This window comes from Bradyrhizobium sp. USDA 4510 (assembly GCF_054059095.1).
In genome coordinates, this window is record NZ_JBSSBT010000001.1 from 2750157 (window position 1) to 3202608 (window position 452452).

At 63.3% G+C, this 452452-nt stretch carries 433 protein-coding genes, 1 tRNA gene and 12 pseudogenes (2 of these 446 only partly in view); 286 read left to right on the plus strand and 160 right to left on the minus strand.

Annotated elements, in window-relative coordinates:
• On the plus strand, positions 1-132 hold the 3' end of the coding sequence (locus ACVMDN_RS12125) for an AI-2E family transporter (protein ID WP_076826310.1). It extends 948 nt beyond the left edge of the window; only the last 132 of its 1080 coding nucleotides appear in the window; the start codon falls outside the window, past its left edge; it ends in the stop codon at positions 130-132.
• Positions 132-569 carry a potassium channel family protein gene (locus ACVMDN_RS12130; protein ID WP_038374727.1) on the plus strand — a complete coding sequence of 146 codons (438 nt, stop codon included), beginning with the start codon at positions 132-134 and terminating at the stop codon, positions 567-569. The genes ACVMDN_RS12125 and ACVMDN_RS12130 overlap by 1 nt, the downstream gene beginning before the upstream one ends.
• A 6-nt stretch (positions 570-575) precedes the next feature.
• On the opposite strand, the gene ACVMDN_RS12135 is transcribed toward ACVMDN_RS12130, so the two are convergent.
• The gene (locus ACVMDN_RS12135) at positions 576-1244 is read right to left on the minus strand and encodes a helix-turn-helix domain-containing protein (protein WP_057017143.1); all 669 of its coding nucleotides are present in this window, start codon (positions 1242-1244) and stop codon (positions 576-578) included.
• Positions 1245-1651: 407 nt separating this feature from the next.
• Positions 1652-1927: a hypothetical protein gene (locus ACVMDN_RS12140; protein WP_456814299.1), complete on the minus strand. Its 276-nt coding sequence runs from the start codon at positions 1925-1927 to the stop codon at positions 1652-1654.
• On the opposite strand from ACVMDN_RS12140, the gene ACVMDN_RS12145 reads away from it, so the two are divergent.
• From ACVMDN_RS12145 to ACVMDN_RS12155, 3 genes are all read left to right on the plus strand, one after another.
• Complete coding sequence (locus ACVMDN_RS12145; RefSeq protein ID WP_456814300.1) at positions 1910-3340, plus strand: sensor histidine kinase; 1431 nt, start codon at positions 1910-1912, stop codon at positions 3338-3340. The genes ACVMDN_RS12140 and ACVMDN_RS12145 overlap by 18 nt on opposite strands.
• A 118-nt stretch (positions 3341-3458) precedes the next feature.
• Positions 3459-4091, plus strand: a complete 633-nt coding sequence (locus tag ACVMDN_RS12150; protein ID WP_253640141.1) for a response regulator transcription factor — start codon at positions 3459-3461, stop codon at positions 4089-4091.
• 124 nt (positions 4092-4215) lie between these two features.
• On the plus strand, positions 4216-4635 hold the full coding sequence (locus tag ACVMDN_RS12155) for a response regulator transcription factor (RefSeq protein ID WP_307720383.1): 420 nt from the start codon (positions 4216-4218) through the stop codon (positions 4633-4635).
• 16 nt (positions 4636-4651) lie between these two features.
• On the opposite strand, the gene ACVMDN_RS12160 is transcribed toward ACVMDN_RS12155, so the two are convergent.
• Entirely contained in the window at positions 4652-5233 is a 582-nt protein-coding gene (locus ACVMDN_RS12160; RefSeq protein ID WP_310884898.1) for an invasion associated locus B family protein, read from the minus strand.
• 27 nt (positions 5234-5260) lie between these two features.
• Positions 5261-6148, minus strand: coding sequence for an alpha/beta hydrolase family protein (locus ACVMDN_RS12165; protein ID WP_076826319.1), 888 nt, complete (start codon positions 6146-6148; stop codon positions 5261-5263).
• Between the two features lie 179 nt (positions 6149-6327).
• On the opposite strand from ACVMDN_RS12165, the gene ACVMDN_RS12170 reads away from it, so the two are divergent.
• The 3 genes from ACVMDN_RS12170 to ACVMDN_RS12180 all read left to right on the plus strand — a co-directional run bounded on the left by ACVMDN_RS12170 (position 6328) and on the right by ACVMDN_RS12180 (position 11481).
• On the plus strand, positions 6328-8022 hold the full coding sequence (locus tag ACVMDN_RS12170; protein ID WP_310884897.1) for a SulP family inorganic anion transporter: 1695 nt from the start codon (positions 6328-6330) through the stop codon (positions 8020-8022).
• Positions 8023-8204: 182 nt separating this feature from the next.
• Positions 8205-10955 (plus strand): decarboxylase, encoded by a 2751-nt coding sequence (locus ACVMDN_RS12175; RefSeq protein ID WP_456835191.1) that lies wholly within the window; start codon positions 8205-8207, stop codon positions 10953-10955.
• 91 nt (positions 10956-11046) lie between these two features.
• Complete coding sequence (locus ACVMDN_RS12180) at positions 11047-11481, plus strand: hypothetical protein (RefSeq protein WP_057017289.1); 435 nt, start codon at positions 11047-11049, stop codon at positions 11479-11481.
• 42 nt (positions 11482-11523) lie between these two features.
• Here ACVMDN_RS12180 and ppk2 read toward each other — a convergent pair whose 3' ends face one another.
• Complete coding sequence (ppk2, locus tag ACVMDN_RS12185) at positions 11524-12324, minus strand: polyphosphate kinase 2 (RefSeq protein WP_057017150.1); 801 nt, start codon at positions 12322-12324, stop codon at positions 11524-11526.
• Between the two features lie 22 nt (positions 12325-12346).
• The gene (locus ACVMDN_RS12190; protein ID WP_057017151.1) at positions 12347-12802 is read right to left on the minus strand and encodes a hypothetical protein; all 456 of its coding nucleotides are present in this window, start codon (positions 12800-12802) and stop codon (positions 12347-12349) included.
• 155 nt (positions 12803-12957) lie between these two features.
• On the opposite strand from ACVMDN_RS12190, the gene ACVMDN_RS12195 reads away from it, so the two are divergent.
• The 12 genes from ACVMDN_RS12195 (at position 12958) to ACVMDN_RS12250 (ending at position 22407) form a co-directional block, all read left to right on the plus strand.
• Positions 12958-13395, plus strand: a complete 438-nt coding sequence (locus ACVMDN_RS12195) for a hypothetical protein (RefSeq protein WP_194295332.1) — start codon at positions 12958-12960, stop codon at positions 13393-13395.
• Complete coding sequence (locus tag ACVMDN_RS12200; RefSeq protein WP_456835190.1) at positions 13388-14620, plus strand: HlyD family secretion protein; 1233 nt, start codon at positions 13388-13390, stop codon at positions 14618-14620. The genes ACVMDN_RS12195 and ACVMDN_RS12200 overlap by 8 nt, the downstream gene beginning before the upstream one ends.
• Before the next feature lie 24 nt (positions 14621-14644).
• Complete coding sequence (locus tag ACVMDN_RS12205) at positions 14645-15058, plus strand: hypothetical protein (RefSeq protein WP_244558740.1); 414 nt, start codon at positions 14645-14647, stop codon at positions 15056-15058.
• Between the two features lie 103 nt (positions 15059-15161).
• Entirely contained in the window at positions 15162-16472 is a 1311-nt protein-coding gene (locus tag ACVMDN_RS12210) for a TAXI family TRAP transporter solute-binding subunit (RefSeq protein WP_210262741.1), read from the plus strand.
• Positions 16473-16571: 99 nt separating this feature from the next.
• Complete coding sequence (locus tag ACVMDN_RS12215; protein WP_076826706.1) at positions 16572-18311, plus strand: DUF3300 domain-containing protein; 1740 nt, start codon at positions 16572-16574, stop codon at positions 18309-18311.
• Entirely contained in the window at positions 18308-19240 is a 933-nt protein-coding gene (locus ACVMDN_RS12220) for a DUF2950 domain-containing protein (protein WP_076826331.1), read from the plus strand. The genes ACVMDN_RS12215 and ACVMDN_RS12220 overlap by 4 nt, the downstream gene beginning before the upstream one ends.
• A gap of 29 nt (positions 19241-19269) precedes the next feature.
• The gene (locus ACVMDN_RS12225) at positions 19270-19692 is read left to right on the plus strand and encodes a hypothetical protein (RefSeq protein WP_076826333.1); all 423 of its coding nucleotides are present in this window, start codon (positions 19270-19272) and stop codon (positions 19690-19692) included.
• Between the two features lie 188 nt (positions 19693-19880).
• Positions 19881-20309, plus strand: coding sequence for a universal stress protein (locus ACVMDN_RS12230; RefSeq protein WP_076826335.1), 429 nt, complete (start codon positions 19881-19883; stop codon positions 20307-20309).
• Positions 20310-20362: 53 nt separating this feature from the next.
• On the plus strand, positions 20363-20659 hold the full coding sequence (locus tag ACVMDN_RS12235; RefSeq protein ID WP_016842236.1) for an HdeA/HdeB family chaperone: 297 nt from the start codon (positions 20363-20365) through the stop codon (positions 20657-20659).
• 23 nt (positions 20660-20682) lie between these two features.
• Positions 20683-20976 carry an HdeA/HdeB family chaperone gene (locus ACVMDN_RS12240; RefSeq protein ID WP_310884892.1) on the plus strand — a complete coding sequence of 98 codons (294 nt, stop codon included), beginning with the start codon at positions 20683-20685 and terminating at the stop codon, positions 20974-20976.
• Positions 20977-21209: 233 nt separating this feature from the next.
• On the plus strand, positions 21210-21455 hold the full coding sequence (locus ACVMDN_RS12245) for a hypothetical protein (RefSeq protein ID WP_157343962.1): 246 nt from the start codon (positions 21210-21212) through the stop codon (positions 21453-21455).
• Between the two features lie 214 nt (positions 21456-21669).
• Positions 21670-22407, plus strand: a complete 738-nt coding sequence (locus tag ACVMDN_RS12250) for an outer membrane protein (RefSeq protein ID WP_057017159.1) — start codon at positions 21670-21672, stop codon at positions 22405-22407.
• A gap of 105 nt (positions 22408-22512) precedes the next feature.
• On the opposite strand, the gene aspD is transcribed toward ACVMDN_RS12250, so the two are convergent.
• Positions 22513-24138, minus strand: coding sequence for an aspartate 4-decarboxylase (gene aspD / locus ACVMDN_RS12255; RefSeq protein ID WP_310884891.1), 1626 nt, complete (start codon positions 24136-24138; stop codon positions 22513-22515).
• Between the two features lie 366 nt (positions 24139-24504).
• Here aspD and aspT (ACVMDN_RS12260) point away from each other — a divergent pair, with 366 nt between their 5' ends.
• Together aspT (ACVMDN_RS12260) and aspT (ACVMDN_RS12265) are read left to right on the plus strand one after the other, a co-directional pair.
• On the plus strand, positions 24505-26196 hold the full coding sequence (gene aspT / locus ACVMDN_RS12260; RefSeq protein ID WP_076826340.1) for an aspartate-alanine antiporter: 1692 nt from the start codon (positions 24505-24507) through the stop codon (positions 26194-26196).
• Positions 26197-26222: 26 nt separating this feature from the next.
• A complete protein-coding gene (gene aspT / locus ACVMDN_RS12265) occupies positions 26223-27917 on the plus strand; it encodes an aspartate-alanine antiporter (RefSeq protein WP_076826342.1) in 1695 nt (564 codons plus the stop codon).
• Here aspT (ACVMDN_RS12265) and ACVMDN_RS12270 read toward each other — a convergent pair.
• A complete protein-coding gene (locus ACVMDN_RS12270) occupies positions 27851-28498 on the minus strand; it encodes an AraC family ligand binding domain-containing protein (protein ID WP_246786804.1) in 648 nt (215 codons plus the stop codon). The two genes, aspT (ACVMDN_RS12265) and ACVMDN_RS12270, sit on opposite strands and share 67 nt — an antisense overlap.
• Before the next feature lie 265 nt (positions 28499-28763).
• Here ACVMDN_RS12270 and ACVMDN_RS12275 point away from each other — a divergent pair, with 265 nt between their 5' ends.
• The 6 genes and pseudogenes from ACVMDN_RS12275 (at position 28764) to ACVMDN_RS12300 (ending at position 35145) form a co-directional block, all read left to right on the plus strand.
• Positions 28764-29939, plus strand: a complete 1176-nt coding sequence (locus ACVMDN_RS12275) for an MFS transporter (RefSeq protein WP_456835876.1) — start codon at positions 28764-28766, stop codon at positions 29937-29939.
• 19 nt (positions 29940-29958) lie between these two features.
• Positions 29959-30834, plus strand: coding sequence for a hypothetical protein (locus ACVMDN_RS12280; RefSeq protein WP_076826348.1), 876 nt, complete (start codon positions 29959-29961; stop codon positions 30832-30834).
• Entirely contained in the window at positions 30831-32141 is a 1311-nt protein-coding gene (locus tag ACVMDN_RS12285; RefSeq protein WP_057017167.1) for a tetratricopeptide repeat protein, read from the plus strand. Before ACVMDN_RS12280 ends, ACVMDN_RS12285 begins: the two co-directional genes overlap by 4 nt.
• A gap of 90 nt (positions 32142-32231) precedes the next feature.
• Positions 32232-32912, plus strand: coding sequence for a cupin domain-containing protein (locus ACVMDN_RS12290; RefSeq protein ID WP_076826350.1), 681 nt, complete (start codon positions 32232-32234; stop codon positions 32910-32912).
• 677 nt (positions 32913-33589) lie between these two features.
• Positions 33590-33783, plus strand: a pseudogene (locus ACVMDN_RS12295) (integrase); the annotation flags it as partial.
• Positions 33784-34005: 222 nt separating this feature from the next.
• Positions 34006-35145, plus strand: a complete 1140-nt coding sequence (locus ACVMDN_RS12300; protein ID WP_141342443.1) for an acyl-CoA dehydrogenase family protein — start codon at positions 34006-34008, stop codon at positions 35143-35145.
• A 26-nt stretch (positions 35146-35171) separates the two neighbouring features.
• On the opposite strand, the gene ACVMDN_RS12305 is transcribed toward ACVMDN_RS12300, so the two are convergent.
• Complete coding sequence (locus tag ACVMDN_RS12305; RefSeq protein ID WP_310885961.1) at positions 35172-37979, minus strand: LuxR C-terminal-related transcriptional regulator; 2808 nt, start codon at positions 37977-37979, stop codon at positions 35172-35174.
• Between the two features lie 182 nt (positions 37980-38161).
• Here ACVMDN_RS12305 and ACVMDN_RS12310 point away from each other — a divergent pair, with 182 nt between their 5' ends.
• From ACVMDN_RS12310 to ACVMDN_RS12335, 6 genes are all read left to right on the plus strand, one after another.
• A complete protein-coding gene (locus ACVMDN_RS12310; protein WP_283812384.1) occupies positions 38162-39328 on the plus strand; it encodes a CaiB/BaiF CoA transferase family protein in 1167 nt (388 codons plus the stop codon).
• A 26-nt stretch (positions 39329-39354) separates the two neighbouring features.
• Complete coding sequence (locus ACVMDN_RS12315; protein WP_310884889.1) at positions 39355-40146, plus strand: SDR family NAD(P)-dependent oxidoreductase; 792 nt, start codon at positions 39355-39357, stop codon at positions 40144-40146.
• Between the two features lie 17 nt (positions 40147-40163).
• Positions 40164-40925, plus strand: a complete 762-nt coding sequence (locus ACVMDN_RS12320; protein WP_141342447.1) for a crotonase/enoyl-CoA hydratase family protein — start codon at positions 40164-40166, stop codon at positions 40923-40925.
• Positions 40926-40982: 57 nt separating this feature from the next.
• Positions 40983-42215, plus strand: a complete 1233-nt coding sequence (locus ACVMDN_RS12325) for an ABC transporter substrate-binding protein (RefSeq protein WP_141342448.1) — start codon at positions 40983-40985, stop codon at positions 42213-42215.
• A gap of 43 nt (positions 42216-42258) precedes the next feature.
• Positions 42259-43824 (plus strand): AMP-binding protein, encoded by a 1566-nt coding sequence (locus ACVMDN_RS12330; RefSeq protein ID WP_375166982.1) that lies wholly within the window; start codon positions 42259-42261, stop codon positions 43822-43824.
• Between the two features lie 61 nt (positions 43825-43885).
• Complete coding sequence (locus tag ACVMDN_RS12335) at positions 43886-45118, plus strand: acetyl-CoA C-acetyltransferase (protein ID WP_310884888.1); 1233 nt, start codon at positions 43886-43888, stop codon at positions 45116-45118.
• On the opposite strand, the gene ACVMDN_RS12340 is transcribed toward ACVMDN_RS12335, so the two are convergent.
• On the minus strand, positions 45102-46142 hold the full coding sequence (locus ACVMDN_RS12340; protein WP_310884887.1) for a helix-turn-helix domain-containing protein: 1041 nt from the start codon (positions 46140-46142) through the stop codon (positions 45102-45104). The two genes, ACVMDN_RS12335 and ACVMDN_RS12340, sit on opposite strands and share 17 nt — an antisense overlap.
• Positions 46143-47040: 898 nt before the next feature.
• On the opposite strand from ACVMDN_RS12340, the gene ACVMDN_RS12345 reads away from it, so the two are divergent.
• The 6 genes from ACVMDN_RS12345 to ACVMDN_RS12370 all read left to right on the plus strand — a co-directional run bounded on the left by ACVMDN_RS12345 (position 47041) and on the right by ACVMDN_RS12370 (position 52318).
• Complete coding sequence (locus ACVMDN_RS12345) at positions 47041-48066, plus strand: formylglycine-generating enzyme family protein (RefSeq protein WP_310884886.1); 1026 nt, start codon at positions 47041-47043, stop codon at positions 48064-48066.
• A complete protein-coding gene (locus ACVMDN_RS12350) occupies positions 48059-49714 on the plus strand; it encodes an arylsulfatase (protein WP_246786806.1) in 1656 nt (551 codons plus the stop codon). Before ACVMDN_RS12345 ends, ACVMDN_RS12350 begins: the two co-directional genes overlap by 8 nt.
• 215 nt (positions 49715-49929) lie before the next feature.
• Positions 49930-50268 (plus strand): HdeA/HdeB family chaperone, encoded by a 339-nt coding sequence (locus ACVMDN_RS12355; protein ID WP_141342453.1) that lies wholly within the window; start codon positions 49930-49932, stop codon positions 50266-50268.
• Between the two features lie 52 nt (positions 50269-50320).
• Positions 50321-50563, plus strand: coding sequence for a DUF3302 domain-containing protein (locus ACVMDN_RS12360; protein ID WP_141342454.1), 243 nt, complete (start codon positions 50321-50323; stop codon positions 50561-50563).
• Positions 50563-51504 carry an HlyD family secretion protein gene (locus ACVMDN_RS12365; protein WP_141342455.1) on the plus strand — a complete coding sequence of 314 codons (942 nt, stop codon included), beginning with the start codon at positions 50563-50565 and terminating at the stop codon, positions 51502-51504. Before ACVMDN_RS12360 ends, ACVMDN_RS12365 begins: the two co-directional genes overlap by 1 nt.
• A 34-nt stretch (positions 51505-51538) precedes the next feature.
• Complete coding sequence (locus ACVMDN_RS12370) at positions 51539-52318, plus strand: SphA family protein (protein WP_456835188.1); 780 nt, start codon at positions 51539-51541, stop codon at positions 52316-52318.
• On the opposite strand, the gene ACVMDN_RS12375 is transcribed toward ACVMDN_RS12370, so the two are convergent.
• On the minus strand, positions 52282-53412 hold the full coding sequence (locus ACVMDN_RS12375) for an IS630 family transposase (protein WP_076829362.1): 1131 nt from the start codon (positions 53410-53412) through the stop codon (positions 52282-52284). The genes ACVMDN_RS12370 and ACVMDN_RS12375 overlap by 37 nt on opposite strands.
• 39 nt (positions 53413-53451) lie before the next feature.
• Between ACVMDN_RS12375 and ACVMDN_RS12380 the strand changes: the two genes are divergently transcribed.
• The 5 genes and pseudogenes from ACVMDN_RS12380 (at position 53452) to ACVMDN_RS12400 (ending at position 57171) form a co-directional block, all read left to right on the plus strand.
• On the plus strand, positions 53452-53733 hold the full coding sequence (locus ACVMDN_RS12380) for a LexA family protein (protein WP_076829365.1): 282 nt from the start codon (positions 53452-53454) through the stop codon (positions 53731-53733).
• A gap of 7 nt (positions 53734-53740) precedes the next feature.
• Positions 53741-54013: pseudogene (locus ACVMDN_RS12385) on the plus strand (transporter); the annotation flags it as partial.
• A 19-nt stretch (positions 54014-54032) separates the two neighbouring features.
• On the plus strand, positions 54033-54416 hold the full coding sequence (locus ACVMDN_RS12390; RefSeq protein WP_310884883.1) for a hypothetical protein: 384 nt from the start codon (positions 54033-54035) through the stop codon (positions 54414-54416).
• A complete protein-coding gene (locus tag ACVMDN_RS12395) occupies positions 54413-55834 on the plus strand; it encodes an adenylate/guanylate cyclase domain-containing protein (RefSeq protein ID WP_310884882.1) in 1422 nt (473 codons plus the stop codon). Before ACVMDN_RS12390 ends, ACVMDN_RS12395 begins: the two co-directional genes overlap by 4 nt.
• 8 nt (positions 55835-55842) lie before the next feature.
• Positions 55843-57171 (plus strand): ABC transporter substrate-binding protein, encoded by a 1329-nt coding sequence (locus tag ACVMDN_RS12400; RefSeq protein ID WP_310884881.1) that lies wholly within the window; start codon positions 55843-55845, stop codon positions 57169-57171.
• Between the two features lie 900 nt (positions 57172-58071).
• Here ACVMDN_RS12400 and ACVMDN_RS12405 read toward each other — a convergent pair.
• Positions 58072-58455, minus strand: a complete 384-nt coding sequence (locus ACVMDN_RS12405; RefSeq protein ID WP_310884831.1) for a hypothetical protein — start codon at positions 58453-58455, stop codon at positions 58072-58074.
• A gap of 426 nt (positions 58456-58881) precedes the next feature.
• Here ACVMDN_RS12405 and ACVMDN_RS12410 point away from each other — a divergent pair, with 426 nt between their 5' ends.
• The gene (locus tag ACVMDN_RS12410) at positions 58882-59367 is read left to right on the plus strand and encodes a DUF992 domain-containing protein (RefSeq protein ID WP_256527889.1); all 486 of its coding nucleotides are present in this window, start codon (positions 58882-58884) and stop codon (positions 59365-59367) included.
• 107 nt (positions 59368-59474) lie between these two features.
• On the opposite strand, the gene ACVMDN_RS12415 is transcribed toward ACVMDN_RS12410, so the two are convergent.
• From ACVMDN_RS12415 to ACVMDN_RS12425, 3 genes are read right to left on the minus strand one after another with little or no spacing between them, the layout of a single operon-like run.
• Positions 59475-59639 carry a helix-turn-helix domain-containing protein gene (locus tag ACVMDN_RS12415; RefSeq protein ID WP_310884830.1) on the minus strand — a complete coding sequence of 55 codons (165 nt, stop codon included), beginning with the start codon at positions 59637-59639 and terminating at the stop codon, positions 59475-59477.
• A gap of 2 nt (positions 59640-59641) precedes the next feature.
• On the minus strand, positions 59642-59959 hold the full coding sequence (locus ACVMDN_RS12420; RefSeq protein ID WP_310884829.1) for a hypothetical protein: 318 nt from the start codon (positions 59957-59959) through the stop codon (positions 59642-59644).
• Positions 59960-59961: 2 nt separating this feature from the next.
• On the minus strand, positions 59962-60456 hold the full coding sequence (locus ACVMDN_RS12425; protein ID WP_310884828.1) for a hypothetical protein: 495 nt from the start codon (positions 60454-60456) through the stop codon (positions 59962-59964).
• A 235-nt stretch (positions 60457-60691) separates the two neighbouring features.
• On the opposite strand from ACVMDN_RS12425, the gene ACVMDN_RS12430 reads away from it, so the two are divergent.
• The 4 genes from ACVMDN_RS12430 to ACVMDN_RS12445 all read left to right on the plus strand — a co-directional run bounded on the left by ACVMDN_RS12430 (position 60692) and on the right by ACVMDN_RS12445 (position 63522).
• On the plus strand, positions 60692-61102 hold the full coding sequence (locus ACVMDN_RS12430) for a helix-turn-helix domain-containing protein (RefSeq protein WP_233475606.1): 411 nt from the start codon (positions 60692-60694) through the stop codon (positions 61100-61102).
• A gap of 402 nt (positions 61103-61504) precedes the next feature.
• Positions 61505-61990, plus strand: coding sequence for a helix-turn-helix domain-containing protein (locus tag ACVMDN_RS12435; protein WP_057017169.1), 486 nt, complete (start codon positions 61505-61507; stop codon positions 61988-61990).
• A 65-nt stretch (positions 61991-62055) separates the two neighbouring features.
• Entirely contained in the window at positions 62056-62352 is a 297-nt protein-coding gene (locus ACVMDN_RS12440; protein ID WP_210254771.1) for a hypothetical protein, read from the plus strand.
• Between the two features lie 228 nt (positions 62353-62580).
• Positions 62581-63522, plus strand: a complete 942-nt coding sequence (locus tag ACVMDN_RS12445) for a hypothetical protein (RefSeq protein WP_456835187.1) — start codon at positions 62581-62583, stop codon at positions 63520-63522.
• A gap of 10 nt (positions 63523-63532) precedes the next feature.
• Here the strand turns inward: ACVMDN_RS12445 and ACVMDN_RS12450 are convergent, their stop codons facing one another.
• Positions 63533-63760, minus strand: a complete 228-nt coding sequence (locus ACVMDN_RS12450; protein ID WP_141340145.1) for a hypothetical protein — start codon at positions 63758-63760, stop codon at positions 63533-63535.
• Positions 63761-63808: 48 nt separating this feature from the next.
• On the opposite strand from ACVMDN_RS12450, the gene ACVMDN_RS12455 reads away from it, so the two are divergent.
• The 5 genes from ACVMDN_RS12455 (at position 63809) to ACVMDN_RS12475 (ending at position 67777) form a co-directional block, all read left to right on the plus strand.
• Positions 63809-64528, plus strand: coding sequence for an outer membrane protein (locus ACVMDN_RS12455; protein WP_057017172.1), 720 nt, complete (start codon positions 63809-63811; stop codon positions 64526-64528).
• Positions 64529-64727: 199 nt separating this feature from the next.
• Positions 64728-65081: an HdeA/HdeB family chaperone gene (locus ACVMDN_RS12460; protein ID WP_076826357.1), complete on the plus strand. Its 354-nt coding sequence runs from the start codon at positions 64728-64730 to the stop codon at positions 65079-65081.
• Positions 65082-65292: 211 nt separating this feature from the next.
• A complete protein-coding gene (locus ACVMDN_RS12465; protein ID WP_456835186.1) occupies positions 65293-66159 on the plus strand; it encodes a helix-turn-helix domain-containing protein in 867 nt (288 codons plus the stop codon).
• Between the two features lie 129 nt (positions 66160-66288).
• Entirely contained in the window at positions 66289-67035 is a 747-nt protein-coding gene (locus ACVMDN_RS12470; protein WP_076826360.1) for an outer membrane protein, read from the plus strand.
• An 88-nt stretch (positions 67036-67123) separates the two neighbouring features.
• Positions 67124-67777, plus strand: a complete 654-nt coding sequence (locus ACVMDN_RS12475) for a hypothetical protein (RefSeq protein WP_375162619.1) — start codon at positions 67124-67126, stop codon at positions 67775-67777.
• A 196-nt stretch (positions 67778-67973) separates the two neighbouring features.
• Here the strand turns inward: ACVMDN_RS12475 and ACVMDN_RS12480 are convergent, their stop codons facing one another.
• Both ACVMDN_RS12480 and ACVMDN_RS12485 read right to left on the minus strand, forming a co-directional pair.
• Positions 67974-68411, minus strand: coding sequence for a DUF2721 domain-containing protein (locus ACVMDN_RS12480; protein WP_076826362.1), 438 nt, complete (start codon positions 68409-68411; stop codon positions 67974-67976).
• 198 nt (positions 68412-68609) lie between these two features.
• Positions 68610-70040 carry a DUF1254 domain-containing protein gene (locus ACVMDN_RS12485; RefSeq protein ID WP_141340142.1) on the minus strand — a complete coding sequence of 477 codons (1431 nt, stop codon included), beginning with the start codon at positions 70038-70040 and terminating at the stop codon, positions 68610-68612.
• A gap of 382 nt (positions 70041-70422) precedes the next feature.
• Between ACVMDN_RS12485 and ACVMDN_RS12490 the strand changes: the two genes are divergently transcribed.
• From ACVMDN_RS12490 to ACVMDN_RS12500, 3 genes are all read left to right on the plus strand, one after another.
• The gene (locus ACVMDN_RS12490) at positions 70423-71844 is read left to right on the plus strand and encodes a DUF1254 domain-containing protein (RefSeq protein WP_310885958.1); all 1422 of its coding nucleotides are present in this window, start codon (positions 70423-70425) and stop codon (positions 71842-71844) included.
• A 111-nt stretch (positions 71845-71955) separates the two neighbouring features.
• The gene (locus ACVMDN_RS12495; protein WP_229189067.1) at positions 71956-73080 is read left to right on the plus strand and encodes an HlyD family secretion protein; all 1125 of its coding nucleotides are present in this window, start codon (positions 71956-71958) and stop codon (positions 73078-73080) included.
• Between the two features lie 61 nt (positions 73081-73141).
• The gene (locus ACVMDN_RS12500) at positions 73142-73573 is read left to right on the plus strand and encodes a hypothetical protein (RefSeq protein ID WP_141340141.1); all 432 of its coding nucleotides are present in this window, start codon (positions 73142-73144) and stop codon (positions 73571-73573) included.
• 224 nt (positions 73574-73797) lie between these two features.
• On the opposite strand, the gene ACVMDN_RS12505 is transcribed toward ACVMDN_RS12500, so the two are convergent.
• A complete protein-coding gene (locus ACVMDN_RS12505; RefSeq protein WP_246786823.1) occupies positions 73798-74832 on the minus strand; it encodes a helix-turn-helix transcriptional regulator in 1035 nt (344 codons plus the stop codon).
• 473 nt (positions 74833-75305) lie between these two features.
• Here ACVMDN_RS12505 and ACVMDN_RS12510 point away from each other — a divergent pair, with 473 nt between their 5' ends.
• Positions 75306-75671, plus strand: coding sequence for a helix-turn-helix transcriptional regulator (locus ACVMDN_RS12510; protein ID WP_141340140.1), 366 nt, complete (start codon positions 75306-75308; stop codon positions 75669-75671).
• A gap of 637 nt (positions 75672-76308) precedes the next feature.
• Here ACVMDN_RS12510 and ACVMDN_RS12515 read toward each other — a convergent pair.
• A complete protein-coding gene (locus ACVMDN_RS12515) occupies positions 76309-76914 on the minus strand; it encodes a MarR family winged helix-turn-helix transcriptional regulator (RefSeq protein WP_141340139.1) in 606 nt (201 codons plus the stop codon).
• A gap of 40 nt (positions 76915-76954) precedes the next feature.
• On the opposite strand from ACVMDN_RS12515, the gene ACVMDN_RS12520 reads away from it, so the two are divergent.
• The 4 genes from ACVMDN_RS12520 to ACVMDN_RS12535 all read left to right on the plus strand — a co-directional run bounded on the left by ACVMDN_RS12520 (position 76955) and on the right by ACVMDN_RS12535 (position 80169).
• Positions 76955-77713, plus strand: a complete 759-nt coding sequence (locus ACVMDN_RS12520) for a 4-hydroxyphenylacetate 3-hydroxylase family protein (RefSeq protein ID WP_246786822.1) — start codon at positions 76955-76957, stop codon at positions 77711-77713.
• Positions 77714-77729: 16 nt separating this feature from the next.
• Entirely contained in the window at positions 77730-78110 is a 381-nt protein-coding gene (locus ACVMDN_RS12525) for a hypothetical protein (RefSeq protein ID WP_057017180.1), read from the plus strand.
• 21 nt (positions 78111-78131) lie between these two features.
• The gene (locus ACVMDN_RS12530; protein ID WP_246786837.1) at positions 78132-78821 is read left to right on the plus strand and encodes a DUF3363 domain-containing protein; all 690 of its coding nucleotides are present in this window, start codon (positions 78132-78134) and stop codon (positions 78819-78821) included.
• A gap of 205 nt (positions 78822-79026) precedes the next feature.
• The gene (locus ACVMDN_RS12535) at positions 79027-80169 is read left to right on the plus strand and encodes a nucleotidyltransferase family protein (protein WP_456835185.1); all 1143 of its coding nucleotides are present in this window, start codon (positions 79027-79029) and stop codon (positions 80167-80169) included.
• 409 nt (positions 80170-80578) lie between these two features.
• On the opposite strand, the gene ACVMDN_RS12540 is transcribed toward ACVMDN_RS12535, so the two are convergent.
• Complete coding sequence (locus tag ACVMDN_RS12540; protein ID WP_253641119.1) at positions 80579-80722, minus strand: hypothetical protein; 144 nt, start codon at positions 80720-80722, stop codon at positions 80579-80581.
• 466 nt (positions 80723-81188) lie between these two features.
• Here ACVMDN_RS12540 and ACVMDN_RS12545 point away from each other — a divergent pair, with 466 nt between their 5' ends.
• Positions 81189-81353: a hypothetical protein gene (locus tag ACVMDN_RS12545; protein WP_246786821.1), complete on the plus strand. Its 165-nt coding sequence runs from the start codon at positions 81189-81191 to the stop codon at positions 81351-81353.
• Positions 81354-81356: 3 nt separating this feature from the next.
• Here the strand turns inward: ACVMDN_RS12545 and ACVMDN_RS12550 are convergent, their stop codons facing one another.
• Positions 81357-81611 carry a hypothetical protein gene (locus ACVMDN_RS12550; protein ID WP_246786820.1) on the minus strand — a complete coding sequence of 85 codons (255 nt, stop codon included), beginning with the start codon at positions 81609-81611 and terminating at the stop codon, positions 81357-81359.
• 201 nt (positions 81612-81812) lie between these two features.
• Between ACVMDN_RS12550 and ACVMDN_RS12555 the strand changes: the two genes are divergently transcribed.
• Entirely contained in the window at positions 81813-82541 is a 729-nt protein-coding gene (locus tag ACVMDN_RS12555; RefSeq protein WP_141340137.1) for a Crp/Fnr family transcriptional regulator, read from the plus strand.
• A gap of 1271 nt (positions 82542-83812) precedes the next feature.
• Entirely contained in the window at positions 83813-84091 is a 279-nt protein-coding gene (locus ACVMDN_RS12560) for a PRC-barrel domain containing protein (protein ID WP_141340136.1), read from the plus strand.
• A gap of 900 nt (positions 84092-84991) precedes the next feature.
• On the opposite strand, the gene ACVMDN_RS12565 is transcribed toward ACVMDN_RS12560, so the two are convergent.
• Together ACVMDN_RS12565 and ACVMDN_RS12570 are read right to left on the minus strand one after the other, a co-directional pair.
• Positions 84992-85207 carry a hypothetical protein gene (locus tag ACVMDN_RS12565; RefSeq protein ID WP_057017188.1) on the minus strand — a complete coding sequence of 72 codons (216 nt, stop codon included), beginning with the start codon at positions 85205-85207 and terminating at the stop codon, positions 84992-84994.
• Positions 85208-85649: 442 nt separating this feature from the next.
• Complete coding sequence (locus ACVMDN_RS12570; RefSeq protein ID WP_375162618.1) at positions 85650-85811, minus strand: ATP dependent DNA ligase; 162 nt, start codon at positions 85809-85811, stop codon at positions 85650-85652.
• Positions 85812-85839: 28 nt separating this feature from the next.
• On the opposite strand from ACVMDN_RS12570, the gene ACVMDN_RS12575 reads away from it, so the two are divergent.
• Entirely contained in the window at positions 85840-86313 is a 474-nt protein-coding gene (locus ACVMDN_RS12575; RefSeq protein ID WP_375162617.1) for a hypothetical protein, read from the plus strand.
• Here the strand turns inward: ACVMDN_RS12575 and ACVMDN_RS12580 are convergent.
• Positions 86233-86577 carry an ATP-dependent DNA ligase gene (locus ACVMDN_RS12580; RefSeq protein ID WP_375162616.1) on the minus strand — a complete coding sequence of 115 codons (345 nt, stop codon included), beginning with the start codon at positions 86575-86577 and terminating at the stop codon, positions 86233-86235. The two genes, ACVMDN_RS12575 and ACVMDN_RS12580, sit on opposite strands and share 81 nt — an antisense overlap.
• 116 nt (positions 86578-86693) lie before the next feature.
• On the opposite strand from ACVMDN_RS12580, the pseudogene ACVMDN_RS12585 reads away from it, so the two are divergent.
• A pseudogene (locus tag ACVMDN_RS12585) lies at positions 86694-86884 on the plus strand (DUF3606 domain-containing protein).
• Positions 86885-88017: 1133 nt separating this feature from the next.
• Here the strand turns inward: ACVMDN_RS12585 and ACVMDN_RS12590 are convergent.
• On the minus strand, positions 88018-88353 hold the full coding sequence (locus ACVMDN_RS12590) for a nuclear transport factor 2 family protein (protein ID WP_057017189.1): 336 nt from the start codon (positions 88351-88353) through the stop codon (positions 88018-88020).
• 152 nt (positions 88354-88505) lie between these two features.
• Between ACVMDN_RS12590 and ACVMDN_RS12595 the strand changes: the two genes are divergently transcribed.
• Positions 88506-88754: a hypothetical protein gene (locus ACVMDN_RS12595; RefSeq protein ID WP_057017190.1), complete on the plus strand. Its 249-nt coding sequence runs from the start codon at positions 88506-88508 to the stop codon at positions 88752-88754.
• Between the two features lie 733 nt (positions 88755-89487).
• On the opposite strand, the gene ACVMDN_RS12600 is transcribed toward ACVMDN_RS12595, so the two are convergent.
• Together ACVMDN_RS12600 and ACVMDN_RS12605 are read right to left on the minus strand one after the other, a co-directional pair.
• Positions 89488-89772 carry a hypothetical protein gene (locus tag ACVMDN_RS12600; protein WP_141340134.1) on the minus strand — a complete coding sequence of 95 codons (285 nt, stop codon included), beginning with the start codon at positions 89770-89772 and terminating at the stop codon, positions 89488-89490.
• Between the two features lie 462 nt (positions 89773-90234).
• Positions 90235-91581, minus strand: coding sequence for an ATP-binding protein (locus ACVMDN_RS12605; RefSeq protein WP_309143531.1), 1347 nt, complete (start codon positions 91579-91581; stop codon positions 90235-90237).
• Between the two features lie 72 nt (positions 91582-91653).
• Here ACVMDN_RS12605 and ACVMDN_RS12610 point away from each other — a divergent pair, with 72 nt between their 5' ends.
• The gene (locus ACVMDN_RS12610; RefSeq protein WP_253587185.1) at positions 91654-92298 is read left to right on the plus strand and encodes a response regulator transcription factor; all 645 of its coding nucleotides are present in this window, start codon (positions 91654-91656) and stop codon (positions 92296-92298) included.
• A 137-nt stretch (positions 92299-92435) separates the two neighbouring features.
• Here the strand turns inward: ACVMDN_RS12610 and ACVMDN_RS12615 are convergent, their stop codons facing one another.
• Positions 92436-92876: a hypothetical protein gene (locus ACVMDN_RS12615; protein ID WP_253587184.1), complete on the minus strand. Its 441-nt coding sequence runs from the start codon at positions 92874-92876 to the stop codon at positions 92436-92438.
• A 658-nt stretch (positions 92877-93534) separates the two neighbouring features.
• Positions 93535-93942 carry a hypothetical protein gene (locus tag ACVMDN_RS12620; RefSeq protein WP_159109474.1) on the minus strand — a complete coding sequence of 136 codons (408 nt, stop codon included), beginning with the start codon at positions 93940-93942 and terminating at the stop codon, positions 93535-93537.
• An 860-nt stretch (positions 93943-94802) separates the two neighbouring features.
• On the opposite strand from ACVMDN_RS12620, the gene ACVMDN_RS12625 reads away from it, so the two are divergent.
• From ACVMDN_RS12625 to ACVMDN_RS12640, 4 genes are all read left to right on the plus strand, one after another.
• Entirely contained in the window at positions 94803-95012 is a 210-nt protein-coding gene (locus ACVMDN_RS12625) for a hypothetical protein (protein WP_141343182.1), read from the plus strand.
• A 129-nt stretch (positions 95013-95141) separates the two neighbouring features.
• On the plus strand, positions 95142-96242 hold the full coding sequence (locus ACVMDN_RS12630) for a glycosyltransferase family 4 protein (protein ID WP_141343183.1): 1101 nt from the start codon (positions 95142-95144) through the stop codon (positions 96240-96242).
• A gap of 21 nt (positions 96243-96263) precedes the next feature.
• A complete protein-coding gene (locus ACVMDN_RS12635) occupies positions 96264-96470 on the plus strand; it encodes a hypothetical protein (RefSeq protein ID WP_141343184.1) in 207 nt (68 codons plus the stop codon).
• Between the two features lie 147 nt (positions 96471-96617).
• Positions 96618-97130 (plus strand): PRC-barrel domain-containing protein, encoded by a 513-nt coding sequence (locus ACVMDN_RS12640; RefSeq protein ID WP_057017196.1) that lies wholly within the window; start codon positions 96618-96620, stop codon positions 97128-97130.
• Positions 97131-97384: 254 nt separating this feature from the next.
• Here ACVMDN_RS12640 and ACVMDN_RS12645 read toward each other — a convergent pair whose 3' ends face one another.
• Entirely contained in the window at positions 97385-97612 is a 228-nt protein-coding gene (locus ACVMDN_RS12645; RefSeq protein WP_057017197.1) for a hypothetical protein, read from the minus strand.
• Between the two features lie 225 nt (positions 97613-97837).
• Here ACVMDN_RS12645 and ACVMDN_RS12650 point away from each other — a divergent pair, with 225 nt between their 5' ends.
• Complete coding sequence (locus ACVMDN_RS12650) at positions 97838-98950, plus strand: DUF1236 domain-containing protein (RefSeq protein WP_141343185.1); 1113 nt, start codon at positions 97838-97840, stop codon at positions 98948-98950.
• Positions 98951-98974: 24 nt separating this feature from the next.
• Positions 98975-99292: a hypothetical protein gene (locus ACVMDN_RS12655; RefSeq protein WP_141343186.1), complete on the plus strand. Its 318-nt coding sequence runs from the start codon at positions 98975-98977 to the stop codon at positions 99290-99292.
• Between the two features lie 103 nt (positions 99293-99395).
• On the opposite strand, the gene ACVMDN_RS12660 is transcribed toward ACVMDN_RS12655, so the two are convergent.
• Entirely contained in the window at positions 99396-99554 is a 159-nt protein-coding gene (locus ACVMDN_RS12660; RefSeq protein WP_159109475.1) for a hypothetical protein, read from the minus strand.
• 79 nt (positions 99555-99633) lie between these two features.
• Between ACVMDN_RS12660 and ACVMDN_RS12665 the strand changes: the two genes are divergently transcribed.
• The 7 genes and pseudogenes from ACVMDN_RS12665 to ACVMDN_RS12695 form a co-directional block, all read left to right on the plus strand.
• Positions 99634-101061, plus strand: coding sequence for a TAXI family TRAP transporter solute-binding subunit (locus ACVMDN_RS12665; protein ID WP_141343187.1), 1428 nt, complete (start codon positions 99634-99636; stop codon positions 101059-101061).
• Between the two features lie 876 nt (positions 101062-101937).
• Positions 101938-102138: a hypothetical protein gene (locus ACVMDN_RS12670; protein WP_141343189.1), complete on the plus strand. Its 201-nt coding sequence runs from the start codon at positions 101938-101940 to the stop codon at positions 102136-102138.
• Positions 102139-102174: 36 nt separating this feature from the next.
• On the plus strand, positions 102175-102504 hold the full coding sequence (locus ACVMDN_RS12675) for a hypothetical protein (RefSeq protein ID WP_456835184.1): 330 nt from the start codon (positions 102175-102177) through the stop codon (positions 102502-102504).
• A 329-nt stretch (positions 102505-102833) separates the two neighbouring features.
• On the plus strand, positions 102834-103196 hold the full coding sequence (locus tag ACVMDN_RS12680; protein ID WP_253640101.1) for a PRC-barrel domain-containing protein: 363 nt from the start codon (positions 102834-102836) through the stop codon (positions 103194-103196).
• Positions 103197-103275: 79 nt separating this feature from the next.
• Entirely contained in the window at positions 103276-103662 is a 387-nt protein-coding gene (locus ACVMDN_RS12685; RefSeq protein ID WP_076826395.1) for a response regulator, read from the plus strand.
• 677 nt (positions 103663-104339) lie between these two features.
• Positions 104340-105290 carry a sensor histidine kinase gene (locus ACVMDN_RS12690; RefSeq protein WP_246786704.1) on the plus strand — a complete coding sequence of 317 codons (951 nt, stop codon included), beginning with the start codon at positions 104340-104342 and terminating at the stop codon, positions 105288-105290.
• Positions 105291-105534: 244 nt separating this feature from the next.
• A pseudogene (locus tag ACVMDN_RS12695) lies at positions 105535-105783 on the plus strand (HEAT repeat domain-containing protein); the annotation flags it as partial.
• 356 nt (positions 105784-106139) lie between these two features.
• Here ACVMDN_RS12695 and ACVMDN_RS12700 read toward each other — a convergent pair.
• Entirely contained in the window at positions 106140-106505 is a 366-nt protein-coding gene (locus tag ACVMDN_RS12700) for a PRC-barrel domain-containing protein (protein ID WP_076826400.1), read from the minus strand.
• A gap of 176 nt (positions 106506-106681) precedes the next feature.
• Between ACVMDN_RS12700 and ACVMDN_RS12705 the strand changes: the two genes are divergently transcribed.
• Positions 106682-106900: a DUF3606 domain-containing protein gene (locus ACVMDN_RS12705; RefSeq protein ID WP_141342315.1), complete on the plus strand. Its 219-nt coding sequence runs from the start codon at positions 106682-106684 to the stop codon at positions 106898-106900.
• A 168-nt stretch (positions 106901-107068) separates the two neighbouring features.
• On the opposite strand, the gene ACVMDN_RS12710 is transcribed toward ACVMDN_RS12705, so the two are convergent.
• The 4 genes from ACVMDN_RS12710 to ACVMDN_RS12725 form a co-directional block, all read right to left on the minus strand.
• Positions 107069-107887: an SCO family protein gene (locus ACVMDN_RS12710; protein WP_253587178.1), complete on the minus strand. Its 819-nt coding sequence runs from the start codon at positions 107885-107887 to the stop codon at positions 107069-107071.
• A 12-nt stretch (positions 107888-107899) separates the two neighbouring features.
• On the minus strand, positions 107900-109690 hold the full coding sequence (locus ACVMDN_RS12715; RefSeq protein ID WP_253640100.1) for a thiamine pyrophosphate-requiring protein: 1791 nt from the start codon (positions 109688-109690) through the stop codon (positions 107900-107902).
• A gap of 232 nt (positions 109691-109922) precedes the next feature.
• Positions 109923-111107: an ABC transporter substrate-binding protein gene (locus ACVMDN_RS12720; protein WP_244558760.1), complete on the minus strand. Its 1185-nt coding sequence runs from the start codon at positions 111105-111107 to the stop codon at positions 109923-109925.
• Between the two features lie 71 nt (positions 111108-111178).
• Positions 111179-112318 carry an acyl-CoA dehydrogenase family protein gene (locus ACVMDN_RS12725; RefSeq protein ID WP_076826407.1) on the minus strand — a complete coding sequence of 380 codons (1140 nt, stop codon included), beginning with the start codon at positions 112316-112318 and terminating at the stop codon, positions 111179-111181.
• Positions 112319-112398: 80 nt separating this feature from the next.
• On the opposite strand from ACVMDN_RS12725, the gene ACVMDN_RS12730 reads away from it, so the two are divergent.
• The 4 genes from ACVMDN_RS12730 to ACVMDN_RS12745 are packed head-to-tail and all read left to right on the plus strand — an operon-like array spanning position 112399 to position 117588.
• Positions 112399-113265: a FadR/GntR family transcriptional regulator gene (locus tag ACVMDN_RS12730; RefSeq protein WP_083714940.1), complete on the plus strand. Its 867-nt coding sequence runs from the start codon at positions 112399-112401 to the stop codon at positions 113263-113265.
• A 58-nt stretch (positions 113266-113323) separates the two neighbouring features.
• Entirely contained in the window at positions 113324-114133 is an 810-nt protein-coding gene (locus tag ACVMDN_RS12735) for an enoyl-CoA hydratase/isomerase family protein (protein WP_310884825.1), read from the plus strand.
• A gap of 13 nt (positions 114134-114146) precedes the next feature.
• Positions 114147-116384, plus strand: coding sequence for an acyl-CoA dehydrogenase (locus ACVMDN_RS12740; protein ID WP_141342318.1), 2238 nt, complete (start codon positions 114147-114149; stop codon positions 116382-116384).
• 10 nt (positions 116385-116394) lie between these two features.
• The gene (locus tag ACVMDN_RS12745) at positions 116395-117588 is read left to right on the plus strand and encodes a CaiB/BaiF CoA transferase family protein (RefSeq protein WP_141342319.1); all 1194 of its coding nucleotides are present in this window, start codon (positions 116395-116397) and stop codon (positions 117586-117588) included.
• A gap of 21 nt (positions 117589-117609) precedes the next feature.
• Here ACVMDN_RS12745 and ACVMDN_RS12750 read toward each other — a convergent pair whose 3' ends face one another.
• The gene (locus ACVMDN_RS12750; RefSeq protein ID WP_246786705.1) at positions 117610-118143 is read right to left on the minus strand and encodes a MarR family winged helix-turn-helix transcriptional regulator; all 534 of its coding nucleotides are present in this window, start codon (positions 118141-118143) and stop codon (positions 117610-117612) included.
• Between the two features lie 168 nt (positions 118144-118311).
• Here ACVMDN_RS12750 and ACVMDN_RS12755 point away from each other — a divergent pair, with 168 nt between their 5' ends.
• From ACVMDN_RS12755 to ACVMDN_RS12785, 7 genes are all read left to right on the plus strand, one after another.
• Complete coding sequence (locus ACVMDN_RS12755) at positions 118312-118638, plus strand: hypothetical protein (protein ID WP_141342320.1); 327 nt, start codon at positions 118312-118314, stop codon at positions 118636-118638.
• A gap of 13 nt (positions 118639-118651) precedes the next feature.
• Positions 118652-119971 (plus strand): Rieske 2Fe-2S domain-containing protein, encoded by a 1320-nt coding sequence (locus ACVMDN_RS12760; protein ID WP_141342321.1) that lies wholly within the window; start codon positions 118652-118654, stop codon positions 119969-119971.
• On the plus strand, positions 119968-120933 hold the full coding sequence (locus ACVMDN_RS12765; protein WP_141342322.1) for a PDR/VanB family oxidoreductase: 966 nt from the start codon (positions 119968-119970) through the stop codon (positions 120931-120933). Before ACVMDN_RS12760 ends, ACVMDN_RS12765 begins: the two co-directional genes overlap by 4 nt.
• Positions 120934-120960: 27 nt before the next feature.
• A complete protein-coding gene (locus tag ACVMDN_RS12770) occupies positions 120961-122184 on the plus strand; it encodes an ABC transporter substrate-binding protein (RefSeq protein ID WP_310884824.1) in 1224 nt (407 codons plus the stop codon).
• Between the two features lie 53 nt (positions 122185-122237).
• Positions 122238-123521, plus strand: coding sequence for a CaiB/BaiF CoA transferase family protein (locus tag ACVMDN_RS12775; protein WP_141342324.1), 1284 nt, complete (start codon positions 122238-122240; stop codon positions 123519-123521).
• Entirely contained in the window at positions 123518-124714 is a 1197-nt protein-coding gene (locus ACVMDN_RS12780; RefSeq protein WP_456835183.1) for a thiolase C-terminal domain-containing protein, read from the plus strand. Before ACVMDN_RS12775 ends, ACVMDN_RS12780 begins: the two co-directional genes overlap by 4 nt.
• 83 nt (positions 124715-124797) lie before the next feature.
• Entirely contained in the window at positions 124798-125199 is a 402-nt protein-coding gene (locus tag ACVMDN_RS12785; RefSeq protein WP_141342326.1) for a Zn-ribbon domain-containing OB-fold protein, read from the plus strand.
• 219 nt (positions 125200-125418) lie between these two features.
• On the opposite strand, the gene ACVMDN_RS12790 is transcribed toward ACVMDN_RS12785, so the two are convergent.
• Positions 125419-125928 (minus strand): ParB N-terminal domain-containing protein, encoded by a 510-nt coding sequence (locus ACVMDN_RS12790; RefSeq protein WP_141342327.1) that lies wholly within the window; start codon positions 125926-125928, stop codon positions 125419-125421.
• A 189-nt stretch (positions 125929-126117) separates the two neighbouring features.
• Between ACVMDN_RS12790 and ACVMDN_RS12795 the strand changes: the two genes are divergently transcribed.
• Positions 126118-126912 (plus strand): enoyl-CoA hydratase/isomerase family protein, encoded by a 795-nt coding sequence (locus tag ACVMDN_RS12795; RefSeq protein WP_141342328.1) that lies wholly within the window; start codon positions 126118-126120, stop codon positions 126910-126912.
• Between the two features lie 209 nt (positions 126913-127121).
• Here ACVMDN_RS12795 and ACVMDN_RS12800 read toward each other — a convergent pair.
• Positions 127122-127361: pseudogene (locus tag ACVMDN_RS12800) on the minus strand (DUF2000 family protein); the annotation flags it as partial.
• A 20-nt stretch (positions 127362-127381) separates the two neighbouring features.
• Here ACVMDN_RS12800 and ACVMDN_RS12805 point away from each other — a divergent pair.
• The gene (locus tag ACVMDN_RS12805; protein ID WP_244558751.1) at positions 127382-127624 is read left to right on the plus strand and encodes a DUF3363 domain-containing protein; all 243 of its coding nucleotides are present in this window, start codon (positions 127382-127384) and stop codon (positions 127622-127624) included.
• A gap of 27 nt (positions 127625-127651) precedes the next feature.
• Here the strand turns inward: ACVMDN_RS12805 and ACVMDN_RS12810 are convergent, their stop codons facing one another.
• From ACVMDN_RS12810 to ACVMDN_RS12820, 3 genes are all read right to left on the minus strand, one after another.
• The gene (locus tag ACVMDN_RS12810; RefSeq protein WP_076826425.1) at positions 127652-128242 is read right to left on the minus strand and encodes an RES family NAD+ phosphorylase; all 591 of its coding nucleotides are present in this window, start codon (positions 128240-128242) and stop codon (positions 127652-127654) included.
• A complete protein-coding gene (locus ACVMDN_RS12815; protein ID WP_076826722.1) occupies positions 128239-128904 on the minus strand; it encodes a hypothetical protein in 666 nt (221 codons plus the stop codon). The genes ACVMDN_RS12810 and ACVMDN_RS12815 overlap by 4 nt, the downstream gene beginning before the upstream one ends.
• 750 nt (positions 128905-129654) lie before the next feature.
• Positions 129655-129915, minus strand: a complete 261-nt coding sequence (locus ACVMDN_RS12820) for a hypothetical protein (protein WP_233475717.1) — start codon at positions 129913-129915, stop codon at positions 129655-129657.
• A gap of 134 nt (positions 129916-130049) precedes the next feature.
• Here ACVMDN_RS12820 and dusA point away from each other — a divergent pair, with 134 nt between their 5' ends.
• Positions 130050-131045 carry a tRNA dihydrouridine(20/20a) synthase DusA gene (dusA, locus tag ACVMDN_RS12825; protein WP_256520561.1) on the plus strand — a complete coding sequence of 332 codons (996 nt, stop codon included), beginning with the start codon at positions 130050-130052 and terminating at the stop codon, positions 131043-131045.
• Positions 131046-131054: 9 nt separating this feature from the next.
• Here the strand turns inward: dusA and ACVMDN_RS12830 are convergent, their stop codons facing one another.
• From ACVMDN_RS12830 to ACVMDN_RS12850, 5 genes are all read right to left on the minus strand, one after another.
• Positions 131055-131951: a LysR family transcriptional regulator gene (locus ACVMDN_RS12830; RefSeq protein WP_076826426.1), complete on the minus strand. Its 897-nt coding sequence runs from the start codon at positions 131949-131951 to the stop codon at positions 131055-131057.
• Between the two features lie 186 nt (positions 131952-132137).
• Entirely contained in the window at positions 132138-133316 is a 1179-nt protein-coding gene (locus tag ACVMDN_RS12835) for a muconate/chloromuconate family cycloisomerase (protein ID WP_141342331.1), read from the minus strand.
• Between the two features lie 67 nt (positions 133317-133383).
• The gene (locus ACVMDN_RS12840) at positions 133384-134253 is read right to left on the minus strand and encodes an intradiol ring-cleavage dioxygenase (protein ID WP_141342332.1); all 870 of its coding nucleotides are present in this window, start codon (positions 134251-134253) and stop codon (positions 133384-133386) included.
• Positions 134254-134324: 71 nt separating this feature from the next.
• Positions 134325-134849: a flavin reductase family protein gene (locus tag ACVMDN_RS12845; RefSeq protein ID WP_141342333.1), complete on the minus strand. Its 525-nt coding sequence runs from the start codon at positions 134847-134849 to the stop codon at positions 134325-134327.
• Complete coding sequence (locus ACVMDN_RS12850) at positions 134846-135463, minus strand: FAD synthetase (RefSeq protein ID WP_246786706.1); 618 nt, start codon at positions 135461-135463, stop codon at positions 134846-134848. The genes ACVMDN_RS12845 and ACVMDN_RS12850 overlap by 4 nt, the downstream gene beginning before the upstream one ends.
• A 251-nt stretch (positions 135464-135714) precedes the next feature.
• Here ACVMDN_RS12850 and ACVMDN_RS12855 point away from each other — a divergent pair, with 251 nt between their 5' ends.
• Together ACVMDN_RS12855 and catC are read left to right on the plus strand one after the other, a co-directional pair.
• On the plus strand, positions 135715-137292 hold the full coding sequence (locus ACVMDN_RS12855; protein ID WP_141342334.1) for a 4-hydroxyphenylacetate 3-hydroxylase N-terminal domain-containing protein: 1578 nt from the start codon (positions 135715-135717) through the stop codon (positions 137290-137292).
• A gap of 88 nt (positions 137293-137380) precedes the next feature.
• Positions 137381-137671: a muconolactone Delta-isomerase gene (catC, locus tag ACVMDN_RS12860; protein WP_141342335.1), complete on the plus strand. Its 291-nt coding sequence runs from the start codon at positions 137381-137383 to the stop codon at positions 137669-137671.
• A gap of 22 nt (positions 137672-137693) precedes the next feature.
• Here the strand turns inward: catC and ACVMDN_RS12865 are convergent, their stop codons facing one another.
• The 4 genes from ACVMDN_RS12865 to ACVMDN_RS12880 all read right to left on the minus strand — a co-directional run bounded on the left by ACVMDN_RS12865 (position 137694) and on the right by ACVMDN_RS12880 (position 141545).
• On the minus strand, positions 137694-138284 hold the full coding sequence (locus ACVMDN_RS12865; protein WP_076826434.1) for a TIGR02281 family clan AA aspartic protease: 591 nt from the start codon (positions 138282-138284) through the stop codon (positions 137694-137696).
• Between the two features lie 25 nt (positions 138285-138309).
• Positions 138310-138513 carry a DUF1289 domain-containing protein gene (locus ACVMDN_RS12870; protein ID WP_028334232.1) on the minus strand — a complete coding sequence of 68 codons (204 nt, stop codon included), beginning with the start codon at positions 138511-138513 and terminating at the stop codon, positions 138310-138312.
• 256 nt (positions 138514-138769) lie between these two features.
• Entirely contained in the window at positions 138770-140377 is a 1608-nt protein-coding gene (locus ACVMDN_RS12875; RefSeq protein ID WP_057017245.1) for a sensor histidine kinase, read from the minus strand.
• Positions 140378-140672: 295 nt separating this feature from the next.
• Positions 140673-141545: an NAD(P)-dependent oxidoreductase gene (locus tag ACVMDN_RS12880; RefSeq protein WP_076826435.1), complete on the minus strand. Its 873-nt coding sequence runs from the start codon at positions 141543-141545 to the stop codon at positions 140673-140675.
• 203 nt (positions 141546-141748) lie between these two features.
• On the opposite strand from ACVMDN_RS12880, the gene ACVMDN_RS12885 reads away from it, so the two are divergent.
• The 7 genes from ACVMDN_RS12885 to ACVMDN_RS12915 all read left to right on the plus strand — a co-directional run bounded on the left by ACVMDN_RS12885 (position 141749) and on the right by ACVMDN_RS12915 (position 148936).
• On the plus strand, positions 141749-142186 hold the full coding sequence (locus tag ACVMDN_RS12885; RefSeq protein ID WP_016843272.1) for a VOC family protein: 438 nt from the start codon (positions 141749-141751) through the stop codon (positions 142184-142186).
• A 57-nt stretch (positions 142187-142243) separates the two neighbouring features.
• Positions 142244-143374, plus strand: a complete 1131-nt coding sequence (locus ACVMDN_RS12890; RefSeq protein WP_057017247.1) for an Mrp/NBP35 family ATP-binding protein — start codon at positions 142244-142246, stop codon at positions 143372-143374.
• Positions 143375-143579: 205 nt separating this feature from the next.
• The gene (locus ACVMDN_RS12895; RefSeq protein WP_076826437.1) at positions 143580-143816 is read left to right on the plus strand and encodes a hypothetical protein; all 237 of its coding nucleotides are present in this window, start codon (positions 143580-143582) and stop codon (positions 143814-143816) included.
• 308 nt (positions 143817-144124) lie between these two features.
• Positions 144125-145213: a TRAP transporter substrate-binding protein gene (locus ACVMDN_RS12900; RefSeq protein ID WP_092084399.1), complete on the plus strand. Its 1089-nt coding sequence runs from the start codon at positions 144125-144127 to the stop codon at positions 145211-145213.
• A 240-nt stretch (positions 145214-145453) separates the two neighbouring features.
• Positions 145454-146542, plus strand: coding sequence for a TRAP transporter substrate-binding protein (locus tag ACVMDN_RS12905; protein ID WP_028334238.1), 1089 nt, complete (start codon positions 145454-145456; stop codon positions 146540-146542).
• Between the two features lie 388 nt (positions 146543-146930).
• Complete coding sequence (locus ACVMDN_RS12910; RefSeq protein WP_028344544.1) at positions 146931-147605, plus strand: response regulator transcription factor; 675 nt, start codon at positions 146931-146933, stop codon at positions 147603-147605.
• 2 nt (positions 147606-147607) lie between these two features.
• The gene (locus tag ACVMDN_RS12915) at positions 147608-148936 is read left to right on the plus strand and encodes a sensor histidine kinase (protein ID WP_141343149.1); all 1329 of its coding nucleotides are present in this window, start codon (positions 147608-147610) and stop codon (positions 148934-148936) included.
• Between the two features lie 33 nt (positions 148937-148969).
• Here the strand turns inward: ACVMDN_RS12915 and ACVMDN_RS12920 are convergent, their stop codons facing one another.
• The 6 genes from ACVMDN_RS12920 to ACVMDN_RS12945 all read right to left on the minus strand — a co-directional run bounded on the left by ACVMDN_RS12920 (position 148970) and on the right by ACVMDN_RS12945 (position 155564).
• Entirely contained in the window at positions 148970-150250 is a 1281-nt protein-coding gene (locus tag ACVMDN_RS12920; RefSeq protein ID WP_076826444.1) for a M20/M25/M40 family metallo-hydrolase, read from the minus strand.
• 217 nt (positions 150251-150467) lie between these two features.
• A complete protein-coding gene (locus tag ACVMDN_RS12925; RefSeq protein WP_057017254.1) occupies positions 150468-152069 on the minus strand; it encodes a TRAP transporter large permease in 1602 nt (533 codons plus the stop codon).
• Positions 152066-152605 carry a TRAP transporter small permease subunit gene (locus tag ACVMDN_RS12930; protein ID WP_028334243.1) on the minus strand — a complete coding sequence of 180 codons (540 nt, stop codon included), beginning with the start codon at positions 152603-152605 and terminating at the stop codon, positions 152066-152068. The genes ACVMDN_RS12925 and ACVMDN_RS12930 overlap by 4 nt, the downstream gene beginning before the upstream one ends.
• A gap of 342 nt (positions 152606-152947) precedes the next feature.
• Positions 152948-153982, minus strand: a complete 1035-nt coding sequence (gene moaA, locus ACVMDN_RS12935) for a GTP 3',8-cyclase MoaA (RefSeq protein WP_076826445.1) — start codon at positions 153980-153982, stop codon at positions 152948-152950.
• A 254-nt stretch (positions 153983-154236) separates the two neighbouring features.
• A complete protein-coding gene (locus ACVMDN_RS12940) occupies positions 154237-154722 on the minus strand; it encodes a PEGA domain-containing protein (RefSeq protein WP_076826447.1) in 486 nt (161 codons plus the stop codon).
• Positions 154723-154883: 161 nt separating this feature from the next.
• Positions 154884-155564, minus strand: coding sequence for an HAD hydrolase-like protein (locus ACVMDN_RS12945; protein WP_076826449.1), 681 nt, complete (start codon positions 155562-155564; stop codon positions 154884-154886).
• A 76-nt stretch (positions 155565-155640) separates the two neighbouring features.
• On the opposite strand from ACVMDN_RS12945, the gene ACVMDN_RS12950 reads away from it, so the two are divergent.
• From ACVMDN_RS12950 to ACVMDN_RS12975, 6 genes are all read left to right on the plus strand, one after another.
• Entirely contained in the window at positions 155641-156474 is an 834-nt protein-coding gene (locus ACVMDN_RS12950; RefSeq protein WP_057017258.1) for an SDR family NAD(P)-dependent oxidoreductase, read from the plus strand.
• 108 nt (positions 156475-156582) lie between these two features.
• The gene (gene rpiA / locus ACVMDN_RS12955) at positions 156583-157281 is read left to right on the plus strand and encodes a ribose-5-phosphate isomerase RpiA (RefSeq protein ID WP_141340543.1); all 699 of its coding nucleotides are present in this window, start codon (positions 156583-156585) and stop codon (positions 157279-157281) included.
• Between the two features lie 23 nt (positions 157282-157304).
• Positions 157305-157835, plus strand: coding sequence for a DUF2059 domain-containing protein (locus ACVMDN_RS12960; protein WP_057017260.1), 531 nt, complete (start codon positions 157305-157307; stop codon positions 157833-157835).
• Between the two features lie 216 nt (positions 157836-158051).
• Complete coding sequence (gene gor, locus ACVMDN_RS12965) at positions 158052-159437, plus strand: glutathione-disulfide reductase (protein ID WP_057017261.1); 1386 nt, start codon at positions 158052-158054, stop codon at positions 159435-159437.
• A 473-nt stretch (positions 159438-159910) separates the two neighbouring features.
• Positions 159911-160120: a DUF2934 domain-containing protein gene (locus tag ACVMDN_RS12970; protein ID WP_057017262.1), complete on the plus strand. Its 210-nt coding sequence runs from the start codon at positions 159911-159913 to the stop codon at positions 160118-160120.
• Between the two features lie 57 nt (positions 160121-160177).
• Positions 160178-160531 (plus strand): cupin domain-containing protein, encoded by a 354-nt coding sequence (locus tag ACVMDN_RS12975; RefSeq protein WP_076826452.1) that lies wholly within the window; start codon positions 160178-160180, stop codon positions 160529-160531.
• 186 nt (positions 160532-160717) lie between these two features.
• Here the strand turns inward: ACVMDN_RS12975 and ACVMDN_RS12980 are convergent.
• Positions 160718-161645, minus strand: a pseudogene (locus tag ACVMDN_RS12980) (alpha/beta hydrolase family protein).
• Positions 161646-161796: 151 nt separating this feature from the next.
• Here ACVMDN_RS12980 and ACVMDN_RS12985 point away from each other — a divergent pair.
• The 3 genes from ACVMDN_RS12985 to ACVMDN_RS12995 all read left to right on the plus strand — a co-directional run bounded on the left by ACVMDN_RS12985 (position 161797) and on the right by ACVMDN_RS12995 (position 165489).
• A complete protein-coding gene (locus tag ACVMDN_RS12985; protein ID WP_028334252.1) occupies positions 161797-163185 on the plus strand; it encodes a class II 3-deoxy-7-phosphoheptulonate synthase in 1389 nt (462 codons plus the stop codon).
• A gap of 49 nt (positions 163186-163234) precedes the next feature.
• The gene (locus ACVMDN_RS12990) at positions 163235-163588 is read left to right on the plus strand and encodes a diacylglycerol kinase (RefSeq protein WP_028334253.1); all 354 of its coding nucleotides are present in this window, start codon (positions 163235-163237) and stop codon (positions 163586-163588) included.
• 149 nt (positions 163589-163737) lie between these two features.
• Positions 163738-165489 (plus strand): NAD+ synthase, encoded by a 1752-nt coding sequence (locus ACVMDN_RS12995; RefSeq protein WP_057017264.1) that lies wholly within the window; start codon positions 163738-163740, stop codon positions 165487-165489.
• 7 nt (positions 165490-165496) lie between these two features.
• On the opposite strand, the gene ACVMDN_RS13000 is transcribed toward ACVMDN_RS12995, so the two are convergent.
• Complete coding sequence (locus ACVMDN_RS13000; protein ID WP_076826456.1) at positions 165497-166663, minus strand: DUF2865 domain-containing protein; 1167 nt, start codon at positions 166661-166663, stop codon at positions 165497-165499.
• Between the two features lie 143 nt (positions 166664-166806).
• The gene (locus tag ACVMDN_RS13005; RefSeq protein WP_076826458.1) at positions 166807-167130 is read right to left on the minus strand and encodes a hypothetical protein; all 324 of its coding nucleotides are present in this window, start codon (positions 167128-167130) and stop codon (positions 166807-166809) included.
• A 294-nt stretch (positions 167131-167424) separates the two neighbouring features.
• Between ACVMDN_RS13005 and cysS the strand changes: the two genes are divergently transcribed.
• The 4 genes from cysS to ACVMDN_RS13025 all read left to right on the plus strand — a co-directional run bounded on the left by cysS (position 167425) and on the right by ACVMDN_RS13025 (position 171425).
• Positions 167425-168840, plus strand: coding sequence for a cysteine--tRNA ligase (cysS, locus tag ACVMDN_RS13010; RefSeq protein ID WP_141340544.1), 1416 nt, complete (start codon positions 167425-167427; stop codon positions 168838-168840).
• Complete coding sequence (locus tag ACVMDN_RS13015) at positions 168837-169343, plus strand: GNAT family N-acetyltransferase (protein WP_141340545.1); 507 nt, start codon at positions 168837-168839, stop codon at positions 169341-169343. The genes cysS and ACVMDN_RS13015 overlap by 4 nt, the downstream gene beginning before the upstream one ends.
• Positions 169340-170938 (plus strand): citramalate synthase, encoded by a 1599-nt coding sequence (cimA, locus tag ACVMDN_RS13020; RefSeq protein ID WP_141340546.1) that lies wholly within the window; start codon positions 169340-169342, stop codon positions 170936-170938. The genes ACVMDN_RS13015 and cimA overlap by 4 nt, the downstream gene beginning before the upstream one ends.
• 109 nt (positions 170939-171047) lie before the next feature.
• Positions 171048-171425, plus strand: coding sequence for a VOC family protein (locus tag ACVMDN_RS13025; protein ID WP_057017270.1), 378 nt, complete (start codon positions 171048-171050; stop codon positions 171423-171425).
• A 160-nt stretch (positions 171426-171585) separates the two neighbouring features.
• Here ACVMDN_RS13025 and ACVMDN_RS13030 read toward each other — a convergent pair whose 3' ends face one another.
• Positions 171586-172191: an LOG family protein gene (locus tag ACVMDN_RS13030; protein WP_141340547.1), complete on the minus strand. Its 606-nt coding sequence runs from the start codon at positions 172189-172191 to the stop codon at positions 171586-171588.
• Between the two features lie 213 nt (positions 172192-172404).
• Between ACVMDN_RS13030 and ACVMDN_RS13035 the strand changes: the two genes are divergently transcribed.
• The 4 genes from ACVMDN_RS13035 to ACVMDN_RS13050 all read left to right on the plus strand — a co-directional run bounded on the left by ACVMDN_RS13035 (position 172405) and on the right by ACVMDN_RS13050 (position 177227).
• On the plus strand, positions 172405-174393 hold the full coding sequence (locus tag ACVMDN_RS13035; RefSeq protein ID WP_246786570.1) for an ABCB family ABC transporter ATP-binding protein/permease: 1989 nt from the start codon (positions 172405-172407) through the stop codon (positions 174391-174393).
• Positions 174394-174446: 53 nt separating this feature from the next.
• On the plus strand, positions 174447-175145 hold the full coding sequence (locus ACVMDN_RS13040; protein ID WP_141340548.1) for a phosphatidylserine decarboxylase: 699 nt from the start codon (positions 174447-174449) through the stop codon (positions 175143-175145).
• A gap of 77 nt (positions 175146-175222) precedes the next feature.
• Positions 175223-176104: a CDP-diacylglycerol--serine O-phosphatidyltransferase gene (gene pssA / locus ACVMDN_RS13045; RefSeq protein ID WP_057017306.1), complete on the plus strand. Its 882-nt coding sequence runs from the start codon at positions 175223-175225 to the stop codon at positions 176102-176104.
• A gap of 403 nt (positions 176105-176507) precedes the next feature.
• Complete coding sequence (locus ACVMDN_RS13050; protein WP_028344569.1) at positions 176508-177227, plus strand: RraA family protein; 720 nt, start codon at positions 176508-176510, stop codon at positions 177225-177227.
• A 63-nt stretch (positions 177228-177290) separates the two neighbouring features.
• On the opposite strand, the gene ACVMDN_RS13055 is transcribed toward ACVMDN_RS13050, so the two are convergent.
• Positions 177291-177923, minus strand: coding sequence for a TerC family protein (locus ACVMDN_RS13055; RefSeq protein WP_141340549.1), 633 nt, complete (start codon positions 177921-177923; stop codon positions 177291-177293).
• Between the two features lie 179 nt (positions 177924-178102).
• A complete protein-coding gene (locus ACVMDN_RS13060) occupies positions 178103-178456 on the minus strand; it encodes a hypothetical protein (protein ID WP_141340550.1) in 354 nt (117 codons plus the stop codon).
• Between the two features lie 264 nt (positions 178457-178720).
• On the opposite strand from ACVMDN_RS13060, the gene ACVMDN_RS13065 reads away from it, so the two are divergent.
• The gene (locus ACVMDN_RS13065; protein ID WP_057017274.1) at positions 178721-179548 is read left to right on the plus strand and encodes an SDR family NAD(P)-dependent oxidoreductase; all 828 of its coding nucleotides are present in this window, start codon (positions 178721-178723) and stop codon (positions 179546-179548) included.
• Here the strand turns inward: ACVMDN_RS13065 and pdxR are convergent.
• Positions 179526-180980: a MocR-like pyridoxine biosynthesis transcription factor PdxR gene (gene pdxR, locus ACVMDN_RS13070; protein WP_141340551.1), complete on the minus strand. Its 1455-nt coding sequence runs from the start codon at positions 180978-180980 to the stop codon at positions 179526-179528. The genes ACVMDN_RS13065 and pdxR overlap by 23 nt on opposite strands.
• An 88-nt stretch (positions 180981-181068) precedes the next feature.
• Between pdxR and ACVMDN_RS13075 the strand changes: the two genes are divergently transcribed.
• Together ACVMDN_RS13075 and ACVMDN_RS13080 are read left to right on the plus strand one after the other, a co-directional pair.
• Complete coding sequence (locus tag ACVMDN_RS13075; protein ID WP_141340552.1) at positions 181069-181476, plus strand: cupin domain-containing protein; 408 nt, start codon at positions 181069-181071, stop codon at positions 181474-181476.
• Entirely contained in the window at positions 181473-181943 is a 471-nt protein-coding gene (locus tag ACVMDN_RS13080; RefSeq protein WP_141340553.1) for a carboxymuconolactone decarboxylase family protein, read from the plus strand. Before ACVMDN_RS13075 ends, ACVMDN_RS13080 begins: the two co-directional genes overlap by 4 nt.
• A 16-nt stretch (positions 181944-181959) precedes the next feature.
• On the opposite strand, the gene ACVMDN_RS13085 is transcribed toward ACVMDN_RS13080, so the two are convergent.
• Entirely contained in the window at positions 181960-183300 is a 1341-nt protein-coding gene (locus tag ACVMDN_RS13085) for an MFS transporter (protein ID WP_141340554.1), read from the minus strand.
• Between the two features lie 92 nt (positions 183301-183392).
• The gene (locus ACVMDN_RS13090) at positions 183393-184406 is read right to left on the minus strand and encodes a methyltransferase (protein WP_141340555.1); all 1014 of its coding nucleotides are present in this window, start codon (positions 184404-184406) and stop codon (positions 183393-183395) included.
• 25 nt (positions 184407-184431) lie between these two features.
• On the opposite strand from ACVMDN_RS13090, the gene ACVMDN_RS13095 reads away from it, so the two are divergent.
• Together ACVMDN_RS13095 and ACVMDN_RS13100 are read left to right on the plus strand one after the other, a co-directional pair.
• A complete protein-coding gene (locus ACVMDN_RS13095; protein ID WP_141340556.1) occupies positions 184432-184695 on the plus strand; it encodes a hypothetical protein in 264 nt (87 codons plus the stop codon).
• 79 nt (positions 184696-184774) lie between these two features.
• On the plus strand, positions 184775-186388 hold the full coding sequence (locus ACVMDN_RS13100) for a winged helix-turn-helix domain-containing tetratricopeptide repeat protein (RefSeq protein ID WP_456835182.1): 1614 nt from the start codon (positions 184775-184777) through the stop codon (positions 186386-186388).
• Between the two features lie 110 nt (positions 186389-186498).
• On the opposite strand, the gene ACVMDN_RS13105 is transcribed toward ACVMDN_RS13100, so the two are convergent.
• From ACVMDN_RS13105 to ACVMDN_RS13115, 3 genes are all read right to left on the minus strand, one after another.
• Positions 186499-187095, minus strand: a complete 597-nt coding sequence (locus ACVMDN_RS13105; RefSeq protein ID WP_057019693.1) for a DUF2889 domain-containing protein — start codon at positions 187093-187095, stop codon at positions 186499-186501.
• A 194-nt stretch (positions 187096-187289) separates the two neighbouring features.
• Positions 187290-188846, minus strand: a complete 1557-nt coding sequence (locus ACVMDN_RS13110; protein ID WP_141340557.1) for an acyl-CoA synthetase — start codon at positions 188844-188846, stop codon at positions 187290-187292.
• A complete protein-coding gene (locus ACVMDN_RS13115) occupies positions 188776-189570 on the minus strand; it encodes a TetR/AcrR family transcriptional regulator (RefSeq protein ID WP_141340558.1) in 795 nt (264 codons plus the stop codon). Before ACVMDN_RS13115 ends, ACVMDN_RS13110 begins: the two co-directional genes overlap by 71 nt.
• Positions 189571-189665: 95 nt before the next feature.
• Between ACVMDN_RS13115 and ACVMDN_RS13120 the strand changes: the two genes are divergently transcribed.
• The 5 genes from ACVMDN_RS13120 (at position 189666) to ACVMDN_RS13140 (ending at position 193917) form a co-directional block, all read left to right on the plus strand.
• Positions 189666-190850 carry a lipid-transfer protein gene (locus ACVMDN_RS13120; RefSeq protein WP_141340559.1) on the plus strand — a complete coding sequence of 395 codons (1185 nt, stop codon included), beginning with the start codon at positions 189666-189668 and terminating at the stop codon, positions 190848-190850.
• A 7-nt stretch (positions 190851-190857) separates the two neighbouring features.
• Positions 190858-191313 (plus strand): MaoC family dehydratase N-terminal domain-containing protein, encoded by a 456-nt coding sequence (locus tag ACVMDN_RS13125; RefSeq protein ID WP_076826485.1) that lies wholly within the window; start codon positions 190858-190860, stop codon positions 191311-191313.
• On the plus strand, positions 191310-191714 hold the full coding sequence (locus ACVMDN_RS13130) for a MaoC family dehydratase (RefSeq protein ID WP_141340560.1): 405 nt from the start codon (positions 191310-191312) through the stop codon (positions 191712-191714). The genes ACVMDN_RS13125 and ACVMDN_RS13130 overlap by 4 nt, the downstream gene beginning before the upstream one ends.
• A gap of 217 nt (positions 191715-191931) precedes the next feature.
• Complete coding sequence (locus ACVMDN_RS13135) at positions 191932-192759, plus strand: SDR family NAD(P)-dependent oxidoreductase (RefSeq protein ID WP_076826488.1); 828 nt, start codon at positions 191932-191934, stop codon at positions 192757-192759.
• A gap of 12 nt (positions 192760-192771) precedes the next feature.
• Entirely contained in the window at positions 192772-193917 is a 1146-nt protein-coding gene (locus ACVMDN_RS13140) for an acyl-CoA dehydrogenase family protein (RefSeq protein ID WP_057019698.1), read from the plus strand.
• 151 nt (positions 193918-194068) lie between these two features.
• Here ACVMDN_RS13140 and ACVMDN_RS13145 read toward each other — a convergent pair whose 3' ends face one another.
• Complete coding sequence (locus ACVMDN_RS13145) at positions 194069-195559, minus strand: methyl-accepting chemotaxis protein (RefSeq protein WP_063790157.1); 1491 nt, start codon at positions 195557-195559, stop codon at positions 194069-194071.
• Between the two features lie 595 nt (positions 195560-196154).
• The gene (locus ACVMDN_RS13150) at positions 196155-196304 is read right to left on the minus strand and encodes a hypothetical protein (RefSeq protein WP_159109436.1); all 150 of its coding nucleotides are present in this window, start codon (positions 196302-196304) and stop codon (positions 196155-196157) included.
• Positions 196305-196441: 137 nt separating this feature from the next.
• Between ACVMDN_RS13150 and ACVMDN_RS13155 the strand changes: the two genes are divergently transcribed.
• Positions 196442-198103 carry a thiamine pyrophosphate-binding protein gene (locus ACVMDN_RS13155; protein WP_076826490.1) on the plus strand — a complete coding sequence of 554 codons (1662 nt, stop codon included), beginning with the start codon at positions 196442-196444 and terminating at the stop codon, positions 198101-198103.
• Positions 198104-198145: 42 nt separating this feature from the next.
• Positions 198146-199417, plus strand: coding sequence for an NAD(P)/FAD-dependent oxidoreductase (locus ACVMDN_RS13160; protein ID WP_076826735.1), 1272 nt, complete (start codon positions 198146-198148; stop codon positions 199415-199417).
• A gap of 20 nt (positions 199418-199437) precedes the next feature.
• Here the strand turns inward: ACVMDN_RS13160 and ACVMDN_RS13165 are convergent, their stop codons facing one another.
• Positions 199438-199671, minus strand: a complete 234-nt coding sequence (locus tag ACVMDN_RS13165; RefSeq protein WP_057019701.1) for a hypothetical protein — start codon at positions 199669-199671, stop codon at positions 199438-199440.
• Positions 199672-199713: 42 nt separating this feature from the next.
• Between ACVMDN_RS13165 and ACVMDN_RS13170 the strand changes: the two genes are divergently transcribed.
• A complete protein-coding gene (locus ACVMDN_RS13170) occupies positions 199714-200025 on the plus strand; it encodes a hypothetical protein (protein ID WP_246786574.1) in 312 nt (103 codons plus the stop codon).
• A gap of 6 nt (positions 200026-200031) precedes the next feature.
• Here the strand turns inward: ACVMDN_RS13170 and ACVMDN_RS13175 are convergent, their stop codons facing one another.
• A complete protein-coding gene (locus ACVMDN_RS13175) occupies positions 200032-200220 on the minus strand; it encodes a hypothetical protein (protein WP_016848414.1) in 189 nt (62 codons plus the stop codon).
• 296 nt (positions 200221-200516) lie between these two features.
• Entirely contained in the window at positions 200517-201497 is a 981-nt protein-coding gene (locus tag ACVMDN_RS13180; RefSeq protein WP_141340563.1) for an NADPH:quinone oxidoreductase family protein, read from the minus strand.
• Between the two features lie 374 nt (positions 201498-201871).
• Between ACVMDN_RS13180 and ACVMDN_RS13185 the strand changes: the two genes are divergently transcribed.
• The 7 genes from ACVMDN_RS13185 to ACVMDN_RS13215 all read left to right on the plus strand — a co-directional run bounded on the left by ACVMDN_RS13185 (position 201872) and on the right by ACVMDN_RS13215 (position 210356).
• Positions 201872-202645: a motility protein A gene (locus ACVMDN_RS13185; RefSeq protein ID WP_016848416.1), complete on the plus strand. Its 774-nt coding sequence runs from the start codon at positions 201872-201874 to the stop codon at positions 202643-202645.
• Positions 202646-202673: 28 nt separating this feature from the next.
• Entirely contained in the window at positions 202674-203504 is an 831-nt protein-coding gene (locus ACVMDN_RS13190) for an OmpA/MotB family protein (protein WP_028334286.1), read from the plus strand.
• Between the two features lie 112 nt (positions 203505-203616).
• Positions 203617-205515 carry a potassium transporter Kup gene (locus tag ACVMDN_RS13195; RefSeq protein ID WP_038376908.1) on the plus strand — a complete coding sequence of 633 codons (1899 nt, stop codon included), beginning with the start codon at positions 203617-203619 and terminating at the stop codon, positions 205513-205515.
• Positions 205516-205670: 155 nt separating this feature from the next.
• Positions 205671-207596, plus strand: a complete 1926-nt coding sequence (locus ACVMDN_RS13200; RefSeq protein ID WP_057019704.1) for a potassium transporter Kup — start codon at positions 205671-205673, stop codon at positions 207594-207596.
• A 136-nt stretch (positions 207597-207732) separates the two neighbouring features.
• A complete protein-coding gene (locus ACVMDN_RS13205) occupies positions 207733-208062 on the plus strand; it encodes a rhodanese-like domain-containing protein (RefSeq protein WP_016848419.1) in 330 nt (109 codons plus the stop codon).
• Positions 208063-208070: 8 nt separating this feature from the next.
• The gene (locus ACVMDN_RS13210) at positions 208071-209240 is read left to right on the plus strand and encodes an aminotransferase (RefSeq protein WP_200844431.1); all 1170 of its coding nucleotides are present in this window, start codon (positions 208071-208073) and stop codon (positions 209238-209240) included.
• A gap of 6 nt (positions 209241-209246) precedes the next feature.
• Positions 209247-210356 (plus strand): polyamine ABC transporter substrate-binding protein, encoded by a 1110-nt coding sequence (locus tag ACVMDN_RS13215; RefSeq protein ID WP_456835181.1) that lies wholly within the window; start codon positions 209247-209249, stop codon positions 210354-210356.
• Positions 210357-210459: 103 nt separating this feature from the next.
• On the opposite strand, the gene ACVMDN_RS13220 is transcribed toward ACVMDN_RS13215, so the two are convergent.
• From ACVMDN_RS13220 to ACVMDN_RS13245, 6 genes are all read right to left on the minus strand, one after another.
• Positions 210460-211395, minus strand: coding sequence for a lipid A biosynthesis lauroyl acyltransferase (locus tag ACVMDN_RS13220; RefSeq protein ID WP_057019707.1), 936 nt, complete (start codon positions 211393-211395; stop codon positions 210460-210462).
• A gap of 17 nt (positions 211396-211412) precedes the next feature.
• Positions 211413-212690: a beta-ketoacyl-ACP synthase gene (locus ACVMDN_RS13225; protein WP_028344597.1), complete on the minus strand. Its 1278-nt coding sequence runs from the start codon at positions 212688-212690 to the stop codon at positions 211413-211415.
• A 106-nt stretch (positions 212691-212796) separates the two neighbouring features.
• Positions 212797-213981, minus strand: coding sequence for a beta-ketoacyl-ACP synthase (locus ACVMDN_RS13230; RefSeq protein WP_141340565.1), 1185 nt, complete (start codon positions 213979-213981; stop codon positions 212797-212799).
• Complete coding sequence (locus ACVMDN_RS13235) at positions 213974-214450, minus strand: 3-hydroxyacyl-ACP dehydratase FabZ family protein (RefSeq protein ID WP_141340566.1); 477 nt, start codon at positions 214448-214450, stop codon at positions 213974-213976. Before ACVMDN_RS13235 ends, ACVMDN_RS13230 begins: the two co-directional genes overlap by 8 nt.
• A gap of 9 nt (positions 214451-214459) precedes the next feature.
• A complete protein-coding gene (locus ACVMDN_RS13240) occupies positions 214460-214759 on the minus strand; it encodes an acyl carrier protein (protein ID WP_024582229.1) in 300 nt (99 codons plus the stop codon).
• Between the two features lie 181 nt (positions 214760-214940).
• Positions 214941-215282 carry a hypothetical protein gene (locus tag ACVMDN_RS13245; RefSeq protein WP_141340567.1) on the minus strand — a complete coding sequence of 114 codons (342 nt, stop codon included), beginning with the start codon at positions 215280-215282 and terminating at the stop codon, positions 214941-214943.
• Positions 215283-215718: 436 nt separating this feature from the next.
• Here ACVMDN_RS13245 and ACVMDN_RS13250 point away from each other — a divergent pair, with 436 nt between their 5' ends.
• Positions 215719-216345, plus strand: a complete 627-nt coding sequence (locus ACVMDN_RS13250) for a ParB-like protein (RefSeq protein ID WP_057019711.1) — start codon at positions 215719-215721, stop codon at positions 216343-216345.
• On the opposite strand, the gene ACVMDN_RS13255 is transcribed toward ACVMDN_RS13250, so the two are convergent.
• The 3 genes from ACVMDN_RS13255 to ACVMDN_RS13265 all read right to left on the minus strand — a co-directional run bounded on the left by ACVMDN_RS13255 (position 216306) and on the right by ACVMDN_RS13265 (position 219252).
• A complete protein-coding gene (locus ACVMDN_RS13255; protein ID WP_141340568.1) occupies positions 216306-216818 on the minus strand; it encodes an MgtC/SapB family protein in 513 nt (170 codons plus the stop codon). The two genes, ACVMDN_RS13250 and ACVMDN_RS13255, sit on opposite strands and share 40 nt — an antisense overlap.
• A gap of 8 nt (positions 216819-216826) precedes the next feature.
• Positions 216827-217405: a peroxidase-related enzyme gene (locus ACVMDN_RS13260; protein ID WP_141340569.1), complete on the minus strand. Its 579-nt coding sequence runs from the start codon at positions 217403-217405 to the stop codon at positions 216827-216829.
• 98 nt (positions 217406-217503) lie between these two features.
• Positions 217504-219252, minus strand: coding sequence for an ATP-binding protein (locus ACVMDN_RS13265; RefSeq protein ID WP_137479616.1), 1749 nt, complete (start codon positions 219250-219252; stop codon positions 217504-217506).
• 398 nt (positions 219253-219650) lie between these two features.
• On the opposite strand from ACVMDN_RS13265, the gene ACVMDN_RS13270 reads away from it, so the two are divergent.
• From ACVMDN_RS13270 to ggt, 8 genes and pseudogenes are all read left to right on the plus strand, one after another.
• A complete protein-coding gene (locus ACVMDN_RS13270) occupies positions 219651-221543 on the plus strand; it encodes a putative bifunctional diguanylate cyclase/phosphodiesterase (RefSeq protein ID WP_076826498.1) in 1893 nt (630 codons plus the stop codon).
• A gap of 71 nt (positions 221544-221614) precedes the next feature.
• A pseudogene (locus ACVMDN_RS13275) lies at positions 221615-222274 on the plus strand (VOC family protein); the annotation flags it as partial.
• Positions 222275-222431: 157 nt separating this feature from the next.
• Positions 222432-222902 carry a DUF1801 domain-containing protein gene (locus ACVMDN_RS13280; protein ID WP_141340570.1) on the plus strand — a complete coding sequence of 157 codons (471 nt, stop codon included), beginning with the start codon at positions 222432-222434 and terminating at the stop codon, positions 222900-222902.
• Positions 222903-223123: 221 nt separating this feature from the next.
• Positions 223124-224401, plus strand: coding sequence for a sulfite dehydrogenase (gene soxC, locus ACVMDN_RS13285; RefSeq protein WP_141340571.1), 1278 nt, complete (start codon positions 223124-223126; stop codon positions 224399-224401).
• 34 nt (positions 224402-224435) lie between these two features.
• A complete protein-coding gene (locus ACVMDN_RS13290; protein WP_057020025.1) occupies positions 224436-224933 on the plus strand; it encodes a c-type cytochrome in 498 nt (165 codons plus the stop codon).
• Between the two features lie 136 nt (positions 224934-225069).
• Complete coding sequence (locus ACVMDN_RS13295) at positions 225070-225378, plus strand: BA14K family protein (RefSeq protein WP_141340573.1); 309 nt, start codon at positions 225070-225072, stop codon at positions 225376-225378.
• Between the two features lie 146 nt (positions 225379-225524).
• Complete coding sequence (locus tag ACVMDN_RS13300; RefSeq protein WP_200844434.1) at positions 225525-227024, plus strand: amino acid permease; 1500 nt, start codon at positions 225525-225527, stop codon at positions 227022-227024.
• Between the two features lie 84 nt (positions 227025-227108).
• Positions 227109-228845, plus strand: coding sequence for a gamma-glutamyltransferase (gene ggt / locus ACVMDN_RS13305; RefSeq protein WP_141340574.1), 1737 nt, complete (start codon positions 227109-227111; stop codon positions 228843-228845).
• Positions 228846-228963: 118 nt separating this feature from the next.
• Here the strand turns inward: ggt and ACVMDN_RS13310 are convergent, their stop codons facing one another.
• Positions 228964-229392, minus strand: coding sequence for a hypothetical protein (locus tag ACVMDN_RS13310; protein WP_253587137.1), 429 nt, complete (start codon positions 229390-229392; stop codon positions 228964-228966).
• A gap of 465 nt (positions 229393-229857) precedes the next feature.
• On the opposite strand from ACVMDN_RS13310, the gene ACVMDN_RS13315 reads away from it, so the two are divergent.
• The 4 genes from ACVMDN_RS13315 (at position 229858) to ACVMDN_RS13330 (ending at position 233685) form a co-directional block, all read left to right on the plus strand.
• The gene (locus tag ACVMDN_RS13315) at positions 229858-232338 is read left to right on the plus strand and encodes a penicillin-binding protein 1A (protein ID WP_456835178.1); all 2481 of its coding nucleotides are present in this window, start codon (positions 229858-229860) and stop codon (positions 232336-232338) included.
• A gap of 300 nt (positions 232339-232638) precedes the next feature.
• A complete protein-coding gene (locus ACVMDN_RS13320; RefSeq protein ID WP_158074173.1) occupies positions 232639-232800 on the plus strand; it encodes a hypothetical protein in 162 nt (53 codons plus the stop codon).
• Between the two features lie 232 nt (positions 232801-233032).
• Positions 233033-233106: transfer RNA gene (locus ACVMDN_RS13325), tRNA-Gln, on the plus strand.
• Positions 233107-233277: 171 nt separating this feature from the next.
• A complete protein-coding gene (locus ACVMDN_RS13330) occupies positions 233278-233685 on the plus strand; it encodes a GNAT family N-acetyltransferase (protein WP_018271115.1) in 408 nt (135 codons plus the stop codon).
• A 22-nt stretch (positions 233686-233707) separates the two neighbouring features.
• On the opposite strand, the gene ACVMDN_RS13335 is transcribed toward ACVMDN_RS13330, so the two are convergent.
• From ACVMDN_RS13335 to ACVMDN_RS13345, 3 genes are all read right to left on the minus strand, one after another.
• Complete coding sequence (locus ACVMDN_RS13335) at positions 233708-234214, minus strand: invasion associated locus B family protein (protein WP_225160697.1); 507 nt, start codon at positions 234212-234214, stop codon at positions 233708-233710.
• Positions 234215-234318: 104 nt separating this feature from the next.
• Entirely contained in the window at positions 234319-237471 is a 3153-nt protein-coding gene (locus ACVMDN_RS13340) for an efflux RND transporter permease subunit (protein ID WP_456835177.1), read from the minus strand.
• Entirely contained in the window at positions 237468-238637 is a 1170-nt protein-coding gene (locus ACVMDN_RS13345) for an efflux RND transporter periplasmic adaptor subunit (protein WP_076826513.1), read from the minus strand. Before ACVMDN_RS13345 ends, ACVMDN_RS13340 begins: the two co-directional genes overlap by 4 nt.
• Before the next feature lie 182 nt (positions 238638-238819).
• On the opposite strand from ACVMDN_RS13345, the gene ACVMDN_RS13350 reads away from it, so the two are divergent.
• The 7 genes from ACVMDN_RS13350 to ACVMDN_RS13380 all read left to right on the plus strand — a co-directional run bounded on the left by ACVMDN_RS13350 (position 238820) and on the right by ACVMDN_RS13380 (position 245506).
• Positions 238820-239281: a MarR family winged helix-turn-helix transcriptional regulator gene (locus ACVMDN_RS13350; protein WP_016841339.1), complete on the plus strand. Its 462-nt coding sequence runs from the start codon at positions 238820-238822 to the stop codon at positions 239279-239281.
• 127 nt (positions 239282-239408) lie between these two features.
• The gene (locus ACVMDN_RS13355; protein ID WP_028344615.1) at positions 239409-239648 is read left to right on the plus strand and encodes a hypothetical protein; all 240 of its coding nucleotides are present in this window, start codon (positions 239409-239411) and stop codon (positions 239646-239648) included.
• Positions 239649-239907: 259 nt separating this feature from the next.
• Positions 239908-242475 (plus strand): TonB-dependent receptor, encoded by a 2568-nt coding sequence (locus tag ACVMDN_RS13360; protein ID WP_076826515.1) that lies wholly within the window; start codon positions 239908-239910, stop codon positions 242473-242475.
• Positions 242476-242495: 20 nt separating this feature from the next.
• On the plus strand, positions 242496-243185 hold the full coding sequence (locus ACVMDN_RS13365; RefSeq protein WP_076826517.1) for a Fe2+-dependent dioxygenase: 690 nt from the start codon (positions 242496-242498) through the stop codon (positions 243183-243185).
• A 3-nt stretch (positions 243186-243188) separates the two neighbouring features.
• Positions 243189-244232: a tonB-system energizer ExbB gene (exbB, locus tag ACVMDN_RS13370; RefSeq protein ID WP_143270793.1), complete on the plus strand. Its 1044-nt coding sequence runs from the start codon at positions 243189-243191 to the stop codon at positions 244230-244232.
• 3 nt (positions 244233-244235) lie between these two features.
• The gene (exbD, locus tag ACVMDN_RS13375; protein ID WP_076826519.1) at positions 244236-244700 is read left to right on the plus strand and encodes a TonB system transport protein ExbD; all 465 of its coding nucleotides are present in this window, start codon (positions 244236-244238) and stop codon (positions 244698-244700) included.
• A gap of 11 nt (positions 244701-244711) precedes the next feature.
• Positions 244712-245506 (plus strand): TonB family protein, encoded by a 795-nt coding sequence (locus ACVMDN_RS13380; RefSeq protein ID WP_076826520.1) that lies wholly within the window; start codon positions 244712-244714, stop codon positions 245504-245506.
• Between the two features lie 139 nt (positions 245507-245645).
• Here the strand turns inward: ACVMDN_RS13380 and ACVMDN_RS13385 are convergent, their stop codons facing one another.
• The 4 genes from ACVMDN_RS13385 to ACVMDN_RS13400 all read right to left on the minus strand — a co-directional run bounded on the left by ACVMDN_RS13385 (position 245646) and on the right by ACVMDN_RS13400 (position 249254).
• The gene (locus ACVMDN_RS13385) at positions 245646-246839 is read right to left on the minus strand and encodes an ABC transporter substrate-binding protein (RefSeq protein ID WP_371852120.1); all 1194 of its coding nucleotides are present in this window, start codon (positions 246837-246839) and stop codon (positions 245646-245648) included.
• A gap of 236 nt (positions 246840-247075) precedes the next feature.
• Complete coding sequence (locus tag ACVMDN_RS13390; RefSeq protein WP_057020029.1) at positions 247076-247483, minus strand: hypothetical protein; 408 nt, start codon at positions 247481-247483, stop codon at positions 247076-247078.
• Positions 247484-247585: 102 nt separating this feature from the next.
• Entirely contained in the window at positions 247586-248266 is a 681-nt protein-coding gene (locus ACVMDN_RS13395; RefSeq protein WP_038384092.1) for a site-2 protease family protein, read from the minus strand.
• 85 nt (positions 248267-248351) lie between these two features.
• Positions 248352-249254, minus strand: a complete 903-nt coding sequence (locus tag ACVMDN_RS13400; RefSeq protein ID WP_076826523.1) for a DMT family transporter — start codon at positions 249252-249254, stop codon at positions 248352-248354.
• A 92-nt stretch (positions 249255-249346) separates the two neighbouring features.
• On the opposite strand from ACVMDN_RS13400, the gene ACVMDN_RS13405 reads away from it, so the two are divergent.
• On the plus strand, positions 249347-250219 hold the full coding sequence (locus ACVMDN_RS13405) for a LysR substrate-binding domain-containing protein (RefSeq protein ID WP_076826525.1): 873 nt from the start codon (positions 249347-249349) through the stop codon (positions 250217-250219).
• Here the strand turns inward: ACVMDN_RS13405 and ACVMDN_RS13410 are convergent.
• From ACVMDN_RS13410 to gntR, 4 genes are all read right to left on the minus strand, one after another.
• Positions 250216-250962, minus strand: a complete 747-nt coding sequence (locus ACVMDN_RS13410) for an SDR family NAD(P)-dependent oxidoreductase (protein WP_076826527.1) — start codon at positions 250960-250962, stop codon at positions 250216-250218. The two genes, ACVMDN_RS13405 and ACVMDN_RS13410, sit on opposite strands and share 4 nt — an antisense overlap.
• A gap of 12 nt (positions 250963-250974) precedes the next feature.
• On the minus strand, positions 250975-251709 hold the full coding sequence (locus tag ACVMDN_RS13415) for an SDR family oxidoreductase (RefSeq protein ID WP_076826529.1): 735 nt from the start codon (positions 251707-251709) through the stop codon (positions 250975-250977).
• A gap of 111 nt (positions 251710-251820) precedes the next feature.
• Positions 251821-253659, minus strand: coding sequence for an IlvD/Edd family dehydratase (locus ACVMDN_RS13420; protein WP_141339954.1), 1839 nt, complete (start codon positions 253657-253659; stop codon positions 251821-251823).
• Positions 253660-253868: 209 nt separating this feature from the next.
• The gene (gene gntR / locus ACVMDN_RS13425; RefSeq protein ID WP_076826532.1) at positions 253869-254897 is read right to left on the minus strand and encodes an HTH-type transcriptional regulator GntR; all 1029 of its coding nucleotides are present in this window, start codon (positions 254895-254897) and stop codon (positions 253869-253871) included.
• A gap of 206 nt (positions 254898-255103) precedes the next feature.
• On the opposite strand from gntR, the gene ACVMDN_RS13430 reads away from it, so the two are divergent.
• From ACVMDN_RS13430 to ACVMDN_RS13500, 15 genes and pseudogenes are all read left to right on the plus strand, one after another.
• The gene (locus tag ACVMDN_RS13430; RefSeq protein ID WP_028334988.1) at positions 255104-256171 is read left to right on the plus strand and encodes an ABC transporter ATP-binding protein; all 1068 of its coding nucleotides are present in this window, start codon (positions 255104-255106) and stop codon (positions 256169-256171) included.
• Positions 256172-256247: 76 nt separating this feature from the next.
• The gene (locus tag ACVMDN_RS13435; RefSeq protein WP_057019733.1) at positions 256248-257567 is read left to right on the plus strand and encodes an ABC transporter substrate-binding protein; all 1320 of its coding nucleotides are present in this window, start codon (positions 256248-256250) and stop codon (positions 257565-257567) included.
• A gap of 109 nt (positions 257568-257676) precedes the next feature.
• Complete coding sequence (locus ACVMDN_RS13440; protein ID WP_057019734.1) at positions 257677-258636, plus strand: carbohydrate ABC transporter permease; 960 nt, start codon at positions 257677-257679, stop codon at positions 258634-258636.
• Entirely contained in the window at positions 258629-259552 is a 924-nt protein-coding gene (locus ACVMDN_RS13445) for a carbohydrate ABC transporter permease (protein WP_076826534.1), read from the plus strand. The genes ACVMDN_RS13440 and ACVMDN_RS13445 overlap by 8 nt, the downstream gene beginning before the upstream one ends.
• Before the next feature lie 52 nt (positions 259553-259604).
• The gene (denD, locus tag ACVMDN_RS13450) at positions 259605-260591 is read left to right on the plus strand and encodes a D-erythronate dehydrogenase (RefSeq protein ID WP_028344631.1); all 987 of its coding nucleotides are present in this window, start codon (positions 259605-259607) and stop codon (positions 260589-260591) included.
• Positions 260592-260747: 156 nt separating this feature from the next.
• On the plus strand, positions 260748-261704 hold the full coding sequence (locus ACVMDN_RS13455; RefSeq protein ID WP_456835176.1) for a sugar kinase: 957 nt from the start codon (positions 260748-260750) through the stop codon (positions 261702-261704).
• A pseudogene (gene eda / locus ACVMDN_RS13460) lies at positions 261701-262352 on the plus strand (bifunctional 4-hydroxy-2-oxoglutarate aldolase/2-dehydro-3-deoxy-phosphogluconate aldolase). Before ACVMDN_RS13455 ends, eda begins: the two are co-directional and overlap by 4 nt.
• Before the next feature lie 45 nt (positions 262353-262397).
• On the plus strand, positions 262398-263567 hold the full coding sequence (locus ACVMDN_RS13465) for an acetyl-CoA acetyltransferase (protein ID WP_028344634.1): 1170 nt from the start codon (positions 262398-262400) through the stop codon (positions 263565-263567).
• A gap of 1 nt (position 263568) precedes the next feature.
• Positions 263569-265107: a class I adenylate-forming enzyme family protein gene (locus ACVMDN_RS13470; protein WP_141339952.1), complete on the plus strand. Its 1539-nt coding sequence runs from the start codon at positions 263569-263571 to the stop codon at positions 265105-265107.
• A gap of 143 nt (positions 265108-265250) precedes the next feature.
• Positions 265251-265460, plus strand: coding sequence for a hypothetical protein (locus tag ACVMDN_RS13475; protein ID WP_057019739.1), 210 nt, complete (start codon positions 265251-265253; stop codon positions 265458-265460).
• Positions 265461-265623: 163 nt separating this feature from the next.
• Positions 265624-266823 (plus strand): CaiB/BaiF CoA transferase family protein, encoded by a 1200-nt coding sequence (locus ACVMDN_RS13480; RefSeq protein ID WP_057019740.1) that lies wholly within the window; start codon positions 265624-265626, stop codon positions 266821-266823.
• An 11-nt stretch (positions 266824-266834) separates the two neighbouring features.
• On the plus strand, positions 266835-268001 hold the full coding sequence (locus tag ACVMDN_RS13485) for an acyl-CoA dehydrogenase family protein (protein WP_028344637.1): 1167 nt from the start codon (positions 266835-266837) through the stop codon (positions 267999-268001).
• A 125-nt stretch (positions 268002-268126) separates the two neighbouring features.
• Positions 268127-269263, plus strand: coding sequence for a thiolase family protein (locus tag ACVMDN_RS13490; protein ID WP_076826540.1), 1137 nt, complete (start codon positions 268127-268129; stop codon positions 269261-269263).
• Positions 269260-269619, plus strand: coding sequence for a Zn-ribbon domain-containing OB-fold protein (locus tag ACVMDN_RS13495; protein ID WP_076826541.1), 360 nt, complete (start codon positions 269260-269262; stop codon positions 269617-269619). The genes ACVMDN_RS13490 and ACVMDN_RS13495 overlap by 4 nt, the downstream gene beginning before the upstream one ends.
• Before the next feature lie 577 nt (positions 269620-270196).
• Entirely contained in the window at positions 270197-270724 is a 528-nt protein-coding gene (locus ACVMDN_RS13500; protein WP_076826544.1) for a carboxymuconolactone decarboxylase family protein, read from the plus strand.
• Between the two features lie 189 nt (positions 270725-270913).
• Here ACVMDN_RS13500 and glsA read toward each other — a convergent pair whose 3' ends face one another.
• From glsA to ACVMDN_RS13520, 4 genes are all read right to left on the minus strand, one after another.
• Positions 270914-272773 (minus strand): glutaminase A, encoded by a 1860-nt coding sequence (gene glsA / locus ACVMDN_RS13505; RefSeq protein ID WP_076826546.1) that lies wholly within the window; start codon positions 272771-272773, stop codon positions 270914-270916.
• A 22-nt stretch (positions 272774-272795) separates the two neighbouring features.
• Positions 272796-274859 (minus strand): TRAP transporter permease, encoded by a 2064-nt coding sequence (locus ACVMDN_RS13510; protein WP_076826548.1) that lies wholly within the window; start codon positions 274857-274859, stop codon positions 272796-272798.
• Positions 274860-275000: 141 nt separating this feature from the next.
• Entirely contained in the window at positions 275001-276164 is a 1164-nt protein-coding gene (locus ACVMDN_RS13515) for a TAXI family TRAP transporter solute-binding subunit (RefSeq protein ID WP_076826550.1), read from the minus strand.
• A gap of 153 nt (positions 276165-276317) precedes the next feature.
• A complete protein-coding gene (locus tag ACVMDN_RS13520; RefSeq protein WP_076826552.1) occupies positions 276318-276539 on the minus strand; it encodes an acetyl-CoA carboxylase biotin carboxyl carrier protein subunit in 222 nt (73 codons plus the stop codon).
• Between the two features lie 129 nt (positions 276540-276668).
• Here ACVMDN_RS13520 and ACVMDN_RS13525 point away from each other — a divergent pair, with 129 nt between their 5' ends.
• Together ACVMDN_RS13525 and ACVMDN_RS13530 are read left to right on the plus strand one after the other, a co-directional pair.
• Complete coding sequence (locus ACVMDN_RS13525) at positions 276669-277643, plus strand: IclR family transcriptional regulator (protein ID WP_057019748.1); 975 nt, start codon at positions 276669-276671, stop codon at positions 277641-277643.
• Positions 277573-279132, plus strand: coding sequence for an acyl-CoA carboxylase subunit beta (locus ACVMDN_RS13530; RefSeq protein WP_076826554.1), 1560 nt, complete (start codon positions 277573-277575; stop codon positions 279130-279132). Before ACVMDN_RS13525 ends, ACVMDN_RS13530 begins: the two co-directional genes overlap by 71 nt.
• A gap of 109 nt (positions 279133-279241) precedes the next feature.
• On the opposite strand, the gene ACVMDN_RS13535 is transcribed toward ACVMDN_RS13530, so the two are convergent.
• Positions 279242-280405, minus strand: a complete 1164-nt coding sequence (locus tag ACVMDN_RS13535; RefSeq protein WP_083714945.1) for a patatin-like phospholipase family protein — start codon at positions 280403-280405, stop codon at positions 279242-279244.
• Between the two features lie 240 nt (positions 280406-280645).
• Between ACVMDN_RS13535 and ACVMDN_RS13540 the strand changes: the two genes are divergently transcribed.
• The 3 genes from ACVMDN_RS13540 (at position 280646) to ACVMDN_RS13550 (ending at position 283958) form a co-directional block, all read left to right on the plus strand.
• On the plus strand, positions 280646-281431 hold the full coding sequence (locus ACVMDN_RS13540; RefSeq protein ID WP_076826556.1) for an acetoacetate decarboxylase: 786 nt from the start codon (positions 280646-280648) through the stop codon (positions 281429-281431).
• Between the two features lie 142 nt (positions 281432-281573).
• Positions 281574-282593, plus strand: coding sequence for a transporter (locus tag ACVMDN_RS13545; protein WP_092085466.1), 1020 nt, complete (start codon positions 281574-281576; stop codon positions 282591-282593).
• Positions 282594-282617: 24 nt separating this feature from the next.
• Positions 282618-283958: a carbohydrate porin gene (locus ACVMDN_RS13550; RefSeq protein WP_076826559.1), complete on the plus strand. Its 1341-nt coding sequence runs from the start codon at positions 282618-282620 to the stop codon at positions 283956-283958.
• Between the two features lie 27 nt (positions 283959-283985).
• On the opposite strand, the gene ACVMDN_RS13555 is transcribed toward ACVMDN_RS13550, so the two are convergent.
• From ACVMDN_RS13555 to ACVMDN_RS13565, 3 genes are all read right to left on the minus strand, one after another.
• Complete coding sequence (locus ACVMDN_RS13555; protein WP_076826561.1) at positions 283986-285290, minus strand: MFS transporter; 1305 nt, start codon at positions 285288-285290, stop codon at positions 283986-283988.
• Positions 285291-285531: 241 nt separating this feature from the next.
• Complete coding sequence (locus tag ACVMDN_RS13560; protein WP_076826563.1) at positions 285532-286728, minus strand: acetyl-CoA C-acyltransferase; 1197 nt, start codon at positions 286726-286728, stop codon at positions 285532-285534.
• 454 nt (positions 286729-287182) lie between these two features.
• On the minus strand, positions 287183-287350 hold the full coding sequence (locus ACVMDN_RS13565) for a hypothetical protein (RefSeq protein ID WP_456835175.1): 168 nt from the start codon (positions 287348-287350) through the stop codon (positions 287183-287185).
• A gap of 177 nt (positions 287351-287527) precedes the next feature.
• Between ACVMDN_RS13565 and ACVMDN_RS13570 the strand changes: the two genes are divergently transcribed.
• Complete coding sequence (locus ACVMDN_RS13570; RefSeq protein ID WP_233475336.1) at positions 287528-288190, plus strand: hypothetical protein; 663 nt, start codon at positions 287528-287530, stop codon at positions 288188-288190.
• Positions 288191-288477: 287 nt separating this feature from the next.
• Here ACVMDN_RS13570 and ACVMDN_RS13575 read toward each other — a convergent pair whose 3' ends face one another.
• A complete protein-coding gene (locus tag ACVMDN_RS13575) occupies positions 288478-288633 on the minus strand; it encodes a hypothetical protein (RefSeq protein ID WP_456843696.1) in 156 nt (51 codons plus the stop codon).
• Here ACVMDN_RS13575 and ACVMDN_RS13580 point away from each other — a divergent pair.
• Positions 288581-289676, plus strand: a pseudogene (locus ACVMDN_RS13580) (MFS transporter). The gene ACVMDN_RS13575 and the pseudogene ACVMDN_RS13580 overlap by 53 nt on opposite strands.
• Before the next feature lie 141 nt (positions 289677-289817).
• On the plus strand, positions 289818-291230 hold the full coding sequence (locus ACVMDN_RS13585) for a sensor histidine kinase (protein WP_076826569.1): 1413 nt from the start codon (positions 289818-289820) through the stop codon (positions 291228-291230).
• A 182-nt stretch (positions 291231-291412) separates the two neighbouring features.
• On the opposite strand, the gene ACVMDN_RS13590 is transcribed toward ACVMDN_RS13585, so the two are convergent.
• Positions 291413-292183: an enoyl-CoA hydratase gene (locus tag ACVMDN_RS13590; protein WP_076826571.1), complete on the minus strand. Its 771-nt coding sequence runs from the start codon at positions 292181-292183 to the stop codon at positions 291413-291415.
• Positions 292184-292404: 221 nt separating this feature from the next.
• On the opposite strand from ACVMDN_RS13590, the gene ACVMDN_RS13595 reads away from it, so the two are divergent.
• The gene (locus ACVMDN_RS13595; protein ID WP_076826573.1) at positions 292405-292956 is read left to right on the plus strand and encodes a PaaI family thioesterase; all 552 of its coding nucleotides are present in this window, start codon (positions 292405-292407) and stop codon (positions 292954-292956) included.
• A gap of 60 nt (positions 292957-293016) precedes the next feature.
• Positions 293017-293628: a TetR/AcrR family transcriptional regulator gene (locus ACVMDN_RS13600; protein ID WP_076826575.1), complete on the plus strand. Its 612-nt coding sequence runs from the start codon at positions 293017-293019 to the stop codon at positions 293626-293628.
• Positions 293629-293810: 182 nt separating this feature from the next.
• On the opposite strand, the gene ACVMDN_RS13605 is transcribed toward ACVMDN_RS13600, so the two are convergent.
• A complete protein-coding gene (locus ACVMDN_RS13605) occupies positions 293811-294725 on the minus strand; it encodes a LysR family transcriptional regulator (protein ID WP_076826576.1) in 915 nt (304 codons plus the stop codon).
• Between the two features lie 121 nt (positions 294726-294846).
• On the opposite strand from ACVMDN_RS13605, the gene ACVMDN_RS13610 reads away from it, so the two are divergent.
• From ACVMDN_RS13610 to ACVMDN_RS13650, 9 genes are all read left to right on the plus strand, one after another.
• Entirely contained in the window at positions 294847-296343 is a 1497-nt protein-coding gene (locus ACVMDN_RS13610) for a CoA-acylating methylmalonate-semialdehyde dehydrogenase (protein WP_057020030.1), read from the plus strand.
• Positions 296344-296468: 125 nt separating this feature from the next.
• The gene (locus ACVMDN_RS13615) at positions 296469-297614 is read left to right on the plus strand and encodes an isobutyryl-CoA dehydrogenase (RefSeq protein WP_076826578.1); all 1146 of its coding nucleotides are present in this window, start codon (positions 296469-296471) and stop codon (positions 297612-297614) included.
• Positions 297611-298693 carry an enoyl-CoA hydratase/isomerase family protein gene (locus tag ACVMDN_RS13620; RefSeq protein ID WP_057019763.1) on the plus strand — a complete coding sequence of 361 codons (1083 nt, stop codon included), beginning with the start codon at positions 297611-297613 and terminating at the stop codon, positions 298691-298693. Before ACVMDN_RS13615 ends, ACVMDN_RS13620 begins: the two co-directional genes overlap by 4 nt.
• 25 nt (positions 298694-298718) lie before the next feature.
• Positions 298719-299606, plus strand: coding sequence for a 3-hydroxyisobutyrate dehydrogenase (gene mmsB, locus ACVMDN_RS13625; protein ID WP_076826580.1), 888 nt, complete (start codon positions 298719-298721; stop codon positions 299604-299606).
• Between the two features lie 130 nt (positions 299607-299736).
• Entirely contained in the window at positions 299737-301461 is a 1725-nt protein-coding gene (locus tag ACVMDN_RS13630; protein ID WP_076826582.1) for an AMP-binding protein, read from the plus strand.
• A gap of 13 nt (positions 301462-301474) precedes the next feature.
• The gene (locus ACVMDN_RS13635; protein ID WP_016846543.1) at positions 301475-301954 is read left to right on the plus strand and encodes a MaoC family dehydratase; all 480 of its coding nucleotides are present in this window, start codon (positions 301475-301477) and stop codon (positions 301952-301954) included.
• A 192-nt stretch (positions 301955-302146) separates the two neighbouring features.
• Positions 302147-302293 (plus strand): hypothetical protein, encoded by a 147-nt coding sequence (locus ACVMDN_RS13640; RefSeq protein WP_225159189.1) that lies wholly within the window; start codon positions 302147-302149, stop codon positions 302291-302293.
• Positions 302294-302535: 242 nt separating this feature from the next.
• On the plus strand, positions 302536-303453 hold the full coding sequence (locus ACVMDN_RS13645) for an SDR family NAD(P)-dependent oxidoreductase (RefSeq protein WP_076826583.1): 918 nt from the start codon (positions 302536-302538) through the stop codon (positions 303451-303453).
• A gap of 2 nt (positions 303454-303455) precedes the next feature.
• Complete coding sequence (locus ACVMDN_RS13650) at positions 303456-304676, plus strand: TIGR03862 family flavoprotein (protein ID WP_076826585.1); 1221 nt, start codon at positions 303456-303458, stop codon at positions 304674-304676.
• 98 nt (positions 304677-304774) lie between these two features.
• Here ACVMDN_RS13650 and ACVMDN_RS13655 read toward each other — a convergent pair whose 3' ends face one another.
• On the minus strand, positions 304775-305992 hold the full coding sequence (locus ACVMDN_RS13655) for an MFS transporter (RefSeq protein WP_076826587.1): 1218 nt from the start codon (positions 305990-305992) through the stop codon (positions 304775-304777).
• A gap of 93 nt (positions 305993-306085) precedes the next feature.
• Between ACVMDN_RS13655 and ACVMDN_RS13660 the strand changes: the two genes are divergently transcribed.
• The gene (locus ACVMDN_RS13660) at positions 306086-306988 is read left to right on the plus strand and encodes a LysR family transcriptional regulator (RefSeq protein WP_076826589.1); all 903 of its coding nucleotides are present in this window, start codon (positions 306086-306088) and stop codon (positions 306986-306988) included.
• Positions 306989-307099: 111 nt separating this feature from the next.
• On the opposite strand, the gene ACVMDN_RS13665 is transcribed toward ACVMDN_RS13660, so the two are convergent.
• The 3 genes from ACVMDN_RS13665 to ACVMDN_RS13675 all read right to left on the minus strand — a co-directional run bounded on the left by ACVMDN_RS13665 (position 307100) and on the right by ACVMDN_RS13675 (position 310629).
• Positions 307100-308179, minus strand: a complete 1080-nt coding sequence (locus ACVMDN_RS13665; RefSeq protein ID WP_076826591.1) for a D-TA family PLP-dependent enzyme — start codon at positions 308177-308179, stop codon at positions 307100-307102.
• A gap of 127 nt (positions 308180-308306) precedes the next feature.
• Positions 308307-310124: an ABC-F family ATP-binding cassette domain-containing protein gene (locus ACVMDN_RS13670; protein WP_076826593.1), complete on the minus strand. Its 1818-nt coding sequence runs from the start codon at positions 310122-310124 to the stop codon at positions 308307-308309.
• Between the two features lie 4 nt (positions 310125-310128).
• Positions 310129-310629, minus strand: coding sequence for a YaiI/YqxD family protein (locus ACVMDN_RS13675; RefSeq protein ID WP_076826595.1), 501 nt, complete (start codon positions 310627-310629; stop codon positions 310129-310131).
• Between the two features lie 135 nt (positions 310630-310764).
• Here ACVMDN_RS13675 and ACVMDN_RS13680 point away from each other — a divergent pair, with 135 nt between their 5' ends.
• Positions 310765-311568 (plus strand): hotdog family protein, encoded by an 804-nt coding sequence (locus tag ACVMDN_RS13680; RefSeq protein ID WP_076826597.1) that lies wholly within the window; start codon positions 310765-310767, stop codon positions 311566-311568.
• A gap of 167 nt (positions 311569-311735) precedes the next feature.
• Here the strand turns inward: ACVMDN_RS13680 and ACVMDN_RS13685 are convergent, their stop codons facing one another.
• Entirely contained in the window at positions 311736-314108 is a 2373-nt protein-coding gene (locus tag ACVMDN_RS13685) for a xanthine dehydrogenase family protein molybdopterin-binding subunit (RefSeq protein ID WP_076826598.1), read from the minus strand.
• A gap of 217 nt (positions 314109-314325) precedes the next feature.
• Here ACVMDN_RS13685 and ACVMDN_RS13690 point away from each other — a divergent pair, with 217 nt between their 5' ends.
• The 3 genes from ACVMDN_RS13690 to ACVMDN_RS13700 all read left to right on the plus strand — a co-directional run bounded on the left by ACVMDN_RS13690 (position 314326) and on the right by ACVMDN_RS13700 (position 317307).
• Positions 314326-315369 carry a Ppx/GppA phosphatase family protein gene (locus ACVMDN_RS13690; RefSeq protein WP_083714947.1) on the plus strand — a complete coding sequence of 348 codons (1044 nt, stop codon included), beginning with the start codon at positions 314326-314328 and terminating at the stop codon, positions 315367-315369.
• 166 nt (positions 315370-315535) lie between these two features.
• Positions 315536-316237 (plus strand): RlmE family RNA methyltransferase, encoded by a 702-nt coding sequence (locus ACVMDN_RS13695; protein WP_076826602.1) that lies wholly within the window; start codon positions 315536-315538, stop codon positions 316235-316237.
• Positions 316238-316470: 233 nt separating this feature from the next.
• Positions 316471-317307: a Crp/Fnr family transcriptional regulator gene (locus tag ACVMDN_RS13700; RefSeq protein WP_083714948.1), complete on the plus strand. Its 837-nt coding sequence runs from the start codon at positions 316471-316473 to the stop codon at positions 317305-317307.
• Between the two features lie 46 nt (positions 317308-317353).
• Here the strand turns inward: ACVMDN_RS13700 and ACVMDN_RS13705 are convergent, their stop codons facing one another.
• Both ACVMDN_RS13705 and ACVMDN_RS13710 read right to left on the minus strand, forming a co-directional pair.
• Entirely contained in the window at positions 317354-317551 is a 198-nt protein-coding gene (locus tag ACVMDN_RS13705) for a hypothetical protein (protein ID WP_076826605.1), read from the minus strand.
• A 117-nt stretch (positions 317552-317668) separates the two neighbouring features.
• Entirely contained in the window at positions 317669-318160 is a 492-nt protein-coding gene (locus tag ACVMDN_RS13710; RefSeq protein WP_253623945.1) for a phasin, read from the minus strand.
• Between the two features lie 423 nt (positions 318161-318583).
• Here ACVMDN_RS13710 and ACVMDN_RS13715 point away from each other — a divergent pair, with 423 nt between their 5' ends.
• A complete protein-coding gene (locus ACVMDN_RS13715; protein ID WP_253623944.1) occupies positions 318584-318850 on the plus strand; it encodes a hypothetical protein in 267 nt (88 codons plus the stop codon).
• A gap of 93 nt (positions 318851-318943) precedes the next feature.
• Here ACVMDN_RS13715 and ACVMDN_RS13720 read toward each other — a convergent pair whose 3' ends face one another.
• Positions 318944-320431 carry a DHA2 family efflux MFS transporter permease subunit gene (locus tag ACVMDN_RS13720; protein WP_028344675.1) on the minus strand — a complete coding sequence of 496 codons (1488 nt, stop codon included), beginning with the start codon at positions 320429-320431 and terminating at the stop codon, positions 318944-318946.
• Positions 320432-320570: 139 nt separating this feature from the next.
• Between ACVMDN_RS13720 and ACVMDN_RS13725 the strand changes: the two genes are divergently transcribed.
• Together ACVMDN_RS13725 and guaB are read left to right on the plus strand one after the other, a co-directional pair.
• A complete protein-coding gene (locus ACVMDN_RS13725; RefSeq protein ID WP_076826608.1) occupies positions 320571-320822 on the plus strand; it encodes a hypothetical protein in 252 nt (83 codons plus the stop codon).
• 183 nt (positions 320823-321005) lie between these two features.
• The gene (gene guaB / locus ACVMDN_RS13730; RefSeq protein ID WP_028344677.1) at positions 321006-322496 is read left to right on the plus strand and encodes an IMP dehydrogenase; all 1491 of its coding nucleotides are present in this window, start codon (positions 321006-321008) and stop codon (positions 322494-322496) included.
• Between the two features lie 75 nt (positions 322497-322571).
• On the opposite strand, the gene ACVMDN_RS13735 is transcribed toward guaB, so the two are convergent.
• The 6 genes and pseudogenes from ACVMDN_RS13735 to ACVMDN_RS13760 form a co-directional block, all read right to left on the minus strand.
• Positions 322572-323414 (minus strand): ABC transporter ATP-binding protein, encoded by an 843-nt coding sequence (locus tag ACVMDN_RS13735; RefSeq protein ID WP_057019776.1) that lies wholly within the window; start codon positions 323412-323414, stop codon positions 322572-322574.
• A gap of 74 nt (positions 323415-323488) precedes the next feature.
• Positions 323489-324814, minus strand: a complete 1326-nt coding sequence (locus ACVMDN_RS13740) for an ABC transporter substrate-binding protein (protein ID WP_076826610.1) — start codon at positions 324812-324814, stop codon at positions 323489-323491.
• Positions 324815-324896: 82 nt separating this feature from the next.
• Positions 324897-326024, minus strand: a complete 1128-nt coding sequence (locus ACVMDN_RS13745; RefSeq protein WP_141339946.1) for a branched-chain amino acid ABC transporter permease — start codon at positions 326022-326024, stop codon at positions 324897-324899.
• Positions 326025-326039: 15 nt separating this feature from the next.
• Positions 326040-326969 (minus strand): branched-chain amino acid ABC transporter permease, encoded by a 930-nt coding sequence (locus tag ACVMDN_RS13750; RefSeq protein WP_080667122.1) that lies wholly within the window; start codon positions 326967-326969, stop codon positions 326040-326042.
• Positions 326970-326978: 9 nt separating this feature from the next.
• Positions 326979-327764, minus strand: a complete 786-nt coding sequence (locus tag ACVMDN_RS13755) for an ABC transporter ATP-binding protein (RefSeq protein WP_050386723.1) — start codon at positions 327762-327764, stop codon at positions 326979-326981.
• Positions 327761-329732 (minus strand): annotated as a pseudogene (locus tag ACVMDN_RS13760) (AMP-binding protein). The gene ACVMDN_RS13755 and the pseudogene ACVMDN_RS13760 overlap by 4 nt, the downstream one beginning before the upstream one ends.
• A 702-nt stretch (positions 329733-330434) precedes the next feature.
• On the opposite strand from ACVMDN_RS13760, the gene ACVMDN_RS13765 reads away from it, so the two are divergent.
• Together ACVMDN_RS13765 and ACVMDN_RS13770 are read left to right on the plus strand one after the other, a co-directional pair.
• Positions 330435-331457: an NADP-dependent oxidoreductase gene (locus ACVMDN_RS13765; protein ID WP_076826615.1), complete on the plus strand. Its 1023-nt coding sequence runs from the start codon at positions 330435-330437 to the stop codon at positions 331455-331457.
• A 54-nt stretch (positions 331458-331511) separates the two neighbouring features.
• The gene (locus tag ACVMDN_RS13770) at positions 331512-331859 is read left to right on the plus strand and encodes a hypothetical protein (protein ID WP_307720386.1); all 348 of its coding nucleotides are present in this window, start codon (positions 331512-331514) and stop codon (positions 331857-331859) included.
• Between the two features lie 6 nt (positions 331860-331865).
• Here the strand turns inward: ACVMDN_RS13770 and ACVMDN_RS13775 are convergent, their stop codons facing one another.
• Entirely contained in the window at positions 331866-332702 is an 837-nt protein-coding gene (locus ACVMDN_RS13775; RefSeq protein ID WP_076826616.1) for a metallophosphoesterase family protein, read from the minus strand.
• A gap of 391 nt (positions 332703-333093) precedes the next feature.
• On the opposite strand from ACVMDN_RS13775, the gene ACVMDN_RS13780 reads away from it, so the two are divergent.
• Positions 333094-333516: an MAPEG family protein gene (locus tag ACVMDN_RS13780; protein WP_076826618.1), complete on the plus strand. Its 423-nt coding sequence runs from the start codon at positions 333094-333096 to the stop codon at positions 333514-333516.
• Positions 333517-333538: 22 nt separating this feature from the next.
• Positions 333539-334837 carry an RsmB/NOP family class I SAM-dependent RNA methyltransferase gene (locus ACVMDN_RS13785; protein ID WP_076826620.1) on the plus strand — a complete coding sequence of 433 codons (1299 nt, stop codon included), beginning with the start codon at positions 333539-333541 and terminating at the stop codon, positions 334835-334837.
• Positions 334838-334969: 132 nt separating this feature from the next.
• Here the strand turns inward: ACVMDN_RS13785 and ACVMDN_RS13790 are convergent, their stop codons facing one another.
• Entirely contained in the window at positions 334970-336244 is a 1275-nt protein-coding gene (locus tag ACVMDN_RS13790) for an MFS transporter (RefSeq protein ID WP_076826621.1), read from the minus strand.
• Between the two features lie 114 nt (positions 336245-336358).
• Between ACVMDN_RS13790 and ACVMDN_RS13795 the strand changes: the two genes are divergently transcribed.
• Positions 336359-336811, plus strand: coding sequence for a winged helix-turn-helix transcriptional regulator (locus ACVMDN_RS13795; RefSeq protein ID WP_076826623.1), 453 nt, complete (start codon positions 336359-336361; stop codon positions 336809-336811).
• A 200-nt stretch (positions 336812-337011) separates the two neighbouring features.
• Here ACVMDN_RS13795 and ACVMDN_RS13800 read toward each other — a convergent pair whose 3' ends face one another.
• Both ACVMDN_RS13800 and ACVMDN_RS13805 read right to left on the minus strand, forming a co-directional pair.
• Positions 337012-337344, minus strand: a complete 333-nt coding sequence (locus ACVMDN_RS13800; RefSeq protein ID WP_076826624.1) for a DHCW motif cupin fold protein — start codon at positions 337342-337344, stop codon at positions 337012-337014.
• A gap of 144 nt (positions 337345-337488) precedes the next feature.
• On the minus strand, positions 337489-337860 hold the full coding sequence (locus tag ACVMDN_RS13805) for a nuclear transport factor 2 family protein (RefSeq protein WP_076826626.1): 372 nt from the start codon (positions 337858-337860) through the stop codon (positions 337489-337491).
• Positions 337861-337997: 137 nt separating this feature from the next.
• On the opposite strand from ACVMDN_RS13805, the gene guaA reads away from it, so the two are divergent.
• The gene (gene guaA / locus ACVMDN_RS13810; RefSeq protein ID WP_076826747.1) at positions 337998-339608 is read left to right on the plus strand and encodes a glutamine-hydrolyzing GMP synthase; all 1611 of its coding nucleotides are present in this window, start codon (positions 337998-338000) and stop codon (positions 339606-339608) included.
• A gap of 346 nt (positions 339609-339954) precedes the next feature.
• Here the strand turns inward: guaA and ACVMDN_RS13815 are convergent, their stop codons facing one another.
• A complete protein-coding gene (locus ACVMDN_RS13815; RefSeq protein ID WP_194295337.1) occupies positions 339955-340215 on the minus strand; it encodes an alpha/beta fold hydrolase in 261 nt (86 codons plus the stop codon).
• A 434-nt stretch (positions 340216-340649) separates the two neighbouring features.
• Between ACVMDN_RS13815 and ACVMDN_RS13820 the strand changes: the two genes are divergently transcribed.
• A complete protein-coding gene (locus ACVMDN_RS13820) occupies positions 340650-341402 on the plus strand; it encodes a sulfite exporter TauE/SafE family protein (protein WP_076826628.1) in 753 nt (250 codons plus the stop codon).
• Between the two features lie 93 nt (positions 341403-341495).
• Here ACVMDN_RS13820 and ACVMDN_RS13825 read toward each other — a convergent pair whose 3' ends face one another.
• Positions 341496-342389, minus strand: coding sequence for a LysR substrate-binding domain-containing protein (locus ACVMDN_RS13825; RefSeq protein ID WP_141339943.1), 894 nt, complete (start codon positions 342387-342389; stop codon positions 341496-341498).
• A 260-nt stretch (positions 342390-342649) separates the two neighbouring features.
• Here ACVMDN_RS13825 and ACVMDN_RS13830 point away from each other — a divergent pair, with 260 nt between their 5' ends.
• From ACVMDN_RS13830 to ACVMDN_RS13910, 17 genes and pseudogenes are all read left to right on the plus strand, one after another.
• On the plus strand, positions 342650-343594 hold the full coding sequence (locus tag ACVMDN_RS13830; protein WP_076826631.1) for an NADP-dependent oxidoreductase: 945 nt from the start codon (positions 342650-342652) through the stop codon (positions 343592-343594).
• 74 nt (positions 343595-343668) lie between these two features.
• Complete coding sequence (locus ACVMDN_RS13835; RefSeq protein ID WP_076826633.1) at positions 343669-344655, plus strand: AraC family transcriptional regulator; 987 nt, start codon at positions 343669-343671, stop codon at positions 344653-344655.
• A 184-nt stretch (positions 344656-344839) separates the two neighbouring features.
• Positions 344840-345379, plus strand: coding sequence for a carboxymuconolactone decarboxylase family protein (locus tag ACVMDN_RS13840; RefSeq protein WP_076826635.1), 540 nt, complete (start codon positions 344840-344842; stop codon positions 345377-345379).
• A 127-nt stretch (positions 345380-345506) separates the two neighbouring features.
• A pseudogene (locus ACVMDN_RS13845) lies at positions 345507-346155 on the plus strand (nitroreductase family protein).
• Between the two features lie 285 nt (positions 346156-346440).
• Complete coding sequence (locus ACVMDN_RS13850) at positions 346441-347115, plus strand: nitroreductase family protein (protein ID WP_076826637.1); 675 nt, start codon at positions 346441-346443, stop codon at positions 347113-347115.
• A gap of 38 nt (positions 347116-347153) precedes the next feature.
• Positions 347154-347699 (plus strand): carboxymuconolactone decarboxylase family protein, encoded by a 546-nt coding sequence (locus ACVMDN_RS13855; protein WP_076826639.1) that lies wholly within the window; start codon positions 347154-347156, stop codon positions 347697-347699.
• Positions 347700-347791: 92 nt separating this feature from the next.
• A complete protein-coding gene (locus ACVMDN_RS13860; protein WP_076826641.1) occupies positions 347792-348760 on the plus strand; it encodes an AraC family transcriptional regulator in 969 nt (322 codons plus the stop codon).
• A gap of 479 nt (positions 348761-349239) precedes the next feature.
• Positions 349240-350943 carry an amidohydrolase gene (locus ACVMDN_RS13865; RefSeq protein WP_141339942.1) on the plus strand — a complete coding sequence of 568 codons (1704 nt, stop codon included), beginning with the start codon at positions 349240-349242 and terminating at the stop codon, positions 350941-350943.
• A gap of 756 nt (positions 350944-351699) precedes the next feature.
• Positions 351700-352896 carry an urea ABC transporter substrate-binding protein gene (locus tag ACVMDN_RS13870; RefSeq protein WP_456835173.1) on the plus strand — a complete coding sequence of 399 codons (1197 nt, stop codon included), beginning with the start codon at positions 351700-351702 and terminating at the stop codon, positions 352894-352896.
• 289 nt (positions 352897-353185) lie between these two features.
• A complete protein-coding gene (locus tag ACVMDN_RS13875) occupies positions 353186-354340 on the plus strand; it encodes an urea ABC transporter substrate-binding protein (protein WP_456835172.1) in 1155 nt (384 codons plus the stop codon).
• 55 nt (positions 354341-354395) lie between these two features.
• Positions 354396-355265, plus strand: a complete 870-nt coding sequence (locus ACVMDN_RS13880) for an ABC transporter permease subunit (RefSeq protein ID WP_200844638.1) — start codon at positions 354396-354398, stop codon at positions 355263-355265.
• A 74-nt stretch (positions 355266-355339) separates the two neighbouring features.
• The gene (locus tag ACVMDN_RS13885) at positions 355340-357181 is read left to right on the plus strand and encodes an ABC transporter permease subunit (protein ID WP_200844637.1); all 1842 of its coding nucleotides are present in this window, start codon (positions 355340-355342) and stop codon (positions 357179-357181) included.
• On the plus strand, positions 357174-357872 hold the full coding sequence (locus ACVMDN_RS13890; protein ID WP_076826649.1) for an ABC transporter ATP-binding protein: 699 nt from the start codon (positions 357174-357176) through the stop codon (positions 357870-357872). Before ACVMDN_RS13885 ends, ACVMDN_RS13890 begins: the two co-directional genes overlap by 8 nt.
• Before the next feature lie 2 nt (positions 357873-357874).
• Positions 357875-358039, plus strand: a complete 165-nt coding sequence (locus tag ACVMDN_RS13895) for a hypothetical protein (RefSeq protein ID WP_158074175.1) — start codon at positions 357875-357877, stop codon at positions 358037-358039.
• Positions 358036-359385 carry an amidase gene (locus ACVMDN_RS13900; protein WP_456835170.1) on the plus strand — a complete coding sequence of 450 codons (1350 nt, stop codon included), beginning with the start codon at positions 358036-358038 and terminating at the stop codon, positions 359383-359385. Before ACVMDN_RS13895 ends, ACVMDN_RS13900 begins: the two co-directional genes overlap by 4 nt.
• Before the next feature lie 2 nt (positions 359386-359387).
• Positions 359388-360509: a transporter substrate-binding domain-containing protein gene (locus ACVMDN_RS13905; RefSeq protein ID WP_076826753.1), complete on the plus strand. Its 1122-nt coding sequence runs from the start codon at positions 359388-359390 to the stop codon at positions 360507-360509.
• Between the two features lie 9 nt (positions 360510-360518).
• On the plus strand, positions 360519-361118 hold the full coding sequence (locus ACVMDN_RS13910; protein ID WP_076826653.1) for an ANTAR domain-containing response regulator: 600 nt from the start codon (positions 360519-360521) through the stop codon (positions 361116-361118).
• Between the two features lie 45 nt (positions 361119-361163).
• Here ACVMDN_RS13910 and ACVMDN_RS13915 read toward each other — a convergent pair whose 3' ends face one another.
• Complete coding sequence (locus ACVMDN_RS13915) at positions 361164-361655, minus strand: winged helix-turn-helix transcriptional regulator (protein ID WP_083714952.1); 492 nt, start codon at positions 361653-361655, stop codon at positions 361164-361166.
• A 103-nt stretch (positions 361656-361758) separates the two neighbouring features.
• On the opposite strand from ACVMDN_RS13915, the gene ACVMDN_RS13920 reads away from it, so the two are divergent.
• From ACVMDN_RS13920 to ACVMDN_RS13940, 5 genes are all read left to right on the plus strand, one after another.
• Positions 361759-362670: a nitrilase family protein gene (locus ACVMDN_RS13920; protein WP_076826657.1), complete on the plus strand. Its 912-nt coding sequence runs from the start codon at positions 361759-361761 to the stop codon at positions 362668-362670.
• A 93-nt stretch (positions 362671-362763) separates the two neighbouring features.
• Complete coding sequence (locus tag ACVMDN_RS13925; RefSeq protein WP_076826658.1) at positions 362764-363156, plus strand: tautomerase family protein; 393 nt, start codon at positions 362764-362766, stop codon at positions 363154-363156.
• On the plus strand, positions 363143-364507 hold the full coding sequence (locus tag ACVMDN_RS13930) for an amidase (protein ID WP_456835169.1): 1365 nt from the start codon (positions 363143-363145) through the stop codon (positions 364505-364507). The genes ACVMDN_RS13925 and ACVMDN_RS13930 overlap by 14 nt, the downstream gene beginning before the upstream one ends.
• Positions 364508-364777: 270 nt before the next feature.
• The gene (locus ACVMDN_RS13935; RefSeq protein ID WP_456843640.1) at positions 364778-365356 is read left to right on the plus strand and encodes a DUF6946 family protein; all 579 of its coding nucleotides are present in this window, start codon (positions 364778-364780) and stop codon (positions 365354-365356) included.
• Positions 365357-365390: 34 nt separating this feature from the next.
• Entirely contained in the window at positions 365391-365564 is a 174-nt protein-coding gene (locus ACVMDN_RS13940) for a hypothetical protein (RefSeq protein ID WP_253641372.1), read from the plus strand.
• A gap of 140 nt (positions 365565-365704) precedes the next feature.
• Here the strand turns inward: ACVMDN_RS13940 and ACVMDN_RS13945 are convergent, their stop codons facing one another.
• Complete coding sequence (locus ACVMDN_RS13945) at positions 365705-367276, minus strand: UxaA family hydrolase (protein ID WP_083714954.1); 1572 nt, start codon at positions 367274-367276, stop codon at positions 365705-365707.
• Between the two features lie 381 nt (positions 367277-367657).
• On the opposite strand from ACVMDN_RS13945, the gene ACVMDN_RS13950 reads away from it, so the two are divergent.
• On the plus strand, positions 367658-368833 hold the full coding sequence (locus tag ACVMDN_RS13950) for an alpha/beta hydrolase (protein WP_456835167.1): 1176 nt from the start codon (positions 367658-367660) through the stop codon (positions 368831-368833).
• A gap of 63 nt (positions 368834-368896) precedes the next feature.
• Here ACVMDN_RS13950 and ACVMDN_RS13955 read toward each other — a convergent pair whose 3' ends face one another.
• The gene (locus ACVMDN_RS13955) at positions 368897-369622 is read right to left on the minus strand and encodes a helix-turn-helix transcriptional regulator (RefSeq protein WP_076826756.1); all 726 of its coding nucleotides are present in this window, start codon (positions 369620-369622) and stop codon (positions 368897-368899) included.
• Positions 369623-370036: 414 nt separating this feature from the next.
• Here ACVMDN_RS13955 and ACVMDN_RS13960 point away from each other — a divergent pair, with 414 nt between their 5' ends.
• From ACVMDN_RS13960 to ACVMDN_RS13985, 6 genes are read left to right on the plus strand one after another with little or no spacing between them, the layout of a single operon-like run.
• Positions 370037-371425: an amidase gene (locus ACVMDN_RS13960; protein WP_076826666.1), complete on the plus strand. Its 1389-nt coding sequence runs from the start codon at positions 370037-370039 to the stop codon at positions 371423-371425.
• Between the two features lie 40 nt (positions 371426-371465).
• The gene (locus tag ACVMDN_RS13965) at positions 371466-372323 is read left to right on the plus strand and encodes a branched-chain amino acid ABC transporter permease (RefSeq protein WP_076826668.1); all 858 of its coding nucleotides are present in this window, start codon (positions 371466-371468) and stop codon (positions 372321-372323) included.
• 5 nt (positions 372324-372328) lie between these two features.
• The gene (locus ACVMDN_RS13970; protein WP_076826670.1) at positions 372329-373549 is read left to right on the plus strand and encodes a substrate-binding protein; all 1221 of its coding nucleotides are present in this window, start codon (positions 372329-372331) and stop codon (positions 373547-373549) included.
• 7 nt (positions 373550-373556) lie between these two features.
• On the plus strand, positions 373557-374651 hold the full coding sequence (locus ACVMDN_RS13975) for a branched-chain amino acid ABC transporter permease (protein WP_244558755.1): 1095 nt from the start codon (positions 373557-373559) through the stop codon (positions 374649-374651).
• The gene (locus tag ACVMDN_RS13980) at positions 374638-375372 is read left to right on the plus strand and encodes an ABC transporter ATP-binding protein (RefSeq protein ID WP_253623941.1); all 735 of its coding nucleotides are present in this window, start codon (positions 374638-374640) and stop codon (positions 375370-375372) included. Before ACVMDN_RS13975 ends, ACVMDN_RS13980 begins: the two co-directional genes overlap by 14 nt.
• Entirely contained in the window at positions 375365-376066 is a 702-nt protein-coding gene (locus ACVMDN_RS13985; protein ID WP_076826673.1) for a branched-chain amino acid ABC transporter ATP-binding protein, read from the plus strand. The genes ACVMDN_RS13980 and ACVMDN_RS13985 overlap by 8 nt, the downstream gene beginning before the upstream one ends.
• Positions 376067-376118: 52 nt before the next feature.
• Here ACVMDN_RS13985 and ACVMDN_RS13990 read toward each other — a convergent pair whose 3' ends face one another.
• Positions 376119-376919 (minus strand): Crp/Fnr family transcriptional regulator, encoded by an 801-nt coding sequence (locus ACVMDN_RS13990; RefSeq protein ID WP_083714955.1) that lies wholly within the window; start codon positions 376917-376919, stop codon positions 376119-376121.
• A 589-nt stretch (positions 376920-377508) separates the two neighbouring features.
• Between ACVMDN_RS13990 and ACVMDN_RS13995 the strand changes: the two genes are divergently transcribed.
• The 9 genes from ACVMDN_RS13995 (at position 377509) to ACVMDN_RS14035 (ending at position 387051) form a co-directional block, all read left to right on the plus strand.
• The gene (locus tag ACVMDN_RS13995) at positions 377509-378084 is read left to right on the plus strand and encodes a cupin domain-containing protein (protein ID WP_143270795.1); all 576 of its coding nucleotides are present in this window, start codon (positions 377509-377511) and stop codon (positions 378082-378084) included.
• Positions 378085-378382: 298 nt separating this feature from the next.
• The gene (locus ACVMDN_RS14000) at positions 378383-379399 is read left to right on the plus strand and encodes an ABC transporter permease (protein ID WP_253625997.1); all 1017 of its coding nucleotides are present in this window, start codon (positions 378383-378385) and stop codon (positions 379397-379399) included.
• A 3-nt stretch (positions 379400-379402) separates the two neighbouring features.
• Positions 379403-380254: an ABC transporter permease gene (locus ACVMDN_RS14005; RefSeq protein ID WP_141342865.1), complete on the plus strand. Its 852-nt coding sequence runs from the start codon at positions 379403-379405 to the stop codon at positions 380252-380254.
• Positions 380254-381216: an ABC transporter ATP-binding protein gene (locus ACVMDN_RS14010; protein ID WP_141342864.1), complete on the plus strand. Its 963-nt coding sequence runs from the start codon at positions 380254-380256 to the stop codon at positions 381214-381216. The genes ACVMDN_RS14005 and ACVMDN_RS14010 overlap by 1 nt, the downstream gene beginning before the upstream one ends.
• Complete coding sequence (locus ACVMDN_RS14015; RefSeq protein WP_375166567.1) at positions 381216-382205, plus strand: ABC transporter ATP-binding protein; 990 nt, start codon at positions 381216-381218, stop codon at positions 382203-382205. The genes ACVMDN_RS14010 and ACVMDN_RS14015 overlap by 1 nt, the downstream gene beginning before the upstream one ends.
• Positions 382195-383649 carry an amidase gene (locus tag ACVMDN_RS14020; protein WP_141342862.1) on the plus strand — a complete coding sequence of 485 codons (1455 nt, stop codon included), beginning with the start codon at positions 382195-382197 and terminating at the stop codon, positions 383647-383649. Before ACVMDN_RS14015 ends, ACVMDN_RS14020 begins: the two co-directional genes overlap by 11 nt.
• A 45-nt stretch (positions 383650-383694) precedes the next feature.
• Positions 383695-385308: an ABC transporter substrate-binding protein gene (locus tag ACVMDN_RS14025; RefSeq protein ID WP_141342861.1), complete on the plus strand. Its 1614-nt coding sequence runs from the start codon at positions 383695-383697 to the stop codon at positions 385306-385308.
• A 55-nt stretch (positions 385309-385363) separates the two neighbouring features.
• Positions 385364-386563: an amidase gene (locus tag ACVMDN_RS14030; protein ID WP_456835166.1), complete on the plus strand. Its 1200-nt coding sequence runs from the start codon at positions 385364-385366 to the stop codon at positions 386561-386563.
• Entirely contained in the window at positions 386560-387051 is a 492-nt protein-coding gene (locus ACVMDN_RS14035; protein WP_141342859.1) for a GlcG/HbpS family heme-binding protein, read from the plus strand. The genes ACVMDN_RS14030 and ACVMDN_RS14035 overlap by 4 nt, the downstream gene beginning before the upstream one ends.
• Before the next feature lie 571 nt (positions 387052-387622).
• On the opposite strand, the gene ACVMDN_RS14040 is transcribed toward ACVMDN_RS14035, so the two are convergent.
• The 3 genes from ACVMDN_RS14040 to ACVMDN_RS14050 all read right to left on the minus strand — a co-directional run bounded on the left by ACVMDN_RS14040 (position 387623) and on the right by ACVMDN_RS14050 (position 390830).
• Positions 387623-388021 carry an AAA family ATPase gene (locus ACVMDN_RS14040; RefSeq protein ID WP_456835165.1) on the minus strand — a complete coding sequence of 133 codons (399 nt, stop codon included), beginning with the start codon at positions 388019-388021 and terminating at the stop codon, positions 387623-387625.
• A 492-nt stretch (positions 388022-388513) separates the two neighbouring features.
• Positions 388514-389977 (minus strand): tetratricopeptide repeat protein, encoded by a 1464-nt coding sequence (locus ACVMDN_RS14045; RefSeq protein ID WP_456835164.1) that lies wholly within the window; start codon positions 389975-389977, stop codon positions 388514-388516.
• A gap of 529 nt (positions 389978-390506) precedes the next feature.
• Complete coding sequence (locus tag ACVMDN_RS14050; RefSeq protein ID WP_456843641.1) at positions 390507-390830, minus strand: helix-turn-helix transcriptional regulator; 324 nt, start codon at positions 390828-390830, stop codon at positions 390507-390509.
• 825 nt (positions 390831-391655) lie between these two features.
• Between ACVMDN_RS14050 and ACVMDN_RS14055 the strand changes: the two genes are divergently transcribed.
• The 4 genes from ACVMDN_RS14055 (at position 391656) to ACVMDN_RS14070 (ending at position 395210) form a co-directional block, all read left to right on the plus strand.
• On the plus strand, positions 391656-392282 hold the full coding sequence (locus tag ACVMDN_RS14055) for a hypothetical protein (RefSeq protein ID WP_456835163.1): 627 nt from the start codon (positions 391656-391658) through the stop codon (positions 392280-392282).
• A gap of 109 nt (positions 392283-392391) precedes the next feature.
• A complete protein-coding gene (locus ACVMDN_RS14060; protein WP_456835162.1) occupies positions 392392-392817 on the plus strand; it encodes a hypothetical protein in 426 nt (141 codons plus the stop codon).
• A 66-nt stretch (positions 392818-392883) separates the two neighbouring features.
• Positions 392884-394002 carry an MT-A70 family methyltransferase gene (locus tag ACVMDN_RS14065; RefSeq protein ID WP_456835161.1) on the plus strand — a complete coding sequence of 373 codons (1119 nt, stop codon included), beginning with the start codon at positions 392884-392886 and terminating at the stop codon, positions 394000-394002.
• A 101-nt stretch (positions 394003-394103) separates the two neighbouring features.
• Positions 394104-395210: a hypothetical protein gene (locus ACVMDN_RS14070; protein ID WP_456835160.1), complete on the plus strand. Its 1107-nt coding sequence runs from the start codon at positions 394104-394106 to the stop codon at positions 395208-395210.
• 126 nt (positions 395211-395336) lie between these two features.
• On the opposite strand, the gene ACVMDN_RS14075 is transcribed toward ACVMDN_RS14070, so the two are convergent.
• Positions 395337-396065 (minus strand): hypothetical protein, encoded by a 729-nt coding sequence (locus ACVMDN_RS14075; RefSeq protein WP_456835159.1) that lies wholly within the window; start codon positions 396063-396065, stop codon positions 395337-395339.
• Positions 396066-396313: 248 nt separating this feature from the next.
• Between ACVMDN_RS14075 and ACVMDN_RS14080 the strand changes: the two genes are divergently transcribed.
• The 5 genes from ACVMDN_RS14080 (at position 396314) to ACVMDN_RS14100 (ending at position 401748) form a co-directional block, all read left to right on the plus strand.
• On the plus strand, positions 396314-396613 hold the full coding sequence (locus tag ACVMDN_RS14080) for a DUF1330 domain-containing protein (RefSeq protein ID WP_456835158.1): 300 nt from the start codon (positions 396314-396316) through the stop codon (positions 396611-396613).
• 243 nt (positions 396614-396856) lie between these two features.
• Positions 396857-398491 (plus strand): adenylate/guanylate cyclase domain-containing protein, encoded by a 1635-nt coding sequence (locus tag ACVMDN_RS14085; protein ID WP_456835157.1) that lies wholly within the window; start codon positions 396857-396859, stop codon positions 398489-398491.
• A 374-nt stretch (positions 398492-398865) separates the two neighbouring features.
• The gene (locus ACVMDN_RS14090) at positions 398866-399903 is read left to right on the plus strand and encodes a hypothetical protein (protein WP_456835156.1); all 1038 of its coding nucleotides are present in this window, start codon (positions 398866-398868) and stop codon (positions 399901-399903) included.
• A gap of 188 nt (positions 399904-400091) precedes the next feature.
• On the plus strand, positions 400092-400691 hold the full coding sequence (locus tag ACVMDN_RS14095) for an HNH endonuclease (RefSeq protein WP_456843642.1): 600 nt from the start codon (positions 400092-400094) through the stop codon (positions 400689-400691).
• Between the two features lie 114 nt (positions 400692-400805).
• Positions 400806-401748, plus strand: a protein-coding gene (locus ACVMDN_RS14100; protein WP_141343507.1) for an IS630 family transposase whose coding sequence is annotated in 2 segments (ribosomal slippage) — positions 400806-401144 and positions 401146-401748 — 942 coding nt in all. Because the reading frame shifts where the segments join, the coding sequence is not laid out codon by codon here.
• 173 nt (positions 401749-401921) lie between these two features.
• Here the strand turns inward: ACVMDN_RS14100 and ACVMDN_RS14105 are convergent.
• Positions 401922-403319 carry a tyrosine-type recombinase/integrase gene (locus tag ACVMDN_RS14105; protein WP_456835154.1) on the minus strand — a complete coding sequence of 466 codons (1398 nt, stop codon included), beginning with the start codon at positions 403317-403319 and terminating at the stop codon, positions 401922-401924.
• Positions 403320-404107: 788 nt separating this feature from the next.
• Here ACVMDN_RS14105 and ACVMDN_RS14110 point away from each other — a divergent pair.
• Entirely contained in the window at positions 404108-405136 is a 1029-nt protein-coding gene (locus ACVMDN_RS14110) for an IS110 family RNA-guided transposase (RefSeq protein ID WP_456835152.1), read from the plus strand.
• A gap of 448 nt (positions 405137-405584) precedes the next feature.
• Here the strand turns inward: ACVMDN_RS14110 and ACVMDN_RS14115 are convergent, their stop codons facing one another.
• Positions 405585-406148 carry a TetR/AcrR family transcriptional regulator gene (locus ACVMDN_RS14115; protein ID WP_229190657.1) on the minus strand — a complete coding sequence of 188 codons (564 nt, stop codon included), beginning with the start codon at positions 406146-406148 and terminating at the stop codon, positions 405585-405587.
• A gap of 107 nt (positions 406149-406255) precedes the next feature.
• Between ACVMDN_RS14115 and ACVMDN_RS14120 the strand changes: the two genes are divergently transcribed.
• Both ACVMDN_RS14120 and ACVMDN_RS14125 read left to right on the plus strand, forming a co-directional pair.
• Positions 406256-406909 carry a glutathione S-transferase gene (locus ACVMDN_RS14120; RefSeq protein WP_456835153.1) on the plus strand — a complete coding sequence of 218 codons (654 nt, stop codon included), beginning with the start codon at positions 406256-406258 and terminating at the stop codon, positions 406907-406909.
• A gap of 223 nt (positions 406910-407132) precedes the next feature.
• Positions 407133-408161: an IS110 family RNA-guided transposase gene (locus ACVMDN_RS14125; RefSeq protein ID WP_456835152.1), complete on the plus strand. Its 1029-nt coding sequence runs from the start codon at positions 407133-407135 to the stop codon at positions 408159-408161.
• Between the two features lie 353 nt (positions 408162-408514).
• Here ACVMDN_RS14125 and ACVMDN_RS14130 read toward each other — a convergent pair whose 3' ends face one another.
• Both ACVMDN_RS14130 and ACVMDN_RS14135 read right to left on the minus strand, forming a co-directional pair.
• Complete coding sequence (locus ACVMDN_RS14130) at positions 408515-409114, minus strand: NADPH-dependent F420 reductase (RefSeq protein WP_456835151.1); 600 nt, start codon at positions 409112-409114, stop codon at positions 408515-408517.
• 35 nt (positions 409115-409149) lie between these two features.
• Positions 409150-409884 (minus strand): SDR family NAD(P)-dependent oxidoreductase, encoded by a 735-nt coding sequence (locus ACVMDN_RS14135; protein ID WP_456835150.1) that lies wholly within the window; start codon positions 409882-409884, stop codon positions 409150-409152.
• Positions 409885-410171: 287 nt separating this feature from the next.
• Between ACVMDN_RS14135 and ACVMDN_RS14140 the strand changes: the two genes are divergently transcribed.
• On the plus strand, positions 410172-411068 hold the full coding sequence (locus ACVMDN_RS14140) for a LysR family transcriptional regulator (protein WP_057019792.1): 897 nt from the start codon (positions 410172-410174) through the stop codon (positions 411066-411068).
• Positions 411069-411275: 207 nt separating this feature from the next.
• Here ACVMDN_RS14140 and ACVMDN_RS14145 read toward each other — a convergent pair whose 3' ends face one another.
• Both ACVMDN_RS14145 and ACVMDN_RS14150 read right to left on the minus strand, forming a co-directional pair.
• Positions 411276-411551: a hypothetical protein gene (locus ACVMDN_RS14145; RefSeq protein WP_456835149.1), complete on the minus strand. Its 276-nt coding sequence runs from the start codon at positions 411549-411551 to the stop codon at positions 411276-411278.
• Positions 411552-411929: 378 nt separating this feature from the next.
• Positions 411930-413075: an NAD(P)/FAD-dependent oxidoreductase gene (locus tag ACVMDN_RS14150; RefSeq protein WP_456835148.1), complete on the minus strand. Its 1146-nt coding sequence runs from the start codon at positions 413073-413075 to the stop codon at positions 411930-411932.
• Positions 413076-413448: 373 nt separating this feature from the next.
• On the opposite strand from ACVMDN_RS14150, the gene ACVMDN_RS14155 reads away from it, so the two are divergent.
• Positions 413449-414636, plus strand: a complete 1188-nt coding sequence (locus ACVMDN_RS14155; protein ID WP_158074227.1) for a serine hydrolase domain-containing protein — start codon at positions 413449-413451, stop codon at positions 414634-414636.
• 80 nt (positions 414637-414716) lie between these two features.
• Here the strand turns inward: ACVMDN_RS14155 and ACVMDN_RS14160 are convergent, their stop codons facing one another.
• Positions 414717-415370, minus strand: coding sequence for a glutathione S-transferase family protein (locus ACVMDN_RS14160; RefSeq protein ID WP_456835147.1), 654 nt, complete (start codon positions 415368-415370; stop codon positions 414717-414719).
• Between the two features lie 424 nt (positions 415371-415794).
• Between ACVMDN_RS14160 and ACVMDN_RS14165 the strand changes: the two genes are divergently transcribed.
• The 5 genes from ACVMDN_RS14165 to ACVMDN_RS14185 all read left to right on the plus strand — a co-directional run bounded on the left by ACVMDN_RS14165 (position 415795) and on the right by ACVMDN_RS14185 (position 420746).
• Positions 415795-416331: a helix-turn-helix domain-containing protein gene (locus tag ACVMDN_RS14165; RefSeq protein WP_076831778.1), complete on the plus strand. Its 537-nt coding sequence runs from the start codon at positions 415795-415797 to the stop codon at positions 416329-416331.
• Positions 416332-416506: 175 nt separating this feature from the next.
• Positions 416507-417535, plus strand: a complete 1029-nt coding sequence (locus ACVMDN_RS14170; RefSeq protein ID WP_456835146.1) for an adenosine deaminase — start codon at positions 416507-416509, stop codon at positions 417533-417535.
• Between the two features lie 47 nt (positions 417536-417582).
• Positions 417583-418707: an MFS transporter gene (locus ACVMDN_RS14175; RefSeq protein ID WP_244558933.1), complete on the plus strand. Its 1125-nt coding sequence runs from the start codon at positions 417583-417585 to the stop codon at positions 418705-418707.
• A 114-nt stretch (positions 418708-418821) separates the two neighbouring features.
• Entirely contained in the window at positions 418822-419295 is a 474-nt protein-coding gene (locus tag ACVMDN_RS14180; RefSeq protein ID WP_057019799.1) for a VOC family protein, read from the plus strand.
• 188 nt (positions 419296-419483) lie between these two features.
• Positions 419484-420746: a serine hydrolase domain-containing protein gene (locus ACVMDN_RS14185; RefSeq protein ID WP_456835145.1), complete on the plus strand. Its 1263-nt coding sequence runs from the start codon at positions 419484-419486 to the stop codon at positions 420744-420746.
• Positions 420747-420871: 125 nt separating this feature from the next.
• Here the strand turns inward: ACVMDN_RS14185 and ACVMDN_RS14190 are convergent, their stop codons facing one another.
• The 5 genes and pseudogenes from ACVMDN_RS14190 to ACVMDN_RS14210 all read right to left on the minus strand — a co-directional run bounded on the left by ACVMDN_RS14190 (position 420872) and on the right by ACVMDN_RS14210 (position 425508).
• Positions 420872-421369, minus strand: coding sequence for a peptide deformylase (locus tag ACVMDN_RS14190; protein WP_057020041.1), 498 nt, complete (start codon positions 421367-421369; stop codon positions 420872-420874).
• 69 nt (positions 421370-421438) lie between these two features.
• On the minus strand, positions 421439-422311 hold the full coding sequence (locus ACVMDN_RS14195; protein ID WP_141342111.1) for a bifunctional helix-turn-helix transcriptional regulator/GNAT family N-acetyltransferase: 873 nt from the start codon (positions 422309-422311) through the stop codon (positions 421439-421441).
• A 72-nt stretch (positions 422312-422383) separates the two neighbouring features.
• Positions 422384-423177: pseudogene (locus tag ACVMDN_RS14200) on the minus strand (sigma-70 family RNA polymerase sigma factor).
• Between the two features lie 59 nt (positions 423178-423236).
• Positions 423237-423704 (minus strand): carboxymuconolactone decarboxylase family protein, encoded by a 468-nt coding sequence (locus ACVMDN_RS14205; RefSeq protein ID WP_057019801.1) that lies wholly within the window; start codon positions 423702-423704, stop codon positions 423237-423239.
• A gap of 91 nt (positions 423705-423795) precedes the next feature.
• The gene (locus ACVMDN_RS14210; RefSeq protein ID WP_456843643.1) at positions 423796-425508 is read right to left on the minus strand and encodes a hypothetical protein; all 1713 of its coding nucleotides are present in this window, start codon (positions 425506-425508) and stop codon (positions 423796-423798) included.
• Positions 425509-425724: 216 nt separating this feature from the next.
• Here ACVMDN_RS14210 and ACVMDN_RS14215 point away from each other — a divergent pair, with 216 nt between their 5' ends.
• A complete protein-coding gene (locus tag ACVMDN_RS14215; RefSeq protein ID WP_456843644.1) occupies positions 425725-425898 on the plus strand; it encodes a hypothetical protein in 174 nt (57 codons plus the stop codon).
• 155 nt (positions 425899-426053) lie between these two features.
• On the opposite strand, the gene ACVMDN_RS14220 is transcribed toward ACVMDN_RS14215, so the two are convergent.
• On the minus strand, positions 426054-426914 hold the full coding sequence (locus ACVMDN_RS14220) for a DMT family transporter (RefSeq protein ID WP_141342091.1): 861 nt from the start codon (positions 426912-426914) through the stop codon (positions 426054-426056).
• Positions 426911-427456, minus strand: a complete 546-nt coding sequence (locus ACVMDN_RS14225; protein WP_456835143.1) for a MarR family winged helix-turn-helix transcriptional regulator — start codon at positions 427454-427456, stop codon at positions 426911-426913. The genes ACVMDN_RS14220 and ACVMDN_RS14225 overlap by 4 nt, the downstream gene beginning before the upstream one ends.
• 181 nt (positions 427457-427637) lie before the next feature.
• Here ACVMDN_RS14225 and ACVMDN_RS14230 point away from each other — a divergent pair, with 181 nt between their 5' ends.
• Positions 427638-428435 (plus strand): DUF899 domain-containing protein, encoded by a 798-nt coding sequence (locus ACVMDN_RS14230; protein ID WP_076831799.1) that lies wholly within the window; start codon positions 427638-427640, stop codon positions 428433-428435.
• A 129-nt stretch (positions 428436-428564) separates the two neighbouring features.
• Here ACVMDN_RS14230 and ACVMDN_RS14235 read toward each other — a convergent pair whose 3' ends face one another.
• Complete coding sequence (locus ACVMDN_RS14235; RefSeq protein WP_141342088.1) at positions 428565-429464, minus strand: LysR family transcriptional regulator; 900 nt, start codon at positions 429462-429464, stop codon at positions 428565-428567.
• Between the two features lie 103 nt (positions 429465-429567).
• Here ACVMDN_RS14235 and ACVMDN_RS14240 point away from each other — a divergent pair, with 103 nt between their 5' ends.
• Together ACVMDN_RS14240 and ACVMDN_RS14245 are read left to right on the plus strand one after the other, a co-directional pair.
• Positions 429568-430350 carry a GNAT family N-acetyltransferase gene (locus ACVMDN_RS14240; RefSeq protein WP_456835142.1) on the plus strand — a complete coding sequence of 261 codons (783 nt, stop codon included), beginning with the start codon at positions 429568-429570 and terminating at the stop codon, positions 430348-430350.
• The gene (locus tag ACVMDN_RS14245) at positions 430347-431540 is read left to right on the plus strand and encodes an MFS transporter (RefSeq protein WP_456835141.1); all 1194 of its coding nucleotides are present in this window, start codon (positions 430347-430349) and stop codon (positions 431538-431540) included. The genes ACVMDN_RS14240 and ACVMDN_RS14245 overlap by 4 nt, the downstream gene beginning before the upstream one ends.
• Positions 431541-431560: 20 nt before the next feature.
• On the opposite strand, the gene ACVMDN_RS14250 is transcribed toward ACVMDN_RS14245, so the two are convergent.
• Positions 431561-433000, minus strand: coding sequence for an MFS transporter (locus ACVMDN_RS14250; protein ID WP_456835140.1), 1440 nt, complete (start codon positions 432998-433000; stop codon positions 431561-431563).
• Between the two features lie 125 nt (positions 433001-433125).
• On the opposite strand from ACVMDN_RS14250, the gene ACVMDN_RS14255 reads away from it, so the two are divergent.
• Positions 433126-434037 (plus strand): LysR family transcriptional regulator, encoded by a 912-nt coding sequence (locus tag ACVMDN_RS14255; RefSeq protein ID WP_456835139.1) that lies wholly within the window; start codon positions 433126-433128, stop codon positions 434035-434037.
• Positions 434038-434218: 181 nt separating this feature from the next.
• Here the strand turns inward: ACVMDN_RS14255 and ACVMDN_RS14260 are convergent, their stop codons facing one another.
• Positions 434219-435127: a LysR family transcriptional regulator gene (locus ACVMDN_RS14260; protein WP_253639927.1), complete on the minus strand. Its 909-nt coding sequence runs from the start codon at positions 435125-435127 to the stop codon at positions 434219-434221.
• Positions 435128-435263: 136 nt separating this feature from the next.
• Between ACVMDN_RS14260 and ACVMDN_RS14265 the strand changes: the two genes are divergently transcribed.
• Positions 435264-436206 (plus strand): IS630 family transposase gene (locus ACVMDN_RS14265; RefSeq protein ID WP_141343507.1). Its coding sequence is split into 2 segments (ribosomal slippage): positions 435264-435602 and positions 435604-436206, totalling 942 coding nucleotides; the frame shifts between segments, so codons are not numbered across the junction.
• A 203-nt stretch (positions 436207-436409) separates the two neighbouring features.
• Positions 436410-437921 carry an MFS transporter gene (locus tag ACVMDN_RS14270; RefSeq protein WP_456835138.1) on the plus strand — a complete coding sequence of 504 codons (1512 nt, stop codon included), beginning with the start codon at positions 436410-436412 and terminating at the stop codon, positions 437919-437921.
• Between the two features lie 51 nt (positions 437922-437972).
• Here ACVMDN_RS14270 and ACVMDN_RS14275 read toward each other — a convergent pair whose 3' ends face one another.
• Positions 437973-438377, minus strand: coding sequence for a cupin domain-containing protein (locus ACVMDN_RS14275; RefSeq protein ID WP_456835874.1), 405 nt, complete (start codon positions 438375-438377; stop codon positions 437973-437975).
• 96 nt (positions 438378-438473) lie between these two features.
• A complete protein-coding gene (locus tag ACVMDN_RS14280; RefSeq protein ID WP_456835137.1) occupies positions 438474-438875 on the minus strand; it encodes an Ohr family peroxiredoxin in 402 nt (133 codons plus the stop codon).
• A 148-nt stretch (positions 438876-439023) separates the two neighbouring features.
• Between ACVMDN_RS14280 and ACVMDN_RS14285 the strand changes: the two genes are divergently transcribed.
• Positions 439024-439491: a MarR family winged helix-turn-helix transcriptional regulator gene (locus tag ACVMDN_RS14285; RefSeq protein WP_057019810.1), complete on the plus strand. Its 468-nt coding sequence runs from the start codon at positions 439024-439026 to the stop codon at positions 439489-439491.
• 32 nt (positions 439492-439523) lie between these two features.
• Here ACVMDN_RS14285 and ACVMDN_RS14290 read toward each other — a convergent pair whose 3' ends face one another.
• Positions 439524-440864 (minus strand): ATP-binding protein, encoded by a 1341-nt coding sequence (locus ACVMDN_RS14290; RefSeq protein ID WP_456835136.1) that lies wholly within the window; start codon positions 440862-440864, stop codon positions 439524-439526.
• A complete protein-coding gene (locus ACVMDN_RS14295) occupies positions 440861-441583 on the minus strand; it encodes a response regulator (protein WP_141342068.1) in 723 nt (240 codons plus the stop codon). Before ACVMDN_RS14295 ends, ACVMDN_RS14290 begins: the two co-directional genes overlap by 4 nt.
• Before the next feature lie 284 nt (positions 441584-441867).
• Here ACVMDN_RS14295 and bamA point away from each other — a divergent pair, with 284 nt between their 5' ends.
• Together bamA and ACVMDN_RS14305 are read left to right on the plus strand one after the other, a co-directional pair.
• Entirely contained in the window at positions 441868-444378 is a 2511-nt protein-coding gene (bamA, locus tag ACVMDN_RS14300) for an outer membrane protein assembly factor BamA (RefSeq protein ID WP_456835135.1), read from the plus strand.
• 136 nt (positions 444379-444514) lie between these two features.
• Positions 444515-445066: a carboxymuconolactone decarboxylase family protein gene (locus ACVMDN_RS14305; protein WP_057019813.1), complete on the plus strand. Its 552-nt coding sequence runs from the start codon at positions 444515-444517 to the stop codon at positions 445064-445066.
• Between the two features lie 8 nt (positions 445067-445074).
• Here the strand turns inward: ACVMDN_RS14305 and ACVMDN_RS14310 are convergent, their stop codons facing one another.
• Positions 445075-445641, minus strand: coding sequence for an AAA family ATPase (locus tag ACVMDN_RS14310; RefSeq protein ID WP_456835134.1), 567 nt, complete (start codon positions 445639-445641; stop codon positions 445075-445077).
• Positions 445642-445854: 213 nt separating this feature from the next.
• On the opposite strand from ACVMDN_RS14310, the gene ACVMDN_RS14315 reads away from it, so the two are divergent.
• The 3 genes from ACVMDN_RS14315 (at position 445855) to ACVMDN_RS14325 (ending at position 448863) form a co-directional block, all read left to right on the plus strand.
• The gene (locus ACVMDN_RS14315; RefSeq protein WP_141342059.1) at positions 445855-447021 is read left to right on the plus strand and encodes an ABC transporter substrate-binding protein; all 1167 of its coding nucleotides are present in this window, start codon (positions 445855-445857) and stop codon (positions 447019-447021) included.
• 132 nt (positions 447022-447153) lie between these two features.
• A complete protein-coding gene (locus tag ACVMDN_RS14320; RefSeq protein WP_456835133.1) occupies positions 447154-448371 on the plus strand; it encodes an MFS transporter in 1218 nt (405 codons plus the stop codon).
• 15 nt (positions 448372-448386) lie between these two features.
• A complete protein-coding gene (locus tag ACVMDN_RS14325; RefSeq protein WP_253639926.1) occupies positions 448387-448863 on the plus strand; it encodes a hypothetical protein in 477 nt (158 codons plus the stop codon).
• 12 nt (positions 448864-448875) lie between these two features.
• On the opposite strand, the gene ACVMDN_RS14330 is transcribed toward ACVMDN_RS14325, so the two are convergent.
• Together ACVMDN_RS14330 and ACVMDN_RS14335 are read right to left on the minus strand one after the other, a co-directional pair.
• Positions 448876-449523: a Vgb family protein gene (locus ACVMDN_RS14330; RefSeq protein WP_057019817.1), complete on the minus strand. Its 648-nt coding sequence runs from the start codon at positions 449521-449523 to the stop codon at positions 448876-448878.
• Positions 449524-449656: 133 nt separating this feature from the next.
• Positions 449657-450877 (minus strand): helix-turn-helix domain-containing protein, encoded by a 1221-nt coding sequence (locus tag ACVMDN_RS14335; protein ID WP_076831834.1) that lies wholly within the window; start codon positions 450875-450877, stop codon positions 449657-449659.
• Between the two features lie 92 nt (positions 450878-450969).
• Between ACVMDN_RS14335 and ACVMDN_RS14340 the strand changes: the two genes are divergently transcribed.
• Positions 450970-451218, plus strand: a complete 249-nt coding sequence (locus ACVMDN_RS14340; RefSeq protein WP_246786707.1) for a hypothetical protein — start codon at positions 450970-450972, stop codon at positions 451216-451218.
• 5 nt (positions 451219-451223) lie between these two features.
• Here ACVMDN_RS14340 and ACVMDN_RS14345 read toward each other — a convergent pair whose 3' ends face one another.
• Positions 451224-452315, minus strand: a complete 1092-nt coding sequence (locus tag ACVMDN_RS14345) for an adenylate/guanylate cyclase domain-containing protein (protein ID WP_456835132.1) — start codon at positions 452313-452315, stop codon at positions 451224-451226.
• A gap of 77 nt (positions 452316-452392) precedes the next feature.
• Between ACVMDN_RS14345 and ACVMDN_RS14350 the strand changes: the two genes are divergently transcribed.
• A protein-coding gene (locus tag ACVMDN_RS14350) for an SRPBCC family protein (RefSeq protein ID WP_057019819.1) crosses the window boundary here: on the plus strand, positions 452393-452452 show its start. It continues 399 nt past the right edge of the window; only the first 60 of its 459 coding nucleotides appear in the window; its start codon is at positions 452393-452395; its stop codon lies off the right edge, out of view.

Below are 452452 nucleotides of genomic sequence, written 5' to 3' on the forward strand. Positions count from 1 at the left end.
GGCGTGATCGGCGGCACGCTTGCCCACGGCATCGTGGGCCTGTTCATCGGTCCAATCATTCTCGCGGTCGCCTGGGAATTGCTCACGGCATGGATCCGGGACGACCGCGCCCGGCTGGCGGGAGAGCGATAATGCTGTTTCAGCTCCTCGTGGGATCGGCGGTGAGCGCGATCAATATCGCGATCCATTCGCTGTGGACCGTCGCGGCGATCGGGTTGCTTCGCAACGTTGCCTTGAGCGCGGCCGGCCGGGCGGGGCTACAGCTCAGCGGCGTGATGGTCGCAACCGCGCTTGCGCTGATGCTGGCTCACACGCTCGAGATCGTGGTGTGGAGCCTGGCCTATTGGGTGCTCGGCGCCGCGCCCGCCGGCAGCAATCTGCTGTATTTCGCCTTTGTGAACTACACCACGCTCGGCTATGGCGACGTCATCCCGGTCAAGCAGTGGCTGTTGATCGGACCGATGGCGGCCATGAACGGCATTCTCATGTTCGGGTGGTCGACCGCGGTCTTGTTCGAGGTGTTGCAAAAGACCATCGAGCGCCAGGCGGCGCTGACGAAATCTCCCTGACGTCGGCTAGTTGTCCAGCCTGGACAGCTGGTCGCGGTCGACCAGCATGATCTCGCGCTGGTTCGAGCCAAGGAAGTTGAGCGCGCCATAGGCGTGCAGCTTGGATAGCGCACGTGACACGGTTTCGAGCGTCAGTCCGAGATAGTCGGCAATATCACGCCGGCACATCGGCAAGGCGACGACGCCGACTCCGGTCAGCCGGCGATCCATTTCGAGCAGAAAAGCCGCAACCCGCTCCAATGCGGTCTTGCGGCCGAGTAGCAGCATGTGCTCCTCGGCATGCCGCAGGTTGCTGGTCGTCATGACCAGCAGGTTGCGAGCCAGGGCGAAATCGGAGTCGGCCACGCGTTCGAGGCTGATCCGCCTGATCAGGTGCACGTTCGTGTCGACGATGGCTTCCGCGGTAAAGCGATGGGTTTCGGCATTCTCGAGGCCGAAAATATCCCCGACGAGGTGAAAGGCACCGATCTGGCGGCGTCCGTCGGAAAGCAGCTTGTAGCTGCGGACCGCCCCCGAAACGACCTGGTAGACGTACTCTGCCGGCTCCTTCTCCCCGTAGATCTCGGTGCCTTTCCTGTAGTGGAATTCGCTGGTGATGCAGTTGGCGTGCCGGACGGTCAACCCACCGAGGATGCTCGGCACATTGGCCGGTCTGACATTGACGCGAGCGAACATGGACTAACTCTCTCGGGTAACGACTGGTGCAGCGTCCGCGGCGGCTCGAAATGCTTGTCCCGCGCGCAATGACTACGACGGAGTCCGGCCGGTCTCTATTGGTCTTGAGGTCATTGTCCTAAAGGACAGGGTGCGCGAAATGCGGCAATTTGTTCGTAAATTGGTGCGCACAGTCTTAGATTACTTTTCAATTTTCTCGGCGACAACCGGGTGCTAGGTTTTGAACCCGTTGGTCTCCGGCTCCGAACGTTATGGGCAGTGCAATTCGGCTCTCTGGCCTGATCATCCTGCTGGCTGCTTTGTTGGCACCGGCTGATCTCCGGGCGCAACAAACGCGCCCGCATTCCATGCTGGTGCTGGACCAATCCGATCGACGTGGCCCCTTCTACTACCAGGTGTTCGTTGGCCTAAGGGATGCGGTGAGCGCTCACGGGCACGCGCCGACCACCGTCTACACCGAAAGCCTCGATCTCAATCGCTTCGGCGGCGAGGCCTATCAGGAGGATTTCCGGCGATTCCTCGAGGCGAAATATCGCGATCGGCCGATCGGCGTGGTGGTCACCATTGGCGCGGCTGCGCTTGAGCTTGCGCTCCGCTGGCGCCCTCAGCTCTGGCCCGACACGCCGATCGTGTTTTCGCTGGTCGAAGAGGCTGATTTCAAGCGATTGCAGCCGCCGGCCCATGTTACCGGCGGCATCGTGAACTTGAAACTCAAGGATGCCGTCACGGCTGCCCGCGCCATGATGCCAGGCCTCAAGACTGTCGTGCTGGTTGGCGCGGACTGGGACCGGCAAGTTCTGTTTCGCAATTGGAAAGACCAGGCAGCGGCCGGCATTCCGGGCCTCGACATCATCGAGATCATCGGACGTCCGATGCCCGAGATCGTTGAGCGGGTCGCGGCGCTCCCCGATCATAGCGCGATCATCTACACGGGCCTCTATAGCGACGGCAAAGGCAACTATTATCCGCCGTCGGATGCCCTCACATTTGTCGCGGCAAGAGCCAATCGTCCGATTGTCGTCGCCGCGGAGACCTTCCTCGGGGCGGGCGGCATCGGCGGATTCGTCATAGTTCCGTCGCTGATCGGTGCCGAGGCTGCGGGAAGGGCGCTGCGCATTCTGGATGGCGAGGCGCCCGAAGGCCTGCCACCGTCGGTCATCGATGCGGTGAAGCCGATCTTCAACTGGCGGCAGATGCAGCATTGGGACGTCAGCGAAGCCAGTCTGCCAAAAGGTAGCGAAATTCGCTTCCGTGAGCCATCCTTCCTGGAAAAATATCGTTGGCGGGCCGTTGCGCTGGCAGTGGCGCTGCTGGTTCAAACCGCGCTGATTGCGTTCCTGCTCCACGAGCGTCACATGCGGCGCAGTGCCGAGGTCGAAGCCCGCAGTCGCCTGTCCGAGCTCGCCCATATCAATCGGCAGGCGACTGCCGGAGAACTCTCGTCCTCGATCGCCCATGAGCTCAACCAGCCGCTGGGCTCGATCCTGACCAATGCCGAGAGCGCGGAGCTGATCCTCGCTTCGCCGACGCCCGACCTTCAGGAGGTGCGGGAAATCATTTCGGACATCAAGCGCGATGACCTGCGTGCAAGCGAGGTGATCCGCAGGATGCGCAGCCTGCTCAAGCGTGCGCCATTTGAGAAGAAGGAGATCGACCTCAACCAGACCATGCGGGAAGCATTTGATTTCCTCAAGCTGCAGGCCTCGGCGCGCAACGTCGCAATCTATCTGCAGACCTCACCGCAGACTCTGCGGGTGAAGGGCGATCCGGTGCAGTTGCAGCAGGTCATTCTCAACCTCGTGGTCAATAGCATGGACGCGATGGCCAAAATGCCCTACGGGCGCACCATCATCGGTCGTACGGAGGTCAATGGGGACGCATCGGCGGTGATTTCCATCAGCGATTCCGGGCCGGGAATTCCGCAGGACAGGCTGAACGATATCTTCGATCCGTTTTTCACCACAAAGGAGCAGGGCATGGGCATCGGCCTGTCCATCGCACGGACGATCGTTCTGGCGCATAGCGGCAAGCTCTGGGCCGAGAATCAGTCCGGAGGAGGGGCGGTATTCCACCTTTCGCTGCCGCTGGCCGCGTAGCGCGTTTGGGTCTTGTTTGCCGGAGTGCAAGGTTCGATTTACGACGAACGCAGCATTTTCAGATCGCCGCTGATGGACATTCTACAGGTAGCGGCGATCACCCGGCGATGGAGCAGCAATGCACGCTTACGTGCACATAGTCGACGACGACGCCTCGTTTCGCGCAGCGCTGGAGCGTCGGCTCAAGCTCGCAGGCTATCGCGTCGTCACCTACGCGTCGGCCCGGGAATTGCTCGACCAATTGCCTGACGACGAAGGGACCGGCTGTATTCTGCTGGACGTTCGCATTCCCGGAATGAGTGGTCCGGAGTTGCAGCGTCGTCTCAACGAGCTGGGGTCGACGCTCCCGATCGTATTCCTGACCGGACATGCCGACACGGCGACCACCGTCCAGGCGATCAAGGCAGGTGCCGAAGATTTTTTGACCAAGCCGATCGCGTCGGAGCAGCTGATCGAGGCGATCAATCGCGCCCTTGCGCGGCACGAGCTGGCCCGCGGCCGGCGAACCAGGCTCGATTCGCTGCGCGCGCTGCTGGCGAAGCTGACCCCGCGCGAGCGGCAGGTGTTCGATCTGATTGTGTGCGGCCGGATCAACAAGCAGATTGCTCACGAGCTTGGCACGACCGAACGCACGATCAAGGCGCATCGTCACCAGGTCATGGAGAAGATGCAGGTGCAGTCGCTTGCCGAGCTGGTTTCGATCGCCGAGCAGCTCGGCACGCGCGCGTCCGGTGGCGAGGTCAAGGCTTGATCGGCCGGGCAGCTCTGCCCCTCCTGTCCCATGGTACAATATGAAAGCTCTGTGACGCGGCGTATCTCCGATCTTGGCCGCGAGAATATTGCGCGCCGGTAGCCGCTTGACGTGTCCATTATCCATGCGTGGGCGAAGGTCATTCAGCGATAGGGTGAGGCTTCAGGATTTGCCGACCGCGAAACTCGTTTTCGTTGTGGATGATAATCCTTCCATGCTTCGTGGAATCGGACGTCTGCTGCGGGCGTGCGGATTTGCATCCAGGCTATTCGAGACCGGCGGTGCGTTACTGAGACATGGCAGCTTTGACAGCGCGGTCTGTCTGATATTGGACATCAATCTCAGCGATGGGTCCGGGATCGAACTGCGGCACCGCCTGGCGGATCAGGGCATCGAAATCCCCGTCATCTACATCACCGGAAATGACAATCCGGCGACGCGCATGGCGGCAACGGCATCGGGATGCGTGGCCTATCTGACCAAGCCATTCACTGCCAATTCGCTGATCCAGCCGATTGAACGGCTGTTGGCCGGCGTGGCCTAGCGGTTGCCGGTCTCGATCATTCATCGATCACTTGATCGAGCGTCAGCGCAGGCGCGCCCTTGCGCGTGCTTGCAAAGCGGTCGAGCGGCACCGATGTCGTCATCGTCAAAATGCTGGTGTCGACGACCTCGATCGAGAGCGTCTTTCCGCCATCCATGTCCTCGAGAAGCTTGGGATCGGCGACATCGGCCGCGATGCACATGTTGGTCGCGCACCAGGTGTAGGGCAGCCGATGAACCGCCTTCTGGTCGACCGATAGCTTGACGCCGGCTTGTAGATACATCCCGACCGGCAGGAATAGCTGGACGCGGCTGCTGCCGTCCTCTCGCTCGATCAGATCGAGGCGAACGGCCGTCTGCCCGGTGGGGAAGGTGCCGGTGATCGTCGTCCGGCATAGTGTCTTGGCGCCGGCGGCGTTGAAGCAGACCTTTCGCCACTCGCCATACTTGATGTCCCGCACCGGCTGACGTGCCCCCCGCGGGGCCACCTCGCCACCGTCCTTCGTTGCAGCCGGTGGTGAGGGCGTCTGTTGAGCGTGGGCAGCACTGATGCAGGCCGCAAACAGCATCAACTTGGCCAAGGCACCATATCGGACCATGGATGTTCCTCCAGCGGGAACGGCCGCCTAGCGAACCTTGTCGAGAAATCGTTCGACCAAAGGCGACCACGTGGGAATGGAATCGGGAGAGCCGATCAGGAAATGCCCTTCGTCACCGAACGGCGGCAAAAGATGGTACTCGGCACGACCGCCGGCGCGCGTGAAGGCTTCGTGCATTCGCTTCGACAGGGCCGGGCCGAAGAATGTGTCGTTCTCGATATAGAACCACAGCATCGGCACCCGCGACGTATGGCCGAACATGCCGGTGGCCTCGACCAGTCTGTCGGGGCCGCAATTGTTGTTGGGTTTGCCGTCGACACGGCCGCCGCGGCCTGCCGCGAAGGTGATGATGGCCTTGACTTGCGGCGGGTTGAGGCTCGACAGCGCGATCGCAGCCCAGCCGCCGGCCGACTGTCCGACGACGATGACGTCCTTCGGCAAGGTGCGCTTTTCGGCGGCCATGTAATCAATGATCCAGAGATCGACCTGCGCGACGGCCAGGCCCGCATCGAGGAAATTCGGATTGGTGCATTTGCCGATCTTGGAGAAGAACGGGCCATAAAGACCGCGTTCGGGAATATCGATGGCCGCCGCGCCATAGCCGGTCCCGACCGGTGCCACCACGAGATAGCCGCGCCGTGCGAACCACATTGCGGCATCGCGAAATTCGACCAGCGGGAAGAAGCTGCGATCCCTGGCATTCAGTGACACGCCGTGGTTCATGATGACCAGTGGGAAAGGGCCATCGCCGAGCGGACGGACCAGATAAGCGAACATCGGCAGCGGGGTAGGCAGCGCCCAGATCTCTTCCTGGATGCGCTGGGACGTGTCTTGGTCCTCCGCGCGCGCCGGAGCGATCAGGCCAAGCAACAGCAGCGCTGCGGTTGCGAGGGTCCGTAAGCGGTGCTGACGCATGCCATGCGCTCCGGCAGTCATCTGGCAAATCTGCAGGTCACGACGATCGAGCCGCGCGACGATCGAGCCGCGCAAGATCAGAAGCACATTTGAGCACTTCGAGGCTTGATCTGAATCAACGCGCATCGGGCCCGCCGGCGCAACCACATGCGACCATTGTTCGTCATACGGCGGGCTTGATGTCGATCCAGGCAGAGACGAGTTGGATGCGCTGGTTTCCGCCGGCGAACTGGCTCGCCGACTACCGGGCATCCGGGCTCGGGGCGGACGCAATCGCCGGGGTCACGCTGGCAGCCTACGCGATCCCGGTGTCGCTGGCCTATGCGGGGCTCGCGGGTCTGCCGCCGCAGATCGGCGTCTATGGCTATCTGCTCGGCGGCGTGGGCTACGCCCTGCTGGGCTCGTCCCGGCAGCTCGCGGTCGGACCCACGTCGGCGATCTCGCTGATGATCGCCGGCGCTGTCGGCATATTGGCCGGCGGCGACGCCACCCGTTACGGGCAGATTGCCAGCCTCGTGGCTTTCAGCGTTGCTGTGCTCTGCCTGATTGCCTGGCTGTTCAAGCTCAGCCTGCTGGTGCGGCTGATCAGCGACAGTATTCTGGTGGGCTTCAAGGCCGGAGCGGGGCTCACCATCATCATGAGCCAGCTGCCCAGCCTGTTCGGCGTCGCTGGAGGCGGCCACAACTTCTTCGACCGCGTGATCAAGCTTGCCGGCCAGCTCGGTGATACCAGGCCGCTGGTGCTCGGCGTCGGCCTGACTGCGACGGTGCTGCTCCTGCTCGGCGAGAAGAGACTGCCCGGAAAACCCATTGGGCTGGCAGTGGTCGCGCTGTCCATCCTCGCGGCCACTGCATTCGGGCTCGCAGAATTGGGACTGCCGGTGACCGGTCCGATCCCGACCGGGTTGCCGACGATGTCGTTACCGACATTTGGTCTGCTCGAATTTGACGATCTCTTTCCGATCGCTGCCGGATGCCTCGTGCTGGCCTATGTGGAAGGGGTGTCTGCCGCGCGCAGCTTTGCGGCAAAGCATGGCTACCCGCTGGATGTCAGACAGGAGTTTCTGGGACTCGGCGCGGCCAATCTCGCCGTAGCCTTCGGGCATGGCTATCCGGTTGCCGGCGGGTTGTCGCAGTCGGCCGTGAATGACGCCGCCGGCGCACGCACGCCGCTGGCGCTGGTGTTCTGTTCGGCAACCCTCGCGCTCTGCCTGCTGTTCTTCACGGGCCTCTTGACCAATCTGCCGAAGACCGTGCTCGCCGCGATCGTTTTCTCAGCCGTCTACAAATTGGTCGATATTGCGGCGCTCGCCAGAATGTGGCGGATCAGCCGAATCGATTTCTATGCCGCAATCATCGCCGTGGTGTCCGTGCTGTTCCTCGGGATATTGCAGGGCGTGCTGCTGGCGGCCGTCGCCTCGATCTTCCTGCTGCTGTTGCGGGCGTCGCAGCCCAATATCGCGTTTCTGGGCCGTCAAGCCGGCAGTGGGCGCTATTCCGACCGGGCGCGACACAATGACGTCGAGCCCTTGACCGGGATCATCGCGTTCCGCCCGGAGACCTCGCTGCTTTATGTCAATGCCGAGACGATCTTCGAAACGGTGCTGGCGGCGCTTCGGATGTCGCCCGACGTCAGGCTGGTGGCCTGTGACCTGTCGGCCTCTCCGTTCATCGACCTTGCGGGCTCGCGTATGCTGCACGACCTTCATCAGGAGCTCGCATCGCGCCAGATCACATTCTGCATTGTGGGCGCGCACGCGCAGTTGCGGGATCTGCTTCGGGCGGATGGTCTTGCGGACAAGACCGACAGCGGTGACTGGACGCGTACGCTCGACAGCGTATTGAGCAACAGGAAGCCGGAGGCAAGCATCTAGCGTGCGCGGCCGCATGGACGCCGCCGCATTCCAGCCTTGTTGCGTCGCAAGACGTCGCGATCAGGCGCGCTTGGGGGCTGTCTTAATCCAGCTTGCAGCTTGACTTGGATCAAAGGCGCAATGGGCCCGGTTTGTACGATTGGACAGAACCAGCGCTGAGATCACGAGATCGGGAGACACTCATGGCCAACGAGGCGAAGCCGGCACAGCAGCGCATCGACCAGTTCTTCTCCGGGCCCGGCGGACGTGCCGACAATTGGCGCGATCTGGTCGAGGCCGCGAAGGTGTGGAGCAGGGGCGGCGACCGTGCGGCGTATGACGCGGCGCTGACGGCGCTTGCGGTGACGGAGGAGTTTCACGGCTATCCGGGCCTTCGTTTGATGGCGGCGTTGAAGGAAGCCGCGGCGGCGGGCGACGCCGCCACCTCGCATATGCTTGCGACGCGGATCGCCCAGGCGCTTCAGACAAAATCCTTCCGCCAGCATGCAGGTGACTGGAGCACGCAGGACGAGGGCAATGGCGACGTTCCCGACCTGCTCCCGCCAACTCTCGGACAATCGGGGGCGCGCCGTCCTTACTTCGAGACCCTGATCGTGACCGGGGTGCCGGCCAGCAACTGGCCCGGGCTCCTGGCGGAATGGCGCAAGCTGCGGCGTCCGGTCGACGCCTTCATCTATGAGCCCGTGGTCGTGGGCAACCTCGAGGACGCCTTCTGTGCGGCAATGCTGAATCCCAATATTGCGGCGGCGGTGATCAATGAAGGCTTCGGGCTGCGCTCGCGCCACGATGCGCCGGTGCTTCGCGCCATGACCGGCGCCATGGGGCTGAACGACGAGTCCGATGCGTCCGCGCTACGGTTGGCCCATATCCTGAAGCGGGTCCGTCCCGAGCTTGACCTCTACCTCATGTCGAACCGCGACGTCGAGGAGTTGGCCGGCAATCCCGAAGCCGATGTGGTGCGCCGGGTGTTCTACTCCGTCGAGGATATCCTCGAACTGCACCTTTCAATTCTGGAGGGCGTGCAGGATCGCTTCGACACGCCGTTCTTCGACAATCTGAAGAAATATGCGCAGCGGCCGATCGGCACCTTCCACGCGCTGCCGATCGCGCGCGGCAAGTCCGTGTTCAAGTCGGACTGGATCCGCGACATGGGCGAATTCTACGGGCTGAACCTGTTCCTTGCCGAAAGCAGCGCGACCACCGGCGGCCTCGACAGCATGCTGGAGCCGACCGGCAACATCAAGAAGGCGCAGGAGAAGGCCGCGCGCGCGCTCGGCGCCGACCGCGTCTACTTCGTGACCAACGGCACCTCGACATCCAACAAGATGGCGGTGCAGGCGCTGCTGGGTCCCGGCGACATCGCAATCGTCGACCGCAATTGCCACAAGTCGCACCACTACGGCATGGTGCTGGCCGGCGCGCAGCCGCTCTACGTTGAGGCATTCCCGATGACGGAATACTCGATGTATGGCGCGGTGCCACTGCAGACGATCAAGCAGGCGCTTCTGAACGCGAAGGCGGATGGCCGGCTCGACCGGGTCAAGATGATCGACCTGACCAATTGCACCTTCGACGGTCACATCTACAACACGCGGCGGGTGATGGAGGAATGCCTCGCGATCAAGCCTGACCTGATCTTCCTCTGGGACGAGGCCTGGTTCGGCTTCGCGCGGTTTTCACCGTTCCTGAGGCGGCGAACCGCGATGGGCGCGGCGAACGAGATCGAAGCCTGGATGCGTGATCCCAGGTCGGTCGCCGCCTATGAGAAACAGCAGGCCGAGCTCGGCAAGAATCCGTCCGACGAGGTTCTGCTCAAGACCAGGCTGATCCCCGATCCGCGCCAGATCCGGCTGCGCGTCTACCAGACCAACTCGACGCACAAGTCGATGTCGGCGATCCGCCAGGGCTCGATGCTGGCGGTCAAGGACATCGAATTCCACACCGTCGAAGCGCAGTTCAAGGAGGCCGTATTCACGCACGCCTCGACCAGCCCGAACCAGCAGCTGATCGCCAGCCTCGACGTCTCGCGCCGGCAGATGGAGCTCGAGGGCTATGGACTGGTGGCCAATGCCATGGAGATCGCGTTCGCTATCCGCAACGCGGTCAACACCAATCCGCTGATTTCGAGATATTTCCGCGTTCTCGGCGCGGATGCCATGGTGCCGAAGCAATACCGCCAGAGCGGATTCACCGACTATCTGGCGGCCGGGACCAACTGGGCGAGCGCCCTGAAGAGCCTGAACGACGACGAGTTCTGCCTCGATCCGACCCGCATGACGCTGGTCTGCGGCACGGCCGGGTACGACGGAACGTCGTTCAAGGGGCTGCTCGCCAGCCGCTACAACATCCAGGTCAACAAGACCTCGCGCAACTCGGTCCTGATCCAGTCCAACATCAACAATACGCGGAGCGACGTCGCGCATCTCGTCCGGGTGCTGGCCGAAATCTCCGGTGAAATCGATCGCGGCCTGGCCAAGGGCGGCACGAACGCCAGGGTCGACTTTGACATGCGGGTCAACAGCCTGATGAAGGACGTCCCCGACCTGCCGAACTTCTCGCATTTCCACGACGCCTATCGCGGCGATGCCGGCACGAAGACGAATGAGGGCGACATCCGCGGCGGGTTCTATTCTGCCTATGACGCAGCAGGATGCGAATATATTCGCCTGCACGATCCCGAGATCGACAGGCGTCTGAAGAACGGGCCCGCTCTCGTCTCCGCCAACTTCGTGATTCCCTATCCGCCGGGCTTCCCGATCATGGTCCCTGGCCAGGTTATCACGCAGGAGACCATCGATTTCATGCGCAAGCTGGATGTGAAGGAGATCCATGGCTACGACGCGGCCGAGGGCTTGAAGCTGGTGACGACCGAGGCATTGGGCAGGATGGGCAAGCCGCGAGCGGCCGCGCCGAAGTTCAAGGCTGCATCATAGACGAAGGAGATTCCGCAAGGCATCTTCGCATTCTTGCGGCGATGAGTCTTGCGCAACGAGGCGTAACGCAACCGGTTCCTGGAGGGACATGATGAGGAAAGTGAGTTTGATCGGAGCTCTCGCAATGCTGGCCATTGGATTGGCCGGCTTCAGCACGCCGTCGCTGGCTGAAACCGGCTCGGTCGCCGTCATCTTCACCAAGGGTGGATTCATCGTTGGTGTCGGAGGCGGCGAGGGCGTCTTGACGCTGCGCGGCAAGCACTATCCGTTCACGGTGTCGGGCATGAGCGTCGGCTTCACGATCGGCGCCTCGACCACCAAGCTGGTCGGGCGCGCCCTCAATCTCAGAGGGCCTGCCTCGATCGAAGGCTCCTACAGCGCGGCAGGCGCCGGTGGGGCGATCGCCGCGGGCGCCGGCGGCGTGCAGCTTCAGAACGCCAATGGCGTGATCCTGCAGCTCAGCGGCCCGAAGGTCGGCGCCGAAGTCTCGGCCGCCGTGGGCGGGGTTTCCATCCGCTTGAAGTAGGTCCAAGGGAGGCCGGCCGCGCGCCCTGCGCGGCCTGTCCTCTCAGTAGCGTTCCTCGACGAACTTCATTCCGCGCAGTCCGGCCTGATCGTTGTAGCGACCCTTGTTGGAGCGCTTGGGGAGCTTGACCTTGTCGCGCTTGACCCGTCCGTGAGGAATTGTCTTCAGCAGGAACGAGATGCAATTCAGCCGCGCCCGCCGCTTGTCGTCGGAACGGATGACGTTCCAGGGCGCGTGCTTCGAGCTCGTCGCCTTGAACATCAGGTCGCGCGCGCGGGAGTAATCATACCAGCGGCGATAGGATTCCGTGTCCATCGGGCTCAGCTTCCATTGCCGCATCGGATCGTCGATCCGCGCCCTGAAGCGGCGCTCCTGCTCCTCCATCCCGACCTCGAGCCACAGCTTGATCAGGATGATGCCGCCCTCGATGATGTATTGCTCCATCTGCGGGCAGAGGGAAAGGAATCGCTTGTGCTCCGCCGGCGTGCAGAACCCCATCACATATTCGACGCCCGCGCGATTGTACCAGCTGCGATCGAAGATCACGATCTCGCCGGCCGCCGGAAACTGCTGCATGTAGCGCTGGATGAAGAGCTGGGACTTCTCACGATCCGAGGGCGCGGGCAGGGCGACCACGCGAAACACGCGCGGGCTGACCTTCTCGGTCAGGGCCTTGATCGTTCCGCCCTTGCCGGCCGCATCGCGTCCCTCGAACAGGATGATGACCCTGAGCTTGTTCGCCTGTACCCAATCCTGGAGCTGGCAGAGCTGGGCCTGCAGCTTCTGCAGCTCTTCCTCATAGTCCTTGCGCTTCATCTTCTCGGTCGGCTTGTCTTTCGCCATGGATATCCGTCCATCGTTTCAACTAATCACCCCAGGCAATGACAATGCCGATGTCGCCGGGCATGCCGCCGGGGTAATCAACGATCTGATAGCGGATGCGGTAGCCGCGCGGCTGCAAGTAGTCGGCCCAGAGCTGGTATATTTCCTTAGGGATACCCGTCAGCGTCTTCTCCCAGCCGGCCTCCATCTGATTGATCGCTCGCCCCTTGTCGGAGCACAGCGAGTTTGGGAAGCGATAGACCTGGACCTCGCTCAAGCCATTGCGCACCGCCCGCTGAATCACCGTCGACGCCAGCTTGACCTTCTCGTCCTCGGTAAGCCCCGAGGGCTTGCTCAGCCGCTCGATCAACGCGCGCTTCTCGGCTTCGATAGCAGCCGCACGCTTGGCATGCTCCTCGGCCTTCTCCGCTTCCTTGAGCGCTGCCTGCTTCTGGATCTCGTGCGCCTTCGGGATCAGGTCATCGATCTTGTTTCGCATGGCTGGGGACTCCTAACCCGATCTTCCACCTTGCCCCCGGAACGGTAGGGATGAGCCGACCGGCTTCCTTGATCCAGATCAAGCAAGCGCGATAGGATCGTCAGCAGTGTCGATCAGGATTCGCCTGCGGTGTTATTGCGACCGGGAGACTTGGCTTGAGCGAACAGATGCATCCGGCGGCCCCCCATCATCTGCCGTTTTTCATTCCCGGCGCCGACGGGTCGGACACCCTGATGGTGGTGATGGGCATTTTCCTCGTAGCCACCGTCTTGTGGGTTGGCACTCTGTACTGGAAGCTGCACAGCCTGCCGGAGCGCATGGCGCACAAGAGCCAGAAACTTCAGTTTGAGATCGTCGCCGTTCTCGGCTTGATATCGCTTTTCACCCACATGCATATCTTCTGGGTCGCCGGCCTGTTGCTGGCACTCATCGACCTGCCGGATTTCGGCACGCCGATGCGCAGCATCGCAGATTCCGTCGAGCGCATAGCCGACGCCACGCCGGGCGCTGCCGAACCGGTAGCCGAATCCGGACCTGGCGGCGGTCCCGATGTCCGGACGCCCGCGAAGCAAGAGGTGCACAACCATGCTTGAGCTGATGATCTGCTCGCTGGTGACGATCCTGCCGGATTACCTCCACCGCCGCTATCGGCAAGGCAAGCGGTTCGGCAAGGAGATCACGTTCTTCTCTGTCTGGTATGAACTGAGATGGGGGATCACCGGCTGCCTGATGCTCACGATCTCGCTGATCACGATGATCTTCTACTTTCATCCCTCGACAACCTCGGCGGCGATCTACTTCAGGACCGTGCCGATCCTGCCCGAAGGCTCCGGACGTGTCGTCGAGGTCAATGTCGGCTTCACCGCGCCGGTGAAGAAGGGGGACGTTCTGTTCCGGCTCGACAGTTCGAAGCAGGAGGCCGCGCTCGAGACCGCCAAGCGAAAGATCGCCGAGGTGGATGCGTCGTTGATCGCGGCGCAGGCCGACGTCGTAAAGGCGGACGCGCAGATCGGGGAGGCGAAGGCCTCCTTGCAGCAGGCCAAGGACGAGCTGGAGGTGAAGAGCGAGTTGCAGCGCCGCAATCCCGGCATCGTGCCGCAACGTGACATCGAGAAGCTGCAGGTGCTGGTTGATCAGCGGCAGTCCGGCGTCGATGCCGCCAGCGCCGCCAGGGAGTCGGCGACGTTGCGCGTCTCCACGCTGTTGCCGGCCGAGAAGGCGAGCGCCGAGGCTGCGCGGGCGCAGGCGCAAGTGGATCTCGACAAGACCTTCGTCCGTGCCGGCGTCGATGGCCGCGTCGAGCAATTCCTCGTTCGCCCCGGGGACCTCGTCGCCCAGATCATGCGGCCGGCCGGAATCCTGATACCGGACGAAGCGGGCCGCAACAGGTTGCAGGCGGGATTCGGGCAGATCGAGGCCCAGGTGATGAAGCCCGGCATGGTCGCGGAAGCCACCTGCATGTCGAAACCCTGGGTGATCATTCCACTGGTCGTCACCAGCGTGCAGGATTTCATCGCCGCCGGCCAGTTTCGGGCCAGCGAGCTGTTGATCGACCCGCAGAATCTGCAACAGCCTGGTTCGATCCTCGTGTTCCTCGAGCCGCTCTACAAGGGCGGCCTTGACGGCGTGACGCCGGGCAGCACTTGCATCGTCAATGCCTACACCAGCAACCATGACGAGATTTCCGATCCGAAAACCGGGGCGTTGAAAGGCTTTGCCCTGCATGCCGTCGACGCGACTGGACTCGTTCATGCATTGCTGCTTCGGATTCAAGCTCTGCTGCTGCCGATCAAGACGCTGGTGTTAAGCGGTCACTGACGGGCGCGAACGGGGAGACACCATATGAAACCGGACTCTAAGTTTCGCGCAATCGTGGCGACGGGCATGATCTTCGGATTGCCGGGTTACGCGCAGGCTTTCGATCTCACGGGTGCCTGGGCCACGAGCGCCGAGCAATGCCGAAAGGTGTTCGCCCACAAGGGCAGGGCGAACCAGCTGACCTTCACGAACTTCTCAGGCGTCTATGGCGGCGGATTCATCGCCGAGCCCGATCGCCTCCGGAGCAAGTTCGAGAACTGTAAGATCAAATCGCGCAAGGACGACGGCCAGACCATCAACATCATCGTCGGTTGTGCGTCCGGAATCATGGTATCGAATGTGCAGTTCTTCCTTAAGGCGGTCGACGACGATACCATTACGCGCCAATTCCCGGGCATCGAGGGGATGGAGGTCAACTATCATCGTTGCAAGATCTAGAGGCATCTGCTCCCCGCGCTGGCTCAGCGCCGCCGAACCGTTGTCGGCTGGCGCCGAACCGATCGAGTGATGCGCCGTGGATCCCAGCAGGTTGCCGAGGTCATTGCGCATCGCCCTGGTGGCCGGCCTTGTGCTTTTGGCGGGGGGTGCAAGCCTGTTTGCCTATCGCTGGTACGAGCGGCCGACGACCCTGACGATCGCGGTTGGGTCGCTGGACGGCGAGGCCGGGAGGCTGGTCTCGGCGATCGCAGGAAAGTTCGCCCAATCGAAAGCACCAGTCCGGCTCAGCCTGGTCCAGACGCCGGGACCGCTTGAGTCCGCCAAGGCATTCGCGTCCGGAAAGGTGGACCTCGCGGTCGTCCGTGGAGACGTCGGCGATCTATCGCAGGCCCAGGCCGTGATCGTGTTGGCCCACGCCACCGTCCTGTTGGTCGCGCCGCCCGGCGCTGCGATATCTGACGTGGCGGAGTTGAAACGCGTCGCGATCGGTGTGATCGGCGCCGAAGCCAATCAGAAGCTGATCAAGGTGCTGACCGACGAATACGATCTGACGCGCGCGGGCGTGACGTTCAAGCCGCTCGCCCCCGCGGATGCGCGCCGGGCGCTCGACACCAAGGAGGTACGGGCGATCCTGCTCGTCATGCCTTTGACTGAAAAATATCTTTCGCTGCTGCGCAATGTCTTCGCGCGCACCACGCGAGCCGGCCCGGTGATGATCGCCATCGAGTCCGCCGGAGCGATCGCCGAGAAAGAGCGCGCCTACGAAAGCTTCGACGTACCCAAGGGAACCCTGCGCGGCTCGCCGCCTGTTCCTGCTGATGACCTGACGACGCTCCAGACGTCGTTTTATTTGGTAGCACAGAAGAAGCTTGGGAATGACGTGATCAGCGACCTGACGCAGTCGATCATGAACGCGCGGCGAGAGTTGCTCGCCGAACTGCCGGCGCTCTCCCAGATCGCTACGCCTGATACCGACGCGGGCGCCTACATTCCCGTGCATCCCGGGGCGGCTGCGGTCTATGAGGGGACCAGGGAGAGCTTTCTCGATCAATGGGGCAATGCGATCTTCCTGGCGCCGATGATCGCAGGCGGGCTTGCGTCGGTGCTCGCGGCGGCGTGGAAATTTCTCCGCTCGAGCGAGGCACCGAGCCGGAAGGAGGCGCTCGACACGCTTTATGCACTGGCAGGGCGAATTCGGATGGCCAGGCGTGTGTCGGATCTCGAAGAGATCGAGCGCGAAATCGATCAGGTGCTGCGTACGCAGCGCGAGCAGCCGGTCGCGGACGACAAGGCCGAGCGCGCTGTCACGGCGGTGAACGTTGCGGCCCATCGGCTCGAGAACCTGATTCACGACCGCCGCATCCACCTTGCGTCGCGACAGCCGGGCCAGGCCGGAAGCCAGGTCGAAAGCTGAGTCGAAAGCTGAGCCGAAGGACAGTTTCCTTGATCTCGATCAAGGAGGGGAGGGGATCGTGGCCGATGCTGTCGACTGTTGGTGTCGATGGAGGTCGCGATGTTCCGTTGGGGCAAGATTCTGCTCGCGGTTGTGCTGGTGTCGGTGACGTCCGTTGCCGCATTCGCGCAAACGGCTGACAAGCCGCCCGCCCAGACCAGCCCGCCCGCCCAGGCTAGCCAGCCGGCTGCGGCAACCCAGCCGACCGATCAGCTCCTGAAGCCGGAACAGCTGGAAGCCCTGGTGGCGCCGATCGCGCTCTACCCGGACTCGCTGCTCGCCAACGTGCTGGCTGCGTCGACCTATCCGCTCGAGGTCGTGCAGGCCGATCGCTGGCTCAAGGAGCGCAAGAGCCTGAAAGGGGATGCGCTCAAGGCCGAGGTCGACAAGCAGGCCTGGGATGACAGCGTGAAGGCGCTCACCAGCACCGCCGACGTGCTCGCGATGATGAGCGACAAGATCGATTGGACGAAGAATCTGGGCGATGCCGTGCTGGCGCAGCAGCCCGACGTCATGGATGCGATCCAGCGGCTGCGCAGCAAGGCGCAGGCCAACAACAAGCTGGTGACGACCAAGCAGCAGAAGGTCAGCGTCCAGACCCAGGAGAGCAAGCAGGTCATCGTCATCGAGCAGACCGATCCGAACACCGTCTACGTTCCCTATTACGATCCCGCGACGGTCTATGGCGCGTGGCCCTATGCAGACTATCCGCCGTATTATTTCGGCTATCCGTCCTATATCGGCGCCGGGGTGATCGCGGCAGGTCTTGCCTTCGGCGCCGGCTGGGCGATCGGGCGCTGGGGCAATTATTGGGGCGGCGGCTTCAACTGGGGCAATCGCAACGTCTATGTCAATCATCGGACCACCAACATCGCAAATGGCTGGCAGCACAATCCGGCGCATCGCCAGGGCGTCCGCTACAACAACAGCAATGTCCAGCAGCGCTTCGGCGGCAACGCCAATCGGGCCGGTGCCAGCGATCGGATGAACTTTCGCGGCCGTGACGGTCAGCAGGTTCTCAATCCGGGCGATCGCCAGGGTGCAGATCGCGCAGGTGACCGGGCAGGAGACCGCGGCGGCGACCGTGCGGGTGATCGCGCCGGAGATCGTGCGGGAGATCGCGCTGGAGACCGTGGAGGCGACCGCGCCGGAGACCGTGCGGGCGATCGCGGCAAAGGCGGTGACCGTGCCGGTGCCGCCGATCGCGCCAAGGGCGGCGACCGCGCCGGTGCCGGCAACAAGGCCAAGGGCGGCGGCGATCGCGCCAAGGCCGCCAACCGCGGCAATGCCGGTAACCGCGCAGCAGCGGCGAATCGTGGCGGTGGCAGTCGCGGCGGCGCCATGAACGTATCGTCCGGACGGGCAGCTGCGGCGGCATCGGCGCGCGGGCGATCGAGCATGGCCAGCATGCCGCGCGGCGGCGGCGCAAGTTTTGCCGGCCGTGGCGGGGGTGGCTTCCAGGGCGGCGGCGGAGGCGGCTTCCGCGGTGGTGGCGGAGGTGGCGGCTTCCGCGGCGGCGGTGGACGACGCTCCGACATCGCGCTCAAGCACGATATCGAGCTGCTCGGACATCTCGCCAACGGCCTCGGCTACTATCGCTTCTCCTATCTTGGCAGCGACAAGAGCTATGTCGGCGTGATGGCGCAGGAGGTCGAGCAGGTCATGCCGGCGGCGGTGACGCGCGGCGCCGACGGCTATCTCAGGGTCTATTACGACAAGCTTGGGCTCAAGTTCCGCAGCTACAACGACTGGCTTGCCGCCGGCGCGAAGATTCCATCCCCGTCGGAGGCATCACGATGACACGCTCTTCGGACTCGCGACTGGATCGTGTTGCCTCCATCGGCGTGGCCACGGCAACTGTACTTGCTCTGCTGCTGTCTCCGGCGCGCGCCCAGCAAGGCTTCCCCAATCCGGAAGACGCGGCGTCCGCCTTGGCAACCGCCGTCAAGGCCGGCACCAGCCGGGCGATGCTGAAGGTGCTGGGCCGCGATGCCGCCGATATCATCGAGTCGGGCGACGATGTCGCCGACGCCAATGCGCGAGAGAGCTTTCTTTCTGCCTACGACGCCAAGCATTCGATCAAGGCTGACGGCAACAAGAAGGCCACCTTGATTTTGGGGAGGGACGATTTCCCGTTCCCGATCCCGCTCGTCAACAACAATGACGGCTGGAGTTTCGACGCCGCCGCGGGGCGGCGCGAAATCCTCTACCGCAGGATCGGCCGCAATGAGCTGGCCGCGATCCAGACCAGTCTTGCCTATGTCGACGCACAGAACGAATACGCAGAGAAGGATCGCGGCGAGGGTGTGGGCGCCTATGCCCAGCGCATCGTCAGCAGGCCGGGCAAGACGGACGGGTTGTTCTGGCGCGACGACAAGGATCCAAGCCCGCTCGGCGAGCTGGCCGCCCAGGCCGCCGCGGAAGGCTACAAGGTCGGCGAGCAGAGCATGCCGTACCACGGCTACTACTATCGGATCCTGAAGGCACAGGGCTCCGACGCTCCTGGCGGCGCGCTGAACTATGTCGTGAGGGGCAAGATGATCGGTGGATTCGCGCTGGTCGCCTATCCCGCCGAATACGGCAATTCCGGCGTCATGACCTTCCTCGTCAACCACGCAGGCACGGTCTATCAAAAGGATCTCGGCTCACGCACCGATTTCCTCGCCAAGCGCATGATCGCTTTCGATCCGGATCACACCTGGAAGAAAGTGGATCCGGCAAATCCCTGAGCGAGGAGGGGGCTGTGTTGACGCGATCCATGATCCGTTCCGTCGTACTGGCGCTTGTCGCGATGGACCTCTTGGTCGCGCCATGCTTCGCGCAGGCCGTCGGCCACGTCCAGGTCAAGTTCGTGAAGGCCGCGCTCGTCGTGGGCGGCGGCGGCGGCAGCGGCACGTTGACCTACCGCGGGCGGCACTATCGGTTCATCGCGTCCGGCTTCAGCCTCGGCGTGACTGCCGGCGCGTCGGTGACCTGGCTGGAAGGCACCGCTTCAGGCATCAAGGACGTCAACGATTTCGCCGGCAGCTACGCGCTGGTCGGAGCAGGTGGCGCATGGGCTGGTGGCGTAGGCGGGGTGAGCCTGCGAAATGAACACGGCGTGGTTCTGATGCTCAAGGGGCCGAAGGCAGGATTGGAATTCGCTGCCAATCTGGGCGGGCTTACGATCTCGCTGCGTTGAGCTCGGGCTCGATTCGCCCTGCCTCAGTTAGGTCGCAGGTGGAAGGTGCCTCCGCCGCGCGACGACCGGCGTCCGGGGTGCGGCGCCGAGCGATGGATTGATCTATCTCAAGGCCGGGTCCGAGGCGCAGGTGCAGCTTGCACCTGACGGAGGGCGATACGTCATCCAGATAACCGGGAGGTCTAAGCATGTACCGGCACATTCTCATTCCGACAGATGGGTCGGAACTGGCGGAGCAAGGGGTGAAGCACGGGTTGGCGCTGGCGAAATCCCTCGGAGCCAAGGTATCGGTCATCTTCGTCGTTGAGCCGCTCTCTGAAATAGGAGGGCGGTACCGTGATCTGCTCGCGAGATTTGCCGAGATACGCAAGGAAGAGGCCACGAGCGCGCTGGATCGTGCCGCACACGCGGCCAGTGAGGCCGGCGTTCCCTGCGAGACAAGCCAGGTCGAGAGCGCGCACCCCCATCAAGCCATCATCGCAGCAGCCGAGGATAAGGGCTGCGATCTCATCGTTATGTCATCGCACGGGCGCAGCGGGCTCTCCAAGCTTCTCATCGGCAGTGTGACGAACAAGGTGCTGACGCAAGCAAGGACTCCGGTCCTTGTCTGTCAGTGAGGGCGCAGATCGCCGGATAGAAATCACTGTGCACGGAGCTTGGGAGAAATCGAATGAACAAAATCACTGTGTGCCTGGCTCTTGCCGGCGCGGCGTTGTCGAGCCCGCTGCAGGCGCAGACCAGCATCGATATGGCGCGGATAACCTGCTCGCAATACCTCGCCATGTCCCCGGGCGATTCTTCCGTATTTTCTGCCTGGATGAGCGGCTGGTTCAATCAAAAGAAGGGATACGTCTTTGTCGATCTCAACGCGTATGCGCGAAATGTCGCAAGCGTGAAGGCGTGGTGCGCGATTAATCCCACTCAGACCGTGATGGCTGGCCTTGAGCGCTCTACGGCCGGCCAGTGATCAAACAGGGTTGGAAGATAACAATGAAACCATCGATCCTTGCCGTTGCGACCGTTGCACTCCTCGCCACCAGCGTCGTGGCCAAAGCGCAAGTCGTCGTCGATCTGTCCCTCATTACCTGCAAGCAATTGCTGGAGGCGGATCAGGAAAGACAAATGCTGATCAGCTCCTGGATGTCAGGCTATTTCAGCGCATCGAAGAACCTGACCGTCGTCGATTTTCGCTACGTCGAGCGAAACGGCAAGGTTATCGGCAAGTACTGCAAGTCGCACAAGGCGGACACCGTAATGAATGCGATGCAAAAGAACTGGCGCTGATCATCGTCGTTGCGAACGCGCAGGCAGCGGTCGGCATCCTTGTCCTTCTCGGGTCGGAAGTGAAGCCGGCGATGCCAACGGTCGGCAAGCTCGTCGCGGTTCACTCGCGCTTCTGATCGAACCGCTTGTCCCTCAACTCGGGCCGTGGCGCCCGTATTTGTACGGTCCGGGCCCTTGACCAAGGTCAAGGCGCGGCCACCGGCCAGATGGTGTGTCGCTAAGGCTGTTTGCTCTTGCCCGGTGTCGCGGTGTCGGCCATCTGGTATGTCACTTATGAGATTCGCCGACGTGGTCTGCTGGCTCGAAGGGCGCGCAGTCCTCGCGAGACCAGGACATTTGCCAGCGAATCGGAAGCCAAGGCGTTCGCACGGTCAAAACTGGACGAAGGGCTGGTCGTGTTTGCCGGCACCATCAATCCGCACCTCCCCAGGCAATTGATCCCCTCGCAGAACATCGCCGATTGGCTCGTCGAACAGTGAGCCGGCTCCGGCGCTTCCTCTCCGGCAGCACGGGCTTCGTGCTGCGCCGAATGTTGAAAGCACAGCCCAAGCACGGTGTTGGTTTGCCCTTGAGTGTTGCCATTTTGGCACGCGGCTTTTCGTGACTCACATCTAGGCTTCGATCACTGCCCCGATCGGGCGAGCGCAAGGACTGCTTTTCTCGATTAACGCGAAGAGACCCGGAGATCATTCCATGAAGAGATTTTTGCTTTCTGTCGCCGCGATTATCGGCATGGCCACGCCGGCGTTGTCGGCTGACATGGCCGTCAAGGCGGCGCCTGTGCCGGTCCCTCCGCCGGTCTACAACTGGACCGGCTTCTATATCGGTGCGAATGGCGGTTGGGGTGAGAGCCGCACCTGCTGGGATTTCCTCCCCGCCCTGGGAGGTGTCGTGGCCGACGGGTGCAGCTCGCGCTCCGGTGGCGTTTTCGGCGGACAACTCGGCTATCGCTGGCAGGCAGGCCAGTTCGTCTTCGGCCTGGAAGGGCAGGGTGACTGGGCGGACCTGAAGAGCTCGCGCCTCAGCCTGATCGATCCGAGGTTCTCGACGACAACGAAGACCGACGGATTGGGCCTTTTCACCGGCCAGCTCGGCTGGGCCTGGGATGCCGCGCTGTTCTACGTGAAGGGTGGTGCAGCGGTCACCAGCAATCGCTATGACATCTTTACCACGGTCGGCGGAATCGGGGTCGCGTCGGCGACATCGACCCGTTGGGGCGGTACCGTCGGCGTGGGCTTCGAGTACGGGTTCACCCCGAACTGGTCCGTCGGGCTCGAATATGACCGTCTGTTCATGGGCGATGCCAACAACACGTTCTCGGTGGTCAATCCTATCGTGGCCGGCGCCGCCAACCGGATCGGACAGGATGTGGATCTGCTGACGATCCGCCTGAACTATCGGTTCGGCGGGCCGGTCGTCGCCAGATACTGATCGTCCTGGATGGATGTAATTTAGGCCCCGGCATTCTTGCCGGGGCCTTTCTTTTAGTTTTGGCGGCTACCGGACCAAGTGCCCGATGCGCGGCAAGCGCCGCTGTCAGCGTTTTGCGGCTCCGCCCTTCGCTGCCTCGTAGGCGTCACGATAGCCTCTGGCGATGGTCCGAACGCCGCGCCCGATGTCGTCATAGACATCGTCAGGCAGGTTCGCGAGCGAGACGCGAAGCGACCATTCGGGCGCATCGAATCCGCCGCCGTTCAACAGCACGATCCCGTGGGCTTCAGCCAGCCTGAACGCCAGGTCCAGCGGGTGGACGGTCTTCTTCAGGTATTCAACCGCCTCGTCGCCGATATTCTTTCGGGCCCAGAACTCGAAATCGATCAGGGCGTAGTAGGCATCATAGTTCGGATTCGGGCTCAGCTTGTCGGCCAGCCCGAGGCCGTCGAGCATCGACCACAGGCGCTTGTTGACGATCTCCATGCAGGCGGCCTGATAGGCCTTCTTTTCGTCCATCATCTCCGCGAGCGAGAACAGGCTCATCATCACCTGCTGCGGCAACGACAATCCCGCAGTGTGATTGAGCGCCACGTCGCGGCTGTCGGCGACGATGCGGTCGATCAGTTTGAGCTTGCGCGGTTCGAGCGTAAGCGGCCCGTAGCGCTTGTCGAGCGCCTTCACGGCCTCGTCCGGAAGCTTGGCGATCATCTTGTCGAAGATGTTGTCCTCGTGGATGGCGATCGCGCCGAGCCGCCATCCCGTGCAGCCGAAATACTTCGAATAGGAGTAGACGCCGATGGTGTTGTGCGGCAGCTCGCCCAGCAGCGAACGGAAGCCGTGCACGAAGGTGCCGTAGACGTCGTCGGTGAGGATCATCAGGTCGGGGCGCTTGGTCCTGACCAGATTGGCCAGCTTGGCAACCGTCTCCTTGCTCAACGCCATCCCCGGAGGGTTGGACGGATTGACCACGAAGAAGGCCTTGATCTTCGGATCCTCCAGCTTCTTGATCTCCTCGTCGGTGAACTGGAACTTGTTCTCCTGCGGAGCCCTGATCTGAACCACCTTCAGGTCGTAGTCTTCCAGGTGCGTCATCTCGATGTAGGGCGTGAAAATCGGCGTCGCCAACGCGATCGTATCGCCGGGCACCAGCAGCCGGTTGGCCTTCAGCGACTTGAAGAGGTAGCACATCGCCGCCGTGCCGCCCTCGACCGCATAGATGTCGAATTTTCCGGCCGGCCGGGGCTCGCCGCAAACCGCCCACATCAGGTATTCGTGCACGATCTTTTCGTTGTGCACCAGCATGCGGTCCGGCACCGGGTAATTGTCGCCGATGATCGAATCGACCAGCTCGTGGACGAACGCGTCGGGGTTGAAGCCGAATTTCTTGATCGCAAAGGGCAGCATGTCGGTCAGGAAGCTCGCGCCCGGCATGTCCTTGTGCTGCTTGAGCCAGGCCTCGAACCGCCCGGCAATGCCGTTTGCCTGGGGCATGCCGCCGATGCCCGCCGGATGCTCCATCACCCGCTTGCTCTCGGTGATGGCGAATTGTCCCAGCAGGAAGAAGCCTTCGCGCGGCGTCGTGGCCACCCAATTCGGATTGCCCCGCCCGGCGTTCAGGAACGGCATCTGGCTCCGCTTCGAATTGCTCTTGGCGAGGTTGATCAGTTCGTCCTTGATTTCGAAGGGGCTCAACGCCTCGAATTTCTTCAGGGTCAGAAGATCGGCCATTTGACACTCCCGGGGGCGATGCAGGCTGTTGGAATGGTGGCGACAGGCTCTGTTGCCTGCGCAATCGCGCGCAGCATGATCGGCGACCGGTTACGAGCCTTGATCTATGTCAACGGTCACGCGCAGCGCGATGCGATCGCTGCGACGGATCGCCGCTCACGATGTAAGTGCGCGGCTCGTGCGTAGTGTCGGCAAGATCATGAAATCGCGAGGCTCTCGCAGTTGCGGTTGACATAGATCAACATTCTGCTCGCCAACCGCCGTCTGATGTCGACCGATACGGTTGCTCGCCCTTTTCGGCACCCCCCGCACGAGATCGAAGCGGGCGCACGCCGAAGCCCCGGGACAGCATGAACGGGTGACATCATGATCGATTGGCTCTTCCAGACGCTCCGCACCTATCCCGAAATTGCGATCTTCCTCTCGCTGGCCCTGGGCTACTATTTCGGTTCCTTCACCTATAAGGGGCTTGGACTGGGCGCGGTCACCGCGACACTGGTTGCCGCTGTCATCATCGGCCAGATCGGGATCACCATATCAGGGCCGCTGAAACCGTTCTTCTTTCTGATGTTCCTGTTTGCAATCGGTTACGGTGTCGGACCGCAATTCGTGCGCGGTATCGCGCAGGACGGCGTCCCGCAGGCGATTTTCGCGGCCGTGGTCTGCGTCTTCTGTCTGCTGTCCGCCTATCTCGGCGCCAAGGTCGCCGGTTACGACGTCGGATCGGCGATCGGGCTCTATGCCGGCTCGCAGACGATCTCCGCGTCGATGGGACTCGCGACCGACGCCATCAATCGCCTTGGTCTGCCCGCGGACGAAGCCAAGAAGCTGCTCGATGCCATGCCGGTCGCCTATGCCGTGACCTATATCTTCGGCACGGTTGGGTCGGCGATCGTGCTGGCGCTGCTCGGACCGGCGCTGCTCGGGATCGATCTCGAAGCCGCGTGCAAGAAATACGAGGAGGAGCATGGCGGCAAGAAGGAGCTGGGCGGCCCAGGGACGGCCTGGCACCAGTTCGATGTGCGCGCCTATCGCGTTCATGAGCGCGGACCCGTCGCCGGCAAGACCGTCGGGCAGGCCGAGGCGCTGCTTCCCGATCATCGCATCTTCGTCCTCCGGCTCCGGCAAGCCGGCAAGATCGCGGAGGCAACCTCCGACACCGTGATACATGCCGGCGATGTCGTCGCCGTCGCCGGGCGCCGCGATGTGCTGGTGCAGCTGATCGGCGAGCAGGCCGAGGAAGTTGACGATCGCGAGCTGCTGGCGGTGCCGATCGAAGGTGTCGATGTCTACGTGACCAGCAAGGACGTCGACGGCAAGACGCTGGAGCAACTGGCCAAGGAACCGGGCGCTCGCGGCGTATTCCTGCGCAAGATCGCCCGGGGGGCGATCGCGACCGAGATTCCGATCCTGCCGAACACCAAGATCAATCGGGGCGACATCCTCACCCTGGTCGGCCGCACGTCCGATGTCGCTGCCACCACAAAGATGCTGGGCCGGCCGGACCGTGCAACCGATGTTGCCGACGTCGCCTTCATCGGAGCTGCGATCGCGATCGGCGCCCTGGTCGGCGCCTTCGTCTACAAGATCGGAAGCGTGCCGCTGACGTTGTCCACCTCCGGCGGCGCATTGATCTCAGGTCTGTTCTTCGGCTGGCTCCGGTCCGTGCACCCGACCTTCGGCCGCATCCCGTCACCCACCGTGTGGTTTATGAACTCGGTCGGCCTGAACGTCTTCATTGCCGTGGTCGGAATCTCCTCGGGCCCGGGATTTGTCGCCGGCCTGCAAAAGCTCGGCTTCAGCCTGTTCCTTTGGGGCGTCGTCGTGACCACCGTGCCGCTGATCCTGGCGATGTTTGTCGGCAAATACGTGTTCCGCTTCCACGACGCGATCCTGCTCGGATGCTGCTCCGGCGCGCGCACCACGACCGCTTCGCTGGGCATGATCAACGACCGAGCGAAGAGCCAGATTCCCGGTCTTGGTTACACCGTCACCTACGCGGTCGGAAACACGCTGCTGACGATCTGGGGCATGGTGCTGGTGATGATGATGACATAGTCGCGGCCCGGGACCGTGTTGAGACGATGTTGAGCTGGCTGGCGCAATTTCTCGTTCGTTATCCGGAGCTCGCGCTGTTCCTGGTGATCGCGGCGGGCTACTGGATCGGGAGCTTCAAGATCGGCGCTTTCAGCCTTGGCCCGGTGACGGGCGCGCTGTTCGCAGGACTCGCGGTCGGCGATTTCGCGCATGTGCCCGTCTCGAGCATGACCAAATCGTTCCTGTTCCTGCTGTTCCTGTTCGGGGTCGGCTATTCGGTCGGTCCGCAATTCGTGCTGGCGATGAAGCGCGACGGGCTGAAGCCCATGCTGATGGCCGTTGTCGTGAGCCTCACCGGTCTTGTGGCGGCGATCGTCGTGGCACGCGTGCTGCGGCTCGACCCCGGCTTTGCCGCCGGGCTCCTGTCGGGCGCGCTCAGCCAGAGCGCTGCAATGGGTACGGCGACCGACGCGGTCAATTCCCTGCCTGTGTCCGAGGCACAGCGCGCGTTGTTTGTCTCGCATATCGCGGTCGCGGATGCGGTCTGCTACATCTTCGGCTATGCCGGCGTGATCACGTTTTGCACCATTGTCGTTCCGGCGCTGCTCAAAATCGATCTGAAGGCGGAGGCGCTCAAGCTAGAGCAGACCCTGGGCATCACGCGCGCCAAGCCCGGCCTCGCGTCGGCCTGGCGCAAGTTCGAACTGCGCGCCTACCGGCTGGATGCTCACGCTGCGATCGTCGGACTGACAGTTGCGGCCGCCGAAACGCGCGTGCCCGGGCAGCGTGTATTCATCCACCGCATCCGTCGCGGCGAGCGCGTCCTCGAGGCGGAGCCTGCAACGGTGCTGGCGGCAGGCGATGTCGTCGCGCTGTCGGCGCCGCGCCAGATCATCGTCGAACTGATCGGACCGCGCGGGGAGGAGGTCGAGGACCGGGAGCTCCTCGATATCCCCGTGGTCGCGGCGGACGTGTTCCTGATCAACGCGAAGCTCGCGGGCAGCAGCCTCCAGCAGGCGTCTGAACAAGACTGGACGCGCGGCCTTTATCTGCGCTCCATGAGCCGGGGCGGTGAAGCGCTTCCGATCGCTGCGGGCACGGTTCTGGAGCGCGGCGATCTGCTGAGCATCGTGGGTCCTGAAACCGTGGTGCAGAATGCGGCCAAGAGCATCGGCGTCATCGTCGCGCCCAGCACCACGATCGATTTCGTGGTGCTGGGGCTCGCGATTTTCCTCGGCGGCCTCCTTGGCGTTCTCATAAGCTTTTCGGTTGGCGGCATCACGATCTCGCTGAGCACCAGCGTCGGCACGCTGCTCGCCGGACTTCTGGTCGGCTACCTCCGTACGCGTCTGCCGTATTTCGGCCGGATCCCCGACGGCGCCATCAGCCTGATGACATCGCTCGGACTGGCTGCGTTCGTCGGCCTGACCGGGATTCATGCCGGGCCGATCTTCCTTTCCGCGATACGCGAGTCGGGCATCGGGCTGCTGCTGGGCGGCATGATCGTCACCCTGTTGCCGCAGATCGTCGGCTTCTGCTTCGGCCATTTCGTGTTGCGCATGAACCCGATCCTCCTGCTCGGTGCGCTGACTGGAGCACAGACGGTCACGGCCGCGATGGCGGCCATTCAGGAGCGCTCGGGCAGCTCCGTGGTGGTGCTTGGCTACACGCCCGCCTATCCGATCTCCAATATTCTGCTGACGACCTGGGGATCGATCATGGTCGTTGTTTTCGCTGGATGACGGGGCAGGGACGGCTCGCGCCTACCTCGCCATTGAGAGCGGCGCACAAGCGAGCGTCCCCCTGGTCCGGACGACCGTATTCCGCCTGTTCCGAACTGAACCGCGGTTTCCAACGAGTCCCTGCGGCCAGGATCGGCGTAGAGGGTTTCACAGAGGGCCAGCAAGCCCGGGTGGGTGGGCCAAGGTAACGCTGCCGAGATCGGCGTCGCCCGCCGCAACTGATCGAGGATGAGCGCGATAACGCGGTCGGCGTAGCGACGATCCTCGCTTTTCAGCGACGCGGCTTCCACGATGAGCGTCCGCAGGAGCGGGGACACATGGATGACGGTCGTGCGCGAAGTCATGCCTTGGCTGGCAGCATTGGCGACCCAGAGGCTCCGGAATTCCGCTCCCATCAGCGAGCCGACCGAATGCTTCGTACCGGCCGGCAGCCAGACGGCCTGTTCCGGAGAAATGACGACGCGCCGTCCATCCGCCTTCACGGTGAGCGCGCCTGAGATCGCGTAGACCAGCTGATTCCAGCTGTGACTGTGTTCGGCGAAGTAGCTCCTCGCGGGAAGAGACTGCACCCGAACGATCAAAGGCTTCGGTGATCCGAGGCCCTGCGGGGCATCGACCGTCTTCCAGCCGGCATTCCCTGGCGAAATGTGACGTTACATCGACATAAATTGGCAATCTGTAGAAGGAAAAGTCCAGCGATTTCTCCTTAACTCCGACGCGGTGATCCACGGCCCGGTGGATCGGCCACTGGTCTGATCGACGTCCCATCGACGGACATCTAACGGCGGAGCAAGCCGCAACGTGAACTTCAATTTTTCCGTTCCCACCCATGAGGCGCCGACCGCCATTCGCCGCGAGCGCAACAATGTCGCAAGGCTGGCTGTCGCCCAGGCTTTCGCAGGCGCCAATTCCACGGTCGTCTACGCAACCGGGGCCGTGGTCGGCGACGTGCTGGCGCCCACCAAGGCACTTGCGACGCTGCCGGTCTCGGTTTTTGTCGTCGGCATGGCTCTGTGCACGCTGCCGGCGGGCGTTGTCGCGCAGCGCTATGGCCGGCGCACGACATTCCTGCTTGGTGCAGGCAGCGGCGTCCTCGCAGGCTTGATTGCGGTCCTGGCGGTACTCAACGCGTCATTCCCGCTATTCTGCGCCGGGACCTTCTTTGGCGGCGTCTACGCGGCCGTGGTGCTCTCGTTCCGCTTTGCGGCGGTCGATTGCGCAGCACCTGAACGGCGTCCGCGCGCGCTCTCGGCCGTGATGGCTGGCGGTGTGTTCGCCGGTGTGATCGGTCCACAGCTTGTGACGCACACCATGAATCTGTGGGCGCCGTACCTCTTTGCCGCGACGTTTGTCGGCCAGGCGGTGGTTGCGGCGCTCTCCGCGGTTATTCTGGCGGGCGTTGAGCTTCCTCCGCTGACTGCAACGCATCTCAACGCCGGAAGGCCGCTCGCTGTCATTGCCCGGCAGCCGCGCTTTATCCTGGCCGTGATCTGCGGGGTCGTCTCCTACCTGCTCATGAATTTCCTCATGACCGCAGCCCCGCTGGCGATGAAGCTCTGCGGGCTGCCTCAGGAATCGGCCAATCTCGGTCTGCAGTGGCACGTCATTGCGATGTACGCCCCGAGTTTCTGGACCGGCCGCTTGATCACGCGCTTCGGCGCATCCGCGATCGTCGCGGTCGGGCTGGTATTGATTGCGGCCTCTTCGTCGGTGGGCCTGCTCGGGATCGATGTCGTGCATTTCTGGGCGACGCTGAGCCTGCTCGGGATCGGCTGGAACTTCGGCTTCATCGGCGCCTCCGCGATGGTTCTGGAGTGCCATCGTCCCGAGGAAAAGGCGCGCGTTCAGTCGCTCAATGACTTCGTGGTCTTCGGCACGATGACCGTCGGCTCCTTCCTGTCGGGCGGGCTGCTGTCGTCCTTCAGCTGGTCGACCGTCCTGATGCTGTCGTTCGCACCACTCGTCGCCGCATTGCTGGCACTCATCGGCTTTTCATACCGGCCCACCGCACGACCAAGCTAGCGTCTCGAGGAGAATCCACATGAGCGTAGCGGAAACCCCGGTTCAATATATGGAGCGAACGCGCCAATATTACCGTGCCCTTGGTTACGACAACGACTATGTCTGGGCGAGGTTTGATGATGTCCCTTTCATCAAACCTGCCAAACTGTCATCGGATCTGCGTATCGCACTGATTACCACGGCCAGTCCGCCGGATTTTGACGGCGTCAAACGGGTGTGGTCGGGTGAGGTTTCGCCGCCGCCCGGGAAGCTGTTTACCGACAACGTTGCGTGGGACAAGGAGTCGACCCACACCAATGATCCGGGCAGCTTCCTGCCGGTAGAAGCCGCTTTTGGATTGGTCGGCGAGGGCGCCCTTGTCGGACTGACCCGGCACTTTCACGGCGTGCCGGCAGAATACAGCCAACGGAAAACGAACGCGGAGGATGCACCTGAAATCCTGGCACGGGTTCGAAAAGACGGGGCTGATGCTGCGATCCTTTGCCCCCTTTGCCCCGTGTGTCATCAGACCGTAAGCTTGGTGGCCCGGCATCTGGAAGCGAACGGCATTCCGACGGTCATTGTCGGCTCGGCGCAGGATGTCGTGGAGCACTGCGGCGTGCCACGGTTCTATTTCAGGGATTTCCCGCTGGGCAATCCTTGCGGGCATCCTTGGCGACCGGACATGCAGCGCGAAATCATGCGCCAGGCGCTCGCCCTTTTTGACACGGCGACGGCGCCGCGAACGACTGTGAAAGCGCCATTTGCGTGGAAGGAGGAGGGTTCCCTTTGGCGGCCCCGGTATGGAAGAGTAAATCCAGAGGATCGCGAGCGGCTGCTCAAGCTGGGTGACGAGCGCCGCCGGCGGCAAGCCAAGGCCAAGCAGGTTTCCATGGAGGGAGTGTCATCAAAATGACCGAGAGTTCGATGGGAAATCGGGTGGGCGTTCTTGAAGACCGGTACGGCAACCCCTTGAGCACAAGCTCTGCCGCCGCCCGCGACGCATATGTCGCCGGCGTCGACAAGCTGCTCTCGGCTGGGTCGGGGATTGACCAGGCATTCCGCGACGCGATCGCCGCCGACGAAGGTTTTGCTCTGGCGCACATTGCGCTTGCGCGAACCCTGCAACTGCTCGGTCGCGGCAACGAAGTCAAAGCGCCGCTCGAACGCGCGATCGCGCTGGCGCCTGCTACGACTTCGCGCGAGCAAGGTCATATTGCGATCTTTGCCAAGATCCTGAGTGGTCAAGGCGCTGCGGCGGTTTCGGCGATCGCCGAACATATCAAGCACTGGCCGCGCGATGCCATGGTGCTGGCACCGGCCACCGGTGTCTTCGGCTTGATCGGCTTCTCGGGCAAGTCCGGCCGCGAGATTGAGCAACTGGCGATGCTGGAGCCGCTTGCAACCCATTACGGCGATGACTGGTGGTTTCGAACCGTGCTCGCGTTTGCCGAAATCGAGCTGCACAGGCTCGACAGTGGTTTCAGGAATATCGAGACCGCACTTCGTGGTTGTCCCCGCAACGCTCACGCTGCGCATATCAAGGCCCATCTGTTCTATGAGAAGGGACAGCGCGAGGAGGGGCTGGCTTATCTCGAGCAATGGAACGCCGCTTACCCACGCGAGGCGCAACTGCATTGCCATATCAGTTGGCATCTTGCCCTGTGGTCGCTGGAGACCGGCAGGCGGGATCAAGCCTGGCAGATCTATCGTGAGGCGCTGCATCCGGGCGGCTCATGGGGGCCGCAAATCAATGTCCTCACCGATTGCGCCTCGTTCCTTGCGCGCGCCGAGATGGCGGGCGAGCCGCGATATCCGGAACTGTGGAGCGAGATCAGCCAGTATGCGGCGAAGTGGTTTCCCAACTCGGGGATCATCTTTGCCGACATGCACAGCGCGCTCGCCTTTGCAATGGCCGGCGATGCGGAGGCCTTGGCCAGGATCATCGAGAACCCGAAGGGACCCGCCGCGGACATGGTGGTGCCCATCGCGCGCGGGTTCGATGGTTTGGCCAAGGGGGACTGGACACGCGTCGTCGATGAGCTAACGCCCGTCCTGGCAACCCATGAAAGGGTTGGAGGCAGCCGCGCGCAGCGCGACCTGCTGGAATATTCCGTGACTTGCGCCTTGCTGCGCAGTGGTCGCGCCGACGAGGCGCGGCGGCTGATCGCGTCACGACGACCGCAGAATGCGGCGAGCGGCGTTCCGCTCGCGGGGTTCTGAACGTGTCCTGGTTTAGGACCTGCGCTGGTCAAGAGATCCGAAATGGAGAAGCGGTGGGTTTCGGATAGCGCAGCCTGAGGGAGAGTAACGATGCGCATCAACGATGATCTGTCGAAGCCTGTTATCATTCACGCCTCGAAGCTGGACTGGGTGGCCAGTCCGTCGGCCGGCGTGGATCGGCGCATGCTGTTCCGCATTGGCGCCGAGGTCGCGCGCGCCACCTCGATCGTGCGCTATGCTCCCGGTAGCGCCTTCCCGCGTCATACGCATGGCGGTGGAGAAGAGATTGTCGTCCTTGAAGGTACCTTTCAGGATGAGCATGGCGACTATCCCGCGGGCAGCTACTTCCGCAACCCTCCGGGGACGTCACATGTTCCCGCCTCGAAGGACGGCTGCACAATCTTCGTGCGGCTCTGGCAGTTCCGGGACGAGGACCGGAACCAGGTCGTGCGTCAGCCAGGTGAGGGCCAACAGGTTGCGCCGCGCCCCGGTGCAAGCAACGTCAGCGTGCTATTTGACGACGGCCACGAAGAGGTCCGCCTTGAAGACTGGCGGCCGGGTGAAATCGTCAGCCTTGCGAACGCGCGCGGGCTCGAGTTCTTTGTTCTATCGGGGGGACTAACGATCGGGGGCGAGACGCTGCAGCCGCAGGGCTGGGGTCGGCTACCCGCCGGCGTCGACCTGAAAGCGACGGTGGGCCCGCAGGGCGCGAAAATCTGGGTCAAGGAGGCGCCGCTGCTGCATCCGGATGTCTGTCGACTTCCCGGGTAGCCGGTACAGTTCTGACCGCCTCCGTTGAGCTCCCTGCAATGGCGAAGCTGGCTTTGCATGGGGTTGTTTTCGATATTTTGGTTGGGCCGGCCTGTTTCGGCCGGGCAGCGCTCCGAAACATCGTGTTGCATTGAACCGATGTTGCGGCTAGGCAATTGAGATGACATGGAAATTTTCCGTCGCCCCGATGATGGATTGGAGCGAGAGTTTAAGCTTTTCAATCGGTTAGATGATGGCGTGTGCACGACGTGTGCACCGGGAGATCGAGAAAAATCTCAACACAGCCAACGTGCGCAGGCCTGTGGCGCATGTGCCTGGATCTGAACTTCCGAGGGCAGGGCGAGGCGAGTGCTTAAGTGCGGTCTCAGCTGTTCGACGCGGAATGGTCGAAAACCGTTGGGTTTGACTCCCACTCTCTCCGCCATTTCTACGCTACGGCTCTCCACTGTATCCAGTTGTTCGAATCCACCGCTAATCCGCCGAAGATCTACGCGATGCTGCGCGATTCATCGCTCAAGCCCGTAGTTTTTCATCGTGAGTTCGGAGGAGGGGTTTTCCGCCACTGTACTGCTCCCCTCAGCATCCCGTTGTCCGAAGCGACAGCAAAAAACAAGGCGCAGCGCGACAAGCCGTTGTGGCTAGCGGTCGCACTGCTCGGGCCGCGCGCGGCCATACGGCTCGATACGGCGCTCATCATGGCCGCGGATACGATCTCGGGCTATCCTCAGGGTCTCCTTGACAACTTTGAGTTCAAACAGATCTCCTAGGCCCCTGATCGAGATTCACGAAAAGCTGCCTTGGCGCGCTTCCGGAAAAGAGCTTTGATGGTGAGTCAGAGATGATCGAAGAGGAGCGCTGTTTGGCTGCATAGATCAAGGACATACGCGGAGCGCGCTTGGCGTCCACTATTTCCGCAGGACTCCGCAGTTCGAATGTTGTTCGCCATCAAAATGAATCCCCGCTCTGTTCAAAGAGGTTGAAAACGCCAAAAGACATGGCGCAGCCCTACCCGCCACGGGTGGTCTTCTTCGGCGGACACTGAACTATCCTCGGCCTGATACACGCCCACGTCCATTCCGAGGAGAACTGCTCCGTGCATATCGCCCGCAAAGTCTTCCGCGAAGACCATGAAATGTTCCGTGCCACCGTGCGCCGCTTCGTCGAGCGCGAGTGCGTGCCGCGACAGGACGAATGGGACGAGGCCGGCCGGGTCGATCGCGAGGTTTGGCGCAGAGCGGGCCAGGAGGGGCTGCTGGGGGTAATTCTTCCCGAAGAGTATGGCGGAGGCGGAGGGGACTTTGGACACGCTGCGGTCATGGCGGAGGAGATCGCTCGGGCCAATGTCAGCGGTCCCGGCTTTCAGGTGCACTCCGACATCATAGCGCCCTACATCGCGCGGGTCGGGAACGAGGAGCAGAAGAGGAAGTGGCTGCCTCGCGCCTGTTCGGGTGAGTTGATCCTCGCGATTGCGATGACGGAGCCGGGGACCGGTAGCGACCTCAAGTCGATCAAGACGACGGCCGTCAAGGAAGGCGATGAGTACGTCATCAATGGGAGCAAGACCTTCATCAGCAACGGGCTGAACGCCGACATTATTATCGTGGTCTGCAAGACCGATGCGACCGCGGGGGCGAGGGGCATGAGCCTCATCGTCGTCGAGGCCGATCGCGAAGGCTTCCGGCGAGGACGCAAGCTCAAGAAGGTCGGGCAGCACGCCCAGGATACGGCCGAGCTGTTCTTCGACAATGTCCGTGTTCCGTCCAGCAACCTGCTCGGTGAGGAAGGAATGGGGTTCCGATACCTGATGGGTGAGTTGCCGCAAGAGCGGTTCTCGATCGCGGTTTCGGCGGCGGCACGCCTAGAAGCAGCGCTCGATCACACACTCGCCTACGTCAAGGAGCGGAAGGCGTTTGGCCACACGGTCTGGGATTTTCAGAACACGAAGTTCAAGCTCGCCGACATCAAGGCCCAGGCCGTCGCGGTGCGCCTGATGATCGATCACTATTTGGCCGAGCACATGAAGCGCGGATTGACGCTACAGGAATCCGCGATCGCCAAGCTGTTTTCGACCGAGACCTTGGGGAAGGCGCTTGACGAAATGGTCCAGCTCCACGGCGGTTACGGTTACATGCTTGAGTATCCGATCGCTCGATCGTTCGTCGATATGCGCGTCAGCCGCATCTACGGCGGAACTAGCGAGGTCATGCGCGATCTGATCTCACGCCAGCTTTGACCCGGCCCTGCGCACCGCATAGTGCCTCAGGACGTTGACGCCGCAGCACCGTCCGCATTCCAGCCGAGATCGCGCATGCGCGCGACCGCATCGTCGCGGCCGGCAACGCCGAGCTTGCCGTAGATATTCTTGAGGTGCCATTTCACCGTGTCGGGCGACAGCCCCAGCGCCCGCGCGATCTTCTTGTTGGGAAATGCTTGCGAAAGCAGGCGGATCACATCGAGTTCGCGATCGCTCAAGCTGTCGAGAATCGCCGATCGGCTCTCGGCACCATCGCCTCGTGGCGTGGGCGCGGCTGTTTGAGCTGACACTTCCGCATCGCGCAGCCGTTCGACGTAGAACGACAGCAGGACATCGAACCCGAATTCGTCGCCGCACCAGCGGATCAAATCGAGCGCCGAGGCATCCGCATCGAGCAAGCTGCGCACGAGGCCGAGCCGATGGCCGAGTCGCAGGGCCGCCAGCGTCGCCTCGCCGGCCTGCTCACGCATGCCTCGCCTTTTGGCGGCGAGGGCGTTCTGCAGTTGCAGCATCGCCACGATCTGCTGATGACCACGTGCCTCGCAAAGTTCGATCAGCGGTCCGAGCCGTGCGGCCGCCGCCTCGTAACGACCGACCGCAACGTCGGATCGAACCTGCGCCCGCGCGACGATAATGAAGATCTCGTCGCCCAGATGGCTGCCGGATTTCGGGTGCGTCCGGCCGATATCCTCAAGTGTCGCGAGCTTGCGCTTCGCCGCCTCGAATTCACTTTGCTCCAGGTGACGTCGAACCTGTTCGCCGAGGCTGTACGCGAGCAGCCGATCCAGCTTGAGGCTGACTGCGTAGTCTTCGAGCCGATCCAAATATGAGAGCGCCTCTTGGCGCCGCCCGGCAAGCCAGTGCGACGCCGATAGCACCGACAGGACGCGCAACACCGAATCCGGAATGGAGACGCGTTCGAGCACGTCGACGCGATCCTCGAGCAGTTGCAACGCGGCCGATGGATCGTTGAGCTCGTAGAGCGCCTCTCCGAGCAGCGCCGCCGCCAGGCACGCCGGATCGATGCAGGAGGGGCCGCGCTGCTCGGATTCATAGAGCACGTCGCGATAGATCCGTTCCGCTTCGATGATCTGGCCCTCCAGCGCATAGCTGAGCCCGACCAGGCAGCGGCCCTGCAGCCGGCCGCCGGGGGAGCCGAGCAGCGGCACGCCATCGGCTCGGGTCGCAGGAGCAGTGAGCTGAATCTGTCGCGCCAGCTCATAGTCGGCGCGGTGCATGTAGAGCCAGCTCAGGATGTTGTCTCGTCCGCCGATGGCCGCAGGGTCCGCGTCCTCCGGTGGATGCAGCATTTGCGGCAGAACCCGCATGGCCGCGTCAGTATCGTCGCAAGCGACCGCCAGCGTCGCCTTCACGAGTGCAAGGGCAAACTGGGCGGAGGCGTCGTCGGCCGGCAAGTCGGCCTCGAGCCGCCGCAGGCCGTCGGCGCAAGCGTCGAGTTCCCGCGCCAGCAATTGCGATCGCGCCATCCATAGCCGCAGGTTGGCCCGCGCCTGGATTTCCTGTTCCGGCAGTTGCCGAACCAGGCTGTTCATATTGCGAAACTGGCCGCGCGCGAGCAGATCCTGACCGTACTGGTCCAGCAGTTCTGCGGCCGCTGCGGCTTCGTTGGCCGACAAGGCATGGCGAACCGCCTCATCGACATAGCCGTGATCCCGGAACCAGATCCACGCCGCTTTGTGGTACTGCAGCTGCTGCGCCTCCGGATGCTGGCGCAAGCGGGCCCGCATGGCTTCGCCCAGGAGCGGGTGAAATCGGTACCAGGTCTCGCGGTCCGACGTTTCGACCGGGATGATGAAGACATTCTGCGTGACGAGGCTGGCGAGCAGGGATCCGATCCTGTCGCTGTCTTCCTCCTTGCCGAGAAGTGCTGCGCAGAGGGATGCGCAGAAGCGGTTGCAGATCGATGCGGCCTCGAGCAGCGCGTACTCGGCCTTCGAGAGCTTCGACAGGATCTCGTGCTCGAAATAGTCCGTGAACGATTGCTCGTCCTGGATCTGGCCGCGGGACACGAATTTGGTATCCCGCAGGTCGCGCTTCCGGGACCAGCCGATCGAGAGCAGTTGCAGACCGGCGACCCAACCGTCGGTGAGTTCATAGAGGCGCTGGGCGGTGCGGCGGTCGATGGCGCCGAGCTTGCCCTTGAGGAAGGCCTCGGCCTCGCCCTGAGAGAAACGCAAGTCCCGAAATCCGAGCTCAAAGACGCTGTGTTGAGCACGTAGCCGGGAAAGTGAGACCGGTGGAGCGCCGCGGCAGACAAGGACGAAATGCAAGTTGCGCGGGCCCTGGTCGAGCAGCCATTGCAGGGCCCAGCGGCTGGCTAAGTCAGTCAATGAATGAAGGTCATCGAGAATCAACACGATCTCTCGCGGCCGCGCTGCGATGCTCCGGACCAAGGCGATAAGTGTGCGCTCGACGGCCTCACTGTCGACGCCTCGCCCCGTGAGCTGCGATGCAGTATCACTGATTGTTGGATCGACCTCGGAAAAGCTCGCCAGCAAATAGTCCAGCCAGCGGGCAACCTCGTTGTCATCGGGCGCCAGCGTGAGCCACGCCACGTCGAAGCCGAGTGCGAGCAATTCGCGCCGCCAAGCCGCCACCAATGACGTTTTGCCCGATCCCGCGGGGCCGTCGACCAGCACGCAACGATGCCGCCGCGCCTTGACCAATTGCGCGATCAGGTGATCTCGCGGCAGCAGGCGGCCGGCCTCGCGCGGCGGGAACAGCTTTGTCGTGACGATCGATTGAAGGGGCTCGGGTGATGCACCTGCATCGCTCGGCCGGCGAGACGTCATCTCAGTCAATCCTCCGTCCTCCGCCGGGATCGTCGCGGCCGGCCCGGCGGCAGCAAAACCACATTATGTCACGGCGCAACCCGAAGACCACCCGGAGCGGGTGGGGCGGTCCAGGCATTTCCGAGTGTAGTTTTCGCGCAAGCTGGCGTTCACACTAATCGATCGGATCAAAATTGAGCGTTTTGTCCGGAATTCGCGTCCTCGAATTCGAGGCAATCGGTCCGGCCCCCTTCGGGGCGATGCTGCTGGCCGACATGGGAGCCGATGTCTTGCGGATCGACCGTCCCTCGCCGCCGGAGGATCTGGGGCCGCGCCGCAGCGGAAGGCCCGACGACATCACGGGCCGAGGCCGCCGCTCGGTCACGCTGAACTTGAAATCGCCGTCGGCGGCATCCGCGGCGCTCGCCTTGATCGAAAAAGCCGATGTGCTGATCGAGGGTTTTCGCCCTGGTACGATGGAGCGGCTCGGCCTCGGGCCTGAAGCTGCGCTCGCGCGCAATCCGCGGTTGGTCTATGCGCGCATGACGGGCTGGGGGCAGACTGGTCCCCTGGCTGAGAATGCCGGCCACGATCTCAACTACATCGCGCTATCGGGTGTCCTGTCGGCGATCGGGCCGGCAGGCGGGCGGCCCCTGCCACCACTTAACCTGGTTGGTGACTACGGTGGTGGGGGCATGCTGCTCGCGCTTGGCGTTGTCGCTGCGCTGCTCAACGTGCATCGCGGAGGGACGGGGCAGGTCGTCGACGCCGCCATGACTGAGGGCGCCGCGCAGCTTGGGTCCATCATGTGGGGGCTGGTCGCCGGAGGCAGCTGGCAGGAGCAGCGCGGCAGCAACATCCTCGATGGCGGCGCACCATGGTACGACAGCTATCGGACCCTCGATGGCCAGTACATGGCCGTGGGCGCGGTCGAGCAGCGCTTCTATGCCGAACTCGTCGACAAGCTCGGCCTCGCCGACGCCGAACTCCCGGAGCAATACGACCGCGGTGGCTGGCCGGCGCTGCGCAACGCGTTCGCGCGGGCATTTCTCGGCAAGACGCGGGACGAATGGTGCGCGATATTCAACGATAGCGACGCGTGCGTAACCCCCGTCCTCGGGTTTTCGGAAGCGCCGCATCATCCGCACAACCGTGCCCGCGGCAATTTCATCGAGGTCGCGGGTATCGTTCAGCCCGCGCCCGCGCCACGCTTCCTCGGCACGCCGTCCGAACCGCCAAAACCAGCGCCGCGCCGCGGCGAGCACGGTGCGGCCGCGCTGCGCCAATGGGGCTTCGGCGCTTCGGACGTGTCGAGATTGCGTGAGCTCGGCGTCGGATTTGTCGGCCAGCCCGAACCCCAGCCGGCGTGATCAATCCATCGGAGAGGTAACGGACCGTGCGTGGAATCCTCGATTTAACCGACAATGTCGCCTTGATCACCGGCGCCGGGCAGGGCGTCGGCCGTCAGATCGCGCTGCATTACGCCGCCCATGGCGCGGACGGCGTCATCGTCAACGACTTCTTCGAGGACCGCGCAAAGGCCGTCGTCGAGGAAATCAGGGCGCTGGGCGGCAAGGCCGTTGCGGCGGCTGGCGACGTGACTGACCTCGACGCCGTGAAGGCGATGGTGCGCAAGGGCAACGAGGCGTTCGGCCGCGTCGATATTCTGGTGAACAACGCCGGCAATGCCGGGGCGACGCCCGATCCGGAAGCGCGGAAGCCGTTCTGGGAGACCGGACCTGGCGCCTGGAACAGCTTCATCGGGGTGAACTTCTACGGCGTGATCAACTGCGCGAGCAGCTGCATTCCGTCGATGATCGAGCGCCGTCGTGGACGGATCATCACCATCATATCGGACGCCGGCCGCACCGGCGAGGCGGGGCTCGAGGTCTATTCTGGTGCCAAGGCCGGTGCCGCCGGCTTCACGCGTGCGATCGCCCGGTCGCTCGGCCGCTACCAGATCACGGCGAACTGCATCGCGATCGCGGCGACGATGACGCCCCCGATCGAAGCCCGTCTCAAGGCCGATCCGGACCGACTCAAGAAGATGATGGAGAAATACGTCATACGCCGTCCCGGCCAGCCGCAGGACGTCGCGAACATGGCTCTCTATCTGGCCTCCGGCGCCAGCGACTGGATTACCGGCCAGACCTATCCGGTCAATGGCGGCTTCTCCTTCTCAATGTGATTTTGAACGGTGACAAAATGAGCGAGCGAGTCCTGACCGAGCGTCGCGGCCATATCCTGGTGATTACGATCAATCGACCGGAGGCCAAGAACGCCTTCGACCTTGCATCCGCGCAGGCGATGCACCGGGCGATGGATCTGCTCGATGCCGAGGATGACCTCTTCATCGGCGTCATCACGGGCGCCGGAGGCACGTTCTCCGCGGGCGCCGATCTGAAAGCGGTGGCCCGCAACGAGCGCGCAGTGACGGACCGCGGCGGCTTCGGCATGTTCAAGCGGCCGTCGCGCAAGCCGTTGATCGCGGCGGTGGAGGGGTTTGCGGTCGGTGGCGGGCTCGAGCTCTGCCTGTCCTGCGACCTCATCGTTGCGGCACGGGACGCGAAGATGGGGCTGCCCGAGGTCAGGCACAATGTTGCGGCCGTCGGCGGCGGATTGTTCCGGCTGCCGCGGCGCATTCCCTATCACATCGCCATGGAGCTGGCGCTGACCGGCGGCTTCCGTGGGGCCGAATTCTTCCAGCGCCATGGACTGGTGAACCGCATCAGCGCGCCCGGGCAGGCGTTCACCGACGCGATTGCCTTCGCCGAGGAACTTCTCGTCAACGGCCCCACCGCGCTCGCCGCCTCCAAGGAGATCATCTTCCAGTCGGCGAACTGGACCGACGAGGAGGCCTGGAGCCGGCAGGCGCCGATCGCGGCGATTGCCTTCGAGGCCGAGGATCGCGTCGAAGGCCTTCGCGCCTTCGCCGAAAAGCGAATGCCGGTTTGGCGCGGGCGCTGAGAAGCGACGACCGACGAAACGTCGGTGACAAAAAATGCAAGAGAATCGGAGGAAACGATGGCCCGCAAGGACCTGACAATCGAAGCCCTGACCCTCACGGCCTGTATCGTGCTCGCGAGCACCCAGGCCGATGCGCAGAAGAAGTACGATCCGGGGGTCAGCGATACCGAGATCAAGATCGGCAACATCATGCCGTACAGCGGGCCCGCGTCTGCCTACGGCGTGATCGGAAAGGCAAGCGAAGCCTATTTCCGGATGATCAATGATCAAGGCGGCATCAATGGCCGCAAGATCAAGTTCATCAGCTATGATGACGCCTACAGCCCGCCGAAGACCGTCGAGCAGGCGCGCAAGCTCGTCGAGAACGATGAGGTCCTGCTGGTGTTCCAGCCGCTGGGGACGTCGGGAAACACCGCGATCCAGAAATACCTCAACACGAAGAAGGTGCCGCAGCTCTTCGTTGCCTCCGGCGCAACCAAATGGGGCGACCCGAAGGGCTTCCCGTGGACGATGGGCTTCCAGCCGAACTATCAGAGTGAGGGCAGGATTTTCGCGAAGTTCATCCTGGAGCAGAAGCCGGACGCGCGGATCGGCGTGCTCTACCAGAACGATGACTTCGGCAAGGACGTGCTGAAAGGACTGAAGGACGGTCTCGGCGCGAAGACGTCGCTGATCGTGGCGGAGGCGAACTACGAAGTCTCCGATCCGACCGCCGACTCCCAGATCGTGAAGCTCAAGACCGCGGGCGCGGACGTCTTCGTGGATCTCACCTCGCCACGGTTTGCGGCGCTTGCGATCAGGAAGGTCGCCGAACTCGGCTGGAAACCGATGCATTTCCTGAGCAGCGTTTCGGGCTCGATCGGATCGGTGTTGCAGCCGGCCGGGCTCGAGAACGCGAAGGGCGTGCTGAGCACCGCCTATACCAAGGACCCCTCCGATCCCCTCTGGAACAACGATCCGGGGATGATCAAGTGGAATGCGTTCATGGACAAGTATATGCCCGGCGCGAACAAGGCGGACCAGGGCCACGTCTCGTCCTACATGGCGACGCAGACCCTGGTCGAGGTGTTGCGCCGATGCGGCGACGATCTGTCGCGCGAGAATATCATGCGGCAGGCGGCAAGCCTTCGTGATCTCGAGGTCGACGTGCTGTTGCCCGGCATCAAGGTCAACACCAGCCCGACTGATTTCTACCCGGTCGAACAGATGCAGATGCGGCGTTTCGACGGCCGCGTGTGGGAGCTGTTCGGGCCGGTCATCAATGGTGAGGTCGGAAGCCCGGCGGGCTGAAGGTGCGTGATAACGCCAGCAGATGCGGCAAAGGAGGCAAGACGTGAACGAGCAAATCGGGTTTGCGCCGACGACGACCACGATGATCCTGCGCGCGCTGTCGCGATATCCGGATCGGCAGGCATTCGTATGGAATGGCGGTAGCCTGACATATTCGGCGGTACGCGACCTGATCGCCGGCTTGCAATCCGGAATGGTCAGCGCCGGCCTCAAGAACGGCGATGTGGTGGCGCTGCTGAGCGCCAACAGCGCCGAGACCTGGTGCGCGGGGATCGCGGCGCAGGCCCTCGGCTTGCTGATCACGTGGCTGCACCCGCTGGGCTCGCTGGCCGATCATCTTGCCGTCGTCGAGGACATCGGGGCGACGGCCCTGATCGTCGACCCGAAGACGCACGCCCAGCGTGGGGCTGACCTTGCGGCGGCCGCCGCCCGTCAGCTCAGACTGACGTTCACGATAGGGCGCGCCGAATTTGGCCGCGACCTGCTGTCCACCGCACTTACTGCAGGGGCCATGTCACCGGTCGATCTGACCAATATCAACGCGCGCGCGATCGTGAACTACACGGGCGGCACGACTGGAAAATCGAAAGGCGCGGTCCGCACTTACCGTGCATTGGTTGCGTCGGCGCAGTCGGTTGCGGCCGAATTCGGGCTTCCCGAGACCCCTCGCTACCTCGCTGCCGCGCCGATCACGCACGTCTCCGGCAGCTTCGTCCTGCCGTCGCTATCGCGCGGCGGCACGGTGCACTTGCTCAAGGGCTTTGATCCCGACGAGTTTCTTACGACGATCGCGCGCGAGAGGATCAACGTGACCATGATGGTCCCGACCATGATCTACGTCATGCTCGACCATCCGAAGCTTGGTGCCATCGATATCTCGTCGCTCGAGTTGCTGCTCTACGGTGCGTCGCCGATGTCGCCGACACGGCTGGTCGAGGGACTTGAGCGCATCGGGCCGATCTTCGCCCAGCTCTACGGTCAGACCGAATGCTATCCCATCAGCCTGCTCGGCAGGGCGGATCACGATGCCCGTCGGCCCGAACTGTTCGCATCATGCGGATTTCCGCTGGCGTCTTGTGCAGTGTCCTTGTTCGACGAGAACAACCAGCCGGTCAAACAGGGGGAGGCGGGGGAGATCTGTGTCCGCGCCACGCAGGCGATGGAGGGGTACTGGAAGCGCCCTGAGCAGACCGCCGAAACATTCGCGGGCAGCTGGCTGCATACCGGCGACATCGCGAGGGCCGACGAGCGCGGCTACCTCTATATTGTGGACCGCAAGAAGGACATGATCGTGTCGGGCGGCTTCAACATCTTCCCCCGCGAGGTAGAAGACGTGCTGTCGTCCCATCCCGACGTGGCGATGGCCTCCGTCATCGGAATCCCCCATCCCAAATGGGGCGAGGCGGTGACCGCCCTGGTCGTTGCGAAGCCCGGCAAACAACCGGACGCCGAATCCCTGATCGACCTGGTCAAGCAGTGCAAGGGCGGTACCCATGCGCCGAAGCAGATCGAGTTCGTCGACAGCTTGCCGCTGACCGCGGTCGGCAAGGTGGACAAGAAGGTACTGCGCTCGAAGTACTGGGCCGGACAGGAGCGGCAGGTCGGGTAAGCCCGCCCTGTTGAACGCCGACCGCCGGCGCAATTCCAACGCCAACAATTGTGAGAGTGACATGGTTGACGCACTGATCATCGATGCATGCAGGACGCCACGAGGCATCGGCAAGGCCGGCAAGGGCGCGCTCGCCGGAATCCATCCGCAGCAGCTCGGCGCCACGGTGTTGCGGGCGCTCGCCGATCGCACTGGCATCGATACCGCCGATGTCGATGACATCATCTGGGGTACCAGTTCGCAGCGCGGCGAGCAGAGCGGGGATCTCGGCCGGATGTCCGCGCTCGACGCCGGCTACGACGTTCGCGCCAGCGGCGTCACGCTCGACCGGTTCTGTGGGTCCGGCATCACCAGCGTCAACATGGCCGCACATGCCATCATGTCGGGCTCGGAGGACCTGGTGATCGCCGGCGGCACCGAGATGATGTCGATGGGAGGCCGCCGCGGCGAGGGACCGATGATGATGGATTCCGGAAACCTGCGCCTGCGCGCGCGACATCCGCAATCGCATCAGGGTGTTTGCGCCGACGCGGTGGCGACCCTCGAGGGTATCACGCGGCGGGAGTTGGACGCGCTCGGGGTGGAAAGCCAGAAGCGTGCGGACGCCGCCATCAAGGCCGGCCATTTCAACAAGAGCCTGGTACCGATCTACCGCGAGGATGGCGCGCTCGCTCTCGATCACGATGAATATCCTCGGCCAGGCAGTACGCTGGAAGGTCTTGCAACGTTGAAGCCGGCGTTCGCGGCCATGGCGGACTTTCCGCTCGACGACCGGGGGACGACCTATCGACGACTGATCCTGGATCGCTATCCGGACCTCGACATCAACTTCGTGCATCACGCCGGCAATTCATCGGGCGTGGTCGATGGCTCGGCCGCCATCCTGCTGGCGTCGCCGGACTATGCAAGCAAGCACGGCCTGAAGCCGCGGGCGCGCGTGGTGGCGACCGCGAATATGGGCGACTCACCGACCCTGATGATGAATGCGCCGGTCCCCGCCACCCGCAAGGTGCTCGCCAGGGCAGGGCTGACCCTCGACGACATCGACCTGTTCGAGGTCAACGAAGCCTTCGCTGTGGTCGTGGAAAAATACATTCGCGATCTCAAGATCGACCGCGACAAGATCAACGTCAACGGAGGCTCGATCGCGCTGGGGCATCCGATCGGCGCGACGGGATCGATTTTGATTGGTACGGTTCTCGACGAATTGGAACGACGCCTACTCAGGCGCGGTCTCGTGACGATGTGCGCCGCCGGGGGGATGGCGCCCGCCATCATCATCGAACGGGTCTGATGGCTTTCGGCGATACTGAAGCCGCGTTCCGATTCCATCGCAACGGAAATAGCTCTAGGTTCCTTGAGGATGCGGTTTCGTTCGCCTGCAGTCGCGTGTCCGATGGATATTCGCCGAACAATTGATAGTAATACTGAGAGAACCGTCCGAGATTCAGGAATCCGTTCTGGAGTGCGAGGTCCGCAATCGTCGCGGTGTTTTGTGGATGCGTGCGGAGCGTAGCGTGAATAGAGCACAGCCGTCGATGTCGGAGGAATGAAATCGGGCCGAGCCCCAGAGCTTCATGCACCGCGCGATGCAGCGTTCGGCGAGAAAGGCGTAGCTCTTTGCATATCTGAGATATGTGGATTGGTCCGTCGCCCTGGGTGTCAAGATAGTTCTCGATCTCTCTGACCGTCTTCAAGGCCGAAGGCAGCGGTCCACCGCGATCTGACGGGGCACCTGCAACCGCGCTCGCCGTAACGGTCTCGATGATCGCCCGCTTCCAGAACTCGGCCGCTTGGGCCGTCAGGACCAGATTGTTCGCAAGCCGAGCAGCTAATTCCTTGAGCCGAGGGATGACCCACCGAACCGTCTCCTCGGTGCCATTAAATTGGTGTCCCCACCAGAATGCCGGATCGGCTGGCCGACCTTCGCTACCGAACATCGCTTCGATATCTGATGGGGTTAGCGAGATGATCAGGACTGAACCGCCACCATAATGTCTGTTGTCCAGCTCTTCGCCCGGCTGTCCAATTAGCAGATCGCCGGGGGACAACTCGTGTGATCCGCAGGTCACACGCTCGGTACTGCTTGTCAGTATGCCGATGGTGATCCGGTCTTTGCGGACCAACCCCCTGGATCTCAGGCCACGATTGAAAGCTGCAATGTCGATGGGAAGGCCTGCAATCGTGCCATGCGATAGCCGTCCTCGCATCTTGCCGCGCCCGAGCTGAACGATATCCCGCTGTACGCCCGTGATCGTCTTCTCAAGCTCTTCGAAGCACTCAATTCTCTGGGTGTGCAATACCGCGAAATTATTCATCTAGGCCGATCCTTCAAGACGGAAGGAATTGCGCACCCTCGCTGCTTCGAGCCAATTCTCGTCAAATGCAGCACGAAGTGCGTCGATCGGTCGCGGTACGACAAGCGTCGACACTTTAGCCCTCGATGTTGGCGTGCCGGGTCATTGCAGCTCACAGAACAACATTTGGCACAAACTGGACATCACAGTCCAGCACGACGTGTTTATCGTTCTGATTCAACGACAACGAGAAGGGCTCGATCAGGGATGACGCGGTACTTGCATGCGTCCAGCTGCGTGATCCTTGAGTGGGGTTTATGGCTTTGTCGGGCCGACGGTGCTTGTGAGTGAAAAGGGAACCGCAATGCAGAAATCTCTCGCTACTTTCCGTCCTAATCAGCGTGAGACGACAGCTGTCGGTACGATCCTCAGCGTCGCGCTTCTCGTGCTTGTCGGATCGCTCGTAGGCTCTTCGTCATCATCGGCGTCGACGCTTCGATCCGTTGGCCTGATCGGAGCGCAGGTTGATCAAGCCAGCGGCGTTACCAGAGCCGTGGTCGTCAGACGTGATCGCGTTGCAGTTGGGCCGCGTGGCGGCGTCGTCGCAGGTCGTACAACGGTGGTGCGGCCCGGCTGGAATGGCTCCGGTACACGCTGGGTCCGTCCTGTCCCTGTGCCTCGGCCAATTCCAGGTCCGCGTCCCGGAGGCTGGGTGCGGCCCGGCTGGTATGGGTGGCCCGTAGGCGGTGCGATCGCAGCCGGCGCTGCGCTTGGCTTCGTTACTGCGGCCGCCGCGGTAACCTATGCAGGGACAGCTCCGGCGCCTGGCATGTGCTGGTACTACACCGATCCGTCCAGGACCCAGGGTTTCTGGGACTATTGCCCGCGGTAATTCTGATCAGCGTTAGGAACAGGCGTCATGGTGCGGGCTGGCGCAGAGCGCAACGAAGAACCGTCGGATCGTGTCAATACTGATGACATGATCTGGATACCCGGCGGGATGTTCCGCATGGGCTCGGACCGGCATTATCCCGAGGAAGCGCCGGCGCATCAGGTCACGGTCGACGGCTTCTGGATCGAGCGAACTCCGGTGACGAACCGCCAGTTCAAGAATTTCGTGAGAGCAACCGGCTACGTCACGACGGCTGAAATGCCGCCGGACCCAAAGGATTATCCGGGGGCATTGCCGGAGATGCTCTATGCCGGTTCGCTGGCGTTTTCGCCGCTTCCGCGCGTCACGGATCTCAGCGACCTAAGCCAATGGTGGACCTTCATGAAGGGCGCCGACTGGCGGCACCCTTATGGTCCGAAGAGCAACATCAATGTGCTCGACCATCATCCGGTCGTGCATATCTCCTTCCGTGATGCGCAGGCTTATGCCCAATGGGCCGACAAGGATCTACCAACCGAAGCCGAATGGGAATTTGCCGCACGTGGCGGACTAGACGAGGCCGAGTTCGCCTGGGGTGACGCACTGACGCCCGACGGTGCCCATATGGCCAACACCTGGCAGGGTGCTTTCCCGAACCAGAATCTTTGCGAGGATGGCTACGAGCGGACGTCGCCGGTGACGGCATTTCCGGCGAACGGCTATGGCGTTCACGACATGATCGGAAATGTCTGGGAGTGGACGTCCGATTGGTGGTCGTCGAAGCACGATGCCGATCCGGCGAAGCCGTGCTGTATTCCGCAAAATCCGCGCGGTGGTCCGGAAGACGCCAGCTACGACCCACGCCAGCCCACCGTCAGGATTCCACGAAAAGTCCTGAAGGGCGGCTCGCATCTGTGCGCGCCGAACTATTGCCGCCGCTACCGCCCGACAGCGCGTCACGCCGAGCCGGTCGATACCTCGACCAGTCACGTCGGCTTCCGGTGCGTGGTGCGCCCGAACCGACCGCAGCCAATCCGAGAGCTTTCAGAAATACAGGGAGTATCGAATGATTGATGATGCCAAGAAAGACAATGTCCGGACTGGTCAAGTCCAGAAGGGCGGCCGAATGCTTCGCAAGTTGCTTGCAGCGGCGGTTGTTGCAACCAGTCTCTCGCCACTGACAGCATTTTCGGCATCAGAGCAGCAGGCCAACGCCGCGAAACCGAACATTCTCGTTATTTGGGGCGACGATATCGGCTTCTGGAATGTCAGTGCTTATAGCCACGGCGCGATGGGCTATCGCACGCCAAATATCGACCGGATCGCCAAGGAAGGCGCAATTTTCACGGACCACTACGGTCAGCCGAGTTGCACCGCGGGCCGGGCTGCATTCATCACCGGCCAGTTGCCGATCCGATCCGGGATGACAACGGTCGGTCTGCCGGGCGATCATCTGGGCCTCAAGCCGGAAACCGTGACGCTGGCCGAGGTTCTGAAAACCCGGGGATACGCCACCGGCCAGTTTGGCAAGAACCACCTCGGCGACCGGAACGAACATTTTCCGACCGTTCACGGCTTCGACGAGTTCTTCGGCAATCTCTATCACCTGAACGTGTCCGAGGAGCCGGAGATGGACGGATACCCGACCGATCCGGCATTCAAGGCGAAATACGGCCCGCGCGGCGTCATGCATTGCTACGCCACCGCGACGGATCAGCCGGGCGAAGATCCGCGCTATGGCAAATGGGGCAAGCAGAAATGTGAGGATACGGGACAATTGACGCGCAAGCGCATGGAGCACGTCGACGACGAATTCATCGATGGCGCGTTCAAGTTCATGGACAAGTCCGTCGCCGAGAAGAAGCCTTTCTTCATCTGGCTGAATACGAGCCGCATGCATGTATTCACGCATGCGCCGGCCGAGTATCACGAACGTTGCAAAGAGTTCACCGGTGGCGATGATCCGCATTGTGCCGGCATGATCCAGCATGACGACAACATCGGCTCGGTGCTCAAGAAACTTCAGGATCTCGGCATCGCCGATAATACGATCGTGGTCTATTCGTCCGACAACGGTCCAGAACATTCGACATGGCCGTTCGGCGCAACGACGCCCTATCGCAGTGAAAAGATGACGACTTGGGAGGGGGCGGTTCGGGTGCCGATGATGGTGCGTTGGCCCGGCAAGATCCCGGCGGGCAGCGAGCTCAACGGTATCCAGTCGCATGAGGACGTGTTCGTCACCCTCGCAGCCGCTGCCGGAGCGCCGGATATTAAGGAGCGCATGGCGAAGGGCGACGATCTCGGAACCGGCGTCGTCAAGAAGAACTACCTCGATGGCTTCAACAATCTCGACTACTGGGAAGGGAAGGCGAATAAATCCGCGCGCAACTTCTTCATCTATTACGCAGAAAACCACATTCAGGCCGTGCGCGTGGATCGGTGGAAGGGGCATTTCGCCATGCGCGACGGGTATTACGGCACGACCACTGCGGCTGAAATCCCGTGGATATTCAATATCAGGCAGGATCCGTTTGAGTCGTTCGATCAGGCTCCGGGCCCGCGCGCGCTCGTATCTCAAGCGCATACTTATGCAACCTACATGATCAAGGACATCGTGGAGGCGCATGTGAAGACCCTCGCCGAGTTTCCGCCTGTGCAGAAAGGCAATTCGCTCAGCATGGATCAACTGATCGAGCAGATGCAGAAGGGAGCCCAGTGACGTGCGTCTGATTCAAACTGAGTTATGCGCGCTTCGATCGGGGCGCACGTTCTGAATGATCCGTTCGAACATCGAGCGATGGAAGCCGCGTTTATACGCGGCCTCCCCAATTGGTCGCGCTGAGAGGCGGATCCTTTGATCACGATCGGATCAATCGTCCGGGCAAGCGTAATCCGTCCTATGGAACCACTAACGTCCGAATAAAGGCAAGATAAATGAGACATGGAAACCGTATCAGCTTGGCACTCGTGGCTGGCGCATTGCTGCTTTCATCTGCGAAGGCACAAACCCCACTGACGGCCTACACAGACGCGAACGGCTTTATTGACGTGCAAGCGCTAACCTGCGCGCAGCTTGCGGGCACCTACCAGGAAGACGCCGACATGTTGGCCGCCTGGTACAGCGGTTGGTACAACGGCCTCGCCAAAAAGCACTTCGCGCACATTACCCGGGCGAGGTCCGGTGAGCATCAGCTGATCGTCTATTGTAAAGCCCATCCCGGTGTGAAGATCATCGAGGCAATCGACGTCCTCATGAAAACCGAAGGCAAGTAGTTCGAAAAGCGCAGGCGCCCCTGTCGCGGCGTCTGGACGGCGAGGGATCATCGTGAGCGGATACGACATCTTCGCCTGGATCGTGCTTGTCATCCTGCTGGCGAGCGCGGTCGGCGTATTCTGCATTGCCGGCTCGCTACCGGGACATATTGCGAAGACCCGCGGTCATCCATGGGCGCAGGCCGTTATGGTGGCTGGCTGGATCACGCTGATCTGCGGATTCGCGTTGTGGCCGCTCGCGCTCATCTGGGCCTATGTCGATGTGCCGGCGCCACGCAAGACGGGGAACGCGTGATGGGCGTCGCGATCGTTAACACCTATCTCGTGCTGCTGTTCCTGCTCGTACATTTCAAGATCGTGCCGTTCAACCTGTTCTGGAAGCTGTCGCCATTCTTCGTATTTTTGCTAACAATGTTCGGGCTGCTGATCCCGATGAATTGGGGGGCACCTCAAGGTTCAGCCCTCGTGGTGCGCAACGCCGTGTCGATCGTTCCTGACGTGGCCGGCGAAGTGGTGGAGGTACCTGTCGCAGCCAATGTGCCGCTGAAAACCGGTGACGTGTTGTTCAGGATCGATCCGACCCCTTTTGACGCGCAGGTGCAGGTCATCAATGCACAATTGAAGCTGGCGTCGACGCGCCTGTCGCAGATGACGACACTATATGAGCGCGACGCTGGCCGCGGCTTCGATGTCGAGCAGCGGCAATCCGAGGTCGATCAGCTCAAGGGCCAGCTGCAGGCCGCGCAGTGGAATCTCGACAAGACGGTGGTGAAGGCGCCAGCAGATGGCTACGTCACGAACCTTGCGCTGCGCAAGGGCGCGAGGGTTGCTAACTTGCCGTTGTCACCGGTCATGGCGTTCATCGATACGTCCGACGCGATAATCGGTGTTGAGATCAACCAAATCGACGCGCGCTACATCTTGCCGGGCCAGGAGATCGAGGCGACCTTCAAGTTTGCGCCGGGGCGAATCTATTCCGGCAGAGTTGAAGGCGTGCTCGAGGCGGTCGCAACGGGCCAGGTACAGACCTCGGGTACCGCCGTCCTACCGAAGGCGATCGAGGCCGTGCCCTTCGTCGTGCGGATCAGGCTGGATGATCAAGAAGTCACGCGTCGGTTGCCCGCAGGCGCGAGTGGCACGGTCGCGATCTACACCGATCACCTGAAGCCGACTCACGTCGTGCGCCGCGTGCTTCTGCGCCAAGTCGCGATTCTCAACTACGTCAACCCGTTCTGAAGTGCATTTGAGCAGACACAAGGAAACAGCCAAGATGCTCCCTCATCTCAAGACAATTGGTGCAGGCGGGCTTTGTGCGCTCACCTTGCTTCTAGCTCCACACTCCGCGTGCGCGGATGAAGGCGGCATCAGCTTCTGGCTGCCCGGTAATTTCGGCAGCCTTGCCGCGGTGCCGGGCACGCCGGGCTGGTCCTGGGCGACGGTCTATTACCACACCGAGGTCTCTTCCGCTGCCGGAGCGCGCTTCCCGCGCGGTGGGCGGCTCGATGTTGGCGTCGGCGGGCAGGGCGATCTCGCGTTCTTCGGCCCCACCTACACATTCGCGGTGCCGGGTCTCGGTGCAGTCGGCTCAGTCAGCGTGCTCGGCATCGGCGGTCGCAACAATGCCTCCGTTGCCGCGTCGCTGACCGGGCCGCTCGGCAATACGATCAACCTGTCGCGCTCCGAGGCGCTAGCTGACATTGGCGACGTCATTCCACAGGTCACGCTGAAGTGGAACAAGGGCGTCAACAACATCATGATCTACGGTATGGGCGACATTCCGGTCGGCGCCTACGATCCGAAGCGCCTCGCCAATCTTGGCATTGGCCATGGTGCAATGGATTTCGGTGGCGGATACACTTATTTCAATCCGCAGACCGGCAACGAATTGTCCGGAGTCGTCGGTTTTACCTATAATTTCAAGAATCCCGATACGCAATATCAGAGCGGCGTCGACTTCCATTTTGACTGGGGCGCGTCGCACTTCGTCACGCCGAATGTGCAACTAGTAGCTCGTCACAGTGATTTTGACTCTTTGGGTATGCCTGGATAGGCGCGCCCCAGTTTGGTGCGAGCTTTGTCCGTTGTGAACATCCAGTTGATACGGGCGCGAGTTTTGTTTCGCTGCCGCTCCCATGCTGCGATCTCGTTTCTAAGGCGTTTTGGATCGTCGATCCGGCGGCCGAGACACTGCCCTTGGAGCACGCCGATCTCGATCTCGACCATATTGAGCCAACTGGCGTGTTTCGGGGTGTAGTGGAACTCGAGGCGGCGCAGGATGCGGCGGGCCTCGGCGGGGGCAAAGGCCTGGTAGAGGGCGCCGGGGGCATGGATCGACAGATTGTCCTGCACGACACGGATGCAGGCGGCCTTGGGGTAATGGACATCGACGAGTTCGCGCATGCAGTGAGCATAATCCACGGCGGTGCGCCGTTCGGTGACTTTGACGTTACGCCAGGCCCGATGCGGATCGAGGGCGACAAAGAGATTGACGGTGCCGTTGCGGCGGTACTCGTAATCGTAACGCTCGCGCTTTCCCGGCTCGGGTGGGATCGGCTGGCGCACTTCGCCGATGAGCTGGACGGGGGTTTCGTCGAAGCAGACCAGCGGCCGCTCGGGATCAGGCGCTTCAGCGTAGAGATCGAGCACATCTTCCATGCGGGCGACGTATTCGCCATCGACATGGGGAATGCACCACATGTCCCTGCGCCACGGCTTGAGGTCATTATCGGCCAGCCGGCGGCGCACGGTCTCGCCCGACAGGCTGTCATGATCGGTGAGCTTGACCATCACGTCGGCCAGCAGCGCCAGCGTCCAGCGCCTCCGGCCAGCGGGCGGCTTGGCGCATGCGGTCGCCACCAGCAGGGCTTCCTCCTTGCCGGTCAGCTTGCGCTCCGCACCGGGACGCGGCTCCTCACTCAAGGCCCGATCGAGATTGCCTTCCACCAAGCGGCGTTTGGTCCGATAGACGGTGGAGGCGCTTACTCTGACGGTCCGGACAATCTCCTCGTCGCGGCTGCCGATGTCGGCCGCCAGCAAAATCTGGGCCCGCTTGAGTTTGCGAGCGGCATGCTTGCCGCCGCTCAGCATCGCCGTCAGTTCCTCTCGCTCGGCTTGGCTCAATTCAACCCGGTACCGTACATTCATCGTTCGCCTCCCTGTCGGAGGCTCCGGACGAATCGATCCATGAGTCAAAAATCAGGCGCACGCTTTACCGAGAAGCAGGGCCATTATCTGGCTTTCATCTATACCTACTCGCACATGTTCGGACGGCCCCCCGCCGAAGCCGACATGCAGCGTCACTTCGGTGTTAGCCCGCCCTCAGTCCATCAGATGATCGTCACGCTCGAACGTAACGGCCTCATTCGCCGTCGAGCCGATATCCCCAGAAGCATCGAAATCCTCGTGCCGCCAGAGAACTTGCCGATCCTAAGCTGGCTCGGTATCAAACCGTCAAAATCACTGTGACGAGCCACTAGGCCTAGTCGGGTACGTGATGCAGCAGATTTCCGACGATACCGGCCCGGGCGCGACGCTGGGTGGCTTCCGCTCGCGCATCGCCGGCGTTGGGCCCCAGGTCGGGTTCATGTTCCCGGTCGGGGATATGCAGGGCTATCTCAACATAAAGGGCTATAAGGAATTTGCCGCCGAGAACCGCCCTGAAGGCTGGAACACCTGGGTCACATTTGCGATCTCTCCGGCGCCTCCAGAACCCGGAACGGCGAAACCGATCGTGCGGAAATACTAGTGAGGCTGTGAAAGCCAGGATGAGCGACGCACGCGGAACCAGCCGGGGACCGATCCGGATCGGTTTCCGCACCTCGATCGTCACGGTGTTCATCGCCGTGGTTCTGGTGATGGGACTGACGCTGGTCTATCTCAGCTTCAAGCGCGTATCGTCGATCACGGAGACTGCGGCGAGCACCTTCATCGACAAGGTGGCGCAGCTCGGCGCCGACCGTATCGACTCTCAGTTCAAGGGTGTTCGCGACTCACTCGCGATTCTCGCCGGTCTACCGCCGATCCAGGAGGCCGACATCGCTGACAATACCCGGCTGTACAGCCTGATGGCGTCTATGCTGCGCAACAATCCGCAGCTCTTTAGTCTTTATGTTGGTATGAGGACGGCTCCTTCCTGGAAATGGACGTGATCGACCGTGCCAAGCCCGGCTTTCGCAAGAGCCTGAATGTCGATGAAGACGCGGTCTACCGCGTCGTGATCATTTCCCACACCGGCTCAGCTACCGCACCGCCAGTCACGCAATTCCTTTCGGAGAATCTGATTCAGGTCGCGGAGATTGCCGGGCCGGCATCTTACGACCCGCGCCGGCGGCCTTGGTATGTGGAGGCCTTTAAAGATGACAAGACGCTGTTGACGGGACCTTACGTGTTCTACGCCACCGGCGCGCCCGGCTACACGTTCCGCACGCCGCTTAAGGAAGGCCGCCGCGGCGTCGTTGCGGCCGACCTTCTGCTCAATCGCCTGGAGGACATGCTGGATCAACAGCGGCTCGGCAAATCAGGACTGGCTTTCCTGTTCAACGATGATGACGAGATCGTCGGCCATCCCGAGATGAGCCGTCTGATGGACGAAATGCCTGAACGGGGCGAAGAGCTGCCGAAGGTCTCAACCATCAAGCTCGCCGGTCTATCGGAGGCGATCGACGCCTGGCGCACGCACGATGCTGCACAGCAATTCTTCACGGATCAGAACGGCCGGACCGTGGTCGCGGCGCTCCACCGCATTGAAACCGCCGGATCCGCCAACATACGCCTTGCGGTGATTGCTCCACTCGACGAGTTCTTCGCCAAGATCATCTCCGAGCGGCGCGCCTTGTTCGCGATCGCGCTCGGCTTCGTCCTCACGATGCTGCCCTTTGCTTTCTGGCTCGGCTCGCTGCTGGCGCGGTCACTCCGCGAGCTGGCGCAGCAGACCGACCAAATACAGCGGTTCCAGCTCGCCGACCAGCCGCAGATTCAGTCGATGATCGGCGAGATCGACGAGCTCGGTCGTTCGGTCTCCACAATGCGCTCGGTCGTGCGCAATTTCTCGAGCTTCATTCCGCGGCCCATCGTCCGGCAGCTCATCGAATCCGGCGCCTCGCTGAAGCTCGGAGGTGCAAGGCGCGAGGTCACCGTTGTGTTCACCGACGTCGCCGACTTCACGGCAAAGACGGAGAAGGCGGACCCTTCGCAGGTCATGATCTTCACCTCGCGCTACTTCGCTGCGATGTCGGAAGCGATCATGAGCCACCACGGCACTATCGACAAGTTCATCGGCGATGCGGTTATGGCATTTTGGAACGCGCCGGCCGACGATCCGGATCACGTTAGCCACGCCTGCGAGGCCGTGCTCGACTGTCTGGACCGCAATAAGGAACTGAACCTGGCGTTCCATAACGAGGGATGGCCGACTTACGCCACGCGCTTCGGCCTACATGTCGGCGACGCCGTGGTCGGCAACGTTGGCTCCGCAGACCGCATGAACTACACTGCGCTTGGCGCCACATCAATCTTGCCTCGAGGCTTGAGGGTCTCAACAAGAACTACGGCACCCAGGTTTTGGTGAGCGAAGCAGTGAAACTCCGCGCCGAGCCGCGCTTTGTGTTCCGCCGCGTCGATGAGATCAGGCCGAAGGGCTTTGCCGAGGCTGTCATCATCTTTGAGCTCCGTGGTGAGCGCGAGGCGTCGGAAGTATCATTTTGTCAGCGCTGGGACACCGTTTATGCATCGATCCGGGGTGAGCAGCCTGCTGCCGCTTTGCGCGAGATTTCCAACTTTCTGACGGAATACCCCGGCGATGAGGTTGCGCAATACCATGTCGAGTGTTGCGGGCTATCACGTAACAGCAGCGGCCGCTCGACCTGTCTGGACATTGAGATAATGGTTGGCTCACGCCCAAGGCCGCAAATGATCGATCGACGTCGACTTCTGAACCATGCTGCTGGCATTGCGCTGGGTGCCGCAGGTTTCGCAGCACCTGCGATCGCACAGAAGCGAGCAAAGCTGCGCCTCGGTTATCTCCATGTCGTGGCTGTCGACGGCCAGATCATGACCGGCATCGATCGTGGTTCATTCGACAAGCAGGGTATCGACTTTGACTTGATTGAGTTCAATACCGGTCTTGATGTCGTTCAAGCAATGGCCGCCGGCCGGCTAGACGTGCTCTCCTCGGGCGCTGTGATCTCAAGTTTGCTGCCTCTCGGCGGCTACACTGCCTTTCTGGTCAATGACGTCGAAATCGCGACCGCTCAGCTCTGGGTACGGCCGGATAAGGGCGTGAAGACATTTGATGACCTGCGGGGCAAGCGCATTGCAACCACCACTAAGACCACGGCTCACATCTTTCTCGACAGAGCATTGAGAGCCAACAGTCTCGGTTCTGCCGACGTCGAGATATTGAATAGCAGCATGTCCGCGGCGGTCGATGCGTTCATCGCGGGCGAGGTGCCGGCGGTCGCACTCTGGGTACCGTTCAACATTGCAGTGCGGGAGAAGCTGCCACAGGCGATCAAGCTGGTGGACGCGTCGGCCTTCTATCCACAGTCCGCTGTAGTCGGCGGCTGGGTCGCGCGACAGGACTATTATGATGCGAACAAGGATGTATTCGCGCGCGTCATCCGCGGTTGGGCCGATGCCAATGACTACATGGTCCGCAACGCTAAGGCAGCAGGTGAAGCGCTGCAGAAGAATCACTATCCGAATGCGACGATGGTCGACATCACCGAAGCACTGAAGGCGCAGCGGATGTTTTCCTCGCGGGAGTGGAAGCGGCTCTATGCTGACGGCACGGTCACAAAATGGCTGCAACAGGTGAGTGATTTCTTCCTTGCCGAGGCCGCGGTCGCCGGCGCAAGACCCGCGACCGAATATTTCGATCCGAGCCTTTATTTGGCCACGATCTAGACTAGGCCCAAGCTTCACGAGTAACGCTACGATTGCTTACTCCTGCAAAGCTTAGACGGCCCCACAATTTCGGTCTGGCACGCACATCGCGCTGCGAAATAAAGAGAATCTGGCACACGATTCGAACGAGTGACCTTTGCCTTCGGAGAGCAACGCTCCTTGAGCCCGTTAGGGCTCTCGCTTGACACCGCTTCGGTAGCTTCCGAAAAGAGCTATCGGACGCGATTGTTTCGGCGGTGATTGATTGAAAGCTAGAAAAGAGTGACGGGCATTTGAAAGGTAATTTGGCTTTCCTGACTGATGGGCGATCTTTCACTGATAAGCTTTCATACAAAACCCTATCAGTCGTCGGTTGTGCTGCAGGGTATTCGCGGCAACTGCTTTCACGAACTTCGCACTCATAAAGCACACTAGAATCATAGGTTTGCTAGTGTCCTTATCGAATCCGAAGTTCGCTCCGAAGGTGCGGCAAATGATGCGAACTTTGGATTCGGGACACTAGCTAAGAGGGACGCGTCAACGACGGGGTTCCGCGAACTGTGCCAATGTGAAGGCCAAAAGGGGCGGCTGCTGACACGCAGAGTGATCGCTGGTCCTTGCACGGGCGGCCGCTAGGCGCCGCCCGGCGCGAGACCTGTTCAGTAACAAGGAGGATAGGGATGATAGCCGCAATAGGGCCGGGCGTAGGCGGCTCCGACGGCGGCAGCTCCGATAGCAGCAGCACCGGCATACATTGCGCCCCGGTATGCCGTGCGCCGCGTGACGCCCGCAAAGGAAAGCGGTGTAAAGGGCGGCCGATGATATCGATGAAGATCGAGGCTGCGCCGTCCGCGCCGGTGAGATCGCGCTCGAGTGTCTGAACGGTGAAGATCAGCTTGTCCCCGTCCAGCTTCGGATTCTTCAGGACGACGACAGCGTCCTTGACGGAGCCGTCCTTGCTGTTGAAAGCGAAACGGTCGCGTGCGGAGGATCGCTGGCAAAGCTGTCCTTGCCCGCGCCCCACTCCGCAATGATATCAGCCGTGAGCTGATGGCCCGCGGCGCGCACAGGTCGGTCAGCGAATATGATCGAGTTCGGCATGATCCCTGTGAGGACAAGGCTATCGCCCTGCAACGTTGCGCCCCGCGAATTGAGAACGATGAGCGATGGCACAATTTGGGCTTGTGCAGCAGAAGGCGTGCCGATCGTCTTCAGGTCTCCGTGCGTAGCACGCGGTCCCGGTGTCGAGCACCAATGTCGCCGCCAGCAATGCCATGCAAATCTGCAGGCCTTCTTGTTACGCATCTCGTTCTCCTTACGATCGGCCGGAAGCGTCCGGCAGGTTGGTCGGTGCGGACCCTAGACAGCGCAAAACTGGCCGCCTGTGCAAAATCGGCAGAAATGGAGGGCGGTCCAGTTACGACGTTTTCAGCATGGCCCGGCGCGCATTGAGCTGACGGCCCGACATGCGTCAGGTGTTGGGATGTTCTTGCAGATAGCTTTCGCGCGGTTTCGCAAGTAACGCCGTCTTCAAAAAGTAACTGAGGTCCAAGCTTCTGATGTCGCAAACCGCGTCGGATCAACGCGACAGAAAGGCCTGACGACGGGTTCGGCTGTCCGATTTTGCATAGCCTCGTCGGCTCTCACATGCTCCTCTACGAAAACAGAACGCGGTCAGGACCAAGCGCCGGCCGGCGATTAACTAGTCTTTGCGAGATGATCGGGAAGCGAATGCGTGCACCAATTCTGGCCGTCCTCTGCGTTCTCTGCGCATGGTCCGGCTCTGTGTCCTCCGCAGGCGCCCAACAGGCATCGTGGACCCAGATCGGCATGCTGGCTTGCAAGCTCGACCCTAGCGTCGGGTTTGTCATATTTGGCCATCAATCGATGTCATGTCGCTTTACACAGAACCCGCCATTGCCGACTCAACTCTATGAAGGCGCCCTCAATACCGTCGGAATCGATATCGGCGTTTCAGCCGGCGGCGCACTCGCCTGGGCGGTCCTTGCCCCGACGGCAGGCCCTCCGCCCGGTGCCCTCGCCGGCGAATATGTCGGGGCGTCAGGCGACATCGGCCTCGGTTTAGGCGCCGGCGTCAACGTTCTTGTCGGTGGCTCGGGGCGGTCATTTGCGTTGCAGCCCGTTTCGGTAGAGGGCTCGGTAGCCGTCAATGTGACCCTCGGCCTTTCCGGGCTCCAACTGCGTCCGATCTATTGACGCGCCGCCGTCCGACCGCCGCTCGTGCAGACCCGAATTGCTCGACATTGACGAGCACGCGTGAGGCACTTTTCATAGCGAGCTTGCGCCTGCGCCTACGGCGGTCTTCATTTCTCCCGAAATTCGCGTGGCGCAGCGCCTGAAATACGGCGAAATGCACGCGGAAAATGCGTCGGATCGGCATAGCCGGAAGAAAACGCGATTTCGATGATCTTGGCGTCCGTCTCACATAGCAGCTTGGCGGTATTCTCAAAACGGATCAATTCGAGCAAGCTTAATATGTCAGGCCAGCGTTCGAGAGTTTGCGTTGAAAACTCCTGACGCTTGCGCCGGCCATCTCGGCGATTTTCGCGACCGCCGGGATTCCCTCATCCAGGTAAGAAGGCAACATCAGTGCACGGACAAGCTCGTCGCCGAACGGCTGGGGCTCGTCCTCGGAGAAATTCAGCGCCGTATCGCGTGTCAGGCTGGGTAGGTCGAGATGCGCCACGGGCACATCAATCCAGGAGGCTTCCTGGCAAGACAGAAAGCGCGTATTCGGCCAGAATGCCTGAGCCTCCGAGCCTGGCGCATAATTTGCCTCGAAGGCCATCGTTAAGGGAGTCCACTTGATCCGGCTAACTGTCGAACGATATGGACGACAAAGACGTTCTGCAGCCATTGTGAGTGTTCAAGATGGAGCATGCCGGCAGTCCCGCCCAGCTTGCTGAAAATTCTTACACGATCATCGCGGCGCTCCAGCCACATGTACAGGTTCGTGTCTTCGAGCGATGCCCATTTGCACACTTGCTGCAGGGCGACGTACAGCGTCGGAGAGTAGCTGATGATGGTTCGCAGCTTATCGCTCCGGTGGCAGAACTGCAGCCGCCGCGAAGCGGGAAAGCCAATATCCGTGATGCCCTGCGATCTCTGCGCGGCTTGTGCAAACAATATGGCAGGCAATATCGGAACATAATGATCGGCTTTTTCTTGCAGCGCTGTCGGGAGACTAAATTTCGACAGGAGCGTCGCAGTGGGAGCTCCCAGCTCGTTATGAATGTCTGCAAACGGAATCACGAATTGGCAGCGGGTTAGGGGAATTCCGCTCATGTTGCTCGTCTCCTGCCTGCGGCGTTCATTTTAACGGTCGTACTTTGTCGTCGCGGCACTATGAGGCGCGATCTCGAAATTTGCTCGCCGGGTGCATTGGGTGTCGCGTCGCAGCGGTGCATGCGAGGCTGGGACGTGTGCAATTGATCTTAATTCCAGAATTGCAATTTAGGCGGCTCATGGCCAGACGGGCCTACCAATTCGATCACATTATAAGAAGATCGTAAGCAGCGGTTTGAGTAAGGAGATCACGCTTGCAATCTTTCATGACGTGCACATGAAACCCGTCTCTTCGCCATCCCGACACTCTGTCCGCGCGGCGATTTCGGTGCTGCTGCGTCAGGATGACGCATCTGTGCAGTGCACTGCGCGCCAACTGGGCGTGAGCGTGCGCTCATTGCAGCGACACCTCGCTGGTATGGGGACAAGTTACAGCGAATTGGTCACCGAAGTCCGCCTCGATACGGCCTGCCGCCTCCTTGCGGAATCCAACGAGCGCATTTCGGACATCGCCTTACGTCTTGGCTACACCGGAGCGAGCAGTTTCAGCCGAAGCTTTGCGCGTTTGATGAAAATGCCGCCGATTGCATATCGGCAGCAGCAGGCCGCCAAAGGGAATGGCAAGGCCCGCGCCAGCAAAAGTTAGCGCATGGGCGGCTTGCACTGAGTGGACGCGGAAGGCGCGAAAACGCAAGGCCGCGACGCAGGTAGCGGCCCCGCATCGCCCCGCGAACGAGCGTCGCGCTAGCATATTACCAGTATTCGAGCTGTGTTTTTTCGGCGGCAAGGCGGCCCGGAAGACCATGCATCAATGATTGGCGCGAAATGGCAAGACGCTTCGCGCTGAAAGACGCGAGATGCAGATGTAAAGCCAGACGTTGAGGTCAATTATTATGTACTGCGCCGCTCCTATTGCCATTGCCGATCTGATCTGCACATCCGCGCGAAGCGGTCAGTCAGGGGGCCATGCAAACGGGTTGCGTGCCCATATTCGGGGTAGCTTCCTCACTTCATCGGCTTTTTGGATGCAATCGAAAGGCACCGACCAATGATTGGCGGTGCCAGCGATCGATATCGCGTTCTTGTCGCGCGGGCCGAGGCCATCGCTGCGGGGAACGTTGAAGAAATGCCTCGCATCCCCGCGATATGCCACCGGCTCTCAGTGAGCCAGCGTACTCTACGAAAAGCGTTCAGGAGCGTTTACGGCCAGTCGCCGTGCCGTCGAATTCGTGTGCTCCGACTGAATCAGGCGAGGCAGGCACTTCTCGCGGTGGACGGCGAGACAGCAAAGGTGACGGAAATTGCGATCTGCTTCGGCTTTTTCGAGCTTGGACGGTTTTCGGTTGAGTATCGCAAGCTGTTCGGCGAGAGCCCTTCGCAGACGCTTCGAGCGGCGGGCCGGGACAGCGATATGTCGCACGGTGGCAGAGCTGGACTGCGCAACGCCAGGATCGATTACCAGAATCCTTTGTCGAGGGCTTTCAGCGCGGGCGTGATGGACGCGACTCAGGATCGTGATGTCGAAAGCGTATAGCTGCAGCGGGCTAGCCGAGACGAGGCGAGCCCGCAGGGAAAACCAACCGGAAGGGCGCCGTGTCGATGGACCTGACGAAGGCCTGGTATGTTTCGTTCGAGGTGCCGAAAAGGATGCGCAAGACATCCACGCAACGACAGCCGAGACAGAGTGAGAGCTTTCCGACAGAACTCGACGCCCAGAGGTTTGCCCGCCAGAAGTTCGAGCAAGGATACATCGTGACCGCGGGCACCATCAACCCCTGCACACCGCGACGGGCGATACCTTCGGCGGTCATTCACCATTGGCTTGCGGAAACGTCCGAACCGCCGTTGGGCGAACCGGCCTTATTCGAGGACACCAAGGAGCCGGATCTGCCGTAGGAGCCTGCCGCGATACGGTGCGCCCGTGCATTGGCAGAATTTGCATAGACCGTTCCGACGAATTGCCGATATCGTTTCAACGATCTTTTCCCGGAATGTGCCGGGTTCACCGGATGGCGCATAGTGGGCGATGACCGAGATAGTGCCTGTCGCTCCCTCGATCGATCAGCTTGGCCGCATCACTGCTGTCAGACATCGCCGATAAGGACCCCGTTCGAGGAGAGTGTTTTGCAGGTTACGGGGAGGGTTGGAGCGCTGAACGCGCGCAATTGCGTTGGTTTCCCGGGATTGGTGCTGGCCGTCTTGATTTGCCTCTCCAGCGGAATTGCCCGTGCTGGAGATGAAGACGATGATTCTGCGAACGGGGTGTCGAGCGTGCCGAACGTCTACCTGGACATGAGAACCACCTACGCGAGGGTGCCCGCCGGTGCGCTGGCGGTCGGCTTCGGCAATTCGTCCTTGCTCGCGGCGTTGCAATCCGCTGCCATCTCGAACGCCGGCAGCCTGGCTGCGATTGCGGGCGGTGCGGCGATGCCGGGCGCCCAGAGCGTCGTGGTCGATCTTCCCATGACGATCGACGTGAACGATAATGTCTCGCTCTATGCCGGCGTATCAGCCAGCTCGACCAGCACTCCGATGACCGGCTGGTCGTCCGTGGCGCTTACGAGCTGGAATCTTGGATTTCAGGCCGATCTCTACAATCAGAACGGCGGCTCGATTCCGACCCTGAGTTGGCAATCGACCATTACCCAGGCGATTCCGAATGGACCGTTTGCTACCACGAGTTTTGCAAATGTTTTCGAGTTCGACTATGCGTTCGACCAGGACGAGACTCGTGGGTTGCTCGCGGGTGTGCAGGACACACGGGTTGTCATCGGCAGTCAACTCGCGACCATCCATTCCGATATCATGGGCTATGTCGGCGGTTACTACCAATGGCCGAACAATTGGAAGCTTACGAGCCGCGCGGGCGTGCAGGTTTTCGGCGGCGCCGAGCTCTTGGGCCGCGCGTCGGTCTCCTCCTTTACCCAGCCGATCGTGCGACTGGACCTTGACCGGATGGACGACAATGACAACCGACTGTTTGGCGTGACCGCGCAGATCATGTGGGTACCAAAGCCTGCTTACCAGATCACGCTCAGGACGCCGCTCTATTTCGCACGCAACTAGGGCTTCCGGGTCAGCATGACGGAGTTTCGGCAAGGTTGAACCAGGCCAGGAGCGCCCGGTCATCGCTCGACACCACCGGATTGTCAGAATTTGCATATTCGTCAGCCTGCTCGCCTGACACCGAGAGACCATTGGCGCTCAACACCGACTGCGCGCCGATGCTTTCGCTGCGGCAACTTGGCCACAGTCGGGAAAACAGAACGCGCGCGTCAGATTCTGCATAGTGGGTTGCGCGCATTCGATGCGATCACCGCTACACGATTTCTTCAATCAATCAGGTGCGGCAATGAATAAGATTGGAAAGTTTGGGGTTGCGATCGCGGCCTCGCTGATGATGGGTGGTTATGCGGCCGCGGCGGATTTGCCGGCGGCGCCCGCCTACAAGGCGCAGGCTCCGGTTGCCGCCGTCTACAACTGGACGGGATTCTATGTCGGCGGCAACGCCGGGTACGGCTGGGGCAACCAGGACCCGATGGTGCTGTTCGCCAACAGGTTCGATCGAGCCGGTTTTGACATCAGTGGCGGCATGATCGGCGGCACGTTTGGTGGGCAGATTCAGCAGGGATACGTCGTGCTCGGCCTGGAAGGTGACATCGACTGGGCCAACATCAGCGGGTCCTCCGTCGTAACGCCGAGCATTCTCGGCATCGGACAGGGCGTCACGCTGAACACCTCGTCAAACATCAGCGCGCTGGCGACGGTGAGGGCCCGGGTCGGTATCGCCATGAACAACGTCCTGATCTACGCCACCGGCGGCGGAGCCTTCGTCAAGTCGACCGCCAGCGCATCAACCATCGCCGGCGTGCCCTGCGGCACGGTTGGCGTCTTGCCGGATTGCTCAGCCTCGTCCTGGCGTCCGGGCATCTCCGCGGGTTTCGGCGTGGAATACGGCTTTACACCGAACTGGTCCGTGAAGGCCGAGTATCTCTACACGAAAGTCGTCGGCACCGGAGTCAGCACGGATGAATTGAATGTCGTGCGTGGCGGCATCAACTACCGGTTCTGAACAAGGGACATCGATCACATATTCGGTCCCGTTCGACGGACGATGCGCCGCCTCGAACGTCCGATAGGACTGTCTTGATCCTGATCGTGCATCCGAGCCGATGCTTTTCAGCTCGGATGCCAGTCGCGCGCGAAGGCGCCCGGCCTCTGAAAGTCGTCTGAGATCTTTCTACATCCGATTCATCACAATGGGATCCCCAATGCGTTCGAGACTGCTGCTTTCCGTAGCTCTGCTGGTTGCCACAATGGTGTCTGCCAGGGCCCAGACCCCGCTGTCGGCCTATGTCGACGCGAATGGATTCATCGATGTTCAGAAGCTGACCTGCGCGCAACTCGCCGGGACCTACCAGGAGGACGCCGATGCGCTGACGGCCTGGTACAGCGGCTGGTACAACGGCCTTGCCAAGAAGCATTTCCTCGACCTGCGCAAGGGCAAGCTCGTGGAGCACGAAGTCATCGTCTACTGCAAGGCACATCCCGAAAAGCTCATCATCGACGCTATTGCCGTCGTGTTCAAGGCGGAGCGGGAGATGATGGGAATCCAGATGAAGTAGATTGTCAGAGGGCGGATCGGTCGCACGTTGCCGACCGATCCGCTGTGCGCAGTGTTACTAAGAGCGGCATCGCCTGTTCTATTTTTCTCTTGAATTGCCGCTCAGACGGGCGGGATATTTTGAATTGAATGATTTCGGGCAATACACCGACGCCGTTAGAGGCGCGAGGGTGACATTTCTGAAATCCGCTCCGTCCTCTCACGATTGGGGCGTGAAGTCTCTCGCATTGAATCGCACGATCCTTCAGTTTGGCACCGACGGCGGCCCCGGGATTGCGCATGGCGTCACCGACCCGAATTTTACGACGTTGATCGTCCAGTCCTCCAACTTCGACGATCGCGTCGTGCTCGATGGTGTGCCATGCCAGGCCTCTGACCTGGTCATTTTCCCTCCGAACTGTCACTTCACCTTTGTCCGTTCCGGTCATGTCGAATGGGTGGCGTTGTCGCTGCCCAATGAGGAGAGCATCGCGAGGAACATGCTCCCTGCGGCCACAACTCAGGCTTCGCCGAAGACCGCCAAGCATCTCGTCCGGTTGCCAGAGCCGATCAAATCGAAGCTGATCGAGGTGTCGAGGCAGGCTCTGCGTTCCTTCTCCGATTCTGCCTTCGCTGACCGGCCTATGATGGCGCGGGAGGCAGAGGACGCCCTGATGGATCAGCTGGCTTGCATCCGGGATAATCGCCTGAGCCAAAGCTTCCTGCCCAACAAGTACACCCTCTCGTACGAGCGAATCGTTCTGGAGGCGCTTGAGTTCGTTGGGACCAGGTCGGAAAGCATCGTCCATATCAAGGACATCGTGAAAGCGACCAAGGTGGAATACCGCACCTTGCTGCGTGCTTTCGAGCGCTATCTCGGCTTCTCGCCAAAGCTCTATCTGAGGCTTCGGCAGCTAAACCTGGTTTATCACGAGATCAGTCGCGACAACGGTGCATCGGTCGGAGTCGTCGATATCCTGTCGGCACACGGCGTCACCGAGTTCGGCAGATTTGCCGGCCACTACCGGTCGCTGTTCGGCGAGTTGCCATCCGAGACATATCGCCGGTCTCGCGCATTGAGGTCTGGCAACGTGCCGTGACCTCGAAGTGGGGTTTTGGTGCAACACCGCTAAGAATTGGTCGGCGGTGACAGTTTCTGCATACCGACTGAGACAAGGTCGATGGCAAGTGGCTCATGTGTTTTCCACGTTCAATGAGGCTTGCAGGCGATGAAGAAAATCAGTTTACTTACCGCAGCGGCGGTGATGTCCGTTGCGTTCACGGGTATTGCAAAGGCCGCCGATCTTCCGCAGCGGCCGGCGTACAAGGCGGCGCCGATCGCCGCGCCCATGATGTACAACTGGTCCGGCTTCTATCTCGGTATCAACGGTGGATATGGCTGGAGCAACCAGTGCATCGATATCACCGCAATCAATGGAATTGGCGGCGTCTTCGCGGAAGGCTGCAATAGCAAGGGCGGCGGCATCATCGGTGGCCAGCTTGGCTATCGTTGGCAGGCCGGACAATTGGTGTACGGTCTGGAAGCGCAGGGCGACTGGGCCAACATCCGCAACACGCGCATCAGTGCGCAGGACCCGACACGTACTTACAAGTCGACCCTCGCCGGCCTGGGCCTCTTCACGGCTCAACTGGGCTACGCGGCCAACGAGGCCTTGTTCTACGTCAAGGGCGGCGGCGCAGTTGGCAGCCAGGACTTTGCCATCATCGACAATGTGAGCGGCACGGGCCTCGCCTTCGCGAACCGGACCCGCTGGGGTGGCGTCGTGGGTGTCGGCTTCGAGTACGGCTTCTCTCCGAATTGGACGGCCGGCATCGAGTACGACTATCTGTGGCGGGTAAACGAGAGCAACACGTTCCTGACGCCGTCACTCGGGCGCATCACGTCGATCACCGCCAACACCAAGACGGACGCGAGTCTGCTGGCGCTCCGCCTCAACTATAAGTTCGGTTACTAGTGAAGAAAGGAGGTCGTCCAATTCGGCCGGCCTCCATTCTTGTTTCATCATGCCTGGGTCCAGGTAATCCACTATTCCGGAGTTGATCATGCTGTCGAATACGATGCGTGCGATTGCTTTTCTCGGTGCTTTGGCGGCCACAAACATGGTCTTGGCGCAAGACACGGCGTCCCATGCGCCGCTGAAGACGATCGGGGCCAACAAACCCCAGGTCGTTCCATCACTGATCGTCTTCAACTCCAGGGGCGCGAACGTGCAGCCCGGCAAGCTGGTCCTCACTGGCGTCGCGCCAAATGCGATCATATTTGCGGATCGGCCGGTTCGCTCGGCCGGTCACGATCTGACCAGCCATATCGTCGAAGACTGGGGAACCGGCAGCGACAATTTTGCAAAGAATCCGCCCAACGCCACAGTGTCCGTATTCCAGAAGGACGGCAGCACCGTGCGCGATGTCGTTGTCACACTGAAGAATCCCAAGCTCGAAGGTGATAACCTTGCCTTCGATGTCGATATTCTCGAAGGTGACATCAAGGGCGCCGACGGTCCTGCCTCTGTCTTCATCGACATCATCGGCCTTCCGTTTACGCCGCTTTCATTCGCGGGCGTTGCGCGACGCACGGCCTATCGAGGTGCGTATTATGCCGGAGCCGCTGCGGCGGCTGGCGCTGCGGCTGCCTACGCGTACCCGTATTACTATCGGCCGCCGGTTTGCGGATACTATCCCTATCCCCCGTGCTACTAGCGGGACCGCGCGGAGTTTGGCCTGGCGTCCTTGCGCCAGGCCAGCCTCTGGCTGATGCGCCTTGTGTACCATTTGCGTCCAGCCGGCACTGGACGATGATTCTCTCGACTCGAGGAAGCGCCGGCCCGTCCAGAAACGAGCCGATTTCGAGTCTTGGCGCTACAACGCGAAAGAGCCCGGCTGAGCCGGCCGCTTGCTACGGATTGGGCTTGTGATGACTGAGGTCATGCAGTGAAAGGCGGGCCTCGCGCACCAGATCTACAAGCGAGAGCGTGAAGAAGCTGAGAGCGACAACAAAGAGCAGTGCAACGCCGTACTCATGCTGGAATCGAAAGAAGGTACACACGAACGCCAGGATCACCAGCAGCGAGGTGACGATTGCGCTGACCGTCGCGAGAACGATTGCCTTGTTCAGAAGCACAGCGCGACGCCTGAGATGTGGGATATCAGGGTGCGTTCCGGAACGGTCGTCGTCGGCCGTAGCGTGCAATGCCTGTAGCCTGTCGACGACGCGATTCATGCGCCCTATCAAAAGCGACACGAAGGCCGCAACTGCGCCAAGGAGAAATGCGGGCGCCGCTACTTGCGAAATGACCTGCGACAGGTGCGCGGCGGTCGGTGTGTCGATCAGCATGGCTACTTTTCTCCGCGACCGGTACCTGCGCCGCCGCCTACATTGGAGTCAGGGCGAGCGCTCGCAACGAAAGCTTAGCGCATCGTTGGTCACGGGGAGCTTTTTACAACGATGTGAGATCGTTTGCTCAAGATAATCGCTGCGTAGCGTGACGGGCAAGGGGACGCCGCGAAGCGTCCCCTTGCCCGTCGCTTAAACTTACGTCGCTTTTTTGGCCGCCGGGATCGACCAAGTGCCGTCGAGGATCGACGGGTCGTCCTCGTTCGGCCAATACATGCGCAGCATCAGGATGAACTTGCCGGTCGGTGCAGGCAACCAGTTCGACTCCTTGTCGGCCCCCGGGGATTGATTCTGGATGTACAGGTCCGTTGAGCCGTCCGGATTGACCTTGAGGTTCTGTCGCGGGCTGATCGAGTACCGATTGATCGGGTTGGAGACGAAAAAGTAGTTGGCATCGTACATGGTAACGGACCAGAAGCCGCTCACCGGCGGCAATTGGCCCTTTGGAAAACGCATGACGTATTTGTTCGAGCCGTGATAGTCGCTACCGTCCGCATCCTTTAGCGAAAGCGGATAAACCGCGTCTCTGTTGCGGTTCGCGCCGAGCCCGATCGCGGTGACCAGCGCACGGTTGAGATAGTCGGTCCCGTAGACGCCGGTCTTGGTGTCGTAGATCCATCCGTTGACCTTCTTGATGGCGTCGTTGACTTTGAGCTGGAGCATGATGCGATCGAAAGCGGCGCGGGGAATGCGCTTGACGAAATCCGCGTCCAGCTTGCTGGCATCGAAGTCCTGGCCCGGGACAAGACCGATCTTGGCGAACCGCGCGAGTTCGGGCGTGTCAGCAGAAGAGGGAGGGTTCACTTTCATCAGCTGGGCGAGCAGGCTGAAGTATTCAGCCGCATCCATGCGGTTGACCTGTTCGCGCACGGCCGTCTTCATGTCGATGGACGGATCGACCTTGCCCGAGGGCGGCGTGTAGTCCTTTCCGTAGGAACTCAGCGGCACCAGCTTGAACTGGTCCTGCAAGGCGTGGACGGCTGCGTAGTCTTCCGGAGTGCCCGTGCAGTAGATCCGGCCGAGCAACCAGACTATGTTGGTTGGGGCCTTCAATTCCTTGACGCCGGACGGAAGCGTGCCGCTCCAGCCGGGACCCGTGATTGCATAGGTCTGCGCCCCGGTGCCGGTTGTGCGTTTTCCGGGCACGGCGAACACATTGGTCCAGCCGTCGAGCATCGGCAGCAGGAAATACCGGTCCTTCATGTCGGGAACGCTCAACACCCATGGCTCCTTGCCGACGTCGAAAAATGCAGTGGTGTAGAGCGTATCGGCGTTCGGTGCTGTCACATCGCGAAACGAGGCATCCGGATACTGACGCAGCTTGATGATTTGACCCATGGGGGCACGCGTGCCCTCCGCTTTGACGACGTTGGTGAAGACCCGGCGGGTCATCTCGATTGTGACAAGTGGATAACCGAACACATAGGCGTCGGTGGCGAGCCAAAAATCTTCCGCCCCTTCAACGATATCAAATACTGGGCCTTCGTGCGCTCGGAGGATCGACGGGGTCAGTGCAGTGGAAGCGGCGGCAAGTCCGGTCTTCAGCGCAAAACGGCGGGTGATGTCCATCGTTGTTTCCTGGGATTGGTTTCGTTCAAGGCGGCTTTTTGGCAGCGTTGCGGCGCTCCATCTCGTGCCGCGCAAGGCAGGCTAGCCCGTACTTCCCAGCATCGGCTATGCAGTTTCTGACCTTGATCGGGGGCCCATCCGACCAATCGCTTGGCGAGCCGGGGATCCGAGCGGGCGCATGCCGAAGTCGAAGACCCCGCGCTGGCAATAACTGAGCGCGATTTCAGACCATTGCTTCGCGCGGGGCTGGAGATTGCCGAATTTGCATAGTGGGTGGCCGCTTTTTCGTTAGGTTGGCGAGCGGACGAAAAGACGCTTGGCGTGTCAGGCCCGTCCACCACGGAAACGGAGTAGGTTGATGCAAAAGCGATCGAGCCCGAACATGCTGACGAAGCGCGATTTGCTGAGATCTGCCGCGCTGGCAGGCGTCGCCGCTGCTGGCGCCCAATCAAGCCAGGCTTGGGCACAGTGGTCGGAACGTCCGGGATTCTTCAAGGCCAAGGACATCGCAGAGGCCGGCTTCATCTATGGTCTGCCGATGGTGATGGCCTACGGCGTCATGAACGAGTACGCTGTCGACAAGTCGTCGGGCCAGTACAAGGCGCCGTTCAATACACTGTTCAACGAGGCGCGCGTCTTCACATACGAAGATACCGCCGTGATCACCCCCAACAGCGACACGCCGTATTCGTTCGCTTGGCTGGACCTGCGGGCCGAACCGCTTGTCTTTTCGGTGCCGGCGATCGACCCCAAGCGCTACTATTCGCTGCAGTTGAACGACCTCAACACGTATAATTTCGGCTATGTCGGGACGCGCGCCACCGGCAGCGATGCCGGAAGCTATATGATCGTCGGCCCGCGATGGACCGGCGTGACACCGGCCGGCATCAAGAAGGTATTCCGGTCGACCACCGATTTTTGCCTGGGGCTCTTACGCACGCAGCTGTTCGACCCGGCCGATATCGAGGCCGTCAAGAAGATTCAGGCCGGCTACAAGGCGCAGCCGCTTTCCAGCTTCCTGAATCAGCCGGCGCCTTCTTTCCCCAAATTCGAGAAGGACCTCGTCCGCACCGAGTTCTTCGAATACCTTGATTTCGCGCTTCAATTCGCGCCGGCGCTGCCGGAAGATCGCTGGATCCGCGAGCAGCTGGCGCGGATCGGCGTGGGGCCAGGGAAGAGCTTCGATTTCCGCAGCCTGTCGCTGGAAGACAAGGCGGAGATCCTGCTTGGCATGAAGGAGGGCGAGCGCAAGGTCAGCGAGGCCGTTGCGACCCTCGGCAAGGACATCAACGGCTGGCGCGTCGGCGCGCCGTTCGGCGATGCCGCATTCTTCCATGGCGACTGGCTTATGCGCGCGGCAGCCGCGAAGGCCGGCATCTATGGCAGCGACGCGGTGGAGGCCATGTATCCTTTGGGCAAAGTGGATGTCGATGGCAAAGAACTCGACTGCTCGAAGTCGAGCTACACGCTTACCTTCCCGGCGGAGCAGCTGCCGCCGGTCAACGCCTTCTGGTCGGTGACGATGTATGACGGCAAGACGCAGCTTTTGGTGAAGAACCCGATCAACCGCTACCTGATCAACTCGCCGATGCTGCCGCACATGAAGTGCGGTTCCGACGGCTCGCTGACGATCTACGTCCAGAACAAGTCTCCGGGAGCCGACAAGGAGGCAAACTGGCTGCCGGCGCCGGATGGCCCGATCTATGTGGTGATGCGACTGTACTGGCCGAAAACCACGCCGCCATCGATTCTGCCAGCTGGTGAAGGGACGTGGAAGCCTCCCGGCTTCAAGCGCGCGTCCTAGAGATCGAATTTTTATCGGCCGGATGCGCGGCGACAGAGTCGCAATTGCACGCATCCGGCCGGCACGGGCATGGCACCGCCCTTGTGAGTGTTCAATCCCGGTGCACGACAGATGCAGGAGATCATCGTGCTCATCATCCTGACGCTCTATTTGGTCCTGGTCTGGCTCGTCTTCTCGAGGCTCAAGCTGGTCCGATGGGGCTGGGCGTCCGGCACCGTCACCGTGCTGCTTGGCGCGTTCATCCTCGCGGTATTCCTCGCGATGTTCAACTACCTGACCCCGTCGGGAAGCTTAGTCGTGATTTCCCGCGTCATGGAGGTCGCGCCCAATGTCTCCGGCGAGGTGATCGAAATCCCGGTCAAGCCAAACGAACCGGTGAAGGCCGGCGCGGTGCTGTTTCGCATTGATCCGGCACCGTTCCAGTACAAGGTCAACCAGCTCGAGGCATCGCTCGCCCAGGCACGCCAGCAGGTCAAGCAACTGAAGGCCAGTTACGAGCAGGCGACGGCGAATGTCGATGGACTGACCAAGCAGCTCGCCTTTCACACCCAGCGGCTTTCCGATTACCGCAAGCTCGTCAGCGAGGAGGCGCAGACCGCGTTTCGTCTGCAGGACGTCCAGGTGCAATACGACACGGTCGAGTTTCAGCTTCAGGCGGCCAAGGCCGCACAGCTGAGCGCACAATTGGCGATGGAGTCGGAAATCGGCGGCGTCAACACAACCGTCGCACAGATCCAGGCCCAGCTCGACCATGCGAAGTGGGAGCTCGAGCAGACGACGATCCGCGCCATCGGCGACGGTGTCGTTACGATCATGGCGCTGTCGGTCGGCGACCGCGCCATGCCGGCGCGCTCGGTGATGTCGTTCATCGTCGCAAACGATATCGTCATCACCGGCATGTTCCCGCCGAACGGATTCCGGACCATCAAGCCCGGCGCGCGGGTCAAGCTCGTCTTCGACGACGACCCTGGCCGCATCCACGAAGCGACGGTCATGGCTATCCCCCAAGGCGTGGGGCAGGGCCAGATCGCGGTCTCAGGTACGCTGGCGCGGGTCGGCTCGATCGGAGGCGCGAAGGCTTATCCGGCTGCTATTTCGATCCCGAAGACCATCGACCGTAGCCAACTCCGGCTCGGAATGCCGGGCACCGCCACCGTGTTCGCGGACAACGCCGGCGTCATCGGCCTGTTGATGTCGATCCTGGTCTGGATCGGTTCGTATACGGCATATTTATAGCCGCCTTCCATTTCACTCTCGGCTCCAATTGGTAGCTCATCCAGATATCTCCGGAGAAAAAATGGGTTTTCGATCTGCAGGCAGTATTGCAGCCCTCGTTTCGGTCACTCTTCTTGTCCAGTTGTGCTCGGGTGCTCGCGGTTACGCCCAGCAATCAACTGGTCAATTGTTGATCTCATCGGGATTCAGCCCTGTCGCTGCGACCACGCCGGAGCTGTTGAATCGGCTGATGTTGTTCCCGTCCAATCAATTTCAGCTGCGGCAGAGGAGCGGACGTTCCTACTACGTTTACGCGGATCCCTCCGGATGTACCTGTGCGTATGTCGGCAGCGTGGCCGCTATGGACAAATATCGCGCCAGTTATGGTGCATTGCCGGCAACTACGCTCTCGGCAGGCGGCTTTACGAATCCCGAAGAGAACCTGATCAACAGCATGGAAAACGATGACGCTTCGGCGCAGTTCAACGATGACGTATTTGGTCCGGACTTTTAGGTTTGCCTGATGTGCGTTCGAGCATGAGGGCCCCGCGCGTTCGCGGCACACGCACCGCACCGACCTGACCGTCGGCGGCGTTCTGTTGATGGAGACCGGCGCTTCAGCTCCTCGGCGCAAAGGAGGAGGGATCTATCCCATCCGAAGTCGTGGCGCTCCCATCCAGCGAAGCCGGGTCCGATCGATCGACGTTGATGTCGTGTCGAATCAAGGGATGCCTTCAATCATTCGGGCAGCATGGCGCCCAAGGCAGGCGCTTGTCCCGGCCGCGATTGCGCACGAAACTGCCGCGGCGTAACGCCGGTAATGCGGCGGAAGGCGCGCGTAAAGTGCGCTGGATCCGTATAGCCGGAGGAGAATGCGATTTCGATGATCTTGGAATCCGTGTCGCGCAAGAGCTTGCTGGCATTCTCGAACCGGATGGTGTCGAGCAGATCCGAGTATGTCATGCCGGCGTACGCAAGCTTACGTTGCAAGCTCCTCGCGCTCGCGCCAGCCATCTCCGCAACCTGAGCGAGAGCCGGAAGTCCCTGGTCGAGGTAGGACGGCAACATCAACTTGAGCGTTGCAATGATGTCATGACCTGACGGGCCAGCCTGATCGTCTTGCAAGGAGAGCACTTGCTCCTTTGCGCGATTGGGAAGGCTGAGGAGCGAGATCGGCACGTCGATCCACGATGCGTCTTGTCCCGACAGGAAACGCGTGTTTGGCCAGAATGATTGACACGCGGGGCTCGGCGTATACCGGGCTTCAAACGCGATTGTAGCAGGAGCCCAATCCGGTCCGGCGAATTGCCGGACAATGTATATGGGGAAAATATTCTGAAGCCATTGTGAATGCTCGAGATGCAGGAGTCCTTTTGTTCCAGTGAGACTGCTGCAAAACTTCACGTGACCGTCGTGGCGCTCGATCCAATTCTTCAAGTTCGAGTCCTCGATCGATGCCCATTTGCAAGCCTGTTGCAGCGCGACCAACAGCGTTGGGGCATGGCCGATCAGAGTCCGGGTTTTCTCGCTCAGGTGACAATAGTGCAGACGTTGGGAGGCGAGGAATCCAAAATCCGGAATACCTTGTGATCTCCGGGCGATTTCCGCGAAGTCGATTGCTCGCAGAATCGGAACGTAGTGATTGGCCTTTTCTTCCAATGATGTCGGAAGATGAAATTTTGCCAGAAACGAACCCGTCGACGCGCCGATTTCGCTAAGGATATCAGCGAAAGGAATGAGGAACTGGCAGCGCGTCAAATGAATATTTGCCACCGGGCCGCCCCTCGATTGTAAAATGGATGCTGCCTGTCGGCGGGAGTTTCGCTGGGACCGGGCGTTGGCGCGGCCGGCAAAAATGGAAGAGTTCGCTGCCCCCTCCCGGCATGCACCTTTCTCTGCACCCCAGCGATCGGCTGCGAGCCACTCCTTCGATGCGGGTCTTGCCGGCTTTTTTGGCGGCTTATGGCCAGACGGCCAACAATTCGCTGCATAGGCTTACTTGAGATCAAAACTACGACCGGAATGGAGGAAAGCTGAGCCCTTCGTGCTGCGTTTCGATGAATTCTCTCTCCGTACCCTCGCAGCATTACGTGCGCTCGACAATGGTTGAACGAGAGCCACTGGGTGATCGAAAGGCGCCCCAGTTTTTCCGGACAGTCGGCCGGAAGGAGGCCCGGAATGCCCATGGCGTCGAAGCATCTGGTATTCTCTAGACGGAGCATAGACTTCGTGCCTCACACCAACAGATGAGAGCCGTCCGTTTGCCTTCGTCCGAAGCGATCCGCGCGGCCATTGTCGCGTCGCTGCGACATGGTGACGCAACCATAAATGGCACAGCTCGCGCATGCAAGATCAGCTCGCGGACGTTGCAGCGTCATCTCGGCCGTATGGGCACAAGCTACCGCGCAATGCTTGCGGAGGTTCGCTTGAATTTGGCTTGCCGGCTGCTCGTAGACTCGAGTAAGCCCCTGTCCGACGTCGCAAAGTTCCTCGGCTATTCCAGTGCAAGTAGTTTCAGCCGCACTTTCGCGCGTTTGATGAAAGTCCAGCCCGTTGTCTACAGGCGGCAGCAACTTGCTGGTAAACGTCGGCAGGCGTCCCATCGCATATGACCTTGCGCGATCGATAGCTGAATTATTCCACAAGATTGGCGTGAAATGGCAAGACGCACGATTTGAATTGGAGCGAAACGTTCGGCGAGATTTCGGGGCTCCGCAAGGAGCCATTTTGCTTTTTTTGACGTTCAACAGGCGCAGGGACGCTACGGGAAGCTATATGGCCCGGCCGAAGCAAAAGCAGAGCGACGCAGGCTGGCGAGCACGGTAGGCATCGCGTCATGCAATCACGTCGCCGAGCACGAGCGGCCAGCCGCCGAATCAGCTCCATCCGTTCGCGACAAACAGAAGGCGCTAGGGCTATCCGCCAGACGACCTTCGTCGCGGCGTCGGCGAGCCCTGAGATCGTCCGGTCGGTGCCTGCACAGACCGATCTGGGCGCTTACGCCAGTCTCGACCAGCGCATTGTCGATGCGATCGCGGTGGTGTGCCTGGCGCATGGGATAGGTTGATCGTCCAGGCGTCATCGACCCCGACCTTCTGAATATGGTATCGTCGCGACAGCGAGAGGTCTGGCGCGATCTGGTCGGACCTAAGAATTGGCCTTGACCTGACTAGGTCAGCTAGCCTGCTCATGTAGCGGACTCCCGCTACCATTGGCCACGATTTGCTCCGTCACGGCGCAGAACGGGAATTACAGCGGGCCATGACGTGCTGCTGGCCGCTTCTGACGAAGCTTAGGTGCCTTGGCTCGGGAGGCGTTCTGATCCTCCTGAAGTTTGAGCGTCGCTCTGGCGTGTTCGGCGAGTTTCAACGCGTTGTCGGCGTTCGAAGCGAGCCGTGACAGCAACTGGGACAGCACTTTGAACTCCTCACGCGTCAGCATGCTAAACAAGGCGTCGTTGACCGGGCGCTGCAAAGCGGCAAGGCGGATTAGTAGGCTCATTCCGCGTTGGGCGAGCGCAAGTTGCACCCGTCGTCCGTCTTCGGGGTGGGGGCTTTTCTCGAGCAGGCCGTCGGAAACCAGCTTGTTGATCTCGTTAGTGACGAAGGCGCCGCTCAGATATAGCCGCTCGGCGACCTGATTCACGCCCATCGGTTCTTCCGCAGTCGAATTCTTGATCGCAATCAATATCAGATATTGGGTGGGCGACAGGTCGACGAAGCCCGCGAATATTTCGCGGCAGGCCTCAAGACTGCGTCCGAACGCGAAATAATCGTAGAGCAGGCCGCGAAGCGTGCGGTCTCCTTCCTTGTCGAGCAGTTCGGGTTTCGACGCCGTCAGGAGTGCATCGTTCACGCGGTCAATCTCCTCGCCAAATCATGGCATTGCGAGCGCGGTGTTCGACAATCCCCTGTCGAGCCGCTTCGACGAGGATGACTCAGTTCTCTGCTTCGACGACGTGAAGGTGCCTTGGGATCGCGTCTTCATCGAGGGCAACGTCGAGATGTGCCAGAAGCAGTTCCACGCCATGCCTTGTCACGTCTACCAAAACTACCAGGCGATGGTCCCTCTCAGCGTGAAGCTCACGTTCCTGACTGGCCTTGCGCATCGGATCGCCGAAATGAACGGCGTCACGCAATTCCCGCAGGTTCGCGAAATGCTCGGTCAGCTCGCAGCCGAGACCGGCATGGTCGATGCGCTGGTGGCTGCGATGGAGGCAAAGGGCACGCAGGTCGGTCCCTACTTCATCCCGGATCGGCACACGCTCTATTCCGCACAGGTCCTGACGCAGCAGCTCTACGCCCACATCATCAATACGCTGCGCGAGCTCGCCGGCGGCGGCATGATCATGCTGCCTTCGTCGGTGGCGGACTTCGGCAACCCGGAGATTGCTGCCCTGATCGACCAGACGCAGCAGTCGCCGAAGGCCAATTCGCACGACCGCGTGAAATTCTACAAGCTCGCTTGGGACGCCGTCGGCTCCGAGTTCGGGTCGCACCATCAGCAATACGAGATGTTCTACGCCGGCGCGACTTTCGTTACCAAGGGCCATTCCTATTGCACCTACGACTGGACCGGCGCCGATCGGTTGGTGCAGACGATGCTCGATTCCTACGACCTCAACGGCGTCTCGACCTCCAGCAAAGCCGCCTGAATCAGGGAGCAAACACATGCCCGTCAACAAGAAGCACGACGAATTCTACACGCTCGTTAAGACCACCGGGTGGGAAACGCCCGCGGGCTATCCGGCCGGCATCCAGCAGAAGATCATCGCCGGCGGCCGAGATGAGGAGAATCGGCACGGTACGAGAACCCGGCTGCTCCGTTTTGCGCCCGACGTCTATACGACGGCGCCGTTCTCGCACGAGTATTGGGAAGAGGTCTATCTCGTATCGGGCGACCTGATCGTCGGCAACGATGACAAGGGCGAGGGCGGCGTGAGCTTCCCGCCGAACACTTACGCCTGCCGGCCTCCGCACGCGCCGCACGGTCCGTTCAAATCCGTCGGCGGCTGTCTGCTCCTAGAGATGCACTACTTCGATCCGGTTTGATTCCGGTTCGCTAGCGACCGCCTGCACCGGGAGTTCGACCCGCAGGCATCGAGCGAATATGTCGGATCGCACGTACGGCGTCTGGAGGCGATGCGGCGTGAGGCAATGGTAAGCCGTCTTGCCGACGGGAGCTGGAATGTCGGCGACGACTATCTCGACCGGGCGCTCCGATACGAGAAGCTGCAGCGCTCGCGCAATCCGGTACGCGTCGCGGTGTTGTCATGGCAGAGACTCGAAGATCTGCCGCAGGCGCTGGGAGCAACGTGGCTTGATCGCAAGCTGATTGGCAAGGAGCCCGATGGGTTCGTGTCGGCTGGCTTCGGGGCGGAAGTCGAGACCGCATTGCGAACCAGGCGGCAATGGCTGATCGAGCAGGGGCTGGCGCGAGAGCAAGGGGGGCAAGCGCGGTACGCGCGGAACATGCTCGAGACGCTCGAGGCCCGTGAGCTGGCAAGGACTGTGGCGGATATTTCCGCGCGCACCGGGCTTGAGCATGTCGACGTCAAGGCCGGCGACAAGGTTGAGGGCGTCTACCGGCGCGTGCTCACGCTGCACAGTGGGCGGTTCGCCTTGATCGAGCGATCGCATGAGTTCGCGCTGGTGCCCTGGCGGCCGGTGCTGGAGCGGGCGCGCGGGCAATTGGTCACCGGTCAGGTCGGCGGGGAGGGCATTTCCTGGTCGATCGGCATCAAGCGCGGAATTGGACGCTAGTGGCCGGATGCTCGGAAAGTCAGTCAGTTTCCGTCCAGGAGCGTTCGTGTTCCATCCTGGAGCGTTCGTGGAATTCATCTTTTGTGTGTCCAAGGAATTGAATCAATGACTATTATACTATTTTTGCGAGAATAGTATAGCTGAAATGTTCCAGAATACCGGTGGTTATACTATTCTCGCGAAAATAGTATAGCGAGGTTCCAAGATGCCGTCGAACCAAGCCCTCGATATCAGCTACCAGACGCTCTATTCGGAGCTTGTCCAGCGAAGCCTGGACGAGAGCGTCACCTCCGAATTTTCCACGAGCGGCCGCTTCGTAGCGGTCGAGGTGAAGGGCAAAAAATACTGGTACTTCGACACGCCGAAGCCCGAAGGCGCGGGCCAACACCGCCGCTATGTCGGTCCCGTCGACGATCCAGAGATCACCAAGCGGGTCGAAGCATTCAAGGATCTGAAGGCCGATCTGAAGGGACGTCGCCGTCTCGTTTCCACATTGACGCGCGAGGCCTATCTGCCGCGTCCTCTGCCGATGGCTGGCCAGGTGGTGGAAGAATTGGCGAAGGCGGGCTTCTTCCGCATGAGGGGCGTGCTCGTCGGCACTGTCGCTTATCAGTGCCACGCCGCCGTGCTTGGCCGGCGCCTTGATGCGGCCGCCATGCAGACCGGCGACGCCGACTTTGCGCAATTCCACGAAATCTCGGTGGCGGTCAAGGATTCCATGCCTCCCATCCTGGAGGTGCTGCGCCAGGTCGATCCGACCTTCCGCGAGGTCCCGAGCCAGGCCGACGGCAGGGTCTCCACCCAATTCACGTCGAGGGGCAACTTCAAGGTTGAATTCCTGACGCCGAACCAGTGGTCGGACGACCAGGCAGGCAAGCCGGTCCCGATGCCGGCCCTCGGCGGGGCAGCGGCACTGCCGCTCCGTTTCCTCGACTACCTGATCTTCCAGCCGATCCGCGCGGTGCTGTTGCACGGTCCGGGCGTGCCGGTCCTCATTCCATCGCCCGAACGCTACGCCATCCACAAGCTGATCGTCGGCTCCCGCCGCAAGGAGGACCGCGATGCGACCGCAAAAAGCGCAAAGGATCGGCTGCAGGCTCGATCGATCATCGAAGCGATGATCGCCAACAGGCAGCAGTCGGACCTTGCGGCCGCCTATACGGAGGCATGGGATCGCGGCGATCAGTGGAGAGCGGCGATCCGCACCAGCATCGCGACCTATGATGACAGCTTCCAGACGTTGCTCCGGACCGAACTAGGGAAGGGTGTATCCGAGCTCGGCTCCGATCGCGCCGCCTACGATCTCGCAGACAAGTCAACCGACACGCCAACCTCTCGTCCACAGTGATCCGCGGACCGCAGGCTCAACACCGACGCGGCCGCAACGCAGCCTCGACCAGCAGCAGCGGCACACAAGCCGGGCGCAAGAAGCTCGGCCAGGCATGCTCTGCCGACGAAGATCGACATGCCGATCATGTCGACGTCATCAAACAAGCTGCTCCCTGCGCGCCGGAACCAACAAGCCTGAGCCTGGTCGGCAGTGCACGCCTTGCGGGGCATTTCTCGAACGACATGCTCATCGCTGATCCATCCGGCACTCCGAAGCCCGCGCACAATGAGAAGCAGCTTGGTCATGCAGAATCGAGGCGTGACCCCGCACCGCCTGCCGACAGAGGCAATGTCTCTTCGCTGTTGAGCAACTGATTGCCCGGTGGCTGAGCGCGACATGGCAACGAGATGCAATCTGCGCCAGGTGTTCACGCGCTGTTGAAGCATTCGATGATGCTGTGCTGATCTTGATCTTCAACTTCGGCACTTGATCGGGCTTGATCGAAATCGCGCTCGCTGATGGCGCGACTTTTTATTTCGATTGAAGGCTCGCCGAATTTCGCCGTTCTCATCGTGCCGCTCACGTCGCGTGGGCGGATGGGGCGGCGAATGTTTCCAGCAAAGATCTACATCGGTCAGATCACGATCGTGTTCGGCATCGTCGTCGCGTCGACCTGAGGAGCGACGCAATGGACCGCGGCAGCCCTCGGCTTTCAGCAACGGCTGGGTGAACCCTGGTTCGCGATCGCCGGCTATCCTCGCCTGTTTAGCTTTTTATCGCGGCGGTGCCCTGATCGCTGAGGTCATCTTTCGGATTTCAAATCTCACCCATGCCCGCCGCCGTCAGAACGGGAAGCATGTCATGGTTTCGACGTAGCCCATCTGGTGAGATTCTGAACGTCAGCCGATCCAGCGGACTGACGATGAAGCGCCTAGCTCTGATGTCCCGCAAGACCCAGCGAAGTCGGATAGCCTCGCCCAAGGGCAAGCTCTCCAACTCACTCATCAGCTGGTTTGATCCTACGGTAGTGCATCCCCATGTCACGTCGCACGAGAGATCTGCGCTGGCTGCCGAAGGGTATCCAGCAGCTGCTGCTCTTCATCGATGCGCTGGCGAAAGCGCTCGCGCTCCCGTTCCGAGGTCGCGGTATCGATGAGATACTGGTAGTCACCGACGATCTTCTCGCTAACGCGAATGAGTAGCTTTTAAAGTTCGATCATGGATGTTTTTCTCCCGATCTCCCGGCGGCTGGATGACAGCCGGCATATGCCGAGAGGCGGAGCGTCAGAGGCCACGCCTTGCGTGGCCTCCAGTTCCTCGCCGATGCGCCTTTCGATGAACTGACGCTCCAAGTCGGAAAGCTGCGTTTTCAGAAGCCACCGATAATGGCGGATGTTGGTGCGGTGCGCTTGGAGTTGCTCGAGCCGCTGGTCGATCAATCTGGAGTATGGCTTCTCCATCGGGCCGTACCTTGAGACTGCCGGGCTTCAGCCAGGTTATCGAGGAACATCGCGGTCCCCCCAATTGTTATCTAAGCATCATCGGCAACTATCAATTGGGCGCCGGTGGCTGAGAGTGTCGTGCTCCCGATCATTCGCTGGCGAAGCAGGCATTTCACCGCCGGCGCTACGCTCATTTCCTCCAATGCGGGGAGAACGCCGATGGCTTCAAGCACCGCGACTAGCCTGATCACAAAGTTAACTGCCTCCAACCGGCTCGACAGCGATGACATTCAGGCACTTGAGCAGCTGCCGATCCAGGAACGCCAAGTCCCGGCCCAGCACATTATTGTCGCCGATGGCAGCCGGCCAAAGGAATGTTGCCTTCTCGCCGAAGGATTTGCGTACCGTGCAAAAATCACGCAGGACGGCAAGCGGCAAGTCCTCTCGTTGCACATTCCCGGCGAAATACCGGATCTGCAGAGCCTCTACCTCAACGTCATGGACCACGATTTCACGACGCTGACATCCTGCACGCTTGGCTTCATCCCTCATGAAGCGATCAAGGCCTTGTGTAAGCAGCGCCCGAATGTGACAGGTGCGCTTTGGCGCGAAACGCTCATTGACGCGGCGATTTTTAGGGAATGGATCGTCAATGTCGGCCGCAGGTCCGCGGACGAGCGTATGGCCCACCTTTTCGCCGAAATTCATCGTCGATTGAGGGCTGTCGGTCGAACGAGCGACGGTGATTTCGACTTCCCTATTACGCAATCCGATCTTGGAGATTGTCTCGGACTTTCGACGGTCCACGTCAACCGCACGCTGCAGGAACTGCGGCAAGAAGGTATCATGCAAGTCGACCGGCCACACTACCGCATTCTGGACCACGATAAATTGGAGGAACTGGCCGGATTCGATCCGGCCTATCTTCACTTGCAGCCAACTGGCTAGCTCGAAGGGGAGACGATGCGCTTGGCGGTGACGTCGATCTGAAAGATTGCGTTTTGTTCCTCCCTTGACCGCGATCGACCAACGATTGGATTTGTCGAGGTCCAGATTGGACCCGATATCGCGAACCGTCGTCACGGCCTTCTGCCAGGCCATCTCGTCGTTCAGCAGTTCCTCGCCATCGGGATCATCAAACGGACGGTCATTCGAAATGAGGAGCGTAGCCGGCAACTCGTCGTCGAACTAGAGGCGTCTATCTCACTTTCTTATTTGGCCGAGTGTGCTCTAGGTTTTGTGCAAGCCACACGGCTGGTCCGAGCGGGCCGCAGCCGCCGCATAGTACCGGGGAAAATAGCAACCGATAGAACGATTGGGTTACCTGATCCGGGGAGCCAAATGCGCTCCGCTAGTGTCTACTACTACGACAAGGCGCGCCCTGTCATGCCCCAGCGCTGAGAAATTGTCGCGGAAACCCGTAGCCGTCCGGTCTCGACTATCGTCGCCACCGATCTAAGCCAGCTCGGCCTCGCGGTGTGATCTCGCGGTCCACTAAGAGGACGGAGCCGCCAAGCCCGACCGTACCCGGATTGGCGGTTCTCTTTTGCACCGAATGCAAAATTAACAGGCAGGTCGCGGCGGCGAGCCTGAGCCTTTGTCGCAATTTATCTGGAAATCGGAACCCGCGACCTAGCAGCTCGGTTTAACGCAAAAGCCCGGCCGTCAACTAGGACGGCCGGGCGAAAGTGATACGAGCTCGATGAACGCTGCGGATATGCTGCGGCGCGGCAGGGCGGTGGGTACCTCGGAGGGTGTTTAGCCGCCGGACTGAGGCACGAAAGCATTCACGTATGCCGCTATTCGCGCCGCCGGTGGCGGTCGTAGCTGACGGAATGGAGGCGGCCAATCCGCACCAGCGGTACAATCGCAATTGCTGTGAGATGATCGGTGCTCATGGCGATGTCCTTGCATCGCCCCCATCAATTGGTCTTCGAGCGCGAGCTATTCCCTATAGGCGCCAGGCGGACCCGCCACTTTGCAAGATCAATGCATCGGCTATGGGCGTTCTAGGTTCCTCATTTCCATTCGTGATGAAAATTGGGGAACGAAGACGCCCCGCCAGAAAGCAGCAGGCCCCCATAAGCGCGTTTCACATGTGCTAATGACGCGGTGCCCGCATGATAGAAAACTCGTCTTCGAGCGTGGCGCTCATATGGCGTGGGCTACCGCTCGACCCCAGCGTAACTTCAGATTACATTTAGGATAGTTGCGTACCCATGAACGAGTTTTTTGACTGCAGCAAACGCGCTTTAAACATCCTCTCCGAACTTCATGCTTCCGAAAAAGAGTTGGTGGGCAAGGGGGTCGTCTTGTCCGATGGGAAAGCCGGCACAATTGAGCACGTATTTGTAGATGACGTCCATGGGCTCCGCATTGCAATTGCGGGACATGAAGGTCGATGGCCAATAGCGATGGTCAAGCAATTGGAAGGGGATCATCTCTCAAGAAAGCCAATCGCCAAAGCCAAATTACCGCGTGCGATTCACGAAGGTTAATGACTCCGCTGCTGCACACTGCGACGATAGGCTTCCTACGAGCGAGCTTAAAACCATGGAACGCATGAATGGAGTGGAGCGGACATTTGCGTCTGTTACTGCGCTGAGTGTCTTGGTTCTCGTCGCTAGCCTGACCGCATATGCGTTTAGCTAGTGGAGCCAGAAAAGTAGCGGCATCCGAACAATAGGGTAGATAACTTTCATTTCGTATTGTTTCAGCCTTGGAAACAGGCTCGCTGCTTCTCGGCGGACAGCGGTCCTCGATCTGGCCTGGCCCCAGCATGATCCGGATGCTGGGGCCATCTTTTTTGTGCTGCTGCCTAACAGGACGCGCTCCCAGCACAGGCCGATTGCGCCCAAAGCCTTCTGGCCGTCCTTTTCATAGGAGCGGGCCTGACGAAGTTGGGTTACTCTGAAGCCAGGCGCTGATCCCGCCCCACAACGTCTGACGCCGCAGTATGTAAGCAAAGCCCGGCCTCAGCGATTCCTACCGCGCTGAGACCGTTTTACTTTCAGGAACAAGTGGCAATTTGTGGAGTTGCAAGGGAGGTTGCTCTCGGGAGGTGGGACGGGCATCGGTCTCAGTGCTCTCCCGGGGCATTGGGCAGTTCGCTTTCGTGAAGGCAAGCTATGACAGAAGAGCGCCGAGACTGAACACTGATCGTCGGATTTCTCAGTATTGCGGCTCAGCGCCATGCTTCATTAGCCGAACCCAGGTTGAACGGCTCCGAAATGCCTGTGTCGTCCTTCGCGGCCGGCTCAAACGCGAACTGCGGTTCTGGACGTCAATGTTACTCGGATTTTCATGTTACTCGGATTTTCGCCGCTCTGGATCGTTGGCGGAGCTGCTGATTTTCTTTAGGTTGTAACCGTTCCGCGAGATGCAGCAAATTGCCTAGATCACGGATGCAAAACAGAAAGCAGACGTTGTCGACGTTGCTCGCGGTCAAGTTGATCTTTTCGCATCATCTCGAACTGAGCTTGAGCCTTGATGGTGCTTTCGTTTGACCTCTTTAACTCGATCAGCAACGCCTCCTGCTCCGCGAGTCGTTTTTCTCCCTCCACAACATCAAGTTCAATCTGCCGCAACTCGTCCATGATCGAGTCTTTGTGCATCTTAGTCCATCGCACCCGTGCAGTTACAGCCGTGTGAGCTTAACCATTTCCAAGAGCTAGCCGTTCCTTGAATTCGACCTTGCGCTGCAGGAGTTTTCGGCAGGCCATGGTGGGAATAAGTTGCAATAGGAACGGCAGGATGAAACGGCGGTTTTACTCTGCCGGCGTCGAACGCTACGGTCGCCGGCGACGACCAAAAAAGCGGAGACTTGGCTTCAGCGCCTTCGGCTGAAGCCATTTTTTTGGAACAGATGGCAATTCCGGAGACAGAGGCCTCGCTTAATTGTCGACAAGGGGGGCTCGGCGACAGGCCGCTTCCGTTGTTCGACAAGGCTCAGTTCGGATTTCGCTGATCCAAGGGCAGCGCTCGCTTTCGAATATGCCTGCGCTCGTTCAAAATGATCCCAGCGCGTGTCATCGCAGCAGTTGCAGCGCGGTAGGGTCATAGGTCCTCCCGCACGCCGCGAAAGAACGGATGCCGTACCTTGCCCTCGGCGGATTTGGAGCGGTACTCGATCTCGGCCAGTACTTTCGGTTCAACCCAGATCGCCTTGTGTGCAATGCGCTTGGTATAGGGCTGCTTCTTGCGGATCAGCGGTGCCAAGCGTTTGCGGAGATCGGCGGGCGAGGCCTTGTCGAAGCCGTGGTCGACCTTTGCGAGCGTAGATCAGCTCGTCGCCCTTGCGTCGGCCGACATAGATGCCGTCCCATTCATCGCCGTCGAGCGCAAAGCCCGCGATGTCAGCGTCTCGTGCTGGGCGCAGGTCTTCTTCACCCAGTCGCGGCTGCGGGCGCCGGGTCGGATAGACATTGTCGGCCACCTTCGACACCACGCCCTCGTAGCCGAGCTTGCAGGCATGGGTGAACATCTTCGGGCCGTCGACCTCGAAGCTCTGGCTGAACTGATGGCGGTGCCGGCAATCAGCTTCTTCAGCACGGCCTTGCGCTCGACCAGCGGCACCTTCCGAAGATCGCGGCCGTTGAAATGGAGCGGATCGAAGGCCACCATCACGATCCTGGTCGACTTACCGCGCAGCTCGTTCTGCAGCACAGAGAAGTCGGTCGTGCCGCCTGCCGAGGGAAATCTCGCCGTCGATGATGGCTGATGTTGCTGAAATCGGCCAGGCGTCTTGGGCCACCTTCTTGAAGCGCCTGGTCCAGTCGTTGCCGCGCCGGGTGTAGATCTTCGCCTCGTCATAGGCGATGTGAGTCTGGACCCGGTAGCCGTCGAACTTGATCTCGTGAATCCAGCGTGCGCCGCGCGGGACTTTATCGATCGGCGATGCCAGGGCCGGCGCGATGAAGCCGGGAAAGAGCGCCTTTGGTCCCGATCGCTTCGGGCTTCCTCCGTTGAAACGCCACAACGCCATCCAATAACAGCGACCTGATTCAAATTTGAGGACTTGGCAATCGTTCCGCGCGCGGGGTCCGCTATTGGAACCGCTGATCTTAGCCTGCGTTGGCGTCTTCCAACAGGGGGGCCAGAATGGCAAGGAAAGCGAAGAAGCAGACCGCGCGGGGTCGCAAGCAGGACCGAGCGCGCGTCGTCGGCGGGCAGGATTACGAGGTGCGCTACGAGGCGAAGAAAACCCGGAAGTCGGCAGGGTCTGTGAAGAAGCCGTCAAGAAGGTCGGCAACAGCCGCAAGCGAGTTGAGCGCCGGCTCGGTTCGCCATGAAGAAGTCGTTGGGAACGACACCTTCGAAGCGTCGTTAGCAATCGCCGCTCCTCGGCAGACCGGAAGTGGCAATGAAGGTGCCCCCCTCTCGCCCCCGAAGACCCGGGGCACATTCTCGATCGGCGCAAAGTGGAATTCGCCTCGAAATGGCTGTGCAGCCCCTAGGGTTCCACCATGATCCGGAATGCCTTTTCCTGTTAGGCGGTCGCATGGGCTCGCTCCAGCGTGGCCATGTTCGCGTTCGTAGCGGCCCGTGTATACCTCGATTTCCATCGGCTTGGCCCCGTGGGACTCGTTGAGAGATAGATAGTGGATGGCGGTGCTACGAATCAGCGCGGGGCGGGAACGGTTGCGCGGCAACTGCCTCGGCACTAGCCTCCGGGCCGAGGAAGCGCTGGGGCCGTTATCCGGCCAACTGAGGCGGCCTGATTAGGCGAAAATGCTCGTCAGCAGCGCAGCAAGCATTGTCGCGCTAAATATCGCAACGCCAAGACAGATGCGCGCTGCCTTTGAATAGGGGTCGAAGTGAGGCTGGTTGATCATGGGCGGCCTATATTGGCGCCTGCAGAGCTTGGGGACATCAGCCACTCGGTCAGATGAGCCACCGCTTCGTCTTGCCGGCCCCCCTCAGCAGGATTGGCTAATGGAGGCACCGCCTTGGCCTTCGAGCGCAGGCGCATGGCCTCGTCAGTCAGACGTTCTCCCAGTTATCGGGGTTGTTTGAAACGACGCCGCTTGCTAGTCATAAAGCTGCTCCTGTTTGTGTGGGGCGGGAGCGCGGTGGCGGCGTTCTCGTCACCGATAGTTGCCGAGAGCCGTGCGGTGATGAACTGACAATGACCCCGCGGAAGCTGGGATTCCATAACACCCGTTAACTGTCTGAAACTCTGACAAGCCTGCTCGGCCGCGGAACGCACGACAGGAATAAGGGCATAGGCCCCAGGCGCGGGAACGGAGTTGTCACGACAACTATAGTGCCATGCATTGCAGTCCAAACGCGTGGTTGCCGCTGAGGCGCCATCACGCACGCCCGACAGATTCGATCCGCGCTGACAAATGGCCTCGGTGCCGAGATCAAAAGCGATCTTAAGGCCACGCAAAAAGTGAGCGGAAAGCCGTTGTGATGCTCGAGCCTAATCTCGGGCGGCGCCGGGACCACAGCTAACCGATTTGATCTGTCCAGCTGCATTGAAGATCAGAAGCGCGCTAACTAAGCCACTGGTCGTGATGTAAGAGACCGCGACGTAATCGCGGTTTGGCTGCATGTCGTTCAACCCGAAGGCGGGATAACGCTTGAGCCTGTCGACCCAATAAGCCCGGAGCGCTTCCCGGCCAGTCAGCGTCTTCTGGCCTCCACAATCGCAATGGATCACCGCATCATCGGCAAACATGCCAACGATATCTTCAATGTCGCCAGCGCGGTAAGCATCAAGCCAATCAACCGCCGCGGCCATCGGGTCAAAGGACATATTCCTCACCTACATGCCTAAAGAGGTGAGATTAGAGCGTTTCTAGAGGCGCCGCCTACGAATAGATGTCTGCTTAGCCTGACTTTTTATTTCGGTTCTCTAACAGCCAGCTCTGCGCGATTTCTGAGGCGTCAAACAAGCCGCAGGGGCAGTTGCAGCCGATCGTCGAGATGTCGAACGACAAAGCCCCGCAGGGCCGTCGGCACGTTGGTCTGTGCAGATCGCAACGGCGCTGGATTTCGCGGGCGACGTCTTCGGATACGTCTTCCGACCAGCGCTCGGCGGTGTTGAAGCCGATCAGCCGAATCGAGGTCGGTCGCCACGATGTCGGCCTCGCGCCGCGCGCGGCCGATCGCCCCGAAATCGTCGGCGACCAGGTAGATGGTCTGATCCGTCGATGAAACGATCGAGGGTGCCTAGCTGGGACCGACGCATGACGCAACTCCACGCAACAAGGGAGCGGGCTCGCCCCTTGTTGCCAATCCGCAGCAGAGGCCCCGGCGTGGCGCGTCCGGGGCCTCGCCTTGTGCGGTAGGGTTCTCGGCTTGGAGAGAGCCGAGAAGTGAATTCAAACCCCCATCGAAGGTGGCGTCAAGTCTCGGGAAAAAGCGGAAATTGTCTCGCCAGGATTCACATGGTTTATTTCCGGACCGGAGCGTCGTTGGGATGATCCGACCAACAGGGCAGGTAATTTTCATTTCGTATTTTTTCAGCCCTAGAACGACGACCGTTGCTTCCTGGCGGACAGCGGCTCGGCGACCCAGCTTGGCCCCAGCATGATCCGGATGCTGGGGTTTCTTTTATGAGTAGGAACGAAGCGCAAGCATTGGCATTTGTCGCCCTGTTCGGTGCCGCACCGCTACAGGCACTGAGACGCCCAGCTGCACACTGGCCCCAGCTTCACTGCTGGGGCCCTTTCTTATCACGCCGTCTAGATAGGGCACTGCCGCGACAAACGACAAACTAAGACACCCAATCGCATCGGGAAGGAGTAGCAATTTCTGACACCAGTGTTAGTTTTAAAGCCTCGGGTCACGTCCCGATTCATCAAAGGACGACTGGCCCCGGCACCAGTCTCAAGGCCCCCAAAGGTGCTGGGGCCGTTTTCTGTTAGAGGCCGCCAACTGGGGCGGCCTACACAGGCCTAATTTTTGTTTTCAGCTTACGATCGATCAGCATCTCGGCCCGGCGCTTTGCCAGTTCTGCCAATCGTGTGCGCACGGTATGGCGGGTCGTTTCTCCGCCGATCTCAATGATGATCTCGAACTGATCATCATATAGGCGTTTTACGTCGAAGGTGACGCCCCTGTGGGTGAAGGTGCTTGGCATACGCAGAGGATAGCAAATCGATGTGCGGTCCTTGTACCGGAATGCTACGGGAAATTGTCCCGGTGTAGGAATGGAGCCATGCAAGGCCACTTGCGGAGGTGGCCTTAATCTCCCGCGTCGCTGGTTAGCGGACTTCCTAGGCCGAGGCCTTCATGGTCCGCTCGACCTCATCAGCTAGCTCCGGTGGTGTGCCGCCAGCTTGGCAAACAGGTCTTTCCTTGTCGGATTGGTCGCCAACTTGCTGATCAGCTAGCGCCGCGCTGGATGCGAAGGTCCAACTCGGCCTCGACGCGCTCGGACTGCGCTGGGGCCGTTTTTGCGAAGAGGTCGCCAACTGAAGCCGGCCTCAATTTGTCGCCGTGTTCGTTTGGTTTGCTTATCGTCCCGGTGGCCGCGGATGCCTTCGGGCTCGAAGAGATCACGCCGCAGGACGACGGGGTGCTGGATTATCTGAGCTATGAAGGCAAGGGGTTCGGATCATCTTTGTATTCGATACCCTTGGTAAGATTTCGCATATGCGGTGCGCCCCTTCCTCGCGGTGATGACGCGTCCTTATCGCGCAACATGGTTCTGGAGTGGAATTCGGCAACGCACGATGGTCTGGCCTTGCTCGCGGACCAGCTGCAGCGTTCCGTCGAGCGCGCGCACCCGTTCGTGCATGCCGGTCAGGCCTCTCCCAAAGGTCAGGTCCGGCGGCAGGCCAATGCCGTCGTCCGAAATCTCGAGCTGAATTTGATCGCCGTCGACGATCGCGGCGACGCCCATCGTGGTCGCGTGAGCGTGCCGGAGCGCATTGGTCACTCCCTCCTGGATAACGCGGTACGCGGTTTGCGAGAGCAGGGCATCGAGCTCATCCAGACGATCGTCGAGCCGGGATGTCACGCGGAGGCCGGGCGCCTGGGATCGGGCGTTTCGCAGCAACGTCTGTACGCTTGCGGCTAATCCAAGATCCGCAACATAAAGCGGGCTCAGTCCCTCGAGGACGCGCCTATTCGCCTGTTGCAAGGCTTCGGCTGCGCTGAGGATGCCATGCGCCGGCGAACCCGGCTCGGGCGGGCCCTCCGTCTCGGGATCCGACAGCGCGGTAGCGTTGGCGCGGATCGCGAACAGAAGCGGGCCCATCTCGTCATGTAGCTCCCGGGCGAGCTCGCGGCGCTCCTCGTCCTGCACGGCGACGATCTTGCGCAGCAGGTTCCGATTGTCTTGGCTAAGCCGCCTCAGCGTCACTGCAAGCTGATTGGCTTCCGCACAGCTCTCGCGGATCTCCGGAGGGCCGGCCAGCGGAATGGCGGCGACGTAATCGCCGTTTCGCATCCGGGTCAATCCGGCGCCGAGTTGAGCCAGCGGCCGAAGCGCCGCGCCGGTCGTGAAATAGGCGCTCAGCGCGGCGAGCAGCATCAGCGCCGAGCTCGACGAGACGATCGCAACGAAGCCCGCCCATTTCTCCTCGATGTCCGGCGACAGATCGGGACTGAAGACGATGTCCCCGACATGCGACGCTCCGATCCTGATCGGATGCGTGGAGCCGAGCTCCGGAACCTCGAGCAGGGCAGTGAACCACGCGGGAATGTTGCCGCGGTGGCGGTCCGCCGCGCTGCGCTGCGGCCGCGTTCCAGGCGGCACGAATGCGATGGTCTCGGACCTCCCGAGCTTGTCCGCGAATGCGTCGAGGGTTTGCGGCGGATTGCCGGCGACTGCGAGCGCGGCATTCAGCGCATTGGCCACCAGCTCGGCGGAGCGCGCGGCCTGGGCGTTCTCATTCTCGAACTGCTCGGGGGAGACGATCTGCAGGGCGAGGCCGCCGAGCAGCAAGGCGCCGACCACCATCGCGGCCATCGGCAGCAACAGCCGGGCACGAAGTGAGAGGTGGTTCCAGAATCTGTTCCAGAGTCTTGTCACGTCGGGCTCCGTTCAGCGATTCTTCTCTTTCAATTTCCGCGCGAAGTTCTATCAAAGGCAGGGGAGAGAATGATGCACGATACCTCCAAATCGTCCATGAGAGTATTGATCGTCGACGACCACCCGGTGGTGGTGTCGGGCTGCCGGTCCCTGTTTGCTTCCGACAAGGCGGTGAAAATCGAGGAGGCCGCCGATGCCAAGGCCGGCTTGCGCGCCTTTACCCAGAAGCGGCCGGACGTGACCGTGATCGACATCAAGCTTCCCGATGTCTCCGGATTCGAGCTGCTGCGCAGGATCCGGAAAGACGACCCGGTCGCCCGGATCATCATGTTCAGCATGAACGACGATCCCGCTTTCGTGGTGCGAGCGGTGGAGATGGGGGCGCAAGGCTATGTCTCCAAGAGCGACGATCCGCGCCTGTTCGTCAAGGCGGTGCGCAAGGTCGCGGCAGGCGAGCGGTTCATTTCGCCGCATCTCGCGGAGGCGATCGCGTTCGCCGGCGCCGCGATCAAGGCCAGCCCCGCCTCGCAGATGTCGGCGCGGGAGCTGGAGATCTTGCGGTTGCTCGGCCGCGGCGACAAGATCGTCGAAGTCGCATCAGCGCTAGGCATCTCCTACAAGACTGTCGCCAATGCCACGTCGCTGCTCAAGCAGAAGCTCGGCGCGAAGAACCACTCAGACCTGGTACGGATCGCCGTCGAAATGGAACTTGGCTGATCCTTGCATAAATTGAACTGGTCGCGTGCAGTGACGCGGACAATTCTTCATTGCCGTACACCAGGCGGCATTCATCAGGCCAAATCGAAGCGACGAACGCACCGGTAGCGGCAATCTTCAAGCAAGAGCTTCACGGCTCACCAGTTCGGGAACGACCAGCCCTGCCATTCCGGCTCGCGATAGCTCGCGAAGCGCTGACCGCGCTGTGCAAGTCGCTGGCGTCTCTCGCGCTGCGCCTGCCGGGTGGGCTTTGCGTGTCGCGCGCTGCGCTCGGGGCGCGCCGGCGGAGCTGCCCGCGACGCATCAACCTGCGCAACCGTCGCGGGCGGCGCAGCGGGGACCGGCGCCGCGACAGCCGCCGAAGCTGTGGGGGCAGGCGCGGCGGCAGGGAGCGGGGTGCTGGTGTCCATGCGTATCGCCTCCGGCCATTTGTGCTGCGAGCGAATGCGGATGATCGTGCGATCGATGTCGTTGCGAGCGACGGTGACTGGCGCCGGGGCTGAAAAATACCAGTCGGTGAGAAGCAGCAGGCCGAGCAGCGTCGCGCCTGTGAACAGAAAGTACCGGACCAGAGGCATCAACAACCTTCACCGCAATCCCGGACCGCATATCGGCACCGGCGCCGATCAACGGGAGAAAATGGCAAACGTTCCTCGCCGATCGCATGCGCTGAAACAGCCGCCCGCGGGCGGCCTCATCACGTCGTCGGTACGCTCACCAGGTCACCCAGTTGCGGCCGCGCCAATAGCCGCGCCCTTCGTGCTCGCGGAAGGTGAATCCCTCGCGGCCCCCAGCGCCAATTGTCCTCGGAACCACGACGCGGAATTCACGCGGATAAGCATAGGTCTCATGGGTGTGCCAGCACACCCGCCCAGCGCACGCGATCGCCGCCGATGCGCTGATCGCGGACGCGGTCAGGAGGCCAGCGCCAGGATGGCGCCCGCGGCCGTCTCGCCGAGCGGTCTCATCTCATACCTCCTCAGGTCGGAACCTTTGCCGCTGCGCCAACATCCCGGTTTTGCTGCCGTCCCTTATGTCGGGAAAAATATGCAAATGGCTGGGAACGATTTGCCTCGGTGGCGGTTGATAACCTGCTTAAACGTACGCAATCAACTTCCCCAAAGGCTCCGGCGCGGTTCCCCGCTGCGCCGGAGCCAATCATTGTGCCGGGTCGCGGCGAACGGGAAAGTGCGCCGACCGTGCGTTTGGCGCGGTAGGGAATGTTGATCAAACAAGTCAACCGGCTGCTTTCTCAAACCACACGATGGCTGCCGGCTCTGAAACGGGATGAGGGCTATTGCCTGCGCTAGACGGAGCGGCAACTGTTGCCGCGGCAGGCATCGCCAGATTCTTTGTCGCCCTCGATTGGACGAACTGGTTCGATATCACGATCAGTGCAAGCGAGAAAAATGCCACCACCGACATGGATGCGACCTGGTCGCCAGCGCCCATCTCAGCCACTCCGTGTTTGCCTCGGACGGTGAACGTTGCAGAAACCGGTTCGTTCCTGGAGGCGGGAAAAACCGGCAACATGCGGGCGCCGCCGCCGGCGCGGCTGCCGGCCGGCTGATGAAACCCGCCATAAGTCGCATGCGGCAGCCGCGAATCGACAGCGTCCGCCTCGGCGCGGCTCCTGATCGGCACGACCCTCGCCTGGTATGCGATGCTTTTGGTTTTCGTCGAGTCAGGACCATGCCAGTGGCGCCGGCCTGCCTGGTGCTGGTCGGCACGTCGGCTTCAACGTCAGCTTAGCGCCTCGCCTGCGGCGCGCTTCTCGGCCGCTCGGGTGGCATGGATCGTGGTCACCGCCCGGGCGCGCGCCAGCTCCTTGGTTCGCCTTCCGCTTATCCTGGAGCGGCAAGCCAGCGGTCCTTTCCTTTTGGGCGGCAAACGCAAGGGCGCCATGGTGGCGTTCGAAGCCGCTCGCTGACGGATGGCCACCGGAAACAATGTTCGTATGGTCGCGATGATCAACCCGCCGACGGTCAATGCCGTCCGGCGACCCGAGCGACCGTCAAGCTGATTAAGCCGATCGTCTCGCGCTACTTTTTACGCAGGAGTTTTGACGGCGCCATATCTTCTGGCACCGCTCGAGGTCTCCGCGGCGTTTTACTCCGCCGAACACGAGGGACGCAATTGACGGCGCCTCTATTCTCAACTCGAAGTGTCCAAGTGCCTTGGGGGCTGCATGACTGTCGGTGCGAAGCGGCTGGTTGATCACCTGCGGCGGAGAATCGACGCGCTAGCCGCGTGCCTTCGTCACAAGAAATCCACCGTCTATGACACTGTTCGCGCCGTCGACCGGCTTTTGCGGAGCCGTCCTTAGGGGCCGTGATGGCCAGATCATTGCGCTGAATCGGATCCGCGATCACGCGCGGGCGAAAGCTTTCTGATCGGCCTTTCGAGCGCTTCTCCACCAAAGGTCGAAGATTCGGAGAAAATTGGAAACTTTTGCCATCGCGCTGAGTTGGCAGCGACTGGATGCGGTCGCTTGGAGCGTGAGGATGGTCGACGAAGTCACGGTGAGAAGGGCGGCAGAGACGGCCTGGATCGTGTACCGGGCGGCGCACCCTGACGTTGACGTTCACCACAGCCGCCGCTGCCTGCTCGAGCGCTATTTGCACAGGAGACGGGAAGAGCGAGAGAGCGATGCCGAAGATCTCGCCAGCTTCGGGATAGCCTACTTGCACCAGCCTCCCGAAGACGAAGGTTGACGGGCGTGAAGATGTTCGTCGCGCGGATGGTCTGCGAAAGCACAAAGCCCAGTTGGACGCTGCTAGCGATTTCATACCTCAGTTCCGCGGTCGTTGTGATTGCCATGCAGTCCGTGGTCGGGGCCTAGCATGCGGATCGCCCAGCTTGCTCCATTGGCCGAGAGCGTTCCGCCGAAGCTCTATGGCGGCACGGAGCGCGTGATCGCCTGGCTTGTCGACGAACTGGTCGAGCTCGGACACGACGTCACCCTGTTCGCGAGCGGGGATTCGAAGACAAAGGGAAAGCTCCATCCTGTCTGGCCGCGTGCGCTGCGCCTGGGGCGAAGGGGAACGGATCCGAACGCCGCATGCGCGCTGCTGATCGAAGCCATCGCCGATCGCGCGGGCGATTTCGACGTGATCCACTCCCACGTCGACTGGTTGCCTCTTCCGGTGCTAAGCCGGACCGGCGTGCCGTTCCTGACGACAATGCACGGCCGGCTCGACCTTCCCGGGCTGTCCGATGTGATCGGGGCTTTCCCAGACGCGGCCTTCGTCGCGATTTCCGACGACCAGCGTCGACCACTTCCGGATGCGAACTGGATCGCGACGATCCAGCATGGGCTGCCCAATGATCTGTTTAGGCCGTCCTGCGAACGTGGTTCGTACCTGGCCTTCCTCGGGCGGCTGACGGCGGACAAGGGACCGGAGGCCGCCATACGCATCGCACGCGCCGCGCGGACGCCGCTGCGGATAGCGGCCAAGATACCGCGCTCGGAGACGGCCTACTTCAAGAAGAAGCTCGAGCCGAACATCGATGGCGGGGAGATCCAACTTGTCGGCGAAGTGGACGAAATCGGGAAGCAGCCGTTCCTCGCCGGGGCCGCCGCGTTGCTGTTTCCGATCGCGTGGCCGGAGCCGTTCGGGCTCGTCATGATCGAAGCGATGGCGTGCGGGACACCTGTGATTGCCTACCGAGCCGGCTCGGTGCCCGAAGTGGTGGAAGACGGCGTCACCGGCTTTATCGTGGATAACGAGGACCAGGCGATCAGGGCAGTGAACGAACTGGGCCGGCTGGACAGAAGAGTGGTCCGCGCCCGGTTCGAGGAGCGCTTCGCCGCAAGTCGGATGGTGAAGGAGTACGAACGCCGATATCGCGAGCTGCTCGGCCGCGGAGGACGCGAAGGATTCGAGACGGGGTCAACCATATCGCGCCCGGAAGTCGGCACGGCTTCAGAGTCTCTTCGTTGAGTCGCCGATCAGGAGGCTCGCATGAAAACCATTCTTTCCACGGCGGCTTTTGTTCTTCTCGCGACGGCCGCCCTTGCGGACGAAGTGCCTCCTCCACAGCCGGAGGTCCAGCAGGCCGGCGACTCCGCAAGGCAAGCGGAAGACTGTTCGAATGAGGTTTGGCAGCTTTGCCTTCACTCCCAAGGCAAAGGAATTGTCGTCCGGCTCGTGAGCACCGAACATCGTTAGTGGACCGGATCCTGACCCCCATCAAGCATGGGTAGAATCCTTTGCGCCCCGTTTCGACTGAAAGGAGCGATCAGGAACAAGTGGCAATCGCGGGCGTTGGGGCCCGGCATCTTGAACGGGTGCGGCTCACGTTGGAGGAGATAATCGATGAAAAGCTTTCTTGCCGTCGCTCTGCTTGGCACTGCCGTGATCGGCGGCGGCGCGTTCGCGCAATCCACCCAGCCCGCCGATCGCGCCGCGCCGGCGGTCACGGCCCAGCCGGCCGATGCGAAGATGGCGCTCAAGGGAAATTGGCGCGCTTCGAAGCTGATAGGCCTGAACGTCTACAACGAGGCCAACGAGAAGCTCGGAGACATCAACGAGCTGCTCGTCGACAAGAGCGGCAAGATCAACGCGGTGGTGATCGGTATCGGCGGCTTTCTGGGCATGGGCGAGCACGACATCGCCGTCTCGATGGACAAGCTGAAGTTCGTCGAAGAGCCGGTCCGGACCAGCTCGAGCAGCACGTCGACCAACTCGCGCGACACCACCACCGGCGCGGCTTCGACGAATACGACGAACCGCAACGCGAACGATTGGGTCCCGGACCACGCGGTCATGAGCGGCAACAAGGAGCAATTGAAGGCGCTCCCGCAGTTCAAATACTCGGACTACAATTAGTGCGGCGAGAACTCACGGAAAGAGGGCCCCCGCTGGGCCCTTTTTTCTGCCGGGCCCAATGGTCCAAAAAAATCGCCCGGTTTGCGGGCGAGCCTTTCATGCGGACTGTTCGCTCAGTGCATGTGAACTATCCAATAGCCGACGCCGCCAACAACGAGCACCGGGGAACGGCCCATAAAGTCAGTACAAGCATTTTCTCCTCCAATGGCCTTCAGAACGTTTTCGCGAGGCCGGCTCGGCAATGCGATGGCCGTTTACTGTTCGGTGCAGACCTTGGTGGTCTTCACGGCGGACTCGGCTTCCGTCTTGGTCTTGTAGACGCCGTCGCCCACGACCGTCGTCGTGGTCGTCGTCGGCTTGGTGTCGACAACGGTGCACTTTTTGGTCGTTGCATCACGAACGATGTAGAACTCGGCGGCGCTGGCGGCCTGGGTGCCGAGGGCGAAGGCGGCGAGGCCGCCGCACACGATCAGCTTCTTCATTGACTCCTCCAATGGCTTCTAAGTAGTCACTGCCAACGGGCAGGCGGGCGCGAAGTTCCGTTTCTTCCCGGCAGTCGGAAGGCACACCGCTCATGTCGCGAGACTGATTTCTCGCGGCGACAAGAATTTCCACCGGCGCCGTCTCAGCCGATTTGCCGAAACTTCCCGTTCTGGAACCTGGCCCTTCGTCCGGTGTTGTTCGGCGACCAATTAGGAGGATTTCAGATGAACAAGCGTTTATTGTTGGCTACGACCGCCGCAGTTGCGCTCGCGACTTCGGCTCTCGCACAATCTTCTCCGAGCACGTCGAGCTCCAATCCGTCGGCTACGCAGCGTCAACAGGATTCCACGTCGACGCCGCCGTCCTCTTCGACGTCGACACCGTCGTCCAACTCCGCTCCGGGATCCGCGCAGACCAACCCTTCGACGAATGCGGCCCAGACGCAGCCTCCGCCAGCGACCGGCCAGAGCGCTGCAGGCCAAACGTCCAACTCCGGTACGGGCACCAACACCACGCAGGCGCCCACGTCGAACAACTCTACCAACCAGGCGCAGACGAGCCAGCCCTCCAACCAGACTAATCCGCCTTCGAACCAGGCGCAGACCAATCCGCCTGCGAACAATCAGACACAGAGCGCGAACCCACCGGCTTCGGGCACCAATCAGGCTCAGTCTCCGACGGGTAGCAATCCGACCACCACGGCCCGGCAGCCGAGCAGCCACCAGAACACGGCCAATCGCTCGTCGAGCACGAACGTGAACGCGTCCGTGAACATCAACGATCAGCAGCAGACCCGGATCAGCACGTCGATTTCACACCTGGATGTGCAACCGCTCAACAACGTGAATTTCTCGTTGTCGATCGGCACGGCCGTGCCGCGCGATGTACATCTGCAGCCGCTGCCTGCGGAGGTCGTCGAGATCGTACCCCAGTACCGGGGCTACAACTTCGTGCTGGTGAGGGACGAGATCGTGATCGTGGAGCCCTCCAGCTACAAGATCGTCGCGGTCCTGCCGTACTCGGGCCGCTCCACGGCGGCCGCGCCGGCGCGCACCGAACAGCGCAAGACGACCTTCAGCGACAAGGACCGCGAGGTCATCCGCAAGCACGCCAAAGCGCGGCCGGTCGAGCGCGAGCGTCGCACCACCACCGGCAGCTCGGTTCGTACCGAGATCCGCACCGGAGAGCGCGTGCCGGAAGGCGTGGAGATCGAAGCGTTTCCCGAAGAGGTCAATCGGGATGCTCCGAGCCTTCGCGAGTACCGGTACATCAACCGGGACAGCCGGACCTACATCGTCGAACCCCATGAACGTCGCATCATCGAAGAGATCGACTGATCTCGCCAAGGAAGGAGAATATCCATGAAGAACATCGCGCTTGGAGCTCTCACCGCGACCTTGATGGCGTCGTCTGCGAGTGCGGCACCTCTTGCACCTGCAGCCATCGCGTCGACTGAGGCTGCGGGCATCGAGCAAGTCCGTCTTGTCTGTAACGAGTATGGCCGCTGCTACCGGACCCGCGGTCCCCGCTATGTCCAACGCTACTACGGCGGAGACGACGGCTACGTGGTTCGCCGCAGCTACGGCTATTACAATGGTCCAGGCTACTACGATCGCGGCTACGGCTACTACGGCGGTGGCCCAAGCATCGGTTTCAGCTTCGGCACCCGGAGCTGGTGAACTAGAAATGGGGCCGCTCTCTGAGCGGCCCTTTCGCCGTCGATTACGTTTTCGCGGTGATGAGATGTCTGCTATTGCGAAGCTCCTGGGACAGAAAGAGCAATTACCGGCGCGGCTCGAAGCCGGTCTCGGCCCGAACGAGCGAGCCGAAATCCAGGCGCTCGCTCCTCGCCAAGATCGAGACTGCGCTGAAGTTGCTCGGCACCCAGGAGTCCGCCGCTGCAGGCGAAGAAAGACGGCGCGTGTCGTGGTTGTTGTTCATCACTCGCTCTTCCACCAAGCGCTCGCGGCAGATATCCTAGGAAGCAGGACGCGCTTTGATCTCTGGCTGGCAGCGGCACATGTCCTCGCCAAGCGATACAGATAAAACCAATGACGCTGCCCGCCGACGGCGAAGAAGGAGCAATTCATTGCTGCTTGTCCTGGCCGTTGGATTTCTAGTCTTTGGCGCCGCAGCGGGCGCACTGTATTATGCGCTGCGGCCGGAAGTTCTCCGGATCGCAGTTGGACCTCCCGGAAGCGATGATCACAAAGTAGTTGAGGCGATGGCCGATGCCTTCGCCAGCGAAAGCAGAACTGTCAGGCTGTCCCCGATCAAAGCCGACGGGGCGGTCGAATCCCTCGCGTTGCTTCGTGCTGGGAAGGCCGACCTTGCGGTCGGTCGCGGCGACCTGGATATGCCCGCCGACGCGCAGACCGTCGCCACGCTGCGTAAGAACTTCGTTGTGCTGTGGGCGCCTTCCGGACTTGCGGGCAAGGCCTCCAAAAGAAAGCACGCGCCGAAAATCAAGGAGATCGCCGATCTCGCAGGGCATCGTGTCGGCGTAATCGGGCGGACCCCGGCGAATGCTGCTTTCCTGCGGGTTATCCTTAGCGCCTCCGGCGTGCAGGCGGACAAGGTCGCGATTATGCACTTTGGAACGGACCACATCGAGGAGCTGGCACGCGACCCGACCCTCGATGCATTCATGGCGGTCGGTCCGCTCGATAGCAAAATCACCTCCGACGCCATCGCTGCAACGACCCGCGTGCGAGGCGCGCCGAAGTTTCTCGCGATCGAGACATCGGAAGCCATCGCCCTGAAGCACCCGCGGTATGAATCCGAGGAAATTCCGCCCGGCGTCTTCAATGCCGATCCGGCTTGGCCTGATGACAAGGTTGAGACGGTCAGCGTCAGCCATCTGATCGTGGCGCGAAAGACATTGTCTGAAGCGACGGTGGCGGCCTTTTTCCGGCAATTATTCGCTGTCCGTCAGGCGATTGCCAGACAAGTGCCGGGGGCTGCACACATTACCAAGCCTGACACCGAGAAAGATGCCGAGCTGCCCGTGCACCGGGGAGCGGCGGCCGTCATCGAAGGTAACGAACGCAGCTTTCTTGACAGATACGGCGACTACTTCTGGTTCGCTCTCCTGCTCCTCTCCGCGATCGGTTCGGCCGGCGCCTGGTTGCGTCGCTATTTGAATCGGGACGAAAGGGAGGAAAACACCAGCCATCGCAACAGGCTCCTGGCCATGGTTTCCAGCGCGCGGACCGCGGAAACCAACCAGGAACTGCTGGCCCTGCAACGCGAGGCTGACGCAATCATCGCGGAAACGCTCGAAAGTTACGATGATGCCGCCATCGAAGAAGAAGAGCTGGCAGCCTTTGGCCTGGTGCTTGAACTGTTGAACCATGCCATCGTCGAAAGGCGAGCTGCGTTGCAACGAGGTCCCCTTGAACCGGTTCGAGGCGCGGCAGTGGGTCACAGCCTTCCGCCTCGGGGATAAGGTCTCGTATGAGAAAACTGCACCTTGGGAAAATGATTCTGCGGCTGCCTTCATTCGATACCTTGAAAAGTGACAGTACGCGAACTCGGGCGTGTGCACGTCACCAGCGGATTAGTGGGCCAGCGCGTCCGGACGAAGCTGGAACTGGACCACCAGGGGGCTCGATAGTGTGGCGTCCGTCGCTCCCGGATGTGGCGCTCGATAGCCTCGATATGAAACGGTGTGCGGTTGCCGGAAGCCACCCGAACAGCCTTCCAGCCCGCTGCGGGATCATCGATCCGCCCATCGATCTGCTTGTCAAAGAACCCATCGGATAGGGCACGCGCCACGGCGCAGCTCGAGATCGGCGCGAACGACATTGGCCGTATCGTCAAAAGTGCGAATGGGCCCGAGGGCGGTGTGTGGGTCATCGCCGAAACCAAAGATCTCGGCACGTGATTACGGAGCATCGTATGCGTCGTCGTAGGCGTATGGCCCGCCTTAGTACCCGGCGCCGTAGTCATAGTAGCCCGGACCCGGTCCCCAGGCATACGCCGAGGAGGCAAGCCCTCCGATGACCGCGCCGGCGATCACGCCTCCGGTCGCCCCACCATTGCAAACTTCCTCATCGGATCATTCCTTTCTCGTTTCTTTCCCGGCTCGACAACGGGAAAACCAGGCATTGGTTGCTGGTTGTCCGCAATGCCTCGGCGCCGGGGCCCGCGCAACAGCTTGACCGAAGGCAGGTTCAATCCGCACTGCGGTGCGGCCACTTTCTGAGCTGGCCGAGCCGGATCTCGAGTGTAGACTTGGCTGGATATTGGGGCGCTAAACACTTTTGAATTTGGCGCCCATGTGATTGTGATTGCGTTACAATCTTTTTCCTTTGGGGGCCTCATGTTCGATCCGGCAATGACCGCGCTTCTGTGTATCGTCCTCGACGAGGTCTGCGAAGACGTGTCGCGCTATGAGACCGGCGCACGCACCCACGTAGCTTTAAGTATTTTGGAAGCCGCGACGAATGGCGACACCTCGCCCGAGCGGCTGAGGCAGGTCGGCCGCGAGGCTCTTCACGGCGCGCCGACGATGTGGCGATAGCGGGCGGGAGCGGGTGGCCTGAACTTCCAGGTCACGGTGCTGAAGATCCTGGTGAGCTATCCCGACGGATTCGCCGTCATGCCGGACCTCAAGCGCGACCTGGCGATCCTTGCGACGAGCGGACGGGACTGGGGCGAGCGGACCAAGCGCTCGGCCGCACGCATGCCGGATCTCGACATCTTCTCGCAAGGACTGGTGGAGCGCCTGAACGGCGGTTGGCGCATCACAGAGAAGGGCCGCGCGGGGCTGGAGCTCATGGAAGCCGCCCGGCCTTCCGACGTAGAGCTGCGAAGCGAGGGACCCCGGGCCGAGTCTTCGCCTGCAGCGCCCAGATCTCCGCTTCCTGGCTCAACCCGCGAGAGCTAGACCCAACGGCGTCAGCGGCGTCGACCCGTCCGGGAGCGGGCGCGGGCGAAGGCTTTCTGACTCCGCCACGGGCCGCCGTACTGGCGGCGCTTCGGGGAATTCGAAGACTTTCATCACCGTGCTGCGCACCGGCCCACAATCGCAAGGTGGGAGCGGCGCGCCGTGCGTCGTTCCGCTGCGGCAGGAATCCTAGACCCGGGGGTAGGCGTTGCGGTCGCGTCCCGGCCGAATGCTGCCGGAGGGCGAGAACGACGGCACCGAGGCTTCAGCCAAGGAACGGAGCCATGGTCGTCCGGTTGACTTCTGAAGACAAACTTCAGGAGGTCAACATGGCCATGGAAGATCGCGAGACGTTCAGCTTGATCGGAAGTGACAAGGTCGAGGGCTCCAACGTGTACGGGGCCGACGGCGAAAAGGCCGGCTACATCGAACGCGTCATGATCGACAAGATCAGCGGCAAGGTATCCTACGCGGTGCTGAGCTTCGGCGGTCTGCTCGGCATCGGTGATGATCACTATCCGCTGCCGTGGCAGGCACTGAAATACGACACCAACCTTGGCGGCTACGTCACCGGCATCACCCACGACCAGCTCCGCGGCGCTCCCAAATATGCCGATGAGAGCAGTTGGAACTGGAGTGACCCCGCGACCACGCGGGCGGTGAATGCCTATTACGGTGTGCCGGTGGCTTGAGGCGGCACTCGGGGCCACGACCCTGCCGTTACGCGAGACCCACCCGCCTTTCCGCCTTGGTCCCGATGGAGACTTAAAAGTGAGTGCTGCAATTCGCGTTCTGGTCGTGGACGATGAAGCTCTGATCTGCAGCTTCATCGAGGACGCCTTGTGCGACGGCGGTTTCGAGGCTTGCTCGGTCCATTCGGGGGAGGTGGCCCTATCCACCTTTCGCGATGGGCGAGAGGGGTGTCGGGCGTTGCTGACGGACGTCAACCTGGGTAGCGGCATCAGCGGATGGGAGCTGGCGCGGCAGATCAGGGAAATCACGCCTGGCTTTCCTGTCATCTACATGACGAGCGCCAGCGCGCCAGACTGGAAATCGCAGAGTGTCGATGGCAGCGTCCTAATCGAGAAGCCCTTTACGCCCGCGCAATTGGCTGCGGCCGTCTCGCAGCTACTCGATACCGGCCTCTCGCCGGGTTGAACCGGGATCATTGTGAGCTTCCGATCCTTCGGTCGAGCCCGCAGATGGTGGCTATGCCGTGAGGGCACTGGCGATCGGGGCCCAACCTCGCCAAGAAGCCGCGCAAGGCATCAAGCGGGCAGAAGAAAATGCTGATGCCGATCAAGGCAAGAAGGCCGCGAATGAGGCCCCAGTGAAAAGCCGACGGCCAGGCCGCAGGGGAAGTCTGCCTGTGTCACGGGCCCCATGGAACGAACGGGCTTACCGCGCGTCGAATCACTTCCCACCCGGCGCACTCCCCCTAAGGCTTCGCCGGGAGAAAGCCTGCCCATCAGGGTTGGCGGTCCTGATGCACATTATTGGGCGAGGACCCTCGGAGGAGGGGCAATGAGCAATGAGCAATCGCATATCGGAGCGGAGAATGCCGACCCCGACCGAAGGAGAAGCTCGAAAGGTCTTTAGTGACGCGGATGCCAAAGTGGCGGTGTCGAGTATGAACGCGCCCAGCAGGCGTTCCATGCGAACCGGGAGTGCCTGAAGGCGGAACGATTGGCCCGCGAGGCGGCAGCGAGACATCTAAGGCCTGAACAGCCAGAAAATCTGAAGATCCGCAAGGTCCGATTCGGCTTGCGATGATGCAGCGACGGTGGGAACACTGTGCATGAGCAACTGAACGGCAAGCCCGCGGTTGGGATCCAATGAACAGGCTTTACCCCCTGGTTCTGGAGCACCGGCTTCCAAGCCCGGTCCGGTACGGCATCTCCGCCTGCATCATGGTGGTGTGCGCCGTGCTGCAGACGGCGCTGCAGACTCAGACCGGGGCGCCTGGATATTTCCTGCTTTTGCCCGGCGTTTTTCTCTCGGGCCTGATCTTCGATCGCGGCTCTGGAATATTCGCGGCCTTCATCGCTATCGGCGTGGGCGCCTACCTCAGCTACGCAGGTGGCTTCGGCATCGATTTCCTCGCGACGAATGCACTGTTCGCGATCACCGCCGCCGGGACAGCCATCGTCGCCGAATTTCAGCGCGCGGAACTCCGACGCGTCATGCAGGCGGACAAGACCAAGACCTTGCTGCTGCAGGAGATGGCGCACCGGACGAAAAACAATCTCGCAATCCTTGGCGGCATGATCCGGCTGGAGGCAAGGCACGGCGGGCCGGAGGTCGCGGCTGCGCTGGAAGCCACCGCCCGCAGGGTGCAGGTGATGGCGGAGGTCTACGACCATCTTGCGCTCAAGGAGGACTCGCGCTCGGTCAACATGCGCTACTTCCTAAATGACGTGGTTGAGAAGGTCTTCCAGTCCTTGGCTCCATCTGGGCCGGTTGCCTTCCAGGTGGTCTGCGAGGACATTCTCCTGCCGAACAACCACGCGCTTGCGCTCGGCATGATCACGAACGAATTGGTCACGAACTCGCTGAAGTATGCTTTTCCTGGCGACAGGCCAGGAAACGTCGTTGTTTCTTTGTCGAAAGGAGACGGCATCGAGCTGTCGGCGTCCGATAATGGCATTGGCCTGCGGGAGGGAGCAGAGCCGGGCGGACTGGGCTCCCGCATCGTGCACCTGCTCACTCAGCAGCTCGAGGGCGAAATCACATACGAACGGCTGGACCCGGGTCTGCGCGTCCAGGTGCGGGCGCATCCGCGTTAGCATTCCTTATCGCTAGGGACAGGTCCATCTGAAGGGGAATTGGCATTGCGTCAGGAGCCGGTGCACCAAGTCCTTCTTGCACCTGCTTGCCTGGCAACGGAGGAGGGCCCAATGTCGACCGTCGCAAAGCTTCTTGCACGGAAGCAGGCGCTCCTGCAGCGACTACAGCGTGATCCCGGACCGAACGAGCGGGAGGAAATCGAGGCGCTGATCGCCCAGATCGAGACAGTACTAACGCTTCTCGGCGGCGGAAACGATCATGCGTGCGCTCAAGGACGACGACTGGATGGTGCGCGAGATGGCGGCCGAGACGCTGGGGCTCAATGTCAATGGTGGGTTGGTCGCCGCCGCCGCCGCGTTGGGCGAGATCGCTCATCCGGATGGCGAAGTGTTCCTGGCGGTCATTGCCGATGACCCGGATCCAGATGTCAGAAAGAACGCGCGCTGGGCCCTGCAACAGATCGTGGCGAAGAAGGCAAAGGCGAATTCGTAGGTTTGTACCCGAATTCTGCGAATGAGAGCAACTGCGCTCAATCGGGTTGAGGCAGTGGGTGGAACAGCGTTCGTACGTCGGCTAGGGGCCAGAGTATTTGCTTGCGTGCCGTGGGTCGCGGCCTTGAAGAGAAGCTGCGCGGCCAGCTCCTCAACTCGGGGGCTCCAGCGAACGGGCGAGCCAACCAACCCGATCCGTCTCCGTGGGATCAACGGCAACTGAGACCTTTACGGTCCGCCCACAGGTGGCGCACTCGAACATGCGCTCCTCGAATCCACGCTTGCCGGCCGAGACGCGCGCTAGAGCCATTTGGTGCTTGCACACCGGACACGTCGGGCGATCGTTGGTTGTCGGGCTCACGGAGCTGGAATGCGGCCGTAGTAGTCGTCGACCGATCGGGCGACCGAGGGGTCTGACCAGTTCCAACTGCTCTCGTTGCTGTACCTTGGCGCTCCGCGCAACTGGCTGTCGTTAAGTCCCGTAATGTAGCCGCCGAGGTTGGTGTCGTATTTGAGCGACTGCCACGGAAGGGGATAATGATCGTCTCCGATGCCGAGGAAGCCGCCGAATCCCAGCACTGCGTAGGAGACCTTGCCACCAATCTTGTCGATCATCACCCGTTCGATCGAACCAATGCGTTCATTGTCGGCACCATAAACGGCGGTCCCTTCGACCTTATCGCTGCCGATCAGATTTCCAGTCTCCCGTTCTTCGTAAGCCATGCGATCCTCCTCATGATGGAGCCCAACCCTGGGCAGTTGTGGTCGTTCCTAAGAGACCTTTGGCTCGCCAATGCTTTCACCAAATTTGAGCTAGGCGCACCGGTCAGCGGCCGTCTCAAAACATCGAGTGGCGGAAAGGTACCTCATCCTATTCACCTGAGCGCCGGCGGTTTGATTTGGAAGTATGTACAAAACTGTACACTGGAGGCGAAGGTGCGCGCGTCGCCGCGCGGCTAGGATCAAAGGTGAGCTATGAGGCGAAGAAAACCCGGACTTCGGCAGCGTCGGTGAAGAAGTCCGTCAAGAAGGTGGGCAATAGCCGCAAGAGAGTTGAGCGCCGGCTCGGGTCGGCGGTGAAAAAGTCGTTAGGAACGGCACCTTCGAAGCGTCGTTAGCAATGCGTCGCTCCTCGGCAGAGCGGCATTGGACGAATGAAGGTGCCCCGGCTCTTGCCCCCGAAGACCCGGGGCACATCGATCAGTTTGGAGCGGCCCCGGCCGCAAGCGCGTCGATCGTCGGCCGAGTTGCGGTGCCGGTCGGAGTTAGGGCCTGGTCGGCAGCAATCAACTGGTGCTAATTCGATCCCGAAAGCGCGCTCGTTCGGAAGCGGAATCGCCGCGGGCTGGTCGCAGTCTGTCGCCTATCTGACGTCGGCGATCGTGGCGAGTGAGACAATGATCGGCCTCAGTGCTCTCCCCGGGGCGCTGGGCCTTTGCTTCTTCAAAGGTGCCGGATCTCCGAGTGTGGCGGTCGTGCGGACCCCCGTGCTTGCGGCCTTGACCGGCTTCGACCAACGCGAGGCGCAGACTGGCGGGATGGAGCCCGAGACCGGGCAGGACGCGCGCAATGCGACCGTCTGCCGTCACGACAAACGCGGCCGCGGGATGCGCGTAGCGGCCGTGGTCGCGGTCGTAGACCGCTTCAAATCCGAATGCTCGTGTCAGTGCCGCGATATCGCCGGCATCGCCGCGCGAGACGTGGGCGGCGTCGCCCAGCGCTTCGAGGCCGACTTGCGCCTGCTTCATATCCTTCGCGTTCTCCGGGGTATCCTGCGGGTCGAAGCTCACGACGTGCAGATCGAAGTCCTGACCGGGACGCAGGCCGGACTGCCGGAGCGCATCGGAGACGGTGCTGACTACCGGGCCGCACAACGTATCGCAGGTAAAATCTGCGAGGACCCACACGCTGGGTCCGCCGGTGAGCCATTCCCGGATCGGCCGTGCGACGCCGTTTTCGTCGCGCAGGCGGACGCTCAGCGGTAGCACGGCGCCGAGCCGGGGCGATGCGTCGACTCCGGCGAGATCGGACCCGGTCAACTCGGCGCGCGCCGGCGCCAGCGCTGCGCAGACCAAATAGACGGCAAGCATCATCTGGCGATGCATCGCTTCTGGCCTTCACTTCTCCCTGCCGGGCAACACGGTCTCGAGCAGCTGGCGCGCTGCGCCGCGGATGACGCCGACTTCGTTCGGGTCGCCCTTGGCGAGCGCGATCGAGAAGTTCTTGGCTTGCTCGAGCGTAATATGCGGCGGTAGCGGGGGCACTTCCGGATCGGTCTTGACTTCCAGCACCACGGGGATGTCGCTCGCGAGCGCCTGATCCCAGGCCGAGCCGAGCTGTGCGGGGTCGTCGACATAAATCCCCCGCAGTCCGATCAGGTCGGCGAAACGCGAATAGGAAACGTTGGGGATGCGTTGCGATGCCTCGAACTTGGGATCGGCATTGATGATGCGCTGTTCCCATGTCACCTGGTTGAGGTCTTCATTGTTGAATACGCAGACGATCCAGCGGTGATCGCTCCAGTCGCGCCAGTATTTGGCGACCGTGATAAGCTCGGCCATGTTGTTCATCTGCATGGCGCCGTCGCCAACCAGCGCAATGACGGGACGATCGGGCGCTGCATATTTGGCGGCGATTGCGTAGGGAACTGCCGCGCCCATCGATGCCAGGCCGCCTGACAGCGAGGCGATAAGGCCGGGACGCATCTTCAGATCACGGGCAAACCAGTTGGCGCAGGAGCCGGAATCGCTGGTGATGATCGCGCGATCGGGAATACGCGGCGACAGCTCCCATGTCACGCGCTGAGGATTGACCGGCTTGGCCGGCTGGTGCGCGCGATCCTGCAATGTCTTCCACCAGGTCCGGACGTTGTGCTCGATCGTCTTTCGCCAGCTGCCGTCGCTCTTCTGCTTCAGGCGCGGAAGCAGCGCGCGCAGCGTCTCCCCGGCGTCGCCCACGAGGCCCATCTCCATCGGAAAGCGGATCGATAGCATGCCGGCGTCGATGTCGACCTGGACGCCGCGGGCCTGGCCCTCCTTGGGCAGGAACTCGGAATAGGGAAACGCCGAGCCGATCATCAAGAGCGTGTCGCACTCCATCATCAGGTCGTAGCTCGGCTCGGTGCCGAGCAAGCCGATCGAGCCCGTCACCCATGGCAGGTCGTCGGGCACCACGGCCTTGCCGAGCAACGCCTTGGCGCATCCGGCCGACAGCCGGTCGGCGACAGAGGTGACCTCGTTGGTCGCGCCAAGCGCGCCGGCGCCGACGAGCATGGCGACCTTCTTGCCGGCGTTGAGAATGTCGGCGGCGCGCTCGAGGTCGGCCTCTGCCGGAACGATCCTCGGCGGAGTGTATCCGACGCCGGACCGCAGCGTGCCGTGTGCGCGCGGCGGATCCTCGTAATCCTCTTCCTGCAGATCATTCGGCAGGATCAGCGCGGTCACGGTGCGCCGGGCGAGCGCAATGCGCGCGGCGCGGTCGATCAGATGACGGACCTGAGCGGGCGAGGAAGCCTGCGCGACATACGCGCTGGCGACGTCCTTGAACATCGAGACCAGGTCGAGCTCCTGCTGATACTGCCCGCCCAGCGCGTTCCGCGCCTGCTGGCCCACGATGGCGAGCACCGGCTGATGGTCGAGGAGGGCATCATACAGACCGGTGATCAGGTGTGAGGCACCGGGGCCCGACGTCGCGATGCAGACGCCGAGGCGGCCGGAAAATTTGGCATAGGCACACGCCATGAACGCCGCCATCTCCTCGTGGCGCGCCTGGATGAAATCGATCTTGCCTTCGGCGCGATTGAGCGCACCGAACACGCCATTGATGCCATCGCCGGGATAACCGAAGAGATGCCGCACGTCCCAATCCTGGAGGCGCCGCACTACGAAATCGCCAACGGTCTTGGACATCGTGCATATCCCGAAAGTTGAATGTGAGCGGTGAACGGCGGGGATTGGCAGCCGTTCCAAAGCGACCGTCCCTCAAGTAGGAGGTGGCATCGGAGAAGAGATAGGCAGGCGCAATGGTCACCGAACGTGTGAGGATTCGCCGCGACATGATGGGACGCAGCTGCTTGTTCGAGCAGACCTACCCGAGCTTAGCGAGAGCCTTGGTGGCTCTCCGCCCGCAGTCTAGTCTGGTCTAGTCGGCCGATAGAGGAGCGCCGGTCAAGGACCAGCTTTCTCCATCAAATGTCGCAATCCGCAGAGCTCTGAAGGGTGTGTAGTCTCCGGGCCGGGTGCCGATCGCGACGCCTGGGAGCATCATCGGCAATCGTTCGCCATTCAGCGAGGTAGCCTGCTTCATGAGGTTCTCGCGGGTCAGGTCGTCGCCGCATTTGCGCAACGCTAACTCCACGGCGTGCACGTTCATATAGGCCACGAGCACAGAATAGTCGTCCGGGTTGGCTGAAGGTGCGTATGCCTTCAAGAACTGCTTGTAGGCCTTGACCTCCTCATCGTTGGCCCACGCCGGGTCGCCCGGTTGCTTGAGGAATTGCGTTGTAACCAGCCCTTTCGATGCTTCGAGGCCCGCGGGCTTCAGGATAGTTTCGACCGATGCGGTCGAGCCCCCGATCACGTGCAGGGGTTTCCAGCCGAGCTCGTAAACCTTGCGGATCGATTGCGCGGCGGCCTTCGACGACGACTGCTCGATCAGGGTGTCGACGCCGGCGGCCTTCAGCTGCACGATCTGCGAGTCGATCGTCGGATCGGCGAGCTCGTAGGAGGCCTGGGCGACGATCAGCTCGGCCTTCGGACCGAGGCCGGCGCGGAGGCCCTTCAGGTAGTCCTTGCCATAGTCGTCATTCTGATAAAGCACGCCGATTCTGGCGTCCGGCTTTACGGTGAGGATGTATTTGGCGACGACGCGGCCTTCGGTTTCGAAGTCGGGATAGAGCGGGATCGTCCAGGGAAAGGCCTTGGGATCGTTGAAGCGGCGTCCGCCGGCGGTGATGAACAGCTGCGGCACCTGCTTGGCGTTCAGGTATTTCTGGATCGCGACGTTGGGCGCGGTGCCGATCGTGCCGACCTCGGCCAATATGCCGACGTCCTCGATCAGCTTGCGCGATTGTTCGACCGCCTTCGGCGCGCTGTAGGCATTGTCGAGCTGCGTGAAGTTGATCTTGCGGCCGTTGATGCCGCCTTTGGCATTCAGCATCTCGAAGTAGCCGACCACCGCCCGCCCGGCGCCCGCGCCGAACGCGGATGCGGGACCACTCAGCGGCGTCGATTGGCCGAGCTTGATCTCGGTATCGCTGGCACCGGGACCGTAGGCTTTCTGAGCATAGGCAGGTACCGCCAGCAGTACTGACACCGCGCCGGCCATCAGCGCCCGGTTGATGATGTGGTTCAAGTTCGTTCCTCCCTGCAATTGCTTCTTCTTGAAATCGATCCGCGCTAGCGCAGCAGCTCGCGGGCGATCACCACGCGCTGGATCTGGTTGGTGCCCTCAAAAATCTGGGTCAGCTTGGCATCGCGCATCATGCGTTCGACCGGATAGTCCATCGTGTAGCCGTAGCCGCCGAAGATCTGGACCGCGTCGGTCGTCACCTTCATCGCCATGTCGCTGCCGACGCATTTGGCCATGCTGGCAAGCACGTTGAGCCGCTTCCAGTCGCCGGCATCGCCGGCGTGGGCACATTCGTAGACCAGCGCGCGGGCCGCCTCGATCTGCATGGCCATGTCGGCGAGCATGAACTGCACGCCCTGGAACTCGGCGATCGGTTTCTTGAATTGCTTGCGCTCCTTGGCGTAGGCGACGCAGGCATCCAGTGCGCCTTGTGCGAGGCCGACGGATTGCGCGCCGATGGTCGGCCGGTTGAGGTCGAGCGCGCGCATCGACGCGCGAAAGCCCTTGCCTTCCTCACCGACGAGATTTTCCGCGGGAACGCGGACATTGTCGAAGAAGATCGGCGTGTTGGGCGCGCCGCGAAAGCCCATCTTGCGCTCGTGGCGGCCGAACGTGATGCCCGGCATTCTCTTCGGCTCGACGATGAAGGCGCTGATGCCGTCTGCACCGGCGCCGTCACTGGTTCGCGCCATGACCACGATGTAGTCGGCCGCGACACCATAGCTGCACCACTGCTTGCGGCCGTTCAGGACATAACTATCGCCGTCCTTGCGGGCGCGGGTGTTGAGCGCGGCGACGTCGGAGCCGGCCTGCGGCTCCGAGATCGCGATTGCCGTGACCACGCCACCCTCGGCGATGATCGGCAGATACTTCTTGCGCTGCTCCTCAGAGCCGAAATGCAGCAGCGGCATGATGAACATGGTGTTGAGCGCGGCGATCGACGCACAGGCAGGGGAGACCTTGGAGATCTCCTCGCGCGCGATGCAGGCCATGGTCAGGTTGCCATTCGGGCCGCCATAGCGCTCCGGCACCCAGAGCTGCATCAGTCCCATCTCGCCGAACAGCTTGACCAGTTCGAGCGGGAAGCGGTCGGTTTCGTCGATCTCGGCGGCGATCGGCGCCACGTGCCTGGCGACCATTCTGCGCACGTTGTCACGGAACGCGACCTGCTCCTCGGAAAAACTCATGCGAACTCCCGTTTCGTTTTCTTTGCCGGAAGCAAAAAAGGGCTTCCATTGAATGGGTGATCCATTTAATAATTCATCGCATGAGCACCAAGTCAAGCCCTCGCGCGCCGCGGCGCTCCCGTGCCGCCTCGCCGAGCCGCCGGGAGCGGGCCACCGATCATCGTGCGGCCGGCTCGCCGGCCGCGCCGACATTCAAGCCGATTCACACCAGGCGGACGTTCGAGGAGATCTGCGAGCGCATTCGCGAGCAACTCGCGCTCGGCGTGCTGAAGCCCGGCGACAAGCTGCCGGCCGAGCGCGAGCTGGCTCAGCAGCTCGGCGTCAGTCGGAATGTGCTGCGGGAAGCATTGCGCAGCCTCGAAATGGCCGGCGTGCTCCGGCTGCAGAAGGGCGTCAAGGGCGGCGCCTTCATCCAGCAGGGCGACACCCGCCGCATGAACGAGGTCATGCGCGACATGCTGAGCCTCGGCACGATTTCGGTACGGGAATTGTCGGAGGCGCGGGTCCACGTCCTCGACCTCGTGGTGCAGTTGGCTTGTGCCAATGCCCGCCGGGCCGATCTCGATGCATTGGAAGCCAATATCGAGCGGACGGAGCTTGCGACCAAGGAGGGGCGGCTGCTCGACCGGGTCGAATGTTCGCGCGAGTTCTACAAGCTGCTGGCGGCCTCGACCGGCAACAAGGTGATTGCGATGATCGTGGACTCGGTCACCGAGATCCACATGCGCTTCGTCTATGCCAAGGTCGCTTCCAGCGGGGTCGCGATGGCACGGCTGGCCGAGAAGCGGCGGCAGTTCCTGGCGGCCCTCAGCGAACGGAACGTCGATCTGGCAAGCCGATTGCTGCGATCGCATCTGGAATCCGTGCAGCGCATGCTCGAGCAGGATCCGGGCGCCATGTCGCTTCACGTCGCATTGGCGGATGTGCAGCCCGGGATGCGCCGCTAGCGCGCGCCCGCGTTGCCAATAATCAAACAACTCAAACAGCGAAACAATGGAGGCAAACGTGTCCAATTACGCCAAATATGAATGCCTGACGGTCGAGGTCGCGGACAAGGTCGCGACCGTGACCTTGAACCGCCCGCAGGCGCGCAATGCCATCAATCAGAAGCTGATCCGCGAGTTGCGCACGATCTGGGACGACCTCGCCGACGATCACGCCGTTAATGCCGTGGTGCTGACCGGGGCGGGCGACTTCTTCTGCGTCGGTGGCGACGTCAAGGCGATGTCCGAGCGGCCCGGCGGCGACGTGCTCGAAGAGGGCGAGGTACACGATCCCATGATCAGCCGCCGCGGAGTCACCCGCCAGCTCGAGCTCGACAAGCCCATCATCGCGGCGATCAATGGCGATGCCATCGGCCTTGCGGCGACCCATGCGCTGCTTTGCGACATCACGGTGATGGCGGAAGACGCACGGATCGGCGACACCCACGTCTCGCGTGTCGGCCTCGTCGCCGGCGACGGCGGCACAGTGATCTGGCCGCTGCTGGTCGGCATCAACAAGGCCAAGGAATTCCTGATCCGCGGCACGCTCCTGAAGGGAAATGAGGCGGAGCGGATCGGGCTGGTCAATCATGTCGCGCCGCGCGCGGAGGTGTTGGCCAAGGCCCGCGCGATCGCGGTCGAGCTCGCCAACGGTCCGACCTGGGCCATTCGCTGGACCAAGCTGTCGATCAACCAGATCGTCAAGGAGCGCGTCAACATGCTGCTGGAGGCGTCGATGGCGCTGGAGCAGGTGACGTTCGAGACTGCCGACCACAAGGAAGCGACTATGTCGTTCAAGGAGAAGCGGAAGCCCAGATTCGGCCAGGCATAGCGCGGGCCTCACCATGGCGGCGATCGAAGCCTCGAATGACGATGTCGCAGGAATGCTGCGCGATTCCTTGCGCGGTTTCCTGGACGAGCATTGGCTTCCACTCGATTTAGCCGCATCGTCCTCGCCGGACGAGGTGTCGGCGATCTGGCGCAAGCTCGTTGGGCAGGGCGTCGCCGCGCTTGGTGCGGAGAGCAGCGAAGGCGGGCTCGCCGAAATCCTCGTCGTCATGGCGGAACTCGGCCGGGCCGGCTGCACGGCGCCGATGTGGTCTGCGGCGCTCGCCAATCTTGCGATCTCCGGATCGCAGGTCGACGTCGCGGTGGATCTGCTGGAGCGGCTGCAGTCCGGGGAGGCGACCGTCGCCTTCTCATTTGGTGCGCTGGATCCGGACGCCGGCACAGGAGCGGTTGAGGTCACGGACCTCAAGGCAAAGGGCGTGCTTCGTTTTGTCGAGGCTGCCGGAGGCGCGACGCACCTTCTGGTCGTTCTTGACCAGGCCCAGCTTGGGCTGATCAATCTTGACGGTCCCGGTGTCGAGTGCGTCGCAACCCGCGCGATGGGAGCGTGGGGGCTCTACGAGGTCCGGCTGAACGAAGCGCCGCTCACGCGCATTCCCATAGATACAGTCGATCTCGACCATCTCCGCATCAAGGGCAGAGCGATGTTGACCGCGCGTGCCTATGGCGCGGCGCGGCGTGCCTTTGAGCTCGCCGTGGACTATGCCAAGGAACGGCACCAGTTCGGGCAGCCGATCGGCAGGTTCCAGGCCATCCAGCACAAGCTGGCCGACTGCCTGATTGCGCTCGAAGGCGTCAGGTTGATCCTCGACCATGCCGCCAGACTGCATGACGGCGGCGAGGGCGGCTGGCGCTACTTCGCCGATTGCGCATCGGCGTTCTCCGGTCATGCGCTACGGCAGGTGTCGCTGGAGGTCCAGCATACGTTCGGTGCGATCGGTTATGCCGAAGAGCACGAGGCGCCAATCCACTTCAAGCGCGTGCATCTCGATACGATCGCGCTTGGCGGCGTCTCGGATGCCAAGAGCAGGCTGGCAGCGCGGCTGTTGGATGCGGGCGGCGTCGGGCTGCCGCAATATGACCTCGGGGCCGCTGGAAATGCGTTTCGCGAGCAGATCCGGCTCTGGCTCGAGCAACACTGGACTGGAGATACGAAGCAAGCATTCGACGGAAGGCCCTTCGCCAAGCGTGAGTTCGATGCCGGCTTCGCCCGCGACATCGGTGAGACCGGATGGATCGGGCTCGGATGGCCAGAGCAATTCGGCGGCCAGGCGCGCTCGCCCCTGGAGCAGATCGCCTTCATGGAGACCATGGAGCGGGGCGAGGCGCCGCGGATCGGCGCGGCGATCCAGGCCAATGCGCTGATGATGTTCGGCACGGCAGCGCAGCAGCAGAAATACCTTCCGGAAATCCTGCGTGGCGAAGCGATGCATGGCATGGGCTACAGCGAGCCGCAGGCAGGGTCGGACCTTGCCGCGCTGCGCACCAGTGCGGCCAGGGACGGCGATCACTGGGTGATCAACGGCCAGAAGATCTGGACCACCACCTGGTGGGGCAAATACATGTTCCTCGCCGCGCGGACCGACAAGGACGCGAAGCCGCCACACGCGGGCATCAGCATGTTCATCGTGCCGATGGATGCGCCGGGCATCACGATCAGTCCATCAGCAACCATGTATGATGGCACGTTTGCCAACATCTTTTACGACAACGTCCGCATCCCCGCCGAGAACCTGGTCGGCGAGGTCAATGGCGGTTGGAAAGTGTTGACCGGCGCGCTGGCCTTCGAGCGCGGGCTGGTTGGTGGCGGGATCGTCCTGAAGGTCGCGCACGCCTTCGAGCAACTGCGTTCGCAAGTGATGGCGAAGCAAGGTGATCGGTCTCTCGCCGATGATCCAATCATCCGCGACAGGATGGTGACCTTGGCGTCAGAGATCGAGATCGGCCGTCTCTTGATGATGCGTTGCGCCGAACTTGCCGCCGACGGCGTGACGCCGCCGGAATATGGCGCGATCAGCAAGGTGTTCTCCGGTGAGCTGATGGAGCGATTCGGCGAGGCTGCGCTCGACATCCTTGGCATGCGTGCCGCGCTGTCCGAGCAGATGCCGGGCGCGATCGACAACGGTCGCTTCGAGCAAAGCCTGCGGCATTCGCTGATGTGGGTCATCAGCATCGGGACCAACGAGATTCAGCGCAGTCTGATCGCGCAACGCGCGCTCGGGCTGCCGAGATAGGAGAGATCGGATGCAGAAGGATGGCGACAGGGCGCCGCTCACCGGCGTGCGCGTGCTCGATTTCTCGATCATGGTGGCAGGGCCGTATTGCGCGCGGCTGCTCGCCGACGTCGGCGCCGAGGTCATCAAGATCGAGCCTCCGGAAGGCGATGACATGCGGTTGCGAACGCCGCTGCGCGAAGGCCACAGCACCTATTTCGGCCAGCTCAATGCCGGCAAGCGTAGCCTGGCGCTGGACCTGAAGAATGCCGACGCCATCAGGCTCGTACATCGCATGGTCGCGGAGGCGGACATTCTCGTCGAGAATTTCCGCCCTGGCGTGATGGACCGCCTTGGTCTTGGCTACGAGACGCTCTGCGAGATCAACCCGCGCCTCATCTATTGCTCGATCTCGGGTTATGGCCAGTCAGGCCCAGCAGCCGAGCGCGCGGCTTATGCGATGATCGTCCATGCCGAGAGCGGATTCGATCACTCCTTGATGCGTTATGCCGGTGACCGGGAGCGTCCCGCGCCGGGCGCGATCTTTGTCGCCGATATCCTCGGCGGCATCTTCGGCTATTCCGCGATCCAGACCGCGATGGTCCAGCGAACGCGCACCGGGAAAGGACAGCGCGTCGATGTAGCCTTGATGGACTGCATGATGAATCTGCTGGTCTATGAGCTTCAGGAGGCGCAATTCCCGATCCGTTCGCCGCGCCCGACCTATGGGCCGGTCCGCGCGCGCGATGGCGATATTCTGATCGCCCCGGTCACGCCGCGTAATTTCGCGGCGCTGTGCGAGGTGACCGGGCAGGAAGAGTTGGTGAACGATCCGCGCTTTTCGACCATTCCAGCGCGCGGCGCCAATTGGACCGCCATGATGCAGGTGATCGAGAAATGGACCGAACGCCACACCGTTGCTGAATGCATCGCGGCGCTGGATCGCGCCGGTGTTCCCTGCGCCGAGTACCGGACGCCGGGCGCGGCGCTGACCGATGCCCATTTGCGCCAACGTGGGGTGTTTGGGACCGTCTCGGACGGGGCAGGTGACTTCATCGGCGTCAATGCGCCATGGCAGATGTCCGGGGCCGATACGCCGATGGGACGTCGAGTTCCCGGGATCGGCGCGCAGCGGGACGATGTGCTGTCGCGGATCCTGGGCCTGTCGCCGGACGCAATCGCGACGCTCGCCGCTGCGGGCACGTTCGGGAAGGTGCAGGCGTAGGGCCGCTGGACGCCGGCGATTTCACGTATCGGCCGGACTGTCCGGCGGCGGAGCCCTCGCGATCGCCAACAGGCATTTCAGGAAATGCGCGCGGTCCTCCTTGCGAAGGGGGGCCAGCATGATGTTTTGCAGCTCGGTGGCGGCCGGAATGACGGCGAGAAGCGCTTCCTCGCCTTTAGCCGTGATCTGCACCTGGAGCGAGCGGCGGTCGTCCGGATTGTCTTTCTTCGAGACCAGTCTGCGCGCGACCATGCGCTTCAGCATTTCGCTGAGCGTGTTGCGGTCGCAGCTGATCCGTTCGGCCAACACGGAGGGGGTTAGAGGACCTAACTGATACAGCGCCATCAGCACACCGAACTGCCGCGGCGTGATATCGCTCTGGCGCGTCATGCTTTGATAAAGCCCATCGTAGCGGGCCTCCAGCAGACGCAACAGGAATCCGACACCACCCTCGAGCTGCCAGTCGCGTGCAACGTCTGCCGCCGAGGTTGTCTGCTTGCCTTTATCGGCTGCCATGCCGTTGTCTGGATCCCAGCTGCGTTCTGCGAATTGCATCCTAGCCGTTAGCAGCTTGGCTGATCGTCCTCAACCCTGTGGCGAACCACGTCACCAGCCTCTTTCTGAGGGAGACAGGGTCGGCCTCGGCTCTTGCCAGCCTTCCGATAATGTAGTACGTATACGTATCAAATGCGATGCGAAGACGTCGTTCAGGGAGGTTGAAACTTGGACCTGCGTGAGCTGCTGTCGATTCCCTATTTGCTTGAGGCGGAGGCAGTCGAAACCGAGCCGGGGAAGTGGCGGGTTCGCCTTGCCTATCCGGAGCTGCCGGGGTGCACGGCTGAAGCCGCCGTCGTCGAGGACGCTCTGCGCGAGCTCGAGCGGCGGCGCATCGAATTGATTGTCGGCCTGGTGGAGCAGGGCAAGCAACCTCCCATTCCACGCCAGCCGCTCACCGCATCCGATCCGCTCTGGACCGCCCAGGATCTCGGACTGTCTGACCGTGTCGCCGCGCTTCTCGGCGGCGCGGCAGGCCCGGCCACACGTAATTGAAGGAGGCGACCCCATGCTCTCGCGCGAAGACAATGAACGGCTGGTGAGGGTCGGCAAGGGAACGCCACTCGGCGAACTTTTCCGCCTGTACTGGATTCCTTTCCTGCCGTCGGCTGATCTCGCCGCGGACGGGCAGCCGAAGCGCATCCGGCTGCTGGGCGAGGATCTCGTCGCCTTTCGCGATTCCGAGGGGCGCATCGGGCTGGTCGACCAGGCCTGCCCGCATCGCGGAGCGCCGCTGGTCTTTGCACGAAATGAGGATTGCGGGCTGCGCTGCGTCTATCACGGCTGGAAATTCGACGTCACCGGCGCCGTGACTGACATGCCGGCAGAGCCAGTGCGCAGTCGCCTCAAGGAGCGGGTGCGGATCAAGGCCTATCCCTGCAAGGAGCGCAACGGGATGATCTGGACCTATATGGGTCCCGACCAGGCTGAGCTTCCGCCGCTGCCGAATCTCGAATGGAATCTGGTGCCTGCCGAGCAGGTGCACATCTCGGTTCGCGTCCAGGAGTGCAATTGGCTGCAGGCGGTCGAGGGTGAGATCGATTCAGCGCACGCGCCGCTGCTTCATGGACGACTGGATGCGCAGGGCACGACGAGCGCCTGGATCCAGAAGCGCGACCTGCGCCCGACCTTCGAATGCATTAAGCAGGATTTCGGCATGAGCATCGCCGCGCGGCGCAATTACGATGCCAACACGCTGTACTGGCGGGTCAACCAGTTCCTGCTGCCGTTCTATACGCTGGTGCCTCCGCTGTCTCCGTTCCCGGATTTGAGCGGGCACGCCTGGGTCCCGATCGATGACGAGAACACGCTCTGCATCATGTTCTCCTATCATCCATCGGAGCCGCTGCTGGAGAAAACCCGGCAGGTCTTCGCCGAAGGACACAAGGGCCGCGAGAGTGGTCATGCCAGCCGCCACGCGCTCGTCCAGCACCCGGTGACGGTCCCATACGCAGGCTACTGGACGAAATACAATCCGCAGAACGGCTTTCAGTTCGACTACGAGGCGCAGCGGACCACCTGGTTCTCGGGCCTGCCGGGGCTCTGGGTGCAGGACGGCGCCTGCCAAAGCGGCGTCTCGCCGATCTTTGATCGCACCAAGGAGACGCTCTGCTCAAGTGATACCGGCATCGCGATGACGCGACGTTTCATTCTTGAAGCGCTTGGCGCCTATCGCGATCACGCGATCAAGCCCAAAGGAGTCTTGGACCCGGACGTGTTCATGGTGCGAGCGGTCTCGCTGCGGTTGCCGCCGGAGGATTTGTGGGTTGACGTCGGCGCGCCGTTCATGCGTGCGAAGCTTGGCGCCGATTTCGGGTACGAGCTGTGAGCGCATTCGAACACACGGCTGGTACGCTGGAGGTGCTGGTCAAGCGTATCGGATATGAGGCCGAGCGGATCAATTCGTATGAGCTGATTGCCCCGACGGGCGGCGAACTGACGCCGTTCACGGCCGGGAGCCACATCGACCTGCATCTGCCGAACGGCATGATCCGCAGCTATTCGCTGGTAAACGACCAATGCGAGCGGCACCGGTATGTCATCGCGGTGAACAGGGATGGCGAGAGCCGGGGTGGGTCCAGCTTTGTCCACGACACCGTCAGGGTCGGGAACATCATAAGGATCTCCGAGCCGCGGAATAACTTCGCGCTCCGCGAGGAGGCCGACCATTCTGTCCTGATCGCCGGGGGCATCGGCATCACGCCGCTGCTGTCGATGATCCGACGGCTTGAGGCGCTTGGACGTCACTGGGAGCTGTTCTATGCCGCGAGGACGCGCGCCGCTGCCGCATTCCTCGACGAACTCGGCACGTATCGATCGAGGGTACATCTCGATTTCGACGACGAGCGATCGGGACGGGTGTTCGATCTCCCGGCGCTCGTCAGGAACGCTCCGCCTCGCGCGCATCTCTACTGTTGCGGTCCGGTGCCCATGCTCGAGGCGCTCGAGGCGACGACGGCCGATCGCCCGGCCGATCACGTACATGTCGAATATTTCAAGGCCCGGGAAGCTCCAGCCACCGAAGGTGGCTTCGACGTCAAGCTGGCGCGAAGCAACCGCACGATTGCAGTCGAGCCCGGCAAGACGATCCTCGATGCGCTGCTGGAGGCCGGGATCGCCGCGAACTATGCCTGTACCGAAGGTGTCTGCGGCACCTGCGAGACGCGCGTGCTCGAGGGCATACCCGACCATCGCGACCAGTTCCTGAGCAACGAAGAGCAGGCGGCGAACAAGAGCGTCATGATCTGCTGCTCGGGCGCCAAGTCCCGGACGCTTGTGCTCGATCTCTAACACAACAACATACGGCGGGTGGAAACAATGAAGTATCTTTCGCAGATAGCCGGAATAGCTCTCCTGGCCTTTTGTGCCGGTTCGCCGGCGACGGCGGTCGCCGCGCGGTCTCTGAAGATCGGCGTGCTCAACGACGCGTCCGGCCCTTACTCGGACAATGCCGGCGAAGGTTCTGTGACAGCGGCCAAAATGGCGGCCGAGGACTTCATGCGGCTTCATCCGGATTTCAAGGTCGAGATCGTCTCGGCGGATCACCAGAACAAGGCTGATGTCGGCGCCGCCATCGCGCGCCGCTGGATCGATCAGGAGAAGGTCGATGCGGTCGCCGACGTGCCGAACTCGGCCGTTGGGCTGGCGGTCAACGGGGTCATGCGCGGCACCAAAGCGGCGCTGATCGCATCGAGCGCGGCGTCGTCCGACCTGACCGGGAAATACTGCTCACCCAATACGATTCAGTGGACCTTCGATACCTGGGCGGCCTCTCACACCATCGGCGCCTATCTCGTGCATCACGGCGGCAAGAAATGGTACTTCATCGCCACCGACAATGCGCTCGGCAAATCGATGGTGCGCGTCGGAACGGCGGTGATCGGTGCCGGCGGCGGGACCGTTCTCGGATCGGTCAATGTACCGATCAACAATGCGGACTATGCCTCGTTCATCCTGCAGGCCGAAGGCTCGGGCGCCGACGTGATCGCGTTCGCGACCGCCGGTGGCGACACCGTCAGCCTGATCAAGCAATCCGCCGAGTTCGGGCTGAAGCAGAGCGGGCGCACCTTCGCCGCGCTATTGACCACCACCAACGATGTCGAGTCTAGCGGGCTTGCGGTCGGGGAGGGGCTGATCATCACGCAGCCGTTCTACTGGGACCTCGACGATGCCAGCCGCGCCTGGTCGACCAAATTCGGCGAGCGGCAGCATGGGCAGTCGCCGACCGCCTTCCACGCCGGCGTCTATTCCTCCGTGCTGGCCTATCTGAACGCGGCGCTGGCGGCGGGAACCAATGACGCGCCGGCCGTGATCCAGAAGCTGAAGGAGAAGCCGATCGATGACGCCTTGTTCGGGCCAGTCGTGGTGCGCGCCGACGGCCGCGCCATCCACAACATGTACATCTTCAAGGTGAAGAGCCCGAGTGCCTCGAAGAGCAAGTGGGACCTGCTGGAGCAGGTCGGCGCGCTGTCCGGGCCGGAAGCCTTCCGGCCGCTCGACCAGGGCGGTTGCTCGCTCGTCGACCCGCCGAAGAGCAATTGACGACGACGGCCGCGATCCTTGGATCAACACTGCTCAAATTGACGGATATCCCGATGCTGGATCAGCTTGAAGCCGACTTCCCCGAGCACACGCCTCGTCCCGCCGGCGCGCCAAGAGCGCTTGAGGGGATCCGGGTGATCGATTTCTCGCATTTCATCGCGGGGCCGTTTGCCACCATGATCCTCGCCGACATGGGGGCCGAGGTGATCAAGATCGAAGCGCCGGGCCGCGGCGACGATCTGCGCCGTTATCCCCCGGTGCATCCCGATCTCAGGCACGGCGCGCCGTTCCTGTGGACCAACCGGAACAAGCGCAGCGTCGCCCTCGATCTCAAATCCCTGGAGGGCTTGAAGATCGCGCGCGAGCTGATCGCGACGGCGGACGTCCTTGTCGAGAATTTTTCCGCGAGCGTGATGGCACGGCTGGGGCTCGACTACGAGAGCTGCCGCAAGATCAAACCCGAGATCATCTACTGCTCGGTGTCGGCCTATGGCCGCGACGGGGCATTTTCGGACCGGCTTGGCTTTGATCCGATCGCGCAGGTCGAGAGCGGCTTCGTGTCGATGAACGGCTATGCCGACCGCGAAGGCGTGCGGGCTTTGTCGCCGGTGATGGACATCAGCACTGCGATGATGGCCAGCAATGCGATCCTTGGCGCCCTGTTGGCGCGCGAGCGCAGCGGACACGGCCAGGCCGTCGAGGTGTCATTGTTCGAGAACGCCGTCCTGATGACCGGCTATGCGACCACGCAGTCGCTCTTTAGCGGTGCCGATCCGAGGCGAAGCGGCAACACCAGCCCGGACACGTGTCCGTCGGGTGTGTTCCAGGCCAGCGATTGCTCCTTCTATATCAACTGCGGCAACGACAAGATCTTCCAGCGCCTGACGGCGCAGGTTCTCGAGCGCGAGGATCTCGCGGGGGCCGAAATCTATGCAACCGGCCCCGATCGAATCCGCCGGCGCGAGGAGTTGTTCGCGATCCTCGGCGATGCCTTTGCCCGGCAGCCCTGGTCGCACTGGCAGCCGCGGATGCGGGCGGCCGGCGTGCCCTGCGGCCAGCTGCGCACCGTCGGCGAGGCGATCCGTTCGCCCGAGGCGAGGGAGCGCGGGATCGTCACCCGGATCCCGCATGAGACGGTGGGGTGGGTGCCGAACGTGAACCTGCCGATCCGGTATTCGCGGACACCGATCGTGGATCCCGTTGCGGCACCGGCAGTTGGGCAGCACACCGAGAACGTGCTGCTTGAGTTGCTCGGCTACGACAAGACGGAGATCGCGCGCCTTGCCGGAGGCGGAGCCTTCGGCAGCGAGGCTTCGCGACAGGATGCCAAACCGTGACCGGGCGCGCGCGAGACGAGCGGACGCTGCGGGGCCGTGTGGCCGTGATCGGGATCGGTGAAACCGAATATTATCGTCATGGCGCTTCTCCCGATCCGGAATTCAAGCTCGCGTTGAAGGCGATCCTGGCGGCTTGCGAGGATGCCGGGCTCGATCCCCGCGAGATCGATGGCTTCTCGTCTTACAGCGACGATCGCAGCGAGGCGTCACGGCTGGCTGCGGCGCTGGGTACGCATCGACTGCGCTCCGCGACCATGCAATGGGGCGGAGGCGGCGGCGGTTGCAGCGCGCCGGTTGCCAATGCGGCCGCCTCGATCGTCGCGGGCCTTGCCGATTGTGTCGTGGTGTTCCGCTCATTGGCGCAGGCCCAATATGGCCGTTTCGGACAGGCAGCCGGGATTCACACCGTTTCGGGCGAACGGTCCTATCTGATGCCCTATGGGGTGCTGGCTCCCCCGCAGCGCTTTGCCATGCGGGTGCAACGCTACATGCACGAGCATGGCGTGCGACAGGAGGCTTTGCGCGCGATTGCGCTCGCCTCCTATCATCATGCCCAGGCCAACCCGCGCGCGGTGATGCGAGGCAAGCCGCTGGATATCGAGAAGTACGATGCCTCGCGCTGGATCGTGGAGCCCTTCCATCTTTACGATTGCTGCATGGAAAATGACGGCGCAGCGGCATTGGTGCTGGTATCGGCAGAGCGCGCCAGCGACTTCCGGCACAAGCCGGCCTATCTGCTCGGTGCGGCCTTCGGATCCGGACATCGTGCGGCGGCAACGGCGCACAATGCGCCGCTCTACGCCACCGCGAACTTCGGCACCGTTGCATCCGATCTGTACCGCATGGCCGGGGTAGGGCCGTCAGATGTCGGTGTGGTCCAGGCGTACGAGAACTTCACCGGCGGTGTCGTGATGGCGCTGGCGGAGCACGGCTTCTTCAGGCCCGAGAAGGCCAACGACTTCCTGACCTTCGACAATTTGATCGCTCCATCCGGGAGGCTCCCGCTCAACACCAGTGGCGGCAACCTTGCCGAATGCTACATGCACGGCTTTGAGCTGGTGTTGGAAGCGGTTCGTCAGGTGCGTGGCGCGTCGGCGAGCCAGGCTCGACGAAATGATGTGGCGCTGGTGATCGGCGGCCCGATGGTGACGCCGGCCAGCAACCTCATTCTGGGTTCAGAGGCGACGCTATGAGTGGGTCTTCACGTGCGCACTATCTCCCTGCCGGGTTGCCCATTCCGGTCAGTGACCCAGATGGGCTTTCGGCGCCGTATTGGATGGGCCTGCGGGAAAACCGCCTGCTGGTGCAACGCTGCGTCCGCTGCCGTTCCTGGCAGTTCGGGCCTGAATGGATTTGCCACAATTGTCATTCCTTTGACCTTAGGTGGACGGACGTCGAGCCGACCGGCCGCATCTACAGTTGGGAACGCGTGTGGCATCCGTCATACCCGGCGCTAAAGCAGCACGGCCCGTATCTCGCGCTGCTCGTCGAGCTACCACACGCCGGTGGCGTGCGCATGGTGGGTAATCTGCTGGGCGATCCGCGCCAGACCGTGGTCATCGGAACTGAGGTTGGAGGAGTCTTCGAACATCACCCGGAGTCCGATCCATCCTTTTCGTTGCTGCAATGGCGGCTGAAGCAAGGCGCTGACCGGGTGGACGGTCACTCGACCGGCTAACAAGTTTTGTGGATTGGCAAGAATAATCCAGACGCAGACGAGCCGGACCCGGTGTGTCGACGTTATTTCTCTTGGCTTAAGCTGGCTCAAACGAGCGCAGGATGGATGGGGCGAAAGTTCAAGTATTGCTGTGGCTTAGAAGATCGCTTGAGCAGCGAGAGATCAAGAAAAATCCATCGCCAGCTAGATGACGTTGGATGCAGGACCGAAGGCGGGCAATCAATAACGGCCACCGTCGCGCTTCTGCTGGGCGATCCAATCTGACAACGTCTTTTTCGGCGTCGGCGCTGAGGTCCGGCTTGGCGTTGTTCTCGGGTTCTCGCCCGCGCCCCTTGCCGAGCGGGCTCGCTGCTTATCCGTCCGGTTCAAGGCAGCACTCGAACTTTCTGCAGCTTCCTTCTCAAGACGCAGCTTTTTCAATCGCGCCATCTTGTCGCGTTCTGCATCTGCTTCGGGTCCCTCGGACAAGAGCGTCCTTTGCTGAGCATCCTCCGCCGAGACCACGATTCCCACAATCGTCGTCTCTCCAAGCGCCTTGCAAGCTTCGAGCCGCTGTAGTCCCTCGACCAGAACGAAGCGGTCTTCGTCGGGCCTGACGAGAATGGGGGTTTGTTGTCCGATTTCCAGAATGCTTCCAGCGATCTCCTCGACGACTTGAGGCTTGATTGCCTTCCTTCTTTTCACGGGAACGTAGATCTTCTCGATTGGGAAGCTTTCCGGTTTGGGCATAACGTCTACTCCGCTGTACAGGCCCGTCCGAAACGTATGCCGGAGAGGCAGGATTTTAAGAATGAACCGCGCGGCTGCAATGGCAATCTTAGCGCGCCGAGGCTTGATCGGTGCGGGAGCCGGGCGCATTCTGAGCGGTGCAGCGCCAACGCGTGATTGTCCGGCGAGCGGTTGCAGTGAGAGTAGGCTATGCGCCTTGTTTCCATCCAGGATCACGACGCGATCCGTGTCATCACCTATGCTAACGCCCCATTCGGCACCATGACGGCCGTCGGGGCGGCTGAGATGTTCGATGCGGTAGCCGCTGCAGGGATGGCCCTATCGGTCCGGGTCATTGTCATTACAGGGGGCCTACCTGGCATCTTCATCCGTCACTACGACGTTGGGGAACTCTCTGAGGCCGCAGACGCGATTGAGCGCGGAGCGCCTCGCGCCCCGCCGTCGCCTGGTCCTCGACCACCCGGTTTCCACGCGCTGACGGATGCGATTGCAGCGGTCGACAAGCCGGTCATTGCGGCTATCAATGGCCTGTGCATGGGAGGAGGCTTCGAGCTTTCGCTGGCCTGCGACCTGCGCATCGCCGGGAGCAGTGTTACGGCAATTGGGCTTCCGGAAACGCGCATCGGCATCTTTCCGGGTGGTGGCGGTACACAGCGTTTGCCCAGGATCGTTGGAGAGGCCAGGGCGCTCGAGATGATCCTTCGTGGCCTGACAGTGACGGGACAGCGCGCGCACGAAATCGGAATTGTGCATGAGGTCGTCGCCGATCCGCTCGCGCGTTCCCTTGAGATCGGCGCTGAGCTATCGGGCCGAAGTGCCGAAGGCCTGGCCTTTGCCAAGCGCCTTACCCGGTCAGCTCTCGACCGTCCGTTGGCCGAAGGCCTGGCTGACGAGCGCAAAAGCTTTTCCACCGTGATGAGGACAGCTTCGGCTCGGGAAGGCCTGCGGGCCGGCCGACCACCAGCCGAAATACAGAAGCTCTAATGTCACACGGCTCCCCTTGAGGTAGCCGGACGCTCGCACGCGAGGGCTTCCCGGTGAGCTTGAAACGTGGCTCACGAGGGCTGGAAGTCTTAATATCCCAACGAGAGCACCTCGCAGCTATGCTTGAGCGGGGATGGCGCCATGGCGTAAGGGTACACGACCATGCTCATGATGAGGTCAGTCCTCAGGTTCACGACGGGGCGTTATCTTCAGCGCAAGAGCTTCAAATTGCCGGTCAGCGACCGAACCCATTTCTCGGGCCCGTAGAAGCCCAAGCCGTCAATCGTCTCGTTCGAGAGCGCGCGCAGCGGAAATTCGGCGAGATAGTCCTCAAAGCGGTGGAGTCCCCTGGCGAATTGAGGAAAGGGGACCAAAACGGCGCCGCTCGCCAATGGCTGCGCGCGCGTCAGCAGTACGGACAGCGCTTCGGGCGTGGCTTGCAGAATTGGTACCGGACGGTTTGCACTGTGTGGGCAAGCTTACGGGGCGCGAATATCGCAACGTCAGGGCCGGCGACAGCCTCAGCGGCGTCTACAAGCGAATGCTCACGCTCAGTAGCGGACGGTACGCGCTGATCGAGCAGTCGCGCGAATTCGTCCTGGTGCCCTGGCGGCCGGTTCTGGAGCGCGCGCGTGGCCAACTCGTCAGCGGCAGCGTCGGCGGAGAGGGCATTTCCTGGTCGATCGGAATGAAGCGCGGCATCGGACGCTAGTCCAGAGCCTCTCCGACTTCGACGCGGCTAGCCGGGTGCAAGTCCGACCCTGTATCGCTGCGCAAGGCGCCAGAACCAGTCCTGATCGAGGTTGGTCTGTCGATCGATTTCTCTGACTGAGCTGAGTGCGCGATCGAACAGCGCATAGCAGAGACCTTCGTCGTCGTGGCGGGCGTAATAGGCGATGCCATCGGGATTGAGCGGATGGCTGAAAAGCGCCTTCGACCAGGCCTGCGGCACGTCGTAAGGCAGTCCGCCATGCACCAGCTCGGCGGTCGCGCCGAGAATGGCGAGGGAGGGGCCGGCCAGTCTGACCAGCGAAAGATCTGCCGTGATCTTGAGGCGAGCATAGGCCTTGCGACGGAGCAGGCTGGGGTCGAGCAGCGTCCGTCCCGGCACGCGGAGGAACGTCTCCGCGAAGGCGCCAAAAGGCTCTCGGGCGGCATAGAGAACGCCATAGCTCCCGTCGGGCGCATTCAGCCGGCCGAGACGCGATGTATCGAAGAAGATTGGATCGTACCCGGCGGTGTAGAACCGGTGAACGACCGTACCCGCCCGCAGCCGGACCTGGCGGGGACGGCGACGATCGAGATCGTCCGGCGGCAGCGGAGCGCTCACGCGCCTTGCTGAGCCATGCGCCGGGCGGCCTCGACCACAAGTTCAACCTTGCCTTCCCTCAGGAGGTCGATCGGCTTGCGGCCACCCAACCGGTCGTCAGGCTGGGCGAGGAAGTTCAGAACCGTCCAGGGGTTGTTGGTCGGCAGCGCCTCCTGGACGGACTTGAGACCTTCGACGACGGTCCCGTCGACGTTGAACTGAAGCGTCGGAAAGCTTCGGTGGTTGCTGGGACCCGGTACCGCAAGGAGGCTGCCTTCCTGCACGCGCTTGTCGACGGCCTGCCGGGAGATGCCCCGCAGGAGCGTTCTGACCTGGTCCAGATCATACGCACCGCCGGATCGCCGAAGATCCTCCTGCGCAATGCGGACGCCCTCGAGAACGGCGAGCGCGCGGGCATTGGGCGCGAATGCGTCCTTGTTGACGACAGCGGTTTTCTTCGCCGCCTCGGAGAAGAACCGGAATGCTTGCCCCGTTAGTTGCTTGTTCTGCTCACGCACCTTCTGCAGTGCGGTCACGCTTTTGGAAACGATGGCGACCTGCGCGTCGGCAGGAAGCGCGAGGCTCTTCAGGGCCGCGGGTTTCTGCTTAAGTACCATCATCACACCGTCCTCGTGGACGGACAGATCCTCGGTACCGGAGGGCTTTGACTGTGCCTTGGACATGAGCTGAACTCCGCCTTCAATATCGGTATCGAATGCAACCTTGTCAACTTTGACAAACCACAACAGAGGTATTATAGTAGTATACTTGATCCGTGTACGAGATCGCTGCCATCGCGCAGCCCGTCGCGCGGCGATAGTGCTTTCGTCACCGTGCGCCCTTTTTCAGGCTGACGGTCGATGCGACCATCGACGTTGAAGGCACAAGCGGCCCTCGTTCGATTCGTTCATTCGCCGGTGTGCGCATGCGCGATCACCAATCCTGGGCAAGGCCGAACCAGTGATCCAGTTTGATCATGCCATTCACCTTCAATTGAGGAGCTTCCTCACCCACGCCGAGACTGCCGCGACAATGATCTTGCTTCGATGGGTTTGATCGAGCCGGATCTCGTTGCCGACGGCGATTTTTATTCAGGTTGAATGCGAGCCGTCATCCCGCTTTTCAGCCGCGCTCGTTGCGAGCGTCGAGTGGGGCGGACAATGTTTCCGGCAAAAATCTACGTCGGTCAGATCACCGTTGTCTTCGGCATCGTCATCGCGTCGACATGGGGAGCGACGCAATGGACGGCGGCGGCGCTCGGATTTCAGGCGCGGCTTGGCGCGCCGTGTTCGCCATTAGCGGCTATCCGGTCTACCTGCCCTGGCGATTGTTCGAATGGTGGTTCGCCTATGAGCCCGAGATATTTGAGGAGGGCGGGGCTATCGCCGCGGCTGGCGGCATTGCGGGCGCGCTGTTTGCAATCTTGAGCGCCTTCAGTACGGCCGCTTTGGATCGGCGAGGGGGGCGGCCGACTCGCGCATGTCTTGAATGTGCAGATCAATGATGTCGCCGAAGGTCTTCGCTTTTACGGCAGCGCGCGGTTTGGGTGACCCGCTACGATCAATATTGCGCTCCACGTCGAGCGCCCATTCCTCGCCGTCCTTGCGGCGGCGAAAGGTCTCTGCCACATAACGGTTCTTGCGGCGAACTTGGACCCGCCAGTTCCCTGACGGCAACTGAGTGAAGGTGGCCATGGTCGTGTGCTTTTCCCAAACGGTGTGCGATACGTGTGCGTCGAGAGGTCAAAACGGGTACAAACGTGTGCAAATTCAGCAATTTGGCGGGTGCTCGTTCTTGTTACATCCCATTGAGAGCTTAAGGTAAATCATTGGAATCGCAAGACTATCTCTTTTCTGTGGCACCCATGATGGACTGGACCGACCGGCATTGCCGGGTCTTCCATCGGCTGATGTCGCGGCGGGCGCGGCTCTATACGGAGATGCTGACGACCGGCGCCATTATCCACGGCGACCGGGCACGGCTGCTCGGCTTCGATGCCAGCGAGCATCCGGTGGCGTTGCAGCTCGGCGGTTCCGACCCGCGCGATCTGGCGACCGCCGCAGGGATCGGCGAGCAGTTCGGTTACGACGAGATCAATCTCAATGTCGGCTGTCCCTCCGATCGGGTGAAGGATGGCCGCTTCGGCGCCTGCCTGATGGCCGAGCCCGCGCTGGTCGCCGAAGGCGTTGCGGCGATGAAGCGCGCGGTGCGGATTCCCGTCACAGTGAAATGTCGGATCGGCATCGACGACCAGGATCCGGAAGTCGCGCTCGATACGCTGGCGCGCGCCGTGATTGCCGCGGGCGCGGCCGCGCTCGTCGTGCACGCGCGCAAGGCCTGGCTCAACGGATTGTCGCCGAAGGAGAACCGCGACATCCCGCCGCTCGACTACGATCGGGTCTATCGCCTCAAGGCGGCGTTGCCGGATGTGCCAATCATCATCAACGGCGGCATCACGAGCCTCGCCGAAGCGAAGCAGCATCTGGCGCATGTCGATGGCGTGATGCTGGGGCGGGCGGCCTATCAGGAGCCGTGGCGGCTGCTCACCGTCGATTCCGAGCTGTTCGGCGAGACTGCGCCGCACGTGACGATGAAGGACGTGTTCGCGGCGATGCTGCCCTATATCGAGCGGCGGCTTGCCGAAGGCACGCGACTGCATTCGATCACGCGGCATTTCGTCGGCGCCTTCCATGGCGTCCCGGGCGCGCGTGCGTTCCGCAGGCACCTCGCGGAGAACGGCGTTCGGCCGGGGGCTGACATCGATGTGCTGCGCGAGGCGATCGCATGCGTCGACGATCGCACGCCGGCGGCGGTCGCGGCCTGAGGGCGATCGTTATGGCTTGCGCTGACGCCGCGTGACGTCTTGTGCGACCTTCAGGAAATTGAACAGATGCGGCATCCGGTTGTCGCGCCGGTAGTTCAGCGACAGCGCAGTGCCCGGATTGTGTCCCTCATAGGCGCGGTAGGCGACGCCGGGTCGCTCTGCCTCCGAGACCGATTTCGGCACCAGCGCGATGCCGACGCCGACCGACACCAGGCTGATCGCGGTCTGATAGTCCTGGGCCAGCACCTGCGATTTCGGAATGAAGCCTTCTTCGAGGCAGATATTGAGGATGTGGTCGGCGAAGCTCGGGCGCGGCTTGCGCGGGTAGAGGACGAACGTCTCGGCCTTCAGCGCCGCCAGCCGCGGGACCTTTTGCTCGAGCAGGGGCGAAGTGTCAGAGAGCGCGAGGATCAGCGGCTCCTGCAGCAGCGGCTCGGACTTCAGCTCCTCGTCGTCGAGCGAGGGGCGGGCGATGGCGATATCGATCTCGCGCTGGATCACCGCGCGCTTCTGCTCGGCGTTGTTCATCGCCGAAAGCGCGAGCTCGACGTCAGGATAGGCCGAACGAAACGCCTGGATCACGCTTGGCAGCACGCCATAGGTCGCCGATCCGACGAAGGCGACGCGCAGGTGCCCGGAAAAGCCTTCGCCGATCCGCTTGATCTCGCGGTGCGTGCGGTCGAGCCGCTCCAGCACGTCGCGCGCACGTTCCAGAAGAACGCTGCCGGCCTGGGTCAGCCGGATCTGGCTGCGGCTCCGGTCGATCAGCATGACGCCGAGATCGCTCTCGAGTTGCGCAATCTGCCGGCTGAGCGGCGGCTGCGCGATCGCGAGCCGCGATGCGGCACGGCCGAAATGCAGTTCTTCGGCGACGGCGACGAAATAGACCAGCCGCCTGAGATCCATGACATCGTCGCGATCGGGCACGGCTAGCCGAACGCTTGCTCGCGCGCTTCCGCGGAAGCGGCGGAAAAATCCTGCCGGGTTCGATATCGCGTGGTCATGTGCTCACGATCGAGACGACGGTTCCGACGCGAAGACTGGGCGTGGGCCCGTGGATTGTCAATTGTCCGCGGGAACGACGCCATCCGGCTAGTCCTTCCGGGCGAAGGCGCGGATCTTGTCCTCGTCGACCTCTACGCCGAGACCGGGGCCGTCAGGGGCGCAGATTTCGAACTCGTCGAATCTGATCGGCTTGACGACCAGATCCTCCACCAGGATTCGCGGACCAAAATGTTCGGTGCCCCATTCGAGCCTGGGCATGGTGGCGAAGGCGGCGAGATGCGCCGCCGCGCCGATGCTGCTCTCCAGCAGGCAGCCGCCATAAAGCTCGAGGCCGTGCGCGCTGGCGACCGCCGCGGCGCGCTTCATCTCGAACAGGCCGCCGCTCTTGACGAGCTTCAGCGAGTAGACGCTGCCGCAGCCCATCGCGCCCGCGCGCGCGATTTCCTCCTTGGTGAAAGCCGCTTCGTCCACCAGCAACGGGATCGAAGTGCGGGCCGCGACCCGCGCCATCGCTTCCAGTTGTAGCGCCGACACCGGTTGTTCGATCAGGGCAACATCCAGCTCCTCCAGCGCGGGCATGAAACGGATGCATTCGGCCTCGGTCCAGCCCTGGTTGACGTCGACGATCAGGCGCACCTCATCGCCGAGACCGGCGCGCAGCGCCTGCAACCGCTTCAGATCGACCTGCGGGCGGTTGAAGCCGAACTTGATCTTGAACTGGCGGTGTTCGCGGCGCCGCAGCTTCTCTTTCGCTTCTTCCACCTCCTGGCTGCTGTCACCCGAGGCCAGCGCCCAGATCACCTCCATGCGTTCGCGCACGGCGCCGCCGAGCAGCACGCTGGCGGGCAGGCCCAGCGTCTTGCCGGTGGCGTCGAGCAGGGCGGACTCGATGGCGCCCTTGGCGGCGAAATTGCGGGTGGCGGCCTTGCTCATGCGCAAGGCATTGGCTTCGAAGGCGAGCGCAGGCTGTCCGAGCAGCGCCGGCGCCAGATAATTCGTGACCGCGGCGTTGATCGACTCCACGCTCTCCTCGGCCCAGCGCGGCCCGCCGAGCGTCGAGGCTTCGCCGATGCCCGTCACGCCGTTATCGAGCAGGACGCGCACCAGCACGTAACCCTGATGCGTGACTTCCGTGTTCGAGAGCTTGTGCCGGCGGCGGGTCGGTGCCTCCACGATGGTCGCGCGGATGCTGCGGATCGCAGTGTCCTTCGCGTGAGCCTGCACGCGCTCCACGGGCTCGGCGATTTCGATCACGGCACGACTCATATGTCCTCGCAGGTCAGTTCAGAGTGAGCCCTGCCAGGCTGATGGGCCTGCCAGGACGTAACGGGTCTTACTCGGCCGCGACGAGCCGTTCGACGGCGGCTTTCTTGAGCTTGAAGTCGAAGTTGAGAACCAGATCGGTGTCGGCGCCGGCGGGGGCCTTGGCGAACTTGCCGATCAGGCTCTGCTTCACGGCGAACACCGAGTCGTTGTCGAGATACTTGGTCTCGGAATCGTAGATCTGCGAGATCAGCGATTGATAGCCGTCCTTCGAAAGCATGAAATGGATGTGGCCAGGACGCCAGGGATGGTGGCCCATATATTTCAGCAGCTCGCCGCCGGCGCCGTCATAGGGGATCGGATAGGGCTCGGGGCGGAGCGCCATGAAGGCATACTCGCCGTTGGCCTCGGTCGTGAAGCGTCCGCGCAGATTGTAGGCCGGCTGTTCCGGATCCTGCAGGTCGTAGAGGCCGTTCGGCGCGTCTTCCCAGACGTCGATCGTGACGCCCTCGATCGGCCGCCCCGCGGTGTCGCTGATGCGCCCTGAGACCTTGACGGTCTGCGCGTTGTCGAACGTCTTCTTGATGATGGAGGCGCCCTTGGGCAGCACCGGCGGGTTTTCCCGGTAGAACGGTCCGAGCACGGTCGACTCGCTCTCGCCGTCGGTGACCCGATGATCGAGCATGTCGACCAGCACCTCGACGCCGAGGATGTCGGCGATCAGGATGAACTCGTTGCGCTTCTCGTCCGAGATGTCGCCGGCGCGGCGCAGGAATTCGCATGCGGCGAACCACTCGGCGAAGGTCAGGTCGACCTCCTTGCAGAAGTCGTGCATGTGGCGGATCAGGCTCGTCATGATCTGCCGGTTGCGATCCGGAATGTCCTTGGAGAGCGCGGCGATCACGTGGTCGGTGATGGTGTCCTTGTTGACGTTCAGCATGGTCGTTCCTCCTTTTTTTTGCAGTTTCCTCAAACTTGCATTCCCGTTCTCGGGAATATCGGTTGCTGGTCTCACCAGACAAATTCGTAAGCGGCATTCTCCAGCGTCGCGGGTGCAGGGTGCGGATCGGCAAGGCCGCCGAAGCGGCCGCGGCAGAACAGCAGCGGCTTCTTGCCGGGCTCCAGCGCCATCTCGCGAACATGGCCGAGGAAGATGGTGTGGTCGCCCGCGACGATCTCATCGGCGAGATCGGTCACGAAATACGCTGCCGCGTTGGCGATGACGGGCAACTCGTTGCGGCGCTCGAACACGTCACAGAGGTCGAGCTTGGGCTTGCCGGCGAAATGCCAGGCGAGATCCTCCATGCCCTCGGCGAGGATGCTGACCGCAAAGCGGCCGGTGTTCTGGATGTTGCACAGCATCTTCGCGCTCTTCGCGATCGAGATCGCGACCAGCGGCGGATCGAGCGAGACCGACATGAAGGCGTTGGCCGTCATGCCGTGATCGCGGCCCTCGCAATGTGTCGTGATGATGGTGACGCCGGTGCCGAACTGGCCACAGGCATAGCGCAACTCTCGCGGATCGATGGCGGTCATTGGCTTGCGACCTCGAGTTGGGCCAAACCGGATCGGTTGGCCGGTGGCGCGGTCACGATATCCCGCCAGTTTTCCAGCGTCGCCGCGGTGGCGGCAAGGCCGGATCGTCGCAAGGCGCGAATCCGGCTGCTGGAGACGATCTCGCCATTGCCGCAGCGCACCGGCGGCAGGATGCGGGTGTTGAAGTGCTGCCGCAACAGCAGCGCGGTGCCGCCCTTGCAGGACCCGAAGCGGAAATCCTCGCCGACGATGACTTCGCGTGGTCGCAGAAGCTGCAATTCGGCGAGGAAATCGAGCGCGGTGCGCCGGACGTAGATCTGGTTGAAATCGGCGACGACGACGTGGTCAGGCGCGAATGTTGCGATGCGCTCGAGTTTTTCGCGAAGCGAAATCAGCGGCTTGGCCTGGCCGAAATACACTTTTGGCGGCGGATCGAAGGTGTAGACCACGGCTGCAATGCCGCGGCGCCGCGCTGCCGCGATGGTCTGCCGCAGCAGCTCCTGATGGCCGCGGTGGACGCCGTCAAATGCGCCGATGGTCACGACGCAGGCGTCGAGGGCCAATTTCCCATCGCGATGGAAAGCGACAGCGCTGCTGTCAAAACCCTTGCCCATGGTTCGCTCCCTTGCCGTGCTGCATCAGCTGCGGCTTGCGCCGGCCGAACGATCCCTGCCGTCCGGTCCGTGCCATCGAGTCATAGCCCGAGCCAGGCCGGTCTGCGCGGTATCGTGTGATACCTTTCGCCCGCTTCGGGTGAGCGCGTAGCGTTTCCTCCGATGTCACGCCGTCCAAGAGCGTGACGAGATGGTCTTAAGGCCGGTGTGGCAACGCCGCCGGTCCAGCGACACAAGCGGAGGAGAAACCCATGACTACAGCAGCAGCCCTGCGGGCCGACGTGCCAGCGTCGACCACCAGCGTCTATACCGGTGCGGAATTCCTGGACAGCATCCAGGATGGCCGGGAAATCTACATCTACGGCGAGCGCGTCAAGAACGTCACCCAGCATCCAGCCTTCCGCAATTCGGCGCGGATGGTGGCGCGCTGGTACGACCGTTTCCATGAGAAGAAGGATCAGATCGGCGTCCTGACCGACACCGGCTCGGGACAGCTGACCCATCCGTTCTTCCTCGGCTCGAAGACGGCCGACGACCTCGTCAAGGGCCGCGATGCGATTGCCGAATTGCAGAAGGTTGCGTTCGGCTGGATGGGCCGCTCGCCGGACTACAAGGCGTCGTTCCTCGGCACGCTGGGGGCGAATTCAAGCTTCTATGGCGATTACGCCGGCAATGCGAAAAAGTGGTATGCCCGGACCCAGGAGCGTCTCGACTTCTGGAATCATGCCATCGTCAATCCGCCGATCGATCGCGACCGCGCCATCGAGGAGGTGCGTGACGTCTTCATGCATGTCGAGAAGGAGACCGACGCCGGCCTGATCGTTTCGGGCGCGAAGGTGGTCGCGACCGGCTCGGCGCTGACGCACTACAATTTCATCGCCCACTACGGCATTCCGATCAAGGACAAGTCGTTCGCGCTGATCTTCACGGCGCCGATGGATGCCAAGGGCATCAAGCTGATTGCCCGCTCGTCCTACGAATTCACCGCGGCGGCGACCGGCTCGCCGTTCGACTATCCTCTGTCCAGCCGCTTCGACGAGAACGACTCGATTCTCGTGTTCGACAAGGTGCTGGTGCCCTGGGAGAATGTCTTCATCTATGGCGACGCCGACAAGATCAACCAGTTCTTCCCGGCCTCGGGCTTCATCCCGCGGTTCACGCTGCACGGCGTGACACGGCTTGCCGTCAAGCTCGACTTCATCGCCGGCCTGTTCTCGATGGCCGTCGAGGCGACCGGGTCGAAGGATTTTCGCGGCGTGCAGACGGCGGTGGGCGAGGTGATCGCCTGGCGCAATCTGTTCCACGGCATTGCCGATGCGATGGTGAAATCGCCGATCGCCTGGCAGGGGACCGATGGCTACAATCTGCCGAATCTGAACTACGGGCTGGCCTATCGCGTGTTCGCACCGATGGCCTATCCGCGGATCAAGGAATTGATCGAGCGTCATGTGGCGAGCGGCCTGATCTATCTGCCGTCGAGCTCGGCCGATCTGGAGAGCGAGGCGATCCGGCCCTATCTCGACCGCTTCGTGCGCGGCTCCAACGGCTATGCCGCGATCGACCGGATCAAGCTGCTGAAGCTGCTCTGGGACGCGGTCGGCTCCGAGTTCGGCGGCCGGCATGAGCTCTACGAGCGCAACTATGCGGGCAATTACGAGAACCTGCGCGTCGAGACGCTGATGGCCGCGAGCGCCACCGGCGACCTCGGCGCCATGCAGGATTTCGTGCGCAATTGCATGAGCGACTACGACGTCTCCGGTTGGACGGCGAAGGACCTCGTCAACCCCGACGACATCAACCTCGTCAGCCGCGGTCTGGTGCAGGGCTGACGATTTGTTAGACGGATCAATGGAGCCGCCACAAGTTGCGTGGCGGCTCCACGCTGTTCCATCTTGTTGCAGAAGGGGTTCACTTGTCATGCTGTTCCACGTCGAAATGGATGTGCGGGTTTCGCACGATCTCCCGGTCGAGAAGGTCGACGCGCTGAAGGCGGCGGAACGCGTCCGTGCCATGGAGCTGCAGCGTACCGGGGCCTGGCGCCATCTGTGGCGGGTGGCCGGGCGCTACGCCAATGTCAGCATCTTCGACGTCTCCGGCGCGCAGGAATTGCACGACATCCTGTCCAGCCTGCCGCTGTTTCCGTTCATGGAGATCCAGGTCACGCCGCTGTGCCGGCACCCGTCGTCGATCCACGACGACGACCGGTAGTGGTGGAGTAGGCGCCGTCGCGCTAGTCGACGGCCGTGCGCGCGCGCCGGTGGCGGCTTGAGGTGTTGATGCTGCCGGTGACATCGGGGTAGCCGGTCAGGCTCAGCGTGTCGGCGCGAACGCCCCAGCTCTCGAGCCGGTCGAGGAAGCTCATGCCGAGCAGGTTGGTCTTCATCTGCCCGCGCTGCACCACCAGCGCCGGCACCGATTTCTCGACCAGCTTGCCGACCGCGAGCCGGTCGAGCGTCAGCCGCGCCGCCTTGGTGTGACCGCCGGCGGTCTCGAGGTCGACATTGTATTCGAGCATATCGATCGGCAGCCCGATCGCTTTCGCGGTTTCCCAGGTCAGCACGACCGAGGTCGCGCCGGTGTCGATCACCATCGGGGCGCTGACGCCGTTGATCTTGGCGCGGAACGCGAACTCGCCACCCTGGCCGCGCGCGATCTGCACGGCGGGGGCGGAGCTGGAGGTCGAGGCTGAGGCGGTGATGCTGCGGCCGAAGATCTGGGTCAGATTCTCCCTGGCGCGGGCGATCTGCTCGGGGTCGCCATAGGCAACGACGGCGCCGGCGGTTGCCATCAGCAGCACGATGACGAGGAGGATACGGGTCACGGCGCCACTCCCGCCGCAACGCCGATCACGCGCGCTTCGGACGCGGCTCCATGCGCTCGAGCCCAGCCTCGGCCATGCGCGCCGGCAACGTCGCCATCACCGATAGCCGCTCCGCGCGGTCCATCTTGTGCCAGCGCGCGATCTCCGGAAGCGTGCGGCCACAGCCGAAGCAGAGCTTCGTCCTGGGGTCCATCATGCAGACTGCGATACACGGCGTCTCTGAGCTCATTGTTCAAGTGTTGAACGGTTTCGGCGGCCGGTGCAAGCCGGTTGACATGGGATGCTGCATCACGCCTCGGCATTTTGTCGCGAGCATGGTCCTGGCGCGAACGCCTTGGGTTTGTTGCCAAAGCGTTTTCGAGCGAAGTGGATACCGGTTCGCGTAGAGAGAGCGCGTCAGAACCAAGATCTGGAGCCCCGTTCCGAATCGATCGGAACGGAAAGGGCTCTATCGATAACTGCGTCACGATCTTCCGCGACATGCTCTACAATCCGGTGCCGGCACTCATGATCGACTTGCGGCGCACGCGCTTCCGGTCGGCGCCCATCGCGGGCTCGACGGGCTCCGGCGGCTGCATCGGCGGCGCTTCTTCCGCCATCGGCGCCAGCGCGCTCATCACCCGTTCCGGCGGCAAGGTGACGATCACTTCGGTGCCGATGCGCAGCTTCGACTTCAGCGTGAAGGTGCCGCCATGCATGTCGATCAGGCTTTTCGCGATCGGCAGGCCAAGGCCCGCGCCCTGTTCCGCCGACTTGATCGAGTTGGAGCCCTGGCCGAAGGAGGCCAGCACGACCGGGATCTCGTCCTCGGCGATGCCACTTCCGGTGTCCTTGACGCTCAGATATTGCCCGCCCGACGCGGTCCAGCCGACCTTCAGCCAGATTTCGCCGCCCTGCGGGGTGAACTTGATCGAGTTGGAGAGCAGGTTGAGCACGACCTGGCGGATGGCGCGCTCGTCGCCCCAGATCCTCGGCATGCCGTGCTCGAACACCTCGTGGATGGTGATGCCGCGGCTGGAGGCGCGCAGCTTCAGGAGATGGTGGCAATCGGCGACGACATGCACCAGCGCCACGGCCTCCTCGTTCAGCTCGTAGCGGCCGGCTTCGATGCGCGACAGGTCGAGGATCTCGTTGATGAGATTGAGCAGATGCACGCCGGAATTATGGATGTCGGCGGAATATTCCTTGTAGACCGGCACGGTGTGCGCGCCGAAAATCTCGCTCTTCATCACCTCGGAGAAGCCGAGGATCGCATTGAGCGGCGTGCGCAGTTCGTGGCTCATCTGGGCGAGGAAGCGCGACTTGGCGACGTTGGCGGACTCGGCGCGGTGCCGCGCCTCGTCCGAGATCGCCTTGGCCTGTTCCAACTCGCCGATCAGCGCATCCTTTTCGGCGCGGGCCTCCAGCGTCGCCAGCGTGGTCGAATGCAGGCGGTGCGCGAGCAAGGCGAAATAGCCTTCGGCCGCAAGCGCCAGCAGCGCCAGCACGTAATTGTCGAACGCGCCATTGAGCACGAGGTCGAGCGCGATCCCGACCGTCACCGGAACCGTTGCCGCAAGGGCCGCGATCGGCAGGCTCGCGGCCAGCATGCTGGAGACCGCGATCACCAGCAGCATCAAAAACATCATCAGCGTGTTGGAGGCGAGATCGCGCCCGGCGGGGTGGATCAGGATCGCGGTCCAGCACAGGCCGTAGAGCAGGTCGAGCAGCACGAAGCGAGTCCGCCATTTGCGGGTGACCGCGACCGAGGTTGGTTCGGCGAGGAAGCGGGAACAACTGCGGATGATCGCGAGATGGACGCAGAGGATGCCGACTGTCCAGGCGCCGGCCACGATCGGCTTCATCCAGAGGCCAAACAGCACGCCGGTTGCCACCACGAGCAGCATCACGACGTAGGACGCCGAGATCCGGGTCTGGGCGTATTGACGGAGCAGTTCGGCGTCGAACGCCGGGCGGGTTCCACTGGTTGACGTTAACCGATCCCGCGCCTCGCGCACCCGCTGCGCGGCGACGCGCCGGCTGTTCACCGGCACCGTCACCTGAGGTCCTGCCGGAAGCGCTACAACTTCAGGCTTTTCTGCGGGATTACTCATCAACAACACAAATCCTGCCCACGAACCGCGCGGGCTTTTTGCATTGTCTATCTGTGACGCTAAATCATTAAGCGTTGCCTTAAAGAGCTAAGGAAAAGCGTAAACGGGGAGTTAAATTAACTTTTGCGCGGGGGTCCCGCTGTTGTGCGATGGCGGGCGCACACGCGCACGCCGGGTCTGACAATTCCATGTTGTCATGGCCGGGCTTGTCCCGGCCATCCACGTCTTGCTTTTCGTGGATCCAAAGACGTGGATGCCCGGGACAAGCCCGGGCATGACGAAATGGTGGGAAGTGTTACCGCTGCAGCCGCGCCAGCAGGCTCGACGTGTCCCAACGCTTGCCGCCCATCTTCTCGACCTCGGCATAGAACTGGTCGACCAGCGCGGTGGCGGGCAGGGTGGCGCCGTTGCGGCGGGCCTCCGCCAGCGCAATCGAGAGGTCCTTGCGCATCCACTCGACCGCGAAGCCGAAATCGTACTTGCCCTCGTTCATGGTCTTGTAGCGGTTCTCCATCTGCCAGGACTGCGCCGCGCCCTTGGAGATGGTCTCGATCACGGCGGCGACGTCGAGGCCGCTCTTCTTGGCAAAGTGGATGCCCTCCGACAGGCCCTGAACCAGACCGGCGATGCAGATCTGGTTGACCATCTTGGTGAGCTGGCCGGCGCCCGCCGGCCCGAGCAATTTGCACATCCGCGCGTAAGCGCCGGTGATGATCGGCTCGGCGCCCGCATAGGCGTCTTCGCTGCCGCCGCACATCACAGTCAGCACGCCGTTCTCGGCGCCGGCCTGGCCGCCCGACACCGGCGCGTCGACGAATTTGAAGCCGGCCTTGGTCGCGGCGGCATCGAGCTCGCGGGCGACCTCGGCGGAGGCGGTGGTGTGATCGACGAAGGTCGCGCCCTTCCTGATCCCGGCGAAGGCGCCGTCGGGGCCGATCGTGACCGCGCGCAGGTCGTTGTCGTTGCCGACGCAGCACATCACGAAATCCTGGCCTTCGGCGGCGGCCTTCGGGGTCGGCGCCGTCTTGCCGCCGAACTTGTCGGCCCATTCCTTCGCCTTCGCCGCGGTCCGGTTGTACACGGTGACCTCATGGCCGCCTTTTTTCACGAGGTGTCCCGCCATCGGGAAACCCATCACGCCGAGACCGAGGAAAGCGACTTTAGCCATATCTGTTACCTTGTGATTTGCCGTGGTGATCGCCCCTTGAGACCGCCGGAAAACGTCGCGGCGGGCAGGGCATTCCGTCCATGGAAGGAGCCGCACCATACCCCCTGTGCAGCGGAGGGCAACGGCCTTGGTGGGATGGCAGAAGGCGGTTTTGTGCTAGGATTGGGCCACCAACGAACTTCACAAAAAAGGGAGTGTATCGCATGGGCATGAGCGTCGGTGTGCTCGATCATTTCAATATCCGGACCCGGAATCTCTCCGCCACGGTGCGGTTCTATGAGGACATCCTGGGCCTGGAAAAGGGCGCGCGGCCGAACTTCGCGTTCCCCGGTGCGTGGATGTACAGCGAGGGCAAGGCGGTCGTGCATCTGGTCGATATTTCGGCGACCGACGAGGCACAAAAGCCTGACTCGGGCGTCGTCCATCACGTCGCCTTTGCCAGCCAGGGCTTCGATGGGATGCGGCAGCGGCTTCAGTCCAAGGGCATGGAATTCGACTCGCGCCAGGTTCCCGGCGGCGATCTCTGGCAGATCTTCGTCAACGACCCCAACGGGGTCATGATCGAGCTGAACTACGAGGCCGCCAAGGAAGGCGGCTCCGCCGCGCCGGCCGAGCGGCGGGACGACGTCGGAGCGAGGTAGCCTTTTGCGCTGCAACGCTCTATGGGTCGGTCTCTTGAACTTTCCAGGAGATGCGCGGTGAGCGTGACGCAGCAACAGGTCCTCGATTGCCTTGCCAAGGTGATGTCGCCACGCGGCACAGCCTTGACCAACGCCAATGTGCTGTCGGCGATCACGGTCACCGACGGCAAGGTGTTCTTCTCGATCAATGTCGACGCCGCGGAGGCCCGCGCCTGGGAGAGCGTGCGTGCGCAGGCCGAGAATGCCGTGCGCGCCATTCCCGGCGTCAGCGTCGCGATGATCGCGCTGACCGCCGAGCGCAAGGCGGGCGCTGCGGCACCGGCGCCGCGGCCGGCCGGCGGCGTCCCGCCGGCGTCCGCCCATCGCCATCCGCATCCGCCCGGCGGGCAATCGCCGATGGCCCGGCAGGCCGAGATCCCCGGCATCTCCGCCGTCATCGCCGTCGCCTCCGGCAAGGGCGGCGTCGGCAAGTCGACCACGGCGCTCAACCTCGCGCTCGGCCTGCGCGACCTCGGCCTGCGCGTCGGGCTGCTCGACGCCGACATCTACGGCCCGTCGGTGCCGCGGCTGACCGGCATCCGCGAGAAGCCGCAGCTCAATGACGACAAGAAGATGGTCCCGCTGCAGCGCTTCGGCCTGTCGATCATGTCGATCGGCTTCCTGGTCGAGGAGGACACCGCGATGATCTGGCGCGGGCCGATGGTGATGTCGGCGATCACCCAGATGCTGCGCGACGTCGCCTGGGGCACGCTCGACGTGCTCGTGGTCGACATGCCGCCCGGCACCGGCGATGCCCAGCTCACGCTGGCGCAGAACGTTCCGCTCAAGGGCGCCGTCATCGTCTCGACCCCGCAGGACCTCTCGCTGATCGACGCCCGGCGCGGGCTTGCGATGTTCAAGAAGGTCAGCGTGCCGGTGCTCGGCATCGTCGAGAACATGAGCTATTTCCAGTGCCCGCATTGCGGCACCCGCTCGGATATCTTCGGCCATGGCGGCGCCCGCCACGAAGCCGAGAAGCTGGGGGTGCCGTTCCTCGGCGAGATTCCCCTGCACATCGCGATCCGCACCGCCTCCGATGCCGGCAACCCGGTGGTCGAGAGCGAACCGGACGGCCCGCACGCGGCGATCTACCGCGCGATCGGCGGCAAGGTCCGTGAGCAGCTGCAAGGCGTCATCGCGGCTGCCTGAGCCTGCGCTGCTGGGCCGATTGGTCGCGAAGCGTCGGGAGCCCGGCGGGCTTTCTTCACAGGCCCGTGGCGTTTGGACGATTGCTGAATCGGTTCCGGCCTGTATGTTTATGCAGGAGTGGCCGAATCGTACCACCCTTCGATCAGCGGAAGGCGGCCACGGGTGAAACCAAACTGCGGGAAGGGGCCGTGAGGCGACCATCGACATGGCAGCATCACGCGAAGCAAACAAACAGCACCGCAAACATCTGACGCGGGAGAAGCGCGCAGAGGCCTCCCGGCTGGCATTCAACATGGCCAAGAAATCCGACTCGATCGGCGAGGCCGCCGAGGTGATCGCCAAGACGTATGGTGTCAGCAAGACAACCGCGCAAAGCTGGATCCGGCGCGGGCGGTATTTGGCTGATCAAGCCAAGAAGGCGCGGGCGACGACGCGGCGCTGATAGCTCCGGTAACCCGACGGTTGAGAGCGGGCCGGACGGTCCGCACGCGGCGATTTACCGCGCGGTCGGCGGCAGCTCCGCGGCCACCTGCCAGGCGTCATCGTCGCTGCCTGAAGGCGCATTTTCCGGCTGATTTCCAGCCTCATCAGACTTTCGTTTAATTGGCGCGGTCATGCCATTGTCGCGTTTCCGTGACGCCGCCTTCCGTGTTAAAGGGCCGACCCAGAGCGCCTCGGCAAGCCTTTCACGCGGCTGCCGGAGAACTGCTTGCGGTCACTGGGAAACGCCCCTGAAGGAGAAGTCTTACGATGAAGCGTCGTGATTTTTTGAAAGTTTCTGCGGCCGGTGCTGCCGCGACGGCGGTTGCCGCGCCGGCGATCGCGCAGTCCTCGCCTGAAATCAAGTGGCGCCTGACCTCGAGCTTCCCGAAGTCGCTGGACACCATCTATGGCGGTGCCGTCGAGCTGTCGAAGTACGTCGCCGAAATGACCGACAACAAGTTCCAGATCCAGGTGTTCGCGGCGGGCGAAGTCGTCCCCGGCCTGCAGGCGCTGGACGCGACCTCCAACGGCACGGTCGAGATGTCGCACACCGTCGCCTACTACTATGTCGGCAAGGACCCGACCTTCGCGATCTACGCGTCGGTGCCGTTCGGTCTCAATGCCCGCATGCAGAACTCCTGGTGGTATCAGGGCGGTGGCCAGGAGCTCGGCAACGAGTTCTTCAAGAAGTTCGGCGTGATCGGTTTCCCGACCGGCAACACCGGCACCCAGATGGGCGGCTGGTTCCGCAAGGAGATCAAGACCGTCGCCGACATGTCGGGCCTGAAGATGCGCATCGGCGGCATTGCCGGCCAGGTGCTGCAGAAGGTCGGCGTGGTGCCGCAGCAGCTCGCCGGCGGCGACATCTATCCGGCGCTCGAAAAGGGCACCATCGACGCGGCCGAGTGGGTCGGTCCCTATGACGACGAGAAACTCGGCTTCCAGAAGGTCGCCAAGTACTACTACTATCCGGGCTTCTGGGAAGGCGGTCCGACCGTGCACTCCTTCGTCAACCTGGAGAAGTGGAACGCGCTGCCGAAGAACTACCAGGCGATCCTGGCCAACGGCGCCGCCAACGCCAACAGCTGGATGGCCGCGCGCTACGACATGCAGAACCCCTCCGCGCTGAAGCGGCTGGTTGCCGGCGGCACGCAGCTGCGTCCGTTCACCAACGAGGTGCTCGAGGCCTGCCTCAAGGCGACCAACGAGCTGTGGGGTGAAATCTCGGCCAAGAATGCCGACTTCAAGAAATCGATCGAGGCCATGCAGGCGTACCGCTCCGACCAGTATCTGTGGTGGCAGGTCGCCGAATACACCTTCGACAGCTTCATGATCCGCTCGCGCACCCGCGGCTGATCGGCGTCTAGCCTTTTGGACGAGCGTTCGCGCGACGCGAACGCATTGCCCGGCCTCCGCAAGGAGGCCGGGTTTTTTGCGTCTGGCATTCGTGAAGGGGATGCTCCATGCTCGCATCCGAAGCCTCGGCACGAAGGCGGCGTGTGATCGGTCACCGGTCATGACGGCAAAAAGAAAAGCGGCGCGACGATCGAAAGCAGTCGACGCTCGGACAACACAATCGAACAGGGCAGGATTCAAATGAAGCGAAGAGATTTCATCAAGGTCACGGGTCTGGGCGTCGCCGGCGCCGCCACGGTCGCAGCTCCCGCGATCGCGCAGTCGATGCCGGAGCTCAAGTGGCGCTTGACGACGAGCTGGCCGAAGTCGCTCGACACGCTGCACGGCGGCGCCGAGCTGATGGCGAAGGCGGTCGGTGAAGCCACCGACAACAAATTCCAGATCCAGACCTTTGCCGCGGGCGAGATCGTGCCGGGCCTGCAGGTGCTCGACGCCGTGCAGAACGGCACCGTCGAGATGGGGCACACCGCGCCCTATTATTATTTCGGCAAGGACCCGACCTTCACCTTCGGCTCGGCGGTGCCGTTCGGGCCCAACATGCGCCTCAACCAGGCCTGGTTCATGCTGGGCGGCGGCAAGGACCTGCTCAACGAGTTCTACAAGAGCTACAACGTCACCTCGCTGCTCGCCGGCAACACCGGCTGCCAGATGGGTGGCTGGTTCCGCAAGGAGATCAACAGCGTCGACGATCTCAAGGGCCTCAAATTCCGCATCGGCGGCTTTGCCGGCAAGGTGATGCAGAAGCTCGGCGCGGTGCCGCAGCAGCTCGCCGGCGGCGACATCTATCCGGCGCTCGAGAAGGGCACCATCGATGCGGCCGAGTGGGTTGGTCCCTACGACGACGAGAAGCTCGGCTTCTACAAGGTCGCGCCGAACTATTACTTCCCCGGCTGGTGGGAAGGCGGCCCCATGCTGGTGGCGATGATCAATCTCGACAAGTGGAACGCGCTGCCGAAGCATTATCAGTTCGTGCTCGAGCAGGCCGGCCATCTCGCCAACAACTGGATGATGGCGCGCTACGACCAGGCCAATCCGATCGCACTGAAGAAGCTGCTCGCGGTCGGCACCAAGCTGCGTCCGTTCCCGCCTGCGGTGATGGAAGCTTCCTTCAAGGCCGCCAAGGAGCTGCATGCCGAGGTTTCCGCGACCAACGCCAACTTCAAGAAGGTCTATGACTCGCTGACCTCGTTCTCCAACAACGGCTATCAATGGTTCCAGGTCGCCGAGGTCGGCTACGACAATTTCATGGCGCGCCATTCGCAGGCGTGATTGCTGCGAGCTGGACAGGAAATCAGCCTCGGAGCGAAAGCGCCGGGGCTTTTTCCATGCCGCGATCGCGGCCCGGCGCGACGCGGCTTGCGAAGACGCATGACCGCCGGTCGCTGGCCGTGGCGGCAGCTGCCAGTTCTCGATCTCCGGGCGCGAACGCGCAATCCGTTATGTTATCATGGCTAGCTGACGTCAGCCTTACACGGGCGCAATCACAGGCGCCTGGCGTAGATTTTGATTGCAGCGGGGAGGCGGTATCTGTTTTCAGGGCAGTAACACGAGCTGGAGCAACATGCGCTTGTGTCGCCATCGAGACGTCACCTTCGCATGCGTCTTGTTTTGACGACAGCAAGCAGAAGATCGATTGAATGAAGTCAGGATTGCTGCGATGCGCCTTCTGATCGTCGAGGACAATGTCGAGCTCTCGCGGCTGCTCGCCAGCGGGCTGATGGCGGCGGGATATGAGTCCGATGTCGTCAACAGCGTTGCCGAGGCGCGCGATGCGCTGCGCAGCGTCAGTTATGCCGCCATGATCCTCGATCTCGGTCTGCCCGACGGCGATGGCTTGTCGGTGTTGTCGGAGCTTCGCCGCAAGACCGATCCGCTGCCGGTCCTGGTGCTGACCGCGCGGGGCGGCCTGCAGGATCGGGTCAGCGGCCTGCGCAGCGGCGCGGACGACTATCTGGCGAAGCCGTTCGCGCTGGAGGAGCTGGTGGCGCGGCTCGAAGCCATCCTGCGCCGGCCCGGCCAGCTGCTCGGCTCCTCGCTGAAGCTCGCCAATCTGGTCTACGACACCGAGAGCAAGCAGGTGTTCGTCGACGGCGCTCCGCACGTGTTCTCGGCGCGCGAGACGTCGGTGCTGGAGATCCTGTTGCGACGGCAGGGGCGGGTGGTGCCGAAGAAGAATGTCGAGGACCACATCTTCGGCCTGTCCGGCGAGGTCGCCTCGAACGCGGTCGAGGTCTACGTGTCGCGGCTGCGCAAGCTGCTCACCGAGCACCGCGCCAGGGTCATCATTCATACCATTCGGGGCGTCGGTTATCTGATGGCGGAGGAGAAGTAGGCGTGTTCCGCTTCAAGTCGCTGACGTCGCGGATCGTGTTCCTGCACATCGTGGCGGTCGCGGTCGCGGCGATCTTCCTGCCGCTGCTGCTGCTGTGGCTGTTGAATTCGGAGATCAATCAGCTGCATCGCGAAGCGATGCGCGACCAGGCCGCCGATCTCGGCCAGAACCTCTCGGTCGATGCCGCGGGCAAGGTGCAACTCAACCTGCCGGACAGCCTGAAGGGACTCTATTCCGACGCCTATGGCCGCTACCGCTACGACATCTACGATGCCGACGGTCACCTGCTGTTTTCGTCGCATCGCGAGGCGCCGCGACTGCCGGCGTCCGCCAACCGGATTTCCGGTGCCAGCGTCACCAAGCTGCTCGGCGGCCAGACGCTGCGCATCCTGGTCGCCGAGGACCTGTCGCATCGCGACGTCATCATCGACGACATCGTCTCCAATTTCTTTCGGCGGGTCGGCTGGATCACCATCCCGATCCTTCTGATCCTGCTTGCCACCGACATCCTGATCTTCCGCCGCGCGGTGACACCGCTGTTGCGGGCCTCGGAGGAGGCGAGAAGCATCGGGCCGGCAAGGACCGATATCCGCCTCCCGACGGAGGGGATTCCAAGCGAGATCCTGCCGCTGGTGACCGCCGTCAACCAGGCGTTCGATCGCCTTGAGGAAGGCTTTCACGTGCAGCGCCAGTTCACGGCCGATGCCGCGCATCAGCTGCGCACGCCGCTTGCGATCCTCAGGACCCGAATCGAAACGCTCGATGCGGCCAAGGGGACCAGGGAGCTGCATGCCGACATCGAGAGCATGAGCCGCATCGTCAGCCAGCTGCTCGAGATCGCCGAGCTCGACACGCTGGTGCTGGATCCCGGCGAGACCGCGGATTTGCGCGCGGTGTGCGCCGAGGTGGTCGGCTCGATCGCGCCCTACGCGCTGGCGCAGCGGAAAGATATCGCGTTGCGCGGCACCGACAGTCCGGTGCAGGTCAGGGGCAATGCGGAGATGCTGCAGCGGGCCATCTTCAATCTGGCGGAGAACGCCATCAAGTACACCGCCGAGAGGACTTCGGTCGATGTCGAGGTGCACGACAACGGTTCGGTGCAGGTGCGCGACTGCGGGCCGGGAATTGCGCCCGCCGAGCAGGGCCTGATCTTCCAGCGCTTCTGGCGCAGCGATCGCCAGCGCACCGACGGCGCGGGGCTCGGGCTCTCGATCGTGCGCGGCGTCGTCGACGATCACGATGCGACGGTGAGGGTGGAGAACCTGCCGTCCGGCGGCGCCCAGTTCACGCTGCGCTTCCGCCTCGCCAAGGCGGAGCCGGCGGCGTCCTGAGCCGGCCCGCGAACGCGCCGCGGCCTTGCCGGTCTACTTCACCTTGCCGTCGGACAGATCCATGATCATGCGCGTGGTCAAATAGAGGCGCGGCACGATGCTGTTGATCTGCACGTATTCCACATCGTTGGAGTGCGCGCCGAAGCCCGACAGGCCCATGCCTTCCACCACGGCGCCCTTGGTCTTGAGGGCGGCAAATGCCGCGTCGGTGCCGCCGCCGGTGGCCCGCTCGGCCACGTTCAGCGCCATGCCGAGTTCCTGATAAATCGTCTTGCCGTGGCCGGCCACGCGGCGCGAGGCGTCGCTGGCTTCGAGCGGGGGGCGGCGCACCTCGAACTTCACGTCCACCCCGGAGTCCGGCAGCAGGCGGTTCTTGATCCTGTCCTGCAGGGCTTTCTCGAGCTCGTCGAAATCCGCCATTTTGAGCGCGCGCGCATCGGCCTGGGCGGTGGCTTCGGCGGGGATCACGTTGCGGTTGGTGCCGGACTTGGACACCGTCCAGTTCAGCTTCAGGCCCTGCTCCGGCTTGGACAGGTCCTTCATCTGCAGCACCTGGTGTGACAGCTCATAGAGCGCATTCACGCCGCCTTCGGGCCTGGCGCCGGCATGCGACGACTTGCCGTGCACCGTGAGGTAGGCCGAGCCGATGCCGCTGGTGGCGAGGCGCAGCGTGCCGTCGGTGCCGCCGCCCTCGAACGAGAACACGGCATCCTGTTCCGCGGCGAGGCGGGTGATGGTGCTGCGCCAGCCGGGCGAAGAGATCTCCTCGTCGCCATTGATCAGCACGGTGAGCGTGCCGTAATTTTTGAAGTTCAGCTTCTGCAGCAACGCCACGGCGTGGAGGATGGTGGCGACGCCCTGCTTGTCATCGGCAATGCCGAGCCCATAGGCCTTGTCGCCATCGATGCGGAAGGGTTGGTCCTTCAGCATGCCCTTGAGATACACCGTATCCATGTGCGCGATCAGCATGATCTTCGCGCTGCCCGTGCCCTTGAAGACGGCCTGCACGGCGGGACCGATCTTCTCCGGCGTGTCGTCGAGGCGGTAGATATCGGTGGTCTGCAGGATATCGACCGTGCCGCCGAGCTGCTTGAGCTGGCCGGCGATTCGCTCGGCGAGCTGGTTCAGGCCCTCGATGTCCTTGCTGCCGGATTCGATCTGCACGAGGTCGCGCAGGGTGTCGAGCAGCGGCTGCTGTTCCTGTTGCGCCAGCGCGCGAATGTCGGCTGCATGCGCTGCGGGCGCGGCAAGCGCCAGACCAAGCGACAGCATCAGCGGGCGAATGAGCGAGCGGGCGGGATGCAATTGGGGCATGGCGGCGATCTGTGAGTTGGAGGACGATCCGTATCCCCGTCTTCACAGGCCTCGCCGGTGCCGTCAACAGCGGCGTGCCTCGCGCCCGCGAGCGTTTTCGAGCGAAGTGGACGCCGGTTCGCGTGAAGAAAACGCGACAAAACGAGAATCCAGGGCTTCGGTTCTGATTTAATCAGAACCGAAATGCTCTGGGCACGCCGAATGCGCTGATGCCGGGCTACTGTTTCGGCTGTCCGAAGTCGAGCGGCGGCAGGTCGATCTGCGGCACCTCGATCTTGACCTTGTTGAGGTCGACATCGAGCGGCTTGTCGAGCAGTCCGGTGACGACGACCGGGAACGCGATCACCAGCGCCACCATGATCGCCTGCAAGCCGATCCACGGCATTGCGCCCCAGTAGATGTCCGAGCTCTTCACTTCCTTGGGCGCCACGCCGCGCAGATAGAACAGCGCGAAGCCGAATGGCGGATGCAGGAACGAGGTCTGCATGTTGACGCAGAGCATCACGCCGAACCAGATCAGCGCGGCGTCGGGGCCGACCACCGGCGCCAGCACCTTCTGCGCGATCGGCGCGACCATCGGCAGGATGATGAAGGCGATCTCGAAGAAGTCGAGGAAGAACGCCAGGAAGAAGATGAACAGGTTGATGAAGATCAGGAAGCCCCAGACGCCGCCGGGCAGCGAGGTCAGATGGTGCTCCAGCCAGGTGCCGCCGGATACGCCGAGGAACACGACCGAGAAGCAGGTCGAGCCGATCAGGATGAAGGTGACCATGCAGGTGATCCGCATGGTGGTCTCGTAGCCCTGCTTGATCAGGTCGCGCAGGTCCGGGATCTTGACGGCCTCGAGGCAGATCCAGACCACCGCGGCGTAGGTGATCGCGAAGGCGAGCTTGAAGAGCAGGTTCTCGCTGTAGAGCATCGCGATGATGGTGCCGATGCCGCCGGCGATCACACCGACCATCAGCACCTTGTTGCCGGTGGCGCTGAAATCCTTGTGGTGGATGGCGGCGAGCACGATGGCGCCGACCGCGCCCATGGCGCCGGCTTCCGTCGGGGTCGCAAGGCCCATCATCATGGTGCCGAGCACGACGAAGATCAGTACCGCCGAGGGGATGATGCCGAGCAGGCACTTCTTCCACAGCGCCCACCCGGTCAGCGTGCGCGCCTCGATCGGCACCGCCGGCACATGGCTCGGCTTGAAGATGCCGAGCAGGAAGGTGTAGCCGGCGAACAGCAGGATCTGGAACACCGATGGGCCCCAGGCGCCGAGATACATGTCGCCGACCGACTTGCCGAGCTGGTCGGCGAGCACGATCAGGACGAGAGAGGGAGGGACAAGTTGCGTGATGGTGCCGGAGGCGGCGAGCACGCCGGTGATGTAGCGGATGTTGTAGCCGTAGCGGATCATCACCGGCATCGAGATCAGCGCCATCGCGATCACCTGCGCTGCCACCGTGCCGGTGATGGCGCCGAGGATGAAGCCGACGATGATCACGGAATAGCCGAGGCCGCCGCGGATCGGGCCGAACAGCTGGCCCATCGAATCCAGCATGTCCTCGGCGAGCCCGCATCTCTCCAATATCGCGCCCATGAAGGTGAAGAAAGGGATCGCCAGCAGCAGCTCGTTGGACAGCACGCTGCCGAAGATGCGGCCCGGGATCGCCTGCAGGAAGTTGAGGTCGAAGAAGCCGAGATAGATCGAGAGGAACCCGAACGACAGGCCGACCGCGGCGAGCGTGAACGCCACCGGATAACCGATCAGCATCGCTACGATCAGGCCGCCGAACATCAGTGGCGGCATCATCTCCAGCGTGATCATTGAGTCGGCCTCTCATACTTCGCGTCGATGGTCACGTAGCCCTGCAGCGCGGCGATCCGCTTGATCACCTCTGAGACGCCTTGCAGCGCAAGCATCACGAAGCCGGACGGGATAACGAACTTGATCGGCCAGCGCAGCAGGCCGCCGGCGTTGCCGCTCATCTCGCCGACTGCATAGGCCTGGTAGAAGAACGGCCATGACAGATAGGCGAGCAGGAGGCAGGCCGGGATCAGGAAGAACAGCGTTCCGATCAGGTCGAGCCAGAGCTGGCCGCGTTCGGACAGCATCAGATACATGATCTCGACGCGGACATGCTCGTTGCGCTTGAAGGTGTAGGAGGCGCCGAACATCACGAGGATCGCGAACATGTACCACTGCGCCTCGAGCCAGCCGTTCGACGAGTAGCTGAACGCGTAGCGGATCATGGCGTTGCCGGCGCTGACCAGGCACGAGATCAGCACCAGCAGGTTGCAGATGTAGCCGATCTTCTCGTTGAGTTGGTCGATGGCCTGACTTAATGCCAACAATGGGCGCATCACGATCTCCACGGTCGCGCCATCCGCGCGCCGAATATCTCTTCAAGCATCATCTGGCCGCCGCGCGCATGCGCACGGAGCCACGGCTCACTTTCAGGAGCAGTTGCAAACGTTCGTCCTCCCCCGAAATCCGCTTCAGCCGTTCTTGGCTGCCGGGAATCGTCGGCAGGAGCCGACGGAGGGCAGCGGCCTATGCTGGCCAGACTAGCGTGAAAGCTGATTCACCAAATCAGCGCCATGGAACGCCGTCAATCGGAAAATGGACAAATTGACGCCGCGGCAAACTGTTGTCCCGCCTTGGTAATCGGGGGACAGGCCGCGCGTCGGAAGGGAGCTTGAAGACTAGCCGCCGGTCACGCTCATGTGGCGGCTGACGCTCGGACGGTTGTGGCGGCGGTCGATGATGAAATCGTGCCCCTTCGGCTTCAGTCCGATGGCCCGGTCGATGGCCGCCGCCAGCAAATCGTTGTCGGCGGAGGCACGCAGCGGCCGGCGCAGGTCGGAGGCGTCCTCGTGGCCGAGGCAGGTGTGCAGCGTGCCGGTGCAGGTGATCCGCACCCGGTTGCAGGATTCGCAGAAATTATGGGTCATCGGCGTGATGAAGCCGAGCTTGCCGCCGGTCTCGGCGACCCGGGCGTAGCGGGCGGGGCCGCCGGTGTCGTCGGACAGATCGGTCAGCGTGTAGTGCTTCTCGAGCCGCGCGCGCATCAAGGACAGCGGCACGTACTGATCGATCCGGCCTTCGCCGATGTCGCCCATCGGCATCACCTCGATCAAGGTGAGGCCCATGCCCTTGCCGTGCGCCCATTCCATCAGCGCCGGAATCTCGTCCTCGTTCATGTTCTTCAGCGCGACCGCGTTGATCTTGACCGCGAGCCCCGCCGACCGCGCCGCCTCGATGCCCGACAGCACCTTGTCGATGTCGCCCCAGCGGGTGACGGCCCGGAATTTTACGGGGTCGAGGGTGTCGAGCGAGACGTTGACGCGGCGCACGCCGCAATCGGCCAGCTCCTGGGCGAAGCGCGCCAGCTGCGAACCGTTGGTGGTCAGCGTCAATTCGTCGAGTGCGCCCGTGGTCAGATGCCGCGACAGCGAGCGCACCAGGCCCATCACGTTGCGGCGGACCAGCGGCTCGCCGCCGGTGAGGCGAATCTTGCGCACGCCCTTGGCGACGAACGCCGAGCAGAGCCGGTCGAGCTCTTCCAGCGTCAAGAGATCGGCCTTCGGCAGGAAGGTCATGTCTTCCGACATGCAGTAGAAGCAGCGCAGGTCGCAGCGGTCGGTGACGGAGACGCGCAAATAACGGATGGTCCGGCCGAACGGATCGGTCATCGGACGAAACAGCGTGTCGGAATGTGCTTGCGTGGATCCGTTCATTCAGTTCGGGCCTTGCAATCTGTTTCCTGCCTGCCGCGCCGTGATCGGCTCCGGCATCCGCAATCTATGCATGTTGGCGCGTTGTCACAATGCGTCCCAAGGGATGATCGTATGGATGATCCGCAACATGCAAAGCGATAGGCGAGGCAGATCGCGCGATGTAGGATCGCAATCGCGGATGTGTCTCGACCAAATACAAAAACCGGCTTTGGGCCGGGCTCTTGTGCAGTGCAAATGCGGTTCGGCCGCCCGCGCTAGCGCGACGGCGCGGCGGCCGGCGCCGGCGCAGCCGCGCTCGGGGCGGGGAACGCGGAGTCCGGAGCGGCGGCAGGCGCCGCAGCGGCAGCCGGTTTCGGCTTCTTCTTCCGTATCGGCTTCTTCGCCGCGCGCGGCGGCGGTCCGGCCGGCTGCAACTCGGCGAACACCGGACTGGGATCCAGCGTCGTGGTGGCCGGCGTGGTGAAGTCGCCGGGAACGCGGGTCACGGTGACCGGAACGGTCGCCGGCTGGAACTTCGGCATGTTGAAGGTGACGGAGAAGTTGGTCTCCGGCGCCGGGATCGACACGGTGCAGGGCGTCTTGCAGCCCGGTCCGAGCGAGGTCACGGCGTCGGCGCCCGGCGGGTTTGAATCCAGCTGAACCGGCATCGGCGGCGGCGCCGACTTGAACGAATCCAATGAGAAGGAGGAGCAGCCGGCCAGGCTCAGCCCGGCGGCCGCAATCACGATGATACGACGCATGATCCACACTCTACTGCGGCAATCAGCCACAATCCCCGGAGCGGACCATAGGTGCGTCGGAACAGAGGCGCAACAGCGGGGGGCCTGCTCGTTAAAGGATGGTTAATGGTGGAATCGCATGGCTAAATATTGCCAAGCGATATCAGTGTGTTGCGGAAAGTTTATGCCGCGCTCAGGCTGGCGACGGCGTCCGGCAGATCGCGCATATGGCTGATCAGCCGGTCCGGCTTCAGCTCGGTCATCGGAACGTCGGTATAGCCAAAATCGACGCCGATCACCGGGACCTGGGCGCGCCTTGCGACCCCGACATCGGGGCCAGCATCGCCGACCATGATGGCGCCGGGCAGCCGGCCGCCGGCGCGGGCCACCGTCTCGCGCAGGAACGTCGGATCGGGTTTTGCGATGCCGAAGGTATCGGCGCCGCAGATCGCGGCGAAGCGCTTGGTCAGGCCGAGCCGGTCGAGCAGCAGCTTCGACAGCCATTCCAGCTTGTTGGTGCACACCGCAAAGCGATGGCCCTTTGCTTCGAGCCGGTCGAGCGCGGCCTCGAGCCCGTCGAACGGTCGCGAGCCGTCGGCGATATGCTCGGCATAATAGTCGACGAAATCCGCGGTCAAGCGGTCGAGGTCACCGACGCTGACCGCGCGTCCTTCCACCTCGAGCCCGCGTTCGAGCAGCTTGCGGGCGCCGGCGCCGATCATGCTGCGCGCGGCCGCCAGCGGCACCGGCCGCAGGCCCTCGCGGTCGAGCACATGGTTCAGCGCGCCGATCAGATCGGGCGCGGTGTCGACCAGCGTGCCGTCGAGATCGAATACGACGATGGGGGGAGAGGCGGCGGACATGATGCTTTTGGCTATCGGGCCGGGCGCTGCGATGCAAGAGTAGATGTGGGCACGTCATGAGATAGGGGAGGCTGAGATGCGGGAACTTGCCGGAAAAGCCGCTTTCGTCACCGGCGCGGCCAGCGGAATCGGACTGGCGATGGCAACCGCCTTTGCTCGCGAGGGCATGAAGGTGATGCTCGCCGACATTGAAGCCGGTCCGCTGGACAAGGCCGTCGATGCGCTGCGCGCCGGCGGCGCGGATGCTCATGGCGTGGTCTGCGACGTTGCCGATCCCCTAAGCGTCGATCGCGCGGCGGAGGCGTCGTTCCGCGCCTTCGGCAAGGTCCATGTCGTCTGCAACAATGCCGGCGTCGCGGCCGGCGGCGGCATTGACCCGATCTCGGTCGACGACTGGCGCTGGGTGATCGACGTCAATCTGATGGGCGTCGTGCACGGCATCAGGAGCTTCCTGCCGCACATCCGCGGGCACGGCGAGGGTGGCCATATCGTCAATACGGCTTCGATGGCCGGGATGAATGCCGGGCTTGGCTTGAGCCCGTATTCGGCGACCAAGTTCGCCGTCGTCAGCCTGTCCGAAGGGCTCGCCATGCAGCTCAGGCCGCTCGGGATCGGCGTCAGCGTGCTCTGTCCGAGCTTTGTGCGGACCCGGATCGGCGAGAGCGGGCGCAACCGCCCGGAGCAGTACGGCCCGACCCGTCAGCTCGATCCGGCAAGCCCGATGGCCGCTGTCGTCGCCGAGATCGCGCGACGCCTGGAGGCCGGTCTCGATCCGGCGTCGGTTGCAGGACATGTGCTGGCCGCGATCCGCGACGACCAGTTCTACATTTTCACCCACCCCGGGATGCGGGCCGAGGTCGAACAGCGCTTTTCGGCGATTTTGGCCGCGATGGACGCCGTTTCGGCCTAAAGACTGGTCCGCTTGCCGCTATTCCTGCCTGCAAAACGACGCTAGATATGCGCCCGCCGGGCCACCCGATGGCGGCCCGTAACGGACCAACCGAGGGGCTATCGGCACGTGGACATGGACGCACTGAAACGCCAGGCGGCGGCGCGCGCGCTCGAAGAGGTGCGCGACGGCATGAAGCTCGGGCTCGGCACCGGATCGACCGCGAAGCATTTCGTCGAGCTGCTCGGCGAGAAGGTCCGGTCGGGCATGAAGGTGATCGGCGTGCCGACCTCGGAAGCGACCCGCGCGGATGCGATCCGCTGCGGCATTCCGCTGACCACGCTGGACGAGATCGACCATCTCGACCTCACCATCGACGGCGCCGACGAGATCGATCCGGCGCTCAACCTGATCAAGGGCGGCGGCGGGGCGCTGCTGCGCGAGAAGATCGTCGCGGCCGCCAGTGATCGCATGATCGTGATCGCCGACGACAGCAAATGGGTCGACGTGCTCGGCCGCTTTCCGTTGCCGGTCGAGGTGATCCCGTTCGGGCTCGCCGCGACCCAGGCCGCGATGGCGCGGGCGTTTTCAGAGGCCGGCGTATCCGGCGAAATGCTGGTCCGTCAGGGCAAGGACGGTCACGTTTTTGTCACCGATGGCGGCCACTGGATCGTCGATGCCCATCTCGGCCGGATCGGCGATCCGCCGCGTCTTGCCGGTTTGCTCAGCGTGATTCCGGGCGTGGTCGAACACGGCCTGTTCATCGGGCTTGGCAGCGTCGCCGTGCTGGCCGGCGTGCAGGGAATTCGGGTTGTTGAACGGCCATGAGGCCGCAAGCAAGGAGACTTGGAATGAATCGTTTTTCGGGACTTTTGTCGGCTGCGGCGCTGGCGGCTGGACTGGCGCTCGCACCGGCGATGGCGCAGCAGCCGCAGCTGCCTCCCATGCCCCAGGTCAAGCAGTCGACCCCCGCGGCGATTGGGTACGCCAAGGAAATCCTTCAGATGAAGAACGTGCAGGTGATGTATGCCGGCGCCGTTCCTGGAATCATCGAGAAGACCAAGACCGGTCTGCTCCAGCAATACCTCAACTACCAGAAGGACCTCAACGAGGTCGCGCTCGTCATCGCCAAGAACCTGGGTGGCAGTGAGAAGGAAATCGGCGAAGGCATGGCGCAGCTCTACGCCGCCGAGTTCACCGAGCAGGAGCTGAAGGATCTCGTGATCTTCTACAAGACGCCGCTCGGTCAGAAGCTTCTGACCTCTGAGCCCAAGGCAATCAACGATTCGCTGCAATATATGCAGCAGTGGGCGCAGCAGTTTGGCGTGATCGTCAACGCCCAGTTCAAGGCCGAGATGAAGAAGCGCGGCAAGGATATCTAAACGACGCCTCAGCATGACGGGCGTCAAGTTGAGTGCGCCGCACTAATCTACGTCATTGCGAGCGAAGCGAAGCAATCCATTGTCCCACAAGCGGAGAGATGGATTGCTTCGTCGCTATCGCTCCTCGCAATGACGGCGGTGAAAGACTAGATGCCCTCAAGCTGAGGGAAAGCAGTTGATCAAGCCGAATTCCGGCGATTAGAGCTGAGATTTACCATGGCCGAGTTTGACGTCGACCTGTTTGTCATCGGTGGTGGTTCGGGCGGCGTTCGTGCCGCCCGCATCGCCGCGGGTTACGGTGCGAAGGTCATGGTCGCCGAAGAGTACCGGATGGGCGGCACCTGCGTGATCCGCGGCTGCGTGCCGAAGAAGCTGTTCGTGATCGGCAGCCACGTCCACGACGAGATCGAGGACGCGGCCGGCTTCGGCTGGAGCATCGGGCAGGTCTCGTTCGACTGGGCCACTCTCGTCGCCAACAAGGACAAGGAGATCGCCCGGCTCGAGGGCGCCTACACCACCAACGTCGAGAAGTCGGGCGCACGGATCGCGAAGACCCGCGCGGTGCTTGAGGATGCCCACACCATCAGACTCGCCACCGGCGAGAAGGTGACGGCGAAGTACATCCTGATCGCGACCGGCGGCGCGCCCAATCACGGGCCGATCGTGCCCGGCATCGAGCACGTGATCTCCTCCAACGAGGCGTTTCACCTCAAGGAGCTGCCGAAGCGGATCGTGATCCAGGGCGGCGGCTACATCGCGCTGGAATTCGCCGGCATCTTCGCCGGCTTCGGCTCCGACGTCACGGTAATCTATCGCGGCGACAACATCCTGCGCGGCTTCGACGAGGACGTGCGCAAGCATGTCCGCGCCGAGATGGAGAAGCGCGGCATCACCATCATCACCGGCTGCACGGTGGCGAAGGTCGACAAGCACGGCCGTGACTTCACCACGCACCTGTCGAGCGGCTCGAGCATCGCCTCCGACCAGGTGATGTTCGCGATCGGCCGGCATCCCAATGTCGCCAATCTCGGGCTTGAGACCGCCGGCGTCGCCATCAATCCCGCCAATGGCGGCATCCAGGTCGACGGCTGGTCGAAGACCTCGGTCGACAACATCTATGCGGTCGGCGACGTCACCCACCGCACCAATCTGACCCCGGTTGCGATCCGCGAGGGCCATGCCTTCGCCGACACGGTGTTCGGCAAGCGCCCGGTCGAGGTCGACCACGCCACGATCCCGACCGCGGTGTTCTCGCAGCCGGAGGTCGGCACCGTTGGTCTGACGGAAGAGGAGGCGCGGGCGCAGTTCAGCCACGTCGACATCTACAAGACCGATTTCCGCCCGATCAAGGCGACGATGTCCGGCCGCGACACCCGCGTGCTGATGAAGCTCGTGGTCGACGGCGCGAGCGACCGCGTGCTCGGCTGCCACATCGTCGGCGATGGCGCCGCCGAAATCACCCAGGCCGTCGCGATCGCCGTCAAGATGAAGGCGACCAAGGCCGATTTCGACGCCACCATCGCGCTGCATCCGACCGCTTCCGAAGAGCTGGTGACGATGCGGACGCCCACCGCGCGCCACGTGCGCCAGGCGGCGGAGTAGCGGTAGCCCGCAGGCCGGCGCTGCCGTCCTGGTGTTCTCCTGGCGATGGGGAACGGGGAATGAGCCCTGCCTGACAGCCCAACGCCGCCCGCTTAAAATACATGCGGACGGCGCTGTCTCTAGCCCCAGGAAGGTTGGCAAAATCCTGATGAGTTTTTGTCTGCGGAAGCGGGGCAAAGGTTTCATACCTCGGAAGGGGTAGCGCGCCTCCGCAAGACCGGCGCCGACGGCCGCGCTTCGTGCCCGGGAATTAGGGCACCCTTGTTGACATGCACATCCACCCGGGACTTTTCCTCAGGGCCGCTTCGCGCGCTCAAATCGAACGCGGTTTCCGGCGAATGGTCTGCGCAACGGCGCTTGTGCACAGGCGATGCGCCATCGGCGCGCGGCCGTCTCGCGCACCCTGGAACCTTGCGCTATGCTGTCCGTTCCACTCTCAAACAGTTTGATGTCTCAAATTGAGGGAGCCGCGCATGAGAGGCCCAACCGAGCAGGAGATCCGGACCCGCGCCTACGAATTATGGAAGGACGCCGGCGAGCCGCCGGGCAAGATGGATCAGCTCTGGTATCAGGCCGAAAAGGAACTGCTGGCGCGGCGGGCCACCAACGGCGAAGCGCCTTGCGACATCAACGGGCACAATGGGCCGAGTACATATCCGGAGAGGCTGAGGGGCGTGCATTGAGTGCGTCGCGCGGCTGAGCTAACGAGTCCGGCAGGCTGGCCCGGACCCGGAGGCATCATGAGCGGCGCGATCGATCTTTCGCAGAAACTGTCGACATTCAGCGATCACTGGTCGCCGTGCACCGTGGCGCAATTCAATGCCTGCGACGTCATGGTGGTAAAGGTGCAGGGCGAATTCGTCTGGCACAAGCACGACGACACCGACGATTTCTTCCTCGTGCTGAAAGGCATCCTCGACATCGAGCTGCGCGACCGCACCGTGACGCTAACGCCCGGCCAGATGTACATCGTGCCGAAAGGCGTCGAGCATCGCCCCGTCGCGCGGGAAGAGGTGCATCTGCTGCTGATCGAGCCGACCGGGACACCGAACACGGGCGATGCTGCGACGGCGGCGCCGCGGAAGGTGGTGTGAGGCTGGCAGGATGGGTGGAGCGAAGCGATACCCATCATCTTGACCGCGAATCCGAGTTGAAGAGCAAAGCTCGCGCGATTCATGTCGCGAGAATGCGAAATTATGACTCACCAGCAGCGCAATAAATGCGGCGTCGTCCCTGCTTTCGCATTGCGAAAGCAGGGACGACGACGGAGAGTGCCGCGTCTATCCCTCCGCCTCAATCCACTCCGCGGCACCGCGCCACAGCGCGTCGCGGTGGTCGCTGCGGAAGAAGCCGAGATGGCCGATCGCTTTTGCGCCGGCGTCGGCGGGACGGATCGAGATGATCTCCGGCGTGATCGACGTGAAGGCGGAGCACAGCAATTCGACCGCCGGCCGCGTTGCCCAGGTGTCGTCGGTCATGACAAGCGCGCGGAGCTTGCCCTTGAACTTCGGAAAATTCTCGCGCGCTGTCAGCGTGGCATCATCGAGCAGATAGCGCTCCCGCATCACCCAGCTCCGCCATTGCTCGAACGCGCCCCTCGGCAGGTCCATGCCGAGGCCGGCCCAAGCGGGGAGGTAACCGAGCGTGCGCGCCAGCGGCAGGCCGACGCCGGTCATGAAGGCGACGACGCGGTAGCGCTCGGGCGAGGCCATCAGCTTCCAATAGGCAGCCTGCGATGCGATCAGGAGCGCGCGCGGGATCTCGGCATTGTTGGCAAGCAGCCCGAGCGCCTGGCCGCCGAAGGAGTGGCCGACATAGGCGAAGGGGAGGCTGCGATAGCGCTCCGCGCATCCAGCTCACCGCCGCGGTGGCGTCGAGCGCAGCCCAGTCCGCCATCGTGGCCTTGAAGCCGGCCAGTGATTTCGGCTTGTTGAGGCCGGTCGCCGCCATCGGCCGGCTACCGCCGGTGCCGCGGTAGTCGTAGGTCAGTACCGCGGCGCCGCGGCGGGCGAGGTAGCCGGCGAAGCCGCGATAGACCTTGCGGGGCACGGCAGTCGCCGAATTGATCAGCACGGCCTGACGCCGCGTGCCGCGCGGCAGGAACAGCGTCGCGGCGAGCGGATAGCCGTCCGCGGCCGGCACGACGATGTCGTCGCTAAAAACGTCGTCCAGCGCGGCGGAGGCCACGGCGATTTCCCCGGCATTCATGCTATGCTCTACCAAATGCGAATTCGGATTTCCCTGCAAGGGCTTGACCAGATTGCAGGAATCCTTCTAGCGGGAAAGCGGAGCCCTGTGTATAAGCCGGGCTTTCGTCATGCCGTGATTAAGTTGCGGTTTTTGCTCAGGAGTTGACCTCATGTCCGAGCGGTGGACACCCGATAGCTGGCGCGCCAAGAAGGTGCTGCAGGTGCCCGATTATCCCGATGCCAAGGCATTGGCCGATGTCGAGGCCCAGCTGGCGACTTTTCCGCCGCTGGTGTTCGCGGGCGAGGCGCGCAGCCTGAAGAAGGCGCTGGGGCGGGTCGCCGCCGGCGAGGCCTTCCTGCTGCAGGGCGGCGACTGCGCCGAGAGCTTTGCCGAGCACGGCGCCAACAACATCCGCGACTTCTTCCGCGTCCTGTTGCAGATGGCGGTCGTGCTGACCTATGCCGGCGCGCTGCCGGTGGTGAAGGTCGGCCGGATCGCCGGCCAGTTCGCCAAGCCGCGCTCGTCGCCGACCGAGAAGCAGGGCGACGTCGAGCTGCCGAGCTATCGCGGCGACATCGTCAACGACATCGCCTTCACCCCGGAAGCGCGCATTCCCGATCCGCAGCGCCAGCTGATGGCTTATCGGCAATCCGCCGCGACGCTGAACCTGCTGCGCGCGTTCGCCACCGGTGGTTTCGCCAATCTCGGCAGCGTGCATCAGTGGATGCTCGGCTTCCTGAAGGATTCGCCGCAATCACGCCGCTACAAGGAGCTGGCCGACCGTATCTCGGATGCGCTGAACTTCATGCGCGCCTGCGGCCTCGACCTCGAGAGCCATCCCGAGCTGCGCGCCACCGATTTCTACACCAGCCACGAGGCGCTGCTGCTCGGCTACGAGCAGGCGATGACGCGGGTCGATTCCACCACCGGCGACTGGTACGCGACCTCCGGCCACATGATCTGGATCGGCGACCGAACCCGTCAGCTCGATCACGGCCATGTCGAATATTTCCGCGGCATCAAGAACCCGATCGGCCTGAAATGCGGCCCGTCGCTGAAGCCGGACGAACTGTTGAAGCTGATCGACATCCTCAATCCCGACGATGAGCCGGGGCGCCTGACCCTGATCAACCGGTTCGGCGCCGACAAGGTCGGCGACCATCTGCCAGGCCTGATCCGCGCCGTGCAGCGGGAAGGGCGCAAGGTGGTGTGGTCGTGCGATCCGATGCACGGCAACACCATCACCTCGACCTCGGGCTACAAGACGCGGCCGTTCGATCGCGTGCTGTCGGAGGTGAGGTCGTTCTTCCAGATCCACGCTGCCGAAGGCACCCATGCCGGCGGCGTGCACCTGGAGATGACCGGACAGGACGTCACCGAATGCATCGGCGGCGCGCGCGCCATCACCGATGAGGACCTCAACGACCGCTACCACACGGTCTGCGATCCCCGTCTTAATGCCGAACAGTCGATCGACATGGCCTTCCTGATCGCCGAACTCCTGAAGCAGGAGCGCGCCGGCAAGGTCAAGCCGATGCCGGCCGCTGCGGGGTTGTGATTGGGGCTGTGGCTTGGGCAGGCAGTGACTTGGACTTGGGGGCCGTGACTTGCTGAGGTTCTGGCGAGCCACCATCAACTCGCGCAACGGGCTGGCATTCGCCATTCGCTCGGAGCAGGCGATTCGCGAGGAGGTGGTGGCGCTGGCGCTGTCGCTGCCGCTGGCCTGGCTGGTCGGCGCCACCGTGATGCGCCGGGTCGAATTGGTTGCGACCGTGGTGCTGGTGCTCGTCATCGAGCTGCTCAACACCGCGATCGAGAAGCTAGCCGATCGCCTGACCATGGATCACGATCCGCAGATCGGGCGGGTCAAGGACATGGGCTCGGCCGCGGTCGGCGTCGCGCTCGTCATGGCCGGGCTGTTCTGGCTGTTCGCCCTCGCCGAACGCATGGGCGCGTTCTGATTCCCGAGCATGATCCGGAAACGTGGGAACCGGTTTTCCGATCAGATCATGCTCAAAAGAAGCTCCCGCCGGTCATGGCGCGATTTCTGCAATCGCACCATGACTGGAAGATGATTGAAGTTTGCTGTTGTGCAGGACAACTTAAGCGTATGAGCGAACAACAGATCAAGATTACCCTGGCGCAACTCAATCCGACGGTCGGTGACGTCACCGGCAACGCCGCGAGGGCGCGCGCCGCGCGCGAGAAAGCCAAGGCCGACGGCGCCGACCTCGTGGTGCTGTCGGAACTGTTCATCGCCGGCTACCCGCCGGAGGATCTGGTGCTCAAGCCGGCGTTCCAGTCGGCCTGCCGCGCCGCGATCGAGGAACTGGCGCGCGAGACCAGGGATGGTGGCCCAGCGATGCTGATCGGCACGCCGTGGGTCGAGGACGGCAAGCTCTACAATGCCTGCGCGCTGCTCGACGGCGGCCGCATCGCCGCGCTGCGCTTCAAGGCCAATCTGCCGAATTACGGCGTGTTCGACGAGAAGCGGCTGTTCGCGCGCGGCCCGGCGCCGGGCCCGGTGACGGTGCGCGGCGTGCGTATCGGCGTGCCGATCTGCGAGGACATCTGGCTCGAGGAGTCCGAAGAATACGAGAACGTCGTCGAATGTCTCGCCGAGACCGGCGCCGAGATTCTCGTGGTGCCGAACGGCTCGCCCTATGCCCGCGACAAGGCCGACCTCAGGCTGTCGATCGTCGTCGCGCGCGTCACTGAGAGCGGGCTGCCGCTGGTCTATCTCAACGAGGTCGGCGGCCAGGACGAGCTGATCTTCGACGGCGCCTCGTTCGCGCTGAATGCCGATCTTTCCGTCGCGGCGCAGCTTCCGGCGTTCGAGGAGAACATCACGACGCTGACCTGGCGCAAGACCGCCGACGGCTGGCGCTGCAACGGGCCGATCACGGCGCAGCTCGAGGGCGACAAGGCCGATTACGCGGCCTGCGTGCTCGGTCTGCGCGACTATGTCCGCAAGAACGGTTTTCCCGGCGTGCTGCTCGGCGTCTCCGGCGGCATCGACTCGGCGCTGTGCGCGGCGATCGCGGTCGATGCGCTCGGCGCCGACAAGGTGCGCGGCGTGATGCTGCCGTTCCGCTACACCGCGCAGGTGTCGCTCGACGATGCCGCCAAGCTCGCCGCGGCGCTCGGCATCCGCTACGAGATCCTGCCGATCGCCGATGCCGTGAACGGCTTCGAGACGATTCTGGCGCCGGTGTTCAAGGGGCTGGACCGCGACATCACCGAGGAGAATTTGCAGGCGCGCGCCCGCGGCACGCTGTTGATGGCGATCTCCAACAAGACCGGCGCCATGGTGGTGACCACCGGCAACAAGTCGGAGATGTCGGTCGGCTACGCCACGCTGTACGGCGACATGAACGGCGGCTTCAATCCGATCAAGGACATCTACAAGACCGAGGTGTTTCGCCTGTCGAGCCTGCGCAATGGCTGGAAGCCGGACGGCGCGCTCGGGCCGTCAGGCGAGGTGATCCCGGTCAACATCATCATCCGGCCGCCGACCGCCGAGTTGCGCGAGAACCAGACCGACCAGGATTCGCTGCCGCCCTACGACGTGCTGGACGCGATCCTCGAGCGGCTGGTGGAGCGCGAGGAGCCGCTGGCGACCATCATCGAAGCCGGCTTCGACCGCGACGTGGTGGCCCGGGTCGATCGCCTGCTCAACATCGCCGAATACAAGCGGCGGCAGGCGGCGCCGGGGGTGAAGGTGACGCGGAAGAACTTCGGCCGCGACCGCCGCTATCCCATCACCAACCGCTTCCGCGATTTCGGCAAGGCGCTGCCGGCGCCCGACGAGACGCTGGTGGCGCGCACCTCGCGCGCGTCGGCGGAAGCGTTCGAGGGCTGAACTCTTCTTACCGCTTGGGAATGAAGGTCGGGCCGACGGTGCGGATCTGGCCGTCGCTCGCCGGCGCGGCCGGTGCCGCGGCGTCAGCGGCGGCGGGCTGCTGTTGAGCTGCGGCTGCGGGCGCGCCCTTCTTGCCGGCGGCGGCCTTGGTCTGGGCGCGCTGCTGCATCTTCCGCGCGCTCTCCTCGGTGACGATGATGTCACCCTGCTGCTCGGCGGACGCCTTGTCGTCGACCGCCTTCAGCGCCTCGGCCCAGCTCTGGCCGGCCGGCTTGCAGGAGCAGGATGGATTGAACTCGGTGCGGTACTTGAAGGCGTTCGGCAGCGACGAGTAGGACACGCCGCTGATCGAGACCGCCTGGTTGATGTCCTCGCCGGGATTTCGGTAGGTGAACAGGCTGGCATCCGCGGCAGGGCACTGCGCCTTGCAGATCTGCTCGTCGGCGGCGAAGCGCGCCTGCACGGTCGCGAACGAGATCGGGAAATAGGCGCCGTCGCAGGTGCGGACGCAGACGGTGCGGAAGGTCCCGGACTGGGCGCCATACTGCGCATCGGGCGGGGGCAGCGGATTGTTGGGATTGCCGCCGCCACCGCCGCCGAACAGGTTCTCGAGGAAGTTGCCGGGGCCACGCGCGGCCGCGGCATATTGCGGGCCGCAATTATTCTGCGCCAGAGCGGTCAGGACCGAACGGCGCTGGTTCTCGCGGTCGGCGCCGCCGAGCCCGCCCGAGCGCAGCCGCTCGAGATTGGCGGTGATCTGGTCGAGATTGGCGCGCATCTGCTGGATCTGGGTGTTGACCGGACCGCACTGCGCCGAATTGTTGTTGAAGAGCGAGAAGAATCCGGAGCTGTCGCAGCCCATGCGCCGGGCCTGCGCCGTCACGCGATCGAGCTCGCCCTGCTGGCGGGTTGCCGCGTCCTGATAGCGGCGGATCTGCTCGTCCTTGGCCGGGTCGCCGGAGCCGCCGCCGCGGTCGATCGCCGCCAGCTGGCCTTCGAGCCGGCCGCACATCGGATTGGCCTGCGGATTGGGCTGTGGCGCGCCTTGCGGAGCCGGACCGGGCGGGCCGGGCGGCACTTGCGCCAGGGCATGCGTGGCGGGCAGGGACATGCCGGCCAGCACGGCGCAACTCAGAAACCAGCGGGAGAAGCGAGAACGGGAGCTATTGGGCATATCCGGCCATTAAAACGACGCCGCGCGGCGATCAACGCCAAAGCGCGCGGGCAAGGCCGCTGCAATAGCCGTTTCTCGGGGCAGCGTCACGTCGTTTCCGGGGCGCCGGTGTGGCAATAACCCCGTCTGGCCAGCGGCTTGGCTCAGCGCTGGCAGGTGATGGCGACGAATTCACCACAGCTGTTGCCGTTGCATTTTTCATTCGCGGCGTGCGGACCCGCACCGGTGATCTCGTCGGGATCGACGCGGCGGTAATTGGTGGCCTGCGCAAAATCGCGTGACCGGCAATAGGCGCGGGCGGCGGAGGCACCGCAGCGATCGCCGCGGGCGAGGCACTGGTCGATGCCGTAGCCGTCGGCCTGGTTGGCGACGATGAAGACGCGGCTGTCGGCCAGCGCGGCCGAGGAAACAAGGAAGGACGGAGCAACAAAGAGCGTGCAGGCAATCAATGCTGAAACAGGCCGCATGGTGCACCAGTGAAAATGGCGGGGAATCCGCAAGCGACCGGATACGCCCAAATCCTTAATAATGATTAACCATGAGGGCGTTGACGTGATTTCGGTGCGGAGCGGGTGGCTAACTGCCCGAAAACAGCCCCTTGACGCAATAATGGGGCCGTGAGACATGGTGGAACCATGAACGGCCACCTCGCCATCTGCAGCATTTGCCGCGAGATTATGAGCTAGCGATTCGCTGGCTGAGGCCGTCTTTTCTCAACACATGAGAGCATTGGACCGCCCGGCCGCAAGGGAACGGTTTCCATGGATTTGCGCCTCTACGATACGCTGACCCGGGAGAAGCGGCCGTTTGTGCCGCTCGATGCCGAAAACGTCCGCATGTATGCCTGCGGACCGACGGTCTACGACTTCGCCCATATCGGCAACGGCCGCGCTGCCATCGTTTTCGACGTGCTGTTTCGCGTGCTGCGCCATCGCTATGGCGCCGATCACGTGACCTATGTCCGCAACGTCACCGACGTCGACGACAAGATCAACGTCCGCGCCGCGCGGGATTATCCCGGCGTGCCGCTGAACGAGGCGATCCGCAAGGTCACCGAGCAGACCTATCAGCAGTATCAGGACGACGTCACGGCGCTCGGCTGCTTGCCGCCGACCGTGCAGCCGCGCGCGACCGAGCACATCCCGGAGATGCGCGCCATCATCGAGAAGCTGGTTGCCGGCGGCTTTGCCTATGTCGCCGAGGATCATGTGCTGTTCTCGCCGCAGGCGATGAACGCGGCCAATTCGATGTTGCCGCGTTACGGCGCGCTGTCGAAGCGTTCGCTCGACGAGATGATCGCCGGCGCCCGCGTCGATGTCGCGCCCTACAAGCGCGACAACACCGATTTCGTGCTGTGGAAGCCGTCGAAGCCGGGCGAGCCGTCATGGCCGTCGCCCGCAGGCATCAAGGTCGAGGGCCGCCCCGGCTGGCACATCGAGTGCTCGGCAATGGCCTGGAAGCATCTCGGCGAGAAGTTCGACATTCACGGCGGCGGCATCGACCTGGTGTTCCCGCACCATGAGAACGAGCTAGCCCAGACCTGCTGCGCGTTCCACTCCGACCGCATGGCCAATGTCTGGATGCACAACGGTTTCCTGCAGATCGAAAGCGAGAAGATGTCGAAGTCGCTCGGCAACTTCTTCACGATCCGCGATCTGTTGGCCGATTGGCCCGGCGAGGTGCTGCGGCTTGCCATGCTGAAGACGCATTATCGTTCGCCGCTCGACTGGACCGCCAAGGCCACCGAGGAGGCCGCGAAGACACTCGACGACTGGTACGCGGTCGCGGCCGACGCCGATCCCGGCGCGCCGTCGCCGGCGATGGTCGAGGCGCTCTACGACGACCTCAATACGGCGCAGGCGATGGCCGTGCTGCACGGCCTGCGCGGTGCTGCGTCGAGCAGCGAACAGAGCCGCAGGGAGTTTGCCGGCTCGCTCCGGCTGCTCGGCTTCCTGTCGGAGAGCGCGGCCGCGTGGGAGGCCCGCAAGCAGCAGGCGAGCGGTGTCGATGCCGCCGCGGTGGAAGCACTGATCACCGAGCGCACCGCGGCGCGGGCCCGCAAGGACTTCAAGGAGTCGGATCGGATCCGCGATCAGCTCGCCGCGATGGGCGTGGCGATCAAGGACGGAAAGGATGCCGAAGGAAAGCCGATCACCACCTGGGAGGTCGCGCGATGAGCCGCTCCGCGCCCGCCTTGCGCCCGTATCTGCCCGACGACGCGCCGCTGCTGGCGGCGATCTTCGCGGCCTCGATCATGGACCTGACCGGCGACGACTACAGCGAGGCGCAGCAGGAAGCCTGGGCGATGGCCGCCGACGACGAGGCGGCCTTCGGCAAGAAGCTCGCCGGCCAGCTCACGCTGATCGCGACCTTGCAGGGCGCCCCGGTCGGTTTCGCCTCGCTGAAGGGCGCCGATCTCATCGACATGCTCTATGTGCATCCGAGCGCGGTCGGGCAGGGTGTCGGCAGCGCGCTGTGCGATGCGCTTGAGAAGATCGCGAGTGCCCGCGGCACCAAGACCCTGAAGGTCGATGCCAGCGACACCGCGCTGGAATTCTTCCGCAAGCGCGGCTACGTCGCTCAGCAGCGCAACTCGGTCACTATCAACGACGAGTGGCTCGCCAACACCACGATGCAGAAGCAGCTCGATGGTGTCGCGACCCCGGGAGGCCACGCGTGAGCCGCGAGCGCCTCTATCTGTTCGACACCACGCTGCGCGACGGCGCGCAGACCAATGGCGTCGACTTCACCCTGCAGGACAAGCAGGTGATATCAGGCATGCTCGACGCGCTCGGCATCGACTATGTCGAGGGCGGCTATCCCGGCGCCAATCCGACCGACACCGAGTTCTTCAGCAAGAAGCCTGCGTTCGACCACGCACGCTTCACCGCCTTCGGCATGACGCGGCGGCCGGGCCGCTCGGCGTCGAACGATCCCGGGCTTGCCGGCATCCTCGAGGCCAAGGCGGACGCGATCTGCTTCGTCGCGAAATCCTCCGCCTACCAGGTCCGCGTCGCGCTCGAGACCACGAATGAGGAGAACCTCGCCTCGATCCGCGACAGCGTCGCTGCCGCGAAGGCGCTCGGCCGCGAGGTGATGGTCGACTGCGAGCATTTCTTCGACGGCTACAAGGAGAACCGCGACTACGCGCTCGCCTGCGCCAAGGCGGCCTATCAGGCCGGCGCCCGCTGGGTGGTGCTGTGCGACACCAATGGCGGCACCATGCCGCATGAGATCGAGACCATCGTCGGCGAAGTCATCAAGCAGGTGCCCGGCGCCCATCTCGGCATCCACGCCCATAACGACACCGAGCAGGCGGTCGCCAATTCGCTCGCCGCGGTGCGGGCCGGCGCGCGGCAGATCCAGGGCACGCTCAACGGCCTCGGCGAGCGCTGCGGCAACGCCAACCTCTGCTCACTGATCCCGACCTTGAAGCTGAAGCAGGAGTTTGCCGACAAGTTCGAGATCGGCGTCACCACGGAGAAGCTGGCGACGCTGATGAAGGTGTCGCGCACGCTCGACGACATGCTGAACCGCGCGCCCAACCGCCATGCGGCCTATGTCGGCGAAAGCGCATTCGTCACCAAGACCGGCATCCATGCCTCGGCTGTCATGAAGGATCCGCAGACCTATGAGCACGTGCTGCCGGATTCCGTCGGCAATCACCGCAAGGTGCTGGTGTCCGATCAGGCCGGCCGCTCCAACGTGATGGCCGAGCTCGACCGTGCCGGCATCGCCTATGACAAGAGCGATCCGCGGCTGACGCGGCTGGTCGAGGAATTGAAGGAGCGCGAGGCCGCGGGCTTCGCCTATGAATCAGCCAACGCGTCGTTCGATCTCTTGGCGCGCCGCACGCTCGGCAAGGTGCCGGAATATTTCAAGGTCGAGCAGTTCGACGTCAATGTCGAACAGCGCTACAACGCCAACGGCCAGCGCGTCACCGTGGCGCTCGCGGTGGTGAAGGTCGATGTCGACGGCGAGCGGCTGATCTCGGCCGCCGAAGGCAACGGCCCGGTCAACGCGCTCGACGTCGCGCTGCGCAAGGACCTCGGCAAGTACCAGAAATATATCGATGGCCTGAAGCTGATCGACTACCGCGTGCGTATCCTCAATGGTGGCACCGAGGCGGTCACGCGCGTCTTGATCGAGAGCGAGGACGAGACCGGCGAGAGCTGGACCACGGTCGGCGTCTCGCCCAACATCATCGACGCCTCGTTCCAGGCGCTGATGGATTCGGTGTTCTACAAGCTGGTGAAGTCGGGCGCGCAGGCGTGAGTGATTGAGCCGTCATTCCGGGGCGATGCGAAGCAGCGAACCCGGAATCTCGAGATTCCGGGTCTGGTCCTTCGGACCATCCCGGAATGACAACGGGGAGGGAGTATCCATGATCGACCACGTCTCCGTCGGCGTTCGCGATCTGGAACGGGCCGCGCGGTTCTACGAGCCGACGTTGGCCGCGCTTGGCCTGAGCCGCCTCGTCACGCGGCCGGCGACGGTCGGCTTCGGCAAGGCCTATCCAGAATTCTGGATCAATCTGCGCGCCACGATGGCGCAGGTGCCGCATGAGAGCGGCACCCATATCTGCCTGCGCGCGAAGACTACCGCGGAGGTCGACGCCTTCCACGCCGCTGCGTTGGCGTCCGGCGGCCTCTCCGATGGTCCTCCGGGCCTGCGCCCGCACGACCGCGTGCGCTACTATGCGGCCTTCGTCCTCGATCCCGACGGCAACCGCATCGAGGCCGTGACGTTTCCGAGCGAGTAGTAAGGATTTCAGGCTAGCACTTGTCTCGACCCGTCATCCTGAGGAGCGCGTAGCGCGTCTCGAAGGATGCACGGCCACCAGCGGGGCCGTCGTGCTTCGAGACGGCCGCTCTGCGGCCTCCTCAGCATGACGGTCATGGAGCCGAAAGTGCGGCGAACAGTTACAGCCGCCGCGCCACTTCGGGCGCGAGATCCTTCGCGGCCTCGGGCGTGCGTGCCACCGCCGAACGCAGCCGCGGCAGGATCTCGTCGATGCGATCGGCCATCAGCACGTTGATCGGCAGCGTGGGGCGGATGAACTCGGTCATGCGCATGTGGTTCAAAAGCGAGAGCAGGGGCTCCCAGAAATTGTCGATGTTGGCGAGCAGGATCGGCTTGTGGTGACGGCCGAGCTGCTGCCAGGTCAATTGCTCGACCAACTCTTCCAGCGTGCCGATGCCGCCCGGCAGCGCGACGAACGCATCCGAGCGCTCGAACATCAGGCGCTTGCGCTCATGCATGTCGGGCGTGACGATCATCTCCTGAACCGAAGTCAACGCGTTCTCGCGCGCGCGCAGGAATTCGGGAATGATGCCGGTGACGGAGCCACCGTGATCGAGCGTCGATCTCGCGACCGCGCCCATCAAGCCGATCGAGCCGCCGCCATAGACCAGGCGCACGTTGTTTTCGGCAAAGCTCTTGCCGAGCGCGACGGCAGCTTCAACGAAACGGGGATTGTTACCGGGGCCGGAGCCGCAATAAACACAGACAGTCTTGATTTGGTTCATACGTTCCTTGTGGCACTGCAGCGTAAACAGGGTCAAGACTCCCATATGGGGATTGAGGGCCAAAAAATCCCGTAAATTCCCGCGAATCGCGAACAATTTTCGTCATAAGCCTGTACGCCGCGTTCAAACGATCTATATGACGGGCACAATGGCAAACCGTGGAAAAGATGTCGCAGCGGAGCGCCGCGCCGTGGCCGCGCGGGCGGGCGCCTGATGGTGCCGCCGCAACAGAGTGTGACCGGCGCCGCACAGCCCACGGCCACGCCGCCGGCCGCCGAGAAGGGGACGCTGCTCGGCACCCTCGTTCGTCTCTGGCCCTACATCTGGCCCGGCGATCGCGCCGATTTGAAGACGCGCGTGATCTGGTCGGTGGTGCTGCTGCTGTTCGCCAAGCTCGCGACGCTGTCGGTGCCGTTCACCTTCAAATGGGCGATCGATGCGCTGAACGGCACCGGCTCGGCGCCGGTCGCGGCCTCGAACTGGGTGGTCTGGCTGATCGCCTCGCCGGTGCTGATGACGATCAGCTACGGCGCGGTGCGCATCATCATGGCGGTGCTGACGCAGTGGCGCGACGGCATCTTCGCCCGCGTCGCCATGCATGCGGTGCGGCGGCTCGCCTATATCACCTTCGTGCACATGCATGAGCTGTCGCTGCGCTTCCATCTCGAGCGCAAGACCGGCGGCCTGACCCGCGTCCTTGAGCGCGGCCGCTCCGGCATCGAGACCATCGTGCGGATGGTGATCCTGCAGCTGATCCCGACCATCGTCGAGGTCGCGCTGCTGGCGGCGGTGCTGCTCTGGCAGTTCGACTGGCGCTACGTGCTCGCGGTGCTGCTCACGGTCGTCGTGTTCATGTACTTCACCTATATCGCGACCGAGTGGCGGATCGAGATCCGCCGCAGGATGAACGATTCCGACACCGAGGCGAACACCAAGGCGATCGACTCGCTGCTCAACTACGAGACGGTGAAATATTTCGGCGCCGAGGAGCGCGAGGCGCGGCGCTACGACCGCTCGATGGAGCGCTACGAGCAGGCCAGCGTGAAGACCTATACCTCGCTCGCGGTGCTCAACACCGGGCAGGCGATCATCTTCACCGCCGGGCTGACCGCGACCATGCTGATGTGCGCGTTCGGCATCCGCAACGGCACCCACACTGTCGGCGATTTCGTGCTGATCAATTCGATGATGATCCAGCTCTACCAGCCGCTGAATTTCATGGGCATGGTCTATCGCGAGATCAAGCAGGCGATCATCGACATCGAGAAGATGTTCGACGTGCTGGCGCGCGATCCCGAGGTGAGGGACATTCCGGGGGCCAAGCCGCTCGCGGTGTCATCCGGCAGCGTGCGGTTCGAGGATGTCCGCTTCTCCTACGAGGCGGACCGGCCGATCCTCAAGGGCCTGAGCTTCGAGGTGCCGGCCGGCAAGACGGTTGCGATCGTCGGTCCCTCCGGCGCCGGCAAGTCGACGATCTCGCGGCTGCTGTTCCGCCTCTACGACGTCTCGAGCGGCCGCATCCTGATCGACGGCCAGGACATCAAGACCGTGACGCAGGCCTCGCTGCGCTCGGCGATCGGCATGGTGCCGCAGGACACCGTGCTGTTCAACGACACCATCCGCTACAACATCCGCTATGGCCGCTGGGATGCCGGCGACGACGAGGTGGAGGAGGCGGCGCGCCTCGCGCAGATCGACGGCTTCATCCGGATGTCGCCGCAGGGCTATGAGACGCAGGTCGGCGAGCGCGGCCTGAAACTCTCCGGCGGCGAGAAGCAGCGCGTTGCGATCGCGCGCACGGTGCTGAAGGCGCCGCCGATCCTGGTGCTGGACGAGGCGACCTCCGCGCTCGACAGCCACACCGAGCACGAGATCCAGGGCGCGCTGGAGCGGGTCTCGCGCAACCGCACCTCGCTGGTGATCGCGCACCGGCTGTCGACCATCGTCGGCGCCGACGAGATCATCGTGCTGGACCAGGGCCGGATCGCCGAGCGCGGCACCCACGCGCGGCTTTTGGCCGCCGACGGCCTCTATGCCAGCATGTGGAACCGGCAACGCGAGGCCGAGGAGGCCCGCGAACGGCTCGCCCAGGTCGATGACGACGGCACCGCGCCGAATCGGCTGCCGCCGGCGGTCACCGAAACGTCGGAGGATTCCAGCCCTGATGCGGGTGAGAAACCCTTGCCGACCGCCGCGGAATAGTCGATTTAGGGCCTCTCCCGCCAAATGGGGCGGGGAAACGCAAGCGAGCTCTGATGTCGATCGCCAACTCCATCCGCGCGCAGATCCCGCCGATCCACCCCGAGGGCTATCCCTTTATCGGCGGCTTCGCTCTGGCGAGCCTGATCCTGTTCTGGATCTGGACCCCGCTGGGCTGGATCGGGACGCTGCTGACCGTCTGGTGCGCGCTGTTCTTCCGCGATCCGGTTCGCGTGACGCCGCTGCGCGACGGCATCGTGGTATCGCCGGCCGACGGCCGCGTCTCGATGGTGGTGCAGGCGCTGCCGCCGGCCGAGCTCGGGCTCGGCGACAAGCCGCTGCCGCGTGTCTCGGTATTCATGAGCGTGTTCAACTGCCATGTGAACCGCAGCCCGGTGGTCGGCCGCATCGACCGCATTACCTACCGGCCCGGCGCCTTCATCAATGCCGAGCTCGACAAGGCGAGCGAGGACAATGAGCGCAATTCGCTCGTGATCTCGACCTCCAACGGGCGCATTGGCGTGGTCCAGATCGCAGGCCTCGTGGCGCGGCGCATCGTCTGCTTCGTCAAGGAGGGCCAGTCGATCGGCGCCGGCGAGCGCTTCGGCCTGATCCGCTTCGGCTCGCGGCTCGACGTCTATCTGCCCGAGGGCACCAAGGCGCTGGTCTCGGAGGGGCAGACCGCGGTCGCCGGCGAGACGATTCTGGCGGATTTCCGCAACGCCGATCCGGGCCGGACTTACCGCGCCGATTAACTCTGTTTCGCCAGCCCCATCAGCCGGTTCCCGCCGCAATGGCGGAGCCGGACGGCGCTTGCTATATTCATCAGGCCATGACGCCATTCGATCCGAATTCCACCGAGTATCGCCGCCGCCGGTTCCGCCCGATCCCGGTGCGGATGCTGGTGCCGAACATGATCACGCTGCTGGCGATTTGCGCCGGGCTGACCGCGATCCGGCTGTCGACGGAAGGGCGGATGGAGCTGGCGGTCGCCGCCATCGTGTTCGCCGCGATCCTCGACGGCATCGATGGCCGCGTCGCGCGCATGATCAAGGGCCAGTCGAAATTCGGCGCGGAGCTCGACAGCCTCGCCGACTTCGTCAATTTCGGCGTCGCGCCGGGCCTGATCCTGTATTTCTGGCAGCTGCATGAATTGAACAATGGCGGCTGGATCGCCGCGATGGTGTTCGCGATCTCCGGCGGCCTGCGGCTTGCGCGCTTCAATGCCTCGATCGACGATCCGAACAAGCCGGCGTTTGCCGCCAACTATTTCACTGGCGTGCCGGCGCCGGCCGGTGCGATCACCGTGCTGCTGCCGATCTATCTCGCCTTCCTCGGCGTGCCGATGCCGCCGGCGACGCTGACGGCGTTCTACACGCTGTTGATCGCCTTCCTGATGGTGTCGCGGCTGCCGGTGTTCTCCGGCAAGACCGTGAAGATGCGCGTGCCGCCGGAAATGGTGCTGCCGGTGTTCGTGTCGGTGGTGTTCATCGTCGCGCTGCTGATCGGCTATCCCTGGCACATCCTGTCGGCGGGCTCGGTGCTCTATCTGATCAGCCTGCCCTGGGGCTGGAAGTCCTACCGCGACCAGGAGCGCCAGCTTGCCGCGCAGACGCAAGCTGCGGGCGCGCCGGTGGCGGCGCAGGCCGCTGCTCCCTATACGGCGCCGGTCGCGGAGAGTGACCACGACGATCGTCCGACGCATCTGCACTGAGTGCGCCCTCGGTAGTCGACCGTCATCCTGAGGTGCGAGCCTTGCGGCGCAATTGCGCCGCCGGGCGAGCCTCGAAGGATGTACGGCCCGGCTCCGAGATTGGGGCCGTCGACCCTTCGAGGGCCGCTGAAGAAGCGGCCACCTCCAGCGACAACGGCTTCGCCGTTGCGCGGGGGTGACGGTGATAGAGTGGTTTCATTCCAGCAAATATCAGCCATGAGCGTGCCTCGGTTGGGTTCGCCTGCGATCTCGGCTATAGGCTGAGACGGCCCGCTCGAGCATGATCCGGAAAAGTGGAGACCGGTTTTCCGAAAAGATCATGCTCAAACAAAGAAATGAGATCATGATGCGTTTCCCTGGAAACGCATCATGATCTGACGCCAAAAATCAGGAGAGAAACGCCGTGACGACATCCGCTTCCGCCCCGCTTCCTGCTTCCGTCCTTGAAGCGTTGGCGCGCTACGACACGCCGACGATCTGCAACGCGATGGAGATCGTCGCGCCGGAGCGCCGTCTGATCGGCTACACCGTGAAGCCGCTGGTCTGCCCGTTCCCGACGCTGCCGCCGATGGTCGGCTACGCCCGCACCACGACGATCCGCTCGGTGCTGAAATCCGGCCTCTCGGCCGAGGAGCAGTCGAAGCGCCGCATCGAATATTACGAATATGTCGGCACCGGCTTCGGCCCGCGCATCTCTGTCATCCAGGACATCGACGGCCCGGACGTCGGCTATGGTGCGTTCTGGGGCGAGGTGCAGAGCAACGTGCACAAGGCGCTCGGCTGCCTCGGCGTCATCACCGACGGCTCGATCCGCGACATCCCGCAATGGGCGCCGGGCTTCCAGGCGCTGGCCGGCTCGATCGGCCCGTCGCACGCCTGGGTGCATGCCGAGAGCTTTGGCGGCGAGGTCCGCGTCGCCGGCATGACGGTGCGATCCGACGATCTGATCCACGCCGACAGCCACGGCGCCATCGTGATCCCCTATGAGGTCGCGGCGAAGCTGCCCGAGGCCGCCGAACTCTGCGGCCGCCGCGAGACCCCGATCCTGGACATCGCGCGCAGCAAGGATTTCTCACTGGAGAAGCTGAAGGACGCGCTGAAGCGTTCGGCGGAGATCCACTGAGGCAGCACGCGTTGTCGATTTGCAGAGCGGCGGGCCGGAGGGCCCGCCGTTTTGCTTTCGGTGTCAGGCCGGAGCCACCTTCGCGATCTCGTTCGCCCCGCGAACCGTCATGTCGATGGCGACATAGAGGATCACGGCGAGTCCGACATAGGCGATCCAGCGGTGGTTCTGCAGCAGCCGCGCGATGACGGAGGCCGCCGCGCCCATCATCGCGATCGAGAGCGCGAGGCCGAACACCAGCACGATCGGCTGCTCGCGCGCCGCACCCGCGACCGCCAGCACGTTGTCGAGCGACATCGAGACGTCGGCAACGATGATCTGCGTGGTGGCCTGCCACAGCGTCTTGCGCTGGCCCTTTGCGCCATCGGCGTGTTCGGCCGTGGTCTCGTGCGCGTCGGCGCGCAGCTCGCGCCACATCTTCCAGCACACCCACAATAGCAGGATGCCGCCGGCCAGCAGCAGGCCGACGATCTGCATCAGCTGCGTGGTGACCAGGGCGAACAGGATGCGCAGCAGTGTCGCGGCACCGATGCCGATCAGGATCGCCTTGCCGCGCTGCTTCTCCGGCAGGCCGGCCGCGGCAAGGCCGATCACGACGGCGTTGTCACCGGCCAGCACGAGGTCGATGACGACGACCTGCAGCAATGCGCTGAGGGCGTCGAGTGAAAACAACTCGGGCGAAAATAGTTCGGACATGGGTCATGTTCCCCTTGAGGTCGGGGAGCGGACCCTTTCGACGAAACCGGCTCTTGCCGTCATGCGGACGGCAAATCCACCGCGACGCTTATCCGCGTCGCGGGTCGAAGCAGGGCCACTCCAACTGAGTTCCAGTCCGACATCGCAGCTTGTGGCTGCCAGAGGGGCCCGGCCTGGGATTACGGTCGTGACACCGGACGCATTGCTGCTTCTTCCTCGAAGAACAGCGCCGCCTGATCCGGTTCGCCGAGGATCGCCGCTGCGCACCCCATGAAGGTGAACGCGCCGGCAAAATCCCACAGCGTGAGGTTCGCCACGGTTGAGCGCGCGTGGATCACGCGCGCCGCAATCGCAGCAACGGCTGCCTGGACGAACAACAACAGGCTGAGAACGGGCAGCACGAGTGCAGGCTCAACCAGACGGAGCGTCAGGACGATCGGCAGCGCGGTCAGCGCGCCGAACAACAGCAGCATGCCGAACGGCTCCAGAGAGGGAGTCTTTCGCAGCATCGTTTCTGGAATGATCGAGGACATTCCGGTCCTTTACCGATCCTGACTTGTCGTTCACGTCGAGGATATCAGAACGCGATCTCCTTGACGCGCGACGCGGCGCCGCGCGACCGCCGGCCGCGCGACAAGATGTACGTATGCGGTTCCGGAGAAGGCCCGAGCCCCGGGGGGGGGGTGATCTTGGACGCCATTTTGGCGCCGCCGGCGTGGTGGCATGCCATGGCAAAGTCCGCGCGGCGCCTTTATCTTTGCTGGCAGCGCTGGGCGAACGATCGAAAGGCAATTTCGATGAATATGGCAGGCAAGACGGTGCTGATCACCGGTTCCACCGACGGCGTCGGCCGCTACGTCGCGATGAAGCTGGCGTCGGCTGGCGCCCGGGTCCTGATCCACGGCCGCGATACCAAGCGGGCGCAGACGCTCGCCGACGAGATCAAGCGCCTCAGCGGCCGCGAGCCGATGTTCTACCAGGCCGATCTGTCCTCGCTCGCCGAGGTCCGCGAGTTCGCCCAGCTGGTGCTCGACGACCAGGAACGCCTTGATGTGTTCGTCAGCAACGCGGGCATCGGTTCGCAAAACGAGGGGCCGGCGCGGCAGACCAGCAAGGACGGCCACGAGCTGCGCTTCGCGGTCAACTATCTCGCCGGCTTCCTGCTCGCGCATCTGTTGCTGCCGCGGCTCAAGGCGAGCGCGCCGGCGCGCATCGTCAATGTCGCGTCGCTCGGCCAGCACCCGATCGATTTCGGTGACGTGATGATCACGAAGAACTACAGCGGTGCGCGCGCCTATGCGCAGAGCAAGCTGTCGCAGATCATGTTCACCATCGACCTGGCCACGGAGCTGGAAGGCTCCGGCGTGACCGTCAACTCGCTGCACCCCGCGACCTACATGAACACCACCATGGTGCGCGCCAGCGGCGCGACGCCGATCTCGACCGTCGAGCAGGGCGGTGATGCCATCCTGCGTCTGGTCCAGGACGACGATGTGGCAGGCCGGAGCGGGCTGTTCTTCGACGGCAAGCGCGAGGCGCGCGCCCATGCCCAGGCCTATGACGCCGAGGCGCGCAAGCGGCTCAAGGCGTTGAGCCTGACGCTCACCGGGCTGCGGGCTTCCTGATCCGGCGCGAGACCGGCGCACTTTGGACGCGACCTTGGGTGCGGATCGCCTCGAACAGGCGCTTGCATGCGGCCGGAACGCCGCGATCCGGCACCGTTGCAATGCCGAGCAAGAGACCCGGCTGCGCGCGCTTCGGTGAGAAATACCAGGGCGAGAGCGGGGCGGGCGCCAGCCCGTGCGCGAGCAGTGCCCTGACGATCTCGACATCGGCGGTCTTGTCCGGCAGCGTCAGCATGACGGCGAGGCCGGCAACCTGCACGTCGTTGCTCCAGCTCCGTAGCGCCGTCGTTAGCGCATCGCGGTTGTCGCAATAGGCCCGCTTGGTTCGCCTGAGATGGCGGATGTAGTGACCGTCGCGCATGAACTCCGCGGTGGACAGCTGCACCGCTGGGCCGGGAGCGGGGACCAGGCACGTCGCGACATCGGCGAACTGCGCCGCCAATGGCTCTGGCGCAACCAGGAAGCCGAGGCGCAGCGTCGGCGAGATCGTCTTGCTGAAGGAGCCGAGATGGATCACCCGGCCGGCGCGATCGAGCGAGGCGAGCGCCGGCGCGGCACGGCCATTGAGCTGCAATTCGCCGAGATAGTCGTCCTCGATGATGAAGGCTCCGGTTTGGGCGGCCCAGTCGAGCAGCTGCGCGCGACGTTGCGGCGACAGCGGCGGGCCGAGCGGCGCCTGCTGGCCCGGGGTCACGACCGCGAGCGCCGCGTCGGGGGCGTGCTTGAGACCGTGCTCGACATCGATGCCGTTGGCATCGACGGGGATCGGGACGACCTCCAGCCGGCCGAGCTCGAGGCCCTTTCGCGTCAATGGAAATCCCGGGTCTTCCATCCACGCGCGGCGGCCTTCGAGGCCGAGCACGCGCATCGCGAGGCCGAGTCCTCCGCTGAATCCCGAGGTGATGACGATCTGCGCGGGCGAGCATTCGAGCCCGCGCGCGATCGCGAGATGCGCCGCGATCTCGCGTCTCAATTCGAGCTCGCCGCGTGGATCGACATAGCGCATCACCGCGCTCAATTCCGCCCGGACGGCGCGCGCGCGGATTCGCGCCAGCAGCTTGGCGGGGAGGCTATCCTGCGCGGGGACGCCCATCCGGAAGTGTCCCTGACCGCTCAGATCGCGAAACATCTCCACGACCGATCCGGGAGCGACCGGCGCATCGGGCTTGGCGGCCTTCCTGGGCCGCCTCGCGACGGTGGTGCCGCCCGCCTTCGACGACACGATGTGCTGGGCGTCCGACAGCTTGTCATAGGCCGCCCGCACGGTGCCGCGCGCAACGCCGAGCTGCGCGGCAAGGTCGAGCCACGATGGCAGCCGGGCGCCCGGCACCAGCACGCCCTTGTCGATCGCCGCCGCGATCGCCTTGCGGATCTGCTCGGAGAGCGGCGTCCTGGCCGACCGGTCGAGCGCGATGGGAAGCGGGTTGGGCATGGCCCGTGGTACACCAATTCGGTTCATTCTTGGTGCTTCTTTTTGGCCATGCGTGCCCGCATCTATCCGGTAGCGATGGAGGCACGAGATGAAGACCTTGATGACAACGCTGCTGGCCTGCGCGGCCCTTGCGACTCCGGCGATGGCGCAATCGGTGACGCCGAAATTCGAGCATATGATCACGAACATTCCCGGCAAGTCGCTGATCGCGGTGGAGGTCAACTTTCCGCCCGGCGAGCCGTCGGCGCCGCATCATCACGCCAAATCGGCGTTTCTCTATGTCTACGTGCTCCAGGGCGCGATCGAGAGCCAGCTGGAAGGCGAGGCCGCGCATGTCTATCGGGCCGGCGACAGCTTCTTCGAGCCGCCCGGCGCGCATCACGTGCTCGGGCGCAACGCGAGCGCGACCGAACCGGCGAAGCTGCTTGCGGTGTTCGTCGTCGACAGCAACGACAAGGCGCTGACTGTGTTCGACAAGGAAGGACACAAGCAATGAGCATGCGGATCGACTACAACAAGGTCGCGCCAGCGGGCATCAAGGCGCTCGGCGGCGTCTATGGCTACATCACGCAAAGCGGGCTTTCCGCGCAGCTCGTCGAACTGGTCTATCTGCGGATATCGCAAATCAACGGCTGCGCCTATTGCCTGGACTCGCATACCCGCAGCCTGCTGAAGATGGGCGTCAAGGTCGAGAAGCTTGCGGTGCTGCAGGTCTGGCGCGAGGCCGAGGCGCTGTTCGACGCCGAGGAGCGCGCCGCGCTGGCCTGGGCCGAAACCGTCACCCGCGTGGCGGAGACCGCGATTCCGGAAGCCGATTACCAGGCGGCCCGCGAGGTGTTCAACGAGAAGCAACTGGTCGACCTGACCATCGCGATCGGCCTGATGAACACCTACAACCGCATCGCAATCGGCTTCCGCAACCCGCCGCAGGCTGTGGTCGAGCATTCCGCTGCGGCGGCTTGATCTTGGCAGGAATGGGTCAACTCCTGGACGGAAGCAACTCATTCGTTGCGGGCCGCATGCTCAGCAGCAGGAGTGCGCCGGAGAGCAAGTACAGCGCCATGACGAAGTACATGCCATAGATGTTGTCGCCGGTGTTCCGCACGATGAACCCGGTGATCGACGGGCTTACCGCCGGACCGAGATTTCCGAGGCTGGTGACGAGGGCAAGGCCGCCGGCCGCCGCGCCCGCTGAGAGATACTCACTGGTCAATGCATAGAAGAGCGGCGGCGCTGATACAAACCCGATGACGGCGAAGGAGAGAGCCAGGATCGAACCAACAAAAGTGCCGTGGAGCAACATGAGAAAGAACAAGCCGCCGGCGGCAATCGTGACGCAGGTCGCATAGTGCCAGCGGCGCTCATGCCGCTTGTCCGAATGACGACCGATCAGGATCATGCAGACGATACCCGCAGCGTTGGCTACTGCGTGATAGACGCCGACCAGTAGCGGATCCTTTACTCCCCAGCTATGGATCAGGGTCGGCATCCAGAATACCATCGTGTAGTTGGCGCCCAGCAGACAAAAACAGGCCAGCGACAACAGGTAGACCTTCGGGTCTCGCAGCAGCTGCCGGAACGTCCCCGAGGTCGCCTTCACGATGTTCTCTTCGTCATGCTGTAAAGCATCGTCCAGCAGCGCCTTCTCCCCCTTCGAGAGCCACGCGGCCTGGAACGGCTTGTCCTTGAGCAGGTAATACACGAGAACGCCGAGGATTGGCGCGGGCAACCCCTGGATCAGAAACAGCCATTGCCAGCCGTAAAGACCGCTGACGCCGTCGAAATACTTCAGGATCGAACCACACAGCGGACCAGCGATGAACATCACAATGGGGGGCGCCGACGCGAGGATCGCGATGACCTGCCCGCGCCTCACCGACGGGTACCAGTATGTCAAGTACAGCAGCACGCCCGGGGCGAAGCCGGCCTCAAAGACACCAAGGAAGAACCTCGCCGCATAGAACTGGAGCGGCGTCGATACGAACATCATGGCGGTCGCCGCCAATCCCCAGAGCACCATGATCCGCAACAGAGTCTTGCGCGCGCCGATCCTTTCCAGAAGAAGATTGCTGGGCACCTCAAACAGGAAATATCCGACGAAGAAGATGCCCGCGCCGAGCCCGTAGACTGCATCATCAAACGGTAGTGTCTGCTTCATCTGAAGCTGTGCGAAGCCGATGTTGATGCGGTCGAGAAAGGCGACCATGCTGGCGATCAGTAGCAAAGGTATAAGGCGCCAGTCGACCTTGGCGAACACGGCCTTGTACGCCGGGTTCTCCAATATCGGCGACGACGACTTGCTTGCAGCAGGCAGATGCATTCTTGTTCCTTCCAAAGTATGCTTTTGCCTATGATGTCCTTCGAACCAGTCGCTGCTCCATTGCGCGGGAGTAATGGTCTGACCTCGAAAGCTCAGGTGACCTTTGCCTCGATGACGCTGAGACGCCCGGCCGGATAGGTCGCGGTGTGAGTAAAGCCGGATTCGCGAAACAGCCAAGCGTACTGCTTTTCCGTTCTTTCGAGACCGCCAGGCCCGCGAAGCATGAGCAGATCGGTCAGCGTCTGTTCCCTGTGCGCATCGCTTACGCTCGGGAATTCCGGCACGATCCGTTCGATAAGCAGGAGCACGCCCCCTCCGGGGAGCGCCCTTCGACAGTTTGCGAGGATGACCATGCTGCGCTCATCGCTCCAATCGTGAATGATGTTCTTCATGACGATGGCATCCGCGATCGATGGAATCGTCTGGAAGAAATCGCCAGCCATGAATTCGACGCGATCACTGAGCCCGCTGCGCCTCAGGTGGCCAGTCGTGGATTCGGCGCAGCGCGGAAGGTCGAAAATAGTCCCTCGGATATGCGGATGTTGCCCGGCTATGGCGCCAACGAGTTCGCCGGAGCCGCCGCCGACATCCATGAGATGAGCGAACGCACCGAAGTCGTAGGCCCCCAGGATATCCGGAATCGCCAGACGCGTCCCCTCCATCATCGCTGCGTTGAATATGTTGACCATCTCCGGATCGCGCGCCATGAGATCAAAGCTGTTTTCATGGCCAAGCAGTTGCGCGGCGGTCTTGCCGGTCATGATCGAGTCCTGTAGCCCGGTCCACGATTCGGTCAGAAACTGGCCTTCAAAGATCGTCCAGTTCTTGAGGGACTGGGTTGCGGCCCCGTCAAGGCAAGTCCCCAGTTCGGTCAATGCGTATTGCTCTTCAGCGACCGTGCAAATGCCTATGGTCGAAAGCGCGGTCAGCAGGCGGCGGAGCGCCTGCTTGTTCGCGCCGGTTGCCTCGACGAGTTCGCCAAGGGGCCGCGATCCATCGCGCAGGAGCTCGGCGATCCCCAGCTTCGCGGCGACGTAGATGACCGCGGTCACGCGCTGCGACTGAATAAGGTGCAGCAATCTTGCGGATGCTTGGACAGAGGCCATCGATCATTCCCCCTCATGTTGCTCGTTGGTGCCGGTCCAGCACTCCCGGGCAAACCTGCTCAGGCTCGAAGGCGGCGCGCTGCGCGGCATTGATTGGCCGATCCTGATCTCGGTGTCGCTGACGCCGGGGCCGCATCGCCGGTCCGTCCCCGCAACCGGGGAAGGGTTGAAACCTGAAATACTTAGCGCAGTATGGATGACAGAACTGATCATGGAGGCCTGCCTGGCGCTGACCGCTTTTGGTGGATCGCTGCTCGGGACGGTTTTGCTATCCCGCGCCGCAAGATGATGCTGTACAATTGCCGCCAGGTCCCGAAACCTCGCCGATATTCTGCCGATATTTTCCGAAATGGCCCAACGAGGCGTTCTTGCTTAAGTCATCGCAGCCTTCGATTGTGATCGGCGACCGGACCTTGGACCTGGCCCGCGAATTGCTGCTCGACGGGCGCGGCGACATCGTGCCGTTGCGTCCTCAAGCCTGGGCGGTGCTGCGGCTCCTCGCGCAACGTGTCGGGCGCCTGGTGCATAAGGACGAGATATTGGATGAGGTCTGGTCGGACTGCGAGGTCACGGAAGACCCGCTTGTCCAGGCCATCGGCGACATCAGGCAGGCCTTGGGAGGGGCGGGCCGATTGGCCCTGAGAACCTTGCCTCGCCGCGGCTACATGCTGGTCGTGGATGGCGAGCAGGCCGACCGCCCGGCTTCTGCCAGTGTCACGACCTCGTCGATGCCGGACAACGCCGGAAGGCCAGCGGGTTCATCTTCGGTCCCACACCTGTCCATTGTTGTTCTACCATTCACAAATATTGGCGGCGATCTGGAGCAGGAATATTTTGTCGATGGCGTGACTCACAGTCTGACTACCGACCTGTCGCGCATCGCCGGCGCGTTCGTCATCGGCCGGGGCACTGCGTTCACCTTCAAGGGAAAGGCGGTGGACGTGAGGGAGATCGGTCGCGAATTGAATGTCCGTTACGCGCTGGAAGGGTCGGTGCAACGCGGCGGCAATCGCTTTCGCCTGAACGTTCAGTTGACTGACACGGAAACCGGAGCCCATGTGTGGGCCGAGCGCTTCGACAAGCCCGCTGCCGACTTGCTGGACATGCAGGATGAGATCGTATCCCGGCTCGCCAATACATTGAACGCCGAGCTTATCAAGGCCGAAGCACGACGGGCAGAACGGTTGCCCCAGCCGGACGCGATGGATCTCTATTTTCAGGGCAGGGCTGTCCTGAATAAAGGAATAGCGCCAGCGGTTATGGCGCGAGCAAGGGATTTCTTCATGCGCGCCCTCGCGCTTGATCCCGACAATATTGAAGCAGCGGTTGCCGCGGCTCAGGTCGATTTTGCGATCGGTTCTTCCTCCATGGCCGATGACGGACCGGCATATTTCAGGGCCGCGGAGAAGGCGCTGAATGGCGTGTTGTTGCGTGCGCCCAATCACCCCAGAGCCCACATGTTGCTCGGCGCGGTTCAAATTCGGACGCACCGCGCTGCAAAGGGTATCGCTGAATGTCGCCAGGCGCTGGCGCTCGATCGGAATTTGGCCGATGCGCATGGGTTTATTGGCCTCGGGAAGCATGCGCTGGGGCGTGGTGAGGAAGTCGAGGGGCATATTCAAGAGGCGTTACGACTGTCCCCTCGCGATACGCGTGCCTTTCTCTGGATCATGGTTGTCGGGATGGCCAAGTTGATGTCCTGCACCAATGCAGACCTCGAGGCGCTGGACTGGCTTCGCCGGAGCATTGAGGCTAATCCCAATTTTGCGCTCGCTCACTTTCACTTGGCTGGCGCGTTGGCCATGATGGGAGACCTCGAGGAAGCACGATCCAGTGCCAAAGCCGGACTGGCGCTCGATCCCAACTTCAGCATTCGTCGATACGACGTCAATGTCGTCTTCCTGTCCGACAATCCGGTATGGCTCGCCAAGCGTAAGCGCTTTTATGAGGGAATGCGCATGGCCGGCGTGCCGGAGAGCTAGTGCCGCGTTCGATCATCTGCGTGAATGGGATAGAGCTGCGACGAGGAGCTGCATTTGAGCTCCAGCAGCGGCGCACCATGCACTCGCCTTGGCCAGCGGCGGGGCACCGCTCACGAACCCGGCTTCGCCTCGACAGGCTTCTGCGCGAACTGCGGAAAGGTCTCGGCGACGACAGGCCCATCCAGCCGCCATGAATAGCAGCCGCCGACGAAGAATGGCGGCTCGGTGACATCGCGCTGGTGATCGAGCGCGCCGCGGCCCTGCGGGTCCTTGCCGGAGGTTGCGGTCTGGAACAGCGTCGTCACCGCGGGACCCAGCAGCTCGGCGAGATGGGTGCAGGTTTCGAGCTTGCCAATCTTGCGACGGACCAGTTCGCGCCAGCCCTTGCCGATGCGTTCGCCGACCAGGCGCTGCAAGATGCCCTCGACGTCGAGGCAGGACGGGTAGGGCGTTGAGGCCATCGTGGTGCCGGTCTCGCGGATCGTAAAACTGTCGTCGACCGCGAGCCGCAGGCGGATGTCGTGCACGGGATCGTCGGGCTGCTGCAGCCCGCGATGCTTGTCCTGTCGGGCATAGGGTTTGGTGTCGACCAGCTGCGCCTCGACTTCCCACAATCCGTCGTCACGGAGATAGCCGAGACATTCGACGGAGCGGCGGTGCATCAGGCGGCGGGGCTTGCCGTCGGCATTGGTATCGGGTGCGGACATCGGAACTCGCTGGATTGAATCTAGAGCTGATCCAATCGGCCGTGCGCTCCGATGTCAACGCTCGCGGTCGAATGGCGTCATGAGACATCGTCATTCCGGGATGGCGCGTTAGCGCCAGACCCGGAATCTCTAGATTCCGGGTTCGATGCTTCGCATCGCCCCGGAATGACGGGGGTGACGTTGAGAGCTATCCCTCAGCTCACCCGCCGTTCGCGGTTCTCCCAATACGGCTTGCGCAGCTCGCGCTTTAAGATCTTGCCGGCGCCGGAGAGCGGCAGCGGCGTCGCGGTGATGTCGACGCTGCGCGGGCATTTGTAGCCGGCGATCAGCATCTTGCAGTGCTCCATCAGCTCTTCCGGCGTGGCGCTGGCGCCGCTCTTCATCACCACGACGGCGTGAACCTGCTCGCCCCAGCGTTCGCTCGGGATCCCGATCACGGCGCATTGCGCCACCGCCGCGTGCTGGGCGAGCGCGTTCTCGACCTCGGCCGAATAGACGTTCTCGCCGCCGGAGATGATCATGTCCTTGACGCGGTCGACGACGTAGACAAAGCCGTCCTCGTCCATGTAGCCGCCGTCGCCGGTGTGCATCCAGCCGTCGATCACGGCGCGCGCGGTCTCCTCCGGCCGCTCCCAATAGCCCATCATCACCATGTCGCCGCGCACCGCGATCTCGCCGACGGTACCCGTCGGCACGAGCTTGTCCTCCGCATCGACGATCCTGACCTCGGCGCCAAGCGTGGCGCGGCCGGCGCCGCGGTGCCGTCCCTTGGCGCGGCCGTCGCCGATATGCTCCTTCCAGTGCAGCAGGGTCGCGATCGGCGACAGCTCGGTCATGCCGTAGGCTTGCGTGAACTCGACATGCGGCAGCGCCTTCATGGCGCGCATCAGCACGGCGTCGCTGATCACGGAGGCGCCGTAGGAGATCCGCTTCAAGGACGACAGGTCGTAATTGCCGAGCGTCGGGTGATCGACGAACATCTGGATCATGGTCGGCACCAGCAGCACGTCGGTGATGCGCTCCTTCTGCACGGCGGCCGCGACGCCGTCAGGCGTAAAGCCCTGGATTACGACGTTGGATCCTCCGGACAGCAGCACCGAATACATCGCCGCGCCATTGGCGAGGTGGAACATCGGCGCCGCATGCAGATAGATCGTGCTGCTCGGCCATAGGCCTTCGCCGAGCGCGTTGAGCGCGTTGGCCATCAGATTGCCGTGGCTCAGCATCACGCCCTTGGAGCGGCCGGTGGTGCCGCCGGTGTAGAAGATGCCGGCAAGGTCGTCGCGGCTGCGCATCGCATCCGGAACAGGCGCGCTGCGCGCGATGAGCGTCTCGTAATTCTCCATGCCGGCAGGCGTGTCGCCCTCGTCGGCATAGACCAGCCGCAGGCCGGGGACGGCGCCTGCCAGCGCCGTGCCGACCGGCGCAAACGCCCTGTCGACGAACAGGATCGTTGCGCGGCAGTCGCGCAGCGCGTCCTCGTTCTCGATCGAAGACCAGCGGATGTTGAGCGGCACGATCACGGCGCCGGCCCAGCCGACGGCGAGGTAGAGCTCGAGATAGCGGTCGGAGTTCAGCGACAGGATCGCGACGCGGTCGCCGTCCTGGGCGCCGAGGCCGCGGATCGCGGCGGCGAGGCGGGCGACGCGTTCGCCGACCTCGCGCCAGTTGCGCCGCCGCTCACCGCAGACGACCGCGAGCCCGTTTGGATTGACCTGCAGCGCGCGCCGCAGTCCGTGCGTGATGTTCACTCGTCTCCTCCCTTGATGCGTTTCCCTTGCGAGGCGGTTTGTCCGCCTTCTCGTGCGCCGTTGTCTTGCGCGTTGATGTCATTTGCGTTGTTGTTTTGGCGATGCCTTCGGTGAGGCGGATCGCGAATTCCTCAGCGACGGCACGTCCGCTCAGCTCGCCGCCCGGCTGGAACCAGTGGCCGATCCAGTTCAGCGAGCCGGCAATGGCGAAAGCCGCGAGCTTCGGGTCGCACGGTTTCACCGAACCGTCTTCGACGCCCTGTGCGATATAGTCGCGGAAGGCGCGGTCGATCCGCCGCTTGGCAGTCTGCACGATCTTGCGGTTGTCCTCGCTGAGATCGCGGATGTCGAAGCGGACCAGGCTCTTGCCGTAGTCCGCGGTCATCAGCTCGGCATAGCGGACGGTGAGCTTGCGCAGCTTGTCGAGCCCCGAGCCGCCGCCCGCCGACGTCTCGGCAATGCATTCGTCGACCAGCTCATTGCCGATCGACCAGCACTCGAACAGGATCTCGTCCTTGCCGCGGAAGTAGTTGTAGAGCGCCGGCTTGGTGATGTTGAGCCGCTTGGCGACGTCGTTCAGCGTGGCACGGTGATAGCCCTGTTCAAGGAACAGGGCTACGGCCGTGCGCAGCACTGCCTCGCGCTTCTCGTCGCGGGCGCGGCGCCGGCTTTCGAATGGCAGCCATGGCGACTCGTTGCTGGAAGAGGGGGAGTGGGCGTCCATCGCGTCGGCTGTTGTCGCATTGACTCCGGAAGATCGCCCGTATATTACCCATGGGTAACAAATAGTCCAGTGGGTAATTTCCGGGAGGACACGCGATGACGTCACGCACCTATATTGCCGGGGTCGGCATGATCCCGTTCGTCAAGCCCGGCGCCAATGCGCCGTATCACGTGATGGGCGCCGAAGCGGCGAAGCTGGCGCTCGCCGACGCCGGGCTCGACTACGGCCGCGTGCAGCAGGCCTATGTCGGCTACGTCTATGGCGACTCCACCTGCGGGCAGCGCGCGCTCTATCCGGTCGGGATGACCGGCATCCCGATCGTCAACGTCAACAACAACTGCTCGACCGGCTCGACCGCGCTGTTCCTGGCGCGGCAGGCGATCGAGTCAGGCGCGGCCGATTGCGTGATGGCGCTCGGCTTCGAGCAGATGAAGCCCGGCGCGCTCGGGGCCGTGTTCACCGACCGTCCCAGTGCGTTCGACGATTTCGACGCCGCGGCCGACAAGCTGGTCGACGCGCCCGGCGTGCCGCTGGCGCTGCGCTATTTCGGCGGCGCCGGCCTCAGCCACATGAAGAAATACGGCACGCCGCTCTCCGCCTTTGCAAAAGTGCGCGCCAAGGCGAGCCGTCATGCCAAGAACAATCCACTGGCGCTGTTCCGCAAAGAGGTCACCGCCGACGACGTGATGAACGACCAGGTGATCTGGCCCGGCGTGATGACGCGGCTGATGGCGTGCCCGCCGACCTGCGGCGGCGCCGCCGCGATCCTGGTCTCGGAGAAATTCGCCGACCAGCACGGCCTCAACAAGCAGGTCCGCATCGCGGCGCAGGCGATGACGACCGACACGCCCTCGACCTTCGGTGCGTCAGACATGATGCAGGTGGTCGGCTACGACATGGCGCGGGATGCCGCGCGCAAGGTCTATGAGGCCGCCGGCATCGGGCCTGATGATCTCGACGTCGTCGAGCTGCACGACTGCTTCGCGCACAACGAGCTGATCACCTATGAGGGGCTTGGCCTGTGCGGCGAGGGCGAGGCCGCGAAATTCATCGACGACGGCGACAACTCCTATGGCGGCAGGATCGTCACCAACCCGTCCGGCGGGTTGCTGTCGAAGGGCCATCCGCTCGGCGCCACCGGGCTTGCGCAGTGCTATGAGCTGACGCGGCAGCTGCGCGGCACCGCTGCGGCGACGCAGGTGGAGAGCGCGCGGATCGGCTTGCAGCACAATCTCGGCCTCGGCGGCGCCTGCGTCGTGACGCTCTACGAACGCGCTTGAGGTCGTCATGGTCGATCAATCCGCTGTCGGGCGTACATTTACGCCCGTGACCGCGCGCGTCGAGCCGGGGCGGCTGCGCTTCTTCCTCGATACGCTCGGCGAGACGAATGCCGTCTATCGCGACGAGGCGGCCGCGCAAGCGGCCGGCTTCACGGCGGCGCCGGTGCCGCCCACCTATCTGTTCTGCCTCGAGATGATGGATGCGCCGGACCCGTTCGAGTTCCTCACGGCGCTCGACATCGATCTGGCGCGCGTGCTGCACGGCGAGCAGCGCTTCGACTATCATGCGCCCGTCGTGGTCGGCGACACCTTGACCTTCCGCCCGCGCGTCACTGGCGTGACCGACAAGAAGGGCGGGGCGATGACGCTGATCGTGGTCGACACCCCGGTCACCAACCAGAACGGTGTCCATGTCGCCGATGTCTCGCGCACCGTCGTGGTACGCAATGCGAGGCCGTCATGAGCAGCTCTCCCTCTGTCGGCGACCGCATCGTCCACAAGGAGTTTCCACCGATCACCCGCCATCGCCTCGCGCTGTATAGCGGCGCCTCCGGCGATCACAATCCGATCCATGTCGACATCGATTTCGCGAAGGCGGCCGGCTTCCCCGACGTGTTCGCGCACGGCATGCTGGTGATGGGCTATCTCGGCCAGGCGCTGACCGACGCGGTGGCGCCGTCGCGCATCCGCTCGTTCTCGACCCGCTTTGCGGCGATCACCCAGCTCGGCGCGAAGCTGACCTGCGAGGGCACGGTGACCGAGCTGGTCGAGCAGGGCGGTGAGAGGCGCGCAATACTCGCGCTGACCACCAGGGATCAGAACGGCGAGATCAAGCTCGCCGGCGAGGCGGTTATCGCGCTGTAGTGCGAAAGGTCTCGCCACGAGGGATTGTGCGCTCCCTCGCCCCGCTCTTGCGGGGAGAGGGTTTGGGTGAGGGGCTGCTTCCGCGCACTCTGGAGGTGGTGAGACCTGTACCCCCTCACCCGGAACGCATCTGACAATGCGTTCCGACTTCTCCCCGCAAGCGGGGCGAGGTGAGGCGGGCATACCGCAAAGATCACGTTGTTTGAGGGAGGTTTGAATGTCAAAGCTGCAAGGCAAAGTCGCGCTCGTCTCGGGCTCCGGCCGCGGCATCGGGCGCGCGATTGCGCTGAAGCTCGCGAACGAGGGCGCGCGCGTCGTGGTCAACGACCTCGATGCCGAGCCGGGCGATGCGGTCGTCGCGGAGATCAAGGCCATGGGCGGCGAGGCGATCGCGGTCAATGGCAGCGTGACCGAAGCCGGCTTTGCCGATCGCTTCGTCGGCGCCGCGATCGAGCGGTTCGGCGGTCTCGACATCATCGTCAATAATGCCGGGTACACCTGGGACTCGACGATCCAGAAGATGACCGACGAGCAGTTCCAGGCGATGCTGGACGTCCATCTGGTCGCCCCGTTCCGCATCATGCGCGCGGTGTCGGAGCCGATCCGAGTGATGGCGAAGAGGGAGGCCGAGGCGGGCCGCGAGGTGTTCCGCAAGGTCGTCAACATCTCCTCGATCGCGGGCCTCTACGGCAATGCCGGGCAGGCGAGCTATTCGTCCGCCAAAGCATCGCTGATCGGGCTGACGCGCACGATGTGCAAGGAGTGGGGCCGCTACAAGGTCAACGTCAATTGCGTGGCGTTCGGCCTGATCAACACCCGCCTGACCCAGCCGATCGAGACCCAGCAGAAAACCATCGACGTCGCCGGCCGCGACATCAAGGTCGGCGTCCAGCCGCAGATGCTGGAGGCGATGGGCCGCATGATCCCGCTCGGCCGCGGCGGCACGCCGGAGGAGGCGGCCGATGCGGTCTATCTGTTCTGCGCTCCGGAATCGAATTACATCAGTGGTCAGGTGATCGTCGCCGGCGGCGGTCTTCTGATTTAATACGAGGGCAGAATGCACTACCGATCGTCCTGGATGACCGAGGAGCTGGACACCTTCCGAGACCAGTTCCGCAAATTCCTCGCCAAGGATCTGGCGCCGCACGCCGAAAAATGGCGCGAGCAGAAGCTGGTCGATCGCTCGGCCTGGCGCGCGCTCGGCGAGATGGGCGCGTTGCTGCCGAGCGTGCCCGAGGCCTATGGCGGCTTAGGGGCCAGCTTCGCCTATGACGCCGCCGTGCTCGATGACCTCGAGAGCACGGTGCCGGAGCTGACCACCGGCGTCTCCGTGCACAGCGCGATCGTCGCGCATTACATCGTCAACTATGGCTCGGAGGAGCAGAAGAAACGTTGGCTGCCGAAGATGGCGTCGGGTGAGATGGTCGGCGCCATCGCGATGACCGAGCCCGGCACCGGCTCGGATCTGCAGGCCGTCAAGACCACGGCGAAGAAGCAGGGCAATTCCTACGTCATCAACGGCCAGAAGACTTTCATCACCAACGGCCAGGCCGCCGATCTCGTCATCGTGGTGGCGCGGACCGGGGCTCCGGGCGCCAAGGGCATCTCGCTGATCGTGGTTGAGACCGCGGGCGCCGAGGGGTACCGGCGCGGGCGCAACCTCGACAAGATCGGGCTGCACGCATCAGACACGTCGGAGCTGTTCTTCGATAACGTCACGGTGCCGCCGGAGAACCTGCTCGGCGCCGAGGAGGGCAACGGCTTCGTACAGCTGATGCAGCAATTGCCGCAGGAGCGGCTGTCGCTCGCGATCGGCGCGGTCGCCTCGATGGAGCGCGCGGTCAGGATCACCGCCGAATACACCAAGGAGCGCACCGCGTTCGGCAAGCCGCTGCTCGAATTCCAGAACACCGCCTTCAAGCTTGCCGAGCGCAAGACCGAGGCGATGATCGCCCGCGTGTTCGTCGACTGGTGCGTCGAGCGCCTGGTCGCCGGCGACCTCGACACCGTGACGGCGTCGATGGCGAAATGGTGGTGCTCGCAGAAGCAGGTCGAGACCGCCGACGAATGCCTGCAGCTGCATGGCGGCTACGGCTACATGCAGGAATATCCGATCTCGCGCATGTTCATCGATTCCCGCATCCAGAAGATCTATGGCGGCACCAACGAAATCATGAAGCTCCTGATCGCGCGTTCGCTGTAGGCGGGCGCATCTTTGGCCGTCGTTCCGGGGCACGCGAAGCGTGAACCCGGAATCTCGAAGTTGCGGCTTGAGATTCCGGGTTCGATGCTCGCGCATCGCCCCAATGACGCGGAGGGGTGAGTGCGCGCTCATCTCCTTCGGCCGTGCGCCGCTACATCGCCCGTACGTTCTTGAGGAACTTGTCGACCTGAACTTCCAGCTCTGAGGCGTTGCTGGCGAGCTCTCCGGAGGCCGCCAGCACGTTCTCGGCGGCCTTGCTGGCATCGTCGATCGCCTTGGTCGTGCCGTTGATGTTTGCGGTGACCTCCTTGGTGGCCGCGGCCTGTTCCTCGACCGCGCTGGCGATCACGGTCGAGATCTCGCTGATCTGGACGATGACCTGCGAGATCGCCTTCAGCGCCGTGGCGGTGTTGCCGGTCGCGGCCTGCATCTCGTTGATCTGCGCCGAAATGTCTTCCGTGGCCTTGGCGGTCTGGTTGGCCAGCGCCTTCACCTCGGAGGCGACGACGGCGAAGCCGCGTCCGGCCTCACCGGCCCGCGCGGATTCGATGGTTGCGTTGAGCGCAAGCAGGTTGGTCTGGCCGGCGATTTGGCTGATCAGGGCGACGACGTCGCCGATCTTCTGCGCCATGGTCACGAGACCCGCGACCAGCTTGTCGGACTTCTCGGCTTCGTCGACCGCCATGCGGGCAATGCGGCTCGCCTCGGCCACCTGGCGGCTGATCTCGTTGACCGAGGACGACAGCTCCTCGGACGCGGACGCCGCGCTCGCCGAGCGCTGATTGACGAATTCGGCGGTCGTCGTCAGCGATCGCGCAGTGCCCTGCATTTGCGTCGACGCCGACGCCAGCATCCCGGCAAGGCCCTTCACGTCCTTCTCGAAATCGTCCGCCAGCTTCACATTGCCTGTCACGACCGACCAGCTCAGCATCGCGCCGGTGTAGTTGCCGCGCTTGTCGGTCAGCCCGGAGACCCGCAGGTCGAGCGTTTCCGGACCGAGCTTGATCTTGGCCGCATGCGGCAGGTTTTTGGGATCGCCGACGATGCGGCGCTGGTGCGCCGGGTTCTTGTGGAAGATGTCGAACGAGTTGCCGAGGATCTTGTCCGGCGCCACCGGAAGCAGGTGCTTCACGGTGTCGAGCGTCTTGAGGCTGGTCTGGTTGATGTAGGTGATGTTGAAATCGGTGTCGCACATCATGATGTTGATCGGCATGTTGTCGAGCATCTGCAACAGCCGTTCGGTCTGCGTTTCAAGCCGCGCCTTCTCGGTCGCGAGCTCCCAGGTCAGCATCGGGCCGGTGTAGCGGCCGCGCGAATTGGTCATCGCCGTCACGGTGAGATCGAGCGTCTCGCCGCCGATGGTGATACGCGCCTTGTGCGGCAGGTTCTTCGGGTCGGACAGCAGCCGGCGCTGATGCTGCGGGTTCCTGTGAAATATATCGATCGATTGCCCGATCAGCGCGTCGACCTTTACCGGCAGCACATGCTCGATCTTCTTCAGGTTCTGCCGCGTCGACTCGTTGATGTAGGTGATTTTGAAATTGTCCAGCTCGCAGAGCATGACACTGATCGGCATGTCGTCGAACAGCCGGTACGAACTGTCCGAGCCGATCACGCTTGCGACGCTCTTCATCCCCAACATGCATTGCCTCCAGCCTTGATAATGATCTTGGTGAATTGAAACGGTGCACCTGATCGGCAGCGGAATGCCTTCCACCGCCGGCCCCACGCAGGTGCGTTACACGATTTACAATTTCTGACTGTGTGGAACGGTAAGCGATTCGAATTCCACCAAGAAGGGCACGCAATGCGCCGCGTGCGATCGCACAAGGTCGAACGCGCGATGCTCGCGATGAGCGCAGCCGAAAACGTCGCACAACACCGCGATTTGCCGTGAAATCCGCGCGATCCGGCGACGAAGATGTGAAGCGGCCGATCGCTGCACCGTAATCTTACGGAAGCACACGCGTGCGCTCCTAATGATTGTTATCGTGCACATAACGTGTGGCTCATGCAGATTGTGCCACGCCATCGCGCGCAGCGGAGAGCTCTTGACTGCAATCGTCTCGGCGGCCACGCGCTGTCGGTCTTGGCGATGCGGCGTGCGAGCATTCTTTCGCCTGCGCTCTGTTGAGTCGATCGGCGCCTCGTGATGACAGGGCGGCCGCATCGTCGATGCGGGTGTTCATGAAAGAAGCCCGCGCAGGTTGATCATGCCGCGCGAGACCCGATCGGGGTCACGGACCGGCGTCGTGGTCCCGCGCGAGCGCAACGAGATCGCCCTCGAGCCGGACGATCGTGACCTGCGTTGCTTGCCGGCCGGCGGTTTCAATCCTGCCGGCGATCGTCCGCTCTGCGGAAATCGATGACGAAACGGCGTTGCCCATTGCCTACCGCATGGCTTGGCGCCGCTGCGCGCGGGAGACGCAGCTTCGGCCTTGCACCCTATTTCCGTCTATCATACCCCGTGGGACCACGATCCGCGCGAAGCTCAAACGCGCGCCAGTACTTGCAGGGAGCCCTCATGACCAAAAGCAATGCCCGCACCGGAGGCCAGATCCTGATCGACCAGCTGGTCGCGCAAGGGGTGGAGCGCGTCACCTGCGTGCCGGGCGAGAGCTATCTGGCGGCGCTCGACGCCTTGCACGACAGCGCGATCGACGTCGTGATCTGCCGCGCCGAGGGCGGGGCCGCGATGATGGCGGAGGCCTATGGCAAGCTCACGGGACGTCCGGGCATCTGCTTTGTCACCCGCGGTCCGGGCTCGACCAATGCCGCCCATGGCGTGCACATCGCGATGCAGGACTCCACCCCGATGATCCTGTTCGTCGGCCAGGTCGACACCGGCATGCGCGAGCGCGAGGCATTCCAGGAACTCGACTACAAGGCGGTGTTCGGCACGATGGCGAAATGGGCGGTCGAGATCGATCGTCCGGATCGCATTCCGGAACTGGTCGCGCGCGCCTTCCGCGTCGCGCTGCAGGGCCGGCCCGGTCCGGTGGTGATCTCGCTGCCGGAGAACATGCTGACTGAAACCGCCGCGGTCGCCGACGCGCCGAAGGTCGAGCCTGCGGCGACCTGGCCTGCGCCGGCCGATCTCGAGCGCCTCGGCAGCATGCTCGCCGGCGCCAAGGCGCCGATCGTGGTGCTCGGTGGCTCGGCCTGGACCGCGGAGGCCGCCAAGGGCATTGCGCGCTTCGCCGAGCGCTTCGACCTGCCGGTTGCCACCTCGTTCCGCCGCGCCTCGCTGTTCGACGCCGACCACTCGCATTATGCCGGCGATCTTGGCATCGGCCCGAGTCCGAAGCTCAGGGATCGCATCACCGGCGCCGACGTCATCCTCCTGATCGGCGGCCGCATGTCGGAAATGCCGTCCTCGTCCTACACGCTGCTCGACATTCCGGTGCCGAGCCAGAAACTGATCCATGTCCATCCCGGCGCCGAGGAGCTCGGCCGTGTCTACCAGCCGGCGCTGGCGATCCAGGCGACGCCTGCGGCCTTTGCCGCCGCGGTCGAGACCATGATGCCGGCGGCAGTGCCGGCCTGGAAGGGCGAGGCGGCCAAGGCGCACGCGGATTACCTCGCCTGGACCGACAAGCCGCGCGAGCTGCCGGGCAGCTTCCAGTATGGCGAGGTCGTGACCTGGCTGCGCGATCGCCTGCCGAAGGATGCCATCGTCTGCAACGGCGCCGGCAATTATGCCGGCTGGATTCACCGCCACCATCGCTTCCACGCTTTCGCCGCGCAGCTCGCGCCGACCTCGGGCTCGATGGGCTACGGCGTGCCGGCGGCTGTGATGGCCAAGCGGCATCATCCGGACCGGGTCGTCGTGGCGTTCGCCGGCGACGGCTGCTTCCTGATGAACGGGCAGGAGTTCGCCACCGCCGTGCAGTATGACGCGCCGCTGATCGTCGTCGTCATCGACAACGCGCAATACGGCACCATCCGCATGCATCAGGAGCGCGACTATCCGGGCCGCGTCGTCGGCACCCAGCTCAAGAACCCGGACTTCGCGCTTTACGCCAAGGCGTTCGGCGGCCATGGCGAGCGGGTCGAGCGCACCGAAGACTTCGCGCCCGCGTTCGAGCGCGCGCTGGCCTCCGGCAAGCCCGCGATCCTGCACTGCCTGGTCGATCAGCGTGCGCTGTCGGTCGGCAAGGATTTTGCGCCGCAGGCCACGCGCTAGGGCATGATCCGGAAAAATGCGAAGCGGTTTTCCGAGGAGATCATGCCCAAACAAAAGTCCCGTCACGTCGCGATCATCGGGGCCGGCGCGGTCGGCGTCATCAGCGCCATCGAGGCGCTGCGTGCGGGCCACAGCGTAACCTTGATCGATCCGGGCGAGCCCGGCGGCACCCAGGCGGCGAGCTACGGCAATGCCGGTTGGCTGTCGTCGCATTCGGTGATCCCGCCGGCCGAGCCGGGCACCTGGAAGAAGGTGCCGGGCTATCTGATGGATCCGCTCGGGCCGCTGGCGATCCGCTGGTCGTATCTGCCGAAGGCCTTGCCGTGGCTGGTCAAGTATCTGCTGTCGAGCCGGACCGAGGCGCAGGTCGAGGCCACCGCGCGGGCGATGCGCGATCTCCTGAAGGATGCACCGCTGCTGCACCGGCAACTCGCCGAGGAAGCCGGCGTGGGCGAATTGATCGAGCGGCGCGGGGTGATGCATGTGTTTCCCTCACGCGCGCCGTTCGACCGCGATCTCGGCTGGCGCATCCGCAAGCGCGTCGGCATCGAATGGCTGGAGCTCGATGAAGACGAGATGCGCCAGCGCGAGCCCGATCTGCATCCGCGCTACAAATTCGGCGTCGTGGTGGAGGAGGCGGGCCGCTGCCGCGATCCCGGCGCCTATGTCGCGGCGCTTGCCGCGCACGCCGTCGCGAACGGCGCCGAACGCGTCGCCGCCAAGGCAACGGGCCTCAGGCTCGCCGGTGACAGGCTTGTCGCTGTGATCACCGAGAGCGGCGAGATTGCCTGCGACGCCGCCGTCGTCGCCGCGGGCGCGCGCTCCAGGCAATTGACCGCCTCGATCGGCGATCCGCTGCCGCTGGAGACCGAGCGCGGCTATCACGTCATGATCGAAAATGCGGAATCCGGCCCGCGCAATTCGATGATGGCCTCCGATGCCAAGATGGTCGTCAACTGGACCGATAAGGGCCTGCGCGCCGCCGGCACGGTGGAGATCGCGGGGCTTGACGCCGCGCCGAACTGGAAGCGCGCCGAAATCCTGCGCAAGCACCTCTTCAATATGTTCCCGAAGCTGCCGACGGATATTCCGCCATCGCGGATCAAGACCTGGTTCGGCCATCGGCCGAGCATGCCGGACGGGCGCCCCTGCATCGGTTATGCCCGTGCCACGCGCGATGTGGTCTACGCCTTCGGCCACGGCCATGTCGGCCTGGTCGGATCGGCCCGGACCGGCCGGCTGGTCGCGCAACTCCTGAGCGGCAAGGCGCCGGAGATTCCGCTCGCCCCGTTTGCGCCCTCGCGCTTCCTGTAGGAAGCAACGGCGGCGAAGCCTCAGCTGTCGCCGGCCCAGGCCGTGATCGCGGCCGGTGCGATCACGCGTCGCGGTGCGTGCGGATTGATCGTTCCGGCGCTGACGTCCTGCGTCTGAACGAGCAGCGTGCGCGCAAACGCCTTGGCGTCCTGCTCGGTCGTGAAGGTACGGGTCTGGCGCGCGAAGCGGTGATGTCCGGCGTCAGGATTTCGCATGGCGAACGAGACGTACCAGATGGCCTTGTCGGTCTTCATCGCGCCTCTTTGGTGGTAATCCGCCCGCGCGATCGCGACGTGATGCTCGATGCTCGATGTGCAAAAAGTGCCAAGACAAAGAATCCTGAAATACAACACATTGCGGCGAATAGGCTCCTCGGCGAACCAGCAATGCTACAGCATCGGCACGTCTACCGATACTGGCGGCATATTACCTGTCAACCGATGGGTGAAATGACAATGCGCCGTTGCGACGTTGGTTCCATCCGGCAAATTGTCATGTCGGACGAGGCGCTGGTCGCGGTCCGCGAGGGCGAAGCGGCGGCCCTGAAGCCCGTGAACTGGTGGCGAGCCGTCACGACAAGTGTCGATACTTTCGAACGCTCGACGTAGGCCTCGCTAAATGACTTGGTCCTCCTTGCGGGCTGCGTTGATGGTTTCCTCCACCTCGGCGGCAAGGGCCGTGAGATGTTCGGCGAGCTTGCTGAACAACTCGCGCTTGCGCATGTCAGTCGCCAGGTCTCGGATCAACGCACATTCCGCCGCGTCGCGGCGAAGCTTTTCGAGATGCGTCAGCATGTCCTGCATTTTTCGTCCCCGAATGCCGTACTCCGCAACGCTAAGGCGGCACAGAACCGCGTAACAATAACCTGTGATAATTTTCGCGAACCTTGGCGAGGGTCGCGTATTTTTCTGACCCTCAAGGCAAGCTTGGCTTGCGACATTCAGTGTCGTCCCTGCGAAAAGCAGGGACCCATAACCACAAGCGCTGATTGGTGTGCTTCGCTGGAATGACCAGCTTTGTTCACAACATCCGCCGCGGCGTATGGGTCCCTGCTTTTCGCAGGGACGACAGCGAGGATGAGGCGATAGCGCTGCCTCTCTCACGACCCGATCCGCACCACCATCTTGCCGAGCGCCGCACGGGTCTGCATGGTGGTGAAGGCCGCGCGAAAATCGTCGAATGCGAACACCTTACCGACAACAGGCGTCAGTCGGCCATCGTTCAGCCATGCCGACAATTGCGTCATCACGCGCGCCTGCGCCTCGGGCTCGCGCCGCGCGATCTGGGCGGCATCGACGCCGATCAGGAAGCCGCCTTTCAGGAGCGGCAGATTGAACGGCAAAGCGGGAATGTTGCCGGCCGCGAAGCCGACCACGACATGGCGGCCGTTCCAGGCGATCGAGCGGAACGCCTGCAGCGAGACCCCGCCGCCGACCGGATCGAAGATCACGTCGGCGCCGTGGCCGCCGGTCGCGTCCTTCAGCGCGTCGCGCCAGTCGGGTTTCGTGTAGTCGACGACAGCGTCGGCACCGAAGCTTGCGGCGAAGTTGCGCTTCTCCTCCGTCGAGGCCGCGGCGACGACGCGCGCGCCGAGCAGCTTGCCGATTTGAATGGCGGCGATGCCGGTGCCGCCGGCGGCGCCGAGCACCAGCAACTGCTCGCCGGCCTTGAGCGAGCCGCGCTCGCCGAGCGCATAGAGCGCGGTGAGGTAATTGGTGCGAAAGGCCGCGGCGGCCTCCATCGACAGTCCGTCGGGCATGATCTCGACGGCGTCGCGTGGCACCACGATGTGCTCGGCCAGCGCGCCCGAGCGCGCCGCGCCCATCACCCGCATGCCCGGCGCGATGCCGGCGACGTCGCCTGCGACCGCATCGACCACGCCGGCGAATTCCGCGCCCGGCGTGAAGGGCAGGGCATCCTTGGTCTGATAGCGGCCCTCGACCTTCAGCCCATCGACGAAGCCGATGCTCGCGGCGTGGACCTGGACTCGGATCTGTCCGGGGCCGGGTTCGGGGGTGGCGATCTCCCTCAGCCCGATCTGATCGATGGGCGCGTATTGCTCGACGACGACGGCCTTCATCCTGTCCTGCTCATTGGTTGGTTTCCTCGAGACCCTTTTCCGCTCCGATTGAATCGGAACGGGGCCCCGGATTCTTGTGTTGACGCGTCTTCTTCACGCGAGCCGGTAGCCAGTTCGCGCGAATACACTTCCGGCAAACCTATCCCATGTCCGTTGTTCTACGGGGAGGGGATTTGCGCATGCGACGGCAGGCTCGCATGCGGAAAGCCAGCATCTTCAACGACATCGCGAAAAGACCGGCGTTTACCCGTTGTTATCCCTACCAAATTCGGTAACGCGTCCTTAATGGCGTTAACGTTAGGGTTTTCCACGCGGCCCGCCTTGGGCTGCGCGCCGTCCAGGACGGGCAGGTTGCGTACGCGTTGGAGTCTCCTATGGATATCATGACTGGCGCCGGGCTGTTGGCTGGCATCATCGTCATCGCGGTGATGATGTTCATGGGCGGCGACCTGCACATGTTCATCTCCGAACACGCCATGATCATCATCTTCGGCGGCTCGATCGCGGCGACGATGATCCGCTTCCCGCTGGGCGTGATGCTGCATGGGCTGCCGCTCGGCGCCAAATTCGCCTTCACGATGAGCCGGCTGTCGGCCCGCGACCTCGTCGACGAGCTCGCCCGCATCGCCGAGATCGCCCGCAAGCAGGGGCCGGTCGGCCTCGAAAAGGTCGAGACCGACGAGCCGTTCCTCGCCAAGGGCATCCGTTACGTCGCCGACGGTTACGACCTCGAATTCATCCGCGACAACATGGAGCGCGACCGCGACAACTTCCTGATGCACCTCGACGAGGGCAGCAAGATCTATCGCGCGATCGGCGACTGCGCTCCGGCGTTCGGCATGATCGGCACGCTGATCGGCATGGTGCAGATGTTCGCCAACATGACCGACCCCTCCAAGCTCGGCCCGTTCATGGCGACCGCGCTGCTCGCGACGCTGTACGGCGCGCTGGTCGCCAATTTGTTCTGCCTGCCGATCGCCGACAAGCTGCACGGCAAGCTGCTCGACGAGGAGACCAACCGCACGCTGATCATCGACGGCATCCTGATGATCCGCGACTCCAAGAGCCCGGCGCTGGTGCGCGAGATGCTGCTGGCCTATCTGCCGGAGAAGCATCGCCAGGAGGAAGGCGAGCCGGTTCCGGCCTGACCGGACCGCGCTTTCGGGAAACGCAGCGATGGCCAAGAAAAAGCGCGGCGACGCCCATACCGGAGGTCACGGCTGGTTCGTGACCTTCGCCGACCTGATGGGCCTGATGATGAGCTTCTTCGTGATGCTCGTCGCGTTCTCCACCATGGACAACAACAAGCTGAAGATCGTCGCCGGCTCGATGCGCGATGCCTTCGGCGTGCAGACCAATGTGCGCTATTCCGGCATCGTCGAATCCGACGGCCTGCCGACCCGGCCGAAGCTGAAGAACGTCGAGCACATCTCGCCGGAAGAGTCCTCCGCCAATCCGACGCCGGACGAGAAGGAGCGCAGCCAGATCAACGGCGCGCGGCTGAAGATCGACCGCGAATTTGCGCTCGCCTCGGCCTCGCTCCGCCAGGCGCTGCAGGACATGCCGGAGCTGACCGAGATCTCCAAGAACATCATGTTCGAGGAGACCAAGGAGGGGCTCAACCTCGAGATCGTCGACCAGGACGGCCGCTCGATGTTCGCGGACGGTTCCAGGGAGCCGTACGACCGCACCCGCCGGCTGATCCAGAAGCTGGCCGCGCCGCTGAAGGCGACGCCGCTGCGGGTTGCGATCGTGGGGCATACAGCCGCAGGCTTCGTGCCGGCGCGCAGCGATTATGACGGCTTCGACCTGTCCGCGGACCGCGCCAACGCGGTGCGGCAGATCCTGGAGCGGGAAGGGCTGCCGCCGTCGCATATTTTCGCGGTTTCAGGCAAGGCCGACGGCCAGCCGCTGTTTCCCGACGATCCGACGCTGCCGGCCAACCGTCGCGTGACCATCACGTTGATGCGGGAAAATCCGCCGCTGCCGCCGGATCTGAAGCCGTAGCTCTGGGTTACCATACTACCGTCAACTACCATTGTTGCGCGGTTGACACGCGATGCGGAAGCGTCGATAGCCGCGCGGATCAAATCAACCGATCGGGCGTTCCAACCTCGCCATGGCTGTCAGCGTCTCATCTACCGAAGCTCAGGAAGGACAACCGACCTCCAGCTTCTGGGCCCTGACACTCGGCAGCATCGGGGTGGTGTTCGGCGATATCGGAACTTCGCCGCTCTACGCATTCCGTGAGGCGGTCGGCGGCGCCGCGCACGGCCAACCGGTCACCCGCATCATGGTGCTGGGCGTGCTCAGCCTGATCCTGTGGGCGCTGTTCACCGTCGTCACCGCGAAATACGTGCTGTTGCTGCTGCGCGCCGACAACAATGGCGAGGGCGGCACGCTCTCGCTGATGGCGCTCGGCCAGCGCGCGATCGGTCGGCGCAGCTGGCCGCTGCTCGCGCTCGGCGTGGTCGGCGCCTCGATGTTCATCGGCGATTCCATGATCACGCCGGCGATCTCGGTGCTGTCGGCGGTCGAAGGCCTCAAGCTCGCCACCCCGCATCTCGAGCACTATGTGGTGCCGCTGACGATCCTGATCCTGGTCGTGCTGTTCTCTGTGCAGAGTTCTGGCACCGCGCGCGTCGCTTCCGCCTTCGGTCCGGTGATGGTAGTGTGGTTCGCCTCGCTGGCGGTGATGGGGCTCGTTCACATCATGGACGACCCGTCGGTGCTGGCGGCGATCAATCCCTATTACGCGCTCCAGTTCATGCTGACCCACGGCACCATCGGCCTGGTGACGCTGGGCGCGGTATTCCTCGCGGTGACCGGCGGCGAGGCGCTGTATGCCGATCTCGGGCATTTCGGCCGCAAGCCGATCCAGTCCGGCTGGTTGTTCTTCGTGCTGCCGTCGCTGCTGCTGAACTATTTCGGGCAGGGCGCGCTGGTGCTGTCCGATCCCAGCGCGATCGAAAACTCGTTCTACCGCATGGTGCCCGACGTGCTGCTGCTGCCCCTGGTCGGGCTCGCCACCGCCGCGACGGTGATCGCGAGCCAGGCGGTCATCACCGGCGCCTATTCGCTGATCAGCCAGGCGGTGCAGCTCGGGCTCTTGCCGCGCTTCGAGGTTCGCTACACCTCGGAGACCCATGCCGGTCAGATCTATCTGCCGCGCGTCAACCGGCTGCTGCTGATCGGCGTGCTGCTGCTGGTGCTGCTATTCCGCACCTCGAGCGGGCTGGCGTCGGCCTATGGCATCGCCGTCTCCACCACGATGGTCGCCGACGGCATCATGGGCTTCATCGTGATCTGGAAGCTGTGGAACTGGCGCGTGGCGTCGGCGGCGGCATTGATCCTGCCGTTCGTGATCGTCGACATGACCTTCTTCAGCGCCAATCTCCTGAAGCTGTTCGAGGGCGCGTGGGTGCCGCTGCTGTTCGGCGTCGTGATGGCGACGATGATCTGGACCTGGCGCCGCGGCGCCGCCATCCTGGTCGCCAAGACCCGACGCATCGAGGTGCCGCTGCGCGACCTGATCCACAGTCTGGAGAAGCGGCCGCCGCATATCGTCAAGGGCACCGCGGTGTTCCTGACCAGCGATCCGAGCTTCGTGCCGACCGCGTTGCTGCACAATCTCAAGCACAACAAGGTGCTGCACGAGCACAACGTGATCCTGACCATCGAGACCGCACCGACGCCGCGCGTCGATCTATCCGAGCGCGTCAACATGGAGAAGGTGAGCGACAAGTTCACCGCGGTGCGGCTGCGCTTCGGCTACATGGAATCGCCGAACGTGCCCAAGGCGCTGGCGGTCGCGCGCAAGCTCGGCTGGCAGTTCGACATCATGTCGACCTCGTTCTTCGTGTCGCGCCGCTCGCTGAAGCCGTCGGCCCAGTCCGGCATGCCGCAATGGCAGGACCACCTGTTCATCGCGATGAGCCGGTCCGCCAATGATGCCACCGACTATTTCCAGATCCCGACCGGCCGGGTGGTTGAAGTGGGTACCCAGGTAACTATCTGACCGGGCGCAGGATTCTGACATTGATCGGCCGTGACCCATGCGTGATGTGCATGGCGGAGGCCTGAATCCGGGCTAACCTATGCATTCCTGCCGGGAGTATAGCGCTGCGACCCGGCATTGTGCGGTGCGGCAGAAGACAGAGGCACAGCTTCCCCATGTCATCCGAGAGTGCGATCACCGCGGCGGAAACGCCGGCGGCAAACGGCAATGGTGAGGCGCATTCAACCGCCACCTTCAAGGCCCTGATGCTCGGCAGCATCGGTGTCGTCTATGGCGACATCGGCACCAGCCCGCTTTACGCCTTGCGCGAGGCCGTCGTTGCCGCCGCCGGCGGCGAGGGCGCGGTGACGGCGCATGCGGTGCTCGGCGTGCTCTCGCTGATCCTCTGGGCTTTGATCGTCGTCGTCACGCTGAAATACGTCGTGATCCTGCTGCGCGCGGACAACAATGGCGAGGGCGGCACGCTGGCGCTGATGGCGCTGGCGCAGCGCGCGGCGACCAAGGGCGGCGCCGCGATCGTGCTGCTCGGCATCATCAGCGGCGCGCTGTTCTATGGCGACGCCGTCATCACGCCGGCGCTCTCGGTGCTGTCGGCAATCGAGGGCATCAAGCTCGTCACCTCGACATTCGATCCCTATGTCGTGCCGCTCACGGTGGTGATCCTTGTCGTCCTGTTCGCGGTGCAGTCGCGCGGCACCGCGCGCGTCGCGGCCTTCTTCGGCCCGGTGATGTGCGTATGGTTCGCCCTGATCGCGGTCGCGGCGCTGCCGCAGATCGCGCGGCATCCCGAAGTGCTATACGCGCTCAATCCGATTCTCGCGGTGTCGTTCATGCTGCATCACGGCGTGATCGGCTTCATCACGCTCGGTGCGGTCTTCCTCGCGGTGACTGGCGCCGAGGCGCTCTATGCCGACCTCGGCCATTTCGGCAAACGCCCGATCCAGACCGCGTGGCTGTTCATCGTGCTGCCGTCGCTGGCGCTGAACTATCTGGGGCAGGGCGCGCTCCTGATCGGCAATCCCAAGGGCATCGAGAACCCGTTCTTCCTCATGTTCCCGGACTGGGCCTTGATCCCGATGGTTGCGCTGGCGACCATGGCGACCGTGATCGCGAGCCAGGCCGTCATCACCGGCGCGTATTCGCTGACGCGGCAGGCGATCCAGCTCGGCCTGTTGCCGCGGTTCGAGATCCGCCACACCTCGGAGGCGCATTCCGGGCAGATCTACATGCCGCGCATCAACCGTTTCCTGTTCATCGCGGTCATCGTGCTGGTGCTGATGTTCCGCTCGTCGAGCGCACTGGCGTCGGCTTACGGCATCTCGGTGACCGGCACCATGGTGGTGACGGCGATGATGGGCTTTGTCGTGATCTGGAAGGTCTGGCGCTGGTCGCCGATCGCGGCCGCCGCGCTGGTCGCGCCCTTCCTGTTCCTGGACATCACCTTCCTGGCCGCCAACCTGCTCAAGGTGTTCGAGGGCGGCTGGGTGCCACTCGCGCTTGGCGGCGCCATGATCGTGGTGATGTACACTTGGCGGCGCGGCAGCCGGCTGTTGTTCGAGAAGTCGCGCAAGCTGGAATTCCCGCTCGCCGATCTCGTCGCGATGTTGGAGAAGCGGCCGCCGCAGCGTGTCACCGGCACCGCGGTGTTCCTGACCAGCGACCCCGTCAGCGCGCCGACCGCGCTGATGCACAGCCTCAAGCACTACAAGGTGCTGCACGAGAAGAACGTCATCCTGACCATCGAGACGGCGCCGACGCCGCGGATCGATCCGTCCGAGCGGGTGCGGATGGAGCAGCTGAGCGAGACCTTCTCCAAGGTGACGCTGAAGTTCGGCTTCATGGAACAGCCGAACGTGCCGAAGACGCTGGCGATCGCCCGCAAGCTCGGCTGGCAGTTCGACATCATGTCGACCTCGTTCTTCCTGTCCCGCCGTGCGCTGAAGCCGGCGGCGCATTCGGGCATGCCGAGCTGGCAGGACCATCTGTTCATCGCGCTGAGCCGCTCCTCGAACGACGCCACCGACTATTTCCAGATCCCGACCGGGCGGGTGGTCGAGGTCGGCACGCAGGTCACGATCTAGCGGTCCTGCCAGTCACATCCTGCGAGTCATCTAACCCGTTTCGGACGCTTGATTTTCTCTGCGCAAGAGGCGACTTTGCGGCCCGGAACGGCGGGCCGCGCGACGCTCGCCAAGCTGATATCGGGAGGATATTTCCGTGGCGGACCACAAGGTGGAAGATTTGTTTCCGGACGAGGTGTCGAAGGGCATAGCGGAAGGCCGCTATCTGCTGGTCGACGTCCGCGAGCCCAACGAGGTCGCCGTCGAGGCCTATCCCGATGGCGTCGTAGTGCCGCTGTCGACGTTCGATCCGGCGGCGATTCCCGATCCGCAGGGCAAGCAGGTGGTGTTCGCCTGCCGCTCCGGCAAGCGCTCGGTGACGGCTTCGCTGGCCGCCCAGGCCGCGGGCCTGCCCTACGACAAGCACCTGGCGGGCGGCATCATCGGCTGGAAGGCGGCGGGACTGCCGACCAAGACCGGCGGCTGATCCCTGACATGACCTCCATGAACAAGGTCTTCGCGGACCTTCCTGTCACCATCTTCGAGGCGATGTCGCAGGCCGCGCGCGACAACAACGCCATCAATCTCGGCCAGGGCTTTCCCGACGATCCCGGTCCGGAGGACATCCGCCGCGCCGCCGCGGACGCCTCGATCAACGGCTACAATCAATATCCGTCGATGATGGGCATCCCGGAACTCCGTCAGGCGATCGCATCGCATTACGGCCACTGGCACGGACTCAAGCTCGATCCGATGACCGAGGTGATGGTCACCTCCGGCGGCACCGAGGCGCTGACCGCCTCGATCCTCTCCGTGGTCGAGCCCGGTGACGAGGTGGTGTGCTTCCAGCCGGTCTATGATTCCTATCTGCCGATCATCCGCCAGGCCGGCGGCATTCCGCGGCTGCTGCGGCTCGAACCGCCGGAGTGGCGGCTGAGCGAGAAGATGCTGCGCAGCGTCTTCAACCACAAGACCAAGGCGGTGCTGTTCAACAATCCGCTCAATCCGGCGGCGGTGGTCTATCCGCGCGAGGACCTCGAACTGTTGGCGCGGTTCTGCCAGGAATTCGACGCGGTTGCGATCTGCGACGAGGTCTGGGAACACGTGGTGTTCGACGGCCGCGAGCACATCCCGCTGATCACGATCCCGGGCATGCGCGACCGCACCATCAAGGTCGGCAGCGCCGGCAAGATCTTCTCGCTGACCGGATGGAAGATCGGCTTCGTCTGCGCCGCGCCGCCGCTGCTGCGCGTCGCGGCGAAGGTGCACCAGTTCCTCACCTTCACGACGGCGCCCAATTTGCAAGCGGCGGTGGCATTTGGCCTCGGCAAGCCCGACGACTATTTCCTCGACATGCGCAAGGACATGGCGCGGAGCCGTGACCGCCTGACCAAGGGGTTGGAGAGCATCGGCTTTCCGGTGCTGAAGTCGCAGGGGACCTACTTCCTCACCGTGGACCTGTCGCCGCTCGGGCTCAACGAGACCGATGCCGAGTTCTGCTGGCGGATCGTGCAGGACTACAAGGTCGCGGCGATCCCGGTGTCGGCGTTCTACGAGCAGGATGCGGTGACATCGGTCGTGCGTTTTTGCTTCGCCAAGAAAGACTCAACGCTCGACGCCGCGCTGGAGCGGTTGTCGGACGCCGTTCACCGCCGCAAGAGGTAGGCCAGAATGCGAGAGCAGAACCGTCGTCTCGTCAGCTTCGTCGGCGCGGTCGCGACGGTCCTGCTGCTCTCGGCCTCCGCCGACGCCGGGGAGCGCACGGTCAACTTCTACAACTGGTCGAACTACATGGCGCCGGGAGTCCTCGAGGACTTCACCAAGGAAACCGGCATCAAGGTGGTCTACGATACGTTCGACGCCAACGAGACGCTGGAGACGCGGCTGCTCGCCGGCAAGTCGGGCTACGACGTCGTGGTGCCGACCGGCTACTTCCTGCAGCGCCAGATCACCGCGAAGGTGTTCCTCAAGCTCGACAAGTCGAAGCTGCCGAACCTCGCCAATGCATGGCCTGTGGTGACGAGCCAACTTGCGACTTACGATCCCGGCAATAGCTACGGCGCCAACTACATGTGGGGCACCACCGGCATAGGCTACAACGTCAAGATCGCGCAGAAGATTCTCGGTCCCGACGCGAAGATCGACAGCTGGGACATGGTGTTCAAGCCGGCGAACCTCGCCAAGTTCAAGGATTGCGGCATCCACATGCTGGATTCCGCCGACGACATCCTGCCGGCGGCGCTGAGCTATCTCGGCCTCGATCCGAACTCGACCAAGCAGGCCGACCTCGAGAAGGCCGCCGATCTCGTCATCAAGATCCGGCCCTATGTGCGCAAATTCCACTCGTCCGAATATCTCAGCGCGCTGGCCTCTGGCGAAATCTGCTTCGTGGTCGGATGGTCGGGCGACATCATGCAGGCGCGCAGCCGGGCGGCGGAAGCCAACACCGGCGTCGAGATCGGTTACACGATCCCGAAGGAGGGCGCGCAAATGTTCTTCGACAATCTCGCGATCCCCGCGGATGCGAAGAATGTCGCTGAGGCCTATGAGCTGATCAACTACCTCTACCGTCCCGAGGTCGCGGCGAAGAACTCGAACTTCCTGTCCTACGCCAATGGCAATCTGGCGAGCCAGAAGCTGATCGACCCGAAGATCTTCAACGACAAGAATATCTATCCCGACGAAGCGATGCAGAAGAAGCTGTTCGTGATCACCGCGCGCGATCCGGCGACGCAGCGGATCATCAATCGCCTGTGGACGCGGGTGAAGACCGGGAAGTAGGTCTATCCGTCATTGCGAGGAGCGAAGCGACGAAGCAATCCATCGCTCCGTATGCTCGGAGAAATGGATTGCTTCGCTTCGCTCGCAATGACGAGTGTCGGGCCTACCGCCAGCGCCGGTGCAGCCAGAGCCATTGATCGGGATACTCACGGACCCAGCCCTCGACGACGTCGGTGATCGCCTGCATGGTGCCCTGTATATCGATCTGGCCGGATGCGTCGAACACCGGCTTGACTTCCTCGGTGACCTCGCCGCGGAAGCGGCCGTCGGGCAGGCGGATGATCCGCGTGCCGTGGATTGGGCAATCGATCTGCCGGCGCAGGCGCGCCAGCAGCGGATTCGCGGTGGTCTTGCGGCCGAAGAAGGTGACGGGAACGCCGTTGGTCAAATACTGATCGACCAGCATCGCGACGTGCTGGCCGTTCTTCAGCGCCTGCGCCAGCTTGAGCGGCGCGTCACGGCCGGCCGGCACCAGCGTGCCCAGATTGACCGCGCGGATGCGTTCGATGGCGCGGTCGGCGGCTTCGATGTTCGGCCGGCGAAACAGGATGGTGGCGTCGAGCCCATGCGCTGCGGCGGCAATTGGAGAGAGCTCCCAGTTGCCGAGATGTGCGGCGAAGAACAGTGCCGGCTTGCCGTCGTCACGCAACTGATCGAACAGCTGCTTGCTGCGCGCCGAGAATTCGACGCGACCCGGCTTGTCGGGATTCTGGGGATCGTGGTCCCAGATGCGGTCGATGTGCGCGAATTCAGCGCCGATGCGTCCGAGGTTGTGCCAGACGCCCGTCAGGATCTCCTCGATCTCCTCCGGTGACTTTTCCGGGAAGGCGGCCTTGAGGTTCTCGCGGCCGATGCGATCCTCGCGCAGCCGGCGGCCGATGAAATGCGCGGCGCGGCCGAAGAATCTTGCGGTCTTCTCGGGATCGAAGTAGCGCGTCGTACGCAGCAGGCCGATCGTCAGCCCGCCGATCGCCGCGTCGGTCACGGGCTTCGCGGCGTCACGCAGGTGCGCCCTGGTGCGAAGGAGCAGGCGTTTCATCTGATGAGGCGAGGGCGCTAGGCCGGCTCGCGCGTCAGGATCAGTGAGGCGTTCTGCCCGCCGAACCCGAACGAGTTCGACATCACGGCGGTCACCTTGGCATCGCGCGCCTTGTTGCCGACCACGTCGAACGGGATCGCGGGATCAGGCACCTCGTAGTTGATCGTCGGCGGAATCCGCTGATGCTCGAGCGTGAGCAGCGAGAAGATCGCCTCGACTGCACCGGCGGCCGAGATGGTGTGGCCGACCATCGACTTGTTCGACGACACCGGAATGTTTTTGGTGTGTTCGCCAAACACGGCCGACGTCGCAAGATACTCCATCTTGTCGTTTTCCGGCGTCGAGGTCCCGTGCGCGTTGATGTGATCGATTTGCTCGGGCTCCATTCCAGCATCGGCGAGTGTCTTGCGCACGCAGCCGATCGCCGGCTTGCCGTCCGGGGCCGAGCGGGTGCGATGGAAGGAATCGGTGAGCTCGCCGCAGCCGGCGACGACGCCGAGGATGCGCGCGCCGCGGGCCATCGCGGCCTCGTAGCTCTCGAGCACCAGCGCGCCGGCGCCTTCGGCCATCACGAAGCCGTCGCGGTTCTTCGAGAACGGTTTCGAGGCGGCCTGCGGCGGGTCGTTCTGGGTGGAGAGAGCCGACAGCAGCGAGAAGCGCACCATGGCTTCCGGGTTCACCGAGCCGTCGGTTGCGACGCACAGCGTCGCATCGGTTTCGCCGCGGCGGATCGCCTCGACGCCGAGCTGGATCGCGGTCGCACCGGAGGCGCAAGCCGTCGACAGCGAAATCGGGGACCCTTTGGTACCGAAGGTCTCGGCGAGGTTGAGCGCGACGGAGCCGAAGGTGAAGCGCCGGTGAAAGTGCGCGAACTTCCCGCCGCTACAGGTCGCCAGGTATTCGATGATTCCAAAGTCCTTGGTCGGAACCTCGCGCGCGACTTCGAGCCGCTGCGGCCACTCGGTCTCGATCGGGGCGACTGCCAGAAACAGCGGGCCGGGAAAGTCGCCCTTGCTGCCGATGCCGGCTTGCTCGAGCGCTTCTTCGGTCGCGATCTCCGCCAGACGCTGCGACAGGCTGGTCGACGAGAACGGGTCGACGGTGACGAAATCGACGGCGCCGGCCATCGTCGTCTTCATACTGTCGAGCGGGAAGCGTGTCACGGTCTTGATGCCGGACTCACCCGCGGTGAGGCGCTTCCAATTGTCGGTTTTGCCGCCGCCGAGCGACGTCACGATTCCCATGCCGGTCACGACAACGATCGGTCGGCCGAATTTATCGCGTGGTGCTGTCATGGTTTCCCCGTCGGTGCTTGCGCCGGACTTAAAGTGCGATGAGCTTCATCGCACCCTAGTTGTTTGTTCGAGCATGATGTTCGGAAACAATTTTCCGGATCATGCTCTAACTGACGGCCTCGACCAGTGCCATGCCTTCGCCCTGCCAGTGGCCGACCCCCAACACCACAATCTGGGTTGGCGCTTCGGTCTTTTCAACCTCCAGCCCGGTCGGGTCGTTGGCCGGATAGAGCGCGCCGCGCGAGATCGACAACGCGGCCAGCGCGAGCCCAAGCGGGAATTGCGCCTCCATAGTGTGGCCGAAGGTCGTTCCGGTGGCGCGGACGGCAAAGTCGGCATGCTGGCTGAGGAATGCGCGCTCTTCGGCGGTCGCAGGCTCGGCGCCGGTCGCGCCCGTGATCAGGATACCGTTGTCGCCGCTGACACCGAGCTGCGGCCACAACGCCTGCAGCGATTTCGTCACGGCGCCCGGCTCCTTGCGTCGGGCAAGGTCGGCGACAACCTTGGTCAGCTTGGCGTACGGCTTTGCGCCGCGGGCCTCGGCATGTTCGCGCGATTCCATCACGAGGAAGGCGCCGGCGGAGCCGATGGCAAAGCCCGGGTTGTTCCTGCGGGCCCAGACCGAGCTATGCTGGTCCTTGAGGGCGAGATCGCCGAATGCATAGAGCATCAAGAGGTCGCCGCGATCGCCGTTATGAGCGGCGCCGACCAAGGCGATGTCACTCTGGCCGGCTCCAATGCGCGCGACCGCGATCCGTGCCGCGTCGATGCTTGAGGCTTCCTCGCCCATGAAGGTGCGCGAGGTCCCGCACACGCCGTGAACGATCGCGATGTTGCCGGCGAGCAGGTTGGAGAGCTGCGCCAGGAACAGCGTCGGGCGCAGCTCGTTCATCAGCTTCTCGTTGAGGAGGGCTGGCGGCAACTTGCCCTGTGCGTCGGCGTTCATGATCGCGAGGTCGACAGTGAGGTCACGCTCGCCGCCACCGGCTGCGATGATCATGTCCATCCGCGAGAGGATTTCCTGATTGCCTTTGACGCCGGCGGAATCGAGCGCCAGCCCGGCGGCATAGGTGCCGATCCGCTGCCAGGTTTCCATCTGACGCTGATCGCCCTTCTTCGGGATCTGGGCGTCGAAGCTGACGGGAGCGATCGGATGGATGACGTATGGCGCGAGACGCTTCTCGTCGGCATTGACGCGCCGGGCGCCGAGCGCCTCCCAATGCGCATCCAGTCCCTCGCCAAGCGAGGAGAGCAGGCCTACGCCGGTGATCCAGACTTCCTTCTCAGCCATTACTCAGTGCCTGCTGCGGAAACCCGATCTTGGCGGCCATCGCATCCATGTGCACGCGCAAGTCCGGGCTGGGGAAGGGGATGTGACGGAAGGTCAGCTCGGCATTGCACTTGAGCTCCTTGCCGACGCGAACCTTCGCCGAGGTCACGGCGAAGCCTGAACCTTCGTGCTCGATCTTGGCCTCGATGGTCAGGACCGAGCCGGGGCTGACGAAGCCGCGCATCTTGGCTTCCTTGACCATGGCGAGGAAGGGCATGCGCTCGAACTTGGTCAGACCAAGGATCAGCCAGCCCGAGCTCTGGGCCATTGCTTCGGTCAGCAGCACGCCGGGCATGATCGGGTAGCCCGGGAAGTGCCCCGCGAACACCGAATGGCTGTCGGGCGGAACATCCGCCTCGACGACAATGGTCCTTGCGTCGAGGTTGAGGTCGACGATCCGATCAATCAGCTGAAAGATCTCGAGCTGCATGATGGGCGATTACGAGCCCGTGCCCGTGCCCGCGTTCTTGGCTGCAACCAGCTCGTCGATGCGGTCGGCGAGATTCTTCAACACGAAATACTGCTCCGTCGTGGCCTTGCCGTCGTTGACCTCCTGGGTCCACTTTTCGAGCGGCATCTTGATCCCGAAGGCCTTGTCGATGGCAAAGGCGATGTCGAGGAAGTCGAGGCTGTCAATCCCCAGATCGTCGATCGCGTGGCTCTCCGGCTTGATCGTGTCGCGCGGGATGTCGCAGGTCTCCGCGATAATGTTGGCGATCTGCTCGAATGTGGAGGACATCATTAAGCCTTTGATATATTGAAGGTAATTCCGGGTCGGCTCAGAGGAGGCGGGCGCGTTGCCCCGGAATGCCCGATTGCTGGTGCCGGAGTCGTGTGCCCGTATATCGGAGCAGGGCCGTTAGTTCAATGGAGCTTGGCCGGCATCGCAAGGACGGTTTTTGGGCAGGGTTCCGGCCAGCCTAGCTGCGCGGCATCACCGTAATCTTCGCGCAATCCCGGCGGCCCATCAGCACGCAATCCTGGGTCTTGCGCAAATCGGCGATGCTCATGGCAAGCCAGATGCCGATCGCGGTGAGCGCCACCGTGAAGGCGAAGGCGGCGATGTTGGCGAGCATGCGCTGGCGGAAATCGTCGGGCTCCTCGCGCGGCTTCTCATAGCGAGAGAGATCGTTGGCAACGGAAGCCGGGCGCGTCGTTCGGGGCGGCTCCTCGCGCTTGCCGGGCGGCTGCGCCGAGGTACGCGGCCGGAATTTGAGCACCACGTGCTCGGCATCCGAGGAGATTGGCCGCTGCGTCTTCACTGTTTGTCAGTCCGGTCGCGTCGCCGGTTATGTTTAGCATGTTCGCTGCACTTCACACCTAAAATCTTGGTGCGCGCAGAGGTGGTATTCATGCGTCGATCACCTCCAGGAACTGGCTTGCCGTCGAGGCGGCTGCTGCGGAGCGCGGGATGCTCGGCATTGCGATGACCAAGCCGATGTCGACACACTCGTTCGACCTTCGCGCATGCACAGTTTGCGCTGCAACGCCGTCACGGAGGTTGAGGCTGCGCGCCCGGGCATTGGCAGCCCGGGCATTGACAGCCCGGGAGCATCGACAGCCGAGGGCGGACCATCCGGCCATCGGCCCCCACCGCTTCGTGAAGCCATTCCGGCACACCGGACTCTTTCACCCGCCTGCGGGCTCATGACATAGTGGAACCCGTTCCGGAGTGCCGGTCAAAAGGGAGCATAAATCATGGCCCACACGCGCGAGCCTTACGTCAAACCGGTCCCGATCCTGTCGCTGCGGCCGACCCAGATGACGGTCGGCATGCAGGAGGTGACGGAGAAGCGGAAGCGCTGGCGCGAGCACAAGTCGGACAAGAAGCGCGCCGAACTGCTGGGCAAGCACATGATCCCGGTCGTCCATGGTCCCGACGATCGCTACTACGTGGTCGATCACCATCACATGGCGCGGGCGCTGCACGACGAGGGCGTCAAGGACATCCTGGTCACGGTGATCGGCGATCTCACGATGGTCGAGCGTGACGTGTTCTGGGGCGTGATGGACAACAAGCGCTGGGTCTATCCCTACGATTCCAAGGGCGAGCGCCGCCACTTCAAAGACATTCCGAAATCGATCAAGGACCTCAGGGACGATCCGTTCCGCAGCCTCGCCGGCGAGATGCGCCGGGCGGGCGGCTTTGCCAAGGACACGACGCCGTTCAGCGAATTCCTGTGGGCCGATTTCCTGCGCCGCCACATCCCGCGCAAGACGGTGGAGAACAATTTCGCCAAGGCGCTGGAGAAGGGACTGGCGCTCGGCCGCAGCAAGGACGCGGTCTATTTGCCCGGCTGGTGCGGGCCGGCATCTGACGACTGATCTGCCGCGACCGCCGGCCCGTGTTGATTATCCCTGCCGCCGAGCAAGTGGTGCAGCCACCGCTCGGTCCGCTTGCCGAAGGTCAACAGCAGGAACGCCAGCGCGACGGCGGTGACGACGATCGGCCAATGTCCGGCGCCGCAGACGATGCCGACGCAAGCGGCGAAGAAAGCGCATGCGGCGCTGGTCAGGCCGCGGACCTGGAAGCGGTCGCCCTGCCGCACGATCACGCCGGCGCCGAGGAATCCGATGCCGGTCAGCACGCCCTGGATCACGCGGCTCACCGCATCGGTGAATTTGCCGGGCTCGACGGCCTGCAATGCCAACAGCACGACCATGGCCGTCGAAAGGCTGACGAGACCCAGCGTCTTCAGGCCGATCGGCTTGCCGCGCAGGTCACGGTCGAGCCCGATCGCGCAACCGGCAAGGGTGGCCGCGCCGAGACGCAGGACGATCTCGCTCCAGTCCGCCAAGGCGTCCTCTATTTCGGCTGCCGGCCGAGCATGTAGAACTCGCTGTTCGGCCGCATGCCGGTGACGTTGGCGAGCCGGTTCGACAGCGCGAAGAATGCCGCAACCGCGGCGATGTCCCAGACGTCGTCGTCGCTGAAGCCATGGGCCGCAAGCGTGGCGAAGTCCGCCTCCGAGATTTCCTCAGCGGCGCGGCTCACCTTCATGGCGAAGTCGAGCATCGCGCGCTGCCGCGGCGTGATGTCGGCCTTGCGGTAGTTGACCGCGATCTGGTCGGCGATCTCCGGATTCTTGGCGCGGATGCGCAGGATCGCGCCGTGGGCGATCACGCAATACTGGCACTGGTTGGCGGCGCTGGTCGCCACCACGATCATCTCGCGCTCGGCCTTCGAGAGGCCGGAGTCCTTTTCCATCAGCGCGTCGTGATAGGCGAAGAAGGCGCGAAACTCGTCGGGGCGATAGGCCAAGGTGAGGAAGACGTTCGGCACGAAGCCGGATTTCTCCTGCACCGCCAGGATGCGGGCGCGGATGTCCTCGGGGAGCTTGTCGAGAGCGGGCGTCGGGAAGCGTTTTGCGGTCGGCTGCGTCATGAGATGGTTCCGGCGTGCCGCCTGGATGCGGCGTCACGCGAGACCATAGTGGATGACGCCTTGGGCGCAAGGCGCATCGGCGCCCTGGCGGAATTCGGCTAACGCAGCGGCTTCTTCAGCAGCGAGAAGCGGTCCGGATCGAGGCCGAGCGAGGGCTGCAGCATCGGCGCCTCGGCTGGCGCCATGGTGCGCGCCGGCGCCGGAGAGTTGAAGTTGGCGTCGCCGCTCGGGCTATCGCGATGCGAGGTGGCGCCGCGCCAGCGCTCCAGCACGGCGCTGACGAAATGCATGTCATGGCCGGCGGTGACCGACGGTACCGTGGCGATGGTGGCCTCGCCGCGCGGCAGCTGGTGCGGCGGCACCTCCTTGAAGCGCAGCCGGGTCGGCAGCGCCACGCCTTCGCCGAACGCCAGCACCTCGCGGGTGCCGAGCGAGGGCACGAAGGACAGCAGGTTGGCGGCGGCATCCGAGACCGCGGAGCGTAGCAGCGCCTGGTCGCGGTCGTTGGCGAGGCGCATTGTGAACAGCGTGTTGCACTGAGAGATGATGGTCGCGTCGAGCTCGGCCGGACGCTGGGTGATCAGGCCGAGATAGACGCCGTATTTGCGGCCTTCCTTGGCGATGCGCGACACCGCCTTGCGGGTCGGCCCGAAGCCGATATTGCGGTCGGCCGAGGCGTAGCGGTGCGCTTCCTCGCAGACGAACAGCATCGGCGAGACGCCGTCGCTCCACAGCCCGAAATCGAACGCCATGCGGCACAGCACCGACACCACGGAATCGACGACTTCGGCGGGGAAGCCGGCGAGCTGCATGATCGTCATCGGCTTGCCGTTGGCGGGCAGGCGGAACAGATGGCTGATCACCTCGGCCATTGTATCGCCGCCGACATTGGCATTATCGAACATGAAGGCGTAGCGCGGATCGTTGCGCACCGCGTCGATGCGCGAGATCAGCTTGTGATAGATGATGCGCGAAGAGCGGTTCTCCAGCTTGCCCATGCGCTCGTCGATCAGCGAGATCAGGTCGACGAGGCGATAGGGCACCGGCGTATCGACGGTGTAGCCGACCTGCTTGGGGTCGATGCGCTTCAGCCCGAGACCGACCCGGTCGGAGTTCTGGTACTGGGTGTAGATGCCCTTCGCCATCGGGATCACTTCGGCGAGAATGTCGAGCTCCTCGGGCACGCCGGGCCGGCCGCCAAACAGCACGTCGACGATCTCTTCGAAGTTGAACAGCCAGAACGGCAGCTTCAGGTTCCGCGGGTTGAGCACCTGGGCGCGCTCGCCGAAGCAGCGGCCATATTCGTTGTGCACGTCGAGCAGGAAGATGCGCAGGTTCGGCCGCGACTTCAGGATCTCGTTGAGCAGCAGCGACACGCCGGTCGACTTGCCGACGCCGGTCGAGCCGAGCACCGCGAAGTGCTTGGACAGCATCTCCTCGACGTCGACATAGGCGATGACAGAACGATCCTGCTGCAGCGTGCCGACATTGATCTGGTCCGAGCCGCTCGGCGCATAGACCGTGCGCAGCTCCTGGTTCGTGATCAGATCGGTGCTGTCGCCGATGGTCGGATAGTGGGTGACACCGCGCTGGAATTTCGGGCGGTCGCCGCCCAGGATCTCGCCCAGCAGGTCGACCGAGGCGGTCGCCATGTATTCGTCGGACGCCGGCAGGTTCTCGCACGTCACTTCGGTGATCATAGCGACAATGACCGAACTCGCGCAGCGGATACTGACGAACCGGCCGACGGTCGCTCGCATTTCCGAAAGTTGCATCTGGCCGCCCGCCAGCAGCCCAACCCGGGCCTGCGAGCCGCGCACAGAGATCACACGTCCGAAGGGTGTCACAGTTCCAGCCTGGCTCGTTCTCAAAATCTAAATGTCCGGACCAATATGCCCGCCCGGGATTGGAAAAACCGTTAAATCGCCGGGGTTCCGCATCGGCTAAATCTACACCTTCCCGGTGACGATTTGTTTCTATCGTACCGGGAGATTACGCGCTGTCGCGCGCATCGGCGGCGGAATCGTCGCTTTCCGGCACAGCCGCGTTTGTTTCCCGGTTTTTCCGTTAAGGCGGGATTCACCATCTCTGAGGAGTGCATCGGCAGCTCCGTAGGTTTACGGGGCATTGGGCGCGATTTGTCATACCCTGTCGCCCGGTATCGCGTAACCGATTGCTAACTGCGAGTTGTAACGACCTTTCCATTTGTGCTGCGTAACGATGCCGCGCCCTGGGAGAGATCAGCGTGCGCATCGAACACCGCAATTCATCGTCAGGAAATGCCGATGCTGGCTCGACCAAGGGGCTGGCGTTCTGTGCCGGCCTGTTGGTCGGCAGCCTGCTCGGAAGCGCGACCGCGCAATGGAGTGAGCGCGAAGGCCTGCTGATGGCGGCATTCGCGATCATGGCCGTGATCGTCTTCCTGTTGCTCAAGCGGCACGAAATCTCCGACGAGCGGCTCGCCAGCGAACGCCGCAATCTCATGACCGCCGTGAACAACATTCCGCAGGGCCTCGTGCTCTACGATGCATCGGCGCGCATCATCATCTGCAACCGCCCCTACATCGAGATGTTCGGGCTTTCGCCCGACGTCGCCAAGCCCGGCTGCACGATGCACCGGCTGATTGCGCATAGACAGGAGACGGGCTCGTTCGACGGCGATGTCGACGACTTCTGCGACGCCATCATCGGCAACGTGAAGCTTGGCCGCGCCACGCGTCAGCTGACGCAGGCGCCGGGCGGGCGCGCGATCGAGATCGTCAACAAGCCGCTGCCGGAAGGCGGCTGGGTGGCGACCATCCAGGATGTCACCGAGCGTGCGCGCACCGAGAACAAGATCGCCCACATGGCGCATTATGATGCGCTGACCGACCTGCCGAACCGCGTGCTGTTCCGCGAACGCCTGGAGCGGGCGCTGAAGGCGATCCGGCCGGATCAGCAGCTCGCGGTCATGTATATCGACATCGACGAGTTCAAGGCCGTCAACGACGCGCTCGGCCATCAGATCGGCGACGAATTGCTCAGGGCGATCGCCGACCGCCTGCGCGGCTGCGTTGGGGACACCGACGTCGCGGCGCGGCTCGGCGGCGACGAGTTTGCCGTGATCCAGACCACCGTCCGCGATCAGACCGAGACCATGCAGCTCCTCGCTGCGATCTATCAGTCGATCCGCCGGCCGATCGACTGCAGCGGGCATCTGATCACCACCGATGCCAGCATCGGCATCGCCGTTGCGCCCGCCGACGGCCTCGACATCGATCAATTGCTGCGCAATGCCGACCTCGCGCTCTACGGGGCCAAGAGCGACGGCCGCCGCACCTACCGGTTCTTCGAGACCGGCATGGATGCACGCGCCAAGGCGCGGCGCAGCCTCGAGCTCGAGCTGCGCCAGGCGATCGCCGACGGCAGCTTCGAGCTGCACTATCAGCCGCTGCTCCATCTCGAGGAGGGGCAGGTCAGTTGCTGCGAGGCGCTGGTGCGCTGGCGTCATCCCGAACGCGGCACCATCTCGCCGGCGGATTTCATCCCGATCGCCGAGGACACCGGCCTGATCAACGATCTCGGTCACTGGGTGCTCAACACCGCGTGCCGCGAGGCGATGAACTGGCCGGAGCATGTTCATGTTGCGGTCAACGTGTCTCCGATCCAGTTCAAGAGCCAGACGCTGGCACTCAACGTCGCCGCCGCGCTCGCCGCGACAGGTCTGGCACCTTCGCGGCTCGAGCTCGAGATCACCGAGGCGGTGCTGATCCGCGACGACGAGGCTGCGCTCGATATCCTGCATCAGCTGCGCGAACTCGGCGTCCGTATCGCGCTCGACGATTTCGGCACCGGCTATTCCTCGCTGAGCTATCTGCAGCGCTTCCCCTTCGACAAGATCAAGATCGATCGCGCCTTCATCAAGGATCTCGCCGGGACCGGCGCGTCGTCCACGATCGTCCAGGCCGTCGTCAACATCGCCGCTGCCAGCGACATGACCACGACCGCGGAGGGCGTCGAGACCGAGCAGCAGCGCAACCTGCTGCGCATCCTCGGCTGCACCGAGATGCAGGGCTATCTGTTCAGCCGGCCGGTGTCATCGGCTGAAATCCGCAAGCTCCTGTCGTCGGATCACGAGAAGGCTGTCTCGGTCGCCTGACGCCTGCCTTGACCGCTTTCACGAGGTGATTCCGGCCATGGAATGCCCTGCGAGCGCAATTGCCGTCGCCAGGTGACATGGGGCAGGGGCCGGCATTCCGCTGCCGCGATCCCGACGGCCATGTCATCGAGCTCTATTACGAGACCGAGTGGTACGAGGCGCCGGCCGAGCTGAAGCCCGCGCTGAAAAACCAGGCGCAGCGCTTTCCGGCGCGCGGCGTCAATGTCCGCCGGCTCGACCATCTCAATTGCCTCGCGGTCGACATCAAAGCCAACCGTCTGTTCTTCGAAGACTACCTCGGCTGCCGCACCACCGAGCAGATCGTACTCAACGACGGCACGGAAGCCGCGATGTGGATGACGATGTCGAACAAGAGCTACGACTTCGCCTATACGCGCGACCATTACGGCAAGCGCGGCCGGTTTCACCATGTTACCTACGCGCTCGACAGCCGCGAGGAGATCCTGCGTGCTGCGGATATTTTTCTCGAGCACGGGGTGCATATCGAGACCGGGCCGCACAAGCACGCGATCCAGCAGACCTTCTTCCTCTATGTCTATGAACCCGGCGGCAACCGCGTCGAGGTCGCCAACGCCGGCGCACGCCTGATCCTTGCGCCGGACTGGAAGCCGATCGTGTGGACCGAGGAAGAGCGCAGGAAGGGACAGGCGTGGGGGTTGAAGACGATCGAGTCGTTTCACACCCACGGCACCCCGCCCGTGATCGACTAGATGCGAGACCGCCGCACGAAGGCCGCCCGAGCGCGTCGATACGCCGCCGCGAACACCCGCGGTCGCTGACGACAGCGCCGACGCGCAACCGATATGATCCGGTTCGCGGCGGCGGACGCTGCGCCGCGCGAAATTTGAACCGGTGAGAGCGGGCACAATGGCTGGCAAGACGCGAAAGACGTCGGCGAAGGGGGCGAAAAAGAGCGCCGCGAAGCGTGGCTCTGCAAAGCCGCGTCTGCTCGCGGGCGGCAATCCGCAGATCGCAAAAGGCTATGGCGATGCTCCGGTGCAAGCCTATATCGCCGCGATGCCCGGGTGGAAGCGCGACGTCGGGCGCAAGCTTGACGCGCTCATCGTGCGTGCCGTCCCCGGCGTGCACAAGGCGGTGAAGTGGAACTCGCCGCTCTACGGCATGGAAGGCGACGGCTGGTTCCTCGGCATCCATGTCTTCACGCGCTACGTCAAGGTGGCTTTCTTTCGCGGTGCGTCGCTGCATCCGGTGCCGCCGGGCGAGTCCAAGCAGCAGCACACGCGCTATCTCGACATTCACGAGAACGACGAGCTCGACGAAGCCCAGTTCACCGCGTGGGTGAAGCAAGCCAGTCAATTGCCCGGCGAACGGATGTGAGTGGCAACGCAGGTCAGGACCGGTAAGCAGCGGCCACGACGCGCTGTCGATGCAGCTCTGCGCGATAGAGCATTGCCTCGCCTCAGCCCTTTGGTGTTAGGCTGCGCCAAAGCCCGATGAATCGCCATCGCGCTTTGGATTGTTGTCCTGGCATGATCTTTTCGGAAAACCGCTTCGCACTTTTCCGGATCATGCTCTGGTAACGTCAGAGGAAAACGTCGATGAGCGAACACACGACGGACAAGCGCGTGCGAGAGGCGTCTCGCAGGCGATTCCTTCAGGCCGGCGCAGCACTGGCCGGTGGCTCCGCCATATCGGGAGTTGCCGGTTCTACCGCGCTTGCCGAACAGGGGAATAATCTTCCGCCCAATGTGCCGGAATGGATGAAAGCGCCCGGCGACCCGATGGGAAGCCAGCCCTATGGCACGCCGTCGGTTCACGAGAAGGCTGTCGTCAAGAACATCTCGAAGACGCTGCCGCAATACATCTCCGCTTCGGGCCGCACGCCGCTGCAGGAGCTCGACGGCATCATCACGCCGAACGGTTTGTTCTACGAACGCCACCATGGCGGCGTGCCGACCATCGACCCGGCCGAGCACCGGCTGGTGCTGCATGGCATGGTCGATCGCCCGCTGGTGTTCACGATGGAGGACATCCGCCGCTTTCCGTCGCAGTCGCGCATCCACTTCCTCGAGTGCTCCGGCAATCCGGTCTACACCAAGCCGTACGGCAAGACGGCCTCCGACCTCGTCGGCCTGCTGAGCTGTGCGGAATGGACCGGCGTGCCGCTCAAGACGGTGTTGGACGAAGCGGGCCCGCAGACCGGCGCCAAATGGATCGTGGCCGAAGGCGCCGACGCCGCTGCGTTGACGCGCTCGATCCCGATCGAGAAATGCCTCGACGACGCCATGCTGGTCTACAGCCAGAATGGCGAGCGGCTGCGCCCGCAGCAGGGCTATCCGCTGCGCCTGTTGCTGCCCGGCTTCGAGGGCAACATGAACGTGAAGTGGCTGCGCCGGCTCAAGGTCGTCGCCGAGCCGGCCTATTCGCGCGAGGAGACCTCGAAATACACCGACCCGATGCCTGACGGCACGTCGCGCGAATTCACCTTCTACATGGAAGCCAAGTCGATCATCACACGGCCGTCCGGCGGGCAGAAGCTGACTGCGCAGGGCTTTCACGAGATTACCGGCATCGCGTGGAGCGGTCACGGCAAGATCAAGAGCGTCGAGGTCTCGCTCGACGAGGGCAAAAGCTGGCAGCAGGCCGAATTGCAGGAGCCGGTGTTGACGCGCGCGCTCACGCGCTTTCGCTTGCCCTGGCATTGGGACGGCAAACCTGCCGTGATCCAGAGCCGCGCCATCGACGAGACCGGATACGTGCAGCCGACGCTGGCGGAATTGGTCAAGGTGCGCGGTCTCAACTCGTTCTACCACAACAACGCGATCTGGCCCTGGCGCATCGATGCGAATGGTGAGGTGAGCAATGGCCAGGCGTAAGCTCAAGACGGCGTTCGTTGTGAGTGCGATCGCGATGCTCGCCACTGCCGGGCAGGCCGAGGATCGCTTTGGCATCGGGCGTGCGGCGACGCCTGCCGAGATCGCCGGCTGGAACATCGATATCGGCCGTGACGGCTCCAACCTGCCGCCGGGCAGCGGCAGTGTCGAGCACGGCCGCACGGTGTTCAGCGAGCAATGCGCTGCGTGCCATGGCGACAGCGGGCAGGGCGGCATCGGCGATCGCCTGGTCGGCGGACAGGGCACGCTGGCGAGCCCAAAACCGATCCGCACCGTCGGCAGCTATTGGCCCTATGCCCCGACGCTGTTCGACTACATCCGCCGCGCGATGCCGCAGAACGCGCCGCAGTCGCTGAGCAATGAGGACGTCTACGCGGTTTCAGCCTACATCCTCAGTCTGAACGGCATCGTGCCGGCCAATGCGGTGCTCGACGCCAAGTCGCTCGCCGCCATCAAGATGCCGAACCGCGACGGCTTCGTCTCCGACCCGCGGCCCGACGTGCACAACCACTGAGCGGCAGGCACGGCCGGGTGGCTCGCAGCATCGTGACGTCGTGGCCCCTGTGCCCGGAGGATTGCCGTCCCTATGTCCGTTTGGGGGCGGCTCGGCCGTCATCCGGCACACGTTTATGATCGATAGGAGAGGCCGCATGACCAGGTCATGGGCAGTCGCAGCCGCCATGCTGCTCGTGGGAATGACGTTCACGCCGGTCGCGGCCCAGATGTCGGAGCCGGCATATTTCGACGCGCAAAATCCCGGGCGCAGCGCGATCAACGGCGGCGCCCTGACGCCATGGGGTGAGGCCCAGGAGGCCGTGCAGCGCCGCGGCAATCCGGCGAACGCCTACGCCGCCATGCCTGCGGTGGAGCCATCTTCCGCCTGCGCGCGTTACCGTTCATTCGATCCGGCGTCCGGCACCTTCCTTGGCCGCGACGGCCGCCGCCATCCCTGCCGATAAGGCCCTGCGCCGCGCTTGGCGGTGGATAAGGGCGCCGGCATTCGCCCGGCGCGCGAACGACTGGACGTTAGGCGCGTTATAGTCCGCCGATCGTGTCGGGTCCCGCCGGACCCGAGCAGCGGAGGACACCCGGCGTGACAGACGCTCTGGCCGGTTTCTGGGACCGAAAGTCGACCTCGGACCTGTTGCGGGAGGCGGCGCGGGCCGATGGCGACGCGGAGACGCCGATCTTCAGGCGCTCGCTGTCGGCGTTGCAACTGGTCACGCTCGGCATCGGCGGCATCATCGGCGCCGGCATCTTCGTGCTGACGGGCCACGCGGCCGCCGCCAATGCCGGTCCCGCGGTCACGCTCTCCTTCATGCTTGGTGCGGTGGCCTGCGCCTTCGCCGGCCTGTGCTACGCCGAGATGTCGTCGACGGTGCCGATCTGCGGCAGCGCCTACACCTATGCCTACGCCACGCTCGGCGAGCTGATCGCCTGGATCATCGGCTGGGACCTGATCCTCGAATACGCGGTCGGCGCGATCGCGGTCTCGGTCGGGTGGTCCGGCTATTTCGTCAGTCTGATGCGCGATTTCGGCATCAACCTGCCGCAGCAATTCACCTCGGCGCCGCTCGCTTACGACGTCAACACCGGCGCGTGGTCATCGACCGGTGCGGTCATCAACATCCCGGCGATGGCGATCATCGCCTTCGTGACCACGCTGCTGGTGGTCGGCATTCGCGAGTCCGCGCGCTTCACCAGCTTCGTCGTCGTGGTCAAGCTCGTTGTGATCGCGCTGTTCCTCGCTACCGCGGCTTCCTCGGTGACCCTGGCGAACTGGGTAACGGCGGGCAACCCGGAGGGCGCGCTGATCCCGCCGAATGCCGGTCCTGGCGTGTTCGGCTGGTCCGGCGTGGTCCGCGGCGCGGCAGTGGTGTTCTTCGCCTATATCGGCTTCGACGCGATCTCGACCGCGGCGCAGGAAGCGAAGACGCCGGAGCGCGACATGCCGATCGGCATTCTCGGCTCGCTCGTGATCTGCGCCGCGCTCTATGTCGCGGTCGGATTCGTGCTGACCGGCATCGTGCCCTATGACCGACTCAGCGTGCCCGATCCGATCGCGGTCGGCATCGATGCGATCGGTATCGGCTGGCTCGGTCCGTTCATCAAGCTCGGCATCCTGTTCGGATTGACATCGGTGATCCTCATCATGCTGCTGGCGCAACCGCGGATCTTTCGCGCCATGGCGCATGACGGATTGCTGCCGGGCTTTGCCGCCAAGATCCATCCGCGCTTCCAGACCCCCTATGTCTCGACCATCTTCGCCGGCACCGTGGCCGCTCTTCTCGGTGGGCTGTTGCCGATCGGGCTGGTCGGCGAACTGGTCTCGATCGGCACGCTGTTCGCGTTCACGTTGGTCTCGATCGGCACGCTGGTGCTGCGCGTGCGCGATCCGGAATTGCCGCGTCCGTTCAAGGCGCCGGCGATCTGGCTGGTGGCCCCGGCTGCCGCCGGAACTTCGCTGTTCCTGATGTTCGGCCTGCCGCTCGACACCTGGATCAGGCTCGCGGTGTGGCTAATGATCGGGCTTGTGATCTATGCGGCCTATGGCAGACGGCACAGCCGGCTGCGGGCGAGCGGCGGGGACCGCGCGGGCCTATAGTGCGCGTGCGTGCGGCCTGCTAGATGTACGCGTTGAGATAGCACCGCAAGCCGCGACAGGCCGGCATTCTCCGGGGAGACTTCCATGCAAAATCCAACGGCACGCGCGCGATGGATGGTCGCCGCGCTCGTCTCGATCGGCATCATGTCGGCTGCTCCCGGTCGCGCAGCCTCGGTTGCGCCGGCCGCCGCCGAGAACGGGATGGTGGTCTCCGCGCAGCATCTCGCGACCCAGGTCGGCGTTGAGGTGTTGAAACGGGGCGGCAATGCGGTCGATGCGGCGGTCGCCGTTGGTTACGCGCTTGCGGTGGCCTATCCCGCCGCCGGCAATCTCGGTGGCGGCGGGTTCATGACCATCCAGTTCGCCGACGGTCGCAAGACCTTCCTGGATTTCCGGGAGACCGCGCCGAAGGGCGCCACAGCCGACATGTATCTCGACAAGGACGGCAAGGTCATCCCCGGGTTATCGACCAAGGGGCATCTCGCCGTCGGCGTACCGGGCTCGGTGGCCGGCATGGAATATGCGCGCGAGAAATACGGTACGATGAAGCGCGCTGACGTCATCGCGCCGGCGCTGCAACTGGCGGAGGATGGTTTTGTGCTCGACCAGGGCGACGTCAGCATGCTGCAGGCCTCGACCAAGGACTTTCAGGACGATCCGGCCTCGGCCGCGATCTTCCTCAACAACGGCAAGCCGTTCCAGGTCGGCGAACGGCTGACGCAGCATGAGCTCGCCGAGACGCTGCGCGAGATCAGCAAGCGCGGCAGTGATGGCTTCTACAAGGGCTGGGTTGGTGCTGCGATCGTCGCCGCGAGCCAGGCCGGCAAGGGACTGCTGACGCAGGAGGATCTGGACAACTACAGGGTTCGCGAGCTGGCGCCGGTCGAATGTGACTATCGCGGTTACCACGTGGTCTCGGCGCCGCCGCCCAGTTCGGGCGGTGTGGTGATCTGCGAGATGCTCAACATCCTCGAGGGCTATCGGCTGAAGGAGCTCGGCTACCACTCGGCGCAGGCGGTGCACTACCAGATCGAGGCGATGCGCCACGCTTACGTCGATCGCAACAGCTATCTCGGCGATCCGGACTTCGTGAAGAATCCGCTCGAGCGCCTGCTCGACAAGACCTACGCCGCGAAGATCCGTGCCGCGATCGACCCGGCCAAGGCCGGAGTGTCCAGGGACATCAAGCCCGGCGTTCCGCCGCATGAGGGCAGCAACACCACGCACTATTCGATTGCCGACAAGGACGGCAATGCGGTGTCGGTCACCTACACGCTGAACGACTGGTTCGGTGCCAAGGTGACGGCGGCCAGGACCGGCGTGCTGCTCAATGACGAGATGGACGACTTCACCGCCAAGGTCGGCGTGCCGAACCTGTATGGGCTGGTGCAGGGGGAGGCCAACGCGATCGTCCCCGGCAAGCGTCCGCTGTCCTCAATGAGTCCGACCATCGTCTCCAAGGACGGCAAGCCGGTCATCGTGATGGGCACCCCGGGCGGCAGCCGCATCATCACCGCCGTGCTGCTGACGATGATCAACGCGATCGACTATGGCATGAACGCGCAGGAGGCCGTGGACATGCCGCGCTTCCACCAGCAGTGGCTTCCCGAGGTGACCAACCTCGAGGACTACACGCTGTCGCCGGATACGCGGAAGATCCTGGAGGGCATGGGCCACAAATTCGGCCCGCCGCATCCGGCCAACCACCTCGCGGTGATCATCATCGGCGCGCCGTCGCTGGGCGGCAAGCCGGTCGGCAACAACCGCTTCTATGGCGCGAACGACCCGCGGCGCAATTCGGGGCTCGCCGCGGGCTATTGATCGTGACGGCTAGCGACAATCCGTAGCCCGGATGAGCGAAGCGATATCCGGGTCTTGTTGAGCTCCCGCATGTCGCTCCGCTCGTGCGGGCTGCCGCTCCAATTGATCCGCGCTGCGGTCAGGCGACGGCGGTCGACCTGCCGTCCTTTTGCCCGCTGGTCAGCAGCAAGCGCTGGCGGATCGCGTCTTCGATCAGAGCCAGGGATTGCTTGGCTTCGCGCGCCTCGGCTTCGGCGGCCTGGGCGCGGAATTCGGCCGCATCGAGTTGCTCCTGTTGGGACTCGATGCGCCGTCGGGCTTCCTCAAGCGCCCGCGACGCATCCCTCAATTTGCGCTCGGTGGCGGCGATGATTTCGAGCTGCGCCTGTTCGGCGGCCTCGGCGCGCGCTTCGCCGGCGCGGGCCCTGTCCTCGATGCTGCGGAACAAATCCGCCGCCTGATAGACGAGGTCCAAGGCTTCTGTGCCCATGGCCGATGCGGGTGGTCTTGGAAATCCAAGAACGTTAGGGTCGGCCGTAAATGGCCGTTTGAATCCGCGCAGTGCCATCCAAATCAGCCCGTCGCGAGTCGGTGTATGCCAACAACTTGCGGTAGTTATGGTTAACAAATCCTTAATGTGATTGGCGCGCCGGCGCTGTCCACCGGTTTCTGATGTCGCAGCACCCAAATCGTCGGCCGGATCGGGGAATCGATCCGTCCGGCCCGCGCTTTTCTTTCGGAACGTGCTCTCCGCGCAAGCGTATCGAGACCGCAGCGCTATCAGGCGCGGTGCGCGAAGCGCGCAGCGCTGCAGCGGAGATCGATGCAGCCTCCGCGGGCGCTGCCAGTCGGCGAGGTCTGCCGATTTGGCTGCGGGCGCGAGCCGGGCTCTATGGCATAAGTTTGACGCTTGGCTTGCTTTAATTCTCCGGTGTTGAATTGCAGGTCCATGGAGCGACCGATATACCGGGCGGCCTAAGTGGCACGCAGCGCGCTCAGAACGAGCGACGTATTCGCCACGGAAATCTGGTCGATGAAATTTCTGTTGCGGTTCTTCGGGTTCCTGTTCACCGCAGGCACCATCCTGTTCCTGGCTGGTCTGGCCGCGGTCGCAGGGCTGTTCTGGCATTTCTCCAAGGACCTGCCCGAGTATTCGCAGCTCCAGAACTACGAGCCGCCGGTGATGACCCGCGTGCACGCGGCCGACGGCTCGCTACTCGGCGAATACGCCAAGGAGCGCAGGCTTTATCTGCCGATCCAGGCGGTGCCGAAGCTCGTGATCAACGCGTTCCTCGCCGCCGAGGACAAGAATTTCTACGAGCATGGCGGCGTCGACTACACCGGCATGGCGCGCGCCGGTGTCGCCTACATCCAGAACTTCGGTTCCAACCGGCGGCCGCAGGGCGCCTCGACGATCACCCAGCAGGTCGCCAAGAACTTCCTTTTGACCAACGAGGTGTCGTTCACCCGCAAGATCAAGGAAGCCTTGCTGGCGATGCGAATCGAGCGGGCTTACTCCAAGGACAAGATCCTCGAGCTCTATCTCAACGAAATCTATCTCGGCCTTGGCGCCTACGGCATCGCGGCGGCCTCGCTGGTGTATTTCGACAAGTCCGTCAATGAGCTGACGGTCGCGGAAGCGGCCTATCTGGCGGCGCTGCCGAAAATGCCGGCCAGCCTGCATCCGGTGCGCAACCGCGCGCGCGCCGTCGAGCGCCGCAACTACGTGATCGACCGCCTGCAGGAGAACGGCTGGATCACCGCGGCCGACGCCGACAAGGCGCGCAAGGAGCCGCTGACCGTCACCAACCGCAGCAATGGCGCGCACACCTTCGCCGGCGAATATTTCTCGGAAGAAGTCCGCCGCGACATCTTCGAGCGCTATGGCGAGAAGAAGCTCTATGAGGGCGGCCTGTCGGTGCGCACCACGCTCGACCCCAAGGTCCAGGTGATGGCGCGCAAGGCCATGGTGGCTGGGCTCGTGAACTATGACGAGCAGCAGGGCTATCGCGGTGCGATCCAAAGGCTCGACCTGACCAGTGACTGGGGCGTGCCGCTCGCCGAGATCAAATCGCTGTCCGACATCTCGCCGTGGCGAATGGCGGTGGTGCTGGAGAGCAACGACCAGTCGGCACGGATCGGCTTCCAGCCGGGCCGCGAGCTCGGCGGCGCCATCAGCAAGCAGCGCGAGACCGGCATCATCACGATGGACGGCGCGCGCTGGGCCAAGAGCAAGGGCAAGACGCCGACATCGGTGGCGCAGGTGCTGCAGCCAGGCGACGTGATCTACGCCGACCCGCTCTTCAGCAAGGACGGCCAGCGCGTCGAAGGCCAGTACCGGCTGCGACAGATCCCTGAGCTGTCGGGTGCGATGGTGGCGATGGATCCGCACACCGGCCGCGTGCTGGCGATGGTCGGCGGCTTCTCGTTCGACCAGAGCCAGTTCAACCGCGCGACGCAGGCCTATCGGCAGCCCGGCTCGACCTTCAAGCCGATCGTCTATTCGTCGGCGCTCGACAACGGCTACACCGGATCGACCATGATGATCGACGCGCCGATCGAGATCGACCAGGGGCAGGGCACCATCTGGCGGCCCGAAAACTTCTCCACCGGCAAGTATCAGGGCCAGGTGACGCTGCGCAACGCGCTGCGGCTCTCGCTCAACACGGTGACCGTGCGGCTGGCGCAGGAAATCGGCATGCCGCTGATCGGCGAATATGCAAAGCGCTTCGGCGTCTATGACGAGTTGCCGAACTATCTCGCCTACGCGCTCGGCGCCGGCGAAACCACGGTGATGCGGATGGCCACGGCCTATTCGATGATCGCCAATGGCGGCGTCCGCGTGAAGCCGACCTTGATCGACCGCATCCAGGACCGCTACGGCCACACCATCTTCAAGCACGATCAGCGCGAATGCCGCGGCTGCGACGCACCGGAGGGCTGGAAGAACCAGCCGGAGCCGCAGCTCGTCGACCGCCGCGAGCGGGTGCTTGACGCGATGTCCGCCTACCAGATCACCTCGCTGATGGAGGGCGTGATTCAGGCCGGTACCGGCACCGCGCTGAAGGACGTCGGCAAGCCGCTCGCCGGCAAGACCGGCACCTCGAACGAGGCCAAGGATCTCTGGTTCGTCGGCTTTTCGCCGGACCTCGTGGTCGGTCTCTATGTCGGCTACGACAAGCCGCGCTCGCTCGGCCGCAACGCGCAGGCCGGCCATACCGCGGCGCCGATCGCGCGCGACTTCCTGAAGCTCGCGCTGGCCGACAAGCCCGCCACCCCGTTCAAGCAGCCGGTCGGCATCCGGCTGGTCCTGGTCGATGCCAAGACTGGCCAGCGCGCTGTGCCCGGCCAGAACCGGGGCGTGGTGCTCGAGGCCTTCAAGCCGGGCCAGGCGCCGCCGTTCAATGATCCCGGGATGGTCGCCGGCACCGACGTGATCGACGGCACCCAGCAGGGCATTTCGCCGGACGCCGATCGGGCCGTGATGCGGTCAGGGACGGGCGGGCTGTACTGAGGTCGGGCCGGCAAGGCGTTCACGAGACGCGGCTCGACCTTTTCCACGAACGGGCGGTGCATGCGTAAGCATGACACGTCAGATGACATGCCTTGCGCCGATGTCCCGCGCTAAGGCCTGCGTCCCCACGCTTGGCGCTGATGTTCGGCGGTCTGTGGGCGATCAACTTCGAGGGAGGTGTGTGAACGGCCCGCCGGTGAGCCGCACCAACCAGAGAGAACGGTCGCGACGTCCGCGCGAAGGCGCCGCGGGTGCCGTTGTTAGGGCGGTTACTCCAACAAGCGATTGTGCGTGAGACCAATGATCAAGACGCTCGTTGTCGTGGTTCAGGTAACCTGGACGGTTTCGGTGGTTGGAATGGCAACCGTGATCGGCGTGCTGGGATTTGGGTGCCACGGCTGGATCGGCGCGATTGGGTTCGGCACCGCCGGATTTGGTGTTGGAGCCGTGTTGGCGGCCTGACCCGAACTGCTGCTGGAATTGCTCGCCGGAATGTGACTCGTGTGGCTCGCACCGGTCGGGTCGGTGGCGTCCCGACTTGCGATTTTCGCGCCCGCTCCGCCAACAATGCTTGCCAAGCGTGGGACCAAGCGGGTAGAAGGTCGCTCTCGCGCGGGCGCTGATTTGGCAGGCGAACCCGCTGCACCGAGATGTCCAGTCATCCAGCTAAGCTGTTGATACCACGGACGATTCTTGGGGAATGGTGTAACGGTAGCACAACAGACTCTGACTCTGTTTGTCTTGGTTCGAATCCAGGTTCCCCAGCCAATCCGCCTCGGTGGCGTGATCATCCTCTCAAATCCCGACGAGATAGCCGGCTGCAGCTGCCGACGGAGGACCAGTCGTATGTGTGCCATCACGGCAGGGTGGATTGGTCCGGCGTAATCCACCATGGTCTCGCGCGTGTGGTCCGGCTCGTTGCAACAGAGGTTTAGGCTGATGGACGAAATTCTCTATGCCCGCGAAGCGTCGATCGGCGTCGATGAGTTCATCGAGGTGCTGCGGCAGTCGGGCCTCGGCGAGCGGCGACCGCTGGCGGATACCGACCGGATGGAGCGCATGATCGCCAATGCGAATCTGATCGTGACGGCGCGGAAGGCGGGCAAGCTGGTCGGCGTGTCGCGCGCGCTGACCGATTTCGCCTATTGCTGCTATTTGTCGGACCTTGCGGTCGATCGCGGATACCAGGGACATGGCATCGGCAAGCGTCTGATCGCGGAAACGCGGCGCCTCGCCGGACCTGAATCGATGTGCCTGCTGTTGTCGGCGCCGGACTCGATCGGGTTCTACAAGACCATCGGCATGCCGCAGCCGGACAACGCGTTCCTCTACAAGCGGGAGCGATAGCGGACGGCTACGCTGCGCGGCGCTATTTGATCTTGTCGTAGACCGTCGCGAAGTCCGCAAGCGGCATCGGGATGGAGATGGTTTCCTTGCCGAGATTCTGGAACGACACTTTGAGCTGCTTGCCCGATTTCAGCTGGGTCAGGACATCGGCGGCGATCGGCGTATTGATGTAGCAGCCGCGTGCCTCGCACGTCTGGATCGGCACGTCGACGGCCTTGCCGTCGTCGACCTGCAGCTTGGCGCCGACCGGCAGGTTCAATCCGAGTGGAAGCTGGATCAGCGCCACCGGCGTGCGGGTGTCGCCGGGAACGCGGATATTGACCAGCACGATGAGCTGGCCGGTCTTGGTGAGCACCGCGGTCTGTTCCATCGCGCATTCGAGCGGAGCGTCGCGGCTCGCACTGGTGCAGCGCGCAATCCAGCCGGAATTGTTGGGGGCTGCTGTATCACCCTGAGGAGCCGCGGGCGCAGCTGCCGGAGCGGGCGCGTTCTTGCTCTTGGCCGTCTGGGCGTGGCCAGAGTGGGCCATGCCGAACGCGGTCAGCAGGACGAAGAGCGACTTGGCGACAATCTTCACGGTACCGGCTCCGAATGGACATCTTTCGGATGTGCCGGGATGCCAGCAAAGTCAAGTCACTCGGCGGCCTCCTTGACCGATCCATGCTCGTCGTCGTCAGCATCGTGGTCGGTGCGCGGCGAGCGGCCCCAGTTCGCAAACGCATTCGAGAGCCTGTCGAGATAGAGGTAGACGACCGGCGTCGTGAACAGCGTCAGCGCCTGGCTGACGATCAGGCCGCCGACCATGGCGTAGCCGAGCGGCTGGCGGATTTCCGAGCCGGTGCCGGTCCCTAGCATCAGCGGCACGCCGCCGAGCAAGGCGGCCATCGTCGTCATCATGATCGGGCGGAAGCGGAGCAGGGCGGCTTGGCGGATCGCCGCGACAGGCTCCATGTGCTGGTCGCGCTCGGCCGCGATCGCGAAGTCGACCATCATGATGCCGTTCTTCTTCACGATGCCGATCAAAAGGATGATGCCGATCAGCGCGATCAGCGAGAAGTCGAAGCCGGCCGCCATCAGGATCGCGAGCGCGCCGACGCCGGCCGACGGCAGCGTCGACAGAATCGTGATCGGGTGGATGTAGCTCTCGTAGAGAATGCCGAGGATCAGGTAGACGACCACGAGCGCCGCGAGGATCAACAGCGGCACGGTCGACAACGATTGCTGGAACGCCTGCGCGGTGCCTTGGAAGCTCGAGCTCAGTGTCGGCGGCGCGCCGAGGTCGACCATCGCCTTCTGCACCGCTTCCGTCGCCTGGCCGAGCGCAACGCCCTGCGCCAGGTTGAACGAGATGGTGATCGCCGGGAACTGGCCCTGGTGGCTGATCGAGAGCGGCCGTACCGGCACGCTGGTCCAGGTCGCGAAGGTCGAGATCGGCACCTGTTCGCCGGTCAGCGGAGACTTGATGTAGATCTTGTTCAGCGTGTCGATCGCGCCCTGGAGCTCCGGCAACACCTCGAGGATGACGTGGTAGCTGTTGAGCTGGGTGAAGTACTGCGTCACCTGGCGCTGGCCGAACGCGTCATAGAGCGTGTCGTCGATCAGCTGCGGCTGGATGCCATAGCGCGAGGCGGTGTCGCGGTTGATCTTCAATTCGAGCGTGGTGCCGTTGGTCTGCTGGTCGGTGGCGACGTCGCGCAGCTGCGGCAGCGTTTGCATCTTGCCGAGAATCTTCGGCGCCCATTCGTTCAATTCGGCGAGGTTGGCATCCTGCAGCGTGAATTCGAACTGGGTGCGGGTCGGGCGGCCGCCGAGGCGGACGTCCTGCGCCGCCTGCATGAACAGCCGGGCACCCTCGACCTTCTCCAGCTTCGGCCGCAGCCGGGCGATGACCTGCTGCGCGTTGGCGTCGCGATCCTTCAGCGGCTTCAGCGTGACGTACATCGCGCCGTTGTTGCCGGCGCGGCCGCTGCCGCCGATCGCCATCGCCACCGTCGCCACCGCGGGATCCTGCTGCACGATCTTGCCGAGTTCCTCCTGCTTCCGCTTCATGTCGGCGAAGGAGATGTCCTGGTTGGCTTCCGAGGTCGCGGTGATCAGGCCGACGTCCTGCTGCGGGAAGAAGCCCTTCGGGATGACGACGAACAGGTAGACTGACAGCGCCAGCGTCCCGAAGAAGATCATCAGCGTCGTGAACTTCCAGCGCAATGCGAGGTCGAGCACGCTCTGATAGCCGCGCAGCATGGCGTCGAAGCCGCGCTCGCTGAGCTGGTAGAACCGACCGTGCTTCTCGTCATTGTGGGCGCGCAGGAAGCGCGAGGCCATCATCGGGGTCAGCGTCAGCGACACGAACATCGAGACGAAGATGGTCATCGCGAGCACGACCGCGAATTCGCGGAACAGGCGGCCGATGATGCCGCCCATCAGGAGCAGCGGGATCAGCACCGCGACCAGTGAGATGCTGATCGAAACGATGGTGAAGCCGATTTCCTGCGAGCCCTTGAAGGCGGCAGCCATCGGCTTCTCGCCCTCTTCGATGTAGCGGCTGATGTTCTCCAGCATCACGATGGCGTCGTCGACCACGAAGCCGACCGCGATCGTCAGCGCCATCAGCGACAGATTGTCGAGCGTGTAGCCGAACACCCACATCAGCGCGCAGGCGCCGAGCAGCGCCAATGGCACCGTGACCGTCGGGATCACGGTCGCCCAGAAACTGCGCAGGAAGACGAAGATCACCATCACGACCAGGAAGATGGTCAGCAGCAGGGTGAACTGGACGTCCTCGACCGCCGCGCGGATCGTGGTGGTGCGGTCGCTGATCACGTCGATCTTGATCGCCGGCGGGATCGCGGCGACCAGTCGGGGCAGCGCCGCCTTGATCTTGTCGACGGTGTCGATGACGTTGGCGCCGGGCTGCTTGAAGATGACCAGGAATACGCCGCGCTTGCCGTTGGCCCAGGCGGCCTGCTTGGCGTCCTCGGGCCCGGTGACGGCCTGGCCGATATCACGGATCCGCAGCGGCCCGCCGTTGCGGTAGGCGATGATGACGTCGTTCCACGGGCTCGCCGTGAGCAGCTGGTCGTTGGCGTAGATGGTATAGGCGCGGGTGGCGCCGTCGATGTTGCCCTTCGGACTGTCGACGGTGGCGATGTTGATCGCAGCGCGGACGTCCTCCAGCGACAGGCCCTTGGCGACGAGCTTGGCGGGGTCGATCTGGACGCGAACCGACGGCTTCTGCTGGCCGCCGATGATGACCTGCGCAACGCCCGAGATCTGGCTGATCTGCTGCGCCAGCTGGGCGTCGACGGCATCGCTGACCGTCGTCAGCGGCAGCGTGTCCGATGTCGCCGACAGCAGCATGATCGGCGAGTCCGCCGGGTTGACCTTGCGGTAGGTCGGCGGCGAGGGAAGGGTTTTCGGCAACTGGCCGCTGGCCGCGTTGATGGCGGCCTGCACGTCGTTGGCGGCGCCGTCGATGCTGCGGTTGAGGTCGAACTGGATGGTGACCGCCGCCGTGCCGAGATAGCTGGTCGAGGTCATCTGCGCGATGCCGGGGATCTGCGCGAACTGGCGTTCCAGCGGCTGGGCGACCGATGTCGCCATCGTTTCCGGGCTGGCGCCGGGCAGGGTCGCAGTGATCTGGATGGTGGGGAAGTCGACCTGCGGCAGCGGCGCGACCGGCAGCAGGGGATAGGCGACGAGACCGACGAACAGGATGCCCGCCATCAGCAGCGAGGTGCCGATGGGGAAACGAATGAATGGTGCGGAAATTCCGGCGCCGACGCTCATTCCTGCGCAACCTTCGACTGGGACGGATCCGAGCTCGCCACTGCCGTTGTCACCGGGGTTCCCGGCGAGACCTTGTACTGCCCCGCGGTGATCACCTGCTGTCCGGGCGACAGGCCCTCGTCGATCACCGACTTGCCGTCGATCGACTGGCTGACCTTGATCTTGCGAAGCTCGGCCTTGTTCTCCTGATTGACTGAATACGCGTAGAGGCCATCGGTGCCATGCTGCACCGCGTCATCCGGGACGACGGTGGCATCCTTCAAGGTCCTGACCAGAAGGCGGGTCGAGACCGACTGGCCCGGCCACAGCGCGTGGTCCTTGTTATCAAACACCGCCTTCAGCCGGACAGTCCCGCTTGACGTGTCGACCTGATTGTTGATCAGCGCCAGGGTTCCCGTGGATAGCACCCGCTTGCCGTCGGTGGTCAGGGCAATGGTCTTGGGCGGCGCCACGGCCAGCGCCGCCTTGATGTCCGGCAGCTGGTCTTCCGGCGCGGTGAAGATCACCGTGATCGGCTCGATCTGGGTGATCGTGACAATGCCGGTCTGGGCCGAGGCATTGACGATGTTGCCGATATCGACCAGTCGCAGGCCGACAATCCCGTCGATCGGGGATTTGACGGTCGTGTAGTCCACCTGGGTCTGGGCGTTGAAGATGGCGGCCTCGTCAGCCGAGATCTGGGCGGTCAGCTGCGCCACCGTGGAGCGCTGGGTGTCGAGCTGCTGGCGTGTCGCGAACTCGCCGAGCCTGGTGGTGCGCTGCAGGTCGAGATTGGCGTTGGCGAGATTGGCTTCGTCCTGGGCCTTCTTGGCCTTGGCCTGGTCGAGCGTCGCCTGATAGGGCCGCGGATCGATCTCGACCAGCGTGTCACCGGCCTTGACGAACTGGCCTTCCTTGAAAGCGATCCTGGTGATCTGACCGTCGACCCGGGTGCGGACCTGGACCGTGTTGAACGCCTGCACGGTGCCGAGGCCGGTGAGATAGACAGGGAAGTCGGCTTTCTCGACCGGCGAGATCTTGACCGGAACGGCCGGGCGTTGGGCGGATCGCTTCTGCGCGGCTTCGATCGCCTGCTGGTTGCTCGTGTGTTTCTGCCAGCCGAAATAACCGGCGGCGCCGACCGCAGCGATCACTAAAACCCAACCGATGGTGCGTGACTTTGACATGCGGACTCTTGGGTTCGACGTAACAATAAAGGCTGATCGAAACGGTTCACAGAGCTTGCGGATATAATATGCGTGCACTTAATGTGTAAACACACCAAGGCTTGAGAATCCTAAACATTTGGAAAGGTTTAGGTCAGAAACGAGCAGAAACAATTCGCCTGGGAAACGCACCGAGGACCCCTATGTCGCTCGATCTCAAACGCCAGTTTATCGCGCAGCTCGTCGAGAGTTCCCGGCTGCTGCGCAATTATATCGATCATCGCGCCAAGGCGCGAGGCACCACGCGTGCGCAATGGATCGTGCTGTTCCGCCTGCGCGAGCAGGAGGGACTGTCCCAGGTCGATCTCGCCGACGTCCTCGAATTGCAGCCGATCTCGCTGGTGCGGCTGCTCGACCGCCTCGTCGAGCATGGCCTGCTCGAACGCCGTCCCGATCCCAGGGATCGCCGTGCCAATCGCCTGTTCCTGACCAGGAGCGGGCGCCGCCTCGTCGACGATCTCGACAGCCTGCGCGACGCGATCGCCGGCGATGTGCTGCGCGACGTCTCGGACAAGCATGTCGAAAGCGGCCTCGCCACGCTGCGCGAGGTCAAGGATCGCATCAAGGCGCTCGGCGAGGAGGCGGAGCGCATCGCTGCGAAATAGCGCATCTCATCGTGCGCAGATTCCTTCGCTCCATCCATTCACCCGTTGCAGCGTGCGCGAGCCGGTTGAATCGTCGCGGGATGTCGTCCATATCGCGCAGCGACGATGCGAGAGGACGAGGGCTGCGATGGATGAGTTGAACGGGCGCATGATGGCATGCCAGATCCTGGTTACAGGATTGATCGCGCGCGTCGCCAACGAGCAGCGCGACCCGCTGCGCTTTCTCACCGACTTCCGCGACGAGATCAAAGCGGTCGTCAACGGCGTCAACATCGCCGGCCTTGAGAACAGCGACCGCGTGCGGCAGGTCGCGCAGCGGACGATCGACGAACTGTTTTCGCTGATGAAGCCGCCAAGCGCCGAGTAATCGCGTGGTCGCATGGACAGCGCCCGCACGCGGCAGCCAATGACGGGCGGCATCGATTTAGAACGATTATTAGAACACTTAAAAACTACAGTTTAGAACGATTTCAAACCGTAGATTAGAATCGCTTTGAATTGGGGCGATTCAAGCCGACTGTTGCGCTCGTCGCATTGATAAAAAAGGTCACGCTCGATAACCGATGGAGACAGTTCGTCGCAGCTTCATTTCGCGAACGAGCTGATTTTTCTGGGGCGAGCAAGACATGAGCAATGTGAAGGCGCCGAGATCGCTGCGCTTTGATGCAGCGATCGGTTCGGCTGATGACACCGGTTATTCCGTCACGAAGGTCTCCGCAGTCGCGAGCCTGATCGCGGTGGCGTCGTTTTCGGGGGCTGAAGCGCAGCAATCCAACCTGCCGCCGGTGAATGTCGATGCCCCGGTCGCTCGCCCGCGGCCCGTGACGTCAAGGCCCACTGCGGACCAGGTCCGCGCCCGCAACGCGCTGCGTCGCGCCGCGCGCCGTAACAACCAGCAGGCACAGCAGGCGCCGGTGCCGTTTCCCAACGCCGGCGGTCTTCCCGCCGACCGCGATCCGTACGCGGATCCGGCCGCGCCGTACAAGGGCGACCGTTTGCAGTCGTCCGGGAAATATCCCGAGCCGATCCTGAACACGCCGAAATCGGTCACGGTGCTGACCAAGGACGTGCTCGAAGACAAGAACGCCACATCGCTGAAGTCGGCGATCCTGTCGACCGCCGGCGTCACGCTCGGCACGGGCGAGGGCGGCAATGCCTTCGGCGACCGCTTCTTCATCCGCGGTTTCGATGCGCGCAACGACATCTTCATCGACGGCGTGCGCGACTCCGGCGTCAGCGTCCGCGAGAACTTCTTCACCGAGCAGGTCGAGATCCTGCGCGGCCCGGGCTCGTCCTTTGCCGGCCGCGGCACCACCGGCGGCGCGATCAACATCGTCACCAAGCAGGCGACGACGCAGAACAGCTTCTACAACATGGACACCACGTTCGGCACCGATCGCACCAAGCGCGTGACGCTCGACGTCAACCAGGTGATCAGCCCGACACTGGCGATCCGCGCCGGCGGCCTGTTCCAGGATGCCGGCGTCGCCGGCCGCAGCTACGTCACCGACGACCGCAACGGCGCGTTCGTCGCCGGCTCGTGGAAGCCGGTCGATGCGGTGAAGATCACCGGCAACTACATCCACACCGAACTGACCGGACTCCCGGATTTCGGCGTGCCGTACTATCGGCCGAGCACCGCGAGCACGGCCGGCGGTCCGTTCCCGGATTTCGGCGTCAACCGCAACAATTTCTACGGCTTCGTCAACCGCGACTTCTTCAGGACCGGGCAGGACATCGGCACGATCAATGCCGAGGTGCAGATCACGCCGGACCTCGTGGTCAGCAACAAGATCCGGGAATCGCGTTCGACCCAGAACTACATCGGCACGCTGCCGGAAGCGCCGACGCTTGCCGCCGGCGCTCCGTTCACGGCGTATACGTTGAGCGCCAATCCGCAAAGCCGCTACCAGGTCACCGACGTGTTCGCCAACCAGACCGAGGCGACCTACAAGTCGGTCGACGGCCTCGGCTTCAAGCACACGACGACGGCCGGCGTCGAATACGACAACGAGCGGTCGTCGATCGACAGATATCTCGGCCTGAGCTCGGAAATAACGACCGGCACATCGGCATTCACGGGAAGCGGATCGCTCTCCGGCGTCAGCGTGTTCAATCCGCAATACACCAACATTCCGTTCCCGATTCCGTCGGGGCTGTCCGGGCTGCCGACCAAGATCGGGATCGACACCACCAGCGGCTACATCATGGATACCGCGAACTACAATGACTTCGTGATCCTCAATGGCGGCATCCGCTACGACGACTACAAGATCAACACGTCAGGCTATCTGACTTCGGGCGGCAGGACCACATTCGGCAGTCAGTCGGCCGACTTCGGGATGCCGAACTTCAACCTCGGCCTCACCTTGAAGCCGTTGCCGAACGGCAGCGTCTATGCGGCCTATGCGACCTCATCCAACCCGGTCGGCGCCGAATTCGACGGCACCAGCACGGCGTATGGCGGCCTGTCTCCCGTGCTGAACGGCGGCAATACCCAGATCTTCGGGCCGGAAAAGAACAAGGCGATCGAAGTCGGCACCAAGTGGGAATTGTTCGATCGTCATCTGCTGGTGACGGCGGCGCTGTTCCAGACCGAGAAGGAAAATGCGCGCGAATCGCAGAACGTGAACAACGCCACCGCGGCGGCAGCGCTCGGCTGCTCCTATCCGACCGGGACGACCGGCAATATCTCCTGCATCACCGCGGGCGCGGCCTACCGCATCCGCGGCATCGATCTCGGCGTCGGCGGCAAGATCACCGACAAATGGAGCGTGTTCGGCGGTCTCGTGCTGATGCAGTCGGCAGTGACGAGGTCGCTGGCGCCGCCGGCCAACACCATCCTGTACTCCAGCAATGTCGGACTGCCGCTCGCCAACGTCGCGCACCAGTCGTTCAGCATGCTGACCAAGTACCAGCTCACCGACATGTGGGAGCTAGGCGGGCAGGCGGTGTATCGCTCGAAGGTCTATGGCGGCACGCTGCTCGCGGCCAACCAGGGCACCTCGATCCCGAGCTATTGGCGCTTCGACGCCTTTGCCGAAGCTAAGATCGACAAGCACTGGACCATGAAGCTGTTCGTCAACAACATCTTCGACAAGCGCTACTACGACGCGCTGTACCAGAGCGCGGCGCCGTTCGTGCTCGAAGCGCCGGGACGCGCCGCGTATCTGGTTGTTTCTGCGCGTTACTGACGGAGGCTTCGCGGCACGAGATGCTGGTCTGTGTTCCCAACGTATTGAGCAAGGCTGATGTGGCGGACTTCCGCCGCATCATGGCGCAAGCCGAATGGGAGGACGGCCGCTCGACCGCCGGCGCCGCTTCCGCGATGGTCAAGCGCAACGAGCAGCTGCCGCCCGACAGCGAGGTCGCGCGGCAGCTCGGCAACCGCATCCTGTCGGCGCTGTCGGCGAGCCCGCGCTTCATCTCGGCGGCGATCCCGCTTAGAATCTTTCCACCCTTGTTCAACCGCTATGCCGCCAGCGACGGGCACCATTTCGGCCTGCACGTCGACAATGCGGTGCGCGGCGACAGGCTGACGGGCATGAGGATCCGCACCGACCTCTCGGTCACGCTGTTTTTATCGGAGCCGGAGGACTACGATGGCGGCGAGCTCGTCATCGAAGACCTCTACGGATCCCATGAAATCAAGCTGCCGGCGGGCGATCTCGTAGTTTATCCTGCTTCCAGCTTGCATCTGGTCACGCCGGTCACGCGGGGGACCCGGGTAGCGTCTTTTTTCTGGCTGCAGAGCATGATACGGGATGCACACGGGCGCAGCCTGATCTTTGATCTCGATACCGCGATCCAGGCTCTGGTGGAGCGGCTGGGGCGCGATGACCCCGAAACGGTCAAATTGACCGGGATTTATCACAACCTGATCCGTCACTGGGCTGAAGTGTAACTGATGATGACATTCAAGTTCCCCGCTGCATCCGCCATGATCGCCTCGCTGGCGATGCTGATGCTGGCCGCGCCGTCTTCGGCGCAGCAGCAAACGGCGCCTGTAGCGCAGCCCGCACCCGTGACCCGGCCTCAGGCCGCACCCGCCCAGCCGGCGGCGGCCCAGCCTGCGGCGGCTGCCCAGGCCGCGCCGGTGGCCGCCCAGCCGGCACAAGCGGCGCCGCAGGCTCAGGCCGCGCCGGCCCCTGCCGCGGCGGCTCCGGCACCGACGGCGAACGAGGCGTCCCTGGCTGCGCCCGCGAGCGGCGACAGCAAGTCGCTGAAGTCGACCTCGACCGGCCTGCACGAATTGTCGCCGTGGAACATGTTCTTAAACGCCGACATCATTGTGAAGGCGGTGATGCTCGGTCTGGCATTCGCGTCGCTCGTCACGTGGACGGTGTTCATCGCCAAGATGGTCGAGCTGACGGTAGCGCAGCGCAAGCTGCGTGGCGCGCTGGCCAAGATCGCTGAATCCCGCTCGCTGGCCGAAGCGCAGTTCGCGCTCGGTGCCAAGGGTAGCGTGCTGTCGTCGTTCATCGCTGCTGCGATGCGGGAGGGGCGCCTGTCGGCGGGCATCTCGAGCGACAGCGGCATCAAGGAGCGCGCGGCGTCGAGCTTCGCCGAGATCGTGCGCGCCGAAGCCCGCAAGATCCGCATCGGCATGGGCCTGCTCGCGACCATCGGCGCGACGTCGCCCTTCGTCGGCCTGTTCGGCACCGTCTGGGGCATCATGAACAGCTTCATCGGCATTTCGAAGTCGCAGACGACCAACCTTGCCGTGGTGGCGCCGGGCATTGCGGAAGCGCTGCTCGCGACCGCGATCGGCCTCGTCGCGGCGATCCCGGCCGTGATCATCTACAACCACTTCTCGCGCGTCACGAAGGTCTATCTCGAGCTCGTCAACCGAGCCTCGGGCGCCGCCGGACGGCTGCTGTCGCGCGATCTCGATCGCACCCATGGCGACGTTCCGCGCAACGCGCATGCGCGCGCCGCAGCGGCGGAGTAGGCGATGGCAGTCTCGATCTCCGAGAACGATGGCGACGACGATTTCGCGGAATCCCACGAGATCAACGTCACGCCGTTCATCGATGTCATGCTGGTGCTGCTGATCATCTTCATGGTGGCGGCACCGCTCTCGACCGTCGATTTGCCGATCGATCTGCCGACCTCCAGCGCGACGCCGCAGAAGAAGCCGGACAAGCCGACCTATCTCAGCATCAAGCCGGATCTGACGCTGGCGATCGGGGAGAACGCGGTGAAGCGCGTCGACCTGGTCAATTCGCTGGATGCTGTGCCCGACATGACCCGGGACAAATACGTGTTCCTGCGGGCCGATCGGATGGTACCCTATGGCGAGCTGATGGGCGTGATGGAGCTGCTGCGCGCCGGCGGCTACACGCACGTGAAGCTGGTCGCGCTCGAGGGCGTTCCGGGAGCGCCCGCGGCGGCGCAGGCCGATCCTGCCAAACCCTGACGGCGAACGCGATGTCCACCAACCCCGATCTCGATCTGCGGACCTCGAAGCGGCTCTGGGTGATCGCCGCCGTGACGGCAGTCGGGCTGCATCTGGGCGGTGCCGCGCTGGCACTGACCAATTTGCGCGGCGACGACGGCGACGAGGGGCTCGGCGCTGCCGGCGCGGAGTACGCCGTCGAGCTGGCTTCCGCGGATGCGACTGAAGAGGCCCTACCGCCTGGACCGCTGGCTGACGAGCAGCAGGCTGTGCAGGAAATGGCGCAGCAGAAGGCCGAGGTGAAGGACACCGACCTGCCTCAGGAAAAGCCGGTGGAGTCCGACGACCCCGATCGCATCGTGACGGAAGACACTGCCAAGAAGCAGAAGGAGGAGGAGGCCAAGGTCGCCAAGGTCGAGGCCAACGCGCAGGAAGCGCAGCAGGCCTCGGAGGCGGCCGCGCCGACCAAATTGGAGGACGCGCGTCAGTCGGAAACCACCAAGGCACCCAACCCAGGCATCGGCAAGGACAAGCTGCTGCTGACCGCCAAGTGGGGCAAGAAGATCAGCGCCTATCTCGACCTGCACAAGAAATTCCCAGAGAAGGGCAAGGCCAAGGAGGCCAAGGTGAAGGTCGCCCTGGTGCTGAATCGTCTGGGCAAGGTGCTGTCGGTTGCCGTGCTGGAATCGTCCGGAGATGCCGCCTTTGACGACGCGGCGATCTCGATGGTCCACCGGTCCGATCCGGTCCCGGCGCCGCCGGCCGACCTGACCGACGATCAGTTCTCGTTCAGCCTCGACGTCAATTACAACAAGCCGAAGAAGTAGCGCGCCGCGGCTGGCTGCGATCAGACCCGGCGTCATTGCGGGGCGCGACAAGTCGCGAACCCGGAATCCATTTCTCCATTGAATGTGCCGCTGGTCGATTCCTGGTTCGCCGTTTCACGCGGGCCGGAACGACGTTGCCTCAGCTCTTCTTCACCAGCGGGCAGACGCTCTTCTCGAGCGGGAGGAAGGCCTCGTCCGCGGGGATGGTGGCGACCAGCTTGTAATAGTCCCACGGATATTTCGAGTCCGACGGCTTCTTCACCTCGAACAGATAGGCGGGGTGGATCTTGCGGCCGTCGACGCGGATCGAGCCCTTGCCGAACAGGGGATCGTCGGTCGGCATCTCCTTCATCTTGGCGACCACGGCGCGACCGTCATGCGGATTGCCGCCGAGCGCTTCCAGCGCCTTGAAATAGTGGATCAGCGAGGAATAGACGCCGGCCTGCACCATGGTCGGTGGGTTCTTCTTGAAGCGTTCCATGAAGCGCTTGGAGAAGGCGCGGGTCTGGTCGTTCATGTCCCAGTAGAACGTCTCGGTGAAGTTCAGCCCCTGCGCGACGTTGAGGCCGAGCGCGTTGATGTCGGTGATGAACAGCAGCATGCCGGCAAGCCGCTGGCCGCCCGAGACGATGCCGAATTCCGCGGCCTGCTTGATCGCGTTGGTGGTGTCGCCGCCGGCGTTAGCGAGCCCGACGATCTTGGCCTTCGAGCTTTGTGCTTGCAGCAGGAAGGAGGAGAAGTCCGCGTTGTTGAGCGGATGCTTGACGCTGCCGAGCACCTTGCCGCCATTCGCGGTGACCACCGCCGAGGTGTCGCGCTCGAGCGCCTGGCCGAACGCATAGTCCGCGGTGAGGAAGAACCAGGTGTCGCCGCCGGATTTGACCAGCGCCTTGCCGGTGCCGTTGGCGAGCATGTAGGTGTCATAGACCCAGTGCACCGTGTTCGGCGAACACTGAGCGCCCGTGAGGTCGGACGAGGCGGAGCCCGAGTTCAGGTTGACGACGTTCTTCTCCTTCGAGAGGTTGGCGATCGCGAGTCCGACATTGGAGGCCGCGAGGTCGACGAACACGTCGACCTTCTCGACATCGATCCATTGCTTGCCGATGTTGACTGCGACATCGGGCTTGTTCTGGTGATCGGCCGAGATCAGATCAATCTTCCAGCCCTTCGCCAGCAGCCCGGAATCCTCGATCGCCATCTGCGCCGCCACCGTCGAGCCGGGACCGCCGATATCCTGATAGAGGCCGGACTGATCGCCGAGCGCGCCGACCTTGGCGACCTTGTCCATCGTCTGCGCCGACGCACCGCCGCAGAACGCAAGACTCGTGGCCATGACCAAGGCCGTCGTGACCGAGGCTGCAATGGAACGCTTCATCTTCCCTCCAGTATGATTTTGCTTTTGAGTTCCGGATTATGCCCGGCATCGGGTGCATCGCCTAGAGCGCCGGCGCGTTTGATCGTGCGCTATATTCCGCGCCGCGGCGATTGCGCAGCCGGTGACGCGCGACGGGATGCCGCGGTGCGCGGAGTTCGATCATCAGACGCGGATAGGGTGAAGCGCGGACGGCGCTATTTCCAGTAGTACCGGATCGCGACGTAGACCACGACGAGGCAGGCGAAGATCAGTGCCACCGGCATCGAACGCTTGGCGTTCGGGTCGGAGGTGCTCGTCTTCTTGGGGGGCAGGCGGCGGAACGTCGTGACGTTGCCATTGTCGGCGACCGGCTCGCGCGCGCGCGCCGGAACCTCCGGCGCTTTGCCGGCGCCGCCCATCTCGACATAGTAGGTGCGGTACATCTCCTGGATGGTCGCCTCGCCGGCGTCGGCTTCGCTCATCTGTCCCAGCAGCTTGTTGTAAATGGCCAGGAAATTCTGCGCCTCAGGCGGCAAGGCGGAGGCGCCGTTCAGCTTGGCCATCATCTTCCAGGTCGCAAAGTCGGCCCGCGCTCGGGTGTCGGCGCGTCGTGCAATCAGCATATCGGCAGCTTTGATCACCATGGCCTCGAAGCGTTCCTGTCCTCAACGCGCGACCCGGAAAAATGGCTACCGGTTTTCGGTCGGGTCGTGCGCAGATCAAGGCTATGTGTTTCCGGTAATGAGGAGAAGGGCGTTGATTACATAGCCGGTCAGAGTTCGCAGTATCGTTGAAATAACATCAAGATTTAGGCCGACTTGCTGGCCAATCACCGGCAGCAGGATCAACAGCCCGATCAGGATCAGCATGCCGTAGGGCTCCAGCCGGGCGAGCGGGATCGCCAGCGGCCTTGGCAACAGCCCGACCGCGACCCGGCCGCCGTCCAGCGGCGGGATCGGCATCATGTTGAAGATCGCGAGCACGATATTGATCAGGAAGGCGTTTTTCAGATTGTCCGCGGTCCATTTTGCGGCATCGGCCGGCACCAATGGCAGCGCGTGGAATGCCAGCGCCGCGGCGATCGCCAGGATGATGTTGGTGGCCGGGCCGGCCAGCGCCACCCACACCATATCGAGCTTGGGATGATTGAGCTTGCGGAAGTTCACCGGCACCGGCTTGGCGTAGCCGAACAGGAACGGCGAATGCGCGAACAGCAGCACTGCAGGCAGGATCAGCGTGCCGAACGGATCGATGTGCTTCAGCGGGTTGAAGCTGACGCGGCCGAGCTGCCAGGCGGTGTCGTCGCCGAGCCGATGAGCGACGAAGCCGTGCGCGGCTTCGTGAAACGTGATCGCAATGACCACCGGCAATACCCAGACGGAGATGTCATAGAGGGAGATGTTCAATGGCATGCCGCCTCGGGTTCGCTGGGACCGGACCTCAGGCTAGCACGGATTCGCGGAAGGCCTTGCTGGCGAGCGTTGCCGCAGGTCAGCGCATGTCGGGGGCGACCGCGTGCGCCAGAGGCGGCTGGGTGGTCGCGATCCAGATGCCGGCGAACACGGTGACGATGCCGGCCAAAAGATTCCAGCTCAGCGGCTCGCCGAGCAGCGCTGCGCCAACCAGCGATGCCGCGATCGGATTGACGGTGACCGAGATCGCCACCCGGGTCGGCGTCGTCCGCTCCAGCGCGAAGGCCCAGAGATAGAAGGTGAGCGCAGCGCCGAAGGCGCCGAGATAGATCGCGCCGGACCATTGCGGCGCGCCGAAATCGGCAACCGGCGCAAAACTGCCGCGCAGCAGCGAGGCGACAATGAGCACCACCGCCCCGGCGGCCATCGCGAGCGTGGTGAAGGGGATCGGGCCGGCGCGGCGGATATAGGGTTTTGACCAGATGCTGTAGAGCGCCATGCACAGCGCGGCTGCGATCATCAAGAGGTCGCCGCGCCAGGCACCAAGCGGCGCCGTGGCGAGGCCGGAGAGCAGCGCCATCGAGACGCCGAGGATGGTGACCAGGACGCCTGCGGTCTTGCGCGCGGTGAGCGCTTCGGCGCCGAGCGCCGCGCCGACCAGCATGGTCAGAAGCGGCAGCGTCGACAGCGCGAGCGCGCCGCGCGCGGCGGTGGTGAAGATCAATGAGGCATTGAACAGGACCGGAAACCCCGCAAAGAACAGCAGGCCGAGGCCGGCAACGCCGAGCCAATCGTGCCGCGTCGGCCAGTTCCGGCGTTGCAGCAGTGCCAGCGGCAGCAGCAGCAGGACGCCGATACCGAAGCGGAACGCGCCGATCGCCAGCGGGTCGATGGCGCCGACCAGAAACCGCGTCGCCCCGATCGAGGTGCCGCCGAGCGCGCTCGATGCCACCGCCGCCAACACCCCCCAGATCTCGCCCATTCCGTCCGTCCCTTGGTTTTGCTTGCGCAATCTAGGGACGGGGACATAATCAGGAAATGGAATAGATTTGATCGACTAAATCACGGATCGTTATGAGCGCGCCCATCCTGGACCCGGATCTTCTGCAGGCCTTTGTCGCGGTGGCGGAGCATCGCTCCTTCACCCGCGCGGCCTCAGCGCTGAACCGGACCCAATCCGCCGTCAGCATGCAGGTGAAGCGGCTGGAAGAGCGACTGCAGGCCGAACTGTTTCACCGCAGCACGTCCAGTGTCGACCTGAGTGCAGCCGGCGAGGGATTGCTCGGTTATGCCCGCCGCATCCTGAGCCTCAACGCGGAGGCGGTCGGCCGGGTGCGCGAGCATGGCACGGATGGACGGGTTCGCCTTGGCGTGATGGACGACTATGGGACGATGATCGTCCCGCCGCTGCTCAAGGACTTCATCGCCAGCTATCCGCTGATCCATCTCGAGATGGAGACCGGGTTGACGTCGACGATGACCGATCGGCTCGGCGAAGCCTATGACCTCGTGATCGCGATGCACCCCGAGGGACGCGGCGAGGGCGAGTTGCTGCGCACCGAGCAGGCGGTGTGGGCCGCGAGCGCTGCGCATCGCGTCGAGGAGCTCGATCCGCTGCCCGTCGCGCTCTATCCGCAGGGCTGCCTGTTCCGGAGCTGGGCGATGCAGGCGCTGGACGAGGCGAACCGGCCGTGGCGGCTCGCCTTTGTCAGCCACAGCCTGTCCGCGGTCGAGGCGATCGCGGCGCAGGGCCTCGCCGTGACCGTGGTCAAGTCGGGGACGTTTCCGCCGACGCTGCGTCGGCTGACCGCGCGCGACGGCATGCCCCTGCTGCCGCGGGCCGAGATACGGCTGCATCGCGCGCAAAACCTGCCGCACGCGGCGTCACTCCTGGCCGATCATCTCGTCGCGGCGCTTCGGCAGCCGGCGAGGCGAGCGGCGGTTTAATAGGTCGCGCGGCCGCCGGAGATGTCGAACACCGCGCCGGTGGAGAAGGCGCAATCCTCCGACGCCAGCCATGCCACCATCGAGGCGAGCTCCTCGACCTGGACGAAGCGGGCCTTCGGGATCTTCGACAGCATGAAATCGATGTGCTGCTGGGTCATCTGGTCGAAGATCGCGGTCTTCGCCGCGGCCGGCGTCACCGCATTGACCAGGATGTCGTGCTGCGCGAGCTCCTTGCCGAGCGATTTGGTGAGCGCGATCAGGCCCGCCTTCGACGACGAATAATGCGCGGCGTTTGGATTGCCCTCCTTGCCGGCGATCGAGGCGATGTTGACGATGCGGCCGTACTTCCGGCCGATCATGGTCGGCACGATCGCCTTGCAGCAGATGAAGGGCCCCTCGAGATTGATGCGCATCACCCGGCGCCAATCCTCGAGATCGGTTTCCCATACCGGCTTGTTGGCTCCGGTGATGCCGGCGTTGTTGACGAGAATGTCGATCTTGCCGAACGCCCGCAGCGTTTGATCGCGCGCGGCGTCGACCGCGTCGGGATTGGTGACGTCGGTCTTGATCGCGATCACGTTCTCGCCGATCGCCCGCGCGGTCTTCTCGGCCAGCGGCTGGTCGAAATCCCAGATCGCGACCTTGGCGCCCGACGCGACAAAGCGCTCGGTGATGGCGCGGCCAAATCCCTGCGCGCCGCCGGTGACGACGGCACAGCGGCCGTTGAGATCGATCTTGTTCATGCTGCCTCCCGATTAAAGCGTCCAGCCGCCGTCGATGACATGGGCGACGCCTGTGGTGAACGAGCTTTCGTCGCTGGCGAGATAGACGGCGAGCGCGGCGATTTCCTCGGCGGTGCCGAGCCGGCCCATCGGCTGGCGCGCAACGAACATCTCGCGTCCCTGCGGGCCGGCAGCCGCCGCACGCTCAAGCATCGAAGGTGTCTCGATGGTGCCGGGGCAGATGCAGTTGCAGCGGATGCCCTTGGTGATGAAGTCGGCCGCGACCGAGCGCGTCAGTGCCGCGACCGCGGCCTTGGTGGCGCTATAGACGTAGCGGTTCGGCGCCGCCTTCACCGCGCCGGCGGCGGAGGCGATGTTGACGATGGCACCGCCGCCCTGCGCCAGCATGCCCGGCAGGAAAGCGCGCGTGGTGCGGTGCATCGACTTGACGTTGAGGTCGAAGGAGAAGTCCCAGTCGTCGTCCGAACACTCCAGCACCGTGCCGTGATGCACGAAGCCCGCGGCATTGAGCAGGATGTCGGTCTTGCCGGCGCGCTTTGCGATTGCCTCGACCGCTGCGGTGTCGCGCACGTCGAGCTTCGCAACCTCGGCGGCGCCTTCCTGCCTGAGCAGCGCAAGCTTGCCTTCGTCGATATCGGTCGCGAACACGCTCGCGCCCTCGCGGGCAAAGGCCAGCGCGCAGGCGCGGCCGATGCCGACGGCCGCTGCGGTTACGAATGCGCGTTTGCCCTTCAGGCGGTCTGACATGCGTTTCTTCCTTCTTTGGCGATTGGCAGTCATGCGCGGGCTTGACCCGCGCATCCATCTTTCGAAGAACGATGGATTGCCGGGCCGCGCCCGGCAATGACGGTTTGCGTCCTAATGATTGTCGCGCGCCACGCCGACCTTGCCGGCGATGTCGTGGTAGCGCGTCGCGAGCTCGAGACAGGCGCCGGTCGCGTGCTGGCCGACGGTCTTGCGGTAGAGCTCCTGCCACGGCGTCTGGTTGGCCGGATGCGGGAAGCCGCCCTTGGCCTTCAGCTCGGCGCGGCGGGTGCGCAGCTCATCCTCCGAGATCATGATGTTGGCGCTGCCCTTGTTGAGGTCGATGCGCACCTTGTCGCCAGTCCTCAGGATTGCGAGCCCGCCATCGGCGGCGGCCTCGGGCGAGGCGTTGAGGATCGAGGGCGAGCCCGAGGTGCCGGACTGCCTTCCGTCGCCGATGCAGGGCAGGGACAGGATGCCGCGTTTGATCAGCGCGGCGGGCGGCTGCATGTTCACCACCTCGGCGCCGCCGGGATAGCCGATCGGGCCGGTGCCGCGGACGAACAGGACGCAGTGCTCATCAATGTCGAGCGCGGGATCCTCGATACGGTTGTGATAATCCTCCGGCCCCTCGAACACGATGGCGCGGCCCTCGAAGGCATTGAGGTCCTTCGGGTTGGACAGATAGCGGTCGCGGAATTCCTTCGAGATCACGCTGGTCTTCATGATCGCGGAATCAAAGAGATTGCCGCGCAGCACGATGAAGCCGGCGTCCTTCACCAGCGGCTTGTCGTAGCCCCAGATCACGTCGCCGTCGGGCGCAGGTGCTTCCTTGCAATTCTCGCCCATGGTGCGGCCGTTGACGGTGAGGGCGCCTTCGTGGATGCGCTTGTGCTTGATCAGCTCGCGCACCACCGAGGGCACGCCGCCGGCGCGGTGATATTCCTCGCCGAGATAGAAGCCGGCCGGCTGCATGTTCACCAGCAGCGGGACGTCATGGCCGTATTTCTGCCAGTCGTCGATCGACAGCTCGACGCCGACATGGCGCGCCAACGCATTGATATGGATCGGCGCATTGGTCGAGCCGCCGATCGCGGAGTTGACCACGATGCAGTTCTCGAACGCCTCGCGCGTCAGGAAGTCCGACGGCTTCAAATCCTCCCAGACCATGTCGACGATGCGCTTGCCGGTCTCGTAGGCGATCTGGCCGCGCTCGCGATACGGCGCCGGGATCGCCGCGCAGCCCGGCAGCGAGAAGCCGAGCGCTTCCGCGAGCGAGTTCATGGTGGAGGCGGTGCCCATCGTGTTGCAGTGGCCGACCGAGGGGGCCGAAGAGGCCACGATCTCGATGAATTGCTCATAGTCGATCTCGCCGGCGGCGAGCCGTTCGCGCGCCTTCCACACCACGGTGCCGGAGCCGGTGCGCTGGCCCTCGTGCCAGCCGTTCAGCATCGGGCCGCCCGACAGCACGATCGCCGGCAGGTTGACGGTCGCCGCCGCCATCATGCAGGCCGGCGTGGTCTTGTCGCAGCCGGTGGTCAGCACCACGCCGTCGAGCGGATAGCCGAACAGCACCTCGACCAGGCCGAGATAGGCGAGGTTGCGGTCGAGCGCCGCAGTCGGGCGCTTGCCGGTCTCCTGGATCGGATGGGTCGGAAACTCCATCGCGATGCCGCCGGCGGCGCGGATGCCCTCGCGGACGCGGTGTGCGAGCTCGAGGTGATGCCGATTGCAGGGCGAGAGGTCGTTGCCGGTCTGCGCGATGCCGATGATCGGCTTACCCGACTGCAATTCCTCTCGCGTCAGGCCGTAATTGAGATAGCGCTCGAGATAGAGCGCGGTCATGCCCGGATTGTGCGGGTTGTCGAACCATTCCTGGGAGCGGAGCCTGCGGCCCTTGCCCTTGCTGGTCGCGCCTGCGGCGTCGTGCCCGTTGGTGGGGGGTTTTGTCATTGGTTTCTCCCGCAATGCAAACTTGTGGGCCCATTCAAGGGCTCTGGTTCAAGGTCGTTTCTACCTTGCGCAAATCGTCATGCATTACAAACCCGACCGATCACGCACAGGTGTTTCGTGTGATGGATTGGACCTTAGTTGAAGGGTCTTGGTTGCGCTATCATTTTATCATTTTCGCGTCCCTTATGACAGGCAGCTGCCGGGCGACGTCAATTGCGTCGCGCCGAGCTTTGCCGTTCCATGACACTGAAGCCGAGATCGACGACGGGTTCGGTCGGCCGGCGCCCTTCCAGCGTCTCGATCACCATCACGGCAGCGTTTCTGCCCATTTCGTAGCGGTTGGTACGCACGCTGCTCAAGGTCGGCTCGCTCGACGCCATGAATTCGAGGTCATTGAAGCCGACGATCGCCATCTGCTCCGGCACTGCCATGTGCCGCCGCTTGCATTCGAACAGCGCGCCGAGCGCAAGGTCGTCATTGACGCAGAACACGGCGTCGATGTCGGGCGCCTTGGCGAGCAGGTCGGCAAACAGCGTGCCGCCGAGCGTGACCGAGGTCGGGATCGCCGTTGTCACAATAAGCTGTGGATCGAACAGCCCAGCGTCGGTCATCGCGGAGCGATAGCCGTCGAGCCGGCGCTGCACCCGCGGATCCATCCGCGCGCCGAGGAATCCGATCCGCCGGTAGCTCTGCGCCAGCAGGTGGGCGATGGCGGCTTTTGCGGCGTCAAAATGCGAGAATCCGATCATCATGTCGATCGGGGAGGGACCGACCTCCATGATCTGGACGATCGGACAATCGACCGTCTCCATGATGCGGCGGGAATCGGCGGTCTGGTTGATGCCGGTAATGATCAGCCCGGCCGGCTTCTGTGCCAGAAACAGACGCAGCAGGCGCTCTTCCTGCAGGATGCTGTAGCGGGTGTTGGCGAGCTGAATGCTGTAGCGGCTGCCGTCGAGCGCGTCATAGATGCCGCGCAGCACGTCGGAGAACACGTTGTTGGTCAGCGACGGGATCAGGACACCGATCACCTCGGTGCGCTGCGACGCAAGCGCGCGTGCCGCGAGATTGGGCACGTAACCGAGTTCTTTTGCCGCACTATCGACCCGCGCGCGCTTGCCGGCCGAAAGTGCTTCCGGATTCCTGAAGAACCGTGAGGCCGTAATCGGACTGACACCGGCGAGCTTCGCGACTTCGGCGAGCCGGATCTTGCCTGGCGTGATGCGCTTTCGGGCCATTTGCCGCTCATATCACGACGTTCGTCGCAGACAAACTGATATTGACAGCGCTACCAAGCGATTGCTAATCGAACGATTGCCAAAACCGGATAAACTGCGGACAATAACGTCAGTCCAACAGCGCCGCGCACCCAGCGCGGCCGGAACAAAACAGAGCGGTGGCGGCACTCGTCGTACGTCGTCGGGAACTTGAGGGAGGGAAGTGGATGTCGTCGGTCCAGATTCGCGACGTGCGGAAATCGTTCGGCAATTTTGAGGTCCTGCACGGCGTGTCGATCCCGATCGAGGACGGCGAGTTCGTCGTTCTGGTCGGCCCCTCCGGCTGCGGCAAGTCGACCCTGCTGCGCATGCTGGCGGGGCTCGAGAACATCACCTCCGGCACGATCTCGATCGGCGACCGCGTCGTCAACAATGTCCAGCCCAAAGAGCGCGACATTGCAATGGTGTTCCAGAACTACGCGCTCTACCCGCACATGACGGTCGCCGACAATATGGGCTTCTCGCTCAAGCTGCGCGGCGCCAAGCCCGAGGAGATCTCGACCGGCGTCAAGCGCGCCGCGGAAATCCTTGCGCTTACGCCGCTGCTCGAGCGCTATCCCCGCCAGCTTTCGGGCGGCCAGCGCCAGCGCGTCGCGATGGGCCGCGCCATCGTGCGCGATCCCCAGGTGTTCCTGTTCGACGAGCCGCTGTCGAACCTCGACGCCAAGCTGCGTGTTGCAATGCGCACCGAGATCAAGGAGCTGCACCAGCGGCTGAAGACCACGACCGTCTACGTCACCCACGACCAGATCGAGGCCATGACGATGGCCGACAAGATCGTCGTGATGCATGACGGCATCGTCGAGCAGATGGGCTCGCCGCTCGAACTCTATGACACGCCGGCGAACCAGTTCGTGGCCGGTTTCATCGGTTCGCCGGCGATGAATTTCCTCAAGGGCAATGTGAAGGTGAACGGCGCCGCCTATTTCGAGGGACCGAACGGCGTCAAGCTGCCGCTGAAATCGGCGCCGGCCAATTCCGACGGCCAGCCCGCGGTCTACGGCGTGCGGCCCGAGCATTTCACCATCGCCGATGACGGCGCCGAGGCCGAGATCGTGGTGGTCGAGCCGACCGGGTCGGAGACCCAGGTGTTCGCCAAGCTCGGCGGCGAGCAGGTCGTCGCCGTGTTCCGCGAGCGCCATCTGTTCAACCCGGGCGACAAGGTTCGGCTCAAGCCGGATCCGTCGCTGGTCCATCTGTTCGACGATTCGACGGGGAAGCGACTGAACAGCTGACGGACCGATCGATCTTAATGGCCGACCAACAGGCCAGATCAAAAACAACAAAAACACAATCATAGGGAGAAGGACGATGCACGATTTTACTCGCCGCTCGCTACTTCAGGGCGGCACGGCGCTGGCTGCAACCGGCATGCTCACCGGGCCGGCGCTGTTTGACTTCGCCAAGGCCTGGGCGCAGAGCGCGCCCTGGAAGGCGGAGCCCGGCGCCAAGCTCACCGTGATGCGCTGGAAGCGCTTCGTGCCCGCGGAAGACGATGCATTCAACGCCATGGTCGCGGCCTTCAAGTCGGCAACCGGCACCGAGATGAACGTGTTCAGCGAGTCCTTCGAGGACGTGCAGCCGAAGGCCTCGGTCGCCGCCAACACCGGCTCGGGTCTCGACCTCGCCTGGGGCCTGCACACGCTGCCGCAGCTGTTCCCGACCAAGGTTCTCAAGATGAACGACGTTGCCGATTATCTCGGCAACAAGTATGGCGGCTGGACCGAAGCCGCGGCCAAAACCTGCAAGCAGGGCAATGACTGGCTCGGCATTCCCGTCGCGACCATCGGCGGCTATTTGACCTATCGCAAGTCGGCGGTCGAGAAGGCCGGCTTCAAGCAGGTGCCGTCCGATTTCCCGGCCTATCTCGAACTGTGCAAGGCGCTGAAGAAGAACAACACGCCGGCCGGCTTCGCGCTCGGCCACGCCACCGGCGACGCCAATGCCTGGGTGCACAACATCCTCTGGGGCCACAACGCCTGGACTGTCGACAAGGACGACAAGGTCATCATAAACTCGCCGGAGACGATGAAGGCGCTGGAATATGCCAAGGCGCTGTCGGAGACCTTCATTCCGGGTGTCGCGTCCTGGAACGACTCCTCCAACAACAAGGCCTTCCTGTCCGGCGAGCTGTTCCTGACCTCGAACGGCATCTCGATCTACGTCGCGGCCAAGGACGATCCGAGCAAGAAGGAGCTCGCCGAGGACATCGACCACGCATTGTGGCCGGTCGGCTCGATCGGCAAGCCGACCGAATTGCAACTCGCGGTTCCGATCCTCGCCTTCAACTTCTGCAAATATCCGAACGCGGCAAAGGCGTTCATCGCCTTCATGCTGGAGAAGGAGAATTTCGAGAAGTGGCTGTCGGGCGCGCGGGGTTATCTCACCCACACGCTCAATGCCTACGACTCGGCTCCGGTGTGGACCGCCGATCCGAAGAACGCGGTGTTCGGCCAGGCCTCGAAGCGCGCGCTGCCGGCCTCCGGCATCGGTACGCCCGGCGAGAAGGCCGCGACCGCGATCGCCGACTTCATTGTGGTCGACATGTTCGCGAACTACTGCACCGGTGCCAAGGACGGCAAGGCCGCGATGGCGGAAGCCGAACGGCAGCTGAAGCGCATCTATCGCTGATGTGATGGCCGCGGGCGGCGGAGAGCCGCCGCCCGCGTCATCATTGGAATGCCATCATTGGAATATTGCGTAGTCATGCTCAATCCGTTGAGCAATCGGGACATCGCCTATGGCTGACATCGCCCTTGCGCCGCGACGTGCGAAAACCGAAATCCGCGAAGCGACCACCTGGGATCAGCTCCGCCACAACAAGAACTGGCTCGGCTTCTGGTTCATGTTGCCGGCGATGGCGTTCCTGATCTTCTTCCTGGCCTATCCGCTCGGGCTCGGCATCTGGCTGTCCTTCACCGACACCCGCATCGGCCGCGTCGGTCATTTCATCGGCACTGAGAACTATGAATGGTTGTGGGACGATGCCATCTTCTGGCTGTCGGTCTTCAACACGCTGCTCTACACCTTCATCGCGAGCGCCGTGAAGTTCGCGGTCGGACTCTATTTGGCGCTGCTGCTCAACGAGCGCATGCCGTTCAAGGCGCTGTTGCGGGCCGCGGTGCTGATCCCCTTCATCGTGCCGACCGTGCTGTCGGCGCTGGCGTTCTGGTGGATCTTCGATTCCCAGTTCTCGATCATCTCCTGGTCGCTCAAGCATCTCGGCCTGATCACCCAGAACATCAATTTCCTCGGCGACACCACCTGGGCCCGGATCTGCGTGATCTTCGCCAATATCTGGCGCGGCGTACCGTTCGTGGCGATCACGCTGCTGGCGGGCCTGCAGACCGTGCAGCCGTCGCTGTATGAGGCGGCGACGTTGGATGGCGCCTCGCGCTGGCAGATGTTCCGCTACATCACCTATCCCTTGCTGACGCCGATCATCGCCGTCGTGATGACGTTCTCGGTGCTGTTCACCTTCACCGACTTCCAGCTGATCTGGGCGATGACGCGCGGCGGCCCGGTCAACGCCACTCATTTGATGGCGACGCTGTCGTATCAGCGCGCGATCATCGCGGGGCAGCTGGGCGAGGGCGCTGCGATCTCGAGCGCGATGATCCCGTTCCTGCTCGCCGCGATCATGGTGTCATGGTTCGGCCTGCAACGCAGGAAGTGGCAGCAGGGAGAGAGCAATGACTGATCTTCCCGCCTCCAAGGTCGACCTCAAGAGCATCCTGTCGACGCCGTCGCGCGTCGACAACAGCGAGGGCATGAGCTACCTGCAGTCGGTGCCGCGGCGGATCGTGACGCTCTACATCCCGCTGTCGATCATCGTGATCATCCTGCTGTTCCCGTTCTATTGGATGGGGCTGACGGCGATCAAGCCGGACGAGCAACTGCTCGATCTCGACAAGTACAATCCGTTCTGGACCTGGAATCCGACCTTCAAGCACGTCCACAAGCTGCTGTTCGAGAGCTACTATCCGCATTGGCTCTGGAACACGATGTATGTGGCGGTGGGCGCCACCTTGCTGTCGATCATCGCGAGCGTGCTCGCGGCCTATGCGATCGTGCGGCTGCGCTACAAGGGCGCCAACGTCGTCGGCGGCCTGATCTTCCTGGCCTATCTGGTGCCGCCGTCGATCCTGTTCATTCCGCTCGCGACCGTCGTGTTTCAGTACGGCCTGTTCGACTCGCCCCTGGCGCTGATCCTGACCTATCCGACGATCCTGATTCCGTTCTCGACCTGGCTGTTGATGGGATATTTCAAGACCATCCCGTTCGAGCTCGAGGAATGCGCGCTGATCGACGGCGCCAGCCGCTGGCAGATACTGATCAAGATCGTGCTGCCGCTCGCCGTCCCCGGCCTGATCTCGGCCTTCATCTTCTGCTTCACGCTGTGCTGGAACGAATTCATCTATGCGCTGACGTTCCTGCAATCGACCCCGAACAAGACCGTGCCGGTCGCCATCGTCAACGAATTCGTTGACGGTGACATCTATCGCTGGGGGTCCCTGATGGCAGGGGCGCTATGCGGCTCGCTACCGCTGGTTATTCTTTACGCGTTCTTCGTAGAGCATTATGTCTCGGCGATGACGGGTGCCGTGAAGGAATGAGCGCGCAAGGCCCGCAGCTGAATTCGAACAAGACAAGAAAAGGAGCAGGGTCGTGCACATTCTGATTCTGGGCGCCGCCGGCATGGTCGGCCGCAAGCTGACCGAGCGTCTCTTGCGCGAGGGCCGCCTCGGCAAGCAAGAGATCACCCGGATGACGCTGCAGGACGTGGTCGCGCCGGCCAAGCCCGCCAATGCCTCGATCCCGGTCAATGTGGTCGCATCCGATTTCGCCGATGCCGGCGCCGCGGCGCCCCTGATCGCCGAGCGTCCCGAGGTGATCTTCCATCTCGCCGCGATCGTCTCGGGCGAGGCCGAGGCCGAGTTCGACAAGGGCTACCGGATCAACCTCGACGGCACCCGCTATCTGATCGACGCCATCCGTGCCGTCGGCGGCGGCTACAAGCCGCGGCTGGTGTTCACGTCCTCGATCGCGGTGTTTGGCGCGCCGTTCCCCGAGAAGATCGGCGACGAGTTCTTCCATACGCCGCTGACGAGCTATGGCACGCAGAAGTCGATCTGCGAGCTCCTGATCAACGACTACACCCGCAAGGGTCTGCTCGACGGGATCTCGATCCGCCTGCCGACAATCTGCGTGCGTCCGGGCAAGCCGAACAAGGCGGCGTCCGGCTTCTTCTCGAATATCATCCGCGAGCCGCTGGCGGGCGAGGAGGCAGTGCTGCCGGTCTCCGAGGACGTCCGGCACTGGCACGCCTCGCCGAAATCGGCGGTCGGCTTTCTGGTTCACGCCGGCACGATGGATCTCAATGCGATGGGGCCGCGGCGCAATCTCAGCATGCCCGGGATGTCCGTCACCGTCGGCGAGCAGATCGCGTCGCTGGAGCGCGTCGCCGGCAAGAACGTCACCGCGCGGATCAAGCGGGTGCCCGATCCGACCATCATCAGCATCGTCTCGGGCTGGCCGCGCGATTTCGCCACCGACCGCGCGCTGAAGCTCGGCTTCACCACGGCCGAGAAGACGTTCGACGACATCATCCGGATCCATATCGAGGACGAACTCGGCGGCAAGTTCGCCGCCTGAGCAACGTCCGAGCTAAAGCATGATCCGGACAAGTGCGAAGCGGTTTCCCTCGCGACAAACGCGGAACGCGTTTGCGCGAAGATCATGCTCAGACAAGGGGCTAAGGCGCGATGATGATTCAACCAGGCTTCATCGCGCTTTAGCGCGGCGCTTGAGATGACCAGAGTTGCCAGCATCGGCGAATGCATGATCGAGCTGCGCCAGGCTCCTGGCGGCCAGCTCGGCGGGCTGTATTCGCGCTCCTATGGCGGCGACACGCTCAACACCGCGGTCTATCTGTCCCGGCTCGGCATCCACGTCGATTACTTCACGGCGCTCGGCGATGATGCGCTGAGCGATGAGATGATCGCGGGCTGGGCGAGCGAAGGCATCGGCACCAAGCATGTCGCGCGATCGGCGGGCAAGCTGCCCGGCCTCTATCTGATCCAGACCGACGACAAGGGCGAGCGGCGCTTCTTCCACTGGCGTGACAGCGCCGCCGCCCGCGACCTGATGGATCTGCCCGAAACGGAAGACATCCTGAACTCACTCGCGACCTATGACGTCGTCTATCTCTCGGCGATCACGCTCTCGATCCTGCGCGAGGACGGGCAGGAGCGATTGCTGGCGGCGCTGAAGCGTGCGCGGCTGTTGGGGACGTGGTTTGCGTTCGACACCAATTTCCGCGCCCGCGGCTGGCCGGACCTGAACGTCGCGCGGAAGGTCTTCAGCAGCGCGTTCGAGACGGCCGATATCGTGCTTGCCTCGACCGAGGATCTGGCGCCGCTTTATCCCGGCGAGAGCAACACGGCGCTGCTGGCCGGCATCTCGAGCCCCGAGGTGGTGCTGAAGCTCGCCGAGCCGGCCTGCATCGTGCGCTCGGCCGGCGGAACGCGCGAGGTGAAGGCGGAGCAGCTTACCAAGCCGGTGGTCGATACCACCGCGGCCGGCGACAGCTTTGCCGCCGCCTATCTCGCCGCGCGGCTCGGCGGCGCCGAGCCAGAGGAGGCGGCGCGCGCCGGCCATCGGCTGGCCGGTGTCGTGGTGTGCTATCCCGGCGCGATCATTCCGCGCTACGCCATGCCGCCGAAAAAGGCGCTTCGTCTCCCACCATCCCGTAAGGCCTCGCAATGACAACGACATCGAAGCAGGACCGGATCGCCGAGCTGATCCGTCAGGCCACCGTGATCCCGGTGCTGACCATCGAGCGGGCTCGAGGACGCGGTGCCGCTTGCAAAGGCGCTGGTCGCCGGCGGCGTGCGGACGCTCGAGGTGACGCTGCGGACGGCGGTCGCGGTCGACGCGGCCAGGGCCATCATCGCCGGTGTGCCGGAGGCAATCGTCGGGATCGGCACGATCCTCAATGGTGACGACCTGATGCGCGCCGAGGCGCTGGGCGCCAAATTCGGCATCAGCCCGGGTGCGACGCCCGAGCTGTTGGCGGCGGCAGCCTCCAGCCAGCTGCCCTTCGCGCCGGGGATCGCGACCGCCTCCGAGTTGATGCAGGCGCTGGCCCACGGCTTCGACGTCGTCAAATTCTTCCCGGCCGAGCAGGCGGGCGGTATCAAGGCACTGCGGGCTCTGGCCGGGCCATTTCCGCAGGTCAGGGTGTGCCCGACCGGCGGGGTCAGCGAGGCCAATGCGGTGACCTGGCTCGCCGAACCGAATGTGCTGGCGGTCGGCGGTTCCTGGCTGTGCCCCGCGGCCGATATCCGCGCCGCCAATTGGGCGGGCATAACCGCCATGTGCGCGACGGCGATGAAAACGCTGAAAGCCGCCTGAAGATACGCTACATAACTCTCCGAACAGGAACAGGGAGATACAGCCATGACCGCCAGCATCGTGGGTTGGGCGCACACGCCATTCGGAAAGTTCGACGCGGAGACCGTCGAGGGTCTCGTGGTCAAGGTCGCCAACGAGGCGCTGGCTGACGCCGGCATCGCCGCGTCCGATGTCGACGAAATTATGCTCGGTCATTTCAACGCCGGCTTCTCGCCGCAGGATTTTACGGCCTCGCTGGTACTGCAGGCCAATCCGGCGCTGCGCTTCAAGCCGACCACCCGGGTCGAGAATGCCTGCGCCACCGGATCGGCCGCCGTGCATCAGGGCATTCGCGCCATCGAAGCCGGCGCCGCGAAGATCGTGCTGGTGGTCGGCGTCGAGCAGATGACGAAGACGCCGGGCCCGGAGATCGGCAAGAACCTGCTCAAGGCGTCGTATCTGCCCGAGGACGGCGACACGGTCGGCGGCTTTGCCGGCGTGTTCGGCAAGATCGCGCAGGCCTATTTCCAGAAATACGGCGACCAGTCGGATGCGCTGGCGATGATCGCCGCCAAGAACCACAAGAACGGCGTCGCCAATCCCTATGCGCAGATGCGCAAGGATTTCGGCTTCGAGTTCTGCCGCGCCGAGAGCGACAAGAACCCGTTCGTCGCCGGTCCCTTGAAGCGCACCGACTGCTCGCTGGTCTCGGACGGCGCCGCGGCACTGGTGCTGACCGATGCCGAGACCGCCAAGACCATGGGCAAGGCGGTGAACATCCGTGCCACCGCGCATGCGCAGGATTTCCTGCCGATGTCCAAGCGTGACATCCTGCAGTTCGAAGGCTGCACCACCGCCTGGCAGCGCGCGCTGCAGAAGGCCGGCCTGCAGCTCTCCGACCTGTCCTTCGTCGAGACCCATGACTGCTTCACCGTCGCCGAGCTGATCGAATATGAAGCGATGGGCCTGACGCCGAAGGGACAGGGCGCGCGCGCGATCATGGAAGGCTGGACCCAGAAGGACGGCAAGCTGCCGGTCAATCCGTCCGGCGGCCTCAAGGCCAAGGGCCACCCGATCGGCGCCACCGGCGTCTCCATGCATGTGATGAGCGCGATGCAGCTCACGGGGCAAGCGCCCGAGGGCATGCAGCTCAAGAACCCGCAGATCGGCGGCATCTTCAACATGGGCGGCGCCGCGGTCGCCAACTACGTCTCGATCCTCGAGCCGGCGAAGTAGCTTGAACATTGCCGAATGGCTGGCGGCGACGGCACGGGCGCGTCCCGACGCGCCGGCGCTGCTGACCGGTTTCGATCTCGACGCCGACTACGCCACCTTTGCCCGCCGCGCCGCCTCGATCGGGGCGGCGCTGGCGCGCGATCACGGCATTGCCGCCGGCGACCGCATCGCGCTGTTTGCGTCGAACTGCACGCAATATCTCGAATGCCTCTACGGCATCTGGTGGATCGGCGCCGCCGCGATCCCGATCAACGCCAAGCTGCACGGCCGCGAGGCGGCGTGGATCTGCGGCAATGGCGGTGCCGAGCTCGCCTTCGTCTCCGATGACACGATCGGTGCGTTGAACAAGGCGAAGGACGACTGCCCCGCCGGCATGACCACGCTGTCGGTCGACAGCGACGCTTACAAGACGATGCGAAGCGGCGAGGGGCCACCTGCACCGCTGCCGCGCGAAAACAACGATCTCGCCTGGCTGTTCTACACATCGGGCACCACGGGCCGTCCCAAGGGCGTGATGCTCAGCCACGGCAATCTGGTCGCGATGTCGCTGTGCTATCTCGCCGACGTCGATCCGGCGACGCCGCACGATGCCTCGCTCTATGCCGCGCCGATCTCGCATGGCGCCGGCCTCTACAATTTCCCGCACGTCCGGATGGGCGGCCGCCACGTCGTGCCGGAGTCCGGCGGCTTCGATCCTGACGAGGTGCTCAACCTCGGCCGCCAGCTTGACAATGTCGTGATGTTCGCGGCCCCCACGATGGTGCGCCGCCTGGTCGATGCCGCGAAGAAGCGCGGCGAGAACGGCGAGGGGCTGCGCACCATCATCTATGGCGGTGGTCCGATGTACACGGCCGACATCACCGATGCGATGACGACGATGGGCCAGCGCTTCGTGCAGATCTATGGCCAGGGCGAGTCGCCGATGACCATCACGGCGCTGTCGCGCGGCTGGCACGCCCGGAGCGATCATCCGCGCTATCTCGAACGGCTGGCTTCAGTCGGGCTGGCGCAGAGCGTCGTCACCGTGCGCATCACCGACAAGGACGGCACGCCGCTGCCTCCCGGGGAGACCGGCGAGATCGAGGTCAAGGGCGCGACCGTGATGCTCGGCTACTGGAACAATCCGAAGGCCAATGCCGAGACATTGAAGGACGGCTGGCTGCGCACCGGCGATGTCGGCCGGCTCGACGCCGACGGCTTCCTCACGCTGTCGGACCGCTCCAAGGACGTGATCATCTCCGGCGGCACCAACATCTATCCGCGCGAGGTCGAGGAAGCCCTGCTGACCCATCCCGATGTCAGCGAGGTCTCGGCCGTCGGTGTGCCGGATCCGGAATGGGGCGAGATCGTCGTCGCCTGCGTCGTGCTCGCGGACGGCGCCGCCGCCGACGACGGCAAGCTCGACGCGCATTGCCTTGCCTCGATCGCCCGCTTCAAGCGGCCGAAGCGCTATGTCTATCTCGATGCCCTGCCGAAGAACAATTACGGCAAGGTGCTGAAGACCGCGCTGCGGGAGATGCTGGCCAAAGGCATGGGCTAAAGCGGGGCGAGCCTGGGTTGAATCGAAAACATCGAAGACAACCCCATGCACTGTAGGGATTGGGGTCACTAAGGCGGTTAAGGGATATGCCCGGACCTCCCGCCGCGCTAAGCTGCCTGTGCTTGTCACCGGGAGAACGGACCATGGGAATCGAGACGTCTCTGTCGCTGTCGGAAGTGAACGATCGCATCGCGATCCTCCGGGACAATATCAGGCAGCTGATCGAGCAGGCCGCAGGCGCAGCCGGCGCCGAAGTCGAGGAGCGCATCGCCGAGCGGCTCGAGCAGCAGAATGCGGAACTGGAAAAGCTCCTGAAGGCGCGCGAGGTGATGACGGGGCAGTCGCCGGCATAAGGGCGGCGGTGAATACGCTTCGTTTTGCCCAGCCTGCGTTCCGCCGCACGGAAGCGGCCCGGCCGCAGCCATGCATACGCCCATACGCCCGGCGCAGCTTGATCTCTTGGAATAGCTCCCGTTACTAGCTCTATAACCACGACATCCGGGAGCGAACAAGACGATGGGACCACTGCAGGGTATCAAGGTCGTCGACATGACGACCGTGCTGATGGGACCCTACGCCACGCAGATGCTGGGCGATTACGGCGCCGACGTCATCAAGGTGGAATCCCCCGACGGCGACGTGACGCGGCAGATCGGTCCGACGCGGCATCCCGGCATGGGACCGGTGTTCCTCAACACCAATCGCAGCAAGCGCTCGGTCTGCCTCGATCTGAAGAAGCCGGCGGGGCGCGAGGCGGTGCTGCGGCTGATCGCGAAGGCCGACGTGCTGGTCTACAATGTGCGCCCGCAGGCGATGGCGCGGCTGCAGCTCGGCTATGACGTCGTTTCCAAGGTCAACCCGCGGCTGATCTATGCCGGCGTGTTCGGCTTCGGCCAGGAGGGACCTTATGCCGCCAAGCCCGCCTATGACGATCTGATCCAGGGCGCGACCGCGCTGCCGGCGCTGATGGCGCAAACCTCGGACGGCGTGCCGCGCTATGTGCCGAACGCGCTGGTGGATCGCATCGTCGGCCTCACCGCGGTCGGCGCGATCTGTGCGAGCCTTGTGCATCGCGATCGCACCGGGCAGGGCCAACGCGTCGATATTCCGATGTTCGAGACCATGGCCGGCTTCGTCATGGGCGATCACATGGGCGGGTTGACCTACGATCCGCCGCTCGACAAGGGCGGCTATGCGCGCCATCTGTCGCCGGACCGGCGGCCATACAAGACGCTCGACGGCTATATCTGCGTGATCGTCTACAACGACAAGCAGTGGGAGAACTTCTTCAAGGCGACCGGCCGCGACGATCTGCGCAGCGATCCGAAATTCGCGACCTTCGCCGGCCGCGCCACCAATATCGATGTCGTCTACGCCGAGCTCGCGCGCATCCTGCAGACCAAGACGACCGCCGAGTGGAACGGGATCCTCGAAAAGGCCGACGTGCCGGTAATGCCGATGCACGATCTCGAGAGCCTGCTGGAGGACCCGCATATGGTCGCGACCGGCGTCTTCCCCGTGGTCGATCATCCGACCGAGGGGCGGATCCGCAGCATGACGCCGTCGGCGCGGTGGTCGGAGACCAAGGTCGAGCCGAGCCGGCTGGCGCCACGGCTCGGCGAGCACAGCGCGGAGATTTTGCGGGAGGCAGGCTTCTCCACCGAGGAGATCGCGGCGATGGTGCGCGACGGCGCGGCCAAAGCGGTGCAGGCATAGGAGCACGACAGATGGATTTCGCACTCTCCGCCAACCAGGAATCGATCCGCGATGCCGTCGCCAAGATCTGCTCGCGCTTTGACGAAGCCTACTGGCTGAAGAAGGACAAGGAGGGCGGCTATCCGGCCGACTTCCACCGCGCGCTGGCCGATGCCGGCTGGCTCGGCATCTGCATCCCCGAGGAATATGGCGGCTCCGGGCTCGGCATCACCGATGCCGCGATCATGATGCGCACGATCTCCGAATCCGGTGCCGGCATGTCCGGCGCGTCCGCGGTGCATATGAACGTGTTCGGGCTCAATCCGGTGGTGGTGTTCGGCACCAAGGAGCAGTGCCAGCGCATGCTGCCGCCGATCATCGACGGCCGCGACAAGTCCTGCTTCGCGGTGACCGAGCCGAACACCGGCCTCAACACCACGCAGCTCAAGACCCGCGCGGTGCGCCAGGGCGACAAATACATCGTCAACGGCCAGAAGGTGTGGATCTCGACCGCCCAGGTCGCCAACAAGATCCTGCTGCTCGCGCGCACCACGCCGCTGGAGGAGGTGCGCAGCCCGACCCATGGCCTCAGCCTGTTCTACACCGATTTCGACCGCAAGCGCGTCACCGTGCACGAGATCGAGAAGATGGGCCGCAAGCCAGTCGATTCCAACGAGCTGTTCTTCGAGAATTTCGAGATCCCGGTCGAAGACCGTATCGGCGAGGAGGGCCGCGGCTTCGAATACATCCTGCACGGCATGAATCCCGAGCGCATCCTGATCGCGGCTGAAGCCGTCGGCCTCGGCCAGATCGCGCTGAAGCGGGCGTCGGAATATGCCAAGGGCCGCATCGTGTTCAACCGGCCGATCGGCATGAACCAGGCGATCCAGCATCCGCTGGCGAAGTGCTGGATGGAACTGGAGGCAGCCTGGCTGATGGTGCTGCGCGCCGGCTGGCAGTATGACCAGAACCTGCCCTGCGGCCCCGCGGCGAACTCCGCAAAATATCTCGCGGCGGAAGCCGGCTTCCATGCCTGCGAGCAAGCGGTGATGACCCATGGCGGCTTCGGCTACGCCAAGGAGTACCACGTCGAGCGCTACTTGCGGGAATCGCTGATCCCGCGCATCGCGCCGATCAGTCCACAGCTGATCCTCAGCTTCATCGGCGAGAAGGTGCTCGGCCTTCCGAAGTCGTATTGAGATGACGCAAGTCATTGTAGGTTGTCATTCCGGGATGGTCCGAAGGACCAGACCCGGAATCTCGAGATTCCGGGTTCGATGCTTCGCATCGCCCCGGAATGACGCTCTGAGATAGGTGCGCTGAAATGAGCTTCGTGACCGGCGTCGGCCTCACGTCCTACGGCAAGCATGAGGGCTTGTCCTCGCTCGACCTGATGAGCAAGGCGGCCGAGCTTGCGATCTCGGATGCCGGGCTGAAGCGCTCCGAGATCGACGGCATCCTCTGCGGCTACTCCACGGTCTCGCCGCACATCATGCTGGCCACGGTCTTCGCCGAGCACTTCGGCATTCGCCCGGCTTACGCGCACGCCGTGCAGGTCGGCGGCGCCACCGGGCTTGCGATGACCATGCTGGCGCATCACCTGGTCGACGCCGGTGTTGCAAAACACGTGCTGGTGGTCGGCGGCGAGAACCGGCTAACCGGGCAGAGCCGGGACGCCTCGATCCAGGCGCTGGCCCAGGTCGGCCATCCCGACTACGAGGTGACGCTGGGGCCGACGATCCCGGCCTATTACGGCCTGGTCGCAACGCGCTACATGCATGAATACGGCCTCACGCAGGTAGACCTCGCCGAGTTCGCGGTGCTGATGCGCAAGCACGCGCTGACGCATCCCGGCGCGCAATTCCACGAGCCGATCACGGTTGCCGACGTGATGGCCTCCAAGCCCGTGGCGATGCCGCTCAAGCTGCTCGACTGCTGCCCGGTGTCGGACGGCGGTGCGGCCTGTGTGATCAGCCGCGAGCCGACCGGCGAGCGGCAGGTCCGCGTCCGCGGCTGCGCCCAGGCACACACCCATCAGCACGTCACCGCAGCGCCTGCGCTGAGCGAACTCGGCGCCGAGATTTCGATCGCGAAAGCGAAGCAGGCGGCGGGCGTCGCGATCCCGGACGTGCGCTACGCCGCGGTCTATGACAGCTTCACGATCACGCTCGCGATGCTGCTGGAGGATCTCGGCCTTGCCGGACGCGGCGAGGCGGCGGCGCGGGTGCGCGCCGGCTATTTCAATCAGGATGGCGAGATGCCGCTCAACACCCATGGCGGCCTGCTCAGCTACGGCCATTGCGGCGTCGGCGGCGCGATGGCGCATCTGATCGAGACCCATCTGCAGATGACCGGCCGCGCCGAAAATCGTCAGGTGCGCGACGCCTCGGTGGCGCTTCTGCACGGCGATGGCGGCGTGCTGTCGTCGCATGTCAGCATGTTCCTGGAGCGCGTGCGATGAGCGGACCGATCGTGGACTGGACCAAGGGCACTGAAGCCATCGTCTACCAGACCTGCAACGGCTGCGGCGCGCGGCAATATTTCCGCCGCAGCTTTTGCGCCGCATGCGGTTCGCCAGATCTTGCCGAGCATCGCGCGAGTGGGGCAGGGACGGTGTATGCGACCTCGCTGGTCTGCCGCGCCGCGACGCCGGAGGCGCGGGCGCATGTGCCCTACAACATCGTGCTTGTCGATGCCGACGAAGGCTTTCGCATGATGGCCCATGGCGACAACGACCTTGCCATCGGCGACAAGGTCGCGGCGCGCTTCACGCAATTCGCGGGGAGGCTGGTTCCATATTTCGCAAAGGCGAAATGAGGGGCTGAACGATCCAGTCAGAACGCAAGACCAGGCTGAACAGGTTCGCTCTTGCCCCTCATAGTTTGCGGATCATTTTGGGCATGATCTTTCCGAAAACCGCTACACACTTTTCGGGATCATGCCTCAGTGCCAATAAAAGATCACGCTGGCGATGACGAGCATTGCCGTCACCGCCAGCATTTGCGCAAGCGCTTCCGAGGCCGCCCTCTTGGTGGCTTCCTTCATGCGTTTCCCCTAGACTTGGGCGTGACTCATCGTTGCGCAAATTGCGCGCAAGACGGCCGGATTTTTTACTCGGAACACCCCGCGTCGAGTATTCGCTTTTGACGAGTCCCCACTCAGCGAATATCGACTGTGACAGCGTTGTCTGGGAATGCGGCGGCAATTTGACTCGCGCGTGTCGCTCCTGCGACAGCAGCCCGTACAGAGCGTTTTCGAGCGAAGTGGATATCGGTTCGCGTGAAGAAAACGCGTCGAAACAAGGATCTAGGGCCCCGTTCCGATTTCATCGGAACGGAAAAAGCTCTAGTGTTTCGGAACCCGACAGAAACGACGGCAAGATCAAGGTTAGGAAATGGCCCGTATCGACTACTCCGATCCCGCGAAGGCAAGCCCGCGGACCCGCGAGATCCTCGACAAGAACCGCAACGCCAATATCTTTCGCATGATGGCGCATTCGCCAAGCTACTTTGAACAGTATTGCCGGCTCGGCGGCGCGATCCGCCACAAGGGCGAGCTCGATCCCGTCGTCCGCGAGCTTGCGATCACGCGCACCGGCATTCTCTGCGAGGCGCCCTACGAGATCGTCGCGCACAAGCGGATCGGCAAGAATGTCGGCGTCACCGACGAGCAGAACGCCGCGCTCGAGGATTGGCGGTCCGCGACCTGCTTCAACGATGTGCAGCGCGCGGCGCTCGCCTTCACCGACGAGATCGTCAAGCTCAAGAAGCCGACCGACGCGACCTTCAGGGCGATCGCAGTGAAGCTGACGCCGGCCGCGCTGATCGAGCTGCAACTCTCGGTCGGCTTCTACATCATGACGTCGAAATTTCTCGAGACCTTCGAGATCGACATGCAGCCGGTGACGGAAGTAGTGAGCTGAGCGGATCGCGTCGCGGAGTCCTTCGCCTCGCCCCGCCTGCGGGGAGAGGCCGGAGCGCATGCAGCGAAGCGGAATGCGGTCCGGGTGAGGGGGAATCTCCGCGAGTCTAACTCGAAGTTATTTTGCGGATGCAGCCCCTCACCCCGACCCTCTCCCCGCGAAGGGCGGGGAGAGGGAGAACAGAGAGACCTACCCCGACGTCAGCAGATCCACCTTTGCATTCGCCAGGATCAGCCGTTCGGCGAGGATCTGCGCGAGGTTGCGCATGATCCGCTCGCCGGCGCGCGGATGTCGCTCGCGGAAGCGCTCGAAATCCTCGATCGTCACTTCGTAGGTGGTCGCCGACATGTCGGCGACCACGTCCGCGACCCGCTTCGGCTCCAGCAGCGCCATCTCGCCGAACGCCATGCCGGCAGTCAGCGTCGCGAGCCGGATGCCGTCCGGCAGGGTGACGTGGACCACGCCGCTGCGGAGGAAGAACAGCGAGGTGGCCTCGCTGCCCGCGGCGATGACCTTTTCATTCTGCTGGTAGGTCCGGACCGTGCAAATCGAGGTGAGATCGGCGATCTCGGCTTCGCTCAATCCGGCGAGCAGCGGCTGCTCGGAAAGCTCCGTGGTCTCGAGGAAGTCGATCGAGCCGCCATAGCGGTAGACGATCTGGTCCTCGGCCCACTCGATCGCGGTGTCGAGCAGATAGAAATCCCTGATATTGCCGAGCCGCCTGGTCCACTCGCTGATCGTGGCCCATTCGCGCGAGGTCCGCTTGATGCCGGACAGGATCACGGTGACGCCGAGCTCGGCGAGCTCCTGGAAAGCTTCGGCCACCAGCCTTGCGCCGGCGCGGGTCGTCGCGGTGACGCGGCGCAGATCGAAGATCACGAATTCGGGCCGCGGGCTGCCGGCGAGGCGGCGCGAGACATAGTCGACATTGGAGAGCGACAGGGTGCCGACCAGCTCGATCACTCGGACCTCCTGGAAGTGCCTTGCCAGGATCTCCTGCTCCTGCGGCCGGCGCACCCGCCGCGACGGGTTCTTGCCGATATTGTAGTCGGCGATGATGCTGTGGCGTGCGTCGTCGCTGCGGTTGAGCATATGCAGGTCGTAATGCGCCGACAGCGTCTCGCACACCTTGATGCCGCGCACGCTGTTGCCGTGCTTGTCGAGTTTTGGCGAATAGCTGCCGAGCCCCAGCCGCGCCGGCAGTGCCGCCAGAATGCCGCCGCCGACGCCGCTCTTGGCGGGAATGCCGACGCGGTAGATCCATTCGCCGGCATAGTCGTACATGCCCGACGAGGTCATCACCGATAGCGTGCGCGCGATGGCGTAGGGCGTCACCACCTGCTCCTCTGTCAGCGGGTTGATGCCGCGATTGGCGAGCGTCGCCGCCATCACGGCGGTGTCGCGTGCGGTGACCAGGATGGAGCATTGCCGGAAATAGACGTCGAGCACCGCAGGCACGTTCTCGGTGATCACGCTGTTGGTGCGCAGCAGATAACCGATCGCCCGGTTGCGGTCGCCGGTGGCGCTCTCGGAGGCATAGACCGCCTCGTCGATATCGAGCTCACGTCCGGCGAAGCGGCCGAGCGCCTGGCGGATGTAGTCGAACGCGCCGTCGCCCTTGTCGGCGTGGAGCAGGCCGGAGCAGGCGATCGCGCCGGCATTGACCATCGCATTGAACGGATGGTTCTCGGCATTGAGCCGGATCGAGTTGAAGGGGTCGCCGGACGGCTCGACGCCGATCACGCTTTCCACCCGTTCGGCGCCCAGCGTGTCCAGCGCCAGCGCGAACACGAACGGCTTCGACATCGACTGGATGGTGAACGGCACCCTGGTGTCGCCGACCTCGTAGACGTGGCCGTCGAGCGTCGCCAGGCTGATGCCGAAATGGGCAGGGTCGGCCTTGCCGAGCTCGGGGATGTAGTCGGCAACCGCGCCCGCGGCCTCCGGCAGGAAGTCTGCGTAACAAGTGTGCAGAAACCGCAGCAGCGGCGGCTTCGAGCTGGACCAAGCCGTGGTGGTGGCGGTGACGGGAGGAGGCGATCGTTTCATCGCCTCCTGTTGTGCAACGCAATCAAGGCGCGCGCAACTGGTTCGGAACCAGCGCCTGACGGCGGACCAGCAGCAAGGCGATCAACACCGTCGGGGCGAGGATCGCAAGCCCCAGCAGCGACACCTGCAGTTGCGACAGCGGGTTGATGCCGCCGCCTGGCGTCGCGAGCACGAAGCCGCCGATCACCAGCAGCACCCGGAGCGGCCATTCCAGGGCACCGGCGCCGCGGAGGTCGCCGACGAAGGCCTGGTAGCCCTGGATGCCGCCGCAGATGAACAGCGTGCCGCAGGCCGCGAGCGCCATCAGGCCGAGGCCGGCGAGATAGGGGCTCGGTCCCTGCATCACCAGCGCCGGGTTCAGCACGAAGAAGAACGGGATGAAATAGATGATGCTGCCGACCCACATCGATTCCCATCCGGTCTTCATCGCGGGCGAGCCGGCGATGCCGGCCGCAGCGAAGGAGGCGATCGCCACCGGCGGGGTGATCGACGACAGCATGCCCCAATAGAAGATGAACATGTGCACCGCCATCCGGTTCAGCCCGAGCTTCTCCAGCGCGGGCGCGACCAGGATGGCGAGGAAGATGTAGCAGGCGGTGGTGGTCAGCCCGAGGCCGAGGATCAGGCTGGTGAAGGCGCACATCACGAGCAGCAGGAACGCGTTGTCGCCCGCAAGCGTCAAAAGATCGTTGGCCAGGCTCGAGACCACGCCGGTCATCGAGAACGCCCCGATCAGCAGACCGCAACCGGCGAGGATGCCGACCAGCTCGACGAAGGTGCGGCCATTGACCTCGAGGAATTTTCCGATCGTCCCGAGCGTCCAGCGGCTCTCCTTGGAGAAGATCTGGTTCAGCACCAGCAGCAGCGCGGTGGCGTAGAACGGCGCGTGGCTTTCGCGCTTGAAATACAGCAGCATCACGATCAGGAGCGCAATGACGAAGACGTAATACCAGCCGTTCTTGATCGTATCCATCACGCGCGGCAGCTCGGCGCGCGGAATGCCCTTCAGCCCGTGGCGTGCGGCGTAGGAGTCGACCTGCATGAACAGGCCGACATAGTAGAGCGCCGCAGGAATGATCGCGGCCACCGCGACCTCCGCGTAGCTGATATTGAGGAACTGCGCGATCACGAACGCGGTGGCGCCCATCACCGGCGGCGCCAGCACGGCGCCGGTGGAGGCGCAGGCCTCGATCGCGCCGGCATAGGAGGCGCGGAAGCCGCTCTTCTTCATGACCGGGATCGTCATGGTGCCGGCGGTCAGCACGTTGGAAACGATCGAGCCCGACATCATGCCGAGCAGGCCGGACGCGAAGATGCAGACCTTGGCGGCACCGCCGCGGAACGTGCCGCACAGCGCGAAGGCGAGGTTGATGAAGAATTTTCCGGCGCCGGTCATCATCAGCGCGGTGCCGAACACCAGGAAGCCGATCACGGTATCGGCGAAGGCCTGGATCGGAATGCCGAGCAGGCTCTCGCCGGACAACACGTGATAGGCGGTGGTCTGGTCGAGCGTCAGCTGCGAGCCGCGGAACGGCCCGAGCCAGCTGGCCTCGGCGAACAGCGGATAGACGGTGAAGGGCAGCACGCTGAGCAGGAGGCTCCAGCCGCCGGTCCGGCGCAGCGCCTCCATCAGCATCACCCACATCACGAGGCCGGCGATGACGACGTTCCTCGGGGCGCCGTCGGACTCCCAGCCATATTGCGCCGCCTTGCGCACGTTCAGCATCAGCCAGATCGAGGCGGCGAAGGTCGCGACGGCGAGCGCGAGGTCATACCAGGGAATGCGGTTCAGCGGCGCGCGCTCCGATCCGGGGAAGATCAGGAACGTGAAGGGCAGCATCAGCGCGATCAAGAGATAGAAATATTCGGTGTTGAGCTGGGTGTAGTCGATGAAGAAGCGCAGCGAGAATTGCTGGTTGATGCAGAGCAGGATGGTTGCGGCGGTTGCGACCACCAGCGCCCAGCGCCACACCCCGCGCAGGGTGCGCACGCGCGTGACCTCGGCCTCCTGCAGATTGTCGAGACCGGCATGCGGATCTTCAAACTCGATTCTTTTCGCAGGCGCAGCCGCGGCGTTCTCGGGCATTGCATCCCCCAATGTTGTCCGTTTTGCCCGTAGCCTAGAGCATGATCCGGAAAAGTGCGAAGCGGTTTTCCGGAAGCACCATGCTCGAACGGGCGCAAGCGCGATGACGACTAACCCGATCTCATCGCGCGTTGGCGGGTCTCACTCAAAGCCATTGGGCATATTGGCTTTCGCAAGCGCGGCAGCGCGCGCCTTCATCCAGCCATCGAGGAAGGCCTTGTCGTCCGACGGCGGGCTCGACTTGCCGTAATCCGTCCAGGCGGCGGCCAGCACCTCCTGGCGCTTGTAAAGCGTGTTGTTGTGCGCGTCCTGCTCGTCGCTCCAGTGGCCGGTTTCCTTGAGCGCCTTCACCGCGCCGGGATGCACGGGGACGACCCAGTTCTTGGTCTGCCGGTCGGCGCCGAGCCCGGCGGCGCCGGGCGCCGAATCCTTGTAGGCGTCGTAGTTGACGATCATCGCCTTGGTGATCGCGTAGATCTGGTCGACCGGCTGCGCCGCATAGGCGACGAAGATCGGGTAGGGGTAATTGCCGAGCTGGATCGGCTTGTCCGGCGAGATGCCGGCGCCGCAGGTTGCGGTTTGCGGGAAGAAGAACGAGCCGACCTTTTTCACCCGTGCCCAGCCTTCCTTGTCGTCGGCGGGCAGCGGCGGCCACATCAGGCCGCGCGGCGAGGTCTCGGCTTCCTTGGCGGGGCCGGTGATCGTGGTGCCGAAGGCGGCATCGGTGTCGTTGTTGATCAGGCCTTTCCACATCGCCCCATAGCTTGCGAACTCGACGATCTTGACGTCCTTCTGGGTGAGGCCGCCGAACGCGAGCATCGCGAGCGAGTTCTGGTTCAGCGCCGGCGAGCCGACCACGAAGCCGACGCGCTTGCCGCGAAGGTCTTTCATTTCCTTGACGCCGGCATCGGCTGCCACGCCGAGCGCGCCGCAATTGCAGTCGACCGACGACAGCATGAGCTGCAGCGGCTGCGGGCCCCACTCCTTGGCGCCGAACTCGAACACGCCTTCCTGCGCGAAATAGGTCCCCGATCCCATCGCCGAGGAGACCGCGCGCTTGGCGCGCAGCGGCGCGAGCCGCGCGACGTCGTTGCCGGCCGGCAGCACGCGGACGTCGGTGCCGTATTTGTCCTTCATCATCTTGCCGACGCCGACCGCGATGTTGAAGCCGGCGGTGCCGGTGTCGTAGGCGGTCACCGCCATGGTCGGCGGCAGCTTGATGTCGTCGGCCGAGGCGGGCAGGGCAGCGAAGATCGAAATGCCGGCAAGAGCGGCAGGCGCGAGCGCCATCAGCCGATGGATCATAATTCCTCCCTTTGTTTCGCTGTGCGAAACTTTTCCGGGCGGAATGATTGCATCGTGATCCGGCGATGGCAACGCTACCTCCGGCGCAAGCCGGCGATTTCGGCCGCTGCATCACCGGACAGATTGTCGCGGCCGGATGGCAGGGGTGGGATCTCAGGTCTCGACGATCGCGACCGCCTGGCCTTCGGCGATGACATCGTCGATCTTGACCAGAATCGACTTGATTTTGCCTGCTGTCGTCGACGTGACCGGTATTTCCATCTTCATCGCTTCGACGAACGCAATCTCGTCGCCATTGCCGATGCTGCTGCCGGTCTCGACAGGAAGCGCGCAAACGCGCCCGGCAACTTCGGTCACAACCTTGATCTCTGGCATTCCACTCTCCGATACCGTCTTGCGGAAATTTCATCCGGCGAACGGCTTTTTGTTGTGGCGGCAGATTGCCTGAGGTAGCTTCTTCTGCAAGTGGAATTTTATTCCGCAGGACGGAATGGAGCCAAACAGATGGGAAGGCGCTCGGAACGGCTTAGCAGGCAGGGAATGCTCGCCAGCGAGACAGGCGATGGCGATGTCATCCAGGTGGTGTCGCGCGCCTTCGATGTGTTGCGGTGCTTCGAGGGACACGAGGCCCGGCTCGGCAATCTCGAGATCTCGAACCGCTGCGGCCTGCCGCGTTCGACGGTGTCACGGCTGACGCACACGCTGACGCGGATGGGTCAGCTGGTCTATCTGCCGCGCGACCAGAAATATCGCATCGGCCCGAGCGCGGTCGCGATGAGCACCACGATGATGAAGGGGCTGCAGCTGCGCAATCTGATCCGGCTGCGCCTGCAGGATGTCGCCGATCAGTTGCCCGGCACGGTGGGCTTCGTCATCCCCGACCGCTTTCACCTGGTCTATCTGGAGTTCGCCCGCGCGGCGAACGCGCTCGGCCTGCATGAGGCCACCGGCAGCCGGATTTCGATGGCGACCACCGCGGCCGGCCACGCCTACACGGCCGCGCTCGATCCCGCGGTCGGCGACGCGCTGATCGCCGAGATGGAAGGCGAGTTGCCCGACAGCGCCAAGATGCTGACGCCGCGCATCGAGGCCAACCGCCGGCATTTGCAGGAGCACGGCTACGTCGTCGCCTGCGGACTGTGGAGCCCGCACATCAACGGCGTCGCGGTGCCGCTGTGGTCGCCGCAGTATCAGACCTATGTGGTCACCACGATCGGCCTGCTCTCGGCGATGTATGACGAGGCGCGGCTGCATCGCGAGGTCGCGCCGCAAATGGTCGAGCTCGCGGCCGCGCTCGGCAGCCTGCTCGAAGGCGCCGACGGCGACATCTTCAGCAATCGGATCGAGCGCAAGTCGCTTCCGGTGACCGCCCATAACAACAACAAAATCCTCAAGACGGGAGCAGTGAATGAACTGGAAGCCGGAACTCGACGACCTCGCCCGCCGCGAAGCGTTCGCGCGGGAGATGGGAGGCGTTGACAAGGTCAAGCGGCAACGCGACCAGGGCCGGCTCACGGTTCGTGAGCGTATCGACAAGCTCGTCGACCAGAACAGTTTCCATGAGGTCGGTGCCATCTCCGGCATTGCCGAATATGACGAGAGCAACGAACTCAAGCACCTGACGCCGGCGAACTGCGTGTTCGGCCGCGCCAGGGTCGACGGCCGCACCGTCGTCGTGGTCGGCGACGACTTCACCGTGCGCGGCGGCTCGGCGGATGCATCGATTTCCGCCAAGCCGTTGATGGCGGAGGAGATGGCGCACGACTTCCGCCTGCCGATCGTTCGCGTGATCGAGGGCTCCGGCGGCGGCGGCTCGGTGAAGACGATCGAGACCAGGGGCGCGGCCAATCTGCCCGGCGGCGTCGGCGGTACGCGCTGGTACTGGTACACGACCGCCAATTTGGCCCGCGTGCCGGTGGTCGGTCTCGGGCTCGGCTCGGTCGCGGGCCTCGGTGCCGCGCGGCTTGCCGCCACCCACTACTCGGTCATGACCAAGAGCTCCGCGATGTTCGTCGCCGGCCCGCCGGTGGTGAAGCGCCTCGGTCAGGATCTGACCAAGCAAGAGCTCGGCGGCGCCGACATCCAGACCCGCGCCGGCGCGATCGACCAGGCCGTCGAGACCGAAGAGGAGGCGTTCGACTATGCGCGGCGTTTCCTGTCCTATCTGCCGTCGTCGGTCTACGACCTGCCGCCGACCATTCCCTGCACCGACGATCCGGAACGTGCAGAGGAATCGCTGCTCACCGCCGTGCCGCGCAACCGCCGGCAGGTCTACAAGATGCGGCCGATCATCGATGCCGTCGTCGACAAGGGCTCGTTCTTCGAGGTCGGCACCAATTTCGGCCGCCCGATCATCACCGGATTGGCGCGGATCGAGGGCAGGGCGGTGCTGCTGCTCGCCAGCGATCCGTTCCACTATGGCGGCTCGTGGACCGCTGACGCCTGCCAGAAGGTGGTGCGCTGGGTCGACTTCGCCGAGACCTTCCATCTGCCGGTGGTCTATCTGATGGACTGCCCGGGCTTCATGATCGGGCTCGAGGCGGAGAAGACGGCGACCATCCGCCACGGCGTGCGGGCGATGGCGGCGGTCAACCAGAGCACGGTGCCGTGGTGCACCATCATCATCCGCAACGCCTTCGGCGTCGCCGGCGTGGTGCATCAGCCGGCCAACCGCTTCTCGATGCGCTATGCGTGGCCGTCGGCCTATTGGGGCTCGCTGCCGCTCGAAGGCGGTATCGAGGCGGCCTATCGCGCCGAGATCGATGCGGCCGCCGATCCCGCCGCCAAGCTGCGCGAGATCGAGGATCGCCTCAACAAGCTGCGCTCGCCGTTCCGCTCGGCCGAGAAGTTCTGGGTCGAGGAGGTGATCGACCCGCGCAAGACGCGCTCGCTGCTCTGCGAGTTCGCGCGCCTCGCCGAACCGATCCGCAAGGCTGGTCCGCCGAGCAACATGTCGACGCGGCCGTAAGGGCCCTCAGACTCAACGCGTCATGCGCGGGCTTGACCCGCGCATCCATCGAATGAGTCATCCGAAGCGGGATGGATTGCCGGGTCAAGCCCGGCAATGACGGCCTTATTTACTCCGCCTCCCGATGCACGTCGTGGATCACGATGCCCATGCCGTTCTCGGGCATCTTGATCCATTCGCGCCGCTTCAGCGAGCGCTTGGTGTCCTCGTGCCCGCTCACCCAGTGCTCGCGCATAGAGGTGCCGGAGAATTCGTGGTCCTTGGCGTCGCCCTCATAGGCCTTTTGCTGATAGATCAGCTGCAACAGCGTGATGCCCGGCAGCCGGGCGTTTGCCTTCTTGAGCTGGCGCTCCTCGTCCGACAGCTGATCGTCGGGGATCTTCCCCAGCGCATTGTGCAGGGCGGTGCGCAGATTGTAGGTCTTGCGATAGACGTCGGTGTTGTAGCGGGTACGCGACGAATACATGATGTCCTTGTGCCGGGCCATCACGTCCTGGATGTCGCGCGGCAGCGCGCCGCGCGCCGAGAACAGGTCGACCTGGAACACCAGCGAGTTCATGTTGTCTTCCTGGTCGAGCAGATGCTGCAGCGGCGTGTTGGACACGATGCCGCCGTCCCAGAAATGGTCGGTGCCGACCTTCACCATCGGCAGCGCCGGCGGCAGCGCGCCGCTCGCCATGATGTGCTCGGGAATGATCTCGTCATGGGCATTGTCGAAATAGATGAAGTTGCCGGACAGCACGTTCACTGCGCCGACCGCGAAGCGTATCTTCTTGGAATTGATGCGGTCGAAATCAACCAGCTCGAGCAAGGACTCGCGCAGCGGCGTGGTGTCGTAGTAGCTGGTGGCGGTGCGCGCGCCGGCCGCGCTGAACCACGGATTGGCCTGGTGCGGGGTGAAGAAGCCGGGTTGTCCGAGCGTGGTCGTCAGCCATGAGCTGGTGAAATTGCGCGCCTTGCGGAAGACGTCGCCGTCCGGAGTGTAGTGCCAGATCTTGCGGCTGGTGATGCGATCCCAGAATGTGTGCAGCCGCTCCAGCCGCTTTTCGGGCGGATTGCCGGCGATGATCGCCGAGTTGATCGCGCCGATCGAGACGCCGCACACCCAGTCGGGCTCGATGTTGGATTCATGCAGCGCCTGATAGACGCCAGCCTGATAGGCGCCGAGTGCGCCGCCGCCCTGCAGGACCAGGGCCACGCGATCGCAGCCTTCCGGACGCCAGCCCGGCGTCGCGTGATCGATGTCGTCGAAATGCGGGGTTCGCGCGTCCATATCAGACACTCCAGAAATTCGCGGCGAGAATTCAGCGCGCCGATGACGCCGTGATGACAATTGCGGCGCCCACACTCGGCGCATCCGGCATGCCTGCCTGCATGGTTAGCATTGGCCTCGGCAACGCGACGCGGGTCGCGACGCGCAACCGCGGTCATGCGCCTGACGGAAATTCCTCACATCGCTGTCAATCTCGGCCGTTAGCTTCCGGGAAAATTTTTCAAACAGGGGGTTATTGCGATGCGCAGGGAAGATCTGCTCAAGCGTCCGTCGATGCCGGCCGCCGGCCCGAGCTATCCCGCCGGTCCGTATCGCTTCATCGATCGCGAATTCCTCGTCATCACCTATGAGACCGATCCGGAGTTGATCCGCGCCGGCCTGCCCGAGCCGCTGGAGCCGATCGAGCAGGCGTTCGTGCATTACGAATGGATCAAGATGCCCGACAGCTCCGGCTTCGGCAGCTACACCGAGTCCGGCCTCGTGATCCCCGCGCGCCTGCATGGCGAAGAGGTCAACTTCGTCTGCCAGATGTATCTCGACGATGATCCGCCGATCGCGGCCGGCCGTGAGATCTGGGGCTTTCCGAAGAAGTACGCTCATCCCAAGCTCGAGATCGTCAAGGACACGCTGACCGGCACGCTGGAATATGCCGGCCAGCTCGTTGCGATGGGCACGATGGGCTACAAGCACGAGAGCATGGCGGGCAATGGCGACGTCACCCGCGCCACGCTGTCGAAGACGCAAGTTAATCTGAAGATGATCCCCGGCGTCGACGGGCATCTCGAGGTCTGCCAGCTGGTCGCGATCAACCTGACCGACATCGTCGTCAAGGGCTCCTGGATCGGACCGGGCCGGCTGCATTTGGTGCCGCATGTCAATGCACCGGTCGCCGATTTCCCGGTCAAGCGTGTCGTCGGCGCGCACCACTTCCTCGCCGATCTGACGCTGCCGTTCGGCCGCGTCGTGCATGACTACAACAAGGAGGCCGCGGAGGCGGCGGCGCCGACCGGTCTTGCGGCGGAGTAGGGCGGTCGCTGACATAACACTGTAACAGGCGCGTCCTCCTATGTTCCGTCGAAGGGACGCGCTTGCTCAGCGTTGCGCGTGGGCGAGGCTTTGAACATGTCATTTCGCGCGGTTGCGTTGTCGATTGCCTTGGAGGGCGGCCATGCTGGCTGATCCACCTCCCGCTCCGGTCGGGTCGCTGCTGACCCGTGAGGCGGTCCCCGGTCTGGTCTGGGCGTTCCGCCTGCATCACGACGGCCGTGCCGAGGCGCTTCCGATCGATGCGCCGATCGAGCCGAGCCATGACGGAAGGCTGTGGCTGCACTTCAACCTGACCGACGTCCGCACCCGGGCATGGCTCGCCAACATGCACATCCCGCAGCTCGCGCGGGACCTCTTGCTGTCGAATGACAATTTCCAGCAGATCCACGTCGTCGACAATTGCGTCTACGGCGTGTTTTCCGATCTGGTGCGGGATATCGACGCCGCGACCCGGGAGACCGGCTTTCTCCGCTTTGCGATGACCGAACGCCTCCTGGTCAGCGGCCGCCATCAGGCGCTGTGCTCCGCTGATGCGACGCGCCGCGTGCTCGAAGGTGGCCATCGCGTCGGCAGCGTCGCGGCGCTGCTGGAGAAGATCGTCGACGAGATCGCCGATACCATGGACCGCATGGCGGACAAGATCGGCACCGATATCGATGCGATCGAGGAGCGGGTGCTCGCCGAGGATACCGGATCGGAGCTGCGCAAGAATCTGAGCCGGATGCGCCGCACCTGTGTGCGACTGCATCGCCAGCTCGCCGGCCTGCGCGTGCTGTTTCACCGGCTCGAGCAGAAGAACACCGACAATCTCAGCCCGGCGCTGCGGCTGCAGGCCGGCAAGCTCGCGCAGCGGCTCGACGGCCTCGACCACGACATCGTCGAACTGCACGAGCGCAGCCGCCTGCTCGAGGAAGAGCTGCGCTTCAAGCTCGAGGAGGAGAGCAACAAGCACCTCCACGCCTTGTCCGTCGTCACCATGATGCTGCTGCCGCCGACGCTCGTCACAGGCATCTTCGGCATGAACACCAAGGGATTGCCGCTGACCGACGTCGACAGCGGATTTCTGGTGGCCGCAGGCCTGTTGGCCGGGTCGGCGCTGCTGGCCTATCTGCTGATGCGGCGGCTCGGCATCGTCAAATAGCGCGATCGCACCGCGGCATTTCCCATGTACAGAGTTCTCTCCCCCGCGATGTTGGTGGCCGCGGGCCTCGCACTCGGCGCGCCGGCGCATGCGGAGGACCAGCCCTTCGCCGACCGGATTGCGGATACGCGGGCTGCGCTCGAGGAAGCCGGCTACCAGTTCAGCCTGACCTATATCGGTGAGGGGTTTTCCAACGTCTCCGGCGGCGTCAGCAACGGCGCGGCCTATACCGGCCGTCTCGATCTCGGCACCACCATCGACCTCGAGAAGGCGATGGGCTGGACCGGCGCGACCTTCCACGCCAACATGTACCAGATCCACGGCGACGGGCTGTCGCGGAGCTATGTCGGCAACCTGTTCCTGGTGTCCGGCGTCGAGTCGCTGCCGGCGATGCGGCTCTATGAATTCTGGATCGAGCAGAAGCTGCTCGGCGGCAAACTCTCGGTGCGCGTCGGCCAGCAGGGCTCGGACGTCGAGTTCATCGACAGCCAGTACGACGACATCTTCATCAATTCGGCGCTCGGCTGGCCCGGCATTGTCGGCACCATTCTGCCGGCCGGCGGACCGTCGCCGCCACTTGCCGTGCCCGGCATCCGGTTCAAGGCCAATCTGTCCGATCGCATCACCGCCTATCTGGCACTGTTCGACGGCTCGGCTTCGCCGCCGCAGGGGACGGACGATCCGCAGATATTGAACGCCCACGGGCTGAATTTCCGGGTCAACGATCCGCCATGGTGGATCGGCCAGCTCAAATACAAGTTCGAGATCGGCGAGAGCAGGCTGCCGGCGACCATCACCGGCGGCGCCTGGTATCACGTGGGCTCGTTTGCTGACCAGCGCTTCTCGGCCGACGGGCTGTCGCTCGCTGATCCCGACAGCTCCGGCGACACGCGATGGCTGCGGCGGGACAACGGCATCTTCATGGTCTACGAGCAGCTGCTTGCGCGCGCCAGGCCGGACGCTGACAAGGGCGTGGCGTTCTTCATGCGCGCCTCGGTCAGCCCATCGGACCGCAATCTGATCAGCACCTATGTCGACGGCGGCTTCCTGTTCACCGGCTTCAGCGAGACATATCCGGACGATCGGTTCGGCATCGCCGCGATCTATGCCAGGATTTCGGACGCCGCGCGTGCGCTCGACCGCGACACCCAGATCTTCACGGGCACGCCGTATCCGATCCGCGACTACGAGGCGATTCTCGAGATCACCTACCAGCACGTGGTGAACCCGAATTTCACCATGCAGCCGATGTTTCAATACATCGCCCATCCCGGCGGCGGCGCCGTCGATCCCAACGATCCGACGCAAACGCATCGGATCAAGGACAGCGTGGTGTTCGGGATGCGCACCATTCTGTCGTACTGACCGGCGCACGTCGCGCGGGAAGCGGCCTCAGGCCGCGACCGGCTTCGGCTCCGCCACCGATTTCGGCTGCGGCCGCGCGATCGCCAGAGCGATCAGCGCGGCAAAGATGCACAGCGCGCCGGCAATGAAGAACGCCGGCAGGTAGCTCTGATAGATCGTGCGCGACAGTCCGGCGCCGAACGCGGCGGCGCCAGCGCCGAGCTGATGGCCGGCGAAGATCCAGCCGAACACCAGGTTGGCACGCTCGGCGCCGAAGCGCTGCGCGGTGAGGCGCACGGTCGGCGGCACCGTCGCGATCCAGTCGAGGCCATAGAACATCGCGAACAGCGACAGCCCGTAGAACGTGAAGTCGGAGAACGGCAGGAACAGCAGCGACAGGCCGCGCAGGCCGTAATACCAGAACAGCAGATAGCGGTTGTCGTAGCGGTCCGACAGCCAGCCCGAGACGATGGTGCCGAAGAAATCGAAGATCCCCATCGCGGCGAGCAGGCTTGCCGCCTGCACCTGCGGGATACCGTAGTCGAGGCACATCGGGATCAGGTGAACCTGGACCAGGCCGTTCGTGGAAGCGCCGCAGACGAAGAAGGTCGCGAACAGGATCCAGAACACCGAGGATTTCGCGGAATCGCGCAGCGTGCCGAGCGCGGCGGCCACGATCGGCGCATTGGCCGGCGGCGGCGCGGGAAGCGGCGCGGTGCCCTCGTCGCCGAACGGACGCAGGCCGACGTCGCTCGGCCGGTCGCGCACCACCATCAGCACGGCGAAGGCGGCGACGCCGAGCATGACGCAGACCAGCCCAAGGGCGACGCGCCAGCCGTAGCGCTCGGTCAGTGTCGCGAGGAGGGGCAGGAAGGCGAGCTGTCCCGTCGCGACGCTTGCGGTGAGGATCCCGACCACGAGGCCGCGCCGCGCCACGAACCAGCGCGCAGCGATGGTCGCGCCGAGCACCAGCGCCGTCATCCCGGTGCCAATTCCGATCACGACACCCCACAGCAGGATGAGCTGCCAGACCTGGGTCATGGCGAGCGAGGCCAATAGACCGGAGACCACGATCAACTGCGCCGCCAGCGTCACGTTGCGCAGGCCGTAGCGGTTCATCAGCGCGGCGGCGAACGGCGCCATCAGCCCGAACAGGATGAAGCGGATCGACAGCGCGGAGGAAATCTCGGCGGTGGACCAGCCGAACTCCTTCTGCAGGGGCACGATGAACACGCCGGGCGCGCCGACGGTGCCGGCGGAGATCAGGGCGGCAAGGAAAGTCACGGCCACCATCACCCAGCCGTAGTGGATGTTGCGGCGGGCGAGGGCGGAAGCAAGCCAGTTCGAGATCATTGTGTTCCGGATCGATTGCGGTGAAAGCTTTGCGTGATGCGCAATATGGCACAGAGGAGCCATGGCTAAAATGCCATAGTTCCCTCGTTTTCGGACTTAGGCGCCAGGCCGTCGTACTGCCTCACGGACGCCTTTCATAACTAACTGTCATTGCGAGGAGCGAAGCGACGAAGCAATCCATCGTTCGGTTTGTGAAAAGAGATGGATTGCTTCGCTTCGCTCGCAATGACGGTATACCGGATCAGTGCGCGACCCGCTCGACGGCGATCGCGGTGGCTTCGCCGCCGCCGATGCACAGCGCGGCAACGCCGCGCTTCAGGTTCTGCGCCTCCAGCGCGTGCAGCAGCGTCACGATCAGCCGCGCGCCGGTGGCGCCGATCGGATGGCCGAGCGCGCAGGCGCCGCCGTTGATGTTCAGCCTGTCCCTGGGAATGCCGAGATCGCGCTGCGCCGCCATCGCGACCACCGCAAACGCCTCGTTGATCTCGAACAGGTCGACATCGCCGACGCTCCAGCCGACCTTGTCGAGCAGTTTTCTGATCGCCGGGATCGGCGCTGTCGTGAACCACTGTGGCTCCTGGCTGTGGGTGGCGTGGCCCTTGATCTCGGCCAGCACAGGCAGTCCATCGCGATCGGCGAGCGAGCGGCGGCTGAGGATCAGCGCTGCGGCGCCGTCGGCATTGGCGGAGGAGGCGGCAGGCGTGATGGTGCCGCCCGCGCGGAACGCCGGCTTCAGGCCGGGGATTTTTGCCGGATCGACCTTCAGCGGGTGCTCGTCATTGGCAACGATGCGCGGGCCGGCCTTCTCGGCGAGCGTGATCGGCGCGATCTCGGCCTTGAAGGCGCCGCCCTCGACCGCCTTGCGGGCACGGCTCAGCGTCTCCATCGCGAACGCGTCCTGGTCGGCGCGGGTGAACTGATAGGCCTCCGCGGTCGCCTCGCCGAAATCGCCCATCGAGCGGCCGGTCTCATAGGCGTCCTCGAGCCCGTCCATCATCATGTGATCGATGATGCGGTCGTGGCCGGCGCGATACCCGCCGCGCGCCTTCTGCAACAGATACGGCGCATTGCTCATGCTCTCCATGCCGCCGGACAGCACGATCTCGGCCGAGCCGGCCTTGATGATGTCGTGGGCCAGCATGGTCGCCTTCATGCCGGAACCGCAGACCTTGTTGACGGTGGTGGCGCCGGTGGCATCCGGCAGTCCGGCGCCGCGCGCGGCCTGGCGAGCAGGGGCCTGGCCTTGGCCGGCGGGCAGCACGTTGCCCATGAACACCTCGTCGATGCGCTCGGGCGCAAGTTTTGCGCGTTCGAGCGCAGCCCCGATCACATGCGAGCCGAGCTTGTGCGCCGGCAGCGGCGCGAGCTCGCCCATGAAGCGGCCGAGCGGGGTGCGGGCGGCGGAGAGGATGACGACGGGATCGGTGCTGGTTGCCATGGCAGGAGTCCCTTCAATGCCGGGGATTTGATTGAATTATTGTCATCATATGATGCAATGCAAAAAATGCAACTGCGGCTCTCATGACAAAATGTCGTGTTCGCATGAGTTGGGGACGGGATCGTTCCGCCATCACCAATGTCGTCCTTGCGAAAGCCAGGGGACCCATACTCCGCAGCGGATATTGTGAATGGGACTCGTCGTTCGGGCGCCGCTCAACAATGACGGCCTGTGGTTATGGGTCCCTGCTCCCGTGCGCAATTGCGCACTAGGCAGGGACGACACCGAATAGGTGTCCGCATCTCGACCGTTCGTGACGATCGCGATTCGTCCCTCGATCGGGTGAGACAGACAAACCATACACTCGCTTGGTCGTCGCTTGCGCCGTCGGGCAAATCAGTGATTGAGAATTTTCGCTGGGCGGCGGCGCATCCGAGCTTGTCTGCGACCTGACCTAATCCGACCGCCAGGCGCCGAGCAGAAATCGTCGCTTCGGCGCGCAGCCCGCTTGTTTCTGCACGTCCGGCAGGTCGACGGCATGGCGCTGCATCAGCAGGCGGATTGCGATCGCGATGATTACAAAGGGCGCCAGGTAGATCGCGAAAACTTCGAAGGCGTTCATGTCGTCCTCCGCGGCTTCGGAACAGACATGCTAGTACGATCATCGCGCGCGCGGGCGGCTAAAACTGTACCGGCGCCGCTGAGTTGGCGTTAACCGAATTCCCGGACGCCGATCAATTCAAGGTTGCGGAATACGGGTCTGTTTACCGATCCGGCGCTAGGGCTGGCGGATTGTGCAATGGAAAGTCCCACCGCAATGTCCGTGATCGCCGTCGAGCAGCCGTCCGCCCGCATTCCGCTCTCCGTCAAGATCGGCTTCAGCGCCTTCATGGCTGTCCTGGTGCCGGTGTACACCTACTGCTACGGGCCGACCAACTTTCTGTATTTCTGCGATGTCTGCCTGATCCTCACCTTGATCGGGGTCTGGACCGAGAGCGCACTGTTGATTTCGATGTGCGCCGTCGGACTCCTTGTGCCGCAAACATTTTGGGTGATCGACTTTCTCGCCCATGTCGCCGGCTGCTCGCTCACCGGAATGACCGACTACATGTTCGACCAGAACCTGTCGCTGTTCCTGCGGTTCCTGTCGGGCTTCCACGGCTGGCTGCCGTTCCTGCTGCTGTTCCTGGTCTGGCGGCTCGGCTATGACCAGCGCGCGCTGATCGCCTGGGGCGTGCTGGCATGGGCGCTGCTGCTGATCTGCTACTTTGTGATGCCGGGACCGCGGCCGGACCCGGGCATGACCCCGGTCAACATCAACTACGTCTTCGGCACCAGCGACAGGGCGGCGCAAGGCTTCGTGCCGCCGCTGGTGTGGCTGGCCGGCCTGATGATCGGCCTGCCACTGCTCGCCTTCATACCCACCCATTTCATGCTGCGGCGCGCCGCGCCGCCGATGTAGGGCCTGCGATTCGCGAGGCTACGCCATCACGTCGCTGCGGATACCATCGTGCATGGCCGCATGCGGCAGCCTCGATTGACACCAATCGACTCGGCGCTACGCTGCCGGAACAGAGCGTTTTCCCAAGCGACTCGAGACGAATTCAAAGCGCCGCAAGCACGACCAAGAAGCAAGACCCAGAAGAACAAGGAAAAGGGCAGGACACGCCGTGACACGCGTCATCGCGTCTTGAGCGGGACCACGCGGACCTCCGCGCTCGCGCCATTTCGCATCCGCAGCTATCGCTTTCAATGGCCGTCCGATCTGCTCACCTCCTGGGCGTTCGAGGTCGAGACGCTGGTGCTCGGCTGGTACATCATGGTCGAGACCGGCTCGGTGCTGCTGCTGACCGTGCTGGCGTCGCTGCAATATGTCGGCACCCTGGTCGCGCCGGTCGTCGGCATGATCGGCGACCGCATAGGGCACCGCGATCTGCTCGCCGTGATGCGCTTTGCCTATACGGTGCTCGCCGGCACCATCATGACGCTGGCGCTGACCGGGCATCTCGCCCCGCTGAACGTCATGATCATCGTCGCGATCATGGGTGTGATCCCGCCCGTCGAATCTCGGCGTGCGCGGCGCGCTGCTCGCCGACATCATGCCGCCGGAGCAGCTGGTCGGCGCCATCAGCCTGGCGCGCACCACGCAGGACTCGGCGCGTATCGCAGGAGCCCTGACCGGGGCCGGATTGTTCGCGGCGCTCGGCATCGGCTACGTCTATGTCGGGATTGCCGGCTTCTATTTCGTCGCCGCCATCCTGATGCTCTGCATGAGCCGCCCGAAGTCGCATGGCACGACCGATCTTGCGGCCGCCGCGCCGGGCTCAAAGCTGCTGCGCGACCTCAAGGAGGGCATCGTCTATGCCTGGAGCGGTCCGGGCATGCGCGCCGCGCTCTGCGTCGCGTTCCTCGCCAACCTCACCGCGTTTCCGCTCACCAACGGTCTGTTGCCCTATGTCGCGCGCGACATCTTCCATACCGACCAGACCGGGCTCGGCTATCTCTCGGCAAGCTTTGCGGTGGGCTCGCTGATCGGCTCGATCACGCTCAGCATGGCCGGCGGGGTACGCATCGCGCGGCTCCTGATCGGCGCGACGCTCGCCTGGTACGCCATGCTGCTGGTGTTCGTCGAGCTCAGGACCATGCCGGTCGCGATGGCCTGCCTGCTGCTCGCCGGCATCGCGCAGAGCATGTCGATGATCTCGGCCGCCGTGATGCTGATGCGCAATGCCAGCGCGCATCTGCGCGGCCGCGTCATGGGCGTGCGCATGATGGTGATCTACGGCCTGCCGCTCGGGCTGCTCGCCGCCGGCAGCCTGATCGACCTGATCGGCTACACCGCGACCGGCACGCTGCTCGCCGCCGCCGGCTTCGTCGCCATGCTGGCGATCGCGCTGCACTGGCGCGCCGACCTCTGGCCGACCCACGCCCCGGCCAACGCCCGGTGAGGGGCGCGGCGCGATGCCGCGCCGCGGTCGCCGATGCGCCAAAAGGACGCGACAGCGCGGGCAAGCTGTCGTAGACCATTTTCGACGCTCCCATTTCCAGTGCCAAGTTCCAGTGCCAGGCCTTTTTCGTTTGATATTGTAATGCTCCGTCTTTTGACCCGCCTTGGACTGCGCTTCGACGACATCGTCGAGGAGCGCCGATTTGTAGACCAGTACGTACGGGGCAATATCGGCTGGACGCAGGTCGCGATGCTGCTCGGCGCCTTCACCTATGCCGGATATGCGTTCTGGGATTGGGTGCTCTATCCCGACGTCGTGGCGACCACGCTGGCGATCCGCGGCGGGGTCGCCGTGCTGGTCCTGCTGCCGCTCACCGCCTTGCTCTCGGTGCCGGCGATGAAGCCGTGGGCCGAGACGATCTTCCTCGTCTATTGCGTCGTTCCAGGCTGCGTGCTGCCGAGCGTCTACCTCGTGCTGCCCTCGGGATTCACCTATGCGGCACCCGGCGTGATGATGGTGATCCTGTTCGTCTCGACCATGCTGCCGCTGCGGATCGGGCCACTGGCGGTGTTCTGTCTCACGACATGGATTGCGCTATGCATCGCTGAATCGCTCGGGCCGGCTTTGCCGCCGGGGCTGCGCTTCATCAATCATTCCCTGGTCCTCAACGCCTTTGCGCTGTCGCTTTACGCCGTCGCCGCCCGCGAGTTCCGCGCGCGCCAGCAGTTTCGAACGGCGCAGGCGCTGAAGCAGGAAAAGGAGCGTTCGGAAGCCTCGTTGCGCGATCTGCACGCGACGCAATCGCAGCTCGTGCAGGCCGAGAAGCTGGCCTCGCTCGGGCAGCTCGTCGCCGGTGTCGCACACGAGGTCAGCACGCCGCTTGGCCTGGCGCTGACCACGTCAACCACCATGGAGGCGGACCTTCGCGCGATGGGCGAGGCGCTGAGCGGCACCGCCGTCCGGCGCTCCGACCTGACAAGGGGCATTGCACGAATCGAGAACGGCCTTCGACTGACCTCGGAAAACCTGCATCGGGCATCTGAAATGGTGCACAGCTTCAAGCAGGTCGCCATCCATCACGCCGACGAGGAGCGCCATACATTCGAGCTCGGCGGATGGCTCTCCGAGCTGATCGCAAAGCTCGGGCCGCTGCTGTCCCGGCAGGGATTGATCGTCGAACTCGACTGCCCGCAAGGCATCGTTCTGAGCAGCTATCCCGGCGCACTGGCGCAGGTGATCAGCAACCTGGCGTTCAACGCCGCGGCGCACGCTTATCCCGACGGCCGCGGCGGACGCTTCACCATGACGGTGACGCAGCCGGATCAGGCGCTCGCCCGGATCGCCTGCGCCGACCAAGGCGTCGGCATCCGCGAGGATTTGCAGGCCCGCGTGTTCGATCCGTTTTTCACCACCGGGCGGGAGCGGGGCAATATCGGCCTCGGCCTGCACATCGCCTTCAACACCGTCGTGTCGTCGCTCAGCGGCCGGATCGCGCTGGAAAGCGAACCAGGCCGCGGCACGCTGGTGCTGATCGAGATCCCGGTATCGAGCTAGCCGCTGGTGGTAGCCCGGCCTCTGGCCGATCGACGCATCGGCGAATGTGTGGCGAGGGCGCAGCAAGCGTCGCCCGGATGAGCGAAACGATATCCGGGGCATCCGGCCCCGCATGTCGCTTCGCTCATGCGGGCTACAGATGACATGTTGCGGCGCTCACGCGGGCCACGGGTGCTGAACCGCTACCGCTTGCGATCTAAAAATCCCTGCAGCAGGCGCTGCGGCTCGCCGGTCTGGAACGACTTTCCGAACACGCCGACGCTGAGGTTGACCGACTCGGTCAGCGGCAGCTCTTCCCACTGCCGCAGCAGGTCCTTCTGGATGCGCAGCGCTTCGGGGCCGCATTCCAGCAGCGCCTTGACGGTGTGCTCGACGGCGTCGTCGAGGCCGCCGAGTTTTGCCACGGTGTCGACCAGGCCCCAGGCGAGCGCGGTTTGGGCGTCGATGTTCTCCGCGGTCATGATCAGCCAGCGGGCGCGGCCCCAGCCGATCAGGCGCGGCAGCAGCGCGGCGTGGATCACCGAGGGGATGCCGACGCGCACCTCGGGCATGCCGAACATCGCGTCATGTGCGGCAACGCGGACGTCGCAGGCGGCCGCGACCTCGAGGCCGCCGCCGAGGCACCAGCCGGGCAGGCGGGCGATCACCGGCGCCGGGAATTTGCGCACGGCCTCGCAGAGGTCGCGCAGCCGGCTGATGAATGCTTCGGCGGATGTCTGGTCGAGCGTCGCCATTTCCTTGATGTCGGCGCCGCCGATCATGCTGCGCTCGCTTTCGCCGGCCAGGATCACCGCGCGGATGCTCGGATCGGCGGCCAGATGCTCAAAACCCTCGCGCACGCCGTTGGTGACCGCGGAACTCACGATGTTCAGCTTGCCGGCGTTGCAGATGGTGAGGCGGACGACGCCTCTGTCGTCGCGGGCGATGCCGCAGTGGGGATTGAGCATGTCCATGGAAAAGCCCCGGCGCAGGAATGGATCGACAAGTCATTTCGGGATGGTGCGCAAGCACCAGACCCGGAATCTCGAGATTCCGGGTCTGGTGCTCGCGTCGCCCCGGAATGACTTGCGCCATGTCCCGGACAAAGCATGGCTCTGTCAAGGGACCGGGTGCGGCGGTTGCGCCGAGGGATGCGGATCTATAGAATTATATGCGTCATATAAATGGAGCCGTCATGACCGCCGCCGAAAGCATCGATCTTCGTTCGCCCGATCTAACGCGCACCCGCGTGGTGGAATGGCAGGCGCCCGGACCGGTGGCGAAAGCGGCGCTGCCGATGTCCGGGATCGAGGCGATGCGCGCGATCCGCGACGGCCGGTTGCCGCCGCCGCCGATGGCCAAGATGATCGGCTTCCGCATGGCCGTGGTCGAGCAGGGGCGCATCGTGATGGAACTCGAGCCGCATGAGAGCCTGGAAAACACCATCGGCCTGCTGCACGGCGCCACCGCCGCGGCGCTGCTCGATACCGCGATGGGCTGTGCGATCTCGACCATGCTGCCGGCGGGGCAGACTTCGGTGACGCTCGACCTCAAGCTGACCTATCTGCGGCCGCTGTCGGCACGGTCGGGCACCATCAGCGCCGAAGGCAAGGTGATCAAGCTCGGGCGCCAGACCAGCTACACCGAGGGCTTCGTCCGCGACGGCAAGGGCAATCTTGCGGTGCACGCGACCGCGACGTTTTCGATGCTCGGCGGGGAACCGAAAGTGGCCGACAAGGCGAAATAACTGCAGCATTCCGGCCGCAAATCTGCTATTATATGATTAGAAACATTCCATGAGACCGGCATGCGCTATTCGAAAGAACACAAGCAGGAGACCCACGCGCGGATCGTCAAGAAGGCCGCGGCGCGGCTGCGCGAGCGGGGCGCCCACGGCATCGGTGTCGCCGACCTGATGAAGGACGCCGGCCTGACGCATGGCGGCTTCTACGCGCATTTCGACTCGCGCGAGGCGCTGGTGATCGAGGCCTTCAGCTACGCGATGGACCGCGCCATCGAGCGCTGGCGCAAGGTCGCCGCGGACACGCCGCCGGAGAAGCGACTTTCGACCATCATCGACGGCTATCTTTCGGCGGTGCACCGCGACGATCCCGGCCAGGGCTGCGCGATCCCGGCGCTCGGCGCCGAGATCGCCCGCGAGAGCCCGAAGACCCGCAAGGCGTTTGCCCTCAAGCTCGACCAGATGATCGACATGATGGCCGACCAGATCCTGGACGTGCCGCGCAAGGCCGCCCGCAAGCAGGCGACGGCGACGCTGGCGACCATGATGGGCACCATAGTGATGTCGCGCATCGCCGGCAGCGGCGAAACGTCCGACGAGATCCTGAGCGCGGGCCGCGAGGCGGTGCTGGGACGTGCCGCCGCGGCCAAGGCACCGGCGAAGAAGAAGGTGAATTAGCGCTTAGAGCGCCAACTGGTGCAGCGCGCCTAATATTCGATCCGTCACCCTGAGGAGCGCGCATCGCGCGCGTCTCGAAGGGTCGACGGCCCGGAGCTTTCCGAGCCGTCAGACCGGGGCCGTGCATCCTTCGAGACGCGCTACGCGCTCCTCAGGATGACGGGAATAACACGGTGTCCGCCTCACACCCCGCTAAAAAGCGCGCGCTCGGCTTCCACGGTCTCGTAGATGTAGTCCGCCACCGCGCGGATGCGGGCGAGGTCCTTGCTGTCGGCGTGCATCAGCAGCCAGAAGGTGCGGGAGATCCGCACCTCGTCTGGCAGCACCGGCTGCAACTCGGGGTGGGCCGTTGCCATGAAGTGCGGCAGCACGGCGATGCCGAAGCCGGCGATGGTGGCGTTGAGCTGCGCGATCAGATTGGCGCTGCGGAATTTCGCCGAGATCTTCGGCGAGACCTGCGGCAGATAGTCGAGCTCCGGCGTGAACAGGAGCTCCTCGATGTAGCCGACGAAGCGGTGCCGCGGCAGGTCGGCGCGCGCAGCAATTGCCGGCGCCTGGGCGAGATAGGCGGGTGCGGCATAAAGCCCGAGCGTGTAGTCCAGGAGCTTGCGGCCGACGATGCGACCTTCGTTCGGCATGGTCAGGCTGATCGCGATGTCGGCCTCGCGCTTGGAGAGCGAGAACAGCCGCGCGGTGGCGACGAGCTGCAGATCGAGATCGGGATACCGCTTGGTGAACTTGACCAGCCGCGAGGCCAAAAAGTGGCTGCCGAAGCCGTCGGGCGCGCCGATCCGCACCGTGCCGGTGAGGTGGGCGCGCGAGCCGCCGACCGCCTCCTGGTTGGCGACGATGGTGGATTCCATCGCCTCCGCGCTGTCGGCGACGCGCTGGCCGGCCTCGGTCAGCAGATAGCCGGTCTTGCGCCGATCAAACAGTTTTGCGGAGAGGTGGCGCTCCAGCCGGTCGACACGGCGGATCACTGTGGCATGATCGACGCCGAGCTGCTTGGCGGCAGCCGAAACCGACCCGCCGCGCACGATGGCAAGCACGAAACGGAAGTCGTCCCAGTCGATTGTGCCGCCGCCTTGATCCAGCATTTCCGCACATCTATGGTGCAATTTATCGGACTTGAATCCCATAAAATGCAGGGTCAATAGGGATTGTAAAGCGATCCCGCCGCGAGGAGCGGCGATTCAGGTGCTTCAGGGAGGTTTTTCCATGCGCTCAATCGGACATTTCATCGGTGGCAAGGAGGTCAAGGGCACGTCGGGCCGCACGGCTGACGTCTTCGAGCCGATGACCGGCGAGGTCCAGGCCAAGGTGGCGCTGGCCTCCAAGGCCGAGCTCCGCGCCGCGGTCGAGAACGCCAAGGCCGCGCAGCCGGAATGGGCCGCCACCAACCCGCAGCGCCGCGCCCGCGTCATGATGCGGTTCCTCGAGCTGGTGCAGCGCGACTACGACAAGCTCGCCGAGCTGCTGGCGCGCGAGCACGGCAAGACCGTTCCCGACGCCAAGGGCGACATCCAGCGCGGCCTCGAGGTCGCCGAGTTTGCCTGCGGCATCCCGCATCTGATGAAGGGCGAATACACCGAGGGCGCCGGCCCCGGCATCGACATCTATTCGATGCGCCAGCCGCTCGGCGTGGTCGCCGGCATCACGCCGTTCAACTTCCCGGCGATGATCCCGATGTGGAAGTTCGCGCCGGCGATCGCCTGCGGCAACGCCTTCATCCTCAAGCCGTCGGAGCGCGATCCCGGCGTGCCGATGATGCTCGCCGAACTGATGATCGAGGCGGGCCTGCCGGCCGGCATCCTCAACGTCGTCAACGGCGACAAGGAGGCGGTCGACGCCATCCTCGACGATCCCGATATCAAGGCGATCGGCTTCGTCGGCTCGACTCCGATCGCGCAGTACATCTACGAGCGCGCCGCGCAGACCGGCAAGCGCTGCCAGTGCTTCGGCGGCGCCAAGAACCACGCCATCGTGATGCCGGATGCCGACATGGACCAGACGGTCGATGCGCTAATCGGCGCCGGCTACGGCTCCGCCGGTGAGCGCTGCATGGCCGTCTCGGTCGCGGTGCCGGTCGGCAAGACCACCGCCGACCGCCTGATGGAGAAGCTGATCCCGCGCGTCGAGTCGCTCAAGATCGGCACCTCGGTCGATCCGTCGGCCGATTACGGCCCGCTGGTGACCCGCGAGGCGGTCGAGAAGGTCAAGAGCTACATCGACATCGGCATCAAGGAAGGCGCGACGCTCGCGGTCGACGGCCGCGGCTTCAAGATGCAGGGCTACGAGAAGGGCTTCTATCTCGGCGGTTCGCTGTTCGACAACGTCACCAAGGACATGCGGATCTACAAGGAAGAGATCTTCGGCCCGGTGCTCTCGGTAGTGCGCGCCCACGACTATCACGAGGCGCTGGCGCTGCCGTCCGACCATGACTACGGCAACGGTGTCGCGATCTTCACCCGCGACGGCGACGCCGCGCGCGACTTCGCCGCCAAGGTCAATGTCGGCATGGTCGGCATCAACGTGCCGATCCCGGTGCCGATCGCCTATTACACCTTCGGCGGCTGGAAGAAGTCCGGCTTCGGCGACCTCAACCAGCACGGTCCGGACTCGATCCGCTTCTACACCAAGACCAAGACGGTGACCTCGCGCTGGCCGTCCGGCGTCAAGGAAGGCGCGGAGTTCTCGATCCCGACGATGAAGTGATTTCCGGGAACGTCATTGCGAGCGCAGCGAAGCAATCCATCTATCCCCCGCGTGGAAGAATGGATTGCTTCGTCGCTTCGCTCCTCGCAATGACGGTGGGGTAACCTTCAGGGCTAGGCGGCGAGATGCAGTTCGCTCTCAACGAGGACCAGATCGCGGTTCGCGACATGGCGCGGGCGTTTGCGGCGGAGAACATCGCGCCGCACGCGCTCGAATGGGACGAGACAAAGCACTTTCCAGTCGACGTGATGCGCGAGGCGGCAGGCCTCGGCATCGGCGGCATCTATATCAAGGACGATGTCGGCGGCTCGGCGATGACGCGGTTCGACGCGGCGCTGATCTTCGAGGCGCTGGCGACGGGGTGCCCGACCACGTCGGCCTTCATCTCGATCCACAACATGGCGTCCTGGATGATCGATGCCTACGGCAACGACATCCAGCGCCACACATGGCTGCCGAAGCTCTGCACCATGGAGCTGATCGCGAGCTACTGCCTGACCGAGCCGGGCGCCGGCTCCGACGCGGCCGCGCTGCGCACCCGCGCGGTGCGCGACGGCGATCATTACGTGCTCAACGGCCAGAAGCAGTTCATCTCCGGCGCCGGCAGCACCGACCTGCTGGTGGCGATGGTGCGCACCGGCGGCGAGGGTCCGGGCGGCGTCTCGACGCTGGTGATCGACGGCAAGACGCCGGGCGTGTCGTTCGGCAATAACGAGCGCAAGATGGGCTGGAATGCGCAGCCGACCCGCGCTGTCATGTTCGAGAACGCGCGCGTGCCGGTCGCGAACCGGCTCGGCGAGGAGGGCATCGGCTTCAAGATCGCGATGGCCGGGCTCGACGGCGGCCGGCTCAACATCGCGGCGTGCTCGCTCGGCGGCGCGCAGGCGGCGCTCGACAAGGCGTTGGCCTACATGAAGGACCGCAAGGCATTCGGCAAACGCCTCGACGAATTCCAGGCGCTGCAATTCAAGATCGCCGACATGGCGACCGAGCTGGAAGCCGCACGCACCTTCCTGTGGCGGGCGGCCGCCGCGCTCGACCGCAAGGATCCGGACGCTTCCATGCTGTGCGCGATGGCAAAACGGTTTGGCACCGATGTCGGCTTCGAGGTCGCCAACCATGCGCTGCAGCTGCATGGTGGCTACGGCTACCTCAGCGAATACGGCGTCGAGAAGATCGTGCGCGATCTGCGCGTGCACCAGATCCTCGAAGGCACCAATGAAATCATGCGGCTGATCGTGTCGCGCAAGTTGATCGAGGGCGCGCGATGAATGATGCGGCAGCAGCCGAGGGCGACCTGATCGCGCGCAAGGAAGGTTCTGCCGGCATTATCCGGCTCAACCGGCCGAAGGCGATCAATGCCGTGACGCTGGAGATGTTCCACGACATCGACAGGGCGCTCGATGCGTTCGAGGCCGATCCCGATGTCGCTGTCATCGTGCTGGAGGGCGCGGGCGAGCGTGGCCTGTGCGCCGGCGGCGACATCCGCGCGCTCTGGGAGAGCTCCAAGGTCAAGGGCGATCTCGGCAAGATCCTGTGGCGCGACGAATACATCCTCAACGCGCGGATCAAGAAGTTCCCAAAGCCCTATGTCGCCTTCATGGACGGCATCGTGATGGGCGGCGGCGTCGGGCTGTCGGCGCATAGCCGCCACCGCGTGGTGACGGAGCGGACCAAGCTCGCGATGCCCGAGGTCGGCCTCGGTTTCTTCCCCGATGTCGGCGGCACCTATCTGCTGTCGCGCTCGCCGGGTGAGATCGGTACCTATTTCGGGCTCACCGGCACCACCATGAACGGACCCGATGCGATCTACGCCAAATTCGCCGACGCCGTGGTGCCGAGCGCAAAGCTGCCGGCGCTGCGCGAGGCGCTGACCAAGGTTACGCCAGGTACGAGTTCGGCCGAGATTGATCGGCTGATCGGAGGCTTCGCCACTAGCGAGAGGGCTGGCCCTGTCGCCGCGATGCAGGCCAAAATCGACGGCTGGTTCGCACACGGCCGGATGGAGGACGTCGTCGCCGCGCTGACGGCCGACGGATCGGATATGGCGCATGCCACGCTAAAGACGCTCAGTGAGAAGTCGCCGCGCGGCATGGTGGTGACGCTGAAACTGCTGCGGCTGGCGCGCGCGACCGCGACGCTGGAAGAGTGCCTGAAGCGCGAATATCGCGCCGCGCTCGAGGTGTTCGCCAGCGACGATTTCCGCGAGGGCGTGCGCGCAGCCGTCATCGACAAGGATCGCAATCCGACATGGTCGCCGGCCGGGATCGAACAGGTGACGCCGGAGATGCTCACGCCTTACTTCGCCGAGATCGGCGCTGACGAATTGAAATTTCCCGACAGCAAATAGAAACGTCGCAAGCGGAGGACTTCCCATGGCAAACGTCGCATTCATCGGGCTCGGCAATATGGGCGGGCCGATGGCCGCCAATCTGGTCAAGGCCGGCCACAAGGTGACCGCGTTCGATCTGGTCGCAGCGTCTCGCGATCAGGCCAGGAGTGATGGCGCCGCGATCGCCGAGAGCAGCGTTGCTGCGGTGAAGGGCGCCGATGTCGTCATCACCATGCTGCCGGCCGGCAAGCACGTGCTCGGTGTCTGGAACGAGGTGCTGCCCGCGATGGCCAACGGCGCGCTGATCATCGACTGCTCGACCATCGACGTCGAAAGCGCAAAGCAGGCGCATGTGCTGGCTGCCAAGCACGGCATGGCCTCGGTCGACGCGCCGGTCTCCGGCGGCACCGGTGGCGCCAAGGGCGCGACGCTGACCTTCATGTGCGGCGGCGAGCCGAAGGCATTCGCGGCGGCCCAGCCGATGTTGGCAAACATGGGCAAGAAGATCGTGCATTGCGGCGCGGGCGGTGCAGGGCAGGCAGCCAAGATCTGCAATAATATGATCCTCGGTATTTCCATGATCGCGGTCGGCGAGGCTTTCGTGCTCGCCGAAAAGCTCGGCCTGTCGCACCAGGCGCTGTTCGACGTCGCCTCGACCTCGTCGGGACAGTGCTGGTCGCTGACGACCTATTGCCCGGTTCCCGGCCCGGTGCCGACGTCGCCGGCCAACAACGATTACAAGCCGGGTTTTGCTTCGAACCTGATGGTCAAGGACCTGACCCTGGCGCAGGACGCCGCCAATGCCGCCGGCGCGGTCACGCCGCTCGGCAAGCACGCGCAGGAGATCTATAAGACCTTCGACGCGTCGGGCCACGGCGGGGTCGACTTTTCCGGAATTATCCAGCACGTTAGGGCCCTTGCCCCGAAGTAAATCGCCGTCATCCTGAGGTGCGAGCGGAGCGAGCCTCGAAGGATGCGAAAACGGTGCCTGTAGCCATCCTTCGAGACGCCGTGCTTCGCGCGGCTCCTCAGGATGACGTCAGAATACGTGGTGAAGCCGGATGACCACATTTCAGGACGCTCGCGCCTTTCTGCTCAAGCACCGCACCGACTACGACGCCGCGGTGAAGGGATTTCGCTGGCCCGATCCGGTGCCGTTCAACTGGGCGCTCGATTGGTTCGATGCCGAACTGGCGCGAAATCTTGACAGCCGCGACCGGCCGGCGCTGTGGATCGTCGATGCCGCCAGCGGCAACGAGACCAAGCTGTCCTTCGCCGAGCTGTCGCGCCGCTCAAACCAGGTTGTAAATTTCCTGCGCGCGCAGGGGCTGAAGCGCGGCGATCATCTGTTGCTGCTGCTCGGCAATGTCGTGCCGCTGTGGGAGACCATGCTGGCGGCGATGAAGCTCGGCGTCGTCGTGATCCCCGCCACCACGCTCTTGACCGCGGATGAATTGCGCGACCGGCTCGACCGCGGCAAGGCGAGGGCGGTGGTCGCCACGCAGGATCAGGTCGCGAAGTTCGCGGGCCTCGGCAGCGACAAGCTCGCCCGCATCGTGGTCGGCGCGACGCAGGCGCAGGACGGCTGGCTGCCGTTCGAGGATTCTGCCAAGCAGTCCGATGCATTCGCGCCCGATGGCCCTACCAAGGCCGACGACCCGATGCTGCTTTATTTCACCTCGGGCACCACGGCAAAGCCGAAGCTGGTGCGGCACAGCCAGCGCAGCTACCCGGTCGGCCATCTCTCGACCATGTACTGGATCGGTCTGCAGCCCGGCGACATCCATCTCAATATCTCCTCGCCCGGCTGGGCCAAGCATGCCTGGAGCTGCTTCTTCGCGCCGTGGAACGCGGGAGCGACGATCTTTATTGCGAATCAGCCACGCTTCGAGGCGAAGGGACTGCTCTCGATCATCGGCCGCTGCGGCGTGACCACGCTTTGCGCGCCGCCCACGGTGTGGCGGTTGTTCATCCAGGAAGAGCTCGCGAGCTTCAAGGTCTCGCTGCGCGAGGTCTGCGGCGCTGGCGAACCGCTCAATCCGGAGATCATCGACCAGGTCAAATCGGCCTGGGGGCTGACCATCCGCGACGGCTACGGCCAGACCGAGACCACGGCGCTGGCCGGCAACTCGCCGGGGCAGAAGGTGAAGGTCGGCTCGATGGGCCGGCCGCTACCGGGCTATCGCGTGCAGGTGACCGACAATGACGGCCACGCCGCGAAGGAAGGCGAGGTGACCTTGCTGCTCGGCGCAGACCGGCCGGCGGGCCTGATGCAGGGCTATCAGGGCGACGACGGCAAGCTGATCGGCACCGACGGCGAGATCTATCGCAGCGGCGACGTCGTGTTCACCGATGACGAGGGTTATCTGACCTTCGTTGGCCGCACCGACGACGTGTTCAAATCCTCCGACTACCGGATCTCGCCGTTCGAGCTGGAGAGCGTGCTGCTGGAGCATGACGCGGTGGCCGAAGCCGCCGTGGTGCCGAGCCCGGACCCGATCCGGCTGGCGGTCCCGAAGGCCTATGTGCTGCTGGTATCAGGCGTCGAACGAACGCCGGAGACCGCGCTGTCGATCTTCAAACATTTGCACACGCGGCTCGCACCGTTTAAACGCATTCGCAAGATCGAGCTGGTCACCGAACTGCCGAAGACGATTTCTGGAAAAATCCGTCGCGTGCAGTTGCGCCGGCTCGAACACGACGATGTCAGAAGCGATGCGTTGCGCGGGGTCGAGTTCCGCGAGGAAGAATTTCCGGAGCTGCAGAAGGTGCGGACCTCCGGTTAGCAGAGGTTAGCCAATGAACGAAGTCTGGAAGAAGCCGCCGGTGTCGCTGGAAACCTACCAGGGCATGGTCGGCAAGGAGATCGGCGTGTCCTCGTGGCACCTGCTCGATCAGGGCCGCATCGACACCTATGCCGACGTGATCGAGGATCACCAGTTCATCCATGTCGATCCCGAGCGCGCCAGGAAGGAGACCGCCTTCGGCACCACGATCGCGCATGGCTTCCTGACGATGTCGCTGATGTCGATCATGTCCTACGAGGTGATGCCGGTGCTCGAGGGCACCGCGATGGGCGTCAATTACGGCTTCGACAAGCTGCGCTTCATCTCGCCGGTGCGCTCCGGAAAACGCGTCCGCGGCCGCTTCGTGCTGGCCGAAGCCACGCTGCGCAAGCCGAAGGAGTTGTTGTCGCGCACCAACGTCACGGTCGAGATCGAGGGCGAGGAAAAGCCCGCGCTGGTCGCCGACTGGCTCGGCCTGATCTATTTCAGCTGAGGATCACAAGACACGGTTGTGTTGCAACCGCGAAGGGTTGTGCACCTCTCCCGCAAGCGGGGAGGTGCAGCGAGCCACCTCAATCTGTTTTTCAGGCGGTGCGCTGCTCTGGCCCATGTAGCGCATTGACGGCTGTGTTCCCCGGTGTCCATGATGCCCGCTTTAGGCGGTGCGGTCCCGGGAGTGGCAGCCATGGTGCAAAACATCGTCGCCGGAATTGTCGTAGTCGCTTTGATTGTGATCGGTGCGATTAGCTACGCTCAAGAGCATCACGAGTGCTGGAGCGGGCATCTGCTCAAAAGCCTGAAACCCTGCGGGTCGATGACCCCTTCGGTCTAGCGCGCCGGGCTTGACCCGGCCATCCATCGCTGCTCAAAAGTCTCCAACCTTTTCATGCCGCTCGGGCACTAACCCTCTCCCCTTGTGGGAGAGGGCGGCGAAATCGAGCGGAGCGAGATGAAGCCGGGTGAGGGGTCTCTCTCCGCGTGCTCATCCGTGGAGAGAACCCCTCATCCGGCGCGCTCGCGCGCGCCACCTTCTCCCACAAGGGGAGCAGGGAAGTCAGAGCAGGAATGACAAGCATGGCAATCAGGTTTGACGGACGCGTCGCTATCGTCACCGGCGCGGGCAATGGTCTCGGACGGGCGCATGCGCTGGGGCTCGCCAGCCGCGGCGCCAAGGTGGTGGTCAACGATTTCGGCGGCGCGCGCGACGGCACCGGTGGGTCGCTGTCGCCGGCCGAGACCGTGGTCGAGGAGATCCGGAAAGCCGGCGGCACCGCGATGGCCGACGGCGCCGACGTCTCGAACTTCGAGCAGGTCACCGCGATGGTCGAGCGCGCCACCAAGGAGTGGGGCAGCGTCGATCTGTTGTGCGCCAATGCCGGCATCCTGCGCGACAAGTCGTTCGCCAAGCTCGAGGTCGCCGACTGGGCCAAGGTGCTCGACGTGCATCTCACCGGCACCTACTACTGCTGCAAGGCGGTGTGGGCCGGCATGCGCGAGCGCAACTACGGCCGCATCGTGCTGACGACCTCGTCGTCCGGCCTGTTCGGCAATTTCGGCCAGGCCAATTACGGCGCGGCGAAGGCCGGGATGGTCGGCCTGATGAACGTGCTCGCCGAAGAGGGCCGCAAGAACAACATCAAGGTCAACACCATCTCGCCGACGGCTGCGACCCGCATGACCGAGGAACTGCTGCCGCCGCAGGCGCTGGCGCTGATGAAGCCGGAAGCGATCACGCCCGCGGTCGAATTCCTGCTCTCGGAGGACGCACCGACCCGCACCATCATGGGCGCCGGCGCCGGCTCGTTTGCCGTGATCCGCGTGCTGGAGACCGAAGGCGTCAACCTGCCGCAGTCGGAATGGACGCCGGACGGCGTCGCCGCGCACTTCAACGCGATCAGCGACATGTCGACCGCGAAGGCGCTGCAGGGCGCGTTCGAGCAGACGCAGAAGTATGTCGCCCAGGCCGCCGCGCGGGCCGGGATCAAGCTCTGAGCATGAGCGTCGCCGTCATCGGAGCCGGACCTGCCGGCCTGATGGCGGCGGAGGTGTTCGCGCAAGGTGGCGCACAGGTCACCGTCTACGACGCGATGCCGTCGGCCGGCCGCAAGTTTCTGATGGCCGGCCGTGGCGGGCTCAATCTCACCCACTCCGAGCCGCTGCCGGATTTCCTTGCGCGCTATCGCGAGGCGATGCCGCATCTGAAGGCTGCGGTCGAGGCTTTTCCGCCTGAAGCACTGCGCGTCTGGAGCGAGGCGCTGGGGCAGCCGACATTCGTCGGCAGCAGCGGCCGCGTATTCCCTGAGGCGTTCAAGGCGTCGCCCCTGCTGCGTGCCTGGCTGCGGCGGCTCGATGCCGCCGGCGTTGCGTTCGCATTCCGGCATCGCTGGATCGGATGGGACGCGCGCGGGGGATTGCTGTTCGAGACGCCGGACGGCCAGCGCACAGTCAAGGCCGATGCGACCGTGCTGGCACTCGGCGGCGCGAGCTGGCCGCGGCTCGGCTCGGACGGCACCTGGGCGGAGATCCTCGCCGCAAAGGGCGTTGCCATGGCGCCGATCAAGCCAGCCAATTCCGGCTTCACGGTTGCCTGGTCGAATATCTTCTGCGACCGGTTCGAGGGCCAGCCGCTCAAGGGCGTCGCGCTCACGATTGGTCCGCATACGGTGCGCGGCGAAGCGATCGTCACCCGCGCCGGCATCGAGGGCGGCGCCATCTATGCGCTGTCGGCGGAATTGCGCGAGGCGGTGCTCGCGAAGGGAACGGCGACACTGACGGTGGCGTTGCGGCCCGATGCCGCGCGCCACGAACTGGTCGCGCGTCTGTCGGCGCCGAAGGGCAAGCAATCCCTTTCCAATTTCCTGCGCAAGGCCGCGCAGCTCTCGCCGGTCGGCATCGGGCTGTTGCAGGAGGCGGCCGTCGCCGTCGGCCGTTCGCTGGCCGCGCTGCCGCCGGCCGAATTGGCCGAACTGATCAATGCGGTGCCGATCCGGATCACCGGCGTGGCACCGATCGCACGCGCGATCTCGAGCGCTGGCGGCATCAGGTTCGACGAACTCGACGCGCATTTCATGCTGCGGCGGCTGCCCGGCGTTTTCGCGGCCGGCGAGATGCTCGATTGGGAGGCGCCGACCGGCGGCTATCTGTTGCAGGCGTCGTTTGCAACAGGCGTCGCCGCTGGGAAGGGCGTGTTACGATGGCTCGTGCAGAAATCGTAGCTCTGTAGGATGGGTAGAGCGAAGCGAAACCCATCAACTTTTTTCCCAGCGGAAGCATGATGGGTTTCGCTGCGCTCTACCCATCCTACGGGATAGGCTCATTCCGAGCCGGTCTTCGTGGCGAGGTCGGTGATGAATCCAAGCACACCGAACGCCGCAGCCACCGCACACACCGCGGTCCAACCACCAAAGTTCCACGCCGCGGATGCCGCTGCCGCGCCCACCGCGCCGCCGATGAAGAACAGCGCCACGAACAGGCCGTTGATGCGGCCGCGCGCTTCGGGGCGCAGCAGGTTGACGGCGCGGCGGCCTAGCGTCTGGTCGGTGGTGATGCCGAGATCGAGCAGGATGGTGCCGAGGCTCAGCGCGACGAGTGCTGCAATCCGCGACTCCAGTACGCCGGCCCAAGCGCACAGCGCGAGCGATGCGGATATCAGCAGATGCGAGCCGATCAGCATCGGCCGTGCCAGGCCACGGTCGCCCCAGCGGCCGGCCAGCGGCGTCGCGACGGCGCCGGCAACGCCGATCAGTGCGAACAGTGCGATGCCCTTGGCGTCGAGCTTGAACGGCGCGTCCGGCAGGCGTAGCGCCACGGCGGCCCAGAACGCGGTGAACGAGGCCATCACCAGCGCCGCGGTCCAGGACCGGACGCGCAGCACCGGCTCCTCGCGCAGCAGTGTCGGGAACGAACGCAGCAGCGCGCCGTAGCTGACCTTCGCCGCCGGCTGTAGCGTCGGCAGGGTGCGCGCCAGTGCTGCGGCGAGCACCGTCATCAGCACGGCCGAGGTGACATAGTAGCCGCGCCAGTTCCAGCTGTCCGCGATCAGGCTCGCCATCGGCCGCGACAGCAGGATGCCGATCATCAGGCCGCTCATCACATCGCCGATCGCCTGTCCCCGGCGCTCCGGCGGCACCATCGACGCAACCAGCGGCACCACCATCTGGATCGCGGCGCACGACGCGCCGAGGATGAAGGTGGCGGCCAGCAGGATCAGCGGCGTCGGCGCCATCGCGGTGCCGATCGCCGCGACGATAGCGCAGGCCAGCGTCCGCAGGATCAGCCGCTTGTTCTCGACGAGGTCGACCAGCGGCACCAGCAGCAGCAGCCCGAGCGCGTAGCCCAGCAGGGTCAACGTCGAGATCAGGCCGGCCTCTAGCGTGGTCATGCCGAGCGAGCGGCCCATCAGACCGACGAGGATCTGCGGCGCAAAGAGATTGGTGACGACGGTGCCGGTCGTGATGGCGCCGATCCAGATCAGCGGACGCACGGCGACGGTGCGCGCCGGGGAGAGTTTGGTAGCTTCGGAGATGGTCATGGGACCTCGCGATGGAGTGGCGAGGCCCCCTTTAGGGGATCGGGATAATATGCTACAATTCAAATAAGATGATGAAGAATATGCGAGATTATTATGAACACCCATGACCTCGTGGCGTTCGTCGCCGTGGTCGAGACCGGATCGATCGTCGCGGCCTCGGCGCGGCTGAACCTGACCCAGCCCGGCGTGACGCGGCGGATCCAGAATCTCGAGGAGATGCTCGGCGCGCAGCTGCTCGACCGGCTATCGAAGCCGCTGAAGCCGACGGCGGCGGGAATCGAAGCCTATGAGCAGGGCCGCCGGCTGCTGCGCATGCTCGACGACCTCAAGTCAGGCGTCGCCAATGACGGCGTGGTGCGCGGCGAGTTCAGGCTCGGCCTGACACCGTTTTTGTCGGAGGCCGGGCTGACCGGACCGCTCGATGCGGTGCGCGGCGAATTTCCGGCGCTGGCGGTGCGCGTCGTCTCCGGCTGGTCGCCCAACCACATGGAGCGGGTCAGCCGCAACGAGCTCGATGCCGCTGCAATCTGTTTGCCTGACGGCACCGCGCCGCCCGACGATCTCGTGGCCGACGATCTCGGCGCGCAGCCGGTGGTGTTCGTCGTCGCGCGCGACACGAAGACGCCGAAGTCGGTCGATCTCGAATGGCTGTCGCGGACCGGATGGGTGATCAACCAGGACGGCTGCGGCTTTCGCCAGACGCTGAAGCGTCAATTCGATGCGGCGCATCTGCCGTTCAACATCGCGGTCGAGGCGCTCGACAGCGAGCTGCGGCTGTCGCTGGTGGCGCGCGGGCTCGGCATCGGCCTCGTGACGCCGGTGGCGCTGAAACGAAGCCCGATCCGTAGCCGGCTCAAGGCCGTGAAGATCGCGGATTTCAATCCCGCAGTCCGCGCCTGGATCGTGCATCGCCCGCCGGCCGGCCGCCTGGCGCGGCCGATCGAGGTGTTTCGCGCGGCGCTGGACCGCGAGCTGCAGGCGCTGATGCGGGAATAAATGCGGAGTTCGTAGGATGGGTAGAGCGAAGCGAAACCCATCAACTTCGATCCGCAGTGACATGATGGGTTTCGCTACGCTCTAGCCATCCTACAAGGTCTGTGTATGCGGCTACCGCAGCTTGCCCCGCGCCGTCACCGGCAGCGCACCGATGATCTCGTCACCGCGCACCATCACGACCTCGTCCATCATGTTGACGACGACGCAGACGTGATTGGGCACGATCCGCACCACGTCGCCGACATTGGGACGGGTGTTGCTGCGGGAGAGATCGAGGAAGCCGTGCTCCTCGGCGAAGCGCGCGATCCTGGCCTCGGGATGTTCGAGGATCAGGCCGTGGCCTTCGAGGCCGCCGGTGTCCGAGGTCAGCGTCTTGGAGCCGGCATCGAGGATGCCGCGCTCGGGGCCGGCGCGGCTGACGACGGTGGAATAGATGTGCAGCGCGCAATCGTCCCAGGTCGCGACGCCGGCCGCGACCTGCATGCGGTCGTTGTAGATGTAGGTACCGAAGCGATGCTCGGTGCCGCCCTTCAGCTTGCCGAGATTCTTCAGGTTCGGCGTGCCGCCGGTGGAGACGATGGTCGCGTCGAGGCCATGGGCGCGCACGCCGGCTAGCGCCTCGTCATAGAATTTCTGCGCATCGGCCCAGCCGGTCTCGGTCGGATACAGCATGAAGCCCGCGAAGCTGAGGCCCTTGGAGGCTGCGATCTCGCGCGCCAGCGCGATCGCCTCGGCCGGGGTCTCGACGCCGGCGCGCTTGCGGCCGGTGTCGCATTCGACCACGACCGAGAGCGGGCGGCCGGAGGCGGCGGCGGCCTTCGGCAGGTCGCCGACGACGACGGAATTGTCGGCTGCGACGGTGACGTTGGCCTTTGCTTGCAGCGCGCCGAGCCGCGCCATCTTCTCGTCGCCGAGCAGATTGTAGCTGATCAGGATGTTGTCGATGCCGGCGTCCGCCATGATCTCGGCCTCGCCGAGCTTCTGGCAGGTGATGCCTTTGGCGCCGGCCTTGATCTGCAGCTGCGCCAGCATCGGGTTCTTGTGCGTCTTGATGTGCGGACGGTTGGCGACGCCGGCCTCGTCGCAGGCCTTCTGGATGCGCGCGATGTTGCGCTCCACCCGGTCCATGTCGATCACGGCGCAGGGCGTGCCGTATTCCTTGGCGATCTTGGCGGCGAGGGGCGTCGTCATCGGGGTGGCTCCATTGCAGAGTTTCCGTCATTGCGAGTGGAGCGAAGCAATCCATCTGTCCGCGTTTGCAGATGCATGGATTGCTTCGTCGCTCCGCTCCTCGCAATGACGGCAAGAATCATTGTGTTCATGCCTGCTCGATCTCTTCGCGCAGCACCTCTAACTCGAGCCAGCGGTCCTCGGCGGCAGCGAGCTCTTGCTGCGCCTTTGCGATCGCGGCCGAGGCGGCGTCGAATGTCTTGCGATCCTTCGTATAGAGATCGGGATCGTCGAGCAGCTTCTGCTGCTTGGCGATCTCGTTGTGCAGCTTGTCGATGGTCTTCGGCAAGGTTTCCAGCGCGTGTTTCTCGTTGAAGCTCAGCCGGCGCCGCGGTGCTGCCTCGGGCGCCGCGGCCCTGGCTTCCTTCTTCTCTTCGGTCGCGGTATCCGCCTTCACCGTCTCGCGCTTCACGTCGGCGCCGCGCTGCGTCAGCATGTCGGAATAGCCGCCGGCATATTCGATCCAGCGGCCCTGGCCCTCGGGCACGATCACCGAGGTCACGACGCGGTCGAGGAAGTCGCGGTCGTGGCTGATCAGGATCACCGTGCCTTCGTAATCGCCGAGCATGTCCTCGAGCACGTCGAGGGTTTCGAGATCGAGGTCGTTGGTCGGCTCGTCCAGGATCAAAAGGTTCGACGGCTTGGCCAGCGCGCGCGCCAGCATCAGGCGGCCGCGCTCGCCGCCGGAGAGCGCTTCCAGCGGCGTGCCGCGCTGCTCCTGCGCGAACAGGAAGTCCTTCATGTAGCCGATGACGTGCTTCGACTTGTCGCCGACCATGACGTGATCGCCGCGGCCGCCGGTGAGCGCCTCGGCCAGCGTCAGCTTCGGGTCGAGGCTCTCGCGGTGCTGGTCGAGGGTTGCCATCTCGATATTGGCCCCGAGTCGCACCGAACCGGACTCGGGCGGATCGTTGCCGATCAACAAATGCACCAATGTGGTCTTGCCGGCGCCGTTCGGGCCGACGATACCGAGCCGGTCGCCGCGCTGGATCCGAGTCGAGAAGCCGTCGACGATCCTGCGCTCGCCGAACGCTTTCGCGATGTTCTTGGCTTCGATCACCAGGCGGCCGGACTTTTCGGCTTCGGCGGCGGCGAGCGTTGCATTGCCGGTGGCGCCGCGATAGTTGCGGCGCTGGTCTCGCAGCGCAAAGAGATTGCCGAGCCGCTTGACGTTGCGCTTGCGGCGGCCGGAGACGCCGTAGCGCAGCCAGTGCTCCTCGTTGACGATCTTGCGGTCGAGCTTGTGCTGCTCGCGCTCTTCCTCGGCCAGCACCTCGTCGCGCCACGCCTCGAAGGCGCCGAAGCCGCGCTCGATCTGCCGGATCTGGCCGCGGTCGAGCCAGGCCGTGGTGCGCGACAAATTGGTGAGGAAGCGGCGGTCATGGCTGATCAGCACCAGCGCGCAGCGCCGGCTATCCAGTTCGCCCTCGAGCCATTCGATGGTCGGCAGGTCGAGATGGTTGGTCGGCTCGTCAAGCAGCAGGATATCGGGCGAGGGCGCCAGCACCCGGGCCAGCGCCGCACGGCGCGCCTCACCGCCGGAGACATGCGCCGGATCTTCCTCGCCGCTGAGGCCGAGCTGTTCGAGCAGATAGCGCGCCTGGTAGTGGTCGTCGCCGGGGCCGAGGCCGGCCTCGACATAGGCGAGCGTCGTCTTGTGGTCGCCGAAGTCCGGCTCTTGCGGCAGATAGCGGATGGTGGCGCCCGGCTGCACGAAACGGCTGCCCGCGTCCGGCTCGACCAGGCCGGCGGCGATGCGCAGCAGCGTCGACTTGCCGGAGCCGTTGCGGCCGATCAGGCAGACGCGCTCGCCCGCGGAGACCGACAGCTCGACGCCGGTGAGCAGCGGCGTGCCGCCGAAGGTCAGGCTGATGTCCTTGAGCTGGATGAGAGGGGGAGGAGCCATCGCGCTAACCCTGCTGGCTCGCCTGCGCCTGCTCGGCGCGGCGGCGCTGGATACGGCGGATGGTCTGGTCGAGCGTCGACAGGAAGGTCGAGCGGTCGCGCGGCGAATATGATTTCGGCCCGCCGGTGATCTCGCCCGACGAGCGCAGATCGGTCATCAGGTTGCGCACCGCGAGCGTCATGCCGATTGACTGCTCCGTGAACGGCTTGCCGTTCGGCGCGATCACGTCGGCGCCGGCCTTGACGCAGCGGCTCGCCAGCGGGATGTCCGCCGTGATCACGATGTCGCTCTCACGCGCGCGTTCCGCGATCCAGTCGTCGGCCGCATCCATGCCGGAACCGGCAGCGATGCGCTCGATCAGCGGATCCTGCGGCACGCGGATGAAATTGCCCGCGACCACGCTGACGGGCACGCCGTGCCGGATCGCGACGCGATAGATCTCGTCCTTCACCGGGCAGGCGTCGGCGTCGACATAGATGCGGGTGGGAGCAGGGGTTTCAGTCATCGATTCCAGGGTTGGCAGGCGCGGCCTGCGTGTACTCCATCGGGCGGAAAATAGCGAGCAAAACGAGAGGCTTGTCACGCTGCCCGGTTCGACTACGATTGCCTGAGAAAAACAACGGAAATAAGGGGAAACCCCATGGATTCGAAGACGGCTTCGCTGACCTACTGCGTCTCGGCGTACAACACCTCGAAACTGTCGGAGAACAAGATCCACGACGACACGGTGGCGCGAAAGTTCGGCTTTTCCGGCGGGCTGGTGCCCGGCGTCGACGTGATGGCCTACATGATGCACCTGCCGGTCGAGAAATGGGGCCGCGACTTCCTCGCGCGCGGCCTGATCGAGGCGCGCTTCGTCAAGCCGGTCTATGACGGCGAGATCGCGGAATTGACCGGACAGGAGACCGGCAATGGGCTGACGATCGAGCTCCACAGCCGCGGCGAGCTCTGCGCCACCGGCACCGCGTCGCTGCCGGCCTCCGCGCCGAAATTCGTGCTCGATGACTACAAGCAGGTCGCCGCGGTCTCCGAGCGCAAGCCGGTCAGCGCCTCGTCCTATGAAGAGGGCAAGTGGCTCGGCACCATCCCGCGCGACTGGTCGGGCGATGCCGCGAAGGAGTATCTCGCCGATATCAGGGAGACCGACCCGATCTACCTGCGCGAAGGTCTCGGCCATCCCGGCCTGCTGCCGCGGGTGATGAACAAGGTCCTGGTCGACAATGCGATCCTCGGGCCCTGGATCCATGTCGGCACCCGCATGCAGTTGCTGTCGGCGGGCAAGATCGGCGACGAGCTGACCGCGCGCGCCAAGGTGACGGGCAATTACGACAAGAAGGGCCACCGCTTCGTCGAGCTCGACGCGCTGGTGCTCGGCAATGGCACCCCGCTCGCGCATTGCTGGCATATCGCGATCACCCAGCCGCGCGAGCAGGCCGCGGCGTAACTTTCCACCTCTCCCCGTTCTTCACGGGGAGAGGTCGGATCGCATCGCAGATGCGATCCGGGTGAGGGGCAAGGCACAATTCCAGTTACAACGACCTTGCTCGCCGGATGGAGTCCCTCACCCCAGCCCTCTCCCCGCAAGAGCGGGGCGAGGGAGCAGGAGAGCCCTTATGCCGCGCTCGCCTTGGCGTCCTGGATCGCGCGCCAGACGCGTTCGGGCGTCAGCGGCATGTTGATGTGCTTGATGCCGTACTCCGACAGCGCGTCGACCACGGCGTTGACGATGCAGACGAGGCTGCCGGCGCAGCCGGCCTCGCCGCAGCCCTTGGTGCCGAGCGGGTTGGATTTCGCCGGCGAGGGATGATCGCCGACCAGCATCGACGGCACGTCGCCGGCGCGCGGCAGCGCGTAGTCCATGAACGAGCCGGTGATCGGCTGGCCTGATGCGTCGTAGCTGACTTCCTCCATCAGCGCCTGGCCGATGCCCTGCGCGACGCCGCCGTGCAGCTGGCCCGCGACGATCATCGGATTGACCACGACGCCGAAATCGTTGACCGCCGAGTAGCGCACGATCCGCGTCACGCCGGTGTCGGGATCGATCTCGACCTCGGCGACGTGGCAGCCGTTCGGGAACGTCGACGCCGTCTCCTTGGTGGCGTGATCGACGTCGAGCGTGTCCGGCGTGCCTTCCGGCATCTTGCCGGCGCGCATCCGCTCGGCGAGCTCCATGATGCCGATCGAGCGGTCGGTGCCGGCGATGGTGAAGCGGCCGGCGCCGAATTCGATGTCGGCCTCGGAGGCCTCCAGCATGTGCGCGGCCGCCTTCTTGCCCTTCTCGACGACGAGCGCCGAGGCCTCGACGATCGCTTGCCCCGTTGCGGTGATCGAGCGCGAGCCGCCGGTGCCGTTGCCGAAGCGCACCAGATCGCTGTCACCCTGTTCGAGGGTGATCTTCTCGAAGGGCACCCCGAGCTGGTCGGACAGTACCTGCGCGAACGGCGTGGCGTGGCCCTGGCCGTAATCCAGCGTGCCGGTGGTGAGCTTCACCGAGCCATCGGGCTCGAAGCTGATCTTGCCGAGCTCGCCGCTCGGCGGCGCGGTGACCTCGAGATAGGAGCCGACGGCGATGCCGCGCAGCTTGCCGCTCTTCTTGCTTTCCTTCTTGCGCTTGGCGAAGTTGTCGTAGTCGGAGATCTCCAGCGCCTTCTGGAACACGCCGGCGAAATCGCCGCTGTCGTAGGTGACGCCGGACGCCGCCGGGAACGGCAGCTGCGACGGCTTGATGAAGTTGCGCTTGCGCAGCGTGAAGCGGTTGATGCCCATCTCGTCGGCGGCCGCATCGATCAGCCGCTCCATGTAGTAATTGGCCTCGGGCCGGCCGGCGCCGCGATAGGCGCCCATCAGCGTGGTGTTGGTCAGGACCGTCTTGATGTCGACGCCGAGCAGCGGCGTGCGATAGACGCTGGCGAGGTTCTTGCCGGTGTTGAGCGACAGCGGGCCCGGCGCGACGCCGGTGATGTAGGCGCCGAGATTGCCGTAGCCGGACAGCCGCACCGCGAGGAACTTGCCGTCGGCATCGAGCGCGAGCTCGGCGTGGATCAGCTGCGCACGGCCCTGGCTGTCGGAGAGGAAGCTGGTCGAGCGCTCATCCAGCCACTTCACCGGGCGGCCGAGCTCACGCGCCGCATGCGCGATGCAGGTGTATTCGGGATAGTTGAGATTCTTCATCCCGAACGAGCCGCCGACATTGCCGGTGAGGATGCGGACCTTGTCGGCGGGCACGTTGAGCAGGCGCGCCAGGATCGCCTTGTTGCCGGAGACGCCCTGGGTCGGCACCTGCAGCGTAAAGCGTTCGGTTTTCTTGTCGTAATGCGCGAGGGCGACGCGCGGCTCCATCGAGACCACGGCGACGCGGGTGTTGACGATCTCGAGCTTGGTGACGTGCGCCGCGCCGGCGAACGCCGCCTCGATCTTGGCGGTGTCGCCATAGTGATAGTCGAGCGCGACGTTATCGGGGATGTCGTCGTAGAGCTGCGGCGCGCCGGGCCTGGCGGCTTCAGCTGCGTCGGTCACCGCGGGCAGCGGCTCGATATCGACCTCGACGGCCTCGGCGGCATCGCGCGCCTGCGCCGCGGTCTCCGCCACCACGAAGGCGACGGGATCGCCGACGAAGCGCACCTTGTCGGTCACCAGCGCGGGACGGTTGGTCTGCTTGAGCGGGGAGCCGTCACGGTTCTTCAGCGGCAGGCCGCAGGTGAAGGGGTTGTAGCCGGCGGCCGCAAGGTCGGCGCCGGTCCAGACCCCGAGCACGCCCGGCATCGCCTTGGCGGCCGCCGTCTCGATGCCCTTGATGATTCCATGGGCATGCGAGGAGCGAACCATCCAGCAATAGGCCTGGCCGGGCAGCGAGAAATCGTCGGTGTATTTGCCCTTGCCGCGCACCAGGGTGTCGTCCTCCTTTCGTCGAACAGGCTGTCCGACACCGTATTTTTGCAGTGCGATAGCGTTTTCGAGGGAGGCAGGCGGCGTGTGATCTTGCATCGAAAATGACCTGAAATGCCCGGATTTGCTGGAGTTTGGGGGCGCTGAGGAGATAACGCACACCCCCCTTAACGACAACGCCCGATTGGGCATGGACCCAATGTGAACGGAGTTTGCGTAGGGCTTTGACGCTGCTAAAGTTTCCGTGAACGATAATTATTCGGCGGGCCTAAAGGATCCTACGGATCCCCTGGGGTCCCGTGGAAAGACAGTTTTGATGAACGACCATGTGCGGCTTTGCGACGGCCCTCCGGCCAGCGAAGCCCCGCCAGGGTTGGTTGCGGCAGCGGCGGAAAGTGGCGTCTACGCCGCGCTTGACCTTGGCACCAACAATTGCCGGCTGTTGATCGCCTGTCCCACCGGCGACGGGTTCCGCGTGGTCGATTCATTCTCGCGGATCATCAGGCTCGGCGAGGGCATCGCCGCCACGGGCTCGATCAGCGAGGCCGCGATTGAGCGGGCGATTGCCGCACTGGCCATCTGCAGCGACAAGATTCGCTATCGCAAGGCGCGCCGGCTCCGCCTGATCGCCACCGAGGCCTGCCGCGCCGCCGGCAATGCCGAGAGCTTCCGCGCGCGGGTGGCGGCCGAGACCGGCATCAAGCTCGAGGTGATCGATCGTGAGACCGAGGCGACGCTCGCGGTGATCGGCTGCTCGCCGCTGCTCGATCCGAAGGGGCGGGGCGCCATCCTGTTCGATATCGGCGGCGGCTCGACCGAGCTGGTGCGGATCGAGCGCGACCCCAACGCGCCCGACGTAGCGCCACGCATCAAGGCGTGGATGTCGATCCCGCTCGGCGTCGTCACGCTGGCCGAACATTTCGGCGGCAAGAACGTCACCAGGGATCTGTATGCGCGAATGATCGATGAGGTCGCGCGGCACGTCGCGCCGTTCGCGGCCGAGCACGGCAAGGATCTGCGCGACATGCACATGCTCGGCACCTCAGGCACCGTGACCACGCTCGCCGGCGTGTTCCTCAATCTGTCGCGCTACGACCGCCGCCGCATCGACGGCATCTGGATGAACGATTGCGACGTCACCGCGACGATCCAGAAGCTGCTCGGCATGAGCTATGAGGCGCGCGTCAACAACAACTGCATCAGCGTCGAGCGCGCCGATCTGGTGCTCGCCGGCTGCGCGATCCTCGATGCGATCCGCAACGCGTTCCCGATGCCGCGGCTCCGCGTTGCCGATCGCGGCCTGCGCGAAGGCATGCTGGTCGAGATGATGCGCGAGGACGGCGCGCTGCGGGCGTGCTAAAGCTTCCCTTGCCTCGCCCCGCTTGCGGGGAGAGGCCGGATTGCATGTTAATGCAATCCGGGTGAGGGGAACTCTCCACGAGCGCATCTCTCATCTTCATTGCGGAAACATTCCCTCACCCAAACCCTCTCCCCGCAAGAGCGGGGCGAGGGAGTAGAGAAGCAGTATGGCGAAAGACACCACCGGGCGGCTGCACGTCACGGTCAAGAGCGGCGGCAAGCGCAAGCTTTCGTCAAAACTCTGGCTCGAGCGCCAGCTCAACGATCCCTATGTCGCCAAGGCCAAGGCGATGGGCTACCGCTCCCGCGCAGCTTTCAAGCTGCTCGAGATCGACGACAAATACCGTCTGCTCAAGCCGGGCATGACCGTGGTCGACCTCGGCGCGGCGCCCGGCGGCTGGAGCCAGATTGCGGCCAAGCGGACCGGTGCTGTCGACGGCAAGGGCAAGGTGGTCGCGATCGATCTGCTGGAGATGGGCGAGATTCCCGGCGTCACCTTCGCGCAGCTCGACTTCCTCGACCACGACGCGCCGGAAAAACTGATCGCGATGATGGGCGGCCGCGCTGACATTGTGATGTCCGACATGGCCGCCAACACCACCGGCCATCGCAAGACCGATCAGCTCCGCATCATCGGCCTGGTCGAGACCGCCGCGCATTTCGCCGGCGAAGTGCTCAATCCCGGCGGCACGTTCCTGGCAAAGGTGTTCCAGAGCGGCGCCGACGCCGAGCTGGTGGCGCAGCTGAAGCGCGATTTCGCCACCGTCCGCCACGTCAAGCCGTCCGCCAGCCGGCAGGATTCGTCGGAGCGCTATGTGCTGGCGACGGGATTTCGCGGGCAGCAACAGCCGTCATCGCGCGGGACGTAGCGACGACGCGTTCGCCGAAGCCTCCGCGAAGGCAATCCAGATCCCTCATAGGGCCCGGCCGGAGCGCTGCCCGGTACGCGAGCGCGTCGCGAGCTGACCTGAATCCATTGGAACTCTTCCCGTTACGGCGTATTCTATCTTCCCGGCGCGGTCAGTTCGTTGCGTATTTCGGCCTGGCGCCACGGCAGGTTTGTGCAGCGAGCCGCGCCTCCGTCTTGCGGAGCTCTTCCGTGATGGAACGCAGGTCGAGCATAGGTAATCGCCTTCTGGCGGCCTTGCCGCCCGCCGACCTTGATTTGCTTGCGCCTCATCTCCGCAAGATATCGCTCGAACGCGACGCCGTGCTGGTGCGGTCGGGCGACCTCGTCGAACAGATCTATTTTCCCTGCACGGCATTGATCGCGTTCGTTATGGACATGCCGAACGGACAGGCCGTTGCGACGACAATGATCGGCAATGAGGGCGCCGCCGGCATCCTGTCGACACTCAGGTCGATACGCTCGCCGATGACCGCGGTGGTTCGCGTCGCGGGCACGACGTGGCAGATTTCGCCGGCACGATTTCACGCCGCGCTCGCGCACAGTCACGCACTTGGCAGCGCGGTGCAGCTCCATATGCGGTCGCTGCTGGTTCAGTTCCAGCATATCGCGGCGTGCAATGCGCTCCATTCCGTGGAGGCCCGCCTGGCCCGGTGGTTGTTGCAGGTTCACGATCAGATCGGCGACGACACGCTGCCGCTGACGCAGGAGACGCTGTCGGAATTGCTGGGCGTGCGACGAACGACCGTGACCCACGTCGTGCACAAGCTTCGCGCCTCGGGCGCAATCCGCTCCAACCGGCGGAGCTCGATCGAGGTCGACAGGCCGCGGCTCGAAACCGCGGCCTGTGAATGCTACGAGATCATGCGCGGCAGGATCGACCGCATCATATCTGCGGAAGGGATGAGGTCGTCCGGTCACGGCGCGCCGCCACATGGACCTCGGCGTTCGCACGCCGGACCGTGGACCAATGGCGACAAGGTTCATGCACATACGCGCGGCGCGGGTGCTGAGCGATCACGAAGCCATTGAATAAGGATTGAATAAGGATTGAATAAGGATTACGCAAGCGCGGATGTCAGGACGCCTTGCGCAATTCGTGCTCGGGTTCGTGCACCCACGCGTCCCTGGCGAACCATTCGTGATTGGTCCGACAGCTCGTGCAATAGCTGCGCGAAAAGAACACGGTGCTGCACCGGAACGTCTCACGGTCGGATTTCATGCCGGTATTGATCGCACGTCCCGTCCGCGGGCATTTGATCATGATGACGCCCACCTTGGTCCTCCTCCAATGTCAGGAATTGCTGGTCCCGCGCACCGTCGGCTGGACCGTGCCTCTTCTGACGGAGACGCTTGGTCCAGCCGGCCTGGGAGCGGGGGGGGGGGCGGCTCCTCAGGAAGGTGTTTTCAAGGCCTTGGCAAAGCTCTTCTTGATCGGCTCGGAGGTCTCGGTCGCGACTTTCTTCGCGATCTCCCAGAGCTCCCTGTTCTGCGCGGTCGTCGCTTCGAAATTTTTGCGGCCGTGATCGGCCGAAAGCTGGATGACTTCCGACAGCGACCTGGTGCCGGCGAGTTCGGATATGAAAGCGAGGGCCGAACTGGCGTTGGAATGCGAGATCTCGATCACCTTGGCTGCGTAATCCGCAGCGCCCTTGGCGTTGACCGCATATGCCTCCTTGAGCAAGACGGAGATTTCCTCCGAGGCTTCCTTGACCTTCTCGAACTGTTCCCGGGCGCGTGTCGCATTTTGTTCGGCGATGCCCTGAAAGGCCTGGGGCAGCGCGAACAGGGGCACGCTGAAGCCGCCGGCTTTCGGATTGTCGCTCACTTCATTCGTCTGGACGTCACTCACTGGCTCTGATCCTTTCAAGGGAAACAAAATCAAGGAAAATCCGCGCCTCGCGGTGCACGGACGCTGGGGAAGCGCAGCTGGAGTGCTCCCTTCCATTTGGTTTTTTTGCTGATGCCGGGTCACCGCGTGCCCGCTTGAGCAGGACTATGCAGGATCGGAGGTGCAGCTTCCGTTCGCTTTCTGACTCTCGCGGAGATTTTTTTCCGGAACGAAGCGGCCGTCGTATCGTGGCATCGTGGGGAGTTAAGCCACCGATCGCGGCGGTGGCGCAGCCGGCGCAGCTGGACATTCCGACCGCTTGCCTTAGGAGGGTGGGTAGTCGGGTGTCATCCCGATCTGAAGGCGCGCAGCACGACATTTAGGCGCGACTGCTTGGAACCTCGGTGCGTAGCTGGAGTCGACTCTTTTGCTCCCGGCCAATGCCCCCCAAGCCCACCGGGAGAAAACCCCCACGGGTTGGCGGCCTTGGTGCAGCGTCAGTTTCGCGCACTGGGGCCGTTTCTTGCAGGACTGGAAAATCGGGCGACGCAAGCGCATATTTCCCAGATGGCGACCATTGTTCACTGCAATTGCGGCGCCGAGTACAGACGCACCGAAGAGAAGTTCTTGGTGCCGCATACGGGTGATGCGATCTGCACGGTCTGCGGAGCTGCGCTGGAATCGTGGCTGGAAGCGACCCACGTTCCCACATACGAACTAATCGAACGTCCGGATCGAGGATAGCCAGGCGGAATGACCGGCCACCCCTGATGGGCCTGGTCGTGACCTGACGGCGACTCGCGGTGTCCGTGCCTCGGAAACGGCTAGTTCGATCGACTAGCCGAGCCGCTGATCGCGCGCGTTCTGGGTGTCCTCGGTCGCGACCTTGACGGCTTCGGTCGCGGCGCGCTTCTCGGCGCCCTTGCGGCTCGAGATGTCGATCGCCTTGCGGCCGGCGATCTCGTTGCCGGCCTCAGCCGGCATCTGCCAGAAGAACCAGGCCGAGGCCGCCGAGATCAACGAGACCACGATGAAGGCCGGCGCGAACACGTCGGCGGAGAGCTCGGTCTGGTGGTGCAGCGCCAGCGTGGTTTCAACCGAGAACGCGCCGACCGCGACGCCCGCGGACACTGCGAGCTGCTGATTGACGCTGACGAGGGTGGTGGCCCGGCTCATCTGCGGCGCTTCGACCTCGGCATAGGCCACCGTGTTGATCGCGGTGAACTGCAGCGAGCGGAAGAAGCCGCCGACCACCAGGATGGTGAAGATCAGCATCAGCGGCGTCGAGATCGTGAACAGGGCGCAGGCGGCCAGGAAAGCCGAACTGACCACCGCGTTGACGGTCATCATGTTGCGGAAACCGAAGGCGCGGATGATGCGCGCCGCCAGCGTCTTCATGCCCATGGCGCCGACCGCCGAGGCAAAGGTGACGAGACCGGACTGGAACGGCGACAGGCCGAAGCCGACCTGCATCAACAGCGGCAGCAGGAACGGCAGCGCGCCGATGCCGAGCCGGAACATGAAGCCGCCGACGATCGACGCGCGCATGGTCGGCAGCCGCAGCAAGCCGAAATCGAGCACCGGCGAACCGGTCCGCCGTGCGTGGATGACGTAAAGCGTCATCGAGACCGTGCCGACACCGACCAGCGCGGCGACGATCGGCCACGGCAGCAGATTGAGCCCGGCCACCGACAGCCCGAAGGCGATGCCGGCGAGGCCGATCCCGGCCAGCACCAGTCCCACGAGATCGAAGCGCTCGGGATCCTCGCTCTTGATCGGATCGATGTATTTCAGCGCCAGAAAGATGCCGAGCAGCCCGATCGGGATGTTGATCAGGAAGATCCAGTGCCAGGAGAAATAGGTGGTGATGAAGCCGCCGAGCGGCGGCCCGATCACCGGGCCGATCAGCGCCGGGACCGTCACCCAGGCCATCGCGTTGACCAGCGCACTCTTGTCGACCGAGCGCAGCAGCACCAGCCTACCGACCGGGGTCATCATCGCCCCGCCGAGGCCCTGCAGGATGCGGGCGAACACGAAATCGGTCACCGAGGACGACAGTGCGCAGCCGATCGAGCCCAGCATGAACACGCCGACGGCGCCGGCAAACACGATGCGGGCGCCGAAGCGGTCCGCGGTCCAGCCGCTCGCCGGGATGAACACCGCGAGCGACAGCAGGTAGGAGGTGATGGCCAATTTCAGCGTCAGCGGGCTGGTGCCGATATCGGCGGCGATCGCCGGCAGCGAGGTCGCGATCACCGTGGAGTCCATGTTCTCCATGAACAGGGCGGTGGCCACGATGAGCGGGATCAGGCGTTGCTTGTTCATCAAAACAGGACAGCTGTGCTGAAAAGGCGGGCGAGCGGGCCATATCATCCTGCCCTCGGCCACGCTATTGCGGAACCGGCCAAACGCCCTAAATCCTGCGTGACGCTGGTATGCATCCGCCCGTGTCCAAAGGTTCGCCGTGATCTACGTCCTTGCCGCTCTCCTGCCGCCGATCGGACTGCTCCTGAACGGACAGCCGTTTTCGGCCATCTTTAATCTGGTCCTGATCGTGTTTTGCGCGGTTTTCGGGCTGTTTTTCCACGTGTTGCTGCTGGTGCCGTCGGCCCATGCCCTGATCGCGGTCCACATGAAGCGCGAGGACCGGCGCCATCGCGAAATGGTCGAGGCGATCCGCCGCCATGGGCCGCCGCCGGGTTACCGGGCGCCCTGAACCGGCTCCCTAAAAAGGCCTGTGCATGGCTGGCAAACACTTTGATTCGTCATGCCGCCATGCTATCGACCAGCGTCAACCCCACCGATGGGCGCCGATTCGACGGTGACGCAGCGAGCGTCGCCGCAGGCGGCGTTCATCCGTAAGACCATCGCGGCTGGGCCGCAGATAAAGGAGTTGGCAATGGCCACGGGATTTCCGGCTATCCGCGAAGCCTTCACGTTCGACGATGTGCTGCTGAAGCCCGGTTTGTCCGACGTGCTTCCCTCGGAAGTCGATATTCGCTCGCGCGTCACCCGCGCAATCTCGCTCAACATTCCGATCATGGCGTCCGCGATGGACACCGTCACCGAGGCGCGCATGGCGATCGCGATGGCGCAGGCCGGCGGTCTCGGCGTCATCCACCGCAACTTCGATCCGGAAGGGCAGGCCGCGCAGGTGCGGCAGGTCAAGAAGTTTGAGTCCGGCATGGTGGTCAATCCGCTGACCATCGGCCCCGACGCCACGCTGGCCGATGCGCTGACCCTGATGAAGGAGAACGGCATCTCGGGCATTCCGGTCGTCACCGGTGCCGCCAAGAACGTGCCGGGCAAGCTGGTCGGCATCCTGACCAACCGCGACGTGCGTTTCGCCAGCGATCCCCGGCAGAAGGTCTCGGAGCTGATGACGCACGAGAACCTCGTCACGGTGCGCGAGGGCGTCGGCCAGGACGAGGCGAAGCGGATGCTGCACAAGCATCGCATCGAGAAGCTGCTCGTCGTCGACGACCAGTATCGCTGCGTCGGCCTGATCACCGTCAAGGACATCGAGAAGGCGGTCGCCCATCCGCTCGCCTGCAAGGACGAGCACGGCCGCCTGCGCGTCGCCGCCGCCACCACGGTCGGCGAGACCGGCTATGAACGCACCGAGCGGCTGATCGATGCCGGCGTCGACGTCGTCGTGGTCGACACCGCGCACGGCCATTCGCGCCACGTGCTCAATGCCGTCAACCGCATCAAGCGGCTCTCCAACGCGGTGCAGGTGGTGGCCGGCAACGTCGCGACCGAGGGCGGCGCGCAGGCGCTGATCGATGCCGGCGCGGACTGCATCAAGGTCGGCATCGGCCCGGGCTCGATCTGCACCACACGCATCGTCGCCGGCGTCGGCGTGCCGCAGCTTACCGCGATCATGGACGCGGTGGCCGCGGCGAAGAAGGCCGACGTGCCCGTGATCGCCGACGGCGGCATCAAATATTCCGGCGACCTCGCCAAGGCGCTCGCCGCCGGTGCCGACATCGCCATGGTCGGCTCGCTGCTCGCCGGCACCGACGAGACGCCGGGCGAAGTCTTCCTGTGGCAGGGCCGCTCCTACAAGGCCTATCGCGGCATGGGCTCGGTCGGCGCGATGGCGCGCGGCTCGGCCGACCGCTACTTCCAGCAGGACATCAAGGACACGCTGAAGCTCGTCCCCGAAGGCATCGAGGGCCAGGTGCCCTACAAGGGCCCGGTCGGCAATGTGATGCACCAGCTCGCCGGCGGCCTCAGAGCGGCGATGGGCTATGTCGGCGCCAAGGACATCAAGGATTTCCACGACAAGGCCGAATTCGTCCGCATCACCGGCGCCGGCCTGCGCGAGAGCCACGTCCACGACGTGACCATCACGCGCGAAGCCCCGAACTATCCGGGCGGGGTGTAAGCCCCAGCACCGTCATTCCGGGGGGGTCCGAAGGGCCGAACCCGGAGTCCCGGGAGCCCGGGATGCCGTCATCCGCTAGGCGAGCCAGCGCTTGCGTCGCTTGTAGTGCTTCACATCGCGGTATGATTTTCGCTTCTCTCCGGCGACGCCAAGATAGAACTCCTTGACGTCCTCGTTCGCGGCAAGGGCGTGCGCTTCGCCGTCCATCACCACGCGGCCGTTTTCGAGGATGTAGCCGTGGCTTGCATATCTGAGCGCCATATTGGTGTTCTGCTCGGCGAGAAGAAACGACACACCTTCCCTGGCGTTGAGATCCTTCACGATCTCGAAGATCTCTTCGACGATCTGCGGCGCGAGGCCCATCGATGGTTCGTCGAGCAGGATCATCTTCGGGCGTGACATCAGCGCGCGGCCAATCACGCACATCTGCTGTTCGCCGCCCGACGTATAGCCGGCGGTGGAACTGCGTCGCTCTTTGAGGCGGGGGAAATAAGCGTAGACACGTTCAAGGTCCTGCGCGATCGCGAGCTTGCCGTCCGTCCGTGTAAAGGCGCCGGTCAGGATGTTCTCCTCGACCGTCAGATGAGGGAAGGCGCGCCGCCCCTCCATCACCTGGATGCAGCCGCGTCGCACCACCTCGTTTGGCGACAGGGACTTCACCTCGACGCCGTTGAACAGGATCGAGCCCTTGGTGACCTCGCCGCGCTCTGCGTGCAGCAGATTGGAGACCGCCTTCAGCGTCGTCGTCTTGCCGGCGCCGTTGGCGCCGAGAAGCGCAACAATGCCGCCTCGCGGGACCTCCAGCGAGACGCCCTTCAACACGAGAATGACGTGATCGTAGACAACCTCGATATTGTTGACCGATAAAATCAGCGCTGCCGCTTCCGTCGCAGCGGTGACGACCTTGGCGATTGACATGCGCGGACCTCCAAACCGAGCAGGGGCTGCGATCCGGGAGCAGGCAATCCTGCCTCCCGGATCACTCGCACGGGTCAGGTTTCTTTCGCGCAGTCGCGCGGCTTGATCTTCTTCTCCGCGGCATACTTCGCGGACACGTCGGCGACGAGCGGTTCGATGAGCGATTCGTCAGCCGTGTACCAGTCGGAGATCACTTTCCAACCCTTGCCATCCCATTGCTGGACGCGCCCGTAGCGCGCGCCTTCGTGGTCGGAGCAGGAAATGCTGACCGGCTTCAACATTCCCTCAAAGCCGAGCTCCTTGATTCGTGCTTCGGTGAGTATCAGGTTCTCAAGCCCCCAACGGACCTGCTCGCCCGTCAGCGGTTGCTTGCCGAATTTTTCTTGCGCCTTGCGGATCGCCTCTACGCCGAGCATGGCATTCGTGATGCCGCGGTTGTAGAGAACTTCGCCGATCTTGCCAGGTTCTGTCGAACCCTTTCCCTTGGCGTAGACGTACTTCTCTATGTCGGCGTGCGCGGGGAATTTTCCTGCGCCATGCTGAAGCATCAACGATTTGTAGCCGCTGGCCTGATCGCCCGCCGGCGTCACATCCGGCTCCGCGCCTGACCACCAAACACCGATCATCTTGTCGCGCGGATAGGCGACGGCGGCCGCTTCCTTGATTGCCGTGCTGTTCATGACGCCCCAGCCCCAGACCAGGACATAGTCCGGCCGGTGCTGGCGGATCGCCAGCCATTGCGACTTCTGCTCGACGCCGGGATGCGTGACGGGAATCGGCGTGAACTCAAAGCCGTACTTCTGCGCCAGCACTTGCAGCATCGGAATTGGCTCTTTGCCGTAGGGGCTGTCATGGTACAGCAGCGAAATCTTCCTGCCTTTCAGCTTGTCGAAGCCGCCGAGTTCCTTGGCGACGTGCTGGATCGCGATGTCGGCCGCGGACCAATACGTGCCGAGCAATGGAAAATTATATGCGAACACCGCGCCGTTCTTGGAATCGGCACGGCCATACCCCATCGTAATGATCGGGATCTTGTCAGCCGCGGTCTTTTCGGTGAGTGCGAAGGTGATCCCGGTCGACAGCGGATTGATGAAGGCCGCGCCGGTTGGTCCTTTGCTCTTGAGACGCTCGTAGCACTCCACTCCCTTGTCGGTCGCGTAACCCGTCTCGCATTCCTCGATCAGAATCCTGACGCCGTTGATGCCGCCGTCACGTTCATTGATCAGGTTGTAGTAGTCTACCACGCCGTTTGCGTAGGGCGCGCCGTTCACAGCGTACGGTCCGGTCCGGTAAGACAGAATTGGGATGAATTGTTCGTTTTGCGCTGCGGCCGGTGCGCCAAGCGCCGCGCCGGCCAAGGCGGTCGCGAGTATCAGTAACCTGTGTGCAATACTTGCCATATTGATATCCTCCTTGCGGTACTTCCTTCCTCTCCGTTGTCGGCGGCCGTCACCCGATTGCGATCAAGGCACGATCACTGCCTCAATAGGGAAACGGCCAAAGCCTGAGCTTCTCCTTGCCGATCGAGATCAGCCGGGCGAAGCCATGGGGTTCCTTGATGAGCAGATAGCAGATCAAGGATCCGAAGATGATGAACTGGAGGTGAGTGATCGTTTGCGTCGACAGTGGCAGGCCGAGCTTGGTCGGAATCACATTCAGCATGATCGGCACGATGAGGATAAACGCTGCTCCGATGAACGAACCCATGATCGAGCCGAGCCCGCCGATGATGACCATGAACAGAAGCTCAAGCGAGCGGTCGATCGAGAACGCGAGCGGCTCCCATGAACCGAGGTAGACGAACGCCCAGAGCGCACCCGCCACCCCGATGATGAACGAAGAGACCGCGAAAGCCGTCAGTTTTGCATAAAGCGGCCTGATGCCGATCAGCTCGGCGGCAATATCCATGTCGCGGATCGCCATCCACTGCCTGCCGAGATTGCCGCGCACGAGATTTTTCGCCAACACCGCCATCACGGTCACGAAGAGCAGGCACAGCAGGTAGCGCTCGACCGGCGAGCGAACGACCATGCCGAAGAAATCCAGTTCCGGCGCATTCACTGATCCCGACGGGGCGTAGTTGGTGAACCACGGGATCCGCAGGAAGGCCCAATCGAAGAAGAACTGCGCGGCGAGCGTTGCGACCGCCAGGTAGAGACCCTTGATCCGGAGACTGGGAATGCCGAACAGGATTCCGGCACCCGCCGCCATGAACCCGCCAAGCAGAATGGATGCCAGCACGGGCAACGGTGGGATCGCGATCGCGAAGCCAAGCCAGGCAAGCGGGATATGAACGCCGGTCGCCAGCTTGTAGGCGGAATAGGCGCCGATGGCCATGAACGCGCCGCTGCCGAGCGAAATCTGGCCGCAATAGCCGACGAGAATGTTCGTCCCGATGGCGGCGAGCGCCAGGATGAGGAAGGGCAGCAGGATGGCCCACAACAGATAGTCGGTGCCGAACGGCCAGATCCGGAAGGTGGCCAACAGCGGCACGCCAATGAAAGCAATCGCGAGCAAGACGGCGAGGGCGATACGATCCTGCCGGATCGGGAAGATCGCCATATCCTCCGCATAGGTCGCCTTGAACTGGCCAGCTTCGCGATAGAGCACAACGACCTCCCTGCCTCAGACACGTTCGATGATGCGTTCGCCGAACAGGCCCTGCGGCCGCAAGAGCAGCACCGCCAACGCCAGCACGTAGGCAAACCAATATTCGATGCCGCCGCCGATGGATGGACCGAGATATACCTCTGCGAGCTTCTCGCCGGCCCCGACAATGAGCCCGCCGACGATGGCCCCGGGAATGGAGGTGAGGCCGCCGATGATCAGGACCGGCAAAGCCTTCAGCGCGAGAAACGTGATGGAGAACTGCACGCCAAGCTTGGTTCCCCACACGGTCGCCGCGACGAGCGCAACGAGGCCGGCAACGAGCCAGACCACGAACCAAATCCAGCTGATTGGAATCCCGATCGAGTGCGCGGCCAAATGGTCGTCGGCCACGGCTCTGAGCGCGCGACCGGTCTTGGTGCGCTGAAAGAAGACCGCGAGGCCGGCGACCAGGACGCCCGCGATCAATGCGCCCCAGACGTCCAGCTTGTTGACCAGAATCCCGCCCGGGAACAGGCCTTCGAACAAGAACCAGGCGTCGGTCGGGAACAGCCGCAACGGGTAGACATCCGATCCGAAGATCATCTCCGCGGCGCCCTCGATAACGAATGTCACGCCGATCGTCGACATGAACAGCGTCAAGCCATCCTGATTGACGAGAGGTCCGATCACGAACCGCTCGATGAGCCAGGCGGTTGCTGCCATGATCACGGCGGCAAAGCCGATAGCGAGGATGACCGCGACCCAAAGCGGAAGGCCGTTGGCGACCAGGAGGTCGAGGGCGCGAACCAGCGCCAATCCCGCGAGCAACACCATTGCTCCCTGCGCATAGTTGAATACGCCGGATGCCTTGAAGATCAGCACGAAGCCGAGCGCGACCAGCGAATAGAGCACGCCGGACATCAATCCGCCGATCAGGACCTCGAGAAACTGACCCAGTGCGATCATGGACGCACCTCAATGCGCGACGCCAAGATATGCGTCGATGACGGCTTGGCTTCTCTTCACTTCATCAGGCGTGCCGTCGGCGATCTTCACGCCGTGATCAAGCACCGCTACGCGATCTGACAGATCCATGACCACGGCCATGTCGTGCTCGATCAGGGCAATGGTCGTGCCGTAATGGTTGTTCACATCAATGATGAACCGCGACATGTCCTCCTTCTCCTCGAGGTTCATGCCTGCCATCGGCTCGTCCAGGAGCAGAAGGTCGGGCTCCATCGCCAGGGCGCGACCGAGTTCGACACGCTTCTGCAAGCCGTATGGCAGACGCCCGACGGGTACCTTGCGGATTGTCTCGATCTCGAGAAAGTCGATGATCTCCTCGACCTTGCGCCGATGCTCGATCTCCTCTGCGAGGGCAGGGCCATAACGCAGCAGCTGCCACAACAGCCCCCGGCGCACCTTCAAGGTGCGGCCTGCCATGATGTTGTCGAGCGCGCTCATGCCCTTGAACAGGGCGACATTCTGAAAGGTGCGCGCGATGCCGCCGCGCGCCGCCTCGAACGGCTGCATTTTGGACCGGGTGCTTCCCTTGAAGGTGATGGCGCCATGGTTGGGGTGATAGAACCCGTTGACGACGTTCAGCATTGAGGTTTTGCCGGCGCCATTGGGGCCGATGATGGCGCGAATTTCGCCTTTCTTGACGTTGAACGAGACGTCCCGCAGCGCCTTGACGCCGCCGAAGGCCAGTGCCACGCCCTCGACCTGCAGCAGGATTTCGTTGGCGTTTGGCGCTCTCATGCTGCTCTTCCGAGCGATTCTGCCGGACCGATGATTTGCATGTCGCGAATCTCGACTCGTGCAGCGATCGTGCCCTTCCGGCCATCCTCAAACGTGACTTCCGTGGAAATGTCGGCGTCATGCGCTCCGTTGTAGAGTGCCGTGACCAACGACGCATAGCGTTCGGCAATGAAGCGGCGGCGCACTTTCTGCGTGCGGGTCAGCTCGCCGTCATCCGCGTCGAGCTCCTTGTGCAGAATGAGGAAGCGGCGAATCTGGGCGCCCGCAAGCACCGGTTCCCCGGCCAGGGAGCGGTTCACCGCGGCAACGTCTTTGGCGACCATGTCGTAGACCAGCGGATGCCCGGCAAGCTCCTGATAGGACCCGTAGGCGACGTTGTTGCGTTCCGCCCAATTCGCGACCGCGACCGGGTCGATGTTGAGCATGGCGCATACGAACTCTCTGGAGTCACCGAAGGTGATCGCTTCCTTGATATTGGGATAGAACTTCAGCTTGTTCTCAAGGTACTTGGGAGCAACACATCGTGCCGTCAGCCAATCGACCGACGTCCTTCGCACGATCGATGATCTTCAGATGCCCGGTTTTCTCGTCGAAAAAGCCCGCATCGCCGGTCCTGACATATCCGTCGGACGTCATCGCTTCCGCGGTCTTTGCCTGATCCTTGAAATATCCGAGGAACATGCCGGGCGAGCGAAACTGCACTTCGCCCGAGTCCGCGATGCGGATGTCGACGTTGGGCGCCGGCGGACCAACCGTATCCGGATAGATCTCGCCATCGGGCTGACACGTTACATAGAGGAACGCCTCGGTCTGGCCGTAGAGCTGTTTCAGGTTCAGTCCGATCGCGCGGTAGAACGCGAACAGATCCGGACCGATAGCTTCGCCTCCAGTGTATGCGACGCGCACCTGAGACAGGCCAAGAACGTTCTTGAGAGGTTCGTAGACCAGCCAGCGTCCGAGCGCATAGAGCAATCGGCCTGACAGCGGCACCGGACGTCCCGTCAAGACTTGCTCGCCATACCGCCGCGCGACGTCCAGAAAGTAGCTGAACAATCGCCGCTTGATCGGCGCCGCGTCCTCCATCCGGACCATCAGCCGCGTCAGCATGGCCTCGTAACCGCGTGGCGGGGCCAGGTAGAAGGTTGGTCCTATCTCATGCCGATCCTGCTCGATTGTGTTGCTGCTCTCGGGGCACGCCATGCAGAATCCGGCCACCAGGCCTTGCGCATAGCTGACGTAATGATCGCCCGCCCAAGCCAGCGGCAGATAGGCCAGCACCACGTCCTTGTCGGTCAACTTGTCGAACCGCGTGGTGTCGGTTGCAGCATCGATGCAGCCTCGCGCCGACAGCATGACGCCCTTGGGCGCGCCGGTCGTTCCCGAGGTGTAGAGGATGATCGCGATGTCCGAACCGTTGCCGGCCCGAATGGATTCATCGATCCGTTCGCCAAGCGCCGGGTCGGCTGCAAGCGCGGCGCGGCCGTCATTGATGATATCGCCGATTGCGATCAGTCGACCGTGGTCGTAGCCGTCGATTCCGCGCGGTTCGTCGTAGATAATCCTGTTGAGTTGCGGCAGTCGGTCGGACACCGACAGGACCTTGTCGACCTGCTCCTGGTCCTGCGCTGCGACCAGCGTCACCTCGGCGTGAGCGAGAACAAAAGCAAGCTCATCAGCCACTGCATCGGAGTAGACTGGAACGGGGATTGCGCGCAGCGTCTGCGCTGCCATCATGGTCCAGTAAAGCTTGGGCCGATTGGAGCCGACGACCGCGATTGTCTCGCCTGGCCGCAAGCCAAGGCGATGCAAGCCGGCGGCGTAGCTACGTATGATCTCGGCAACCTCAGCCCAGGTCCAGCTCTGCCAGATGCCGAGATCCTTATGCCGGAACGCTGGCCGCGTGCCAAATTGTGCCGTGTTTCGCAGCAGCAATTTGGGAAACGTATCATACGATCCGTCGCCGGCCATGTCGGTCTCGATCCAAAAACCGAAGCGTTGGTTCGCTCCTGTTATGGTGATGCCTGCCCCATTTTTGGGTAACAGACATGCGAGTGCCGCATGGTCCGAGATTACAGCGAATCGAAAGTCCGACAAGTGCCAGATTGATAGGTCGCGTTTTTGCCGCGGGCGCGCGCGGCAGAGATAGGTCTACCGGCTGCCAATTCGCCGAAGGTGAATCCGGCCGCCACCAAACGCACATTGCGGCGCGAAGACGCTGATCGGCTCTCAAGAGGTAACCCCAATGCTTCGGAGAGCCTCACGTCCATCGGACGGTCCCGCGAAGCTGACCGGAGTCCTGCGCCACTCAGGTTTCGAGGGCGACCGGAAACCGGTTGCCGATCAGCTGCGCGGCCGCCCTCGTTGCGACAATGGAGGGCCGCCTGACCGCCTGGCTCCGCCCTGCCGGATCGCGAGGTCGGGTCAGGCGACTTGACTACGGCTGCTTCGTCTGCCGGTGGCGCGCCGTGACAAACTGCCGCCACCAGGGGGCCCTGCGAACCGCGCGACGTGACGGTATCGCGTTGGCGCCAATGTGCCTGGCATGATGGCTGTCATTTCAAACAACATTTCAAACAACGCAACGCGAAGACAGCAAATCCATTTCCCTTGCGGGGAGGTGGATTGCATGACTACGTGTGCGCCACGAACCAATCATCCCAAGAGGAAATCATGTCCCAAGGAAAGCGCATCGTTCTGGCTTCGCGCCCGCACGGCGAGCCCACGTCGGCCAATTTCAGGCTCGAGGACTACACGCCGCCGGCACCGGGTGCGGGCGAGGTGCTGCTCCGCACCATCTGGCTGTCGCTCGATCCCTATATGCGCGGCCGCATGGCCGACGGTCCGTCCTATGCCGCACCGGTGCCGGTCGGAGGCGTGATGGAAGGCGGCACGGTGAGCGAGGTGATCGCCTCCAACAATCCCGGCTTTGCCAAGGGCGATATCGTACTATCGCGCGCGGGCTGGCAGACGCATGTGCTGTCCGACGGCAAGGGCCTTGCCAAGATCGATCCGAAGATCGCGCCGATCTCGACCGCGGTCGGTGTACTCGGGATGCCCGGCATGACCGCCTACACCGGCCTGCTCGAGATCGGCAAGCCGCAGGCGGGCGAGACGGTGGTGGTCGCGGCGGCGTCCGGCGCGGTCGGCTCGGCGGTCGGCCAGATCGCCAAGATCAAGGGCGCGCGGGCGATCGGCATCGCCGGTGGCAAGGACAAGTGCGCCTACGTCAAGAACGAGCTTGGCTTCGACGAGTGTCTCGACCACCGCGATCCCAATCTCGCGGCCAAGCTGAAGGAAGCCTGCCCGAAGGGCATCGACGTCTATTTCGAGAATGTCGGCGGTGCGGTGTTTGACGCGGTGTTTCCGCTGCTCAACGCGTTCGCGCGCATCCCGGTCTGCGGCCTGATCGCGCATTACAACGACACCGAAGCGCATGCCCCGAAATGGGCCGGCGCGATGATGCGCAACATCCTGACCAAGCGGCTGACCTTCCGCGGCTTCATCGTCAGCGACTTCGCCGCCATGCATGGCGACTTCCTCCGCGACATGTCGCAGTGGGTGCGCGAGGGCAAGGTCAAGTACAAGGAGTTCGTGACCGAGGGCCTGGACAGCGCGCCGGAGGCCTTCATGGGCCTGCTCAAGGGCGCCAATTTCGGCAAGCAACTGGTCCGGGTCGGGCCGGACAAGGCCTAAGTTACAGGCTCCGGAAGCTCCCATTCCGCGCAACAAAGTATCAAAAGCGCGACAATGGCGGGGATTTGGGGGCCTTTTGGCCCCCATTTGCTTGACGGAGACCCGCAGCAGTTGATTCAATATGGCTATATTTCAGGTGTAGCCATGATTTTTGAAGCTATTGTTTTCGGGGTCATTCTCCTCGCCGTCGGCTATTGGGCGACGATGTTCGTCATGGGCCGCCGCGACGACGTCTTGCATGGAAAATTCGTCGAGGAGCAGCCGGACACGACGCCGGTCCGCTTCATGCCGCACGTAGCTTGCGTACGGCCCGCGCAGGCGGCACCACAGCCCGACAAGGACACGCTGCAGGCGCTGCTCACCGTGATCAAGCAGGACCTGCACGACGCGGCGCGGAGCTGACGCGGCTCAGGCCGGCTCCTTGCCGAGCAGCATGTCCAGGTCGACATCGACCTGGCCCTTCGCCCTGAGGTGGCGGACCTCGAAACTGTCGGGCTGGAAGCGGTATTCGACGAGACCGGTTTCCTTGATGCCGATCACCTCCTGCCGCGCGTCGGAGATGACGAAGCCGGCCGAGGGCGCCCAGATGTGTCTCACATGCTCGAACGTATAGTCGCGACGCTGGTGCACATGGCCGCTGCCGACCAGACGCCAATCGACCTTGCCGAGCATCTCGATCAGGCGGCGGCGCGCCGGCTGCGGCACGAAGCGGATCGCGGTCTCGGCGTGCTCGGCATCGTAGGGCAGGTCGAGATAGATCGGCTTGTGCAGGAACAGCGCGACCGGCCTGCCGACCGCCTTGTCGAGCGCGCCTGCGAGCCAGTCGAACTGCTCGGCCTCGCTGTCGAGGCCGGTGTTCATGATCAGCGAATTCAGCCCGATGAAGCACCAGCCGGCAGCGTCGAAATGCCAGCGGTCCTCGCCGAGCACCGAGGTGAAGGCGCCGCGCGTCTCCTCGGTCGGCAATTGTGAAGGCGTGGGGCCGACCGCGGTCGGATTGTCGCCGATGTCGTGATTGCCCGGCAGATAGAGGCAATCGACCGGCAGCGCGTTGTGCAGCTCCTTGGCGAATGCGAGGTCGTCGCGGCTGGTCGGCCCGTCGAACGAGACGTCGCCGGAGTTGAGCACGAGATCGGGACGCGTCGCGTCGATGTGCTCGCTGACGCGATGAAAGTTGTCGATCAGCGGCTTGAAGCGGCGCGCGAGATGGGTGTCGGAGATCTGTGTCAGGCGAAATTGGGGCATGCATCGCTCCTTTCGGCCGGAGCATAGGTCGGCGCGAAGTCGGAACGATGACGATTTTGCCGTCTTGTTCGATGCCTCGTTTGAAGCCCTGTTTGATGTGTTGTTTGGTTTTGCGCCTTGGGCGGTCGCTCGATCGCCAGTTGCCGCACCGACGCCGGCGAGTCCTGCCGTCACCATGCCGGGCACGCCGCTGCCCGGGCCGCGCTGTCGAGGATCAGGGTGATGATGCTGATCGGGCCAACCGTGAGGGGCTGAAACCGCCATTGGTCCTGGGAGTTGGTCACCCGGGCTCGGATTACGGTTCAACGGGTTACCGCGCACGCTTCATTGTGTTGGGGGCGAGTCGCGGCTAAGAGGGCGGCCGGGCGCCCGCGGCTGAGGGAGATTTTTGATGTCGGTTCAAATGGTTCTGTTACCGGTCTTCATCCAGATCGGGATCACCTTCGCGCTGTTGTTCGCCATGGCGACGACGCGTACGAGGGCTCTGACGAGCGGCGAGACCAAGATCGCCGACATCGCGCTGCGCGAGCCGAACTGGCCGGCCCAGGCCACCAAGTTCGGCAACTGCTTCGCCAACCAGTTCGAGCTGCCGATCCTGTTCTATGTCCTGATCGCTATTGCGCTGCCGCTGCGCCGTGCCGATCTGTTCATCGTGCTGATGTCCTGGGTGTTCGTGGTGACACGATTTGCCCATGCCGGCGTGTTCGTCACCTCCAACGACGTGCGGCCGCGCTCGCTCGCCTGGTTCGCCGGCGCGCTGGTGCTGGCGGCCATGTGGCTGTATTTCGCGCTCAGACTGCTGCTGCTGATCTGATGCGCCCAACCGAAAGAGACCAATGACCCCCGCTGCCCGGCTTTCCGCCGCGATCGAGCTGATCGCCACCATCGACGCACAGCGCATTCCCGCGGCGAAAGCGCTGAAGGAATGGGGCACCGCGCACCGTTATGCCGGCTCCGGCGATCGCGCCGCGATCTCCGGCCTGATCTGGGACGTGCTGCGCCGGCAATCCTCCGCGGCCTATTTGATGGACGACGCCAGCGCCCGGTCGCGCGTGCTCGGCATGCTGAAGCTCGAACGCGGCATGGACATCGCCACGATCCAGGCGCTGTGCGACGGCGGCCGGTTCGCGCCGGATCCGCTGACCGCGACCGAGGAGGCCGCATTGGCCTCGCGCTCGCTCGAGGATGCGCCGGCGCATGTCGCGGGCGATTATCCGGACTGGCTCGACCCGCATCTGGCAAGGGTGTTCGGCGACGACCGCGCCGCGGAAGCGACCGCGATGGCGAGCCGCGCGCCGCTCGATCTGCGCGTCAACACGCTGCGCGGCAAGCGCGAGAAGGTGCTGTCGCGGCTGTCGCATCTCGGCGCCAGGGAAACGCCGTGGTCGCCGCTCGGCCTGCGCATCGAGCTCGGCGCCGACGCGCGCAATCCGGGCATCCATGCCGAGGAGGATTTCATCAAGGGCGCCATCGAGATCCAGGACGAGGGCTCACAGCTCGCCGCGCTGTTCTCGGCGGCCAAGCCCGGCGAGCAGGTGATCGACCTCTGCGCCGGCGCCGGTGGCAAGACGCTGGCGGTGGCGGCGATGATGCAGGGCAAGGGCCGGCTGATGGCGACCGACAGCGACAAGCGCCAGCTTGCGCCGATCCATGAGCGGCTGTCGCGCGCCGGCGTGCACAATTGCGATGTGCGCACGCCGCGCGGCGAGGAGGAGGTGCTGTCCGACATCAAGGCGTCCGCCGACCTCGTGCTGATCGACGCGCCCTGCACCGGCACCGGGACCTGGCGCCGCAATCCCGACGCCAAATGGCGCATGCGCCCCGGCGCGCTCGAGGTGCGGCTGAAGGATCAGGCCGAGGTCCTGGAGCGCGCCGCGCCGCTGGTGAAGGGCGGCGGCCGGATCGCCTACATCACCTGCTCGGTGCTCTCGGAGGAGAACGGCGAGCAGGTCAGGGCCTTCATCGCGCGGCATCCGGAGTTCTCCGTGCAGCCGCCGGAGCAGACCGCAGCGGTGCTGTGGGACAAGGCCGAAGCCTTTGCCGAGGCTGCGCTGCAGTCAGCGGAAGGCCTGCTGATGACGCCACGCCGCACCGGCACGGATGGGTTCTTCGTCTCGGTGCTGAGGAAGGCGTAACGCTTCCCCCGCCGTCGAGGAGCTCGCGACAAAATTGCAGAGCAATTTTGCGCTGAAGCGACGAAGCAATCCATTTCTCCGCTTGCGGCACGATGGATTGCTTCGCTTCGCTCGCAACGACGGGCGTGTCCACTACGCTTCGGAGCACGCACCAATCGGCACCGGCGTCCGGCTCACCACGATGACCCAGTACAGCAGCGCGCAGGCGCTGATCGCGGCACCCAGCACGCAGACGCCGGACCAGCCGGCGGCGGCATAGGCCATTGTCGAGCTGATCGCGCCAAAACCCGTTCCGATCGAGTAGAACACCATGTAGCCGCCGACCAGCCGGCTCGCCGCGTCGGGGCGCGCGGCGACGATCAGGCTCTGGTTGGTGACATGGATCGCCTGCACCGCGAAGTCGATCATCAGGACGCCGGCCACGACCAGCCATAGCGAGGTGTTGAGGCAGGCGATCGGCACCCAGCCGGCGAGCATCAGCAGCAGCGACAAGCCGGTGGTGCGCTGCCCCCAGCCGCGGTCGGCGAACTGACCGGAATTGCGTGCCGCCAGCGCGCCGGCGAGGCCTGCGATCCCGAGCATCCCGATCGTGGTATGCGACAACGAGAGCGGGGGTGCCGCGAGCAGCAGCACGACCGAGCTCCAGAACACGCTGAAGCTCGCGAAGATCAAGAGCGCGAACACCGCGCGTTCGCGCAAGACCTGCTCCTCGACGAACAGCGCGAGCGTCGAGCGCAACAGCTTGGCGTAGGACGATCCGGCCATCGGCTGCGGCGCATGCCGCGGCAGCGCGCGTGCCAACAGCGCCGCCAGCACCAGCGTCAGTGCGGCCGAGGTGAGGTAGACCACGCGCCAGCCGCCGAGATCGGCCAGCGCGCCGGCGGCAAACCGTGCGAGCAGAATGCCCGAAACCACGCCGCTGGTGACGGTGCCGATGGTGCGGCCGCGGTCGGCCGGCGCGGCCAGCGTCGCGGCGTAGGCGACCAGCACCTGGATCACGACGGCGAGCAGCCCGACCAGCACCATGCCGGCCAGCAGCACCGCGGCGTTCGGCGCGGTGCCGACGATGGTGAGCGCGATCGCCGACAGCACGGTCTGGCCGACGATCAGCCTGCGGCGGTCCCAGAGATCGCCGAGCGGCACGATCAGCATCAAGCCGAAGGCATAGCCGATCTGGGTCAGCGTCACGACGCCGCCGATCACCGCCGGCGTGATGGAGAGATCCTGCGCCATGGTGTCCAGCAGCGGCTGCGCGAAATAGATGTTGGCGACGCTCAGCCCGCAGGCGACGGCGAACAGCAGCACGACGGCGGGCGACAGAGCGCGAGCCATGGTGTCGCCGGGCTTGTCGTTTGTCTTGTGATGGTCCTCGGCCGGCCGGGCCTCAGCCATGGTCTGGTTCGTCATCTTGCCTCCGCTGCAATTCGCAAGCTGGTCTCATAATGAGACCAGTTGCGCCGGGCGCTGTCTAGTCCTATTTTAGGACCAGTTCGGAATCGTGATCGAGAAAGGTTGGCCGCGATGAAGCGGACCGGATTCGCCAAAGCGGAATGCCCGGTGGCGCGCGCGCTGGATGCGATCGGCGACTGGTGGTCGCTCCTGATCGTGCGCGACGCGTTCGACGGCCTGCGCCGGTTCGGCGACTTCCAGAAGAATCTCGGCATCGCCAAGGGCATGCTGACAACGCGGCTGCGCACGCTGATCGAGCTCGGCGTGCTCGAGCAGGTCGCAGCCTCCGACGGCAGCGCCTATCAGGAATATGTGCTGACGAAGCGGGGCCACGACCTGTTCCCGATCGTGGTCGGCTTGCGGCAATGGGGCGAGGCGCATCTCTTTGCGCGCGGCGAGCCGCATTCGGTGCTGCTCGACCAGGCAGGCCAGGCGGTCGGGCAGCTCGTGCTGCCGTCGAAGAGCGGCAAGCCGCTGGGCTGGGCGGACACGAAGGTGAGGAAGGTCGCTGCGCGGAGGCGGTGAGCGAAGGGCGAACTCTCTCCACGTCATTGCGAGGAGCGAAGCGACGAAGCAATCCATGTCTCGGCAAGCGGCGCGATGGATTGCTTCGCTACGCTCGCAATGACGGGGATGGAGCCGGGCCGTCGCCCTTCGAGACGCGCTACGCGCTCCTCCAGCGACAAAGGCGAAGCCTTTGCGCGGGGGTGACGGACGACGTGTGTTCAATCCACAATAAACAGCGTCGCACCCGTCTTCGTCGACGAACGATGTGCGGCGTCGCCGAAGTCGGAGACCTGGTAGCTCATGCCCGGCTTCAGCGTGAATCTGCGGCCGTCGCGCAGCTCGGTGTCGAGCTCGCCCGTGACGACGTAGAGCACATGGCCGCGATCGCACCAGTGATCGGCGAGGTAGCCGGGCGAATATTCGACCATCCGGACCCGCAGCTCGCCGATGTTGAGCGTGCGCCACAGCGCCTGTCCGGTCTCGCCGGGATGCACTGAAGGCTCGAGCTTGTTCCAGTCGGTGACGGTGAAGGGCAGGGTCGGGATTTTCATGCGCGTGGTTCCTGACGTTCTGTTCAACCTACGAGTCCTCTGCTGTCATTGCGAGGAGCGAAGCGACGAAGCAATCCATCGTTCCGCATATGCGGACAAAATGGATTGCTTCGCTTCGCTCGCAATGACGGCTGAGAAGCAGCCTCACCCCACCAGATGGTTCGCCGAGCCCTGCCGGATCTTCCCCTCGGCGTCGAGCCGCAAATACTCGCAGATCTTCTTGCCGCTTTCGTTCTGGTAGAACACGACGACGCTGTCGGGCGAGACATAGAGGTCGATCAGCTCGAAATGCAGCTCGGGCAATTTCGCCAGCGCCGTGCTCCAATAGGCCCGCAAGCTCACCTTGCCGCGCACGGTGCCTGACGCGCCGAAGCCGAGCGGCGGGATCCGGTCCGAGGTCATCTCGGCATCCTCGGCATACATCGCCAGCACACGCTCGAGGTCGCGCGCGTTCCAGGCGGCGATCCAGTCGCGGCCGAGCGCGGCAAGGCGGGGCGGGTCGTGAAAATCCGGCATTGGTTTCCTCCATGTGGCTTATGGCCAAATTAGGTCAATAATACTGACCTATACGGATTTGTCCATGCCCAAAGAAGAATGTGGGCGCCCCTTCGAGCGCGGTTGCGGGGGCGGGCGCCGTCGCGTATCTGCTTGCCATGACAGCCCAGCACACAGCCCAAGACACAGTTCAAGCGCCGTCGACGCCCTCCGTGGCCTCGGCGCATGACAAGATTCTGATTGTCGATTTCGGCAGCCAGGTGACGCAACTGATTGCCCGCCGCGTCCGCGAGATGGGCGTCTATTCCGAGATCGTGCCGTTCCAGAAGGCGGAGGCCGCCTTCAAGGAGATGAAGCCGAAGGCGGTGATCCTCTCTGGCGGTCCGGAATCGGTGCATGAGACCGGCTCGCCGCGCGCGCCGCAGCTGATCTTCGAGTCGGGCGTTCCAGTGCTCGGCATCTGCTACGGCCAGATGACCTTGGCGGCCCAGCTCGGCGGCGAGGTCGAGGGCGGGCACCACCGCGAGTTCGGCCGCGCCGATGTCGAGGTGAAGACCGACAGCCAGCTGTTCGACGGCATCTGGGGCCATGGCGAGAAGCACCAGGTGTGGATGAGCCATGGCGACCGCATCACCAAGATGCCTCCGGGCTTCTCCGTCGCCGGCACCTCGCCGAATGCGCCGTTCGCGATCATCCAGGATGAGACGCGTAAATATTACGGCCTGATGTTCCATCCCGAGGTGGTGCACACGCCCGACGGCGCCAAGCTGCTGCGCAACTTCGTGCGCAAGGTCGCGGGGCTGACCGGCGACTGGACCATGCGCGCCTTCCGCGAGGAGGCGATCGAGAAGATTCGCGCCCAGGTCGGCACGGGCAAGGTGATCTGCGGCCTGTCCGGCGGCGTCGATTCCGCCGTGGCGGCGGTCTTGATCCACGAGGCGATCGGCGACCAGCTCACCTGCGTGTTCGTCGATCACGGCCTGCTGCGGCTCGACGAGGCCAAGACCGTCGTCGACCTGTTCCGCAACCACTACAACATCCCGTTGGTCCATGTGGACGCGTCGAAGCAGTTTCTGGGCGAGCTCGAAGGCGTCACCGACCCTGAGGTGAAGCGCAAGACCATCGGGCGCCTGTTCATCGACGTGTTCGAGGCCGAAGCCAAGAAGATCGGCGGCGCCGAATTCCTGGCCCAGGGCACGCTCTATCCTGATGTGATCGAGAGCGTCTCCTTCACCGGCGGCCCGTCGGTGACCATCAAGTCGCACCACAATGTCGGCGGCCTTCCGGCGCGCATGAACATGAAGCTGGTCGAGCCGCTGCGCGAATTGTTCAAGGACGAGGTGCGCGTGCTCGGCCGCGAGCTCGGCCTGCCCGAAGTGTTCGTCGGCCGCCACCCGTTCCCGGGCCCCGGCCTCGCCATCCGCTGCCCCGGCGACATCACCCGGGAAAAGCTCGACATCCTGCGCAACGCCGATGCGGTCTATATCGACCAGATCCGCAAGCACGGCCTCTATGATGCGATCTGGCAGGCCTTTGCGGTGCTGCTGCCGGTCAAGACCGTCGGCGTGATGGGCGACGGCCGCACCTACGAATACGTCGTCGGCCTGCGCGCCGTCACCTCGACCGACGGCATGACCGCCGACTTCTACCAGTTCGACATGAAATTCCTGGCCGAGACCGCGACGCGCATCATCAACGAGGTGAAGGGTGTGAATCGGGTGGTGTACGACGTGACGTCTAAGCCGCCGGGGACGATTGAGTGGGAGTAGGGCGGCCGGCTGCTATCGCGCAGTTTGGCGTAGTTTTGGTGAAGCTGTTCTCACTCCTCTCATATACGAGCGCTGGTCCGAGTTGTGGCCTCTACTTAACCCCGCTCGGTGTCTGAATTCCACCGCGTTTCCACGAACAGAGTATTGTGGCGCACTATAGCGTGCAGAGTGGCCGGAGCCTGCGAGGCGAAGCCTCAGTTTGAGGGATCGGCAGCAGTTGGAGCGAAGCGGACATCCGGGCCGACGGCAGCAACGGGCCAGAAGCATGTCGGTCATCAGTCTGGTGTCAATCACGGACCGGCGCTTCTACTTCGGCTCGAGGTGCAGCGATTGGGCCATTGCGCACTCATCGAAATGAAGCACGAACCTCATCGATAGTCAGCTTTGGGTTCTGCAGATGAGGAAAGTGCCCAATGCCGGGGAGGAGCGTGAGTTCTGCGTGGATACTTTCGGCGAACTCAAGGCCCATCTCTTTCTTGATGTAGAGGTCCTTCTCGCCCCGAACCACCTTCACCGGAGTCTTGAGCCTGGCCAGTCGCGATTCGAAGTGATCCTGGTCTCGCGTAAAGTGCGAGTAGTAGTGGGAGAAAGCGTCTGCTGTCGTCATCGCGCCCTGGCTCCTGCGCGGGACATGTCGTCCTTGAATTCTCGCGACACTTCGAATTGCGCTTCCTTGGGGCAAGCCTCTTGTGAAGGTGTTCTCAAGGATCTCGTCGCGATTCTGTTCAGGTTGGCGCGGACCTACCTCGCTCCACCGCGGTCATGAGCAACCGCATATCCGTCAAATCGAAGCACAATTCTTAATCTTCGGCGTCGCCGAAGTTTCCTATCGGAAATGACCAATTGTGGCGATCGGTAATGTGAGCGTAGCTTGCTAAGTGCGACGCCATGCTTGCCGATTTTGACTATAAAACAAGAGATTGGAGAATGGCGCCTTAGTGAGAGCGACATTTTTTCGGAGCTATCACGCTATATGCACGCGGATGCCATGGGCCTACGCGAAGTCAAAAATGGGGACACGGCCTGGTCCGAGGAGTCGGGATGAGTGGTTATCTTTCGCCGCATGTTCTATTTGTCGCGCTGACGTTTTTCGTCGCCGGATTCGTCAAGGGCGTGGCGGGAATGGGTTTGCCGACCGTCTCTATGGGCGTCCTCAGCGCGATCATGCCGCCAGTCAGTGCAGCTTCTCTGCTGGTCATTCCATCCTTCGTCACAAACTTTTGGCAGTTGTTTACAGGGCCGAATTTTCTGGGCCTGATTAAAAGACTTTGGGTGATGATGCTCGGCATACTGGTTGGCACCCTTGCCGGCTCGTGGCTTTTGACGAGCGCCAATACCGTATACGCAAGTGTTGGATTGGGTGCCGCCCTGATTATCTTTGCAGTGCACGGCCTATTTGCGAAGCCACTGTCGGTTCCCACGCGCTTCGAACGTTCATTGTCGCCTGTCATCGGGTTGGCAACCGGACTAATCAACGGAGCAACCGGAGTTTTCACGCTTCCCGCCGTTCCTTATCTTCAGGCTCTCGGTCTTTCCAAAAACGATCTCATCCAGGCGCTCGGGCTGTCGTTCACGGTCTCAACAATTGCATTGGCGGCAGGCCTCGCCCGTGGCGGAGCTTTCCATCTTGGAAGTATTACCCTGTCAGTCCTTGCGATCATTCCTGCGTTGCTGGGGATGCACGTCGGAACAATGGTCCGTGGGCGCATAAGCGCGGCAACCTTTCGACGTTGGTTCCTGATCCTTATCGGTATTCTCGGTCTTGAACTCGCTGCTCACCCATTCCTCTTCTGAAGCAGATGACGATGTGCGAGCGTATGACATAGACAGCCACGCCTATTACCGCTCGATGCCAGCTCACACGAGGGGTTGCGGCGGCCATAGCGCTTAAGAGATCGCGACCTTCGGCTCCATAAGCTGCTGCGCAAGCAAGCCGGCGTGCGGTGTGAGCGCAGAGAAGTCACGCGCACAAAGATGAAGCTGCCTTAGCGCCCAGGAGTCTCGAAGGGGCACGATTGTCAAACCGAGGTGGCTTACATCTTTGGCGGAGGCTTCGGGCAAAATGGCGATCCCAACGCCGGACTCAATCATCATTGCGATGTTCTCAATGCGCCTGAGTTGAATGCGGTAGTAAATTTGCCGACCCAGGCGTGCGGCACGTTCTCCTAAATATGCTTCCAATGCAGCGTCGGCCACGCCAACGAACGGCTCATCAACGACATCTGCGAAAGCTATCGATTGGTGATCGCTGATGCGGTGCGTTTCGCTCACAACAGCGACGAGTTGGTCTTGCGCGATAACGTGAGTCTGCAACGCCGCCAGACCAGTGTGGTAAGCTACAATTCCCAGGTCAGCACGACCTTCCAGGATGGCCCGCGCAATCTCGGCGCTCGGTCGTTCATAGAGATCTATTGAAAGATCTGGATAAGCGACCAAGAAACGGCCGAGCCGAGGAGGAAGAAATGCGGCCAACCCGGCCGTGTTGGACAAGAGCCTGATGCGTCCTCTCAGGCCAGTGCCGTAGCTGCGCAACTCACCGCGCATCTGCTCTACCTGATCCAGTATCAACCGTGCATGGCGAACCAGAGCGTCACCGGCCGGCGTCGTAGTGACACCCCGCCTATTTCGCTCCAGGAGCTGGGCGCCAAGCGAAGACTCCATCCCGGAAATGCGTTCGCTCACGGAAGCGAGAGCCAGATTCATGCTCTCGGCTCCCTTGGTGAGGCTGCCCCGCTCCACCACGGTTAAGAACAACCGCATATCCGTCAGATCGAAGCGCAATTTCTCATCCTTCGGCTTGGCCGAACCAATCCATCGGAAATGGCCAATTGTAGCATCTGGTTGGCTTGCTTATCTTACCCCATAGGAGCCCATACTCGCCAAATTTCTCTGTTAATACAATTGGTTGAAGGTGTGGCGTCTTGGTGAAAGCTAGGTTGCCGGCCGCGACATCACGCCATATGCGCGTGGATGCCATCGGCTTGCGCGAAGCTTTCAAATGCCATTGCCAGTCCGAGTGAGTCAAAACAAGGAGATTCACGATGAAGGCGATCATTGTGACGGACCAAGCTGCGGGAACGGCCGGGATGAAGCTGGTGGAACGGCCGGAGCCGCAGGGGGCAGCGCTCGCCAGCCTATCGGGCGCTAATTACGGCGATGTCGTTGTTCAGGTCCATGCGTCGGGATTCACCGGAGATGAACTGGCATGGCCCTCGACCTGGATCGATCGTCTCGGCCGTGACCGGACGCCTTCGATCCCCGGCCACGAGCTGGCCGGAGTGGTCACCGCCCTCAGTTATGGAACAACGGGGCTATCGGTGGGACAGCGGGTGTTCGGCCTCACGGACTGGACTCGCGACGGCACGCTGGCGGAGTATGTGGTCGTCGAGGCCCGCAACCTCGCCGCGCTACCGGGGGACGTTGACTTCACGGTGGGCGCGGCCCTCGTGATGCCGGGCCTGACCGCGTGGCAGGGGCTGTTCGAGCACGGCCGCCTTTGTGCGGGGCAGAGCGTCCTTGTGCACGGTGCGGCTGGCGTGGTCGGTTCGATGGCAACCCAGCTCGCGCGTGAGGCCGGGGCATATGTGATCGGCACCGGACGCGCTGCCGGCCGCCAGACGGCTCTCGACTTCGGCGCGCAGGAGTTCGTCGACCTCGATAACGACGCTCTGGAAGATGTTGGCGGAGTCCATCTGGTTTTCGATGTCCTCGGCGGCGACATCGCGAAGCGGTCTGCAAGCGCGGTTCGAGCCGGGGGAACGCTGGTGACAATCGCAGGCCCGACAGAGGCGCGCCCCGCTGATGGCCGGACGATTGACTTCGTTGTCGAGGCCAACCGCGCCCAACTGAGCGAGATCGTCCAGCGAGTGCGGGACGGACGACTGCGAACGAACATTGGCACTGTCGCAACCCTCGACGATGCTGTCGCTGCCTTCAACCCGACCGAGCGACGGCCGGGGAAGACGATCATTCGCGTTCGTCCGTGAGGACTCGGGAAGGGAGGGCGATTCTTCACCTTCCCGCCTTTTCGCACGTGGAGATTAGTGAAGGTACTTCTCGTATGTCCCAAATCGACTGGCTAAGCCATCTCCTGCAAATGATGACGGTCACTGGCCAGGTGGAGGCCCGCTGCGTTTATGGCTCACCATGGCGTGTGGATTTCGCTCACTCCGCGGCACACGAAATTCCCTACCACGTTGTGCTAAAAGGCAGTGCCATTATTGAGGATCCGGAAACGGGGACGGCGAGGGAATTGCTGGCCGGGGATATTGTGTTGTTTCCTCACGGGTCGGCACACGCCTTGCACGATGGCAGCGGACGTATGCCGGGTCGAACCTACGAACGCCAAGTTTCCGCAGGATGGATGCTCAGGGAGAACGATGGCGGAGGAGAGCATCTGGACATGTTGTGCGGGCGATTTTTCATCGAACCGCCCCATGATCGGCTGATCCGCGATTATCTACCCAGGACTCTAATGGTACGCGCCATGGCCGGTCGTGGTGAAGCGGGCATCGGGGCAGCTTCGAACCACTTGGCCAGTCTGGTGAGCATGATGCGCATAGAGTCCGCTGGCGAAAGACCAGGAGGGCATGCAATCCTCAACGGACTGACGCTAACGCTGTTCACACTTGCACTGCGCGCGGCAAGTGAGTCTGAACAGGCGCCTGCAGGCCTATTGGCACTTGCCGGCCATTCACGATTGGCACCAGCCATTTCAGCCATGTTCGACAGTCCGGCGCGCCCCTGGAATCTTCAAGATCTGGCTGACTTGTGCAACATGTCTCGCGCAACCCTCGTGCGGCACTTTCAAGACGGGCTGGGCCGTTCTCCTATCGAACTCCTGACAGACATCCGCATGAGCATGGCCGCCAACGAACTGAAGAAGCCGGGAATGTCGACCGAGTTCGTGGCCGATGCAGTCGGGTATCAATCCGTGTCGGCATTCCGGCGTGTTTTCACCGACAAGGTGGGGATGGGGCCGGGGCAATGGCGTCGCTTGGCACGCGAGGGCGAGGACGCGTTCGCTCTCGGTGTACATCCTGGATAAAATACCCGAATATCGAGCTCAACTCGGCGAGAAAACGTCCGCCGTCCCGCGCCGCAATCGGGCGAATCGATCGTCTCGTTGTCTTGATACTTTTAGGTCTTTTATTGAGCAAACCTAGTCTCGAAATCGGTATCGGCTGAGCTTAAAGCGGCAGGTCTTAACTGCCTAACGAGAGAGCCAAACCATGAGCCGCATCGCTATCCCCGCCGTCGAGTCCGCGACCGGCGCCACTGCCGATATTTATGCGCGCGTGAAAAAACTTTCCGGTGGTCGCGTTCCCAATACGTACGCCGCATTGGGCCACCTTATACCGGCGTCTTTGGCCGCCGTGCTCGACGCCCAAGGTACATTGAACGCGGGCAACCTGAGCAGGCAAGAGCACGAAACCATCAAGCTGCTAATCAGTGAGAAGACCGGTTGCGACGTTTGCGTGGCTGCGCACAGCTTCGTCGGCAAACTGGCGGGTCTACCGGTCGACGCGCTGCATGCCATTCGCGCAGGGCAGCCCACGGGTGATGCCAAGCGTGATGCCTTGGTGCGCTTCGTATCCCACCTGCATGCCACGAGCGGCACGATCAGCGACGACGAGTTCAATGCCATCCGTGAGGCCGGCTACACCGACACCCAATTGGCGGAAATCTCGCTGACCATTGCACTCGGCATCTTCACCAATACCTTCAACCGTATCAACGGCACCGACGTCGACTTTCCGTCCGTCGAGTAAAACCGCCTCGCAGGGCGGATCAGGCATCGTTCATTCAAGTGTCTTCTGGCTGCTTATACGGGCGGTGAGTGAGAGCAATTCCGCATAGAGCGAAAGCACTCGTGTACCTCAATCTATCCCGTCATCCATAGAGATAATCGTGCCCAACGCAACCACCAAGATCAATGCCGTCATCGAATGTATCTTGAGTCGCCGCTCTAGCAAAGTCTACGATCCAGCCGCCACTCTGAGCGACGATCAGATTCGCGAGCTAGTGCGCATCGGTACGACCGCGCCCACGTCCTTCAACTTGCAGAATTGGCGTTTCATCGCCCTACGTACGCCTGAAGCCAAGGCACGCCTCAGTCCGATCGCTTGGAGCCAGCCGGCGATCATGGATGCAGCAGTCACCTTCATCGTCATTGACAGGTTGGCGGATGCGAACACTCTCCCACAGCGCCTGGCACCTGTCGTGGAAGCCGGGATCATGCCGGCACATATGGTGCCGGAGAGCGAACGCCGCGCACGCAGTCTTTATGACGACCAACCGCAGCGCCAGCGTGACGAAGCCATGCGGACCGCAACCTTTGGCGCAGCGGCGATGATCTATGCCGCTCACTCCTTTGGCCTGGGATCCACACCGATGATCGGTTTTGACGCCGACGCGGTGCACCGCCGAGTTTGGTCTCGGCGAAAACGAAGTGCCCGCCATGTTGTTGACCGTTGGACCGGAGCGAGCTGGGAACTGGCCGCAGAAGCCGCGTATGTCGGTGGCCGATGTGCTTGATCTTCTCTAACCATTTTTAAAAACAATTCCGAATGTCGCCAGGCACGCCAATGCTGTTCCAGCAGGCAGCGCCTCGCACCGTCCTGCTCCATTTACGAAAATCAGGTTGATCACTGTAACGGCAGAGGTGCGAACAGTGTGTCTGCAACTGCGCCATGCAACACGGGGGAGAGAGCGCATCGTCGGTTCGGAGAAAGATGAGCGTATCGAGCCTTTAATTGAGCCGAGTTCGTCTCGAACCACTTAGTGCGTGGCCGTATCTATACCTCTCCAACATGTCGATCAAAGGACCGCTATGACCACCGCCATCGCCGAAAACGCTCAAACTCGCAGTGTTAACGTAGATCTCGTCATAACCAATGAAGTCATCGAAACCATGCTGAGCCGCAGTGCTACGAAGTATTATGATCCTGAGGCTGTTCTGACTGACGAACAGATCACCGCCCTAGTGGAGATCGGGACCTCGGCGCCGACCTCGTTCAACTTCCAGAACTGGCGTTTCGTTGCCGTGCGTTCACCCGAGGCGAAGGAGCGGCTACGCCCGATCGCCTGGAACCAGGCGATTAGCTACGAAGCGGCGGTGACATTCATCATCATCGGCCAGCTCGCTGATGCGAGCACCGTACCCGCGGTCTTTGGCCCGATGGTGAAAGCGGGCTACATGCCGGCGGACCAGCTTCCTGAAGCGGAAAAGGGTGCCCGCGGTATTTACGACGATAACCCGCAGCAGCAACGAGACGAGGCGATGCGCAGCGCAACTTTCGGCGCGGCCGCGATCATTTACGCTGCCCGGTCGATGGGCTGGGGCTCGACCCCGATGATCGGTTTTGACCCCGCCGCGGCGAGAAAGGAATACAACCTCGCCAACAACGAGATCCCCGTGATGCTTCTCGCGGTCGGGCCGATGCGTGATGGGAATTGGCCGTCGAAGCCACGCCGGCCCGTGCTCGACGTCCTGAGCTTCCGTTGAACCCATAGCGGGGCGCACCAACACATACGGAGCTATCGATGTCCAGAATTACAACCCCTAAGCCGGAACACGTCCCGGCGGATTCGAAAACGACGCTCGATGCGTTCACCAAGACTATTGGATTCACCCCCAACATGCTGGCGTGCTTCGCGCAGAGCCCGGTTGCGTTCAACGCGTGGGCCGACCTAATCGGCTCCTTGAGCAAGACGCTTGACGTGAAGACCCGTGACAGCATCGGTCTCGCGGTCTCGGAGGTGAATGGCTGCAACTACTGCCTGACCGTGCACAGCTATACGGCCGAACACATGGCCAAGTTGCCGGCCAATGACATCATCCTTGCGCGCCAGGGTCATGCCTCCGATCCGAAGCGCGACGCCGCCCTCCAGTTCGCGCGCAAGGTCATCCAGTCGCGCGGACAGGTCAGCGACACCGACCTGAAGACCGTGCGCGATGCTGGCTACACGGATGCGAACATCATGGAGATCATCGCCCTGGTGGCCATGTACTCCCTGACGAACTTCTTCAACAACGTGTTCGATCCAGACAAAGACTTCCCTCCCGTAAGCCCGGCTGGGTCGATCTGAGCTAGCGAGCGTAATGTTCGAGTCTGGATGCGCCTCAAGAAAAGTCATTAGGAGCGCATCCAGGCGGGAGCAGTTAATTTTCCGGAGGAAATGTGCCCCAGGCCGATTGGCTGAGCCGGCTTCTGCAAATTATTACCGTCACCGGGCAGCTAGAGATTTGCTGCTCGTATGGTGCGCCGTGGCGTTTGGCCAAGTCTCAGTGTGCGGCACATGAGATTCCTTACCATATCGTGCTCAATGGCCGGACTGTAATCGAGTTTCTTGAGACGGATACTGAAACGGCCAAAGAACTGGTAGGCGGTGATATCATCCTGTTGCCTCATGGGTCGGCCTATGTGCTGCACGATGGCAGTGGAGCTCCAGCGGGGCCGACTGATGTTCGGCAAGGTTCTGGAGGGTGGGCCTTCAAAAAGAATAGTGGCCCGGGTGAGCGTCTAGACATGTTGTGCGGGCGATTTTTCATTGGAGCGCCCCATGATCGCCTGATTCGTAACTGCCTCCCCGCGAAGCTGGTAGTGCGGTCCATAGAGGGGCTTGCTGGGGACGATACTGGGTCAGCTTCGAACCATCTGGCCAATCTCGTGGCGCTGATGCGGATGGAGGCAACAAGCGACAAACCGGGAGGCGATGCCATCCTTCGCGGGCTTTCCTCGGTGCTGTTCACGCTGGTGTTACGTGCAGCGAGCGAATCTGAGTCAGCTCCAGAAGGACTGCTGGCGCTGACGAGTTATTCGCGACTTGCACCGGCTATTGCAGGAATGTTCGGTGATCCGACGCGACACTGGAATCTGATCGATCTCGCTGACTTGTGCGGCATGTCGCGGGCTACCTTCGCGCGTCATTTTCAGGACAAGCTGGGGCGTTCGGCCGCCGATCTGTTGACGGATATCCGGATGAGCTTGGCCGCCAACGAGCTGAAGAAGCCGACGATCAGCATCGAGGTCGTGGCCGAATCGGTCGGGTATCAGTCTGTGGCGGCGTTCCGGCGCGTGTTCATCGACCGAACGGGGACGACACCAGCGCAGTGGCGCCGTTTGGCCCGCGAGAGAGCGAGCAAATAAGTTCGCGTTCGCTGTGCCAATCGGATCAGTCGTCCGGGGGAAGATGAATTGCCCGCGGTCGGATGTTGGGAAGCTGAAGCGCTGGGGCACTCGTTTGGTCGATCTCGGCAAGGATCTCGGCATGAAAGTGTCGACCGCAGAAATCGTCCACCTGCTGGCGAAAATATTCGGTGCCTGATGGGCAACTTCACCGACATCCTCGCTCGTATAGGAAAGCTCTCGACCAGCATTACGAAGCAGCGTCCCTTTCTGGTATTCCGCCAGACCCTCTCCGCCGACCGCTTTGGCCGAACATCGCGAACGCGGTCCTCTTTCTCGCATGCAATCCCTTCTCGACCGGTTCGACCGTCGTCGTCGATGGGGGAGCCACCGTCGCGGCGTGAGCGGCTGCCGGATTGTTGGACCGCTTCGATACGCGCGGCTATCATCGAAGAAAGACCAGATGTTCGCCTATTGAACAAGATAATCGGGAGGTTTGAATGGTCCGCAGGTCGACGGTGCTCGCGATACTCGGTGCTGGAATTCTGTTCGCAGCCGCAGCACCCGCTACAGCACAGCCGGCGGACGTCAATTCGCCCGATCTCGTTCTCGTCAACGGAAGGGTCCTGACCCTTGACGAGCAATCCAGCGTGACCGAAGCGATCGCCGTCCGGGACGGAAAGATTCTCGCGGTCGGAAGCAGCGCGTCCATGCGGGCGCTCGCCGGAGCGCGCACGCAGGTGCTTGATGTATCCGGCAAGACCGTCGTTCCCGGATTGATCGATACGCATGCGCACTTCAAGGCGGCTGGACTTGGCGACTATGTCGTCGTCATGGGCCGGGCGAAGACGGTCGCGGAAGCGCTCGAGGCAATCAAGGCCTTCGTCGCCAAGAAGAAGCCGGGCGAGTGGATCGTTGGGGGAGCGTGGCACCCGCCGTCACAACTCGCCGAGAAGCGCTACCTGACGAGACAGGAGATCGACAGCGTCGCTCCGAACAATCCGGTCTACTTGCGCACCGTCGGGCATTTCTCGATGGCGAACACGATGGCGTTGCAGAAGGCAGGCATCGATAAGACCACCGCAAACCCGGACGGTGGCTTTTTCGAGCGCGACGCGGCCGGCGAACTGATCGGCGTCCTCGTCGAGACCGCGATCGACCGGGTCGAGAAGGCCGTTCCGCCGTGGACCGAAGAGGATGAAATCAGGCAGTTCACACTTGCGGAAGGCGCGCTGAACAGTTTTGGGATCACGAGCGCGGTCGAAGGCGCCACGGAAGCGCGCGACGTCCGTACGCTGCAGAAGCTCGCGGCGTCCGGACAAGCGACGCTGCGGACGGGATTGATGTACAGACCTGAGCCGCCCGCCGATCTAGGCGCCTGGGAAGCGATCATGTCGGCTAATGGCGCTTCGTCCGGCTTCGGCGACGACTGGGTCAGGTTTGCCGGCATCAAGATCTTCTACGATGGCGGCATGACCTTGAAGACGGCGTTGATGCGCGACGTCTATCCGGATTCGCACGACAACTACCACGGCATCGCCCAGCAGACCCCCGAGCGGCTCACGCAACTCGTCTCAATCTGCAATCGCTACGGCTGGCGTGTTGGCGTGCACGTCGTAGGTGATCTCGGCATCGACCAGGTGCTCGACGCCTTCGAGGCGGCCGACAAGGAACGGTCCATAAGCGGCCGTCGTTTTGTTCTCATCCACGCGAGCCTGATCAGACCTGAGCAGATGGAGCGCGCCCACAAGTTGGGGGTCAGGGTCGATTTCCAGAACGTCTTCATGTGGGACAAGGCTGCGACCGTCGAGCGCTTCCTGGGGCGGCCAACAGCCGATCGCGCCGTGCCGACAAAGACCTTGATCGAGAAGATGGGGCTGGACAATCTCGGTGCCGGAACCGACTTCCCGGTCAACCCGATCAACCCGTTCCTCAACATGTACATCATGGTGACGCGGAAGGATCCGAACGGAAGCGTCTACGGTGCGCCGGAAGCTATCAGTCGCGAACAGGCACTCCGCCTCTACACGTCGGCAGCTTCCCGCTACATGTTCGACGAGGCACGCAAGGGTACGATCCAGCCGGGCAAGCTTGCCGACCTCTCGGTCCTTTCCGCGGACTACATGGCCATTCCGGAAGAGCAAATTAAAGACATCAAGGCGGACATCACGCTTGTCGGCGGCAAAATCGTCTTTCAACGTTGACTCGAAGGAGAGGACTAACGCCGAAGCGCGCACTATCGACGTCGCCAGTTCGTCGACGCCGGGCGCCTAGGCCGGAGCACGGCAGTCCGGGGAGCGGAGGAATGCTCCTGACATCTGACGGTATTTTAAGATTTGTGTCAGTGCGGGCACTGTCAGTGTTGGTTGCGCATGCGGCGCGCCATCCAATCGATAGACTCCGATAGGTAGCGGAATTGCCTGCATTCCATGAGGAGCAATTTTTCTTGTGGATTCAAGACCAAAAAAATACGGCGGGTATGCCGTCGGCGTTTGTCCGTCAGATCGAGAAAATTGTGCTTACAGCTCAACGACGTGCCGTCGTTCAAAATGATAGAGTGGGAGCAGGCGATCGGCTGCAATCGCGCAACGTCGCGTGGCTTCTTGTGAGACGGTTTTTGCCTGTTTTCGTTCTGAGCTGTGTACGTTGATCTAACTCGATCGAGCTCCGCAATTCCATCGCGCATCCATGACCAGAGTGTTGTTGCGCGTCGCAGCGTACAAATGGGCCAGAGAGGCACTGAGCTGCCACAGAGCTCGGCGGGGGCTCTTTCCACATTGACAAGCCGTTGCGCGGTGTTTAAGCAGGACGACGTGCGAGGACGCGCACGAAAAATTCCAACGACGTAGCTGGGCATCTGGTCTTGGCGCGTCGTTTTTTGCGTTTTTAGGAACAATCTATAGTCCCAAGCTGGTGCTCTGCTCGAAGATTCGGAGCGGGACACCATGAGACACGCTTGTTTGGCTATCTATCTTTCTGCAGCGGTTGCGCTGCTGGCCGGTGAGCCGGCAAAGGCCCAGACCAGGATCGGCGCTATTTTCGACCTGACCGGCGGCCTGAACATCTACGGCATTCAGCAGAACAACGCGCTGAAACTGGCCGTTGATACCATTAATGCAAAGGGCGGCGTGCTCGGGAAGCCGATCGAGGTTGTCGGCTACGACGCACAGTCGGAGCTGAGCAAATACACCCAGTATGCGAATACGGCGGTCCTGCGGGATCGTGTGAGCGCGCTGTTCGCCGGTCTCACCAGCTCGTCACGCGAGGCGATCCGGCCAATCGTCCGCAAGGTCAATATCCCTTACTTCTATGGATCGCTCTACGAAGGTGGCGCCTGCGACAAGCAGACCTTCGTCACGGGACCGTCCGCCTCGCAGCAATTGTCGGTACTCATCGACTGGGCGGTGAAGAAATACGGCAAGCGGATCTACATCATGGCGCCCGACTACAATTTCGGGACGATCTCGGCGCACTGGGTCAGGGAATATGCGAAGAAGGCCGGTGCGCAGGTTGTGGGCGAGGACTTCCTGGCGCTGACGGTCACCGACTACGCGCCGACCGTCCAGAAGATCCAGTCTGCCAGGCCGGACTTCGTCGTGGCGCTGCCGGTCGGTGCCAACCAGACCGGCTTCCTCGAGCAGTTCGCCGCCGCCGGCCTCAAGGACAGGATCGGCGTCGTCTCGACCAACTACGGCTCCGGCAACCAGCAGGTCGTGGTGTCACCGGCGGCCGGCAAGGGGCTCGTCGCGGACCAGGGCTACTTCCAGGTCGTCGACAATCCGGTCAATGCCGAGTTCGTCAAGCTGTGGACTGCGAAGTACGGCAGCGACACGCCGATCATCTCGGAAGCGGTCGACATCTGGAATGCCGTGCATTTGTGGGCGGCGGCGGTCAACAAGGCAGGAGTGGCCCAGACAGCTCCGGTTATCGCCGCCCTCGAAAGCGGGCTGAGCTTCGAGGCACCGAACGGCACCGTGAAGCTCGAGCCGAAGTCGCACCATCTGCGCCAGAACATCTACATCGTCGAAGGCGACGACAGGCATGGCTTCAAGGTCGTCGAGACGTTCAAGGACGTCGCGCCAGCCTACGAGAACGAGAAGTGCGACCTGGTCGCAAACCCCACGCTCGCCCAGCATTTTGCACCGGAGAACAAGTAGGCGCCGAGGAGGGCGCGCCCATCAACGCGCGCCCTTACGGGCCTGTCTGACGACGGACTTGTACTAGTTCGGTAATAAGACTAGACACTGGCTGCGGCATGTGGTTCGATGATAGAACCATATAAGATATTAGGGAGGAAGCTAAATGTTATCCCGCATCAATCTCTTCGTTTCGAACGGGCGTGCTTTGCGCAGCAAAACGGGCAAGGACATCAGTCGGAGCTCGTGGACAAGGCTACTGCGCCTTGGCGCATTGGTGGCTGTCACGTTTTGTCTTGCGGGGAAGCCAGTGCGCGCCGAAGGCGGCATCAGGATCGGCGCTATTTTCGACCTGACCGGCGGCCTGAACATCTACGGCATTCAGCAGAACAACGCGCTGAAACTGGCCGTTGATACCATTAATGCAAAGGGCGGCGTGCTCGGGAAGCCGATCGAGGTTGTCGGCTACGACGCACAGTCGGAGCTGAGCAAATACACCCAGTATGCGAATACGGCGGTCCTGCGGGATCGTGTGAGCGCGCTGTTCGCCGGTCTCACCAGCTCGTCACGCGAGGCGATCCGGCCAATCGTCCGCAAGGTCAATATCCCTTACTTCTATGGATCGCTCTACGAAGGTGGCGCCTGCGACAAGCAGACCTTCGTCACGGGACCGTCCGCCTCGCAGCAATTGTCGGTACTCATCGACTGGGCGGTGAAGAAATACGGCAAGCGGATCTACATCATGGCGCCCGACTACAATTTCGGGACGATCTCGGCGCACTGGGTCAGGGAATATGCGAAGAAGGCCGGTGCGCAGGTTGTGGGCGAGGACTTCCTGGCGCTGACGGTCACCGACTACGCGCCGACCGTCCAGAAGATCCAGTCTGCCAGGCCGGACTTCGTCGTGGCGCTGCCGGTCGGTGCCAACCAGACCGGCTTCCTCGAGCAGTTCGCCGCCGCCGGCCTCAAGGACAGGATCGGCGTCGTCTCGACCAACTACGGCTCCGGCAACCAGCAGGTCGTGGTGTCACCGGCGGCCGGCAAGGGGCTCGTCGCGGACCAGGGCTACTTCCAGGTCGTCGACAATCCGGTCAATGCCGAGTTCGTCAAGCTGTGGACTGCGAAGTACGGCAGCGACACGCCGATCATCTCGGAAGCGGTCGACATCTGGAATGCCGTGCATTTGTGGGCGGCGGCGGTCAACAAGGCAGGAGTGGCCCAGACAGCTCCGGTTATCGCCGCCCTCGAAAGCGGGCTGAGCTTCGAGGCACCGAACGGCACCGTGAAGCTCGAGCCGAAGTCGCACCATCTGCGCCAGAACATCTACATCGTCGAAGGCGACGACAGGCATGGCTTCAAGGTCGTCGAGACGTTCAAGGACGTCGCGCCAGCCTACGAGAACGAGAAGTGCGACCTGGTCGCAAACCCCACGCTCGCCCAGCATTTTGCACCGGAGAGCAAGTAGGCACCGAGCAGGGCGCGCGCCATCAACGCGCGCCCCGCCGTTGGAGGAAGGGTTGATGATGGAACTGGATTATCTGGCAACCGTGTTGCTGTCCTCGTTGTCGAGCGCGTCGATCCTGTTGATTGCGACAATTGGCCTTGCGGTCGTATTCGGTCTGATGGGCGTTATCAATCTTGCGCACGGTGAGTTTTTGATGATCGGGGCCTATGCAGCCCTGACGGCCACCCGATACGGTGTGCCATTCATCTTCGCAATCCCGATTGCCGTTCTTGTCACCATGGCCATTGGTGCGGCTGTCGAGGTTCTGATCATCCGCCGTCTCTACGGCCGCCTGTTTGACACGATGCTGGCGACCTGGGGGCTCAGTATTGCGTTCTATCAGCTCGCGGTCACGATCTTCGGTACGGTTACGCCTGGCATCGGCATGCCGCAGTTCAACCTGAAGATCGGCAATTACAGTCTCGCTGGCTATCCGATTTTGATGATCGGCGTCGCCGTGCTCGCGACACTTTTCGTCTACGTCCTCATGACACGTACTGTGTACGGGATGAAGGCGCGTGCCGCGATCCAGATGCCGGAGATGGCGCGGGCAATCGGCATCGAGTCGTACCGTGTCAATACGCTCACGTTTGCGATCGGATGCGGTCTCGCGGGGTTTGCCGGGGCTGTTCTGTTGCCTATCGTGCCGGCAACCCCTTCCATGGGCTTCGCTTTCGTCATCAAGGCGTTTCTTGCCGTCGTGGTCGCAGGGCCGGTGACGCTCACGGGCAGCGCGCTGACAGCGATCGGTCTCGGCGGTGGCGCATCCGTAACGGCGAGCTTTTTGACTTCGGTCGCGGGCGACGCCTTCTTCTTTCTGATTACCGCATTTCTCCTCTGGCTTTATCCGCTCGGGATTACGGCCAAATGGCGCAGCAAGATGTGAGACGAGCCATGAGTCTGTCTTTAAAGGATCCGCGTGTTTCGACACTGACAATGTCAGCTCAAGAGCACCTGCAGATGACCCGAGACGTGAACCGCGCAACAGGTCTGTCTGAGAAGCTCTACGAGAACGCTGGCCTGGTTTTCCCGGTTCTTGCAACGGGCGCCGCGCTTGCGGCGGCCAGCTTCATCGATCCCTACCTTGCGTACGTCGCAACGTCATGGGTGATCTTTGGATTACTCGGTCTCAGCCTCGATCTTGTCTGGGGGCGAGGCGGCCTGCTGTCCCTCGGACAAACGGCCTTCTACGGCCTCGGCGGCTATTTCGGCAGCATCCTTGCCATCAACATGGCGCCGCTGACGGGCAACACGCTCGTCTGGAGCCTTCCGGCCGGCGCCGTCTTCGGTGCTGCCAGTGCGGCTGCACTGGGCGCGATTATCTTCTTTGCACGAATGGGACCGTTGCAGGCGACGATCCTTTCGTACACCTTTACGCTGCTGTTGTGGTCGCTGACGCAATCCTTGAAGATCTCGGTCGGACAGGCGGAGATCGGCGGCGATAATGGGCTGTCGAATATTCCAGGCGTAGTCCTCGCATTCAGGCGGGGGGCGGAATCACTCGATCCCGTCGAGGTATTCGTCACGGTCGTCATTGTGTCGGCTGCCGTTTACTTCCTGTGCTGGTGGTTGATGCGCGGCACGTTCGGTCGTGTCATCGACTGCATTCGGATTGACCCGCAGAAGACGGAACTTCTCGGCTACGACATTCGCAAATATCAGGTTGCCAGTTTTTCTCTCGCAGGGGCGATCGCCGGGCTGGCCGGAGCGATGTTCGCGGCCTGGGCCAACTACCTTAACCCGTCGATTTTCTCGGTTCAGGAGGCGCTCCTTGTGCCGATCTACGTCCTGGTCGGCGGCCTCGGTACCCTGGCGGGAGCGTTTGTCGGTGCGTTCGCGATCGGCGGCCTGTCCTATTATCTGGGCGGCGGGGCCGTCGGCGGGCAGACGACGCTGATCCTTGGCATTGTTTTGATCCTGCTCGTTCTCTTTCTGAAGAATGGTCTGGTGGGCGCTATCGGCGAGCTCTGGCGAAGAACGCTTCCAGACGCGAATGCGGCAGCGCGCGATGCCGGGGCCGTTTCAATTGATCCCGGTGTGCTGGAAGGCATTCTTGTTGAAGCTGCGGAGCAGGCGGGGCCGGCGAAACGGCTTGCGACCGTCGATCTCTACAAGCAGTTCGGTGGCGTCATCCCGGTCAACAAGGTAACGCGCGCATTCGAGCCCGGACGACCTTATTCGCTGATCGGGCCGAACGGCGCCGGAAAGAGTTCGTATCTCAAGGCCTGCGTCGGCATCTACATGCCCGAGGCCGGATCAGTGGTGGTCGGCGACGTGGATGCGACGAACGCGCCAATCTTCGAACGCGTTCGCCAGGGTGTCGGCGTGAAGAACCAGAAGCCACAGATATTCGGCGAACTGACGGTGGATGAGAATCTGGCGATTGCTGCCTTCGCCCGGACTCGCGACAGGCAGGCAGCGGCTGATGTGAGCCGCCGGATACTTGCCATGCTGGGCTTCGAACAACAGGCAAAAGTCCAGGCTTCGGCGCTCTCGCACGGACAGCAACAATGGCTGGATATCGGCATGGTGCTCTGTCTCGCACCCCGCGTCATACTGCTCGACGAGCCCGCGGCCGGGATGACGAATGAGGAAACGCGGGAGCTCTCGGCTCTCGTGCGGACGCTGGCGCGGCATACCACCGTGATCGTTGTGGAGCACGATATGGAATTCGTCAGGACACTCGAAGGTCACGTGACGGTACTCCACCATGGCCAGGTCTTTGCCGAAGGTGACATTGCTGAACTGCGCGCGGACGATCGGGTCCTCGACATCTATCTCGGGAGGCGCGAGCATGTTTAGAATTGTCAACGCGACCGGCGGATACGGGAAGACCGTTATCATCCGCGATGTGTCAATCGCAGTGGACAAGGCCGAGATCGTCGCGCTGCTGGGACGCAACGGCGTTGGGAAATCCACGCTGATGCGTTTCGCCATGGCCTTGATTCCTGCTTTTTCCGGCCATGTCGAGATCGAAGGCCATAACGCGCCGGAGTCGCCTGCCAGGCGCGCGAAAGCGGGCATCGGTTATGTGCCACAAGGCCGGTATGTCTTCCCCCGGATGACCGTTACCGAGAACATCGCGGTCGCGGCTGAAACCAATGGCCACAGCGGCCGCGTGGCGGTGGAAACTGCCCTGCGGGAATTCCCCATGCTCCGCCCGAAGGCAGATGATCTTGCCGGCGGCCTGTCTGGCGGGCAGCAACAGGTGCTGGCTCTTGCCCGCGCCCTGGCGACCCGGCCGAAGATCCTGCTCCTCGATGAGCCTACCGAGGGTGTCCAGCCATCCATCATCGACGAGATGGCCGGTATCCTGAAGCGCATCAACCGCGAGCGCGGGGTCGCCATTCTGGTCGCAGAGCAGGATCTCGATTTCTGCCTGTCGATCGCTACACGTGCCTATGTCATGGAGAAAGGCAGCGTGCGGCTCGAGACAGATCGCGACAGTTTGCGAACTGACAGGAAATTACAGCAAGAGCTACTCGGAGTCTGACCATGCAAAAGAAGCCTGAATCATCGGAGTTGAGCGAGGAGCAGCTCGGGCAGGTTGCTGCGACGCTGAAGCGAATTCGCGAAGGCCTTGACTGCGCGGATCGCCTGGTTGGATCCGAACCGTCCCACTACTTCACTCCCGGAATCCAGGAAACTATGCAGCTGTGATACAGACCCTTACCCAGCAGATCGAGGCGCTTGCGTCCGGCGTCAACTCGTCTTCAGAACTCGCCGCCGGCTCCCTTGATCGGGCGGCACGCCATGCCAAACTCAATGCTTTCGTTGCCCTCGATCCCGACCTTGTCATGCGGCAGGCAAGGGCGGCGGACGAGCGGCGGCGGCAAGGCAAGGCCCTGAGCCCGATCGACGGGGTGCCGATCGCCATCAAGGATAACTACCTGACCGCAGACTATCCGACGACCGCATGCTCCAATGCATTGCCGCTCGAGCGCCAGGGGCAGGACGCCACCATCGTTGCAAACCTCCGCAAGGCGGGGGCGGTTATCTTTGCCAAGACCAACATGCATGAATGGGCGTATGGAGCGACAAACTCGGCCTCCAGCTTTGGCGCCACCCGCAATCCCCGCAACCCTGATCACATTACCGGGGGTAGCAGCGGCGGATCCGGTGCCGCGGTCGCGGCCGGTATCGTGTCAGCTGCCCTCGGCAGCGACACCGGAGGCTCGATTCGTATTCCGTCCGGAGCCTGTGGCATCTATGGCTTCAAGCCGAGCTATGGCCGTGCCTCCCGCCATGGCGTTCTTCCACTCAGTTGGTCCCTCGACGCCCCGGGTCCGATCACCGCAGCGCTCGACGATATCATCCACTTGATGCCGTTCATCTGCGGTGAGGACGGCAACGATCCTGCCACCTTGCGGTCTCTGGCGTTCGGACCTGTCGGACGCCTCGACAGGCCTCGGCTGATCAATCTTGCTGGCGAGGGGCTGGAGCGCTCCGATGATGTTGATCGAAGCTTTTTGTCGGCGCTGAGGCGCTCGGGAGCCGAGGTTACCAATCGCGAGCTGGAGGGAGTTTCGTCCTACTTCGCAGCGTGGGAAGCGATCCTCCATTGTGAAGCATCTTCATATCACGCTGAGCTGCTTGCCCGAAATCCATCAGGGTTCACCGCCCTGACCAGGGCACATCTCGAGGCTGGAACCCGGATCTCCGGCGTCGAGCTGTTGAAAGCCCAGCGAATTCGTGGCCAACTCACCACGCAGCTGAACGGTCTTGGTGACTGGGATGCGCTCGTGCTTCCGACCTTGCCGGTCGTTGCTCCGAAGATCGGGGATGACTGGCAGACCTTTGGCGGCCGGCGGGTTACGACGCAGGATAGCATGACCTGGTTCTGCTGGATCGGAAACCTGGCAGGGCTTCCCTGCATTTCGATCCCGTGCGGAAGTTCGCCCGAAGGACTGCCCGTCGGCATGATGTTGATGGGACGGTATGGTCAGGACGAACGTCTTCTGGCCGTTGCACGCTGGGTGGATCGACGGATCAACATGGACGCATGACGATGGACGGAGCGACGGTCAAATTAGGCGTCCTGTTCTCGCAGACCGGGCCGATGGCTGTGACGGAGAATGCGAATATTGAAGGCGTTCTCATTGCCTGCGATGAGATCAACGCTAGCGGCGGTATCAATGGCCGGCCCCTCGAGCCGGTAATTGCCAATCCGGCTGGCGATGACCGGCGATATGAGGAATTGGCTACTGATCTCCTGCTTCGTCAGCGCGTCCGTGCAATTGTGGGGTGCTGTCTGTCGACCAGCCGAAAGAAGGTCGTGCCCGTCGTCGAGCGCTATAACGGCGTGTTGCTCTATCCATCTGTCTATGAGGGTTTCGAGTATTCTCCCAATGTGATTTACGGAGGGGCCGTTCCGAACCAGGTGATTGTCCCGCTACTGGAGTATCTATTCGCCAGTTTCGGGAAGGATGTCGGCCTGATTGGATCCGATACCCTGTACGCGCGCGAGATCAACCGCATCGTCAAGGAGTTTCTCACCGAGAGTGGCGGAAAAGTCGTCGGGGAGGTTTACCTTCCTTTCGCGACCACAAGAGAACGCTTTGAGCCGTTCCTTGAACAACTCGTTGCGAAGGAACCGCAAGCGATCATTTCAACCGTCGTCGGCGAAGACACCGTCGTCCTGTACGAGGCCTTCAACAAGGTCCGGCAAGGACGCAACGTTCCGATCGCGTCGCTCACCACAACGGAATCGGAGCTGGGCAGCATGTCGCCAGAGGCGCGTGCCGGCCATCTTTCAGCATTGACGTATTTCGGCTCGCTGGACACGCCGCAGAACCCGGAGTTTGTCGCCGCCTATCAAAAGCGATATGGCCTCGACAAGGTACCGGGTGTCTACACAGAAGCCGGCTATGCGCTCGCCCACATGTTTGCAGATGCAGTAAGGCAGGCCGGAGACTCCGATAGCGAGTCCATCCTTCCGATCCTGTCCGGCGCTGTATTCAGGGGGCCTGCGGGGGACAAGGTGATCGATCTCGACAATAACCACTTCCTGATGCGACCGATGATCGGCAGGGCTTCCGAGAACGGCAGCTTCGAGATTGTGTGGAAGAGCGCAGGGGCTGTTCGGCCAGATCCCTATCTGATTTCGTACGATCGTTCCCTGGTCGCGTGAGGCTCGAGGATGAGCGACCGCATTTCGCTTAAAGACCAGGATCTGCTGCGGCGCTTGCGCCGGATGCGGGTCCTCGTCATTCATCCTGATGATGAGGAACGCGCGCTGTTTCTCGCGCACATCAAGCGCATCGGGTGCCAGGTCGAGGGCGTCTGGCCCGCGCCCGAGACATTGCCTTCCTACGTCGACGTCGTCCTGTTCCTCGTCAATCCGAGCCGCGACGGGAAGACCCCGGGCTGGATGACCATGTCCGATGCCGTGGCAAGAATCGGCATCATCGCGTACGAGACGCCGGAGATACTCAGTGAACTTCATAGCCTGAATGTCCACGGCGTAATCTCCAAGCCGATCCGGATCTTCGGTATCCTGGCGGCACTAACCACTGCGGTCAGTCTTGCCAGTCACGAGGCGCGCCTGAAGCAGCGCATCAAGTCGCTGGATGAGACCCTGAAAGCGAGGCGGAAGATCGAGAAGGCCGTCGAGATACTCACTACCACGCGCAATATCCCGCACGAAGAAGCCTATCGCCGGCTGCGGGAGAAGGCGATGAACTCGAACACAACGATCGCATCGGTGGCAGAGGCGATCATCGCATCAAGCGACATCTAATTTAGGCGCTGGTCGATTCTCAGCTCCTGCTCTTGGTCCGGTTCGTCAGCGCTGCGCAGCACGGCGCGCGCCGACTTTCCGCGGTGCGTCCAGGTCAACGGCCTTGCGGACAAAGGTCATGGATGCGTCAAGCTCCTTGCCGTCGCGTCCCTGCAGAGAAAGCCTCGGGACGCGTTTCCCGCTCGCTTTCTCCGTAAGGATCGAATGGCGTTCCGCCTTTCCGAAGCAGTGGTCCTCGGCCCATTGCCGCAGGCTCACAGTTACCAGAAAGAGGTCGCGGCCCTTCCTTGTCAGCACGTACTCCTGGTAGCCGCCTTCGTCAGAGATCGGGGCCGTTTCCAGAACGTCGATCGAGACCAGATGTTTGAGACGGGCAGTCAGAATCCCCTTCGAGATTCCAAGGCTCTTCTGGAATTCGGTGAACCGCCGGATCCCGTCGAAAGCGTCCCGGATGATCAGCAGGGACCACCAGTCACCGATTTCGTCCAGAGCCCTGGCCACCGGACATTCCACATCCCCGAGACTCGTTCTTTTCATGATCGCTCCAGACTCGAAATTGCGTCTGGTACTAAAATAGGACTAGACAAGCGTTTGCGCAAGTGGTTCGATAATAGAACCAAATCCATCGGAGTAACAACATATGACATCTGCAACTGCCAGCGCCGCGACCAAGCGCAAGAGTGCCGCTCGTGTAGCGGTGGTCCAGTTTAACCCACAGGTCGGCCTGGAAAATCTGGAGACGAACGAGGCTGCTGTTCGCAAGCGCCTTCAGCAGGCGGTCTCGGAAGGGGCCAATCTGATCGTGCTGCCTGAGTTGGCGACGACGGGCTATTGCTTCGACTCGCGTGCGGAGGCGTTCGCGCATGCCGAGCCGGTGCCCGAGGGACGGACGATTCGCGGCTGGGAAGCTTTTGCCAAACAGCATCAGGTTTATATCGTCGGCTGCCTGCCTGAGCTGGAAGGGCACCAGCTGTTCGATACTGCTGTTCTGGTGGGGCCGGACGGCTACATCGGCAAGTATCGAAAAACTCATCTCTGGAACGAGGAAAAGCTGTTCTTCACGCCAGGCAATCTGGGCTATCCGGTATTTGAGACGCGGATCGGCCGGATCGGTCTCCTGGTATGCTGGGACATCTGGTTTCCGGAAGCCGCGCGTATTGTTAGCCAGCTGGGTGCCGACATTATCTGCATCCCGACCGGCTGGGTGTGGACGCCGCCGCCGCTCTACGATGCGAGCGGTACCTGCATGGCTGCGTACCTGACCATGACTGCAGCCCATGCAAACAACGTCTTCATCGCAACTGCCGACCGGATCGGCACCGAGCGCGGCGCCGGCTTTATGGGGAATTCCCTCATCGCAGGCACCAATGGCTGGCCAATTGGCCGGATTGCCGGACCTGAAGAGGACACGATCCTGTACGCCGATATCGACGTCGTCGAGGCCCGGACAGCACCGATCTGGAACAAGTTGAACGACCTGGTGAGAGACCGCCGTACCGATCTCTACGATCAGTTGCTCGGCTTCCGTGGGGCGTCGGCGCTTCCCCGATAACAATGTGATGGTCGCCGGGGCGCGTGGCCAGACCATGTTGCGCGCCCCGCGGCTCGCATGAATGGCGTTTTGCCAGCACTGAAGAGGTGAAAGATGCCCTACCTGCAAATCGACGTTCCGGGGCGTTACCCGGCCGAGCAAAAACAGCGCCTGGCCAGGCGCTTTGGCGAGATCTACGCCGACATCATGCAAGCAAACATCCGGCGGATCTCGGTGGCTGTTCGCGAGCTCCATGACGGCGGCGTCTGGCGTTGCACTGAAGGAGAGCCGTACGAGGCAGCTCTGTTGATGTGTGACATCCGGAAGGGGCGCCCGCCCGAACAGCGGGAACGCCTGGCACGCGCGCTCGTCAATGCCTGCGTAGAGATACTGGAGCTGCGGATAGATCAGGTGAACGTCGAGTTCACACAGCACTCCGGCGATGAAATGTTCCACCCGCTGCTTGGCGGGCTCAGCGAGGACTGGTCAGCCAATGAAGCACACTGAACAACTGAACGGACTGTCATCTGCTGCGTCCGAAATTCGGGCTCTGGCAGCCGGACTGTCCGCGGGACAGGCCAGCAGTATCGACCTCGTCGAAGAATGCCTCGACCGCATCAAGGACCCGGCGGGCGAGGGCGCTAGAACATTCATCAAGGTCTGGGATCGGGAGGCGCGGCTTGCCGCAGCTGCCTTCACCCCGGAAAGGATCGGTGAGACTCGTTCGCTGGTCGCAGGACTTCCGGTCTCGGTGAAGGACCTGTTCGACGTCAAGGGCGAGGTGACGCTGGCCGGCGCTCCGGCACGGGACGATACGGCGCCAGCTGCATCCGACGCTCCTGTAATCAGCCGGCTCAAATCGGCGGGCGCTATCCTGATCGGGCGCACGAATATGACGCAGTTTGCCTATTCGGCGGTTGGGCTGAACCCGCATTTTGGCACGCCCGGCAATCCCTGGGATCGCTCCCGTACACCCGGAGGATCCTCTTCGGGGGCAGCAGTTTCGGTCGCAGATCGTATGGCGGTTGCATCCATCGGATCCGATACCGTCGGATCTATCCGCGTACCTGCTGCCTTTTGTGGCGTAGTTGGCTTCAAGCCTACCCAACGTCGGGTGCCCCGCGACGGTGCAATTCCGTTGTCGACGACCCTGGACACAGTTGGCCCGCTGGCGCGGTCGGTCGAGGACTGCGCGCTGGTCTTCGGTGTCATTGCTGGCGAAGAGGTGCGCCCGACGGACGGCTTCGATCTCACCAGTCTGCGGTTCGCGATTCCGAAAGGAAGGATGCTGGAGGGGCTCGATCCAGAGGTGGCAAGCGCCTTTGCGCGTGCATGCAGCACGGCGTCCCGTGCGGGCGCCAGAATTCTCGAGATCGATGTGCCAACGCTGGACGTGTTCCAGACCCTGAGTCCGAACGCAACCATCCAGGCGGTTGAGTCGATGGCCTGGCACCGCGATCTGATCGGCCGAAGGGGCGCCGAATACGACCCGAACGTGAGAGCGCGCATCGAGGCTGGGGACCGGATCGCAGCGACTGCATACGCCGATTGCCTGATGCGTCGAGAACCATTGTCACACGAGCTCGATCACCTTACCGCGGGCTTCGATGCCCTGATCATGCCGACTGTCCCGATCATCGCTCCGTCAATTGCGACTTGCATGCGTGACGAAGGCAGCGTCCGGGCCCGGATCATCAGGAACACGTCCCCGTTCAACTACTTCGATCGCCCATCGATAAGCATCCCGATACATGAGCCGGGAAGTGCCCCGGTCGGCTTGATGTTGGTCGGCCAACGCGACGAAGACTGGAAACTGCTGGCCATAGCTCGTGCTCTCGAAACCGGGAGAGGGAGGTGAACACCGGGAGCGAGTGCACGCCGTCGGAGTCCTGGGGCGTTCCAAATGCCCGGTCCGGGCGAACCATCTGCCAGCAGCTGCGGCGAGACCATCCTGTTGCGCTGCGGCAGCCCAGGATTCCGGCGGGCAATCGGCTGTCGACATGGCAGCCGGGAGAACGATAATGAAACTATCCTGGCCGGGTGAGAAGTGGAGCTGACTCAAAAGAACGGAAACGGTCACCCGGTCCTCATAGATTTTCATCGAGAGGATCATATTGCATGACGAGTGATGCAGGGGCTCTATTTTGATCGAACGCCAGTGCATGATCTTGCCGCGTTGCTTCATTCATACAATGTTGACGAATTTAACTCGCCGTATCGATCAACTGTGCCGCTATTGGCGCTCGTGAAAGACGAACGGAACACGTTTCGCAAAGTACTGAGTGCTTGTCGGGTGTCGATGCCGGTGGACCTTCATTTTGAGTTCAAGGTCGATCATCAGTCGAAGGGGCGAAGGGCGCCGTCACACACCGATTTCATGGCGATCTCCGAGGACGTATGCATTGCTATCGAGTCTAAGTGGACCGAGCCTTCTTACGATACTGTCGGTACCTGGCTTTCAAAGGGCGGCGACTTACCGAACCGGGAGAAAGTGCCTAAGGGGTGGCTGGCCTTGATGAGGCTCGAGTGCGTGCCGCAATCGCTCGAAGAAATCGCCGATTGCGAGTATCAAATGCTGCATCGGGCAGCATCAGCATACGCTGCTGCGGCTTCTTTCGCTACGAAAAAGTGTCCGATGCTCGCATACCTCAAATTCTCTTCGCCGGAAACGCCGGTTTCTGCTGCGATCGACGGAATGCTATGTTGATGCTTTGACGTTGCTCCACAAGCGACTGCGTCCAATGGATCTCCAGACCTATCTGGTTGAGATGAAAATGGCGCCGAGGGAGCATTTCAGACTGATTGCAGATCGTCCTAAAGCAAACCCTGCAATGGGAGTTGCTGTTCGAGGCGCATTGCAGGAGACTTCATTGTTCAGCTTCTCGGGCGACAATGTGTACCGGATCGGGACCTAGGCAACCCGAGGTGGGCATCCTTCCGCCGCCCGGCTGAACAACCCTGTTGGGGACGAGTAGCCGCGGAGAGCTGCCAGCGGTCATTTCAAAGCCGTCCACCTGCGTGAAGATAGCGGAGGAGCACAATGAATGAACCAGTCTCAAAGCATTATACCTTTGTCCCACGGCGAAAACTCTTCTTCCCCGTAGCCCAGCCGTTCGCTGGCAGTTTTTTGTCCGGAGGCGGTCGCCAGGATCAAATCGAATATCCTCGTGCCGGCCTCTTCAATTGTCTCCGTTCCGTCCAATATGGTGCCGCAGTTAACGTCCATGTCGTCGGGCATGCGCTGGTAAAGCGGCGTGTTGCTCGCCAGCTTCAGCGAAGGAGTCGGCTTACACCCGAAGGCTGATCCGCGCCCGGTCGTGAAGCACAGGACATTTGCTCCTCCCGCGACCTGCGCTGTCGCCCCGACAGGGTCGAACGCCGGCGCGTCCATGAAAACCAGACCCTTTTCCGTCACGCGCTCGGCATAGTCGTAGACCTCCACGAGATTGGTGGTGCCGCCCTTGGCCATTGCGCCAAGGGATTTTTCAATGATGTTCGTGAGGCCGCCGGCCTTGTTGCCGGGGGACGGGTTATTGTTGATCTCCATTCCGTGACTGGCAGCAAATTCGTCCCACCACTTCACGCGCGCAGCGAGCTTTTCTCCAACTTCTCGCCGAACAGCACGCCGGGTCAGGATATGTTCGGCCCCATAGCACTCTGTCGTTTCAGACAGGATTGCAGTTCCACCGTGAGCGACGATCAGATCAACAGCAGCTCCCAGTGCGGCGTTCGCGCTGATTCCGGAGTACCCGTCTGATCCACCGCACTGAAGCGCAACTTTCAATTCACTTGCCGGTACCGGCGTCCGTTGAATGTTGTTCGCCCGCTCCAGGCTTGCCTCAAGACGTTCAATACCCGCTCGTACCGTGGCTGCGGTCCCGCCAGATTGCTGAATAACAAGCGCGTCGCCCGCACTCCCTCCCAGCACGCCATCGAGATTGCTGACCTCACAGCCCAGTCCGATCATGAGCACTTTCGCGAAATTCGGGTGAGCGGCGTAGCCGGCGATACATCGTCGCAACGCTTCGATGCCATCGATCCTGGCATCAAGTCCGCATCCGCTCTTGTGCGTCAGCGCCACGACGCCGTCGATATTCGGATAGTTGGCAAGACGGCCCTTGAAATGGTCTGCGATCATGCGGGCGGCAGTCGCCGAACAGTTCACGCTGGTCAATACGCCGATATAGTTGCGCGTCGCTACGCGTCCATCTGCACGGACATAGCCATTGAAGGTACGTTGCACGGACGCGAGAGGCGTTGGTCGAACATCCTGGCCAAAAGTATTGCTGTCTTGGGAATAGTCGCTCATGCCGAGATTGTGGACGTGAACGTGTTCGCCTTGAGCGATGGTAGCCGACGCTACGCCGATTACTGAGCTGTAACGGCGAACAGCTGTGCCCGCGTCGATCCGACGTCGCGCAATCTTGTGACCGGCTGGAATCGGATCTATCGCGACTACCCCGTCCGACACGGTCTCACCAACGGCGATAGCGCGAAGCGCGATCAATACATCGTCGGAGCTGTTCAGGAGGATCGTTGACGGTTTTTCGTTTTGCGTCCGCCTGTCGGTTGCTCGCGCCGCTGAAATAACGTTCTGTGTTGCGGTTGAATCGGGATGGTCGCTCATACGCGCAGTTCCTGTATTGTTGGGGTGCCGGCAGGCTTACGCTTGATCGGCGAAGCATCTGGCGTTGTCTGGAGGAAGCGAACGAGCTCAAACGGTCGCCAGCAGGAAAGCGTTTGAGTCTTTCGTTTTAATAGAGGCGCCAGGCTATCAGGTCGCTCTATCCGTCTCTGTCAATTTGGCGACAATCGATCCGGTTCTCTTGTGATATCGATAGCGACGAGGGGGCTCCAATGCTCGAGCCGTCGGGTTCTCCTCATGCAGCGTGGCCAGGACAGGGCATTGGAGCGACGGTTCGCTCCTGGCATTTGAGCCGGCGAATTCAGGAGTGTCGTCGAGCTGCTGAGTGTGCGCGGCTCGTCGAAAGCAGTGAGGACCGAATGCATGACGATAACAAGCTCACTACCTGAGATTCCGCTCGCTTCAGGAATCCGTTCGCGGTACGTGGAAAACGTTAACGGTCTGCGGGTACACGTCCTGGAAGCTGGATTCAAATTGCCTGACAGGCCTTGCGTGCTGCTGTTGCACGGCTTTCCCGAATTGGCCTTCTGCTGGCGCAAGTTGATGATTCCCCTGGCCGAGGCCGGTTATCATGTGATTGCACCTGACCAACGGGGCTACGGGCGTACAAGCGGGTGGGATCCAGACTACGACGGCGATCTTGCTTCCTTTCGGCTAACGAACCTCGTTCGCGATGCGATCGGCGTTGTTGCGGCGTTTGGCTACGATGCCGTCGATGCCGTCATCGGACACGACTTCGGCTCCGCAGTCGCCGCCTGGTGTGGGCTAATACGACCGGATGTATTCCGGTCCGTGGTCATGATGAGCGCGCCGTTCGCCGGGGCGCCTCGGCTTCCGTTCAATTCGGTAAATGAAGTTGCTGTTTCTCCACCGGAAGACCTCGTTCATCGTGAACTCGCGGCCTTGCCGCGGCCGCGGAAGCACTATCAATGGTACTATACGACGCGGGAAGCTGACAGACACATGCGCCATGCTCCGCAGGGAGTGCATGCGTTCTTGCGGGCTTACTATCACTACAAGAGCGCTGATTGGAAAGGCGAGGCGCCATATCCGCTAAAGTCGTGGTCGGCGGCCGAGCTCGCAAACATGCCGACTTACTACATCATGGAGCGGGACAAGGATATGCCAGCTACCGTGGCAGAGCATATGCCGTCAGCAGCTGCAGTTGCCGCCAACCAATGGCTCCCGGATACCGATCTGTCGTTCTGCAGTGCAGAGTTTGCCCGTACTGGCTTTCAGGGGGGTCTGCAGTGGTATCGCTGTGCTCTCTCAAGCAGGTTCAATTCCGAACTGCAAATCTGGTCGGGTCGCAGTATTGACGTCCCGTCTCTCTTCGTTGCTGGCAAGCAGGATTGGGGCATCTATCAACACCCCGGAGCCTATGAATCGATGCGGGCCACGGTCTGTTCAAGAATGGCTGCCTGCCACTTGATCGACGGAGCTGGACACTGGGTGCAGCAGGAACGGCCGGCTGAGGTCGGCGGCCTGCTACAGGCATTTCTGCGCGAAACGTTTGGGAACGGACGAGACCGCCGATAGCTCATCACCTCTGAGTGCTCGGAAGCGCTGGGACATAATGGCTTGTGATGACCTGCGGTCTGGTCACCGGGCTTTCGTAAAACTGGCAGCCAGTTCCGCTCGATTTGCGCAGCCGAATTTCTCGAGCACTCGGCTGATATGAGTTCGTACGGTGCCAAAACTAATGCCTAACACGCGAGCAATGTCACGGTCTGTACACCCACGTGATACCAGTTCGGTGATCTCACGTTCCCGGGTGGTCAGGCCGTCGCTATGAGTGTGTCCCCGTAACAACGCGGACCGGATGAACGGTTCCAGGACGTCCAGCAGCACCTTTTCCCGTTCGTCGAAATTTGTCTTTCCGCGCCGCCGCCAGATCCGGAAATCGCCCAAGTCGCGATTCCGTTGATCGAACATGTAGATATTGATGCCCCATTCGAGCGCATCGCGCTGCAGGTAGTCGTTATAGAATTCGGTCTTGATTAGCTCGCGCCGGTCCAGGACCTCATCGACGATCGTGGCGCGCCGCGCCGCTCGCAAACGCGAGGTTATGGGATCATTGAACTGGTACCAATCATCGTAGAGCGATCGGATTTCCGGCGGGGCGCCCACGTAGATCGATTCACAGAATCGCTGCTTTGTCTCCTGCCAGACACAAGAGCAGCCGCCGTCAGCACGAAGGAGTTTGACGAGGTCACTGAGTGCGGCCCGCCGAACGTCATCCTGCGCACTCAGCCGTTCCAGGCGGTGGACGATGTCAGCAAAGAGCTTCAGCTCGCTCGACGTGATGTCCCGGATATGCGGTGTCATACCCCAATCCTCCCCAGTGTAAATTTTATGCAAGGTGCGCGCCAAGTACAGCTCGGCAGCTGACACCCAATTCGCCGGCGGACAATGACCTCACACGGCCCCCGCCGGTGCAGGGTCATGTAGCCAAACCACCATCGGCAATAATGCCGATGCCGCCCCGAATTCCAGATCGCTACAAGCTCAACAGCAAACAGGACCGGGGGACGATCCGCTCGAAGGTAGCATGGGCCGATTGGCAGTCAATCGAAGTACTTGCTTCGATCTGGGTAGATCTGTCCTCGCTCCTGCCGGGAGATGATCTGAGGCCCTCAGGATGGATACGGCGACATGGCTCCCAAAAGCTCTTCGCGAGCTTTTTGGGGTGGGGCGGCTATTGAGCGCTACAGATTTAGTTGGCCGGATACGGAGAACCAGATGCACTATCTAGCACTTTCAGAGCTGTCCATTTTGCTCAGGACGAAAGCCATCTCTCCGGTCGAACTCGTCAAACACATGCTCAACCGGATCAATGCCCTTGATCCGCAGCTTGAGTCCTACGTGACGGTAACCGCGCAGCGCGCTCTGGAGCAGGCCGACCGCGCGGAGCGCGAGATCGGATCTGGACGGTGGCGTGGCCCTCTCCACGGTGTTCCGCTGGCTTACAAGGATATTTTCTACACGGATTTTGCCCTGACAACGGCAGGTACGGCGATACACAAGAGCTTTCAGCCGACCTACAGCGCGACCGCGGTGAGGCGGCTGGAGGCGGCGGGTGCTATTTCGCTCGGAAAACTGAAAACGACGGAGCAGGCGTGGACAGAACATCATCCGACCGTCGCGGCGCCCAAAAACCCCTGGGGTGCCGAGCTATATGCAGGCGCGTCCTCCAGCGGATCGGGCGTCGCCACGGCTGCCGGCCTGACTTTCGGTGCGCTCGGCTCTGACACCGGCGGTTCGATCCGTTTTCCCAGCGCGGTCAACGGCGTGACGGGTCTCAAGCCAACGTGGGGGCGTGTCAGCCGCCACGGCGTCTTCGAACTGGCTGCTTCCCTTGATCACGTCGGGCCAATGACGCGGTCGGCTGTCGATTGTGCGATCATGCTCGGAGCCATCGCCGGCGCGGATCCTGCCGATCCGACCGCTGTGCACGATTCAGTAGAAGATTACCAGGCGGCAGCCTTGCGGAGCGTTGCGGGGATGCGGATCGGACTGCCGCGTGTCTACGCGACCGAAGGCGTCGACCCTGGCATCGTGGCGGTGTGGCAGGCAGCGGCAAAGGTTTTCGAGGACCTTGGCGCGATCGTTGAAGAAATTTCATTCCCCGAATGGCGGAACGCTGCGTCGACCTGGCCGATTCTGTGTTCGTCCGAGACAGCGTTAACGCATGCGGCGACATATCCGTCGAAATCCGAGAGTTACGGATCAGCGCTATCGGCACTTATCGATCTGGGACGGAGCAGCACGGCAATGGATCTCGCGTCCGCGCAGCATGCGCGTCTGGAATTTTCGAGCCGTCTTCGCGCCAAGTTCAGTAACCTCGACGTCATTCTCGTCCCCGTGACCATCTGGCCGACCCCGACCACCGCCGCCACCGCCGACATTCTTCAGATCTCTCCCCTTGAGGATCTGCTCCGCTTCACCTGTGTCTTTGACAGCACGGGAAGTCCAACCCTGACTCTACCCGGGGGCTTCGACGACCGGGGTGCACCGATGGCAATTCAGCTCATCGGAGCACACTTTGATGAGGCCGCCGTTCTACAGGCTGGTGCAGCGTTCCAACGAGCAACCGACTGGCATTCGAGACACTCGAGGCACTTTCCGTAGTGACCTGACAGGTTTCAGCGGGTGAGTTGGATCGCCACACATGGCTAGTACGTTCGTTGCGGTGTTCGAGATCGCGAGCTTCGGCGCGATCATCGTCCTTTTCGTGCTGGGGCTCGGCATCATCGCCAGCATGATGGGCATCTTCAACTTCGCGCAGGGCGAGTTCGTGCTGCTCGGAGCCTACGTCACCTATCTGGCTTACGCCCACGGGGCGCCTATCTGGGCCGGCATGGTTGCGGCGCCCGTCGTGGTCGGCGCGTTCGGCTTCGTGCTGGAAGCGCTCATCATCCGGCGCTTCTATGCGGCGCCGATCGTGGCGATGCTCGGTACCTATGCGCTCGGCCTGATCATCCGCGAAAGCGTACGCGGCCTGATCGGCGGTTTCTATCTGACGGTGCCGGAGCCGGTCGGTGGCTCGATCGACGTTGGTGCCATCCACATCTCGGCCTGGCGCTTCACCATCATCGTGATCACGCTGCTGGTGATGGGCGCCTGCTATCTTCTGCTGGCACGCACCTCGTTCGGATTGCGCGTGCGCGCCACGCTGGAGAACCCGGGACTGGCGCGCGCCTCGGGTATCTCGACGCCCCTGATCTACGGCGCGACGTTTGCGTTCGGCGCGGCGCTGGCCGGGCTTGCCGGCGCGCTGATCGTGCCGGTGTTCAGCCTGTTTGCCGATCTCGGCATCCGTTTCCTGATCCAGGGTTTCGTTGCCGTGATGGTCGGCGGGGTCGGATCCTTCATCGGCCCGGTCGCCGGCGCCGGCGTCATCGGCACGCTCAGCGCCGCGCTGCCATGGGTCATGTCGCCCGTCGTCGCCGACGTCCTCGTCTTCGTGCTCGCGATTGTGTTCATCAAGTTCCGGCCGCAAGGCCTCATTGCAGGGAAAGGGGTCTAATCACCATGTCGATTGAACGCACGAACCTGACGCGGCGCCGCTTCATGAGCAATTTCGCCTTCGCGACCGGAGCGATCGCGACCGGCGTCGGAAGCTGGGTGGTCCGGCCCGATTGGGCGAACGCTGTGGAAGGGCCCATCAAGGTTGGTATCGCCACCGATCTAACAGGACCGATCGCGTTCGCTGGCGTGGCCGACGCCAATGTTGCAAAGATGGTGATCAAGGAGATTAACGACAACGGAGGTCTCCTGGGGCGTCCGATTGAACTCTATTTCGAGGATACAGCATCGAACGAATCGATCGCAGTCGGAAACGTGAGAAAGCTGATTCAGCGGGATAAGGTTGACCTCGTCCTTGGGGGCGTCACGAGTTCGATGCGTAACGCGATCAAGGATCCGATCGTAGCGCGCGGCAAGACGCTCTACATCTATCCAGAGCTTTACGAGGGCAGGGAGTGCACGCCCTACCTGTTCTGCACTGGACCCACCCCCGCGCAGCAATGCGACGATCTGATCCCGTGGCTGATCAAAAACGGCGGAAAGAAATTCGCGCTGCCCGGATCCAACTATATCTATCCGCATACGATTAACGTCTACGCCCGAAGGTTGATCGAAGCCCATGGCGGCGAAGTCGTGTTCGACGAATATTACCCGCTCGATCAAGTGGACTTCAGTGCGACTGTCAATCGTATCATTTCCAACAAGGTCGACGTCGTGTTCAACACGATCATTCCGCCCGGAGTTGGCCCATTATTCAAGCAACTCAGTGAAGCCGGGTTTTTGAAGAACGGAGGTCGCCTTGCCTGCGTCTGGGCTGATGAGAACCTCTTGAATATAAGTCAGCCCCACGAGATCGAAGGTATGGCCAGCTGCCTTGACTATTTCAGGGCGGTCACCGCGAGCGATCCCGTGAGCGCGAAGATCCAGGCGACTTACGACAGGAGCTTTCCCGGCAAGATCCTGTTCGCCGCCGGAAGTGCTGCGACCGGAACCTGGCGCGGCCTCAAGCTGTGGGAGGCGGCGGTCAAGGAAGCCGGCAAGGTCGATCGCGAGTCGGTTGCGGCCACCCTCGACCATGCCAGGATTGCCGAAGGTCCCGGCGGGCCCGCCGAGATGGTGCCGGGCAAGCGTCACTGCAAGATGAACATGTACATCGCGGTCGCCAAGGGAGGAAACTACGAAATCGTCGGGTGCAGCAATGGTCTCGTCGACCCAAAGGAGTGCTGAGCAGTCGATGGGTGCAGCAAGAGAGGCCGTCGCACGCATCGGCGAGGGACCGGATGTCGTGACGGGCAAGGGTACACCGGCCGCAAGCGCGCCGGCGGGACGGGTATCGGCAGGATGGAAGGTCCTGCCGATCGTGGAAGGGCTGGTGCTGCTGATCGCACTGGTCCTGCCATGGGTGCTGCAGGACTATCTGACGGTGTTCGCCACCCGCGTGGTGATCCTCGCGTTGTTCGCCCTGTCGTTCGACCTCGTGTGGGGCTATGCCGGCATCATGAGCTTCGGCCAGGCGCTGTTCTTCGGCGCCGCCGGCTACGGCGTGGCGCTCTTGGCGCGCGATCTCAACGTCACCTCGATCCTCCTGATCCTGCCTGCCGGAACGCTGATCGGGCTCACCGCGTCGCTGCTGCTCGGCGGCTTCCTGCTGCTCGGGCGTTATCCCTCGAGCGTGATCTTCGTCTCGCTCGGCACCCTCACCGGCTCCTATGCCGCGGACCGGCTGGCGCGCGGCTGGTACTATCTCGGCGGCCAGAACGGCATCCCGTCGATCCCGCCGCTCACCCTCGGCAGCTACGAGTTCGAGGAGGGGCCGATCTACTACTACATGGTGCTCGGCATCCTCGTGGTCGTCTATCTGCTCTGCCGCTTCCTGGTCCGCTCGCAATTCGGCCTCGCGCTCGCCGGCCTGCGCGAGAACGAGCAGCGCATCGCCTTCTTCGGCTACAAGGCGCAGCATCTGAAGGCGATCATCTTTGCGGTCGGCGGCACCATCGCCGGTCTTGCCGGCAGCCTCTATGCCTTCCACGAGGGCTTCGTCTGGCCCAACATGCTGGGCGTCGTGTTCTCGACCCAGGTCGTGCTCTACGTCTTGTTCGGCGGCTCCGGCACGCTGATCGGCGCCGTGATCGGCACCGTGATCATCGAGGGCGTCAGCTTCTGGCTGTCCGACAATTACCGCGACGTCTGGCCGATCATCCTCGGCGTGCTGCTGCTGCTCGTCATCATGTTCCGGCCGCTCGGGCTGATCTCCTTCGTGCTCGGCGAGCGCGAGCGGGTCGGCAGTTTCGGCAAAGCCCCGAAGGAGACCGGCAATGCCGCTCCTTGAGGCGCAAGGGATCAGCAAAGTGTTCGGCAAGCTGACCGCGCTCGACGGTGCAGCGCTGACCGTCGGCGAGAACGAGTTCCACGGCCTGATCGGCCCCAACGGCTCGGGCAAGAGCACGCTGATGAAATGCGTCGCCGGCGCCGAGGTGCCGACCACGGGCAAGGTCTCCTTCGTCAACACCGACATCACCGCGTTCACGCCGACCGAGCGCGCGCGCGCCGGCATGAGCCTGAAGTTCCAGATCACCTCGGTGCTGCCGACGCTGACGCTGTACGACAACATCCTGCTGGCGCTGCAGGCACACTGCTCGCTGTTCGACCTCGTGCTGTCGCGGACCCGCAAGAAGCTGCACGATCAGGTGATGACGATGCTGACCCAGTTCCGGCTCGCCGATCGCGCACATGATGCCGCCGCGGCCCTGTCGCACGGCCAGCAGCAATGGCTCGAGATCGCGATGGCGCTCGCCGGCAAGCCACGGCTGTTGCTGCTGGACGAGCCGACCGGCGGCATGAGCCTCGAGGAGCGCCGCGTCACCGGCGAGCTGTTGCAGCCGATCAAGCAGCATTGCTCGCTCGTCATGGTCGAACACGACCTCGATTTCATCCGCGACATCTGCGACCGCCTCACCGTGCTCGACCAGGGCAAGGTGCTGGCCTCGGGAACGGTCGCGGAAATCCAGGCCAACAAAAGCGTCCAGGAGATCTATCTTCGCCGTGCCTGAGCAAACCTTCCTCGATATCCGGCATCTCGACGCCGGTTATGGCCGCAGCCAGGTCCTGTTCGATGTCAACATCGGCATTCCCTGGCGCGGCGGCGTCGCCGTGCTCGGCCGCAACGGCGCCGGCAAGACCACGCTGATGAAGACCATCGTCGGCGAGCTCGCAAGCTCGCAGGGCGAGTTGTTCTTCGACGGCCGCGACATCACCCGCCGCCGCACCGAGGAGCGGGTGCGCTCCGGCATCGGCTATGTGCCGCAGGAGCATTCGGTGTTCGCCCGCCTGTCGGTGCGCGACAACCTCGCCGTCGGCTCGCTGTTCAATCCGGATGCCAGCGCGATCGATCGCGTGCTGGCCATCTTCCCGAAACTCGGCCAGCGCCTCGACCAGCCGGCCGGCACGCTGTCCGGCGGCGAGCGCAAGATGCTGGCGATCGGCCGCGCCATGCTCGGCAATCCAAAGCTGCTGCTGCTGGACGAGCCGACCGAAGGCGTCTGGATCGGCGTGATCGAGGAGATCACCGAGCGGCTGATCGACCTCGCCAAGAGCATCTCGGTCGTGATCGTCGAGCAGCATCTCGATCTCGCGCTGCGCGTCGCCGACTACGCCTATGTGCTGGACCGCGGCCGCGTCGCGCTGCAGGGCGAGGCGGGGAAGGTGCGGAGCGATCCGGAATTGCTGCGATATCTGGCGCCATGACTGAAACTTGAGCCAGACGAGTCGTGCTAGGAGCAGCGAATGGAAGCGAAACTCAGATGATTTCCGCCATCCGCTTCAGCTTGTCGATATTCCTTAGCTCAATGCGACGGTAGGTCAAACGAATGAGGCCCTTGCGCTCCAATTGTTTCAGGACCTTGTTAACTGTTTGACGGGACGCTCCAGTTAGAAGTGCAAGTGCTGCCTGCGTTATTGAAACATGCAGTCCGCCGTCCGGCGCGACATGCGCGACCTCAAGCAGGCGTAAGGCAACCCGGTTCGGTGGATCAGCAAGTACAGCATTTGCCATATGGGCGCTCAGCATCCGCAGGCGGCTCGACAGCAGTCTGAGCAAAGCGTCGTCGAAGACGCGATGCCTCTCGCGAAGCTTGGAAAATGCCGCGGAACTTAAGACCTGAAGTCGGACGTCGTCAAGCGCCTCAGCGGTTTGCGGCATGCGGTCTCCGTCGATCAGGCTACTGGCGCCCAAACACTCTCCTGGACCAAGCAAAGCGTAGACCATCTCGAGACCATCGACCCGCATCGTGGATATTCGGACGGTCCCACGGAGGACCCGGTACATCTCCCTACGTTCATCGCCATACTGGAAAATGACCTGACCAGCCGGAATATTTCGAATGGCAGACTGGTCACGAAAACTGCGTCTCACGGTTTCAGGTAGCCACCGTAACAGGTCATTGCGTACGCCGGGCACGGCGACCCATTCGCACCGATCTGTCGGTCTCACGATGTTACTCGCTCGTTTCATGCGCGATACCCGGCTCAGCGCTATGTTTGCGGTTAGCGCTGCCCTGCGTGACCGCAACCTGTAAAGCCATTGCATGGTCGAGGGCATTGGTCGATGAACTGTTGTATGCGGTTCGCAGTCCTACAACGCGCTACTTCTCTGTACGAGAGCAAAGCGACGCTGTTCCCAAAAATGGTAGCGCATCTACGAACGGTGTGGAGCGGGAAGTGACGCTTCGACGCTATCGCAAGAGTGTCGCTGGGGCTACGATTCTCAAAGAAGACGTTGTGGCGCTCAGAGTCAGGTCGGCAACGGACAGTAGCAGGCATTCTGGCGCGGTCGTCTAACGCAGAAAACGGCGGTGCCTTCGCTCGACCGGTTCTCTACTAGAAACTATTCGCAGTGAGCCTCAATCAATCGTCCATGAGATGGACGTTCCCACGCACGTGCTTTCAGGCCTTGCCGCGCGGGAGTTCGACCTTACGGCCGGTACACCCGAGGCCATGCATCGATGCTGGCGAGACCCGAAGTCCCGCGGGGCATAAATCCTAACAAACTCTCGTTTTCGGCGAAGGCGGCCTTTAAGCGGGCGAGAGGGCGGCTTCCCCAAATTTGCTCTGGATTTGCCACGACATGCTGGTAAATCATGTGATTTATATGCATAGTATTAGCCCGCTTGCATTGCTGGGAACGTAACGTGACGTCCGAAAACAATGCCTTGAATATTGGACCGCGCCTCCGGCGTGCCCGGTTGTCCAAGGGGCTGCGCATGAGAGACCTGGCGCAGGTCGTCGGATGTGACGAGAGCATGATTTCCAAGATCGAGGCCGGCAAGGTCATGCCGTCGCTGCCCATGCTCGACAAGATGGTCCACGCGCTCGACCGAGACATGGCCTCGTTTTTTGGCCTAAAGATCGACGACTACAAGCTGGTGCAGAAGCCTGAGGACCGGCTCAAGGTGCTGGTGGACGCACTGCGCGGCGGCACCGGTGTGACCTATGAGCGATTGGTGCCGATCGCCGCGGGCAATTTGCTCGAGGGCAACATTCATGTGGTCGCCCCGGGCGGCGAGAAGGTCGACCTCATCACCCATCAGGGCGAAGCCGTCGGCTACCTCGTGTCAGGAACCATCGAACTCACCGTCGACGACACCACATATCTGATGACGGCCGGCGACTCCTTCTTCTTCAAGGCTTATTTGACCAACAGTTATCGCAATGTCGGGCCGGACGAAGCGCGGATCGTCTGGGTCAACACGCCGCAGGTCCACTGAGGCGATCGCGCCAGTGCATGAATTAGATGCATGTGGCGAAAACTGAAGCAGCGATGGCTCAACATCGCTTCTTTTTCGGCGCGAGCGCGACGGCGTTGCATCCCAAAAACCTCCAATTCGAGAACTTGCCGGCTCGATCACCGGAATGACCGAGCTGGCATAGCGCTTGCTTAACCTTTTGCATGACTGTGATGCATGTCGATTGCCCCCGGCTGCGTCTGACGTTGACGGGGCCCGATCACGTTGATGCGCTCCGGCAGCGATGCCGTCGCTTCGGTGAGTAACGGCAGGCGAACCGCTGATGGCTTTCGTTTGGAAACGTTTGCTGGGCACCATCCCGAGCCTGATCGGAGTTGTTGTTCTCACGTTCTTCATCTCGCACGCGCTGCCCGGCGACCCTGCGGCCTTCTTCGCTGGGCCCGCCGCGAACGCCGCATCGATCGAGAACATCCGCGCTACACTTGGACTCGATCGCCCGCTTCCGGTGCAGTTCCTGCACTATGTGATTGACCTCGCGCATGGCAACCTCGGCCGCTCGCTCACGACCGGCCAGCCGGTGTTGACCGATCTGATCGAAAGGCTGCCGGCGTCGCTCGAATTATCGTCCTTCGCGCTGCTGTTCGCGATCAGCATCGCCATCCCGATGGGCGTGTGGGCTGCGACCCGCATCAACGGTGGGGTCGATCATGCCTGCCGCGGGCTCGTCACCGTGAGTGCAGCCTTTCCGACGTTCTTCGTCGGTCTGCTGTTCGTATATATCTTCTATTTCCTGCTCGGCTGGGCGCCGCAGCCGCTCGGCCGCCTAAACGAGATTACCTTTTCGCCGCCGCCGCACGTCACCGGAGCCTACACCGTCGACGCCCTCATTGCGGGTGACTGGCCGGTGCTCCGCGCGGCATTGTCCCAATTGATCCTGCCCGCGATATCGCTCGGCCTGTTCGCGCTGGCGCCGATCGCGCGCATCACGCGGGCAGCGATGCTGGAGGCGCTGGGCAGCGATTTCATCCGCACCGCGCGCGCCAGCGGACTGCCGGTCCGCAAGATCCTGATGACCTACGCATTCCGCAACGTGCTGCTACCCGTGAGCAGCGTTCTCGGCATGGTGTTCTCGTTCCTGCTTGGCTCCAACGTCCTGATCGAACAGGTGTTCGGTTGGCAGGGCGTCGGCGCCTATGCGGTATCGGCCGTAATCGCCTCCGACTACGCCGCAGTGCAGGGCTTCGTCCTGATGATGGCGGTGCTCTACGTTCTGCTCAATCTCGCTGTCGACATCTTCGCGACGCTGGTCGATCCCCGCGTCCGGTACGAGGGCTGAGCGATGAGCATCATCACGCTCGCCCGCAACACCGGTTATGCCTTCGGCGAAAATCGCCTGACGCTGGTCGCCGTGATCATTTTGGCGCTGCTCGCGCTGTTCGCGATCTTTGGCCCTTATATCGCGCCCTATGATCCGCTGCTGACCTCCGCCACCACCAAGCTGGCGCGACCCAGTGCGCTGCATCCGTTCGGCACCGATGCGCTTGGCCGAGACATCCTCAGCCGCGTCATCGTGGCGACACGCCTCGACCTCGGCATGGCGGTTTCGGCGGTAGCGCTGTCGTTCGTAGTGGGCCTCGCGCTGGGCTCTATGGCCGGCTATTTCGGCGGCTGGACCGACCGCATCATTGGCCGCGCCATGGACACCATCATGGCGTTCCCGCTGTTCGTGCTGGCGATGGGCATCGTGGTGGCGCTCGGCAACAGCGTCGCCAACATCATCATCGCCACGATGATCATCAACCTGCCATTCTACTGCCGCTTCGCGCGCGCCGAGGTCAACGTGCGGCGCGAGCTCGGCTATGTCGAGGCGGCGCGCATGGGCGGCAACGGAGCGCTGCGCGTTCTCGTCAACCACATCGTGCCGAACATTCTGCCGCCGATGATGGTGCAGGCCTCGCTCAACATGGGCTGGGCGATCCTCAACGCCGCCGGCCTGTCCTTCATCGGACTCGGGGTGCGGCCGCCGACGCCGGAGTGGGGCATCATGGTGTCGGAAGGCGCGAGCTACATCATTTCCGGCGAGTGGTGGGCCTTCATGTTCCCGGGCGCGGCGCTCGTGCTCGCGGTGTTTTCCTTCAACATGCTGGGCGACGGACTGCGCGACCTGCTCGATCCGAGGAAGCGCGTCTGATGGCACAGCTCGAGATCGACGACCTCTCCCTGGAATTTCGTACCCGTCACGGCGTGGTGCGCGCACTCGACAGCGTGAGCCTGTCCGTGACGCGCGGCGAGATCGTCGGCGTGGTCGGTGAAAGCGGGTCCGGAAAATCGGTTACCGCCTACACCGTCATGGGCCTGAACGATGAAGCCGCGCGGATCACCAAGGGCAGCATCACGATGGGCGGAATCGATCTTCTGGCCGCGCGGCCAGAGGCCATGCGCGAGATTCGCGGGCGCGAGATGGCGATGATCTTTCAGAGCCCCCGTACGGCGCTCAATCCGATCCGCAAGATCGGCAAGCAGATTGAGGACGTGCTGCAGGAGCATGCCGGCTTGCCGAGCCGCGATCTCAAGAAAGCGGCGATTGCGGCCCTGGCGCGGGTCCGCATCCCCGATCCCGAACGTCGGGCGGACGCCTATCCGTTCGAACTCTCGGGCGGCATGTGCCAGCGCGTGATGATCGCGATGGCGCTGGCCTGCACGCCGTCCGTGCTGATTGCCGATGAGCCCACGACGGGGCTCGATGTAACGACGCAAGCCGTCATCATGGATCTTATCAGGGAGATGAGCCGGTCGACGCGGATGTCGACGCTGTTGATTACGCACGACCTCGGCCTAGCCGGCGAGTATTGCGATCGGATCGCGGTCATGCACGCCGGGCACATTGTCGAGATCGGGACGACTGAGGCGCTCCTGCAGCATCCGGCACATCCTTATACGCGCCAGCTGCTGGCTGCCACGCCCGTGCCCGAATCCCGTCTGGACGACCTCAATTCTATTCCCGGTCATCTGCCCGATTTGCGCGGTGCGTTGCCGCCATGCCGCTTCAGCGGCCGCTGTGAGCGGCGGCAGCTGATCTGTGACGAGGCGGAGTTGCCCTGGACCGAATTGTCGCCCGCGCACCTCGTGCGCTGCCGGTTTCCGCTGTCATGATGCCGCTGCTCGAAGTCAAATCGCTGTCCAAGTTTTACCCGATCAAGCGGAGAGGGCGCGGCGCGCGGCTGCATGCGGTCGACGATGTGGATCTGACCATCGGTGCCGGCGAAAGCGTCGGCCTGGTCGGTGAGTCCGGCTGCGGCAAATCCACCATGGTTCGCCTGCTTGGCCGGCTGATCGATCCGACGGTCGGCCAGGTCCTGATCGGTGGTGAGGATCTCACCGCCGTGACGCAAGCCCAATTTGCAGCCTCGCCGAGCCGGCGGCGCATTCAGGTCGTGTTCCAGGACGCGACCGAAAGCCTCAATCCCTCGTTTCGCGCTTTTCAGGCAATCGCCGATCCGCTGAAGCGGCTGCTCGGGATGACCAACGGCGCTGAGCTGGACAAGCGCGTGCGCGCCACGGCCGCACTGGTCGGATTGCCGGAAGAGCTGCTGCAGCGCTATCCGCATCAGCTGTCCGGCGGCCAGCGCGCACGCGTCGGCATCGCGCGTGCCGTCGCGGTCGAACCTTCGCTGCTGATCCTCGACGAACCGACCTCTGCGCTTGACGTGTCGGTCCAGGCCGTGATCCTGCGGTTGCTCGCCGACCTGCGCGCCCGGTTGTCGATGAGTTATTTGTTCGTGTCGCACGATCTCAACGTAGTGCGGCTTCTCTGCTCGCGTGTGGTCGTGATGTATCTTGGCAAGATCGTCGAGATCGCGCCGGCCGAGACGCTCTTCACGGCGTCGCTTCACCCTTACACGCAGGCCCTCGTTGCGGCGATCCCGGATCCGGCACGGCGCGGCGGAGCGCGGGTCAGGCTCGACGGCAGTCCGAGCAGCCCCATCGATCCGGATCCGAACGTTTGCCGCTTCTACGGCCGCTGTCCCAAGGGGGCCGATATTTGCACCAGGGTTATGCCGCCACTTCGCGCGGTAGGTCCGGACCACTTCGCTGCCTGCCATTTTGCCCCTTCACCGCCTGGAGAAACCGATGAGCGCTGACAACGAGATCTGCCGTATGGATGCCATGACCGTCGCGGCGAAAGTCAGGGACAAGACGCTTTCTGCCGCCGAGGTCACGGAAGCCGTTCTGCGCCGCATGGAGAAGCTCGAACCCCACATCCATGCCTTCTGCACGCCGACGCCCGATGTGGCACGCGCCGCCGCCGCCGCGGTCGACGCCAAGATTGCAGCCGGCAAGGATCCGGGCCTGCTGGCGGGCGTGCCGATCGGAATCAAGGATCTCGTCGCCACCAAGGACATCCTGACCGTGATGGGCTCGCCCCTCTATCGGGACTTCGTGCCTGATGAGGATGACATCGTGGTTGAACGGCTGAAGGACGCTGGCGCCGTCATCATCGGCAAGACCAATGTGCCGGAGTTCGGTTACAGCGGCGTCGGTCACAATCCTGTTTTCCCGGCCACGCGCAATCCCTGGAATCTCGACATGACGTCCGGCGGATCGAGCGCCGGCTCGGGTGCATCGGTCGCAGCGGGCGTCGCGCCATTTGCGATCGGTTCCGATGGCGGCGGATCGATCAGGATTCCCTCTGCACTCTGCGGACTGTACGGAATCAAGGCCTCGATGGGCCGGGTGCCGCTCTACCCAGGTTGCCGCGATGAGCGCTATCCCGGCGTGTCAAGCTGGGAATCGCTCGAACACGTCGGTCCCATGAGCCGGACCGTGGCCGACTCGGCGCTGATGCTCAAGGTGATCACCGGACCTGACCCGCGCGATCGCTATTCGATTCCGGCCGCCGACTTCGACTATGTCGCTGCCACCAGGGAAAGCATCAAGGGCCTTCGCATCGCCTATAGCGAAGACTGGGGCTATGCGCCTGTTGACCCGGAGGTGCGCCGCGTCGTCTCCGAGGCGGTGCGCGTGTTCGAGACTGATCTCGGCTGCACAGTCGAGCGCGCCAGTCCCGGATGGGACGATCCGTTCCCGCAATTCTGGACCATCGTTGCCGGCGACACTGATCTGACCGGTATGCGCCGCATGATGAAGGGGCACGAAAAGGAGATGTCGCCGCATCTCGTCGCGCTGCTGCAGCGACAGTGGACCGCGGAGGAATTCACCGACGCCAAGATGATGCGCCAGATGGTCTGCAATCGCATGTGGCGGTTCATGGCCAACTACGACCTGCTGATCACGCCGACGCTTGCAGTGCCAGCGTTCCCTCTCTACATGCAGGGCCCCGAGATCATCGAAGAGAAGATGGTCACGACCGGCGACTGGCTCTGCTTCACCTTCATCTGCAATCTGACCGGTCAGCCGGCGGCGACCGTTCCCGCCGGCTTCACCGAGACCGGCCTGCCTGTCGGCATGCAGATCATCGGCCGCCATTTGGCGGACCGCACCGTGCTCGCAGCCTCCGGTGCGTTCGAACAAGCGCGTCCGTGGGCTCACAAATGGCCGAAGCTGCTGGGCGACCTCGGTCTCTGATGCTGCCGTCACGTTCCCACTCACATATCAAGGAGAATGCACGACATGAGGCTCGATCGTAGACTTCTCACAGCGGCGCTGCTCACAGCGTCCGCTGCCTTGCCCGGCGCACCCGCACTTGCGGCCGAAATCGCCAAGGACACGATGGTCATCGTGTCCGAGATGGGCCCCAACGGCCTCGACACGATGGTGCCGACCGCCAACGATCACAGCCGCATGGTGGTGTGGCAGGCCTACGACCGGCTCGTCAGCCATGGCGAGAAGAAGCTGGCGGATGGCACGGTGTCGTACGATGCCAAGGTCATGACCCCGGAGCTGGCCGAAAGCTGGGAAGCCGCCGAGGACGGCAAGACCTACATCTTCCACCTGCGCAAGGATGCCACGTTCCACGACGGCAGCCCAGTCACGGCCAAGGACGTCAAATGGTCGTTCGACCGCGCTATCGCCGCCGGCGGCTTTCCGGCGGTGCAAATGGCGGCGGGATCGCTGGTCAAGCCCGAACAGTTCACAGTGGTCGACGATCACACATTCAAAGCGACCTTCGACCAGTTCAACAAGCTGACGATGCCCGACCTCGTCGTTCCCGTGCCCGTCATCGTCAATTCAGAGCTCGCCAAGAAGCATGCAACGCCACAGGACCCCTGGGCGTTCGAGTGGGTATCACGCAATGATTGCGGCGGTGGTGCTTACAAAGTCGAGTCCTGGTCACCCGGTCAGCAGACCGTGTTTACTCGGTTCGACGCCTGGAAGTCCGGCCCGCTACCCCAGCTCAAGCGCGTGATCTATCGGCAGATCGCCTCGGCCGGCACGCGCCGTGCGCTGCTGGAAAAGGGCGACGTCGATATGTCGGTCGGCCTGCCCCCGAAGGACTATGCCGAACTGGCAGAGCAGGGGAAGGTCGCGATCATCGGTGTGCCCGTGCAAAACGACCTCGTGTTCGTCGACATGAACGTCAAGATCGCCCCGTTCGACAATCCCAAAGTGCGCGAAGCGATCTCCTACGCCATCCCTTACAAGGAAATCGTCAGCTCCGCGCTCTATAACCGCGCCAAGCCGATGTTTGGCGGCGACCCGGATAAACCCTATCCGGATGCGACGTGGCCGGTTCCGATCAAGCATGGCCAGGATCTCGCGAAGGCTAAGCAATTGCTGACCGAGGCCGGCTTCCCCAACGGCTTCAAGACCACGCTGTCGATCGATCTGTCGGAATCGACCGTGCGTGAGCCGACCGCCATCCTGATCCAGGAAGCGCTGAAGACGATTGGTGTCGAGCTCACGATCGAGAAGGTGCCGGGCTCGAACTGGTTCGCCCAGATGGCCAGCAAGACGATGCCGATGGTCATCGCCGAATTCTACGGCTGGCTCGACTACCCCGACTACTTCTTCTTCTGGACGTTCCATGGCGGCAACAACTCGGTCTTCAATACCGCCAATTACGTCAACCCCAGCCTCGACAAGGTGATCGACGAGGCGCGCTTCACGCGCGACCCCGAGATCTACAAGACCAGTCTGAACAAGATGGTCGACATCGTTATGACCGATCTGCCGCGCATTCCGCTCTACACCCGCTTTGCGGACTACGCGGTCCAGAAGAACGTCAAGGGCTTTGAGTACTGGTTCCACACCCATCCCGACTTCCGCAAGCTCTACAAGGAATGAGGCGACGGCAAGCGCGCTCGATCGGGCGCGCTTGCCTTTCAATCGGGAAAACACAGTGCAAGACACGCTCGGCGCCTTCGTTCCAGGTCCCATCATCCAGCGCGGTCCAAACCGGTCAGGGCCGCTCTCAGGCCTGACCTTTGCGGTCAAGGACTTGTTTGATGTCGCAGGCACCGTGACCGGCTGCGGCAATCCGGACTGGGCCGCCACGCATGAGGTAGCAGAGGCCGACGCCTGGGCGGTCGACCATCTGCTGGGGGCGGGCGCCGCGTTGACTGGCAAGACCATCACCGATGAAATCTCGCTCGGACTGCTCGGCATCAACAAATTTTACGGCACGCCGCTCAATCCGCGCGCGCCGGACCGTGTTCCGGGTGGCTCGTCGAGCGGCTCCGCCTCGGCCGTCGCCGGCGGCCTGGTCGATATTGCCTTGGGGACGGATTCCGGCGGTTCGGTGCGCGTGCCGTCCTGCTTCTGCGGGCTCTACGGACTGCGGCCGACGCACGGTCGGATCTCCGTCGCCGGCATGATGACCCAGGCACCGTCGTTCGATACCGTCGGCTATTTCGCCCGCGATGCGACGACGTTCGCGCGGGTCGGTGCCGTGCTGCTCGGCGAGCAGGTGCCCGACGCCCTGCCGACTGATATCATCATTGCGTCCGACTGCTTTGCCATCGCCGACGCGCCAGTGCAGGGCGCTCTCCAGCCGGTCGTTGATCGGCTACATCAGGCCGCTGCGACCATCGTATCACCCCTGGCCGAAGGCGAGCTTCGCGACTGGGCGCGGCATCAGCGCATCCTGCAGAGATGCGAATTCCAGGCGACCTTTCGCGATTGGGTCGACCGGGTGAACCCGCGGTTCTCCTCGGAAGTCGCTGGCGCGTTTGCCGACGACGGCCGCACGCCACCGGCCGACCTCGCTGCGGCCAAGGCTTTTCGCACGAGCGCGTCGAAGCGGCTCGACGATCTGCTCGACGGGCGGCGCGTGCTGTGCCTGCCTACGTCGCCCATTCTGCCGATCAGCCGGGACGCGCGCCTGTCGGAGATCCGCGCTGCGGTGCACGAGATCGTCGACCTGACCGGCATCGCAGGCCTGACCGGGCTTCCTCAGGTGAATCTTCCCGTCGCGACATCCGGCTCTATTCCAGTGGGGCTGTCTCTCATCGGCTGGCGCGGCGGTGATGCGCGCCTTGTTGCCGCGGCACGGACCCTGGCTCGCGAATTCTCGGTAGGACTGTTCGAGGAGCGGCAATGACCGACGTCAGGGACACGAAGACGCTCACGCTCGACGGTGCGCTCAAGGTGCTCAACGCAGCCATCACGGAAGCCACCCGCATCGGGCAACCGATGTGTATCGCGGTGGTCGATACTGGCGGCAATCTCTTGGCGTTCGGACGCATGGACGGCTCGAAAGGCCTGAGCGTTACGTCATCCATCAACAAGGCGCGGACGTCGGCGCTGTCCGGCGTGCCGACCGGCGGCGCTCACGCAGATGTGGAGATTCAGGTCACCTTGGCGCACGAAAGTCGTTGGACCAATCTGATCGGTGGTTTGCCCATCCGCGTCGACGGATTCATTCTTGACGCAGTGGCGGCAGGCTCCGGGTCGGGCATGCAGGATCTCGCCGTGGCCCGAGCCGGTGCAGTTGCGATCCCGCGCGCAGACATGTACCTCGATTTCAAGCCGATGGGCGCGGAAGATGCCGGGATCATCAGAGGTACGACGCCTCAGCCGACGATTTGAATCCTTCAGGTAGTTTACAGCGGCTGGAGACAGCTAAGGGCCCACAAACACAATAGCGGTTAAAGTAGACGGCTAGCACCATGTGTAACGCGCCGGGGTGTTACGCGATCGCTCGTGGTGTGTCGCATCGCATTGCGGTTGAAAGCTACGGTTCAGATGGTGCGGAGGGGACCGTTGCAAATCGCGGTTCGCGGTCCTCAGCTCCTCAGCCGAAACCTGAAGGTAGCACGCATTAAACTGGTCGCATCCCAGTCGCGCTATGGCAGGCACGGCAGGTACGGACCATCGAACGACCGCACCTGCGCGCTCCTTGACGGTATTTGAACTAAGCTCAACTCCACGTCGTAACGGCCGTCTTGACCACGTCTGTGCCGCGGATCACTCGATTGACTACGATAGATGGCGAAATCGCCGACAGCGCGAACGTCCCAAACTTTTCTGTGAATTCAAGACCACAAAATTGCGGCGGATATACCGTCGGCATTTGTCCGTCAGACTTGAAGAATTGTGCTTGCAAATCAACGGCGATACGTTTTCCGAGATGATAGAGTGGGAGTAGGGAGCCAGATCGTCAAACGACTCGGTGGCGTTTGTCCATAGCGTCACGATTCCATTTGAGGCTCTTGAAGCTCGCAGTTCGTCGGACATGACCTTTAGCGACGCTGCGATCGACGATCTCGTATTCTATCGACCAGTCCTGCATTCCAGCGTCGTACTTGCCGCTCTTTGAGAAGAAAGTGCGAGGTGCGACATCCTTGTAAATAATTCCCGCTGCTCCCAAAACGGTGGTTTTGCCTCCGCCATTTGGGCCAATGATGGCCGTGACCGGAAAGTCGAAGGATATGGGTTCGTCGTTGAAGCCGCGCACCTTCTTGAGAATTAGTCTGGCTAGGTATTGGCCGTAGTTTCTCTCTCTAGCCTTATCTAACAAGCCATTGACTGTGCTGTCGCGCACTTCGCTTTTGAACATTGCTCGCATCCCCCATTCCATTTTCGTTATGCCAAACAAACAAGTTTTGCCGCAAGTATCGCTTCGTCTATGTGTGCGCCGCGATCGAGTTGCACTGACGCGAACTAAATCCCTTCCCACCACCTGCGACAAATCACCCCGACGGGCAACTCAGCAAAAACCTGTCAATCCCGCGATAAGAAAATATTCCGCTTGGCGTTTGACCCAACTCAGATGTTCAATATGCGCATCCCACCCGACACGAGGGGCGGATCACGATCGTCACGAACGTGGTGTGGGATGCGGTGGACGCTGAGTGCGCGACTGACGAGTGCGCATTGACGTGGACAGCGAAGTCGTGTGGTCCTGTAATCCAGCATTTTTTGTTCGCCGCGCGCCAAATAAAATGGTTGAAAAATCAATCTCTTGCGTAATTGCGTCAGCGCGCCGGCGAAAGCCGGCCAAAGGCCGGGCCCCAATGGGCCCTAGATCATTCATACTCGTGTGCGTTCCTCATTCCGGCAACCCGGCTTGCCTAAGCGCGCCATTCATCTTCTCGATATATTCGGGCTGGAAGCAGTACATGCGGTAGAAGCTGTCCGCCTCGTGGATGGTAAAGTCTGGCCTAAGCTTTAATAGCTTTGCTACTTCCGCTTTGGCCTCGTCGATCCGACCGAGAAACGGTAGGGCATATGCCTGATCGAGATGACTCAGCCAAAATCCTTCAAGGTAGCCGTGCCGAAAATCCTCGACCGATTGTTCGTATTCGCCTCTCCACCAATGGCGTTTGGCCGGCGCATACCACCAAGCAAACGAAGCACTTGGGCCTGCTAGTCGGATGCCCTTTTCAGCCATTGCTGCGCCTTCATCCCAGTCGCCCATAAATGCAAGCTGGTTGCCCAGAGCTCCGAGTGACCGAGCATCGTTCGGATTGAGCGCGACAGCCTTTCGGGCCTCTTGTCGGTAAAGGTCGAGTTGACACTTGGTACTAATTGCAAGGGCGTAGGCCCTTCGCACGTATGCATCATCTGGCGCAAGCTCCACCGCGCGCGCGGCGGTGCGCACAATCTCCTCGTTCAAGTAAAGCCGCTTGTCCGAGTGGTTGACTTGGTCCATCGGTAAGCCAGCCGCGAGAAACCTTTGCACAAAAAGACCGACCGAACGTGCGGCTAATGCAAGCGCATTGTTCGGCTGCTGATCTGTCAGTTGTTTCGAGCATTCCAAGCCCTTGAGGACCACGGCCGACGAGCCGGTCGCGCCCGCTGTTAGCGCGTAGACGATACACTCATATGGGCTGAACTCGGCGACATCCTTGTGTTGGAGCTTCACGAAATCTGCGCTCATGATTGGCCCGGGATAGCCTCCGATCTGAGCAGCGGCGACATCTCCGATTTCATAGGCATCGGTCTCCGTTTGCACCCCCTGGGCGCTAGCATCGAAAGACCTCGACCATAGCTCCGAGCCGGTTTTCAAATCGGCAATCTGAATGTTGGCACGTGCTCCGTCGCCTGAAGGACGAACCTCGCCGGTCACAAGATAGTCAATTCCGGCCTTCCGGGCCGCCTCGATTGTGTTTCCGTCCTTCGATAGGTTGGCGGACAGCGCGCGGGGAGTAACACGTAACGTGCTGAACTTACCAAGGGAGGACGCAACCTGTTGCGTCACGATGTCGGCGAAGGGATCGAGGGCCGTCGCCTTGGCCGGGTTCGCAAAGGGCAGCACCGCAACTGCCGGTCCTTTGGTGACAATCAACGACGGCGACTGCGCAGGCGCCGAGGCGTCGCTGCGTGTATGACTGTATAGGACGTCCCACGCGCGCCAATAGCCGGCGAGCCCTCCGGCAACGGCACCGACCGCAGCGATTGACGCAAGGATCGTCCCGAACTTCTTAAAATGCTGTCGCGTGCGAGCAACGACTGAGATGGATATGCCCGCGCTCAATTTCGGGGCATTTGCGGACTGATCTGCACCGTCCATCGTCCTCCCCCAAATCCCATCAGGGTATCGACGGTGGATTAGGCTGTCCAGATAGATGGCGATCTAGATTGGTATGCCCGCAGTGCAGCGTGGCCCGTAGGTTTACGGGGAAGCTTTCAGGCTCAACCGCCGCCGTGCGGCGCCTGGTTCGCTCAAACCGAATGCAAGGCGCGCTTATCAGTCTGCTGCGTCTCGGCGCCGCCCTTTGCCCCGCCCTCGGCGCGGATCGATGCGATCATCATTTCGGCACGGCCATAAAGCCGGATACTTCCTTCATGCGCCGTCTCTCAGTGCGGGTCGCCTTGCGCACCGTGAAGATTTCGGCACATCCGTGGCGCTTGTTATAGCTGGCTTGAATGTGGTTCTTGATCTCGACGGCTCGCGTGAAGTGTCGGCGGGAAAAACCGAGATGAGCTGCTGGTCATCGGATAGAATTGCGTAGTCCATTGCTGTGCTCCTTTCTCAATCCTATCGGACTAGAGGCGACGGTCGCGCCACACGGCCCATCGCTGCCGCATCGGCAGCGCTGCTAAACCCGGTGGCGCCGACCTTTGCCCCGACCTCGGCGCCGATCGAATTCATCGACGGTCTCTTGCCAACGGACAATCTGATCTTCGTACCAAACCCGGCGGTTCGGCGAGATGTAGGTCGATTTGGGAAACCGGCCTGCCTTCTCCATTCGGTAAAGCGTGGTCCGTCCCACCGGGATGATCTCAAGGACCTGCTTTTCGTTCAGCATGCGCCGAGGCCGAGGCGCGTTGTCGAGTTCGCCGTTTCTCGTCTCGGCTTCATGCTGGTCCGTCGCCTCTCGCACTCCGCTGCAAGCGCGCTCCGCTAACTCTGTACTGCTCATGACGGGCACCAACTTCCCGGTGGGGCACCGGGGTCCATCGTCAATATTGTTGTGGTGCCGCTCGCTGAGCTAAGGACTGCGAGCAGTGACGCCGCGAGAGGGCAAATGTCCATTGCCCTTCGATGCATCAACCTCACTCTGCTTCGGCGTCGTCGTCAATATTCCTGTTTGAAAAAAGCGGGCAAAGAGGAACTAACGCGACCAAGCATTCGGAGAAAATTGATTTACGCAATTGGTCGGCAGAGCGCGCTGTTTACGGATGACAAAGACAAAAATCTGAGTAACCCTTGGTGCCATGTATGGGCTCTCGCCGTTCTACAATGCCTTCATGAAAGGTCCGCCATGGTGCCCACATTAGATGCTGCTCACGGCCCCGCGTGGTTATACCTGATCGGATTCCCGCTGCCACCACGCGCGGCCCGGCGATCGCTTTCCCATTCGCCGGGCCACGCCCAACGCAAAGGGAATCCCGATGTCAAGATTAGCAGCTACGACGATTGCCCCTGACGCCGAGCTAGCACAGAAGGTCCCCGGCAAGTTGTCGAGGTCGATATCTTCCTTGAAGAGATTGCCGCTCTGGCGCATGGCCGCCACGAGCGCGATGGGAGCAACCAGCGCGACCGTTCGATAACGGGCGCGCCATGATCAACGCACTCGTTGCAAACGACCGCGCAAAGGCTCGGCAAGCAGCCGCGCCTGTGACTGGTCGTCGCTCAATGCTCACCATCTCCGCCAACACCACCAGCGCAAAAGAAAGCCCGCGCGGGTCCGCCACCGGGCGCGGGCTTTCTCTTGCAATTCGCCAACCATCGATGGAGATCGAAGATGGCCGACGCGCAAAATATGCGCCGCCCGGGCGCGGCTGACAAGGGCCACGCAGACACGCAAGGCCGGAGAGCGCTGACATCCGAGGATCGGCGCCAGGACAAGGACCGCCGCTACGCTTGGAGGGCGATTGCCATCCGCGTCAGGCGCCGCGAGGAGAAAGAGCGTAACCCGGACGCGTTCATGGCACGGTTGCGGCTACGTGAGTTGGAACGCATCTATGCGCGCCGCTATGGTCCCGTCTTGCCGGACGATGATGCAGGCCGCGACGATCTGGAAATTGCAGCGCATCATATCGCGCATCTGCGCGGCGACGTGGTTGACCATATCGCGGCGTGGACCGCCCTTTGGGCGCCGTGGCTGCCAAAGCACGAGGCGCGGAATCTGGCGGAGCGGGTCAAGGCACAACCGCAGGAATGGAAGGCCGAAACGCTGGCATGGCGGCTGCGGCTGACCAAGGTAGAGCGGTCCGCGCTCGACATCCGAACGATCCGCGCGATCGATCAGACCGACGCGGAACGCGACACCGCGAAGCGCGAGCGGAAGCGGGAGCGCGATCGGGAACGGTGGCGCGCCAAAAGTAGCGGAAGGCCGCGCGGGCGTCCGAAGAAAATCCTCGCTCCATAGAGACTATAAATATATGGGGCGGAGATTTTTGCCTGAACTACCGAAGCGCTCAAAAAGCGCGCGAGGCAGAGCCGAGCGCCGCGCGACAGCGCGGGACTGTAAGGGAGGCATGCTGCTGACCAAGCTCGCCTGTTGCCAACTATCCGAGGTACATAAGGTCATGACTGCCGCAGTCCGGATCGATCCCACTTTGCTCTCGCTCGAGGACTTGTCCCGACTGCGCGAAATGCTGCGCGTCGGTCCCGGCCAAAGATCACTCGAAACGCAAGCAGCGATCGAGCGGCGCAATGATCTCATCCGACGGTTGGCGCGGAGGTTCTATCCCGGTCGAAGCAGAAACCAGCAGGCGGAATCCATCCATCGCGATCTCGCGCGTTACGCAGGCGGTAGTTGGCGGACCGCGAGCGCTGCCGCCGAATGCCCACATCGTGATGAACGTCGTCAACTGCTTTGGCGAGTCCTGAAAGCGCGTGACCGAGTGCCGACCGCGCGCTTCATCAACGACATCCTCAAGTCCCGGGGGACGTCCCGATGAGACTACGCGTGGCCCGGTGATCCGTCCCGCTTCACCGAGGCCCCGCAAAGCTCAAAGGGACTTCACATGGCGAAGCGAAACGCAGGAACGGCGGCCTCCGAAGCGCGGCGACACGACAAGCAAGAAATCATCACCCGATCGGCTGACGCAGATCAGGCTTACGGCAGCCTTGCCGAGGGCGTGCATATCGCAGGGTACTCCCTCGAACGTGCATGGAATAAGCTGGAATGGCTGCTAGAGGCTGATCGCTGGAAGGCGGTCGGCCGTGGATTCGACGACATCAATGCCTTCCTCGATAGCATCAAGCTGGACAGTTTCCGCATGGTGGCTGAGAGCCGCAAACGGATCGCCAGTCGAATCAAGGAGCTTCAACCCGAGGCGTCCAACAGGCAGTTGGCGAAGCTGGTTGGCGTGGACGAAAGGACGATGCGTCGGGATGTTGCGGCAAATGCCGCAGCAGCTACCGAAAATCCCAGTAAAAACAAGGAATCTCAAGTCGCCACTGCGGCAATTGCCGCACCCACCATCAGCGGCGCGGTAGCAGCGAAGTCATTGTCCGGCCCTGCGGCGGCGCGGTTGGTCGGGCGCCGCGAGACCGGCGCGGCCCAACGGCTTGAGAAGGTACGGGCCGACGAGCAGCGCGTGCTCAGCTTGACGCCGATCACGGGCAGATTCCGTACCATCATCATTGATCCCGCGTGGGAGTACGACTGGCTCTCGGAGGCCGCGCGGGCCAGGACCGGCTACGCGATGCAAACCCACGAGCAACTCCTCGCGCTTGACGTTCGCGCGTGGGCCGACGAGGAAGCTGGCTGTCACCTGTACTGCTGGGTCACCAACAATTTCATGGCGAGGGCTTGCGAACTGATCGCGCATTGGGGATTCCAGCACCGTGGCGTCATTACATGGATCAAGCCGGCTCCCTTCGGGCTGGGCAATTACTTCCGCAATTCGACTGAGCACGTGTTGTTCGCCACGCTCGGCGAAACAACGACTCGGGAGGCGGCGTCGCGCTTGCCGACGCATTTCGAGGCGGAACGCGGCGAGCACTCGGAAAAGCCCGACCGATTCTACGAGATCGTGCGCGCCGCGTCGTACCCGCCCTATGGTGAAGCCAACCAGCGCGAAGCTCGGCCCGACTTCGTAAACCTCTTCGAGTTGCGCGAGCCGGCGGCGATCAAGTAGGTCCGCCGTCCTCCGGTGCGGTCTTTGAAGTGAGCTACCCCGGTTTCGGTTCAAACAGGATGTGCTTTCCCTCGGGGAAGTAATGTCCACGAGGGCACATCATGGTACGCGATCAAATCCACAATGCGGCTGGCTTTCCAACCGCTGTCCCCGGATCGGAAAACGACAGCGTCGTTCGAGGTCCCATCCCCGGGATCATGGTCCCGCGCATCGGCGACGAGGCTGATCTTTTGCCGGCGCGGGCCGCCGATCGACTGCGCGACTTGCGCCAGCAGAGCGACGACGCACACACGCTGATGATGGCTGCATTTGAGGAATCGCAGGGCCTCCGGCTGGAGATCGAGGGCGACCGCAATCGGCTGCGGCGGCTGCGCGGCCCTAGAGGTTCGGATGGCTTCAATCTCGACGAGGACGATCCGCGCGTCGTGATCGAGCAGACGAAGATCGATAAGAAGACGGCGGAGCTAAAGCGGCGTACTGAGTTGAGCGAGTTGCGCGGCGGCCGATTGAACGTTCTGACCACGCTCGTTGGCAATGCCGAGGCATGGATCAGGAGCGTGCGCAGCGGCACCGCTATCGTGATGCACGAGCCGGTCGACATCGGAGTGAAGAAGGGCGAGAGCATCCTCGCCGCGATCGAGCGCATTCAGCGTCGCGGGCGAGAACTGCGCGCCGATTTAGCCCGCGTAGCGGCCGCCCCACATCCGAGCACTATCCGCAGGGAAGCGATGGTCCGCGAGGTCGAGGCGTGGGCCGAGCAAGGGAGGCCGAACGCCGCGGGCAGCATCGAGCACGGCGAGTCGATCGACTGGCCGCTCGCGCATCACCAGTTTGAGATTTTCAACGCCGGCCCTGGCGCGATCGTGTTCGGGCAACTGATCGACATTCGCAATTTCATGGCGTGGTGGGATAAGGACGGCATGATCAAGCGCCTCGGCGCCGAAATCGATGCGGTCAGCGACGACGACGCGGCGCTGTCGGACGAGGAGCGCGCACGCACCAGCGCGGAAATCTCGGCCGACCTGTTGGCGGTCCAGCGGTGTGAGGCCGAACTTGTGTGGCGTGGGATCGCCGACGGCGCGGCGATCATGCATCGGCCGGACATCGATCCCATGGCTCTGCTCGGCGTGACGCTGGCCTCGGCGCCGCCGCCGATCGCTCGGGACGACGAGGGCCAAGCCGGTCTCATCCGCCACCTCGGTCCATGACGCTCTCCGATGCGCCGCCGCACGCATCGGCATGGCGGCGCGGCCCGGCGGGCTGGCAATCTCCTATGCTGCCCGCCCGCCGGGAGCCGGTCTCAGAATCACAAGGCGCTCATACGTGTATCAGCCTTACGGTTCATTCGCGTAGGCAATTGTCTTCAACGCTTTATTCGCATCACCCCGACCTTGATAAACGCCGAGAAGTTCACCCTTGTCGTCAATCGTTTTGACCCGAGAAAGCGCCCAGCGCTTATCCTTACCCTGTACAATACGGAAGGTCCGGCCATTACGACGACTATAGAAAGCTTCAGATTTGTCGATTCGAATCCACCCACAATCGGCACCGGAGAGAAACCGCTGTTCAAGCTTCACTCGTTCTTCTTCTTTCCATCGGCGATAGCGTTCCTCCTGCTCCTGCCTGAGCCGGTCGTCTTCGCGCTCTATGTGCTCTTGCAGCACCCCGATGATCGCGCGCATTTCCGTGCCCTGTGCCTTCTCCGAGTGATAAAGCGCCTGACAACCATCCTTGAGCTCATCTTTAGGATAGGATGCGTACGGCTCCTCCCAGATCGCACGCAAACGCTGCTCGACGTCTGTCTTCGTCAGTGGAGGGCCGGGCAGGCTATTTAGGTAGGCTCGAAGGTCTTCTACCGGTATCCAGCACGGAGCCGCTGCGCTTGCGACTTCCTCCCGTTGCGCCTCCCACTTTTTCCAAACCGAACTCGCCCGATCGAGCGCGGTCACTATGTCCCGCGCAAGCTTATGTACGCTGTGCGGATCACGCAGGTGCCGCAATGAGGGGCTCTTTACGTAATCGAAGAGCAGCGAGGCCACGGCATACTGGCGATCAGCGTCCATGTGCGCACCCCTTATTTCCGCATGGATTAATCCGGAAACATCGGTAGCGATTGTGACCGCCGTCTGATGGTCCGCCGTCGAGGAAGCAAACCGGGAAAATACCCGGGTCAAATATCCTCAAAGGGGGCGGTCCCGCGTACCCCCCGTCGCGAGGGCAGGCCTCAAAGTACCTTAACGAATGACCTTGCCCCTTCGCATTGCCGGGCCGTGATAGGCTTCCTGCCGGGGCTATAGGCGAGAGAGTAGCCATGCCGAAGGCTTATTTGATTGCTGAGCACATCGTCACCGAGGCCGCTGTGTTTGAGGAGTACCGGGTCAAGGTCGGGCCGATAATCGAAAAATACGGCGGCCGGTATCTGACAAAGGGCAACGCGCATCAATTTCCGGAAGGCGGCCATTGGGAGCCGGAGCGCGTTGTCATCATCGAGTTTCCCGACAAGCAATCACTCGACGCTTGGTATGCTTCGTCCGAATATCAGCCGCTGATCGCGCTCCGAAAAGAATGCACCAGCGATCTCGACATGCTGATCGCGCTTGAGGGCGTCTAACCTAGCCGACGAACATCCGCTTCGCGCCGTTTCGGTTTCGAACCGCTGCCGCGAGGCAAAGAACTGGCTTCCCCGGCCCGTAGTAGTACGGATGCCATGGCGCCGGGCATCCGCGACCGCCTTTGCCGTGGGAAACTAGCTAGCGGAACGATCTCCCGCTGTGGTTTGATACACCACGGTTGACCTTGAATGCAGGGGGCAGCTTTGCCCGAGGGGCGTGTTCAACGGCGGTTAGCTGCCATCTTGGCCGCAGACGTTGTCGGCTATTCCGCGCTCATGCAGAGGGCTGAAGAAGCCACCTATGCCGAGTTCGAGCGGCTCAAGCGCGATCTGATCGAGCCGAGCCTGTCTCGCCACGACGGTCGCCTGATCAAGACAACAGGCGACGGCGCTCTCGTCGAGTTCGCAAGTCCCTTGGCCGCCACGCGATGCGCGATCGAGATACAGGATCATCTAGCCACCGGCAGCAGTCCCCTCAAATTGCGCATCGGGCTCAACTTGGGCGATGTCATCGTCGGCCAGGACGGCGACCTCTATGGCGACGGGATTAACATCGCGGTTCGGCTGGAAGGGATCGCCGATCCGGGCGGCATCCTGATCTCAGAGAAGGTGTACAACGAGGTGGAAGGCAAGCTGGACGCTGGCTTCGAAGATCGCGGCGAGCAGCAACTCAAGAACATCTCCAAGTCGGTTCGCGCTTACGTCGTGCGTGCGGGGACGTCTAGCGCGCTGATCGAGAGGCTGAGCGCGGCGCCTCCACTCCCGGACAAGCCCTCCATCGCCGTGCTGCCGTTCCAGAACATGAGCGGAGACCCAGAGCAGGAGTATTTTGCCGATGGCTTGGTGGAGGACATCATCACGGCCTTGTCGCGCTTCAAGTCACTGTTCGTAATAGCGCGCAATTCGAGCTTTACGTTCAAAGGCAAGGCAGTCGATATCAAGGAGGTCGGACGTAAGCTGGGCGTGCGCTACGTCCTTGAAGGGTCGGTGCGAAAGGCGGCAGGAAAGGTTCGCATCACGGGCCAGTTGATCGATGCGGTGAATGGCGCCCACATCTGGGCGGATAGGTTTGAGCGCGACCTGTCAGATATCTTCGCTCTGCAGGACGAAGTAACGGTCGCCGTAGTCTCGGCCATTCAACCCAAGCTACTTGAAGCCGAAATTGAAATGGCGATGCTCCGCCGCCCGGAAAATCTAACGGCCTATGACTTGTATCTAAGAGCACGGAAGCCGTACTATCTCGTGAGCCGAGAAGGTTATGCCGAAGCACTGCAATTGGCGCATCGTGCGCTGGACCTTGACCCGCGCTGCATCTTGGCCGCCATGTTGGCGGCTGATGCCCATCGTGCAAGGGTCGCGTTGGGCTATTCGATTGATCTTCAATTCGACCGCAATGAAGCAATTCGGCTGGCTCGCTTGGCGTTGAGCCTCGACGCGAATGACGCGCAAGCACTGAGCATAACGGGGTTGGTTACCGCTTTTCTTATCGGCGACCACGAAGCTGGCATCGATCTTGTTGAGCGTGCGGTCGCGTTAAATCCAAATGATGCTCGCGCATGGCGCGGAAGAGGCTGGGTTTACAAGTATGCAGGCCACTTCGAAGAAGCAATTCGGAGCTTCGAACGCGGCATTCGGCTGGACCCGTTGTTTCCTCTGCTTCACAATCCGCTTACCGGCATTGGCCAGTCATTGATCGAGCTTCAGCGCTTCGAAGAGGCAGTCGCGGTTTCCAAGAAGGCTCTTCGTCACAACTCATCGGACTCATCAACTCACCGCGCTTTGGTGTCCGCTTTGGCCCATTTAGGGCGCAATGCCGAGGCGCGTGAGGCGGTAGGTCGTCTGCTTGAGGTCGATCCCGGCTTTACGATATCCGCATAACTCGCTCGGGCTGGGCAACCATACGGGAAGCTGCTGATTGAGGGCCTTCTGAAAGCGGGGCTGCCCCAATGAACCCATGCGGATGGGTCTTTGCGCGACAGTCCTGCCGCCGTGCGACGCTCACCACGCGGGAGGTCAATTCGTGGGTCGCATCGGGATGGCGCCCCCGGTCGCACTTGGCATCGCCGGCAACGTGCATCCCCGGCAAAAGCCAGGACGGCTTCTCATTGGGCGGAATACGGCTAGGCCACCGTATTTGACCGTAGCCGGTATTAACCTAAAGTAGAATCCATTACAGCACTATCGCGCATCAGAGCTAGGTATGTTGGATCGATAAGAGTTTCCCTACCGGCAAGAGGGAGGAGTGTTGGCCTGTGACAATAGCATTGCGGGATAGCTCGCCAGAAGCTGCACTGCAGCTACTGGATCAGCTAGAGAAAATTGAAGATCCGTTCAGTCCTGAATTTGAACATTTAGACCTAGGCGATTGGCCTCAAGTTCATATCTACATACCTCATCCCGAGGTCTCGTCGAGCATTACGCCCCCGTTCATGGAGGCGTTTCTTGAACTGCAGAAGCAAATCTACCAGTTGGCCGCTCAAGCTTCTGCGGGAGTGGCTGATAGCGGACAGCTTTCTGATGCCGTCAAGGCCGAACTACAGATCAGCGTCCTCGTTACTGATGGCAGCTCCAACCTTACAGCTAAACTGGAAAAGATCGTTCCGGGATTGTTGAAGCAGATGATTGGCAAACTCGATGGCAAGCAGACGGCCATCGTCCTCGTATGTGTGGCCGTCCTAATAGGTGGCAACTGGGCCTTCAATGCATGGCTCGAACAGCAGAGAGCCATCAAGATTGAGGAGTTGAAAAGCAAAGATCACATCGAGGCGTTGAAGGCGCTTACTCTCAGCTCCACGGGCCAGTTGGAAGCCCTCAAGAAAATTACCGGCGTGCTCGAAAAGCAGGGCGAGATTCTCAGCCGCGCGTTGGAGGCTCTCACGGCCACGAACGATGCTTTGCTTAAAGCAGCATCCAAAACCTCCGAAAGTTCGATAAACGATACACATCTGACCCAGCAGGACGCCGAGTTGCTGCGGACAACGCCGAGAAAGAAAGCCGAGCTGCGAATCGCGATCCAAAGGATGCGGGTGCTTGATATCAACACCAGCGATCCACATGAGCTGAGCGTCCTCATCAGTACCCCGGACAAGAAGCAGCAGTATCGGATTAAGTTCGGAGATACTCTATTCTCTGATCCGTCCCGAAAGGCGATCTTTGAGGCGCTAAACAGTCGGGACTCGATCTGGATGGAGATCGCCTTTCGAGAGATCGACGGCGAAGTGAAATCGGTTCAGCTGTTGCGGACCACCAATCCGCCTTCGGTTGCTGAGGCCTCAGACTCTGAAGAATAGAGAGGGGCCAAATTCGGCCAGATAAAGAAGTGACATTAGCTCGTGACCATTTTTCGTCCCTGATAGCATCTCTGCCTGCGCTAAACACAGCCTATCTAGAGGAACGTTACAAGCGCGAGTTGCCCCATCGACGCTTCACGGCGAGGATGCGGAAGTCGCCCCACCGACGCGTGCTGTGGTATGACGGCATGCCAGAGTCAGAGCAGCGCGAATGCCAATACTGCGGCACTCTTTTCGTGCCGAATTTGGGGCGTGAGATCGCCATTCCTGCAGCACCCCCATCTGTGCTCGCCGCTCACCGGCGAGCACATTGTTCGGAGTACTGCGACTATGGCCTTACCCACGGCTTGCGCCCCATCGCTCTGGATCGAACGGCTATCTTCGAACGCGACGGATTCCGCTGCTATCTTTGCGGTCAAGCAACTCCCAAAGAGTTGCGCGGATTTCGCTATGTGCCAAACGCTCCTAGCGTTGATCATGTAGTGCCACGAATTCTAGGCACCGACGACCCCGACAATCTGCGCTGTTGTTGCAGACGATGTAACCTGGAAAAATTGAACTCGACCCTTTGGGAGAAACTCGCTCACGTCTTGAAGCCGGAGTTGAATGTTTTCCCGGCGGTGCTACTGCAAGTGCTGCCTCGCAGGCCTAGTCTTTCCGAATTACTTCTGTTCTGGCGCGAACAGCTTATCTGTGACGGAGAGTATGTCGAAGACCGGCAGGACCATGGATTCGAGCGGCTCTACAACATATTGCTCGTCTCAAAGGACGAAGAATCCAGCACATAGCTTATGGCAGCCTAGAGCGGTTTCCAGTTGAGGTGAATCGGAACAGTCAAAGGGGATTCCCACGGGCACGCAAATCAGATTCGGTGTTGCCCGCGACAACATGCGGGGCATGCGATGGCGAAGGGATACTCCAAGGACCTCAGGGTGCGTGCGGTTGAGCTTGTTGAGTCCGGCGAAAGCGCACGTGAGGCTGCGCGCATTCTCAATCTCGGCGCTTCGACTACGATCCGATGGATGGATCGTTGGAGGAAGACCGGAAACGTTGAGGCCAAGCCCGGCACCGGGCACAGCCGCTCGCCGTTGGAGCAGCACAAGCAGTGGCTGATCGAGCTGATCGCCGCGGAGCCGGACCTGACGCTCGAGGAGATCCGCGCGCGTCTGCGCTCTCAGAGAAAGCAAAAGGCCGGCATCGGTTCGATCTGGCGTTTCTTCGACCGTCACAGCATCACCTTCAAAAAAAACACTGCACGCCGCCGAGCAGGATCGACCTGACGTCGCTGCCGAGCGTGCCGCGCTGAAAGCCGAGCAGCCCAAGCTGCGTGCACCGCGCCTCATCTTTATCGACGAGACTGCGGTCACGACGAAGATGGTCCGGCACTATGGGCGCTCTCCTCGCGGTGAGCGCCTCGTCTCTGGCGTGCCCCATGGTCACTGGAAGACGCTGACGCTTGTCGCCGCGCTGCGCATCGATGGCCTCACGGCGCCCTATGTCATCGACGGTGCAATGGATGGGCCCTCGTTCCTGGCTTATGTCGAGCAAGTCCTGGCGCCGACCTTGCGCAAGGGCGACATCGTCTTCATGGACAACTTGCGCACTCACAAGATCGCCGGTGTCCGCGAGGCGATCGAGGCTGTCGGCGCCCGCGTGCGTTATCTGCCGGCCTACTCGCCCGACCTCAATCCGATCGAACAGGCCTTCTCCCGGTTGAAAGCTGCGCTGCGCAAAGGCGCCACCCGCACGGTCCAAGCCCTGCTCAAACTCATCGGCAAACTCGTCAAGTCGTTTGCGCCGCAGATGTGTGCCAACTACTTTAGGCATGCTGGATACACCAGATGATCCACATCATGTGGAAAATGCTCTAGCGGGCCGCCGCTTACGAGACACTGGTTCGCCTACCGACGGATCGGCGGCCAAATGGTGCATTCACGGTGTTCCAAAATGCAAAGCCCGGCCAGCTTCGCGCCGGACCGGGCTCATAAAGCCGGCGGTAGCCGCCGACTTCTCATTGATCAAGCCGCGAACCTCGACCCACACTGATCGACGGCCCGCTCAGAAGATTCGCCGATAATCCGCCGTAACTCGGCCGCGACGCCGTCCAGCACCGCGCGCTTCTCCTTCATCCGCTTGGAATGATTGTAGACCTTGCCAGTGACGGTGGGAACGATCTGCTCTGACTTCTTGCTCGCGGCGTGATCGAGGCATTTGGCTATCCATGCATCATCAAAGCCGAGATCGCCCGCCAATGTTGCTGCCGTCCGGCGGAGATCGTGCGGCGTGAACGGCTTGAGGCCGAGCAGCGCGCAGATGCCGGGCGTCTTCACCTTGCCCTTGACCTTAGTGCCGCGCAACGCGGTACCCATGACCCTGCGGTTCATCGGCTGGTCGCCATAGGGGCTGGCGAAGACGTATTGCTTGTTCGACCCCCTGAGCGCCTCCTTGATAATCTGGACCGCCAGGCCGGACAGCGGCTGCTGGATCACCCGGCGCTTCTTCACTCGCTTGAGGGGCACGTCAAATCGGGGGGATTCTCCGTCGAGATCGAACAGTTCGTCGCGGTGAGCGGCGAGCAGTTCGCCGGATCGCAGCATGGTGACCAACTCGAACTTGAGCGCGAGGCAGGTGCGGCGATCCCAAGGCATGTCGTCACAGTCGAGACCGTGCCAGAAAATTCTGATCTCGTCCTCGGACAGGACCCGCGTGCGCGGATGCTCAGGGTCGAGCTTCGGCAGGTTGACGCATGGGCTGGCGGTTACATAGTCGCGGCCGGCCTCAGCTGCCCAGTTGAATAGGCCGGATGCAGCGCGCCGCATGTGGCGGGCGTTGGCGACCGAGGGCCTGCCGCCGTGCCTACCTGCCACGATATCATTCGAGAGCGTGGCGATGTCATGCTTGGTAACCTCGCTGGCGATCTTCTTGCCAAGCCGGGGGCCGATAAATCGTCGCAGATGGCTGGCGACGTTCTCCCACGTCTCGATCCGGGGCCGCATCTCACCGTCCGACTTGCGGACCGGCGTTTTCATCCACTCGATCCGCTCCTCGATGATCTCGTTCACCGTCTTGCCGCGCTTGGCCTGCTGCACCTTCCGGTCGCGGAAGGTCTCGGCCATCGCATCACCGCCCATGCCTTTGAGCCCGTAGACCTTGGCGCGGGCATCCTCGACCGTGAAGGTCTCGGGGTTATAGACGCCCAGCCAGCCGGTGCGCTGCTTGCCGGTCTGCCTGTCCGTGAACTTGAACGAGAAGGTCGCCACCCCGGCCGTGGTAATGCTGACATAGAGGCCCGGGCATTTCCGGTCGTAGAATTTGCCCCGCTTGGTGACCCGCTTCTCGCAGAGGCGATCGGTGAGGATCACGGCGCCGTTGCGGGCGCGCTTGGCGGCGGTTTCGGTGGTCGTGGTAGTGTCCATTTCGGTATCAGGCTCCTAAAGGGTTTTGACCAACAGAGCCGGCCTTTGGGCCCGGCCCTAGATTTGGCGAAACCCGCCGAAGCACCCCGAAACAGGCTAGGCAAAAACTACTTATTTTAAAGGCGTTTCTTAGTTTCGGCGCGTTTCACCGAATGCCAAATTATAGACGTGTGGTCCTGACGCCCTAGTGGTAGGTGTCTTCTTGCATTGCGCGATGCGCGTGCGAGGGCGGTGACAAAAAAGCCCAGTCTCGCCGGGGAGAGCACGAACTAAGCCGCACAACCATCGCGCAGGGAAGGCCGGATGTTTCCGGTTACACCTGTGGTCCTACCCCCGAGCTTCCTACCCATTGCTCGGGGCCCATGGGTGCGATCGGCACCCGGTCTTCCCTGCGCCCTCTGATCGAAGAGGGTGGAACCAACATCAAGGCTCGGACGATTATCGTCGCGAGAACGCGTTGTCATATCTGACGCTGTTTGAAACCGTTGATCCGAACTGCGCGCTGCCCATCCGGCGCGGCCAAGGCGTCTCGCCGCCCTTCGAACGGCGCCCGTGCGCCGATCACTGCTCCTTCTTGAACAAACCCTGGAAGATGAGTGGGCCCAAACGCGGCCGCGTGCGTGCACCAGCGAGCGTAGATGGGGTAACGGGCCGGCCGCCCGCTCGCTACGGCGCAATTTGGAAGCGCGCTCGCGAGCGGCCTGTTGGTTGGAAGGCGGTCGTCCCTCAAACTGATGGTGTTCAACGGAGTCGGGCAAGCCCGCTCCAAGCATCATTAAAGGACGACCATGTACCACTATGCAGGAATTGACGTGTCTTTGGAATGCTCGAGCGTTTGCCTTGTCGATGGGACAGGCAAGATTTTGCGCGAGACGAAGGTTGCGAGCGAGCCGGCGGCGCTGATCGCCTGGTTCCGGTCGCTGGGTCTGGCACTGGAACGGATCGGGCTGGAGGCAGGCCCCTTGTCGCAATGGCTGTATGCGGGTCTGCGAGACGCAGGGCTTGCGGTCGAACTGCTGGAAACGCGGCACGTTCGCGAAGCCTTCAAGTCGATGCCGGTGAAGACGGACCGCAACGATGCCCGCCGGATCGCGCAGTTGATGCGGCTCGGCTGGTTCCGGCCGGTGCACTGCAAGTCGGTCGCGGCGCAGGAGACCCGCGCCATCCTGACGGCGCGCAAGCTGCTGCAATCCAAGCTTCGCGATGTCGAGAACAGCCTGCGCGGCATACTTCGCGGTTTTGGCCTGAAGGTCGGTGCGACCACCGAGCGCACGTTCGCCGGACGCATCCGCGAGCTCGTGACCGGCCATCCCGGACTGGAGTTGGTCGCGGCGGCGCTGCTCCAAGCCCATGCGGTGCTGCTGCGGGAGTTCAAGAGCCTGGACAAGCACACCCAGAAGCTCGCCAGGACGCATCCATCCGCCAAGCTCCTGATGACAACGCCGTCCGTTGGTCCGATCGTGGCGCTCACCTATGCCGCGGCGATCGACGACCCGAAGCGCTTCCGCTCCTCGAAGGCCACGGGAGCCCACTTTGGGCTCACCCCGAAGAAGTACCAGTCCGGTGAGACCGACTACACCGGCCGCATCAGCAAGATCGGGGATGCCTCCGTGCGCGAGGCACTCTACCAGGCAGCTCACGTCATGCTGACCAAGCCGGTCAAGAATTGCTCGGCATTGAAGAGCTGGGCGATGCGGATCGCCCGGCGCGCAGGCATGCGCAAGGCCAAGGTAGCGCTGGCTCGCAAGCTCGCCGTGATCCTGCATCGCATGCTCGCCGACACCAAACCGTTCAACCCGATGACCAAGGCCATCTAGCCAGGAGCAGCAATCGGTTCCGGGCGGGCCACGACACCAGGCTCTCCCCGAGCGAAGTCCCTCCGCTGGGACGATGGATCCGGTCAGGCCGCCATCCGGGAAGTGGCTCACGACCACGCAATCCGTAGATTGGCCGGCCGGCTCCTCAATGCACCCCATCAGGCGACGGCCTTCGCGCCGATCCCGTACAGAAGCAAGTGCCCGGCGAGTGGATGACGCGAAAAGGGATTGACTAACCAAGGCCCGTTACAGAAGCCCGGATGAGCCAACGAGTCGCGCGAACGCGCGCCCGATGACGGGCTCCGCAATATCCGGGGCACTTCCTGTCAGCGTGTCGCCTGGTGTCCGCATATCGCTTCGCTCATGCGGGCTACTCGCTACCATGGCTTGGAACGATCGAGTTGGAGCAGGGCGTCGCCGCCTCACGTCGATCTGACGTTCGGGCCATCTATGCCGGCAAAAGTCCCGCGGCGCGATAGCTGTCGATCATCGAGTCGTAGAGCGAAATATCGGAGCGGCTTCTGGCGACGAGCTGCGCGCCGGCGACGGCGGCGAAGATGGCGCGGGCCCGCTGTTCGCTCTTTCTCGAACTGACCAGGCCCGCGGCCACCAACAGCTTGCTCAGCCACGCCACGTTGACGTCGGCAAAGGTCTGGACCTCCTTCTTCACTGCGTCCGGCAGGTCGTCGACTTCCGCCGACATGAAGCTGCAGAGGCACATGCGGTTGTTGCTCTCGAGCGCTTTGCGAAACACATCGGGATATCGACGCAGGCAGCGGACAGGATCGGCCGTTTCTGCCAGCATCGACTCGAGTTGGGCGGCAGTGTCCTCCCAGTAGCGCTGCGCGACGGCGACGCCGAGATCGGCCTTGCTCGGAAAATGGTGATAGATGCTGGCGGCCTTGATCCCGACTTCGTCCGCGAGATCGCGGAAATTCAAGCCGCCATAGCCGCGTGCCTGCGCGGTCCGCTTTGCTGCCGCCAGGATGGCTTCCCGAGAGCTCGAACTCACTTCATTGCCTCACCGCTTCGTTATCTACCAAGTGACAGATAGGTGTTGACCGGCCGAATTTGAAGGTTAGTTCTACCCTACCAAGTGACAGGTAGACAGGAGTCTTGATGAAGATTTACGATTGGCCAACTGGCCCATATCCGGCCCGCGTTCGCATCGCTTTGGCCGAGAAGAACCTGCGGTCGCAAGTGGAGTTCGTATTGGTCGATCTCTACAAGGGCGAGCACAAGAAGCTCGAATTCCTTGCCAAGAACTACTCCGGCACGCTGCCGGTGCTCGAACTCGACGACGGAACCTTCATTGGCGAGTGCACGGCCATTACCGAGTACCTTGACGCGCTTAATGGCGCGCCGACGCTGACCGGCCGGACGCCGCGCGAAAAGGGTGTGATCCACATGATGAGCAAGCGCGCCGAACTGGAACTGCTCGACGCCGTCAGCGTCTATTTCCACCACGCCACGCCGGGTCTTGGGCCTCATGTCGAGATCTATCAGAACCCCGAATGGGGATTCCGTCAGCGCGACAAGGCCCTCAGGGGGATGCACTACTTTGACGGCATTCTGAAAGCACAGCCGTTCGTCGCCGGAGAGGCGTTCACGATGGCCGATATCACCCTCATAGGCGGCTTGATCTTCGCGGGACTGGTGAACGTGCCGGTGCCGGTGGAGTGCGAGGCTCTTTTGGCATGGTATGCAAGGATGCAGGAGCGTCCCAGCGTGAAGAACCGGATAGCGATGTCCGAGCCGATCGAGGCATCTTGATCGAGATCGCAGTTTGCGAACGCCGCCCTCGTGAGTCTTACGCGAGGGCGGATCGCCAAGATAGCAAGCGTAGATGGGGTAACGGGCCGGCCGCCCGCTCGCTACGGCGCAATTTGGAAGCGCGCTCGCGAGCGGCCTGTTGGTTGGAAGGCGGTCGTCCCTCAAACTGATGGTGTTCAACGGAGTCGGGCAAGCCCGCTCCAAGCATCATTAAGGGACGACCATGTACCACTATGCAGGAATTGACGTGTCTTTGGAATGCTCGAGCGTTTGCCTTGTCGATGGGACAGGCAAGATTTTGCGCGAGACGAAGGTTGCGAGCGAGCCGGCGGCGCTGATCGCCTGGTTCCGGTCGCTGGGTCTGGCACTGGAACGGATCGGGCTGGAGGCAGGCCCCTTGTCGCAATGGCTGTATGCGGGTCTGCGAGACGCAGGGCTTGCGGTCGAACTGCTGGAAACGCGGCACGTTCGCGAAGCCTTCAAGTCGATGCCGGTGAAGACGGACCGCAACGATGCCCGCCGGATCGCGCAGTTGATGCGGCTCGGCTGGTTCCGGCCGGTGCACTGCAAGTCGGTCGCGGCGCAGGAGACCCGCGCCATCCTGACGGCGCGCAAGCTGCTGCAATCCAAGCTTCGCGATGTCGAGAACAGCCTGCGCGGCATACTTCGCGGTTTTGGCCTGAAGGTCGGTGCGACCACCGAGCGCACGTTCGCCGGACGCATCCGCGAGCTCGTGACCGGCCATCCCGGACTGGAGTTGGTCGCGGCGGCGCTGCTCCAAGCCCATGCGGTGCTGCTGCGGGAGTTCAAGAGCCTGGACAAGCACACCCAGAAGCTCGCCAGGACGCATCCATCCGCCAAGCTCCTGATGACAACGCCGTCCGTTGGTCCGATCGTGGCGCTCACCTATGCCGCGGCGATCGACGACCCGAAGCGCTTCCGCTCCTCGAAGGCCACGGGAGCCCACTTTGGGCTCACCCCGAAGAAGTACCAGTCCGGTGAGACCGACTACACCGGCCGCATCAGCAAGATCGGGGATGCCTCCGTGCGCGAGGCACTCTACCAGGCAGCTCACGTCATGCTGACCAAGCCGGTCAAGAATTGCTCGGCATTGAAGAGCTGGGCGATGCGGATCGCCCGGCGCGCAGGCATGCGCAAGGCCAAGGTAGCGCTGGCTCGCAAGCTCGCCGTGATCCTGCATCGCATGCTCGCCGACACCAAACCGTTCAACCCGATGACCAAGGCCATCTAGCCAGGAGCAGCAATCGGTTCCGGGCGGGCCACGACACCAGGCTCTCCCCGAGCGAAGTCCCTCCGCTGGGACGATGGATCCGGTCAGGCCGCCATCCGGGAAGTGGCTCACGACCACGCAATCCGTAGATTGGCCGGCCGGCTCCTCAATGCACCCCATCAGGCGACGGCCTTCGCGCCGATCCCGTACAGAAGCAAGTGCCCGGCGAGTGGATGACGCGAAAAGGGATTGACTAACCAAGGCCCGTTACAGAAGCCCGGATGAGCGCAGCGACATCCGGCGTTTTCCGATCGGCGCTCCGCGTCTTGTCCCGCATGTCGCTCCGCTCATGCGGGCTACGGGTCGCAAATCCGTTACTGTTCCTTCTTGAACAAATCCTGGAAGATGAGCGGGCCCCAAGTGCGGCCGCGTGCGTGCACCAGCGCGCCACCCTCGTTGAGCCTTCCCAGCTTGACGGGTGCGAACCCGAGTTGCTTCGCCAAGGCCGCCACAGGCGCGACCGCGTCCTCGTCGTCGCTCGACAGCAAGACGACCCGGTGGCCACCCTCGACGATCGGATCGGCCGCCAGCTTGGCCGCAACCAGGTGATTGAACCCTTTCACGAGCTTGGCGCCGGCGAACGCCTTCGCGGCGAAGGCGGAGGACGGGACGCCGTCCAGCTCTTCAGGGACTGGAAACGCGTTCATCGCGTCGATCACCGTCTTGCCTTTCCAGCTCGGCAGGGCCTTCGCAACCTCGCGATGCTCCCCGAACGGGACCGCCAGGATGATTGTGTCGGCCTCGAGTGCTTCCCGCAACGACTTGGCGACGACCGTCGGTCCAATCGCCCGAGCCTGCGGCGCCAACGCCTCGGGCGGCCGGCGGCTCGCGACGGTCACGTTGATGTTCTTACGGGCGAAGGCGTGGGCGAGGGCCTGGCCTATCTTACCGAATCCTACAATCGCGTAGCTCATAGTGCTTCTCCGACCGTGTTGGTGATGATTCGATTTCAGATGGCCGAGAAGCCGCCGTCGACAGACAACTCCACCCCATTCACGAAGCTCGAATCGTCTGAGGCAAGAAACAGCGCGGCCGCCGCAATTTCCTCGGGACGACCCATCTTTCCCCGCGGGATCAGGGATTCGAACATCCGCTTCGCCTCCTCGGTGAGAACCTGGTCCTGCATCGGTGTGGCGATCGGCCCCGGGCTCAGCACGTTCACCCGGATATTCCTGCCCTTCAGTTCGTTGAGCCAGGTGCGTGCGAATGAGCGCAACGCCGCCTTGCTCGCCGCATACACACCGTAACCGGGAAAACCTTTTACCGAAGCGACCGACCCGGTCATGAAGATCGAGCCGCCATCGCTGAACAGCGGCAACGCTTTCTGAACCGCAAACAGCGTGCCGCGCGTATTCAGGTCGAAGGTAGCATCGAAATGCCGCTCGGTAATCTCGCCCAGTGGGATGGCTTCGCCGATGCCGGCGCTCGCGTACAGGACGTCGATCTTGCCCTTTTCCCGCTTGACCGTGTCGAACAGACGGTCGAGGTCGTCGAGATTGGCCGCGTCGCCGCGCACGCCGGTTACGTTCTGGCCGATCAGCCTGACGGCCTCGTCGAGCGCCTCCTGCCTTCGGCCCGTGATGAAAACATAGGCGCCTTCTTCAACGAACCGCCTGGCGCTCGCCAGCGCCATGCCGCTCGATCCACCCGTGATGACTGCAACCTTACCCTCAAGCTTTCCCATGACTTCTCCTTTCGTCGTGTCGGACAGCGTCTCTGGTCCCATTTTGCGGGATGGCCCCCGAGAACCTCGACGTAGCTCCGCCGGCGTCAGGCGTTGAGTGCGGAAGCGCGCACATCGGTGGTGCGAAATCGATCCGGCCGGATGACTGACGCCAGCCGCGACGATCGGTGTCCGCCGCTATTCGGCTTGGGCTATCATGATCGCCCGTGCTACCCACATACGAGATGCTGTTCGATGTACTGGAGACGGGCTTTGGAAGGCGCACCCCAGCGGTGCCGGATTGCACCATGATCGACTGGGATGACGTTCGCTACTTTCTTGCCGTCGCGCGCGGAGGCTCGGTGCGGGCTGCCGCCGAGCGCCTCGGGGTGAACCACTCGACCGTGCTGCGACGCGTCGCCCAGCTGGAGGAGCGGCTCGGAGCGCAGATGTTCGAGAAGCTGCCTTCGGGCTACCGCCTGACGGCTGCGGGTGAGGAAGTCCTCGAGCTCGCGGACCAGATGGAAGCGTCGTCGCACCAGCTGGAGACGCGCGTCTTCGGCCGCGACCAGAGCGTGCGCGGGCTGCTGCGGGTGACGCTGGCGCCGCCCCTCGCGACACACCTGCTCATGCCGGACTTCTCCGATTTCGCGCGACTGCATCCGGATATCGAGATGGAAATCCTGTCGTCCGGCGAGCTGGCAAATCTGACCAACCGGGAGGCCGATGTCGCGATCCGCGTCGTCTACGACCGCAAAACCCTGCCGCTCAATCTTCACGGCCTGAAGGGACCGGAGCTGTTCGGAGGCATCTACATATCCCGCGATCGACTGGCCGCGTGGCGCGCGGGCGCGCCTGATCCCGTCAGGTGGATCGTGATAAGTATTCACGGAATCCCGGACTGGGCCCACGAGGGTGAGGTTCGCGCCGCCGAGGTTCCGTTCAGGGCGACAGATGCCGCGGCGCAGATCGTCGCGGTGCAGCAGGGGATCGGCATGACGACGCTGCCGTGCTTCGTCGGAGATGCCGACCCTCTGCTTGTGAGGGTGCCGGGCACCGACCTGCACATGTACGGAACGCTCTGGCTTCTCACACAGGGAGAGACACGCAAGACGAAGCGCGTGCGGCTCTTCACCGAGTTCGTATCCCGCAGGCTCACCGCATACGCTCCGCTTCTCGCCGGACTGTCCGTATCACGCGACTGACGCGCGGGCAGGAGTCAAGACGAAGAAACGTTTCTGCAACGACAAATCAACTCATTGGGCGCAATGAGAACCATCGAGCAAGCGTAGCCCGGATAAGCGAAGCGATATCCGGGGCATTATCTATCGTGTGTCGCGTGGTGTCCCGCATATCGCTGCGCTCATGCGGGCTACTCACTGTTTCAGCGGAGCGATGGCACATCGCGCTGGTCAAGCGGCTAGGAGGCCGCTTGACCGATCGATGCGCGCCACGCGAGGACCCGGCTCGCAGGGGACATTGTTGCCGGTCCAGGGCGCAGTGGCGAATGAACCGACGCGCGGCGCCGGAATGCAGGCGCGACCGTCGACATAGACGTGCTCGGTCGGCGCGGCGGCGCTCGCCTCCGCGACGTGGCGGGACATCGCGTGGGTTTCACGCGCCATTGCCGGCGACGCGATCATGGCAACCGCGATCAAGGAAGCCGACAGGAGTTTGACGTTGGTCATGGAGTTTCTCCGTGTTGTTTATGGGGCCAAGGAGTCTGGCCTCGTCAGATATTTGTGCGTCGCGGCAACGGCGGACTTGAATGCAATCATCACTCACGCCGGCTCAACGCTGCGTGAGCAACGAGATCCTCTTCGTTGTGTCGCGCGATGCAGACCATCACCGACAGGTCGGATGAACGAAGCGTAATCCATCACGTCTTCGGGTGATGATCGTGAGGGTGCGTTACGTCCGCGTTGGCACTCCTACGGGTTCAGCAAGCGTAGCCCGGATGAGCGAAGCGATATCCGGGGCGTGTCGTGGCGTTCCGCATATCGCTGCGCTGATGCGGGCTACCCGTGCCTTGGAACTTTCGGACGCAAACGCCGCACAAAACTCCGTCACGGCGCGAGCTCGGCTCTGATCTCGCCGAGCAGCGCCATGGCGCCGAGCCGGCCCAGTTCGTCCGAACATTTTGCGCTCTTGCCGTAGCAGCAGAACGCGACCGTGACGCGCTCTGAAAGCGGTCCGATGCAGGGCAGGCCGCTGTCGCCGAAGGTGGTCATGCAGGGCACGACGCGGCGTTCCTCGAAAGCGAGGTCGCGAATGCGTTCAAGGATCTGTCCTTGAAGCCGATCGGCGACTTCAATCGATCCGCCCGAGCGGAACCAGTCCTTGATATCGGCCTCGCTGCCGAGCGGAAGATCGACCGGATCGCCGCCGAGCTTCAGCCAGGTCTGGCCGTCCGGATAGCGGATCGGCGGCAGCATGTAGGGATTGTCGCCCTTGGGCCCGAGACAACGCATCGACGGCATTCCGGCCAGGCGTTGAACCTCCGCCGCACCAAGCCGGAACAGCGCCGCGGTCCGCCCATAGACCGTAAAGCTCAGGGAGCGGCCGAGCAGCGATTGGGTGTGCCCGCCCGCCGCAACCAGAACGCGCTCGGCCTCGACGCTCCCCGATCGCGTCCGGATCGTGACGCCGGAGCCGCTTTCCGAAATCCCCAGCGCGGGTTCGTCGATGATCCGGGCGCCGGCGCGCTCCGCCGTGATCGTCTGCGCGCGGACCAGACGGCGCGGGCTGATGTATCCGGCATTGCGCGGCTCGAAATAGCCCTGCATTCCCGCCGTCGATTTCAGAAACGGAAAGCGCTCCGCGAGCCCCGCATCATGATAGGCTTCACACCGGATCCCGTCTTCGGCACAGATCCTGCCGAACGAAGCAACATCAGTGGTTTCGCTGCGGCCGATGTGAAGCGCACCGGCTTCCCGATAGAACTCCACGCCGCTCTCCGCTGAAATCTCGCCGTAGCGCGAAATCGCAGCGCGGTTCGCTTGCCGCCAGAACGCCCCTGGATCGTAACTCCGCGTGATGCGGCCCTCGTCATAGTGGCTGCCGAAGACGCCGCCATGGCGCGAAAAATCCGCCGGCTCATCGGGCCCGATCAGCGCAACATCGTGGCCCATCTTGCTCAGATGCCGCGCAGCTGCCGATCCGATCAGGCCGCGTCCGATCACCGCAAGTTTGATCGCTTGATTGTTGCTCACGAAGAAGTCCTGCGCTCTGCCTGCATCGGCGGTGTGAGATCGACCATGTCATTTCCGATGCTCCGGCAGCAAGCATAATCCAGCCGAGCGCGCAGGTGGACCGGCGAAGCGTAATCCGCCACATCTTGAAGCCGGGCGCGAGGCAGCAGGTTACGCGTTCGGCTAACCCGGCGCCGATTTCCCGCGAGACTCTTCGCGACTGCCGGGAAGTCGGCGCAAGCCGGCGTCTGACGACGCTGTTTTTCCGCGCAAACGTTCCACCGAGCGAACTTGAAACAAATAGTCACGGTGATTTCACTCGCTCTGAACGACGTTGTATGAAAGGATGCAACCAAGGGTCAACATGGTGCATCTTCACCGGCAGGAGGGCGAAATGAGCGACCAGATGATCGAGGCGACGACAAGTCCGGCACAGATCGTTCAACAGGCGGCCGAAAAATATCTCGGCATCAGCAACGCCCCTGGCTGCTGCATCGCGGTCTATGACGAAAAGTCGTTCGGCACCAAGGGCTACGCCTACCCCAAGGGACTGTCAGGCGTGGCCGGCTCTTCGCCCGCGCCATTCAGTGTCACGACCGACACGGTGTTCGAGATCGGATCGGTGACCAAGGTGTTCACCAGCACATTGCTGGCGGTGGCGGTCAAGGCGGGTGGGCCTTCTCTTGACGATACCATCGGCCCTTATCTGAACCTCTTCAGCGCGAACGCGGTGGGAACGCCGGTGCTGGACGCCATCCAGCTCGTGCAATTCGCCACCCATACCTCCGGCATGCCGGAGCAGCCGGGGGACGGCTTGACTGGCTACAGCGAGCAGCTGTTTGCGGACGAGCCACCGTCCAGTGAACTCATCAACTGGTGGAATCAATATGATACGCCGCCGCAGGGCTGCTGGCAGTATTCCAACATCGGCTTCGTGACCCTGGGCTTTGCGGTCACGCAGATGTTTGCGAAAGACAAGGGCCATAACTACAACGAAATTTTGGCCGAATACATCACCGGTCCGCTCGGCATGAAGCAGACCGGAGCGGTGCTCAATTCGTCGTGGAAGATCGCGCAGGGATGTATCGGGCATTGGAGCAAGAACTCCGAGCCGCCATATCCGATCGTCTTCGACCGCAACACGCCGACCGGCGGCACGGCCTTTGATCTGAAGACCACCGGCGACGACATGATCAAGTTCCTTGCGGCGCAGATCGCGGCGCCGAAGGGGCCGCTCGGGTCGCAGATCGCACTGACGCAGCAGAACCAGGGGACATTCCCCATCTGCGGGGAGAAGACCAGCGTCACCATGGGCCTCGCCTGGCAGATCACCACGGACACGCAGGGCCATACCGTTTTCACAAAGAACGGCGCGACGAGCAGAGGCGGATTCGAAGCGATCGTGATCGTCGTGCCGGAACTGAAATGCGGTGTCGCGGTGCTGAGCAACCAGTATTTCGATGCGTCGGGCGTGCACCCCGCGGGGATCGCACCCGGCCGCACCGCACTGGAGATTATCTCGCAGCTTCATCCAGGATTCGAACTGACCGAACCGCTGCCAGAACACGATCCATTCGACTAGCAAACCTGGCCCGGACGAGTGCAGCGATGTCCGGGGGCTTTGCCGTCCGCGCAAGGGCGCTGTCCCTGTTGTCGCCAACCTCAGCCGGTCGGTCGCTTACCCGTGTTGACCGCCAGCTGAGCCTCGAAAGCGCGCTGGTAAGCCGGCCGCGCTTCGCCGCGGGCGACATAGGCGGACAGGCCCGGATATTCTTCGAGAATGCCCGATGCTCTCAGCCTGAGCAGCACCGACACCATCATAAGGTCGCCCGCGCTGAACGCGCCGTCGAGCCAGTCGGCCTTGCCGAGGCGGGTGGAGAGTTGCTTCAGCCGGTCGCGGATGCGATCCATGACCAGCGGCAGGCGCTCTTTGGTCCAGGGCTTGTCGCTCTCCAGAATCCTGGCGGTCATGAGTTCGAGGATCGGCGGTTCCACCGTGTTGACCGCGGCAAACATCCAGGTGATTGCGTGGGCGCGGGCATTGGCATCGCCGGGCAGCAGGCCCGCATGACGCTCGGCGATATAAAGCACGATCGAGCCTGTCTCGAACAGCGCCAGATCACCTTCCTCATAGGTCGGAACCTGGCCGAAGGGATGCAGCGCCAGATGCGCGGGTTCCTTCATCGCCTGGAACGAAACAAGGCGAACCTCGTAAGGCTGGCCCGCTTCTTCCAGCGCCCAGCGAACGCGCGTATCGCGCGCCAGTCCCTTGCCGCCATCGGGCGACCGTTCGAAGGCGGTGATGATGGGCGTCATCGTTTCTCTCCATGTCCTTTGCGTCCCGAGGACGAGCGGGCGGCGCGCGCCCCGACAGCCGATTCCGGAATAATTTGGCCAAGCGTAGCCCGGATGTAGCGCAGCGAGATCCGGGGCCGGTCCTGCCAAAGGCGAGAACCCCGGATTTCGCTGCTCAATGGCAGTCATCGCCGCGATAGCGGCCGAATTGGCCGATCCGGACAGGCTTTGCGATCGTGATGGCGGTGTGCGGTTTCCCCAACCACCCTATGCGAAAAAAGAAAGGCTGCCGTGGCCGGGCTCGTGACATGCCAGTGGTTCGACCAGCGCCAGGCGCGCACGGCTGCGGAGTTTGCGCCGCAGCCGTTCCTGGTAGCGGTGTCCGCGGGGTATATCTTCGCTGACCTAGCGCCACGAGATGCAGAACAAAGTTGGGTGAATGTTGATGGGTGATCAAGGCCGCGGATTGCGACGAATGCGATTGCTTCGTCAGATGAAGCAAAGCTACCTCGCTGAATTGATGGGTGTGGATCAGGCGACCGTGTCGCGCTGGGAGCGCGGCATTCTCGATCTGTCGGAAACCCAGTGGATCTCGGCGCGCCGATTGCTCATGGGTCCGTTCGAGCCGGCCCAAGATGCCGCTCTGAAGCGTCTCGTCGAATCCTCGACGCGCAAGGTCCATCTGGTGTGCGACCTGACGCATCGGCTGCTTGCCGCGTCGGCGCCCAGGCAGGCCGAATGGCGAACCGGCTTATCCGAGTTCCTGGGCAAATCGCTACGTGTCTATGCCTCTCCGGAAATCCTCGCGGCTGACATCGCCCTCAATGATCTCGGCTGGTATGACGGGCAGCTCAGCTCGCTCGAGGTCAATACGGGTCCGAACTCCGATGCGGATCTCGTGATCCTTCCGGGACGCATGCTGTGGGAGCGCATCATGCTCGCCGACGGTGCCCCCGCGCGGCTGGTCACCACCATTGCCTAATGCGCGGGGAGGCTGCCTCAGCCGGATAACGCCCGCATATTTTATGCGTGGCGACCTTTCGACAAAGGCTGCTAGGTCGGGCTCGTACGGCGGACGAGCTTCGGCACGCGCATCCGGTTGGACGCGCGGGAAAAAGCTCTGAAGCGGAACACGCCGAGGCCAGAGATCGCGTTCAATGAATTCCGTTCCCTTGTTTGACATCAAGGCCGTTCCGAAGGCCGAGCTTCACGTGCATGTCGAGGGAACGCTGGAGCCGGGCATGCTGCTCGATTTTGCCCGCCGGAACGACGTGGCGATCCGGTACCGCTCGATGACCGATATCCTCTCGGCGTATCGCTTCTCCGATCTCCAGTCATTTTTGGAGATCTACTGGGCCGGTCTGACCGTGCTTCGGACGGAGCGCGACTTCTATGAGCTGGCACGCGCGTACCTGACCCGCGCGCGGGAAGACAACGTCGTTCATGCGGAAATCTACGTCACCCCTGCCGACCATACCGAGCGCGGCGTGCCGTTCGATGCTGTCATGGACGGCATCAGCGCCGCTTATGCAGACGCGCGGTTACAACGCGATATCACTGAAGGCATGATCCTGTGCGTTCGCCGGCATAAGCCTGTTGAAGAGGCCTTCGCCGCCATCGAGGCAGCGCGCCGCTGGCGCGACGGCGTGCTGGCCCTCGGACTTGGTGGACCGGAAAAAGGCTACCCGCCCGGACCCTTCGACCAGGTCTTCGCCCGCGCCCGCGCGCTTGGCTGGAAGACGACCGCGCATGCCGGTGAGGAAGGGCCGCCCAACTACGTGGCCGAAGCGATCGACAGGCTGCGCGTCGACCGCATCGATCACGGCGTCCAATGCGAGGCAGATCCGGCACTGATGCGGCGCCTTGCCGACGAGGGGACGCCGCTCACGGTATGCCCGCTGTCGAATGTAGCGCTGCGGATCTTCCCCGATCTCCAACGTCACAATCTGCGCCGGCTGCTCCACGCCGGCCTCTGCATCACGGTCAACTCCGACGACCCCGCGTATTTCGGAGGTCACGTCAACGAGAACTTCGTCCGTGCGGCAGCGGCGTTGGGCCTGACTGCCGAGGAGCAATTGAGCCTCGCCGACAACAGCCTCAAGGCTGCGTTCGTGGATGAAAGGCGACGTCAGGACTATCGGCGCGTCATCAGGGACATCAGGCCGCCACACCGGTCACCTGCATGACGACTGACACTTCCAGTCCCGGGCTCCGCGTCTGGCTCGCCGTCATCGTGCTCGGCGTTGCTTCGTTCACGATGGTCACGAGCGAGTTCGCGCCGGTCGGGCTGTTGTCCCAAATCGCCCTCGATCTTGGTCGAGACCAGGCCGCGGTCGGGCTCACGGTCACGCTCTATGCCTGGATCGGCGCTGCAAGCGGCCTGTTGTCCGCCGTTCTGCTGCAACGTTTTCCCCGCAAACCGCTGCTCGTTGTTCTGATGCTGGTGAAGTCTGCGACCAATCTTGCGGCAATGCTCTCCGACGGTTTCACGGGGTTGCTGCTGGCGCGGGCGGTCGGTGCTGTCGTTCACGGCTTCTTCTGGGCGATGGCGGCCGCGATCGCAACGCAGATCGCGCCGTCTCATCGCATGGGTGTTGCGACAGCGATCGTGTTCGGCGGAATCTCGATGGCAACCGTCATCGGCGTGCCGCTCGTCAACCTCATCGGACAGAACAACGGATGGCGCGCGGCTTTCGGCGTGATCGGCGGGGTCGGATTGTGCACGTCCGCCCTGATGGTCGGCGTTCTTCCGCGGCTCCGGGCCGGATCGCCGGCGGGATGGCAAGCGCTGGCAGCGGTGGTGCGCCGACAGGACCTGCGGAGAATCTATTCCGTAACGGCGTTCATGGCGGCAGCGAATTTCGCAGCCTATACGTTCATCGAACCCTTCCTCGGCGAGATCGCGGATGTGCCGCCCTTCATGATCGGTGTGATGCTGTTCGGCTTTGGCGGAGCAGGATTTGTCGGCAACATCCTGACCGGCGTTCTGATCGATCGCTTCATGACATCTGTCATCACGTGGGGACTGCTGGCCCTCGCGGGCGCGCTTGTCGGGCTTGGATGGTTTGGCCCGCAACTGGGGGCCGGCGCGGTTGTTACCTTGCTCATCGTCTGGGGCGCCGCCGTCGCGGCGCTGTTCGCGGGCCTCCAGACTTGGATCTTACGCGCGGCCGGTTCCATGGCGATGTCCGCGGCCGCGGTCCACTCCGCGGTCATCAATTCGGCGATCGGCGTCGGAGCCATTCTTGGTGCCCGGATGCTGAATCTCTCGGATCTATCCGGAGTGATGCTGATGGCGGGAGTGATCGTCATCGTGCCGCTGTTGATCATGCGCGTGAGCCGAAGTGGCGAAACATGATCCGCGATGGCGAAACACGTTGTGGAACGAAAGCCTGCGCCGCGTCGAACCAGGACCATAATCACGGATTATTCCCTCTCCATTCTGCTCGACGATCCCTGGAAGGAGACTGCCATGACCGATCTCGTCACATGCCTCTGGTTCGATCAGGGCCGGGCGCGCGAAGCGGCGGAGTTTTATGCCGCGACGTTTCCCGACAGCCATGTCGGCGCGGGCCATCAATCTCCGATACCGGGCATCGGGCAGGGCGAGGAACTGACGGTCGAGTTCACCGTGCTCGGCCGGCGTTTCGTGGGGTTAAACGGAGGCTCCAACTACACGCCGAACGAGGCGGTCAGTTTCATGGTGCTCACCGACAGCCAGGAGGAGACCGACCGCTACTGGAATGCGGTCACTTCCAACGGCGGCAAGGAATTGCCGTGCGGCTGGTGCCGGGATCGCTGGGGCTTTGCCTGGCAGATCACGCCGCGGCGGCTGCTCGAGCTCGTCAACAGCGCCGACCGCGCCGCCGGCAAGCGCGCGATGGAGGCGATGATGACGATGAAGAACATCGACATCGCCGCGATCGAGCGCGCGGCGGCGGGGTAATCCGCGTGGTGGAATGATTTGGCCCGGGCTCGATAGTCAGGTGTCCGATCGAGCTGGCGTGTGCGGCACGCGGCCATTCGCGTTGCGGCGTGCGCTCGCCGCGACGATCACCCCGGCGCAAACGCGGGATGTGCCTGGTGCTGTCGCGTGATACGAAATTCGCATTCGCAGCTCTGGAGCCAGCCCTGATGTCCGTCGCAGCCGCCGCCAATCAACAGCAAAATCTCACCGCCGCCGAATCCGATCCGCAGACGCTTGGCTGGATGCAGGGCTTTCCGCCGCCGCAGGACAGGACCATCACCTTCCAGAACGGCTCGTTCCGCAGCTTCCCCGAATTGCGCTGGGCCTGGAGCAACATCCGCCAACTGGTGCCGACCGTGAATGTCTGGCGCGGGGCAGGGCCGGCGTCGGTGCTGCCGCGCGCAGACCATGATATCGGCGCGTCGGCATCGGTGACGATGGACGGTCGCCCGATGACCTTCGCGCGCATGCTCGAGGAAACCTATGCCGACGGCATCGCCGTGCTGCACCGGGGCAAGCTGATCTACGAGCGCTATTTCGGCGCCCTGAGGCCGCACAAGCCGCACATCGCGATGTCGGTGACCAAATCGTTCACCGGCACGCTTGCCGGTATCCTGATCGCCGAGGGCAAGATCGATCCGCAGGCGCCGATCACCGATTACGTGCCGGAGCTGAAGGCAAGCGCGTTCGGCGATGCCCGCGTGCACGAGGCGATGGATATGACCACCGGCCTCAAATACACCGAGGTCTATACCGACAAGAATTCCGACGTGTGGGGGCTGCGGCGCGCCAACGGCATGGCGCCGATCGAGCCGGGCTATGAGGGCGCGACCAATATCTTCAATTTCCTCTGCGCGCAGCAGAAGCAGGGCGAGCACGGCAAGGCGTTCGCCTACAAGACCGTCAACACCGACGTGCTGGCCTGGATCTGCCGCCGTGCTAGCGGCATGACGCTGTCCGACCTGCTCTCCGAGCGGATCTGGGCGCCGATGGGCGCCGAGGAGGATGCGCATTATCACGTCGACCGCATCGGCACCGAAAGCGGCGGCGGCGGATTGTCGACGACGCTGCGCGATCTTGCCCGGTTCGGCGAGACGATCCGCAACCACGGCCGCTTCAACGGCCGCCAGATCGTACCGTCTCAAGTGGTCGAGGACATCGCGCGCGGCGGCGATCCCGAGAAATTCAAGCCTGCCGGCTACACAACACTGCCAGGGGCGTCCTACCGCAATCAATGGTGGGTGACGCACAATGCGCACGGCGCCTTCATGGCGCGCGGCGTTTATGGCCAGAGTCTCTATATCGATCCGAAGGCCGAGATAGTGATCGCGCGCTACGCCTCGCACCCGGCCGCCGGCAACGCCGCCAACGACCCTGTGACGCTGCCGGCTTACATGGCGCTGGCCAAGGATTTGATGGCGGGAGGGTAGGACGAAGGCAGGTTGGTTCGCTCGCGCAAGACGCGTAGCCCGGATGAGCGCAGCGATATCCGGGGCCTTTCCGTCTGCTGATCGCGGCTTGTCCCGCATGTCGCTTCGCTCATGCGCGGCTACGATCACGTCCGCGAGATTTTGTCGAAGCGCTTGATCAGGCGCTCCCGCTTGATGCGGGACAGCCGCCTGATCCAGAACACGCCGTCGAGCTGATCGATCTCGTGCTGATGGCACACGGCGCGCAGGCCGTCGGACTCTTCGGTCTGCATGTTTCCGTCGAGATCCTGATAGCGGATGCGGACGCGGGCGTGACGCTCGACCTCGTCGTTGACCCCGGGCATCGAGACGCTGCCTTCCTTGTGCAGGATTATCTCGGGCGAGGTCCGGATGATCTCCGGATTGACATAGGTCCGCGCGCCCTCGCTGGCATCGAACTCGAGCACCACGACGCGCAGGGATACGCCGATATGCGGCGCGGTGATGCCGATGCCGGGCGCCGCGCGCATGGTCTCGAGCAGGTCCTGCGCCAGTTCGCGCAGCGCCTCGTCGAACATGGTCACCGGCTCGGCCGGCAGTGCAAGGCGCGGATCGGGATAGCGCACGATGGGACGAATGGTCATGCCCGTGTCTTAGGCCAGTGCATCGCGCCGGACAACATGCTGATCCCGGGCACCGCGTGCGCGCGCCGTTCAGAGATGCTTTTCGAAGAACAGATCGGGGTAGGGGTCGTCGTTGAAGCGCGGGATCTCGGTCCAGCCCGTCCTGCGATAGAGCTGGCCGGCTTCCGGCAGCGCGCTGTTGGTGTCGAGCCGCAACACCGCGATGCCGAGCTCGCGTGCGGCCTGCTCGGCTGCGTCCATCAGGCGGCGGCCAAGGCCGAGGCTGCGCGCGCCAGGTGCGACCCAGAGCCGCTTGATCTCGGCGAACTCGCCGCCGCTGCCCTTCAGCCCGACGCAGCCGATCGGCAGGCCGTCCGACATCGCCACGATGAAGCTGCCGCGCGGCCGCACCATATCCTTGGCCTCAGGGTCGCGCGACAGCTTGACGTCAAAGCCTTTCTCGAATCGCCGCGCCAGTTCGGCGTAATATTCGCCGAGGCAGTAGCGCGCCTCGTCGCTGCGCGGATCCATCTCATCGAGGGCGGTGCCGTCGCGGCCGAGCGCCGATGCGATCAGGTCCATCGCCGCCAGCAGCGCCTCGCGTTGGCTGTGGTGGGTGAGAAAGTCCTTGGCCTGCCGGTTGGAGATCGCCTCATAGGCGTTGAACTCGCGCCTACCCGCCGCCGTCAGCCGTGCGATGCGGCGGCGCGCATCGTCGCCATGCGCCGTGGTCTCGATCAGGCCTTCGTCCTCGAGGCTGCGCAGCAGGCGGCTCATCAGGCCGGAATCGAGCCCGAGATAATCCCTGATCTCGCCGACATCGGCGCGGCCGTGTCCGATCGCGTTCAGCACGCGCGCCGCGCCGAGCGGCCGGCCGCGCCCGAGGAACGAGGTGTCGAGCGCGCCGACGGCGGAGGTCACGGCACGGTTGAAGCGACGGACGCGGGACACGGGGTCGAGCATATATCTGACTTTAGTCAGATATCGTCGCCGCGTCAATCGGCCGGCGATCCAGACCGAATGAAGCCATGCCGCCTAGTGCAGATGCCGCAACTTGTCCGGGTTCCTCACCAGATAGATCGCCACGACCTTGCCGTCCTCGATGTCGAGCGCGGTGGTCGACAGCTCGCCGTCGGTCTCGAGCGTGATGAAGCCGGGCAATCCGTTGATGAAGCCGGTGCGAACCAGGTGCGAGCTGTGGTTGCGGAAATGCGCCGCCAGCGATTCATGCAAGCGCATCACGGCATCGAAGCCGAGGATCGGCTTCTTCGCTGCCGGACGCTTGCCGCCGCCGTCGGCATGCACGCTGACATCGGCCGCCAGCATGGCACCGAGCGCCTTCATGTCGCCGCTGCGCGATGCCGCGAAGAAGGCCTCGGCGAGCGCGATGCCGCGCTGCTTCTCGATCTGGAAGCGCGGGCGCGCCTCGCGGATATGGTTGCGCGCGCGGCCGGCGAGCTGACGGCAGGTCGCCGGCGTTCGCTGGATGGTTGCCGCGACCTCGTCGAAGCCAAGTCCGAACACTCGTGCAGCAGGAAGGCCGCGCGCTCCAGCGGCGACAGCCGCTCCAGCGCCAGCATCAGCGGCAGGGTGACGTCATCGTCCTGCTCCTCGACGACGGGATCCGGAAGCCACGGGCCGACATAGGTCTCGCGCTGGCGGCGCGCGGATTTGAGCTGATCGAGGCAGAGCCGCGTCACCGTGCGGCGCAGGAACGCCTCCGTCTCGCGCACCTCGCTGCGGTCGGCCTTCATCCAGCGGATGAACGCCTCCTGCACCATGTCCTCGTCATCGGCCACCGAGCCGAGCATGCGATAGGCGACGCGCATCAGCCCGGGACGCAGCGGCGCGAAGTCAGCCGCTGCGTCGTCTCGTGCCGTTTCCGCGGTCACGCCGCGGCCATCCTGGCCTTGATCACGTGCGGATCGACGAAGCCGCCAAAGCCGACCGCGATCCGGTTCCAGCCGTTGATGATGTTGATCAGCAAGGTCACCTTGACCTGCTCCTCCGGCGTGAAATGCGCCTTCAGCGCCTCGTAGGCCGCGACATGGGTGTGCTGCTCGCAGATCCGAGTCAGGGCCTCGGTCCAGCCGAGCGCGGCGCGCTCGCGATCGGTGTAGCAGGGCGCTTCGCGCCAGGCCGACAGCAGGTAGATGCGCTGCTCGGTCTCACCCTCATCGCGGGCGAATGTCGTGTGCAAATTGATGCAATTGGCGCAGCCGTTGATCTCCGAGGCGCGAATCTTCACGAGCTCGGCGAGCTTCGGCTCGAGGCTGGAGGAGATCGCGACCGACGCGTCGAACCAGATCTTCATGATCTTGGGGGCGGCGGCGAGCGGATCAAGTCTGACAGTCATGGTCGGTTTCCCTGGGTTGGTTGACGACATCATGACGAACGAGGAACGGCGAATGTGACATGCCGGCGTGATATTTTCATCTGCCGCGGCGCTATTGGGGCGCGAGATCGCTCGCCGCTTGGCGGAGTTCTTGCAGCAGCTCTGTTTCCCATCGCGAAGGATCCGTCAGGAACCGCGCGAGATTGTCGAAACAATAATACCCGAACTCCGACTTCGATCGCGCGGCGGAGGTCGCGGCTGCGCGCGCCAGCAATCGCGCCGCGTACTGCTGCGCCGTCATCAGGCTCGCCGCATGCTCGGCCATCTTCGCCATTCGCCAGAGCGCGGCGTGATCGATGGCATTGCCGAGGTCGCCGAAATAGAATTGCTCCGCGAGCTCCAGGCGAGGACTCGCGTCGCCTGCGTTCTCCAGCATCAACGGAGCGATCTTCTCGAAAAAGAAGTTCTCGTGATCGGTATCGACCAGCCCGTAGTAGCGCAGCAGGACATCGTTGCTCGTTTTATCCAGGCGCGCGAGGCACCAGGCGGCGTAGCCCAACAGCGCGGTCGGAATCTCGTCTCCGTAAGGATCGTACCAGGCGTTGGCATGCGGTCCGATGTGCGTGCACGCCGCGTCGATCAGCCCGCGGATCGCAGGTGCGGCGCCGGGGCAGTGCTTCGCAACATGCGAGAAGAACTTCTTCTCGTTGAGCCGCTTGCCGTCGCAACGGAACACTGCCTGCAGGTGGTTGTCGTAGGGACGCTCGTTGATATCGGGACCGATCTGCGCCGTGAGCGCATCGATGGCTGCGACACAATCGGGCTCGCTCATCGAGGCGAGATCGACGGTGTAGGTGCTGAACCGCCTGGCGAGCGTCTCGGCCTTCTTGGCGAGCGCGGCATCCTTGTCCTCTTCTTGCGGCTCGGGTGGCGCGGGCCTGAAATGATCCTCGGTTACGGGCACCGCCCGGACGCGGTGTACCGGATCGCCTGGCGCGCCGGAGACCGTCACCATCCCCTCCGTGAACCGCATATCGAGGCGACGGTCGGGCAGGGGCGTCGCCTTCGACCAGCCGCGGGCGCGTGCCAGCCAGGGACGGTCGTCCATCCCGAACCGCTCCAGCATGATCTTGGGCGAAACCGTCCCGTCCACACCGACGCAGGCGACGAAGTCATGCCGCTTCAACCAGAAAGTCTGGCTATCGCCTTGCCAGCCGATCACGTCGCGCTCGGAGAGTTCGAAGTCGCGGAGATTGCTGCTGACATTGGCGTAGTGGCTATTCGGATCCGGCCACAGATCGGGATGCGATTTCGCGTTGATCTGGTTGGTCGTCAGCGTGGCCTCGCGATCGAGTAACTGCGACACCTTGCGGTAGATCTCGCCTCGCCGAGGCGGCAATCCCTGCTTCCGTCTGTCGAGGTCGAGCTGGGCCGTGTCGGGCAACCCTTCCGCCTGCATCCACATCGGCGCGACGGAGTGCAGCCGCCGGAGCGGAAAGGCCTGCCATATCTCGACGGCAAAGCTGAAATACTCCCGCTGCGCCGTGGTGTCTCTGCCCAGCAACCGGGAGACGAGCGAGCTCTCCTCGGTAATCATCGGGAGCCGGGAATTGTCGGCGCGCAGCCAATAGCGGCCGCACGGGCTCGAGCGGATCAGGAACGACCTCGCCCGCGATCCCTCGCAGCTCGACACATCGTGATGGCCCGTCTGCGGATCGATGCGCAGCAACAGTGCAACGATTCCGTTGTCGTGCCGGAACGCGGAAACCAGAATCCGGCCAGCCTGGTCCAGAACCGGCGGGCACAGCGAGTTGCCGCTCGGCATGTCCAGAACCGAGCGGACGATCGCCCTGCGCTCGAGGTCGATGACATGCAGGTCAGTCGCGTTCGCGGCGTGATAAAGAGATAGACGAACCGGCCATCCTTGCTCTGGAGAAATCCGTAACTCAGATAATCGTCGCGCGCGTCCTTTCCGTCGTGGCCGCGCGCCCAGGGCGTTTGCAGCCGATCGACGAGTTGGCGACGCGCGAGATCATAGAAGATGAATCTCGCGTCGGTGTTGAAGAACCAGGCGATGCCATCCGGCAGCAGCCCGGCATTCCGCGCGGGCCGCTGGCCGAGGGCAGGACGCATGATCCAGTCATCCTGGCCGTCGGCCTGGATTGCGAAGTACTCGGTGTTGCCGATTTTGCGGATGGAATTCACCATCGGGTAACCCTGCGAAGCCGCCTCGTCGTCCCGGATTGCTTCTTTATATGCGAGCCGGACAACGTCCGATTAATGCGATCGGGAAATAAGAGGTTGACCGGCCGGCGATCGCCGGCGCGGGACAACTTGCCGCATGCCTCTTGCTGTGCGCCGACGAGCCGGTCAATCGCGCGCCAGCACCAGGACGTTGCCGGCGAGGATCGCGACGGCGCCGGCGAGCACCGGCCAACCCAGCGCGAGGTGTTCGAACAGCGCCGACAGCACGAGCGCGACGAGCGGCACCAGCGCAAGCGTATAGGCCGCGCGGCCAGGACCGAGCCGACGCACCAGCTCGAAATAGAGCATGAAGGTGATGCAGGACGCGGCAATCGCAAGATAGAGGAAGCTCGTCACGTAGGAGGGCGAGATGTCGGCCGCAAACGGCGTGCCCGTCGCGGCGGCCCACAGCGCGCTCGCTGTCGCGCCGACGAACGCGCCCCAGCCGAGCACGGAGACGACAGGCAGTCCGGCGCGCTGGTTGCGCGCACCGACCGTTGTCCCGGCGCCGGTTGCGATGGCCGCAGTGAGCGCCCAGGCGAATCCCGCAAGCGGCGCGGCGCCATGCGCGGCGACGCCGGGCAGGAAGATGATCGCGAGGCCGAGAACGCCGCACAGCGCGCCCCACACGAATCCGGAAGAGATCGGCACACCGAGCACGGCACGCGCGATCACGGCCGCGAACAGCGACGATGTCGACAGCACGAGCGCGGCAAGCCCGCTCGGCATGCGTGCGGATGCCTCATAGAAGGCGATGAAGGCAATGGCGAAGAACAGCAGGCCCTGCAACGCGACCGCCGGACGGTCCTTGCGCGGGATCGAGAGCGTCACGCCGCGCATCCGGCCGTAGCCGAGCAGGATGACGCCCGCGAGCACCATGCGCAGCGCGACCGACCACGGCGCGGGCGTCACGCCGGCCTGCATCGCCGTTGCCAGCGCGCCGCCGCCCCAGAGCAGCGCGGTCACTGCGAACAGCAGGGCCGTCATGGCGCGCCGGCGTCATCGCGCAGTGCGCGCCAGCCGTCGGCGTCGATCCGCGCGCTTGCTCCCTCAAGCCGGGTGAGGGCGGAATCGAGCGTGGCGCGTTCGCTCTCCGACAGCCGCGCCAGCAGCCGCGCTTCGATCGCGCTGCCGAGTGCGGCGATCCGGTTGAACGCGGCCCGGCCGCTGCGGGTGATGCTGACGGCGGCGAAGCGCCGGTCGGACTTGCCGGAGCGTCGCACCGCGAAGCCGAGCTCTGTGAGCTGGCCAATGCCGCGGCTGACCGCGAACGGATCGAGCGCGCAGGCGCGGCCGATCTCGGAGGCGTTGGCCGCGTCGCGCTCGGCGATAACGGCGAGGATGCGCCAGCCCGCCTGGCTCAATCCGAACGTCTCGCCGTAGAAGCGCTCGAGCGGTCGGGCGACCTGCGCCGCGACCAGGAACAGGCGGTAAGGCAGCCAGGCGCTGAGCTTGAGGCCATCATCGGACGCGGGGGCAGCGGTTTGCTTCATGCCGGCGAGGTTCGCATAGTTAATTGCAAAGTGCATGCATATCACAAATATGATGATGCGGTCTGACCACCTGCGCGAAAAATCCCGACACACTTGTCACTCCCGCTCGCCAACGCTGCCGAGCCAGATTGCGGCATGGCCAATGACGAACGGCCGCCGGCGCTGGAACCGCGCTCGGGGAGCGGAGTTCGTCCAAATCGGAGATGGAGAGACCATCATGAATAAATCAGCTGAAAACGATCGCGGCGGACTGGCGGCGATGCAGACACCACCCGTGGTGTCGCGGGAAGCGTGGGAGGCGGCGCGCCTGGAGATGCTGGTGAAGGAGAAGGCCCAGGTGCGGGCACGCGACGCGCTTGCGGCGGAGCGGCGGCGGATGCCCTGGATGGCGGTCGAGAAGCCATATGTCTTCGAAGGACCGAACGGCAAGGCGAGCCTGCTCGACCTGTTCGAGGGCCGCCGGCAGCTGATCATCTACCGCGCCTTCTTCGAGCCCGGCGTGTTCGGTTGGCCGGACCATGGCTGCCGCGGCTGTTCGCTCGGCGCCGATCAGGTCAGTCACCTCTCCCATCTGAATCAGCGCGACACCACGCTGGCTTACGCCTCGCGCGCGCCGCAGGCGGACATCGCGCGGCTGAAGGCGCGGATGGAGTGGGACATGCCATGGTACACGATCACCGACAGTTTTGACACCGACTTCGGCGTTGCCGAGTGGCACGGCCACAACGTCTTCATCCGCGACGGCGAGCGGATCTTCCGCACCTATTTCGTCAACAGCCGCGGCGACGAGGCGATGGGTACGGTGTGGAGCTATCTCGACATCACGCCGCTCGGCCGCCAGGAACTCTGGGAGGACTCGCCGAAGGGTTATCCGCAGGGCCCGACCTACAAATGGTGGAACTGGCACGACAATTACGAAGCCGAGGCCACGCCGAACGCAAAATGGGCGGCGGTGACCGATGCCGGCGAGGCCGCGTTCCGCAAGATCGCGGAGCAGGAGCGCAAGGCGACGTAAGGGGTAGAACGGGGAGAACGCGCGGCGTGCTTCCGAGGGCTTCGGTTTTGATTGGATCAGAACCGAAGCTCCCGCTTCTTGTCTTGCCTGCTTTCTTGACGTGGACCGGCGTCCGCCTCGCTCGACGCTCTAGCGGCCATTGTCCTTGGCCGAGAGTGCCTTCAGCGCTGACAAGGTCTGCCGCAGCCCGCGATCGAGGCGCTTGTCGCGGCGGATCACCACCGCGAGCCGGCGGTAGAGCTTTGGTGACAGCGACCGGACGACCAGGTCGCGCTGCTTGGTCCTGGCGGGGACGGCCATGCCGGGCAGCACCGCACAGCCCAGCCCGGCGCGCACCATCTCCTTGATCGCCTCGACGCTGCCGAGCGACATCAACGGCTTCAAGGACACGCCGCCGCGGGCCAGCCATTCGTCCGCGGTGCGCCTGGTGTTGCCGCCCGGCTCGAACAGCAGCACCGGCCTGGTCGCAAGCACCTCCGGCGTGATCCGCGCCGGCAGTGGCATGTCGCGGGGCGCGATCAGCACGAACTCGTCGTTCACGACCGGCGTGATCTCGAAGCTGCGCCCCGACACCGGCAGCGTGACAAGCGCGATGTCGATGGTGTTGTCCTCGACCGCCCGGGCGATCTCCGCGGTGTTGCCGGTCGTGACGGTGATCTCCAGCGAGGGCAGCGCGGCGCGCAGCTCCTTCAGGATCGGCGGCAGCAGGAAGATGCAGGCGGTCGCACCGGTGCCGAGCCGCACGCGGCCTGCCGTTCCGGTCGTTTGCTGTGCAACGGCGTCGACCGCCGACGCCACCGCCGCATTGATCTGATGCGCATGGGAGAGCAGCGCGACGCCGGCGGCGGTCGGTCTGGCCTTGCGTCCGACCCGCTCGATCAACGTCGCATTCAGGCTGCGCTCGAGCTGGCGCACCTGCAGGCTCACCGCGGGCTGCGTGAGTTGCAGCCGCTCGGCTGCCGCCGAGAAGCTGCCGCAGTCGATCACGACTGCGAAGCTTTCGAGATAATCGAGGTTGAGGTTTTTCATCAAAGTATCTCTTATGCCGTGCATAAGCTGTCAAAGCTTCACTTATATAACGCCGAGGCGCATAGTCCGGCAAGCGACGGCTTCGGCAGACCGGGAGCAGGCATTGTCCGCCCTCAAGTCCATTGGCGGTGTCATCGTCGAGCTGGGGCGCTATCTTGCGGTCTCGCCGCATTCGCGCATCCGCCGCCGGCAGGCGCTGCGCGAGCTCGATGATCGCCTGCTGGCGGATGTCGGACTGTCGCGCAGCGATGTCGAGATGAGCCCGTGGTGCCCGCAGCGTGCACCGACGCGCCGTCGAAGCACGGGCATGATGCCGCAAGACGAGGCAAGGATGAGAGACAACGAAGACACCGTGATTCGCGACGCCACAGAGGTCGACATGGCGGAGGTGCAGCGCATCTACGCGCACCACGTGCTCAACGGGCTGGCGACCTTCGAGGAAGTGCCGCCGACACTCGACGAGATGCTCGAGCGCCGTGCCGCCGTGCTGGCCGCTGGGCTGCCATATATCGTGGCCGATATCGACGGACGGGTGGCCGGCTACTCCTACGCGACAGCGTACCGGCCGCGGCCGGCCTATCGCAACACCATTGAAGACTCGGTCTACGTGTTGGAAGCCCTGCGTGGCCGCCGCGTCGGTGCGGCGCTGCTGCGGGCGCTGATCGAACGGTCGGAGGCGGGACCCTGGCGGCAAATGATCGCCGTGATCGGTAACAGCGGCAACGCCGGATCGATCGCGCTGCACCGTCGCATGGGCTTCGAGATGGTGGGGACGCTGAGGTCGGTGGGCTTCAAGCTCGGGCAATGGGTCGACACCGTGCTGATGCAGCGGCCGCTGGGGCCGGGCGCTTCCACGCTTCCGTCAGACAGGGAAACGGCCCGGTGATCGCACGCCGGGTCGTGATTGCCCTCGGGCTGGCTCAACTGATCTCGTGGGGCGCGACCTACTATCTGATCGGCGGGTTCGGCGAGCAGATCGCCGCGGATCTCGGCTCGAGCCGCGACATCGTCTACGGCGGATTTGCCGCGGCGCTCTTGGTGATGGGCGTGACGTCGCCCCTTGCGGGCAGGTGGGTGGACAAAAGCGGCGGCCGGCAGGTCATGGTCGCGGGGGCGGTGATCAACGCGCTCGGCTGCGCGGGTCTCGCGCTCTCGCACCAGATCGGCAGCTATTTCGCATCCTGGATCGTTCTTGGCCTCGGCATGCGGCTGACGCTGTACGATGCGGCCTTCGCGGCGCTGGCCCGGATCGGCGGGCCGGAGGCGCGCCGTGCGATGTCCGGGATCACCTTGCTTGGTGGCTTGGCCGCCACCGTGTTCTGGCCGCTCGGCCATACGCTATCGGACCATTTCGGCTGGCGCAGCGCGGTGCTGGCCTATGCCGGCATTGCGCTATTGACGATCCCGCTGCATCTGCTGGTTCCGAACCAGCGATTTGCCGGCGTGCCGGGCGCTGCTGCGGTGGCATCGAGGCAACCGCGCGCGGTGGGGCGGCGGCAGCTTGCAGCGGCGAGCGGGCTCTATGCCGTAATCATGACCGGCGCGAACTTCCTGAACGCCGGCATGTCCGCGCACATGATCGCGGTGCTCACCGGCCTCGGGCTCACCGTCACCGTTGCGGTCTGGATCGCAACGCTGCGGGGGATCGGGCAATCCGCCGCGCGTCTCTGCGAAGTCCTGTTCGGCGTCCGGCTCGATCCGCTCGCGCTCAACCTGATGGCCTGCATGATCATGCCGCTCTCCTTCATCGCCGGCCTGTTCAGCGGATCAGCGCGGGAGATGGGGATCGCGTTTGCGCTGCTCTACGGCGCCTGCAACGGCATTCTGACCATCACCAGGGGAACGCTGCCGCTCATCCTGTTCGATCATCGCAGCTATGGCACGCTGGTCGGCCGGCTCATTGTCCCGAGCTTCATCCTGCCGGCGGCGGCGCCGCTGATCTATGCAATCGTGATCGACCGGTTCGGCGATGCGAGCGCGCTCTATCTCTCCACCGGTCTCGCCCTGGTGACGCTGCTTGCCGCCATCCTGCTCAAGCTGCTGTTTCCGCCGCCGCTCGCGGCCGCGAAGCAATAGCCGCGTCGGCGGTGTCGATCTCAACCCGCCGCCGGCTCGCGCGGCAGCCACAGCGACAGCCAGCCGCCGAGCGCCAGCAGCGCGACATTGCAGCCGAGCGCGATCGTGAAGGCGTGCGCGTAGTCATCGGCCAGCGGATGCGGCCCGAGCAGGCTGTAGAAGACGCCGCCGATAATCGCGACGCCGAGTGCCGCGCCGATCTGGAAGGTCGAGATCATCATGCCCGACGCCAGCCCGGCATGGCGCGGATCGATGCTGCCGATCACGGCCTTGATCACCGAGGGCATCACGGTGCCGAAGCCGAGCCCGCCGCAGATCAGGCCGAATTCGAGGCTTTGCGGAAGCGCGCCGCCGACCGACAGCATCACGACACCGAAGCCGACAACCTGGAGCGCAAAGCCCAGCGTCAGCGTGCGGGCACCGAGCCATTGCATCACCAGCGATGATACCAGCGAGCTGACGAAGAAGCCGGCGGCAAAGGGCAGGGTGGCAAGGCCGGCTTCCAGCGGAGATTGGTGCAGGCCATTTTGCAGGTAGACCGCGAAGGTCAAATAGAACGACGACAGCATGTAGAAGGCGAGCGCCATCACCAGCCCGATCACGAAATCGCTGTTGCGCAGCAGATGCGGCGCGACCAGCGGATCGCCGCCACGGGCTTCGAGCCGCGCCTCGAAGCGGACGAAGGCGGCGAGCATCAGCGGAGATGCCAGCAGCATCGCGACGATCCAGATAGGCCAGCCGGATTCCCGGCCCTCGATCAGCGGATAGACCAGAAGGCCGAGCGTGAGCGACAGCAGGATGACGCCGCCGACGTCGAGCCGCTGCGCGTGCGCGGCGCGCGAGTCGGCGAGGTACAGCAGGCCGCCGACGAAGGCGGCGAGGCCGATCGGCACGTTGATCAGGAAGATCGCCTGCCAGGCCAGTCCGAACGGTTGCGCCGAGACGAGGACGCCGCCCAGTAGCTGGCCGCAGATATTAGCAAGGCCGAAGGTCGCGCCATAGAAGCCGAGCGCGCGGCCCTGTTCGGCCGCCGGAAACAGCACGCGGATCGAGGCAAGCACCTGCGGCGCCATCACGGTGGCGGTGAGGCCCTGCAGGACCCGTCCGGCGACCAGCATGGCCGGTGACCACGCGATGCCGCACAGCACGGATGCGATCGTGAAGCCAGCGACGCCGATCAAAAACATCTGCCGCCGCCCCAGGAGATCGCCGAGCCTGCCGCCGGTGATCAGGAAGACGGCGTAGGTCGCAGCATAGGCCGAGATCACGAACTGCACCTCGCTCGGGCTGGCGCCGAGATTGTCGCGAATGACCGGCAGCGCCAGGTTGACGACATTGAAATCGAGGATCGGCAGGAAGGCGCCGGTGAGCAGCACCGGCAGCGCCAGCCATCGCCGCGGGTCGATCGTCGCCGGCCGCGCGGCGTGCAATTGCAACGTCTCGGTGGTCTCGCTCGTCACCTGCCAGCTCCTCTCGGCAATCGACGGCGCCCTCACGAGGGGTGTCCGTCGGTTGAACGTCCGGGAAGATGGCCTGTCCGTTTGTGATAAGATATTATCCAGCACTGCGAAGTGAGTTTGCAAAAATGCACAGCGTCATCGACTGGAACGACCTTCGGCTTGTCCTCGCGGTCGCGCGGGAAGGCAGCCTCTCGGGGGCGGCGCGCCGGCTCGGCGTCACGCATTCCACCGTGTTTCGTCGCCTCGGCACGATCGAGGATGCGAGCGGAACGCGGCTGTTCGAGCGCTTCCGCGACGGCTACGCGCCGACGCCGGCGGGCGAGATCGCGGCGGCGTCGGCAGCCCGGCTCGAGGACGAAGTGCTTGCGCTCGAGCGCAAGCTGGCGGGGCAGGACCTCAGGCCGTCGGGGCCGGTGCGGATCACGACGACGGACACGCTCGGCGCGGTGCTGATGCGGCATCTGCCGGCGATGCGCGCCGCGCATCCGGAGATCCAGCCGGAGATCATCATCTCGAATGCGATGGCGAACCTGACGCGCCGCGAGGCCGAGATCGCGATCCGGCCGACACCGGCGCCATCCGAACTGCTGGTCGGACGGCGCATTGCCGATATTGCCCATGCGGTCTACGGATCACGCGCCTATCTCGCCCGCCGCGTCGACAGGGATTTGTCGGTGCACGACTGGATCGGGCTCGACGATGCGCTGGCGGGGACCGTTATCGCCAGCTGGATGCGCGAGAACCTGCGTTCGGCGCGGACCACCTGCCGGGTCGATGCGCTTCCGGCGCTGCGCGATGCCGCTGCGGCGGGACTGGGGCTTGCCCTGCTGCCCTGCTATGTCGGCGATCTCGCGCCCACGCTGCGCCGCCTGACGCCGAAAGCACTCGCGGAGCCGCGCTCGGCGCTGTGGCTATTGACCCATGACGATCTCAAGCGCACCGCGCGCATCCGCGCGACGCTCGAGTTTCTCGCCAGGGCGCTCGCCTCGGAGCGTGCGCTGTTCGAGGGAAAGCGCGCCGGAAGCGCGCGCCGCTAGTGTCCCGAATCCGAAGTTCGCATCATTTGCCGCACCTTCGGAGCGAACTTCGGATTCGATAAGGACACTAGCAAACTGATGATTCTAGTGTGCTTTATGAATGCGAAGTTCGTGAAAGTGGCTGCCGCGAAATCGCACGAACTTCGCATTCAGCACACTAGAGGGCCGGCGCACAGATCGTTCAGGAGCCGACAACTTCCGTGACGGTATGGATTTCCTCTGCCGCGCGATTGGCAGGCATCCGATGATGCTCGCGAAAGGCACCAACGATCGTCTTCAGCACCGCGCGTGATTTTGCATCTGACAGCGCCGACAGCAGCATGATCTCGGACGGCGGCAGGGCAGGCAGGCCGAGCCGCCCGCTGACCTCGATCGTCCCGGCCGGGGCGAGCCGGCGCGAGAATACCGACGTAGCGAGGCCTGCGGCGACCGCATCGGCGACGGCAAAGGACCCGCAGCCGAGGAAAGTTTCCGTCCACGGGATGCTAGCCGCCGCCAGCGCGCGCGTCGCGATGTTGAGCACGCCGCAGGACGGCGAGGAGGCGGCGAGCCGCAGCGGCTCGCCCGCGCGATGGACGAAGTCCGGCGTGGCGAACCAGCCATAGTGATCCGTCGCCAGCATTTCGCCGTCGCGGCGGTCGTCCTCGCGGCGGATGATGGCGGCATCGATCTCGCCGCGATCGAAGGCGTCGAGCAGGTCGCGGGAATCCTCGAGCCGGACTTCGATGGTGAGCGCCGGGTCGTGCGCATGCAGCCGCGCCAGCAAGGTCGGAACCTCCGCGCCTCCGACATGGGTGGCAATGCCGAGCGAGAAGCGACGCGGGCGCACGGGCGACAACGCCGCGACGGCGCGATCATGCGCGCCGAGCAATTCCTGCGCCGGGGCGAGGAAAGCTGCGCCCTCCGCCGACAGGCGCACCCGGCGCGGTGTCCGTTCGATCAGCCTGTGGCCGAGCTGGCTTTCCAGCCGCTTCAACTTGACGCTGATCGCGCCCTGCGTGGTGCCGAGTGTTTCAGCGGCGCGCGTAAAGCTCTTGAGGTCGGCGATGGTCACGAATGTCTTCACGGTGTCGACGTCGAGCGTGGTCATGTCAGTCATCCGGATTTGTTGTCTCTGAAATATCTAGAGCGGTTTCCAGTTGAGGTGAATCGGAACAGTCAAAGGGGATTCCCACGGGCACGCAAATCAGATTCGGTGTTGCCCGCGACAACATGCGGGGCATGCGATGGCGAAGGGATACTCCAAGGACCTCAGGGTGCGTGCGGTTGAGCTTGTTGAGTCCGGCGAAAGCGCACGTGAGGCTGCGCGCATTCTCAATCTCGGCGCTTCGACTACGATCCGATGGATGGATCGTTGGAGGAAGACCGGAAACGTTGAGGCCAAGCCCGGCACCGGGCACAGCCGCTCGCCGTTGGAGCAGCACAAGCAGTGGCTGATCGAGCTGATCGCCGCGGAGCCGGACCTGACGCTCGAGGAGATCCGCGCGCGTCTGCGCTCTCAGAGAAAGCAAAAGGCCGGCATCGGTTCGATCTGGCGTTTCTTCGACCGTCACAGCATCACCTTCAAAAAAAACACTGCACGCCGCCGAGCAGGATCGACCTGACGTCGCTGCCGAGCGTGCCGCGCTGAAAGCCGAGCAGCCCAAGCTGCGTGCACCGCGCCTCATCTTTATCGACGAGACTGCGGTCACGACGAAGATGGTCCGGCACTATGGGCGCTCTCCTCGCGGTGAGCGCCTCGTCTCTGGCGTGCCCCATGGTCACTGGAAGACGCTGACGCTTGTCGCCGCGCTGCGCATCGATGGCCTCACGGCGCCCTATGTCATCGACGGTGCAATGGATGGGCCCTCGTTCCTGGCTTATGTCGAGCAAGTCCTGGCGCCGACCTTGCGCAAGGGCGACATCGTCTTCATGGACAACTTGCGCACTCACAAGATCGCCGGTGTCCGCGAGGCGATCGAGGCTGTCGGCGCCCGCGTGCGTTATCTGCCGGCCTACTCGCCCGACCTCAATCCGATCGAACAGGCCTTCTCCCGGTTGAAAGCTGCGCTGCGCAAAGGCGCCACCCGCACGGTCCAAGCCCTGCTCAAACTCATCGGCAAACTCGTCAAGTCGTTTGCGCCGCAGATGTGTGCCAACTACTTTAGGCATGCTGGATACACCAGATGATCCACATCATGTGGAAAATGCTCTAGTCATCCAATTCACCAATGCTCAAGCCATGACTAGCTTTGCGTTGTGAAGCGCCGTGGCCACCCGATTCCTGCCGCTGCTGCCTCAATACATCGTGAGTCGATCGACCGAGGCTGCTGCCAGCACCCTGGCAACAGCGTGCGGTATGCCGTTGGCTTGCCACAACAAAAGGCCTGATCATGTCTACTGAACTGAGCCGCCGCGGCGCTGTCGTGCTGTCTGCCGTATGCCTTGCTTGCCTGATGTTCGGATTGGAGATTTCCAGCATCCCCGCGATCCTGCCGACGCTGGAGCGAGTGCTGCATGCCGACTTCAAGGCGCTGCAATGGATCATGAACGCCTACACGATCGCGGTCACCACGGTGCTGATGGCGATCGGGACGGTCGCGGACCGCTATGGACGCAAGCGCATCTTCCTGGTCGCGATCGCGGCGTTCGGCATCACCTCGCTGATCTGCGGCATTGCCTCGAGCGTCGAAATGCTGATCTTCGCCCGGTTCCTGCAGGGCCTCAGCGGCGGCGCGCTCTTGATCTGCCAGATCGCCGTGCTCTCGCACGAATTCCAGGGCGGCCGGGTGCGCGCCGTCGCCTGGGGCTGGTGGGGCGTCATCTTCGGCCTCGGCTTCGGCCCGATCATCGGCGGCGCCGTTGTCGCGGTGCTGAGTTGGGAGTGGGTGTTCCTCGTCCACGTGCTGTTCGCGGCCGCGGCGTTCGTGCTCACGGTCGGCGGTGTGCATGAATCGAGGGACCCAAAGGCCAGCAGCCTCGACGTCGCCGGTATCGTGACGATGTCGGTCGCGGTGTTCTGCCTCGCCTTCTACATCACGCAGGGGCCGGATCTCGGCTTCGTCAGCTTGAAGGGGCTTGCGATCCTCGGCGTCTCCGCGGCGAGCTTCGCCGCGTTCCTGGTTGCCGAGAGAATCAGCCGGCGGCCGATGTTCGACTTCTCTGTCTTTCGGATCCCGGCTTTCTCCGGTTCGATCGTCGGCTCGGCGGCGATGAACCTCAGCTACTGGCCTTTCATGATCTATCTGCCGATCTGGTTTCATGCAGGCCTCGGCTATGACAGCGTGTCCGCGGGACTTGCCTTGTTGGCCTACACGCTGCCGACGCTGGTGATGCCGCCGTTCGCCGAACGACTGTCGCTGCGCTATCAGCCCGGACTGATCATTCCGGTGGGGCTGTTCACGATCGGCGCCGGATTCATGCTGATGAAATTCGCCAGCGCCGCCGCGCAGCCGGACTGGCTGACGATGCTGCCCGGCTGCCTGCTCGCCGGAATTGGCCTCGGCATCACCAACACGCCGGTCACCAACACGACGACCGGCTCGGTCTCGAGCGACCGCGCCGGCATGGCCTCGGGCATCGACATGAGCGCGCGGATGGTTTCGCTTTCGGTCAACATCGCGCTGATGGGCTTCATCCTGGCAAGCGGCGTGTTGGCGCATCTGAAGGCGGTGCTACCGGCGCTGGACGGCGCGCAACTTCGCGCGATCGGCGAGCGGATCGCGGCCGGCGACGTCGCAGCCGCGCCGGAGCTGACCGGCCCGGTCGTGCATCAGGCACTCGCGAGCGGCTTCGGCTGGGTGATGCTCTATGGCGGCATCGGGGTGTGGATCATGGCCGCGCTCAGCTTCCTGATCTTCAATGCGCGGCCGGTGCGGCAGGCCGAGGCTCGCGGCACGAAGTGAACACGATGTCGCCGTGCCTGCCCAGGCGCCGGGGCGGGCAGGCGGTACCGGTCACTTCACGAGGGTCAGCAGCGGCTTGTCCTTCTCGACGATGTAAGTCGCAAGCTCGCTGGCGGTGACGTCGCCGACATTCCTCGCCGCATGGACCGTGCCGGCGGGAATGAACAGCACGTCGCCGGCCTTCAGCCTCGCCGGCGGCCTGCCGTCGACGTCGTATTCGAGGGGGCCGGCGAGCACGTAGATGATTTCTTCGCCCGGATGCGTGTGGCGGCCGAAGCCCTTGCCCGGCGCGATGTCGACCCGCACCTGCACGGCTTCACGTCCGCCGACGCTGAGGTCGTGGCGCTGCAGGTCGGTTCGCGTGAAACCGGCCGGTTGCTGCGCCTGTGCGCTCGGTATGGTCAGGAGGCTTGCGGTGAACAAGGCCGTCCTTGCGAGCAGGCGCGTTGCCTTCATCAGCTTGCTGGTCATCTTGAACTCCAGTCTTCTGGACTTGCCCGACCGCGAGCCGGCAAGCGGCCGGCCCGCGTCGGAGATCGTCATGTGCTCGTTTCAGACGAGGGTGGTCGTGACTTCGATGTTGCCGTGGACCGCCTTGGAGTAGGGGCAGATGCCGTGCGCGGCTTCGATCAGCTCCTGCGCGACCTCGCGCTCGACGCCGGGGACGTGGACGTTGAGGCGGGCGCTCAGGAAGAAGGCGCTGCCGGCCTGGTTCAGATCGATCTCGGCGTCGACCTCGGGCTCGCTCGCGAGCTTGACCTTGCGCTGACCGGCGGCGAGCTGGATCGCGCCGATGTAGCAGGCCGACCAGGCGGCCCCGAACAGGTTTTCCGCGGCGGGGTGCGGCTGCGGCAGCTTGACGTCGAGGAAGCCGTCGCGCGAGCGGGCGGCGCCGTTCGGGCCGGCGGTGACGTGGGTCTTTCCAGTGACGAGAACCTTTGCATTGGCGGTCATGGCGAGCTCCTTTGGGATGAATATAGATCGTGTCCGATCTAATCGTGTGCGTGTCGAAATAGGCTTCAGGCTTGATCGTGTCAAGCACTTCCGATTTAATCGGATACGATTTATATGGATCGCGACATCACAAACTCCGGAGACGCCCGTGACCCGCACCTCCAAGGCCGAGACCAAGGGCCGAAAACTCTCGAATTTTCTGTGCTTTGCGGTCTATTCGGCCAATCTGGCCTTCGGCCGCGCCTACAAGCCGATCCTGGATGCGGTCGGCCTGACCTACACCCAATACATCGCCATGGTGGCGCTGTCGGAGGCGGACGAGCAGACCGTCAGCGCGCTCGGCGAAAAGCTGTTTCTGGAATCCAACACGCTGACGCCGATCCTCAAGAAGCTGGAGCAGAGCGGCTATATCAGCCGCGTCAGAGATCCCGCCGATGAGCGGCAGGTTCGCGTGAGCCTGACGGCGGCAGGCCGGCGCCTGCTCGACAAGGACATCAATGTGTCCCTGGTCGAAGCCACCGGGCTCGGAGACGAATTTCCCGTCGTGCAGAAGACCGTCGCGAGGCTGCGCGACAATCTGCTGCGCAACACACGCGCCGATCCGAGGAAGGGATGATCCTGCGGGCCAAACCCGATCCTGAATTTGCTCTAGCCAACGAGCTCAGGAACTGCGGGTCGCGACGCGCTCGTCCCACTTCGATCCGATCCAGGGTGCACGGGCCCCGGCAATTTGATGCGAACAAGAAGGCCGTGCCGCGTGTTGTCGTGCAGCGACAGCTGGCCGCCATGCCCGCACACCATGGCCTGCGCGATCGAAAGGCCAAGTCCGAAGCCGCTTGTCTCGTCCATGGTGCGGGCCTCGTCTCCGCGGACGAACGGCTTCAGCATTTCGGCCCGGCGGTGCTCTGGAATCCCCGGACCGTCGTCCGAGACATCGATGGTGGCCTGATCGGCTGACGCGGTCAGCCGGATATCGACTTCGCTACCGAACCTCAGGGCGTTCTCCACCAGGTTGGTCACGGTGCGGCTGATCTCGCTCGGGCGGATCAGGAGCGAAGCCCTGTTCGGGCCCTGGTAGCGCACGACGTGACCGCAATCGGAGAATTGCTCGCAGATCGTCTGCAGCAGCGCAGCGACGTTCACAAGCGTCGGCTTCGCCGCGCTGCCGCCGCTCAGGAATGACAGCACGGATTCCAGCATCGCCTGCATCTGATCGAGGTCGTGCAGGGTCTCCGCGCGCTGGGCATCGATTTCGATATATTCGGACCTGAGCCGCAACCGGGTGATCGGCGTGCGCAGGTCGTGACTGATGGCGGCGAGCATGCGCGTGCGGTCATTCATCAACGTGGTGATGCGTTCGCGCATGCGATTGAGCGCGACTGCTGCGGCGCGGATTTCCTCCGGGCCGGTCTCCGGCAGCGGCGCGGCCGCCTGGCTGATGCTGAAATTCTCGGCGGCGCGGGCGAACGCGGACAGCGGCGCGCTGAGCGCGCGGCCGGCCCACACGCCGAGCAGCGTGACGCTGACGAACAGGAACAGGAATGTGCTGACCCAGAATCCGCCGAAGAAGGGCGGCATTTTCGTCGGGCCGATCGTCGCTTCGAACAGGGCTCCGTCCGGCAACCGAGCCGCCGCCGGCGCGGTCTTCGAGGAAAACTCGTCGATATCGTCGACGCCGGGCGGCTCTGACGAAGCACCGTCAGACGAGCCCGGACCTGCGTCGCGCAATGTGAGGTGCAGGCGAGGAAAGGCTCGATCGGCCGCGCGCAACAGCGTTGCGCGATCGGCCGCAGGGGCCTCGGCCAGAAGCTTGGCAACCAGCTGGAACTGATGGATCGGCCTGTCCGCGAACGATCTCGGCTTCTGGCTGACGAAATAAAGCCCGATCAGCGCATGGATGAGCACCAGCGACAGCAGGATGAGCGCGGCGATCTGGCCACTGATCCGGTGGAAGCTGAAAAGCGCGGCAATCCTGCGGGTCCAGCTCATGCGTCCTCCACATGCGGTGTGAAGATGTAGCCGCCGGTGCGTACCGTCCGGATCACCGACGATCCTTCGCTCGTATCGAGCTTGCGGCGAAGCCGGCTGACCAAGACGTCGATGCTGCGCCCGAATGGACTGGCCGGCCGGCTGCGCGTCATGGTCAAGAGGCCATCGCGCGTGAGGATCCGGCCGGGTCGCTCGCAGAACACCTGCAGCAGGTCGAACTCCGCGCTGGTCAACGGGACCTGGGCGCCGTCGGGATCGCGCAGTTCGCGCAGGCGAAGATCGATGGTCCAGTCCTGGAAGCGCAGGCGCGCGGCGCTTTGGCCCGAGCGCCCGGCAAGGCCGGCCTGGGCCTGGCGGCGCAGCACCGCGTTGATCCGCGCCAGCAGCTCACGCGGATTGAACGGTTTGGCGAGATAATCATCCGCGCCCATCTCGAGCCCGAGGATCCGGTCGAGGTCCTCGCCTTTCGCCGTGAGCATGATGATCGGGATCGTCGAGTCGCCGCGCAGGCGGCGACACAGGGTCAATCCATCCTCTCCGGGCAGCATCAGATCGAGGATGACGAGATCGAGCGAATGCCCGGCGAGGTAACGATCCATTTCCCTGCCATTCGAGGCCGTGGCCACCAGGCAGGATTGGTCGCGCAGGTAGCGGGCAATCAGGTCTCTGGTCGGCAGATCGTCTTCGACGATCAGGATCTTTGGAGTGTGTGCAAGCATGGTCAGCGACTAGGTCCTGTCAAAGTCATGTTGTGCGCGATCTGGTGCGCGCTCAGCCACCAATCGACCAGCATAGGCGTCGCTTGTGGGCGGCATTGCGCCTTTTCGTAAGCATAGTGTTTCTGAACTGTAAGCGTCGCTCGCAGCCCGAAACAATTCGCGATGCTGGCTGCGTCGCGTCGCGCTAACAGTCCCAAACCACTGGAAATAATTCCGCAATCCTGCAGCCACACCGCAGCCATCACCATCCCGACACAACGGGGGGCTTGTTCGCGAGGTGTGGAATGAACACGTGGCGGGGCTTTGTCGCGGCGATCGTGCTGTCGGGCTTTTCGATTCCGGGGGCGCCGGTGATATGGCCATTGTTGGCTCCGGCGGCGGCCCAATCGCTTGATGCGATCACGGTCGAAGGCAACCGGAGGGTAGAGGCGGAGACCATCCGCTCCTATTTCAGGCCGGGGCCCGGCGGCCATCTCGATCAAGCTGCCATCGACGACGCCCTCAAGGAACTGGTCGGGACCGGGTTGTTCCAGGACGTCATGATCAATCAGGCGGGCGGCAGGATCGTCGTTTCCGTGATCGAGAATCCAGTGATCGACCGCGTCGCGTTCGAGGGCAACAAAAAGATCAAGGACGAGCAGCTCTCGGCCGAAATGCAGTCCAAGCCGCGGGGCACCCTGTCGCGGCCGATGGTGCAGTCCGATGCACTGCGGATCGCCGAGATCTATCGGCGCTCAGGCCGCTACGACGTGCACGTTACGCCGGAAATCATCGAGCGCTCGAACAATCGCGTCGATCTCGTCTTCACCGTCGACGAGGGAGCGAAGACCGGCATCAAGACCATCGCGTTCATGGGCAATAACAGTTTTTCGGCGGCGCGCCTGAAAGACGTGATCAAGACCCATGAGACAAACTTCCTGAGCTTTCTCGGCAATGCCGACATCTACGACCCGGATCGGGTCGAGGCCGACCGTGACCTGATCCGCCGCTTCTATCTGAAGCACGGCTACGCGGACGTCCAAATCGTGGCAGCGCTCGCCGAGTATGATCCGGAGCGCAAGGGCTTTCAGGTGATGTTCAAGATCGATGAGGGGCAGCAGTACCGCGTTGCGACGGTCAGTTTCCGCTCGAACATTGCGGGCTTCGATCCGACGACGCTGCGTTCATTGTCGCGCGTCGGCGAAGGCTCGCTCTACAATGTCGAGGCGGTCGAGAAGTCGGTCGAGGACATGCAGATCGAAGCGTCACGCCGCGGTTACGCCTTCGCGGTGGTCCGTCCGGACGGCGCACGGAATTTCGAGGCCCACACGGTGGGGATCATGTTTCGCGTGGAGGAGGGGCCGCGCACCTATATCGAGCGGATCGACATTCGCGGCAACGACCGCACCCGAGACTACGTGATCCGGCGCGAGTTCGATCTCTCCGAGGGCGATGCATATAACCGTGCGCTGGTCGATCGCGCCGAGCGGCGGCTGAAGAATCTCGACTATTTCAAGACGGTCAAGATCACCACCGAGCCCGGCTCGACGAGCGATCGCGTCGTTCTGATCGTCAACCTGGAGGAAAAGTCGACCGGCGACTTCTCCGTGTCTGGCGGTTATTCCACGACGGACGGCGCGCTCGCCGAGGTCAGCATCTCGGAGCGAAATCTGCTCGGCCGTGGCCTGTTTGCCAAGGCAACGGTCAGCTACGGCCAGTACTCGCGCGGCCTGTCGCTGTCCTTTGTCGAACCGTATTTGCTCGACTATCGCGTCGCTCTCGGGCTCGATGCGTATTACAAGGAGCAATTGCCGACGGACTACACGACCTATGGCGTGAAGACGATCGGGTTCTCGCCGCGGCTCGGCCTGGCCTTGCGCGAAGACCTGACCCTCCAGTTGCGATACTCGCTCTATCAGCAGGAAATCTCGCTCGATAGCGCCTACGCGAACTGCAACAACAATCCGTCCAACCCGTTGCTCGCGTTCAATCCGACGCCTGCCTACATCCAGAGTGTGCTCGGCGGCGTCGATCCCACCAACTCGGTCTCGTCGGGGCTGTATGGATATGGCTGCTACGGCGACGGCGAATCCACCTTGCCGGTGCGCAAGGAGCTGGCCGCAGGGGCGACCTGGACCTCGCAGATCGGCTACACCCTGAGCTACAACACCGTCGACAACAACAAGAACCCGACCGATGGCCTGCTGATCGACTTCAAGCAGGACTTTGCCGGCGTCGGCGGCGACGTGACGTATCTGAAGAGCGCGGTCGACGCGAAATACTACACGCCGCTGGCGTCCGACCTGATCGGACTGATCCACCTGCAGGGCGGCCTGCTCACCAAGGTCGGCGACAATGATCTGCGCATGCTGGACCATTTCCAGATGGGGCCGAATCTGGTGCGCGGCTTTGCCACCAACGGCATCGGCCCGCGCGACATCACCTATGCGAGCCTTGGCGCGGTCGGGGATGCGCTCGGCGGCACCAAATACTGGGGTGCGTCGATGGAGCTGCAGATGCCGTTCTGGTTCCTGCCCTCCGAGGTTGGGCTGAAGGGGGCTGTCTATGCGGATGCCGGCTCGCTGTGGGGTTATCAAGGCCCGACGTCGTGGGCCGCAACCGGCGAGGTGAATACGGCTGCTTGCAAATGCGGCCTTCAATACGACGACGGGAACGTGGTACGAACCTCGGTCGGCGTCGGCCTGATCTGGGCCTCGCCGTTCGGCCCGCTGCGGTTCGATTACGCCGTGCCGATCACGAAGGGCAAGTACGACATCGTGCAGGAGTTCCGGTTCGGAGGCGGGACGTCGTTCTGAGCCGACGGTTGCTCCGCTTGCCGGACCGCGCCGCGGGTTGCGGCCAGCGTGACGCCTGCCATGCCGCCCTGCGGCTTGCGGTATCAGGCGAAGCGGGGCAGGCTGCATTGGTTCAATTTCCGATCCGAGGCAATCCATGTCACGCGTGTCAATCAAGACCAGGAACGACCTGCCGAGCGAGCTCAAGCCGCTGTGGGACAAGATGACCACCTATGGCGCGTTCGAGAACCAGGCCGGCGTCATGGCGCAGCGCCCGCCGATCTTCAAGCACATGTGGTCGCTGCTGGTCGATCTCGCCGACGAGGCGGTGGTCTCGAAGCGGCATCTCGAGCTCGCGCTGGTAACGGTGTCGCTGCTCAACAAGTGCGATTATTGCGTGTCGCACCATGCGCCGAAGCTCGCGATCCAGGGAGTTTCGGAAGCGGGCGCCGAACGGCTGCTCGACTATCAGGATCATCCCGAGCTCGATGCGCTCGACAAGCTTGTGGTCGAATATGCGATCGCCGTAACCAACAACTGGAACAAGACCCGCGACGAGATATTCGCACGGCTGCGCGAACATTTCTCGGAAGCGCAGATCGTCGAGCTGACCTGGCGGATCGCGCTGTGCGGCGCGTTCAATCGCTTCAACGACATCTTGCAGCTCGATGTCGAGCAGGGCGTTCCGCAGCGTGAGGCCGCGGAGTGACGGCCTGATCAGGCCTCAGTCAGGATGCCGCCGCCGAGCGTCGCCAGCACGAAATCGGCGCGCGCGGACGGCGATAGCTTCGGCAGGTGGATCACGTCGTAGCCGAGCGTCGGAAGCGTCTCCATCAGCCGCCGATGCTCCGCCGTGGCTGCTTCGAAGCCGTGCCGCCGCTCCGAATCGGTGAGGTAGATCTCGGGCCATGGCGGCGTCATGAACACACGACCGTGGTAGCGATGGATGGAGCAGGTCGGGTGCAGCACCGGCTCGCCTGTCAACGCCTGCAGCGCCGACGCCGCGTCGACGAGGCCGCGATCGAAGAACACCCATCCGGAATGGGCTTTGGCCATCTCCATATCTTTCAGTGCGACGTCAATGGCGCGATGCAGGAATGCTGCCGCATCGACCCACGGCAGCGCCTTGCCGCCGGACGCGAGCTCATGGGCGATGATACGGCGACCGGGCTCCTCGACGACCGGATAGCCGCGCGCACGCAGATCGGCCAGCAGCGTCGATTTTCCGGCGCCGGAGCAGCCGGAGATCAGGACGAAGCGGTTTTGCAAAGGGGGTCCTTTCATCGATCATGACAAGGCGTGGGCCGGCACTCCGCGGATGCGGGTTGCCGGATAGGCCAGGAATTTTGGGGAAGAAGGCGCGCGGAAATGTCTCGACGCGCGGAGTGAGCATAGCCTCGAATGTGACGCAAATGGGGGGCGCTTGACGAATTCTTCAGTGCCACGCCGATAACCTCGATCAAGCATGGTTGTATCAAGCTTGAAGGGACGACGTATATGGCATCACGCTCGATCATCTGCACGACGCTCGCGCTTCTGCTCTGCGGTGCGCTGCTTCAGCCTTCGCGCGCCGCTGAACCCGGCGAACCGATCCGCGTCGGCGCGGTGCTGCCGTTTTCCGGCGGTGTCGAGCTCTACGGCCAGCAGGCGCGGCTCGGGCTCGATCTCGCCGCCAAGGACATCAACGCGGCCGGCGGCATTCTCGGCCGGCCGGTCGAAATCATATATGCCGACGACAAGACGCGGCCGGAGGCGGCCGCTGACGCCATGCGTTCGCTGGTCGACAAGGACGGCGTGCTGGCGGTGGTCGGTCCGATCACCTCGCGCAACCTGAATGCGCTGGTGCCGATTGCCGAGAGCTCGAAGACGCCGCTGCTGTATGCCACCAATTACGAGGGCGGCAAATGCAGCCGCTATCTGCTTTCGTTCGGCGCGGTGCCGAACCAGGAGCTCGGCCAGCTGCTGCCCTACATGACGCAAACCTTCGGCAACACCTACTTCCTGCTCGGCGCCGACCGGGTCTGGCCGCATCAGATGTTCGGCATCGCGCAGCCCTTGATCGAGAAGCTCGGCGGCAAGGTGGTCGAGACCAAATACACGCTGGGGACGGAGACCGACTTCTCTCCGCTGATCAAGGAGATCGCGGCGAGCAAGGCCAAGGTGCTGCTGTTCGCGCTGAAGGGCGACGGGATGGATTTCATCCGGCAGGCCGACGAGGCTGGGCTGTTGAAGGACATCACCGTCGCTTTTCTTGGATTGTCGGAAGTCGACCTCGGCATCTTCCGCGGCAAGGGGCAGAACATGGTGACCGTGGTGCCGGCGGTCGCGGCGAGCGAGGATCCTGCCGTCAAGGCATTCGTCGCGAAGGCCCGCGCCGCCGCGGAGCCGGGTGTCGCGGTGTCGAACTATGTGATGACGCATTACAACACGCTGATCGCGCTCAAGGCGGCGGCCGAGAAGGCCGGCAAGCTCGACAAGGAGGCGATCATCGACGCGATGGCGGGTCTCACCGTTCCGTCGCCGACCGGCCCTGTCACGCTCGGCCAGGATCATCACGCGGCGATGAACATGTTCATTGCCAAGACACAAGGTTCTGAGCTTGTGCAGATCCGCGCGCTCGGTGAGATCGCGCCGGAGCCGGGGTGCAGTCTGGCTGGCCGCTGACCAGCTGGAATATCTCGGTAGCCGCGCCAGACGCCATGCTCGCAAAAAAGTGAGCTGGCGGGCACGCCGGCTGTCGGTTCCGCTCCGGTCCGTTCGTCTTGCAGCCAGAACGAACTGCATGGGAGTTCCGGAATGAGCAATTCGACCTACCGCTGGGTGATCGTCGCGGCCGGCGGCCTGCTCGGCTGCGTCGCGATCGGCGGCATGTTTTCGCTGCCGGTGTTCCTCCAGCCCATGGCGCGCGAGACCGGCTGGTCGGTGACCGGCATTTCCAGCGCGATGACGATCGGCTTTCTCGCGATGGCCTTCACCAGCATGATCTGGGGCACGCTGTCCGACCGCTTCGGGCCGCTTCCGGTGGTGCTGACCGGATCGGTCGTGCTGGCGGCAAGCCTCGCGCTGGCCAGCCAGACAACATCGCTGCTGGCCTTTCAGTTCGTGTTCGGCGCGGTGGTCGGCGCGGCAACGGCGGCGATCTTCGCGCCGATGATGGCCTGCGTCACCGGCTGGTTCGACACCCATCGAAGCCTCGCCGTTTCGCTGGTGTCGGCCGGCATGGGCATGGCGCCGATGACGATGTCGCCGCTTGCGGCCTGGCTGATCTCCCACCACGACTGGCGCACCGCGATGCTGATCGTCTCGGGCGTGGTCGGCGCGATCATGATCCCGGTCTCATTCCTGGTGCGCCGCCCGCCGGCGCTGCAGGGCGACCACGCTGAAGCGGTCTCCGAAAACGGCGAACCGCCGATGTCGCTGGCGCAGGCGCTGCGCTCGCCGCAATTCATCATCCTGATCGCGACCAATTTCTTCTGCTGCGCGACCCATTCGGGCCCGATCATCCATACCGTGAGTTACGCGGTCACCTGCGGCATTCCGATGGTTGCTGCGGTGACGATCTACAGCGTCGAAGGGCTCGCCGGGATGGGCGGCCGCATCGCCTTCGGCCTGCTCGGCGACCGCTTTGGCGCCAAGCGCGTGCTGGTGCTCGGATTGCTGGCGCAGGCGTTCGGCGCGCTCGGCTACGTCTTCGTGCGCGAGCTCGCCGCATTCTACGCGGTCGCCGCGATCTTCGGCTTCATCTATGCCGGCACCATGCCGCTGTATTCCGTGCTGATCCGCGAGAATTTTCCGCTGCGGATGATGGGTACGGTGATCGGCGGCACCGCGATGGCCGGCAGCCTCGGCATGGCGACCGGACCGCTCGCCGGTGGGCTGATCTACGACACCTTCGCGAGCTACACGTGGCTCTATGTCGGCTCCTGGGCGGTCGGCATCGGCGCGTTCCTGATCATGATGACCTTCCGCCCGATGCCGGCGGCGCGGCCCACGGCGGCGCCTGCGCCGGCATGAGGTTTTAACTCCGTCATGCAGCGCGCCGCTCGGACCGACGCATTGGTCTTGCCGAGCGGCGGGCAAAAGGGGCAACGTTGTGGTGTCATTGCATCGGTCGGGCGTCTACGGCTGAATGCCATGACTGTTGGCACGACGTCAGGCGCACGAGAGCCCACTATGTACCGTGATCTCCAATGGTCCCCGGCCGAGAAGAAGATTGCGCGCAAGGCCTATGATTCGGCGGTGGAGTGCGCACTCGCCAAGGTGATGGTCGAATTCAAGAGCAGGGCCGTTGCGGCAGCGACGCCGTCGGAGATGTGGGAAGTTGGCGAGTATCTGCACCAGCGAAGGAGGGAGCTCGATGAGATGTTCGACTATCGATACTCGCAGCTCCCGCTTGTCTTCGCACGGCTCATCCGAGAACAGCATCTCGACGAGGCGCTGCTCGCGGGTTTGTCGGACGAGAAGCGCCAGGTGATCCGCTCTATTCTTTCACTGGCCGAAAGGTGATCGCAAATCGCTTCACGTGCGGCTGCGCTTCGGTCGCCGGATGGCACGCACCTTGTTGTTGGCGGAGCCGCTTCCGCAGAAGAAGCGGTCGGCGCCGTCGGACTCGAGGCCAGAGACGAACACGCCCTGCGGCATCTCCAGCTTTTCCATGACTTCGCCGGTCTGCGGGTCGATGCGCCGCACGTCGCTTTCATCGCCTTCCCAGGTGCCGTGCCAGAGTTCGCCATCGACCCAGGAGACGCCGGTGACGAACCGGTTGCTTTCGATGGTGCGCAGAACCTTGCCGGTTTCCGGATCGATCTGAACGATGGTGCGGTCGCGATACTGGCCGACCCACAGCGAGCCCTCCGCCCAGGCGAGGCCCGAGTCGCGGCCGCCGCCGGGTGAGGGGATGGTGGATATCACGCGCCCGCTGTTCGGCTCGATCTTCAGAATGCGGTCCTCGGCGATCTGATAGAGGTGCTTGCCGTCGAAGGCGGTGCCGGCATGAGCCGCGATCTCGAGGGTGCGGGTGGTGTTGCCGCTGTCGGGATCGAAGGCGACCAGGCGATCGCCGGCCGCGAACCAGACCTGCTCGCCGTCGAAGCTGACGCCGCCGACGTTCTCGACGCCGTCGAAGGGACCGTATTCCCGGATGATCTCGGCCGTGGCCTTTTTCATGTGCGCTCCTGTCGCCTGGAGCTTCAATTCTGATTGAATCAGAATCGAGGCTCCAGAATCCTGCTTTGACGCGTTTTCTTCACGCGAACCGGTATCCGCTTCGCTCGAAAACGCTTCCGATTGCGCCCCGATGCTAGCCGTTCGGCAGCGGGGCAGGGAGTAACAACGTCGTCGTGAATCCCGGCACCGGCGGCGTCATCCAGCGCCGGGCGCGGGCGCGGCCGACCGATTGCACCTTGCCGGTGGCGGCCAGCGCGTCGAGCGCACGCTGCACGGTGCGCTGGCTCGCCCCTAGTGCGACCGACAGCGCCGAGCTCGACCAGGCCTCGCCGTCGGCGAGAAAAGCCAGCACCGCGGCATGCTCCTCCTCGACCGGCAGCGCCAGCACGGTCACCTCGCGCCGGCCATGCGGCTGGAGCACAAAGCCGTCAGGCGTGGCGCTGAGATCGGCCAGCGGCCGCAGCGCCCGGCGCAGCCGTCCGATCTCGACCCGCAGCCGCGCCCGGTGTGATTCATCGGCGTGCTTGCCGCGAAACGCCCGCGCGATCAGCGTGCCGCGCGACACGTCCTGCGGCCACGCTTCGCCCAGCGCGCGGGCAAGCGCGAACAGCACTGGCCGCCGGGTCAGCGAGACCGTCGTGCCGATATCGCGCACGACGTAGCGGCAGGCATCGACGACGAGCGCCTTCGACGCCATCAGGGCTTCGACCTCCTCGAGCAGGAGGGGCCGCTCGCTACCGCGCGCGATCAGGCGCGCCGCGGGCGTGGCGAGCAGGCGCGCGGTACTCTCGACCTCGGCCGCGAGCTCGGCGATGCCGGCGCGGCGCGCGGCTTCCCTTGCGAGGGCCAACGCTTCGCGTGCCGGCTTGGTCTGCAGCCGCCGCATCGCGATTCCGGCGACGACCAGTTCATGGCCGACCCGCAGCGCCGGCGGGAACGGTGCCGGGTCGAGGCCAGCAAGCATGCGCTCGGCCGCATCGAGGCTCCCGATCAGCATCAGGCGGCGGATTTCGAGATAGCCGGCGTGGGCGGCGTTGAGTGCATCGCCTCGTGCCGCGAGCGTTGCGCGCGCCGCGGCGAGGCTCTTGCCGGGGAAGGAAAGGTCGCGCGACACCAGCGCGATCTCGGCCTCCGCGACCACGCAACGTGCCCGCGCGACCGCTTCGCGCGGGCCGAAGGCGCGGCCTGCGCGCCGCAGCAGCTCCTTGGCGCGGGCGAAATCGCCGAGCCGGGCCATCGCGATGCCGCGCAGCGCCAGCGCCGGCGCATCGTCGCGCAGGGCCACCCGTTTCAGTGCGCCGAGGGGATCACCCGCCGCGAGCGCGCGCGCCGCAGCTATGATCAACGAATCCATTCGAATCCCGACACACTTGTCACTCTCACCCTCCGAGGCCCGGTCCTAACCTAGCACATGACGACATGGATCATCTCCAGAGAGATCGAACGATGACCGGTTTCGAAACACGAGAAGATTGGGTGAGGGGGCGGCTCAGCGGACGCGGGCCCATCGTGGCGCGCTTTCTGTCGCTGGCGGCGGCACCGACTTTCGCGGTGATGGCGCTGGTTGCCGCGATGGCGCCGGCCGACATGATCTGCGGCGCCATGCAGGGCCCGCTGTCATTGCAGGGGATGGTCCCGATGTACGTGCTGATGAGCGCGTTCCATCTGTCGCCCTGGCTGCGGCTGTTCCGATGACCGGCTCATCCCTCCGCCAGAGTGAAGACCGCGCAGGGCCGCGCGATGCCGCGCAGCTCATGGGTGCCGAGCGCGACCAGCGGCGTCTCGGTCTCGGCGGCAACGGCGTCCGAGACCAGCACGGTCTGCTCGAGCGGCTTGCAGAGCCCTTCGAGCCGGCTCACCAGATTGACCGCGGCGCCGATCGCGGTGAAGTCGAGGCGGTCGGCGGCGCCGATATTGCCCCAGTGCACCTCGCCGAGATGCAGCGCCGCGCCGAATGGCAACGGCGGCAAGCCCTGCTTGCGTCGCTCTGCATCGAGATGGGCCATACCGACGCGCGCCGCCGACACCGCGCGCAATGCCGCCTCGGATGCGCTGCGCGCGCTGGTCGTGACCGGAAAGATTGCAAGCAGGCCGTCGCCGATGAATTTCAACACCTCGCCGCCGAAGGCGTGGATGGCGCCCGCGATGCGGTCGAACCAGGCATCGAGCGCCGCGATCACCTCGGCAGGCGGATGGCTTTCCGACAGCGCGGTGAAGCCGCGGAGGTCGGCAAACAGCAGTGCTGCCCGGATGGTTTCGCCGGTATTGCGCCGCAATGGCGATGCCAGAACGCGCGCGGCGCTGCGCCGGCCGAGATACGCCTCCAGCGCCGCCGTCAGTGTCGCGCGCGCCGCGAGCGCGGCGAGCGGCGCGGCCATGAACCGCGCCGCCTCGCGCAATTGATCCGCCTCGGCAGGCGTGAAGGCGCGTGTCCCGATCCAACCAAGGGTCGGGCCGTCCGGCCGCGTTCCAATCGTGCCCTCGTGGATCGGGCCGGGCGCGAGAGTTCCGAGCCAGCGCCGGCCGGCGTCGCCGGATCCCACCATATCGGGCATCGCAAAAGGTTGTTCCGGCGCGAATCCGAGCGCTTCGATGACCTCGCCATTGTCGGCACGCCACAGCCAGGTTCGTCTTGCAATCAGGGGGTGCGGAACCTCGAGCGTCAGAGCGCCGCCGGCAAGCGGCAGGCCATCCGTGATAAGGTGGCTACCGAGGTCCGCCAACAACCGGTTGGCGCCCGCGGTCTCGGCGGCGGCGTCGACCAGCCAGCTCAACGTCGAGGACAATTGCATCACACCATCATGGGGTTGACGCACCACCCTTGTCACGAATTATCCCTGAGCGCCGACTGTCAATGGAGCATGGATCTATGACTGAAGCCTTCATCGTTCAACGCGAGATCCAGATCGCAGCCCCGGCTGCAACCGTG

Excerpts from the sequence above, each read along its gene's own strand:
- ACVMDN_RS12130 (WP_038374727.1), top strand. The coding sequence starts at position 132 with ATGCTGTTTCAGCTCCTCGTGGGATCGGCGGTGAGCGCGATCAATATC.
- ACVMDN_RS12135 (WP_057017143.1), bottom strand. The coding sequence starts at position 1,244 with ATGTTCGCTCGCGTCAATGTCAGACCGGCCAATGTGCCGAGCATCCTC.
- ACVMDN_RS12140 (WP_456814299.1), bottom strand. The coding sequence starts at position 1,927 with ATGGGCCGGCGGCTGCAATCGCTTGAAATCAGCCTCTTCGACCAGCGA.
- ACVMDN_RS12150 (WP_253640141.1), top strand. The coding sequence starts at position 3,459 with ATGCACGCTTACGTGCACATAGTCGACGACGACGCCTCGTTTCGCGCA.
- ACVMDN_RS12155 (WP_307720383.1), top strand. The coding sequence starts at position 4,216 with ATGCGTGGGCGAAGGTCATTCAGCGATAGGGTGAGGCTTCAGGATTTG.
- ACVMDN_RS12160 (WP_310884898.1), bottom strand. The coding sequence starts at position 5,233 with ATGGTCCGATATGGTGCCTTGGCCAAGTTGATGCTGTTTGCGGCCTGC.
- ACVMDN_RS12165 (WP_076826319.1), bottom strand. The coding sequence starts at position 6,148 with ATGCGTCAGCACCGCTTACGGACCCTCGCAACCGCAGCGCTGCTGTTG.
- ACVMDN_RS12170 (WP_310884897.1), top strand. The coding sequence starts at position 6,328 with ATGTCGATCCAGGCAGAGACGAGTTGGATGCGCTGGTTTCCGCCGGCG.
- ACVMDN_RS12175 (WP_456835191.1), top strand. The coding sequence starts at position 8,205 with ATGGCCAACGAGGCGAAGCCGGCACAGCAGCGCATCGACCAGTTCTTC.
- ACVMDN_RS12180 (WP_057017289.1), top strand. The coding sequence starts at position 11,047 with ATGAGGAAAGTGAGTTTGATCGGAGCTCTCGCAATGCTGGCCATTGGA.
- ppk2 (WP_057017150.1), bottom strand. The coding sequence starts at position 12,324 with ATGGCGAAAGACAAGCCGACCGAGAAGATGAAGCGCAAGGACTATGAG.
- ACVMDN_RS12190 (WP_057017151.1), bottom strand. The coding sequence starts at position 12,802 with ATGCGAAACAAGATCGATGACCTGATCCCGAAGGCGCACGAGATCCAG.
- ACVMDN_RS12200 (WP_456835190.1), top strand. The coding sequence starts at position 13,388 with ATGCTTGAGCTGATGATCTGCTCGCTGGTGACGATCCTGCCGGATTAC.
- ACVMDN_RS12205 (WP_244558740.1), top strand. The coding sequence starts at position 14,645 with ATGAAACCGGACTCTAAGTTTCGCGCAATCGTGGCGACGGGCATGATC.
- ACVMDN_RS12215 (WP_076826706.1), top strand. The coding sequence starts at position 16,572 with ATGTTCCGTTGGGGCAAGATTCTGCTCGCGGTTGTGCTGGTGTCGGTG.
- ACVMDN_RS12220 (WP_076826331.1), top strand. The coding sequence starts at position 18,308 with ATGACACGCTCTTCGGACTCGCGACTGGATCGTGTTGCCTCCATCGGC.
- ACVMDN_RS12225 (WP_076826333.1), top strand. The coding sequence starts at position 19,270 with ATGATCCGTTCCGTCGTACTGGCGCTTGTCGCGATGGACCTCTTGGTC.
- ACVMDN_RS12230 (WP_076826335.1), top strand. The coding sequence starts at position 19,881 with ATGTACCGGCACATTCTCATTCCGACAGATGGGTCGGAACTGGCGGAG.
- ACVMDN_RS12235 (WP_016842236.1), top strand. The coding sequence starts at position 20,363 with ATGAACAAAATCACTGTGTGCCTGGCTCTTGCCGGCGCGGCGTTGTCG.
- ACVMDN_RS12240 (WP_310884892.1), top strand. The coding sequence starts at position 20,683 with ATGAAACCATCGATCCTTGCCGTTGCGACCGTTGCACTCCTCGCCACC.
- ACVMDN_RS12250 (WP_057017159.1), top strand. The coding sequence starts at position 21,670 with ATGAAGAGATTTTTGCTTTCTGTCGCCGCGATTATCGGCATGGCCACG.
- aspD (WP_310884891.1), bottom strand. The coding sequence starts at position 24,138 with ATGGCCGATCTTCTGACCCTGAAGAAATTCGAGGCGTTGAGCCCCTTC.
- aspT (WP_076826340.1), top strand. The coding sequence starts at position 24,505 with ATGATCGATTGGCTCTTCCAGACGCTCCGCACCTATCCCGAAATTGCG.
- aspT (WP_076826342.1), top strand. The coding sequence starts at position 26,223 with ATGTTGAGCTGGCTGGCGCAATTTCTCGTTCGTTATCCGGAGCTCGCG.
- ACVMDN_RS12280 (WP_076826348.1), top strand. The coding sequence starts at position 29,959 with ATGAGCGTAGCGGAAACCCCGGTTCAATATATGGAGCGAACGCGCCAA.
- ACVMDN_RS12285 (WP_057017167.1), top strand. The coding sequence starts at position 30,831 with ATGACCGAGAGTTCGATGGGAAATCGGGTGGGCGTTCTTGAAGACCGG.
- ACVMDN_RS12290 (WP_076826350.1), top strand. The coding sequence starts at position 32,232 with ATGCGCATCAACGATGATCTGTCGAAGCCTGTTATCATTCACGCCTCG.
- ACVMDN_RS12305 (WP_310885961.1), bottom strand. The coding sequence starts at position 37,979 with ATGACGTCTCGCCGGCCGAGCGATGCAGGTGCATCACCCGAGCCCCTT.
- ACVMDN_RS12320 (WP_141342447.1), top strand. The coding sequence starts at position 40,164 with ATGAGCGAGCGAGTCCTGACCGAGCGTCGCGGCCATATCCTGGTGATT.
- ACVMDN_RS12325 (WP_141342448.1), top strand. The coding sequence starts at position 40,983 with ATGGCCCGCAAGGACCTGACAATCGAAGCCCTGACCCTCACGGCCTGT.
- ACVMDN_RS12335 (WP_310884888.1), top strand. The coding sequence starts at position 43,886 with ATGGTTGACGCACTGATCATCGATGCATGCAGGACGCCACGAGGCATC.
- ACVMDN_RS12340 (WP_310884887.1), bottom strand. The coding sequence starts at position 46,142 with ATGAATAATTTCGCGGTATTGCACACCCAGAGAATTGAGTGCTTCGAA.
- ACVMDN_RS12345 (WP_310884886.1), top strand. The coding sequence starts at position 47,041 with ATGGTGCGGGCTGGCGCAGAGCGCAACGAAGAACCGTCGGATCGTGTC.
- ACVMDN_RS12350 (WP_246786806.1), top strand. The coding sequence starts at position 48,059 with ATGATTGATGATGCCAAGAAAGACAATGTCCGGACTGGTCAAGTCCAG.
- ACVMDN_RS12355 (WP_141342453.1), top strand. The coding sequence starts at position 49,930 with ATGAGACATGGAAACCGTATCAGCTTGGCACTCGTGGCTGGCGCATTG.
- ACVMDN_RS12365 (WP_141342455.1), top strand. The coding sequence starts at position 50,563 with ATGGGCGTCGCGATCGTTAACACCTATCTCGTGCTGCTGTTCCTGCTC.
- ACVMDN_RS12370 (WP_456835188.1), top strand. The coding sequence starts at position 51,539 with ATGCTCCCTCATCTCAAGACAATTGGTGCAGGCGGGCTTTGTGCGCTC.
- ACVMDN_RS12375 (WP_076829362.1), bottom strand. The coding sequence starts at position 53,412 with ATGAATGTACGGTACCGGGTTGAATTGAGCCAAGCCGAGCGAGAGGAA.
- ACVMDN_RS12380 (WP_076829365.1), top strand. The coding sequence starts at position 53,452 with ATGAGTCAAAAATCAGGCGCACGCTTTACCGAGAAGCAGGGCCATTAT.
- ACVMDN_RS12390 (WP_310884883.1), top strand. The coding sequence starts at position 54,033 with ATGAGCGACGCACGCGGAACCAGCCGGGGACCGATCCGGATCGGTTTC.
- ACVMDN_RS12405 (WP_310884831.1), bottom strand. The coding sequence starts at position 58,455 with ATGCGTAACAAGAAGGCCTGCAGATTTGCATGGCATTGCTGGCGGCGA.
- ACVMDN_RS12410 (WP_256527889.1), top strand. The coding sequence starts at position 58,882 with ATGCGTGCACCAATTCTGGCCGTCCTCTGCGTTCTCTGCGCATGGTCC.
- ACVMDN_RS12420 (WP_310884829.1), bottom strand. The coding sequence starts at position 59,959 with ATGGCCTTCGAGGCAAATTATGCGCCAGGCTCGGAGGCTCAGGCATTC.
- ACVMDN_RS12425 (WP_310884828.1), bottom strand. The coding sequence starts at position 60,456 with ATGAGCGGAATTCCCCTAACCCGCTGCCAATTCGTGATTCCGTTTGCA.
- ACVMDN_RS12435 (WP_057017169.1), top strand. The coding sequence starts at position 61,505 with ATGATTGGCGGTGCCAGCGATCGATATCGCGTTCTTGTCGCGCGGGCC.
- ACVMDN_RS12440 (WP_210254771.1), top strand. The coding sequence starts at position 62,056 with ATGGACCTGACGAAGGCCTGGTATGTTTCGTTCGAGGTGCCGAAAAGG.
- ACVMDN_RS12450 (WP_141340145.1), bottom strand. The coding sequence starts at position 63,760 with ATGCGCGCAACCCACTATGCAGAATCTGACGCGCGCGTTCTGTTTTCC.
- ACVMDN_RS12455 (WP_057017172.1), top strand. The coding sequence starts at position 63,809 with ATGAATAAGATTGGAAAGTTTGGGGTTGCGATCGCGGCCTCGCTGATG.
- ACVMDN_RS12460 (WP_076826357.1), top strand. The coding sequence starts at position 64,728 with ATGCGTTCGAGACTGCTGCTTTCCGTAGCTCTGCTGGTTGCCACAATG.
- ACVMDN_RS12470 (WP_076826360.1), top strand. The coding sequence starts at position 66,289 with ATGAAGAAAATCAGTTTACTTACCGCAGCGGCGGTGATGTCCGTTGCG.
- ACVMDN_RS12475 (WP_375162619.1), top strand. The coding sequence starts at position 67,124 with ATGCTGTCGAATACGATGCGTGCGATTGCTTTTCTCGGTGCTTTGGCG.
- ACVMDN_RS12480 (WP_076826362.1), bottom strand. The coding sequence starts at position 68,411 with ATGCTGATCGACACACCGACCGCCGCGCACCTGTCGCAGGTCATTTCG.
- ACVMDN_RS12485 (WP_141340142.1), bottom strand. The coding sequence starts at position 70,040 with ATGGACATCACCCGCCGTTTTGCGCTGAAGACCGGACTTGCCGCCGCT.
- ACVMDN_RS12490 (WP_310885958.1), top strand. The coding sequence starts at position 70,423 with ATGCTGACGAAGCGCGATTTGCTGAGATCTGCCGCGCTGGCAGGCGTC.
- ACVMDN_RS12495 (WP_229189067.1), top strand. The coding sequence starts at position 71,956 with ATGCAGGAGATCATCGTGCTCATCATCCTGACGCTCTATTTGGTCCTG.
- ACVMDN_RS12500 (WP_141340141.1), top strand. The coding sequence starts at position 73,142 with ATGGGTTTTCGATCTGCAGGCAGTATTGCAGCCCTCGTTTCGGTCACT.
- ACVMDN_RS12510 (WP_141340140.1), top strand. The coding sequence starts at position 75,306 with ATGAGAGCCGTCCGTTTGCCTTCGTCCGAAGCGATCCGCGCGGCCATT.
- ACVMDN_RS12525 (WP_057017180.1), top strand. The coding sequence starts at position 77,730 with ATGCCCGTCAACAAGAAGCACGACGAATTCTACACGCTCGTTAAGACC.
- ACVMDN_RS12535 (WP_456835185.1), top strand. The coding sequence starts at position 79,027 with ATGCCGTCGAACCAAGCCCTCGATATCAGCTACCAGACGCTCTATTCG.
- ACVMDN_RS12540 (WP_253641119.1), bottom strand. The coding sequence starts at position 80,722 with ATGAGAACGGCGAAATTCGGCGAGCCTTCAATCGAAATAAAAAGTCGC.
- ACVMDN_RS12545 (WP_246786821.1), top strand. The coding sequence starts at position 81,189 with ATGTCACGTCGCACGAGAGATCTGCGCTGGCTGCCGAAGGGTATCCAG.
- ACVMDN_RS12550 (WP_246786820.1), bottom strand. The coding sequence starts at position 81,611 with ATGGAGAAGCCATACTCCAGATTGATCGACCAGCGGCTCGAGCAACTC.
- ACVMDN_RS12555 (WP_141340137.1), top strand. The coding sequence starts at position 81,813 with ATGGCTTCAAGCACCGCGACTAGCCTGATCACAAAGTTAACTGCCTCC.
- ACVMDN_RS12560 (WP_141340136.1), top strand. The coding sequence starts at position 83,813 with ATGAACGAGTTTTTTGACTGCAGCAAACGCGCTTTAAACATCCTCTCC.
- ACVMDN_RS12565 (WP_057017188.1), bottom strand. The coding sequence starts at position 85,207 with ATGCACAAAGACTCGATCATGGACGAGTTGCGGCAGATTGAACTTGAT.
- ACVMDN_RS12580 (WP_375162616.1), bottom strand. The coding sequence starts at position 86,577 with ATGGCGTTGTGGCGTTTCAACGGAGGAAGCCCGAAGCGATCGGGACCA.
- ACVMDN_RS12590 (WP_057017189.1), bottom strand. The coding sequence starts at position 88,353 with ATGTCCTTTGACCCGATGGCCGCGGCGGTTGATTGGCTTGATGCTTAC.
- ACVMDN_RS12610 (WP_253587185.1), top strand. The coding sequence starts at position 91,654 with ATGCACGATACCTCCAAATCGTCCATGAGAGTATTGATCGTCGACGAC.
- ACVMDN_RS12615 (WP_253587184.1), bottom strand. The coding sequence starts at position 92,876 with ATGCCTCTGGTCCGGTACTTTCTGTTCACAGGCGCGACGCTGCTCGGC.
- ACVMDN_RS12625 (WP_141343182.1), top strand. The coding sequence starts at position 94,803 with ATGGTCGACGAAGTCACGGTGAGAAGGGCGGCAGAGACGGCCTGGATC.
- ACVMDN_RS12630 (WP_141343183.1), top strand. The coding sequence starts at position 95,142 with ATGCGGATCGCCCAGCTTGCTCCATTGGCCGAGAGCGTTCCGCCGAAG.
- ACVMDN_RS12635 (WP_141343184.1), top strand. The coding sequence starts at position 96,264 with ATGAAAACCATTCTTTCCACGGCGGCTTTTGTTCTTCTCGCGACGGCC.
- ACVMDN_RS12640 (WP_057017196.1), top strand. The coding sequence starts at position 96,618 with ATGAAAAGCTTTCTTGCCGTCGCTCTGCTTGGCACTGCCGTGATCGGC.
- ACVMDN_RS12645 (WP_057017197.1), bottom strand. The coding sequence starts at position 97,612 with ATGAAGAAGCTGATCGTGTGCGGCGGCCTCGCCGCCTTCGCCCTCGGC.
- ACVMDN_RS12650 (WP_141343185.1), top strand. The coding sequence starts at position 97,838 with ATGAACAAGCGTTTATTGTTGGCTACGACCGCCGCAGTTGCGCTCGCG.
- ACVMDN_RS12655 (WP_141343186.1), top strand. The coding sequence starts at position 98,975 with ATGAAGAACATCGCGCTTGGAGCTCTCACCGCGACCTTGATGGCGTCG.
- ACVMDN_RS12660 (WP_159109475.1), bottom strand. The coding sequence starts at position 99,554 with ATGAACAACAACCACGACACGCGCCGTCTTTCTTCGCCTGCAGCGGCG.
- ACVMDN_RS12665 (WP_141343187.1), top strand. The coding sequence starts at position 99,634 with ATGTCCTCGCCAAGCGATACAGATAAAACCAATGACGCTGCCCGCCGA.
- ACVMDN_RS12670 (WP_141343189.1), top strand. The coding sequence starts at position 101,938 with ATGTTCGATCCGGCAATGACCGCGCTTCTGTGTATCGTCCTCGACGAG.
- ACVMDN_RS12680 (WP_253640101.1), top strand. The coding sequence starts at position 102,834 with ATGGCCATGGAAGATCGCGAGACGTTCAGCTTGATCGGAAGTGACAAG.
- ACVMDN_RS12690 (WP_246786704.1), top strand. The coding sequence starts at position 104,340 with ATGAACAGGCTTTACCCCCTGGTTCTGGAGCACCGGCTTCCAAGCCCG.
- ACVMDN_RS12700 (WP_076826400.1), bottom strand. The coding sequence starts at position 106,505 with ATGGCTTACGAAGAACGGGAGACTGGAAATCTGATCGGCAGCGATAAG.
- ACVMDN_RS12710 (WP_253587178.1), bottom strand. The coding sequence starts at position 107,887 with ATGCATCGCCAGATGATGCTTGCCGTCTATTTGGTCTGCGCAGCGCTG.
- ACVMDN_RS12715 (WP_253640100.1), bottom strand. The coding sequence starts at position 109,690 with ATGTCCAAGACCGTTGGCGATTTCGTAGTGCGGCGCCTCCAGGATTGG.
- ACVMDN_RS12720 (WP_244558760.1), bottom strand. The coding sequence starts at position 111,107 with ATGGCCGGCGCGGTGTCAGTACTGCTGGCGGTACCTGCCTATGCTCAG.
- ACVMDN_RS12725 (WP_076826407.1), bottom strand. The coding sequence starts at position 112,318 with ATGAGTTTTTCCGAGGAGCAGGTCGCGTTCCGTGACAACGTGCGCAGA.
- ACVMDN_RS12730 (WP_083714940.1), top strand. The coding sequence starts at position 112,399 with ATGAGCACCAAGTCAAGCCCTCGCGCGCCGCGGCGCTCCCGTGCCGCC.
- ACVMDN_RS12740 (WP_141342318.1), top strand. The coding sequence starts at position 114,147 with ATGGCGGCGATCGAAGCCTCGAATGACGATGTCGCAGGAATGCTGCGC.
- ACVMDN_RS12745 (WP_141342319.1), top strand. The coding sequence starts at position 116,395 with ATGCAGAAGGATGGCGACAGGGCGCCGCTCACCGGCGTGCGCGTGCTC.
- ACVMDN_RS12750 (WP_246786705.1), bottom strand. The coding sequence starts at position 118,143 with ATGCAATTCGCAGAACGCAGCTGGGATCCAGACAACGGCATGGCAGCC.
- ACVMDN_RS12760 (WP_141342321.1), top strand. The coding sequence starts at position 118,652 with ATGCTCTCGCGCGAAGACAATGAACGGCTGGTGAGGGTCGGCAAGGGA.
- ACVMDN_RS12770 (WP_310884824.1), top strand. The coding sequence starts at position 120,961 with ATGAAGTATCTTTCGCAGATAGCCGGAATAGCTCTCCTGGCCTTTTGT.
- ACVMDN_RS12775 (WP_141342324.1), top strand. The coding sequence starts at position 122,238 with ATGCTGGATCAGCTTGAAGCCGACTTCCCCGAGCACACGCCTCGTCCC.
- ACVMDN_RS12785 (WP_141342326.1), top strand. The coding sequence starts at position 124,798 with ATGGGCCTGCGGGAAAACCGCCTGCTGGTGCAACGCTGCGTCCGCTGC.
- ACVMDN_RS12790 (WP_141342327.1), bottom strand. The coding sequence starts at position 125,928 with ATGCCCAAACCGGAAAGCTTCCCAATCGAGAAGATCTACGTTCCCGTG.
- ACVMDN_RS12795 (WP_141342328.1), top strand. The coding sequence starts at position 126,118 with ATGCGCCTTGTTTCCATCCAGGATCACGACGCGATCCGTGTCATCACC.
- ACVMDN_RS12815 (WP_076826722.1), bottom strand. The coding sequence starts at position 128,904 with ATGTCCAAGGCACAGTCAAAGCCCTCCGGTACCGAGGATCTGTCCGTC.
- ACVMDN_RS12820 (WP_233475717.1), bottom strand. The coding sequence starts at position 129,915 with ATGGCCACCTTCACTCAGTTGCCGTCAGGGAACTGGCGGGTCCAAGTT.
- ACVMDN_RS12830 (WP_076826426.1), bottom strand. The coding sequence starts at position 131,951 with ATGGATCTCAGGCGGCTGGTCTATTTCGTCGCCGTCGCCGAAGAACTG.
- ACVMDN_RS12835 (WP_141342331.1), bottom strand. The coding sequence starts at position 133,316 with ATGAGTCGTGCCGTGATCGAAATCGCCGAGCCCGTGGAGCGCGTGCAG.
- ACVMDN_RS12840 (WP_141342332.1), bottom strand. The coding sequence starts at position 134,253 with ATGCTGAACGTCAACAAGGACACCATCACCGACCACGTGATCGCCGCG.
- ACVMDN_RS12845 (WP_141342333.1), bottom strand. The coding sequence starts at position 134,849 with ATGACCGCCATCGATCCGCGAGAGTTGCGCTATGCCTGTGGCCAGTTC.
- ACVMDN_RS12850 (WP_246786706.1), bottom strand. The coding sequence starts at position 135,463 with ATGGGCAAGGGTTTTGACAGCAGCGCTGTCGCTTTCCATCGCGATGGG.
- ACVMDN_RS12855 (WP_141342334.1), top strand. The coding sequence starts at position 135,715 with ATGACTACAGCAGCAGCCCTGCGGGCCGACGTGCCAGCGTCGACCACC.
- catC (WP_141342335.1), top strand. The coding sequence starts at position 137,381 with ATGCTGTTCCACGTCGAAATGGATGTGCGGGTTTCGCACGATCTCCCG.
- ACVMDN_RS12870 (WP_028334232.1), bottom strand. The coding sequence starts at position 138,513 with ATGAGCTCAGAGACGCCGTGTATCGCAGTCTGCATGATGGACCCCAGG.
- ACVMDN_RS12875 (WP_057017245.1), bottom strand. The coding sequence starts at position 140,377 with ATGAGTAATCCCGCAGAAAAGCCTGAAGTTGTAGCGCTTCCGGCAGGA.
- ACVMDN_RS12880 (WP_076826435.1), bottom strand. The coding sequence starts at position 141,545 with ATGGCTAAAGTCGCTTTCCTCGGTCTCGGCGTGATGGGTTTCCCGATG.
- ACVMDN_RS12885 (WP_016843272.1), top strand. The coding sequence starts at position 141,749 with ATGGGCATGAGCGTCGGTGTGCTCGATCATTTCAATATCCGGACCCGG.
- ACVMDN_RS12895 (WP_076826437.1), top strand. The coding sequence starts at position 143,580 with ATGGCAGCATCACGCGAAGCAAACAAACAGCACCGCAAACATCTGACG.
- ACVMDN_RS12900 (WP_092084399.1), top strand. The coding sequence starts at position 144,125 with ATGAAGCGTCGTGATTTTTTGAAAGTTTCTGCGGCCGGTGCTGCCGCG.
- ACVMDN_RS12905 (WP_028334238.1), top strand. The coding sequence starts at position 145,454 with ATGAAGCGAAGAGATTTCATCAAGGTCACGGGTCTGGGCGTCGCCGGC.
- ACVMDN_RS12910 (WP_028344544.1), top strand. The coding sequence starts at position 146,931 with ATGCGCCTTCTGATCGTCGAGGACAATGTCGAGCTCTCGCGGCTGCTC.
- ACVMDN_RS12920 (WP_076826444.1), bottom strand. The coding sequence starts at position 150,250 with ATGCCCCAATTGCATCCCGCCCGCTCGCTCATTCGCCCGCTGATGCTG.
- ACVMDN_RS12925 (WP_057017254.1), bottom strand. The coding sequence starts at position 152,069 with ATGATCACGCTGGAGATGATGCCGCCACTGATGTTCGGCGGCCTGATC.
- ACVMDN_RS12930 (WP_028334243.1), bottom strand. The coding sequence starts at position 152,605 with ATGCGCCCATTGTTGGCATTAAGTCAGGCCATCGACCAACTCAACGAG.
- moaA (WP_076826445.1), bottom strand. The coding sequence starts at position 153,982 with ATGAACGGATCCACGCAAGCACATTCCGACACGCTGTTTCGTCCGATG.
- ACVMDN_RS12940 (WP_076826447.1), bottom strand. The coding sequence starts at position 154,722 with ATGCGTCGTATCATCGTGATTGCGGCCGCCGGGCTGAGCCTGGCCGGC.
- ACVMDN_RS12945 (WP_076826449.1), bottom strand. The coding sequence starts at position 155,564 with ATGTCCGCCGCCTCTCCCCCCATCGTCGTATTCGATCTCGACGGCACG.
- ACVMDN_RS12950 (WP_057017258.1), top strand. The coding sequence starts at position 155,641 with ATGCGGGAACTTGCCGGAAAAGCCGCTTTCGTCACCGGCGCGGCCAGC.
- ACVMDN_RS12960 (WP_057017260.1), top strand. The coding sequence starts at position 157,305 with ATGAATCGTTTTTCGGGACTTTTGTCGGCTGCGGCGCTGGCGGCTGGA.
- gor (WP_057017261.1), top strand. The coding sequence starts at position 158,052 with ATGGCCGAGTTTGACGTCGACCTGTTTGTCATCGGTGGTGGTTCGGGC.
- ACVMDN_RS12970 (WP_057017262.1), top strand. The coding sequence starts at position 159,911 with ATGAGAGGCCCAACCGAGCAGGAGATCCGGACCCGCGCCTACGAATTA.
- ACVMDN_RS12975 (WP_076826452.1), top strand. The coding sequence starts at position 160,178 with ATGAGCGGCGCGATCGATCTTTCGCAGAAACTGTCGACATTCAGCGAT.
- ACVMDN_RS12985 (WP_028334252.1), top strand. The coding sequence starts at position 161,797 with ATGTCCGAGCGGTGGACACCCGATAGCTGGCGCGCCAAGAAGGTGCTG.
- ACVMDN_RS12995 (WP_057017264.1), top strand. The coding sequence starts at position 163,738 with ATGAGCGAACAACAGATCAAGATTACCCTGGCGCAACTCAATCCGACG.
- ACVMDN_RS13000 (WP_076826456.1), bottom strand. The coding sequence starts at position 166,663 with ATGCCCAATAGCTCCCGTTCTCGCTTCTCCCGCTGGTTTCTGAGTTGC.
- ACVMDN_RS13005 (WP_076826458.1), bottom strand. The coding sequence starts at position 167,130 with ATGCGGCCTGTTTCAGCATTGATTGCCTGCACGCTCTTTGTTGCTCCG.
- cysS (WP_141340544.1), top strand. The coding sequence starts at position 167,425 with ATGGATTTGCGCCTCTACGATACGCTGACCCGGGAGAAGCGGCCGTTT.
- ACVMDN_RS13015 (WP_141340545.1), top strand. The coding sequence starts at position 168,837 with ATGAGCCGCTCCGCGCCCGCCTTGCGCCCGTATCTGCCCGACGACGCG.
- ACVMDN_RS13025 (WP_057017270.1), top strand. The coding sequence starts at position 171,048 with ATGATCGACCACGTCTCCGTCGGCGTTCGCGATCTGGAACGGGCCGCG.
- ACVMDN_RS13030 (WP_141340547.1), bottom strand. The coding sequence starts at position 172,191 with ATGAACCAAATCAAGACTGTCTGTGTTTATTGCGGCTCCGGCCCCGGT.
- ACVMDN_RS13035 (WP_246786570.1), top strand. The coding sequence starts at position 172,405 with ATGGTGCCGCCGCAACAGAGTGTGACCGGCGCCGCACAGCCCACGGCC.
- ACVMDN_RS13040 (WP_141340548.1), top strand. The coding sequence starts at position 174,447 with ATGTCGATCGCCAACTCCATCCGCGCGCAGATCCCGCCGATCCACCCC.
- pssA (WP_057017306.1), top strand. The coding sequence starts at position 175,223 with ATGACGCCATTCGATCCGAATTCCACCGAGTATCGCCGCCGCCGGTTC.
- ACVMDN_RS13055 (WP_141340549.1), bottom strand. The coding sequence starts at position 177,923 with ATGTCCGAACTATTTTCGCCCGAGTTGTTTTCACTCGACGCCCTCAGC.
- ACVMDN_RS13060 (WP_141340550.1), bottom strand. The coding sequence starts at position 178,456 with ATGTCCTCGATCATTCCAGAAACGATGCTGCGAAAGACTCCCTCTCTG.
- ACVMDN_RS13065 (WP_057017274.1), top strand. The coding sequence starts at position 178,721 with ATGAATATGGCAGGCAAGACGGTGCTGATCACCGGTTCCACCGACGGC.
- pdxR (WP_141340551.1), bottom strand. The coding sequence starts at position 180,980 with ATGCCCAACCCGCTTCCCATCGCGCTCGACCGGTCGGCCAGGACGCCG.
- ACVMDN_RS13075 (WP_141340552.1), top strand. The coding sequence starts at position 181,069 with ATGAAGACCTTGATGACAACGCTGCTGGCCTGCGCGGCCCTTGCGACT.
- ACVMDN_RS13080 (WP_141340553.1), top strand. The coding sequence starts at position 181,473 with ATGAGCATGCGGATCGACTACAACAAGGTCGCGCCAGCGGGCATCAAG.
- ACVMDN_RS13085 (WP_141340554.1), bottom strand. The coding sequence starts at position 183,300 with ATGCATCTGCCTGCTGCAAGCAAGTCGTCGTCGCCGATATTGGAGAAC.
- ACVMDN_RS13090 (WP_141340555.1), bottom strand. The coding sequence starts at position 184,406 with ATGGCCTCTGTCCAAGCATCCGCAAGATTGCTGCACCTTATTCAGTCG.
- ACVMDN_RS13105 (WP_057019693.1), bottom strand. The coding sequence starts at position 187,095 with ATGTCCGCACCCGATACCAATGCCGACGGCAAGCCCCGCCGCCTGATG.
- ACVMDN_RS13115 (WP_141340558.1), bottom strand. The coding sequence starts at position 189,570 with ATGGACGCCCACTCCCCCTCTTCCAGCAACGAGTCGCCATGGCTGCCA.
- ACVMDN_RS13120 (WP_141340559.1), top strand. The coding sequence starts at position 189,666 with ATGACGTCACGCACCTATATTGCCGGGGTCGGCATGATCCCGTTCGTC.
- ACVMDN_RS13125 (WP_076826485.1), top strand. The coding sequence starts at position 190,858 with ATGGTCGATCAATCCGCTGTCGGGCGTACATTTACGCCCGTGACCGCG.
- ACVMDN_RS13130 (WP_141340560.1), top strand. The coding sequence starts at position 191,310 with ATGAGCAGCTCTCCCTCTGTCGGCGACCGCATCGTCCACAAGGAGTTT.
- ACVMDN_RS13135 (WP_076826488.1), top strand. The coding sequence starts at position 191,932 with ATGTCAAAGCTGCAAGGCAAAGTCGCGCTCGTCTCGGGCTCCGGCCGC.
- ACVMDN_RS13140 (WP_057019698.1), top strand. The coding sequence starts at position 192,772 with ATGCACTACCGATCGTCCTGGATGACCGAGGAGCTGGACACCTTCCGA.
- ACVMDN_RS13145 (WP_063790157.1), bottom strand. The coding sequence starts at position 195,559 with ATGTTGGGGATGAAGAGCGTCGCAAGCGTGATCGGCTCGGACAGTTCG.
- ACVMDN_RS13150 (WP_159109436.1), bottom strand. The coding sequence starts at position 196,304 with ATGGGCAACGCCGTTTCGTCATCGATTTCCGCAGAGCGGACGATCGCC.
- ACVMDN_RS13155 (WP_076826490.1), top strand. The coding sequence starts at position 196,442 with ATGACCAAAAGCAATGCCCGCACCGGAGGCCAGATCCTGATCGACCAG.
- ACVMDN_RS13160 (WP_076826735.1), top strand. The coding sequence starts at position 198,146 with ATGCCCAAACAAAAGTCCCGTCACGTCGCGATCATCGGGGCCGGCGCG.
- ACVMDN_RS13165 (WP_057019701.1), bottom strand. The coding sequence starts at position 199,671 with ATGAAGACCGACAAGGCCATCTGGTACGTCTCGTTCGCCATGCGAAAT.
- ACVMDN_RS13170 (WP_246786574.1), top strand. The coding sequence starts at position 199,714 with ATGCTCGATGCTCGATGTGCAAAAAGTGCCAAGACAAAGAATCCTGAA.
- ACVMDN_RS13175 (WP_016848414.1), bottom strand. The coding sequence starts at position 200,220 with ATGCAGGACATGCTGACGCATCTCGAAAAGCTTCGCCGCGACGCGGCG.
- ACVMDN_RS13180 (WP_141340563.1), bottom strand. The coding sequence starts at position 201,497 with ATGAAGGCCGTCGTCGTCGAGCAATACGCGCCCATCGATCAGATCGGG.
- ACVMDN_RS13185 (WP_016848416.1), top strand. The coding sequence starts at position 201,872 with ATGGATATCATGACTGGCGCCGGGCTGTTGGCTGGCATCATCGTCATC.
- ACVMDN_RS13190 (WP_028334286.1), top strand. The coding sequence starts at position 202,674 with ATGGCCAAGAAAAAGCGCGGCGACGCCCATACCGGAGGTCACGGCTGG.
- ACVMDN_RS13195 (WP_038376908.1), top strand. The coding sequence starts at position 203,617 with ATGGCTGTCAGCGTCTCATCTACCGAAGCTCAGGAAGGACAACCGACC.
- ACVMDN_RS13200 (WP_057019704.1), top strand. The coding sequence starts at position 205,671 with ATGTCATCCGAGAGTGCGATCACCGCGGCGGAAACGCCGGCGGCAAAC.
- ACVMDN_RS13210 (WP_200844431.1), top strand. The coding sequence starts at position 208,071 with ATGACCTCCATGAACAAGGTCTTCGCGGACCTTCCTGTCACCATCTTC.
- ACVMDN_RS13215 (WP_456835181.1), top strand. The coding sequence starts at position 209,247 with ATGCGAGAGCAGAACCGTCGTCTCGTCAGCTTCGTCGGCGCGGTCGCG.
- ACVMDN_RS13220 (WP_057019707.1), bottom strand. The coding sequence starts at position 211,395 with ATGAAACGCCTGCTCCTTCGCACCAGGGCGCACCTGCGTGACGCCGCG.
- ACVMDN_RS13225 (WP_028344597.1), bottom strand. The coding sequence starts at position 212,690 with ATGACAGCACCACGCGATAAATTCGGCCGACCGATCGTTGTCGTGACC.
- ACVMDN_RS13230 (WP_141340565.1), bottom strand. The coding sequence starts at position 213,981 with ATGGCTGAGAAGGAAGTCTGGATCACCGGCGTAGGCCTGCTCTCCTCG.
- ACVMDN_RS13235 (WP_141340566.1), bottom strand. The coding sequence starts at position 214,450 with ATGCAGCTCGAGATCTTTCAGCTGATTGATCGGATCGTCGACCTCAAC.
- ACVMDN_RS13240 (WP_024582229.1), bottom strand. The coding sequence starts at position 214,759 with ATGTCCTCCACATTCGAGCAGATCGCCAACATTATCGCGGAGACCTGC.
- ACVMDN_RS13250 (WP_057019711.1), top strand. The coding sequence starts at position 215,719 with ATGGCCCACACGCGCGAGCCTTACGTCAAACCGGTCCCGATCCTGTCG.
- ACVMDN_RS13260 (WP_141340569.1), bottom strand. The coding sequence starts at position 217,405 with ATGACGCAGCCGACCGCAAAACGCTTCCCGACGCCCGCTCTCGACAAG.
- ACVMDN_RS13280 (WP_141340570.1), top strand. The coding sequence starts at position 222,432 with ATGGCTGGCAAGACGCGAAAGACGTCGGCGAAGGGGGCGAAAAAGAGC.
- soxC (WP_141340571.1), top strand. The coding sequence starts at position 223,124 with ATGAGCGAACACACGACGGACAAGCGCGTGCGAGAGGCGTCTCGCAGG.
- ACVMDN_RS13290 (WP_057020025.1), top strand. The coding sequence starts at position 224,436 with ATGCTCGCCACTGCCGGGCAGGCCGAGGATCGCTTTGGCATCGGGCGT.
- ACVMDN_RS13295 (WP_141340573.1), top strand. The coding sequence starts at position 225,070 with ATGACCAGGTCATGGGCAGTCGCAGCCGCCATGCTGCTCGTGGGAATG.
- ggt (WP_141340574.1), top strand. The coding sequence starts at position 227,109 with ATGCAAAATCCAACGGCACGCGCGCGATGGATGGTCGCCGCGCTCGTC.
- ACVMDN_RS13310 (WP_253587137.1), bottom strand. The coding sequence starts at position 229,392 with ATGGCACTGCGCGGATTCAAACGGCCATTTACGGCCGACCCTAACGTT.
- ACVMDN_RS13315 (WP_456835178.1), top strand. The coding sequence starts at position 229,858 with ATGAAATTTCTGTTGCGGTTCTTCGGGTTCCTGTTCACCGCAGGCACC.
- ACVMDN_RS13320 (WP_158074173.1), top strand. The coding sequence starts at position 232,639 with ATGATCAAGACGCTCGTTGTCGTGGTTCAGGTAACCTGGACGGTTTCG.
- ACVMDN_RS13330 (WP_018271115.1), top strand. The coding sequence starts at position 233,278 with ATGGACGAAATTCTCTATGCCCGCGAAGCGTCGATCGGCGTCGATGAG.
- ACVMDN_RS13335 (WP_225160697.1), bottom strand. The coding sequence starts at position 234,214 with ATGGCCCACTCTGGCCACGCCCAGACGGCCAAGAGCAAGAACGCGCCC.
- ACVMDN_RS13340 (WP_456835177.1), bottom strand. The coding sequence starts at position 237,471 with ATGAGCGTCGGCGCCGGAATTTCCGCACCATTCATTCGTTTCCCCATC.
- ACVMDN_RS13345 (WP_076826513.1), bottom strand. The coding sequence starts at position 238,637 with ATGTCAAAGTCACGCACCATCGGTTGGGTTTTAGTGATCGCTGCGGTC.
- ACVMDN_RS13350 (WP_016841339.1), top strand. The coding sequence starts at position 238,820 with ATGTCGCTCGATCTCAAACGCCAGTTTATCGCGCAGCTCGTCGAGAGT.
- ACVMDN_RS13355 (WP_028344615.1), top strand. The coding sequence starts at position 239,409 with ATGGATGAGTTGAACGGGCGCATGATGGCATGCCAGATCCTGGTTACA.
- ACVMDN_RS13360 (WP_076826515.1), top strand. The coding sequence starts at position 239,908 with ATGAGCAATGTGAAGGCGCCGAGATCGCTGCGCTTTGATGCAGCGATC.
- ACVMDN_RS13365 (WP_076826517.1), top strand. The coding sequence starts at position 242,496 with ATGCTGGTCTGTGTTCCCAACGTATTGAGCAAGGCTGATGTGGCGGAC.
- exbB (WP_143270793.1), top strand. The coding sequence starts at position 243,189 with ATGATGACATTCAAGTTCCCCGCTGCATCCGCCATGATCGCCTCGCTG.
- exbD (WP_076826519.1), top strand. The coding sequence starts at position 244,236 with ATGGCAGTCTCGATCTCCGAGAACGATGGCGACGACGATTTCGCGGAA.
- ACVMDN_RS13380 (WP_076826520.1), top strand. The coding sequence starts at position 244,712 with ATGTCCACCAACCCCGATCTCGATCTGCGGACCTCGAAGCGGCTCTGG.
- ACVMDN_RS13385 (WP_371852120.1), bottom strand. The coding sequence starts at position 246,839 with ATGGCCACGAGTCTTGCGTTCTGCGGCGGTGCGTCGGCGCAGACGATG.
- ACVMDN_RS13390 (WP_057020029.1), bottom strand. The coding sequence starts at position 247,483 with ATGCTGATTGCACGACGCGCCGACACCCGAGCGCGGGCCGACTTTGCG.
- ACVMDN_RS13400 (WP_076826523.1), bottom strand. The coding sequence starts at position 249,254 with ATGGGCGAGATCTGGGGGGTGTTGGCGGCGGTGGCATCGAGCGCGCTC.
- ACVMDN_RS13405 (WP_076826525.1), top strand. The coding sequence starts at position 249,347 with ATGAGCGCGCCCATCCTGGACCCGGATCTTCTGCAGGCCTTTGTCGCG.
- ACVMDN_RS13410 (WP_076826527.1), bottom strand. The coding sequence starts at position 250,962 with ATGAACAAGATCGATCTCAACGGCCGCTGTGCCGTCGTCACCGGCGGC.
- ACVMDN_RS13415 (WP_076826529.1), bottom strand. The coding sequence starts at position 251,709 with ATGTCAGACCGCCTGAAGGGCAAACGCGCATTCGTAACCGCAGCGGCC.
- ACVMDN_RS13420 (WP_141339954.1), bottom strand. The coding sequence starts at position 253,659 with ATGACAAAACCCCCCACCAACGGGCACGACGCCGCAGGCGCGACCAGC.
- gntR (WP_076826532.1), bottom strand. The coding sequence starts at position 254,897 with ATGGCCCGAAAGCGCATCACGCCAGGCAAGATCCGGCTCGCCGAAGTC.
- ACVMDN_RS13430 (WP_028334988.1), top strand. The coding sequence starts at position 255,104 with ATGTCGTCGGTCCAGATTCGCGACGTGCGGAAATCGTTCGGCAATTTT.
- ACVMDN_RS13435 (WP_057019733.1), top strand. The coding sequence starts at position 256,248 with ATGCACGATTTTACTCGCCGCTCGCTACTTCAGGGCGGCACGGCGCTG.
- ACVMDN_RS13440 (WP_057019734.1), top strand. The coding sequence starts at position 257,677 with ATGGCTGACATCGCCCTTGCGCCGCGACGTGCGAAAACCGAAATCCGC.
- ACVMDN_RS13445 (WP_076826534.1), top strand. The coding sequence starts at position 258,629 with ATGACTGATCTTCCCGCCTCCAAGGTCGACCTCAAGAGCATCCTGTCG.
- ACVMDN_RS13455 (WP_456835176.1), top strand. The coding sequence starts at position 260,748 with ATGACCAGAGTTGCCAGCATCGGCGAATGCATGATCGAGCTGCGCCAG.
- ACVMDN_RS13465 (WP_028344634.1), top strand. The coding sequence starts at position 262,398 with ATGACCGCCAGCATCGTGGGTTGGGCGCACACGCCATTCGGAAAGTTC.
- ACVMDN_RS13475 (WP_057019739.1), top strand. The coding sequence starts at position 265,251 with ATGGGAATCGAGACGTCTCTGTCGCTGTCGGAAGTGAACGATCGCATC.
- ACVMDN_RS13480 (WP_057019740.1), top strand. The coding sequence starts at position 265,624 with ATGGGACCACTGCAGGGTATCAAGGTCGTCGACATGACGACCGTGCTG.
- ACVMDN_RS13485 (WP_028344637.1), top strand. The coding sequence starts at position 266,835 with ATGGATTTCGCACTCTCCGCCAACCAGGAATCGATCCGCGATGCCGTC.
- ACVMDN_RS13490 (WP_076826540.1), top strand. The coding sequence starts at position 268,127 with ATGAGCTTCGTGACCGGCGTCGGCCTCACGTCCTACGGCAAGCATGAG.
- ACVMDN_RS13495 (WP_076826541.1), top strand. The coding sequence starts at position 269,260 with ATGAGCGGACCGATCGTGGACTGGACCAAGGGCACTGAAGCCATCGTC.
- ACVMDN_RS13500 (WP_076826544.1), top strand. The coding sequence starts at position 270,197 with ATGGCCCGTATCGACTACTCCGATCCCGCGAAGGCAAGCCCGCGGACC.
- glsA (WP_076826546.1), bottom strand. The coding sequence starts at position 272,773 with ATGAAACGATCGCCTCCTCCCGTCACCGCCACCACCACGGCTTGGTCC.
- ACVMDN_RS13510 (WP_076826548.1), bottom strand. The coding sequence starts at position 274,859 with ATGCCCGAGAACGCCGCGGCTGCGCCTGCGAAAAGAATCGAGTTTGAA.
- ACVMDN_RS13515 (WP_076826550.1), bottom strand. The coding sequence starts at position 276,164 with ATGATCCATCGGCTGATGGCGCTCGCGCCTGCCGCTCTTGCCGGCATT.
- ACVMDN_RS13520 (WP_076826552.1), bottom strand. The coding sequence starts at position 276,539 with ATGCCAGAGATCAAGGTTGTGACCGAAGTTGCCGGGCGCGTTTGCGCG.
- ACVMDN_RS13525 (WP_057019748.1), top strand. The coding sequence starts at position 276,669 with ATGGGAAGGCGCTCGGAACGGCTTAGCAGGCAGGGAATGCTCGCCAGC.
- ACVMDN_RS13530 (WP_076826554.1), top strand. The coding sequence starts at position 277,573 with ATGAACTGGAAGCCGGAACTCGACGACCTCGCCCGCCGCGAAGCGTTC.
- ACVMDN_RS13535 (WP_083714945.1), bottom strand. The coding sequence starts at position 280,405 with ATGGACGCGCGAACCCCGCATTTCGACGACATCGATCACGCGACGCCG.
- ACVMDN_RS13540 (WP_076826556.1), top strand. The coding sequence starts at position 280,646 with ATGCGCAGGGAAGATCTGCTCAAGCGTCCGTCGATGCCGGCCGCCGGC.
- ACVMDN_RS13545 (WP_092085466.1), top strand. The coding sequence starts at position 281,574 with ATGCTGGCTGATCCACCTCCCGCTCCGGTCGGGTCGCTGCTGACCCGT.
- ACVMDN_RS13550 (WP_076826559.1), top strand. The coding sequence starts at position 282,618 with ATGTACAGAGTTCTCTCCCCCGCGATGTTGGTGGCCGCGGGCCTCGCA.
- ACVMDN_RS13555 (WP_076826561.1), bottom strand. The coding sequence starts at position 285,290 with ATGATCTCGAACTGGCTTGCTTCCGCCCTCGCCCGCCGCAACATCCAC.
- ACVMDN_RS13560 (WP_076826563.1), bottom strand. The coding sequence starts at position 286,728 with ATGGCAACCAGCACCGATCCCGTCGTCATCCTCTCCGCCGCCCGCACC.
- ACVMDN_RS13565 (WP_456835175.1), bottom strand. The coding sequence starts at position 287,350 with ATGAACGCCTTCGAAGTTTTCGCGATCTACCTGGCGCCCTTTGTAATC.
- ACVMDN_RS13570 (WP_233475336.1), top strand. The coding sequence starts at position 287,528 with ATGGAAAGTCCCACCGCAATGTCCGTGATCGCCGTCGAGCAGCCGTCC.
- ACVMDN_RS13575 (WP_456843696.1), bottom strand. The coding sequence starts at position 288,633 with ATGCCGACGACCGGCGCGACCAGGGTGCCGACATATTGCAGCGACGCC.
- ACVMDN_RS13585 (WP_076826569.1), top strand. The coding sequence starts at position 289,818 with ATGCTCCGTCTTTTGACCCGCCTTGGACTGCGCTTCGACGACATCGTC.
- ACVMDN_RS13590 (WP_076826571.1), bottom strand. The coding sequence starts at position 292,183 with ATGGACATGCTCAATCCCCACTGCGGCATCGCCCGCGACGACAGAGGC.
- ACVMDN_RS13595 (WP_076826573.1), top strand. The coding sequence starts at position 292,405 with ATGACCGCCGCCGAAAGCATCGATCTTCGTTCGCCCGATCTAACGCGC.
- ACVMDN_RS13600 (WP_076826575.1), top strand. The coding sequence starts at position 293,017 with ATGCGCTATTCGAAAGAACACAAGCAGGAGACCCACGCGCGGATCGTC.
- ACVMDN_RS13605 (WP_076826576.1), bottom strand. The coding sequence starts at position 294,725 with ATGCTGGATCAAGGCGGCGGCACAATCGACTGGGACGACTTCCGTTTC.
- ACVMDN_RS13610 (WP_057020030.1), top strand. The coding sequence starts at position 294,847 with ATGCGCTCAATCGGACATTTCATCGGTGGCAAGGAGGTCAAGGGCACG.
- ACVMDN_RS13615 (WP_076826578.1), top strand. The coding sequence starts at position 296,469 with ATGCAGTTCGCTCTCAACGAGGACCAGATCGCGGTTCGCGACATGGCG.
- ACVMDN_RS13620 (WP_057019763.1), top strand. The coding sequence starts at position 297,611 with ATGAATGATGCGGCAGCAGCCGAGGGCGACCTGATCGCGCGCAAGGAA.
- mmsB (WP_076826580.1), top strand. The coding sequence starts at position 298,719 with ATGGCAAACGTCGCATTCATCGGGCTCGGCAATATGGGCGGGCCGATG.
- ACVMDN_RS13630 (WP_076826582.1), top strand. The coding sequence starts at position 299,737 with ATGACCACATTTCAGGACGCTCGCGCCTTTCTGCTCAAGCACCGCACC.
- ACVMDN_RS13635 (WP_016846543.1), top strand. The coding sequence starts at position 301,475 with ATGAACGAAGTCTGGAAGAAGCCGCCGGTGTCGCTGGAAACCTACCAG.
- ACVMDN_RS13640 (WP_225159189.1), top strand. The coding sequence starts at position 302,147 with ATGGTGCAAAACATCGTCGCCGGAATTGTCGTAGTCGCTTTGATTGTG.
- ACVMDN_RS13645 (WP_076826583.1), top strand. The coding sequence starts at position 302,536 with ATGGCAATCAGGTTTGACGGACGCGTCGCTATCGTCACCGGCGCGGGC.
- ACVMDN_RS13650 (WP_076826585.1), top strand. The coding sequence starts at position 303,456 with ATGAGCGTCGCCGTCATCGGAGCCGGACCTGCCGGCCTGATGGCGGCG.
- ACVMDN_RS13655 (WP_076826587.1), bottom strand. The coding sequence starts at position 305,992 with ATGACCATCTCCGAAGCTACCAAACTCTCCCCGGCGCGCACCGTCGCC.
- ACVMDN_RS13660 (WP_076826589.1), top strand. The coding sequence starts at position 306,086 with ATGAACACCCATGACCTCGTGGCGTTCGTCGCCGTGGTCGAGACCGGA.
- ACVMDN_RS13665 (WP_076826591.1), bottom strand. The coding sequence starts at position 308,179 with ATGACGACGCCCCTCGCCGCCAAGATCGCCAAGGAATACGGCACGCCC.
- ACVMDN_RS13670 (WP_076826593.1), bottom strand. The coding sequence starts at position 310,124 with ATGGCTCCTCCCCCTCTCATCCAGCTCAAGGACATCAGCCTGACCTTC.
- ACVMDN_RS13675 (WP_076826595.1), bottom strand. The coding sequence starts at position 310,629 with ATGACTGAAACCCCTGCTCCCACCCGCATCTATGTCGACGCCGACGCC.
- ACVMDN_RS13680 (WP_076826597.1), top strand. The coding sequence starts at position 310,765 with ATGGATTCGAAGACGGCTTCGCTGACCTACTGCGTCTCGGCGTACAAC.
- ACVMDN_RS13685 (WP_076826598.1), bottom strand. The coding sequence starts at position 314,108 with ATGCAAGATCACACGCCGCCTGCCTCCCTCGAAAACGCTATCGCACTG.
- ACVMDN_RS13690 (WP_083714947.1), top strand. The coding sequence starts at position 314,326 with ATGAACGACCATGTGCGGCTTTGCGACGGCCCTCCGGCCAGCGAAGCC.
- ACVMDN_RS13695 (WP_076826602.1), top strand. The coding sequence starts at position 315,536 with ATGGCGAAAGACACCACCGGGCGGCTGCACGTCACGGTCAAGAGCGGC.
- ACVMDN_RS13700 (WP_083714948.1), top strand. The coding sequence starts at position 316,471 with ATGGAACGCAGGTCGAGCATAGGTAATCGCCTTCTGGCGGCCTTGCCG.
- ACVMDN_RS13720 (WP_028344675.1), bottom strand. The coding sequence starts at position 320,431 with ATGAACAAGCAACGCCTGATCCCGCTCATCGTGGCCACCGCCCTGTTC.
- guaB (WP_028344677.1), top strand. The coding sequence starts at position 321,006 with ATGGCCACGGGATTTCCGGCTATCCGCGAAGCCTTCACGTTCGACGAT.
- ACVMDN_RS13735 (WP_057019776.1), bottom strand. The coding sequence starts at position 323,414 with ATGTCAATCGCCAAGGTCGTCACCGCTGCGACGGAAGCGGCAGCGCTG.
- ACVMDN_RS13740 (WP_076826610.1), bottom strand. The coding sequence starts at position 324,814 with ATGGCAAGTATTGCACACAGGTTACTGATACTCGCGACCGCCTTGGCC.
- ACVMDN_RS13750 (WP_080667122.1), bottom strand. The coding sequence starts at position 326,969 with ATGATCGCACTGGGTCAGTTTCTCGAGGTCCTGATCGGCGGATTGATG.
- ACVMDN_RS13755 (WP_050386723.1), bottom strand. The coding sequence starts at position 327,764 with ATGAGAGCGCCAAACGCCAACGAAATCCTGCTGCAGGTCGAGGGCGTG.
- ACVMDN_RS13765 (WP_076826615.1), top strand. The coding sequence starts at position 330,435 with ATGTCCCAAGGAAAGCGCATCGTTCTGGCTTCGCGCCCGCACGGCGAG.
- ACVMDN_RS13770 (WP_307720386.1), top strand. The coding sequence starts at position 331,512 with ATGGCGGGGATTTGGGGGCCTTTTGGCCCCCATTTGCTTGACGGAGAC.
- ACVMDN_RS13775 (WP_076826616.1), bottom strand. The coding sequence starts at position 332,702 with ATGCCCCAATTTCGCCTGACACAGATCTCCGACACCCATCTCGCGCGC.
- ACVMDN_RS13780 (WP_076826618.1), top strand. The coding sequence starts at position 333,094 with ATGTCGGTTCAAATGGTTCTGTTACCGGTCTTCATCCAGATCGGGATC.
- ACVMDN_RS13785 (WP_076826620.1), top strand. The coding sequence starts at position 333,539 with ATGACCCCCGCTGCCCGGCTTTCCGCCGCGATCGAGCTGATCGCCACC.
- ACVMDN_RS13790 (WP_076826621.1), bottom strand. The coding sequence starts at position 336,244 with ATGACGAACCAGACCATGGCTGAGGCCCGGCCGGCCGAGGACCATCAC.
- ACVMDN_RS13795 (WP_076826623.1), top strand. The coding sequence starts at position 336,359 with ATGAAGCGGACCGGATTCGCCAAAGCGGAATGCCCGGTGGCGCGCGCG.
- ACVMDN_RS13800 (WP_076826624.1), bottom strand. The coding sequence starts at position 337,344 with ATGAAAATCCCGACCCTGCCCTTCACCGTCACCGACTGGAACAAGCTC.
- ACVMDN_RS13805 (WP_076826626.1), bottom strand. The coding sequence starts at position 337,860 with ATGCCGGATTTTCACGACCCGCCCCGCCTTGCCGCGCTCGGCCGCGAC.
- guaA (WP_076826747.1), top strand. The coding sequence starts at position 337,998 with ATGACAGCCCAGCACACAGCCCAAGACACAGTTCAAGCGCCGTCGACG.
- ACVMDN_RS13815 (WP_194295337.1), bottom strand. The coding sequence starts at position 340,215 with ATGACGACAGCAGACGCTTTCTCCCACTACTACTCGCACTTTACGCGA.
- ACVMDN_RS13820 (WP_076826628.1), top strand. The coding sequence starts at position 340,650 with ATGAGTGGTTATCTTTCGCCGCATGTTCTATTTGTCGCGCTGACGTTT.
- ACVMDN_RS13830 (WP_076826631.1), top strand. The coding sequence starts at position 342,650 with ATGAAGGCGATCATTGTGACGGACCAAGCTGCGGGAACGGCCGGGATG.
- ACVMDN_RS13835 (WP_076826633.1), top strand. The coding sequence starts at position 343,669 with ATGTCCCAAATCGACTGGCTAAGCCATCTCCTGCAAATGATGACGGTC.
- ACVMDN_RS13840 (WP_076826635.1), top strand. The coding sequence starts at position 344,840 with ATGAGCCGCATCGCTATCCCCGCCGTCGAGTCCGCGACCGGCGCCACT.
- ACVMDN_RS13850 (WP_076826637.1), top strand. The coding sequence starts at position 346,441 with ATGACCACCGCCATCGCCGAAAACGCTCAAACTCGCAGTGTTAACGTA.
- ACVMDN_RS13855 (WP_076826639.1), top strand. The coding sequence starts at position 347,154 with ATGTCCAGAATTACAACCCCTAAGCCGGAACACGTCCCGGCGGATTCG.
- ACVMDN_RS13865 (WP_141339942.1), top strand. The coding sequence starts at position 349,240 with ATGGTCCGCAGGTCGACGGTGCTCGCGATACTCGGTGCTGGAATTCTG.
- ACVMDN_RS13880 (WP_200844638.1), top strand. The coding sequence starts at position 354,396 with ATGATGGAACTGGATTATCTGGCAACCGTGTTGCTGTCCTCGTTGTCG.
- ACVMDN_RS13885 (WP_200844637.1), top strand. The coding sequence starts at position 355,340 with ATGACCCGAGACGTGAACCGCGCAACAGGTCTGTCTGAGAAGCTCTAC.
- ACVMDN_RS13890 (WP_076826649.1), top strand. The coding sequence starts at position 357,174 with ATGTTTAGAATTGTCAACGCGACCGGCGGATACGGGAAGACCGTTATC.
- ACVMDN_RS13895 (WP_158074175.1), top strand. The coding sequence starts at position 357,875 with ATGCAAAAGAAGCCTGAATCATCGGAGTTGAGCGAGGAGCAGCTCGGG.
- ACVMDN_RS13905 (WP_076826753.1), top strand. The coding sequence starts at position 359,388 with ATGGACGGAGCGACGGTCAAATTAGGCGTCCTGTTCTCGCAGACCGGG.
- ACVMDN_RS13910 (WP_076826653.1), top strand. The coding sequence starts at position 360,519 with ATGAGCGACCGCATTTCGCTTAAAGACCAGGATCTGCTGCGGCGCTTG.
- ACVMDN_RS13915 (WP_083714952.1), bottom strand. The coding sequence starts at position 361,655 with ATGAAAAGAACGAGTCTCGGGGATGTGGAATGTCCGGTGGCCAGGGCT.
- ACVMDN_RS13920 (WP_076826657.1), top strand. The coding sequence starts at position 361,759 with ATGACATCTGCAACTGCCAGCGCCGCGACCAAGCGCAAGAGTGCCGCT.
- ACVMDN_RS13925 (WP_076826658.1), top strand. The coding sequence starts at position 362,764 with ATGCCCTACCTGCAAATCGACGTTCCGGGGCGTTACCCGGCCGAGCAA.
- ACVMDN_RS13930 (WP_456835169.1), top strand. The coding sequence starts at position 363,143 with ATGAAGCACACTGAACAACTGAACGGACTGTCATCTGCTGCGTCCGAA.
- ACVMDN_RS13935 (WP_456843640.1), top strand. The coding sequence starts at position 364,778 with ATGCAGGGGCTCTATTTTGATCGAACGCCAGTGCATGATCTTGCCGCG.
- ACVMDN_RS13940 (WP_253641372.1), top strand. The coding sequence starts at position 365,391 with ATGGATCTCCAGACCTATCTGGTTGAGATGAAAATGGCGCCGAGGGAG.
- ACVMDN_RS13945 (WP_083714954.1), bottom strand. The coding sequence starts at position 367,276 with ATGAGCGACCATCCCGATTCAACCGCAACACAGAACGTTATTTCAGCG.
- ACVMDN_RS13950 (WP_456835167.1), top strand. The coding sequence starts at position 367,658 with ATGACGATAACAAGCTCACTACCTGAGATTCCGCTCGCTTCAGGAATC.
- ACVMDN_RS13955 (WP_076826756.1), bottom strand. The coding sequence starts at position 369,622 with ATGACACCGCATATCCGGGACATCACGTCGAGCGAGCTGAAGCTCTTT.
- ACVMDN_RS13960 (WP_076826666.1), top strand. The coding sequence starts at position 370,037 with ATGCACTATCTAGCACTTTCAGAGCTGTCCATTTTGCTCAGGACGAAA.
- ACVMDN_RS13965 (WP_076826668.1), top strand. The coding sequence starts at position 371,466 with ATGGCTAGTACGTTCGTTGCGGTGTTCGAGATCGCGAGCTTCGGCGCG.
- ACVMDN_RS13970 (WP_076826670.1), top strand. The coding sequence starts at position 372,329 with ATGTCGATTGAACGCACGAACCTGACGCGGCGCCGCTTCATGAGCAAT.
- ACVMDN_RS13975 (WP_244558755.1), top strand. The coding sequence starts at position 373,557 with ATGGGTGCAGCAAGAGAGGCCGTCGCACGCATCGGCGAGGGACCGGAT.
- ACVMDN_RS13980 (WP_253623941.1), top strand. The coding sequence starts at position 374,638 with ATGCCGCTCCTTGAGGCGCAAGGGATCAGCAAAGTGTTCGGCAAGCTG.
- ACVMDN_RS13990 (WP_083714955.1), bottom strand. The coding sequence starts at position 376,919 with ATGCCCTCGACCATGCAATGGCTTTACAGGTTGCGGTCACGCAGGGCA.
- ACVMDN_RS14005 (WP_141342865.1), top strand. The coding sequence starts at position 379,403 with ATGAGCATCATCACGCTCGCCCGCAACACCGGTTATGCCTTCGGCGAA.
- ACVMDN_RS14010 (WP_141342864.1), top strand. The coding sequence starts at position 380,254 with ATGGCACAGCTCGAGATCGACGACCTCTCCCTGGAATTTCGTACCCGT.
- ACVMDN_RS14015 (WP_375166567.1), top strand. The coding sequence starts at position 381,216 with ATGCCGCTGCTCGAAGTCAAATCGCTGTCCAAGTTTTACCCGATCAAG.
- ACVMDN_RS14020 (WP_141342862.1), top strand. The coding sequence starts at position 382,195 with ATGAGCGCTGACAACGAGATCTGCCGTATGGATGCCATGACCGTCGCG.
- ACVMDN_RS14025 (WP_141342861.1), top strand. The coding sequence starts at position 383,695 with ATGAGGCTCGATCGTAGACTTCTCACAGCGGCGCTGCTCACAGCGTCC.
- ACVMDN_RS14035 (WP_141342859.1), top strand. The coding sequence starts at position 386,560 with ATGACCGACGTCAGGGACACGAAGACGCTCACGCTCGACGGTGCGCTC.
- ACVMDN_RS14040 (WP_456835165.1), bottom strand. The coding sequence starts at position 388,021 with ATGTTCAAAAGCGAAGTGCGCGACAGCACAGTCAATGGCTTGTTAGAT.
- ACVMDN_RS14045 (WP_456835164.1), bottom strand. The coding sequence starts at position 389,977 with ATGGACGGTGCAGATCAGTCCGCAAATGCCCCGAAATTGAGCGCGGGC.
- ACVMDN_RS14050 (WP_456843641.1), bottom strand. The coding sequence starts at position 390,830 with ATGAGCAGTACAGAGTTAGCGGAGCGCGCTTGCAGCGGAGTGCGAGAG.
- ACVMDN_RS14055 (WP_456835163.1), top strand. The coding sequence starts at position 391,656 with ATGGCCGACGCGCAAAATATGCGCCGCCCGGGCGCGGCTGACAAGGGC.
- ACVMDN_RS14060 (WP_456835162.1), top strand. The coding sequence starts at position 392,392 with ATGCTGCTGACCAAGCTCGCCTGTTGCCAACTATCCGAGGTACATAAG.
- ACVMDN_RS14065 (WP_456835161.1), top strand. The coding sequence starts at position 392,884 with ATGGCGAAGCGAAACGCAGGAACGGCGGCCTCCGAAGCGCGGCGACAC.
- ACVMDN_RS14070 (WP_456835160.1), top strand. The coding sequence starts at position 394,104 with ATGGTACGCGATCAAATCCACAATGCGGCTGGCTTTCCAACCGCTGTC.
- ACVMDN_RS14075 (WP_456835159.1), bottom strand. The coding sequence starts at position 396,065 with ATGGACGCTGATCGCCAGTATGCCGTGGCCTCGCTGCTCTTCGATTAC.
- ACVMDN_RS14080 (WP_456835158.1), top strand. The coding sequence starts at position 396,314 with ATGCCGAAGGCTTATTTGATTGCTGAGCACATCGTCACCGAGGCCGCT.
- ACVMDN_RS14095 (WP_456843642.1), top strand. The coding sequence starts at position 400,092 with ATGCCAGAGTCAGAGCAGCGCGAATGCCAATACTGCGGCACTCTTTTC.
- ACVMDN_RS14105 (WP_456835154.1), bottom strand. The coding sequence starts at position 403,319 with ATGGACACTACCACGACCACCGAAACCGCCGCCAAGCGCGCCCGCAAC.
- ACVMDN_RS14110 (WP_456835152.1), top strand. The coding sequence starts at position 404,108 with ATGTACCACTATGCAGGAATTGACGTGTCTTTGGAATGCTCGAGCGTT.
- ACVMDN_RS14120 (WP_456835153.1), top strand. The coding sequence starts at position 406,256 with ATGAAGATTTACGATTGGCCAACTGGCCCATATCCGGCCCGCGTTCGC.
- ACVMDN_RS14125 (WP_456835152.1), top strand. The coding sequence starts at position 407,133 with ATGTACCACTATGCAGGAATTGACGTGTCTTTGGAATGCTCGAGCGTT.
- ACVMDN_RS14130 (WP_456835151.1), bottom strand. The coding sequence starts at position 409,114 with ATGAGCTACGCGATTGTAGGATTCGGTAAGATAGGCCAGGCCCTCGCC.
- ACVMDN_RS14135 (WP_456835150.1), bottom strand. The coding sequence starts at position 409,884 with ATGGGAAAGCTTGAGGGTAAGGTTGCAGTCATCACGGGTGGATCGAGC.
- ACVMDN_RS14140 (WP_057019792.1), top strand. The coding sequence starts at position 410,172 with ATGATCGACTGGGATGACGTTCGCTACTTTCTTGCCGTCGCGCGCGGA.
- ACVMDN_RS14145 (WP_456835149.1), bottom strand. The coding sequence starts at position 411,551 with ATGACCAACGTCAAACTCCTGTCGGCTTCCTTGATCGCGGTTGCCATG.
- ACVMDN_RS14155 (WP_158074227.1), top strand. The coding sequence starts at position 413,449 with ATGAGCGACCAGATGATCGAGGCGACGACAAGTCCGGCACAGATCGTT.
- ACVMDN_RS14160 (WP_456835147.1), bottom strand. The coding sequence starts at position 415,370 with ATGACGCCCATCATCACCGCCTTCGAACGGTCGCCCGATGGCGGCAAG.
- ACVMDN_RS14165 (WP_076831778.1), top strand. The coding sequence starts at position 415,795 with ATGGGTGATCAAGGCCGCGGATTGCGACGAATGCGATTGCTTCGTCAG.
- ACVMDN_RS14170 (WP_456835146.1), top strand. The coding sequence starts at position 416,507 with ATGAATTCCGTTCCCTTGTTTGACATCAAGGCCGTTCCGAAGGCCGAG.
- ACVMDN_RS14180 (WP_057019799.1), top strand. The coding sequence starts at position 418,822 with ATGACCGATCTCGTCACATGCCTCTGGTTCGATCAGGGCCGGGCGCGC.
- ACVMDN_RS14185 (WP_456835145.1), top strand. The coding sequence starts at position 419,484 with ATGTCCGTCGCAGCCGCCGCCAATCAACAGCAAAATCTCACCGCCGCC.
- ACVMDN_RS14190 (WP_057020041.1), bottom strand. The coding sequence starts at position 421,369 with ATGACCATTCGTCCCATCGTGCGCTATCCCGATCCGCGCCTTGCACTG.
- ACVMDN_RS14195 (WP_141342111.1), bottom strand. The coding sequence starts at position 422,311 with ATGCTCGACCCCGTGTCCCGCGTCCGTCGCTTCAACCGTGCCGTGACC.
- ACVMDN_RS14205 (WP_057019801.1), bottom strand. The coding sequence starts at position 423,704 with ATGACTGTCAGACTTGATCCGCTCGCCGCCGCCCCCAAGATCATGAAG.
- ACVMDN_RS14210 (WP_456843643.1), bottom strand. The coding sequence starts at position 425,508 with ATGCCGAGCGGCAACTCGCTGTGCCCGCCGGTTCTGGACCAGGCTGGC.
- ACVMDN_RS14215 (WP_456843644.1), top strand. The coding sequence starts at position 425,725 with ATGAATCTCGCGTCGGTGTTGAAGAACCAGGCGATGCCATCCGGCAGC.
- ACVMDN_RS14220 (WP_141342091.1), bottom strand. The coding sequence starts at position 426,914 with ATGACGGCCCTGCTGTTCGCAGTGACCGCGCTGCTCTGGGGCGGCGGC.
- ACVMDN_RS14225 (WP_456835143.1), bottom strand. The coding sequence starts at position 427,456 with ATGCACTTTGCAATTAACTATGCGAACCTCGCCGGCATGAAGCAAACC.
- ACVMDN_RS14230 (WP_076831799.1), top strand. The coding sequence starts at position 427,638 with ATGAATAAATCAGCTGAAAACGATCGCGGCGGACTGGCGGCGATGCAG.
- ACVMDN_RS14235 (WP_141342088.1), bottom strand. The coding sequence starts at position 429,464 with ATGAAAAACCTCAACCTCGATTATCTCGAAAGCTTCGCAGTCGTGATC.
- ACVMDN_RS14255 (WP_456835139.1), top strand. The coding sequence starts at position 433,126 with ATGCACAGCGTCATCGACTGGAACGACCTTCGGCTTGTCCTCGCGGTC.
- ACVMDN_RS14260 (WP_253639927.1), bottom strand. The coding sequence starts at position 435,127 with ATGACCACGCTCGACGTCGACACCGTGAAGACATTCGTGACCATCGCC.
- ACVMDN_RS14270 (WP_456835138.1), top strand. The coding sequence starts at position 436,410 with ATGTCTACTGAACTGAGCCGCCGCGGCGCTGTCGTGCTGTCTGCCGTA.
- ACVMDN_RS14275 (WP_456835874.1), bottom strand. The coding sequence starts at position 438,377 with ATGAAGGCAACGCGCCTGCTCGCAAGGACGGCCTTGTTCACCGCAAGC.
- ACVMDN_RS14280 (WP_456835137.1), bottom strand. The coding sequence starts at position 438,875 with ATGACCGCCAATGCAAAGGTTCTCGTCACTGGAAAGACCCACGTCACC.
- ACVMDN_RS14290 (WP_456835136.1), bottom strand. The coding sequence starts at position 440,864 with ATGAGCTGGACCCGCAGGATTGCCGCGCTTTTCAGCTTCCACCGGATC.
- ACVMDN_RS14295 (WP_141342068.1), bottom strand. The coding sequence starts at position 441,583 with ATGCTTGCACACACTCCAAAGATCCTGATCGTCGAAGACGATCTGCCG.
- bamA (WP_456835135.1), top strand. The coding sequence starts at position 441,868 with ATGAACACGTGGCGGGGCTTTGTCGCGGCGATCGTGCTGTCGGGCTTT.
- ACVMDN_RS14305 (WP_057019813.1), top strand. The coding sequence starts at position 444,515 with ATGTCACGCGTGTCAATCAAGACCAGGAACGACCTGCCGAGCGAGCTC.
- ACVMDN_RS14310 (WP_456835134.1), bottom strand. The coding sequence starts at position 445,641 with ATGAAAGGACCCCCTTTGCAAAACCGCTTCGTCCTGATCTCCGGCTGC.
- ACVMDN_RS14315 (WP_141342059.1), top strand. The coding sequence starts at position 445,855 with ATGGCATCACGCTCGATCATCTGCACGACGCTCGCGCTTCTGCTCTGC.
- ACVMDN_RS14320 (WP_456835133.1), top strand. The coding sequence starts at position 447,154 with ATGAGCAATTCGACCTACCGCTGGGTGATCGTCGCGGCCGGCGGCCTG.
- ACVMDN_RS14325 (WP_253639926.1), top strand. The coding sequence starts at position 448,387 with ATGCAGCGCGCCGCTCGGACCGACGCATTGGTCTTGCCGAGCGGCGGG.
- ACVMDN_RS14330 (WP_057019817.1), bottom strand. The coding sequence starts at position 449,523 with ATGAAAAAGGCCACGGCCGAGATCATCCGGGAATACGGTCCCTTCGAC.
- ACVMDN_RS14335 (WP_076831834.1), bottom strand. The coding sequence starts at position 450,877 with ATGGATTCGTTGATCATAGCTGCGGCGCGCGCGCTCGCGGCGGGTGAT.
- ACVMDN_RS14340 (WP_246786707.1), top strand. The coding sequence starts at position 450,970 with ATGACCGGTTTCGAAACACGAGAAGATTGGGTGAGGGGGCGGCTCAGC.
- ACVMDN_RS14345 (WP_456835132.1), bottom strand. The coding sequence starts at position 452,315 with ATGCAATTGTCCTCGACGTTGAGCTGGCTGGTCGACGCCGCCGCCGAG.